A 333,455-nucleotide genomic window follows, 5' to 3' on the forward strand; every position below is an offset into this window, starting at 1 on the left:
CCTCAAGGCACTGACACCGATGCCTCGAAGCAGGCGTCTTTGCAGGTCAACGACCTCATGCTACGGTTTCGGACGTTGCTCCCAGTGGCGGTCGCCACCGGCAATCCGAACTGCCGGGCATGTCTGCTCTGGGTGTCCTGCGTGGTCATGGGGTAGTGCGCCTCTCTCCGTGCCAAAACCCGTTCATGGTCGGGTACGGAGGGCCCCGCTCAAAATCACGCGGATTTGTCCCGTACGGCCGCCCCCTCAACCGGAAAAGGTTCGTCCGCTTCCGCTTCGGGCCGGGGAATCTGCGGGGCGGCCGGAACCGGCACCTGCGGCCCCTCGCACTCGCGCAGCCACCGCCGCAGCACCCGGTGCACCTGCTCGGCGCCCACCAGCAGCTCCCCCTCGGCGACCGGCGCCGACAGTTCGCGCGGCGACAGCAGGAAGGCGTGCGCCTGCTCGCCGCCGAGCCCGCCGTGCGAGCCGATCTGCTCCTCGAAGGCGTGCACCTCACCGGTGACCGGGTCGTACATGGAGTTGACCATGATGTCGGCGGTGTGCGGGAAGGTGTCGGTGCGCCGCACGGCCTCGGCGGCGCCCGGTCCGAACCCGCTCAGCGGACCCTTGTCGTCCTCCAGTTCACCGATCGGCACCTCCTGGAGGCGGTCCGCGTCCGCCCCGCCGATGACCACCGCCCCGTGTTCCTCGCTGCGCACCAGCAGGAAGCCGACGCCGGGGTGGCTCGCGAGGGTGCGCAGGAGCGCGGGGTGGCGGCGGTCGATCTCCTCGCGGCTGAGGCGCCCGGCGGTGTCGGGGAAGGAGACGAGGCCGAGGTTGCCGGAGGCGAGCACGACCGGCTCGGAGGCGGGGTCCGGCTCCCCCCGGCCCGGCTCCCCCCGGCCCGGAACCGGCCGGTGCAGCGCGACCCGTACCGCGTCCCGCGCCTCCGCGCCGCTCTTGGTGCGCCCGGCGCTGCGCGGCACGGGCAGCCCGCACCCGGCCCGCACCAGGTCCTTCAGGGTCAGTCCGTAGGCACCCGCGAAGGTCTCCCCCGGGCTCTGCCCGTGGTCGGACAGGAGCACGATCCGGTACGCGCGCGGGGCGTGCTCGGCGACCTTGGCCAGCAGTGCGACCGACCGGTCCAGGCGTTCCAGGACCTTGCGGGCGTCCCGGCCGCGCGGCCCGGAGTGGTGGGCCACCTCGTCGTACGCCACCAGGTCGGCGTAGACGGCGGTGCGCCCGGCGAGCATGTCGCCGATCACCGCCGCGACCACCACGTCGCGCTCGACGACGGTCGCGAAGGCCCGGATGAACGGGTAGAGCCCGCCGCGCCCGACCCGCGGCGCGTCCCCGCGCAGCCGGGCGCGGGTGGACTGGCCGATCTCCCGGCCCACCTCGGCGACGAAGGAGAGCGCGGTGCGCACGGCGTTGGCCGGGTCGGAGAAGTACGCGAAGTAGCCCGCCCGGGAGCGGTTGCGCCGGCCGCGCCGGGCGGCCATCGACAGGACGAGCGCGAGCTGGTCGGCGCCGCCGGAGAAGAGGTTGCCCCGGCTGGCGCCGTCGAGGGTGAGCAGCCCCGCGTCGCCGGTGCGCTCCACCGCGCGGCGCTGGAGCTCGACGGCACAGGCCGGGCGGTTGGAGACCATCAGCTCGCCGGTCTCCTTCTCGTACCAGCGGAAGGCGGGCACGTCGAAGGTGGAACCGTGCAGGATGCCCAGCTGGCTGGCGCCGGTCTGGCTGGACCAGTCGGTGCGCCACGGGGTGAGCCGGTGGGTGCGCCCCAGCCAGCCCGCCACCGTCGGCATCAGATTGGTGCCGACCGCGTGGCACAGCACGTCGTGGCCGACGCCGTCGAGCTGGAGGAAGACCGTGCCGGGCGTCTCCTCGCCCGGCAGGTCGTCACCGCGTCTGCGGCGGCGCCGGTCGGCCAGACGCGAGAGCCTGCGCCGGTAGGCGTTGTCGTCGCGGACCGCCAGCGCGGTGGAGGTCGCCGAGGCGACGGCCGACATCACCGCGGCCACCACCACCGCCGTCTCCGGCTGCGCCGCGCCGCGCCCGCTGGGGATCAGGCTCAGCGCGATCAGCAGCAGCGAGCCGTTGAGGAAGAACACCAACAGGCCCAGGACCAGGGCGGGGACCAGCAGGAAGGCCCGGACCACCAGCGGCCACACCAGGGCGCCGAGCAGACCGAACGCCCCCGCGCCCCAGGCGGCGGTGAGCGCGACGCGGGTGATGCTGTCCCCGCCCTCGGACTTCAGCCGGAAGTCGGGGAGGATCCCCGCGAGCGCCATCATCGTGAGGGTGGACACCGCCCACACCACGACCACCCGCACCAGGGCGCTGCCCGCCGTCCGCCATCGCCCCGCACTCACGCCGCTCGTCACTGCCTCTCCGCCTAGCCGTTCACCCCCAGCGTGTCACAGGGGCGGGAACCGGCCGTCGCGGTGGACCGGCGGCGGGCGGCGGTGCGGCGGGCGGCGGCCCGCGGTGCGGTGGGGGCGGGCGGTGTTCAGCAGTGCGGTGGGTGGCGGGCTGCGGTCCGCGGTGCGGTGGGTGGCGGGTGGTGTTCAGCAGCCGTCGTAGCCGGCGGTCGGCATCGAGAGCCTGCGGTGGATGTGGGCCTTCTTGGCCGCGTCGTAGTCCGGCTCGACGAGCCCGGCCGTCTCCAGCCGCACCCCGCGCCGCTCGCACTCCGCGGAGAAGTCCGGCACCGACGTCAACGCGCGCGCCAGGACGCGCTCGTTGGGCGCGACGAAGAGGTCCACCTGGCCCGCCTCCACGTCCGTCCACAGTCCCTCGTGGTCGGGGCGCAGACCGTAGAAGAGCAACTGCCGGGTGACGACGTACCCCTTGTCGGCGGCCCAGCGCGCGCACATCTCGTGCTGGCTGCGGGTGTCCACCAGGAAGGGGTCGAGGTCGAGTTCCTCCAGCGGGGTCAGACTGGCGATCGCCGCCACTCGCACGTCACCCATGACCGACCCCCATGCCCTTCGTCGTGGTGCCGACCCTACTCCTGGTTCACGGCGGCGAGGAGTAGCCGCATGAGTGGCAGATCTTCCAGCCGTCCTGGGTGACCGCGAGTATCCCGCCGCAACGCGGGCACTGCTCCGAGTGCATGATCATGCCGGGCCTTCCCTTCGTGGACCGATGAGTACCCCGGGCCCCGTTCTGTGCGCCCCCCGACACATAGGCTCGTACACAACAGCGCGCACGGTGGTTTTTGAGCGGAGGAGATTTCGGTGCCGGTGGAGATCACCTGGTGGGGTCACGCCACCTGCACGATCGAGGACTCCGGGGTGCGGGTGCTCACCGACCCGCTCTTCGCCCGGCGGCTGGCGCATCTGCGCAGGCGGCAGGGGGCCCTGCCGCCGCCCGAGGCCGCCGTCGCCGACGTCGTCCTCGTCTCGCATCTGCACTCCGACCATCTGCACCTGCCCTCGCTCGCCCGGCTCGCCCCCGGGACCCGGCTCGTGGTGCCCCGCGGCGCGGTCGCGGCCGTGCCGGGGCTGCGCCGGCTCGGGCTGCCGCTGACCGAGGTGCGGCCCGGGGACCTGGTGGAGGCGGGTGAGGTGCGGATACGGGTGGTGAACGCGCGGCACGACGGGCGGCGGCTGCCGTTCGGGCCGCACCGGGCGCCCGCGCTCGGTTTCGTCGTCGAGGGCCGGGCGCGCACCTACTTCGCCGGGGACACCGGGCTCTTCGACTCGATGGCCGAGGAGGCCGGGCCGGTCGACGTGGCACTGCTGCCGGTCGGCGGCTGGGGCCCGTTCCTGGGCCCGGGCCATCTGGACGCGGGCCGGGCCGCCGAGGCCCTGGCGCGGCTCGACGCGCGGGCGGCGGTCCCGGTGCACTACGGCACGTACTGGCCGATCGGGCTCGACGGGGTGCGCCCGCACGAGTTCCACGCGCCCGGCGACGACTTCGTCCGCCACGCGGCCCGGCTGGCGCCCGGGGTGACGGTGCACCGCCCGGCGCACGGTGAGAGCGTACGGCCGGGGGCCACCCGGTGATCGCCGCGTTCCTGGCGCGGGCGGCGGCCCAGGTGCCGCCCGAGCCGACCCAGCAGGCGCTCGGCTACCCGTCCCTGTTCATCCTGGTGGTCCTCGGCTCCCTTGTGCCGGTGGTGCCCACCGGGGCGCTGGTGTCGACGGCGGCGGTGGTCGCCTTCCACCAGACGGCGTGGTTCTCGCTGCTGCTGGTCTTCGGGGTGGGCGCGCTGGCCGCGTTCCTCGGGGACGTGGCCCTGTACTGGCTGGGGCGGCGCGGGGTGCGCTCGCGCGGCGGGTCGCGGTGGCTGGCCGCGCTGCGGGACCGGGCGGCCCCGGACCGCCTGGCGCAGGCCGAGGAGAAGCTGAACCGGCACGGGGCGGCGGTCCTGGTCCTCTCCCGGCTCGTCCCGGCGGGCCGGATCCCCGTGATGCTGGCGTGTCTGCTGGGCGGTATGCCGCTGCGCACCTTCGTCCGCGGCGATGTGCCCGCGTGTGTGGCCTGGGCCGGTGCGTACGGTCTGATCGGCATTCTGGGCGGCTCGCTGTTCCCGGAGCCGTGGCAGGGCGTGGTGGCGGCGGTGGCGCTGACGGTACTCATCGGCGCGGCCCCGTCGGTGTGGCGCAGGGCGCGGCACGGGGCACACCCCGAGCGGGCGGGGACCCAGCACCCCAAGTAGGGGCGGGCGTCGCAGCGGCAAACCCGGGGTCCCGGCGAACCCGGGGTCCCCGCGACCCCGGGGCTCACAATCCCTTCAAGGCCTCCTTGAACGCGTCCAGGGCCCGCCGTACATGCGGCAGTCGTAGCGGGTCCGGCGACTGGAGGGTCTGGGCGGCCTCCTCCTCGGTCGTCCCGAGCAGCGGTCCCGTGGCGAGCCGGGCGCGCAGGGCGCCCAGTTCGTCGCCGAAGCGGTGGCCGCCGGGTGCGGGGGCGCCGAGCCGGGCCGTCAGATGCTCCTCCAGCTCCATCGAGTCGGTGACCCCGCGTGCGGCCAGCCGGCTCCGCAGGCCGCCGAAGTCGGCGTAGAGGTGACGGCCCGCCTGCGGGGGCCTGGCGAAGGCCCCCGCCGCCAGGACCGCGCGGTGGGCCTCGGTGGCGAGGGCGCCGTGCAGGACCGCGGCCCGCCGCATCCGTACCGCCACCGGGTCGGGCTCGCCCAGGGCGTACGCCGCGGCCTCCGCGACCGGCCCCGCCAGCACCGAGCCGAGCGCGGTGAGGACGTCGAGGGTGCGGGCCCGGCGCTGGGCGCCGTGCTCGGTGTCGGGGAAGCGGGCGACGGCGGCGGGCCACCCGGCGGGGGTGAGCGCGCCCGACAGGTCGGACAGGACGGTGACGTCGTCGGGCCACATCTCGGCGGGGCTGAAGAGGACCGTCTCGTGCGGGCGGTGCAGGGTGTCGCGCCAGGTCTCGTCGCTGATGATGTGCAGCCCCTCCCCCACGGCCGCCTCGCACGCCTCCCGTACGGTCTCGGGCGGCGCGACCGTCGCGGCGGGGTCGTCGGCGACGGAGAGCACCAGGACCCGGGGCAGCCCGCCCTCGCTGCGCACCCGGCGCACGGTCTCCAGCAGGGCGAACGGATCGGGGACGCCGCCGCACTCCGCCGGGGTCGGCACATGGAAGGCGGGCCGTCCCAGGAGCCGGGCCTGCGGGGTCCACCAGGCCGGGCAGGGACGGGGCAGCAGGACGTCTCCCCCGTACGAGGCGAGCAGCGCGAACAGGAGCGGCTGGGCGCCGGGCGCGGCGGCCACCAGGCCGGGTTCGCAGCGCAGTCCGCGCCGGTGCCAGTAGCCGCAGGCGGCGGCGCGCAGCTCGGGTCCGCCACCCAGGGGTTCGGGCCGGGTGCGCCCGGCGGCGTCCGCGAGCACCCCGGCGAGTTCGGGCAGCACGGGCAGTCCGGTGCCGGAGGCGGGCGGTCCGTACCGGACGGGTCCCCGGCCTTCCGCCACCGTGCCGTGCATGCGCCGCCTCCTTCACCCGTGCGGTCCGCCGTTTCGGCTCCTTGAGCCCTTTGCGGGGTTGAGCCCTTGTCTGCGTGAGCCCTTTGTCTGCTTGAGCCCTTTATACGGATGTTTGCTCCGCGGCGCCGCTCCGTATGCGTACCCGGCCGTCCCGATCCGGCCCGGGGCGGCCGTTCAGGAGAGGCGGGTGAGGGCGGAGAGCTCGTCCTCCAGGCCCCGGCCCTTGGTGCGCACCACGCCCTCGGCGATGTCGGACAGCTTGCGGTTGGCGTGCTGCGAGAGGGTGCGCAGCAGGGCGAAGGCCCTCTGCGCGTCGCAGCCGAGCACATGCATCACGATGCCGCTGGCCTGGTCGATCACCGGGCGGGAGCGCAGCGCGGCCTCCAGCTGCTCCACCTCGGCCAGCGCCGCGCGGTAGCGGCGGTCGCGGGCGATCCCGGCGGTGGCCTCCTCGCCCAGGATGCTCACCGGGCCGCACACGGTGTCGTCGAGCGCGCCGGGGCGGAAGCTGAAGAGGCTGAGGGTGACCTCGATGCCGCCGCGGCGGAACGGCAGGGTCACACAGGACCGTACGCCCGACTCCAGGGCCACGGCACGGTAGCCGGGCCAGCGCTCCTCCGTCAGCAGGTCCCCGGTGTCCACCGGGGTACCGGCGTCCAGCGCGGTCGGGATGGGCCCGTCGCCGCACTCCAACTGGACGCTCACCAGCGGTTCGAGGTCGGGGTGCGTGGCGGTGACGCGGCGCTCGGAACCGCTGTCGGCGATGGTCGCGACGGCGCCGCAGGAGGCGGGCGCGCAGCGCACCGACTGCTCGGCGAGCCGGGAGAGCCGGCCCACGGGCGAGAGGGGTTGCGGTCGTTGGCGTTCCGGCTCGGAGAACATGGGAAAACCTCCTGAAGCGCGCGTTCCCCGCGCCGGAACCAGGAAACGGCGCCAGCGGCTAACTTGCTGCCATGACGCAGACGGTGGACGAGTTCGGCGAGGAACTGGCGGACTTCGTCAGACGGGTGGCCGAGTTGCGCACCGCGCGCTCCCAGGACGCCGGGGAGCAGCTCACCCTCCTCGACGCCGCGCTCTTCGAACTCCAGCATGTGGCCGACCAGCTGTGGCCCCGCTACGAGCGGTGCGTCGCCGACGCCACGGACGCGGCCGGCTCCCCGGGCGACCGGCAGGAGCGGCTGCTGCTGAAGGCGCTGTTCCAGCGGCTGCCCCTGCCGGTGGCGCTCGTCGACCGCGAGACGGTGGTGCGCAGGCTGAACTTCGCGGCCACCGGACTGACCGGGGCCCGCGCCGGATACGCCACCGGACGGCCGCTGGCCGCCCTGCTGATGCCGGGCGACCGTGCCGCGTTCCGCTCGCAGGCGGCGGCCGTGGCCCGCGGCGAGGGCGACCGGGGGCTGACCGTCCGGCTCCAGCAGCGCCCCGAGGAGCCCCTGTTCGCCACGCTGTCCGCGCTGCGTCCGCCGGACGAACCGCACCCGGCCGTCCTGGTCGTCTTCCAGCCGGGGATGTCGGCGCCCGCCCCGGCCGCCCCCGCGGAGCCCGAGGTGCCCGACCTCGCCGGTTCGGCGCGGCACGCCCGGCTGATGGACCTCGTCGACACGATGGCGGGGGCCCTGCTGGGGCTGGCGCCGGGGGCCGGCGCCGAGGCGCTGGAGACCGCTGCCCGGGTGCTGTGCGGGCGCTTCGCCCAGTGGGTGATCGCCGATGTGGTGGAGGAGGGGCTGCGGCGGGTCGCCGTGCTGGGCCCGGCCGCCGAGGAGGACGCCGCACTGCGCCGGGCGCTCGCCGCGCAGGACCCTGCCAGTGCCCCGCTGGTGGCCGAGGCGGCCCGGGCGGGGGCGACCGCGCTCCGGCTGCGGCCCGAGGACACCGACGCGTTCGGCCACGACACCGGCGGCGTGGCGGTCCTGGCCCGCGCGGACGTGACGTCGCTGCTGTGTGTGCCGCTCGGCGCGCCCGGTCCCGTACAGGGGGTGCTCACCCTCTTCCGTACGGGTTCGGCGCGTCCGTTCTCGATGGCGGAGGCGCAGGCGATGGACGTGATGTCCCGCCATGTGGCGCTGGCTATGCGGCGTCCCGCTCCGCCGGACGGTGACCGGCCGGAGTCTGCTCCCGCAGGGCCTGGTCCCGCAGCCGAGTGCAGCAGCGGCTGATCAGCCGGGAGACGTGCATCTGTGAGATGCCCAGGTCCTCGGCGATGCTGCTCTGCGTCATGTCCCGGAAGAACCGCATGTAGAGGATCTGCCGCTCGCGCGGCGGCAGCCGGCGCAGCCCGGGCTTGACCGACTCGCGGTCGACGACGATGTCGAGCGCGGGGTCGGTCGCGCCCAGCGAGTCGCTGAGCGTGTACCCGTCCTCGGCGCCCGGCAGTTCGGCGTCGAGGGAGAGCGCGGAGAAGCTGTCCAGCGCTTCGAGACCGGCCTTGACCTCGTCCTCGGTCATCCCGGTGTGCGCGGCGATGTCCGCCACGGAGGGGTTGGGCGAGCCCCCGGTCTGCATGAGCTCCTGGCGGGCGGCGCGGACCCGGCCGCGCAGGTCCTGGACCCGGCGCGGCACGTGCAGGGTCCACATGTGGTCGCGGAAGTGGCGCTTGAGCTCGCCGGTGATGGTCGGCACCGCGAAGCTCTCGAACGCGGCGCCGCGCTCCGGGTCGTAGCGGTCGACGGCCTTGACCAGGCCGAGGGCGGCGACCTGGCGCAGGTCGTCGAGGGCCTCGCCGCGGTTGCGGAACCGGCCGGCCAGCCGCTCGGCCATCGGCAGCCAGGCCCGGACCAGCTCCTGACGCAGCGCGTGCCGCTCGGGCCCGGGGGGCAGGGCGGCCAGGCGGAGGAACGCGTCGGCGGTGTCGGGCGCGTCGTCGTGCGAGTGCTTGGCTGTGGCAGGTGCGTACGTACGCATGCGGACAGCTCCCTGGGGACGGTGGAATCGGATGGTGGTCACCGCTGGGAAGGGGCTGTACCCGGGGCCCCGGCCGGAGCACGGGCACGCCCGGAGCGGACAGCCGCTCCCACGGACGTGCCTCCGGTCCGAAGCACGACGTGCGCCTGCCCGGGGTCCCGCACTCCAAACCCCCCGGGTTTTCGGCATGGCCGGCGCGGGGCCGGGGTACTGCGCCAGGACCGAGCCGGCACGGAGAAAGGGCGGACAGCGATGGCACGGTACGTCCGTGAAGTCATGACGGCGGGTGTCGCGGCCGTGCGGCCCGACGCCTCACTGGTCGAGGCGGCCCGGCTGATGCGCGCCCAGGACGTCGGGGACGTGCTGGTGGCCCGGGGCGACCGGCTGATCGGGGTGCTCTCCGACCGGGACATCGCGGTGCGGGCGGTGGCCGAGGGGGTCGATCCGCTGGCCGTCAGCGCCCAGTCGGTCTGCACCCGGTCCTCGGTGAGCGTGCGCCCCGACGACGAGGTGGGCACGGCGCTGCGGCTGATGCGGCGGCACGCCGTGCGGCGGCTGCCCGTGGTCGAGGGCGGCCGGCCGCTGGGGCTGGTGAGCCTGTGGGACGTCACCGCGCACCAGGACTGCCGCCCGGCGTCCCCGGACAGCGGCCGGGTGGCGCCCCGTCCCGGCCGGGTGCCGCGCCAGAGCCGCTGGAGCGACCGGCCGCGGCCGCCTCACCTTCCCTGATCCACCGTCAGGCGGTACGGCCCAGCATCGCCAGCAGCCGCGTCTGGGCGTCGGCCCCCTCGGGCACGGTCACGGGCGCGTCGAAGAGGCTCGGCGGCAGCTGGTCGGCGTAGCCGCCGAACTCCCGCGCCGCCGCGTCCACCAGCGCCTGCGGCAGCCGCTCGTCGGCGCCGGTCGCCCGGGCCAGGTCCCAGGAGTGCACCACGGCGTCCGCCGTCAGCTGCGAGCAGTACGCGGCGGCGGGCGTCCGGCCGTACGAGAGGCCGACGGTGGCGTCGAGCGCCCCGGGCGCGGCGAAGGCGGCCACCGCGGCGGCCCGCGCCGTCTCCCACGCCCGCACCGGGTCCGTGCCGAGGACGTCGCCGTCGAAGGCGTCCCCGACCTCGGCGATGGTGCGGCCCTGGACCACCAGCGGCGGCACCCACAGCTGCTCCACGACCAGATGGCCGACGAGGTCGCGCACGGTCCACTCGGAGCACGGCGTGGGCAGGTCCCACTGCTCGGGCCGGACGGCGTGGACATGGGAGCCGAAGAGGGCGACGGCCTCGCGGTGAAGATCGAGGAGCCGGGCGGGGTCCACGGACGCAGAGGTATCCATGGGGCCACTGTGTCCGACCGGAGCCGAGGGCTCAAGCACGGATTGCGCTGTCCACGGGCGGGTACCCATGGTCCATGTCTTTTCCGTCCCAGCCGTCCGTGCCGCCCCCCGTCGAGCGTTCGTTCTGGACCGGGGGCCTGCCCCGCCGGCTCAGCGACCGCGACCGCGAACTGTTCCAGGTCGCCGCCGGCCGCAACTGGCCCGGTGCCCGCGCGGTGTTGCCGCGGCTGAGCCGGGCCGCCGACCACGGGCTGCTCTGGTTCGGCGCCGCCGCCGCGATGGCGGCCACCGGCTCGCCCCGGGCACGGCGGGCGGCGCTGCGCGGGGTGGCCTCGCTCGCGCTCGCCTCGGCGACCGTCAACACGGTGGCCAAGCGGTCGGTGCAAAGGCCCAGGCCGATACTGGAGCTGGTCCCGCTGGTGCGGCAGTTGAAGCGCCAGCCGATCACCACGTCCTTCCCCTCCGGCCACTCCGCCTCGGCCGCCGCCTTCGCGACCGGGGTCGCCCTGGAGTCGCTGGGCTGGGGCGCGCTGGTGGCTCCGGTCGCGTTGTCGGTGGCCGCCTCCCGGGTGTACACCGGGGTGCACTATCCGGGTGATGTCGTGGTGGGCGCGGCCCTCGGGGTCGGCGCGGCCTTCGCGGTCCGCGGTCTGGTCCCCACCCGGCGCCAGCTGCCCGCGCCCGGGCGGCCGTACACACAAGCGCCCGCGCTGCCCGGCGGGGAGCACCTGGTGGTCGTGGTCAACGAGCGCTCCGGCACGGCCGCCGCCAAGGCCTCGGCGGTGCGCGACGCGCTGCCGCTGGCCGAGGTGATCGAGTGCGCCCCGGAGGACCTGGAGGCGACGTTCGACAAGGCGGCCCGGCGCGGCCGGGCGCTCGGGGTCTGCGGCGGCGACGGCACGGTGAACCGGGCCGCGGTGGCCGCCGCCCGGCACGGTGTGCCGCTCGCGGTGTTCCCCGGCGGCACCCTCAACCACTTCGCGTACGACCTGGGCATCGAGGAGGTCCAGGACACCGCACGCGCGCTGGAGGCGGGCGACGCCGTCAAGGTGGACCTGGGCCGGTTCACTCCGGGCCCGGACGGCACGGCCGCCGGGTACTTCGTCAACACCTTCAGCCTCGGTGTCTACCCCGAGCTGGTGCGGCTGCGCGAGCGCTGGTCGCCGCGGATCGGCGGCTGGCCGGCCGGGGTGCTGGCCGCGTTCGAGGTACTGCGCGGCGAGCGGCCCCTGGAGGCCGAGGTGCACGGCAGGCCGCACGCGCTGTGGCTGCTGTTCGCGGGCAACTGCATCTACCAGCGCCTGGGACCGGCCCCCGCCCACCGCTACGACCTGGCGGACGGGCTGCTCGACGTACGGGTGGTGCACGGCGGCCGGCTGCCGGGGCTGCGGCTGCTGGCGGCGGCGCTCGCCGGACCGCTCAGCCGCTCCCCCGTCCACGCGGCCCGGCGGCTGCGCCGGCTGCGCATCGGCGCCCTCGCACCGCGCACCCCGGTGGCGTACGACGGGGAGGTCGCCCACATAGAGGGTGAGCTGACGGTCGACAAGCTGCCCGAGGCGCTTACGGTGTACCGGCCGCCGGTCCGCGCGTGAGGCGCGGACCGGGCGGCTGACGCGCCCTAGCCGGTGAAGGTGCCCCCGGGCTTGAGCAGCCGCAGCCGTTCGCCGAGCCCGGCGGCGGCGAACGCCTCGGTCAGCGAGTCCGCGCCCTCGCTGAAGTGGCCCCAGTGCTCGAAGTGGAGCGGCACCACCTGGCGGGCGCCAAGGATCTGGGCGGCCTCGGCGGCGGCCTCGCTGGTCAGGGTCAGCGGGGCGCCGTCGAGGAGCGCGGTGCGCGCCGCCCCGGCGAAGAGCACGGCCACGTCGACCGGGCCGAAGCGCTCGGCGATCGCGCGGACGTGGTCCAGCGAGGCGTTGTCGCCGCTGATGTAGACGGTCGGGACCGCGTCGCCGTGCAGGACGAAGCCCGTCACCTCGCCGGTCAGCGCCTCGGCGCCCTCGGGCCCGTGCAGCGCGGGCACCCCGGTGATCCGCAGCCGCTCACCGAGCTCGTACGTACGCCAGTTGGGCAGGGCCGTCACGGCGTCCCCGATCCTGGCGTGTGCGGCGGCCGTCGACAGGACGAGCGGCACCCCGGCCAGATAGGCGCGGCCGGACTCGTCGAGGTTGTCGGGGTGCTGGTCGTGCGAGAGCAGCACCGCGTCGACGGGGCCGATCTCGTCGGCCTCGACGGCCGGTCCCGCCGTCTTGACCAGCTTGCGGCCGGGGCCGGTCGGATAGTCGCCGGGCGCGTCGAACGTCGGGTCGGTGACCAGCCGGAAACCGCAGATCTCCACGACGGCGGTCGGCCCGCCCACGTACCGGATCGCTACCTCACCCATGGTGCCCTCCCAAGTGATCTTCCTTGCTCGGCAGGGGTAACGCGCCCGACGCTACGGGGTGTTCCGCCCCGGCGGTAGTACGGACCGGGCGGCGCGCGCCCGCCCCGGAGCACGCCCGGCGGACAGGGACGCGCGGTCCATATGATGAAACACAGGTCTCACCATGCGACATGGCGGCGTACGGTGACCGTACCGGCCGCACCGGCCGGACAGGGAGAGAGGGAGCCGGTCATGCCCCAGGAGAGTGCCGTCTACACGCACGGCCACCACGCGTCCGTCCTGCGCTCGCACACCTGGCGCACCGCGGCCAACTCAGCCGCCTACCTCATCGGTGAACTCCGTCCCGACGCACGGGTCCTGGACATCGGCTGCGGCCCCGGCACCATCTCCGCCGATCTGGCCGCGCTGGTCCCGGACGGCCACGTCACGGCCGTCGACGCGGCGCCCGGCATCGTCGAGCAGGCGCGGGCGTACGCCGAGGAGCGCGGGCAGTCCAACATGGCGTTCGCCGTCGCCGACGTCCACACCCTCGACCACCCCGACGCCTCCTTCGACGTCGTCCACGCCCACCAGGTGCTGCAACACGTGGGCGATCCCGTCCGGGCCCTGCGCGAGATGCGCCGGGTCACCCGCCCCGGCGGACTGGTCGCGGCACGCGACAGCGACTACGGCTCCTTCACCTGGTTCCCCGAAGTCCCGGCCCTGGACGCCTGGCTGGAGCTGTACCACCGGGTCGCCCGGGCCAACGGGGGCGAGCCGGACGCGGGGCGGCGCCTGCGGTCGTGGGCGCGCGCGGCCGGCTTCACCGACGTCACCTCCACCGCCTCGGCCTGGTGTTTCGCCACCCCCGACGAGCGCGCGTGGTGGAGCGGGCTGTGGGCGGAGCGCACGGTGGTGTCCACCTACGCACGGCTCGCGGTGGACGGCGGCCACACCACCGAGGCCGGTCTCGCGGCGATCGGCGAGGGGTGGCGGGAGTGGGCCGCCGACGACGACGGGTGGTTCATGGTGCCCCACGGCGAGATCCTCTGCCGCGTGTGACGGTCACCAACTAGGCTCGTTCGCATGGAGATCCTCGGTACCACTTTGCGCATCTGCGTCGACGATCTGGAGACCTCGGTGGCCTTCTACGAAGGCCTGGTCAACAGCAAGGCCCTGCGTTTCGAACGCGGCGGGGTCTCGGTCGCCGCGGTCGGCTGCTTCCTGCTGATGAGCGGTCCGGAGTCGGAGCTGGAGATCCTGCGCAAGGTGTCGGCCACGATCGCCGTGAGGGATGTCGACGACGCCTACCGCGCCCTGACCGGGGTGGGTGCGCGCGTCATCGCGGGCCCGGTCCCCACCCCGGTGGGCCGCAACCTGATCGCGGTCCACCCGGACGGCTCGGTGTTCGAGTACGTGGACCACCGGGGGTGACGCGCGTGCGGGGGCGCGGGTGGTGATGCGGGGCGGGTGCGCACCCGAGGGGGCGCGGGGGGGGGTGCCACAAGCCCCGCCCGGGGCCGGAGGCACGCCCCTCAGCAGGACGGCGGCCGCATCCGGTACGCGTACCGGTCCGGCAGCGGATCGTCCGTGATCCGCGACCACACCTCCTCCAGCACCTCCGCCCCCTCGCGCAGGTCCGCCACCTCGAACCCCGCGTCGAAGACGCCCCGCGCCCCCGCCAAGTCCCCCTCGGCCAGCAGGATCCGGGCCTCGAGGAACCGGAACGCCCCGCGTGCCCGTACGGGGTCCCGCAGCCGGTCCCAGACCGCGCGGGCGCCGTCCGGCCGCCCCGCCGCGAGCAGGGCCGTGATGGCCTCACGTCCCAGGGCGGCGGTCGCGGCCACCCAGTGCTCCCCTTCCCGGCGCTCCTGGCACAGGTCGTCGAACGCCTCGGCGTAGAGGTCGGCGGCCCGGCCCTGGTTGCCCGCGAGCCGGTCCGCGACGGCCAGACAGCGCAGCAGCGGCCAGCGCGAGGGCGCGAGCGGCAGCCCGCGCTCCCAACTGCGCACCGCCTGCGCCCGGTCGCCCGCGTACCACTGCGCGACCCCGAGGTGGTACTCGGTGAGCGGGGAGGCGGGCGCCGTCTCCAGCATGTCCCGCCAGTGCGGCGCCACCAGGGTCGGCCCCGGCGGCACGACCCGGCGCGGCTCGGGAAGCGCGCCCGCGTTCAGCAGCTCCAGCCAGGGCGCCTGCTCCTCGCCGAGCGTCGACTCGGGGAACGGCGTGCCCGGCAGCTTCAGGTTCCCGCGCAGCACTTCGAGCGCGCCCCAGCCGGACCCGGCGGCCAAGGTGGTGGTGGGCTCGGCGTCGGCGTACGGGCGCCAGGCCGCGTACGCCTCGTCGACGCTCGCGCGCGGCAGTGCCGCCTCCAGCCGCCGCGCCACCTCCTCGCGGGCCGCGCGCCAGTCGTCGCCGTGCACCCGCTCGGGGGCGGCGGCGAGCGGCCCGTACGCCTCCAGCCAGGCGAACTCCCCGCCCGCCTCCAGCGGAACGTGCTCCAGCTGGGTGCGGGCCAGGCCCGCCTGGATCTCGGCGTAGCCGGCGGTGCCGGGTTCGGTGAGCCACTCCTGCCAGCGCCGCCCGGCCCGGCCCGTGCCCCACAGGAACAGTTTGCGCCCCCGCAGCAGGTCGGTCGACGTCTGCACCAGGCCCTGCCCGGACGCGTCGAGCGAGGCGATCCAGCGGCGGGTGCCGTCGGGCACCTCGTAGAAGTAGTCGGCGGGATGCTCGCCGCGCAGCGGGTACGTACGGTCGGCGCCGTCCCACTCCGGGACCGGCACCCGCCGCAGGGTGCGCGCGTACCCGAAGTGCCAGGCACTGTCGGCGGGAGCGAGGACGCGGGTGCGCGTCCCCTCCTCCACGGCGGTGTTGGACCACCAGTAGACGGGCGCGGTCCGTTCGTGCGGGTTGCGCACCCGTACGCCCACGTACAGGAAGTCGGAGTCCTCGGGCAGCCAGAGGTCCACCTGGAACGGCAGGTCGCGCAGCCGCTCCCACTCCCACAGGCGCAGCATCTCCCCGCCGTCGGGGGCCGGGACGACGGCCGCGTGCACGGGGGCGCAGGCGAGGGTGGTGTGGCCGGTGGCGCCGATGTTCCACTCGATCCCACCGGAGAACCAGGCGCCGTTCAGGGCGAAGCCGGCGGGCTGGAAGACGGGGTTGACGTAGAGGAGTTCGCGGCCGGTCGGCTTGTGGAGGAGGGAGCGGATCCGGCCGCCGAGGCCCGGCAGGACGGTGACGCGCAGCCGCGCGTTCTCCAGGACGAGGGTGTCCAGGCCGGTGGGGGTGCGCTCCCGGCCGTAGCCGTCGAGGATCCGTACCGGCAGGACGGTGCCCAGCGGCCGGTAGCCGATCTGCCGGGCCATGTCGCGCGGCAGGTCCTCGCGGGCGTGTCCGGCTCGCCCGGCCCGCTCATCGGCGGAGTGCGCCTCGTCGAAGGGCCGCAGCGCGGGCAGCGGGTTGGGCTGTCCCAGCGGAGCGGCGGGCAGGGTCAGTACGGAACGTCGCACGGTCGTGGCCAAGACAACCTCATTCCCTCACGCGGTCGGCCGGCCCGTCCCCGTGGCCGCCCCGTGACCATGGAACACGGCACGCGCCGCGCTGACCAGAGGAGCCCCTGGTCAGGATTGCGCAAAGGCCGCCGCCCGGCGGGGAGTCAGCGGGGCTCGACCATCTCCGCCGTGATCGCCCAGCGCTGGTGGTCGCGCCAGGCGCCGTCGATGAAGAGGAAGTCGGGCGAGAACCCCTCCAGCCGGAATCCGGCGCGGCGCACCAGGGCGAGGGAGGCGAGGTTGCCCGGCTGGATGTTGGCCTCCAAGCGGTGCAGCCCGAGGGTGGCGAACGCGTACCGGGTGACCACGTCCAGCGCCTCGCTCATCAGCCCGCACCCGGCGGCGTGCGCGAAGGCGCCGTAGCCGAGGGCGCCGCTGAGGAACGCGCCCTGGACGACGTTGTTGATGTTGATGAACCCGGCGATCCGGCCGTCCTCGCGGGTACAGACGAGGAACCCGTACCGGGTCGGGTCCGCCAGCAGCCGCTCCGCGTAGGTGGCGTACGCGTCGGCGTCGGTCGGCGGGAAGAGCCACGGCGCGTGCAGGGACCGGCTCGCCCGGGCGAGCGCGGTGAACTCCTCCGCGTCCTCGAGGCCGAAGGACCGGAGACCCACACGGGGACCCTGGGCGAGATACGCGATCTTGTCGGGCACGGGGTCAGGGTACTGGGGGTGGGGCGGGCAGGGCTTGCGGGGTAGGTGGTCCCGAGCGCCTTTGGCGGGGCCCTCGCGCCCGCTGCGGCGCGGGTGATCAGGGGGGCGGGTGCGGCAGGCCGGGCGGCCGGGGCCACTGGGGCAAGGTGCTGGGACGTCACTTGCCCCGGAGCGACTCGACCAGCTTGTCGATGCGCCGCTGCCGCGTCTCGGGGCTCTTGGCGCTCTCGATCTCCCCGACCTGCTTGCGCTTGAGGCTGAAGGCCATCCGCTCGTACGCCCCGCGCAGCGCGGGGTCCGCGTCGAGGACGGCCGCGAGGTCGTCCGGCGCCTCGACCACACGCGGCTCGTCGTCGAGCCGGAGGTCCACCTCGACCTCCTCGCCCAGGTCGACACCGCTCGCCTCGCGGTTGGCCGCGCTGATGCCGATGAGGATCTGACCGCGCATGGCGGCGACCCGGGTACGCCAGGAGTGGCCGTTGATCTCGACCACCACGGGGGGCCGCTTGCCCTGTCCGAGCTCGTCGATGACGTTCTGCGGCACCTCGACGCCCAGCGCGTTGCCGGACGGGATGACCGTGGCCTTGAACTTCATGCTCGCACTCCTCGTCCGTACCGTGTGCCGTGTCAACGGCCCACGATATACCGGTAGTTGCGCCCGGACGGGGCACCTCCACGCCGCCCACCCGTCCCCCCGCCCGTACCGGCCGCTCCTGTCGGCCGCGTGGCGCCGGAGGAGGAGGCAGCCGCCACCGGGGGGTGTGCCACTCCTGCTGTACAGGATGAGCGGATGCCGTACGGGAAGGAGCGCCGGACCGGGCCGTACGGGTGAACGGCGGCTCCAACCGAGCCCCCCGGCCTCCGAGCCCCCCGGCCTCCGAGCCGCCGCCCTCCGGGCCGCCGACCTCCGGGCCGCCTTGTCAGACAAGTGGAGGCCGGGCCATGCTTGCGCCATGGCAGTCAGCGGACAGCAGCGCAGGCCGGTCGTCGCCCTGTACGAGCGGATCGCCGACGCGATCCACGACGGCACCTACCCGCCGGGCTCCACCCTGCCCTCGGAGCCGAGGCTCGCGGGCGAGCTGGGGGTCAGCCGCCCGGCGCTGCGCGAGGCGCTGCTGCTGCTCCAGGAGGACGGACTGCTCTCGGTACGCCGGGGCGTGGGGCGGACCGTGAACGACCGGCCGCCCCGGCGCGGCTTCGAGCAGCTCCAGCCGCTGGAGGAGCTGCTCGGGACGGGCGGACCCGTGCGGGTGCGCGCGCTGCTGCGCAGCGTCGAGGAGCCGACCGACTTCACCACCCAGCACCTGCTCCCCGGCGCCGGTGCGGAGCTGCGGTTCTGGGAGACCGTGCTGGCCGCAGAGGGGATGGCGGTGGCCTTGTGCCACGAGTGGGCCGCGCCCCAGGACGTGCTGGAACGGCTGCACCCCGCCTTCGCCGCCGCCCTGGCCGACGAGCCCGCACGATCGATGCTCGCGGTGCTCGCCGACGCCTCCCGGGGCGTACCGCTGAGCGCGCACAGCGGGGTGACGGCGACCCTGCTCGGGCGCCGCAGGGGCGGGCAGCTGGAGCGCCCGGCGGAGACCCCGGCCGTCCTGGTCACGCAGGTCGTACGGGTGGCGGGCACCCCCGTCCTCGCCGCCAAGCACGTACTGCCGAGCGGGGCCCCGGCCCTGCCGGTGCTCCACGGGGGCTAGGCCGTCTACGCCGAGGCTGTACACTCCCCGGTCATGCACTTGTCTGACAACTCCGCCGCCCAGCCCGTCGCCGACTGGATACGCCGCGCGCCCAAGGCCGTCCTCCACGACCACCTCGACGGCGGTCTGCGTCCCGCCACGATCGTCGAGCTGGCCCGCGACTGCGGCTACGAGGGCCTGCCGACCGAGGACCCGGCGGAGCTCGCGGTCTGGTTCCGCGACGCGGCGGACTCCGGTTCGCTGGAGCGCTACCTGGAGACCTTCGCCCACACCTGCGCGGTGATGCAGACCCGCGAGGCGCTGGAGCGGATCGCGGCGGAGTGCGCCGAGGACCTGGCGGCGGACGGGGTCGTCTACGCGGAGGTGCGGTACGCGCCCGAGCAGCACCTGGAGGGCGGGCTCACCCTCGACGAGGTCGTCGAGGCGGTGAACGCGGGCCTGCGCGAGGGCGAGCGCCGCGCCGGCGGGCGGATCACCGTACGCGCCCTGCTCACCGGGATGCGCCACACCGACCGCTCCCTGGAGATCGCCGAGCTGACCGTGGCGCACCGCGACCGCGGGGTGGCCGGGTTCGACATCGCGGGCGGCGAGATCGGCAACCCGCCGGCCCGCCACCTCCCCGCCTTCCAGCACCTGAAGCGGTCGAACTGCCACTTCACCATCCACGCGGGCGAGGCCGTCGGCGCCGAGTCGATCCACGAGGCCGTGCAGATCTGCGGCGCTGAGCGCGTCGGCCACGGGGTGCGGATCACCGACGACATCACGGTCCACGAGGACGGCACGGCCGACCTCGGCCACCTCGCCTCCTACCTGCGCGACAACCGCATCGCCCTGGAGGTCTGCCCGACCTCGAACCTCCAGACGGGCGCGGCCAAGGACTACGCCTCGCACCCGATCGACCTGCTGCGCCGCCTCGGCTTCCGGGTCACCCTGAACACCGACAACCGGCTGGTCTCCGGCACCACCATGAGCGAGGAGTTCCAGCACATGGTGGACGCCTTCGGCTACGGGCCCGAGGTGTTCGAGCAGTTCACCGTGGCCGCCGTGGAGGCCGCGTTCCTGCCGCTCCCGGAGCGCCGCCGCATCATCGACGAGCTGGTCCGCCCGGGGTACGCGGCCCTGTAACCACGGCTGCCGCGCGCGCACCTTCCCGGCGTACGGCCTACACCAGCGCGGGCACCTCCAGGGTGAGTGTGCCCGCGTCGGCGTCGAGCACCGCGGGCACCCCGAGCGGCATGGTGAGCGAGGGGGTGCAGTGGCCGAAGCCGAAGTGCTCCACCACCGGCACGCCGAGCGGGCCGAGCCGGTCGGCAAGGACGGCCCGCACCTTCTCGTACGGTCCGCACGCCTCCCAGGAGCCGAGCACCACTCCGGCCACCCCGTCCAGCCATCCCGAGCGCAGCAGCTGGGTCAGGATGCGGTCGATCCGGTAGTCCTCCTCCCCCACGTCCTCCAGGAGCAGCAGCCCGCCGCGGACCGAGGCCAGGGCGTCCGGGGTGCCCAGGCCCGCGGCGAGCAGGGCGAGGCAGCCGCCCACCGTGATCCCCCGGGCACGCCCCGGAACCATGGGGCGGGCGCCTTCCCCTCCGAGCGTGCGGGCCGCCTGGGGTTCGAAGAGCGTGGCGCGCAGGGAGCGCTGGGTCGGGTCGTCCTTGAGGAACGTCTCGGCCGACACCATCGGCCCGTACAGGGTGGAGAGCCCGAGGCGCGCCGCGAACGCCTCGTGCAGCGCGGTCACGTCGCTGTAGCCGACGAACACCTTGGGCCCGGCGGCACGCACGGCGCTCCAGTCGACCAGGTCCACCATGCGGTGCGCCCCGTACCCGCCGCGCGCGCAGAGCACCGCGTCGACCGACGGGTCGCACCACGCCTGCTGGAGGTCGCGCGCCCTGCCCTCGTCGCCGCCCGCGAGGTAGCCGAACTCCGGGTGCCGGTCGCGGACATGGGGCATCACGACCGGGTCGAGGTCCCAGCCGCGCAGGATGTCGAGCCCGGCGTCGAGCCGCTCGCCCACCACGGGACCACTGGGGGCCACCACCGCCACCCGGGCGCCCGGACGCAGCCGCGGGGGCCGGGTGAGCGGGGCTGGGGTGTGGTGTGCCGGGGTCACTTGTCCAGCTCCAGTCGGGGGATGTCCGACCGGTCGATGCCGAACGCCTGCGCGTACAGGGACAGTTCGGCCTCCAGGGCGCGGATGAGGGTGTCGGCGCGGCGGAATCCGTGGCCCTCGCCCTCGAAGGCGAGGTACGCGTGCGGGATGCCGCGGCCCGCCGTCCTGGCCAGGAACCGTTCGCACTGGGCGGGCCGGCAGATCGGGTCGTCGAGCCCCTGGAGCAGCAGGAACGGCACGTCGATCCGCTCCGCGTGGGTGATCGGCGAGCGTTGCGCGTACCGCCCGGGGTATGCGGCGCGGGGGCCGATGAGGGACTCCGTGTACTGCGACTCGAAGTCGTGCGTGCCCTCGGGCGAGGACCAGTCGGTGAGGTCGAGGACAGGGTAGAGGAGGGTCCCGCAGGCGTAGACGTCGGTGGTGGCGAGGGAGACCGCCGCGGTCCAGCCGCCCGCGCTGCCGCCCCGGATCGCCAGGCGCCGGGGGTCGGCGGTGCCCTCGTCCGCGAGCGCGCGGGCCACGGCCGCGCAGTCCTCGACGTCGACGACGCCCCACTGCTCGCGCAGCCGGTCGCGGTACTCCCGTCCGTACCCCGTGGAGCCGCCGTAGTTGACCTCGGCCACGCCGATGCCGCGCGAGGTGAAGTAGGCGATCTCCAGGTCCAGGACGAGGGGGACCTGGCCCGTGGGGCCGCCGTGCACCCGGATCACATACGGCGGCAGCTCCTCGGCGGGCGCCGTCCGGCCGGGGTGGTGCGGCGGGTAGACCAGGGCGTGGATGTCGCGGCCGCCCGGGCCGGTGAAGGTGCGGATCTGCGGCTCCGGGTAGTACGCCGGGTCCACCGCGTCCTCATGGGGGCGGCCGACCACCCGGGTGCGGCCCGAGCGGGTGTCCAGCTCGACCACTTCGGCCGCCGTGCGCGGGCTCGCGCCGACCCCGACGATCCTGCTGCCGTGCACCGCGAGCGTCCCCTGCCAGGCGGTCCAGGGCCCGGCCGCGTCGACGACCTCGCCGCTCTCCGGGTCGAGTATGCCGAGCGCGGTCGAGCCCCGGCCGTGGACCACGGCGATCAGACCGCTGTCCAGGGGCTGGAACCAGCGGCGGCCGATCTGCCAGAGCGGACCGCCGAACTCCTCCTCACGGGGACACAGCGCCACCGCCGCGCCCTCGCGGTCCGCCGGACCGGAGGAGAGGGGGTCCGTGGGCGCCGGGTCGGCCCGGTAGAGGTTCCACCAGCCGGTGCGGTCGGAGGAGAACAGGAGCCGGCCGTCGGGCGCCCACTCCACCTGCGCGATGGACTCGCCGGGCCCGCCCGCGACCGGGCGCGCGGCCGCGAGGACGCCGTCCTCCCCCGCCTCCGCGAGGATCAGCTCGGTGCCGTCCCACGGCATGTCCGGGTGGTCCCAGGCGAGATAGGCCGCTCGGGAGCCGTCCGGGGAGAGCCGGGGGCCGGTGACGAAGCGGTGCCGCCCGTCGGAGAGCTCGCGCACCCGGCCGCGGTCCTCGGCGGCCGAGCCGTCGAGTGGTACGGCCGCGAGGACCCGGCGCACGTCGGTGGGCGCGTCGCCGGTGAACTCCTCCAGGACGCACCACACTTCGCCGCGCCCGGCCACGAGGACGGGGTCGGCCCAGCGCAGCCCCTCCCCCACCGCCGAGAGCGGGGTGAGCGGCCTGGGCTGCCCCGGGGCGTCCGGCTCGTACACGTACAGCCGCTGGTCCGGGAAGTGGGCGAAGACCACGAGCGGGCCACCGGTCTCCCGCGTCGTCGCCGCCCACGGCACACCGCCGTACTCGACGACCCGGCTGCGTACGTTCCACGGAGGGGGCAGCAGAGACTCGGTGGTACCGTCCGCCCGGCGGCGGACCAGGGCGCGGCGGCCGCCCTCGGTGGGGCGCGGCTCGGTCCACCACACCTCCTCTCCGACGACGCCGACGAAGTCGGGCGAGCCGTCGCGGGTGGCGGCGAGCTCGGCGTCGATGGGCGACGGCCAGGTTCCGTAAGGCCCGATGGGCACCATGTCTTCCCACTCCCCCTATGCCGAACGCAGATAGTGGTCGAGGACCCGCACGCCGAAATGGAGGGCGTCCACCGGGACCCGTTCGTCGACGCCGTGGAACAGCGCCTGGTAGTCGAAGCCGGGCGGCAGCCTCAGCGGCGAGAAACCGTATCCGGTGATGCCGAGCCGGGAGAACTGCTTGGCGTCGGTTCCGCCGGACATGCAGTACGGCACGACATGCCCCTCGGGGGCGAACTTCTCCACGGCCGCGCGCAGTTTGGCGTACGTCGGGGTGTCCACCGGTGCCTGGAGGGCGACCTCGTTGTGGTGGAACTCCCAGTCGACGTCCGGGCCGGTGAGCCGGTCGAGCGTGTCGCGGAACTCGTCCTCGGCGCCCGGCAGGAAGCGGCCGTCCACATACGCCGTGGCGTGCCCCGGGATCACGTTGACCTTGTAACCCGCTTGCAGCATCGTCGGGTTGGCGCTGTTGCGGACGGTCGGCTCAACCAGGGCGGCGGCCGGGCCGAGCTTGCCCAGGAGCTCGTCCATATCGAAGCCGCTGGTCTCCGGGTGGGCGTCGATCCCGTACAGCGCGGCGAGCTCGGTCAGGGCCGCCCGGACGGTCGGGGTGAGCCGGACCGGCCAGCGGTGCTCCCCGATCCGGGCGATCGCGGCGGCCAGGCGGCTGACCGCGTTGGCCGGGTTCACCTTGGAGCCGTGGCCCGCCCGGCCGTGCGCGGTGAGCTTCAGCCAGCCGGTGCCACGCTCGCCCGCCGCGATCGGGTACAGCTCGAGGCGGGGGCCGGCATGGAAGGTGAACGCGCCGGATTCACTGATGCCCTCGGTGCACCCCTCGAAGAGGCCGGGGTGGTGGTCGGCGAGGAAGCCGGAGCCGTCGACCGCGCTGGCCTCCTCGTCCGCGGTGTAGGCGATGACGATGTCCCGGCGGGGGCGCACGCCCGCGCGCGCCCAGGCCCGGACGACCGTGAGGACCATCGCGTCCATGTTCTTCATGTCGACGGCGCCCCGCCCCCACACCACGCCGTCGCGGACCTCCCCGGAGAAGGGGTGCACGCTCCAGTCGTCCGGCTCGGCGGGCACCACGTCGAGGTGGCCGTGGACCAGGAGCGCGTCGGCCGAGGGGTCGGTGCCCTCGATGCGCGTCACCACGTTGGTGCGCCCCGGCGTCCGCTCCAGCAAGGTGGGCTCCAGGCCGGCGGCGGCGAGCCGCTCCGCCACGTACTCCGCGGCGGGGCGCTCGCGGCAGTCGCCGCCGCCCCGGTTGGTGGTGTCGATGCGGATGAGCTCGGAGGTGAAGGCCACCACCTCCTCCAGCGCCCGCGCGTCGATGTGCTCAGCCATACTGCTCCTCCACCGCGGCCGAGACGATCGTGGTGACCGCCTTGAAGGTGCGGATGCCCTCGTACATGGTGTCGCTGGTGTAGGCGACGCGGCGCTCACCGGTGCGCTCCGCGCCCGGGACCACCGTGGCGGCCATCGCCAGGTGCTCCGCGTCGAACTCGACCTCGACGGTGAAGGGCCCGCCCCGAACAGCCTCGTGACGCGCCGCCAGGGCAGCGGCCCCCTTCGCGGCCGCCCTGATGTCGGCGGCCGTACGCGCGGGAGTACGGCACACCGCCGCGTACCGCGAGACGTGGTCCTTGACCGCCACCTTGCGCGCCCCGGGGGCATACCCCTCGGCGTCCGCGCAGGTCAGGTCGTCGCCGGTGACGAGAACCACCGGCACTCCGTACTCCGCGACCACATGGGCGTTGAGCAGCCCCTCGCTCGCCCGTGTCCCGTTCAGCCAGACGCCCGTGATGGAGTTGGCGAGATAGGTGTGCGCCAGCACCCCTTCGGCGCCCGCTCCCGTGTGGTACCCGACGAAGGCGACACCGTCCACGTCACCGTGCTGCACGCCCTCGACCATGGACAGCGACTTGTGGCGCCCGGTGAGCATCTGCACGCGCTCGTCCATCTGCTCCAGCAGCAGGTTGCGCATGGACCAGTGCGCCTCGTTGACGAGGACCTCGTCGGCACCACCGTCGAAGAAGCCCAGCGCCGCGGCGTTGACGTCGGAGGTGAACAGCGCACGACACCGCTCCCACTGCGGGGCACCCGGCAGCACATCCCCCGGCCAGGTGACACCGGTGGCGCCCTCCATGTCGGCGCTGATGAGGATCTTCATGCGTACGACGCTACCGGCCGCCGAATATGCTGGCCAGAGGCCACACCGCCGCCGGGCACCCACCTGCTGGGATCAGTCGCGACAGCATCGCGCAAAGCCACGACCCTGCAGCGCCTCGGGTTCAGCGAGAGGGCGTCCGGCTCAGGGACCGCCGGTCCCGGCGGCGGAAGACCCCGGCAGCGGTGCCGAACCGAATCAGCCCCTCATACTCCGCGCTCACCCATGATTCTTCCCGTGTCCGGGCCCGGCCATCGCGAGGCTGTCCGCCACCGCATGGAGCCACTCCTCGGTCGTCATGGGCACCGGCGGCTCGACCTCCATGCCCAACTCACCGACGGCGATGGCGTAGTCGTGTGCCTCCAGCCCCAGAGCCAGCAATTCATGGATTTCCCCGACCAGTCGGGCAGCCAGCTGGGGATCTACCGATTCCTTGTAGTCTCGAACCGCAGTATCGTGGTCAGCGAATTCATCAGGCATGTCCTGCGAGAACCATCCGCCGAGGAACTGCCCCAATTCCGCGAAGCGAGCGTGCCACTCCCAATGTGTCTGGGGTGCGGTCGGCGGTGGCACATGACCGGATTCGATGCTGCGCTTTACATGATCGGCCATTTCGGACAACCAGCTCTGTGTGCGGGACTCGGGCAGCCCGAGGTCGGGTACCGCATAGAACTCACCGAGGCGCAACCGCAAGCGGCCGGGAGGGTTCCGCGCGTACTCCCGGAGTTGTTGTTCTGCAACAGAGAGCGCCCAGGGCCTGGTGTGCCAGGTGTGCCGCAGGTACGCCTCGAGCGCCGACGGCACCGTGTCTGGCTCCGGACTCTCCGGTTCCTGTCCGACAAAGGCCGCGACGACGACATCGAGTTCACCGTACCGGCGATCGAACTCAAGCGGCTTCATAGACACTGCGGCACCCTCATACGTAGATCGGGTAGGTGGCGTGCACGACGAAACCATGCGGACTCGACACTTCACGCCTCAGCGTCACCCGCGCGGCCCGTACGTCAACGGGCCCGTGACCGGCAAGCATCATCGCCTGGAGCAGTACACGCCCGACCGGTTCCCGGCGCGACGGCCAAGATGCCTCAATGGTGAGCCTCGGTCGCGTGCCCTGAGCGAGCCAGCGATGTACGGCCTGCTCGTTGCGTGTGACGACCTGCTGGGTACACCACTGTGCGGTGGCACGGTCGGGGTAGGTAGCTGAACGGGTACGCAAGGGAAATCCTCAGTCAATCGTGAAGCCCCAGAAGACGCCGACTTCGGTGGCAGAGACAGCGATTACACCACAATCCATGACGTGACTGGTGAAGCCCTCATAGACGCCCTCGCGACGGAGCATGTCGCCATGAGGATTCTGCTGCGCCGCTGCGGCGTTCGTATAGAAGAGCGCATCTTCCCCGAATCTGGACAAGATCGATCCAGCGTGCAGGGACAACTCGATCTCCCTCGCTTGGAAGTCCGGGATATCTTCCGCCTGGAACCATTCACCTTGGAGAGTGACCAGGATTTGTTCCGCACCCTTTCTGGAAACAGGAAAGGCAGCTTGGAAGTCAGCGATCGTGACAGCGCTGAACGGATTTTCCATTCCCTTACCATAGACGCCGCCTCCGGGCGCCAACGCAAGCTCCGCCCAGCCGCGCGGATCCTCCGCCCGAAGATGCATAACGTCGAGGGCGTCGTGTCGCCAGTCTTCACTCCGCCGCGGACCCACGGCCGCGAACATGCCCTCGCCGAAAATGGCCCGCAGAGAACGGCTCCACGAGGCGTGGTCAATCTGAATCACGGGCCGTACCTCAGTCTCTGGAAATCGCGTACTACGGATGCTGGGTCTTGTCGGTAGGCATGGAAGTTAGAACGACGAACGGTGGAGTACCTCCCCGGTTCGGCCTCAGGACGACCCACACATTGGTCACGTCGCGTGCGGCGGTGTCACCCCGGTTCCAAGATCTACCCACAGTACCGTTCGTCCTCAACAGAAGTGAGCGCGATGAATTAGGGCCGGGGTTGCCCGCAAGCCAATTATCGATCTTCCTTTGGTTTGACGGTTCATCCAGAGCCGCCTGAGTGTATTTCTGGGCATCCGCGAGGTTCATGAACGAAGAAACAGCTTCTGGCCGGATTCCGGAAGGCCTGACAATCTGCTGATCCCTGAGCCTCTGTTCCAACTGCTCATCCGTTTTTCCCACATGCTTGTCCACCACGTGGGAACCGAGCAATCCCTCCTGGTTCGCCAGGTCGAGCGGATATGTGTGGTTGCTCTCGTCGCCCCCAGCCACCGTGTAGAGTGGATCGTTCTTAAAATCGGTTAGGGCGCGGGCACCGAAGGACTCCGCCCGGGCTGACTCGGCATGGAACGTGGGAGCACTGTCATACGCCTCATTCAGAGCCCCGTGCAATTTTTTGAGTTCGACGACTTGCCGGTGCACGCGGTTGTTGTATGCCTCAACCGCAGAATTCATTGCCTCTTGGTCGACCTCTAGAGCGAAGCCCTTCGCGAAGCCCTTCCCCATATGGAGGAGCCCTTTACCGAAGCTCTTGAGATCTTTCAAACCAAGACCATCGCTCGTGTCGATGTGCGGCAGGGCCTTGATGACCGCTTCGTAGTAGAGCCGACGAAGGTCGTCCCGCACATCTTGAGCGGCGACCGCCCAGGCGCGCAGAGCATCACTCATGACGTCGCACGTCTTGACCATCACGTCCATGACCGGGTGACTGCTGGCGTGGCCAGGCTGCGCCGTATCATGGTTCCACGCGTATCCCTCGCGACTTTTGCCCCACGCGCTCGTGCCCCAGACCGCGCTGCAGAACTGCCGCATCGCCACGGCCCACTCACCGTTGGACCGATCAGTGTAGTTGTGAAGGGCGCTACTGAGGTTTCCGTCCGTAGCGGTGACGGCCGTGCCCGCGTACGCCCACGCAACGGAGATATTGTCCAGGCCAAGGTAATCGGGCAACGGCATGATCTCCGCCGCCTTACCCATACGGTAGACGTCCTCCAAGAGGGGCCTGATGATCGCCAAGACTCCGGCTTCAGCTGCTTCCAATGCCAACTGGAAGATGTCCTGGCTCTGGTCGATGTCCGCCCATTTGAGTTCTGTCACGGGCCCGTAGTTCGGCGGCGTATCAATGACGAGCGGCGGTGCTTGGGTCCGCGCCTTGGCGCCGGAGGGGTCGGTGGCCGCGTCTGCGGTCGCAAAGTTGTTCGCGGTCAGGGTGAAACCCACGGCGGCGCCTCCGACACTCGCCACCGATTTGGCCCAGACTTCAATGAAACGATCGCCCACCTCTTTGTAAACGGTAGCGAACTCCCATGCAGCGGTTCCGTAACCGCCGCAGTCGGGATACCGGCTGAGCTCATCCAGAAGTTGGATGGCCCCCTTGTGCAGTCCGTCCTGAAGATGGGCAACGTAACCCGAGAGTGCATGCAACGCCCCGGGGGTGACGTCGATTTCCCCGTTCTTCAGTGGGGGCGGAGGCGGCGGCATGCTCATCAGGCCGCTCCCCAACCACGCAACACCGCGGCATGTGCCGCCGCATAGTTGGTCTGGCCCGTCGTGACGACGCCGTGGAGCCACGCCTGTGTCGCCTGCAGGTCCTTTGCGGACCGATCCCACTCGTCAAGCTTATCGATAAAGGCCTCGCGAGCCTCGCCGTGCCACGTAAGGACGACCTTTTCCACGCGATCATGCATGGCTTGGACGTTCTCGTTCAGCTCTTTGAGGATCTTTTCCAGCTGGCCGGCGAGGAGCTGCAACGCGGCGAAATCAACCGCTATGTTGTCGTCGTTGGGAGGCATCCGTCCCACCTCACAGATCTTGCAAGCGACTCGTGCGCGGGGTGGCGGGACCGCTCCCGACGCTGGGGGTGGAAAGCGCGTCAGCCTCCTTGTCCACATCCACGGACATCTGGATGCGTCTGAACGCCGCGAGCGTTTCGAGCTCCTGCTCGGTGAACCCTCCCCGGCTCATACGCACAGCTGCTTCGATCAGCTTCATGAGCTCACGGATACGGACCGCTTCCTTGGCTGCGTCACGGTGGTGTCGTCGGTAGGCCCCGGCAGCAGGGCCCGCCCAGCGGGTCTCGATCACGTCGACGAGCGTATCCATGCCCTTGACCTGCCGGTCGAGGTAGCGCTGCATTTCATCCAGGTCGTCAGCGAGCTTGGTCAAGTTCTCGCTGCTCACCTTCAGGTCTGGATCTGTCGTCACGTATCCGCCCCCGTGCCCCGTGACCGTTCAACCGATCAAACGTTTCCTCGCTTGCACTTTAACAGGGAGAGATGACTGGGCGGCTGGCCCACTTGTCGGGCCCAGCACTTGAACTCCGCGCCGGTCCGGACTTGGACAATTCCCTGCTTCCGACGGCGGATGGATCGTCCATCGAGCCCGAAGTCGCTACGCAGGTAGGCAGGCGGGGTACCTCGGGACAGATCCGCGCGACCAGCCGCTCCCTCCACGCCGCACCCAATTGGTGCAGACCTCTTGCATGTTGGTCCAGACCAATGCCAGCCTCTGGTCCGAACCAGTTGAGAAGGAGCCCCCACATGTCCGTACGACGTACCGCAGCCTCGCTCGGTGTTCTCGGTGTGGCGTCCGCGTCACTGTTCTGCCTCGGCGGCTCGCCCGCCGCCGCGCACGGGGCCGTGTTCAACCCGGTCAGCCGGGTCGCCGCCTGCTACGCGGAAGGGCCCGAGACCCCCAAGTCGCAGGTATGCAAGGACCTGGTCGCCGACTCCGGCACCCAGCCGCTCTACGACTGGAACGAGGTCAACATCGCCAACGCCGACGGGCACCATCAACAGCTCGTCCCGGACGGCAAGTTGTGCTCGGCCAACCGGGAGAAGTACCGGGCGCTGGACTGGGCCCGTACCGACTGGCCCGCCACCGGCGTCTCGGCAGGCCCCTTCGGTTTCAGGTTCCGGGTGACCGCCCCCCACTCGGGGACCATGACGCTCTACATCACCAAGGAGGGTTTCGACCCGACGAAGCCGCTGAAGTGGTCCGACCTGGATTCACAGCCCGTCGCCGCGTACGCCACGACAAGGACCGCCACCGACGGCTCCTACACCTTCACCGGGAACCTGCCCGCCCGCACCGGCCGCCACATCATCTACAAGGTGTGGCAGCGCAGCGACAGCCCCGAGGCGTTCTACAGCTGCTCCGACGTCGTGTACGGCAAGGCAGCGCAGGCCGCCGTCCAGCCGTCCGCGCCCAGTCAGCGCGCCATCGACGCCGGCGCCGCCCAGTCCACCGTCAGCCACCACGGCCACGGCGGCGGGGCGGCGCCCAAGGACTCCTTCGCCCTGGGGACCGCGGCGCGGCCCGTCGCGGCCGCCTCCCTGGCGGGCGTCCTGGCCGGCGGCGTCCTGCTGCTGCGCCGGCGCAAGGACTCCTGACCCGAGGGCGGCACGGGCGCGCCGGCGCGCACCGGCCGCCGTCGCGCCCGCCCTCCCTCCGGGCGGACGAAGGGGTTCAACGACGGGAGTTCAACGACAGGCCCTCACCCGGCGCGCCCCACCACCCACCACGTGGACGGCAGCGCGATCCGGGTGCCGTCCGGGCGGTACTCGGTCGTGGTCAGCGGGAGCTCGCCGCGGGCCACGACCGTCAGCCCGGCCGCGCCCAGCAGGGCGGGCACGGCCGCGTCGGCCACCTCCCCCGGCGTGAGGCCGTGGGCGAAGACCGGGCGCAGCTTGGGCGGTGCCCCGGCCGGGTCCTGGGACAGGCCCACCAGGACCTGTTTGGCCGCCTCCGCCAGCTCCACCAGCAGAGCCCGGCCGCGCGTCCCCACCAGCGTGGCTACGGCGTCGGCCAGGGGCCGGCGGGCGGCCGGCTCACACTGGTGGAGCACCCCGCGTATGTACACGTTGGCGTCGCCCAGGCGCGCGTGCAGGTCCTGGACGGCCTTCTCGTCGGTCGCGTCCAACTGCTCGAAGCGGGCGCGCCCTTCCGGGTCCTGGCTTCTGGCCCGCTCCACCGCGGCGGGCGAGAGGTCGACGCCGACCACGCTGTCGTAGCGGTCGGCGAGGAAGCGGGTCTGGGTGCCGTTGCCGCATCCCAGATCGACCATCGGCAGGGCCAGGTCGGTGAGATGGGGCTCGAAGAGGGCGAGGTGGGGGCCCGCCGTCAGAGCCGGTTCGGCGTCCCAGAACACCGCGCCCGTCTCGTCGGGCGCCTCGTTCCAGAAGCCTTCCCAGGCGTCCTTGTACCGACTCGTCACACTCATGACCGACTCCCCAGGCTGGCACGCACAGTGTCAAGATCGGTCTATCGCTCCGGGGGCACGCCGACAAGGACCCGGCGCAATCCTTCACGCCTCGTTCGAGCCGGTTCAGCGCCTCGTGCGCCCCCTGGGCGGCAGCGGCACCTCGAACCACACGGTCTTGCCCCCGCCGGTACGGCTCGTCCCCCACTCGCGGGCCAGCCGGCTCACCACCCGCAGCCCCCGCCCGGCCTCGTCCAGCGGTCCCGCGTGCAGCAGCATCGGCAGTGTGTGGTCGTCGTCGACAACTTCGCAGCGCAGCGTCTCGGCGCGCACCATCCGCAGCCGTACCTGCTGGCTGTGCGCATGCCGTACGGCGTTGGTGACGACCTCGCTGACCAGCAGCTCCACGGTCTCCGCAACGTCCTTGAGGCCCCATTCGCGCAGCCTGCCGACGACCAGGCGCCGGGACCGGGCCACCTCGCGCGCGTCGATGGCGAGCGGCCACTCGGCCACGTCCTCGCGCGCGATGCCGTTGAGCCGGGCCATCAGGAGGGCGACGTCGTCCTTGCGGCCGCCCCGGATGTTGAGGGCGCGGATGATCGTGTCGCAGGCGTCGTCCATGGAGGCGGCCGGGTGCGCGGCGGACTCGCAGAGCGTCGCGAGGCCCACGCCGATGTCCTCGCCGCGCACCTCGACCAGGCCGTCGGTGCACATCACCAGCCGGTCGCCCGGCTCGACGCGCAGGCGCACGGTCTCGAACGGCACCCCGCCCACGCCGATGGGCGCCCCGGTCGGCAGCTCCAGCAGCTCGCTGCGACCGTCGGCGGCGCGGACCAGGACCGGCGGTACATGGCCCGCGTTGGCCAGCAGGAGCTCGCCCTCGATGGGGTCGTAGACCGCGTACAGACAGGTCGCCAGATAGTGCTCGCCGAGCCGCTGCGCCAGGTCGTCGAGGTTGCGCAGCAGCTGGGCGGGCGGCAGGTCCAGGCCTGCCATGGTCTGCACGGCGGTACGCAACTGGCCCATCATCGCGGCCGAGTTGAGGCCGTGACCCATGACGTCGCCGACCACGAGGGCGATCCGGGAGCCGGGCAGCTTGATGGAGTCGAACCAGTCGCCGCCGACCCGGCCGAGCAGGGTGCCGGGCAGATAGCGCGTGGCGGTGTCGCAGCCGGTCATCTGCGGGGTGACCTGCGGCAGCATCGAGTCCTGGAGGGTCTCGGCGACGCTCTCCTGGTAGGTGTACATCCGGGCGTTGTCGAGGACCAGCCCGGCGCGGGCGGCGAGTTCGGCGCCGGTCACCCGGTCCATGTCGTTGAACTCGGCCCGCTCCGCGTGACGCAGCAGGATCATGAACCCGAGCACCACGTTGCGTGCCTTGAGGGGAACCACCAGCATCGACCGGCCGTTGATCAGAGGCCGGATGTCGCGCTTTTCGAACTGCGAGGCGATGGCGGTGCCCATCTGCTCGCTGATGCGCGGGACGAGCACGGGCTCGCCGGTGGTCATGCACTGGAAGAAGGGGGTGTGCGCGGGGAACGGCATGGACTCGCCGACCGGTACGACGTCGTCCCACCGCCCGGGTGCGTCGACGTGCTCGACGGCGACCCGGTGCCAAAGGGTGGTCTCGTCCGGCGGCCCGTCCGGGAACCCCTCACCGGCGATGACCTGTTCACGCAGATAGGTGCCCGCGACATCGGTGAAGCGCGGCACCACGGCGGCGCTCACCTCCTGGATGGTGCGGGAGAGATCGAGGGAGGAGCCGATGCGGCCGCTGACCTCGTTGAGGAACTCCAGCCGCTCGCGCACCGCGGCGTACTCAAGATCCTGCGCGAACTCGGGCGCGGGCGCCGCCCCGACTGCGGCCGGAGCCTGTCCGGCTCCGCGCACGGCCCTGCGCTCGGGGCGGCGGGGCACACCCCAGTCCGGCGTCACGGGCACCCGGTCGTGCTGGCTGAACTCCAGGACGGGATAGCCCAGTTCCAGCACCTGCGAGACGATCCGGGAGCTCTCCCCGACACTCATGCTGGGCAGGATCTCGGGCAGCCGCCGGGCCAGCTCCTCGGCGCCGTGGAACTCGGTGTGCAGCGCGAAGCCCGGCGCTATCCGCTCCACGCCGCCCCGGCCGGGGCCCGGATGGCCCGCGTGCAGCAGCGCCGCGTCCGCCGCAAGGACCAGAAGCCGCCCGGGGCCGGGCCCGACCAGCGGATACGCCCACCACAGCACATCGACGCGGGGCTGCCCGGGCTCCGAGAGGGAGGCCCGTCCGGCCGTGGGGTACGAGGTCAGGCCGTTGAGCGAGGCGTCCAGCGCCGGGCCGAACATGTCATAGGCGTCCAGGTCGCCCAGCACGTCACCGGACCGGTCCTCGTCCAGCGCGCCGGAGACCGGCAGCAGATCGAGGGCGGGCCGGCCCACCGCCTCCTCGCGGGTGGGCCCGAAGAGCCGGCGCGCACCGGTCGACCAGTGCGAGACCAGCCCGTCGCCGTCCACGACGATCACGGCAAGCGGAATCCGTCCGGCCACGGCGGGCTGCCGGGGCAGCGTCGGCGGAGTGCCACTGTCCATGGGTGGAGGCTCCTTCCCCGCCGCAAGGATCTGCGGCTGTGCCACCTACCGTACGGCCATGCGAAGTCCCCGCGCCGGGCAACGCCGGAATACGGCGCACGCCCGCGTGTACCGGGCATTTGGTTGAAGAATAGTCAGTCCTCGTGGCCCAGTTGGAGGTCCCGCTCGGTGCGTCCGCCGCCCGCGACCTGAAGCACCGTGGCGACCGGCGGATATCCGGCCGCGATCACCGTGTACTCGCCGGAGGAGAGGTCGACGAAGCGGAAGGTGCCGTCGGGTCCGGTGGTGAGGGTGTCCACCACGTTCCCGGCCGCGTCCAGCAGCGTCACGCGCGCGTCCTCGACCGGCCGTCCGCCGCTCGCCCTGACCGTGCCGCGCAGCACGGCGCCGCCCGCGAGCTCGATGTCCTGCCGGGTCTCGCGCGAGGACTGGACGCTGACGGGGAGGGCGGCGGGCCGGAAGGCCGGGGCGCTTGCGGCCAGGGTGTACTCGCCCGCGACCAACTCACTGATCACATAAGCCCCTTCGCGCCCGCTGCGGGTGGTGGCGACGACCTCGCCGCGTACGTCGGTGAGGGTGACGGCCGCGTCCCGTACCGGGGTGCCGTCGGCGGTGACCACCGATCCGGCCAGTCGTCCGGCGCCGCCGAGGACCACGTCGAGCTCGACCGGCCGCTCCCCCACGGTCACCGAGACGGCCTGCGGCTGATGCCCTCCGGCCGAGGCGATCAGGACGTAGCTGCCGGCGCCCGGCACGCTCAGCGCGTACCGCCCGTCCTCGCCGCTCCCGCCGCGCCCGACCTGCTGTCCGCGCACGTCGACGAGGGTGAGCGCGGCGCGCGGCACGGTCGTGCCGTCGCTGTGCTGCACCATTCCGCAGACCGGGACGCCGCTGTGGGCGGGGGCGTGGGGCGTACGGGCCTGGGGAACGGGGGTCGCGTCGACGGAGGGGGCGGTGGCCGCGTCGACGGCGGGGGCGTTCTGGGACACCAGCGGTTGCTCCTTGAGGAAGAAGGCGAGCAGGAGGCCGAGCGCCAGGACCGGCACCAGGTAGAGGAAGATCCGCGGCATGGCCTCGGCGTAGGCGCGGATGTAGCCGTCGCGCAGGGCGGGCGGCATGGAGTGCACCAGCTGCGGGGTGATCGACTCGGGGTCGGGGAGGCGGGTGCCCGCGGGGAACTGCTCGGTGAGGGAGTGGGCGAGGCGGTTGGTGAACAGAGTGCCGAAGACGGCGGCCCCCACGCTGCCGCCGATCTGCCGGAAGTAGTTGTTGGCGCTGGTGGCGGTGCCGAGGTCGGCGGGGTCGGCGGCGTTCTGCACGGCGAGGACGAGCACCGGCATGACCAGGCCGATCCCGATGCCCAGGACCGCCATCCAGACGCTGTAGTCGAACCGGGGGGTGTCCGTCTCCAGCCGGGAGAGCAGCCCCATGCCGACTGCTGCGGCCGCGCTGCCCAGGACCGGGTAGATCTTGTAGCGGCCGGTGCGGCTGATGAGGTGGCCGGAGATGATCGAGGCGGCGACGATGCCGCCCATCATGGGCAGGACCAGCAGCCCGGACTCGGTGGCGGTGGCGCCGTCGACCATCTGCAGGAAGGTCGGCAGATAGCTGGCGGCGCCGAAGAGCGCGACGCCGATGACCGCGCCGACCAGACCGGAGATGGTGAAGACCGGGTCACGGAAGAGCCGCAGCGGGATGACCGGTTCGCGCGCGTGGTGCTCGGCCACGACGAAGAGCAGGGTCGTGCCGAGGGCTCCGGCGGCCAGCCCCAGGATGGTGCGCGAGCCCCAGGCGTACTCCGTCCCGCCCCAGCTGGTCAGCAGCACCACGCAGGCCGAGGCGGCGATGAGCAGGAACGAGCCGAGGACGTCGAGGCGCGGGCGGACGGCGGGCCGGGGCAGATGGAGGACGACGGCGATGACGGCGAGGGTGACCAGGCCGAAGGGGACGTTGACGTAGAAGCACCAGCGCCAGGAGGTGTGGTCGGTGAAGAACCCGCCGAGCAGGGGTCCGGCCACCGAGGCCACCCCGTAGACGGCGCCGATCAGGCCCATGAACCGGCCGCGCCTGCGGGGCGGCACGATGTCCGCGATGATGGCCTGCACGCCGATCATGAGCCCGCCGCCGCCCACGCCCTGGACGGCGCGGAAGGCGATGAGCTCCTCCATGGTCCGCGACCAGCCGGCCAGCGCCGAGCCGATCACGAAGACGACGATGGCGAACTGGAAAACCGGTTTGCGGCCGAAGAGGTCGCCGAGTTTGCCGTAGATCGGCAGTCCGATGGTGGAGGCCAGCAGATAGGAGGTGACGGCCCAGGAGACCTTGTCGAGGCCGTGCAGATCACCGACGATCTTCGGCAGTGCGGTCGCGACGATCATCTGGTCGAGGGCCGCGAGCAGCATGGTGAGCATCAGCCCGACGAAGACCAGCCGCACCCGGCGCGCGCTGAGCGCCACGGGGGCCTCGGCGCCCTCGGGGGGGCCGGCGGGCGATGCGGGAACGGCCGCGACGGCCGCCTGCGCCGCATCGGAGAACTCCGGCCCGGACCCCCGCGCGGCCCGCCGCGCCCGCCGCCGCTCCCCCGAAGGCCCGCCCCGCGCCGGGTCCTTCACCAGAGTGATCCCACCCACGTCTGCTCCCCTCGTCGCGCCTGATTCGCCTGCGCGGCGTACATACTGCGCATCGGGCGCTAATGGGGAGCAAGCGGAAGAGAAGGGGTGCGCGGGCGCACAACTGGCCCTGAAGGGGCGTCTGCCCACCGCCCCATCAGCGTGTTTCACACGGCCCGGCGCGCGCGGGCGCACCACCGGGCCGCCGCGAAAACCACTCGAACCGGTGACTGCGACTGAGAGTGCTCGGCGGCGGCCCCGGGCCGGCGCCTACTTCTCGACTTCGGCGGCGAGCTTGCCGAGCACGGTGTCGTGGATGCGGTTGAGGCCCTTGGGGGCGAAGGTCTTCTCGAAGAAGCCGCCGATGCCGCCCGCGCCGTTCCACACGGTGGTGACGACGACCTTGGAGCGGCCCTCACCGGCCGGGGTGACGGTCCAGGTGGTGACCATGGAGGAGTTGCGGTCCTTCTCCACCAACTGCCCCTCGGTCGGCTCGGAGACCTCCAGCAGGCAGTCGCGCACGCGCTTGCTGGTGGCCTGGAGCTTCCAGTGGACGAGGGTGCCCTCACCGTCGCCGCCCTCGCGCACCTGGTACTCGCTGTAGTGCTCGGACAGGAGCTTCGGACGGCTGTCCTTGTAGTCGGCCACGGTGTCGAACACCGTCTCCGGGTCCGCCGCGATGATCCGCTCCGTGGTGGCCTCGACCTGCGCCATGGCTCTTCCTCCAGCACTCGTGACATCCGGGGGGTGCGCCCGGATTCGGGGTGGGCAAAGCCAATCACCTCGGGGACGGGCCCCCAAAATCGGGGGTGCTGCGATCATGGGAACAGATGTTCTATTCTGAGGTCAGTGCTACGGACGAGGCCCGAGGAGGCGTATATGCGCTGGGACAATCTGGCCGAAAATGATCCGGCGCCACCCGGAGCGGGCCGCGCGGCCGCGCTGTTCGACGCGGACGCGGTGGTCACCCGTACCTTCGACACCCCCGAGTTCCGCGGGATCACCTTCCACGAGGTCCGCGCGCGGTCGATCGTCAACCGGGTGCCCGGGGTGTCCCGGATGCCGTTCGAGTGGACCGTCAACCCCTACCGGGGCTGCACCCACGCGTGCGTGTACTGCTTCGCCCGCAAGACGCACAGCTATCTGGACCTCGACACCGGGCTCGGCTTCGACTCGCAGATCGTGGTCAAGGTCAACGCGCCCGAGCTGCTGCGCCGCCACCTCTCCTCCGGCCGGTGGCAGGGCGCGCACATCGCCATGGGCACCAACGTCGACTGCTACCAGCGTGCCGAGGGCCGCTACCGGCTGATGCCGGGGATCATCGAGGCGCTGCGCGACCACGCCAACCCGTTCTCCATCCTCACCAAGGGCACGCTGATCCTGCGCGACCTGGAGCTGCTCCAGCAGGCCGCGGAGGTGACCCGGGTGGGCATCTCCGTCTCCGTGGGGTTCGTGGACCACGACCTGTGGCGCACGGTGGAGCCGGGCACGCCCGCTCCCGAGCGCCGCCTCGACGTCGTACGGGCGCTGACCGAGGCGGGCATCGGCTGCGGGGTCCTGATGGCCCCGGTGATCCCCTTCCTCGGGGACCACCCCGACCAGCTGCGCGCCACCGTCCGCGCGATCGCCGCCTCCGGCGCCACCTCGGTGACCCCGCTGGTGCTGCATCTGCGGCCGGGGGCGCGCGAGTGGTACATGGCGTGGCTCGCCGAGCACCACCCCCAGCTGGTGCGGCGCTACGAGCGGCTGTACGCGGAGGGCGCCTACGCGCCGAAGTGGTACCAGCGCCGGATCACCCGGCAGGTGCACGAACTGGCCACCGAGTTCGGCATCGGCCCGGCGCACCGGGGCGCGGCCCGGCGCATTCCGGAACGCAGGGAGCCGGAGCCGGAGCGGGCCGGTCCGACACAGCTCACGCTCCTCTGAACGGTTTGCGGTTCCGGGCGGACCGGTTGACCCGTTGTCAGAGGGGTGGTTCAGGATGGACGCATGACTTCCCTCACGCACATCGCCACCCCCGACGGCCTGGCGCCCGGCGTCAACTACAGCCATGTGGTGTGGGGCACCGGCCGGTTCATCGCGACAGCCGGCCAGTGCGCCCTGGACGAGAAGGGGGACGTGGTCGGGGAGGGCGACCCGGCCGCCCAGGCGCGGCAGGTCTTCGAAAACCTGCGCCGCTGCCTCCGGGCCGCGGGCGCGACGTTCGAGGACGTGGTGAAGCTGACCGTCTTCGTCACCGACATCGCGTATCTGCCCGCGGTCCGCGAGGCGCGTGAGGGGTACCTCGACAGCGGCCGGCTCCCGGCGGCCTCGGCGGTCCAGGTCGTGTCGCTCTTCCGCCCCGAACTGCTGATGGAGATCGAGGCGTTCGCCGTGGTCGCCGACCGTTGAGCGCCGGCCTTCGCGTGCGGGAGATGACCGCCGCCGACTGCGAGGCGGTCGCGGCCGTCCGCGTGGCGGGCTGGCGCACGGCCTACCGGGGCCTGGTGCCGCGGACGTACCTCGACGCGCTCAGCGTGGAGAGGGACGCCGAGCGCCGCCGCGAGCAGCTGGCCCGGGGCGACCGCTCGGTGGTCGACCTGGTGGCCGAGCGGGCGGGCGAGGTGATCGGCTGGGGGTGCTGCGGTCCGTACCGGCAGGAGAGCGGCGCGAGGACGGCCGACGCAGAGGTGTACGCGCTGTACGTCCACCCCGACCACTGGTCCACGGGCGCCGGGCGGCTGCTGCTCGCCGCGCTGACCGAGCGCGCCGCCGCCGGCGGGTGTCCGCGGCTGCTGCTGTGGGTCGTCAAAACCAACGACCGGGCCCGGCGGTTCTACGAGCGCGCGGGCTTCGTCCCCGACGGCGCCGAGGAGGACTTCGTCGCGGACGGGGCCGCGGTGCCTGAGGTGCGGTACGCCAGGGGTCTCGGCGGAGGCGGTGTCGGGAGTCTCGGCGCACGCGGTACGCCCTGAGTCCCCCGGGCCGCGTCACCCGATGCGTCTGAGTGCCACGGCCGCGGCCGCGGCGAGGCGGGGGCGGGCCAGCGCCGCCTCCAGGACCTCCACCGCCCGTTTGTCGCCCAGCTCCCCCAGCCCCTCCACACAGGCCAGCGCCACCCGCCAGTAAGGGGTGTCGGGCGAGAGCAGCGGCCGCAGGGTGGTGATCAGCGCCGGTACGGACTCGGGGGCGCGCAGCGCGGTGAGCAGCCGCACGGGGTGCAGGGCGTACGCCGTGCGCAGCTGGTTGGTGGCGAGCGCGGTGGCGGCCCGGGCGGTGCGCGGGTCCCCGAGCCGGGCCAGGGCGTGCGCCGCGGAGACACAGCGCTCGGGGTCGCGGTGGTTGAGGAGCAGCACCAGCGACTCGAAGGCGCGCCGGTCGCCCGCGCAGCCGAGCCGGAAGGCCGCGATCTCCCGTGCCCACAGGGGCCGTTCGCGCTCGGTGAGGACGGCCGCGAGTTCGTCGTGGTCCCGGGTCGAGAGCAGTCGCTCGTACGCGGGCACCGCGTCCGACGCCCTGGCCTCGCCCCGCAGCCGGTCCGCGAGGGACCGCAGCTCCTCGTCCATGCGGGAAGCGTAGTGCTCCGGGCCGGACTCGGCTGCGGGCGTGCCCGGTCGCGCCGTTCCCCGCGCCCCTGGGCTCCCTTTCGTCTGCGGACCGTGGTGGGTTGCTCCCCGCAGTTCCCCGCGCCCCTGGGTTGCCGGGCCCGTGCGGGCCGGCTGTGGCTGAGCGCGCACTTCCCCGCGCCCCCAAGGTGCCGGGGCCGTGCGGGCCGGCTGTGGCTGGCCGCGCCGTTCCCCGCGCCCCTGGGGCGTCACGGGTGCGGGGGCATCGTTTGCTCGGCCCGTGCGGTCCGTGGGTGGACGTGGGGGGCCGGTCCTCGGCACGTCGCACGTGAGGGCGAGCCAGATCACATCGGGTTGTCATCCCCGCCCTATGGCGCGCTCGTTACTCACCGGTTAACCTCATGTGAGCGGGCACCCCCCGCGAACTCCGGTGGCCTGGTGACGCAGCCACCGCGAGTGTGTTCGTCGGTTCGGCAGTTTTCACGGCGTGGCCCCGGGACCGGGTCCGCCGGCCCCCAGCACCACCACGACACCTCTCCGCACGCCGTGCGCCCATGCCGCGCACCCGCGTCCTCGTCGACGCCGTCGCGACAGCCGGATGCCGGTCGCGTGCGCCCTCTCCTCAGTCGTCACTCACCCTGGAGTCCCGTGATGGACACCCCCCTGAACACCGTCGCCGTGGTCGGTCTCGGCACCATGGGCACCGGCATCGCCGACGTGCTCGCCCGGGCGGGCCGCGAGGTCATCGGCATCGACATCAGCGAGCAGGCCGCCCGCCGGGCCGTGGCCTCCCTGGAGGCGTCCACCGCCCGGGCCGTCGCCCGCGAGCGCATCACCGAGGAGGAGCGGCGCGACGTCCTCGCCCGGTTCCGCACCTTCACCGATCTCCAGGCGGCGGCCGACGCCCAGCTGGTCATCGAGGTCGTGCCGGAGACGTACGAGCTCAAGCAGCAGGTGTTCGCCGCGCTCGACACCATCGTCGCCCCCACCGCGATCCTGGCGACGGGCACCAACGCCCTCTCCGTCACCCGGCTCGCCGCCGAGTCCGCGCACCCCGAGCGCGTCCTGGGGCTGCACTTCTTCAACCCTGCGCCCGCGATGAAGCTGGTCGAGGTGGTCTCCTCGGTCCTGACCGCGCCGCCGGCCGTGGAGGCGGTCACCCGGCTCGCGCTGGACCTCGGCAAGGAGCCGGTCGCGGTCGGCGACCGCCCGGGCTTCGTCGCCGACGGGCTGCTCTTCGGCTACCTCAACCAGGCCGCCGCGATGTACGAGTCGAAGTACGCCTCCCGCGAGGACATCGACGCCGCGATGAAGCTGGGCTGCGGACTGCCGATGGGCCCGCTCGAACTGCTCGACCTGATCGGCATCGACACCGCCCGCACGGTCCTGGAGGCGATGTACAGCGACTCGCACGACCGGCTGCACGCCCCCGCGCCCGTCCTCGGCCACCTCGCCGAGGCGGGGCTGACCGGCCGCAAGGCGGGCCGCGGCTTCTACACGTACGAGGCGCCGGGCAGCGCGACGGTGGTGGCGGACGCGCAGACGCCCGCCACGATCGCGGCCGGTGCCGGCGGCGGGCGGGAGATCCGCTCGGTCGGCGTGGCCGGTTCCGGGACCATGGCCTCCGGCATCGCGGAGGTCTTCGCCAAGGCCGGTTACGACGTGGTGCTCGCCGCGCGCGGCCTGGAGAAGGCCGAGACCGCCAAGTCCCGTATCGCCAAGTCGCTCCTGCGCTCTGTCGACAAGGGGCGGATGACGGCGCAGGCCCGCGACGAGGCGCTCTCCCGCATCACCCCGGCCGGCGCCCTGGAGGCCTTCGCCGACGTGGACCTGGCGGTGGAGGCGGTCGCCGAGGACCTGGGGGTCAAGCAGCAGCTGTTCGCGTCCCTGGACAAGATCTGCAAGCCGGGCGCGGTGCTCGCCACGACCACCTCCTCGCTGCCGGTCGTCGCCTGCGCCCGTGCCACCACGCGCCCGCAGGACGTCATCGGGATGCACTTCTTCAACCCCGCCCCCGCGATGAAGCTGGTCGAGGTGGTCCGTACGGTCCTGACCTCCGACGAGGTGCACGCCACCGTCCGCGAGGTCACCGCGAAGATCCGCAAGCACCCGGTGGACTGCGGGGACCGGGCCGGGTTCATCGTGAACGCGCTCCTCTTCCCGTACCTCAACAACGCGATCAAGATGGTTCAGGAGCACTACGCCTCGCTGGACGACATCGACGCGGCGATGCGCCTCGGCGGCGGCTATCCGATGGGCCCGTTCGAACTCCTCGACGTGGTCGGGCTCGACGTGTCCCTGGCCATCGAGAAGGTGCTGCACGCCGAGTTCCGCGACCCGGGCCTGGCGCCCGCCCCGCTCCTGGAGCACCTGGTGGCGGCCGGCTGCCTGGGCCGCAAGACGGGCCGTGGATTCCGCGAGTATGCCCGGCGCTGAGCCGTGGGGCTCCCCCGGCAACCCGTCGGGGGAGGGCTGGGGCGGGCTGCTCGATCCCTTGGGCGGTCCGCCCCCGCGAGCGCGACTTCCCGCGCATATGCAGTACGTTCGGTCCATGCCCCAGCCCGCTGCCTCCTCGAAACGGCCGACCCGAGCGTCCGCCGCGCCCGACGCCCCGGAAAGTGCCGCCGGCAGCCGTGCGGCCGCCCAGCGGCTCAAAATGCGCCGTGAGCTGGCGGCGGCGGCGATGGAGCTCTTCTCGGCCAAGGGGTACGAGGCCACCACGGTCGACGAGATCGCGGCCCGCGCCGGGGTGGCCCGGCGCACCTTCTTCCGCCACTTCCGCTCCAAGGAAGAGGCGATCTTCCCCGACCACGACGACACCCTGGTGCGGGCCGAGGCGGTGCTCAACGCCGCTCCCCCGCACGAGCATCCGCTGGACACGGTGTGCCGGGGGATCAAGGAGGTCATGAAGATGTACGCCTCCTCCCCCGCGGTCTCGGTGGCCCGCTACAAGCTGACCCGCGAGGTGCCCACCCTGCGGGAGGCCGAGATCGCCTCGGTGGCCCGCTACGAGCGGCTGTTCACGCGTTATCTGCTGGGCCACTTCGACGAGCACGACCACCACGCCGGCAACGACGACCCGCTGCTCGCGGAGGTGGCGGCCTCCGCGGTCGTCACCGCCCACAACCATGTGCTGCGGCGCTGGCTGCGGGCCGGCGGCCAGGGCGACGTGGAGGCCCAGCTCGACCACGCCTTCGCAATCGTCCGGGACACCTTCGGCTCCGGGATCGGGGCGGGGCGCACCGCGAAGCCGAAGGCCGCCGCCGCCTCGGTCTCCACCAGTGACGAGGTGCTGGTCGCGGTGGCGCGTACGGACGCGCCGCTGGACGAGATCATGCACTCGATCAAGAAGGCGCTCCGGCAGCGCTGACCTGTCCGAAAAGTGAAGGCCCGCCCCTCTTCGGGGGCGGGCCTTCCGCGTTTCCAGGGCAATGTTCGATCGATCATCGCTCATCGGTGCAGGTCATTACGCAATTGAGAGAAATTGTTGGCACGCAGTGTCTTGCCGACTGGCACGGGGTGCCATACGTTGATGTTGTCCGGGCGGCCGGCGTGCAGAGACCTCTCGTACGCCGGCTGTCCCCGCAAGCTTCCCCAGCGAGCGCGCCCGGACGCCTGCGTCACAGGCACCCTCCCGCGCCCACCAGGCGCCGCCGATCCCGTAGTACCGCCGAACCGACGGCACACCTCCACAGCAGCAGTCCCCTCAGCGTTCCCAACGCGCTTCGCCGGAGGCAACACCGTGAAGGAAATCCTGGACGCGATTCAGTCGCAGGACAGCACCGCCGCCGACATCGCGGCTCTGCCCATCCCCGAGTCGTACCGTGCGATCACCGTGCACAAGGACGAGACGGAGATGTTCGCCGGGCTCACCACCCGGGACAAGGACCCGCGCAAGTCGCTCCACCTCGACGAGGTGCCGGTCCCCGAACTCGGCCCGGGTGAGGCCCTGGTGGCCGTCATGGCCTCCTCGGTCAACTACAACTCGGTGTGGACCTCGATCTTCGAGCCGGTGTCGACGTTCAGCTTCCTGGAGCGCTACGGCAGGCTCAGCGAGCTCACCAAGCGCCACGACCTGCCGTACCACGTCATCGGCTCGGACCTGGCGGGCGTCGTCCTGCGCACCGGGCCCGGCGTCAACGCCTGGAAGCCCGGTGACGAGGTCGTCGCGCACTGCCTCTCCGTCGAGCTGGAGTCCTCGGACGGCCACAACGACACGATGCTCGACCCCGAGCAGCGCATCTGGGGCTTCGAGACGAACTTCGGCGGCCTCGCCGAGATCGCGCTGGTCAAGTCCAACCAGCTCATGCCGAAGCCCGACCACCTCAGCTGGGAGGAGGCCGCCTCCCCCGGTCTGGTGAACTCCACCGCCTACCGCCAGCTCGTCTCCCGCAACGGCGCCGGCATGAAGCAGGGCGACAACGTCCTGATCTGGGGCGCCAGCGGCGGCCTCGGCTCCTACGCCACCCAGTTCGCCCTCGCGGGCGGCGCCAACCCCATCTGCGTCGTCTCCAGCCCCGAGAAGGCCGACATCTGCCGCGCCATGGGCGCCGAGGCGGTCATCGACCGCAACGCCGAGGGCTACAAGTTCTGGAAGGACGAGCACACCCAGGACCCCAAGGAGTGGAAGCGCTTCGGCAAGCGCATCCGCGAGCTGACCGGCGGCGAGGACATCGACATCGTCTTCGAGCACCCCGGCCGCGAGACCTTCGGCGCCAGCGTCTACGTCACCCGCAAGGGCGGCACCATCACCACCTGCGCCTCCACCTCGGGCTACATGCACGAGTACGACAACCGCTACCTGTGGATGTCGCTGAAGCGCATCATCGGCTCGCACTTCGCCAACTACCGCGAGGCGTGGGAGGCCAACCGCCTCATCGCCAAGGGCAAGATCCACCCCACCCTCTCCAAGGTCTACAGCCTGGAGGAGACCGGTCAGGCCGCCTACGACGTCCACCGCAACCTCCACCAGGGCAAGGTCGGCGTCCTCGCGCTCGCCCCGCGCGAGGGCCTGGGCGTCCGCGACCACGAACTGCGCGCCAAGCACCTCGACGCCATCAACCGCTTCCGCAACATCTGAGTACGGAGCGACACATGACTGAGCGTCACAAGGACCGGCCCTGGCTCATGCGGACGTACGCCGGTCACTCGACCGCCGAGGCGTCCAACGAGCTCTACCGGCGCAACCTCGCCAAGGGTCAGACCGGTCTGTCGGTCGCCTTCGACCTTCCGACGCAGACCGGCTACGACCCGGACCACATCCTCGCCCGCGGCGAGGTGGGCCGGGTCGGGGTCCCGGTGTCCCATCTCGGTGACATGCGGCGGCTGTTCCAGGACATCCCCCTGGAGCAGATGAACACCTCGATGACCATCAACGCCACGGCGATGTGGCTGCTGGCCATGTACCAGGTGGTCGCCGAGGAGCAGGGCGCCGATGTCACCCGGCTGCAGGGCACGACGCAGAACGACATCGTGAAGGAGTACCTGTCGCGCGGGACGCACGTCTTCCCGCCCGGTCCGTCGCTGCGGCTGACCACCGACATGATCACCTACACGGTCAACCACATCCCCAAGTGGAACCCGATCAACATCTGCAGCTACCACCTCCAGGAGGCGGGGGCCACCCCGGTTCAGGAGATCAGCTACGCGATGTCGACGGCGATCGCCGTGCTCGACGCGGTGTTCGCCTCCGGTCAGGTGCCCGAGGACCGCAGGGGTGAGGTGGTGGCCCGGATCTCGTTCTTCGTGAACGCGGGCGTCCGCTTCGTCGAGGAGATGTGCAAGATGCGGGCGTTCGGCCGCATCTGGGACAAGGTCACGCGGGAGCGGTACGGCATCGAGGACGCCAAGCAGCGCCGCTTCCGCTACGGCGTCCAGGTCAACTCCCTCGGGCTGACCGAGGCGCAGCCGGAGAACAACGTCCAGCGGATCGTCCTGGAGATGCTGGCCGTGACGCTGTCGAAGGACGCCCGGGCCCGGGCCGTCCAGCTCCCCGCCTGGAACGAGGCGCTCGGTCTGCCGCGCCCCTGGGACCAGCAGTGGTCGCTCCGTATCCAGCAGGTCCTCGCGCACGAGAGCGACCTGCTGGAGTACGAGGACATCTTCGCCGGGTCGCACGTCATCGAGGCCAAGGTCGGCTCGCTGGTCGAGGAGTGCCTGGCGGAGATCGAGCGCATCCAGCAGATGGGCGGCGCGATGGCGGCCGTCGAGTCCGGCTACCTGAAGTCGCAGCTGGTCTCCTCGCACGCCGAGCGCCGGGCCCGGATCGAGGCCGGCGACGAGAAGATCATCGGCGTCAACTGCTACGAGTCGACCGAGCCGAGCCCGCTCACCTCCGACCTGGACACCGCGATCATGACGGTGGACCCGGCGAACGAGGCGCGGGTGGTCGCGGCGCTCCACGAGTGGCGCGACAACCGGGACGAGGCCCGGGCCTCGGAGGCGCTGGCGGCCCTGAAGAAGGCCGCCGCCGGGTCGGAGAACCTGATGACCGCGACCCTGGAGTGCGTCCGCGCGGGCGTCACCACGGGCGAGTGGTCCTGGGCGCTGCGGGACGTCTTCGGCGAGTTCCGGGCGCCGACCGGCGTCTCCTCGGCGCCCGTCGCCGTCACCGCCGAGGCGGGCACGCCGCTGGCACTGGTGCGCGAGAAGGTGACCCGTACGGCCGACGAGCTCGGCTCGGGCCGGCTGCGCCTGCTGGTGGGCAAGCCGGGCCTGGACGGTCACTCCAACGGAGCCGAGCAGATCGCCGTACGCGCGCGTGACGCCGGCTTCGAGGTGGTCTACCAGGGGATCCGGCTCACCCCCGAGCAGATCGTCGACGCCGCCCTGGCGGAGGATGTGCACTGCGTGGGCCTGTCGATCCTCTCCGGCTCGCACTCCGAGCTGGTCCCGGACGTGCTGGCCCGGCTGCGCGAGGCCGGCGCGCCCGACATCCCGGTGATCGTCGGTGGGATCATCCCGCCGGCGGACGCCGAGGAGCTGTGCACGGCGGGTGTGGCCGCCGTGTTCACCCCGAAGGACTTCGGTATCACGGAGATCATCGGCCGTATCGTCGACGAGATCCGGAAAGCGAACAAGCTCGACCCTCTGGAGGTCCCCGCATGACCGTCAACCGTCTCCGCCCGCGCCGTTCGTGCCTCGCCGTCCCCGGCTCGAACCCGCGCTTCCTGGAGAAGGCGCAGGGCCTCCCCGCCGACCAGGTCTTCCTGGACCTGGAGGACGCCTGTGCGCCGCTCGCCAAGCCGGAGGCCCGGCACACCATCGTGAAGTTCCTGAACGAGGGTGACTGGACCGGCAAGACCCGGGTGGTCCGGGTGAACGACTGGACGACCGAGTGGACGTACCGCGACGTCGTCACCGTCGTCGAGGGCGCGGGGCACAACCTCGACTGCATCATGCTGCCGAAGGTCCAGGACGCCCAGCAGATCGTGGCGCTCGACCTGCTGCTCACGCAGATCGAGAAGACGATGGGCTTCGAGGTCGGCAAGATCGGCATCGAGGCTCAGATCGAGAACGCCCAGGGCCTCAACAACGTCAACGCCATCGCCCAGGCCTCCCAGCGGGTCGAGACGATCATCTTCGGCCCGGCCGACTTCATGGCCTCCATCAACATGAAGTCGCTGGTCGTGGGCGAGCAGCCGCCCGGGTACCCGGCGGACGCGTACCACTTCATCCTGATGAAGATCCTGATGGCGGCGCGGGCCAACAACCTCCAGGCGATCGACGGCCCCTACCTCCAGATCAAGAACATCGACGGCTACAAGGCGGTCGCCCAGCGCGCCGCCGCCCTCGGCTTCGACGGCAAGTGGGTGCTGCACCCCGGCCAGGTCGAGGCGGCCAACGAGGTCTTCTCGCCCTCCCAGGAGGACTACGACCACGCCGAGCTCATCCTCGACGCGTACGAGTACTTCACCTCCGAGGCCGGCGGCAAGAAGGGCTCGGCGATGCTCGGCGACGAGATGATCGACGAGGCCAGCCGCAAGATGGCGCTGGTCATCTCGGGCAAGGGCCGGGCGGCCGGTATGCAGCGCACGTCGAAGTTCGAGATCCCGGAGGCGTAACCCCATGCAGTTCGGCCGCACCTACGAAGAGTTCACCGTCGGGGACGTGTACAAGCACTGGCCCGGCAAGACGGTGACCGAGTACGACGATCATCTGTTCTGTCTGCTCACCATGAACCACCACCCGCTCCACATGGACGCCAACTACGCCGAGAACACCACCGACTTCGGCAAGAACGTGGTGGTGGGCAACTACATCTACTCGCTGCTGCTCGGCATGAGCGTCCCGGACGTGTCCGGGAAGGCCATCGCCAACCTGGAGATCGAGTCGCTGCGGCACGTGGCGCCGACCTTCCACGGCGACACGATCTACGGCGAGACGACGGTCCTCGACAAGACGCCCTCGAAGTCCAAGTCGGACCGCGGGATCGTTTACGTGGAGACCAAGGGCTACAAGCAGGACGGCACCCTCGTCTGCGTGTTCCGCCGCAAGGTGATGGTCCCCACCGAGACGTACATCAAGGAGCGCGGCGGCGAGCAGCCCGGCCGCCCCCAGCTCAAGTCGCAGGAGAAGTAACCATGGCCCGTCTCGCGCAGACCGCCGGTCTGACCGACGTCCAGCAGGAAATCCTGGCCACCGTCCGGGACTTCGTCGACAAGGAGATCATTCCGGTCGCGACCCAGCTGGAGCACAAGGACGAGTACCCCACGCAGATCGTCGAGGGCCTCAAGGAGCTCGGCCTGTTCGGGCTGATGATCCCCGAGGAGTACGGCGGCCTGGGCGAGTCGCTCCTGACGTACGCCCTGTGCGTCGAGGAGATAGCGCGTGGCTGGATGTCGGTCTCCGGCATCATCAACACGCACTTCATCGTGGCGTACATGCTCAAGCAGCACGGCACCCAGGAGCAGAAGGACACCTTCCTGCCCCGGATGGCGCTCGGCGAGGTGCGCGGCGCGTTCTCGATGTCCGAGCCCGCGCTCGGCTCGGATGTGTCGGCGATCACGTCCAAGGGCGTCAGGGACGGCGACGAGTACGTCCTGAACGGCCAGAAGATGTGGCTCACCAACGGCGGAACGTCGTCGCTGGTGGCCGTTCTGTGCCGAAGTGACGAAGGACACCCCGAGGGCACCGCGCCCCACAAGTCGATGACGACCTTCCTGGTGGAGAAGGAGCCCGGCTTCGGTGAGGTCCGTCCGGGCCTCACCATCCCCGGCAAGATCGACAAGATGGGTTACAAGGGCGTCGACACGACCGAACTCATCATGGACGGACTGCGCATTCCGGCCAATCGCGTCCTCGGTGGGGTCACCGGCCGAGGGTTTTACCAAATGATGGACGGCGTCGAGGTGGGCCGTGTGAACGTCGCGGCGCGTGGCTGCGGCGTCGCTCAGCGTGCCTTTGAGCTGGGTGTCTCGTATGCCCAGCAACGTCACACTTTCGGCAAGGCGATCGCCCAGCACCAGGCGATTCAGTTCAAGCTGGCGGAGATGGCTACCAAGGTGGAGGCCGCTCATGCCATGATGGTCAACGCGGCACGCAAAAAGGACTCCGGGGAACGAAACGACCTGGAAGCAGGGATGGCGAAGTACCTCGCCTCCGAATACTGCAAGGAGGTCGTGGAGGACGCCTTCCGTATCCACGGTGGTTACGGCTTCTCCAAGGAGTACGAGATCGAGCGCCTGTACCGCGAGGCGCCGATGCTGCTCATCGGTGAAGGTACCGCCGAGATCCAAAAAATGATCATTGGACGTCGGCTTCTCGAAGAGTACCGATTCCAGGGTTGATTGTCGCTTTTAGGTCGGTTCGGCCGCGAAGAAGATCACACCCTGTAGGCACCGCCCGAGGGCTTCCGGCCGACCGACTGGGCTTGTGGCTTTCCCAGTTGCGGCTCGCAACCGATAGCATCGCTGGTAAACCAGCCGCCGTCCCCCACTTGCCAGCGCGGCATCATCCGCTACGAAGGTCATCCATGCCCCACAGCCAAACCTCTGCATCTCGCGACGGTTTCCTCCAGGGACGTCTTGCTCGCGGAGCATCGCCGTGGCTTCTGCCGACCGTCGCCACCGCAGCCCTCAGCCTCGCCCGCGCGCGCCGCTCCGGCGCCGCCAAGGCCGTGGCCGTACCCGCCACCGCGCTCGCGGCGGGCATGCTGTGGTTCTTCCGCGACCCCGAGCGCGAGATCGCATCCGGGCGGGTCATCTCCCCCGCCGACGGTGTGGTGCAGAGCATCATGCCGTGGAAGGACGGACGCACCCGCGTCGCGATCTTCATGAGCCCGCTGAACGTCCACGTCAACCGCGCGCCCCTGGCGGGCACGGTGACGTCCGTCGAGCACGTGCCCGGCGGGTTCGTTCCGGCGTTCAACAAGGAGAGCGAGAACAACGAGCGCGTTGTCTGGCACTTCGACACCGAGCTCGGTGACATCGAGATGGTGCAGATCGCGGGTGCTGTGGCGCGGCGGATCGTCCCTTACATCCCCCAGGGCACCAAGGTGGCGCAGGGCGAGCGCATCGGTCTCATCCGGTTCGGCTCCCGCGTCGACATCTACCTTCCGGAGGGGGTCGAGGTCGCTGTCGAGGTCGGCCAGAAGACCACTGCGGGGGTGACTCGAATTGACCGTGATTGATCCTGACACCCAGACCGACTGGGTGCCGGGCACGGACGCCGGCGACGACGCGGAGGAGATGCCTCTCTCCCTGCGGCTGTCGATAGCGGACACCCTCACGCTCGGCAACGCGACCTGCGGGTTCATGGCGGTGTACTTCACCACCACCGGAATCCTCATCCCGCACCTGTCGGGCAGCGCCGAGACCGGCATGGCGCGGCACTCCGCCGCGACCGCCGTGATCCTGATGCTGCTCGCGGCGATCTTCGACCTCTGCGACGGCCTGGTCGCGCGGAAGCTGCGGAGCTCGCCGATGGGCGCCGAGCTGGACAACCTCTCGGACCTGATCAGCTTCGGGCTCGCACCGGCGTACTTCGTCCTGGTGTACGGCATGGTCGCCGACGACGCCCACCAGCGCGTCGCGGCCGTGGCGGCGATCACCGTGCTGCTGGCGGTGGTGCTCAGACTCGCGCGGTTCTCGTGCGTGACGATGAAGGACGGCATGTTCCAGGGCATGCCGAGCCCCTTCGGCGCGCTGACCGTCGTCTCGATCGTGCTGCTGGAGCTGCCGTTCGTGCCGACGCTGCTCGCCGTCATAGGGGTGGCGTGGCTGATGGTCAGCCGGGTGGAGTACCCCAAGCCGCGGGGGATCCTCGCGGTGGCGATGCTCAGCTGGATCGTGGGGGCGATGGGGCTGCTGGCGGCGTGGGCGTTCGACGCGCCGGGCGGTCAGCTGCTGCTCCAGACGGGCTGCGCGCTGCAGGTCGTGCTGGGCGCGGTGATTCCGCTGTTCGCCACGGCCCGCCGGGTGAACTCGATCCGCGACAACCGCCGCGAGGCGCGGGCGGCGCAGCCGTAGCGCCTGGCGGCGCGGTGCGAGGGCCCTGGACCGATTTTCCGGTCCGGGGCCCTTTGTCGTGCCGGTCTTCGTCCGCGGGCCGGTGGTGGGCCGGTCGCGCAGTTCCCCGCGCCCCTGATCCCTTCGCCTGCGGCCCGTGGAGGGCTGAGCGCGCGGTTCCCCGCGCCCCCTGGGGACCCGGCCGCAGCCGGAGAAGTCGGCTCGGCCACGGTCTGCCAGGGGCGCGGGGAACTGCGCGACCGGCCACGACGGACCCGCAGCCGTACGAACGCACCTCCGCCGCAGCAGGCCATGCAGGGCTGCGCCCACAGCCCCCGGCACCCCCAGCTGCCCAGGGGCGCGGGGAACTGCGCGAGCGACCCACCACGGGCCGCGGAAGGACGAACACCCCTCTTCGACAGCAGACCGTACGTGGCTGAGCGCGCGATTCCCCGCGCCCCCGGGCAACCCGGCGCACCCGGCCGCGGACGGTCAGGTCAGGAAGTCCCTGGCCAGGCGCTCCGCGCTGCGTTCCAGCAGCGGCCCCGCCTCCGCCATGCACCGCGCCGGGTCCGGCTCCAGGTCCGTCAGGGCGTACGCGCGGCGGATACCGGCCCTGCCGAGGGCCTCCGGGGGCAGGGCAAGACGGCCGCAGACCGCGACGACCTCCACGCCCGCCGCCCGGGCCGCCGCCGCCACCCCCGCCGGCGCCTTGCCGTGCAGGGTCTGCTCGTCCAGCGAACCCTCACCCGTGATCACCAGCGTGGCCCGGTCGAGGGCCGGGGCGAAGCCCAGGACGTCGAGCATGACCTCGATGCCCGGCCGGAACGTGGCCCCCAGGGCCACCAGCGCCCCGTAGCCGATGCCGCCCGCGGCCCCCGCGCCCGGGGCGAGCGCCGCCTCGGCCGCGCGGGCGCCCAGGGACGCCTCCAGGACCTCGGCGAAGTGGCCGAGCGCCGCGTCCAGCGTCGCCACGTCCTCGGACGTGGCGCCCTTCTGCGGGCCGTACACCGCGGGCGCGCCCTTGGGCCCGGTCAGCGGGTTGTCCACATCGCTGGCCAGGACCAGGTCGACCGAGGCGAAACGGGGGTCGAGGTCCGAGAGGTCGGCCGTCGCCAGCGTCGCCAGCGGGCCGCCGCCGGGCGCCACGGGCTCGCCCGCCGCGTCAAGGAAACGCGCGCCGAGCGCCGCGAGCATGCCCGCCCCGCCGTCCGTGGTGGCGCTGCCGCCCACCCCGAACACGATGGTGCGCGCTCCCGCGTCCAGCGCGGCCAGCAGCAGCTCGCCCGAGCCGTATGTGGTGGCGGTCAGCGGGGCGAAGACGCCCTCGGGGAGGTGCTGGAGGCCGGACGCCTCCGCCATCTCCACCACGGCCACCCCGTCCCGTACCGCGAAGGCCGCGGTGACCGGGGTACCCAGCGGGCCGGTGACCCGGACCTCGCGGCGGGCGAACCCGGCCGCCACCGCAGCCGCGACCGTGCCGTCGCCGCCGTCGGCGACCGGCAGGGTCTCCACCTCCAGATCGGGGACGACCCGCCGCAGCCCGGCCGTCACCCGCTCCGCGACCTGTACGGCCGTGAGCGAGCCCTTGAACTTGTCCGCCGCCACCAGCACGCGCGCGGTCTCCAAAACTGCTCCGTCCGTCACCTTGCTAATCCCTTGCTATCGAACAGGCAGTCGCGCCGCTGCCGACCCTATCCGCCGCGCGCACGCCTGCCCATAGGCGTCACGCACGGCGGGACGGCGTGCCGCCCCACGAAACCTCCATATGGCGCGCCATAGCGGGCCGCCATCGGCACGGATCGATCGATCAATTTCCGACCCCGGCGGCCCGCCTCGCGGCCCCGGCGACCCGGCCCCCGATCTCACCGTCGGGGCGCGGGTCAGAGTCGAACTCGCGCCCGTCGGCGTGCCCCCGACGGCTCCGGACGACGATCTGCCGGGCGGGTCGGCCGGGGGGGGACGCCCGTCGGACGCGGCCGGCGGGCTCCGCCGGTGGCCCTCAGAACAGGGCGTCCTCGGGTGCCCCCTTCTCGAAGGCGAGCAGTCGCTGCTTGCGGTCGAGGCCGCCGCCGTACCCCGTCAGGCCGCCGCCGGAGCCGATCACGCGGTGGCAGGGGACAATGATGCCCACCGGGTTCCTGCCGTTGGCCAGGCCCACGGCGCGGGAGGCGCCGGGTCTGCCGAGTGCCCGGGCGAGTTGGCCGTAACTGCGCGTCTCGCCGTACGGGATGCGGCGCAGCTCGTCCCACACCGCGCGCTGGAAGTCGGTGCCGCGCAGGTCGAGCTCCAGGTCGAACGCGGTGAGTTCGCCCGCGAAGTACGCGTCGAGCTGGCGGACGACCTCGGGGAAGGGGCCGCCGTCGTCGGGCTCGCCGAAGGTCTCCTGGGCCGGGCGGTGACGCTGGTTCTCCATGTAGAGGCGGCTGAGGACGCCGTCCTCGGCGACGAGGGTGAGCGGCCCGTAGGGGCTGTCGGTGACGGTGTGGGTGGTGGTCATCGTGGACGTCCTCATACGGGGAGGTGGTTGATGGGGTGGTCGTCGGTTGCCCAGAGGTACTGGACGGCGTAGGCCCGCCAGGGGCGCCAGGCGGCGGCGCTCGCGGTGAGCGCGGCGGGCGAGGACGGCAGGCCGAGCGAGCGGGCCGCGCGGCGCACGCCGAGGTCGGAGGGGAGGAAGGCGTCCGGGTCTCCGAGCGCCCGCATCGCGATCACCTCGACGGTCCAGGGGCCGAACCCCGGCAGCTTGAGGAGCTGGGCCCGGGCCCGGTCCCAGTCGGTGTCGACACCCAGCGCGAGACTGCCGTCGGCCAGGCCCGCCACCAGCGTGGTCAGGGTGGTGCGGCGGCTGCGCGGCAGGGCGAGGGACTCCGGGTCGAGACCGGCCAGCGCCCGCGGGGACGGGAACAGATGGCTGAGCCCGCCCGCCGGGTCCTCCACTGGCTCGCCGTGCGCGGCCACCAGGCGGGCCGCGTGGGTGCGGGCGGCGGCGGTGGAGACCTGCTGGCCGAGCACGGCCCGTACGGCGAACTCCGCCACGTCGACGGTACGCGGCACCCGGCGTCCGGGAGCCTTGTCGACCAGCGGGGCGAGCAGCGGATCGGAGCGCAGCCGGTCGTCGACGGCGACCGGATCGGCGTCCAGGTCGAGCATCCAGCGGCAGCGGCTGATGGCGATGGTGAGGTCGCGCAGATCGGTGAGCGAGAGCAGACAGCCGATGTGGTCGGGGCCGGGGGTGAGTTCGACGATGCCGTGCCCGTACGGGAGGGACAGCGTGCGGCGGTACGCGCCGGCCCGCCACTCCTCCACGCCCGGGACCGCCGTCGCCGCCAGGTGTCCGAAGAGGTTGTCCGGGTTGAGGGGGGCGCGGTACGGAAGCCGCAGGGCGATCGAGCCGGGGGCCTGGCGGGCGGTGCCGCGCGCGGCGCGGGCGCGCAGCTCGGTGGGGGCGAGCGCGAAGACCTCGCGGACGGTGTCGTTGAAGGTGCGCACCGAGGCGAAGCCCGCCGCGAAGGCGACGTCGGCCATCGGCAGGCCGGTGGTCTCGATGAGGATCCGGGCGGTCTGGGCCCGCTGGGCGCGGGCCAGGGCGAGCGGCCCGGCGCCGAGCTCGGCGCGCAGCTGGCGCTCGATCTGGCGGGCGCTGTACCCGAGCCGCGCGGCGAGCCCGGAGACGCCCTCCCGGTCGACGACGCCGTCCCGGATCAGCCGCATGGCCCGGGCGACGGAGTCGGCCCGGACGTTCCACTCCGGGGACCCGGGGGTGGTGTCCGGCCGGCACCGCTTGCAGGCCCGGAACCCGGCCTGCTGGCAGGCGGCGGCGCTCGGATAGAAGGTCATGTTCTCGACCTTCGGCGGCACGACGGGGCAGCTGGGGCGGCAGTAGATACGAGTGGTGAGGACGGCGGTGAAGAACCACCCGTCGAACCGGGCGTCCTTCGACTGAACGGCCCGCACGCAGCGCTCGGCATCGGTGTACATGGCGGCGGTTGCCGCCGGGGCGGCGGGGGCGGGGGCGGGATTCATGCCTCAAGCATCGGGGAGGTGGGGGTGCGGTGCTGGCAGGAATCCGACATGGACCTGGGGGTTCGCCGGTGGGCCGGTGGGCCGGTGACGAGCCGGCCGCGCGGTCCCCTGCGGGGCGCTTCGCTGGGGTGTGGTTGTTTGTCTGCGGGCCCGGTGGGGGCTGGGCGCGCAGTTCCCCGCGCCCCTGAGGGGGACGGGCCTGACGGCGAGGTTCCCGCTGCGGCCGGGCGCGGTCTCGCCACGCGGGTCCCCGTGGGCGCTCCGCCGAGACGTGGTTGTTTGTCTGCGGGCCCGGTGGGAGCTGGTCGCGCAGTTCCCCGCGCCCCTCAGGGGGACAGGCCTGACGGCGAGACTCGTCTCCGGGCCGGTCATGAGCCGGTCGCGCAGTTCCCCGCGCCCCTGAGGGGGACGGGGCCGCTGTACGTCCTGTCCTGCCGGGCGCGGGGACCCAGGCCGCTCCACGGCCCAACAGCCACGTCCCCACGAGCCAATCATCCCGGCCCACCCCAACCCCCCAAGGGGCGCGGGGAACTGCGCGAGCAACCCCCACCGGCCCGCAGACAAACAGCCAAGCCCCCACGAACCCAACCAACCCCGAACCACCCCAACCCCCAAGGGGCGCGGGGAACTGCGCGACCAGCCCCCACCGGCCCGCACCCGAAAGCCACCCCACCCCACCCCCAGCGAAGCGCCCCGCGGGGACGGGGAACGGCGCGAGCAACCCCCGCTAACCCGCAGACAGACAACCTCACCCCCCGCGGAGCGCTACCCCGCGAACGCCCCATACGCCGCCTCGTCGAACAACACGAACCGCACCTCCTCCACGGCCCCGGCCTCCCCCGCCGCCACCACCTCGCGGACCGTCCGCAGCGCCACCCGTGCCGCGTCCTCCAGCGGCCACCGGTACACCCCCGTGGAGATCGCCGGGAACGCCACGGTCCGGGCGCCCAACTCCCCGGCCAGTCTCAGCGATTCGCGGTAGCAGGAGGCCAGCAGCTCGGAGCGGTCCTCGTCCCGCTGCCACACCGGCCCCACCGTGTGGATCACCCACCGGGCGTCTAGCCGTCCCGCCGTCGTGGCCACGGCCCGCCCGGTCGGCAGGCCCTTGCCGTACTGGGAGGCCCGCAGCCGTCGGCAAGCGGCGAGGATCTCCGGGCCGCCCCGCCGGTGGATGGCCCCGTCCACCCCTCCCCCGCCCAGGAGCGACGAGTTCGCCGCGTTCACGATCGCGTCCACGCTCTGCTCGGTGATGTCCCCCCGGACCAGCACGATCGACACGGCGCCCGAACCCGTCACTTCGCGTCCGCCTTACGCAGCGCCCGCCACACGGCCTTCGCCGCGTTGTGCCCGGACATCCCGTGGACGCCCGGCCCGGGCGGCGTGGCGGAGGAGCACAGGAACACCGACGGGTGCCGGGTCGCGTACGGGAACAGCGACAGCGTGGGCCGCAGCAGCAGTTGCAGCCCCCGCGCCGCCCCGCAGGCGATGTCGCCGCCCACGTAGTTGGCGTTGTGCGCCGCGAGCTGCGGCGGCCCGGCCGTGGCCCGCGCCAGCACCCGGTCGCGGAAGCCCGGCGCGAACCGTTCGATCTGCCGCTCGACGGCGTCCGTGAGGTCGCCGTCCCACCCGTTCGGCACGTGTCCGTACGCCCAGAACACATGCTTGCCCCCGGGGGCCCGCGACGGGTCGACGAGGCTGGGCTGGGCGGTGATGAGGAACGGCGTCCGGGGCGCGGTGCCCCCGGACGCCTCGCTCAGCGCGGCGCCGATCTCCCGGCTGGACGGCCCGATCTGCACGGTCCCGGCCCGGCGCGGCTCCGCCGCGGTCCACGGCACGGGCCCGTCGAGCGCGTAATCGATCTTGAAGACCCCGGCGCCGTACCGGTACCCCTCGTACGCCCGCCCCAGCCCCGCGATCCGGGCGAGCGCCGTGGGCGAGGTGTCGAAGACGTACGCGCGCGCGGGCGGCAGGTCGTCGAGGCGCTTGACCTCGAAGCCGGTGTGGACCGAGCCGCCCAGGTCACGCAGGTACGCGGCGAGCGCGTCCGAGATCGACTGCGAGCCGCCGCGCGGCAGCGGCCAGCCGTTCTCGTGCGCGGCGAGCGCGAAGACCAGGCCGACGGCCGAGGTCGCCAGCCCGTTCAGCGGGGCGATGACATGGCCGACGAGCCCGGCCAGCAGCGCGCGCGCCCGGTCGTCCCGGAAGCGGCGCATCGTCCACGCGTACGGCGGGAGGCCGTCGAGGCCGAAGCGGGCCAGGCCGATCGGGTCGCGGGGCAGGGCGGTCAGCGGCAGCGACATGAAGTCGCGCACCAGGACGTCCCACTTGCCGAGGTAGGGCGCCACGAGGCGGCGGTACGTGCCCGCGTCGCGCGGCCCGAACGAGGCGGCGGTCTCGGAGACCGAGCGGGCGAGCACGGCCGCGGTGCCGTCGTCGAAGGGGTGCGCCATGGGCAGTTCGGGGTGGAGCCACTCCAGCCCGTACCGGTCGAGCGGCATGCCGCGGAAAGCCGGGGAGCCGATGCCCAGCGGGTGCACGGCGGAACACGGGTCGTGGCGGAAGCCGGGGAGGGTGAGCTCCTCGGTCCTGGCACCGCCCCCGACGGTGTCCTTGGCCTCGAAGACCTCGACGGACAGGCCGCGCCTGGCCAGTTCGACCGCGGCGGTCAGTCCATTGGGCCCCGCCCCCACGACGACGGCATCGAGCATCGACGGCACCTTGGACTCCTCACGCCCTTGTGGCCAGGACACCCAGCATATTCCGGACCGGCGGCGGTCCGGTCCGGGGCGGGGCGGGTGCGGTGGCGGCCGGGACGGCGGCCCCGGGCGGCGGCGGTGTCCGGGGGACCGGGCGCCCGGTCATTCCCCCGCCAGCAGCCTCCGCACCCGCTCGGCCGTCGCCGCGTCCCGGGCGGCCGTGAACGGCAGTGCGTTGCCCCCGGTGATCCGGTACGGCTGCCCCGTCAGGGTGGTGTGCGCGCCGCCCGCCTCGGCCACCAGGAGCAGACCCGCCGCGTGGTCCCAGGCGAGCTCCCAGGAGAACGCGATGGCGTCCAGCTCGCCGCGCGCGACAGCCAAATATTCGAGCCCGGCCGAGCCGCAGGGGCGGGGGCGGACGCCGTCGGTGCGCAGGGCCAGGAGCGCGTGCTTCTGGTCCGGCGTCGTGTAGTCCGGGTGGGAGGTGGCGATGTCGATCACCGCGCCGGGGGCGGGCGCCCCGGACCGTATCGCCTCGCCGTTGACGGTGGCGCCCCGGCCGCGGACCGCGACCGCCATGAGGTCGAGCGCCGCCGCGTACGTCCACGAGGCCAGCACCTCGCCCCGGTGCGCGAGCGCCACCAGGGTGCAGAAGCCCTCCTCGCCGCGCACGAACTGGCGGGTCCCGTCCACGGGGTCGACGATCCACACCGGCGCGTCGCCGCCCAGCGCGTCGTACGACGACGGGTCGGCCGCGACGGCCTCCTCGCCGACGACGACCGATCCGGGCAGCAGCGCGGGCAGGGCCTCGGTGAGGAACTCCTCGGCGCGCCGGTCGGCGACCGTCACCAGGTCGTGCGGACCGCTCTTCTCCAGGACCTCGTGCGCGGCGAGCTGACGGAAGCGCGGCATGATCTCGACGGCCGCCGCCTTGCGGACCGCCTCCTCGACGTCGGACGACCGTTCTTCCAGAAACTCTGCGAGCAACCCTTCGATCATGCGTCCAGCAAAACACGCCCCACTGACAACCGGCGAACACGGCCCCGGCTCCGGGCGTCATCGAGGTGAAGCCGCCGGATCGCGCCGGGTCACCGCCCCACCGCGTACCCCTGCATCCCGCGCGGGTTCGCGGCGGCGGACAGGACGGCGCTCTCCGGGTCGCGGGCGACCGCGCACAGCCGCCCCTCCGACCAGGCACCGCCGACCGTGACCCGGTGCCCGCGCCGCCGCAGCCCCGCCACCACGTCCCCGGGAAAACGCGCCTCGACCGTGACGCTGCCGGGCCGGGTGGCCCGGGGGTGGAAGGAGCTCGGGAAGGCGTCGTTGTGCCAGTTCGGCGCGTCGATCGCGCTCTGGAGGCCGGGGCCGCCGCGCTCGGCGGCGCCTAGGGCGACGGCGAGGAAGAAGTGCAGCTGCCACTGGTCCTGCTGGTCCCCGCCGGGCGTGCCGAACGCCAGCACCGGTACGCCGTCGCGCAGCGCCAGGGTGGGCGACAGCGTCGTACGGGGGCGGCGCCGGGGCGTCAGGGTGTTCGGCAGCCCCTCCTCCAGCCAGGCCATCTGCAGCCGGGTGCCGAGCGGGAAGCCGAGTTCGGGGACGACCGGGTTGGACTGGAGCCAGCCGCCGCTGGGCGTCGCGGCGACCATGTTCCCCCAGCGGTCGACCACGTCCAGGTGGCAGGTGTCGCCCCGGGTGGCGCCGTCCGGGCCCACGGTGGGCTCGCCCGAGCCCACCGCGCGGGTCGCGGGCTCCCGCGCGCGCAGAGCCTCGCGGGCGATCCGGGGCGGGCGTCCGCCGGGGCTGCCGGGCCGCAGTTCGTACGAGGCCCTCGCGCCGACGAGCGCGCGCCGGGCCGCGTTGTAGTCGTCCGAGAGCAGTTCGGCCAACGCCACCTCGTCCGCGTCCCCGTACCAGGCCTCCCGGTCGGCCATGGCGAGCTTGCACCCCTCGACGAGGAGGTGGAGGTACTCGGCGGACCCGTACGGCGGCAACTCCTCCGGCAGCAGCGCCAGTTGCTGGAGGAAGACCGGGCCCTGGCTCCAGGCACCCGGCTTGCAGAGGGTCCAGCCGTTCCAGTCGTACGTCACCGGGTCCTCGTACGTCGCGGACCATCCGGCGAGGTCGGCCGCCGTCAGCGTGGCGGTGTGGCGTTCGCCGCTGGTGTCCAGGGTGGGGCGCCGGGCCTGCGCGACCAGCGCCCGGGCGACGAACCCCTCGCGCCAGATCCGCCGGGCGGTCTCTATCCGGCGCACGCGCGCGTCCCCGGTCGCGGACGCGCGCGTGGGGGCCGACTCCGCCAGGAGACGGCGCCAGGTGCGGGCGAGGGCCGGGTTGTACAGCAGCCGCCCGGGGCGCGGGGAGCACCCGCCCGGCAGATAGACCTCGGCCGAGGACGGCCACTCGTTCTCGAAGAGCGCGCGCACGCTCTCCACGCTCTGCCCGATCCGCTCCACGGGCGGGTGGCCGTCCTCCGCGTAGCCGATGGCGTACTTCAGTACGTCGGGAAGCGTTCTGGTGCCGTGGTCGCGCAACAGGAGCATCCAGGCGTCGAAGGCGCCGGGCACGGCGGCGGCCAGCGGCCCGGTGCCGGGCACCAGGTCCAGGCCGAGCGCGCGGTAGTGGGCGGCGGTGGCCCCGGCGGGCGCGGTCCCCTGGCCGCAGAGCACGCGTACCGGGCCGCCGGCGGGCGCGAGCAGGATCGGCACCTCGCCCGCCGGGCCGTTGAGGTGCGGCTCGACGACCTGGAGGACGAAGCCCGCGGCCACGGCGGCGTCGAAGGCGTTCCCGCCGTCCTCCAGGACCGCCATGGCGCACTGGGAGGCCAGCCAGTGGGTGGAGGACACCATGCCGAAGGTGCCCTGGAGGGTGGGCCGGGTGGTGAACACCCTCGCAGGTTAGAGGGGCCCGCGCCGGAATGTCAGAGGCCGCCCGTAACGTTGATCCCGCTCGGAACGGATGGAGGAGCAGCGGTGCACGGTGAGTACAAGGTCCCCGGCGGCAAGCTCGTGGTGGTGGACCTGGACGTGGCGGACGGGGTCCTGCGCGGTGTGCGGGTCGCGGGCGACTTCTTCCTGGAGCCGGACGAGGCGATCGAGGCCATCAACGGCGCGCTGGAGGGTGCTCCGGCCGACACGGACGCCGCCGGGCTCGCGGCCCGGATCGACGCGGCGCTGCCCCCGGGCACGACGATGTACGGCCTGACGTCGGAGGGCGTCGGTGTCGCGGTCCGCCGCGCGCTGGCGCACGCGACGGACTGGACGGACTACGACTGGCAGCTGATCCACGACGGCCCGCAGTCCCCCGCCCTGCACATGGCGCTCGACGAGGTGATCACCGCCGAGGTCGCGGCCGGCCGCCGCCCGCCGACGCTGCGCGTGTGGGAGTGGGGCGCCCCCGCCGTCGTCATCGGCAGCTTCCAGTCGCTGCGCAACGAGGTCGACCCCGGAGGGGCCGAGCGTCACGGGATCACGGTGGTGCGCCGGGTCTCCGGCGGCGGTGCGATGTTCATCGAGCCGGGCAACACGATCACGTACTCGCTCTCGGTCCCCGACGCCCTGGTCTCCGGCCTCTCCTTCGCCGACTCGTACGCCTACCTGGACGACTGGGTCCTCGGCGCGCTCGGCGACATGGGGGTGAAGGCCTGGTACCAGCCCCTCAACGACATCGCCACGGACGCCGGCAAGATCGCGGGCGCCGCGCAGAAGCGGGTGGTCGCGGACGGCGGCGCGGTCCTGCACCACGTGACGATGGCGTACGACATCGACGCCGACAAGATGCTCGACGTGCTGCGCATCGGCCGCGAGAAGCTCTCGGACAAGGGCACCAAGAGCGCGAAGAAGCGCGTCAACCCGCTGCGCCGCCAGACGGGCCTGCCCCGCGAGGCGGTCATCGAGCGGATGGTCGCCTCGTTCCGGGGGCGGTACGGACTGGCCGAGGGCAGCGTCACGGACGAGGAGATGTCCCGCGCCCGCGAGCTGGCGCACACGAAGTTCTCCAGCGAGGAGTGGACGGCGCGGGTGCCCTAGGAGGCACTCCTGGCGTCACGCCCGGCCGGCCGTTCTCGGCCCCGCACGGACCAGTCGCGCCCCGGGCCCTCGGCGGCCGGGGCGCCCCGGCCGCTCAGCCCAGCGCCGGGATCACCCGCTCCCCGTACGCGTCGATGACCGTCTCCCGGGCGTCGTGCATCGCGTAGACGGCGAACTGGTCGACGCCCAGCTCCCTCAGCGCCTTCAGCTTCTCGATGTGTGCCTCCACGGGGCCCAGGAGGCAGAAGCGGTCGACGATCTCGTCCGGGACGAACGCGGTGTCCGGGTTGTCGGTGCGGCCGTGGTGGCTGTAGTCGTAGCCCCGGCGCGCCTTGATGTAGTCGGTGAGCGCGTCCGGCACCAGGCCGGAGTGCTCGCCGTAGCGTTCCACCAGGTCCGCCACGTGGTTGCCGACCATGCCGCCGAACCAGCGGCACTGCTCGCGGGCGTGGGCGAGGTCGTCGCCGACGTACGCCGGGGCGGCCACGCAGATGGTCACGGCCGCGGGGTCGCGCCCGGCCTCCACGGCAGCCGTGCGGACCGCCTTGACCATCCACTCCGTCAGGAACGGGTCCGCGAGCTGGAGGATGAAGCCGTCGGCCTTCTGCCCGGCCAGCGCCAGCGCCTTCGGCCCGTACGCCGCCATCCAGACGGGCAGCCGGCCGTCCCTGACCCAGGGCAGCTTCAGCGGCTGCCCGTCGACCTCGGCCTCCCGGCCCTCGGCGAGGTCGCGGATGACGTCGATGGCCTCGCCCAGGCGCGCCAGGGTGTTGGGCTTGCGTCCGGCGACGCGCATCGCGGAGTCGCCGCGGCCGATGCCGCAGACGGTGCGGTTGCCGTACATCTCGTTGAGGGTGGCGAAGGTGGAGGCGGTGACCTCCCAGGTCCTGGTGCCCGGGTTGGTGACCATCGGGCCGACGCGCAACTGCCGCGTGTGCTCCAGGATGCGGCTGTAGATGACGAAGGGCTCCTGCCAGAGCACCGCCGAGTCGAAGGTCCAGCCGTAGCGGAAGCCGTTGCGTTCGGCGCGGCGCATCAGGCCGACGACGGTCGAGGCGGGCGGGTCGGTCTGCAGGACGAGTCCGAAGTCCATGGGGTGCTGCTCCAGGTGACTAGCCGAGGTACTGGGTGGTGGCCCGCGGGGTGTAGACGCCGTGTCCGGCGCGTCCGGTGAACCGGCGCTCGTGCAGGACGAGTTCGCCGCGCGAGAGGACCGTCTCGACGCGGCCGGTGATCCGGCGCCCCTCGTACGCCGAGTAGTCCACGTTCATGTGGTGGGTCTCGGCGGAGAGGGTCTGCTCGGCGTGCGGGTCGTAGATCACCACGTCGGCGTCGGCGCCCGGCGCGATGGTGCCCTTCTTCGGGTAGAGCCCGAACATCCGCGCGGGACTGGCGCAGGCGATCTCGATCCAGCGTCGGCGGGAGAGGTGGCCGTCGAGCACGGCCTGGTGGAGCAGGTCCATCCGGTTCTCCACGCCCGGCAGCCCGTTGGGAATCTTGGAGAAGTCGCCGCGGCCGAGCTCCTTCTGCCCCACGAAGCAGAACGGGCAATGGTCGGTGGAGACCACCTGGAGGTCGTTGGTGCGCAGCCCCCGCCAGAGCGCGGCCTGGTGCTCCCTGGGCCGCAGTGGCGTCGAGCAGACGTACTTGGCGCCCTCGAAGCCGGGCTCGGCCAGGTTGTCGGTGGACAGGAACAGGTACTGCGGACAGGTCTCGCCGAAGACCGGAAGTCCCTTGTCCCGGGCGGCGGCCAGCTCCGCGACCGCCTCCTCGGCCGACACGTGCACCACGTACAGCGGCGCCCCGGCGACCCGGGCCAGCTGGATGGCGCGGTGGGTGGCCTCGGCTTCGAGCAGGGCGCGGCGCACCTCGCCGTGGTAGCGCGGGTCGGTGCGTCCGGCGGCGAGCGCCTGCTCGACGAGGACGTCGATGGCGATGCCGTTCTCGGCGTGCATCATGATCAGCCCGCCGTTGGAGGCGGAGCGCTGCATCGCGCGCAGGATCTGGCCGTCGTCGCTGTAGAAGACGCCCGGGTACGCCATGAACAGCTTGAAGGAGGTGATGCCCTCCTCCACCAGGAGGTCCATCTCCTTGAGCGAGTGCTCGTTCACATCGGAGAGGATCATGTGGAAGGCGTAGTCGATGGCGCACTGGCCGTCGGCCTTGGCGTACCAGGCGTCCAGGCCCTCGCGCAGGGCTCGGCCCGGCGACTGCACGGCGAAGTCCACGATGGTGGTGGTGCCGCCCCAGGCAGCGGCCCGGGTCCCGGTCTCGAAGGTGTCGGAGGCGAAGGTCCCGCCGAAGGGGAGCTCCATATGGGTGTGGGCGTCGACGCCGCCGGGGATGACGTACTTGTCCGTCGCGTCGATCGTCCGCTCGGCGCTCCAGCTCTGTGCCGCGCTGGAGCCGTGGGCGGCCAGGGCGGCGATGCGGCCGTCCTCGATGAGGACGTCGGCGTGGATCTCGTCGGCGGCGGTGATCACCAGGCCGCCGCGGATCAGTGTGCGGGTACTCATGGGTGGTCCCTTGTTCTTCGTCCGCGGGCCGTCGTGGGCTGGGTGCGCAGTCCCCGCGCCCCTGGGCAGTCGGGGCCGAGACATCTCGTACGGGCCGGCGCTATCGCTATGCCCTTCGCAGCGCCTGTTCCAGGATCGCCGCGCCCTCTTCCGCCTCCGCGACCGTCAGGGACAGCGGTGGGGCCAGGCGCAGCACGCTGGTGCTGTGGCCGCCGCCCTTGCCGATGAGCAGGCCACCCTCGCGGGCCGCTTCCAGGACGGCCGCCGCGGCCTCCGGGTGGGCCTCGTCGGTGCCCGGCCTGACCAGCTCGATGCCCGCCATCAGGCCCCGGCCGCGCACCTCGCGGACGAGGGGGAGCTGGGCGGCGACGGCCCGCAGCCGCTCGATGAGCAGACCGCCGACGCGGCGCGCGTTGCCCTGGAGGTCGTGTTCGAGCAGATACGACAGGTTGGCGAGGCCGGCCGCCATGGTGACCGGGGAGCCGCCGAAGGTCGAGATGGAGTTGGCGTCCAGGCAGTTCATGATCCGGGCGCTCGCGACCACCCCGCCGATCGACATGCCGTTGCCGATGCCCTTGGCGAAGGTGAGGATGTCCGGCGGGCCGTTCTGGGCGTGTGCCTGCCAGCCCCAGAAGTGCTCGCCCGTACGGCCCCAGCCGGTCTGCACCTCGTCGCTGATCCACAGGATGCCGTGCCGGTCGAGGACCTCACGGAAAGCGGCGTAGAGCCCGTCGGGGGGCGAGGTGAAGCCGCCGACGCCCTGGATCGGCTCGGCGATGAGGGCCGCCACGTCGCGCGTGTGGCCGAGGAGGTCTTCGAGGTCGGCCACGCAGGCGTTGATGAACTGACGGTCACTCAACTCGGCGTAGGGACCCCGGGTGCGCACCCCGCCGTGCACGTACAGCGTCTGCAGGGGCGACAGGCTCGTCGGTGACCAGGAGTGATTGCCGGTGATGCCGACCGCGCTGAACGAGCGGCCGTGGTAGCTGTTGCGCATCGCCAGGATCTGGTTGGAGCCTCGGTGGGCGGTGGCGAGCAGCAGGGCCGTGTCGTTCGCCTCGGTGCCGGAGGTGGTGAAGAAGACCCGGGCGTCCGGGATGCCGGAGAGCTGGGCGATCCGCTCGGCGAGCTCGACCATCGGGCGGTTGAGGTAGAGCGTGGAGGAGTGGATGATCCGCCCGGCCTGCTCGGAGACGGCCTTGGTGACCTCGGGCAGGGCGTGCGCGGTCATCGTGGTGAGGATGCCGCCGAAGAAGTCGAGGTAGCGGTTGCCCGCGGAGTCCCAGACGTACCGGCCCTCGCCGTGGGTGAGCTCGACCGGGTGCCGGTAGTAGAGCGCGAGCCACTCGGGCATGACCGCGCGGTGGCGGTCGAAGAGCGAGGTCACGGCTTCACCAGCCCTTCGTAGGCGTCGGGCCGGCGGTCGCGGTAGAACGCCCACTGCCGGCGCACGTCGTCGATGAGGCCGAAGTCGAGGTCGCGGACGAGGAGTTCCTCCTCCTTGTCGCTCGCGGTCTCCCCGACGAACTGGCCGCGCGGATCCACGAAGTAGCTGGTGCCGTAGAAGTCGTTGTCGCCGTACTCCTCGCGGCCGACCCGGTTGATCGCGGCGACGAAGTACTCGTTGGCGACGGCCGACGCGGGCTGTTCGAGCTGCCACAGATGGGCAGAGAGTCCGCGCGAGGTGGCGGAGGGGTTGTAGACGAGCTGGGCGCCGTTGAGGCCCAACTGCCGCCATCCTTCCGGGAAGTGGCGGTCGTAGCAGATGTAGACGCCGACCTTGCCCACGGCGGTGTCGAAGACCGGCCATCCCAGGTTGCCCGGTTTGAAGTAGTACTTCTCCCAGAACCCCTTCACCTGGGGAATGTGGTGCTTGCGGTACTTGCCGAGGTAGCTGCCGTCGGCGTCGATCACGGCCGCGGTGTTGTAGTAGAAACCGGAGTCCTCGATCTCGAAGACCGGGACGACGATCACCATCCCGGTCTCCCGGGCGAGCTCCCGCATCCGCTGGACGGTCGGCCCGTCCGGCACCTGCTCGGCCCACCGGTAGTGCTCGGGCTCCTGCACCTGGCAGAAGTACGGGGCGTTGAAGACCTCCTGGAAACCGATGATCTTCGCACCCCGCCGGGCGGCCTCGCGGGCGTGTTCCTCATGTTTGGCGATCATGGATTCGGTATCGCCGGTCCAACTGGCCTGGACCAGTGCGGCGCGGACAACAGTGGCCATGAGCTGCTCCTTAGACGAGCCGTCAGCCAGGCGTCGACACGCGTAGATTGCGTGTGGAGAGACCGTAAAGCCCGTCACGCACCGTGGCAAGACCATCGCCGTCACGCCACGAAGTCGATCACATTTCCCTCGGTACGGGGCCGGGCAGCCGCGCCCAGGTGCCCCGCCGGGCGTGCCTCAGCAGCACCGGGTCGTCACCGACGACCACCGGGTGGCCCACCTCGGCGAGCAGCGGCAGATCGGCCGCCTCGTCGGCGTACGCGTAGCAGTCGGCGGCGAGCAGGGCGTGTTCGCGCAGCAGGGCACGGGCCGCGTACCCCTTGCCCTGGCCGGTCATCGGGGCGCGCGGCCGGGCGCAGAGCACCGCGTCGGCCCCCACTTCGCGGGCGACCCGCGCGACGGCCCCGGCGGGCGACGGCGTCACCAGGACCACCAGGTGGCCCCGGGCGCTGTGGTGGTGCAGGGCGGCGAGGACCGGCGCGTGCCAGAGGCGGCCGAGCGGTGGGTCTGGGCCCGCCGGGGGCAGCTCGGGCAGTGCCAGGAGCGTGCCCTCGACGTCGAAGAACGCGGCGGCGCGCGGCTGGTGCGGCCGGGGCGCGCGGGGCGGCGGCCGGGACCGGGGCATATGGGCGTCGTTGTCCATAGGTACGGACTCTGCCCAGGTGCACCCAGCGCTCAATCCCGGGATTTCAACGTTCTGTTGCCATTCCGGCCACGCGGAAGGCATGGACGACGTCCCGTCCGCGCCCCTCGGAGACCGCGTCGGCGGCGGCCGGCAAGCGCGCGGCGGGCCGGCTCACGCCCTGGCAACAGCAGCCGGTGGCAGTCCTCGCCCTGCCCCGCAGGGCCACCCTCCGGCCCATGCACCGAACGCCTTCATGTGACCGGGAGTTGATTGGCCGTCATCGCACGATCCCCCACCCGCCGACTGAACCCCCACGGTCCTCGGGCATTCGATACCCGCCGTATCGCGCCCGTGTTACGCCGAGGTGATGGCCGAGGGGGTGGGTGGAGCGGGCTGATGTGTCGGGTGCCGCTCGGTGGGGGTGGTCGCGCAGTTTCCCACGCCCCTTGGGGGTGCGGGGAACTGCGCGAGCCGCCAGAGGGCACCCGCGGTCAGATCACCGGACCGGCCCACATACCTCTCAGGGGCGCGGGGAACTGCGCGACCAGCCGAAGACGACCCGCACCAGAACGACGAGCACCGGGCAACCCCACGCACCCGGCAGGCCAACGCTCCCGCGAAGGCGGGTCACGCGGGCAGCAGGCTGCAACTGCCGGCGACCTCGTCGAGCGAAAGCCCCAGCACGGTCGCCAGCGCGGCCACGGTGAAGAAGGCCGGTGTCGGAGCCCGCCCGGTCTCGATCTTCCGCAGGGTCTCCGGGGAGAGCCCGGCCGCCGCGGCGACCTCGCTCATACTGCGCCCGCCCCGCGCGGCCCGCAGCAACTTGCCCAGTCGCTCGCCGCGCTCGCGCTCTTCGGGGGTGAGGGGGGTGCGGACCATGAGCCCGAGTCTAGTCCGACGCGACCCGGCACGGACCAGGCCCCGACCGACACGGTCCGACCCGGCCCAGCCCCCGGACGGACACGCACCGGCCCCGGACCGCCGAAGACCCACAGCGGGGCCAGGCCGGGACCGCCACAGACCCGCACACGCGCCAGGCCGGACCGCCGAGGACCCGCACACGGACCAGGGGTCACCCCCCCACCGCCCCCTCAGCCCCCCACCCCTCCACCTGGAACCGCGGCGTCACATCCCGCCGGCGCACCTCCTCGCCGCAGGACCGGCACGCGATCACCGGATCCAGGTCGGCCCCGCACGTGTGCTGCCACACCGTGGGCGGCACGTCCGCGAGGTGCCGGTCGCCCCACCGCATCAGCGTCAGCAGCACCGGCCGCAGCTCCTGCCCCGCCTCGGTGGCCCGGTACTCGTACCGCGCGGGCCGCTCGTTGTACAGCACCTTCTCCAGGACCCCCGCGTCCACCAGCCTGCGCAGCCGGGCGGTGAGGATGTCGCGCGGGGCGCCCACGTTGCGGGCGATCGCGTCGAAGCGGTGCACACCGAAGAAGACCTCGCGCAGGACGAGCAGCGCGTACTTCTCCCCCACGACCGCCAGCGCGTCGGCGATCGAGCAGGGCCGGGAGTTCTTCTGCGATGTCGTCATGGCTCCACGGTAAGCCAGGAACGGCAGTGCATTGGATTTTCCAACCCGCAGAGTTACAGTGAATCCAGTTTCCCAACCTACCCGTGGGTAGCACGGGGGACCCGAGCAGCATGCGAGCAGACCGAGCCCGAGGAGCACGCGATGCGTGACGCCGTGATCGTGGAAGCCATCCGTACGCCGATGGGAAGGGGGAAGCCCGGCGGGGCGCTCTCCGCGACGCATCCCGTCGACCTGCTCGCCCACACCCTGCGCGCCCTCGTCGAGCGCAGCGGTGTCGACCCGGCACTGGTGGACGACGTGATCGGCGGCACCGTCGACCAGGTCGGCGAGCAGGCCATGAACACCACCCGGTACGCCTGGCTCTCCGCCGGGTTCCCGGACAGCGTCCCCGCCACCACCGTGGACCGCCAGTGCGGCTCCTCGCAGCAGGCCGTCCACTTCGCCGCCCAGGGCGTGCTGTCGGGGGCGTACGACCTGGTCGTGGCCTGCGGGGTCGAGTCGATGAGCCGGGTGCCGATGTGGTCGAACGTGCCCGCCGGCAAGGACCCGTTCGGTCCCGGTGTGGCCGCCCGCTTCCCCGAGGGCCTCGTCCCCCAGGGCATCAGCGCCGAGCTGATCGCGGCGAAGTGGTCGATCGGGCGGCAGCGGATGGACGAGTTCGCCACCTCCTCGCACCAGAAGGCGGCCGCGGCCTGGGACGCCGGGCTGTTCGACGCCGAGACGGCGCCGATCGCCGGGCTCACGCGGGACGAGTCGGTGCGCCCCGCGACGACCCCGGAGATCCTGGCCGGGCTGAAGCCGTCGTTCGTGGATCCGCGCTTCGCCGAGCGCTTCCCGCAGATCGACTGGTCGGTGACGGCCGGCAACAGCAGCCCCACCAACGACGGCGCGTCGGCCGTACTGATCACCTCCGGCGAGACCGCCGCCCGGCTCGGGCTGCGCCCGCTCGCCCGGCTGCACAGCTTCGCGGTGACCGGCTCGGACCCGGTACTGATGCTCACTGGCGTCATCCCCGCCACCGAGAAGGTGCTGCGCAGGGCGGGCCTCGGCCTCGCCGACATCGACCTCTTCGAGGTGAACGAGGCCTTCGCCAGCGTGGTGCTCGCCTGGCAGCAGGAGACCGGCGCCGATCTCGCCAGGGTCAACGTGCACGGCGGCGCGATCGCGCTCGGCCATCCGCTGGGCGCCAGCGGCACCCGGCTGATGACCACACTGGTGCACACGATGCGGCAGCGCGGGGCGCGCTACGCCCTCCAGACCATGTGCGAGGCGGGAGGGCTCGCCAACGCGACCGTCCTGGAAGCGCTCTGACGCCCCGTCAACTGCCGGCGGCCGTGCGTAGGCCTGTACGGAATCCGCGCGGCCGCCCTCGCGAGGTTCGTCCGACGCACTCCGCCCGACCGGTATAGTAATTGGAATGGTGAAGATCAAGACGGACACACAGATGGACGCGATGCGCGAGGCCGGGCGGGTGGTCGCCCGGGCGCTCGCCGCGGCCCGGGACGCGGCGGGCGTCGGCGTCAGCCTGCTGGACCTCGACACGGCGGCCCACGAGGTGCTGCGGGCCGAGGGCGCGTCCTCGCCCTTCCTCGGCTATCACCCCGAGTTCGCGCCGGTCCCGTTCCCGGCGGTCGCCTGCGTCTCCGTCAACGACGCGATCGTGCACGGCGTCCCGGACGGCTACCGGCTGCGCGACGGCGACCTGGTCAGCGTCGACTTCGGAGCGGTCCTGGACGGCTGGGCCGGGGACTCGGCGATCAGCTTCACGGTCGGCCGGGCGCGGACCGAGGACGTCCGGCTGATCTCCACGGCGTACGAGGCGCTGGAGGCGGGCATCGCCGCGGCGGTCGTCGGCAACCGCATCGGCGACATCGCGCACGCGATCGGCACGGTGTGCCGGGGCGCCGGCTACGGCATCCCGGACGGCTTCGGCGGCCACGGCATCGGCCGTGAGATGCACGAGGACCCGGGCGTCCCCAACGAGGGCCGCCGGGGACGGGGCATGACGCTGCGGCACGGCATGGTGCTGGCGATCGAGCCGATGCTGATCGCGGACGGCACGGACGACTACTACCCGGCGCCCGACGGCTGGACCCTGCGGTCGGTGACCGGCGCCCGGGCCGCCCACGCGGAGCACACGGTGGCGGTGACGGAGAAGGGCCCGCGCGTCCTCACACGCCTCTGAGCGGATCACGGGACGCTCCCGTTCCGGGCGCCCGCGGCCGGAAGCGGGCGCCCGGAACGGGCCAGGGAAACCGCCCCGCCGGGGGCCCACCGTGGCTGGTCCGTACCTGTCCCGGAACGTGGCGTTCTGCTGTCATGGACCCGCCAACCCCCCACAGGAGAAGCGGGCTGGCGACATGACCGAAGGGAGCGTCATGTTCAACGCACTGGCCATCGGCGGCGCATCGGCCGTCCTGCTGGCCGCCCCGCTCAGCACGTCCGGCCACACCCCCGGCTGGGGCACCCCGCCGCCCGACAAGATCGTGATCGACCTGGTGACCGTCAACGGCTCGGGCTGCCCCGCGGGCACCGCGGCCGTCGCGGTCTCCCCCGACAACACCGCGTTCACCGTCACGTACAGCGCCTATCTGGCCCAGGTCGGCAAGGGTGCCCAGCCGACCGACCTGAGAAAGAACTGCCAGCTCGCGCTGAACGTCCACGTCCCGCAGGGCTTCACCTACGCGGTCGCCTCGGCCGACTACCGGGGCTTCGCCCACCTGGAGAAGGGCGCCACCGCGCAGGAGCGGGCCAACTACTACTTCCAGGGCATGTCGCAGACGGCCTATATCACGCACCCGTTCACGGGCCCGTTCGCCGACGACTGGCAGACCAACGACACCACGGACGTCGCCGCCCTCGTCTACAAGCCCTGCGGGGAGGAGCGCTATCTGAACATCAACACCGAGCTGCGGGCCGGAGCCGGCACCTCCGACACGGCCAACACCACCAGCTTCATCACGATGGACTCCACCGACGCGAGCATCACGACCACCTACCACTTCTCGTGGAAGGTGTGCCCGCCGAAGTAGCGCCCGCCCCGAGCCGTACGAGCGGGCCGCCCGCCGCGAGGCGGACGGCCCCTTCGACCGGTCCCGTTCGTCAGTTGGCGGCGATGAACCGCCGGGCCAGCTCGTCCCCGAGCGAGACCGCCGCACTGTGGCTCTCGATCGGCTCGGCCCGCGAGTCCTTGAAGAGGATGTACGTCACGCCGGACTCGGCGCCGCCGGTGGCCGGGTCGGGGTTCATCCCGAGCGCCTCGGCGGTGGCGTAGGAGGCCTCCCCGATGATCCTGGCGGGGCCGGTGTCGCCGACCACGGCGTACTCGACCTTGTCGCGGTAGATGACGGCGACCACGCTCCCGCCCCTCATCCCCGCCGAGGCGTAGTTCCAGATCCGGCTGGGGGCGGGCACGACGACGTACGGCAGCTTCTCGGCGTTCAGCGGTTGGCCGTTGGACTGGTGGAAGGCGGTGTCGCGGTGGAACCAGGGGTCGGTGGCGCGGTTGCAGGCGGCGGTTGTCTGGCCGTCGCAGTCGATGTCGAGGTCGGCCTTCCAGAAGACCGCCCCGTTCTTTCCGCAGACCGGGACCGTCGCGGAGGTGTGGCTGTCGGTCCGGTACCTGCCGCGGGAGACCTGCGAGCAGGACGTCACCTTGGCGAGCAGGTCGGCCGCGGTCACCGCGCCCTCCGCGGTACGGGTCACCGCGCCCTCGTCGGTGCGGATGGGGGCGCCGGCCGTGCGGGGCGCGTCCGAGGCGGTGGCGGGCAGGGCCGCGGTGGCGATCAGGGCCGCGCCGGAGGCGGCGGCGAGGGCGAGCGTTCGCGTACGCACGTGGGGACCCTTCTGTCAGGAGCGTTGCCTTGTCCGACGCGGACCAGCCGAACTCCTTGCATGCGCGCGTCAACGCCGGTCACATAAAATGAAACGCGGCCCCCGTCCCGTGAGGGACGAGGGCCGCGCCCGCTTCACCCGCCCGGCGGACGGGTCCTGACGAAGTGTCACCCGGCCGGGCGCACCACCATCGCGGAGCCGCCGCCACGCCGGACCTTCTCGGCCGCCGCCACCCAGCGGCCGTCGTCGAGGCGTTCCACACCGGTCGCCGCGCCGATCACCGGGTTGAGCGAGAACGCCTGCCCCAGCGCCTCCAGCCGGGCCCGCAGCGGACTGTTGTAGAGCTCGGGCTCCAGCTCCGTCTTCACCGCGTTGCGCTGGCTGGCGCGCGGGGCGGCGATGGCGTCGACCAGCGGCAGACCCCGGTCCAGGTGTCCGACGAGCGACTGGAGCACCGTGGTGATGATGGTCGCGCCGCCCGGCGAGCCGAGCGCCATGACCGGACGGCCGTGCCCGTCGAGCACGATCGTCGGAGACATGGAGGAGCGCGGCCGCTTGCCCGGGCCGGGCAGGTTCGGGTCGTGGACGGCCGGGCTCGCCGGGGCGAACGAGAAGTCCGTCAGCTCGTTGTTGAGCAGGAAGCCCCGGCCGGGCACCGTGATGCCGCTGCCGCCGGTCTGCTCGATGGTGAGCGTGTACGAGACGATGTTGCCCCACTTGTCGGCCACCGTCAGATGCGTGGTGTTCTCCCCCTCGTACGGGGTGGGCGAGGCCTGGCCAAAGGCGGCGCACGGCGCCGGACGGCGCGGGTCGCCGGGCGCGAGCGGGCTGGTCAGCGCCTTGCTGTCGCTGATCAGACAGGCCCGTGCGTCCGCGAACCGCTGGGAGAGCAGCCCCTTGGTGGGGACGTCCTCGAAGGCCGGGTCGCCCACCCAGCGGCCCCGGTCCGCGAACGCCACCCGGCTCGCCTCGATGTAGCGGTGCAGATACTGGGTCTCGGACGCCTTCGACAGATCGGTGCGCTCCAGGATGTTGAGCGCCTCGCCGACCGTGGTGCCGCCCGAGGACGAGGGCGCCATGCCGTAGACGTCCAGGCCCCGGTAGCCCACCTTCGTCGGGGCCTGGTGCTTGACCGCGTACGACCGCAGGTCCTTCATGGTGAGGTCGCCGGGACGCGCGTTTCGGCCGGAGCCGGGCGCCACGGGGGGCTTGCGGACCGTCCGGACGACGTCGCGGCCCAGCTCGCCGCGGTAGAGGGCGTCGGCCCCGGAGCGCCCCAGCTCCTCGTAGGTGCGGGCGAGATCGGGGTTCTTCAGCGTCGAGCCGACCACCGGGAGCCGGCCGCCGGGCAGGAACAGCTTCGCGGTGTCGGGGAAGTCGGCGAACCGTGCCTGGTTGTCGGCGGTCTGCTGGCGGAAGGTCTCGTCGACGGTGAAGCCGTCGCGCGCGAGCCGCTCGGCGGGCCGCAGGAGCTTGCTCAGCGGCTTGGAGCCCCAGGCGTGAAGGGCCGCGTCCCAGGTGGCGGGGGTGCCGGGGGTGCCGACGCCGAGCCCGCTGGTCACCGCGTCCGGGAACGGCAGGGGCTTGCCGTTCTCCAGGAACAGGGACGAGGTGGCCGAGCGGGGCGCGGTCTCGCGGCCGTCGATGGTGTGCACGGTGCGGGAGCGGGCGTCGTAGTAGACGAAGTACCCGCCGCCGCCGATGCCCGACGAGTACGGCTCGGTGACGCCGAGGGCGGCGGCCGTGGCGACGGCGGCGTCCACCGCGTTGCCGCCGTGTTTGAGCACGTCGATGCCGGCGGCGGTGGCGTCCACGTCGACGCTGGCGACGGCGCCCCCGTACCCCACCGCCTCGGGCGTCTTGACGGGCGGGCGGGCGGTTGCCGGTGGAGCGGCCGCGACCGAGGTCGCCACGGCCGCGGAGACGGCCAGTAACGAGAGACTGCGGACGGCGGAGCGACGCATGGGTACCTCCTGGCTGCGAATGTCCGCGCAGCGTAACGCCGCTCCCGCCGTCGCGTCAGGACCGTCTCGAACACCGCGCCGCGTGGCCGCTAGCATGCGCGCCCATGAACGACGACGTACGCAACATCGTGCTGGGTGTGGTGGCCGCGGGCATCAGCGCCACTCTGGGCTGGCTCACCCGGACCTATTTCTGGAAGCGCCGACTCCGCCGCAAGCAGGAGTTCTTCGGGCTGCCGACGCACTCCGAGTGCCTGCTCGTCGTGAACCGGGACGCGGGCGCGGAGGGGGCGGTGCACCGCTTCGACGTGTTCGCGCTCCTCGAACTCGCCTCGCTGATCAAGGACTGCGGGGCGCACGCGCGGATCGTCCAGCACGACGCGACCCAGCAGGGGTTCGGGATACGCACCGAGTTCTGTGTGGGCGGCCCCTACTCCAACCGCCGGATGGCCGCGCACCTGTCGGCGCTGCTGCCGGGCGTCACCATGAACGTCGACCCCGAACCCGTCCCCGAGCGCGGCGCGTTCACCATCGGCGGCGAGCGGTACCGGGTCGAGGGCGGGGTGACCGAGTACGTCATACTCGCGCGGGTCACCGTGGGCCAGGGGCAGCGGCCCGTCTTCCTCTTCTGCGGACAGCGCGCCATCACCAACCAGGCCGCCACCCGCTATCTCGCCCGCAACCACGAGAAACTGGCCCGCAAGCACGGCGACGGCACCTTCTGCCTGCTCCTGAAGGTCGTCAACTCCCTCGCCTACGGGCCGGACGTGGTGGAGGTCGTCGCGGACGTCACGCGCGCCGCGCTCACGGCCCCGCCGGCTCCAGCGGCAGCGATTTGATTCCGTTGACGAAGTTCGAGACCAGCCTGCGCGGCCTGCCGGCGAGCGTGCAGACGGGCAGCAGCCGCAGCGCCTCCTCGTGCAGCGCCCGCAGCTGGAGGCGGGCGAAGTGGGCGCCGAGGCAGACGTGCGGGCCGTCGCCGAAGGAGACGTGCGGGTTGGGGGCACGGGTGAGGTCCAGGCGGTGCGGGTCGGCGAAGACGCGCTCGTCGTGGTTGGCCGAGGCGTGGAAGACCACCACCTTGTCGCCCGCCCGCACCCGCTGCCCCGCCAGCACGGTGTCCCGTACGGCGGTACGGCGGAAGGTGAGCACCGGCGGGTGCCACCGCAGCAGCTCCTCGACGGCGCTGTCCACCCCGGCCGTGCCCGCGCGCAGGGCGCGCTGGGCGGCCGGGTGCTCGGCCAGCGCAAGGAAGCCGCCGGGGGCCGCCGCGCGCACGGTGTCGTTGCCCGCGACCGTCAGCAGGAAGAAGAACATCTCCAGCTCGGCGTCGGCCAGTTCCGAGTGGGCGAGCGCGGTCATGACGTCGTCGGCGGGCGCGCGCCGCTTGTACGCGGCGAGCTCCTGGGCGTAATCGAACATCTCGCGCAGCATCGCGGGTGAGCGGGGGTTGACCGGCCGCCCGTCGGGGCCGGGCACAGGCGGCTCGTCCGGGTCCTGGTAGGCGATGACCCGCTCGGTCCATGCGAGCAGCAGCCCGCGGTCGCTGCCGGGCACCCCGAGCAGGTCCGCGAGGTTGAGCAGCGCGTAGTCGTCGGTGACCTCGGTGACCAGGTCGAACACCCCGCCCTCGGCGCCGTCGCGGGCCGCACCGAGCAGGGTGCGCGCCCGGGCCCGTACCGCCGCCGTGAACCGGTCGACGCGGCCCGGGGTGAAGGCGCGGCTCACCAGGCGGCGCAGCCTGCCGTGGTCGTGGTGACCGCCCCGGCCCGGCGCCGGTGCGGAGCCGGGCGCGGGGTCCTGGTTGAGCATCATGCGCCGGATGAACGGCAGGTCGTCGGGGTCGGGGTCGCGGATCTGGGTGGCGCCGAGCGCGGAGGAGTAGCGGGCCGCGTCCTTCAGCACGCGCACGACGTCGGCGTGGCGGGTGACCGCCCAGAAGCCGGGTCCCGCGGGCCAGCCGAGGACCTCGGGCTCCTCCTGCCAGGCCACCGGGTGCCGCTCGCGCAGCTCCCGGTAGTCGTCGTGGGGCGGCCCGGCGGCGTACCGGCGCGGGTCGAAGACGTCCGGCAGATCACTCATCGCACCAAGGTGACGCCCTCCCGCGCCGTCGACAAGAGCGCCCGGCGCGGGCGGATCCCGGCGTCAGAACGGGCAGGAGGCGGGGGTCAGCACGCCGTCGGTCCCGGTCACCCTCACCGTCACCGCGGTGCTCCCCTCCTCGCTCACCGCGTGCGCGGCCGTGCACACCAGCTGCTGCCGGGCGAGGGCCGGGAAGTCGCGCACGGCGCGCTCCAGCCGGATGTGCACGCTCCCGCCCTCCCCACTGACGGCCATCGTGCCGTAGTAGTTGGGCAGTTGACTGCTCAGCCCGGCTTCCTTCTCGGCGTCGGTGGGGCCGCTCAGGAGCAGCAGGACGGCGCTGCCCGGCGACTGTTCGTGCTGGCCGGACCGGACCACCGGCAGCACCCCGCCCGGGCCGGTGAAGTACAGGGTGACGCTGCCGGGGCCGGTGGGCGTCGGCCGTACATACGCCGGGTCGCCGACCTCGACGACGTCGGTGGAACGGACGCCGCATCCGGTGGCGAGGAGCAGGGCGGCGCACAGTGCGGCGAGCCGGGCCGCCCTCACGACGGGCTCCCCTCGCCCGGCGGGCGCAGCGGGAGCTCGACGGTGAACACCGCCCCGCCCGACGGCGCGTCGGCGGCCCGGACGGTGCCGCCGTGGAGCCGGACGTTCTCCAGGGTGATGGCGAGCCCCAGCCCGCTGCCCGCCGAGCGGGTACGGGCGGCGTCGGCCTTGTAGAACCGGTCGAAGATGTGCGGCAGGACGGCCGGGGCGATGCCGGGGCCGCCGTCGCTCACCTCGGTCACCACCCGGTCGCCTTCGGTGCGCAGCACCACCCGGACGGGGGCGGTGCCGTGGCGCAACGCGTTGCCGACGAGGTTGGCGACGACGACGTCGAAGCGTCTGGGGTCCAGCATCGCCCGGATCCCCCGGGGCAGGTCGACGGCCACCTGATCCTCCCAGCGCCGGCGCTGGAGGGTCTTGGCGATCGTCTCGGCCACGTCGACCTCGTCGAGGTTGAGCTCGGCGGCCTTGGCGTCGAAGCGGGAGATCTCCATCAGGTCGTCGACGAGGGTGGCGAGTTTGTCGGTCTCGGTGGAGATCAGCCGGACCGCGGCCGCCGTGTCGGGGTCGAGGCGGCCGGCGTCCTCGTCGAGGACCTCGGTGACGGCGAGCATCCCGGCGAGCGGGGTGCGCAGCTCGTGCGAGACGTCGGAGGCGAACCTGCGGGCCCGGGCCTCGGCCTTCTGGAGCTCCTCGACGGAGCGCTCCAGCGCCCTGGCCGACTCGTTGAACGTCCAGGCCAGATCGGCGAGTTCGTCCGAGCCCTTCACCTCGATACGGGTGTCGAGGCGCCCCTTGCCCATGCTGCTGGCGGCCCGTCGCAGATCGCGGACGGGGCGCAGTACACTGCGGGCGGCGAGCAGCGCGGGCACCAGGGCGACGGCGAGCGCGGGCAGCGCCCCGTCCCGCGCGGCGGTGACCATCGCCTGGACGTTGTCCTCCTCGGCGGTCAGCGGCATCACCGCGAACACCGTGAGCCCGGTGGGCTGCGCCGGGTGCACCCCTTCCTCGCCGAGCAGCACCGGCATGCCCACGGTCAGCCAGGGCCGGCCGTCCTTCACCACCCGCTGGAAGGTGCCGTGGGGATTGGCGCGGGCCCGGCGCCGCAGGTCCTCGGTGAGGACGCCGGAGGTGGTCTGGCTGACGTTGGAGGCGCGCAGCGTGCCGTACTCGGCGAAGACGTACCAGGGGTGCGGCTTGCCCTGGCGGCCCACGGCGAGGCTGAGTTCGCGCAGCGAGGCGCGGGTCATCGGCAGTTTGACCGGCTGGGCGCCGATCTGGTCGCGGAGCTGGGCGACGGCGGTGTCCTGGGCCTGCTGGAGGATGACCGAGCGGGCCTCCTGGTAGATCAGGGTGGCGGTGGTGCCCGCGGCGATGGCGGCGACCAGGAGGAAGGCGGCGATCAGCCGGGCGCGCAGCCCGAGGCGCCCGGCCCGCAGACGCGCGCGTATCACCGCAGCGGGCCGAAGCGGTAGCCGAAACCGCGGACGGTCTGGATGTAGCGGGGGCTGCTGCCCGCGGTGTCCTCGATCTTGTGCCGCAGCCGCCGGACGCACGCGTCGACCAGCCGGGCGTCGCCGTGGTAGCTGTGCTCCCACACCGACTCCAGGAGCTGCTGGCGGCTGAAGACCTGTTCGGGGTGGGCCGACAGGTGCAGCAGCAGCTTCAGCTCGGACGGGGCCAGCGCCAGGCGCTCGCCGGACTTGGCGGCGGTGAGTCCGGCCCGGTCGAGGGTGAGGTCGCCGTGGAACTCCAGCCCCGGGCGCCCGGGGTCGGTGAGGCGGCGCAGCACGGCCCGGATGCGGGCCTCGATGACCTCGGTACGGGCGGGTTTGACGATGTAGTCGTCGGCGCCCGCCTCCAGACCCACCACCACGTCGAAGTCGTCGCCGCGGGCGGTGAGCATGATGATCGGCAGCTGGCTGGTCTCACGGATGCGGCGGCAGACCTGTACGCCGTTGATGCCGGGCAGCATCAGGTCCAGCAGGACCAGCTCGGGCTGGAAGGTCCTGAGCGCGGCGAGCCCCGCCTCCCCGGTCTCGGCGGCGCGCACCTCGTGGCCGCGCCGGCGAAGCCCGAGCTCGACCCCTTCCCGTACGGAGGGGTCGTCCTCGATGAGCAGCACGCGTGGCATGAGCGTCAGTATCCCAGCAGTCTCGTGTGTCCCGGACGGGTCGGTTCTCTCAGCGCTTTCGGCCGCCGCGGAGCTTGCCGAGCACGTCGTTGATGCCGTCGAGCCGCAGCGGCCGCGCGAGCAGGGCGACGGTCACGAGCAGCACGGCGGTACCGGCCCCGGCCGCGGCGAAGTAGCCGAGCCCGTCGGCCGCGCGGGCCGCCACCCAGCCGAGCAGCGCCGCCGGGGCGCAGCCCAGGAGCAGCCGGACGTGGGTGGTGAGTGCGGGCGAGCGCAGCGGTCCGGCGCCGCCGCCGAGCCTGCGGTCGAGGGTGTACGCGGTGAGCGCCCACCCGGCGAACAGCGCCAGCGAGTACGCCCCGGCCATCCCGGTGACCGCCCAGCGCGCGGGCAGCACCGCATAGGCGAGCGCGGACAGTCCCGCGTTGCATCCGGCGATCACCAGGTTGAGCAGGAACGGGGTGCGGGTGTCGCCGAGCGCGTAGAAGCCGCGCGAAAGCACGTACTGCCCGGAGAAGGCGATCAGTCCGGGTGCGAACGCCATCAGCATCCCCGCCATGACCTCGACGTCGGCGGGGCCGGTCCTGCCGTATCCGAAGACGACGCCCATCAGCCAGGGCGCCAGCGCGAACAGGGCGCAGGCGGCCGGGACGATCAGCGCGGCGCTGGTGCGCAGCCCGTAGGAGAGATCGCGCCGCACCCCCGCCGGGTCCCCTTCGGCCGCCGCGCGGCTCATCCGGGGCATCAGCGCGGTGAGCAGCGAGACGGTGACGATGCCGTGCGGCACCACCCAGAGCATGTACGCGTTGCTGTACGCGGTGTAGCCCGCCCCCCGGGCGTGCTGGGCGGCGGTGGTGGACAGGCGGGTCACCACCCAGTACGCCAGCTGGTTGGTCAGGACCAGCAGGACCAGCCAGCCCGCCGAGCGCAGCGGGCGGGTGATGCCGCTGCCGCGCCAGTCGAACCTCGGCCGCCAGCGGAACCGGGCCGCGCTCAGCGCCGGGACCAGCGCGAGCGCCTGGACGGCTATCCCGGCGGTGGTGCCCCAGCCCAGGATCCGGGTGTCGGTGGCGCTCAGGGTGTCGCCGGAGGTGCCGGCGGTCGCCAGGTACAAACCGAACACCGCGATGACGACGAGGTTGTTGAGGACGGGCGTCCACATCATCGCGCCGAACCGGCCGCGCGCGTTGAGGACCTGCCCGAAGAGCGTGAACAGGCCGTAGAAGAGGATCTGCGGCAGGCAGTAGCGGGCGAAGGCGACGGTGAGGTCGCGCTGGGCGCCGGTGTAGTCGGTGTAGACGTCGACGATGCGCGGCGCGGCCAGCACCGCGAGGACGGTGAGGGCGAGCAGGGCGGCGGTGCAGGCGGTGAGCAGCCGGTCGGTGTAGGCGGCGCCGCCGTCGTCGTGCTCCTTGGCGGCGCGGACCAGCTCGGGCACGAAGACCGCGTTGAGGGTGCCGCCGATGAGCAGGGTGTAGAGGATGGTGGGGATGGTGTTGGCGACCGCGAAACCGTCGCCGACGAGCTGGACGCCGAGCGCCGCGGCCACCACCGACGAGCGGACGAAACCGGTGGCGCGCGAGACGATGGACCCCGCGGCCATCACCGCGCCGCTGCGGGCGAGGGAGGGCTTGGCGGCGTGGCGCGGCGCCGTTCTGACGGGGGCCGTCACCGGCGGGCCAGATAGGCCTGGAACGCGCGGTACAGCGCGTGGTTGGCGGTGCCGCTCATCGGTGTCTCCCACTCCCCCAGTGTCTCGACCACCTGACCGCCGGTGCCGAGTTTCCAGCGCAGCAGCCCGAACGGGCGGTCGCGCGGATCAAGAGTGGAGGGTACCCCGCGCATGTCGTACACCCCGGCGCCCAGCGCGTGGGCGTCCAGCATCATCTGCCACTGAAGGGCGTTGCTGGGGCGGACCTCGCGGCGGTGGTCGGCGGAGGCGCCCGTCTGGTACCAGACCCGCCCTTCGACGGAGATCATGGTGTGCGCGGCCAGCACCTCGCCGCCGTGGACCGCGAGGTAGAGGCGCATCCGGCCGGGGTGCTCGGCGTTGAGCGCCGCGTACTGCCGCTCGTAGTACGCCAGTGAGCGGCCGAGCCGGAAGCCGTCGCGCTCCTCGGTGATCCGCAGCAGCCGGTAGAACTCGGGCAGGTCGGCCGCGCTCCCGGTGACGACCTGGACGCCCGCTTTCTTGGCGGTGCGCACATTGCGCCGCCACTCCTGGTTGAGCCCGGACCACAGCTGCTCCGGGGTGCGTCCGGCCAGCGGCACCTGGAAGACGTAACGCGGCTGGGCGTCGGCGTCCTCGCCGTCCCCGCCGCACCGCCGCCAGCCCCGCGCCCGCAGCCGTTCGGCCACCGCGCTGCCCAGCGAGTCGACCTCGGTGGCGAGAACGTCACCGACCCTGCGGCCGGTGCCGGTCGCGGACTTCAGCAGGGCGGCGTCCCAACGCCGGTACGCGGGCGAGGGCCCGATGCGTACGGCGAAGGCGCCCGAGCGGCGCAGATGGCGCAGCAGCGGCTGGAGCCAGCGGTCGATCTCCGGGTCGGCCCAGTCCGCGACCGGCCCCTCGGGGAGATAGGCGAAGTATTTCCTCGTGCCGGGGAACTGCCGGTAGAGCACGAGGGCCGCGCCCTTCAGCTCACCGCTGTCGCAAGTCCAGCCGACCCTCTCCGCGGACCACTGGTCCTTCACTTCGGCCCAGGAGGGGTGCTGGAGAAAACTCACGCCGGAGCGGGCCGCCAGAAAGGACCGGTACTCGGCGACGGAGAGACCGCGCACCCGCAGGTCCTGGTCACGGTCGCCGGTCACGAGCAGTGCGGACACGTGAGTGACCTCCCAAGTACGCCCCGCCGTCGGTTCCACGGGGATGCACAGGATGCTCACAGCGGTCCATGACCGGGCCGCGCGGCGCATGTGACCGGACGGTGACCGTTCCTCTGCGGTCCTTGTCACAAAGGAATTCCGTGGATTTCCCGCCCTTTGCGCAACCTAGAGTCGGGTGTCCGACTCTCTCCTACGGAGAAGCATTGCTACGGAGGTTTTCCAGTTGAGCCGCATACGCCGCCACACCCCGCCCGGCCGCCGTCCCGTCCGTAACGCGGTGATCGCCGGCACCGCGGTCCTCGCCGCCGCGCTGAGCGCCTGTTCCGGCTCCTCGGGCGGGTCCGGCGACGCCAAGGGCGGCGCCGACATCTCGGGCGCCAGGAAGGCGGAGATCTCGGTGAACCTGACGGGGCAGCGGGCGAAGGCGGGCGCGCCGGTGAAGGTCACCCTGGCCCAGGGCAGGCTCCAGCAGGTCGCGGTCACCGACGGCAGGGGCGGGACGCTGGCGGGGAAGATATCCGCCGACGGCAGGACCTGGACCTCGGACCGGAACGCGGCGCCCGGCACCACGTACGCGGTCGAGGCGAAGGACGACAAGGGCTCGTCCGCCAAGGCCGGTTTCGCCACCGCCGCGGCGGACAAGGTGAACAAGCTGTCGCTGGCGCCGGGCAAGGACACCACGGTCGGGGTCGCCCAGCCGCTGTCGATCGTCTTCGACCACCCGGTGAAGAACAAGGCGGCGGTGGAGAAGCAGCTCAAGGTGACCACCTCGGACAACACCGTGGGGTCCTGGGGCTGGATGGAGGACTACTCGGGCAAGTCCCGGGTGGACTGGCGCCCCAAGGAGTACTGGAAGGCCGGGACGAAGGTCACGCTCCAGGCGGACCTCAACGGCGTCGACTCGGGCAGCGGCTGGTTCGTCAAGGACTACAGGACGGGCTTCACGGTCGGCAGGAACCAGGTCGTCAAGGTCAGCCTCGACAACCACCGCCTCAAGCTGTACCGCGACGGCGCCGTGGTGAAGGACATCCCGATCTCGGGCGGTACGCCCGGGGGTGACAAGGCTTCCTGGCGCGGCAAGGCCGTCCTGATGGCGAAGGAGGGCACGATCAACATGAACTCCGAGACGGTCGGGCTCGGCAAGGCCTACGACAAGATGGTCGACTACTCGATGCGTCTGACCTGGTCCGGGATGTACGCGCACGCCGCCCCCTGGAACAGCGCGTTCTTCGGCAACACCAACCACAGCTCCGGCTGCATCGGCATGAGCGACGCCGACGCCAGGGAGCTGTACGGCACGGTGCAGCCCGGCGACCCGTTCGAGATCACCGGCGAGGACGCCAAGGGCACCCAGGCCGTCAACAACGGCTACGGCGAGTGGAACCTCGGCTGGGAGCAGTGGCAGGCCAAGAGCGCCCTGAGCGGGGCTTCTACCACGGCCGGCTAGAGCCGCGCCGGTGGCGCGGGTCATTGACAACAAGTCCAATAATCGTTACCCACGCGTAACTTACCGACCAGTTACCTCTGGTAAGCCCTCCCGGTTAGCGTCAGTTCACTGTGCAACGACGCAACGGGGAGTGACTCATGGGACATCCGCGCAAGGCCACCGCCGCCGCCGTCACGGCGGTGGCCCTCTTCGCCGGCACCGCCCTCGGACTCGCGCCGGCCGCCCAGGCCGCGCCGGTCCAGGCCGCCGCGGCGACCGGCGCCGGCCTCTCCTTCCACGACATCCCGGGCTCGGGCGGGATCACCCTCAAGGGCAATGTCTTCACGCCCGCCGGGGCGAGGGCCGGGGAGCGCCACCCCCTGATCGTCTTCCCGGCCAGCTGGGCCTCGCCGCAGATCGAGTACCTGGCCCAGGCCCAGAAGCTCGCCGACACGGGCTACACCGTGGTCAGCTACACCTCCCGGGGCTTCTGGCTCTCCGGCGGCCAGATCGAGGTCGCGGGGCCGCCGGACACCGCGGACGTCTCGGCCGTCATCGACTGGGCGCTGGCCCACACCCCCGCCGACCCGGACCGCATCGGCCTCGGCGGGGTCTCCTACGGCGCCGGGATCAGTCTCCTCGCCTCCGCCCGTGACAAGCGGATCAAGGCGGTCGTCGCGATGAGCGGCTGGGCCGACCTCATCCAGTCGATCTACAGCGGGCGCACCCAGCACCTCCAGGCCGCCGCGATGCTGGGCGTCACGGGCGCTCTCACGGGCCGCCCGAGCGCGGAGCTCACACAGACGCTCAAGGACTTCCTCGGCTCGAACCTGGACAGGGAACAGGCCATGATCGAGTGGGGCGCCAAGCGCTCCCCGCTGACCCACCTGGACGACATCAACCGCAACGGCGCCGCCGTGATGCTGGGCAACGCCTGGGGCGACACGCTCTTCCCGCCCAACCAGTACGCGGACTTCTACACGAAACTGACCGGCCCCAAGCGCCTGGAGTTCCGCCCCGGCGACCACGCCACCGCCGAGGCCACGGGCCTGCTCGGGCTGCCCAACGACGTCTGGACGGATGCCCGGCGCTGGTTCGACCACTACCTCAAGGGCGAGGCCAACGGCATCGACAAGGAGCAGCCGGTCCAGCTCAAGTCCCGTACCGGCGGGTCCTACGAGGGCTATCCGAGCTGGCAGGCGGTCGGGACGGCCAAGGAGAAGCTGCCGCTGGGCGGCTCGAAGCGGATCTTCGCCAACGTCGACTCGGGCGCGGACGGCGGCATCCTGTTCCTGTCGAACATCCTGGACCAGTTCACCAAGCTCCCGCCGGTGGCCTCGATCCCGCTGCTGCCGCGCGCGTTCGCGGCGGTCTGGCAGTCGGAGCGCCACGACACCCCGCGCCGGATCCGGGGCACGGCCGCGCTGCACACCACCCTCACTCCCACCAAGGAGAGCGGCACCCTCGTCGCCTATCTGTACGACGTGGGCCCGCTCGGCCTCGGCAAGCTGGTCAGCAACGCCCCCTACACCTTCCACGGCAAGACGCCCGGCCGCCCGTTCGCCGTCGACCTGGAGTTGTTCTCCACGTCGTACGACGTACCGGCCGGCCACCGTCTGGCACTGGTGGTGGACACCGTCGACCCGCTCTACATCGAGCACAACCCGACCGGCGCGCAGCTGACCTTCTCCTCGCCCGCGTCAGACCCGTCGTATCTGACGGTCCCTCTCCGCGAGGAGTGATCACCGGCTGCTGCCGGGTGGGCCTTGCCCCCTAGCTACTGCGCACCTGGCAGCAGCGTCCCTGGTTCGGCCGGGGCGACGTCCACGGCCTCCGTCTTGGGATCGCGCTTCTGTCTCCTGGCCATCCAGGTGGCGAACCAGGAGAGCAGCATGCACATCCCGATGTAGATCGGTGAGATCACCATCACCACGGGGATGAACGGCAAATCGTAGTCGAGATTCGAGGCGATGAGCTTCCCCGCGTGCAGGAACTCCTCATAGGTGATCAGAAAACCGAGCGAGGTGTCCTTCAGGGCGACCACCAGCTGGCTGATGATGGTCGGCAGCATCGCACGGACGCCCTGGGGGACCAGCACGTACGTCATGACCTGCGTCTTGCGCATCCCGAGCGAGAATGCCGCCTCCTTCTGGCCGCGTTCCACGGAGTTGACGCCGGAGCGGAAGACCTCGGCGAGCACCGAGCCGTTGTAGAGCGTCAGCCCGGCCACCAGGGCCGGCAGCGGCTGCACCTTCAGCGCCACGAAGATGAAGAAGATCATGACGAGGACGGGCATGGCGCGGAAGAACTCCACCAGCAGCGTCGCCAGCCAGCGCAGCACCCGGTGGTCGGAGAGCCGCCCGGTGGCCAGGACCGCGCCGAGGACCAGCGAGAACAGCGCCGCGAACCCGAACGCCTTGAGCGTGTTTCCGAGCCCGCGCAGCAGCAGCCGCTGAATCCCCTCGTAGGCGAAGGGCGACCACTTGGTGGAGGTGAACTGGTCGGTGTCGAACAGCAGATAGACGACCCAGCCTGCCAGGGCGAGGATCACGACGGTGGAGACGGCCCCGTAGAGCCGGTGCCGCTGCCGGGTGTTCGGGCCGGGGATGTCGTAGAGGGCGGTGGCTTGGCCGGACAGCTGAGCGGTCATCGGGCGACTCCCCAGTACTTCTCCATGAGGTTGAAGACGGCGCTGATGGTGAGCGTCACGATCAGATAGCCGACGGCGATCCAGATGAAGGTCCACACGATGTCGTAGCCGAGCTCGCTGAGCGTCTTGTACGTGCCGAGCAGCTCGGTGACGCTGAACGCGCCCGCGATGGCGGAGTTCTTGGCGAGCGCGATGAGGGTGGAGCCGACCGGCGGAATGACCGAGCGGAAGGCCTGCGGCAGCACCACCGCGGAGAGCGTCTGGCCGAACGTCATCCCCAGGCTCCGGGCCGCCTCGCCCTGGCCGGTGGGGACGGTGTTGATGCCCGAGCGCAGCGCCTCGCAGATGAACGCGGAGGTGTAGCAGCCGAGCGCGATCACGGCGAACAGCTTGAACGGCAGCACCAGGCCGAAGCGCGGCAGCCCGAGCAGCACGGCGAAGAAGAGCAGCGTGAGCGGGGTGTTGCGCAGCACGTTCACCCATACGGTGCCCAGCGCCCGGAAGGAGCCGACCGGCGAGACCCGGAAGGAGGCCATCAGGAAGCCGAGCACCAGCGCCAGGGCCGAGGCGTAGACGGTGAGCTCGACCGTGCCGAGGAGTCCCTTGCCGTACAGCGAGAAGTTCTTGGTCAGTACGTCCATGCGGGGCCTCAGCTCGCCGGGTAGCGGTCGATGGGCGGGGCGGGCGCGGCCTTGCGTCCCGACAGGCCGAGCGTGGCGTCGTACGCCTTCTGCCAGTCGCCGTTCTTCTCGTGGGTGGCGAGGGCGTCGTCGAGGGCGAAGCGCAGGGCGCTGTCGCCGCGGGGCACCCCGATGCCGTAGGGCTCCTTGGAGAACGGCTTGCCGACGACCTTGAGCTCGTCGGGCACCTTGGCCGCGTAGCCGCTGAGGATGGTGTCGTCGGTGGTGACGGCGGCGACCTGGAAGGTCAGCAGGTTGTCCACACAGACGGAGTACGTGTCGTACGCGACGAGATCGGCCTTCGGGTAGTCCTTCTGGATGCGCTGGTACGGGGTGGAGCCGGCGGCCGAGCAGACCCGCTTGCCGTCCAGGTCCCGCGGGCCGTCGATGTCGTCCTCGTCGGTGCGCACCAGCAGGCCCTGACCGGCCATGTAGTAGGGCCCGGCGAAGCCGACCAGCTTCTTGCGGTTGTCGTTGATGGTGTAGGTGCCGACGTAGTAGTCGACCTGGCCGTTCTGCAGGGCGGTCTCGCGGTTGGCGGAGGCGATCGTCTTGAACTCGATGGACTTGGGGTCGAAGCCCAGGGAGGCGGACATCATCTTGGCGATCTCGATGTCGAAGCCGGAGTAGACGCCGGTGGCCGGGTCCTTCTCGCCCATGTAGGGCTGGTCCTCCTTGGCGCCGACGACCAGGTGGCCGCGGTTCTTCGCCCGCCGCCACACCGCCGAGGCCGGCAGCGTGAAGCCCGTCATGACCCGGTAGCGGGGCAGTTGGTCGGGCTGCGGGCCCTTGACCGGCGGACTGCCCGACCTGCCGCACCCGGCGGCGGCCAGGACCAGTGCAAGGGCGGCCAGCGCGCGTCGCGTACGCGTCATGGTTGCATCCACTCCCCGTTCAGTGCTTGAGGATCTTGGAGAGGAAGTCCTTGGCCCGGTCGCTGTGCGGGTTGGTGAAGAAGTCCTCGGGGGTGCGGTCCTCGACGATCCTGCCGTCGGCCATGAAGACGACGCGGTTGGCGGCGGAGCGGGCGAAGCCCATCTCGTGGGTGACGACGACCATCGTCATGCCCTCGCGCGCCAGCGACTGCATGACCTCCAGGACCTCGTTGATCATCTCCGGGTCGAGCGCGGAGGTCGGCTCGTCGAAGAGCATGACCTTCGGGTCCATGGCGAGGGCGCGCGCGATGGCGACGCGCTGCTGCTGGCCGCCGGAGAGCTGCGCGGGGTACTTGTCGGCCTGCGAGGCGAGGCCGACCCGGTCGAGGAGTTCGCGCGAGCGCTGGTCGGCCTCGTCCTTCTTGCGGCCGCGGACCTTGATCTGGGCGAGGGAGACGTTGGCGAGGACGGTCCGGTGGGCGAAGAGGTTGAAGGACTGGAAGACCATGCCCACTTCGGCGCGGAGCGCCGCGAGCCCCTTGCCCTCCTCCGGCAGCGGTCTGCCGTCGACGGTGATCGACCCCGACTCGATCGTCTCCAGGCGGTTCACCGTCCGGCAGAGCGTCGACTTGCCCGAGCCGGACGGGCCGATGACGACCACCACCTCCCCGCGTCCGACGGTGAGGTTGATGTCCGTCAGGACGTGCAACTTCCCGTAGTACTTGTTGACGTCACGCAGTTCGATCAACGGATCGACGGCCATACACTGTCCTGCCCACTCATCGCAGTGCCGAGGTCAGCGCAAACTATCCAGCCCGGAAAGGGACTTCACCTCGACACGCACGAACAGGACATAAACCGTATTTTGGGTTACTGGTGAGTTGGGTCTCCCTGCGTCCGGAGCATCCGGGGTACGCGCGGCCGCCCCGGGGCGCCGGGTCAGACCTCGGAGGCCTCCGCGTAGATCTGCGAGAGCTCGGGCGTGCCGCTCGCCGCCCACTCCCCCCCGGCGCCCACCACGTCGATCTCGCGCCCCGAGGCGAGCCGCACCACCGGCTGCCCGCCCGGCCACACCTGCCAGGAGGCGCCCTCGACCGTCCGCACCAGAACCGTGCCCAGATACAGACCGGCGTCGTTGCCCAGCCCGGGAAGCTCCTCCGGATCGTCCCGCCAGCGCGGCGGCAGCTGGTCCAGCGCGGCCAACGAGGCCGGGCTGTCGTCCAGTTCGAGCCCGGCCTGCTGCGCCCTGACCCGGAGCAGCTCGCACTCCGCGAGCAGCTCCCCCACACCCTCCGGATCGGTCTGCACCGCTTCGGCGAGCGCCGCCGTCCGCTGCGAGCCGTGCCGCTTGCGCCAGTTGTCCAGGATGTTCATGGCGTCCAGCGTCCCATTCGCACAGACCCGCGCACCACCGGCACGCGGCGTGCGATTCTCAGATCTCCAGGTCGACGACGACCGGCGCGTGGTCGGACGCGCCCTTGCCCTTGCGCTCCTCGCGGTCCACATAGCTGTCCTTGACGGCCTTGGCGAACGGAGCGTTGCCGTACACCAGGTCGATGCGCATCCCCCGGTTCTTGGGGAAGGAGAGCTGGCGGTAGTCCCAGTACGTGTACGGACGGTCGTACTTCAGGGGGCGCGGGACCACGTCGGACAGACCCGCCTCGCGCAGTGCGGCGAGCGCGGCCCGCTCCGGCGGGGTGACATGGGTCTGGCCCTCGAAGAACGCGACGTCGAACACGTCCTCGTCGGTGGGGGCGACGTTGAAGTCACCCAGCACCGCGAACGGCCGCTCCCCCGCCGCGTCCTGGGCGACGGCCGCCCTCAGCGCCTCGAACCAGGCGAGCTTGTACGCGTAGTGGCCGTGGCCGACCTCGCGGCCGTTCGGCACGTAGACCGACCACAGGCGGACTCCGCCGCAGGTCGCGGAGATCGCGCGGGGCTCCAGGGTCTCCTCGAAGCCGGGGTCGCCGGGCAGGCCCCGCACCACGTCCTCCAGGCCGACGCGGGAGACCAGCGCCACTCCGTTCCACCTCCCCGTGGCGTGCACCGCCGACTCGTAGCCCAGCTCGCGGAGCTCGGCGGCGGGGAAGCCCTCCTCGGTGGTCTTGGTCTCCTGGATGCACAGCACATCCGTGCCGGTGCTCTCCAGCCAGGCCAGGAGACGCGGCAGCCGGGCGGTGATCGAGTTGACGTTCCAGGTCGCGATGCGCATGCGGAACAGCCTAACGGCGGGGTCCGACAGTCACAGGTCCGTCGACTCCCCCGGGCCCAGCCTGGTGTGGTCCGCCCCGCCCAGGTTGCCGAGGTGGGTGTCGTAGATCGGCCGGGCCAGATCGGTCAGGAGCGCGTCGTGGACGTCGATGGCCCGGCGCGGGGCGACCTCCCGTACGTACTCGATCACCTCGGAGATCTTGCTCCACGGCGCCTGCACCGGCAGCATCAGCGTGTCCACCGGCCGGTCGGGGACGGTCAGCGCGTCCCCGGGGTGGAAGAGCGACCCGTCCACCAGGAAGCCGACGTTGGTGATCCTGGGGAGGTCCGGGTGGATCACCGCGTGCAGCTCGCCGTGGACCTGGACGTCGAACCCGGCCGCGCTGAAGGCGTCGCCGTGCCCGACGGTGTGGACCCGGCCCGGGAAGGCCGCCGACAGCTTCTCGGCGACGCTGCGCAGGGTCCAGATCTCGGCCGCCGCATTCGCCTCCAGGGCGGTGCGCAGCCGGTCCTCGGCGAAGTGGTCGGGGTGCTCGTGGGTGACGAGGACGACGTCGGCGCCGAGCGCGGCGTCCGCCTCGCTGAAGGCGCCGGGGTCGATGACCAGCGTCCGGCCGTCCTTCTCCAGCCGGACGCACGCGTGGGTCTTCTTGGTCAGCTTCAGACTCATGCCCCCCATCCTGCTACGGCGCGGGCCGCCGCGCCCGGACCGCTCAGGGCTGCGGGGTGGTCTCCTCGCGGATGACGGCGGCGGCGGCCCGGAAGGCCGCGCCCGCCGCCGGGAGGCCGCAGTACACGGACGTCTGGAGCAGCACTTCCCTGATCTCGTCGGGGGTGAGCCCGGCCCGCAGCGCGGCGCGGGTGTGGGCCGCGACCTCCTCCAGGTGGCCGCCCGCCACCAGCGCGGCGAGCGCGACGACGGCCCGGGTGCGCCGGTCGAGCCCGTCGCGGGCCCACACCTCGCCCCAGGCGTAGCGGGTGGCGAGCTCCTGGAAGGCACCGGTGAAGCCGTCCGCCTCGGCCGTCTCGGCATCCACGCGCGCATCCCCGAGGACCTCGCGCCGCAGCTTCATGCCCCCCTCGTACGGGTCGGGCCGCGCCTTGGCCGCCTGGCCCGGGGAGGGCGCGGGCTCGGCGGCCATGGGGACGGGCACGTGCAGGGTGTGGGGGGCCGGGGCGTGCGGGGCCGGGGCGTGCGGGGCCGGGACGTGCGGCGGCTGCGGGACGGCGGCGGCCGGGGGCCCGGCCGGGACGGGGATCGCCGGGAGGGGCTCGTGCCAGGCGGTCGAGAAGTGGTGGACGAGCAGATCGGTGACGGCGGCGGGCTGCTCCACCGGCGCCAGGTGCGCGGCACCGGGCACCACCGCGAGCCGCGCGTCGGGCACCCCGGCGACCAGGACGCGCGCATCACCGGGCCCGGTCACCCGGTCCTCGGCCCCGGCCAGGACCAGCGTCGGGACGCCGACACGGGCGAGGTCGGCGCGGATGTCGAAGGCGGCCAGCGCCTCGCAGGCGGCGATGTAGCAGCCCGGGTCGGTGGTGCGGACCATCTGGACGGCCCACTCCACGATGGCGGGCTGGGCCGCCGCGTAGGCGGGCGTGAACCAGCGCTCGGGGGCGCTGCGGGCGATGGGATCCATACCGTTGCTGCGCACCACGACCCCGCGCCGGCGGAACTCGTCGGCGGTCCCGAACCGGGCCGAGGCGGCGACCAGCGCCAGCGAGGCGAGCCGCTCGGGGTGGCGCAGCGCCAGATCCGCGCCGACGGCGGCACCGATCGCACTGCCCGCGTACCCGAAGCGCCGTACGCCCAGCTCGTCGAGGGTGGCGACCAGCCGGTCCCCGAGCTCGGCGACCGAGGCCGCGGGGAGGGCCGGGGCGCCGCCGTGGCCGGGCAGATCGAAGCGTACGATGCGCCAGCTCTGCGAGAGCTCGGGTATCTGGCGGTCCCACATGTGCCATGTTGTCCCGAGGGAGGGGCCCAGGACCAGGACCGGAGCGTGTTCTGGCCCGTCAACGCGGTATTGCAGGGTATTCGCAGTCGTCTCACTCACCCGACCACGCTCCCACGTCTCACATTTCTCTCACGACGGGGGTCGGGGCACCGGTCAGACCGCTCCAGACATCCGCCGCCGAGCGGAGGTCTTCCACGTCCGGCTTCACGTACCAGCGCTTCGTGGTCCTCACATCGGAGTGCCCCGCCCAGCGCGCGAGGAGATGGTCAGGAACCCCATTGTTCGCCAGGTAGGTGAAGCAACTCGCGCGGGCATCGTACAAACGGACCCGCCGCAGCGCGTTCTCTTCCATGGCCTTGTACGCCTGCTCGCGCAATTGCTTCACGGTGAGCGGCGTCCCGAGTTCGTCAACCAGCATGTATGCGCTGTCTTCGTACGCCTGCCCAGCAGCCCGCTTTTCAGCAGCCTGGGCCGCCTTGAACCTCCGGAGGACCTCTCTCACCGGAGCCGGCAGCGGGAGGTGCCGTTCCCCTGCGAGCGACTTCGTGTCCTTCTCGACCACGGTCTTGTTCCCCATCAGCGTGCGCGTATTGGCAACGGACAGGGTCGCCGTGTCCAAGTCCAGATCGGTCCAACGCATGCCGCACACCTCAGCCGGGCGCAGGCCCATCAAGGACAGGAGGAGCGGGGCGTACAGCCTGTGGTCCCTCACCGCGAGGACGAAGGCATGGACCTCCGTGACACTCCAGGGCGGTACCGCGGCCTTAGCCTGCCGCTCTGCCTTGCGCACCTTTCGGGGGATCCTGACCTCCTGGGCCACGTTCACCGCGACCAGGCGGCGAGACACTGCCCGGTTGAGGGCTTCCTTCAGCCGCGTGAGCGACATCTCTACCGAGGTCACCCCTAGACCGGGGCCAGCCTTCGTGGCACGTACGCGGCCCTCCCGAAGCGCCCACAGCATCCATGCTTCGACATCGTCCTCCGTGAGATCTTGGAGCCGGATATGTCCAAGCCTGCCCCGGACACGGTCCAGGGTCACCCTGTAGGTGGAGATCGTGGTCTCTTCCAGATCTTCCGCCTTCTTGGCAAGCCACTGATCGAGCCACTCATTCACGGTCATCTTGTTGCACGACACGAACGCCCCATTGTGGCGACGGACCGCAATACGTGCGTACTCGGCCTGCGCCTCCTTGAGCGTCCCGAGGGTACGGGTCAGCTGCTTGCGCTTCCCGGTGACCGGGTCAGTCCCGACGTCGACCACAAACCGGTACCGGACCTGGCCCTTCGCGTTCGGCGGCAGCTTCTTGATCGGTTCAGACAGGATTACTCACTCTCCTTGAGGGCGTGGAAACTCCACATCGGTGGCGCCATCGCTGCCTTTCAGCGAAGGGACACCGCAGTCATCAGGGCAGCAGACAACAGCGCCCTCCTCGCGCGGTTTGCAGCGCTGTCTGCTTCGTCCGCTACGGCTCCACTGCCAAGCACAGCCGCGTGCGAACACCCTCAATACTCGAGACGATCCCCGGTTTCGCTAACCGGGGATCACCTGCTATGTATCGCCCTGCACGACGAGACCTTGCCCGTCGCAGTCATATCGGCCTCCTTCAGGAGGCCGCCTGGCAGAACTGCAGAACAGGGAAGACGCAGCGCGAGTCGAACACAAGTAATCCATCGCTGGTGACCCGATCGAGGACACAGGCCACAACGCATATTGAAGTACCAACGACGCGGGTATCGCACCGCGTCACCAGCCCGGAACCCAACGCTCAGCCTCACCCACTCATGTATTTCACGGCGAGTGCGCTGTTACGCACCGAAGGCAGTAAGGACAACGCATTCTCGCCGGGTCTTGTCCAACTCGGCCCAAGTCCGCAGGGTCCGGTGGGCGCGGGGGCGAGGTCATCAGTCCGCAGCAAGCACAGTTCCTCGCACCGCACAGAGCCGCGTCATAGGCGAGGGCGAGCATGACGCAGCGAGGATTTCTCAACGAAATGAACTCATAAGGTGACTCGGCCCAGGGGTTCTCGCTAGTCGCAATGAGTCCAGCGGCGTCCGGCGGTCATACTGTCGGAACCCGTCACCGAGGAGGACCCCCTGATGCGCGGCGTGACCTACTCGATGGGCGTCTCGCTTGACGGCTACATCGTCTGGCCGGACGGCAACTTCGAGTGGACGGCACCCGACGAGGTACGAGGGCTCGGGGTCCACCTGATGGGACGCCGACTGTACGAGACGATGCTGTACGGGGAGACCGCCGACCAGAATCCGTCGCTCGACTTCTCAACCCTTGAGTCCGCCGCGATCTGGAAGCCGCTCCCCAAGGTGGTGTTCTCCACCACGCTGTCGGCGGTATAGGGCAATGCCCGCCTGGCCTCGGGCGGCCTGGCGGAGGAGATCGAGCGGTTGCCAGCCGAGCCAGGGGACGGCGACATCGCGATGCCAGCGTGGGTCACCTCGCACCGCTAGCGATCTGTCCATCGGCTTCCAACCCATACTTACGCAAGCAATTGCCTTGATCGTGACGCCCCAGTTTCTTCAGCAGATCCGCCATCTCAGCGATGGCAAACGTCTCTCCTGCCAGAATTGCCTTCCTGTACCAGAAAATCGCTTCCTCGTCGTTGGTTTGCCGCGCGGTGAGGAACGCCGTGAGGTGCAGCGCCGAAGTCTGGCCCTCTTCGGCGAGTTCCTTCGCGCGCGACGCAGCCTCGCCGGCACGTCCGAGCTGTTCAAGGAGCCCCGCCATGCGCCAGAGAGCGAAAGAGTGTCCGTGCTCGGCCAAAGAATCCAGCCAACGCAGCGCCTCATCTTCGCGCCCGGACGTGACCAGCAGCTCGGTGGCTGTGTCGAGTACTGCCATGTCCACACGTCTCTCGGGCTCCAGGCACCAGCGCAGCGCGTCGTCAAGGCGCTCTGATTCCATGAGGAGGTTGAGATAGGCGGCCGAGGCGAATGGCCGGCCGGCCGTCGCGAAGGGCTCCACCCATGTGGCGGCTTGTTCAAGACCTTCGCATTCCGCCGCCAGTTCGGCGCCGGGACCAAAGGCCATGTCGTGACCGGCTTCTGCCGCGCGCTTGAAGTACAAGAGTGCCTCGGCCGAACGACCGGCCTGCGCATAGGTGTTGGCCGTCACCATCAGGTCGGTGATGCCCGCTTCAGCCAGCTCGTTCAACCAGGCCAGGGCTGCATCAGGGCCATCGGTGTCCCACACCAGGGCGACGGACTGACGGATCGCGGGTGCGTCGCCGGAGAGTGCTGCTTGCCGGTAGAGGTCCATGGCTTCTGCTGGGCGCTCCTTGTGTCGAAGTAGCTCGCCGGCTTCACGGGCGGCAGCGGCGTCACCGCGGTCGGCGAGTCCGTGGAGCCAGGCGAGGGTCTCATCCGTACCGCGCGCTTCGGTCGTCAGCTCGACAATCCAGGAGAGCGCGAGCTCGTCGTTTGCCTCGGCCAGTCGTGTCAGCTGGTCGACTGCTTCGTCCTTCTGGCCGAGTGCCTCCGACAGCTCGACGAGGTTGGCGTAAGCGTCCTCGTCTCGGGACTCGACTGCGCGTTGATACCAGTGCAGGGCTTGCTGGGGCTGCTCGGCGCGTTCCATCAGGTCGCCGGCGAGCCAGGCGGTGTCTTCGCTGCCTGCGGCGTCGGCCCGCAGATGAAGTTGGAAGGAGTGCCGGAAGAGGCCGCGGTTTCGGGCTTCCCAGGCGAGCCCGGCAAGATCGTCCTTCTGTGCGTGTGCGGGCAGCGCACGCCAGAGCGAAGCAGGGGCGGTCGCGGTCGTCCGGCTCGACCGTCCGTGGTGGTCAAGATAGTCAGCAAGGCGGAAATGGGGTTCCGCGTGAACTGCCTGACCGGGACGGGGGCGTACCGGGTTGAGGGGGCTGGTCGCACCGCGGCAGGGTTGTTGAAGTGAGGAGAGGGTTTGGTCGAACCAGTCGTCCGTAAGGGCGTCCCATTCGTCGTCGGTGAGGTAGCCGACAGCGGCCAGTTCCAGCAGGGTGCGAGGCAGTGCTCCGCTGCATCCGATCCGGCGAGCGTCCATGGCTGCGTGGATCACGGCCTGCCCGGCGGCCGGGGCAGTCGTGTAGCGCTCCATGAGGGCGAAGGCGGCAGAGAGGTACTGCACGATTCGTCCGTCACGGGCCCGGTGGAGCGCCTCTGCCAGCCGCCGGTCCCCGTGTGCTGTTCTGCGCGTTTCAAGCAAGGCTGGTTCATCGAACGAGCGGGGAACGAGGACACTGTGCCCGGTGAGCAGCGCGCGAGCCTCCCGGTGCCCATCGGGCGCACCCGGAGCCGGCGGCAGGGTAAGGCGGTCCCACTGCTTCGGCCAGGCGGTTGCCAAGACCACGACCGGGCGGCGAGTGGGGTCCTTCAGTAGCGCCCTCAGCGCCGCAGCCGCTTGCTCGCCCAGCTGAGGTGACGTCAGATAGGGCTCAATTTCGTCCAGCCAGATCACGGTCCGCGGCCCGACGGACCGCACGCCGGCGAGGAGCGCCTCCGCTGGACTTGGGGCAATCGGATACCAGAGTCGCCAGTCGTCGGGCAGTGCCTGGATGGCTTCCCAGCATGCGCGTGTCTTGCCCGTAGAGGATTCACCAACGAGCACGGCCAGCGCGCTCTGTTCGGCGGCGGCCCGAGCGAGGAGTTTGCCCACCTCTATGTCGTGTTTCCGGCTGATGTAGGGCGGCAGCAGGGTCGGCCGATCACCGGAGTCGCCTTCTTCGACCTCGATGACCCGGTGTACCTCCAGTGCGAACGGATCGGTGAATTCCCGGATCGGAGAGCCAACCGTCGACGGCAGGCCAGGCCTCGGATCGCCTACACAGAACACCCCAGCCGTGGCTGGCCCGAAGAAGCGTGCAACCAAATTGCGTTGCCGGAAGAGCAGGTCGGAGAGCTCCTGCGGGCCCCAGAGCTCGATCTCAAGTGGGTGGTACTCGGTGCGCAGTTGATGGAGACGGTCCTCCACCGCGGTGTCGCCGACATAGGCAGTGGTGACGAGTACGAAGCGAGTGGCGTCGAAGGGCCGGGTGCCTTCGGCATACATCCGAACCGCGTCGGAGAGGGCCTCGGCCGTGAAACGCTTCCAGTGCTTGGACTGATAGACGGTCAGGCTGCCATCGTCGAAGTGCCCCACAACATCGATGCCGTGCTGCTTCTGCCCCTTCCGGCCGTACAGTCGGGACCGGACCGCTCCCTCAACTTCACGGGCCAGCGCCACGATCAGATGCTCAACGCTCTCCCAGGCGAGCCGCTCAACGTTGAGGAGAAGCGGAGCAGTCACCGTCAGCGGCGGAGGAAGATCGGGCGGTGGACCCACCAGCCGGTGACCAGCGTCAATCTCTTCCCAGAATTCTTCCACGCCCTCTTCCCCCGCAAGGTGCACGCGTATCCCCCATCTCGCCTCACTCGACGCTGTCGATAATCGCATCACGCGCGACGGCAGGTACCACACCACGGGCACCGGCTGTCCCAGGACGACATGACGGCGCGGTATTTCCTGCCCGTCCGCGGCGCCGGCGGGCAGCATCGCCCCGGCTGGCAGGGGTGCGTTGAGGCACCCCGGACGCACTCGCCTGCTCCGGGCCGGGCACCTACTCCGGCAACAGCTACGCGCTCACCCCGACCGACGGCGCCGAGAGGGTCGGCAGCTTCACTCTCGACCTCACGCGGGCCCCGGGGTCGCAATACATCCGCCCATAGCCACACGAAAATGAGCCATGCGTTCGAATTCCACGGTCGTTGTCAGTGCCGTGTTTTAGCTTGAAGTCAGCATGCCAGAAATGAACTTGGGGGGAACAGAACTGGTGAACTTCGACGAGCCATCGACAATCTACGAGAGCATCACTTCACGGATCCGGGCCCTGGCCGTGGGTTCCCCGCTCATGGCCCTGGACAACAGCAAGGCCAAGAAGGAACGCGGGTGGGACCGATACCGCCTGGCCGAACTAGCCTTGATCGCCATCGACTTCGTGACCCTGCGCACGGACATGACCTCGGCCGTGCGACAGGACGCTGTCGTGGAACACGTGGCCGAGTTCGCGGCCCTGCAGCTGCCGGAGCGGACGGGGGAGGAGTACCGGGCGGTCGCCCGCTGGGTGACCGAGCGGCTGATCAACACCGAGGAACGCGACCGCGCCTTCCACCATGACGTCGGGTATGTGACTGACGACGGATTCGAGACACGCACCGCGTCCTTCCAGATCCTCAAAGAAGTCCCCGATCATGTGGGGCAGGCCGCGCTCATCGCCACCGACGCGGCGATCACCGTGCTGGTGCATGCGATCGACGTCGACATCGCCTCGGAACAGATCGCCGCCGAGGCCAAACTGGAGGCCCTGCTCAAGCGGTCGAGGATTAGCGAGGCGTGGCAGGCCGCCCAGAACGCGCAGATCCACAGCATCCGGTACGCCAAGGACATCCACGGGCGCATCGAATCGATGAAGCGCAATGTGCGGGCGGTGGACTGGGTCACAGAGGTCAAGGACACCGTCGATGAGGCTTTGGAGCACGTACGCAGCCGGTCCGAGGCCGAGACGATGCAAAAGGAGCGGGTCAACCAGCTGCTGGAAGCCACCGCCGATGACCGCAAGCGCAGGCAGCTGCAAGACCTCGCGGAGCTCATCCACGAGTGCTGGAAACGCCATGCGGTTCTGATCAGGATGCTGATGGAAGTCGGTCCGGAATTCCGGCGGCAACAAGACCGCCAGGTCTTCGTGGCTCCGGCGATCCATACCCGCGTACACCTGCACGAGCAGCTCCTCCAACCCGTACTGGAGCTCTCCCTCGACGCGTGCCTGGGCCCCTTGGAAGCTTTCACGCGCGCGGTCATGGGGCCGGTGCGCCCGCGTGTGATGTACCTGCCCGACTACCTGGAGGGGCTCGCTCATGTCGCCGAGGAGACCGGTGGGGGGCTGGTGGCGGTCCAGGACGAGTACGACTGGTCGCAGATCGATGCTCCGTCTGCTTTCGGCGACGAGCAGCAGCACGTGGTGGACACCTTGTTGGCGGCCGTCACGGACCAGGGCGTGCGGCTCTCGGCGCTGCTGGCGACCACGCGCCGGCCCGGCCCGGGAACAGGCCCGGACGCCGGAACGGACGAGCTGCTCACGCTCCGCGTCCAGCAGTTGTTCCGGCTCATTCCGGTGCGTCAGCTCGCCGACGGCAAGGCTGCCGTGGTGGCCGTCGACGATGGCACGGGCCTGGAGGACGAACGCTTCGGCGGCAGCGACTTCCTCCTGCTCCGCACCGCGGGCGCCGCCCAGACGGCACAGATGAACACGCCCCCGCCCGCGTCTTCTGCTCCGCGCCGCCCGCAGGGCCCCGATGTCCATCCACTTGATCAGGAGAGTGCATGAACCGCCACGAGGATGCCGCCGAGGCTGCCCGGATGGTCGCCTTCGCGATGGCCCGCCGCAAGGCGCCCGCTCGTTCCGGCGAGTACGCCCGCCTCGTCCAACGCTTTGACACCGAGCCGGACTTCGCTCAGGTGGTGCGGAAGGTCGCCCAGGGTTTCGACCTGACGGTGCTGGAAGTTCATCCGCTGACCGGGCTGGTCCTGGGCACCACGCCCGAGACCGACTTCGCGGTGTCCGTCTCCGAACTCGTTCCGCAGACCGCCGATCGCCCCCTGTACCTGCTGGCCCAGTTGACGATCGCGTCCCTGGTCTTTCCCCGCCCTGAGGACCTCGACGATGACGAGCATGTCGGGCGGATCTCGGTCCGGGAGGTCGACGACGAGGTCCGCGTCCGGGCCGCGACCATCGAACGCCGGCTTGCCCACACCGACGAGGACGTCGATCCACCCTCCGGCCAGCCGGGATTGGAGGGGCTGTGGCGGGCCTACCTGCGCCGCAACGCCACGGGCACGACCAGGACGCAGACAGCCAGAACGCCGCAGGCGTCCACCCGAGCCCTGGTGAAGAAGGCGTTCACGCATCTGGAAAGCCATGGCTTCGCCAGCAAAGTCAGCGACGAGGACGCTGGCACCTACAACACCCACGTCAAGTACCGGCTGCAGATCCGCGACCAGGCCGCCCGCGACATGCTGCAGGAACTCGCAGCCCTGGGCGTCGCAGCCCTGCCCACGGACGGCGCACCCGGCCACGCCTTGCCAGTGCCAGACGCCCCGCCCACGCCGGACGATGCCGCGCCGGCCAACGGTCTGTTCAGCTGACCGCCCTCCCCCCAAGGACTCCTGCCATGTATGAGCTCAACCGCATCCTGCTGCGAAACTTCGGTCCCCGCGATGCCCGTTACGAGGACGTGCCGCTGGACTTCTCCGGTGTCGGAGCCGAGGTGGAGACCGCCTCCCTGATTCCCGCCGCCGGACACGTCACCCATCGCCCGGCACCCGCCAGCCTGGTCATGCTACAAAACGGCGGCGGCAAAGGCGTCTTACTCACCGGCATCACCTGCACCACCATCCCCTTTCGCCACCAGGACCTGGAGACGCTGCGCAACTTCACCATCTCCTCCGCGCAGCCCTCGCATGTCGTGCTCGAATGGGCCGACGCCCGCACCGGACGGCTCCTGGTGACCGCACAGGTCCTGGCGCCCGAGCGCGACGGCAAACTCCGGCGCTGCTTCTACAGCTTCCACCCCTGCGCGGCCCTGGACGCCGACCGGCTTCCCTTCCACCGCGAGGGGCACTGGGTGCCGTACGACGACTACTACACCGAACTTTGTGACTGGAAAGCACGGGTAGAAGCCCTCGAACTGCACCTCGTCGACGGTCAGGAGAAATGGGAGAAACACCAGCGCGGCCTCGGACTGCAACCCGAACTCTTCGACGTGCAGCGCAGGATGAACGCCAAGGAGAGCGACGCCGCCGCAGCCTTCACCACCAACACCGCCAACGCCTTCGTCGAATGGCTCCTGCGCAAGGCCACCGACGACGACCAGTACACCGAACTGGGCACCGCCTTCCACGGTTATGCCGCAGCCCACGACCAGCGCACCCAGTGGGAGAGGGAACGGCAGTTCGCGGTGGAGATGCACCACGCGTGCGAGGACGTCGCCCGCCTCCACAGCTTGTACTCCGGACAGGTCGGTGCAGCCCAGAGCGCCGAGAAGGACCTCGTACAGCTCACCTCCGCGGTCCGGGCGCGTCACACCACGCTCACCGCCACCGAGAGCGACAGAAGCGCCGCCCTCAAGAGGACGCACGGGGTGCTGGAAGCAGCAAAGGGCAGCAGTGTTCTCGCCCACGCGCGCCTGCGGCACGTGCAGTTGTGTGCCCACACGCTCCAGCTGGGTGAGATCACCGCTCAGCAGGAGGCCACCGAGAAGGAAAATCAGGAGGCGCAGCGGCAGAGCGCGGCGTGGGCAAGGGTGCCCATCGCATTGCGCCACGCACAGGCGCAGGACGACAACAACCGCGCCCAGCATGCCCTCGTTGAGGACGAACGCACCGCCGCCCCGTACGTGCAGGCCCTCGACATTGCGGCAGCGGCCCTGCGGGCCGGCTATACCCGGGCCGAGAAGGAGGCCCGCGAGAAGATCCACGCGCACCACCGCGTGACAGGCGAGAAACAGAAACAGACCGGGCAATGGCGTACCCGCAGCAACGAGTTACTCACCGCGGCGGGCGACGCGCGGGCCGAATCCCGCATACTGCAGGAACAGACCGACGCCTTCGCGCTACTCCTGAGTGCCGCCCGCGAGCGGGACCTTCTCGCCCCGCAGGAAAGCGCCGCCGATGCTGCCGACCGCGCCCAAGACGAGGCACGCCACAGCGAGCAGCTGCTCCAGGAGGCCGGCGATTCCCGCAGGAGCGTGAAGACCGAACGGGACCGCGTGCACGCCGAGCTGTCCAAGCAACAGCAACTGGCCTGGTCCGCGCGCGGAACAGCGACGGCGGCAGCAGAGGGGACCAGTCGGCTGCGCGCTCAGGCTCAGGGCATGCGCAGCAACCCGCTGTGCGGCGAGCTTCTGGAGACCAGTCTCGACGAACTGGGCGACGGCGACGCATTGCGCTGGCTCGACAACCACGCCGACGCCCTGCAGCAGCTCGCCGAGCGCCGCATCGGCGGGCTCGATAGCGCGCTGACACACAAACGCATCGACCTGCAGAACGATCAAACCCTGCTCGCCCTCCTCGACACCAGTGAGGGCCTGCTGCCCGCCTCCGCAGAGGTACGCGCCCTGTGCGACAAGCTGTCGGCTCGAGGGATCCATGCCGTGCCCGGCTGGCAGTGGATGCACGACAACGTCCCGACCAGCGAGCGCCAGCAGGTCATCAGCACACATCCCGACCTGGTCGGCGGGATCATCGTGGGCGGCCATGACGGCCTGGACAGCGCCCGGACCCTGGTGGAGGACCTTCGTCCGCTGCCCTCCGCCGCCGTGACCGTGGGTACCGGGGAGCGGATACTCAGCGCCCAAGCAGCGCCCGATGGGGGACGGTTCGTGGTCGAACCCTCCCCCGCCCTTCATGACGAGGAAGCCGCCGCACACGAACGCTCCGCGGTCGATGCCCGAATCGCCGACGCCACCCGCGAGGTGAACTCGCTCGGACAGCGCATTGGTGCTGTACGAGAGCTGCTCGGCCAGATCGCGACCTGGCGTGACGCCTGCGGTCAGCGGCCGGTGTCCGAGCTGCTCGGTCAGCTGGACCTTCTGGAGACTGCTGCTGAGAAGGCCGAGAACGAGCTGGCCGAGGCCCGCACCGCAGCAGATGAGCAAGAGGTCGCGCTGCAGGGTGCCGACGACGAATACGCACTGCGTACCGAGCGGCTCAATGCCGCGCAGAAGATCGCCGAGGAACTGGCCCGCCTGGCACAAGGCGAATCCGCTGCCGGCCAAGCACAGGCACGGATCAAGGTCCTTGCCGGCGAAGAGATCGTCCGTGAGACCGAACTCGACTCGCTGGCAAGCCAGATCGGTACAGCGGACAAGGAAATTCTTCGCCTCGCGCGCGCCATCGAATCTGCCGAGCAGGCTGCAGACGGATATGCCCGGTCACGCGAAAAGATCACCAGCACGACTCAGGCAGAGCAGGCGCACCACGACTCTGACGCACAGCTGTTGCCTCTCCCGTCTCTCCAGCACCGATATTTGCAAGCGCAGGACGAACTGAGGGGCGTTGAGGTCGGCGAAGACCAGCAAGTGCGCGCCGCGACAGCGCAGAAGGCTCTGCTTGCCAGCCAGGCGGAATGGGACAAAGTCCCCGAATCAGTCCGAGACCTGGCCATGGCCCACAGTCACGATGGACGGGCCGGTGACGCTGTTCAACGCGACGCCATTCTGCGCGCCCTCACCATCGAGATCGACTCCTGCGCCACCTCCCTCCAGGGGCTCCGGGATCAGGCGAGCCGGCTTGACGAGCGTGCCAGGCGATTGGAACCGGCCGTCTTACCCAACGCCGAAGAAGCCGCCATCTGGACACCGACCACCGTCGCCGAGGCCCACGAGCTGGAAGCCAGGGCCGCAGCTGAGCTGGGCACGGCGCAGAACGAGGAGCGTCTGGCTAATGACGCCTTCAACACCGCGCGCCGCCACCAGACCAGTTCCACCAAGGACCTGGAGGCATTCGACCGGGTCCTGCCGATGCTGGAAACCGCAGTCCATGGCTTGACCGTCCCGCCGGACCAGCCGCTCTACAACGGCACTGCAGAGGCCGCCTCATCCGCCGCCCGCCAGTCAGTCGCCGCCCACACGACCTGCCGGGACACCGCGCGCCAGACAGAGCGCAAGCTGGAAGGAGGCGTCGGCCGGCTCAAGGAAGTACCCGCCGACGTCCGATTCGAACGCCTCGACATCCCCGTGCGTACGCAGATCTCCGCCCTGGACAGCCGCCACATCCCCGCAATGGCTGCTACCTGGACCGACGCGCTGGCCTCCCGCGTCGCAGCCCTGACCTCAGATCTCGAAGGCATGGCCAAGGCCCGCGAGACCCTCGCCTCACACCTCAGCGGTCACGTCACCGACCTCCTGCAGCGCCTCGACCAGGCCAGCCGCTTCTCCGCCTTTCCCGAGGGCGACGCGCCCTGGTCCGGGCAGAAGTTTCTCGCCATCCGCTACAAGAAGCCGGACCTGCCTGCGCTCATGGCCCAGATACGCGAGTCTATCGACTCGCTGGCCGGCAATCAGCGCACCCGCAACCTCAAAGGCATCGACGTCGTCATGCGCTGCCTCCTCGCAGCCGTGCCCCGCGGGTTCACCGCCGAGGTCATGAAGCCCAATGCCTCCCAGCGCCTGGGCCGCGTCCCCGTCGAGGAGATGAGCCGCATCTTCTCCGGCGGCCAGGAACTGACCGGAGCCATCCTCTTGTACTGCGCGCTCGCCGCCCTGCGCACCTCCCCCGGCCCGCGCAGCCGCACCCGCAACGGCGGCCTGCTGCTCCTCGACAACCCCATCGGTCGGGCCAACGCCGGATACCTCGTCGACATCCAGATGGAGATGGCCGCCGCCCTGGGCATCCAGCTGATCTACACCACGGGACTGAGCGACGAGGACGTCACCTCGCGCTTCCCCATGCGCATCCAGCTCCGCAACGACGCCGAAGCCCGCACCGGCCTCGCCCTCATCCGGCTCGAAGACCAGGTTCGCAACGCGCTCATTCCTGCGCCGCGCATCGCCCCCGACCAGGACGCTGCTGAACCCGTCGGCATGCTGACCTCGGCGCGCCTGTACCGGAAGCAGGTCGACGCACAGTGAGCTCACCCACGGATCCAGACCAGGTGCCGCTCTCCCCCGCAGCGGCACAACTCAGCGCCGCACTCCAAGCCCGCGCCGAACGCGTCATGGTCAGCCGGGCCATCCTCATGGAGGCATTCCGCGACACCCTGCCGGGCGCCGCCAGCGGCGACAACGCCCGCAACACCCTCGCCACACTGCTGTACGAAATCACCGAACACGGCATCATCGGCCTACCCACCTCGCGCACCAAGTGGGACGCCGGCCGGCCGCCTCTTCCGGAACAGATCCGGATCCCCACGACAGCACCGGCGAAGACCTCCGCCCCACGACAGCCCACATCCTGGCGGCCAGAGCTCAACTGGGCCTACGACGCCCAGCTGACTGCATCCCAGACCGAGGACCTCCTCGCCTGCAACCGCTGGTTCCGAGACATCAACCACCAGCCAGCCCGACGTGTCCCGGTACCCCTGCGCGAGCGCTCCTACGAAATCTTCCGCTACGAAAAGCGCCTCGACACGCTGATCACCGGAGCCCTCTTCGCCCCTGGCAGGCTGACCCTCGAGCAGCTCGCCACCTACCGCGAACCGCCCCCACTGGCCCATCGCAGGCTCGGCGACGGCGACACCCTGCTCGTGGTGGAAAACAGCGACACCTACGCCACCCTGCGCCGCCTGCTCGAACCCTCCCCTGGCCGCATCGGATTCATCGCCTTCGGCTCCGGGCGAGCCTTCGAAGCATCCGTAGAGAACATCACAGAGCTCCCTGACATCCACCGCATCGTCTACTACGGCGACCTCGACGCCGAAGGCGTCGCCATCCCAGCCAGAGCCTCCATCAACGGCGCACGGCACGGACTGCCGCCCATCGAACCGGCCACTGCGCTATACCGACTGCTGCTCGCTCACGAGCCCACCGCCGGCGACACCATCGCCAAAGAACGGGCCACCAGCCTGACGGCCTGGCTCCCCGAGGAACTCCGGCAGGCAGCGCACGCCCTGCTGACCAAAGGGGAACGACTTGCACAAGAGGCAACCAACCGCAATGAACTCCGCGCCGAACCAGATTGGCGCTGGTGAGCCTCCTTTCCTGGTGGCAGCTCCTGGGCGCCCTCACCACCAGTAGCAACCACTGTTGCCCTCCCTGTCGGCGATACCGGCGTCGACGGCTACAGCTCCTCGCCCGCGCCAAATTCGACGACGAGGCTTCCGGACTGTTTAATTCCCGTGAGAATGACGTTCCCGCTCGGGCGAACGCCGAGTTGGCGCAGAGGATCCGGAACGAATCGCAGGACGGGATCGGAGTCCGCCGCGAGTCCGGAGACCACGACGAGGAAGAACTCTGCCCCCGAGGCTGCCCGTTCACATTCCTTGGCGGTGAGGGTCACCGTGTCCAGCTCAGGTCCGTAGGTCGTCTTCAGCTCGTAAAACCGATCGAGCCCATCCACGGCATCGGCGCCCACACCGTGCTGGTGCCGCAAATCGCGCAGCCACCCCGGTTCTTGCTCGGCACCCAGAACCTGGCGAAGGAGGTCCAGGGCCACCCTCTCCTGATGATCGATGTTCGGTGCAGGGGGAACCGGGCGTGCGGTGGGCGGTGTCGATGCGTATGTGGGTGGCCTTAGGTGGCCTCGGGCGGGAGCTCCGCCAGGCCCCGACACCCTTCCAGCAGACGGCTGCGCCTGCGTGGTCCGTCGAACCGCAGTAATGCGGAGAGCTGCGGGGTCTACGAACTGTCGCGGTTGCGGAAGCGGGGCTGCCAAAGCGGGGCGGCCAATCGCCGGCGGGGAGGCTGTCGACGCGGATGGCCGACTGCCTGCATCCCTCTGCGCCGTCTTGACTTCTGCCTCCAGCGCGGCGAGGCGTTGTGCACGCTTGGTGTCCATCGCCGCCTGGTCCTGTGCAACCCGCTCCGCAGCGAGCTCGAGCCGCACTGCCTCTCGACCGCGCTCTGCCTCGTCGTACGCGACTGCCCATGAAGAGGCCACCTGACGCCGATCCTTGGTGAAGCGCGTCGCAATGGCCCGGCCCGCCTCCGACGGCCTCCTCAGCAGCTCGCGGTCCACCGTCCATAGTGTGCGGGAGTCCCGGTCGAGGGCTGTACGCACCGGCCCCCGAGCCGACTCCCCATCTGCGAGAGTGGCCAGGCACTCCAGCGACGAGGTCACCCTGACCTCGACCTTGGCCAGGTTGTCCCAGGAGCAGTCGAGCGATCCCGCGACGGCGACGGCGTTGCGCTGGAGGTCCTCGCGCAGCAGGTCAAGCGCGCTGCGCACCAGCTCGGTTGCTTCCTCGTCAACGTGTGCGTCCTCCGCGGGGAGGAAAGTGACGTCTGCCGTTCCCAGTTCGGTCACCCGCAGGGGTCCGAGAAGCGGCCTGAACTGTTCGAGTTCCGCGCCCGGCAACCACACCGGCATCAGCGAGCCCAATGCTTCAGCCACCATCGCGTCAGCCGCGTACACAGGACGCTTGCTTCTCCACCCACTGCTCGTGCGCAGAGGTAGCTTTGCCGCCAAGGACGCGGTGACCGTCTCGGGCCGTTCGTCGGCTAATTTGGCCAGCATCTGCAGGGTTTCGAGCAGCACAGTCTCGGCATCGGCCGGGAGGAGCGCGTCCCGCTGCTCCCGCGCCTCGCGGGCCACGTCCTTTACCACCCGTATCGCATCGTCCACACCGGCCTTCGGAACTCCGAGGATCTCCCAGAGGACATCGCTGCCCTTGAACGACGGCGCGAAGGCGGCCCACCGACCGAAGACCGGGAGGCCACAGAAGCAGTCGCCCGGCCGACGCCAGCCCAGGGTCGTGAGAATCAGTCCACTGTGCTGCCCAAAGGCACGCCGGACCTGGGCGGTTGCCTGCGATGCGTCCTTGCCCCGGTGGGTGGCCAGTCGCTCGGCAAGCGCCTTGTATAGGAGCTGCGCCGCCGGATGGTCGGGGGCGTCGGAGCCCTGTTCACACAGACGACGCAGCGCCTCCAGGAGGTCGGCTACGTCCGGCTCGCCAGCGACGCCGAGCGCAACCAGCACCTCACCTCGCCGGCCCACTGCTTGCTGGAGGTCGGGGTGCAGGAAGCCGACACCTTCAGCACCATAGACCGCCACAGTGCTGACCGTACGCTCACGCAGGGTGCAGGGAGCGACCGATTCGCCATGCTGGTCGTCCAGCCAGGCCGTGGTCTTCAGTTGCCAAAGCCAGAACCCGTCCGTCTCTCCGCGGGAGTTCCAGGTGTGATGGTCATACACTGCACGGACCTTGTGATGCTCGGACAGGGCGCTCCAGGAGCGTCCGAGTACACGTAGGAGTGCGGCGGCCCGTCGACGTCGTGCTACTCCGTCCTCCTCCGCCGCAATGTCATTGAGGACGGCCATCAGGTCAGGGCTGTCGTAGTCCTCCAGGGTGTAGGTGGCCGACAGGTGCTGGAGATCCCTTCGGCGCTCCGCCGGGCCGCCCTGGACGCGGGCCGGTAGACCGTCGTTCGGGTTGGAAGCGGTGAAGCGGTGCACGGTTTGTGGGTGCGGCCGAAGCCGAGGTGCCTTCTCAGCGCCGAGCATGTGAAGGAAGGCCCGGGCACCCAGGCCCGTCCCGGCCCCGGGCAGGACCTGGGCATAGCGGGGGCGCAACCAGGTCAGGCCCTCGGCCCGACCTGAGGCGGTCTCGAGACTGTCATCCCGGTCCACACTGTCCAATCGCGCGGGCAGATAGGCATCCGCGGGGCAGACCTGTACGTCCTCCCAGCGGCCCCCTGGCCCAGAGAGGCGGCCATGCAACTGAACGGCACGACCCACCTCTTTGCCCAGGCGGTGACGTTCCTTCGCCGGGACTCGCAGGAATCCGTCGCGCAGCGCCACCAGTTGGGTGTCGTCCAAGACCAGGGGCGCGACGCCCCTTCGACTGCCACGCGCGGCAAGGTGACGGATGGCCAGGGCTGGTTCCGCACCCGTCACCAGGACCTTTTGCTCTCTCAACCACGCGCTGACCCGGGCCGATTCGCCGGTCTCAGCAACGAAGGCAGGGTGCAGATCCCGGCCGAGCCCGAGGACTTTCCACAACCCCTGCGCCTTGTCCGTGAAGATCTCCGCGGCTCCGTGTCCGGATACCCGGTGCCGCACCCCGGACACATCCACCAGCCTGTTGCGCCACCGAAGGCTCCACGTCTCGTCCTCGGCGATGGCAACAGAAGCGAGCGCGACGGTCGCCTCTGGGCTCCGATCCGCATCGTCGAGGAGAGCATCCAATGCCATCGCGAGGGTGACGGTCATGGGCGCGGCACCTTCGTGGTCGGCCCAGTCATCGAGAACATCCCGCCACCGCCCGTCCACATCCCGCGCCGCTGAAGGCAACACGGCGGTACGTCCGGCCACTTGCGCGATCTCATCGTCCGAGAGGGCATGCGAAAGCGCCTCGTCACCGACGGCGAGGTCGACGAGTCCGAGATCGCCATGGAGCGGCGTTCTCAGGTGCAGCTCGGAAGACACCCTTGTCCGGGCCAGGGCAAGCAACCGCTGCTCCAAGTCCCGTATGAGACCGTCCGGAGACTGAACATCACGCGGCAGAGGCAGGCACTGCCAGGCAACCGCGGGAGCCAGGCGAAACTGTCGCACCATGACTGCGGCCCAAAGATCGGCCAGCAGGGGAAGCAACGCCTGGTTCCACGGGGTGTCGTTGAAGTGCTGACGGCTCGGGTTGGGATCGAACTGAGCTCCGATCCTGAGCGGAAGTCCCCACTCAGTCACGGGCAGTCCGACGTGCACTCGCCCAGTGACCTCGTCCCCCGCACCCTCGTGCAGCGGAATCGCAACGGCAAGGCTGGTCGATTCACCGGCGGCCTTGCGGTTCCTGGGCACGTCGGGGGGACTTGGGACGGTGGCACGGCTGACCTGCCAGGACATGCCGCCGGAGGACCGAGCCGTCCGCATGTCGATTACGGTGTCCAGACCGCCGACGACCGCTTCACAACCAGGCAGTTCGCCCCACTCCAGTGCCAGCTGGGTACGTACGTCCCCGCCCTCCTGCTGGTGCACGACCCTGCGCACGTGGTTGAGAAACAGCAGCGCCTCGTCGCCCCACGCGGCGAGCCAGTCGTCCACGTCCTGCACCCGCACGTCGGTCGGCGTGGCGAGCGGGATACGCAGGACCGTCCATCCGTCTCCCGCCAACCAGGCGGGGACCTCGAAGGGCTCGGCGAGGGACACATCGGGGTCCCCGATCCGAACGCGATAGAAGCCGCAGAAAATCTCCAGGACAGGCGACAGCCGACGGAGAGTCATGAGTCCGATTCCGAACCTGCCCGTCGCGTCAGGGTCGTCGGCCTTGCTCGTCAGCGAGGGCATGGCGAGCGCCATGACATCGGTCAGCCGCACAGGACGACCATCGTGCGCAACGACCAGTTCCGTATCGCGGACGAGGATCCTCACCTGGGACGCCCCGAGATCGTCGGCATTCTGCACCATCTCGGACAGCCCCTGCAGCGGGTCCGTCGATAGGTCCCCGCCGTTGTCCCGCTGCCGGCGCAGCCCAAACCTCATCTGACCCGGCAGCTCCATGAACAGACGCTCCAGCGTCTGAACTGCCATGCAAGTCGCTTCAGACCCGACCGGTTCGGGCACCTCCACGCCGACCGCCAGGCCCTCCCGTTCCATGAGGTCCTCGGCCGTCCGGATCGCCCGCTCCACGTCAGCCGCCGTCGACCCGCCACGCTCAGCGGTCATCCCCGCCCCCTTTGCTGCGATGCCCCGGTTGGAAATCGTAGATCGTCAAAGACAGGGAGGGAGCGGGAATGGAGGAGCAGGACGTCGACCCTCGCCCAACGGGCAGCCCGCCAGCCGCAGATCCAGGTAACCGTGCTCCGACAGTGGGCGCACGCTTCTCGCGGACAAGCCAACGAGAGTGCGCGCCCGCCATTCAAGATCATCGCGGATCCCGATGCTGCTCTTGGACGAGGCGGTAGACCTCCCGGGCCACATACCGCTTAAGACGCCATTTCGTTTGGTGTGATCTTGCGGCAGTCTGGTGCGGTGACTGCATCGCTTGTTGAGCGGATGGCGCCGGATGACCTGTGGGAGTTGTTCGAGCGCGTGGTCCCGCCGCCTCCCGAGCGCCCGCAAGGCGGCGGTCGGCGTCGGCACGGGGACCGGGAGGTGCTGGCCGCGATCATCTTCGTCGCCACCTCGGGTTGCACGTGGAACCAACTGCCGCCCGGCTTCGGCCCATCGGGGGTGACCGCGTTCCGCCGGTTCTCCGAGTGGACCGAGGCGCGGGTGTGGGCCAAGCTCCACCGCCTGGTCCTCGACGAACTCGGCTCCCGCGGTCAGCTGGACTGGTCACGGTGCGCGATCGACTCCGTCAGCGTCCGAGCCCTCAAAGGGGGCGGCTGACGGGACCGAATCCGACCGACCGCGGCAAGAGCGGATCGAAAATCCACCTGATCGTCGACCGGCACGGCCTGCCGATCTCGCTCGGCGTCTGGGCCGCCAACCTCCACGACAGCCAGGCCCTCATCCCGCTGGTCCGCGGCATTGCGCCCATCCGCTCTCGCCGCGGCCCCCGGCGCCGACGACCCGCCAAGCTCCACGGCGACAAGGGCTACGACTATCCCCACCTGCGGCGCTGGCTCTCCTTGCGGCAAATCCCCCACCGCATCGCCCGCAAGGGCACCGAGTCCTCCCAGCGCCTGGGCCGACACCGCTGGGTCGTCGAACGGACGGTTTCCTGGCTGTCCGGATGCCGCCGTCTTCACCGCCGCTACGAACGCAAGCCGGAACACTTCCTCGCCTTCACGGCCATCGCGGCAACCCTCATATGCCACCGCCGCATCACCAAATGAAATGGCGTCTAAGGCAGCGAATGGCCTCGCGCCGGACCTTCCCTTCCGACACAGCCGCTCGTAGTACGCCTGGGTGCGCGGGTACCAGCGCAGTCGACGGACAACCCTCGCCTCGGGCGCTCGAAGTTCGTCAGCGGGGCAGGGGCGGTGAAAGGTGCTCCACATCGATGTCCTCGCTGCGCAGGACCCGCTCGTAGGAGAAGTCCCGAACGGGTGTCACCTCGGCAGCAATCTCTCCATCGGCAACTGCGGCGAGTACGTCGGCAGAAGCCGAGGGACTCGGGTGACACAGACGCCCCTATAACGGGGGGTCGGTCGAGACCGTCCTGACCAGGTTGAAGACCTCGCGGGCGGCATATCGCTTGAGGCATCGGATGATCTCACGCCGGGTCTTGCCCTCCCGGGTGCGGCGTTCGTAGTACGTCTGGGTGCGCGGGTCGTGGCGCAGGCGGGTGAACACGATGCGGTGCAGAGCGGCATTCGCCTGCCGGTCGCCACCATGGTTGAGCCGCCGCGAGCTCCGGCCGCCCGAGGAGTACTCGATGGGGCTGACTCCGCACAGCGCGGCGAAAGACGCTTCGGTGCTCAGGCGCTCGGGATTGTCGCCCATGGTGATCAGGAGCGTGGCAGCGGAGTCCGGGCCGATACCCACCGGCGCGAGCAGCTGCGGGGCATGGCGTTCAACGAGCCCGGTCAGTCGCTGATTCAGCTCGTCGATCTGCCCGGTGAGCTGCTCGATGCGCTGAGCCAGCATGCTCAGCGTCATGAGAGTGGCCTCAGCTAAAGGGTCCCCATCGCTCCCGCCGGCCTCGCCCTCGCTCGGGCTGAGGCGTGCGCAGGTGCGGAACAGTTCGCGGTTGCCCAGGCCGGACAGCCGGTCCCGCAGGGCCGGATCGGCTACGACCAGGACGGCCTTGAGCTGGTTGATCGCCTGGGTGCGGGCCTTGACCGCGGAATCCTTGGCAATCTTGAACATCCGGGCGCTCTGCACCGGACCGTCGCCGGTCTTCGCCCGGGCCCGGGCGCGACCGCTGAGCACGGCCCGCGCAGCGACCTGTGCGTCGAGCGGGTCCGACTTCCCGAGCAGTCGACGAGCCGAGCGGTCGGACCGGTTCACCTCGAACACCACGACCTGCTGCGCCAGCAAGTAGCGCGACAGGCCCGCGCCGAAGGTACCGGTGCCCTCCACGCCGGCCCGGCGCACCGTGCCTAACTTGCGAGCCCAGGCGAGCAGCCGACGGTAGCCGACCGCCGTGGCCGGAAAGGACTTGGGTCCGGCTCTTTTCGAGGGACTGGCTGAGCTGGGCATTCATTGCTGGGTGCGGGGCTGATGTCGGTGAGATGTGAGGCGCGTGGGGTGTACGGGCATTAGCCTGAGACGGCAGAGGGGAGAAGGGACGTCATTATGTCTATGCCTCTCATGCCTCGAGACCAGTGGAAGATCGAGACGGCAGACGGCCGGTCGCACGTGTACGACAGCGAGGACGACGCCCGGGCGGATCTTCCTGACTATCCCGGCGCAACGCTGTGGAAGCGGCGCATGCAGCCGTCCGCGGTTCTGACCGCTACCTCTCTCAAGGGCTGGCAGCGGGTCGACTGATCGCGTCGCTGTCGCCGCGGCGTCAAGCCACTGGGTGGGCTGGTCATGGGTGCTGGTCGCTTCTACCTTGTCGAGCAGGCGACAAGGGGGTGTGGTGATGGTGTCCCTGCTTGAGGAACTGGAGAGGCGCGAGAGGGTAATCCGGGAGCGTGTGGTCGAACTGCGGGTGCATGTCGCGGACCTGAGCGAGCAGTTGGAAGCGTCCGAGGAGATGCTCTCGCAGGTGGAGATCGCCCGGCTGGTGGTGCGGGAGGTCCTCGACGATGCGGCTGCTGACGAGTGGACGGTGCGGCAGAAGCCAGGCGCCCGGGAGACGGAACCAGTGTCGCCGATCGGGGTGACGACGGTGCCGCAGTGGGAGCCGGGTATGGAGACGTCGGTGCTGTCGGCGGGTTACCGGGACGTCGTGGGTGTGCTGCAGGCTGCGGGGCGGCCGATGCGGTCGAAGGCGGTGTCGGTGGCGATCGGGTGGGGCGAGGGGGCCTCGAAGGTGGAGTCGGTGAGAGCGAAGCTGAAGCGCCTGGCGAGGCGGGGCTGGCTCACCGAGGACAGTCCGGGCCTGTTCGTACTGGTCGAACACACCGAGGACCTCGGGCCGCCCGGTCCCGGCTCTGGCAACTGAGGACTCTTCTTCCTACGTTCGTAGGTGCCAACCAAAACGTCCGTAGGAAGAAGAGCGCGGTGAAACGGTATGACATGCCGTCGAGTTCTGACTGCTTTGAGGCGGCGACGAAATTGTTCGGGGCGCTCGTGACGGATCTGAGTTCCCCGGCGGCGGGTGAGCTGGGCCATCACGAGCTGGAGGATCTCCTCCAGGAGCGGGGCCGTGACCTGCTGCGGCAGATGTTCCAGGACCATCTGGACCTGCGGGAGCGGCGCGAGCAGGAGGCCGTGGTGGTGCGGCGGCCGCATGTGGTCGGCGCAGACGGTCTGCTCCGCCCGCGTCTGGAGACCGGTCACCAGCGGCTGCTGGCCACGGTGTTCGGAACGGTGACGGTCTCGCGCTGTGCCTGGCGGCGCCTGGAGGCAGTCAACGTGCCTCCGGTCGATGAGGCGTTGTCCCTGCCAAGGGGCCGGCACTCGCACGGTTTGGCCCGCCTCGCGGTCCAGGCGGCGATCCGCATGTCCTACGACGCCTCGCTGGAGGCGATCTGTCGTCGGTGCGGTCCGGGGCTCGGCAAGCGCCGGCTCGCCGGTTTGCTGGTCGAGGCCGCCCAGGACATCGACGCCTTCTATGACGCGAGAGTCGTCGAACCGTGCACCGCCTCGGTGCTGGTGCTGTCCGTCGACGGCAAGGGGATCGTCATGAGGCCCGAGGCTCTGCGAGAGGCCACCCGCGAGACGGCAGCAGACCTTCCGCACCCGTCTGGCCGCCGGAGAGAAGAGTGCCCGAAAGCGCATGGCCACCCTCGGTGCGGTCTATGACGCCGAACCGGCACCCCGCCGTCCGCACGACGTGATCGCCCCGCCCGGTTGCCGCGGGGGCGACTACGTCCCGCGGCCCGGCCCCATCGCCCGGGCCAAGTGGCTGTGCGCATCGGTCGTCCACGACGCCGAGCATGTGGTGCGGCAGGTCTTCGACCACGCCGAGGCGCGCGACCACGATCATCGGCGCTGCTGGGTCGTCCTCGTGGACGGCGCCCAGCACCAACTCGACCTGATCCGGGCCGAGGCCCGTTTCCGCGCCATCGAGGTGCACATCGTCATCGATATCGTCCACGTGCTCGAATATTTGAGGTCGGCGAGCTGGTGCTTCCACCGTGCGGGCGAGAAGGCTGCCGAGGACTGGGTCGCCACCCATGCCCTCGCCATCCTGAACGGCGACGCAGTCGAAGTCGCCGACGCCATCCAAGTCCAGGCGGATCAGGACGAGTTGAGTGCCGAGCGATGGCGTGACGCCGACGTGTGTGTCCGCTATCTCCGTACCAAGGCCACGTTCCTGCGCTACGGCCAGGCCCTTCAGTCGGGCTGGCCTATCGCCAGCGGGATCATCGAGGGTGCGGCCCGCCATCTGGTCGCCGACCGGCTCGACATCAGCGGAGCCCGCTGGGGCCTCGACGGCGCCGAAGCCGTCCTGAAACTCCGTGCCGTCGCCGCTAACAGCGATCTTGACGCCTACTGGGAACATCATCTCGCTGAGGAACATCAACGCCTCTACCCAGCCCATGACCAGGCCCGATACACCCTCACAGCCTGACGTCGATCTCACTCAGAACGAGCCGCACCCATATCCGTTCATGGGATGCGCCCCGCAGAACAAGGGCAGCGCCGGTGGGGGTGCCAGCACTCCTTCGGCCTCAGGGGAACAAGGCGAGCTGTTCGTCCTCCGGTGCTTGGGCGAGGCCGGGGTCCTCTGCGTATTCCGGGTCCAGGTCTGCCGGCTCGACGTCCGTGCCTTCCTCGATCACTCCGAGCGCCGCCGCTACGCGCTGCCCATTGACGTTGCCTGCCACCTCGGTGGTGGCCAGCTCCTCCAGGGAGGATTCCTCAGCCTCACCCGCCTCTGCCTCGGCGACCGTCGGCAGCACGTAGTGCTGGGCGAGGCTTGCCAGGTGCAGGGGCAGGGGGAGGGAGAGTGCGTCCAGGTAATCGGGGGCTTGGCGCAGCTGGTGCACCGCCAGAGCGAGTGCTTCGGGTGAGTCGCCGGCATCCGCGTGGCAGCCCAGGACTGCGATCTCCACTAGCCCGGGGTTCCAGGCCGGGATGTGTGTATCGATGGTGGGTTTGCCCTTGTTGGGTCCCTGGCGCAGCGGCCGGGGCGCGATTTTGTCGGCCTCGACGGCGGAGTCTCGGAAAGTGCTCGCTTTGGGTGTGGTGCTGTAGAAGATCCGGCCGGAGGAGCGTGCGGCGTCTTCGTCCTCCACCCACAGCCCCTGGGGCAGGCCGTTGACTTCACCGGGAGAGGCGTTGCCCCACCACTGCGGGGTCTCCCGCCCTGCTGCCGTACGTACGCGAATCAACCGGAGATCGGGGTCTAGTCCCACCGGCTGCGCGTGCCCGGTCTTGATCAGGTCCCGTTCGGTTCGGCCGTCCTGGAGCCAGGGCCAGTGCAACCGGCTGTTCTGCGAATGGGTCAGCAGGGCAGTGGGTCGGCCGCGAAGAGAGCGGACCATTTTCTGGAGGTATCGGGCGGTCGCCCGGCGCTGTTCGTCCATGTTCTGCTGCCAGACGCGGTACTTTGAACGCTGCTGTGGTACGAAGGCGGCGGCTTCGGTGTCCGTGGGCGTCGCGGTCTCGGTCTCGGTGGGTTCGCTGACCTCCGGGATTTCGGCTGTCTTGACCAGGCCGAGCAGGAACTGGGGGTAGGGAATCCAGCGTCCTGTCCGCTCGTCCCAGCCTGTGACGGTCGCCAGGCCGCTGCCCGGTGCCAGCGGTGTGACCATGACGGCCACCGGGGTGTGGCGGGGCAGTCGGGTGGGGCCGTCCTTGCGCCGCTTGACCATGTACGTGGCGACGTAGCGCAGGTCCTTGGGGATGGCTTCGCCGAGCGTGTGCTCGGGTAGGACACGGACACCGTACTGGCGCAGAGCGTCCTCCCAGCCCGAATGGACCCGGTGGGAGAGGTTCTTCTCGCTGTTGTAGCCCTTGGCCTTCTTGGGGACGAGCGCGAATTGCGTCAGGACGCCCGCGTCCGCGCATCCCAGCCGGAGCGCGTACTTGGGGTCATCCAGACGGTGGACGAAGTCCTGGCGGCGGTCGATCTCCACGAGGGCGAAGCTGGGGTGAAGCGGGTCAGCTCCGTCGTCGGCCAAGAATGCGGCGGTAGTCTTCCGCCGGGCGTTGATACCGGCCTCCAGGGCTTTGCCCCTGGGCCGTGCTGCGGGGTCGATGCCCAGGGTATCGCTGATTCCCTCGGTGGTGCGCAGACAGCGGAGGCGGAGGGTGAGTTCCGGGGCTTTCCATTCGAGAGTGACGGGGTTTCCGGGTACGGCCCGCTCGTATGTGTTCTCGGCAGTGGCTGGCTCCGGGCGGCTTCCGTCGCCGTCCAGGCCGAGGACGTCGGCGAGGGCCTCGATGGCTGCATCGCGGAACGACGGGCTCTGCCACAGCAGTCTGGCTTCGACGAGGCACCCGGCTCCCGTCCCTTTGATCGCCTCGGCGGGGTCCTGTCCCTGGTTGATCCTGGCTGCCACCGCGAGTGCGGTCCGGCGGGCGCGGGCTTCGCGTTGCGCCTCCGCTTCCTTCTCCGGCGCCTTGGGCTTGGGCCGAGCATTGGCGGGGGCGCTGCTGCCGGCGCTCGCCCGGCTGAGGGAGGGAACCTGGCGTAGCTGCTCGGGCAGCGCCTGTTCGGCCCACTGGACGATCTGTGAACGCTGGTGTGACATGAGGCCGGCACCGATGCCGTGAGGCCCCATGTGTGTGCTGTGGACGACGGCGGCGCGGGTGCCGTCCCCGTCGCCGATCCACTCCTCGGGTGCGGCAAGCAGGCTGGCGGGGTCGGGGAAGGGGCGGTTGAGTGCCAGCCTGCCGAGGATCTGGGCGGGGCCGTTGTTCTTCCAGGCATAGTCCTTGGTGCCGCGGTCCCAGGTCAGCCGGGCCACGGCGTACCGCTCGCTGGTGGGTGCTCCGGGGAGCCAGGGGATGCCGGGCAGCAGGTAGACCGAGGTGTCGCGGCCATACGGCAGCCGCAGGCGCTGTTTCCTCGCGTCGAGGCGAGTTGCCCAGCGGCGTACTCCCGTGTGCAGGTGGAGACGGGGGCGAGGGTCGAAGGGGACGGTGTGTAGCGAAATGTTGATCACGAGGGAGAACCACCACTCGCGCCCTTTGACCACATGCGAGAGAGGCTGTGAGAGGAGTTCCGCTCCCTGCTGCCGCGGGCCTCGCGGCACGGCCCGGAAGTGCAGGCTGCCGGCGCTGTGTTCGTAGGGTCCCAGGGCGAGGATGCGCCGGGCCAGGGCATCGGTGGCGAGTTGGTATTGCCGGTCGCGCGGAGCCGCGGTTCCACCGTCGGTCGTGGGGCAGCCGAGGAGGTCGACGGTGACATCCTGCCACTGCGGCGGGCAGGAGCGCAGCGCCGTGTGGGTGTCTAGGACTGCCCGGTGATGTGCGGGTTCGGGGCGGAGGTCTTGAAGCCAGGCGCCGCTCAGCCGGTTCAGGGTGTCGCCGGGAAGCGGGTGGGGGGCGTCGGAGGGGGTGTAGAGCCAGAAGTCCTCGGCCAGCTGCTGCGGGTCGCGGGGACGGCCGCGGACGACCAGATCGGGGGCGAGGCTCTGCAGAACTCCGTTGAATCTGGCGACGGGCGCAGCGCGGTAGGGCTCGGCCTCGGGGGGACGGCCTAGGTTGCAGAGGTCCAGAACGCTTTCGTGCCACTGCTCCGCAAAGGGCAGTGCCCGGTAACGGGCGGTCCAGGGCGCGGTATTGGGCTTCAGAAGGTAGGCGGCCCGGCTGGTGTCGCGGTACTTGGCGGCCATGGTCTTTGCAGTCTCCTTGCTGTGGCTCAGCGGTCAGTTCGGATGATCAGGCCGCACAGGGCGTCGTAGAGCGGGTGGTAGAGCGTGCGGACCAGGGCGGGGTCGGCGGGGTCGGCGAACGATTCGGGTGTGATGTCGTCGTCGAAGTAGGGCGCGAGGACGTCGCGGAGCTTGATGAGCAGGCCGTGGTCGTTGCGTCGGCGTCCGCTGCGGGTCGCCGCGGCGGGCGGGGCACCGGCCTCGGCGAGTGCGGGGGCGAAGGCCGCGTCGACGAATACCACCCGCGCGGGCACTCCGCCGCGCACCAGCCGGCCGATGACCTGCCAGATGGTGACCAGCTGATCCCAGGCGAAGGAGGTCTTCTCCGCGTCGTTGAGCTGGGAGTAGATGTAGCGTCGGGACAGCAGGCGGCGCCACTCCTTGCGAGCCGCGAGGCGGAAGGCGAGCCCGGCGGTGTCCATGTCCGCTGCGTCGGCCACGAGTTTGCCGAAGGTTCCCGCCTCGGCATCCGGCTGGTTGCGGACGAACCTGGTGACCCAGTCGTTGATGGCGAAGACGGCCAGCGAAAGGTCGTCGGGGCGCGGGTGGGGACGGGCGAGGAAAAGGACGGTCCCGAAGGCGGCTTTGTGGCTCTGGTTGAGGATGTTGTGGCCGCGCTCGATTGCCATCAGGGGGGCGACCAGGACTTCGGCGTCTTCGTCCTTGGCGAAGGCGGCGAGGTCGCCGCGGCGTACGGCGGAGGCGCCGGTGAAGTCTCCCGTGGCGGTGTCTCCGGGGCCGGCGTGGTCGAGCTCTGCCTTGTCGGAGGCGAGGACGCGGACCTTTCCGCGCCAGCGCGGCATGCGTTCCAGGAGGTCGGCGGCGATCCTGGCGTCCTGGTAACTGCCGACCAGGAGGAGGGCACGTCGGCGTTCTCCGTCCTCGATCTGCCGTAGTTCCTGATCGAGGAGCGAGGTGCTGCCCGGGGCCGACTTGCCGAGCTGGGTGACCATCTGGGCCAGGACCCGTTCACGGGTATCGAGTCGGGCTCCGGAGAGGGTGAGCGGGGTTCCTTCGCCATCGTAGAGGAACAGCGTGGTGAACAGGGTTTGCCGAATGGAGTCGACGGCGGCCTGGTGGGGTTTGAGGATCGCTGTGACCGGGGCCATGACGTGTGCGCGGGTCGATGTCCCGGCCCAGCTGGTGCCGGACATGAGCAGGACGTGCGGTCCGGGCCGACCCGCCGCGGGGTCGGCTCCCAGCGCGGGAAGGTGGAGCAAGAGCTCGCGGCCGACGCCAGCACAGCGGAAGAAGCGCAGGGTACCGCTGCGGTGTTCGTCGCCGTCCGGGCCGCGCTCCGGATCTTCGGGCAGGTACTGGAATCCAAGGACGTTACCCATCGGGGCTTCCGGCACCACCGGCGCGTAGTCGAGGGGCGGTCTGCGGGAGAGTTCGTTGTCGGCGGTGTCCAGATGCAGAGCCGCCTCGGCCTGCGGCCACAGGAAGGTGACGCGTTCGAGGCGCTGGTGCAGGGCGGCCAGTACCAGGGTGAACTCAAGGCGTCGGGCTTCGCGTTCCAGCCAGGGCTCGCTCCCCCAGGTGTCCACGGGATCCCGGTCGGGTTTCCCCGGGCTGGGTGGCTCCTGGCGCAGGGAACCGTCCAGCAGCGGGGACCCGGTGAGCAGGGTGTCGAGCACGGAGCGGACACGTTGGCTGGTCGCTGTCTGGTCGAGGTGGTGCAGGAGAGCTCCGGCACTGCGGATCAGGGCGTCGGTGAGGTCGTTGTGCGGGCCGCGATCGCCGAGCGGGTCATCGCGGAAGGCGTCGAACGCCTTGGTGACTTCGTTGCGTCGGATGTCCCAGGGCTCGGTGTCCGGGGTCCGCGGCAGGGGTGCGTCGCCGTCGGCCTCGTCGTTGGAGTCGTACACCTCGGCGTCGGAGGAGGTCTCGTCGGGGAGGAGACCGATGACGCGCGGACGGGGGTACCACTCGTTGACGAGTTTCTCCTGGAGCGTCCAGGCGCTGAAGTATTCGATGTCCGCCCAGCGGCGAAGGTCGTGGTCGGTGATCAGTCGGCGGTAGAGACGGTTGGCGGCGATGTGGACCAGGTCCAGGGAGGCCGACCAGCGTTCGACATCGCGTGCCGAGAGGGGCAGGCGGCCTTGCCGGGCCAGTTCATCGATCTTGTGGATGCCGAGGCGGTCGAGCCAGGAATCCGGGCCGCGCACGATCAGCGTCGCGGACGGGGCGAAGGCGGTGTCGAGCTGCATCTGTACGCGGTCCGCCTCGTCGACGACGATGATGTCGCTGCGTAGGCAGGCCAGTTCAAGGTGCCTGAGGCGTTCGGCATTGAGGTGGTTGGGGACAGCGCTCTGCAGGAGGCTGGCCGGGTTGGCCACCCAGATCAGGGCATCGACCAGCTCCCGGTCGGGGGCATGGCGGGGGCAGACGCTCCACACCGGACAGCCGTGATCGGACCGAGACATCTCGCTTTCCGCGGGAGCCTCGGACAGGTCGTGCCGGTACACGGGCAGCGGGATCTCCCCGACAGCGGTGGGACCAGGCTTCTTGACCGGGCGCAGTTCCGTGCAGGGGGCGTCGACGTAGCGCAGGGGTTCAGCTGCTTCCAGTCCGCGCTGTGCGTCAAGGATGCACACCGAGCTCAGGTCATCGAAGGCTGGATCATCGTGCTGGAGGAGGGAGGCTTGGCCGCGCGCGGCAAGGCGGCGGTGTAGCCGGGATGCGTGCTGTTCGCGGGTGGTGCCGCCGATGACGGGAGCGGCCTGCAGGTCCAGGTCGCGGAACTGGCCGACCAGGGTGAGCTGTTCGGCGACGTCACCGACGACCAGAGTGGTGCGGAGCCCTTTGCGTGCGCCCCAGACGGCGATGAGGTGCATCAGGGTGCTCTTGCCCGCGCCCACCATGCCGACCAGATGGAGCAGGCGGTCCATGCGGAGAACCGTCGTCTTCTCGAAGCGCTGCCCGTCGGCGGACAGGGCGTCGAGTTGCAGGTCCTCCAGCCGTCGCACCCAATGGCCACAGGTGAGGCCGCGGGCCGTCTCGGTTTCCTCCATCCAGCGGGCGGTCTCGGCGAGTTCGGCCAGCGGGATGTCCAGGGGGTGGCCTGCGGTGTGCGGGACCTGGCTGAGGTCGTGGCCGGTCGCCGGCGGGAAACACAGCTGTTCGGGGATGGTCACGGAGGCGGGCCGGTGCCGCTCGGTGAACCGGGCCTGGCCCGCCGGGGCGGGCTGCAGTTGCCGTTGGTCGAAGTGCGGAAGCTGGGACAGCGCATGCGCGAACCTGTCGAAGCGGTCTGCGGCGATGGTGGGTTCGACGCGACGCGCCGGTCCTCCTCCCTCGGGCAGCCGGTAGCCGCGGAGCCGTTCGGGCAGCTGGACGTACGTCTCCAGGCACTGGTGCCACATGCGGCGGCGACGCAGCTTCCACAGCAGGTGGCGTGCCACATCCAGCCGGGTGCTCTGTGCTGGTGTGGTGGCGATGCCCGCGGCGGCGGCAAAGGGGTAGCCGCCCAGGAGGGTGTAGACACCGTGGGCGTCGCCAGACGGGTCGAGACTCTCCATGAGGTAGAGGCCGAGTTCTACCTGGCAGAGCAGCGAGGGGTTTACGTCCTGGTGTTCTTGGGGCCAGACGGGCTCCAGGGCTTTGGCCAGTTTCTGGTACCACTCGCTGCTGTTACGCACTCGGGGATCCGTTCGTCGGTGCGGAGTCCGTCAGGTGGGGGCCGTCTGCCCCGCGGAGGCGGGTGGTCGCGAGGGCGGCGAGCCGGTCGTCGGTGAGCAGGGGTAGGCCCTCGGCGGAGGCGGGGCGGTTGCGGCGGTAGGTGCCGAGGTAGTCGCGGTGGGCTTCGGCCTGTTCGCGGGGAACTACCCAGCACGCTTCGTCGTAGGGCGGCTCTGGGCGAACGGGTTTCGCGGACCGGCCAAGCAGCCCGGGATGCTTCCAGTCCTTGACGTCGATGGCCCAGATGTGCCCGTCGGGGAAGGTCACACGCAAGTCGTAGGCGTCGAAGCCGGGCCAGAGCTGGACCTCGAGCCCCAGCGTGCACAGTCGGGCTTCCAGATCGACCTCGGCGCGTCCCGGTCCGGTGACGAACTGCCGCAGCGGTCGTACAAGTTGCAGCAGTCCGGCCACGTCGGCTCCGGTCAGGGTCCGTCCGTGCGGCGGTGCGCCCCGGCGTCGGCACCGGTCCCTCTCGCACCACCACGCGCCGTCGGCGAGCGGCGTGAGCAAGGTCAGGCAGCGACCGCAGGTGACGTAGCCGCCCTGGAATTCGTAGGAGGCCGGGACCGGGGCGTAGCACTGGTCCAGCAGTTCTTGTACGGGGGCGAGGGACAGGTCGGTCTCGGTCTCGAACCGTTCCACTCCGGTAAGTACCGGTCGTTCGACCAGGAGCCTGCGGAAGGCGACGTAGGACTCGGGTGATGACGCCTTGCGGCACAAGCGCATGGCCGTGTGAATGACCTCGCGGTCGAAGTGTGCGGCGCCGGCGTCCTTGCCTCTGATCCACCACTCGTGGCACAGCTGGGTGGGAACCCGTGCCTCGGGGTCCACCAGATAGTCGTCTGGTCCGAAAGCGTCCGGCGGCAGGTCCAGGGGCCAGTCCTCCAGGGGGCGGCTGTGGCACCAAAAGAGCAGTTCCGGCAGGCTTTTCGGGATCTCCTCGACGCCCCTGATGAGGCAGGCCAGGACGGTCCGGTCGAGTGCTCGCTGGGCTTCGGCCGGGTAGGGCAGTTTGAAGGAGGAGAGCGGGCCGAGGTCGGCGAGCTGGATGACGGCGCCGGCCAGCGTACGGACGAGGCGTACGTCGGGGAAGTCGAGCCAGTCACCGCGCTGGGCGGCGTGGGTGTCAAAGGCGGTGGCCATCAGGAATCCTGCCTTGTCGGAGCGAGGTGTTCGATGCCCGCGCGGCACCAGTCGAGGGCTTCGCAGCCGTCGCAATGCCGGCCTGGAGCGGTCGGGTAGTCCTGGTCCCAGGCCCAGGGCTGAGCGAGTTGCGTGATCACTTCTCGCGCTTCGTCGACGGTCCCCGGGTGTGAGGGGTCGAGTTCCTCAAAGGTCACGTCGTCGGTGTGCAGCAGTTCGAGCTCCACCCGGGAGCGCGCAGTGTCTCCGCCCAGGACGCCGGTGGCCAGCATCAGGACGCCGAGCGCCAGCTGGGGGTAGAGCTTCAACAGCGGCTCGCCCTCATAGAGGTATCTGCTCGCGGTCTTGGTCTCCCGCCAGATCCAGCCCCCGCGGCGGGTGTGGAGCAGATCGGGGGTGGCCATCAGCACGAGATCGAGTCCGGGGTCGTAGCAGACCGCCTGGTACTGCACCCGCACCTCTTCTTCGGCGGCGAGGCCGTCCAAGGGGCAGTAGAAGGCGTGCTGTTCGAGCATGGCGGCACCGTCGAGTGCTTCCTGACCGCTCAGGTGCAGACCGCCGGCTCCCCAGGAGGCCGGGTCCGCCGGGCCGGGAAAGGTCTCGCAGCTTCGGTAGGGCGTGCTGGCGTGCCGCTGGTTCAGAATGTCGTCGACCACACGGCCGCGCCGGACTTCTGGGATCTCGGGCGTCGAGGAGCGCAGCTTGAGCTGCCGAGTCGCGTGATATTTCGCCGGGCAGTCCCGATAGGCGCGCAGATCGGTGACCGAGACGCTGCGGCGGGGGCGCCGGCGCTTCGGCGGCGTAATGCTCAGCAGTTCCGGGCTGTGCGGGAGGGCCTGGCAGCCGCTCAGCGCCTTGCAGTCGATGCAGCCGGTGCCAGGGCGGGTCCCGGTCCCGTCGATGGCCTGGAGTAACGAGGGCCACCCCGCCGCTGTGAAGTGCTGACGCGTTTCCTGTCTGTTCCAGTCGATCAGCTCGTTGTGCTTGCCGTCTCCGCAGCCGAATTCGATGACCCGCACGTGCTCGGGCAGGGCGGCGCGGTGCTGGGGAAGTTCACCGAAGGGAACCGAAGTGTGCCGCTTGCGCCAACCTCCGATCGCGGGACGCCCTCGCGCCGCCACGTACGCGGCTACGGCCTTCTCTGCTTCGGGTCGGTCGTCCTTGGCGGGGCCGAAGGTGAGCAGCCACAGTTCCCTTGTGGAGCCGTCGAGGGCCGCGTAGCGGCGTCCCCAAGCGGTCATCTCATAGGTGTCTGCGCCCCGGGAGTCGACCGGGCCCGGGTCCGTGCCGACCACCCATGTGTCCCGGACCGGGACCGTGAGCGGCAGGCCGGCGGCCTGGCGGGCGTGCTGGTCTGCCACCCTGGCCGCCAGATAGCGACGGACCGCCTCGGCTGACCAGGACAGCAGCAGGGGGTGCGCTTCACGGCGCCGGTAGAGCCCGAAGGTCCCGTTTGTGCGCCGGAGTTCCCCGATCACCCACTCCGGATCCTTGCACTCGTGTTCAATCAGGTCGAGTGCATCCATGAAGACCTTGAGCGTGAAGTCTTGTAGTTTTTCAGCGAGTTGAGGGGGTTCGGGGTCTGCGATCAGCATCGGTCGGGCGTCGCTGGCCCGCTTGGCGGGGCAGTCCCGGGGGTCCAGGCGCGCCGCAGCGAGGTTCGTACGTACCAGCCTGATGTCACCGCTGGTCCCGGCGGGGCGCGACCCACTGCTCACGATCTCCTCCAAGCAGTTCGGACAGGACGGCCCGATACGGCCCCACTGAGCGGGCGCATCAGGCTCCGGCAGAACCAGCATGACACAAAACATTTGTGAACTCAGTTCATGCACAACCAATCTTTCGATCGCTTTACACTAGGCGCATCCGCCACGCAACGGTCCGGCGGAACCGGGAACTCGCCACCGTCGCGCCTCTCCTGCGCGCCAGAGGCGGGACGCTTCACAGGCAAGGGGCGGCATGAAGAAGGACGAGGTGCTGGGCGGCCGGTACAAACTGCTCAAGCACCTGGGCAGCGGCGGCATGGCTGTGGTCTGGCTGGCGACGGACCTGCGTGACGACAGGCTCGTGGCCGTCAAGTGCCTGCGCACGCAGAACGAGCTCCTGGACGCGCTCGACGAAGACGAGGCACACGACGAACTCCGGCGCATACGTGGCCGGTTCCGGCGCGAGGGCACCCTTCTGGGACGGTTGCGTAACAGGAGCATTCCCGGGCTGTACGACCAGGGCACTCATCACGCCGAGCCCTACCTCGTCATGCGCTACGTCGCCGGCAAGCCCCTGCACCGGTTCTTGGAGCAGTACACCCCCACCATCGAGGTAAGCGCGGCCATCGGGGTTCAAATCGCCGAGGCACTGACCTGCGCCCATGACCTGCCGGTGGTGCATCGCGACCTCAAGCCGTACAACTTGATCATCGATGAGAACGGCGTGGTCGTCCTCATCGACTTCGGCATCGCCAAGCCGCTCTGGCCCGGCGTCACCGACTACACCCAGCACGGATCCACCGTCGGCAGCAGAGGGTACGAGGCCCCGGAGCAGATTCTGGAACGCCAGATCACGCCGAAGACCGACTTGTATGCGCTGGGCTGCGTCCTCTACCACCTACTGACCGGCCATCCGCCCTTCTCCGGGGACGGGCTGAAGGACCAGCATGTGCATGCCGCCCCGATCCCGCCGACCTGTCATGTCGGGCACATCCCGGCAGAGCTCGAGAGGCTGGTACTGAAGTTGCTGGCTAAGGAGCCAGAGGACCGGCCGGTGGACACCCGCATGGTCGCAGAGGTGCTGCGGAAGTACGCGCCGCGTCCAGGTGACGCTGCCCCGTCCCCCCGGCTAGAGCCGGACCCGACGCGTCCGTTGCGCTTGCCCGACGAATACAACCTGCCAGCCGCGTCCGCGACACCGGTAGCTGCGTCCAGTTCCGGCAGGAGACGACGCGGTTCCGGGTTCCTCAGCCGCCGGATGTTTCAGGAAGTCACCACCGAGGCCGCAGCGGAAGTCGAATCCGGTGAGCCGGCGAGTGCGGTAGACAAACTGCTGGAGCTGTTGCCCGCCGCCCGCCGGGATTGGGGCGCTTTCGACCCCGGCGTCCGGACGGCTTTGCGCGTGACCGCGAACGGCATGCGTGTGGCCGGGCGTTGCAAGGAGGCGATCGCGCTCTATCAGGCTCTGGCCCTGCGAGCTGAGGGCGAGGAGAGCCCGGATGATCTGGCCGACTACCTGGAGGGCACTCTGGGTGCGGCGGAGTGCCGTATCCCCTTCGGCGACTTGCTTCCGGCCGCGGCGGCGCGGGCCATGGTGCTCGAACAGATGGCCCACGTCACGGGCCCGCGCGCCGAAATGCTGACTGAGCGGTGCCGAGAGGTCGGCATCGAGCTCGAGGAGCTGGGATTCGGCATCTAGGCGATCTTGCGTAGGCAAGTTGCGCTCTGGCTGGCAGGGACAGCTCGTCGGGGGAGCGTGCCTGGGCGGTGGCGTACTCCTTGCGTCTTCGGAGATCCTGTCCAGTCCAAGCTCTTCAGCGATCGTTCCCCAGCGCCTGTGGGCCAACATCCATGCTCGGCGGCAAGTCACGTACAAGAAGGTCCGGCGAGTGCACCGCAAGCGACCGGCGGCTTGCTCACGGACGCAAAGAGTGCAGCTGTCCCGCTGCGAGCCCGTCCCCGAAGCTCCGCACGAGAGCCTCACCCACCGATGCGACCGAGCGGAGCGACTCCTCAAGTGCCAGGAGTTCTCTGAAGGCCGCCGCATACGGCCGTTGTTCAGCAAGTGCGAGCTGGAGCACCTGTAGCTTGCGTACGTCGATGCGGGCAGAGCTAGAGGTGTGGGAACCCGCTTGCCGCGCGTTCGCGGACGCGCGCAGGCAGCCTGCGAGGAACCAGGGGTCCAGGACTTCGGGGTCCGGGCGCAGTGCATAAAGCTGGGGTCCGAGCACCAAGGGCGTCTCCTCTTGGACCCAGACGCGATACGCCCTCTCGACACCCGCCACGACGACATCCCCCGGCTCGGCCACGGTGAACGAGCCCGTACTGGCGCCCCGCTCCACCTCGGCCCGGGCGAGCCAGCCCCCCGGCTGTCCTCCCATGACCAGGTCGGGAACGCTCAAGGCCGGTACCGCGCCATCTGGCAGCGCGTCGCCGTGCAGTAGTTCACCGGGGAGCGTCTGCCCCTGTTGCAGCTTGAGGGCATGGGCACGGTGCAGGTCCGAGACCGTGATCGTGGACAACGCCTCACTACCCGTCGACAGGTCGATTGCCGCCAGAGACTGGGAGTGATCGCGCACTTCGTCGAGCAGGCCGCCCAGGCGCCCCCAGGACTCATAAAGCTTGGCCTGGGCCTCTACGGCCGTCTCCGGTACGTGGCGGGCCGGTGTGAGATCTGTCTGTTCATCGAGCAGGTCCACCATGGGAACGGTGACACACCCCTCAGGCAACTGCTTCCCTGCTCCTGCCTTCCTTTCTCCAGACCAGTCATAAGCACGTACCGCATCGAGTACGCGGCTGGTCAACTGCGGCCAATCGATACCTTGAGCTCCTCTCGTCGCCCCATGCGATATGGCTGCGTCGAGCAGAAACAGGCGTTCGCCGGAAGCAGCGCTGCCCTCAGACGCGGGCATCCGGAGAATCCACAACTGCAGCGAGACGCTGTGCGGTTGGGCGACCCCGGCCGGAAGTGCGACGACTCCCTGCAGAGCGCCCGTCCGCAGTAGCGCCCCACGGATGCGCCTACCTGCGCGCCGGGAGGCCACCGCCGGCGGTAGCAGGAGTACAGCCACGCCGCCTGGCGCCAGTCGCGCCAGCGCGTGCTCAATCCAGGCGAGTTCGGGCTCGGTCCTCGGTGGCAGGCCGTAGGCCCAGCGGGGGTCAGTGGCCAGTTCCTCATGGCCCCAGTCGCGCGCGTTGAACGGGGGGTTGCACAGGACGATGTCGGCCCGGACACCGTCGTTTGGGTCCGCGCGGAGCGAGTCACCTGCCTCGATCCTCACACCGCCGCTTCCCTTATCCGCGTCGGCGAAGCCCAGCTGCACTTCCGCCAGCGCGGCAAGTACCGGGTCGAGTTCGGTACCGATGAGCGCCGTAGTCCCGGGATCGGCGTCGGTGCTTCGCTCCGCCAGGCCCTCACCGGCGGCCAGGAGCAGCCCGCCGACACCGCAGGCGGGGTCGAGAACGGTGATCCGCCCATCCGCGCCCCAGCGCTCCTCCGCCCTGACGGCAAGAGCAACGTCTGCCATCAGTCGGGCCAGTGGGGCTGGAGTGGTGCCGACCTGCCGCACATGGGCGTCAAGCCAGCGTGTGAGCAGGAAGGCGAATGTCTCCCGCTCTCCTTCGTATCGTGCGACGTCAACCGTCTCGTTCACTACGCGAGCGGCCTCGTCCGGGAGCAAGGAATGCTCGGGTGCGGCCTGATCCGCGCCTGTCGCAGCAAGCAGGCGGCGGCCGACTTCGGCGAGCGCCGCGCCCATCACCGCACGATCCCCCAGGGCCTCATAGTGCGGCCACAGCCGCTCGCGCAACCCGATCCGCTCGATCTTCCCGTGGGCGTACAGCCACCGTTCGACCTCCGCAAGGGAGAACTGCGGGCTGGTGTCTGTACCGCCGACCGGCATCGGGAACGAGTCATGGCGGCGTCGCCAGTTGCTTACCGCCGCTCGACCAACGCCCGCGATGCGCGCGATTCCCGCCAAGGTAACGGGCACATCGTTGGAGCCTGACATGTGATTCTCCGAGCAGGAGGGCGACTTTCGGACGGGTCTGACACGGATGCCAACACCGTAGCTCAGCCGCCCCCATCAGGCCAATCATTGACTGAGTTCACAGACACTTCGTCGATCGCGCACCCTTCTACGACGGCCACCCAAACGTTCGAGTGCACAATTCGGGCTCACAACGCTCGGTCCCCCTGTCGGCATTGACACCACCGTGCCTCCGCCCCGCCTGTCCAACTGAAGGGAGACACACGAAAGGGCAAAAGAAGCGTCGGATCATTCTCAAGACACGCGCACGGTGCCGCCCATGACCACGCCGACCAGAAGCTGCCCGGCGGACGAGAACACCACAGCACTCACAGCGCGTTCCGCGGCGGGCAGAAGGATGCGAACGGCATGCGGCGCTCCCGGGTCACGAGGATCCTAAAGCCGCACCAGGCCACATGCTCAGATCTCGCTTCCAGTAGCCCCGGGCCGGTGTCTGTCGCACCGCCACCCGCATGCGTAGAACCGTGCAGGGGCCCCACACTTCATCACTCCTGCTCCGCACTGCCCCCGATACAGCGCCGACCCTGCAGCAGTGGGAGTACCAGCCAGCTTGGATCGCGGTACGCGCGGACCCGGAATGTCCGCTAGCGGGACATCATGTGCGTTGTCCACTGCCGGGGTTCGCACTCGGCATGTTGGATCGCCCTCGCCCATCACGTTCTTCGCCCGCCGCGGGTACGCGACGCCGGACGGCGGTTCCCCCGCGGTCGCATCGCGGAAGGCGGCATGGTCCGCCGCCGGGGTCCAGAACTCGAAGGCTGTCCGCTTCACCTTCACCGTCGCCCGCACGTACAGCCCCGACGCCGCCTCCCGAATGAACGAGTCGAAGGGAACCTCCGCCGGCCGAGTCGTCGGATGCCACCTCCCGCACTTCCCAGTCCCTTTCCGCGGACACGGCCCCGGGAACCGCTCATCGCAGCGCACCAAATCGATCCGTCGGACACCACCGCGGAACGGGAGCGGGCTGTCACGCCGAACGATCAGCTCGAAGGGCAGCTTGTCCGTGCGCAGCCACGGCACCACCAGTGCCTCCGCCAGTGCCCGGCTATCCGTCTGCCACGCGTCCACCAGCCCCGCCCTGCGGGCAGCTGCGTCCCGCGCTGCGATCTCCCGTGGGTTGACTGGAGACAGTTGCGACTCGAAGCCCAGCAGGACACCGTTCGCTCCCCGTATCAGGACGTCGCTGCGAACCTTCCGGTCTCTGCTCGCCCGCTCCGCCGTCGCATGGTGGCCGCCTTCCTCCGCCGCGCGGACCGCCCTCTCCTTGTACGCCTTGTGCTCATCCGACTCCCCACCACCGCGGTGCCGGTCCTGTGCGTCGCTGCGGGTGTGTGAGGCGACCACCCGGCCCCTCCGTCGGTACAGGTACATCGGCTCCGTGTAGCCCAGTGTTTCGCAGATCTCCGCACATGTGAGACCGCGCACGGCTACGGGCAATCGGCGGTCTGCCAACAAGCGTTCCAGGAGCACGGCCCCGCCTGCCACTCCAAGATCCGGCTTGGTCAAGTCCAGGTCTCGGTCGAACCCCGCGAGTTTCACGTACCTGTTCGGCACTTCGGCCTCCCCCCCCCCCCCCCCCGCTACATGACCGCACCGAGCCGCTAGACATCCGGGGCATTCCCCCAAACGTGATCCGGTAGTCCAAGGCCCGGGGCCGCGGCCGACGTTTGGGCACGCGCGGCATCGTGCACGCTCAGGACGAACCGGTAGGCCCGATGTTCAAGGGCGAGCTGCCGACAGGGATCACGGTCGACGCCCTCGACAAAGGCCAGGCCGTATGTGTCCGTGCCCGTGACAGCTGTCTGCACCTTCCACGGAACGAGGGGCCGATAGTGCGCGAGCTGGACGTCTTCTATCGCGTGAAACCGGGGTCAAGTTGATACGTGCGCTGCACAATCAGGTTTGAAGGATGCGCTGTTCCGATCGAGCGCAGGCCGCAAGGGCCTGCGAAACGGCTGCAACGTGAAGGTGCGGATATCGAATGGCCCACGATGACGCCTACCACTGGCCTCCCGAGCTGTTGGAGCTTCTGATCGAGCTGGTGCCACGGCTGAGCCGAAGCAAGGACGGAGTCCTCGGGTTCTTGCGCGGAGCGGGCGTCAGTGAGCAGCTGCTCGCCGCACACCGGCAGCAGCTCGCCGCTGACAGATCAACGATTAGCAAATACAAGATTGTTCGTACCGTGCTCAGCCAGATCAACGAGCAAGGCGACGCCGGCCTGGGGGTTCGACGAGAGCTGCTCAAGCGGGCGATCGAGTTCGAGGACTTCTCCACACTGTGGCCGGACGATCGACTACCGGCACAAGGGTTGCAGGCAAACGTGCGAAGCCTGGTGAACGTCAAGGACTCATTCACCAGGATGAGCCAGGCGCGTGACGATGAACGGGCAGCACGCTTCGCGGCACGCACCGCCGAGTCGGAACGTCTGGCTCGGCGGCGCGCGGAGTTTCAAGCACTTCGCGGCCGACTCGCCAAACTCTTCGACGAAGCGGACCCGCGAAAGCGGGGCACCGCCCTCGAAGACGTACTGAACGATGTGTTCAAGGCCGAGGGGGTCCTGATCAGGGAATCCTTCCTCCTGCGTGACGAGGACGGCCATGTGCCGAGCAGATCGACGGCGCGCTGGAAATGGACGGGGCCCAGTACCTCGTGGAAATCAAGTGGCGGGGTGAACCCGTCGAGATCAACGCAATGAGCCGCCACCTCGTTCGGGTCTATGGACGTTCGGAAGTCCGCGCGCTGTTCATATCGGCATCCGGGTTCACCGGGCCGGCGATCAAGGAAAGCGAGCGGGCCCTGAACCAGCGAGTGATCGTTCTCGGTGAACTACGAGAACTCGTCCTCCTGCTCGAACAGGAAGGTGAAGTCGCACACTGGCTGCGCGAGAAGGTCCGCATCGCTCAGCTCGACCGGCGCCCCCTCGCCGTGCTGGGCACCGACTTCTGAATCACCCCTGACCCAGGAGCAAGACTTCACGTGCGCGTCACTGCGCCAGCCACCGCCGGAGCGGGGCTCGGACCCCAGCCGTTGTGACACCTGGTCATCCGGGGCCGACCTGCAGCTGACCAGGGCTGGGGCTGTACCGAATTCGGCAGACGGGCGCACCTGGACGCCAGACGCGACACGAGCGCCCACGAGGAAGTCGAGCAGGCAATCAGAGGCACGCCCGACCACAGGAAGCGGTGCAACGGCCTCGCCAGGATCCGGGCCGAGCGTGTCGAGCGCGTTCCTAGCCTAAACCTGACGCACGAGGGACCGCCGCGGATACAAGCCGACAGGGGTCCACATCAGTCACAGCAGTCACACGCGAGTCACCAACAGCGTCGACGCACCTGAACCACAAGGACCCAAGCAGGGCAAACACTCCCGACCTGGACTACCTAGACGCCACGAGACGCATTCGCCTACCTGTGCCATGTTGTCCCGAGGGAGGGGCCCAGGACCAGGACCGGAGCGTGTTCTGGCCCGTCAACGCGGTATTGCAGGGTGTTCTTCGGTATCTCGCTCACTCGCCCGAGCCTCTCATCTGTCACCTGCACACCCTCATCCAGGTCTGTCCCCGCGCGCAGCACGCAGCCGCGTACGCCCGGATGATCCGCGCCGACCACGCCCGCCGCAGCCTGCGCCTCCACGGCGAACGCCTCGCCCAGAGCGCGATGGACACCACCCTGCCCCACCGCGCGAAGGACACGATCCGCCAAGCCGACGCCCTAACCCGGTTCCTCGACGATCTCGCGGGCCGCTTCGCCCCGCACGCGGGTTCTGTGCCGCGCGCCGCGCTGCCACCGTCCCCGGCCCGGGACACCAGCGAGGACGCCCTCGACGAGGAACGCCTCCTCATCGCCACCGCGACCGCCCACCCTGCTCAGGCCGGCCAGATGCGCTGGCTTGTCCCCGAGGACTTCGCGCTCCCGGTGCACGCGACGCTGTGGCGATGTGTGGCCGCGCTCACCCATCGCGGCGACCGGTCGACCCCATCACGGTGCTCTGGGAAGCCCAGCACCGCGGCCTCCTCCTACAGGGGATCGCTCCTGTGGATCTGCTGGCCTTGCTGTCCATGCCGGTCGGCTCCCCGGAGCACTGGGGCGAGAAGGTCCTTGAGCGTGCCCTGCTCAGCCGCGCACAGAGCGTCGCCATTACCATCGCCGCCTTCACCGGCGACCCCGCCAACCGCCCCCACCAGCTCATCACCGGCAGCCGGCGGGCGCTGGCCGACCTGACCGCCATCCGCTCCCGCTGGCAGCAGGCCACCAACCCGGCCACGCCGCGCACCGCCCGCCCCGCCCGCACCCCCGCTGCTCCTCGGGCCGGTCCGCCACCGCGGACCGCCCCGCTCCCCCTCCGAGTCACTCGCTGAAAACCACGGTCCGGGCCGACCTCAGCGTCGGCCCGGACAGGCGAAACGAGCCGGCTATGCCCGACACCGCACCCGACGCCCACGTTCTCCTCGCCCTGCACCCCCAGCACCCCAGCGCCGTCGTCGCCACCCTCAGCGGCAGCACACTCCACACCGCCCGCGCCACCCTCGCCTCGGAAGGCTTCCGGCCGGTCACGGACGGCACGATGCTCCTCGTCCGGATCGACCACGAGGAGCCCTACTACGCCAACATCACCGCAGGTCTGCTGCGCGACGCCGGCATCCCCGTGGAGATCACCGAGCCGCTGCGGCAGGAGATCAACACCGAGTGGACCTGGGCGAGCCACCCGATGACCTGGCTCAACCGGGATGAGATCCGGCTCGTCTCCGCCGACTCCCAGAAGATCCACGACGACATCGCCTCGGGTTTCCTCACCATCCACCTCCACGCCCACGAGGGCCACACCACCGTCGCGGTCGGTACCTACCGGCACGCCGACAGCGTCCATCTCCATGGCGAGGACCATCTGCGGGTCATCAGCGGCTCCTACGACACACCCAGCGAAGCCATCGCCGACTTCGAGCGTGTACGGCGCCGTCGTCCGCCCCGGCCCGCCTCCGCCCACCGACACAGAACGGCAGGCCGCCCAAGCTCTCGCCGGCACCTCGGCGTCGGAGGCAGCCACCGCCGCTGACACCGACACCCAGGTCGAACCGCAGGCACCGAAGTCGGAGTTGGTGCCGGTGTATGCCGCCGACCGCGGCGACCACGAAGCCCTCCTCAAGGACTTCCTCAACTCCCAACCCGCCTGGGAGAAGTACCGCCCCCACGACGAAACCACCATCGCCAGCCACGAATCCCTCACCCCACGCATGGAGTTCGAGCACGAAACCGGGCCGCGCGACATCAACTGGACCGTCGCCGCCTACGAGACCCCCGTGGGCGACCGCCTGTGGCACGCCACAGCCACCGCCTCCACCCCGACCGCGATCATCAGCACCCTGCTGGACACGCTCGCCAGCGAGAACGTGGGGGGTCGCGGCCCGTCCAGCGTCACCGAGGCCGCCATCGCAGAGTCGACCCGTGCACTCACGGATGCAGGCTGGACGCAGTCCATCGACGGACGGTACATCGCCTGGGAGGCCCCCGGCGCCGAGAAGGGTGGCGTACAGTTCGACGCCTTCGCCGCCCAGAACCCCAACGGCCTCCTTCCCGCATGGACCGTGTGGGGCGGTCATGCCGTCCACCAGCGCACCTGGGCGTTGTCGGCGCACGCACCGACGGCCCTGGTGCAGGACATCACCTTCGAAAGACTGAGGGTCAAGGCACCCGCCTCGTACAGCCAGCAGTTGGCGGGCCAGAACTCCGGACCGCGCACGCTCCCATGCCGGTGGCAGCAGCGCCACCAGCTGCGCAGCCCCCTGGGCGCAACCGGTGAGCCTCTGTCCGGAGCGCATGACATGTTCTGGGTGGGCCTCGCCGTCCTGGTCGCCTGCGGGACCCTGTCGCGGCAGCTCATCGGCCGCCTGCGCTCGGTCGCGAGCGGCATCGCCATGGAAGGTCGCTGCATCCGCCGGTACTCCTCTACACGGCAGCGAGGGCAACACCTACTGGCACCACGTCCACGCTTTCCTCACGCTCGAAGGCCAGTACGTCGGGTTCGAGGAGGGCGCTGTACTCTCCGAACCCGGAGACGCCTCACCATGCTGAACTGGCTCAGCAACCCCGCACGGTGACGCTGATCTTTTCGTCGCATAATGGGGTGGTGCGTGCTGAAGATGTTGCGAGCGAACCCGAACTCTTCTGCTGGATTCACTTCACACGGAAGGGGCAGCCTGTCGTTTCAATGGATCGGCAGGCAACAGCCGTGCGCGTATCCGTGCCCTTTCCCGCGGACTTGGTGAGGTTGAGCAGACTCCCCAGCAGCCTTCACCGGAATACCAAGGTTCCGTTCTGGGTGAGCGGCACGGGGACGGAGTGCAATGTCTCTATGGAACCGAACGGCGGCATTCGGGTGCGGCTCATCCCCTCGGACAGCGCCGAGCGGCGCGCCGTCTGGGGCGTTCTAGTCAGACGCGTTCTGCGCAACCGGACATATCGCCCTCCCCGGGCCCCTGGGGCTCGACGTCCTGAACGGCTGAGTCTGCGGTATGACGACCGTTCGCCCACGACCAGCGTCCGGACGATCTCCGGCGGGTTGCCAACGCTTGGGCGTGATCGCTGATCAGGCGGCGGGTACTAGGGAAGACGTTCCGACGGGGTCGGGGGCCACGACCGCGGCGTCATCACATCCGGGGTTAAGGATGCGGCAGGACCTCCCTAGTGCCGATGTCACACGAAGGTTCGTGGGGCTGTCCGGTGGGTCAGACGTGGCTCATCGGACAGCCCCTGGCTGCTAGTGGCGACGCAGCCAAAACAACAGCAGACCAACAATCCCGGAACCGGCAGCACCAGCGGCACCGAGTGCCGCCTGCCGGGCGAGCCGACGCCAGAAGCCCGCCTGGCAGGTACGCGGTCGCTTGCTCTCGTCGGACATGGTCATGGTGTTTCACCTCCCCCTTCAGAACCGGGGTCTGTACCCCGGTCCCGATCGTGACCGATCCTGGCCGGGAAGAGAGCGCCGGAGCCCCTTGGAAGCGTTGCCATTCGCAGGGGCAGCGCGGGGCCTGTGTTGCCGCCTGAGGCGGCAACACATCGGTTGCGCACAAGAGTTGGTATGCCGCGATACTGACCCAATGCACAACGGACAGGTGCCCACCCCTGGAGAGGCAGACGAAGCCGTCCCGGTCCGGCCGAAGGGACGTCTAGCCCCCCTGAAGGACGGGCTGGCCCCGGAGAAACAGGCCCTGGCTGAGGACCTGCGTCGCGTCTTCCTCACCCTGGGGGTCAGCGTGCGGAGCTACGCCGTAGACCGATACCTCAACCCGAGCACCGTGACGCGCTACCTCAACGGTGAACGGATCCCACCGTGGGACTTCGTCGCGGGCGTGATTGCGGACGTGCAGGAGACGCACGCTCCTCTCGCGCCCGAAGCAGCGGCGGTGCTACGGCAACTGCACCAGGACGCTGTCAAGACCAACCAACACAGCAGTGAAGCGCAGGCGCTGCAGGCCAAGCTGGCTGAGGCCGATGAGGAAACCCGACGCATCAGGACGCGGCAACGGGCTCTTCGGGAAACGCTGCGAGACCGGGAAAGCCGCCTAGCGAGTGCCCGAGGCCGGTGCCGAAACCTCGAGACGCAGTTTGAGGAACAGCGGCTCGTCCACGGGGCCGAAGTGCAGTTGTGGCAGGGCGAATACCAACGACTGCAGGAGGAGTGCGGTGACCTGCAAGCGCAAGTGGTCTACCTGCAAGAGGGCCTGACTCTTACTCGCGCTGAGCTGATCGCCACCGAGGACCGGTGTCACCGGCTGGAGACCCGGCTTGAGACCGTCCAGGAACTTTGTAAGAACGGGCGGGAGAACAACGAGACTCGCTCAATCATCTGGAGACTGGGAGAGCTGGCGGACCACGATTCCTCAGTGCTCGAATTGCTGCGAGCTGTGGACAAGCTGGAGCTGCGTACCCGGCAAGCCATGGAGAGTAAACTGTCACCGTCGGCCAGCCAGTCTCGCCCTATCGAAGAAGTGGTGGGCCTCCTGGCCGCGCTGGCCATCTACCGGGACACTGGTGATGCCCAGGGGCAGGTTCGGGCTCTGTTTCGACTCGGTACTCAGGCTGCCAAGCAAGCAGACACCCATCGGGCTGCCGAGCACTTCGGTGAATGCGCTGATCTCGCTGCCGGACTCGGCGACTATGAACGTGCGGCTCGGGCGCTGGCCTACCTGGCTTCCTACCACGGCGGCAACGGTGATCTCGATGAGGCGGAAACATACTTCGCCGACGCCCGGGAGATGGCCAAACATCTGGGTAACCCCATCGTTATCGCCCAGACTCTGCAGAAAACCGCCGAGTATCTGTGGCACCGGGGCCGGATCGGTGAGGCCGTGACCCATCTGACGGACGCGGTTCGCCTACTGGAGGGGGCCGAAGAGAGACGCGGCTTGGCCAAGGCCAGGATTGCGCTGGGAGAAGCACTTGTCGTCGCGGGCCGATGGCAGGAGGGCGCCCAGGTCCTGGAGTCGGTTAGATCCGGGGAGTCGGACGATGCATCCTCAACTACCAGGGCTCAGGCATCGCGTGCGTTTGCCGTTCTCTACTCGCGCCGGGGCCTCCATAGGGAGGCCATGTCTGCGATCACCATGGCGCTTGACCAGTGCGAGCGGTCCGACGATAAGTCGGCCATCCTGCCCTGCCGGATGACTCTGGCTAATGTGCACGCCCGGAACGAGGAGTGGGCCGAGGCACTCAATCAGTACGACACGGCCGCCGAACTTGCTATGGACCAGAGGGACCTTCATGTGCTCCTCACCGCTCGCGGCATGGCCGCGGTGTGCCGGCTGCACGGCGAGGAGCAGGGCCAGGCCATCGCCGAGATCACCAAACTTATGCCTGTGACAGAGCAGTTGGGGATGCAGTCTCTCATGGCCGCCCTGCATCTCAACGTCGGGGCACATTATGCGCACTCCGATGATCACGAGCAGGCAGTCTCTGGATTCCGCAAAGCACTCGCCCTCATCGAACAGCTCGATGACGACACCCTCCGCGCCCCCTGTCTGCTCAACATGGCCCGCTCGTATCGGGCGCTTGGCGATAGCGAGCGATCCCGCGCGCATGCACGCGAAGCCTTCGCCCTCCACCACGAGCTCGGCAGCTGGTCAGGCGCCGGCGAGGCGCTCGCGCTGCTCATGGGGCTGCGCTTGGACACAACATCGGATGACTCCGGAGAGCCCACGCTCGATGACCTAGTTGGCCCCGAGCAGCAAATCGACGATCGCGTCCTGAAGGCCATCGGGTCTCGTCTGCGCGCTGTCAGCGACGGACCCGTTGTGAAGGCGGATCGTGTGGTCAGCCGTTTCACTACCGCCATCACTGCCGAGCGGAAGATCAATGTCTCGAATGCCGTACGGCAGGCACTAGCCGGAATCAACATCGAACATCTCACTGCTCGCTTTGGTAACTCCCGGCAGACATGCGTGGTCTGCAATCTCGTGATCGACGAGACAGGTGAGGCCGAACTACTCCTGATGGACCACCAGAGGGTGGATCCACTCATGCTGCGGCTGGCGCATCCTCACTGCGCAGTCTCGACGGTGGTCGAGCTGAAGGACAGGGTGCCGAAGGAACCGAAGGTCGGCTTCGAAGTGGAATGCATCCTGTTCGGCGGGGACCGCGCAGGGATCATTGCCGACTGCTATGGCGGATGGGGCTTGCATGGTGATGGGCAGGTCGAAGATCTCGTCCTCGCGAGCTACTGCAAGGCAGGATTCACTAACCTGCAGAAGCTACTCCCGACGGAGGGAAGTAAGCCGCTAGATCTGCGTGACATCCCTGATGTAAATCTCGATAGCGTTCAGGCTCATCTCAAGGGAAAAAATCTCTCGATCACCGGCTCGGAAGGCCCGCTTCTGTATCGCATGCCACTGAATTTCTTTTCCCACTGGTACCGAAAGGCGGTCGAGGGGCCGTTGATCGTCGTAGTGGGTAGGAACCTGCAAGGGATGGCTGCTGACGATCCCTCCTACCTACTCCGTGCCATGGCTATGGGAAACGCGGTGGGCGGCTCCGTACCGCTGACCGTGGCGGCCTAGAACGTCGTCGTCTGCGCAGGCCGGAGGCTCACCGACTGCGCCCGGCAAGCTGCGCGGGTAGGTCGTGTCCGAGGGGTCGTGTGACGCTCCCGCTGGGAACTCGTTCCGTGGGACATGGGGCGGGGAGACCTTCGGATGAGGAGTGGGCTCGGCTCGAGCCGCACTTGCCAAGGAATCGGGGGCGGGGCGGGCGCTGGCAAGGCCACCGCCATGTGATCAACGGGATTCTGTTCCGGCAGCGGACCGGCCTCCCCTGGCGGGACCTGCCGCCATGTTAGCGACAGGGCGATAGATAGCAGACGATCCCCGGTTAGCAAAACCGGGGATCGTCCGGACCATTAGTGGTCCACCGCCATTCCCTGCCCGTCACGTCTAAAGGCCGCATCACGACGAAAGCCCACAACTCCACACACCGCCAGCGCTCCAGCGAGAGAGCTCTATGCCGCCGTGTAGCTGAGGCGGAACAGGTCCTGGGCACGCTCCAGGTCCCGTTCCGTACGCAGTTGCAGCTCCAGGTCCCCCGTGCCGTGGTGGCCGAGCCCCGTCACGTCCCGGGTGAAGCCGGGGATGAGGTCGACCTCCTTCGGGTCGGCCTTGAGGTAGACGAGGAGCTTCGCCTGCTGGGGCACACAGACGCTGGCGAAGTTCCGCAGCCGTCGGTAGGCGCGGTACTGCTTGCGCTGTACCCGGGAGACGCCGTCGCCGAGTCCGACCAGGACCTCGTCGACCGCCTGGGCCAGCTCGGCCATGGCACGGCCCTGCTGCCGGACCGGCGGCACCCCGGGCGCGCGGCTGCGTACCCGCTTGGCCTCAGCCGAGTGCCCCGTAAACGAGGCCACGGTCTCAAGGCCGAAGTGGTCGCTGCCGAAGTACCGGTAGCGGACCAGGTCGATCGAGCGCCGGTGCTCGCGTACGGCGTGTGCGTCGTAGCGGGTGAAGTCGCCGGCCACGCAGATCAGCCGGGGCGCGCTCCACAGGATCTGGGACGCAGCCGTCACCCCGAGCCGGTCGCGGACCTCCGGTACAGTCCCAGGGCAGCCGCACCGCCACACTGTTGCGGCGAGCCCTCGAAGATGTGGCGCGGGCGGGGGCCACCACCACGTGGAAACAGCTGGCCGAGCGGGTTGGCCTGGAGCTCGCCCACCTGCCCGATCCCAGGCGCCGGGACCTGTCACGCGGCCCGCCCCTGCCCCCACCGTTCCGCGTTGCGCATACGGCGTACGGCCACCACACTCCTCCCGTACCGGTATCGGCTGCCATGCCGGAGGCGCCCCGCCCCGCGGAAGCGCGGGAAGCGCAGGAACAACTGACCCTCCTCAAGGCCCAGTTGGCCGCGGGCCGTGCCACGTTACCCCGCGCCACCGGCCGTCGCGCCGCCCGCCTGGCCACCACGGTCAAGGACGGCGAGCAGCACCAGCGGCTGTATCAGGCTGTCCGGCAACGCAGGCACGAGTTGCGCGCGTGGCAACACGAGAGCGAGCGGCTCTTGGACGACCTCGACCGCCTCATCGGCCGCCCTCTGCGGGCGTCTACTCCTCCGAAGAAGAGCACGCCCGCCGTCCCGCCCGCCGCCGTGAAGAGCCCCGCCTCGCCGGGGCAGGACCAGCGCACGTTCCAGGCACAGGCGGCAGCAGACATCGCCCGACTGACGCAGCTGTTCAAGCAGGCCCGTGATGCCGACGACCTGAACGAGGCCAGACAGATCCGCAAGGAGGTCTCACGGCTGCCCCTGTAACGGGGCTCGTGACCGTGTGGGCCTGACCAGGTGGAAGACCTCCCGGGCCGCGTAGCGTTTGAGGCAACGGACGTTTTCGCGTCGGGTCTTGCCCTCCTTGATACGGCGTTCGTAGTAGTCCTGGGTGCGCGGGTCGACGTGCAGACAGGTGACCCACTCGACCAGCCTGGGGAGGGCAGGTCGAGTGCGCCAGGCGCTTGAGGAGAGAGACAGATGCCTCCACCCTCAGAATGCTGCACTTGTCGGGTCCCAAGGGATCTGAGCTCGCTGCGCCTGGGTACACCCGAGGTGACCTGCCCCGGCGAAGCCGAGGGCGAGGCCAGGAGAGGCTGTGTCCAGCTCCCATGGGCCTCGATCACTGAGCAGAGATCGCGGCTCACGGCGGTAGTACCCACACGAGCAGTGGAACTGGCGTGTCTGAGCGGACACTAGAGGTTGTGGCACATACCAATCGAGCACCATCCGGCGACGCAGGAGCTTTTGAAGAGCTGTTCGATGCCCACGCACGCGCTGTATACGCACATGCCCTGCGCATGACTGGAGACTGGGCGACAGCCGAAGACGTGATGTCGATCACTTTCCTGGAAGCCTGGCGTCTGCGCGACAAGTTATGCAGCGACGTCTTACACCCCCGAGCCTGGCTGTTGGGCATCGCAACAAACGTGCTCCGAAACAGGGCCCGCGCCGCACGTCGGCACCGCGCAGCGATGGAACGGATACCGCGAAGCGATCGTGTACCCGATTTCTCGGACGAGGTCGTCGACCAGATGACCGATGGCGAACGGCTCGCCGTGGCCAAGAGAGCCCTGGGTCGTCTCCGTCGCACCGAGCGCGAGGTGTTCGGCCTCGTGGTGTGGTCTGGGCTGGGATACGCAGACGCAGCCGCGGCTCTCGGCGTGCCTGTCGGCACGGTCCGCTCGCGCCTGTCCCGCGCACGGGAGAAGCTCCGCAAGTCACTCGAAGCGGAATCGGCGGAGAACGGTCGGTCTCTGGAACCCGTGCGGGTCAACGGACACAGAGGAGGCAGTGGGAAGTCCGCAGCTTCCGTCAAGGGGAGGAAACCATGACCACCGGATCTACGCCGCAGCTTGATGCAACTGAGTCCGTCGAACGGGACGAGCTCGCCAGGCTGGTGCCTGCTCCGCCGTACCGAGACATTGATACGGATCGCCTGCTGCAGCGCAAAGCGCATGTGTTGCGTGAAACGACCACTCCGGCAACAGGGCCGAACGAGTCGTTCCGGTCCCGACTGCCGCGTCGCCGCTGGGCTGTCGTTCTCGCCTCAGGAGCCCTTGTGGGAGCCGTCGTCGCCGGTGTGAGCGTGTTCGGCGGATCACCCCCCGACAACACTCCGCCCGCTAGCGCGGAATCGGCGCATCTTCTGGAACGCGCCGCTCTGGCGGCTGCCGAGAAGCCAGGGGGGGCGGTTCGGCGTGACCAGTACACATACGTCAAGACGGTTGGACGTAGTGCCGTGCTCTCCGAGGGGCCGGACGGTCAGATGCAGCGAAGCAGCAGGGATGAGGGTCTAGAGCAGTGGACCTACTCGGACGGAAGCCGTGCGACGGCGCAGAGCCGGGCCGGCGGGCCCCTGGTCACCTTGGAACCGCCGGGCGCGGCCTCCATGAACTCGCCCTCCTACAAACTCCTGTCCGGCCTGCCGACCGAGCCCGGCGCCCTGCTCGAAAGGGTCTACCAGGACGTGAGGCGCAATCACGGTGCAGACGACGATCAGGAAGCGTTCGTCACCATCGGAGACCTCTTGCGTCATTCCGTCGCACCTCCCGCAGTCAGCGCCTCCCTCTACCGGGCCGCTGCCCGCATCCCCGGCGTCGTACTGATTTCAGACGCCGTTGACGCAGCGGGTCGGCACGGAGTGGTAGTAGCAAGGGCACACGACGGCGAACGAAGTGAATGGATCTTCGACGCGAACAGTCTCCGCCTCCTGGGGGAACGAACCGTCCTGGTGAAGGACGGGCCTTGGGGTACGGCGGGCAGCGTCGTGACCTCCATCGCGATCGTCGGGCGTGGCGTTGTGGACAGCCCCGGACAGCGTCCCCACGCGTAGCAGGGCAGCGGCGAAGCGCGGGTCCCTGTTTGGCCGGTCTTTGACTGACGCCCCAACACCCCCTCTAGCTACGTTGATTAACGAAAATCGTTCGTACGTTCCAATCATGGGGGGGAACATGAGGTCGATTCGTGCTGCTTTAGGTGCCGCTGCGGGGGTCCTCGCTGCGCTGGCTGTCGCATCGCCTGCCGTCGCGACGGAGACTGCACCGCAGCCGGTGGTAGGGGTACTCTCGCCGGCCGAAGAGGCCCGGGTGCAGCAGGAGGCGGAGAAGAGCGAGCCCGTCATGGCCAACTACAAGGGCAAGAAGATCAACTTGGCGGAAAGCTGGGAAGGCGCGCAAGCCTGTACGCAGGTGACGGGCGGCGCGGTCTACTGCTTCGACAGCCAGCAGGAAGCCGACAGAGCACTGCCGAGCATCGACCCGGTCGCGGCTGCGGAAAACAAGAAGCAAGCCGCACAAGCAGGCAACCGGAGTGGGGCATCCACTACGGACATCGGGGACTGCAACAGGGTGTGCTTGTTTGAGCACTCCAACTACACAGGCCGGATGTTGCAGTGGTATCAATCCGGCAAGAAGAACCTCGGCGACTGGGGCTTCCGTGACAAAGCCAGTTCAGGCTGCGTGCGCCGAGCCACTGGTGGCGTTCTCGTGTATGACGCGCGCAGCTTCCTGCCCGATCCCTACATGGCGCTGGGCAACCCCGGCTGCTACGACTTCACGAAGGTCGGATACCCGACCGGCGGCAGTTGGAACGACAAGGCCGACTACATAGAAATGTAGAAGCATTTGGCTCGTGCTCTCGTAGCCCGTCCCTGGCGACGGGGACGGGCCGGCACACCGGGAGCTGGATCGCGCACTGGGCGGGGCAGCTCCGAGCCAACCAACAACACGCTCATCGACGCGAAGCGATCCCCGCGTACGAGTTGGCCGACTGGGCCATGCGAGCCAGGCTGAGGGCGGGGCGGACCGGCCAGGGGATGGCCATTCGGGACGGCTTCGACGCCGTGCCTGCTAGGCGAGACCCTCACACGGATCCCGCCGACGCAGGAGTTCGGGTCAGCAGGCGGGCAGGCGGAGCTCACCGGCCCAGCTCTCGAACCTGACGCGGTCAGAGCCGAAAGTGATGTCCCGGGAGAGCCGGCCGCTGCCCGGCCTCCCCTTGTCGCGCACCGCCGGGACTGTCTCGCCGAGATGAGTGGCGAACGGCGCCACCTCGACACGGGCCCGATCCAGTCAGCCGGCCGTACGCCACTCAGCGGACTCGCTCGAAGACCGCAGGGTCAAGGAGGTCTTCGCCGACTGGTCATCCTGCATGAAGAGCAAGGGCTTCTCCTACACAGATCCGATGAAGGCGAACGACGACCCGAAGTTCTCCGCGAGGAACGCCACGGCGGCAGAGATTGAAACCGCCAAGGCTGACGTCGCCTGCAAGAACAAAGTCAATCTCATCAAGACCTGGAATTCCGTCGACGTGGAAATCCAGAAGCGTCTCATCAAAGAGCACAGCGAGGAACTTGTCCAGGTCAAGCAGGATAAGGATTCTGCACTCAGGTCGCAGGTTCGGTTAGCTCGCGGCACTGAAGCTGCGCCGGGTTGTCTTGGTCCTGTCCCTAAGGATGCAAGGCAACCCGTGCGCCTATGCCATAAAACGCTAATGAGGAGATGGTGTTGAAACGTAAAGGAAGAAGCCGAGCCTGCTTAGCGGTGTTAGCCGCGACAGCCGTGCTCACCAGCCTGACACAGATATCGGTCGCTGCCCCCGCCAATCCGGCAGCGTCTGAGCAGCCCGGGCCGGCAGCCGACCCGGCAGCGGTACCGCCGTCCCAGCGCGCGCAGCTGCTCGGCAAAGAGTGGAGCCAATCGGGGGATCGGGCGTGGACTACCAGCGGTGATGCCAATGGCTTTCACATCCTGACCGCCGATCAGAAAGACGGTTACGCCTGGAAGACGGCGGCCACGTTGTCCGAGCCTGGGTTCGACACGGATGCCTGGATTGGCAATACGTGTGTCACCGCTTCGGGCAAGCGGGCGGTGGTGGTGTACGCGCCCCGTACGTTCACCAACAAGCCGCAGCTGATGGCCCGCGGTGGCTTCACGGCGATTGTTGACCTGGACACGGGCCAGGTCACGAAGCTGGATTTGCTGGCGTCGCTGTCGTACTACAACCCGGGCTGCGGGATCGGCGAGAGCGCCGTGCTGACCCAGTCCGGCGGTGAGGACAAGCCCGGCACCCGGCTGATCCGGGTGGATGCCGCTACCGGCAAGTTGTCCGCGCCGATCGCAGCCACGGGACAGGTCACCTCCGCCATCCCAGCCGCCAGCGGCAAGATCGTTGGTGCGTCCGGTGCCGAGGTCATTCAGGTCGACGTCCGGGGCCGCCGCACTGCCCTGGCCCGCACCACGAGCGTGCCCTACCGTCTGGTCCCGGATGGTGAAGGCGGCGTCGTGTTCCTGGACAAGAAGGGCCCCACCAGCACCGTCAAACGGATCGCCGCAGCGTCCGTGACCCACCCTGATGCCCGTGGCACCCAGCCGTCTGCGCTCGCCGCGGGCCCGGCGGCCGAGACGGGCCTGGTGCACAGTGGCGGCATCGCCTACATCACGGGCAAGGCTCGCCTCGCCCCTGGGTCGGCGTTGCCGTCCACGGTGCGTCAGCTCACCGGCGCCCGTAAGGACGCCCAAGTCACCACCAGGGGCGATGGCTTCCTCAATCCGCCCGAGTGGGGAGATGGCAAGGGGACGCTCCTGCCTCCCGGCGAGGCCGACCGGGCCCGACCGGTGAAACTGGCCCTCACCATGGCCCCGACCGGCCGGCAGGCCGCGTTCACCGTCGACCCGGCCAGCCGCACCACCTCCCACGCGGCTCAGGGTCGGGAGGCATCCCCAGCCCTGACCAGCCACGCCCACCGCCCCTCCACCACCAGGGCGAAGGGCGTCGCGGCAGCTGGCTCGCCGACCGATCCGGTCGAGGCTGAACGCACGTGTTCGGTGCCGCGCAACGATCCGCGCAACCAGGCAATGCAGCCCAAGCCCCGCCAGGTGGAGTGGGCCGTAGACCAGGCGGTCACCGGCAACCTGAACACGCTGGTGAAGCGGCCGGCGAACTGGAAGAACCTCGGCATGCCCGAATACGCGCCGCAGAGCCTCTTCCTCAACCCCGTCGTGGACGGCGGGGACCGGGCGATCGCCCAGGTCATGCTCGGGGTGGCCACGCAGGAGTCGAACATGTGGCAGGCCGGACGCGAGGCCGTGCCCGGCGTCACCGCCAACCCTTTGATCGGTAACTACTACGGCATCAACCTCTACGACGGCGACTCCAGCAACGACTGGGACGTCAACTTCGCCAACGCCGACTGCGGCTACGGCATCACCCAGATCACCGACCACATGCGGATGGCCGGCCGTGAGGACGGCCACGGCGGCGCGGCCTGGGACTACCAGAAGCAGCGCGCCGCGGCCCTGGACTACACCGCCAACATCGCCGCCGGACTGCAGACCCTGATCTCCAAGTGGAACGAGACCCGCGCCGCCGGCCTCATCGCCAACCACGGCACCTCGGCGCGCCCGGAGAACTGGTACTTCGCGCTGTGGGCCTACAACTCCGGCTTCCACCCCAAGACCAGCGACGGCTCCCCCTGGGGCCTGGGCTGGGCCAACAACCCCGCCAACCCCGAATGGGACGCAGGCCGCCTGCCTTTCATGGAGAACGCTAACGGCGACGACGACGCCAGCGCCGCCGCCCGCCCGCAGAACTGGCCCTACCAGGAGAAGGTCCTCGGCTTCGCCGCCCACCCGCCGGCCTTCCTCGAATCCCCCGGCAAGATGGTGCCCGCCTTCCGCGCCGCCTCCTGGAACGGCACCAACGACGGCGTCACCACCAAGGGCAGCGCCAAATACAACCGGGCCCACGTCAAAGCTCCCGAGGACCTGTTCTGCGACACCTCGAACACCTGCAACCCGAGCCGGATCTCCGACAGCGCCAGCAACGACTCCGCCACCAGCGGCCCCTGTGGCCGTGCGGACTTCAAATGCTGGTGGAGCAAGCCCGCCACCTGGAAGACCGACTGCACCACCACGTGCGGGTACGAGTTCATGCGCTTCAACAACACCTACCCCGAGGAAGCCGACGGCACCGCCTACCCGCCCATCTGCGTTCCCGATGGGCTGCCTTCTGGGGCACTTATCGTCGATGATGCGCCTGCGGGCACTCCTGTCATACGCCCCAACTGTCTAAACGGGGGATGGGTGAACTCTGGTTCGTTCTCCTTCAACTTCGGTAACAATGGAACAGAAAGTACTTACCCGTCCAAGGTAGACCTACATCAGTTGGGGGCCGGATTCGGAGGCCATTTCTACTTTGGTCACACTCGGCAGGACGATGCCAAGGGGCAGCGCCTTAAGATTACGGGCACGTGGACACTCAATAAGTCAATTAACCGCAGCGCGATGGTATATGCACATCTTCCCGATCATGGAGCGCAAACGAAGTACGCGCAATATGAAATCGACACGGGAAGGTGGACAGCGCGACGGACGATTTCCCAGGCAGGGACAGCGAACCGTTGGGTCAGCCTCGGCGCCTTCCGGTTCAGCGGAGTGCCAAAAGTCAGGCTCACCACCATCACCCCAGACGGCACGGGGGATCAGGACATTGCCTTCGATGCCATCGCGATCGCACCAGGCGACTACCAAGTCAACAGCGCCGAGCTCTCACTCCCATCGGACAACCCCGGTGCTCCCGACGTTGACTACCGAAACCAACCTCGCCGCCCTGTCACTGAGGGTGTGAGCAGTACTATTAGCCGCTCGGCAGCGGAGTTCGACACATGCGTGCAAGCCGCTAGGGGGAAGGGGAGGAAGCTATGTCTCAAGACACAGTCGGCGGTCCATATGCCGACATCGGAGCAACTGCGCAAATCCACCCCGGTCAGGGGTGCCGCCAGTGAGGTACACATCGTGCCCTGGTGCAGCGACGACGGCGGAAACCATATAAGCCGCTTTGAAGGCTGCCTGCACAAGAACATTCTCGCTGTCCTGGTCGATTCGAATGCGAAAGAGATCGGACGGGCAGAGTTCTTCGTGCAGCAAGAGCTGCGGGTGTACAACGACGCCGACCTCTTTCGTGAAGTGGACACCGTCTTCCCTACGCGGATTGACAAGGAGGTAGGGTCCATCGCCCTGACGTGGACTTCATCCTGCGGAACGGCATGTAAGTCAGATCCGCCGATGATCAGTCCGACCATGGCCTGGGACACCAGCGGAGCTGGATGGCAGAGAACCCAGGCAGTCGTCGCTCATGAATGGACCGGCAGCACGCAGGACGCCCTGACACTCCAGTGGTACGTCAAAGCGACCTCGCCCGTAGCCCCTAACGAGCCTGAATCTCTATGGGACACAGGGCGCGCCTATGAGGTCCGCTGTGATTCACAAGTGGCACAGAAGCGTGGGTGCGTCTTCGGCAATGTGATTCCGACGTTCATAGTGAACACGGAGAAGTATCCGACGGCTAGTGCCCTCTACTGGATCGCGAAGACAGAACTCCAGAGCCACCCGGGCCTCCCCGGCAAGTCCCCCCTGCACCGCCTCAAAAACCCCGGTGACGGACCTGGAAATAGGAGGCGCATATGCCAGAACGTCAGCGCAAAATTCGACCCGCACCCCGACACTCCTAACACATCATGCGACGAATACCCATTCGCCGCCACAAAGGAAAGTGCAGGTGCGATCACCGGATTTACCGGCGATAGGTGCGCTCAGTTCTACGCATTCAAGGATGCTGTCAGTGGCCGGTGGATACTGCGTGACGATGACCGGGTCAACCCTCCCACCTGGAGCGAGCCCTGCGTCCGCGGGAACATCCCTGGCGAACAGAATGAAGGTGCCGGCGGGGATCTGGGGCGTTTCACGCAAGACGTACGCCTGCTCCCAGAGGAAGCGTACTGGGTTGACACGCCAGGCTTTGATCGCTGTGACAGTAACCTCTACTGCGTGATCCAACTGCAGCCCTCAGCGCGCGGGCGATAGAGGTGCCGCATCCGGTGAAGCCGCGCAGAAAGTCAGTGTGGCTTCCCCGGGCTCACTCAGCATAAAACCCCACGGCATCGAGGATCCCAGTTTCAACCTGCCGGCGGGGAAGTCCGACGGAGAACCGATTTTCGACCAGAGTCAACATCGCCTGAGTGCTGTCGGTATCTTCATTCTCCGGGAGGAGACCTACCTCCTCCAACACAGAATTCAGTGCATCCGGCTCTTTCCCAGATCGAATGTTCGGAGCATCGGCATCGACGGTGCAAACCACTGTTCCATCCCGCGCCCACGATAGGAATTGAGTTCCCCGGGCAGTAATCGCGAACGACACTACCTCGGTTCCACGCGAAACCCGCTGAAGCACCTCACTCTTCCTGCCATGGGCCCCCCAACTCTCCACAGCGAAAGCCCATCCGGGAATTGAGCCGAACCGGATCACCGGCCCCTGGTTTCCCTCCTGCTCGGCCTTCTCTGCTTGCCAGCGTGTCATCGGTAACGATTGTTCGGGATCCCCGCCCATCCTGGAAATCATTTCCCTCATACTCAGGTCCCGTGCGAAAGTTACGCAAAAGCCCAACTCGAAAACCTCGGGAAGCCACCTAACTCCATCGTGTGCCACGTGTCTCGCTCTCTCTCGAAATGGTTGGTACAACGCCGCGCCCGCTCTCCTGTATGCGCTTCATAGCGTCGCTTGGAAACAGGCGCATAGTATAGACCGTGATGATAGATTCGATGTCTCAAGCAACGAATGTCTTGAACATGCCCTTGGCCAAAATTCATCGGCATGGATTCTGTGTTGCTGCGAGCCGTCGTCGCCAACCTCGAAATTTCGTGACTGTCCGCCGACGGCGTCGGTGGACCGTTGTCGCGCCGTGGGCTGAGGCTGGGCAGGCCCCAGGCCCGAGTGTTGCCTCGGGGTGGCGCCGGGTTCCACTGCTCCGGGTATTGAGGTGCTGTCGAAGGGACGGGAAATCCGTCGGTCAGCCGGGGTCCGCCAGTTGGTTGAGCTGGTCGAGGGCGGCGGTGATGAGATTGGCCCAGGTCAGCGCCGGGCTAGGCGGAGGATCCATCGACGGCTGGCGGTGACGAGGTGGCCGGCCGCGGTGAACAGGCTGAGCCGCAGGCGGCGGGGCTCCCAGAGTCTGTCCTGTCCGGTCAGCGCGAGCATCGGCATCCAGGCCAGCAGGTCCAGCGCGATCTGCATGATCTCCAGCCTTGGAGACGCACCGTCCTATCGACATGTTCGCGGAGCGCGACGCGGACACCGTCGCCGCATGGTTACAGGCCGGTATCCGGATCATCTGCCGGGACCGTGCCGGCGCATATGCGGAGGGCTGCCGCCGCGGTGCGCCCGAGGCCACCGAGATTGCGGACCGGTGGCACCTGTGGAAGAACCTCGGCGAGGCCGTGGAGAAGACCGTCGTGGCACACCGCGACTGCCTGTACGAACCCCTTGATGAAACGCCCGGAGCACAGACCACGGGTCCTCCTGGGGAAGGCGGCGTGGCCATGACCGCGCCAGCGGAGCATTCACTCCCCGACGCAACGCCGGTACTGGCAGCCGTACGAGAGGGCCACCTCGTCCAGCGGACGCGCGAGCGGTACGCGGCGGTCCAGGAGCTCGTGGCCAAGGGTTACTCCCTCAACGCCATGAGCCGGGAGCTGGGGCTCTGCTTCCGCACGGTCCAACGTTTCGCACGTGCCGCGACCGGCGATGCGTTGATCAGGACGGTGAACCGCGGTAGCTCGCTCGACCGCTTCAAGCCCTACCTGCACCGCCGGTGGAACGAGGGCTGCACCAACGCCACCACGCTCCACAGCGAGCTCCAAAGCTTGGGGTGGCGTGGCAGTTCACGCACGGTGGCCCGCTACGTCCAGCAGCTCCGCACCCTGGCGGGTCCGCCACCCACCACCCCGGTCAAGCCCCGTCGCTTCGCGGCGTGGATCATGTCCGACCCCGGCCATCTGGCATCCGCCGCCACGGTGCAACTGAAGAACATCCTCGCCCGGTGCCCGGAACTCCAGGCCGCCCGCGGTCATGTGAGGGCCTTCGCCGAGATGATCCACAACCTGACGGTGCCCGGCTGCCGCAGTGGCTCCAACACGTCCGGGCCGATGATCTCCCGGCATTCCATGGCTTCGCGGGCAGTCTCGAACGCGACCAGACCGCAGTCACCGACGCCCCTATAACGCGGGGGCGCGGGAAACCGGTCTGACCAGGTTGAAGACCTCGCGGGCGGCATATCGCTTGGGGCATCGGATGATCTCACGGCGGGTCTTGCCCTCCTGGGTGCGGCGTTCGTAGTACGCCCGGGTGCGCGGGTCGCGGCGCAGGCGGGTGAACACGATGCGGTGCAGGGCAGCGTTCGCCTGACGGTCGCCGCCATAGTTGAGCCGACGCGTGCACCGTCGGGCAGAGGAGTACTCGATGGGGCTGACTCCGCAAAGGGCAGCAAAGGACGCCTCAGTGTTCAGTCGCTCGGGATTGTCCCCCATGGTGATCAGGAGAGTGGCGGCACTGTCCGGGCCGATGCCCACCGGTACGAGCAGTTGCGGCGCGTAGCGTTCGACGAGCCGGGTCAGGCGTTGGTTCAGCTCGTTGATCTGTCCGCTGAGCTGTTGGATGCGTTCGGCGAGCATGCGTAAAGGCATGTGGGTGGCCTGGGCCACCGCGTCCTCGTCTCCCCCACCATCGGGTGGGCTGAGGGTCGCGCAGGTGCGGAACAGCTCGGCATTGCCCAAGGTCGACAACCGTTCCCGCAGGGCGGGGTCGGCGATGACCAGGACGGCCTTGAGCTGGTTGATCGCCTGGGTGCGGGCCTTGACCGCGGAGTCCTTGGCGAGTTTGTAGATCCGGGCGCTGTGCACGGGTCCGTCGCCGGATTTGGCCTGGGCCCGGGCGCGACCACTGAGCACGGCTCGCGCTGCGGCCTGCGCATCGAGCGGGTCCGACTTACCGAGCAACCGGCGGGCCGACCGGTCGGGCCGGTTCACTTCGAACACCTGGATCTGCTGGGTCACCAGGTAGCGGGACAGGCCCGCGCCGAAGGTGCCGGTGCCCTCCACGCCGGCCCGGCGCACCGTCCCCCGCTTGCGGGCCCACACGAGCAGCTGCCGATAGCCGGCCGCCGTGGCCGGAAACGACTCGTTACCCAGGACCTTCCCCAGCGGGGAGGCCACGGCAGCGACATGCATCTCGCCGTGCGTGTCCACGCCCAGTACGACCTCTCTCCGCACGGGCGGGTCCGTGTTCGAGGAGGTGCTGCGCTGTCTGGTCGTCATGGTGGTTCGCCTCCCGGGTGGTGACGTGCTGGGCGGATCGCACCGGCCCGCATGGGCGGTCTGAACCGTGATGGCGTCTGAACTCGGCAAGGCTCCTATTGGGACACGCCCTGTGGCTCGGTGACAGCAAGCACCACCCATAACGGCAGTCGACATGCCCGTGACAAGACACTTCGGTCAAAAAAAGTCATGAGTCAGACCCCGTCCGGAACAGTGCCACGCAACCGTCCCACTGCCCTCGGCGCCACCGCATGCCTCGACCACTCCCGAGAGACTTCGTCCGAACCGGCACCGAACCTGCTCTGGACGGGACAACGATGAGTTGACTCTCCATCCGCCCGTGACCGGCATCGACGGACTGCCCAGTGGCCCGCCCCTACCAGCTGCCCCTCGCAGACTTCCTCCCACTCCTCCACCAGGTGATCGGTCCCGGCCGCTGGCGTGCGAGCACTGGTGGCTCGCCCCCGATGTGCGGCGGCATCGCACCGCAGGGCCCTGCCCCCCAGCGGCACATTCTCCCGACAGGCGAACAGCCCGGAGATAGCCACTCTCAGGGGCTGGCGCACCACGTTGGTGAAATCGACGGACAGGGCGACCACGACCGGGCTCTTGGGAAATGCCCCGACGAGTGCCTGGCACCTTGTCGGCTCAACACGGTGGAACCCGCCTCTGCGACGAGGATACGGGCGACTACAATCCGCCAACGTTCGCCCGCATCCTCTCCAGTGACAGGACTACTCACAGCACGTGAAGCATCCTGAACCACCGGAAGCCACCGCAACGGAGCGTCGGCCGAACCTGGTCCAAGCCGAAAGAGCTGCAGCACAACGGCTTGCTTCGTCCAGTCGGCCACTCGCTGACGCGCCGTACTGACGCACCTGGCGAGATCCCGCCGCGCGGTTGCGACAACTGCCCATGATCCGCCCGGAGTTGTCAGTGCCCCTTGGTACACACAGCTTCAGGGCCGCTGGGTGCGGCCCGTGATCACGGGAGGGGAACCCGCCATGTCGAAGCCGCCCGCCGGCTATCACCACGTTCGCGCCCACATCCGCCGTAACCCAGGACCGCGCGGTGCGCGCCGAATGTCCGGCTGGCTGACGGTCGGGCTCATCGCCCTCGCCGTCCTGTGGGCCAAGTTCTTCGGGCTCGGCAAAACTTCCGCCAACACCCCGACCGAGCAGCGCCCCATGCCGTCCGTCTCTCAGCCCGCGCCGTCCCGCGGATGAGCCGCCGACGCCGGCTGCGTATCCGCCGCCCGCGCGGACCCGCCGAACTCGCCGCCGTCGGCCTCACCTTCGCGGCGGGCACGGCCCTGCTGTTGCCTGGGCTACGCGTCCTCCTCGGCGCCCTCGTCACGCACTGGCAATGGCCATCGCTCATCCTCCTTGTCGTCTCTGGAGCCGGGGTGCTGCGCGCGGGCCTCACCCGGAGCAGACAACGCCGCGACCGTGTCCGCCGGGCGGGTCTGTCCTTCCGGGCGGACCAGCTCGACGCCATGGGCGACCGCGCTTTCGAGGAGGCGCTGCGCGACCTGATGATCCGTGACGGCTGGCGTGCACTGAGGGTCGGAGGAGGTGGCGACCAGGCCGCCGACGTGACGGCCGAGCATCCGCTTCTTGGACGTGCAGTGCTCCAGGCCAAGCACACCCGCACCGGCGCCAAGGTCGGCGCTCCCGTCCTGTACGCGGTCAACGGCACCGCCGGTCCCGTGCATGGCGCGCAGCATGCGGTGGTCGTGACCAACGGGGGCTTCACTCGCGATGCACGGGCCTGGGGCGCGCGCCACCACATCCACCTGGTCGACCGCGAACGGCTGCACCAGTGGGCCCAGGACGGTGCCGCCCTGCACGAACTGCTCGCGCTGCCCACCCGTCCGCGCCGCATGCTTCGCCGCGCCGCCTGATCCCACAGCCTCGTTCCAGCTCTTCAACGCGCCCTGGAGGGTGGTCATGTTCGACGAGGACGGCCGTCTTGATCCGTTCCTGAAAACACTGCTCTACGGCATCTTCGCCCTCGTAATCGGCAAGATGCTGTGGAAGTGGCTGACCGGCACCGCCGTGGCGTGGATACTCAACGGACCCTGGGCATGGCTCACCGGCCATCCCTGGTGGGCCGCCCTCATCTGCGCCGGCGCGCTGGTGATGCTCGTGGCCGCAGCCAGGGCCGTACTCGTCGTACTCGGCTTCGCAGGCGGCTGCGCGGTACCCCTGCCTGCCGCCCCACCCGCGCCGGAACCGGACACGGCCGACGGAGGCGTGACCTTCCACATGCGGGAGCTGGCGGCCATGAGCCCGACCGAGTTCGAGCAGGCGTGCGCCAAGCTCCTGGTCCGTGACGGATTCACCGACGTGCAGCGCGTTGGCGGAGCAGGAGACCTGGGCGCCGATGTCCGTGCGGTCGACAGCGACGGCGATCTCGTCATCCTCCAGTGCAAACGCTACCGCGCACGCGTCACCTCCGGGCACGTGCAGCAGTTCAACGGCACCGCGCGGCCCCACCACGGCGCCGACGTGGCCATCATGATCGGCCTGGCCGGGTTCACCGAGCCCGCTGCCACGTTCGCGCGCCAGCACCAAATCACCGTTCTCGGCCGCGCCGAGATCAAGAAGTGGGCGCATGGCACCCACCTGTATCAAGCCGTCCACGTCCTCACCTGACGTGCCTCCACCGGTCCGTCGGACACAGCCTAAAGAGAGTCCGGCCCATGCCACCTGAACCAAGACGGCAGACCGCAACCTGGGTGAAGTCACTGGGCTGCTAGATACCTCCAGAACCCTTGGGCCCGAGTGCGGGCCAACCAGCACAGCTGCACATCGCCGGTTCAGTCACGAGTCACGGACCGTCGCGAACACCATCGATACATTGGGACCACAGCGCCCTCATCTGGCCAAAGAGCGCTGCGCTGGGCCACATGGATCCTGTAATAGGCTTCCGCACTGTTGTTCTGGAGCCGATCCCCTGAGCTCTCCTCACGTCCTGCTGCGGGCACGGTCCCAAGCCGCCTCGAACTCTGCGCCAGTGATCGTCTCCGCGTGGAACTCCTCCTGAGAGTTGATCTCCTTCAGATCGGAGAACGGGACCTCTCCTAGACCAATCGTGTCCGTCTCCCGGCTGGCATCGGCCAAGTCGAGTCTCCCATCCCGGTAGACCTCGACTTTTCGGACCTCGTAGCGTTGGTCGTCGAGCTCGCTGAAGATGTCCACCGGTTCCTCCGTGAACTCGTGGCCCCAGCGCACCTTGACATACGACGTCATCGCTTGAGGTGAAGTTCTCCTAAGGTCGCCACAGTCGCTCGCAAGGTTTCGGCTAGTTCACGACGCTCGTCTTGGGCAGTTCCCAATTTTCGACCGGTCCCCTCATATCGAACACGGTACGCGTTCCATGCCTCATAAAGCGTTACCGTAATTCCCCTCAATACACCAGCACGTTCTAGGAGTTGATTCACATCGAGGGCACGCTTCCCCTCGCTCTGAATCCACAAATTGAACTTCGCGTGTCGCGAGAGAACGTCCCCGAGCACCTCAACCAGGTCATTCCCCATGAGCCCGCTTGAGAGCATAGAGATCGCCAGGTTATGCATCCAGTTAGAAGTGGGTTCGCTCAATTCTTCAGGTGGGTCCCACGCCGTTTGCTCCATATGCCAATTCCAGCCTTCCGATAGGTTAACCAGTTCACCCATCACTTGCGCTAGATCACTACCCGTGTTTCTCAATGAGCCAGTGGGTAGCCTCATCCGCGGTGATGGGGATATCCGTCACGCCGCCGCTTCGCAACACCTTCGCACAGTAGGTCGTGCAGCTGTTGGTGGCAAGTTCATAGGTGCTCAGATCAGCCCCGATCGTCACTTCCTGATACGCCAGCGCCAGGTTTGCCTTGGGGAGTGGAATCCTGACTGCGAGCGTGATATTGCTGTGGGCCGCAGTTCTGACTGCTCCCGTAGTCGTGTTGCCCACGATCACCTGTTCGGTGTGCAGCGACTCTGTCCCTGACTCGACCTTGATCGTCGCATGTTTCTGCACTTGATCCAGGTAAACCGTTGCTACCCCGCGCTCTTCGGAGCTAAGTGCATGCACAATGACTCGTGGTGCGAGGGTGGGCCTTGAAGCCGCTTTCTCCCCACTCTTAATTGCGGCCCTCAGAGCAACTGAAGCCACCTCTTCCGGCGCCGCTGCAGGAGCAGGAACGGGCAACGCGAATGTCTCACCAACCGCTTCACCGACTTTAAAGGGAAGCGAATTGTGATCCAGCTCCGGATTGTCCGTTCCAAACATCTGCTTCGCTATTTCAGAGGGTGCCGCCCTCTTGATCATGGGGCCCTCGAGGGGCGCATCGCGGTGGCAGTTGTGGTCATCGCTGCCGAAGTAGCAGCTGACGTCCTCGAATTTGCTCCAGACGTTTGAAACGCCTTGGCCTATGCCACCCGCGAGGTTTTTGAGGAAGCCGCCCGATGGGGCGGGGGTCCCCTCTCCCGGTGTACCTGTCCCGGTCCCGGGCGGCGGTGGCCCCGGGCTGGGCGTAGGGCTTGGTGTCGAGGAGGTTCCAGAGGTGGACGGACGCGGATCGGTATTGCAGGTGTGGATTGCGCCGCAATCGCCCCCTCCATCCCGCATTAGGCCAGTGGGGTCGCTGCCGTTGACTGGATCGTTTCCGGCGTAGGTGTAGCCGCCCATCGGGACTGTCAAACGAGTGGTGTAACTGGGGTAGTTGAGGCTACTGACGCGCTGCCGACAGGCGGCCGTCGAAGGTGATGTCGAAAGCGTTCAGCGCGGTCTTCCAGCGCATGGTCCAGCGGGCCTGGCCCTTGCCGGTGGGGTCGAGGGACATGATCGCCATGTAGACGCACTTCAGAGCGGCCTGCTCATTGGGGAAGTGGCCGCGGGCCTTGACCGCCCGGCGAATGCGCGCGTTCACCGACTCGATCGCGTTCGTCGTGCAGACGATGCGGCGGATCTCGGTGTCGAACCGCAGGAAGGGGGTGAACTCTTCCCAGGCGTTCTCCCACAGTTTCACGATCGCTGGATACTTCCGGCCCCCGGGCATCGGCGAACTCGGCGAGCCGCTCCAGGGCGGCCTCCTCGGTGGGGGCGGTGCAGACCGGCTTGAGGAGACGGGCGATCTTGTCCCAGTCCTGGCGGGCGGCATAGCGGAAGGAGTTTCTCAGCAGGTGCACCACGCAGGTCTGCACGATAGTCCGCGGCCAGACGGTCTCCACCGCCTCAGGCAGGCCCTTCAGCCCGTCGCAGACCAGCATGAGGACGTCGCTGACGCCGCGGTTCTTGACTTCGGTGAGGATGTGCAGCCAGTGCTTGGCGCCCTCGCCGCCGTCACCCGCCCACAGCCCCAGGATCTCGCGCCGCCCCTCGGTGGTGACGGCCAGGGCGACGTAGATGGGCCGGTTGGCCACTGCACCGTCACGGATCTTCACGTGGATGGCGTCGATGAAGACGACCGGACAGACGGCGTCGAGCGGGCGGCTCTGCCATTCCGCCATGCCCTCCAGCACCTTGTCGGTGATGGTGGAGATGGTCTGGCGGGAGACCTCGGCGCCATAGATTTCCGACAGGTGGGCCTGCACCTCGCCGGTGGTCAGACCCTTCGCGGCCAGTGAGATCACCATCTCGTCGACGCCGCTCAAGCGCTTCTGCCGCTTCTTGACGATCTTCGGCTCGAAGGAGCCGTCGCGGTCACGGGGCACGGTTATCTCCATCGGTCCGACGTCGGTCAGCACGGTCGTGGAGCGTTTGCCGTTGCGGGAGTTGCCGCCGTTCTTGCCGGCCGCATCATGCTTGTCATAACCGAGATGGTCGGTGATCTCGCCTTCCAGGGCGGACTCCAGCAGCCGCTTGGTCAGCTGCTGCAGCAGCCCGCCCTCGCCGGTCAGCTGCAGGCCCTCGGCCTGGGCACGGCCCACCAGCTCGTCGATCAACTGTTCATCCACGGCCTTCACCGACGCAGCCCTCCCGGGCTCGGCGGTCTCGGACTCAGACACGTTCTCACTGGTCATCGAAGCATCTTCCATGATCGGGAGTTACACCGAACGTCTTACAGTCCCGACTGGTCACATGCGACGCTCCTTGCCCCCGGGGCCGTCGGCGGCACCCCCACGCTGTGGGCCCGCGACGACGCCACCGGCGTCCTCTACTCGTACGACCTGCGGTTCGATGCCAACGGCATGCCCGCCGCCCTGGCCGCGCCGGCCAGTCACGCCCTCGTCTCCGGGGTGACGGCCTCCAGCGGCGGCAGCCTGTGCCTGGATGTCGACCACGGCTCCACCACCAACGGCACCAAGATCCAGGTCTGGGGCTGCAACAGCAGCTCGGCCCAGCAGTGGGCCCTCGGCACTGACAACACAGTGCGCAACTACGGCAAGTGCCTGGACGCCAAGGGCGGCGGCACCGCCAACTGGACTCCCGTCCAGCTCTACACCTGCAACGGCTCGGGTGCCCAGCAGTGGAAGCCCGGCCCGGGCGGCTCGCTCGTCAACCCGGCCTCCGGACGCTGCCTGGCCAACCCGGCGTCCAGTACGACGCCCGGCACGCAGACCATCCTCGCGGACTGCGCAACCATCGCCGACCAGGTCTGGTCCGGCACCGCCAGCAACCCGCTCCCAGCCCAGGCCACACTGCTTGCTCCGTACCTCGACAAGGCGACCTACCCCCTGGTCTCCTCCCCCGGCGACGTCAACAGCCAGAGCGGCAACCCGGATACCAACCCAGACCTCTACGTCACGACCAATCGCGACGAGATCACCGAATACTCCGGCAAGCCGCCCGCCAGCGGCGTCGCCCAGTTCAACGCGCCAGTCACCCTCGGCTACCTCCATAAGCGCACCGGCACTGACGGCGAGGGCGACCTCAACGGCGACGGCATCCCGGACCTGACCGCCATCGACAAGGACGGACAGCTGCGCGTCTACCCCGGCACCGGCGACGGCGGCCAAGCCAACGGCCCCCACCTCGGCGGAGGCTGGGCCGGAGCCGACATCAGCCACCGCGGAGACTGGACCGGCGATGGCTACGAAGACCTCATCGCCCACCTGTCCGGCGACGCATCCCACCTGTGGCTCTACCGCGGCACTGGCTTCGACGGCTTCACCGCCCGCTACGCGCTGAACCGCCCCGCCGGGTCACCCTCGTCCGACTGGTCCAAGACCAGCCAGGTGATCAGCGCCGGTGACCTGACCATGGACTCCCACCCAGACCTCCTCGCCATCGAGGACGACGCCCTCTACCTCTTCCCTGGCACCTTCGACGGCCAGCTCGGCGCACCCACGAAGATCGGCACTGCGGGCTGGAACGGCATGGAGCTCCTCGCCCCGGGTGACGTCAACGGCGACGGCCTGGGCGACCTGTGGACCCGCAGGAAGTCCACCGGTGACATCTACCAATACCTCAACGACCCCCTCAACCCCGGCACGCCCCTTGGGTCCGGCGGCAACGCCCAGGACATCGGCTCCGGCGTAACCACCGCCGGCTACCCGTCCGTCGCCGCCGCCGGAGACGGCAACCAAGACGGCCACCCCGACCTCTGGACCACCGTCACCTCCGACGACCACCTCCACTTCTTCGCCGGCACCGGCAGCAACAGCACCGGCTTCGCCCCCGGCACCGATGTCAGCGGAGCGGGCTGGACCACCACCATCAAGCAGATCGCCTAACCAACCCGGCGGCGCGCTATCCCCGTTTGCCCCTCCACCTCCGCGGAGGTGGAGGGGCAAGCGGGCCGCTCGCATCAACGGGCGACCTGGGTGGGAGTGGAGCCCTTGTGGTGCGCGCTGGTGTGCTGGCGCTACCGGTCGGGCAGCGTCGAACTCATGTCGCCTTCCGTAGCTGCTACCGCAGCCGGGGCGGCTTGCGTGACGGAGGCGGCGGGACGGCCGGAAGGATCTCCCACAGCGGGCGTGCCCCGCGGGCCCACCGCTCCAGCAGGCGCCGGTCGACCAGGTGCAGGCGCTGGCCTCGGGCGAAGTCCCGGGCGGGCTGGGAGATGCGGCCGTTGGTCACCATGACCACGACGTCGCCCCGGTCAACGGCCGCCCGGTGCCATTGAGGGTCTGCAGGTCCAGCGTGCCGAGCGCCGCTCCGTCCAGCCCCTTCTTGCGGTGCTTGCACTGGATCACCCACAAGCGGCCCAGCGGGTCATGGCCCTTCACGTCGGCGCCGAGATCGCCCCGGCCGCCACAGCGCACCGCGTCAAGGGAGCCGTCCCGGGCGAGCAGGTCGCGGATCGCGTACTCGAAGGCGGTGTGGTGCATGGCGTCCAGCTGGCCGAGGGAGTAGACCAGCCCCTGCCTGCGCAGCTGGACGGCCCGCAGCCGGTCAACCCGCTGGTAGATCCAACCCGCGACCGCGGCCAGTGCCAGTGCGCCGATCACGAGCAGGACCCACCAGTGAGCCCACGCCCACTGGGCCGCCTTGACGAGCAACAGCCCGACCAGGACCAGGACGCCAAAGGCGACGAGCAGAGCATCGTCCCCGCTGCTACGACGTCGGCGCCGGCTCACCCGGCCACTCCCGTGTACAGCACGTGTTGTACCCCCCTCGTGTTGTTCTCCCCGCTGTCCATGACAGCACCCGGCACTGACAGCCGCCGGTGCCCCACGATCACCGGCCGAAAATCGCTGGAGGAGAAACAACAGGGCTGCACCGTAAGAGAGTTGGGATCAATCGAATGTCAGTGGGTGCCGCTACCGTCGAATGCTGCGCCGAGGAACGCCCGGCCTCGGCCGAAGGTGCCGCATCCCCCCTTCACTCACGAGGACCTCACATGACCTACGTACGTCCCCACGTCCGCCAAGACGGCACCTACGTCAAAGGCCACTACCGCCGCACCCGCCCAACGGCCACCGCGGGCACGACGCCGCGCCGCACATCGGTACCGCCTCCCCGCCCAGTCCACACCGGGCCCACCACCTACGTCCACCCCTACTACCGGACCGACGGCACCCGCGTGCGCGGGCACCACCGCTCCATAAGCCCGCGCGCCGTCGCCGCCGGAAGCAGCGTCGGGTTCCTCGTGTTTCTCCTTATCCTGCTGGCCCTCGCCAGCGGACCGGGCGGCAACAGCCCCAAGCCGACGGGCACGACGCCGCATTCCCCCTCCGCCCCGGTCCAGCACCGCTAACCCGCAGCGAAATCAGCCGGGCACGGGGACACGGCGCCATTCTCGCGGTCGGCCTTGGCTGCCGCACCGAACGGCACGGGGCCTCCGCTCGGCACTATGCGGCCCATACGTGATCACCGGTGGAGCCATGGCCAGCACCGAAGAGAGCGAAGTACGTTTTGCGTCAACTACCGGTCGTTTTCGGAAAAGCACATTTTTCTGCACAGTTGCTCCGGTAATTTCCCAAGGCAGCTAAGTCGACGGCGGCGCAGGGGGACGCGTGAGCAACGAGGGCGACAGCGAGGGACGGCCGCAGCTGTTGGTCACTGTGATCGACGACGATCCGTTGAGGGCACGGAGCGACGCCCGTGAACTGCTGGCCGAAGTGTCTGAGGCCGATCCGGCGGCCTCTCTTCGTCTGCCTTCTGCCCGCCCCTCCATGGGCACCGACAAAGGCGGCGATGTCGTAGGCGTCGTGGGCCTGGTGCTGAGCGCCGGCTCGTTCGCGGCAGCCTGTGTTCAGGTGTGGCTGGCCAAAGTCCCTCAGCGCGCGATCATCGCGACGCGCCCCGATGGGGCCACGCTGCAGATCACAGGCCGCGAGGCCCGTGAGGACGAAGAACGCCTCGAACGGTTCTTGGCCGGCGGCCCTTTGCCGACGGATGGGGATGCGGCAAGCAGCACACCCAGCCCGAGCGGCACCTCCGCGGCGGGCTGACCGAGGGTGCGCAACAACGACCGATACGCCATGCTGATCGGCGTCTCGAACTACGACAGCGACGACTACCACGACCTTCCGGCGGTGCGCGCAGATCTGCACTATATGCAGGCAGTTCTGCAGAGCACAGAGATCGGGCAGTACAACGACTGCGATGTGGTGGCAGAGCCGACGCGTGCCGAGATGCTGCACGCGATCGAGTCGTTTCTGGAGCAGCGCCAGCAGAGCGAGACCGCGCTGCTGTACTTCAGCGGGCACGGGGAGTTCTGCGAAGCCGACAACCAGCTGTACTTCCTCACTCGCGACAGCGACCTTACCGATCTGCCCCGCACCGCGGTGTCGGCGGAGTTCCTCGAGCGGACCCTGCAATCCTGCCGGGCCGCCTCCAAGATCGTGCTGCTCGACTGCTGCGCGAGCGGCTCGGTCGTCCAGGGCTGGCGAGCCAAGGGCCGGGACGATGTGCTGTCCGACGAGGAGGAGCACAGCACCCTGCTACGGCCCACCGGCGTCTACTTCATCACCGCCTCCGACGCCTTGCAGCCCGCCTCCGCCATGGCTCCCGCTGGTTCGACGCTCGGCACATCGCGGTTCACCGGCGAAATCGTCGAGGGGCTGCGCAACGGGCGCATCAAGGACAGCGGATGGATATCGCCGGACGACCTCTTCGAGTATCTGACCGCGCAGATGGTGCGCAAAGGTCTACCGAAGGAGCAACGCCCGACCAAGTCCACCATCCGCGCCACCCACACGCTGGCCTTCGCCAGGTCCGTTGCGCGCCCGGTCCCTCTCCCTCCGCCGCTCGATGAGCCGGTTCCGCCGTCAGCCGCACAGCTCAAAGCTCGCGAACGGGCCGCCGCCGACGCCGAGAATGCCAATGACTGGCAACGGCTGCTGCGTTACTACGCGCAGTGCCTGAGCGCGCAGGCGGCAGCGAGCATGCTGCCCGATCGCCGCAACGGGCGGAACTCGCAGTACTTCCTCGTGGCCGAAGGGCCCGAGACCATTCAGTCCGGTCTGGGCTCGGCGCTGCCTGCTCCGGCACGACTGCCCGGCGCACACACCTCGGGCGGTGGCACCGCGACGGGCGGGCCGGGACGGGATACAGAGCAGCACGAGTACTGGTACGGATATCCGGCCGTCACTCTCCCCTCCCGTGGCGAAGGTGGCCGGCGCACGGACGTAGTCATCGCGCCACTGCTCGTTCAGCAGATGGAACTGACCCCGGACGAGAGCGGGCGGCCGGTACTCCACCCGAGCGGGGTGCCCTGTCTGCACACCAAAGTGGTGACGGAGCTTCTCTCTGAGGACGAGGCCGCCCAGCTGCTCGCCCGCTGGCAGCCGACATGGCAGCACGGCAATGACGCGCAGATGCTCAAGGCTGTGAGGGAGTTGCTCGGCGCGTTGGGATTGCCGGAACTCGAACCGCTCGATCCCTCCGCTCTACGGGCGGACTCCGTGAACGAGGCCCTGCGCCCGGGGGCGCACAACGCCGCGGTGATCCTCGCTCCATCAAGCGTGGAGCGGTTCGCCACCGACGGTCTGGTGGAGAATCTCCTGGCCATCTCCACGCGCACGGACGAGATTCCCGGCACGGCCCTGGATGCCCTACTCAATGACGCGGCCCCTGTTCCACAACGCGATCCGGTCCTCGTGCTCTCCGCCGGACCGGCCAATGAGAGCCAGGAAGAGGTGGTCGTCTCAGCGATGACGCAGCCCCTGACCGTGGCCACCGGTCCACCCGGCACGGGAAAGAGCGAGGTCGTCACCTCCGTGGTGGCCACGTGCGTCGCGGCCGGCGAGTCGGTACTCGTGGCGTCCACCAACAACGAGGCGGTCGATGTCGTCGCCCAGCGGTGTGATGACATCGCTCCCGGACTTCTGATGCGTACCGGCAACGTCGGCGCCTTGGTGAAGGAAGCCGAGAAGCTGGAGCGGCTGCTGTCGGACGCACATCCTCAGCCCGGCCGCAGCTCGGCGACAGTGGCGGGTGAGCTGCGCAACCTCCGCGCTCGGGCCGCCGTTCTGCGCGACCGGGCCGGCCGGCAGGTCGAAGGCGAGGTGCACCTCACTGGGGTTCTGCAGCGGCGTGCGGAACTCGCCGAGACGATCGGACTTGCGCCGTCGCTCCTGTCACAGGTGTGGACGACCGGCGACCATTCCGCGCTCGCCAGCTGGGAAGCACGGGCTCGCCGGGCCGCGGCGGCGACAGGCTGGTGGGGACGCTGGCGGCGCAAGCGCGCGATGAAGGCGTTCGTTTCGGCGGCCAGTCCGGAGGTGGGGTCGCACCTGCCGACGTGGGCCCGCGAGCTGCCCGTCGCACCGGACGTCCTCGACAAGCTGGCAGACGTGACGGACCTGGAGCGGCAGACGCGAGAGCTCACACCTGCCCAGCTCACTCACGGCGAGGAGGCCGTACGTGAGGGTCGCGCGGACTGTGCCGCGACACGCGCCGAACTGTCGACGGAGCTGTGCGCGGCATTGTCGGCGGAGGCGCTCAGCCGCGGGCGCTCTCTGCTGGACCAGCGTCTTCAAACTCTGCGGCAGCACAAAGGAACCCAGCGCAGCCAGCTGAACCTTCTGCGCCACCTGAAAGGGTGGGCGATCACCACGCACGCCGTTCGCCAGCTGAGGCCGGACGCGAAGCTCTTCGACCTGGTCGTCATCGATGAGGCTAGCCAGTGCTCCATCGCGGCGGTGCTGCCGCTGCTCTTTCGGGCCCGGAGGGCTTTGATCATTGGTGATCCGATGCAGCTGAGTCACATCCCCGGCATCTCACCGGAGCAGGAACGTCAGGCTCGCGCCAGGGCGGGGCTGAGTGCGGCCTGGCTGGAGGATCGACGGCTCGCGTACCACATCTACTCCTCGTACCACGCCGCCGCACAGAACGGCGAGGCCGCCCTGCTCCTTGACGAGCACTACCGCTGCCATCCGGAGATAGCCGACGTCGTCAACGGCCACTGCTACTCCGGCGCCCTGGAAATCATGACGGACGTGCGCGGACAGGTGCCCGCCGTCGACCTGGTGGGCACTGGGGAAACCGCTCCCGTACTGGCCTGGGCAGACGTGCCCTCCAGCGAGTCGGCGCAGGGACCTGGCGGTAAGTCGTGGCACAACCCGTCCGAGGCCGCCGCCGTGGCCGGCATTGTCAGGGAGCTGCTGCACCACCTGCCAGGAACCGCAACCGTGGGCGTGGTCACCCCCTTCCGCGCGCAGAAGGACGCCCTGGAGCGCACGATCGGCAGCGACCGGGTGCGGGTGGGCACGGTTCATGCCTTTCAGGGCGGCCAGCGCGACGTCATGGTCCTCAGCCCTGTGGCGACCGCCAACACACCTGCGAGGACGTCCCACTGGGTGGCGAGCCAGGTCAACCTCTGGAACGTCGCGATCACCCGCGCGAAGTCCCAGTTGATCACTGTGGGCAGCCATGGCTACTGGCAGCAGCAGACCGGTCTCCCGCACCTGCTGTCGTCCCGCTCGGTCGTGTGGAGCCGAGCACGAACTGTCGACGCCCACCAGGCTGCGGTACACGGGCCCAGCCCTCAGCAGGACCCAGGCCGCAGGGACCTTATCGACACTGTGCAGCAGTTCCTCGCCTCGCGAGGTGTCGTGGAGCTGGAACGCGACGCCATGGTTGGTGGACAGCGGGTCGACTTGCTGTTCACCGCGTCCGAGGGCAACACCGCCGTACTGGTGGACACCGGGCCACTGCCTGGCCGTGATCCGGCACGGCACCTGCGCTTGATGCACCAGCGAGCCGACCTTTTCATCGGGCTGCCATCCGGCGGCAAAGGCGCGAAGGCCGGCAGTGTCGAACGAGTTCTCCGTGTCCCCGCGTGGCGCATCCTCGCGAGCCCGAACGTACTGGCGCCGCTGTTCGACTGAGTGTCCGGCCAGCCATGCACGGCTGGCTGGGCATCCGACCTGAGGAGGGGCAGTCGTGACAAGCACCATGAGTACCGAAGAGGTCCTGCGGAACCTCCAGCGGCAGGTGACCGTACCAGTCCATTCCACGCGGGAGCTGGTAGGAAAGGTCGAGGAAGCCGCCGACGACAAGGAACGTGAGCGCCACGAGACGTTCCAGAAGCGACAGGAGGAGGGCAAGACCAAACCGGGAGACACCTACGAACCGCTGCGCCGCAAGCCAGGACTGCGTCCCCTCCCCAGCCACGAACTCGGCCTGACGGTACGGCTGACGTTATGGGACATCCTGCACCACCTCGGCCGCGGCCTCGCCCTCTCTCAGCGCGGCGCATCGCGTGGACTGGCCGAGCACTGGGGCAGCCTCAAGTACTGCCAAGCGCTCGTAGCAGACGCCGAAACCTATCTCAGGCTGTCCGAAGAGGGCGAACGGATCGCCATGTACTACAAGGCGCTGCAATCCGAGGAGCTGGGACAAGCCTTCGCCCTGGCGGTAAGCGAGCAGATCCTCACCCGCCGCTATCCCAACCACAGCGTCTCCATCGTCCGCGCCGACACCGCGCTCCGCGCCGGCTGGACGTTGACCAGCCGGGACAAAGCGAAGACCAAGACCGTCGGCTACCACTACCGCCCGCAGTTCTTTGCCGAAGTCTGGAAACCAGGCGAATCCTCACGCGTTTTCCCGATCGCCTGCAAGGGGAACCACAGCGACCGGCAAAAGGCATACGAGCAACTCGCCTCCGCAGCAGTTCACGCGGACGGGGTGCACATCGGAGCCTGGAACGACACTCCGGCCCTTGTGTTCAGCACGCAGATCCCCCTGAACGACCCCCTCACCGTTCACGCCCTGCACGCCGACGGTCCCGGCGGCTGGCTCCACATCCCGGACGGCACGCCCGCCGCGAACTTCAGTCTTCCGCTGAAGGACAAGAACCCCAATGTCGGCATCCTGAAACCAGGCGACGGCAACGACCCCGACACCGTCGAGCCCGGATGCCAAGTAGGTCCCGATCCTGAGTACTACGAGTGGTTCCAGAGTGCCCTGGCCAGAGTCGGGGCCGCTGGACTCACGTCCTTCGCCGGTGACGGAGAGTCCACCGCCGCTCTGCTCAACACACGACAAGGCAGCGACTTCTTCCAAGGTTTCGCGAACGCCGCCTCCGGCAGCGTCCAAGACGCGCGCTACACCCTGCTGGGCGAGACATACGAGGGCACGGACCACGTCTTCCGACTCAACGGCGAAAGAGTCCAGGCGTTCTCCGGCGTCGCGAAAGACATACTCAACGTCCTAGTCACCAGGAGCGAGGACAAGCGGCAGGCCGACGTCACCGCCTACCGACAACGCGTCCACAACTGGAAGAGCAAGCGCCACGGAACGTTCTGGGATCACAAGTGGGGCGGCGTGGTCTCGATCAGCCAAGACGGCACAGTACTGGCGATGCGGCAGATCCCACCGTTCGACGACGAGTGATCATCACGCCTGCCCTGACCGGCCACGGCCAGCGAAGCGCGGGCGCGATCAGCAGGCCCGGCCTCGGGACGCGATGGGGCCGCGGGACGGCACTCGCGGAGTTGGTGGCCAACCATGAAGCCGGTGGAATCGGTCCGCAGGCCGCGATTGCGCTGCGCGCCATACGGCGACAGAGAGGGTGTTGGGAGTATTTCGCACCAGGGAGTGCTTTCGTGCGGCGGGTCGGCTGCTCGCGCAGGCGCTCCTGCACTCCTTACGGGAAAGGCTAAGGCGTCGGCCGGCCTCGACAGGCCAGGTGACCGGCGGCCACGGGTCAGCAGGGTTGGACGGATCCTCACGCCGGAACTGGAGGGCACACGGCACGAGTTGAGGCCACCAAATCGCCGCCTGCCGACATGCCGCAGCCGTTACCGCGCCACGGCTAGGTCACCATTGCCCTCGTGCTGGTGGCCGCGTTCATGCAGCTCGTGGACGTGAGCATCGTCAATGTCGCGGTGACGGCCATCCAGCGCGGACCGGGCGCCGGTTACACCCACATCCACTGGGTGCTCGCCGACTACACCCTGGCCTTCGCCGCGTTCCTGGTCGCGGGCGGAAGGATGGGCGACCGTTCCGGGCGCAAGCGCGTGTTCCTGATCGGCATGAGCACCTTCACCATCGCGTCACTGTTCTGCGGCGTCGCCCAGAGCCCGGAGATACTCGTGGGATCGCGACTGCTCCAGGGACTGGCCGCCGCACGGATGTACCCGCAGGTCTACTCCGTCAATTAGGTCGCCGTGCCGCCGAAACGCATGGAGCGGTCCTCGGCGCACTGGGCGGGGTGATCGGCCTCGCCGCCATCACGGGCCTGCTCGGCAGCCTCTCCTTCGGTCTGCTCGGCACCCATGCGCATACCGTCACCGGCCATCAGAAAACCGCGCTCACCAGCGAGTTGACGGCGACGGGCAAGCTCGCCCCACAAGCGGACAGGACGGTTTCATATCACGACTACGCCTTGTCAGGCACTGTCGACGACTCGAAGGTGGTGCCGCAATTCGTCGGCGACGCCGTCTTCGTCACCCGCTGCGGGCAGCTTCCAATCCGACTCGATTCCCTCCACGACGGCCGCCTCGCTTGAGTAGCGAACCAGATCCGGCGCCGGAAGATGAGAGTCGCGAAGCCATACGATGAAGGCGGCCGCCTCCCCTGCGGTGATCCCCGCCAGCATGATGCAGTCCCGCCCCTGGGTGAGCGCGGTCCCGTCGAACCCTGTCCCCCGGCTGTCAACAGCCCAGAACCACATATACGGTGCGCCGCCATGGACATCGTCCTGCCGGAGCTCGTAGCTGACATCCTGGAAGGATCCGCGTAGGGCCTCACCCAGCTGTTCCAGGTCGAGCCCCCACGCATGAGGGTCCCGTTCGGGGGCGTACAGGAGAAAAGTGTTCTGCTCGTCGTCGTCGTTCAGCACGCGTGTACCTCTTCCTCTGTGCTACCGGACATACCGGGCTGCCCCCTTCACCTGCTCCATCGCCATGAGCGTCTGCCAGTAAGGGACGGCCTCCTTGTCGTTGGTGATGATTTCGAGCCCACGCAGCTCGCTGTGCTCGCGGATGGCCTGCCTGTATTTGATGAGTTCCTTCTTGTCCCCGCCGATGAGGACGTTCTTCTTATTCCACTTCAATTCACCGCTCGGCTTGTACTCGTCTTGAATATCAAAGGTCGACATCTTGCGGAAAGTACTCTTCTTGCAGTCATCGTCTACGCCTTTGACGTACTTCGCATCGACCATCATGCCGTCTGCTGCACGCATTCCGTCAGCGGAGATGCTGGACTTCCCAGGCCCTGAAAGCGGCACGATACGCTCGGGATAGCCGGCAACACGCAGCTGGTACGCGTTCTCCGGTCTCGTGGGGTCGGGGGATCCGGCGAGACCTGCCGGCGTGAGCGTGTTCACCCAGTTGGTGAACGAGGCGAGTTCACTGGGTGTCAGGAGTACGGGAGGCGGCACCGGGGACGGCGGGATCGGGGCGCGCCAGGGAACGTTGGGGTCGGGGTTGCGGAAGAGTGCGGGCATGATGCCCGGCAGGCCGCTGCGGTAGGACGCGAGGGCGAATGGCGCCGGCGCCGGCTCCGGTAGCGGAGGCAGGAACGGCAGTCCGGGAAGCCCGGGTCCGCCGGAGCCCCGCGGGAGCTGGATGCGGCTCTGGGAGGAGTCCAGGGCGTGCGCCACGTCTCCGAGCTGTTGAATGTAGGGATCACCGGTCACGGCGTCCTTCAGGCCGCCGTCGTAGCCGTTCCCCCCGAACATCGGCTGATGCCATGGCATGTCGAACGTCAGGGGATCATCCTTATGAAACTGGATTTTCAGCTTGGCGTCCTCGACGTGGTCCGCGTACCGGTCGCATGCCTTGGCGAGCTGGTTGCAAGCCGCGATGAGGTTCATGACGAGAGGTTCATCGGATTGCGCCTGCTGTGGCGGCACGCCAAGGCCCACTGAGGCCCTGAAGTAAGTGTGGAAGGACTCGGCTGCCTCGCCCGAGTGCGCCTTGCTCGCGGTGGAGGCATGTGCCTGGGCATCCTCCAGGAAGCGCACCATGAGTTCGCCGCCCCGACGCCAGCAGCCCGCGACGTCCCGGAGCTTCTCGGGGGAACCGCGGAACCGGTCGCTGCGCCCGCCCGGCGCGTACTGGTCCCACCACGCCGTGTCGCCGACGACCTCCGGGAGTTCCTGACCGAGCCCCAGGTACTGCTGGGGGCAGTCCTCTCCCGGGTCGCCCATGTTCGCGGTCAGGTCGACCTGTTTACCGAGGAACGCGGCGACCACGGCGCTCTCCGTCGCCATGAACTCCCGGGCATTGCGCATCAGCCCTCTGCCGGTCTCGCCGAGCACATGTGCGCTAAACCCGATGTGGTCGAGGGTGGTGCGTGCCGCCGAGACGTAGACCTTCGCGAAGTGGTGACCCGCGTCATCATCGCCGGCCATCCCGTGCTGCCGGGACAGCTCCTGCCCCATAGCGATCGCGGTGTCCCGGGCGCTCCGCATCGTCTCGCACAGCCCCATCGCGCCGCTGACCATGCCGGTTGCGATGAACTCCAGATCCGGCGTAAGCCCGCTCACTTCAACGCCCCCCGCACTCCCTATTTACTCGCGTTGTCGATCAAACTAGTGGATGCAGTACAGCGACCGCGGCGCGGAGCCCCCTGGCACAACGGGCAGATCCCCGCCGGAACAAACGGACGGCGGTCAACATCTGTCACGTCCGTGTCACCAACCCCGTTGACGCGCCTGGATGGGAAGCTCCCAACTCGGTCAAACGCTCCTGATCTGGACCACGTGGACGCCATAAGACGGCTTCGCCCACCTGTGCCATGTTGTCCCGAGGGAGGGGCCCAGGACCAGGACCGGAGCGTGTTCTGGCCCGTCAACGCGGTATTGCAGGGTGTTCTTCGGTATCTCGCTCACTCGCCCGAGCCTCTCATCTCTCACCTGCAGAGCTGCCGCCAGGGTCAGAAAGTCCGGGGTGACGCCGATGGCTGCGTACACCTTGCGCGGCGCGGTGAGCGGGGCGTCGGTGGGCGGGCGCGGATCGGGCGAGGCGATGTGGCGGGGGGCTCGGGCGACGTCGAGTGGCGGGACAAGGGGAGGAGAAAAAAACCCGCACGCGGCAACCTTGTGCGGGTCGGCGGCCACTGACAGGGCGTAACCCCATTCTTCTCCCTGTAAGGAAGCCCTGTGGCTGCTCGCTCCCATCGCCGGTCCCTCCGTTCCCGTCGTGCCGCTGTCATCGGCGCGGCCGTCGTGGCCGCAGGCGTCGGTGCCGGTGTTGTCGTGATGAACGCCAACGCCGGGACCGCCGGCATGAACGCCAACGCCGGGACCGTCGACCTGTACCACCAGACGCTCACCGCCAAGGACGGCTGGGCGTCCTCCGGGACGGGGACCACCGGTGGCACGAAGGCCGACGCCGCCCACACCTTCACCGTCTCCACCCGTGCGCAGCTCGTGAAGGCGCTGGGCTCGGTCTCCGACACCACGCCCCGCATCATCAAGATCAGCGGCATGATCGACGCCAACACCAATGACAGCGGAAAGAAGCTCACCTGCGCCGACTACGCCCTCGGTACCGGCTACTCGCTGCCGGCCTACCTCAAGGCCTACGACCCGGCCACCCACGGCCGGTCCAAACTGCCCTCCGGCACCCAGGAGAAGGCACGCGCCGCCGCCCAGGCCAAACAGGGCAAGAACATTGTCTTCCAGGTGCCCGCCAACACGACGATTATGGGCGTCCCCGGTACGAACGCGGGCCTCACCGGGGCCATGCTCCAGATCCAGAAGGTGGACAACGTCATCGTCCGCAACCTGACCTTCGCCGCCACCGAGGACTGCTTCCCGCAGTGGGACCCGACCGACGGCGACGACGGCAACTGGAACTCCAACTACGACTCGGTGACCCTGCGCGGCGCGACCCACGTGTGGGCGGACCACAACACGTTCACCGACGCACCGCACTTCGACCGCGCCAACCCGAAGTACTTCGGCCGCGAGTACCAGATCCACGACGGCGCCCTCGACATCACCAAGGGATCCGACCTGGTGACCGTCTCGCGCAGCCAGTTCACCAACCACGACAAGACGATGCTGATCGGCAGCAGTGACACCGACAGCGTCGGCAAGCTGCGCGTCTCCCTCCACCACAACGTGTGGAAGGGCATCATGCAGCGTGCCCCGCTGTCCCGCATCGGCCAGATCCACATCTACAACAACTACTACGACGTCACGGCCCTCAACGGGTACACGCCGCAGTACAGCATCAACTCCCGCGCCAGGGCTCAGGTCGTCGCGGAGAACAACTACTGGAAGCTGCCGTCCGGCGCGAAGGCCGCCAAGCTCCTCAGCGGTGACGGCACCGGCGCGGTCAAGGGCTCCGGCAACCTCGTCAACGGCACGGTGACCGACCTCGTCGCCGCCTACAACGCCGCCTCGTCCAAGGACCTGAAGACCACGGTCAACTGGACCCCGGCCCTCACGACGGGCCTGGAGACCTCGGCGGCCAACCTGCCGACGTCGCTGGCGACGACGACGGGTGCGGGCGTGCTCAAGTAGCGACCGAGACACGCGAGGGCCGGGCGACCACGAGCCCCCGGCCCTCGCGTACGCGTGCCGCGCGGTCCGCCGCGCCACGGACTGTGAGGGGCCCGGGATGCGTTCCCGGGCCCCTCACGGCGTCTGCCGGGCCCACGGTGTGGCGTCGTCACTGCGTCGTGGTGCGGCGGGCGTAGGCGCGGGCGGCGCGGGCGCGGTCGCCGCCGCCGGTCTCACCGACCGCCTCGACTCCGGCGTCCGCGGCTGACCCCACGTACGTCGGGCGCGTGCGCTGGACGCGGCCGGGCGCCGGCGGGCCAAAGACCCGCCGCGACTGCCGGCCGGCGCCCGGCCCGCGCCCCCACCTCCCGTAGTCGGGTGACTCAGGTGGAGACAGCGGGGCGGGACAGTGCGGTGTGCAGGGCGAAAGCGCCGAGGAGGCCGCCTGCCGTGAACCGCTGGGCGGTCAGGATGCGGGGCCGGGTGGCCAGAAACCTCGACAAGCGCGCCGCGCCCAGCATGATCAGAGCGTTCACGGAGACTCCCACGACGATCTGCACAGTGCCGAGCTGCAGCAGTTGCCCCCAGGCCGGGCCTGCCTGCGGGTCCAGGAACTGGGGCAGCAGAGCGGCATACATCAGGGCGATCTTGGGGTTGAGCAGGTTGGTCAACAGCCCCATCGAGAACAGGCGGGCGTCGGAGACCGGAGGCAGGTCCTGGGCCGGGGCGAAGGGCGAGCGGCCGCCGGGCCTGAGCATGTCCCAGGCCAGGTACGCCAGGTAGGCGGCTCCGGCAAGCTTGACCACCATGAAGGCCACCGGCACCGCGGCGAACAACGCGGACAGGCCCGCGGCCGCGGCAAGGAGATAGCACACGAACCCCACGGCGGTCCCGCCGAGGCTCACCAGCCCCGCCCTGCGGCCCTGGGTGATCGCCCGGGAGGCGAGGTGAATCATGTTCGGTCCGGGCGTCAACGCCATGCCCAGTTCGACTAGGGCCACTCCTCCGACTGCGGTCAGAGTGATCACCGGTCAACCTCCAGGTCGTTCGTCGGGAACCCCCAAGGGAGTGGGGCCACCCGGTGGCAAAGGGCGGGTGCGCCGCACGAGCTGCGCCTGCCTCGCCCGGCTCAGCATATGACTTCGCCGCTCGGCATCTTTATGCGCCCTGATCGTGGTCCGGCGCGGCCATCAGAGCTCTCCGGGGACCCGGCCACCGTGTCGTGGCGGCTATTCCGTGTGCAGAACCGTGGCGATGGTGGCCCGGGCCGCCGTCCGGGCGGGGATCAGGGCGCCGAGGACGGCGATCATCACGCCCGCCAGGAGCATCGCGGCCAGTTGGGGTGCGTGCCAGACGTCCTTCATGTAGGCGGGGAAGTCGACCACGCCGACGTGGTCCACCACGAGGCGGTGGGCCGCGATCCCGAGGGGGATGCCGAGCAGTGCGCCGACCGCGCCGACTCCGGCGACCGAGGTGACCGTCATCAGGATCACCTGACGGGGTGTCATGCCGATGGACTTGAGCATGCCCAGGTCCCTGCGTCGTTCACGGGTGTTGAGGAGGACGGTGTTGAAGACGCCGAGCGCGGCCACGAGGGTGAGCAGCACGGTGAAGACGGTGGAGAAGATGATGACGGTGGCGGTGCCGGCGTTGCCGGGGTCCAGGACGGAGGCATGCACGGCCGGGTCGAGCTTCCCGGCCGCTTCGGTGTAGGCGCGGGCGTCGGTGCCGGGGGCGAGACGGACCGTGTACTCGGTGGCGTGGGCGTTGGGTGCGAGCCGGGTCAGGGTGTCCCAAGTGGCCTCCAGAGCGCGGGCGTTGCCCTCGATGACCTGGCCCACGACGGTTGCGGTGATCTTCTTTCCGTTCAGTTCCAGAGTGGTCCGGTCGCCGATCCGCAGACCGCGCTGGGTGAGGAAGGCCGGTCCGGCCACGATCTCACCGGCCGCTGTCGGGGCTCGCCCCTTGACGATGGTGTGCTCGTAGAGGGAGTTGTCGCCGCGGTAGAAGTCGGCGTAGACGGGCTGGTTCTGGCCGGTCATGCTCGCCTGGGACAGCGCGCGGGCCCGTACCCCCTTCGCACCGGGCAGGGCACGCAGCCGCTCCTCGATCTGCGCGTCGCCGAGGCGCGGTGCCGTCCTGTCGTCGCCGGAGCCGCCGGTCGTCACCTGGACGCGGGCGGCGCCGTCCTCCTTGCCGACGTTGCCGTACGCCACCAGGGTGCTGGTCAGACCGGTGGACAGCGTCACGGTGGTGACCCCGAGGACGATGGCGGCCAGGGTCAGCAGGGTGCGGGCGGGACGGGCGAAGGGCTGGCCAAGACCCAGGCTGACGGGGCGCGGCAGCCGGGTGGCGCCGAGCATCCGCTGAACGCGCAGTCCGCGCCCCGTGCGGGGTGCGCCGCCGGCGCTGATGGCCTGTGCGGCGGGCAGCCGGTGGGCCCGCAGGGCGGGGATCAGCGCGGTGACCAGTACGAGGGCGGGCATGCCCAGCAGGCAGGCCACGGACACCCATGGGCTGATCTCGCCGACCGTGGCCCGGCCCACGTCGATGCCGGTGAAGGCGACCTTCATGATCGGTCCGGCCAGTGCGTTGCCGGCCAGCGTGCCCAGCGCGCAGCCGGCCAGGGCCGGAAGGGAGAGCATCGTCAGGTAGACGGCGACAACCTGGTTGGGGGTGAACCCCAGCGCCTTGAGGACCCCGATGTGCCGGTATCCGGAGACGACCGCCCCGCTGACCACGTTGCCGACGATCAGGACGGAGACCAGCAGTCCGAGGATGCCGAAGAGGGTCATGAAGGGGAGGTAGGAGTCGGCCAGCGCGGAGAACGCCTGCTTGAGGGTGAGGTAGGTCTGCGCGCCGGTGAGCGCCTCCTTGGGCAGCCCCGCGGTGGCCCGGTCCAGCGAGGCGCGCAGTTGGGCCTCGGTGCCGGATGCCGTGAACCGGTAGAGCATCTGGGCGGAGGTGGGGTGCAGGGCGGCCAGCTGCGCGGGTGAGACCCAGGCACTCGCCGACTTGCTCATGCTGGTGGCGAACCCCACGACGGTCAGCGTCGCTCCGCCGGGGACCTCCAGTTTGGAGCCGAGGAGTTCCGTGCCGGGTGAACCCTGGACGGACCAGTTGACGACGATCTCACCGGACGCGGTGGCCCAGCGGCCCTCCAGAAGGTCGATCCGGTCCACCGGGCCTGCCGGATCGGCTCGGCCCACCACGCTGAGGGTGCCTCCCGCCATCCACAGCCAGTTCTTGGGTATGTCGACCACAGCTTGTCCGAACGGCCCGGCGGCGGCTTCCACTCCTGGCCGCTCGGCGGTCCGGGCCAGTTGCTCCGGGGTGACCTTGGTGGTGTCGAAGGACGCCGCCGTGTGCGCGCCGCGCTGTTCGGCGTACGCCTTGTCGAAGGGGCTGGAGGCGGCGCTCAGCAGTGCCAGCGCGAGCAGGATGGTCGTGGTGGAGCAGAACACCACCAGCCCGATCACGAACGTCTGGACCCGACGCCGCTTGGCCGCGCCGCGCGAGGCCGTCCATACGGCCCTCATGCGGTCGCCTCCAGCGTGCGCTCGCGGGCGACCCGGCCGTCGGCGACTTCGACCAGCCGGCTGGCACAGCGGGTGGCGAGCCGCGGGTCGTGGGTGACGATCAGCAGGGTCTGACCGATCTGGTTGAGATCGATCAGCAGGTCCATCACCTGCTCGCCCGACCTGCTGTCGAGTGCGCCGGTCGGCTCGTCGGCAAGGAGGAGGGCGGGCCGGTTCATCAACGCCCGGGCGACGGCGACGCGTTGGCGTTCGCCGCCGCTGAGCGTCGCCGGGTAGTTGTCGCGGCGCTCGGCGACACCGAGTTCGTCCAGCAGCTCCAGTGCGCGGCGGCGCGCCTGGCGGGCGGGGGTGCCGGTCAGCTGCGCGGCCAGTGCCACGTTGTCCAGGACGGGCAGGTCGTCGATGAGGTTGAAGAACTGGAAGATCATGCCGACGTGGCGGCGCCGGAACAGCGCCAGGCCCGTCTCGTTCAGCTTCCCCAGGTCGTGTCCCTGCACCTCGACCGTTCCGGAGGTCGGCCGGTCCAGCCCGGCCACCATGTTGAGCAGGGTGGACTTGCCGCAGCCGGAGGGCCCCATCACCGCGACCGCGTCACCGGCCTTGATCTCCAGCGAAAGCCCGTCCAGGGCCTTCGCGTCGCCGTACTCCTTGTGGACGCCGTCCAGCCGCACCACCGTCTGCCGGACGCCCTCGTGATCGTTTCTCATGCCCCGAAACCTAGGTCCGAAGGCGATCACGGGGCGTCACCCCCCGGATGTATCCGTTTGTGCAGGTCATCCTGGGGATGTACGCAACCCCGTCCGGAGGCCGATGCACCGCGGCACCGCATCCCTGGCAAGATGTTCACATGGGGGAATCGTGGGCCGCTCTGCTGATCACCGCGCTGGCCGCGGCAGTCGGCGCCGCCGGATGGCTGGCCGTGGTGGCGGCGCGGGCGCGGCGCCGCCACCGCAAGGCCATCGAGGAGCGCGGCTGGCTGCTGGAACGTGAACGCGAAAGCGCGACACGAGCCGCGGTCGGCGCCGAACGGGCCCGTATCGCCGCCGAACTCCACGACATCGTCAGCCACAACGTCAGTGTCATGGTGGTCCAGGCCGGAGCCGCCCGCGAAGTGCTCGCCACCCTGCCCGAGGAGGCCGCGGCCGCGATGAGCGCCGTGGAGACCGCCGGGCGCAACACGATGACCGAGCTGCGGCACCTGCTCGGCCTGCTCGCCCCCGCGCAGAACGGTGAGGACGAGCCCTACGGCGTGGACCTGTCACCTCAGCCGAGCCTGAGCCGGCTGAGCCCGCTCATCGACAAGATCGCCTTCGCCGGCCTGCCCGTCGAGATGCGGATCTCGGGCGACCCGCGCCCGCTGCCCACCGGGATCGACGTCACCGCCTACCGGATCATCCAGGAGGGGCTGACCAACGCACTCAAACACGGAGACGGGACGAAGGCCGAAGTGACGGTGCGCTACGCGGACAACCACCTGCGCGTCGAGGTGCTCAACAGCGGGCCGAGCGTCCTGTCGGGCGGCACACCCGCCCCGAGGGAGCCGGGCCGGGAACAGGCGGACGGCACCGGACGCGGGCTGCTGGGGCTGCGCGAGCGGGTTTCCGTCTACGGCGGCGACCTCGACGCCCGACGCCGCCTCGGCGGCGGCTACCGCGTCCGCGCCCGCATCCCCCTGGACCGCCCGTGACCACCCCCGCAGCGCCCGCCCCGCGCGTGGTGGTCGCCGACGACCAGGAACTGCTGCGCACCGGCTTCCGCATGATCCTCACCGCCCGTGGCATCGACGTGGTGGGCGAAGCCTCCGACGGCGTCGAGGCCGTCACCGCCGCGGCAGAACTGCGGCCCGACGTCGTGCTGATGGACATCCGCATGCCGAACATGGACGGTCTGGAAGCCACCCGCCGCATCCTCGCCCAGGCCCCGGAATGCCGGGTGATCATGCTGACCACCTTCGACCTCGACACATACGTCTACGCCGCCCTCGCCGCCGGAGCCAGCGGGTTCCTCCTCAAGGACGTCACCCCCGCGCACCTGGCCGCCGCCGTACGCCTGGTGGACACCGGCGACGCCCTCCTCGCACCTTCGATCACCCGCCGCCTCGTAGAACGCTTCGCCGCCGACAATTCGAAGCCGGGTACGAACCAGGGCCCCCGCCATGCCGCCCCGGCGGTCCACCGGGATCTGGCGGTGCTCACACCACGGGAGCGGGAGGTGCTGACGTGGCTGGGCCGAGGTCTTTCCAACACCGAACTGGCCGTTCGACTGACGCTCAGCGAGGCGACCGTGAAGACCCATGTCGCCCGGATCTTCGCCAAGCTGACCCTGCGCGACCGGGCCCAGGCCGTCGTCCTCGCCTACGAGACGGGACTCGTCTCACCGGGCGACGCCGACGAGACCCCCGGCCCCGCTTGACGGGCTCAGCGGGGCGGAGCGACGAGTCCCCACCCGTACGCGGTGATCGAGCTGGACCCGGTCCCGGGCGCCGAGCTTGGTGAACAGCCGTGACACATGGGACTTGGCGGTGGCCACGGTGATGAACAGGTCCTCCGCGATCTCGGTGTTCGACCTGCCCTGTCCGATCAGAGTGAGGACCTCCTGCTCGCGCTCGGTGATGCCCTCGACCGGCCGTACGGGGCGACGCGGAGTACTTGCGCGGTGTCCGACGAAGTTCGCGATCAGACGCCGGGTCACCCCCGGTGCGAGGAGTGCGTCTCCCGCCGCGACCACGCGGATCGCCGCGACGATGTCGTCCAGCGCCATGTCCGGGCCCTCACCGGACCCTCGCATTCGTGCCCACCGTGCCCGGCTTCTGGCTGGTGTACGCGCTCTGGCCGCCGGCCGCACTGGCACTGGCCGTGGTGCTCGTCCGGCGCCGCGACGTCTGAGCCGCCGGGCCGGGACCGCGGTACGGGGTGCCCTCCTCCCCGCCCGCCGAGAGCCCGGCTCGATGACGGGCCGTCACCTGCCGAACAACGGCCCAGGGGCCGAGCAGCAACAGCTGCGCGGCCCCTGGTCCTGGATGCGTCCGACGTGAGGTCGGGCGCGTTCGCCCGGCCGGCGCGGGATGCGCGGCGGCCGGGCAGAGTACGTCGGGTCAGGCGACGTTGATGTTCTCGGCCTGCGGGCCCTTCTGGCCCTGGGTGACGTCGAACGTCACGGTCTGGCCCTCCTGGAGCTCACGGAAGCCCGAGGAGTTGATGGCGGAGTAGTGGGCGAAGACGTCCGGGCCGCCACCGTCCTGGGCGATGAAGCCGAAGCCCTTTTCCGCGTTGAACCACTTCACGGTTCCCGTAGCCATAGTCATGCCTTCCAGTCGATGAACGCCTACCGCTCCATGCGGAAGGCGGAGGTGATCGCCCTGGTTCCTGCGGCACAGCACAGCAAAACGCCCACGCCAAGGCGTGGGCAATGGGGAACTCCGAACCACGACAGCTGACGCAAACGCTACACGCCCACACGCCACGTCACCAGAGGAACGATCACACGGCACACGGGGATCGCACGGACGGGCGCCCCGCCGCGGTCGGACCGCTCCTCGTCTGCCCCGCTGTCTGCCCCGCCGCCGGTTTCGCCAGGGGCCCGGCCGGTTGCACCGGCCGGGCCCCTCAACGCCCTGAGGGCGGCGGTGCTACGCCACCGTGGCGGCAGACGCGCGCCGGGGCGCCCCGGACGGGCGACGCCGGCCCCGGGAGGAGGAGCTGCGCTTGGGACGCTCGACCACCGGCGCGGTGATGACGACCGGGATACCGGACGGGGCCTGGGCGCCGGTGATCCGGCTCAGCGCCTCGTCGCCCGAACGGACCTGGGTGGTCTGCGGCCGGATCCCGGCGTCCGACATCAGGCGGACCATGCCGCGGCGCTGGTTGGGCGTGACGAGCGTGACGACGCTGCCGGACTCACCGGCGCGGGCGGTACGGCCGCCGCGGTGGAGGTAGTCCTTGTGGTCGGTCGGCGGGTCGACGTTGACGACCAGGTCGAGGTTGTCGACGTGGATGCCGCGCGCCGCGACGTTGGTGGCGACCAGCACGGTGACGTGGCCCGTCTTGAACTGCGTCAGCGTGCGGGTGCGCTGCGGCTGGGACTTGCCGCCGTGCAGCGCCGCGGCCCGTACCCCGCTGCTGAGCAGGTCCTGGGTCAGCCGGTCGACGGCGTGCTTGGTGTCCAGGAACATGATCACGCGGCCGTCGCGGGCGGCGATCTCGGTCGTGGCGGCGTGCTTGTCGGCGCCCTGGACGTGCAGGACGTGGTGCTCCATCGTCGTGACCGCACCGGCCGACGGGTCGACCGAGTGCACGACCGGGTCGGTCAGGTAGCGGCGCACCAGCAGGTCGACGTTGCGGTCCAGGGTGGCCGAGAACAGCATCCGCTGGCCCTCGGGGCGCACCTGGTCCAGCAGGGCGGTGACCTGCGGCATGAAGCCCATGTCGGCCATCTGGTCGGCCTCGTCGAGCACCGTGACGCCCACCTGGTTCAGGCGGCAGTCGCCCCGGTCGATGAGGTCCTTGAGCCGGCCCGGGGTCGCGACGACGATCTCGGCCCCGCCGCGCAGCGCGTTGATCTGCCTGCCGATCGACATCCCGCCCACGACGGTGGTCATGCGCAGCTTCAGGGTGCGGGCGTATGGGGTGAGCGCGTCGGTGACCTGCTGCGCCAGCTCACGCGTCGGTACGAGGACCAGCCCGAGCGGCTGGCGGGGCTCGGCGCGCTGTCCCGCGGTACGGGCGAGCAGGGCCAGGCCGAAGGCGAGGGTCTTGCCGGAGCCGGTGCGGCCGCGGCCCAGGACGTCCCGGCCCGCCAGCGAGTTCGGCAGCGTCGCGCCCTGGATGGGGAACGGCGCGTCCAGACCCTGCCTGCGGAGCTCGGCGAGCAGCTGAGCGGGCATGTCGAGATCGGCGAACGCCTCGACGGCGGGCAGCGGAGGTGTGATCGTCTCGGGGAGCGCGAACTCGCCCTGGACCGGGGCGGGCCTGCGGCCGTAGCCGCCGCCGGAACGGCCCGACGGGGCGGAGCGGCGCGGCGCCTGCGAGCCGTAGCGGTTGCCGCCCGTTCCGGCGTCGGCGCCACCCCTGCGGGTGCGGGCGGAACGGTCGTTCGTCAGTGTGCGGTTCATGGGGAACCTTCCTCGATGTGGCTCATATCAAGGAATTCCCGCAGCGATGAACGGCGTACGGAACGACAAGTATGAACCGGGGGGAAATGCAGCAGAGGCGGCCGGTGGAAACAATCCGGGGCGCCGGTGCTGAAAGAGTGGGTGACGCGGTGGGACCTGGAGGTCCGGGCGTCGGCTGCGGGCAGCTCTTCGAGCCGCCGCCGTTCTCCGCATGCGAAATCATGCGGGGCGGGACCCGGATATGTTCCCAGGGGTCCCGCGACGCACGGATGAGACCGTGCGGGAAAAGCAAGCAGCTGGGGCCCGCACCCCGAGGGATGCGGGCCCCAGCTACAGATGGTGCGCGAGCGTCAGGCCGGAACGATGTTCTCGGCGGTCGGGCCCTTCTGGCCCTGCGCGATGTCGAAGCTCACCTTCTGGCCTTCGAGCAGCTCACGGAAGCCCTGCGCGGCGATGTTCGAGTAGTGGGCGAACACGTCGGGGCCGCCACCGTCCTGCTCGATGAAGCCGAAGCCCTTTTCCGCGTTGAACCACTTCACGGTGCCAGTAGTCATGCCATATCTCCTTTGGGGCAGTGCATCGGAATCCGCACTGTGCGGACACCGAGTCGCCGCGATGATCACCCCGCCCGGAATACGACCGGAAAGACAAAAGTGCTCCCACCTGGCCGGGGCCGGGTGGGGGCACTTGAAGTTTCGGGAACCACAACTGCAACTGAGATCGACAGTAGCACGCCGGAACGGCCTGTGCGGGGTGACCAATTCGATCTTTCCCGACGCGGCACAAACCCTTCCCGCACGGTCCGTAAAACTCTCCCTTGACGGGAACAGATATTGACTGCGCGATGGGCAGTTTTCCGGGAGGAGAGGAACGGTCCTCCTCGGTCCGGTCCGGCCGGGTCGCTCAGACGGAACCGGGGCCGGGACCGGGGCCTGGGCCGGTACCGGGAGCGGAATCCGCGTCGGCCCCGGAGCCGCCCGGTGCCCGCCGCGCCGTGCGGCGGTACTCGGCGTTGATGCGCTGGGCCTCCTCCAGCTGGTCCTCCAGGATGACGATGCGGCAGGCCGCCTCGACGGGAGTCCCCTGGTCGACCAGCTCGCGGGCGCGGGCGGCGATCCGGAGCTGGTAGCGGGAGTAGCGCCGGTGGCCGCCCTCGGAGCGCAGCGGCGTGATGAGCCGGGCCTCCCCGATGGCCCGCAGGAAACCGGGGGTGGTGCCGAGCATCTCGGCGGCCCGGCCCATCGTGTAGGCGGGGTAGTCGTCGTCGTCCAGACGATCGCCCAGCGGACTGTCTGCTGTCATGTCACCTCGTTGTGCAGCGCTTCGAGGGGCCTGGACGCCGTACGGCCTGGCCCGGGGGAAAGTCAACACCATCCGCCCGGGCCGCCGCCGCGCAGGCCTTCCCTTCCGGCGCCGCGTGTGCCACGCCGCGTGTGCCGCGCCCCCGGCCTCGTACCGCGTCTGCTCTTCCGGGGACGGGCCTCTGCCGGGCGTCGAGGACGGGTGGATAGAATCTCGTCCCATGTCGAACCCTGACGACCTGCTCATCGGCATCTCCACCATGGTGGAATCCGGGCAGAGCAATCAGATGTCGCTGACCGTGGTGGTCGGTGGAGCTGTCATTACCGGCCGGCTGGCTCCCGAAGCCGTATGGAGGGAGCGGGTGTCGGAGGTGCTCAAGGACTCGGACCATCTGGGCCCCTTCTCCGAGGTCTTCACCGCGGACCCGCCGCGGGGCCGGGGGGAGGACGGCGAGACGCCCACCCATCTCCACTTCCACCTCGCCCGGATCCTCCAGGGCAACGTCGGTATTCCCGAGACCGGGGGGATGTACCGCGTCGCCATCAAGGACGTGAGCGCCTGGACCGTGGGCGACTTCAGCTACTCCGACCACTGAGAACGCGTACAGCGGGGAAGGGCCCTGCCGACCTGTGTCGGCAGGGCCCTTCCCCGCTGTCGTGTACGGACCGGCGTGCGCCGGCCGTCGTCAGATTCCCAGCACCCCGGAGCCGCCCAGCAGCGCGGAGGCGGTCTGCAGGGGCGTCGCCCGCGCGGTGTGCGGGACGGGCACGGGCGCCTCACCGCTGCGGCAGCTGAAGCCGAGCCGGGCCATGGCCCGGGTGACCTCCTGGCCGGTGAAGTCGCGGCGGTCCTGCCGGGTGATGATCTCCCCCACCTGCTTGACGGGGTAGTGGCGGCGGCCGATGAGTACGGACTCCCCCGTGATGATCTCGGGCTTCACACCCTTCATCGAGGTCATGACCCCGCTCTTGGTGAGCTCGAAGGGGAAACGGGCGATGACGCAGCGCATGGTGCCTCACAGGGAGTGGGAGAAGGGCGACGGGGCGGCCGGTGACGGCGGGGGTGGATCAGCGGGCGAGGGCGAGAGCGCCCGGGGCGGAGCCGGGCGGACCCTCGGCGGCGAGGACGTCCCGCAGCCGGAGCCGGTCCGTGTAGGCGGCGCTGTCACGGACAGCGGCCAGCCGGGTCCGGGTGACCGAGCCGGTGATCTGCTCGTCCCGGTCGCACAGCAGCAGGAACCCGACCCGGGCACCGGCCATGACGGACAGGGCCGTCTCGACGGTCATGTCGTCACTCACCCGCGGCCCCGACGGGTCGACGGCCTCGGCCGTGCCGTGGAAAGGGGCGGGGCGTTGCCGGGTCTGGACGGGCGTCAAAGGATTTTCTCCTGCGGGACGGGGACGGATGGTCCGCTCACGACGGGCCCGGCGGCGGTGCGCACGGATCCGCGGTGGCGGTGGGGGACGCGAGCGCTCTAGGCGGCCGCGTCGAGAGCGGCCGGGCGCTGCGCCGTGCGGCGAGCCGGGTCGGCGCCGGACCGGCCGCGGCCCGCGGTGCCGCGTCGGCCTCGGGGTGAGGAGGCGGCGGAGCGCCGGGAGCGCTCCTCGGCCGGCACCGTGATGGTGACCGGGACGCCCGAGGGGGCCTGGGCGCCGGTGATCCGGCTCAGTTCGGCCTCGCCCGAGCGCACCTGGGTGGTCTGCGGGGTGATGCCGGCGGCGGCCATCAGCCGGCTCATGTCGCGGCGCTGGTGGGGGGTGACCAGGGTCACGACACTGCCGGACTCACCGGCGCGGGCCGTGCGGCCGCCACGGTGCAGATAGTCCTTGTGGTCGCTGGGCGGGTCGACGTTGACGACCAGGTCGAGGTTGTCGACGTGGATGCCGCGCGCCGCGACGTTCGTCGCCACCAGCACCGTCACATGCCCGGACCGGAAACGGGACAGGGTCCGCGTCCGCTGCGGCTGGGACTTGCCACCGTGCAGGGCGGCCGCCCGTACACCGCTGTTCAGCAGGTGCTCGGTGAGCCGGTCCACCGCGTGCTTGGTGTCCAGGAACATGATCACGCGCCCGTCCCGGGCAGCGATCTCGGTGGTCGTCCGGTGCTTGTCCGCGCCCTGCACATGCAGGACGTGATGCTCCATGGTGGTCACCGCGCCCGCGGACGGGTCGACGGAGTGGACCACGGGGTCGGTCAGATAGCGGCGGACCAGCTGATCGACGTTGCGGTCCAGGGTGGCCGAGAACAGCATCCGCTGACCTCCGGGCTTCACCTGGTCGAGCAGCTCGGTGACCTGCGGCATGAAGCCCATGTCGGTCATCTGGTCGGCCTCGTCGAGGACGGTGACGGCGACCTGGTCCAGCCGGCAGTCCCCGCGGTCGACGAGGTCCTTGAGCCGGCCCGGTGTGGCGACGACGACTTCCGCGCCGCCGCGCAGCGCGGCCGCCTGCCTGCCGAGCGACATGCCGCCGACCACAGTGGTCAGCCGCAGTCTGACGGAGCGGGCGTAGGGCGTGAGGGCGTCGGTGACCTGCTGGGCGAGCTCGCGGGTGGGCACCAGGACGAGGGCCAGGGGCTGGCGCGGCTCGGCGCGCAGACCCGCGGTACGGGCCAGCAGGGCGAGGCCGAAGGCGAGGGTCTTGCCCGAACCGGTGCGGCCGCGGCCGAGGACGTCACGCCCGGCCAGCGAGTTGGGCAGGGTCGCCGCCTGGATCGGGAACGGTACGGTCACGCCCTCGTGGCCCAGCGCGTCGAGCAGCTGGCCCGGCATGCCCAGATCGGCGAATCCTTCGACGGCCGGCAGGGCCGGGGTGAGCGTCTGCGGGACCGCGAACTCGCCCTGGGGCGCGTTCTGCCGCCGGCCGGGGGCGAAGGAGCGGCGCGGGGAGCCGGAGCGGAATTCACCGCCGGAGCGCGGATTCGCGGTGCGTGTGCGGGCGGAGCGGTCGTTCGTACGCGTGCGGTCCACGGGGAACCTTCCTTGACGTGGCACGTATCAAGGAATTCCCGCAGCGGAGGAGCAGCGCAGAGAATCGCAAGAACGAGCCGAGAGACTGGGGTTCATCGACCCCTGAAAACGCAACAGCTGGGGCCCGCACCCCAAGGTGCGGGCCCCAGCTGCGAAAGTGCGTGGCGACGTCAGGCGAGAACGATGTTCTCGGCCGTCGGGCCCTTCTGGCCCTGCGCGATGTCGAAGCTGACCTTCTGGCCCTCAAGCAGCTCGCGGAAGCCCTGGGCGGAAATGTTCGAGTAGTGGGCGAACACGTCCGCGCCGCCACCGTCCTGCTCGATGAAGCCGAAGCCCTTTTCCGCGTTGAACCACTTAACAGTTCCGGAAGCCATGTTATTTCTCCTTCGGGGCGGTGCTCGTGACGCACACCGTGTGCGCCTCGTGTCGCCGTGATGATCACCCTGCCGGAAATAACCGGGACCAGAAAGGGTCACCGCCGCAATGAACCGGCGGGGACGCCTGCAAGATTTCAGGAGCCACAACTGCAACTGAGATCGACAGTAGCACGGTGCGATCGGCCATGCGCGGACCATTTCTCCGCCGGGCCTGTCGCGTCATTATTATTAATCGCGCCCCGCTTCTCATTCTCATGCGGCGGGAACAGATATCCGCACGCCGGAGCCCCACGGTTTCTGCCGGTTTTCTTTCGGCGCGGGTCCCCGGTCGCGCCGGAACGTGCGTCAGGGCGTGGCCGTGGAGACGACGAAGACGACGGGGTTGTCGGGGTCGCTCTCGTCCACCGTGATGTCCTGTGTGGGCAGCGGGTCCTTCTGGGCGTGCCGGGTGCCCGCCCAGTCGTGACCGGACGCGAAGGTCCAGCCGACCTTCCTCGCGTCGGACGCGTCGATCGCCACCGAACCGGGGCGCAGCGCCGCCGTGCTGCTCCCAGAGTCCTTCAGGAACTCGGCGAGACCGGCCGCCGTGGTCCTGAAGGAGACGAAGAGCTTGCTGACCTTCCAGCTGTTGGTCTCGTAGTACCGCACGTCCGTGGCGTCGGTGGGGACGGGCACGTCGTAGATACGCCGCTGGGTCTTGGACGGCCAGTCGTGCTGCAGCCCGGTCGCCGAGGCCTCGCTCTCCTTGTCGCGCCCGCTGTCGCGGCTCTGCCCGGCGGAGATGGCGAGATAGCCGGCCGGGACCCCGATGAGCAGGACGATGATGACGGCGGTGAGCCAGCGGCGGCGGATCATGTGCCGGCGGTCCTCCGGCGGCCGGCTCCCGTCCGGGGACAGCGGCTGGCGCGGCACGGCGGGCCGCTCCGCGGGGGTCATCACGGTGCTTCCTCGGTGGCGCGCGGGGAGCCGGTCTTGCGTACGGCCTCGGCGACCTGGGCGTACCGCTCGTAGCGCTCCACCCGGCGGCGGTTGGCGCGGCGGAAGCGGCGGGCGACGAGGCGGGCCAGGTCCGCGGCGCCGACCATGCCGGCCTCGGGGCCCAGCTGCGCCTTGGCGATCCGGGCCTCGGGGCGGTAGCCGCGGCCGGTCAGATGGCGGCGGAAGGCGTCCCGGGCGGGGCCGATCAGCAGGTCGTCGGCCGCGCTGACACCGCCGCCGACGACGAAGCAGGACGGGTCGAGGGCGGCGGCCAGGTTGGCGATGCCGACGCCGAGCCACTGGCCGATGTCCTGGAGCAGTTCGACGCACATGGCGTCGCCCTCGCGGGCGAGCTCGGTGATCAGCGGGCCGGTGATGTCGGGGATGTTGCCCTTGACCCGCTCCAGGATGTTGTACGCGACCGGCGAGTCCGCGACCGCCAGTTCCCGGGCCTCGCGGACCAGGGCGTTGCCCGAGCTGTACTGCTCCCAGCAGCCGCGGTTGCCGCACGGGCACCGGTGGCCGCCGGGCACGACCTGCATATGGCCGAACTCGCCCGCCACGCCGTACTTGCCGCGCTTGACCCGGCCGTCCTCCAGGATCGCGCCGCCGATGCCGGTGCCGAGCGTGATCATGACGAGGTGGTCCTCGCCGCGGCCCGCGCCGAAGCGCCACTCCGCCCAGGCGGCCGTGTTGGCGTCGTTGTCGACCATGACGGGGACGGCGAGGCGGGACTGGAGGGCGTCGCGCAGCGGCTCGTTGCGCCAGGCGAGGTGCGGGGCGAAGAGGATGGTGCTGCGGTCGGCGTCGACCCAGCCGGCCGCGCCGATGCCGACGGCGTGCACGTCGTGGCGGTCGGAGAGGTCGAGGACCAGCTCGGTGATGGTGTCCTCGACGACCTTGGGGCTCTTGGACTTGTCCGGCGTCTCGGTGCGGATCTGCTCCAGGATGACGCCGTCGGCGTCCACGACGCCGGCCATCACCTTGGTGCCGCCGATGTCGATGCCGACGGTGGGGACGCGGGGCGCGGTCAGGTGCGAGCGGCGCTCGCGGGTGCCGACGGTGCGCAGGACGGTGGCCCGGGCGGAGCCTCGGTAGGTGTTCATCGGGCCGTACCCCTTCGCCGAAGGAGGGGGGTGTCCGGATAAGCGCGCACGACTCGGGTCGTCCCTGGAGGTCTCGGGGAGCCGGGGTGGCCGGCGGCGGACGGCGCCCGCCGTGCCCGATTCTGCCACCCCGGCCGGGACCGGACCTCGTGCGCCCGTACCGCCCCGGGTGTCACTCGCCGGTGTCGGCGGCCCGGGCGCCCAGGTTCGGCTCGGGGGCCCGCTGGAGCTCGTGGCTCAGCTCCTCCAGCTCGCTGCCGCCCGCCATCTGGCGGGTGAGCTCGTCCAGGGTGATGTCGCTGCGCAGATGGCTGCCGGTCATCGCGCCGCGCTTGAGCAGGACGAAACGGTCGCCGACGAGGTAGGCGTGGTGCGGGTTGTGCGTGATCAGGACCACGCCGAGGCCCGCGTCCCGGGCGGCTGCCACGTACTTGAGCACGACCCCGGACTGCTTGACGCCGAGCGCGGCGGTGGGCTCGTCCAGGACCAGCACCTTGGCACCGAAGTAGACCGCGCGGGCGATCGCCACGCACTGGCGCTCGCCGCCCGACAGGGTGCCGATGGGCTGGTCCACGTCGCGCAGGTCGATGCCCATGCGCAGCAGCTCCGAGCGGGTGGTGCGGCGCATCAGGTCGACGTCGAGCCGCTTGAAGGGGCCGGCGCCCCTGGTCGGCTCGGAGCCGAGGAAGAAGTTGCGCCACACCGGCATCAGCGGGACGACCGCGAGGTCCTGGTAGACGGTGGCGATGCCCCGGTCGAGCGCCTCGCGCGGGTTGCCGAGCGAGACGTCCTCGCCCTCGATGCGGAAGGCGCCGGCGTCGTGCCGGTGCAACCCCGCGATGATCTTGATGAGGGTGGACTTGCCGGCGCCGTTGTCGCCCAGTACGCAGGTGATCTCGCCCGCGTGGACCTCCAGCGAGACGCCTTCCAGGGCGCGGATGTTGCCGTAGTACTTACTGACGTCGTCGAGCTCCACCAGGGGGCTCTTGGTCAGGGTCGCGTCCGTCATGCCGTCGCCTCCGCCCGCTTGCGCACCCAGGCGTTGAGCAGGGTGGCCAGTAGGAGCATCGCTCCCAGGAAGAACTTGAACCAGTCCGGGTTCCACTCGGCGTAGACGATGCCCTTGCTGGTCATGCCGAAGATGAACGCCCCTACGGCGGAGCCGATCGCGGAACCGTAGCCGCCGGTGATCAGACAGCCGCCGATGACGGCCGCGATGATGTAGATCAGCTCGTTGCCGACGCCCTCGCCGGACTGCACCACGTCGAACGAGAAGAGCAGGTGCTGGCCGGAGACCCAGGCGGCGAACGCCACGCCCATGTACAGGCCGATCTTGGTCTTGTAGACCGGTACGCCGACCGCGCGGGCCGCGTCCGCCTGGCCGCCGACCGCGAAGATCCAGTTGCCGAAGCGGGTACGCAGCAGGATCCAGGTGGCGGCCGCGACCAGGCCGAACCACCACAGGATGGTGACCTTGAGGTCGACCGGGCCGACGCTCAGCTGGGAGGCGAAGACCTTCTTCGCCGAGGCGAAGCCCTCCATGTCGGCGATGGACTTGGTGGAGACCGTGCCGCTGATCAGCTTGGTGAAGCCGAGGTTCAGGCCGGTCAGCATCAGGAAGGTGCCGAGCGTGATGATGAAGCTGGGCAGTTTGGTACGGGTCAGCATGAAGCCGTTGAAGGCGCCGAGCGCGAGCGTGGTCAGTAGCGAGACCCCGACGCCCACCCAGACGTTGGCCGTCATCTGGTAGCTGAACATCGACGACACCAGCGCCGACGTGGTCACCAGCACACCGGCCGACAGGTCGAACTCGCCGCCGATCATCAGCAGCGCCACCGGCACCGCCATGATGCCGATGGTCGACGCCGCGTACAGCACGGTCGAGAGGCTGGAGGCGCGCAGGAAGCTGTCCGCGACGACGGAGAAGAAGACGAAGACGGCGACGGCGCCGACGACCGAGCCGAGCTCCGGGCGGCCCAGCAGCCTGCGCAGCACGGACCGGTGGATCAGGCGCTCGTCCCTCGCGGGCGCGGGCACCGGTGCGGTGGCGGTCATCGGGTCCCCCGCTTCGTGTACTGCTCCAGCTCGGCGGCGGCGTCCTTGGTGATGATCTGGGGCCCGGTCAGCACCGGCAGCCCGCCGCCGAGCACGTCGCCGTTGTACTTGTGGAGCCACAGCAGGTCGATGGCCTCGTACCCCTGGAGGTAGGGCTGCTGGTCGACCGCGAAGCCGAGGGTGCCGTCCTTGAGCTCGGAGGCGACCTTGGCGTTCAGGTCGAAGGTGTCGACCTCGGCGGAGCTTCCCGCGGAGTTCCTGGCCTTGACGGCGGTGTCCGCGAACGGGGCGCCGAGGGTGACCACGGAGTCGATGGACCGGTCCGCCTGGAGCTTGGCCTCGATGGAGGACTGGACGTCGGGCATGTTGGTGCCCGTGACGTAGAGGTTCTGCAGGTCGCCCTTGAAGGTCTTCTTCGTGCCCGCGCAGCGCTGCTCGTGGCCGACGTTGCCCTGCTCGTGCAGGACGCAGAGCGCCTTCTTCTTCCCGCGCCTGTTGAGCTCCTCGCCGACGGCCTCACCCGCGATGGTCTCGTCCTGGCCGATGTGGGTGAGCGCGCCGAACTGCTTGGACTTCTCCGAGCCCGAGTTCACCGTGATCACCGGGATACCGGCCTTCGCGGCCTTGGCGACGACGTCCTTCATCGCGTCCGGCTTGGCGAGGGTGACGACGATCCCGTCGACCTTCTGGTCGAGGGCCGCCTGCACGAACTGCGCCTGCTGCTGTCCCTGGTCGCTGTGCGAGTACAGGAAGTCGATGTTGTCCTTGACGGCGGCCTGCTTGGCACCGCTCTGGACGATGTCCCAGAAGGTGTCGCCGTCGCCCGAGTGGGTGATCATGGCGAACTTCCAGCGGGGAGTGTTCACCGCCGCCTTGCCCTGGGCGGCCTCCGCCTTGCGCGCGTCCTCGGCGCGCTTGCCCCCGGTGCTGCTGCATCCCACCAGGGAGGCCCCGAGCACCGCCGCCAGCACCGCGCCCACCGCGCGTACCCCTGTCCGAACCCTTGCCACGACGCCGTGCTCCTCTTGCTGTACTCCCAGGTGCGCCCGGGACTGGTGCGGACCTGCCCCGGCCGCCCAAGTATGGGTCACATCCGGTCGGCGGCGGATCATCGGGTACCGCGAGCGGTGTACTTCTCCAGCACCGGCACGTCCTTGCCGGTGATGACGGCGGGCCCGGTGAGGACCGGCCTGCCACCGCCGACGACGTTGCCGTTGGTCCTGTGCAGCCACAGTTCGTCCACCGCCAGATACCCCTGGAGGTACGGCTGCTGATCGACCGCGAAGCCGATCTGCTCGGCCTTGAACTGCTTGATCACGGCGGCGTTCAGGTCGAAGGTGTCGACCTCGGCTGAGCTGCCCGCGCCGGCCTTGGCCTTGACGGCGGCGGCCGCCATCGGCGCGCCGAGCGTGACGACCGCGTCGATGGCCGACCCCCCGGAGCCCGTCTGCAGTTTCGCCTCGATGGAGGATGTCGCGGCGGGCGTGTTGGTCCCGTCGACGTTGAGGTTCTCCACCGTGCCCTTGAAGGTCCTCTTCACCCCGGCGCAGCGCTCCTCCAGCGAGACGTTGCCCTGCTCGTGGATGACGCAGACGGCCTTCTTCCTGCCGCCCGAGTTCAGCTGCTCGCCGACCGCCTCACCGGCGACGCCCTCGTCCTGCCCGATGTGGCCCAGCGCGCCGAGCTCCTTGGAGTACTGCGCGCCGGAGTTGATGGTGACGACCGGGATGCCCGCGGCGACCGCCTTCTTCACGACGTCCCGGACGGCCTCGGGCTTGGCGAGGGTGACGACGATGCCGTCGACCTTCTGGTCGATGGCCGCCTGGATCAGCTGCGCCTGCTGCTGGCCCTCCTTGTTCGCCGAGTAGAGGAAGTCGGCGTTGTCCTTGGCCGCGGCCTGTTTCGCGCCGCTCTGGACGATGTCCCAGAAGGTGTCGCCCTCGCCCGAATGGGTGATCATCGCGATCTTCATCCGGGGCGTGGAGACGCCCTTGCCGCCGGCCGGGGCGCTGGTGTCCGCCTTGTCCTCGGAGCTCTTGCCGCCCGAGCCGCTGCATCCGGTGACCGTGAGTGCGAGGGCCGCGGCGAGGGCCGCCGCCGCGGCTGCCGTACGGGGTGTGCGCATGGGGTCCGCCTTCCGTCCCGGCCGCCGGTGTGCGGCCGTTGAGTTCTAGCGGCGTACGGATGGACGAGTCAAGACTTTGTCCGAACATTCTTACGCAGCGATCGCGCCCGGATCACGGCCGTACGAGCAGCTGGAACTCGAAGGCGTAGCGCGAGGCCCGGTAGACGTGGGTGCCGTACTCCACCGCCCGCCCGGTGTCGTCGAAGGTGGTGCGCTGCATGGTCAGCAGCGGCGCGCCCGTGGTCTCGGCGAGCAGGGCCGCCTCGGCCTCGGTGGCCGCCCGCGCCCCCACCGACTGCCGGGCGCTGTGCAGGGTGATCCCCGCGCCGCGCATCAGCCGGTACAGGCCGGTGGCCTCCAGCTGCGGGGTGTCGAGCGCGAGCAGCCCGCCCGGCAGGTAGTTGCGCAGCTCGGCCATGGGCTCGCCGTGGGCGTACCGCAGCCGCTCGACCAGGTGGACCTCGTCACCCTCGGCCACCCCGAGCGCCGCCGCGACCTGTGCGGTGGCCGGTTCCACGGTGTTGCGCAGCACCCGGGTCGCGGGCTTCTGCCCGGCCGCCTCCAGGTCGTCGTAGAGGCTGCTCAGCTCCAGCGGGCGCTTGACCTGGCTGTGCACCACCTGGGTGCCCACGCCTCTGCGGCGCACCAGCAGGCCCTTGTCGACCAGGGTCTGGATGGCCTGGCGGACGGTGGGGCGGGACAGGCCGAGCCGGCCCGCGAGGTCGATCTCGTTGCCGAGGAGGCTGCCGGGCGTCAGGGTGCCGCGCTCGATGGCCGCCTCCAGCTGCTGGGAGAGCTGGAAGTAGAGCGGGACCGGGCTGGTGCGGTCCACGCCGAGCTGGAGCGGCACGGCGGGATCCGGCGCGGTTCTGGGCTGCTTGGACACGGGGTGAGCGTAGTGCGCGGGCCATGTTGACGGGAAGTCGTGAAGTCTGATTGTCAGGACAAACGCTTGACACGACGACCGGGCGCCGTCACCTTTTGGCCATGCGCATCGGACTCATCGGAACGGGACGTATCGGCTCCTTCCACGCGGAGGTGCTGGCCCGCCACCCCTCGGTCACCGAGCTCGTCGTCGCCGACACCGACCCCGCGCGGGCCGCCGACGCCGCCGCGCGGACCGGGGCGGCGGCCACCACGGTCGACGGGCTCTTCGCGGCCGGCCCGGACGCGGTGGTGATCACCTCCGCGACCGCCGCACACGCGGGTCTGATCGCCCGCGCGGCCCGCGCCGGGCTCCCCGCCTTCTGCGAGAAGCCCATCGCGCTCGACCTGGCCGGCACGCTGGCGGCCCTCGACGAGGTGGAGAGCGCGGGAACGGTCCTGCAGATCGGGTTCATGCGCCGTTTCGACGCCGGGTACGCGGCGGCCCGCGAGCGCGTCCGGGCGGGCGGACTCGGACGGCTGCACACCGTGCGGGCGGTCACCTCCGACCCGGCGCCGCCGCCCGCCGCGTATCTGCCGCTCTCCGGCGGCCTCTACCGCGACTGCCTGGTCCACGACTTCGACATCCTGCGGTGGGTGACCGGCCGTGAGGTCACCGAGGTGTACGCGACCGGCTCGGACGCGGGGCCCGCCATGTTCCGCGAGGCCCAGGACGTCTCCACGGCCGCCGCCCTGCTCACCCTCGACGACGGCACCCTCGCCACGGCGACGGCGACGCGCTGCAACGGCGCCGGGTACGACGTACGGATGGAGCTGGCCGGGGAGCTCGACCAGCTTGCCGTGGGCCTCGGTGAGCGCACCCCGCTGACCTCGGTCGAACCGGGGGCGCCCGCGCCCGCCGCCACGCCCTGGCCCGGCTTCCTGGAGCGCTTCGCCCCCGCCTACCGGGCCGAGCTCGACGCCTTCGTACGGGTCGTGCGCGGCGAGCTGGCCAACCCCTGCGACGGCCGCGAGGCCCTGCACGCGCTGCGCGTCGCGGAGGCGTGCGAGCGCTCCCGGCACGAGCGCCGCCCCGTGGCGCTCTCCGAGTTCACCGGCTGAGGCTCTCGGTGCCCCCGCTCCCCCGGCGGCTTCTACTCTGGCAGCAGCGAGGGGAGGCGCGGTGCACAGGCGTTGGTGGTTCATGGGGATGCTGCGCCCGGCCGCTTCGGCGCAGCCGGCGTGGGAGCCGTCCAAGGAGGAGCAGCAGCGCGTCCTGGACGAGTGGACGACGGCCCGCGAGCGGCTGGAGCGGCTGGTGTCGGCCCGGGTGACGGCCGTCGGCGACGTGCTGCGGGCGGCCGAACTCCCGGTCGGCCCGGACGCGGCGGAGAGCGCGCGGCCCGGTGGGGACGCGGACGACTACGCGTGGGTGCTCGACGCCTTCCAGGCCGCGGGCAAGCTCCTGGACGAGGCGGCCGACCTGCCGGACCTGGCCGCCGCGGCGGTGCTGGCCGAGCGCGCCCTGGTCCGGTTCGCCGCGCTGCACGCCCGCCGCGCGGGGCAGCCGGCGCCGAGGCCGCCCGAGCGCTGCTACTACAACCCGCTGCATCCGGCGGCCGGGAGCACCGGGCCGCCCGTGCGCCGGGAGCACCGCCGGCGTGCCCGGCGCCGGACCGGGCCGCGCGAGGCGGCGGCCGACCGCCGTCCCGCGTGCGCGTCCTGCCGCAAGGCGATCCTGGCGGGGCAGCCGCCGGACGTGCTGCCCGCGCTGGTCCCGGTGAAGGTGTCCCGGCGGCGCACCGCGCGGCTGCTGGTGCCGTACTACTCGGTCCCCCAGCAGTGGTCGCTGTGGTCCCTCTCGGCGTGCGGTGCCTACGGCGACGAGTGGCCCGCCCTGGTGCTGCGCGGCGAGCACCGGCGCCGGGCGGAGGCGGCCCGCAAGGCGTGAGCGCGGCACCTCACCGGCCGCGCCGCACCCCGCACATCCCCCCTCACCAGCGCACCGGCAGATGGCGCACGCCCCGGATGAGCATGCCCGGCAGCCACTCCAACGCTCGTTCGTCGTCGGCCAGTTGGAGCCCGGGCGCGCGCTCCAGAAGCGTACGGACCGCGATGCGGCCCTCCATCCGGGCGAGCGGGGCGCCCAGGCAGTAGTGGATGCCGTGGCCGAAGCCGAGGTGGCTCTGCGGGGTGCGGCGGATGTCGAAGCGGTCCGGTTCCCGGTGGCGGGCGGGGTCGCGCCCGGCGGCGGCGAGGCCGACCAGGACGGTCGCCCCGGCCGGGATGACGGTCCCGCCGCACTCGACGTCCTCGCGCGCGTAGCGGTACGTGGCGGTCTCCACCGGGCCGTCGTAGCGCAGCATCTCCTCGATGGCCCCGTCGATCAGCCCGTCGAAGTCGGCGCGGAGGGCCGCCAGCTGCTCCGGGTGCGCGAGAAGCGCCCGTACTCCGTTGGAGATGAGGTTGACGGTGGTCTCGTGGCCCGCCACGAGCAGCAGGAAGGCCATGCCGATGAGCTCGTCCGGGGAAAGCTGGTCGCCGTCCTCGTGCCGGGTGCGGATGAGGGCGCTCATCAGGTCGTCCGCCGGGGCGGTGGCCCGCTTGTCCTCGATGAGCCCGACCAGATAGGCGCCCATCTCCCGGGCGGAGGCGTTCGCCCCGTCGTCCTGCGTGGGGGCGACCGCCTCGTTGGAGAGCCTGCGGAAGGTCTCCCGGTCCAGGTCGGGGACGCCCAGGAGTTCGCAGATGACCGTGATCGGCAGGGGGAAGGCGAACGAGTCGACCAGATCGGCGGTGCGGTTGGGGGCGGCCAGCATGGTGTCGAGCAGCGTGTCGGTGATCTCCTGGACGCGCGGGCGCAGCGCCTCGATCCGGCGCGGGGTGAACTCGCGCGCCACCAGCTTGCGCAGCCGGGTGTGCTGCGGCGGGTCGGAGTCCAGCATGTTGGCGCTGACCGCGGTGAACTCGCTCTCGTCGGCGACCGCCCGCCAGTCCTTGGAGAAGCGGCCGTCGGCGAGCGCGGCCCGCGCCTCGTCGTGTCCGACGATCAGCCAGACCTCGTCCATCTCCTGGGTGCGGACCCGGTGCACCGGCCCCTCCGCGCGCAGCTTCGCGTAGTACGGATACGGGTGGGCGGTGAAGTCCTCGTGGTCACGCAGATCGACGAGCGGCATACGCGTGTTCCCCTCCTGTGGTCCGGTTCAGCCTACGTCGCCGTCCTCGTCGAGGAGGCCCGCGTCGTGGACGAGCAGGGCGATCTGGACACGGTTGTTGAGCCCCAGCTTGGCGAGCACCCGCGAGACGTGGGTCTTCACGGTGGGCACGCTGAGGTAGAGGGCGGCGGAGATCTCGGCGTTGGACTGGCCGCGGCCCACGGCGACGGCCACCTCCCGCTCCCGCTCGGCGAGTTGGCCGATCCTCGCCCGGGCCCGGGCCGCCCGGTCGCCCGGGCCCTCCGGGGCGCCCGCGACCTGGTGCATCAACTGGCGGGTGACGGCCGGGGAGAGCACCGGCTCGCCCGCCGCGACCCGGCGTACGGCGGCGACGATCTCGGCGGGCGCGGTGTCCTTCAGGACGAACCCGGCGGCGCCCGCGCGCAGCGCCCGTACCACCTGTTCGTCGGCGTGGAAGGTGGTCAGGACAATGACCTCGGGGGCGTCGGGGCGGGCGCGCAGGAGCTCGGTGGCGGCGAGCCCGTCGACGGTCGGCATCCGGATGTCCATCAGGACCACGTCCGGGCGCAGCCGGTCGGCCAGCTCCTCGACCTGGGAGCCGTCGGAGGCCTCCCCCACGATCTCCAGGTCCTCGGAGCCGCCGAACATGAAGGTGAGTCCCGCGCGGACGAGGGGGTCGTCGTCGACGACGAGCAGCCGGATGGTCATGAGGGCCACGGTAGCCAGGCGCGCACCTCGAACCCGCCACCGGGCACGGGTCCGTGCTCCAGCCGGCCGCCCGCGAGCGTGGCGCGCTCGGTCAGCCCGATCAGCCCCTGCCCCGACCCGGGCACCGCGGGCACGTCCCCGACCGGGGCGGGGTTGCGCACCTCGATGCCGAGGCCGTCGCCCGGGCGGCCGGTGACGGTCACGGTGACCTCGGCGCCGGGAGCGTGCTTGCGGGCGTTGGTGAGGGCCTCCTGGGCGATGCGGTAGGCGTTGCGCCCGGTGGCCGCGGGGACGGTCTCCGGGTCCCCGACACGGCTGTCCAGGACGACCTTCATCCCGGCCTCGCGGGACTCGGCGACGAGCGCGTCCAGGGTGGCGAGGGTCGGCTGGGGCCGGTCCTCGGCGCCCTCGTCGGGGCTGCGCAGCACGCCGATGATCTGGCGCAGGTCCTGGAGGGCCTCGTGGGCGCTGTCGCGGATCACCCCGGCGGCGCGGGCGACCTCGGCCGGGGGCGCGTCCGGGCGGAACTCCAGGGCGCCCGCGTGCACGCTGAGCAGGGTGAGCCGGTGGGCCAGTACGTCGTGCATCTCGCGGGCGATGGCCTCCCGGGCCAGCCGCTGGGCGTGCTCGGCCCGCAGGGCGGCCTCCTGTTCGGCACGGACGGCCCGCTCGCGCAGCGCGACCACCAGCTGGCGCCGGGCGCGTACGAGCATGCCCCAGCCCATGGCGAGGAGGACCATCAGCGTGCCGATGGTGGCGTTGGCCAGCAGACTGGTGGTCGGGTCGGGGCGCAGGACCGGCTGCACCCACGAGGTGACCAGGGCCGCGGCGCCGATCGTGGCGACGGCGGGCTTGAGGGGCCGGTGCACGGCGAGGCCGAAGAGGGCGACCAGCACCGCCCCCGCGGCGACCGGGGCGACCAGGGTGACGGCCACGAGCGCCCAGGCGAGCCCGACCGGCCAGCGCCGGCGCAGCCAGAGCGCGCAGCAGGCGAGGGCCCCCACCAGCTGGTCGGCGGCCTGGAGGGTCTCGGAGTAGTCGGCGGCCCGGGTCATGGCGTCGGCGGCGAGCATGCCGATCCCGGCCGCGCAGAGGAAGGCGCAGGTGTCGACGATCCAGTCCCGTACGGTACGGCGTGGCCGGGTACGGCCGGGGCGGTCGCCCGGCAGTTCGGGGGCGACGACGGCGGACGGCAGCAGCCAGCGGTATTCGGGACCAGCGGGTGTCATGCCACCCAAGTTACGCAGGTCAGGGGCGGCGTGGCGGGTTCGAAGCGGGGTGCGCTACCAAAGTCGTACGGGCCGAGACTTTCGCCGCGCGGGCCGAGCCCGAAGGCGGACGCGGGGGCCGGTGCGCGCGGGCCAGGCTCGGCGTATGAAGAGATTCTTGGAAGTCACCGGGTTCGTGCTGCTGGTCCAGGGGGCCGGCGGGCTGCTGCACGAGTGGACCGGCTGGTTCGGGAAGTGGAGCGTGCTGCACCGGGCGGGTTTCCTGGCCGGTCACGAGATCTTCGCGGGCGTGGTGGTGGCCGTGCTGGGCGCGGCCCTGCTGGTCGCGTCGGACAGCGCGCCGCGGGACTAGTGCGCGCGGCAGGTCCGGGTACGGCTGTACCGCGGGGCGCTCCGGTGCTGTCGGGCCGGAGCGCCCCGCGCGGGGCGGGTGTCGTCAGCCGCCCAGCTCCTGGTGGCGGGCGTTCAGCCGGGCCGCGCCGTCGCTCGTGAGCGAGCCGAACAGGCGCAGCCGGGAGATGCCGCCGTCGGGGAAGATGTCGACGCGTACGTGGGTGGCCACCGCGGGGGCGTCGAGCACGAACCGGTGGTTGGTGTCGGGCTGGAGGCGGGTGCGGGGCAGGATCTCGCGCCACTCGCCCGACTCGCCGTCGCGGACCGTGAGCGCCGCCCAGCCCGCCGAGTTGCCCTTGAGGTAGGCGGTGTCGATCTCGACCGCGCGGATCTCGGACCGCGCCGCGAGCCGGTAGCGGATCCAGTCGTTGCCCTGGTCGCGGCGGCGGCGGGTCTCCCAGCCGTCGTCCATCTTGTGGGAGCGGCCCGGCTGGATGGTGTTGGTGGCGGGCGAGTAGAAGCGGTCGGAGGCGTCCTCGACCTGACAGCCGTTCTCCAGGGCCGCGAGGTCGAAGGTGCCGAGGGCTTCGAGCCACTTCGGGTCCGGGGCGACCTCGCCGTACACGCGCAGCCGGGCGATGCCGCCGTCGGGGTGCTGGTTGACGCGCAGGTGCGTGAAGCGCTGCTCGACGTCGACGGCGAAGCCGTTGGCCGCGTGGCCGCCGACCGCCGTACGCGGTATCAGGGTCACCCACTTCACGTCGTCCGCGAGCAGGTCCTCGGGCGAGGGCGAGCCCGCGACCGAGGTGGCCTCGACGGAGACGGCCTGCGGGTAGTTGCCGCGGAAGTGGGCGGTGTCGACGACGATCCCGCGCACCACGCCCGGGGCGCCCAGGCGCACCAGGGCCCAGTCGTGGTCGTCCTCGGCGGGGTGCGGAACGGCGGCCGAGACACCGCGGCGGCGGCGGGTCTCCCAGCCGTCCATGATCTTGCCCTTGTGGCCGAAGTGCTCGGGGTCGAACTCGGCGGCGGCGGGCTTGAGGAGGTTCTCGCGCTCGGCGAAGAACTCGTCGTTGGCGGCGATGACGCCCGCGCCCAGGCGCCGGTCGGCGAGGTCCGCGTACCGCGTGAACGGGAAGTCGGCGGTGCGGTAGTCCGCGTACGGGTCGCCGCCGCCGTAGGGGCTGGCGTCACCGGTGAAGGAAGGTATGGCGCTCACGGTCTCAGTGGTTCCTTTCGAGCAGGCGGCCGGTGGGCCCGGTGAGGGTGCCGTTCTCCTGGATGCGCTTCCCGCGCAGCCAGGTCGACTTGACGACACCGTGCAGGGTCTTGCCCGCGTAGGCGGTGACGCGGTTGCGGTGCTGGAGCTCCGCCGGGTCGACGGTGAAGGTCGCGTCGGGGGCGAGGACGGCGAAGTCGGCGTCGCGGCCGGCCTCGATGGCGCCCTTGCGCTCCAGGCCGACGAGCCCCGCGGTGGCGGACGACATCCAGCGGACCACGTCGTCGAGGGTGTGCCCGCGCCTGCGGGCCTCCGTCCAGACGGCGGACAGACTCAGCTGGAGGCCGGAGATCCCGCCCCAGGCCGTGGCGAAGTCCTCGGTCTTGAGGTCGGCGGTGGACGGCGAGTGGTCGGTGACGACGCAGTCGATCGTGCCGTCGGCCAGCGCCGCCCAGAGCAGGTCCTGGTTGGCGGCCTCCCGGATCGGCGGGCAGCACTTGAACTCGCTCGCGCCGTCCGGGACTTCCTCGGCGGTGAGGGTGAGGTAGTGCGGGCAGGTCTCGACGGTGAGCCGGACGCCCTCGCGCTTGGCGGCGGCGATCGCGGGCAGGGCGTCGGAGGAGGACAGGTGCAGGATGTGCACCCGCGCCCCGAGCCGCTTGGCGGCGGCGATCAGGGACTCGATGGCGGTGTTCTCGGAGACCCTGGGGCGGCTGGCCAGGTAGTCCGCGTACCGGGGGCCGGGCCGCCGCGGCGCCGCGGCCAGCTCGTGCGGGTCCTCGGCGTGCACGATCAGCAGCCCGTCGAAGCCCGCGATCTCGGCGAGCGACTGGGCGAGCTGGTCCTGGTCGAGCTCGGGGAACTCCTCGACGCCGGAGGGCGAGAGGAACGCCTTGAAGCCGAAGACGCCGGCGTCGTGGAGCGGGCGCAGGTCCTTGACGTTGCCGGGCAGCGCGCCGCCCCAGAAGCCGACGTCCACGTGTGCCTTGGAGCGGGCGACCTCCTGCTTGACGCGCAGGTTCGCCACCGTGGTGGTCGGCGGCAGCGAGTTGAGCGGCATGTCCACCAGGGTGGTGATGCCGCCCGCGGCGGCGGCCCGGGTGGCGGTCCAGAAGCCCTCCCACTCGGTGCGGCCCGGATCGTTCACGTGCACATGGCAGTCGACCAGGCCCGGCAGCAGCACGTCGTCGCCGAAGTCCTCCAGACGCGCCCCGGCCGGCACCTCGGCGTCGTACGGCAGCACCGCGTGGATCACCCCGCCGGCGACGGCGACCGAGGCCGGGCGGATGCCGTCGGGCGTGATGACGCGCGACGAGCGCAGTACCAGGTTGACGTCGGACACCCGAGCCCTCACTTCCGCGATGGAGTGCACGTCCGCAAGGTGGGAATCCCCGGCGGAGTGCGACGAGCAAAATTCAACGAACTGTTGAAGGAGTCTTCCCGCCCATCAGGGAGCCGTCAAGGGTGTCCGGGATCCGGTGGCGGCCGACGACGTGGGTCTTGGAGGTTTCCACAGAATGGAATTAGACTTTCACTTCCCAGAATGTAGCTATCGCCACGGGGTGCCCCACCGGACCGGACAAACCCACGCTGACCGGCAGGGACTCCCTACGTACGCACTGTACGGCGAGAAACACACAGGTAGGCTGCTGCCTCGCCTGCCAGCCGAAAGGACCGCGCCGTGCCGACGTCCAGCGCCAGCACCACCGACGCCTCCAAGCCATCCGCCGCGAGCGGTGGCGTCCAGTCCCTCGAGCGCGCCTTCGACCTTCTGGAGCGGATGGCCGACGCGGGGGGCGAAGTGGGCCTCAGCGAGCTCTCCGCCAGCAGCGGTCTGCCGCTGCCGACCATCCACCGCCTGATGCGCACGCTCGTGGCCTGCGGTTACGTGCGCCAGCAGGCCAACCGGCGGTATGCGCTCGGCCCCCGTCTGATCCGCCTCGGCGAATCCGCCGCGCGACTGCTCGGCACCTGGGCGCGACCGTATCTGGCCCGGCTGGTCGAGGAGACCGGCGAGACGGCGAACATGGCGCTGCTCGACGGGGACGAGATCGTGTACGTGGCGCAGGTGCCGTCCAAGCACTCGATGCGGATGTTCACGGAGGTGGGCCGGCGGGTGCTGCCGCACTCCACGGGCGTGGGCAAGGCGCTGCTCGCGCACACCCCGCCGGAGGAGGTACGGGCGCTGCTCGCGCGTACGGGGATGCCCGCGGCGACGGAGAAGACCATCACCACGCCCGAGGGCTTCCTCGACGCGCTGGAGCAGGTGCGGCGGGCGGGGTACGCGGTCGACGACAACGAGCAGGAGATAGGAGTTCGCTGCCTCGCGGTGTCGGTGCCGAACTCCCCCACGGCGGCGGCGATCTCCATCTCGGGCCCGGCGGGGCGGGTCACGGAGACGGCGACGGAGAGGATCGTCCCGATCCTCCAGGGAATCGCGGAGGAGCTGTCCGCCGCGCTGGCGAATACGGCAGGACAGGGCTGAGGAGCGCCTCCGGCCGCGGGCCGGTGGTGGGCCGCCCGCGCAGCGCCCCTGTCGTGCCGGGTGGCCGTCTGCGGGTTGTCTGTGGCTGAGCGCGCAGTTCCCCGCGCCCCCGACTGCCCCGGGGCGCGGGGAACTGCGCGAGCAACCCACCACGGTCCGCAGCCGAAAACCGCATGTGTCCGGCCTGACCCGCGACCCGCGCGCGTGGGCCCGTATGCCACAGACAGCCCGCCAGTACTGGTGGAATCCGCAAGGACGCACCCGGCTCAACTTCAACGGCGGCATCACCGAAGGAGGAGGGCGACCGGGGCGGCGGCTGAGCCGAGGGGGCCACGGGCGGCCGGGCGGTCACCGCCGGGCAGCCGTCTCAGCGCGGTGGCTCCCCGAAGACGTCCACCGCCTCCCGGACCCCCTTCACGGCCACGGACAGCGCGCTCACCGACCCTATCGACCCCGCGATCAACAGCAGCGAGCGGCGCAGCCGTAACACCTCCGGCGCGCCCGAGAGCGCCATGGCGTCCAGCGCCGCGAGCTCGTCCTCCGCCACGGCCCGGTCGGGGAACTCCCCCGGATACCCCGCCAGTTCCCGGCGCAGCCGTGCCACGGCGACCCGCAGTCCCGCCACCCTCGGATCCGCAACTCCGGTCACGGGCCTCTGCTCCACGCGTCGCAACAAAATTCCTTCCCCCGCACGTTTCGTGCCGGTGCTCACAGCCCGTCAGCGAAGGTCAACTGACGGGAGTTGCGGGTCAGTTAACGCCATCGCGCCCGGCGCGCGCCAGCGTGTGGACGGAATTCGGGGGGCGCATTCGGTATACGTGGGGTCATGACACCTCCGATGAACGACGAAGCGCAGGTCGTGGGCCTGCTCCTGGCGGCGGGCGGCGGGCGGCGCCTGGGCGGCCGCCCCAAGGCCCTGCTGACGCACCGGGGGCGCCCGCTGGTGGAGCACGCCGTACGGATGCTGCGCGAGGGCGGCTGCACCGGCGTGCACGTGGTGCTCGGGGCCGCTGCGGACGAGGTGCGCGCCCGCGCCCTGCTGGAGGGCTGCGTACTGGTGGACAACCCGGAGTGGGCCGAGGGGATGGGCTCCTCGCTGCGGGCGGGGCTCGCCTCGCTGGGCGGCATGACGGCCGGGGCCGCCCTGGTCAGCCTGGTGGACCAGCCCGGCATCGGCGCCGAGGCGATCGGGCGCGTACGGGCGGCGTACCGCTCACCGGCCTCGCTGGCGGCGGCCGCGTACGACGGCAGGCGCGGCCACCCCGTCCTCTTCGGCGCCGACCGGTGGGAGCCGGTGGCGGCGACCGCGCACGGCGACCGCGGGGCGCGCGCCTATCTCGCGGAGCACGAACGGGAGATCACGCTCGTCGAGTGCGCGGACGTGGCCGAGCCGTACGACATCGACACCGAGGCGGATCTCGGGCGGCTCGGCTGAACCTCCGGTACACCTGGAGTGAACGCGGTGGCACCGAGCGCCACGGTCTGTCGAACCGGAGAATCTCGACATCAACAAACCATTGAACTTCCACTATGAGGAAACTAGTATCCACTGTTCAGAAGCGCCCGATTGATTGAGACGGCGCCCCCAGTCGCATCCCGGGGCCTGGCACTCAGTGCCATTTCTGCCTCCCGGCGGCCGGCCGGGGCACCGCCCGCGAAGGAGTGACAGCACATGTCCGCACCAGCGCCGTCCCCGCTGGCCATCGTCGCCGCCGAGCCCCTGCCCCGGCAGGACGAAGTGCTCACCGACGCGGCCCTCGCGTTCGTGGCCGAACTGCACCGCCTGTTCACGCCCCGCCGTGACGAGCTCCTGCTCCAGCGCCGCGAGCGCCGTGCCGAAATCGCGCGCACCTCCACCCTCGACTTCCGCCCCGAGACCGCCGCCGTGCGCGAGGGCGACTGGAAGGTCGCCCCGGCCCCGGCCGCGCTGAACGACCGTCGGGTGGAGATCACCGGTCCGACCGACCGCAAGATGACCATCAACGCGCTGAACTCGGGCGCGAAGGTCTGGCTGGCGGACTTCGAGGACGCCTCCGCCCCCACCTGGCAGAACGTCGTCCTGGGCCAGCTCAACCTGATCGACGCGTACGAGCGGAAGATCGACTTCACCGACCCGAAGTCGGGCAAGTCCTACGCCCTGAAGGACGCGGGCGAGCTCGCCACGGTCGTGATGCGCCCGCGCGGCTGGCACCTGGAGGAGCGCCACCTCTGCTTCGACGGCCGCCCGGTCCCCGGCGCCCTGGTCGACTTCGGCCTCTACTTCTTCCACAACGCCAAGCGCCTCATCGAGCTCGGCAAGGGCCCCTACTTCTACCTCCCCAAGACCGAGTCGTACCTGGAGGCCCGCCTCTGGAACGACATCTTCGTCTTCGCGCAGGACTACGTCGGCATTCCGCAGGGCACCGTCCGCGCGACCGTCCTGATCGAGACGATCACGGCCGCGTACGAGATGGAGGAGATCCTCTACGAGCTGCGCGACCACGCCGCCGGGCTCAACGCGGGCCGCTGGGACTACCTCTTCTCGATCGTCAAGAACTTCCGCGACGGCGGCGCCAAGTTCGTCCTGCCCGACCGCAACGCGGTGACCATGACCGCGCCGTTCATGCGCGCCTACACCGAACTCCTGGTCCGCACCTGCCACAAGCGTGGCGCCCACGCCATCGGCGGGATGGCCGCCTTCATCCCGTCCCGCAAGGACGCCGAGGTCAACAAGGTCGCGTATCAGAAGGTCAAGGCCGACAAGGACCGCGAGGCCGCCGACGGCTTCGACGGTTCCTGGGTCGCCCACCCCGACCTGGTGCCGATCGCGATGGCCTCCTTCGACGCGGTCCTCGGCGACAGGCCGAACCAGAAGGACCGGCTGCGCGAGGACGTGTCCGTGGCCCCCGGCGATCTGATCGCCATCGACTCCCTCGACGCCAGGCCCACCTACGACGGACTGCGCAACGCCGTCCAGGTCGGCATCCGCTACATCGAGGCGTGGCTGCGCGGCCTGGGCGCCGTCGCCATCTTCAACCTCATGGAGGACGCGGCCACCGCCGAGATCTCCCGCTCGCAGATCTGGCAGTGGATCAACGCGGGTGTGGTCTTCGAGAACGGCGAGCTCGCCACCGCCGATCTCGCCCGCACGGTCGCGGGCGAGGAACTGGCCGCGATCCGGGCCGAGATCGGCGAGGAGGCCTTCGCGGCCGGCCGCTGGCAGCAGGCCCACGACCTGCTCCTGAAGGTCTCCCTCGACGCGGACTACGCGGACTTCCTGACCCTGCCCGCCTATGAGCAGCTGGTCGGCTGACCCGGCGTCATTTCACGCGGGCCGAAGTGGATCCTTCGCCTCCGGCCCGGCGCCGCGTCCGCCCTGCCAGAATCAGCGGATGTTGCGCGGAGGCAGGGTCGCCGTGGTCGGCGGCAGTATCGCGGGGTGCGCGGCGGCGCTGGCCGCCCACCGGGGTGGCGCGTCGGAGGTCACCGTCCTCGAGCGGGCCCCGGGCCCGCTCGCGGACCGGGGCGTGGGGCTGGCGATGCACAACGACCGGTACGCGGAGCTGGAGGCTGCGGGCTATCTCGACGGCTCGATGCCGTGGCTCCAGCTGAGTCGGCGGTGCTGGTACGTACGGGACGGCTCGGCGCCGCTGGGGCGGCGGATCGGGGTGCTGCCGTTCCCCTTCCGGACGTACAACTGGGGCCCCCTCTGGCACGAACTGCGCGAGCGGGTGCCGAAGTCCGCCGACTTCCGGGCCGGGGCCGGCGTCGAGGCGGTGGAGGTCACCCCGGACGGCGTGGAGCTGTCGAGCGGCGGCGCGAGCGAGCGGTTCGACCTGGTGATCGGGGCCGACGGCTACCGCTCGGTGGTCCGCACGGCCGCCTGCCCCGAGGTCCGCCCGCGCTACGCGGGCTATCTGGCCTGGCGGGGCGCGTTCGCGGCCGAGCGGCTGACGGCGCCGGAGCTGTGGCCCGACGAGGACTGCGTGTACGCGGTGTTCCCCGGCGGGCACGTCATCATCTACCGCATCCCCGACGGCCGTGGCGGCCTGCGGATCAACTGGGTGCTGTACACCGCCCCGCCCCCGGACCTCGGCCCGCGCTTCGACAACCCCACCAGCCTGCCGCCCGGCACCCTCGCCGCGACCCTGCACACCCGGCTCGCCGACATCGCCGACACCTCCCTCGCGCCCTACTGGGGCCGGCTGGTGCGCACGACCACCGCCGAGGAGCTCTTCGTCCAGCCGATGTACGACTTCACCGCGCCGCACTACGCGACGGGCCGCCTGGTCCTGGCGGGCGACGCGGCGACGGTGGCCCGCCCGCACACCGGCGGCGGCGCGGTCAAGGCGCTCCAGGACGCCACCGCCCTGGAGGCGGCCCTCACCGCCGGGCCGGACCGGGCGGCGGCGCTGCGCGCGTACGACACGGGCCGGGCCACGACCGGCAGATCCATGGTGGAGCTGGGCCGGCGACTCGGGGCCGCACTGGTCGAGCGGACGCCGGACTGGGGCGCGATGGACCAGGGCGGCCTGGAGGCGTGGTGGCGGCAGGCGGACGGCTCGGGAGCCTTCGGCGGCCGCCGGCTCAGCTCGTAGGCGCACCGCCGATGACGACCGTGCGCCGGGCCGAGAAGTCGCCCCAGGTGCCGTCGGGCAGGCGGGCGCGGAGGCTGAGGCGGTAGCGGGTGCCGGGCTTCTCGGCGGAGACGGTGAGGCTGTAGGTGGCCCGGCCCGGCGGCGGCGCGGCGCCGAAGACGATGGTGGTGGTCAGGGTTCCGTCGAGGAAGAGCTGGTAGGAGCTGACCGGGCCGCCGGTGTCCGGCGGGCGCCAGGAGAGCGCGACGGTCGGCACCCCCGCGACCTCCCCGTAGCGGGCGCCGAACTCGGTGGGGGCGGTACTGGCGGGGGCGCCCGGCGCGGACGCCGTGGTGAGGTCCACGGCGCCGCTGTCCGGCGAGGAGTGGTCGGCGCCGTCGCGGGCCCGGACGGTGAAGGTGTAGACGGTCCCGGGCCGCAGTCCGGTGACCCGGGCGCTGGTCTCGCGCCCGGAGACGCTGTGGATCCGTACGTCCTCCTGGTAGATGTCGTAGGAGGTGACGCCCACGTCGTCGGTGGACCGCCGCCAGCTCAGCACCGCCGCGCGGCTCCCCTCGGCCCGGCCCCGCAGGGCGCCGGGGGCGGTGGGCGGCCCGTGGTCGGCGGGGCTCGGCGCGGGGGTGGTGGCGGCCACGGGGGCGCTGGGGGCGGAGAGGTTGCCTGCCGCGTCACGGGCGCGCACGGTGAAGCGGTAGGCGGTCGCGGGGGCCAGGCCGTCGACGTCGGTCATGAGCTTCCCGCCCGGTACGGCCCTGACCCGGGTGCCGCCCTGGAGGACCTCGTACCCGGTGACGCCCCGGTCGTCGGTGGACGCCTGCCACATCACGTGCACGGAGGTGGCGCTGCTCGCCTGCGCGGTCACCGCGCCCGGCACGGTCGGCGCCCTGCCGTCCCGTTCCTGGGCGGTCGCGGAACAGGCGGCGAGGGCGAGGACGGCGAGCGCCGACACGGCGTACCGGACGGGGTGGTGCACGGCCGCGGCCTCCCTCCGGACGAGTTGGTCCAGACCTATATCGCACAGTCGGGGGCGCACGGCAAGGGGGCGGACGCTCCGGGTCCCGTCCGGGAAATCCCGTGGCCGTGCGATGAGTGCCGCCGACCGGCACACCGGGCACACCAGCCCGCGCCCGTACGGGACGTCAGACGGTTCCGCGCATCGGGATCTTGAGCTGGTTGAAGCCGTAGTACGGGGCCGGCACGCCGTGCGCGGCGAGCGTCAGCGGCGCCGAGACGAAGGCGAGCAGGACCGTGGCCGGATAGGCGAGCGAGCCGACGGCGAAGCGCGCGCGGGTGGCACGGGCGGCGGTGGACGCGTGCGGGGGCACCTTGATTTCCAGGATCAGAAGGGTGATCGCGATGGCGAAGACGCCGTCGCTGAAGGCCTCCACCCGGCTCGATTCGTTCTCCGGGTGAACTGAACCCGACGCGCGCCGAATCTTCAACTTCCTTTTGCCACAAGGGTGTACGGTCTCGCACGGCAGTGGTAGGAAAGTTTCCTAACAAAACAGGGAACGACCGACTCCCCCAGGAGGTCAGGTGCTCACCCCCCACTCCAGCGCCCGCACCCGGCGACTGACGATCACCGTGTCCGCCGTGCTCGGCGCCGTCGTGATCGCACTCCCCGCGGCCACCGCCACCGCCGCGACCAGCCACAATGCCCTCATGGCAGCAGCGGCGACCGGGCTCGACGACCCGGCCAAGAAGGAAATCGCGATGAAGCTCGTCTCCAGCGCGGAGAACTCCTCACTGAACTGGAAGGCCCAGTACAAGTACATCGAGGACATCGGCGACGGCCGGGGTTACACGGCCGGCATCATCGGGTTCTGTTCCGGCACCGGCGACATGCTCGACCTGGTCGAGCTGTACTCGGCCCGCGAGCCCGGGAACGTGCTCCAGAAGTACCTGCCCGCGCTGCGCGAGGTGAACGGGAGCGACTCGCACGCCGGGCTCGACCCCCACTTCACCAAGGACTGGAAGACGGCCGCCTCGGAGACCGCCTTCAAGAACGCCCAGAACGACGAGCGGGACCGGGTCTACTTCAACCCCGCCGTCAAGCGGGGCAAGGCCGACGGCGTGGGCACGCTCGGGCAGTTCATCTACTACGACGCCATCGTCATGCACGGCGACGGCGGCGACCCGACCAGCTTCGGCAGCATCCGCAAGAAGGCCCTGGCCAAGGCGAAGCCGCCGTCCCAGGGCGGTGACGAGACGAAGTACCTGAACGCCTTCCTCGACGCCCGGGTCTGGGCGATGAAGCAGGAGGAGGCGCACAGCGACACCAGCCGCGTCGACACCGAGCAGCGGGTGTTCCTCAAGAAGGGCAACCTCGACCTCGACACACCGCTGGACTGGAAGGTCTACGGCGACCCGTACCACATCGGCTGAGCCGGCCGCATGACAGAGCGGCGCGTACGACACGGGTAGGTGTCGTACGCGCCGCTCGCGTGCGGGCCGGGCGTGGCGGTCAGTGCGCGGCCACCACGGGCTCCGCGAGCACAGGCGCCCCGTCCGGCGAACTCGCCTTCCTCCCCAGGTGGTTGAAGGCGAGGTTGAGCACGATCGCCACCACGCACCCGGTGGAGATACCGGAGTCGAGCACCACGCGGACGTTCTCCGGGAAGGCGTCGTAGAAGGTCGGCGCGGCGATGGGGATCAGTCCGATACCGAGCGCGGCGGCGACGATCAGGGCGTTCTCGCCCTGCTCCAGCGCGGCGGTGGCCAGGGTCTGGATGCCGCTGGCCGCGACCGAGCCGAAGAGGACGATGCCCGCGCCGCCGAGCACCGGCAGCGGTACGAGCGCGATCACGGACGCGGCCACCGGGCACAGCCCGAGCAGGATGAGGATGCCGCCGCCGGTGGCGACCACGAAGCGGCTGCGCACCTTCGTCATCGCGACCAGGCCGATGTTCTGGGCGAAGGCACTGGCCATGAAGCCGTTGAAGAGCGGGCTGAGGGCGCTGCCGAGGGTGTCGGCGCGCAGTCCGCCCTCGATGGTCCGCTCGTCGGCGGGCCGTCCGACGATCTTGCCGAGCGCCAGCATGTCGGCGGTCGACTCGGTCATGCAGACCAGCATCACGATGCACATCGAGACGATGGCGGCGGCCTCGAAGTGCGGGGCACCGAAGTGGAACGGCGTGGGGAAGCCGACCGCGTCCGCTCCGCGGATCGCGTCCAGGCTGGTCATGTGGAACGGCACGGCGACCAGGGTGCCGACGACCAGTCCGAGCAGGATCGCGATCTGCTGGAGGAAGCCGCGCAGCAGTCTGCGCAGCGCGAGCACGATCACCAGGGTGAGCGCGGCCATGCCGATGTTCTTCATCGAACCGTAGTCGTGGGCCGCGGCGTTGCCGCCCTGGGCCCAGCGGAAGGCGACCGGGAGCAGGGAGACACCTATGAGGGTGATCACGGTGCCGGTGACGACGGGCGGGAAGAAGCGCAGCAGCCTGCTGAAGTAGGGGGCGAGCAGGAAGCCCAGCACACTGGCGACGATCACCGCCCCGAAGATGACGGCCATGCCCTCGTGGCCGCGGTCCTTGCCGATGGCGATCATCGGGGTGACACCGGCGAAGGAGACACCGTTGACGAAGGGGAGGCGGGCGCCGACCTTCCAGAACCCGAGGGTCTGGAGCAGGGTGGCGAGCCCGGCGGTGAAGAGGCTCGCGCCGATCAGGAACGCGGTCTCCTTGGGGGTGAGCCCCACGGCGGGCCCGACGACCATGGGCGGGGCCACCACGCCCGCGTACATCGCGGCCACGTGCTGGAGGCCGCTGGTGAACATCTTCCAGGGGGGCAGGGTCTCGTCGACCGGGTGTTTCTCGGGGGCGGGGTCGGGAGCACTTACGTCGTTGCGAAACCTGGGCTGCGGGGCCACGGGCGGTTCCTCCGGTCGGTTACGCGTCGGCGGCGACGCGGGTGTCAGGGAGGTGGTGCTGGGTGACGCGTGCGTGGTGCGGCGATGGCGTATACGGCGTACGGCAGGGTCTCGTACACGGGTACGGAGGTGCGGACGGTACGGGCGGTGCGCCGTGCGGGGATGGGCACGGGTCACCGTCCCGGGAAGCGCGCACGTATCTGTGGTGCGCGCTTCCCGGGCGCGGCTGCCGCGGACCCCGCTCGGGTCCACGGCGACCGGCCGAGGGCCGTCCCCCTCGGCCGGACTCCTGGGCGGGAATCCCGGTCCGGGATCAGCCCTGCGCGGCGATCCGCGCGAGGCGCTGCGCCTCGTCCCGCGTGGCGCGGGCGATGGCGTCCTCGTCGACCGTGAGGAGGCGGCTGTCCTCCACGATCTGCTTGCCGTTGACGAACGACGCCGTCACCGGGGCCGCGGCACCGAAGACCAGGGCGGTGACCGGGTCGGAGATGGAGGCGTGGGCCAGGGTGTCGAGCTTCCAGAGCACGAAGTCGGCGAGCTTGCCGGCTTCGAGGGAGCCGATCTCGGCCGCGCGGCCGAGCACCTGGGCGCCGCCGTACGTACCGAGCCGCAGCGCCTGACGGGCGTTCAGGGCCGCCTCGCGGTGGGCACCGAGCCGGTTGATCAGGAGCGCGTTGCGCAGTTCCGTGTGGAGTTCGCCGGACTCGTTGGAGGCGGTGCCGTCGACACCGAGACCGACCGGGACACCCGCCTTCAGCATGTCGGGGACGCGGGCGATACCGGCGGCCAGGCGCGCGTTGGAGGAGGGGCAGTGGGCGACGCCGGTGCCGGTGCGGGCGAAGGCGGCGATGTCGGAGTCGTTCATGTGGACGCAGTGCGCCATCCACACGTCCTCGCCGAGCCAGCCGGTCGACTCGAAGTAGTCGGTGGGGCCCATGCCGAACAGTTCCTTGCAGAACTGCTCCTCCTCCACGGTCTCCGAGCCGTGGGTGTGCAGCCGTACGCCCTTGCGGCGGGCCAGCTCCGCGCCCTGCTTCATCAGTTCGGTGGAGACCGAGAACGGTGAGCACGGGGCGATCGCGACCTGCGTCATCGCGCCGAACGAGGCGTCGTGGAAGCGGTCCACGGTCTCCTCGGTCCCGGCGAGCGCGCCCTCCAGGGTCTCCACGGCGAAGTCCGGCGGCAGTCCGCCGTCCTTCTTGCTGCGGTCCATGGAGCCGCGGGCCAGCGTGAAGCGGACCCCCATTTCGGAGGCGGCGCCGATGATGGCGCCGGACAGGTCCCCGGCGCCCCGCGGGTAGACGTAGTGGTGGTCCATCGCGGTGGTGACACCGCCGCGGGCCATCATGGCGAGCGAGCCCTGCGCGGCGACGCGGCTCATCTGCTCGTCGATGCGGGCCCAGGTGGGGTAGAGCGCCACGAGCCAGTTGAAGAGGTTGTGGTCGGTGGCCAGGCCGCGCGTGATCCACTGGTAGAAGTGGTGGTGCGTGTTGACCAGGCCGGGGGTCACCAGGTGGCCGGTGCCGTCGATGCGGCGGACCACGTTGTCCAGGCCCTCCGGGGCGCTGCCCGCGCCGATCGACTCGATCGTGTTGCCGGCGACGACGAGGTACCCCGAGGCGTACTCGGTGTCGTCGGCGTCTACGGTCGCGATCGCGCAGTTCTCGATGACGATGCGCTGGGCTGCCGATGGTGCCATCGTGCTTCCTTTTCTTTCCGTCAGCGTCGGGGTCCCCCCTGCTCTTCAAGAGCTTGGGGGAGGGCACGGCAGGACCCTGGAGGATTTGAGTGCCGGGGCCGGGTGGCCCACGGGTGCCGAGGGAGGGACGCGCCCCCGGGCGGCGGGGACCGGGGGCGCTCCGCGTCAGAGGTTGGTCATGTCGACGGGGATCCGCGGCTCGACACCGTCCCGCAGGATGGTCGCCTCGATCAGACCGTAGGGGCGGTCGGCCGCGAAGTAGACCTCGTTGTCGTTCTTGAGCCCGAACGGTTCGAGGTCGACCAGGAAGTGGTGGTTGTTCGGCAGCGAGAAACGGATCTCGTCGATCTCACTGCGGCTGTTGATGACCCGCGAACCCATCTGGTACAGGGTCTGCTGGAGCGAGAGGGAGTACGTCTCGGCGAAGGCCTGGAGAATGTGCTTCTTCGCCTGCTCATACGACTTGTCCCAGTTGGGCATCCGGTCGTCGTCGCTGGTCCAGTTGTAGCGCCAGGCGGCGGAGACGTCGGTGCACAGGATGCGGTCGTACGCCTCCTTCAGCGTCGTGTACTTGTCCTTCACGTACCCCCAGAACTCCGAGTTGGTGGAGTTCATGACCGTGAGGTCCTTCAGGCCCGAGACGACCTCCCACTTCTCACCGTCGAAGGTGATCTGGGTGGTGCGCAGCTCCTGGCCCTTGCGGGCGAAGGAGTGCCGTACCTCGTCCGAGCCGATGAACTTGGAGTTGGCGTCGGAGGTGGCGATCCGCTCCCACGCGTACTCCTCGATGCGGATGCGCGCCCGGTGGATCGGCTCCTGTGAGGTGACGAAGTGGCGGGCGAGGTGGATGCCGAACTGCTCGGCGGACTCTATGCCGTGCTCCTTGGCGAAGGCGAACACCGTGTTCTTGGTGGTGTCCGTCGGCAGGACGTTCGCGTTCGAGCCGGAGTAGTGGACGTCCTCCATGTCGCCGGAGAGGGCGACCGAGACGTTCAGGTCCTTGATGTGGTGCGTGTCGCCGTCCCGCGTGATCTTGACGACGCGGTTCTCCGCCTTGCCGTACTGGTTCTGGCCGAGGATCACGGGACGGGTGGGGCGGGAAATGTCAGTCATTGTCTGCTAGCTCCCTCGGTAAACGGAGTAGCCGAACGGGTTGAGCAGCAGCGGTACGTGGTAGTGCTCGCCCGGCACGACGGCGAACGTGATCGCCACCTCCGGGAAGAACGCACCGCTGTCCCTTACGCGGGGGGCGTCCTGCTGCGCCTCGGCGGCTTGCTTCTTGGCGTTCCTGTCGAAGTACGTCTCGGTCTCGAAGTCGAGCCGTACCTGGGTCGTGCCCTCCGGCAGCGCCGGAAGGTCCTTGCAGCGCCCGTCCGCGTCGGTCGCGGAGCCGCCGAGCGCCACCCACTCGGCGTCGCGGCCCGAGCGGGCGGCGAGCGAGACGGCGACGCCCTCGGCGGGGCGTCCGACGCTGGTGTCCAGGATGTGCGTGGACACCGATGCGGTGGTCGCGGTGCTCATCAGTGGCTGTCCTCTTCTTCTGTTTCCACGAGACGCGTCAGCCGGATCCGGTTGATCTTCCCGAGTTCGGCGCGCACGATCTCGCGCTCCGCCTCGGCGGTGTTGCCGATCCTGGCCTTCACCGCGTCGCGCATCTGCTCACCGGTGGCCCCGGTGGCGCAGATCAGGAAGACATGCCCGAACCGGTCCTGGTAGGCCAGGTTGAGTGCGAGCATCTCGGCCCTGAGCTCCTCGGTGGCGCCGGCCATCCCGCGCTGCTCGCGGGCGGAGGTCGCGTCCCCCGGCTTCGGGCGCCCGATCGGCGCGTGCCCGGCCATCGCCTCTTCCAGGTCCTTCGCGTCCAGTTCCGCCATGGCGGCGTCGCTGGCGGCGAAGAGCTCGTCGGCGGTGGCGTACGGGCGCCGGGCGAGCAGTCTGCTCCCCCATGCCGAGCTGGCGCACACCTCGTGGAGCGCGGCGCGGGCCGTGCTGTCGTCGGAGGTGTTGAACCGGGCGAGGCCCGGCGTCGAGGTCGAAGTCACGAACGGCCTCCGTGGCCTTGGTGCTGGACGGGCTGCGGATAGCTAACGCCCTCGGAAACATCCCGTCAACACTTTGTTGAAAACTTGGAGCAACAAAAAGCCGCCGCCCGGGACATACGGACGGCGGCCGGCCGAGACGGCCCGCGAAGGGGCCCTCTCACTCGCTTTTGGCGGCGTTTTCCCTGTTCAGGTAGTTGTACACGGTGAAGCGGCTGACCCCGAGCGCGGACGCGACGGTCTCCACCCCATGGCGTACGGAGAAGGCTCCGCGTGCCTCCAGGGTCCGTACGACCGACTGCTTGGCCTTGCGGTCCAGCTCGGCCAGCGGTCTGCCGTGCCGGCGCTCCATGGCGGCCAGGATGTGGTCGAGGGAGTCCGACAGCTGGGGCAGCCGCACCGCGATGACGTCCTCGCCCTCCCAGCTGAGCAGCACGTCGTCGGGCTGGGCCTGGTCCGGGCCCAGTATCTCCGCGCCCATGGCGTCCACCAGCGGCTTGACCGCGGCGACCAGCGGGTGGTCGGCGGGCTCGGTCACTTCTCCCCCTCCCCCACCACGTTGACCTGGAGCGAGACCCGGGTGGCGCCGGCCGCCAGGGACTGGCGCAGCAGCGCGTCGACGGCCGTGAGCACCTGGTCGGCGCCGCCCTCGGCGGTGTTGCCGAAGGGCCCCACGTCCACGGCGTCGAGCGCTGCCGCCTGAAGGACCTCACGGGCGGCCACCGCGTGCGGCGGCGCCTCGTCGAGGTCGAAGGGCTCGGTCGTGAACTCCACTCTCAATCGCACGCGCACAACCTACTGCCCGGATCGCGAGATCCGGGAGGCCAATCGGATGGGGCCTCTTGACAAGCCCGCCGCTCGCCCTGCAACCTTCCATCAAGCAGAAACGAACTTCCGCAATACGGAAGGAGCCGAACCCCATGGCCCCCCTGTTTGAGCATGGACGCGGCTCGGACCAGCGCTTCGATGTGAACCTCTCGATCCTCTTCACGGAACTCCCGCTCCTGGAGCGCCCCGCGGCCGCCGCCGCGGCCGGCTTCACGGCGGTCGAGCTGTGGTGGCCCTGGATCGAAACCCCCACTCCGGCGCAGGCCGAGCTCGACGCCCTGAAGAAGGCGCTCGACGACGCCGGCACCCAGCTCGTGGGGCTGAACTTCTACGCGGGCGCCCTGCCGGGGCCGGACCGCGGAGCCCTCTCGGTGCCCGGCGAGGAGTCGGACCGCTTCCGCGCCAACATCGAAGTGGCGGCCGGCTTCGCCGCCTCGGTGGGCTGCAAGGCGCTCAACGCGCTCTACGGCAACCGGGTGGAGGGCGCCGACCCGCAGGTCCAGGACGCGCTCGCGCTGGAGAACCTGGTCCTGGCCGCCCGCGCGGCCGACCGGGTCGGCGCGATCCTCCTGATCGAGGCCCTCAACAAGCCGGAGTCGCCGCTCTACCCGCTGGTGAGCGCCCCGGCCGCGATCGAGGTCGTCGACAAGGTGAACGCGGCGACGGGCCTCGGCAACGCCAAGTTCCTCCTGGACATCTACCACCTGTCGATGAACGGCGAGGACGTCTCCCAGGTCATCGAGGCCTACGCGGACAAGACCGGCCATGTGCAGATCGCCGACAACCCGGGCCGCGGCGCGCCGGGCACCGGCTCGCTGCCCCTTCAGGCCCTGCTCGGCCGGCTCGCCAAGGCCGGTTACGACGGCTGGATCGGCCTGGAGTACAAGGCCGCCGACGCAGCCGCCTCCTTCGCCTGGCTGCCGGCCGAGGCCCGCGCGGCGCGCTGAGGCCACCCGGGCCCCGCCGCCCCCCGAACTTCCTGACGTACCACCGCAGTTGAGAGAGGCCCGACATGAGCACGCTTCCCACGATCGCATGGATCGGCCTCGGCATCATGGGCTCCCCCATGTCCGAGAACCTGATCAAGGCCGGCTACTCCGTCACCGGCTTCACCCTGGAGCAGGACAAGCTGGACCGGCTGGCCGCCGCGGGCGGCACCGCCGCCTCCTCGATCGCCGACGCGGTCAAGGACGCCGACGTGATCATCACGATGGTCCCCGCGTCCCCGCAGGTCGAGGCGATCGCCTACGGCGAGGACGGCATCCTGGCCAACGCCAGGCAGGGCGCACTCCTGATCGACATGTCCTCGATCACCCCGCAGACCTCGGTCGACCTGGCCAAGAACGCCAAGGAGAAGGGGATCCGCGTCCTGGACGCCCCGGTCTCCGGCGGCGAGGCAGGCGCCATCGAGGCCGTGCTCTCCATCATGGTCGGCGGCGACAAGGCCGATTTCGACGAGGCCAAGGGCATCTTCGAGGCGCTGGGCAAGACCATCGTGCTCTGCGGCCCGCACGGCTCCGGCCAGACGGTGAAGGCCGCCAACCAGCTCATCGTGGCGGTCAACATCCAGGCGTGCGCCGAGGCCGTGGTCTTCCTGGAGAAGTCGGGCGTGGACCTCGCCGCGGCCCTGGACGTCCTCAACGGCGGTCTGGCCGGCTCGACCGTGCTGACCCGCAAGAAGGACAACTTCCTCAAGCGGGACTTCGCGCCGGGCTTCCGCATCGACCTGCACCACAAGGACATGGGCATCGTCACCGACGCCGCCCGCAACGTCGGTGCGGCGCTCCCGGTCGGCGCGGTCGTGGCCCAGCTGGTCGCGTCGCTGCGCGCCCAGGGCGACGGCGGCCTCGACCACTCGGCGCTGCTGCGCGCGGTCGAGCGCCTGTCGGGCGCCCGCGTCTGAGCCTTCCGGCTCCCCAGACTTCCGGGCGGCGGTGGCGCCGACACCTGTCCTGTCGCGCCCAGGCGTCGCCGCCGCCCGGAACACCCACTTCATTTTCAACAAACTGTTGACGTTCGCTTCGGGGCGTACCTACGCTCCTGACACCGCAGACCGCTCAGCAGTGCAGCTCCCGTACGGAAGGTCACGATGTCGAAGCGCGTGCTTACGACCGAGTCCGGCGCCCCCGTCGCCGACAACCAGAACTCCGCCACCGCCGGCGTCGGTGGCCCCATCCTCCTCCAGGACCAGCACCTGCTGGAGAAGCTCGCGCGCTTCAACCGTGAGCGGATCCCGGAGCGCGTGGTCCACGCGCGCGGCTCCGGCGCGTACGGCTACTTCGAGGTGACCGACGACGTCAGCGGCTACACCAAGGCCGACTTCCTCTCGCAGGTCGGCCGGCGGACCGAGACGTTCATCCGGTTCTCCACGGTGGCGGACTCGCTCGGCGGCGCGGACGCGGTCCGCGACCCGCGCGGCTTCGCGCTGAAGTTCTACACCGAAGAGGGCAACTACGACCTCGTCGGCAACAACACCCCGGTGTTCTTCATCAAGGACCCGATCAAGTTCCCCGACTTCATCCACTCCCAGAAGCGCGACCCGTTCACGGGCCGTCAGGAGCCGGACAACGTCTGGGACTTCTGGGCGCACTCCCCCGAGGCCACGCACCAGATCACCTGGCTGATGGGCGACCGCGGCATCCCGGCGTCCTACCGCCACATGAACGGCTACGGCTCGCACACCTACCAGTGGACGAACGCGGCGGGCGAGGCGTTCTTCGTCAAGTACCACTTCAAGACCAACCAGGGCATCCGCTGCCTGTCGTCCGAGCAGGCGGCGGAGCTGGCCGGCAAGGACGGCAACTCGCACCAGACCGACCTCCTCCAGGCGATCGAGCGCGGCGTGAACCCGTCCTGGACGCTGTACGTGCAGGTCATGCCGGCGTCCGAGGCGCCCGACTACCGCTTCAACCCCTTCGACCTGACGAAGGTGTGGCCGCACGCCGACTACCCGCTCCAGCGAGTGGGGCGCCTGGTCCTGGACCGCAACCCCGACAACGTCTTCGCCGAGGTCGAGCAGGCCGCCTTCTCCCCGAACAACTTCGTTCCGGGCATCGGCCCCTCGCCCGACAAGATGCTCCAGGGCCGCCTGTTCGCGTACGCGGACGCGCACCGCTACCGCCTGGGCGTCAACCACACCCAGCTGCCGGTGAACGCGCCGAGGGCGACGGTGGCGGACAACTACGGCCGCGACGGTCTGATGGCGACGCGCTACGGCTCGCGCCACGACAAGAACTACGAGCCGAACTCGTACGCGGGCCCGTCCCAGACGGACGAGGCGCTCTCCGCCCCGCTGGCGATCGCGGGCTGGACGGGCACCCACGCGGCCCCGACCCACGTCAAGGACGACGACTTCTTCCAGGCGGGCGAGCTGTACCGCCTGATGTCGGACGACGAGAAGTCCCGCCTGGTCGCGAACATCGCCGGGGGCCTGTCCCAGGTGACCCGCGACGACGTGATCGAGAAAAACCTGGCCCACTTCCACGCGGCGGACGCCGAGTACGGCAAGCGCGTGGAGGAGGCGGTCCGCGCCCTGCGCGAGGACTGATCCCCCGGTCACATCTCCCAGACCGCGTACGGACCTGACGGGAGGTCGGGTCCGTACGCAGTCCGAACCACCGGCCCGGATGAGGGGTGGCCGGTGGTCTCGGACGACCCGGTGATCGCGGCGGCGTGTCGATGCCAGTGCGGTGGTCAAGGTCTGCCCCGGCCCCTTCTTGACCTGAAGGAAGGACGCCAGGGCCAAACCAATCGCCCGCCGCCGCGATCCCGACCGACGGGCCCGGGGGCCCGGGCCTGCGCCGGACTCCGTCCGCCGGGCCACCTCCCCCCCAAAAAACTCCGCCCGGCGGCGCGAACGTCCTGTCGCGCCAGCCTCGTTCCGTCGGGCGGTCACCACTTCGGAGCCCGGGTGCTGGGTTCGGTTTACGGTCCCGAATCGAGCGCTCGTTGATCAAGGCCCCGCCTGTCCTTCAGGCGGGGCCTTGATCTGTTCGTGGGGCCGTCGGCGAGTGCCCGGTGGGGCCACGGGTCGCCGCCGCCCTCCGGCTGGGCCGGGGCGTCACGGAGCCGTCCTGCGGGGCCGCGGCCGCCTCGGAGCGCGGCAACGGAACCGGAGCGCCCGCTCGGGCCGGACGGCGGCGAGGCCGGGCGTTACACGCGGACCAGGGGGCCCAGCGGCCCCTCAGCGACCCCGGAAAGGACGACAAAGGCCCCGGCCACAGATCAGCTGATCGTGGGCGGGGCCTCGGCCTGGGTGCGGGTGGTGCTGGGGTCAAAGGCGGTGCATGCGGGTGTAGGGGCTCAGGATGCGGGCGCGTCGGGAGCCGAAGTCGACGAGCATGGCGACTCCGTCCTCGACGCCCACGATCGTGCCCAGGCCGAACTGGTCGTGGGAGACCCGGTCGCCCAGGGCGAAGGTCTTGGCCTGCGGCTCGACCGGAGCTTTGAAGGGACTGGTGGGCAGATGGCGCCTCGGCGCGGACGACTGCGTCATGGTCCTACCAGTATGCGCCGTCCCGGCCCGTACCACCTGCCTCCACTCGTCTCGGATTCGACACGATTGGGCCGGGAGCCGTGGAAAGCGGGGGGCCGGACCCGAAAGAGTGAACGCCGAAAGGCTCCGGCGCCACCCCCCACGGGAAGCACCGGAGCCCTTGGTCCAGCAGGCGTTATGAGACCTGGAGGGGGTGGATCGCGGTCGGGGCGTGGCCCGGTTCGGTGGCCAGTTCCTCGAACTCGTTGATCGCGTCGATCCTGACGCCCATCGAGATGTTCGTCACCCGTTCCAGGATCGCCTCGACGACGACCGGGACGCGGTACTCCGCGGCCAGCTTCTTGGCCTCCTCGAAGGCCGGCAGCAGCTGGTCCGGCTCCGTCACGCGGATCGCCTTGCAGCCCAGGCCCTCGACGACCTTGACGTGGTCGACGCCGTAGACGCCCAGCTCCGGGGAGTTGATGTTCTCGAACTCCAGGTTGACCTGGAAGTCGATGTCCAGGCCGCGCTGGGCCTGGCGGATCAGGCCCAGGTAGGAGTTGTTCACGAGGACGTGGACGTACGGGATGTTGTGCTGCGCGCCGACCGCCAGCTCCTCCAGCATGAACTGGAAGTCGTAGTCGCCGGAGAGGGCGACGACCGGGGTCTCGGGGGACGCCGTCGCGACGCCGAGCGCGGCCGGGATGGTCCAGCCGAGCGGACCGGCCTGGCCACAGTTGATCCAGTGGCGCGGCCGGTAGACGTGCAGCATCTGCGCGCCGGCGATCTGGGAGAGGCCGATGGTGGTGACGTACCGGGTCTCGGGGCCGAACGCGCGGTTCATCTCCTCGTACACGCGCTGCGGCTTCAGCGGGACGTTGTCGAAGTGCGTACGGCGCTGGAGCCGTGCCTTGCGCTCCTGCGTGGACGCCGCCCAGGCGCCGCGGTCGGGCAGCCGGCCCGCGGCCTTCAGCTCCTTGGCGACCTCGACGAAGAGCGTGAGCGCGGCCTTGGCGTCGGAGGCGATGCCGTAGTCCGGCGCGAAGATCCTGCCGATCTGGGTCGGCTCGATGTCGACGTGGACGAAGGTGCGGCCCTTGGTGTAGACGTCCAGCTCGCCGGTGTGGCGATTGGCCCAGCGGTTGCCGATGCCGAGGACGAAGTCGGACTCCAGGAAGTTCGCGTTGCCGTAGCGGTGCGAGGTCTGCAGGCCGACCATGCCGGCGTTCAGCTCGTGGTCGTCGGCGAGGATGCCCCAGCCCATGAGGGTGGGAACGACCGGGGTGCCGGTCAGCTCCGCGAACTCGACGAGCAGGTCGGCGGCGTCGGCGTTGATGACGCCGCCACCCGCGACGATCAGCGGGCGCTCGGACTCCAGCAGGAGCCCGATGGCCTTCTCGATCTGGGCGCGGGTCGCGGACGGCTTGTAGACCGGCAGCGGCTCGTACGTGTCGGGGTCGAAGTCGATCTCGGTGAGCTGGACGTCGATCGGCAGGTCGATGAGGACCGGGCCGGGGCGGCCCGAGCGCATCAGGTGGAAGGCCTGCTGGAAGACGCCCGGGACCTGCGCGGCCTCCAGGACGGTGGTCGCGGCCTTGGTGACCGGCTTCGCGATGCTCGCGATGTCGACCGCCTGGAAGTCCTCCTTGTGGAGCTTGGCGACCGGCGCCTGGCCCGTGATGCAGAGGATCGGGATCGAGTCGGCGATCGCGGAGTACAGGCCGGTGATCATGTCGGTGCCGGCGGGGCCGGACGTACCGATGCAGACGCCGATGTTCCCCGCGTGGGCCCGGGTGTACCCCTCGGCCATGTGGGACGCGCCCTCGACGTGGCGGGCCAGCGTGTGCGTGATCCCGCCGCCCGCCTTGAGGGCCGCGTAGAAGGGGTTGATCGCCGCGCCCGGCACACCGAACGCGTTGGTGACGCCTTCGCGCTTGAGGATCTCAACTGCCGCTCGGGCAGCGGTCATACGAGGCATGGAGTGCTCCTGCTTCGGCCTGGCGGATCGGGCTCTGTCGCGCCACCTGAGAGCCTTGATTCCGTAATGCGGAAGTTTAGTTCTGCTATATGGAAGTAACATAGGGGGCGTACGCAGGCGCGTCAAGGGATCCCCGCGTTCGCCTCCGGGGCGGCCGCGGGTGCGGGACGATGGACCGTACGGGCGGCGAGCACGGGGTGGACGACATGGATATCGAGGGGACCGGCGGAGCCGGCCGACAGGGACCGGGCGGCGGGGAGCGGCGCGGCGGAATGCCGCACGGCGGGCGCGGCGGAATGCCCGGCGGCGGGCGCGGCCCCGTGCCCGGTGGCGGGCGCTCAGGGGGAGCCGGCGGGGCCGGACACCTCGGCGGCGGGCACGGAGGCGGTGGGTACCCAGGCGGTGGCGGGTACGGCGGTGACGGCGGGTACGGCGGCGGCGCGGACGGGGCCGGCTGTCCCGGCGGCCCCGCGGACTCCGGCCACCCCCGGGGCGGCCTCGGCCGCGAGACCCTCGGCGTGCGGTGCCCCGTCTGCCGACGCGAGCACCGGTACGCGGCGACCACCTACCCCTGCCCCTGCGGCGCCCCGCTCGTACCGCCGCTCCAGCGCGGGGGCGCGGTCGAGCCGATCACCCACCGCACCTGGAGCGACGACTGGGTGGTCGTACGCTGCGAGGCGTGCGGGCGCCAGGACCAGTGGCCCCAGCCGGAGCTGGGGTGCTCGTGCGGCGCGGTGCTGCGGATCCCCGTCCAGCCCGTCAGCGCCCCGCCCGCCCCGCTGCCCCTGCACATCCCGGTCCCGCCGACCGCCGCTCCCCCGCGCCCGGCGTTCCGGCCCGTCACCATCCGTACCGCCAGGGACGCGGTGACGGCCGCCGCGCTCTATCTGAAGTGGCTCGGCTTCCGCGACGTCCTTCAGTCCGAGGCGCGCCCCGCCTCCGGGATCGACCTGCGCGGCCCCGGCCTGGTCGCCCAGGTCGATCCCACCACCCGCCCGGCGTCGCTGCGGGCGGTGGAGTGCCTGTGGCTGAACGCGCTCAGCACGTCCTGCACCGGCGTCTACTTCTCGCTCGCCGGCTACACCAAGGACGCCCGCGCCCGTGGCGACGAGCTGTCCCTCCCGCTCTTCGTGATGGACCTGACCGGCACACCCCAGCCCGTCAACGAGGCGGCGGACGAGCTGGTGGCGACGGGCCCCTGAGCCGGGAGGGGCGCCCGGGGGCCCGCCGGAGCCGCGCTACTTTCCGTACCCCTCCCTCAGCTCCACCTTGCGCACCTTGCCGCTCACCGTCATCGGGAACTCCGTCAGGATCCGCAGGCGGCGCGGCACCTTGTAGTGCGCGAGGCGGTCGCGGCAGAACTCCGCGATCTCCTCCCGCGTCGGCGGGTCCGCCGGGTCGCGGGGGATCACGCACGCTAGGATCTCCTCGCCGTACCGCTCGTCGGGCACGCCCACGACCTGGACGTCCGCGATCTTCGGGTGGCCGTGGAGGAACTCCTCGATCTCGCGCGGATAGACGTTCTCGCCACCCCGGATGATCATGTCCTTGATGCGGCCGACGATCTGGACGTAACCGTCCTCGCGCATCGTGGCGAGGTCCCCCGTGTGCATCCACCGCCCCGCGTCGACCGCCTCGGCGGTCCGCTCGGGTTCGCCCCAGTAGCCGAGCATCACGCTGTAGCCGCGGGTGCACAGCTCGCCCGTCCCGCCGCGCGCCACCGTGACGCCGGTGGCCGGGTCCACCACCTTCACCTCGATGTGCGGCAGCACCCGCCCCACCGTGCCGGTCCTGCGCTCCAGGTCGTCCTCGACGCGGGTCTGCGTGGAGACCGGGGACGTCTCCGTCATGCCGTAGCAGATGGACACCTCCGCCATGTTCATCTCGGCGACGACCCGCTTCATCACCTCGGCCGGGCACGGCGATCCCGCCATGATCCCGGTACGCAGCGAGGACAGGTCGTACGTGCCGAAGTCCGGCAGGTTCAGCTCCGCGATGAACATCGTCGGCACCCCGTACAGCGAGGTGCACCGCTCCCGCTCCACCGCCCGCAGCGTCGCCGCCGGGTCGAAGGACGGCGCCGGGATCACCACGCAGGCACCGTGCGAGGTGGCCGCGAGGTTGCCCATGACCATGCCGAAGCAGTGGTAGAAGGGCACCGGCACACAGATCCGGTCCTGCTCACCGTAGGAGAGCAGCTCCCCCACGAAATAGCCGTTGTTGAGGATGTTGTGGTGGGAGAGCGTCGCCCCCTTGGGGAAGCCGGTGGTCCCCGAGGTGTACTGGATGTTGATGGGGTCGTCGCACGACAACTCGGCCGCCCGGGCCGCCAGTTGGCCCGGCGTCACCGACCCGCCCGCCGCCCGCAGCGCCTCCCAGGAAGCGTCCCCGATGTAGTGCACCGCCCGCAGCCCGGGACACTCCGGACGCGCCTGCTCCACCAGCGCCCGGTAGTCGCCGGACCGGTGCGCCGGCGAGGCGACCAGCAGCGAGACCCCGGCCTGCTTCAGCACGTACGCGAGTTCGTGCGCCCGGTACGCCGGGTTGATGTTCACCATGATGGCGCCGATGCGGGCCGTGGCGTACTGCACGAGCACCCACTCCGGGCAGTTCACCGCCCAGATGCCGACACGGTCGCCCTTGGCGACGCCGCTGCCGAGCAGGCCGCGCGCCAACTCGTCGACGGCCGCGCCGAACCGCTCGTACGTCCACCGCCGCCCGGACTCCACGTCCACCAGCGCCTCACGGTCCGGCCAGGCGGCGACGGCCCGGTCGAGGCTTGCCCCGATGGTGTCGCCGAGCAGCGGGGTGCCGCTGGTGCCGTGGGCGTAGGAGAGGTCCGTCATCGCAGGTCCCCCTCGTCGTACTCGGCCGTCGAGCCCGCCGCCGTCGCCTCGCGCAGCTCGATGCGGCGGATCTTCCCGGAGACCGTCTTGGGCAGCTCGCCGAACTCGATGCGGCGGATGCGCTTGTACGGGGCGAGGACCGCGCGGGAGTGCGCGAACAGCACCTTCGCGGTGTCCGGGCCGGGCTCCCAGCCCGCCGCCAGCACGACGTACGCCTTGGGCACGGCGAGCCGCAGCGGGTCCGGCGCGGGCACGACGGCAGCCTCCGCCACCGCCTCGTGCTCAAGCAGCGCGCTCTCCAGCTCGAAGGGGCTGATCTTGTAGTCCGATGCCTTGAAGACGTCGTCGGCCCGGCCCACGTAGGTGATGTAGCCGTCCTCGTCACGGGAGCCGATGTCACCGGTCCGGTAGTAGCCCCCGGCCATCGCCTCGGCCGTACGCTCCGGGTCACCGTGGTAGCCGGCCATCAGGCCGACCGGGCGGGCGGAGAGGTCGAGGGCGATCTCGCCCTCGGCGGCGCCGGGCTCGCCGGTCACCGGGTCCAGGAGCTCCACCCGGTAACCGGGGCTCGGCCGGCCCATCGACCCGGTCTTGAGCCGCTGGCCGGGGGTGTTGGCCACCTGTACGGCCGTCTCGGTCTGCCCGAAGCCGTCCCGGATGACCCGGCCCCACACACGCCGGACCGTCTCGATGACCTCCGGATTGAGCGGCTCACCCGCCGCGACGACCTCGCGGGGCGGGTTCCGCAGCGCGCTCAGATCCGCCTGGATCAGCATGCGCCACACCGTGGGCGGCGCGCAGAAGCTGGTGACGCCCGCCCGGTCCATCGCCGCCATGAGCCGGGCCGCGTCGAAGCGGCTGTAGTTGTGGATGAAGACGGTGGCCTCGGCGTTCCACGGGGCGAAGAGGTTCGACCAGGCGTGCTTGGCCCAGCCGGGCGAGGAGATGTTCAGATGCACGTCGCCGGGCCTGAGCCCGATCCAGTACATGGTCGCCAAGTGGCCGACGGGATACGAGACATGGGTGTGCTCGACGAGCTTGGGGCGGGCCGTGGTGCCGGAGGTGAAGTAGAGCATCAGCGGATCGTCGGCCAGGGTGACCCCGTCCGGCTCGAACCGCGCCTGCGCCCCGAACGCGTCGTCGAAGTCCAGCCACCCGGGAACGGGGTCGGCGCCGTGCGGCTTCACGGCGATCCGGGTGTACTCCCCAGGTACGTCGGCGAACTTGGCGGTGTCCTCGGCCCGTACGATCACCTGCCTGGCGCGCCCCCGCTCGATCCGGTCCCGCAGGTCGGCGGGGCCCAGCAGCGGGGTCGCGGGGATGACGACCGCCCGCAGCTTCATCGCGGCCAGCGCGGTCATCCACAGCTCCTGCTGATTGCCGAGCATCACGAGGACCCGGTCCCCGGCGCGTACGCCCCGGGCCCGCAGCCAGTTGGCCACCTGGTCGGAGCGCAGGGACATCTCGGCGTACGAAAGGGTGGTCTCGCCGCCGTCCTCCTCGACGATGTGCAGCGCGGTGGCGGCGTTGCCCTCGGCGATGACGTCGAACCAGTCGAGCGCCCAGTTGAACCGCTCCGGGCGCGGCCAGGTGAAACCCCGGCAGGCCGTGGCGTAGTCCTCCCGGTGCTCCAGCAGGAAGTCCCGAGCGGCCCGGAACTCCTCCGTGGCGCCGCGTGCGTCCATGTGCCCTCCTCGTTGCCTGGCCACGCTCCACCACCGTGCGGTACGTGACGTACGTGACCAGGTCTCTTTACCCCCGCACGGGGGTGCGGGGGAAGCCCGCGGGGCATACCGCCGTCTCCCTCGGGGATTCCGGGGACCGGGCGTGCGCCGGATCGCCCCGGATCGCTCCGGGCCATTCGGGGTGTTCGGGGGCGCTCGGGGGTGCGATCTCGACGCATGGCAACTCGAAAGAGGGAGAAGGGTTGCCGGGAAGGGGTGCCAGGAGACCGTCAAAATCAGTCGGAACGGGTCAACATGGCGTCAGGAGGCGGCCTCCGGGGGGCCGGCGGGCATAACGTCGGGGCGGCGCGCAGAGCGGCGCGCCGCGGACCGCACGGCAGCGGATCGCGTGGCACCGGGTCGCGTGGTCGTGGGTCGCGTGGTCGTGGGCCGTGCGACCTCTGGTCGTGTGTGGCTCGACCCCAACGGGCCGGGCCCGCGCGGACCGACTCGTACGGACCGACTCGTACGGACCGACTCGTACGGACCGGACCACGTGGACGGACCATGTGGACCGGACCACCAGAACCGGCTCCACACTTCGCCTTGCCTTCCCACCGGAGGACACCACCATGGACACCCTCACCCTCGACGAGGCCGACCCCGACGAACGCCGCCCGGCGGCGCCGCTGTACGTGCCGGTCCGGCTCGGCTCCGCCGGAGGACGGCAGCTGCGGTTCTGGCGCACCCCCCTGGGCGTACGGACCGCCGTCGGCTTCACCAGCCCCGAACGGCTGTACGCGGTGCTCGGCCCCCGCCAGCGCTGGATCCGGCTGGCGGAGCCCGCGCTGCGCTCGCTCGCGGTGCCGCTCGGCGTGACCACGGTGACGATCGACCCGCACATGACGGCCCCGGCGCCGGTAGCCATACGCACCGAGCCGCTCGGGCAGCCGTGCCCGCGTCGCGGCGGCTGGGACCCGGACATGGCCGGGGTGACGCGCGTGCCGGGGGCGACGGGGGCGAGGGGCGCTGCGAGCGCCCCGGCGACCGCCGGGGCCGCTGCCACGGCGGTCCCCGCCCTCATGACCTGAGGAACGACTGACCTCCCGAGAGGGCGAAGGTGGCTGGGAACCCCCTCACATCCCCGTCAGTTCCCCGTCAGTTCCCCCTCACCTCCCCGAACCGGACGTCGTACGAGGTGACACCGACCGGGGTCATCGCGGCGAGGAGCCGTTCGCCCTCCTCGGCCACCTCGTCGCGCTGAGCCCGCCCGAGGGTCCCGAACGGCTGGACGGTGAGCACGGCACGCCCCTGCCTCGCCACCTCCTCCAGACGCCACACCCCGGCGAGGAAGCCGTCCACGAGGAGGGTGGGAAAGGCCTGGTTGCCCTTCCAGGCGCGGCCCCAGTACGCGGCCGGGATCACCCGCGTACGGTCGGCGTGCGACAACAGCAGGTTGTCGAACTCGGGCAGGAAGCGCGGCGGGGCCGGGGTGTCCTCGTCGGGGCGGGGCGCGTCCGGGAGGTCGAAGAGCTCCACGCCGTTCTCGTCCCGGAAGGTGAGGAGCCGGGGCCGCAGCCGGTCGAAGACCTCGCCCAGCCGGGTCAGTCCCGCCCAGGTCTGCATGTCCTTGACGGAGGCGGGCCCGAAGGCGGCGAGATACCGCAGCACGGTGTCGTCGGGCGCCGGGACCGGCCCCGGCGCCCGCCCCAGCCACTGCTCGGCCGTGGTCAGCGCGACCTGCCCGCTGCGCCCCCACAGCCCGCGCGGGGTGACCTGCACGAGCGGCAGCACACACCGCGCGGCCAGGGAGAGCGCGGAGGGCTCGGCGCCGGGCCATTCCCGACCGAGGACGTCCCGGAGCTCCTTCATGGTGTACGGCCGCTCCTCGACCAGCGCCCGGACGATCCCGGCGAGCCGCTCCACATCCACGCCCTCCAGCTGCCCCCGGAACTGCCTGAGTTCGCGGTCGCGGGCCGCCTGGACGAGCGGGCGCAGGGTGAGGACGTCGTCGGCGGTGTGGAGGTGGATGGTGGAACGCAGGGTCACGATCCGTACGAGCTCGCGGGACTCGATGAGGTCGGAGAGCTGCTCGGGCCGGAATCCGGCGAGGCGGGCCCAGAGGGCGAAGTAGGGCGGCTTCACGTTCTGCGCCTGGAGCCCGACGAGATGCGCGACGGCGTCCTTCGGCGTGAGCGCGGAGGCGCGGCGCAGGAGGTGCTGGCGGTCGAGGGTGGCGCGGTTGAGGGCACGGGGGGTGGTGGGTGAGGCCATATGGGCACGCTAGCGCGCATGGAGGACACATCCTGTCCGCGATGGCCGACGGTGTCCGCGATGCCGGCGCCATCCGTACAGCACCCCCAGCGGTGTCCCCAGAGGTGTCCCCAGCGGGGCGCGCCCAGACGGATGCCCAGGCGGAGGCCAGGCAGATGCCCGCACAGATGACCACCCAGGTGCCCGCAGAGACGCCCTCAGGGGTGTCCGGAACGCCAAGCCTGTGCCATTTGGTCCGTATATCCTGCACCGGGACGGGCAAGGCGAGACAGAACGAGACGGTTTGGGCGGCGGAGGGTGCGAGAGGTGAGGCCATGACCGACCGGGGAAGGGGCCTGAACAGGCCCGTACCGTCCGGCCCCTCCGAACCCTCCGACGGGGGACGGGACGCCGAGGGCTCCGCACCCCGCAGAAAGCACGCCTGGCGGCGCCAGCCGTCTCCGCCGCCGAGCGCCCCGGCGCCGCCGCCCCCGACGCCCCCGGCTCCGGCCGCCGCAGGTGCCGTACGACACGACCACCGCAGCGTGGTGGATGCGGCGCTGTACCGGGACGGGCGCCGGGTCTCGTCCCCCGACACCCTCGCGGAGACCTTCCGCCGACTTCGCGAGACCCCCGACGGCATGGCGTGGATCGGGCTGCACCGCCCCTCGGAGGCCGAACTGCACTCGCTGGCCGCGGAGTTCGACCTGCACCCGCTGGCGGTCGAGGACGCGCTGGAGGCCCACCAGCGCCCCAAGCTGGAACGGTACGGCGAGACCCTCTTCGTGGTGCTGCGCGCGGCCCGGTATCTGGACGCGCCGGAGGAGGTGGACTTCGGCGAGCTGCACGTCTTCATCGGCCGCGACTTCCTCATCACCGTCCGTCACGGCGCCGCCCCCGACCTCTCGGCGGTGCGGCGCCGCATGGAGGAGACGCCCGAACTGCTGGCCCTGGGCCCGGAGGCGGTGCTGTACGCGATCCTGGACGCGGTGGTGGACGGCTACGCCCCGGTCGTCTCCGGTGTCCAGAACGACATCGACGAGATCGAGACGGAGGTCTTCGGAGGCGACCCCGAGGTGTCCCGCCGCATCTACGAACTCTCCCGCGAGATGGTGGAGTTCCAGCGCGCCACGCGCCCGCTGGTCGGCATGCTCCACAGCCTGATGGCGGGCTTCGCCAAGTACCGCACGGACGAGGAGCTCCAGCGCTACCTCCGCGACGTGGCCGACCACGTCACCCACACCAGCGAACGCGTGGACGGCTTCCGCCAGGCCCTCACCGAAATCCTCACGGTCAACGCGACCTTGGTGACGCAGCAGCAGAACGCAGAAATGCGGGCGCTGGCCGAGGCGGGCTTCGAACAGAACGAGGAGATCAAGAAGATCTCGTCGTGGGCGGCGATTCTGTTTGCTCCCACGTTGGTGGGAACGATCTACGGGATGAACTTCGAGAACATGCCGGAGCTGGGGTGGGGGTTCGGGTATCCGTTCGCGATCCTGCTGATGGCCGTGGTGTGTGTGAGCCTGTACTTCGTCTTCAAGCGGCGGGACTGGTTGTAGCAGGGAGACGTGACCGCGCGATGTTTCTAGGAGTTGCCTCCGATTCGGTCACATGCACACCTGCTCCTTCACGGCGCCATGAGGGACAACGAGGGACATGGAACTGACCATTCGATGTCCTACGAATGCCGCTCACCCCGCCCTCATGCGCAAAGCATGCAGAGGCCCGGGCTGTCACCATGAGGGATATGAGGGCGGCCAGCCAGGCTCTCGAGCTGGAATTCTAGTCGGAGTGTCCGCTGGCGTCTATCGACGATTTTCGATACAGCGATAGGGATTCGCTTTCACCTCTCCGACCCTGGAGGTTGCCTTATGATGCGGGTCGGAGGTAGCTGGCCATGCGCGTGGAACAGTTGGAATACCTGGAGGCAGTCACACGTCTGGGGTCACTGCGTCGTGCCGCGGAGGAACTGCACCTATCCCAGCCGGCATTGAGTGAGACGCTGCGCAAACTGGAGCGGGAACTGGGGGTGGAGCTCCTGGAACGCAAACGATCCGGATCGAAGATCAGTCATGAGGGACGCGAACTGCTGCCGCACATCGCTGCGGTACTGGACGCAGTCGACCGCCTGCGCCAAGCAGCCGGCGAACACCGCCACATCGGCCGCACACTGCGACTGGGCACCGTCAACGCGGCCACCGTCACCCTCCTGACACCAGCCATCCGCGAGTTCCGCACCACTCACCCCTCCACCCAAGTAGAGGTGATCGCGGACCGGCACGACGGCGTACAACAACACCTCGCTGAGGGCGGATTCGACCTCGGGCTCGTCAGCTATCTCCGCGATGACGACCTTCCACCCGGTCTGCACACCACCGAACTGCTCCGCGGGCGCCCTGTCGTCTGCATACGCCAGGACAGCCCACTGGCCGCACTCAAGGCGGTCACCGTCACCGACCTACTGACTCAGCCTCTGATCGCCATGCGGGCCGGCTACGTCATGCACCGCTACATCCACCGGCTCCTCAGCGACAGGGCACCAGCCTTCTCGTACTCGGCCGACGGCGCCGAAATGGGCAAACTCATGGTCGCCGAAGGACTCGGCGTCACCGTCCTGCCCGACTACAGCGTGCATGCCGACCCACTGGAACGTAGCGGCACCATCACCTACCGCCCTCTCGCAGACGACGACACTGAACTCTGCGTGATGGTCCAACGACGCCATACACACTCGGTGCCCCCAGCAGCACACGATCTCCATTCCATCCTCATACGCCGAGCCGTAGAACACCGCACAAACGCCGGTGACACACAGCGCTGATTCGGGATCATGGCGATACGGATCGTTCTTTCGGAGTGCCCTGGTTCTTTCACTCCGGGCGCCTTGCCCACATGGCGAGGGCAGCGGGACGTGCTGGTGATCCAGACCCCGGGATTCCTTGGCAAGTCGTCACTGAGCAGTCCTCAACGTTCCTCGCCGTTCCGGTGGCCCTTACGGCGCTCGATATAGTTGATCACCAGATTGGCAAGAGCAACCAACAGTGTGGCTAGTAGCGCCGGAATCCAGGGGTGCTCGACGTGGAGCCCGGGTGTGAGGGATTCAACGAGCAACGCTCCCAGAAAGGTCGTTGCTACGGATATGGCCATGTCCGCGCGGCGTTTGATCCCGCCGGGAATTCCCATCAGGCCCAACGCAAGGCGTACAGGGGCGGCGAATACCGTCGCGACCAGACCGCAGGGAAGGCACAGCAGGACCGCCCAGACGAGAGAGCTGGTGCTGTCTACTTCGATCAAGTTGCTGGAGAGAAAGGCGACAGCCAGAACGCCCGCCAGCGTCATCATCGCCAAGGCAGCGAGGATGCCGAGCCCCAGGCCCGTCATGCCGAGGGCGGCAGACACCTTCTCGCGCGTTGACAGAGAGGCCCAGGTGGGTTCATCGGGCCACTGGGGCTCCACGATGCACCTCCTTTGTACAGGAGAAGGGGGAAGCGGGCGACACCCGGACCGGTCGGTATGCCGCCCGCGAGATCAACAGTCTCAGGCAGCGACCGTCATGATGGCCATCGCGAGATCCTTGGCGATGTCAGCTGGGACACCAGCCTTGACCAGGGCGATGGTCAGCGCAGTCTCGCTCCAACTCTCGACGTCCTCAATTGCGTCGGCAACCTTGCCGCCGTTGCGCTTCATAAGGAAAATTCGATATAGCGATAAGCATTACCATCAAAACCACGGCGTGGCCGAGGGTGTCGTTCCTCTCCGTAGGACCTGGGACGCCGACGGTGTCCCGAGAGCTCGCGAGCGCCCTGGTGACGGTCAGGCCGGCCGGACCACCCTTGAGGAGCCAGGTTTTCCGGCGTGGGAGCGGCTTACAGAGTCGGGGGTGCCGTCCTCGTTCGGAGCCCCGGCGGGAACGTCGACGTCGTAGTCCCCTACCGCGATCGACGTGCCCGTCGCGAGCCGTCTGCGTGAGCCTGTGCTTCATCTTCACGCGGCGCGACTGGCTCCAGCCCCCGCGCCCCGTGGGACGAGCGACCCCGCGCTCGGCCCGCGCCTCATCCGCCCCACTGGCAGAGCCGCCCCCCACCGTCAGCACCGGCCAAATCGGCCGAGCCGTTGATACCTATAATCTCGCAGATGTCCTCGCGAATAGACCTCAGCACCACGTCCGCCTCCTCGCCCCCCGGGCGCCGGCCGCGTGTGGTTCTGTGGGCTGTGGCGGGGGTGGTCGCCCTCGGGTTCCTCCTGGCCGTGGAGGTCGTGTCGCGTCACTACGGTGCGGCGGGGCCGGTCACCGTCCAGGCGCGGGAAGTGCTGTTCCCGCCGAAGCCGGGGCCGCTCTACGGCGGGCTTGCGCTGATGATGGTGGTGCTCACCTGGCGGCAGCGGTTCATCGCGCTCGGTGCCGCCATCGGCATCGACGTCCTCTTCGTCCTGGGGCGGTGGGCCGCCGGGGCCGAGGTGCCCGAGGGGCATCCGTTCGGCAATGGCGCGTTGTGGGTGATGCTGGGCTGCGCCGTCTTCGCGATCACCCGGCGGACCGGGCGCGAACGCGTCCTGCTGCTCAAGGGCGTCGGTCTGGGGCTGCTGCTGGTGGCCGGGCGCAAGACCGGGGACGCCTGGCTGTTCATCACCTCGAAGAGCCGCCCGAAGGTGCTCGACCCGTACGTGGCCATGGCCGATCACGCGCTGGGCAGCCCGTCATGGGTGGTGGGCCGGGCCGTCGAGGCCACTGGCCCGGTCGGCTCGTACCTCCTGCACTTCGTCTACGGCGAGCTCGCGGTGGCCGCGATCGTCGTCGCCGTGTACCAGCTGCGCAACGTGGCCGCCGAGCGCCGCTTCCCCCGCCACCACCTGGTGCGCACCTTCCTGGTGATCGGTCTCCTCGGCCCGGCCGTCTACATGGTCTTCCCGGTGGTCGGGCCGGTCTTCGCCTACGGCCCTGGCGCCTCCGGCACCGGCGGTGCGGAGTGGGCGGTGGCCAACCTGTGGCCGCACACCCCGGCGGCGATCGCCGTCCCGCATCCGGTGCTCTACGACGGGCTCACCCCGCGCAACTGCATGCCCAGCCTGCACACCGCGTGGGCCACAGCGATCTTCATCCACTCCCGCCAGGCCCCCCGCCCGATGCGGTACGCGGGGACGTTCTGGCTGGTGGCCACCCTTACCGCCACCCTCGGGTTCGGCTACCACTACGGCGTGGACCTCGTCGCCGGTCTGGTCTTCGCGCTCACGGTCGAGGCGGGGCTGCGTACGTACGACCGCGGCTGGGACCGGTCCGGCGTCCAGCTCGTCGCCTACGGGACGGCGGTCTTCGCCGCGCTCCTCGTCTCCTACCGCTGGCTCCCCCTGCGGATGGCCGCGCATCCGTGGGTGTTCGGTCCCCTCCTCCTGCTGGCGCTGGCCTCCGTGGTCTACGGATATCTGCGGACCACCAAGGAGTGGGAGCCCAAGCCCGCACCGGCCCTTCTGCCGGGACCGCAGCCCGAGCTCGTCTGAGAGGCGAGGCACCGGGGGCCGCACAGAAGAGAGTCAGTGGAGGGAGGTGCCCCCTCCCCCGCTCGTCTCCCCTTGCCCTTGCCCTTGCCCTGCCCCCTTCGGGCGGGCCCCGCCTTCGCTTGCGGACGGAGCGCCGCTGGAGTCCCCGTGGACGCGGGCCGGCGAATCCGCGACTTCGTGTGTCATGGACCGGACAATCGCGCATCCTCCTAGTACGCACTGTACGAAAACGAAGGGTGACGACGCCATGAACCGATCCACCTCCATCGGCCGGGGCCACCGGGCGGGCCTCGTGCTCGGTGCGGCCCTGGCGTCCACCGTGCTCTGCACGGCCCTGAGCGCGGCCGCGCCCGCCACCGGCGCTGCCGGCCCCGGATCCGTCGCGGATACGGGCGCGCCCACCGGTGTGCGGCCCGGTGCGCCCCAGGGGCCCGCGCGCCCCTGCCCCGTCGTCTGGTTCGACCTCGGCGAGACCCTCGTCCACACCGCCGACGACGGCAGCATCGGCTACCAGCCCGGCGCCGCCGCCTATCTGCGCTCGCTGCGCCTGCGCCACATCGGCATCGGTCTGATCACCAACGTGCCGCCCTCCTGGGGCGCGACCGACGCCGAGCGGGCCGCCAGGCTGAAGAAGGAGGTGGACACCGCCTGGCGGGACTCCGCGCCCTTCGCCTGGGACGACTTCGGCAACCGGATCCTCACTCCCCGTACCGACGCGGAACGCAAACCCGCGCCCGCCCTGTGGCAGCGCGCGAAGGCCGACTCGGGGCCGTGCCGGGTCGTCTACCAGGCGGAGACGGCGCAGGAGGTCCAGGTCGCCGGGTCGCTGGGCTATCTGCCCTACCAGGTGGGGCAGCCCCGTCGGCCCGCGTTCCTGCCGGTCGGATTCGTCGAACTCCTGCGCCGCTGGCCCCGCTGAGCGGCGCCCGAGCCCACCGCGGTCACGCGGCCGACGCGCGCGTACCGCGCATACGTATCCGGTACGCGCGCACCGCGGCTACGTACCGGGCGGTGGCCTGCGCACCCCTCCTCCCGTCGCCCTTACCGCCTCCCCGGCGGGACGGCCGCCCGTGGCCGGGTCCTTCCGGTCCGCCGCCGGGGCTCCGGCCCCGGCGCGGTCGCGTTCCACCACTCCGCTGCGCAGCAGCAGCTGGACCACGGCCAGGAGCACCACCGTCGCCAGCGCGCTGTGCCACAGCAGGGCGTCCAGGTGGCCGGGGGAGACGTAGGCGCCCACCGCCACCGCCGCCAGGGCGCACACCGCGCGGTCCACGAGGCTCTCGATCGACAGCAGCGTGGCGCGCGGGGCGTCGGCGGGTACGGCGTCGTTCATCAGCTTGCGCTGCACCGGGTACGCGAAGCCGGTGGCCGCGGCGAACAGGCAGAGCAGGGCGACGACCGCCCAGGGGCCGCCGAGCGTCATGGCCGCCAGCGTGCCCGCCAGCGCCAGGCTGAGGACCGACACCCAGGCCACCGGTGGCAGGCGGCGGCTCAGCCATTGGGGGCGCGCCGAGCCCACCGCCTCCGCGACCGTCATCGCCGCCAGCACCGAGCCGTGCGAGGCCTCCCCGACCCCGTGGTCCAGCAGGATCGGCTGGAAGAGGTTGACCTGGCAGATCCGGGAGAGCGTGAAGACCGCCACGCCCTGCACCATCACCAGGGCGAGCCACGGGGAGGAGGCGACGCAGCGCAGTGCGGCGCCCGCGTCCCGCAGGAACGCGCCGCCCCTGCGCCCACCGCCCCCGCGGCCGGTCGCCTTCTTCGTGCCGGCGCCCGCACCGGCGAGCCGGGGAAGGGCGACGGCGCAGGCCAGCGAGCCCGCGGCGCTGGCGGCGCTGAGGACGTACGGGGCCGCGTGGGCGACGCTCATCAGGGGCCCGACCAGCGGCCAGCAGACGACCTTCGCCGCCAGCCCCAGGGCCCGGGCGGTGCCCTCCGCCTTCAGATAGTGCGCGTCGCACTTCTCCGCCCGCAGCCCGTCGTAGAGATAGGCGCTCGCCGCTCCCGAGGTCAGGGAGCGGCCCAGCGCGATGGCGAGGAAGTGGACCAGGAAGCCGGTGTACGAGGCGGCGGCCACCGGGGCGAGGTTCGCCGCCGTCATCACCACCGCCCCGGCCCGCAGGCAGTTGCGGGTGCCGATCCGGTCGGCGATCAGCCCGGTGGGGATCTCGAAGAGGCAGAAGGCCACGTAGTAGATGCTCTGGATACCGAAGATCTGGCCGTCGGAGAGCCCGGCCTCCTTCTGGTACGCGTAGAACACCGGCATCCACCACAGCAGGTTGAACAGCAGCTGGAAGCCGTAGTTGAGGCGGATGATCCGGCGGGCGGTGGGCGTCAGCGCCCCCGTGCCGGGGGGCGCGTCCGCCAGGCCCGCGCTCACAGCGCGTACGGGCGGATCTGGACCAGCCGGAAGTCGCCCCGCTCCGTCATCAGCCACTCGATGTCCAGCGGCCGGTCCAGGTCGTCCGCGCTGAAGTGCGACTGCAGGAGCCGCCCGGTCAGCGAGAGGTCCGCGAGCCGGGCGCGGGTGGTGGCGGGCAGCCCGTCGCCCCAGGAGCCCAGGGCGACCGTGCGGCCGCCGCCCTCCACCACGTTGTACAGATACTGCTGCGGCAGCACCGAGCCCTCGACCACGCGCTCCGGGGAGCCGGGCGAGCAGTTGAGGTAGACGTTACGGAAGTCCTCGCGCCGGGTCGGGTCGCAGGTCACCAGGACGCCGCCCAGGGAGGCGGGCACGTACTCCTGGATGATCACACCCATGTAGGTGTCGTCGAGGGAGATCCCGACCTGGTGGCGCAGGCGCACGCTGCGGGGCGACACCAGCGAGGCCCACACCTGGCGTACCGCGTCCAGGAGTTCACCGGTGCCGTGGACGGTGGTGACGGAGTCGTAGACGCCCGCCGCGGAGAAGCCGGGGAGGTCCTCGGCGTTGGAGGAGGAGCGCACCACCAGGCGCCCGTGGGCGTCCGGCGGGATCGCGAAGGCCTGGGTGATCTGCCGGGTGACCGACTCGGGGACGGGGGTATGCCGGATCAGCTGCTGGAGCTGGAGGCAGATCGGGTCCAGGACGTCGGTGGCGTCGAGTTCGAGGGCCATCTTGAGCTTGCCGATGCCCTGCTGGATGGCGGGCGAGGAGGCGAGGAAGTGCTGCTGGAGGGAGAAGGGGAGCGCGACGCCCTCGGGGGCGCCGACCGTCCTGGCCACGAAGTCGGCCGCGGCGAGGCGCAGTTCGGCCGTGGCGGGGGAGCTGAGGCCGAGGCGGGTGGCGAGGTGGCCGTAGAGGTCGTCGCGGGGCGGCCGGGGGCGGCCGTAGAAGGCGGTCAGGTCGGCGGTACGGCTGTCCAGGACGTGGTGCAGCTCGCCGAGGTTGGCGGCCTTGGTGCCGTACCGGTCGCGGTCCGCGGCGCGCAGCCGGTGCAGGGACAGGACGGGTGCCTCTTCGAGCAGGGGCGGCTCCAGGCGTATGCGCTGCTGGTGCCAGGCGGGGGCGCGCAGGACCGGCTCGTCCTCCAGCCGCTCCAGCGATATCTCGTCCTCCCCCACCCGGTAGCGCACCCAGGCGCCGTCGAGCCCGCCCTGCTCGACGAGCTGGTCCAGGTCCAGCACGATGGCGTTGGGTATGCCCCAGCCGGAGGCCAGCACATTGGTGTGCGAGAGCGGGGTGATGGGCGCGGTGTTGAGGAACCCGGCCACCCGGGGCACGTCGTCCGGCAGGCACGGCATGGCCACGATGTCCGCCCAGCCGAGCTCGGCCTCGGCCGCCGCGTACTCCTCGTTGGTACGGAAGTACCGCAGCCGTCCGGTGACCTCGCCGGGGTTGAGCGGGGTGCGGGTCCTGGAGCCGAAGAGCTCGTGGCTGAGGATGCGCGGCACCCGCCGTTCGCTGATCGCCGCCAGCTCCTCCTCCTGGCCGTGGTTGGCGGGTTTGAGCAGGAGGGGGAGCCTGCCGTCGACGCGTTCGCGCACGAACTCGTAGAAGAACTCCAGGAGCCGGCCGTCCATCGTGTCGGCCTCGGTCGTCTCCAGGACGAGGAAGGTGCGCCCCCGGCCCTCGGCGTCCTCGTCGGTGTGCAGGGAGAGCACGCCGAGCAGGAAGCGGCGGTCGGGGTCCATGTAGACGGAGGCGTTGAAGCCGTCAAGGTCCGCGTCCAGCTCCTCCAGGCTCATGCCGAGGACGCGGGTGGCGATGTAGTTGACGTGGAAGGGGTGCGCCGCCGTGTCGAGCAGGTGCCAGGTGTGCTCGGCGCGGTCGACGACGACCTTGAGGTAGGGGTGGCCGGCCAGGACGCCGGAGAGGGTGCGGAAGAGCGGCAGGGAGAGGTTCTCGCCGACGACCGTGCGGTCCAGGGCCCGGTCGGCGGCTCCGGTGAGCAGTTGGGCGGTCATACGGTGACCTCCTCGGGCCGTACGGCGGGCAGGACCCGCGGCAGGGCGTCGACCAGCGTCTCGAAGTCGCGCAGGACCGTACGCGCGTCGGTGGCGGAGAGCAGGCACAGGGCCGCCATGGTGTTGGCGCCCGCGGCCGGGTCGTAGACCGGGACGACGCTGCCGTCCGGGAGCGAGCTCTCCGCGACGACCGACAGCTCGCTGCCCGGGCTGAGCGGTACGCTCCCGGCGACGGCCGGGAAGTCCCAGACCTTGCGGTCGTGCCAGGCCTCGCCGTCGCCGTCGACCGCGAGGACGACGAGGGAGCCGGCCGCGCCCTGTCCGTCGGCGGGGGTGCGGGCCTGTGCGGGCCACTCGACGGGGCGGCCGAGGAGGTGGTCGACGAGCATGCCGACGAGGTCCAGTCCGAAGACGTCCTCGATCTGCGGCACCGTCATGGCGCCGCCGAACCGGGCGGCCGTCTCGATCAGCCACATGCGGCCGTCCGCGCCGAGCTTGATCTCGGTGTGCGTGCCGCAGTCGCGCAGGCCCAGGGCGTCGACGGCCTGCCGCGCGAACGCCACGACACGGTCCTGGGCGTCCCCCGACAGCAGGGCGGGGGTGATGCTCGCGCGCTCGGTGAACGGCTCGACCGTGGGCATCCGGCCGCTGAGGCAGACCGGGTGGAAGAAACCGTCGGCGACGACGCCCTCGACGCTGACGTAGTCGCCCCAGCCGGGGTCGTCGAACCAGTCGGAGGCGGTGCCGGTCACGATCTGCTCGACGACGTAGTGCCCCTGCGCCTCGGCCACATGCAGCTCCGCGTACCCCAACTGGGCGGACTCGGCCATCACTTCGCGTGAGCGGCGCCAGGCGCCGGAGACCTCGTACGGGGAGCGGATGATCTGGTGCGCGGTGGAGCCCGCGCTCCAGGCCGCCTTGAGCAGCAGCGGGAAGGGCAGCTCACGGGCCGCCTCGTACAGGTCGGCCTCGGTGGCGACGGAGCGGAACTCGGGCTGGGACAGCCCGTGTTCGTGCCAGGTGCGGCGCATCAGGCGCTTGTCGCGGGCGAGCGCGGCGGCGGCGCCGGGCCCCGCCAGGCCGAGCGCCTCGCAGGCTTCGGCGACGGCGACGACCGCGTACTCGGAGAAGGTGAGCACCGCGTCCGCGCCCACGGTCCGGGCCCGTGAGACGATCAACGAGACCAGGTCGGAGCGGTGCGCGTCGGCCGTCACGACCGAGGCACACAGTCTCCGGGCGGAGTCCGCCACGACGGGAGGAAGAGCGCTGAGCGCCAGCAGGTGCACTTCCGCCCTCGCGGCCGTCCGGGACAGGACGTGACCGAGCGGCGGACCACCCTTGGCATGCACTAACAGCACCTTGCTCACTGAAGTTCGTCTCCATTCGTCCGTGTCCGTATGTGCTGTACGCGGGGGGCGTACGGGTCGTCGTACGGATCGGTGATGCGTGCCGGGTGCGGGAAAGCCGCCCGGTTCGTGTCGGGGCGTGTTCACCCGCTTACTCAAGAGGACCACGCGACCGGCGTTCCAAACGCCATGAGGGCCATCCGGTGTTCAGGCAAATGCCTGAATAGCAACGCCCGTTCGGGGAGTGGGCAGAGGCCGTGGGGGGTGCGGGGGCGGCCGTCACTTCGGCCGAGAACCGAGCATGCGCGGGATCGGGACGGGATACGCATCGCGTTGTGACTCTGCGTCAGCCAGTGGCGCACGGGTCGCACAGGGACGGAGGGACCGCTGTGGAAGACGCCAGTCTGAAGGCGCTGCTCGAACATTTCCCGGTGTTCTGGGGGGAGGTCGACGAGCCGTGGCAGGTGCGGGAGCGGGGCGGCGGCGCCCTCACCGGCCCGGGCGCGCCCCAGGCCGACGCCCGCCCCGGGCTCCCGCGCCGGTACGCCGCGTTCGCGGGCCTGGCCGACCTCGCCCCGGCCGCCGCCTTCATCCGGGACGGCGAGGGCCGCTATCTCTGGGCCAACCACGCCTACGCGCATCTGTACGGGACCGTTCCGGACAGACTCGTCGGCAAGTACATCGAGGACTTCGACGCGCCGGCCGAGGCCGTCCACTTCCGCGCCCTGGACCAGGAGGTCCTCAGCCGGGGGACGCCGGTGCGCCACACCCTGGACTACCGGCGCCCGGACGGCAGCGCGGGGCGGGCCGTGGGCCACCGGTTCCCGGTCCGGGAGAACGCGCGCACCTGTGTCGCCGGGATCTACGTGGACATCACCGACCGGCTGCGCGCGATGCTCCAGTGGCAGGCGGCCGAGGACAGCCTCCAGGCGCTGCGCGACCACAGCGGACTGCCCTGCGCGCTGCTGTCGGCGAACGGGCGCGTGGTCGAGGCGAGTACGGCGGCGGCCGAGCTCTTCCATCTCAGCCTGCCCGACCTGGTCGGGCGCCGCGCGCACACCCTGCTCGCCCCCGAACCCGGACTGGAGCGGCTGCACCGCAGGTGGGACGGGCTCATAGCGCGCCGCACCAGACGGGTGGAGACCTCAGCGGTGCTGCTCGACACCCGGGGGCGCCAGCGCCGCGCGCAGATCCATCTCACGACGGTGGGCCACTCCACCGCCCGGGCCCGGCACGTGTGGGCGGTCGTCACCCACCAGAGCCTCGCCCACGAGGCCCATCCGTCACTGACCCCCGCGCAGGTCCGCATCCTGTCGCTGCTGGCGGCGGGCAGCAGCAACAGCGAGATCGCCACCTCGCTGAAGCTGTCCCGGCAGACGGTCGACTACCACCTCAGCCGTCTGCGGGACCTCCTGGGCGCGGCGACCCGCCCGGCCCTCGTCGCCCGCGCCTATGTGCTCGGCATCCTGGCCCCGCGCGCCTGGCCGCCGCGCTCGGCCACGGCGGCCCATCCGCTGAGCCCGGCCTGAGGGGGACGGGGGCCGCGAGGGTCGGCGGCCCCGCCGCGGGCCGGCGCGTTCAGGAGGTGGCGACGTTGCGCCACACCGTGAGGTCCACGCCGACGAACTGGCTCGCCGACTCCTTCGGCGCGAATTCGCGCACGGTGACCAGGCCGTAGTGCCCGGAGCCGGTCTTCACGCAGATCCGGGAGCCCTTGCCGAGCTTGTCCTTCGTGATCGACGTGGTGTACCGGGTGTTGGCGCGGCAGCCGGCCAGGGTCCCCGGCTCGCCGGGCGTCAGCAGGGCCATGGTGTTCTTGGTCTGGTTGGTGGCGAGGGCGTCCCCGTTGATCGGGTCGGCCGCGTAGCCGAAGTCGCCCTCGTAGAACACGTCCAACTTCTGGGGCTGGGGGGGCTCGTCGGCGAAGTTCACCGAGTACCCCTGGGGAATGCTGATGTTGTCGTACACGGCTCCCTTCGGCGTCGCCGGGGGCTTGTTGCCGGAGCTGGAGCTGGCGGAGCCGGAGCCGGTGCCCGGAGTGGAACTGCTGGGCTGGACGCTGTTGTTGTCCTTGTCCCCGCGGGCGGGCGTGCCGCCGTCCGAGTCGCCGTCCGCGAGCTGGCTCACCAGGTATCCGCCGACGCCGATGAGCGCGGCGGCGGCCGCGACCGCGACGACCAGCGCGGCCCGCTTCCGCTTGCGCGGCGGCTGTGTCGGCCCCGTTCCCGACGGCTGGGCGGTGACGGTTCCCGGGGCGGGCGGACCGACGTACTGCGGCTGTCCGGGGTGGGGCTGCGCGGCGTGGGGCTGTACGGGGTGCGCATAGGCGGGCTGGGTCGGCGGGTGCACGGGCGGGGTGTGCGGGGCGGCCTGGGTCGGGGGGTACGCCGGGGGCGTGGCCGGGGCCGCCTGCGTCGGCGGGTGGGCCGGCTGGGGCGGCGGGGTCGGGGCGGCCGCCTGGGTGAGGTCGGCCGCGTACGAGGAGGGCAGCCAGCCCTCCGGGCGGCGCAGCGCCGGGTCCTGGGAGGCCCGGCGGCACATCTCGATGACCTGGGCGGGGGACGGCCGGTGGGCCGGGTCCTTGCTGAGGCAGGCGGTGACGATCTCGCGTAGCTCGTCCGGCAGGCGCGAGAGGTCCGGGTCCTCGTGCACGATCCGGTAGAGGACGGCGTGCGAGGACCCGTCGCCGAAGGCCGCGGAGCCCGTCGCGGCGAAGACCGCGATCTGGCCGAGGGCGAAGACGTCGGTCGCCGCCGTGCAGCTCGTCCCGGACGCCTGCTCGGGCGACATGAAGGAGGGAGTGCCGACGCTGACGCCGGTACCGGTGAGCGCGGTGGCGTCCGCGGCGCGGGCGATGCCGAAGTCGATCACGCGCGGCCCGTCGACCGCGAGCAGCACGTTGGACGGCTTGAGGTCGCGGTGGACGATGCCCGCCTGGTGGATGACCTGGAGCGCCTCGGCGATCCCGGCCACCAGCAGCAGCACGGTGCCCACCGGCATCGCGCCGTGGGAGGCGACGGCCGCGTGCAGGGACGGCCCCTGGACGTAGGCCGTGGCCAGCCACGGGCGCGGCCCGTCGGTGTCGCTGTCGACCACCGGCGCGGTGTAGAGGCCCTGCACCCGCTGCGCGGCCCGCACCTCCTGCTGGAAGCGGCGGCGGAAGTCGGGGTCCTCGGCGAACTCGGGCCGGATCACCTTGATCGCGACCGGGCGCCCGCCGGGCGTGTAGGAGAGGTACACCTTGCCCATGCCGCCGGCGCCGAGCCGGGCGCTGAGCAGGTATCCGGCCACGGACTGCGGGTCGTCCTCGGCGAGCGGCTGGAACACTCCCGCATCCGCCGCCGACCCGTCCGTTCCGCCACGGCTCGACTGACCCTGATGATCCGACACTGTTTGCCCCCGCATGTCCCTTTACCCGGCGCTTACGGCGCCGAGCCTATCGAAGCGCGGGCGCGGTGCGCGCTCACCGGACCTCTTCCCCTCCGCGTCCGCCCGGGAACTCACCCCCGTCCGTCGTCCCGGGCGATTCCCGCCAAGCCGTCGCCGGGGCCGCTCACCGGGTGGAAGTAACGGGTGGGCGGACCACACGGGGAGGCGAGGACGTGGAGGGCCTCCGCGTTCACGGTAAGGACAGCCCAAGCCGCCCCCTCGAACCGCCGGTGCACTGTGCACGCCGTGGGCCTGGGACGGGTCACCGGTCGGTGCCACCTCCGCCGAGCCCCGGAGCCACGCTGTGGCCGCTGCGGTCCCACTCGCCAACGCGCGCCGAGGAACTCGCGGAGGGTCCGCTTCAGGCGCGCGTCAGGCCGGGTTGTGAAGCGGCCGGTCCGCGGGCGCGCCCTCGGGAGCCGGGGACCGCGAGGGGCGGACCCGTTCCAGCAGTGGCCCCGTCATCAGCGTCGTCACCACCGCCATCAGCACCATCGCCGTGAACAGGCGGGTGTCGATGACGCCGAGGCCCAGGCCCACGTTGAGGATGACCAGTTCGGTCAGGCCGCGGCAGTTCAGGAGCACCCCGAGCGCCGTCGCCTCCTGGGGGCTCGCCCCCGTCAGGCGGGCCGCGCCGAAGGCGCCGGTGAACTTGCCCACGCAGGCCACCACCACGACCGCCCCCGTCATCAGCAGGCCCCGGACGCCGAGGCCGGAGACGTCCACGGACATCCCGGTGACGGTGAAGAAGACCGGCAGGAGCAGCAGGCTGGTCTGCTCGATCCGCTCGGGGACCTGCGGGGCGCACGCCTCGATGGGGCGGTGCGGGACGACGGCGCCGAAGGCGAACGCGCCGAAGACGGCGTGCAGGCCGATCTCCTCGGTGGCGACGGCGCTCAGCAGGAGGCCGACGACGAGGACGGCGTGGGTGGGCGCGGGGCCGCCCGCCCAGGGTCTGGCCGGGTCGAGGAGCCAGGTGAGCCCCGGCCGTACGAGCAGGACGAGCGCGGCGAGCAGCAGCGCCGACTCCAGCGCCATCCGGGTTAGCGGCCACGGCCCGCTCGCGCGGACCACCACGACCACCGCCGCCAGGATGCACCAGGCGAGGAAGTCCTGGACCGCCGCACAGGCGAGCGAGAGCGTGCCCAACGGGTCCTTGTACAGGCCCCGTTCGGCCAGAATGCGGGCGAGGACGGGGAAGGCGGTGATGGACATGGCCGCGCCGAGGAAGAGCGCCGGGCCCAGCCGTCCTTCCGTCGTGAGCTCGGACTGATCCAGCCAGGGGTGGATCCCGTACGCGAGGCCCACGCCGAGCCCGAACGGCAGCGCCACCGAGGCCAGCGAGACCGCCGCCACCCGCTTTTTCGCGCCGGGGGTGCGCAGCTGCCCGAGGTCCAGGTGGTAGCCGACGCCGAACATGAAGAGAACCAGGCCCAGTTGGGAAAGGAGGTGGAGGTAGGGCAGCGTCGCGGGCGGGACCAGCTTCGTCTCCACGGCGCCCGGGAGGAGGGAGAGGAGGCTGGGGCCGAGCAGGATGCCGCCGACGATCTCGCCCATCACCGCGGGCTGCCGCACCCGCCGGGCGAGCCGGGACAGCGCGAACGCCGCGGCGAGGATGACCGCGAGGGCGAGGAGGAATTGCTGGGTGGGGGGCGCCGCGGCTTGGGCGAGTACGCGATGCGTCGGCATGTCGGGGCACTCCTGTCGGGCCGCAGGGTGTTCCGCTGTGCGGCCGTTCTACCGGCGAATCACCGATGGGCACAACCGCCGTTCAACCGCGCTCTTTTTGACATTGAACAACCCTCGTCACCGCAAAGGAACCCCTATAGAATTACGCCGCACCCGAACCCCGACCCAGTGATCACCGTTGTGCGCACGGGACTTGGATGGGAGTTGACGGATGGATCGCGACGAGGAACTCCGGATTCTCGACCGTGCCCTGGAGCATCTGCGCGACAAACGCCTCCCGCTGACCGACACGGACACGCGGGTGAGCGTCGACCGCTATCACTCCCGGCAGTGGTACCAGGCGGAACTCGACCGCATTTTCACCCGGTTGCCCTCCATGCTGGTGCACGGCTCGGAGATTCCCGAGCCCGGCAGCTTCGCAACCCTGGAGCATTTCGGCAGGCCGCTGATCGTCAGCCGCGACCAGGACGGCGCGGCGCATGTCTTCCTCAACGCCTGCCGGCATCGCGGGGCGCGTCTGGAGAAGGAGCCGTCCGGGCTGCGCAAGCAGTTCACCTGCGGCTATCATGCCTGGCGTTACGACCTGGACGGCACCCTCGCCGCGATCCCGAGCCCGCACTGCTTCCCCGGCGTCGAGCGGGGGAAGCGCAATCTGGTGGCGCTGCCGGCGGTGGAGGCGTACGGATTCGTCTGGCTGATGCCCGAGGAGAAACCGGGACGCGCCGACCTCGACGCGTTCCTGGGCGACTTCCGGCCCGACATCGCCGACCTCGATCTCTCCTCGTACGAGATCCACGGCGCGGAGAGCCAGGAATGGGAGATCAATTGGAAGCTGGTCGTGGAGGGCACTCTCGAGGGCTACCACTTCCCGTTCCTGCACGCGAAGAGCGCCAACCCGCTCTTCGAGAACAGCACGTTCTTCTTCGACTCCTTCGGTCCTCATCTCCGCTCCATCCTGCCCAAGCGGTCGATAAACTTCATCACGAAGACGGAACGTTCCGAACGGCGTCTGCTGTCGGTGGCGAACGTGATCCACACGATCTTCCCCAACGAGACGGTGCTCCACCAGTCGGACCACTTCCTGTGGATCACCAGCCACCCGCTGGGCCCGACCCGTACGCTCGTGAAACTGCGCCTCATCGTGCCGAAGGGATCGGTGGGCGAGGGCAGCGCCGAGCAGTGGGAGGAGAACCGGCAGCTGACGTACCAGGTGCAGTACGAGGACCTGGAGATCTACCGGGAGATCCAGATCGGCCTGACGAGCGGGGCGAACGAGGAACACTGCTTCGGTACGCAGGAGTTCGCGCTCCAGAAGTACAACGAGGCGATCGAGGCGCACCTCTTCCCGGACCGGTGAGCGCTCGCCGCGCGCCGCCTCATTTCGCGGGCAGCCGCCGCTTCGCGGCGTACAGCGCGCCCCCGGCCAGCAGGCCCCAGAACGCGCCGCTGATCCCGAAGAACTGCACGCCCGACACCGTCACCACCAGCGTGACGACCGCCGCCTCCCGGTCGCCCGGGTCGGTGACCGCTCCCACCAGCGAGTTGCCGAGCGCCCCCAGCAGCGCCAGACCCGCCACCGCCTCGATCAGGGTGGGCGGGGCCGCGCCGACGAACGCCACCGCCGCTCCCGCCCCCAGGCCGAGCAGGATGTAGGCGCCGCCGCCGATGGCCGCCGCCCGGTAGCGCTTGCGCGGGTCGGGGCCGGCGTTCTCGTCGGCGCACAGGGCGGCAGTGATCGCGGCGAGGTTGACGGCGTGGCCGCCGAAGGGCGCCGAGGCCAGGCCGAAGGCGCCGGTCCAGCCGAACAGCGGGCCCGGCTCCGGCTCGTAGCCGTTGACGTTCAGGACCGCGATGCCGGGGATGTTCTGCGAGGCCATGGTCACCACGTACAGCGGCAGCGCGATGCCGAGCACGGCCGCCGCCGTGAAGTCCGGTGCGACCAGGACCGGCCGGGGCCACAGGGGGCCAAGGTCGGCGGCGGATATGTGCGTGGTCGCGGTGATCAGGACCACCGCGACGACGACCGCCGCCGGGACCGCGTACAGCTTCCGGAAGGCGCCGACCACCGCCCAGACGCCGACGATGGCCAGGCCCAGCGCCGGTTTCTCCTGGACGGCCTTGGCGGGGGCCAGGCACAGCGGCAGCAGGATGCCCGCGAGCATGGCGTTGGCCAGGGGTTTCGGGATGGCCGAGACAGCGCGTCCGAGCGGCTTCCACAGGCCGGTGACCACGATCAGTGCGGCGGCGACGAGGAACGCGCCGACGGCCGCGGCGAATCCGCCGTCGACCGAGGCCGCGCCGGCCAGCAGCGCCGCCCCGGGGGTCGACCAGGCCACGCTGACCGGCATCCGCAGCCGCAGACTGAGGAAGATCGCGCAGGCGCCCATCGCGACGCAGAGCGCCATCAGGCCGGACGCCGCCTCGGCGCGGCTCGCACCGACCCGGCTGAGGCCTTCGAGGACGATCGCGAACGAGCTGGAGAAGCCCACGAACGCGGCGATCAGCCCGACCGTTCCGGCCCTGACCAGCTCGGACGCCAGGCCCGTGGGCCGGCCGGGGCCGGGGCCTGGGCCCGGTGGGCCGCCGGCGCTCGTCGCCTCCGTCTCGGACGTGGTCACGGCAACTCCTCGTATCCGCTCTGTACGACGATGTCGCGCATGACCTCGCTCGCCCCGGCGGCGACGGTGGCGGCGTGGGCGTCATGCACGGCCCGGACGATCGGCGCGCCCTCCCGGAACCCCTCGGAGCCGTGCAGATGGCGGCACTCCTCGGCCACGGTCCGGGCCACTTCGGTGGCCTTGAGCTTAGCCATCGAACAGGCCGTGATCGACAGCGGGTCGCGGGCGTAGCACCAGGCCGCGTGGTGGGTGAGCCGGCGGGCCGCCTCCACCTCGGTGAGCAGATCGGCCATCTTGTGGCGGACGGCCTGCTTGGCGCTGAGCGTCGACTCGAACATGGCCCGGCCCTTGAGGTGCCGCCAGGTCAGGTCCAGGCAGTTGGCCGCGTCCCCGACCGCCGAGATCCCCGCGGCGAGCCGCTCCAGCTGCATGTTCTTCATGATCTGGACGAAGCCGGAGTTGCGGCGGCCGATCATGTTCTCCTTGGGCACCCGCACCCCGCGCATGCTCACGTCCGCCATGGCGCAGGCACGCCAGGCGATCGAGTCGTTGGGCCGGATACGGACACCCTCGGCGGCGCGGTCCACGACGAGCAGACTCAGACTGCCCTGGCCGCCGTGGGAGCGCGGCTCACCGGTCCGTACCGCCGTCACGAAGAAGTCCGCGTAGCCGCCGTTGACGACGAACCGCTTCTCGGCGTCGACCACCAGGTGGTCGCCGTCCTCGACGGCCGTCGCCTGAAGCCGCCCGAGATCCGACCCCGCCTGCGGTTCGGTGATCGCCAGGCCAGCGATCAGGTCACCGGCCACGGCCGGGCGCAGATAGCGCTGCTGGAGCCCGGGCGAGCCGTTGGTGGCGAGGTAGCTGGTGCCCATGTAGGCGTGGAGGGCCACCGCGAACCGCACTCCCCCGAAGCCGGTGCGGCCCAGCTCCTCCAGGAAGACCACCGAGTGGAAGAGGTCGAGTCCGGCGCCGCCCACGGACCGGGGGTGGTTGAGGCCGAGGAGCCCCTCGGCGGCGAAGGCGTGCCAGGCCGAGCGCGGCATCGCGCGCCGCCGCTCCCACTCGGCCGCGTACGGCAGGACCTCCTTGCGGAAGAACGTACGGAGCGAGGTGCGGAACTCCTCGTGCGCGGGCGTCAGATGGGCCGAGGGGCCGCTCAGCACGTCGGTCACCGCGCGCCCCCCGTCCCCAGCCGTCCGCAGACCGTCGTGAGCACGGCCTCCTCCTCGTCGCGCAGGAAGAAGTGCCCGGCGGGAAAGGACCGGAGTGTGAACTCCCCGGTGGTGTGGTGCTTCCAGGCGGCCATGTCCTCGTACGGGTCGATGTCGTCGTCCTCACCGCACAGCGCCAGGATCGGCGCCGTGATCCGCCCGGGTGAGGCCGGCCAGGTCTCGGCGAGCCGCAGGTCGGCCCGGAGCACCGGCTCCAGGAGCGTCATCAGGGCGCGGCTGGCGAGGACTTCGGGCGGGACGCCGTTCATCTCGCGCAGCCGCCGGTGCAGGGTGGGTCCGTCCATGGTGTGCATGGGCGGGGTGCGCGCCGGGACGCCCGGCGCGCGGCACGCCGAGACGACCAGGAGTTCGGGCGGGCGGTGGCCTTCGATGGTGAGCCGGTGGGTGAGTTCATAGGCGAGCCGGGCGCCCAGGCTGTGGCCGAAGAAGGCGTACGGCCCGCGGGCGGTCTCGGGGGCCAGGGCCTCGGTCAGGGCCCCGAGCGCCTGCGGCCAGGAGTCGAAGGGCCGCTCCCGGAAGCGCTGTTCGCGCCCGGGCAGCCGGATGCCGGTCACCCCGATGCCCGGCGGCACCCGTGCCTGCCAGTCGCGGAAGACCTGGGTGCCGCCGCCCGCGTACGGGAAGCAGTACAGCCGCAGGGCGGCCGGGGCGTCGCCGGAGAACCGGGCGAACGGGTCGCAGGCCGTCCGGGGCGGGGCGGCGGCGCGCGGCACGGGGCGCACGGCGGGCCTACGCCATCGCCTCGTCGACGGCCTTGGCCAGGCTGCTCAGCCGGGCGTCCTCGTAGAGGGTCTCGGGCAGCAGCACGTCGACGGCGAAGCGCTCCTCCACCCGGGACAGGAACTTGATGGCGGTGAGGGAGTTGCCGCCGAGCTCGAAGAAGTCGTCGCCGACGGCCACCTCGGTGATGCCGAACAGACCGCGCCAGATGTCGGCGATCGCCTCCTCGGTCGCGGTCATGGGCGGCGTGCCGAGCGCCGCCTGGGAGTCCTGGGAAGTCATGGCCTTCTCCTCCGTCCGGTCAGTCCCGCGAGGCCACCGGCCGGGCGGCCGGGGCGGCGGGGGGTGGGGTGTGGGTGTCGTGGGCGGCGAGCAGCGCGCGGCCGTCGACCTTGCCGGTCGCCGTCAGCGGCAGCGCCTCGCAGAGGTGGATGCGGGCCGGGACCAGATACGCGGGGAGCCGGGTCCGCAGATGGTGGCGCAGCGAGGCGGGGGTGGCGGACCGGTCCGCCACCACGAAGGCCACCAGGGACCGTTCGCCGCGTTCGGTGCTCACCGTGACGTGGCTGCGCCGCACCGCCGGGTGGCGGTCGAGGTGGTGGGCGACCTCGCCCAGCTCGATGCGGAAGCCGTTGATCTTCACCTGGTCGTCCTCACGGCCCTGGAAGACGAGCGAGCCGTCGGGGAGCAGGGTGCCGTGGTCACCGGTGCGGTAGAGCCGTTCGCCGACGCCGTCGACCACGCGGTCCACGAACCGCTCGGCGGTGAGCTCGGGCATGCCGAGGTAGCCGGGCGAGAGCCCGTCGCCCGCCAGACAGATCTCTCCGGTCCGGCCGGGCTCGCACAGGGTGGTCCCGTCGATCACGTAGAGCCGGGTGTTCTGGATGGGGGTGCCGATCGGCAGCAGCGCGGAGTCGGGGACGAGCCGGTCGATCCGGTGGTAGGTGGCGAAGGTGGTGGCCTCGGTGGGCCCGTAGACATGGACGAGGCGGCCCGGCCCGTACCGGCGCAGCGCCGCCGTCACGTGCGGGATCGAGTGGAGCTCACCGCCCATGAGGACGGTCTCGGTGCCGTCCAGGGCGCCGGGCTCCTCGTCGACGACGGCGTTGAACAGGGCGGTGGTGAGGAAGACGACCGTGACGCGGTGCTCGTCGATGACCCGCCCGAGCCGGGAGAGGCGCACCAGGCCCTCCGGGTAGAGCACGCAGGTGCCGCCGTTGAGCAGCGCGCCCCAGATCTCGAAGGTGGCGGCGTCGAAGGTGACCGGTGCGAGCTGGAGCAGCCGGCTGTCCGCCTCCAGCCGGGCGAAGCGGGCGCCGAGGACGAGCCGGGCGATGCTGCGGTGACGGATGGCCACGCCCTTGGGGCGGCCGGTGGAGCCGGAGGTGAAGTTGACGTACGCGAGCGCCCCGCCGTCGATCTCGACGGCCGGGGCCTCCTCGTGCTCCTCCAACGCGCCTTCCACCGGCAGGACACGGCACTCGCCGAGCCGCCGGGCGAGCTGTTCACGGCGGTCGGTCAGCACCCAGCGGCAGTCGGCCCGCGCGAACAGGCCGTGCAGCCGTTCGTCGGGCCAGCCCGCGTCGAAGGGCAGATACGCGCCCCCGCACTTGAGCACCGCGAGCAGCGCCACGATCAGTTCCGGCGAGCGGGTCAGACAGACGCCGACGGTCGAGCCCGGCGTGAAGCCCTCGGCGAGGAGTCGGCGGGCCAGGCCGTTGGAGAGCCGGTCGAGCCGGCCGTAGGTGTACGCGCGCTTCTCCTGCACCACCGCGGGCGCCTCGGGGTCCCGCGCGGCGCTCGCGGCGAAGAGCGCGGGCACGGAGGTGTCCCGCGGGTAGTCGGTGGCGGTCCGGTTGATCCGGCGGTGGAGGGCGAAGGCCGCCTCGGTGCCGGTGAGTCGGGTTGCGTCGAGTCTTTCCAGCGCGGACACCCCTCGGGATGTGGCGACGTCGGAGCGGGAGTGGCCGGCCCGGTTCAGCGGGCGGGCCGGAACGGCGTGCCGTTGACGGTCCGGTCGACGAACCGGTTGTGCCCGTACCTGTCCTCGCCGGACACCAGGACGCAGCCGAACCGGTCGAGGCTGGCCTCCCCGCCGAACTCCTCCAGGGCGTCCGAGTACGGGTAGACCCGCACCTGGGTCGGCAGATAGCGGGCCGCGTACCCGAGCCGCATGTGGTCGGTCAGGCCCGCGTGCGGGTGCGAGGCGTGCATCAGGGTCGACCAGAAGACGATGAACTGGCCCTGCTTGAGCACCATCGACTTGGCCTGGGACTCGTCCGGGCTCCAGTTCGGGTCCTTCTGGAGCTGGCGGTAGTCGTAGCCGAAGAAGCCGCGCCGCACGCCGCCCTTCTCCACCTTGCCGATGGAGTCCGCGTCGTACGTCATGACCTTGGACTCGTCGTAGTTCATCGTCCGGTGCGACCCGGGGATGAACTGGAGGCAGCCCATCTCCACGCCGGCGTCGGTGAACGCCGACCAGACGGTGATGGTGCCGCCGAACTCGGAGTCCTCGGGCCAGACGATCTGGGGGTGCTTGGATCCGGCCACGTTGGAGAAGTTGTCGGCCTGGTGCCAGTCCGTGCCCTCGTCGCCGGGGTACTTCGGGAAGAACTCGGTGCGCCAGCAGAGCACGTCGGGACCGAGGAGGCTGGCGACCCGGTGGACGATCTCGGGGCGGGTGATGTGGTCGGCGAGGAAGTCGACGTCGAGGTGGCGGTCGTAGTTGGCGAGGTTGGTGACGCCGGAGACCGCCTTCTCCTGCCCGTAGATCGCGCGCTTGGTGTTGAGCAGCTTGGGGCGCAGGGCGCGGAGGTTCTTCTCCATCTCGTCGGGTTCGTAGAGGTCGAACGGGCCGATGTATCCGTCCCGGTGGAACTGCTCGATCTCCCGGGCGCTCAGGGAGAAGTCGGTGCTCGTGGTGCCGGCCAGGTCGTCCATGCATCACCTCTGTGTAAGCGACACTCCGCTGCGGAAGCGGACGGGTAAATGCGTGCTGTTCCGGTCAACTCTCGCCAGTCGAGGACGAGTTGCGCTCTGTTTAACACACGACCTCCTCCGGACGCTTCTATTCCCCGGAGTTGCACAGGTGGACACCCGCCGGGGACATCGTGCGGGTGGCGGGGTGTGCGGGGCCGGTGGACCGCCGTACGGATCACGCGTGGCGGGGTACGGAGACGGGCGGCGCGGCCCGCCGGGACCGCGCACAATCGGCCGCGCGCGCGAGCTTCGGGCATAACCTTCCGGATGCGGACAGATTGCGCGGCTGGCGGACCCGGGAAACGGGCCGGCGCCCGCCCCGCACCCCCAGCGCGTTCCACCGGGGCGCGTGAGGGCCTTGACGGGCGCGCGACTTGCGCCTTTCGGCCCTTGACGCGGTATCCCGGAGAGGGGAAGACTCTCGCTGATAATCCGCATCACTGACGATGCCCTCCGGGGCCCCTTCCGGGAGGACCCCGTGCGTCTGTCCCCGCCCCTGACCACGCCGCTGCGGATCGCGGCCGCGACGCTCTGGCTCCCGGACCGGCGCGAGACCACCGAGGCCGCCCTCGCGGCCGGCCGGGTCGACGAGGAGACAGCGGCGACCCGCCTGGGCTACCGCGAGGTCACCGTCAGCCCCGACCACGCCGCCCCGGAGATGGCGGTCCTCGCCGCCACCGACGCGCTGGCCGCCGCCGGGTGGGACGGGGCGGACCTCGGCCTGGTCGCGCACGCCTGGACCTACCACCAGGGCCACGACTTCTGGGCACCCGCCAACTACGTCGCCCACCACATCGGCGCCTCGAACGTGCCCGCCGTGGGCGTCCAGCAGATGTGCAACGGCGGAGCCGCCGCACTCGAAGTCGCCGCCGCCCGCATGATCGCGGACCCGTCCGTGGCCCGCGCCGCGGTCACCACCGGCGACCGCTTCCTGCCGCCCGCCTTCGACCGCTGGCTCGGCGACTACGAGCTGGTCTACGGCGACGCCGGGACCGCCCTCCTCCTGGACCGCGCCCAGGGCCCGTACGAGCTGCTGTCGGTGGCCACCGTGGCGCGTTCGGAGTACGAGACGATGCACCGCGGCGACGACGAGTTCAGCTCGATGCCCCGCACCCTGCCCCAGGTGGACGTGCGCCGCACCAAACGCGCCTTCGTCGCCTCGGGGGCCGAGCCCCGGTTCGCGGCGGCGATGGCCGAGGCCGTCCCCGACGTCGTCGCCACCGCGCTGACCGAGGCCGGGCTCGCCCCCGACGACCCCCGGGTACGCTTCCTCGCCCTCCCCCGGCTGGGCTCCGGGCCGCTGGAGGAGTTCCTCCACCCGGCCGTCGCACACCTGGGTCTGTGCCACGCGGAGATCCTCAACCTGGGCGGCGGGACCGGGCACCTGGGCGCTGGGGACTCGGCCGCCAACCTGGCGGCCCTGCACACCGACAAGCGGCTCACGGAAGGCGAGGTGGCGCTGCTGCTCAGCCTGGGCGGCGGCTTCAGCTGGTCCTGCGTCGCGGTGCGGGCGGTGACGCGATGAGGGGGCAGCCTACGGACGGGAAGCCCGGCGACCGCGCGGTGGTGGCCATCCTGTGCGCGGGGTTCTTCCTGCTCGACTTCGACCTGGTCGTCATCAACCCGGTCCTGGTCCCCGTCTCCAAGGACTTCGACGTCGGTCTGGGCACCACCACGCTCGCCCTCACCGGCTATCTGGCGATGGTCGGCATCATGCAGCCGGTGCACGGCGCGATCTCGGACCGCGTGGGCCGGGTGCGCGTGCTGCGGACCGCGCTGTTCGGGCTCGGCCTCGCCGATCTGGCGGCGGCCCTGGCGCCCGACGCGGCGCTGCTGATCGCAGGCCGGGCGGTCGCCGGCGGCTTCGCCGCCGCCCTCATCCCGGTGACCGTCGCGTACGTGGGCGACCACATCCCGATGGAGCGCCGCCAGCGCACCATGGCGGCGATCATGTCCTCCAGCGCGGTCGGCGCCGCCTTGGCGACCGTCGTCGCGGGCGCCCTCACCGAACTGTTCGACTGGCGCTCGCCCCTGCTCATCCCGGCGGTGGCCGCGCCCCTGCTCGCCGTGGTGTACACCCGGCTGCCGGAGGCGCCCCGGGCCGAGGGCGCCGAGGGCCCCAGCGTGCGGGAGCGGTTCGCCCAGGTGCTCGGGGACGGCTGGTTCCGGTTCCTCATCCCGTTCACCCTCGTCGAGGGCGCGGCGATGATGGGCCTGTTCAACTTCTTCAACGCGGCCCTGCAGAAGCACGGCAGCAGCGCCCTGATGTCGGGCCTGGTGACCAGCGCGTACGGGGTGGCGGCCATCGGCGGCAGTGTCGTCGTCAGGGCCTTCGACACCCGCGCGACCGGCGCGGGCATGTTCGGCTGGGGCACCGGTCTGCTCTTCGTGGGCTATCTCACGGCCGCGCTCACCCAGTCGGTGCCGGGCATCCTGATCGCCAGCGCGCTCGCCGGACTCGCCCTCGCCGTCGGCCAGTCCGCGCTCCAGGCATGGGTCCTGGAGGCGGCCGCACCCGAGGCACGCGGCAGCGCCGCCGCGCTCGTCGCCTGCTCGGTCTTCACCGGGGCCGCCGTCAGCACGGCCGCCGTCGGCCCGCTCGCGGGGCGCGGCGACTTCGGGACGCTCTTCGCCGTCGCGGCCGCCGCGACCGCGATGTCGTCGGTCGTCGGCACCCTCGCCCGGGCCCGCTTCGAACGCTCCGACCGCGGTCGGCGGATGCCCGCCGGGCCGCCCGTGGACCAGGAAGCCCCGAACCCACTCAACTGAAGGAGAAGCATCCATGGCGCTGTTCGCGGTGATAGCCAAGCGTGCCCCGGTCGGCATCGGTATCGAGGAGTTCCAGCAGAAGCTCGCCGAGGGCTTCCGCTACACGCAGGAGCTCCAGGAGAAGGGGCTGATCAAGGACCGCTGGATCCTGGTGGGCGCCTCGGCGGGGCTCAACATCTACGACGTGGAGTCGCACGAGCAGCTGATGCGGCTGCTCTACCGCAGCCCCGCCGGGCTGCACCTGGACTACGAGGTGTATCCGCTGATCAGCCCGCCGAGCTACGACCCGACGGCCGAGGGTCCGGCCCACTGAAGAACGCCCGCTCGATCCGGCTCAGCGAGCGGAAGTCGTCGAGGTCGAGGTGCTCGATGTCGACCGTCCGCCCGCTGAGCCGCTCGATCAGCACGATGAACTCCAGAAAGCCCAGTGAGTCGATGAGCCGGCTCTCGATCAGGTCGTCCTGCGCACCGATCCCGCCCGCCTCCGGGTGGCGCCGGGAGATCCAGGCGACGACTTCCGCCAGTCCGGCGGCCGGCGCCCTCACCGCTCGGCCCCGGGGGCGCGGACCGTGCCGCCGAGCGCCGTGGCGGCCTTCTCCACGGCCTCCGTCGCCGCCTCCCAGCTCCCGTACCGCGTGTGGAGCACCGACAGCCAGCGCTCCAGGCCGAAGGCCGCGCAACTGGTGTGAACGGGGCGGCCCGTGCTCTCCAGGGTGATCCGGCAGCGCTCGCCGAAGAAGTTGCGGTGGACGTTGAGCGAGGCTATCGCCAGGTCGTCGACGATGAACTCGTGTTTGACGGGCGAGAGGCGCTGGAGCAGCGCCCGCTGCCCGCCCCGGTCGTAGAAGGGGTCGGTCGCGGCCTCCTTGCGCACGGCGAGGCCGAGGGCGTCGGTGAGGGCGGTGACCCGCTCCTCGAACCGGCGCAGGTGCTCCTGGGTGAAGTCGGACGAGCCGAGCGCCACGATCTCGCGCATATGGAAGCCGAGGAGGCGCCGCAGCCCGTCGTAGTGCTCCTCGCGGCGGAAGCAGCGCCCGAGCACGGTCACGGTCGTCCGCTCGGGCAGGGCACGGCCCTCGTGGTGGAGGTAGACGGCGAAGCAGGCGGCCGAGGGGAGGCCGAAGAGCGCGGGTTCGAGGGCGTCCGGCGCGAACCGCTCGTACGAGGCGCCTGCTTGATGGCGGGTCAGGTCCAGGGTGCTCACCACGAGCGCCTGGTGCGGGAAGTTCTCGTACACGTCGAGGCGGGAGAGGTCGGCGACCGGGAGCAGCGGCGGCATGATCATCGGCTCGGCGCCGCTGTCCGTCCCCCAGCCCTCCAGGAGGGCGTCGAGCCGTTTCAGCAGGACGGCCGGACCGGCCGAGAGGGTCTGCGGGCCCGGGCCGGCCGCCGGGGACGCCGTCATGAGACGACTTCGGCGGTGGCGCCGGAGAGCGCCAGCCGCAGGACGTCCTGGGCGCAGCCCCAGGAGAGGCCGACCGCGATGCCGCCGTGGCCGTAGTTGTGGATCACCCGTGCCGAGCCGAGGGGCTCCACTTCGAGGCGGGTCTGCGGCCGTGACGCCCGCAGGCCGACCTCGACCCCGGTGACCTCCGCCCCGGCGATGCGCGGCTCCACGGCGACGCAGCGCGCCAGGATCTCCTCGGTCTGGGCGGGGTCCGGTTCCATGCTCCACACCTCGCGCTCGGCGGTCCCGCCGCACACCAGGCGGCGCCCGTGCGGGAAGTAGCCGGTGGAGTCGCGGCCGGGGTTCTGCTCGAAGAAGAACTCCTCGATGCCCGGGTTCTCCACGATGACGTGCTGGCCGCGGACCGGGAAGACCTTGGGGTCGTTGGCCAGGGCGCGCGCCCCCACGCCCGTGCAGTTGACGACGAGCGGCGCCTGGGCGGCGGCCTCCTCCAGCGAGTCCACCGTGCCCACGTCGACGCTGCCCCCGGCGGCCGTGACCCGGGAGGCCAGGTGGTCCAGGTAGACGGGCATGTCCACGATCGGCAGATCGACCCGGAACGCCACCGGGAACCCGCCGCTCTCCTCCTCGCCGCACGGCGTGTAGCCGGGCAGATGGGCCGCCCACTCGTGGCCGCCGGCGGCCCGCCGGTTCACCAGGCGGCCCCGGGTCAGCCGGACGCCGCTGTCCGGCTGCTTGGCCAGCGCCCCGAACTCGGCCAGGCTCGCCTGGTGCCAGGGGCGGGTGATGGCCGTCGGAGCGAACTTGGCCTCCGCCTCGCTCTCGTCGGCGATCGCGGGACCGCCGACGATCGCTCCCGCCACGGCCGAGGTGGTCTCCCGGGGCGTGCGCTCGGCGACGACCCGGACCGTGAAGCCGCGCTCGGCCAGACATACCGCCGTGGTCAGTCCGGCCACACCCGCGCCGATGACCAGGGCCTCGTTTCGCATCGTCACTCGACTGCACCTCTCACTGTGGAAGCTGGGCGAAAGAGCCGTACGGCAGTCCCGCACGGAAAAGACGTTCCGCGCCCGCCGGGTGTGACCGGCCGGGGGCTATTCGCGGGATACCGCGACGCAGGACCAGGTGAAGCCGTTGCCGGCGCTCAGGAAGAGCGCCACCTCGCCCGGCGCGAGCCGGTCGTCGGCCTGGAGGGTGGCGAGGTTGGCCACGACGTCCCCGGCTCCGAGGTGCCCGGTGTCGCGGCCCAGGTCGAGGAGTTCGGTGTGGGGCAGGGCCAGTTCACGCACGGAGGGCCCGTAGAACTGGTCGAGGGCGCCGGTGCTGAGGCGCGGCAGGACGAGGAGGCGCAGCCGGGGGTCGGCCGGGGTGAGCCCGGCGTCCGCGATGGCGTCGAGCACCACGCGCTGCACGGAGCGGCGCAGTACGGCGACGAACCTGGGCCAGCCGCCGCCCGCCCGGAAGACGAGTTTGGTGCGCCGGGCGCTGACCGTGGCGTACGTGCTGCGCGGGGCGGGGGTGAAGGCGTCGTCGCCGCGGTAGAGCACCTCGTACTCGGGGACGCTCACCGAGGCGATGGCGAGCAGCCGGTAGGGGCCCGCGTCGCGGTCGAGGAGCAGGGCGGTGGCCGCGTCCCCGTACGCCACGTCGATGTCGCCCGACCAGCGGTCGAAGCCGGGCTCGACGAACCGGTCGGCGGTCGTGATCAGGCACCGGTTGACCGAGGGGTCGAGCGCGAGGCGGCCCGCGGCGGTTTCCAGGGCGGCCACGGCGCCGTTGGAGGTCTGCTGCACCCCCACGGGGGTGGCGTGGCGGGCTCCGATGCCGTGGGCCACGTAGTGCGGCGCGGACCAGAAGTCATGCCCCTGGTGGTAGATCCAGGAGTGGACGACCAGGCCGAGGTCGTCGCCGGACCAGCCCGCGTCGGCGAGCGCCTTCTGGGCCGCGAGCACGGCCATCTCGGGGGCCGCCCGGTCCGGGCTCTCGCTCAGCGCGCGGTAGCCGAGCCGGTCGGCGGTCTCCTGGTCGAGCCGCCCGGCCGCGACCGCCCTGGCGGTGTCCAGGCGGCGGGACGGGAGCCAGAGCACGGCAGCGGCTATGCCCGGCGGTTCGGGTAACGGCGGACTCAGTCTCACGGGCTGCCTCCTCGGACCGGCCCGACGGCTCGGGCCGTAGCTCCCGGCTGCCCACTATATTGTCAGCGTTATTGATTGTCAGGCATCTGTCTCGCGGCTTCGCGCACGACCGGTGTGTTTCAGGCATCCTCCGCCGGTTCCGCGCCGAGTGTCGTTCGGCATGTGCTGTCGTTCTCTGTGGTTGTCGTGGTTGTCGTAGTTGTCGTGATTCCGGAGTGTGAGGAGATCCGTGGTGTCCCAACCGACCGCCCCTCTCGGCGCCGACGCGGTGGTGCCGCTGTCGCCGATCGGCCATGTCGTTACGGAGTACGCCCGCCCCCAGCAGACGCCGCCGCAGGCGACCCTGGCGTACGGGGACCAGGGCCGGGTCGTGCTCTACGAGCCGTACGCGGGAGGGCTCGACGGCATCGCCGAGGGCTGGTACGTGTGGCTGCTGACCTGGCTGCACGACCAGACCGATGAGGAGGCCGCACCGCTGCGGGTGGTGCCGCGCGGCTGGGAGGGGAGCGGGCGTACGACCGGCGTCTACGCCACCCGGACGCCCAACCGGCACAACCGCATCGGTCTGAGCCTGGTCCGGATCCGCGAGGTGAAGGGCAACGTCCTCCACTTCGACGGGGTGGACCTCGTCAACGGCACTCCGGTGCTCGACATCAAGCCGTATTCGCCGACGTCGGACACTCCGCCGAAGGACGCGTAGCCGCGGCGTGCTCCGCGCGCGCGGCGAGCGGCCCGGTGACCGTGCCCGCCGCGAGGAACAGGGTGCCCAGGAGCAGCCAGCCCGCCACTCCTCCGTGGGTGACCAGGGCCGCGACGAGGAGCGGTCCGCCCGCCCTCGCCAGGTCGGAGCCGAGGCTCCAGGCGCCCAGGAACTCGCCCTGGCGGCGCGGGTCGGCGAGCCCGTAGGAGACGCCCCAGCCGCTCGCCGAGGAGAGCAGCTCCCCCGCCGTCAGCAGGGCCACGCCGACCGTGAGCACGAGCACGGCGGCCACCGGCGGGAGGGCTGCCGTGGTGGCCGTCACCGCGCAGGCGGCGAGCAGGGCCCATCCGGCGCGCCGGCCCGCGACCGCCGCCCCGGCGACGGTGTCGCTGCCGCGCGCGGCCCGCACCTGGAGCAGGATCACCAGCGCGGTGTTGAGCAGCATCAGCACCGCCACCGACCAGGTGGGCGCGTGCGTACGGGCCGAAATCCACAGCGGGAGGCCGAGGTTGAGGATGTCGGCGTTGACGTAGAGCAGCCCGGAGAGCGCGGCGAGGGCGAGGAAGCGGCGGTCACGCAGGGCGGCGAGGCGGTGTGCGGGCCGCTCGGCGTCCGGCCGCGGGGCGGGGCTCGCACCGTCGTCCGGCATCCGGGCCACGATGGCGGCGACGGCCGCGTAGGAGGCGCAGTTGCCGAGGACCAGGACGGTGTACCCGGTACGGGAGTCGGTGGCCAGGGCGGCGCCCGCGCCCAGACTGCCGAGCGAGAAGCCGATGTTGAGCATCACCCGGGTGTGGGCGCTGGCCGCGACGAGCGCCGAGGAGTCCGCGATCCGGGCGAGGTAGGCGCCGCGGACCGGCCGGGACGCGCTCTCGGCGAGCGTGATGGCGCAGACGACGGCGAGGAAACCGGCGAAGCCGTCGACGAAGAGGTATCCGGCGAAGGCCACGGCCCGTACGAGGACGGTGGCCAGATAGACGCGGCGGTGCCCGAACCGGTCCCCGAGCTTTCCGGCCGGGACGGCGACGGCGGGTCCGAGCAGGGCGGCGACCGTCAGACCGAGGCCGACCTGGGTGGCGCCGAGCCCGACGATCCGGGTGAAGAAGAGGGCGGCGCCGGTGTGGAAGAGGCCGTTGCCGATCCAGTCGACGAGGGTGGAGAGGGCGTAGGCGCGCAGCGGGCCGCGGGGTGGCAGCAGGGCTGCCACCCCGGAAGAGGTGGTGGACATGCCCCCAGCCAACGGCCTTCCGCCGCGCACCGACAGAGATTTAGGCTGGGGCTCAATGCTCAGCTACCGCCTGGGGGTCGACGACCTCGCCGACATGCGCTTCGCCTGCTCACCGCTGCTGGAGACCGCCACCAGCCTGTGGGCGCTGCGGCGCGCCGACAAGTACGCGCTGCACCTGCCGTGGGTGCGCCGGACACGGGCGGCGCTGGCCGACGCCTCCGGCCTGGACACCGCGCTGCTCGACGAACTGACCGTGCGCGGCAGCGGCTGGATCCCGGACTTCCTCACCCCGCGCCCCGACTCGCCGCTGCCGGAGGTGCGGGACGAGCTGCGGCGGGTACGGCAGACGGCGCCCGCGAAGGCGCTGGCGGACGTCCGGACGGCGTACGCCGGGCACGCGCTCGCGCCGCGCCTGGCCGAACTGGCCGCCGATCCACGCGGGTTGCGGGACGCGGTGGCGGATGTCCTGGAGGCGTACTGGGAGCTGGCGATGGCGCCGCACTGGCCGCGGATGCGGGCCGTCCTGGAGGCGGACATGGTGTGGCGGGCGCGGCTGCTGGCCCGCGAGGGGGCGGCGGCGGTGCTCACGTCGCTGGATCCGTCGGCGGTGTGGCGGGGCGGGGAGCTGACGCTGTTCGTCCACCGGGACCTGGAGTGGGGGGCGGCGGTGGACGGGCGGGGACTGTGGCTGGTGCCGACGCTGTTCGCGCAGCACGCGATCAGTCCGGTGGGGCCGCACGAGCCGCCGACGATCGCGTATCCGGCTCGGGGGGTGGGGACACTGTGGGAGTCCCGGCCGCCCCGGCCGCCCGGGGCTCTCGCCTCGCTGGTGGGCGCGCCCAAGGCGGCGCTGCTGGTGGCCCTTGACGGCCCGGCGTCCACGACGGAGCTGGCCCGTCGCCTGTCCGTCACGCCGAGCGCGGTCTCCCACCATCTGGCGGTGCTGCATCGGACGGGGCTGGTGAGCAGGGCTCGGGCGGGGAGGGTGGTGCTGTATGGGCGGACGGGGGTGGGGGACGCGCTGGCGTCGCCGGGGGCGTGAGGCTCCCCCGCCCCGCCCCTTCCCCTGGCCTTCCGGGGGATGGGGGGCCCACCGGGGATGGGTGGGGTTGGACCCTCCAGGGGTGGGTGGGGGTGAGGCCGGTTTTTGGGGGCTTCGCCCCCGAGCCCCGAGCGGGGCTGCGCCCCTGCGCCCCCTCCGCGGGGCCTGCGGCCCCTGCACCCCGCTTCGCGCTCTGTCTGCGGGCCGGCGGGTGGCTGGTCGCGCAGTTCCCCGCGCCCCTGAAAGGGCCTCCGGCCCCCCTCGCTGCGCGTTCGTCCACGGGCCGCCCTGGGTCGCTCGCGCAGTTCCCCGCGCCCCTTGGAGACCGCGGCCTGCGGCCCCCCTCGCTGCGCGTTCGCCCGCGGGCCGGCCTGGGGTACTTCGCCGCAGCCCGAGAACGCAGCTCGGCCACAGCCCCTTGGGGGCGCGGGGAACTGCGCGAGCAGCCACGCACGGTCCGCAGACTGAGCCGCGGGCCGTCCGCCGGAGGCCCCGCGGCGGAGCCGCGAAGTGTCGCAGTCGGGAAGGGGCGGGGGCGGTGGGGGAAGGAAAACTACGCCACCGAACCTATCCGCCCCACCGGCCCCTCAGGCCCCTCATGGTGGATGGGGGTGTGCGCCCCGGTGAGCGGCACCCCCGCCCCACCCCGCCGGCTCGCCACAATCTCCGCCGCGATCGACAACGCCGTCTCCTCCGGGGTCCGCGCCCCGAGGTCGAGGCCGATCGGCGATCGCAGGCGGGCGAGCTCCAGCTCCGTCACGCCCGCCTCGCGCAGCCGCGCGTTGCGGTCCTCGTGCGTGCGGCGCGACCCCATCGCGCCCACGTACGCCACCGGCAGCCGCAGCGCCAGCTCGAGCAGGGGCACGTCGAACTTCGCGTCGTGGGTGAGGACGCACAGCACCGTACGGGAGTCGACCTCGGTCGACTCCAGATAGCGGTGCGGCCACTCCACCACGATCTCGTCGGCCTCCGGGAAGCGGACGGGCGTGGCGAACACGGGCCGCGCGTCGCACACCGTGACCCGGTAGCCCAGGAACTTCCCCACCCGTACCAGCGCCGACGCGAAGTCGATCGCACCGAAGACGATCATGCGCGGGGGCGGGACGCTCGACTCGACCAGGACCGTGAGCGGCTGCCCGCACAGCCGGCCGTCCGCGCCCAGCACCAGCGTGCCGGTGCGGCCCGCGTCCAGCATGGCGCGCGCCTCGTCCGCCACCGCCCGGTCGAGCTCGGGGTGGCCGCCGAGGGCGCCCTCGTACGTACCGTCGGGGTGCACCAGGAGCGGGCGGCCGACCAGGTCGGACGGCCCGTCGGTGACCCGGGCCAGGGCCGCCGCCCCGTCGCCCGCCGCGGTCGCGAGCGCGGCGGCGAACACCGCCCGCGACGGGGAGTCGGCGGGCACCGGGGTCACCAGGATGTCGATGATCCCGCCGCAGGTGAGGCCGACCGCGAACGCGTCCTCGTCGCTGTAGCCGAAGCGTTCGAGGACGGGCTCGCCGTCCGCCAGCGCCTGGCGGCACAGCTCGTAGACCGCGCCCTCCACACATCCGCCGGAGACCGAACCGATCGCCGTGCCCTCGCCGTCGACGGCGAGCGCCGCGCCGGGCTGGCGGGGCGCGCTGCCGCCGACCGCCACCACGGTGGCGACGGCGAAGTCACGGCCCTGCTCGACCCACCGGTTCAGCTCCTCGGCGATGTCCAGCATGTTCGGTCTCCCTCTGCGTAAGGATGGTGGAGGGCGTCCGGTCGTACGCCCCGGTCGTGGCCTACTTGACGCCCAGCCAGTTCTCGATGGGGCTGAGCGCGAAGTAGACGAGGAAGATGGCGGACAGGGCCCACATGAACCCGCCGATCTCCCGCCACTTGCCCTGCGCCGCCTTGATGACGGTGTAGGAGATGACACCCGCGCCGACACCGGCGGTGATGTTGTACGTGAACGGCATCAGGGCCACGGTGAGGAACACCGGGATCGACACCGAACGGTCGTTCCAGTCCACGTGCCGCGCCGCGCTCATCATCATCGAGCCGATCACGACCAGGGCGGCGGCGGCCACCTGGGCCGGGACCAACTGGGTGAGCGGGGTGAAGAAGAGGCACGCCGCGAAGAAGAGGCCGGTGACGACCGAGGAGAGGCCGGTGCGGGCGCCCTCGCCGGCGCCGGTCGCGGACTCGATGAAGACGGTCTGGCCGGAGGCGCCGGAGACGCCGCCGATCGCGCCGCCCGCGCCGTCGATGAACAGCGCCTTGGACAGGCCCGGCATCCGGCCCTTGTCGTCGGCGAGCTTGGCCTCCTGGCCGACGCCGATGATGGTGGCCATCGCGTCGAAGAAGCCGGCCAGCACCAGGGTGAAGACGATCATGCCGACGCTGATGGCGCCGATCTGGTCCCAGCCGCCGAACTCGACGTCGCCGAGGAGGTTGAAGTCGGGCTTGGCGACCGCGCTGCCGTCCAGGCCCGGGGCGAGGCCGCCCCAGTCCTTGTCGTCCAGGCCGGCGATCCTGGTGACCGCGAGCGAGAGGACCGTGCCGGTCACGATGCCGATCAGGATCGCGCCGGGGACGTTGCGCGCCTGGAGGGCGAAGATCAGGAGCAGGGTCACCGCGAAGAAGAAGACCGGCCAGCCGACCAGCTCGCCCGTGGCGCCGAGGGTGACGGGGCCGCCCTGGCCCTTGCCGACGAACCCGGCCTTCACCAGGCCGAGCAGGGCGACGAACATGCCGATGCCCATGGTGATGGCGTGCTTGAGGGGCAGCGGGATGGCGTTCATGATCATCTCGCGGAGGCCGGTGACGACCAGCAGCATGATGACCACGCCGTACATGACGCACATGCCCATGGCCTGCGGCCAGGTCATGTTGGGGACCACCTGGGTGGTCAGGGCCGCGGAGACGTTCAGTCCGGCGGCCAGCGCGAGCGGGACCTTGCCGATGAAGCCCATCAGCAGCGTGCTGGCCGCGGCCGCGAGGGCGGTGGCCGTCACCAGGCCCGCATGGCCCAGCGTGTGCTTGTCGACGTCGGGCGTCGAGAGGATCAGCGGGTTGAGCAGGAGGATGTAGCACATCGCCATGAAGGTGGTGATGCCGCCGCGCACCTCCTGCGCGACCGTGGATCCTCTGTCCGTTATGTGAAAGTACCGGTCGAGCCAAGACCTGCCGGCGGGGACGCGCGAGCCGGAGCCCGCCTCCTCTGCGGTGGTCTTCGGCTCCACGGACTGCTGGGTCATGGTGCCTACTCCCAAGGTTCACAGGGGCACCCGCATAAGACTTGAGAACTCAGTCGGACAAGCTGCGGGATTTGGGATGGTGCGTGGGCTGCACGACCCGGGGGACGGCCCGAGACGAACGTTTCCGCGGCTGCGGGGGTACCGGTTTCCTTCCGGTACCGCAGTGCGGGGGTGGTGCTGGACATCCGGGTACTGCCTGGTGATGCCGGTGGTACGGGTGCTGCTGGTGGTACGGGTGCTGCTTATGGTGCCGGTGATACGGGTGGTGCGGGTGAAGGACCGCGAGCGGTGCGGTACTTCGGGGCTCCGGGCGGTGCGGGCGGCGGGGAAGTGTGACGTTCCCGGGTGGCGCGCACCGCCCGGAGGGTTCAGGGGATCAGGAGGCCTCGGTGCCCGTGAGGTGCTCGGGGCGGACCGGGGTCCTGTTCAGCTCCAGACCCGTCGCGTTCCGGATCGCCGCGAGGACGGCCGGGGTGGACGACAGGGTCGGGGCCTCGCCGATGCCGCGCAGCCCGTACGGGGCGTGCTCGTCGGCGAGTTCGAGCACGTCGACCGGGATGGTCGGCGTGTCGAGGATGGTGGGGATGAGGTAGTCCGTGAAGGAGGGGTTGCGCACCTTCGCGGTCTTCGGGTCGACGATGATCTCCTCCATGACCGCCACGCCCAGGCCCTGGGTGGTGCCGCCCTGGATCTGGCCGACGACGGACAGCGGGTTGAGCGCCTTGCCGACGTCCTGGGCGACCGCCAGCTCGACGACCTTGACGAGGCCGAGCTCGGTGTCCACCTCGACGACCGCGCGGTGCGCGGCGAAGGAGTACTGGACGTGGCCGTTGCCCTGGCCGGTACGGAGGTCGAACGCCTCGGTGGGGCGGTGGCGCCACTCCAGCTCCAGCTCCACCGCCTCGTCCTCCAGGACGTCCACGAGGTCCGCGAGGACCTCGCCGCCGTCGGTGACGACCTTGCCGCCCTCCAGGAGGAGTTCGGCCGTCGCCCAGGCCGGGTGGTAGGAGCCGAACTTGCGGCGGCCGATCTCCAGGACGGCCTCGCGGACGTGCTCGCAGGTGTTCTTGACCGCGCCGCCGGTGACGTACGTCTGGCGCGAGGCCGAGGTGGAACCGGCGGAGCCGACCTGGGTGTCGGCCGGGTGGATGGTCACCTGGGTGACACCGAGCTCGGTGCGGGCGATCTGGGCGTGGACGGTGACGCCGCCCTGGCCGACCTCCGCCATCGCGGTGTGCACGGTCGCCACGGGCTCGCCGCCCACGACCTCCATGCGCACCTTGGCGGTGGAGTAGTCGTCGAAGCCCTCGGAGAAGCCGACGTTCTTGATGCCGACCGCGTAGCCCACACCCCGTACGACGCCCTCGCCGTGCGTGGTGTTGGACAGACCGCCGGGCAGCGCGCGCACGTCGGCCTGCTCACCCGCGGTCGCCCACTGCTGCTCGGGCGGCAGCGGACGGGCCTTGACGCGGCGCAGCAGTTCGGCGACCGGGGCCGGGGAGTCGACCGGCTGCCCGGTCGGCATGATCGTGCCCTGCTCCATGGCGTTCAGCTGCCGGAACTCGACCGGGTCGATGCCCAGCTTGGCCGCCAGCTTGTCCATCTGGGCCTCGTAGGCGAAGCACGCCTGGACCGCGCCGAAGCCGCGCATGGCGCCGCAGGGCGGGTTGTTGGTGTAGAGCGCGATCGCCTCGATGTCGACGTCGTCGATCACGTACGGGCCGACGCTCAGCGAGGAGGCGTTGCCGACGACCGCCGGGGAGGCCGACGCATAGGCGCCGCCGTCCAGGACGATCTTGCACTTCATGTGCGTGAGTTTGCCGTCCTTGGTGGCGCCGTGCTCGTAGTAGAGCTTCGCCGGGTGGCGGTGGACGTGGCCGAAGAAGGACTCGAACCGGTTGTAGACGATCTTGACCGGCTTGCCGGTGCGCAGCGCCAGGAGGCAGGCGTGGATCTGCATCGAGATGTCCTCGCGGCCACCGAACGCGCCGCCGACGCCGGAGAGCGTCATCCGGACCTTCTCCTCGGGCAGGCCGAGGACGGGGGCGATCTGCCTGAGGTCAGAGTGCAGCCACTGGGTGGCCACGTACAGCTCGACGCCGCCGTCCTCGGACGGTACGGCCAGACCGGACTCGGGGCCGAGGAAGGCCTGGTCCTGCATGCCGAAGGTGTACTCGCCCTTGACGATGACGTCGGCGCGCTTGGCGGCCTCGTCGGCGTTCCCGCGCACGATCGGCTGGCGGTGCACGATGTTCGGGTGCGGTACGTGGCCGATGTGGTGGTCGTCGCGGCCCTCGTGGACCAGGATCGCGTCGGGCGCGGTCGCGGACGCCTCGTCCGTGACGACCGGCAGCTCCACGTACTCGATTCTGATCTTGGCGGCGGCGCGGCGCGCGGTCTCCGGGTGGTCGGCGGCGACCAGGGCGACGGGCTCGCCGTGGTGGCGGACCTTGCCGTGGGCCAGGACCGGGGTGTCCTGGATCTCCAGGCCGTAGTGCTTCATCTCGGCCGGCAGGTCGTCGTAGGTCAGCACGGCGTAGACGCCGGGCATCGCGACGGCCTCGGAGATGTCGATGGACCGGATCTCGGCGTGGGCGACCGTGGAGCGCAGGGTCTGGCCCCAGAGCATGTCCTCGTGCCACATGTCCGAGGAGTACGCGAACTCACCGGTGACCTTGAGGGTGCCGTCCGGACGCAGCGTCGACTCGCCGATGCCGCCCTTGGTCTTGGAGCCCTGGGTGATGTTGGTGGGAGTACCAGTGGTGGCCATGATCGTCAGACCGCCTCTTCCTGACGGGCGGCCGCGAGGCGGACCGCGTCGAGGATCTTCTCGTAACCGGTGCAGCGGCAGAGGTTGCCGGAGAGGGCCTCGCGGATGTCCTGGTCGGACGGGGAGGCGTTGCGCTCCAGGAGCTCGTCGGCGGCCACCAGCAGACCCGGGGTGCAGAAGCCGCACTGGACGGCTCCGGCGTCGATGAACGCCTGCTGGATCGCGGAGAGCTCGCCGGTCTCGCTGCTGCGGCCGTCCTGCGGCCTGGCCTGCCAGCGCTGGGCGGCGTCGACGGAGGTGCCACAGGCACCGGAGGCGCAGGAACCGCCCGGGTGGGCGTTGTCGCGGTGCTTGGCGTAGTCCGCCAGGCCCTCGACGGTGACGACCTCGCGGCCCTCGACCTGACCGGCCGCGACCAGGCAAGCACACACCGGCACACCGTCGAGGCGGACCGTGCAGGAGCCGCACTCGCCCTGCTCGCAGGCGTTCTTCGAACCCGGAAGGCCCATGCGCTCGCGCAGGACGTACAGAAGGCTCTCGCCCTCCCAGACGTCGTCGGCTTCCTGCTTGCGGCCGTTGACCGTGAAATTGACGCGCATGGTTATGCAGCTCCTTCAAGCGAGCGGCCGGTGCCGCGGTACTGCTCCCAGGTCCAGCCGAGCGTGCGGCGGGCCATGATGCCCACGGCGTGCCGGCGGTACTTGGCCGTACCTCGTACGTCGTCGATCGGGTTGCAGGAGGCGGAGGCGAGCTCCGCGAACTGCTTGGCGATCGAGGGAGTGATGATCTTGCCGCTCTCCCAGAAGCCGCCCTCGTCGAGCGCGGCGTTCAGGAACTCCTCCGCGGCCTTCGCCCGGACCGGGGTCGGGGCGGCGGAGCCGATGCCGGTGCGGACCGTCCGGGTCTCGGGGTGCAGGGCCAGGCCGAAGGCGCAGACCGCGATGACCATCGCGTTGCGGGTGCCGACCTTGGAGTACTGCTGGGGGCCGTCCGCCTTCTTGATGTGGACGGTCTTGATGAGCTCGTCCGGCGCCATCGCGTTGCGCTTCACACCGGTGTAGAACTCGTCGATCGGGATCAGCCGCGAGCCGCGCACCGACTCGACCTCGACCTCGGCGCCCGCGGCGAGCAGCGCCGGGTGGGCGTCACCGGCCGGGGAGGCGGTGCCGAGGTTGCCGCCGACACCGCCGCGGTTGCGGATCTGCGGGGAGGCGACGGTGTGCGAGGCGAGCGCCAGACCCGGCAGCTCGGCCCGCAGGTTCTCCATGATCTGGGTGTACGACACGGACGCGCCGAGCCGTACGGTCTCCTCGCCGGTCTCCCACGCGCGCAGCAGCTCGATGCGGTTCAGGTCCAGAAGGTACTCCGGCCGGCGGTGGTCGAAGTTGATCTCGACCATCACATCGGTGCCACCCGCAATGGGCACAGCCGTGGGGTGCTCGGCCTTGGCGGCGAGCGCCTCCTCCCAGCTGGCGGGGCGAAGGAAGTCCATGAGTGGCTCTCTTCTTCTCAATCGGGGTCGTTCGCGCGGGTCCCGGGGACGGCCGGCCCTTGGCTGATGAAGTCGTTCATGTGCTGTTAACGCGGTGTGGCCCCAGTACACAAGCCTCACTCCGCCGGGTGCAGTCACCGAAACCATGAAGGAGTTGGCTGGTCTCCATCTACGTCTTGTAGATTCGTATGAAAGGCGGTGCTCAGTAACCCCACCGCTTTCCACCGGCAACAACAAGACAGATCGGCGGCGACACGCGATGCGGCTGCGCGCACTTCTGGAGACCGACGCGCTGGGGCTGCGGCTGCTCGGCGGCGAGGACGAGCTGGACCGCACCGTACGCGGTGTGATGACCACTGACCTGCGCGATCCCAGCCGCTATCTCTCCGGTGGCGAGCTGGTCCTCACCGGCCTCGCCTGGCGCCGCGACGCCGACGATTCCGAGCCATTCGTACGGATCCTGGCCGGAGCCGGAGTGGTGGGCCTGGCGGCCGGCGAGGCCGAGCTGGGCGCGATCCCGGATGACTTGATCCGTGCGTGTGCACAGCACCGGCTGCCGCTGTTCGCGGTGAACGAGTCGGTCGCCTTCGCCACCATCACCGAGCACGTGGTGCGCCAGGTCTCCGGGGAGCGGGCCGGGGATCTGGCTGCCGTGGTCGACCGGCACCGGCGGCTGATGACCTCGGGCCCGGCGGGCGGCGGCCCCGAGGTCGTCCTGGACCTGCTCGGCTCCGACCTGGACCTGCGGGCCTGGGTGCTCTCCCCGACCGGGCGGCAGATCGCGGGCGCGGGCGAGCCGCTCGCCCCGGCCGTCGCCGCCACTCTCGCGGGTGAACACCTCGGCGCGACCCGTACCGGCCGCCGGGGCCCGCACCGGGCCGTGGTGCACGGCACCACGTACTCGCTCTTCCCCATCCGCCACAGCGGGCGCGGGGCGGCGCCCGCCGCCCGTGACGTGCGCGAGACGGTCCTGTCGGACTGGCTGCTGGCCGTGGAGGCCGACGCGGCCGACTGGCCCGCCGCCCGGCTCGACCTGCTCCAGGGCGTCACCCAGCTGATCGCCGTGGAGCGCGACCGCCGCGACGCGGCCCGTACGGTACGCCGCCGGCTCGCCCAGGAGGTGCTGGAGCTGGTGCAGACCGGGGCCGCGCCCGCCGAGATCGCGGCCCGGCTGCGGGTTGCCGCCCCGGTGCTCCTGCCGGGCCTCGGCTCCGCGCCGCACTGGCAGGTCATCGTGGCCCGGGTCGACTGGAGCCAGGCGGCGGCCACCGCGGCGGAGGTCGCGGGCGGCCCGGTCGCCCAGGCCCTCCTGGAGGAGATCCTGGTCGACCCCGCCGTCGCGGGCTCGGACTCCTCCGACCGGATCGCGGTCGCCCACGCGGGCGACGAGGCCATCGCGCTGGTGCCGCTGCCCGCCGTCGCCCCGGAGGGCACGGAGGCCGGGCTGCACGCGGACGCGCTGCTCGCGGCGGTGCAGGCGCCGCTCTCCGCGGGCCTCGCCGACGACGGCCGCCTGACACTGGGTGTCAGCGCGGCGGTGCACTCGGCCGAGGGGCTGCGCGGGGCGCTGGAGGAGGCCCGGCACGCACGCCGGGTCGCCGCGGCCCGCCCGGGCCGGGTCTGCGCGGCCGGCCACCACGAGCTCGCCTCGCACGTGCTGCTGCTGCCGTTCGTCCCGGACGACGTGCGCCGCGCCTTCACGGCCCGCCTGCTGGACCCGCTGCGCGACTACGACCGGCGCCACCGGGCCGAGCTGATCCCGACCCTGGAGGCGTTCCTCGACTGCGACGGCTCCTGGACCCGCTGCGCCACGCGCCTGCATCTGCACGTCAACACCTTGCGCTACCGGGTGGGCCGGATCGAGCAACTGACGGGGCGTGATCTCTCGCGTCTGGAGGACAAGCTGGACTTCTTCCTGGCCCTGCGGATGAGCTGAGGGGGCGCGCGGGCGGCGCGACGGAGCCGGAACACCACCGCGACGCACCGCAATTCGCCGTTTGTGAAGGAATTCACGCGTGGCCCTTGGCCCGGCGTGCCAATCCGTGCTGAGATTCGCCACACGACCCAACAGCTCGGACTCAACGGCTCGATGGCGCGCTCGGGGAGGGCAACGTGGCGTACTCCGCCATGTCTGATTCCGGAACGACTGCGGAGAACGCGGAGCACGGGGATCCGCTCGCTCCGCTCCATCCGCTGCAGACCGCCGTGTGGCGGCTGCGCTCGCGCGGTTGCTGGACGGACGCGGCCGCCCTGCTCGAACCGCACGGCGCGGAGCCCGCCGCGGCGCTCCAGCGGGCCGCGCTGCTCACCGAGCGGTGCCTGTACACCGGGGACGGCTGGGCGGAGGCCGAGGAGGCGCTGCGCGGCGCGGAGGCGGTGGCCGGGGACGACGAGGAGCGGGGGGCCGCGGCGTGCGAGCGGGGGCAGCTGGCGTACGCCTCGACGCTGCTCGGGGTGCGTGACCGCGCCGACGAGGCCCGCTCGGCGCTGGGGCGGGCCGCCGCGCTGATCGCCCCGGCGGCGAGGGGGCGGGCGCTGCTGGACTTCCGGCGGGGGCTGCTCGCCGAGAACGTGGCGGACGCGCCGCAGGCGGCCCGGGCCGCGTACCGCCGCGCGCACGCGGGCGCCACCGCGCACGGTGACACCCTGCTGCTCTCCTTCACCTGGCGCCATCTGGCCGGACTCGCCCTGCGGGACGGGGAGTTGGCGGAGGCCAGACACGGTTTCGCGGAGTCGCTGCGGATCCGGGAGGAGCTGGGGTATCTGGTCGGTACGGCCCCGGCGCTCGCGGCCCTGGCGGAGGCCGAGCCCGAGCCCGAGGCGACCCGTCTGCGCACGGAGGCGGCCCGCCTGTTCCGCCTACTGGGCGGCGTCCCCACCTGGCTGTCCTCCCATCTGACCCCAGCCCCGGCGACAACCTGAACAACGCGGCCGCGCAGTTCCCCACGCCCCCTTGCTGCCCGGGGTTCGTCTGCGGCCCGGTGGGGGCTGGTCGCGCAGTTCCCCACGCCCCCTTGCTGCCCGGGGTTCGTCTGCGGCCCGGTGGGGGCTGGTCGCGCAGTTCCCCGCGCCCCCAGGTAGTCCACCACGGCCGGAGAACGCCGCTCGGCCACTGGCTTCAAGGGGCGAGGAACCCACCACGCTCCACGGACGAAGTCCGGGGCCCTGAAGGGGCGCGGGGAACTGCGCGAGCAACCCACCACCACCCGCAGACAAAGCCCGGGCGAAAAGGGGCGCGGGCAACCCGCCACCGCTCCCAGCAAAGCGAACCTACAGCGCCGACCCAGTGAAATGCTCCCGCACCAACGCCTGCACCACACCCAAGTCCTGCGCACTCAGCGCATCCAGCAACGCCAGATGCTCCGCCGCGTCCGCCACCAGGTCCGCCCTGCGGGCGACCGGCGCCGCCGTCAGCGGCCACTGCGACCGCCGGTGCAGATCCTCCGCCACCTGAAGCAGCTGCCGGTTCCCGGCGAGCGCGAGCACCGCCCGGTGGAAGGCCCGGTCGGACTCCGCGTAACCCGCCCGGTCCCCCACCGCCGCCGCCTGCGTGGTCGCCTCCGCCAGCGGCCGCAGCTCGGCCCAGCGCGCGGCGGGCACGGTCCGGGCCAGCCGCAGCATCACCGGCACCTCGATCAGGGCGCGGACCTCGGCCAGCTCGGCCAGTTCGAGCGGAGTGCGCTCGGTGACCCGGAAACCCCGGTTCGGGACGACCTCGACGGCCCCCTCGGAGGCCAGGCGCTGCATCGCCTCGCGGACCGGGGTCGCCGAGACGCCGAAGCGTTCGCCGAGTGCCACCGCCGAGTACACCTCGCCCGGCACCAGCTCGCCGTCGACCAGCGCGGACCGCAGCGCCTCCAGGATCTGGCCGCGCACCGAGTGCCGACGGACCCGGGGCGCGGACGGCTCACTGTGGGTGTGCTCACCGCGCGCGGAAGCGTCCGGTACGGACGAGGCGTCCCGTACGGACAGGGCTTCCCGTCCGGCCGAAGCATCCCGTACAGCAGAACCGCCCCGTACAGCGGAAACCCCCCGCCCGGACGACGCCCCCCGCACGGCCGCCCCCTCCCGTACCTCCACCCCGAAGGGGCCCCCCTCCGCCCGGGCCTGGGCGGGCACACGGGCAGCCCCGGGCGGCGGTACCGCCGCCTCGCGTGCTCCGCCCCGCTCCACCCCAGGCCCTCCCCTTCTCCTACCGCTCGGTACGTCCCCCAGCACCATAGGCGGACAAAGCGACAGTTCAAACATCGCGCACATCCGCTAAGGTAAGCCTTACCTGCAAACGATCGTGATTCGGTGGTCCCTGCATGACTGTGTCGACGCTGCTCCCGAGCCCCCTGGCCGCGTCCTACGCACGCCTCGCCGACGTCTACCCCGGCGTCCGGGTCCAGGAGCTGGCGGACGGCGAGCGGGCGCCCCGCTCCCCCGGCTGGGTCGGCGCGGACCAGCTCGCCTCCGGCGGGGACGCGCTGGAGGCCTTCCTCGGCTGGGACGACGAGCAGGTCCTGCGCGACTACGGACAGCGCGCCCGCCCCGACGTCATCGCCTCCTTCGGCTTCCACCGGTACGCCTGGCCCGCCTGCCTGCTGATCACCGTTCCATGGTTCCTGCACCGCCGGGTGCCGCGGGTGCCCGTCGAGGCCGTGTCCTTCCAGCGCACGCTGGGGCGGCTGACCGTGCGGGTGCGGGAGTTCGCGTGCCTGCCCGGGGACCCGGCGGCGGCGCTGCCCGGCGCGCGGGTCGTCCCGGACGAGGAGGCGCTGCGCGCCGAAGTCCGCGCGGCCGTCGCCGAGCACCTCGGACCGGTGCTCGACGGCTTCGGATCCCGGATGCGGCGCGGCAGGCGGGCACTGTGGGGCATGGCGACCGACGAGGTCGTCGAGGGTCTGTGGTACGTGGCGGCGCTGCTCGGCGAGGAGCGCCGGGGGATGGCCGAGCTGGAGCGGCTGCTGCCCGGCTCCACCAAGCCGTACGTGGGCGCCGCGGGCTTCCGCGAGCTGAGCGGACCGGCCGGCGAGCCGCTGCCGACCCGCGACCGGGCAAGCTGCTGCCTCTTCTACACCCTGCGCCCCGAGGACACCTGCGTCACCTGCCCGCGTACGTGCGACGCCGACCGGGTGGCCAAGCTGAGCGCCGCGTCCTGAACCCACGCCACCCCTTCGGGTGAGTCCCCTTCGAACTCAACTCGGCGCGCTACCACGCCAGTTCGAGCAGATCACACCTATCCGTATGCCACCGGCCGCCAATGGCGTCCTCTTCCCCCGAAAACGCCTGCGGCCGCGCGCGGCAGGAGCACTATGGCGCCCGGAACGCCTTACGTGATTCAAGGGACACCGCATGCGACTGACCGACATATCTCTGGACTGGCTGCTTCCGGGCGGCGTGATGATCGTGGGGGTCGTCGTGGCGTTGGTCGTCCTCACGCGTGGCAAGCGCGCGGGTGAGAGCGCGTCCGGCGACGACAGCTGGGAACGCAGTGAGGAGCGCCGGCGCCGCAAGGAAGCCGTCTACGGCACCGCCTCCTATGTGCTGCTGTTCTGCTGCGCGGCCGTCGCCGCCGCGCTCTCCTTCCACGGTCTGGTCGGCTTCGGCCGGCAGAACCTCAGCCTCACGGACGGCTGGGAGTACCTCGTTCCCTTCGGCCTCGACGGCGCGGCCATGTTCTGTTCGGTGCTGGCGGTGCGCGAGGCCAGCCACGGCGACGCGGCGCTGGGCTCGCGGCTGCTGGTGTGGACGTTCGCGGGCGCGGCGGCCTGGTTCAACTGGGTGCACGCGCCGCGCGGCATGGCCCACGCGGGCGCCCCGCAGTTCTTCGCGGGGATGTCGCTCTCGGCGGCGGTGCTCTTCGACCGCGCGCTGAAGCAGACCCGCCGGGCGGCGCTGCGCGAGCAGGGCCTGGTGCCCCGCCCGCTGCCGCAGATCCGGATCGTCCGGTGGCTGCGGGCCCCCAGGGAGACCTTCGGCGCCTGGTCGCTGATGCTCCTCGAAGGGGTGCGGACGCTGGACGAGGCGGTGGAGGAGGTACGCGAGGACCGGCGCGCCAAGGAGCAGAACCGGCTGCGCCGACGCGAGCAGGAGAAGCTGGAGCGGGCCCACCTCAAGGCGCTCAGCCGGCAGGGCAGGAACATGGGCCGGGGACGGCCGGGCGGCCGTCAGGTCGACGTCCCGTCCATGGGCGCGGGCTCCGGGCAGCCGAAGGCTGTCGCGGAGCCCGCCATACCAGAGCCGGGACAGCTGCCTCTTCGCAACCGGCCCTCCCTTCAGGCCGTCATGGACGCTGAGTCCACGGCGGCGTCCCGCACCGTCGACCTCACGGCCGAGGACGACACCCAGACGCTGCCGCGTCTGGACCATCTGGAGCGCAAGCTCAAGGATCTGGAGCAGCAGTTCGGCTGAGCGCGGCCCGTGGGCTCAGCCGGACGCCGGTGGCGGGAGCGGCCTCACGCCGTTTAGCCGCCGAGCTCGAACCAGACCACCTTGCCCGCCTCGTGCGCGCGCACGCCCCAGGCGTCCGCGAGCGCCTGCACGAGGAGCAGGCCCCTGCCGTGCGTACCGTCGTCGGCGGACGGTACGTACGGCTCGGGGAGGTCCGGGGCGGAGTCGTGCACCTCGACGCGCAGCCCCGCCGGAGCGACCGTGGCCGTCACCACCGCTCCCTGGTCGGTGTGGATGAGCGCGTTGGTCACCAGCTCGCAGGTGAGCAGTTCGGCCACCTCGACCGGCCCGGTGGGCTTCCAGTGGCCCAGCAACTCCCGTAGCGCGCGCCGCACTTCGGCCACCGCCGTGAGGTCCGACCGCCCCACCCTGTACCGCAGCTGTCCCTGGAGCAGCGCACGCGCGCTCGTCCCGAGGAACGCCCCGCCCGCCCCGGGCCCGCCCCCTCCCTGACGTTCAGTCATAGCCCCCACCCGCACGTCGTCACGTCCCTTTCCGTCTCGCACACCCTCACGGGATGCATGCCCAGGTGACCCCCCGTCACGCATGGTGATTCCGCAACAACCGACGGGATACACACCCGGATCGGTTCCCCGGTCGGCGCCCGGGATGCGGCCAGGTCACGGGCGAGGGGGTCACTTCATGGCAACACCCCTTACTCACAGGCGAGTCACAGGGTCAAGAGGGCCGCGCGCCCACGATTCACGTGTGGGGAGCCGTGAACGCCCGTGGGTGCGCACGCTTTACGGCCACCCCGATGGGAGACGCGCCGACCAGGGAGTATCACCCCATCGCCGGGCCGCCGGGTGGACACCTGCCTGACCGGTCTACGGCCGGGGCACGTTGCGCAGATTGGAACGGGCCATCTGGAGCATCCGGCCGACCCCGCCGTCCAGCACGATCTTGCCCGCCGAGAGTGCGAACCCGGTCACCATGTCGGCGCTGATCTTCGGTGGGATGGAGAGCGCGTTGGGGTCGGTGACGACGTCGACGAGGGCGGGCCCCTTGTGCCGGAAGGCGTCCTTGAGGGCGCCCGCGAGCTGCTTGGGCTTCTCGACCCGTACACCGTAGACACCGGCCGCGCGGGCGATGGCCGCGAAGTCGGGGTTGTGGTTGTCCGTTCCGTACGACGGCAGCCCGGCCACCAGCATCTCCAGCTCCACCATGCCGAGCGAGGAGTTGTTGAACAGCACGATCTTCACCGGCAGGTCGTACTGGACGAGGGTGAGGAAGTCGCCCATCAGCATGGAGAACCCGCCGTCGCCGGACATCGAGATCACCTGGCGGCGGCGGTCGGTGAACTGGGCGCCGATCGCCTGCGGCAGCGCGTTCGCCATGGAGCCGTGGCTGAACGAACCGATGATGCGGCGCCTGCCGTTGGGCGAGAGGTAGCGGGCGGCCCAGACGTTGCACATCCCGGTGTCGACGGTGAACACCGCGTCGTCGTCGGCGAGTTCGTCCAGGACGGAGGCGACGTACTCGGGATGGATCGGCACATGCTTGTCCACCTTGCGGGTGTACGCCTTGACGACTCCCTCCAGCGCGTCGGCGTGCTTCTTCAGCATCTTGTCGAGGAAGCGCCGGTCGGTCTTGGCCTTCACGCGCGGGGTGAGGCAGCGCAGCGTCTCCCTGGCGTCGCCCCACACGCCCAGCGCGAGCTGCGAGCGCCGCCCCAGCCGCTCGGGCCGGACGTCGATCTGCACGATCTTGACGTCGTCGGGCAGGAACGCGTTGTACGGGAAGTCCGTGCCGATGAGGATGAGCAGATCGCACTCGTGGGTGGCCTCGTAGGCGGCGCCGTACCCGAGCAGCCCGCTCATACCGACGTCGTACGGGTTGTCGTACTGGATCCACTCCTTGCCGCGCAGCGCGTGGCCGACGGGGGCCTTGACGCGTTCGGCGAAGGCCATCACCTCGGCGTGCGCACCCGCGGTGCCGCTGCCACAGAAGAGCGTCACCCGTTTGGCCCCGTCCACCAGCCGCACCAGCTTGTCGATCTCCGCGTCGCCGGGGCGCACCGAGGGCAGCGCGGTGACCAGCGCGTGTTCGACGGCCTTCTCCGGGGCGGGTTCGGAGGCGATGTCGCCCGGCAGCGCGACCACGCTGACCCCGCCCTGGCCGATGGCGTGCTGGATGGCCGTCTGGAGCAGCCGGGGCATCTGCTTCGGGCTGGAGATGAGCTCGCAGTAGTGCGAGCACTCCTGGAACAGGTGGTCGGGGTGGGTCTCCTGGAAGAAGCCCAGGCCGATCTCGGAGGAGGGGATCTGGGAGGCGAGGGCGAGGACGGGGGCCATCGAGCGGTGGGCGTCGTAGAGGCCATTGATCAGATGGAGGTTGCCCGGGCCGCAGGAACCGGCGCAGGCCGCGAGGGTGCCGGTGAGCTGGGCCTCGGCGCCGGCCGCGAAGGCGGCGACCTCTTCGTGGCGGACCTGGATCCAGTCGATGCCGGGGGTGCGGCGGACGGCGTCGACGACGGGGTTGAGGCTGTCGCCGACGACGCCGTACATCCGCCGCACCCCCGCGCGGGCGAGGATGTCCACGAACTGCTCTGCCACGTTCTGTTTGGCCATGGCTCCCATTCATCCACGGGCCGCCGTCTCACGCCTCCCAGACGGCGACCGCCGTACGGTCGTCGGCGTACCCCTTCACTCTCAGCTGGACGTCCGCGAGGAACGCGGCGAGCCCCGGCGGCTCATGCCCGGACCACCGCTCGGCCAGCTCCTTCGCGAGCGCGGGCTCGCCCCGCAGCGGCTCGGCCAGCCCTCCTCCGCACAGCAGCAGGGTGTCACCCGGGCGGGCGACGGAGGCGCGGAAGCGGAAGGGTTCGGCGGGCGGGGGCGGCGGGTCGATGTAGGGGCGGGCGGGCTCCACGGTGTGCAGGTCCATGGTGAGCCGGTCGCCGTCGGCGGTCTCCGAGGGCGGCGAGCCGAAGCCGACGACGGGTTCGCCGCTGACCTCGCCCGGCTCGGGCGCCGCGGGCTCGATGTCCTGCCAGACTCCCCCGCGCAGCCGGAACAGACCGCCCGGCCCGACCCCGAAGAAGATTCGGGTGCGGCAGCCGGGGTCGGCGGAGAGCAGCAGACAGCGCAGGCCCGCGGTGTACTCCTCGGGCTCCGCGCCCAGTTCGGCGGCGCGGGCGCGCAGCCGTCCGTAGCTGCGGTCGGTGAGCCGGTGCAGCCCGGACTTGAGGTCGCCCCGGCGCCCGGCCCTGATGTCGTCGGCGAGCCGGGCGTGGCTGCGCCCGATGGCGCCGCCGATCCAGCGGCAGGCGTCGGCGGCGGCGAGGTGCGCGCCCTCGAAGGTGCGCATGCCGCCGGCGACGGCGACCAGGACCAGCGCGTCCTCGCCCTGGCCGAACCGGGCGGTGAGCAGGGCGTCACGCCGGGGCTCTCCCCGGTAGCGGGCGGAGTCGCCGCGCACCGAGGCGGCACGCAGGACGTACGCCCCGTACCGGGCGCCGTCCAGGACCGTGTCCGCGACGAGCTCGCCGAGGCTGTCGGGCCGTGCGTCCGGCAGCGCGGTGGGCTCGGCGTCGTAGGTGGGCGGCCGGTCCCCCACATGCGCGACGCGGGGCCGGGGCCCGGGTGGCGGGGGCGGTTCAGGGGCCGCCACCGGCGGGGTGGCGACAGGGGCGGGGGCCGGGGGATCCGGTGGCGCGGGAGGCGGTTCGGGCGCGGCCTGGGCCTCGGCGCCGGGCGGACCGGGTGGCGGTGGCTGGGGCGCCTGCTCGGCGGCGGGCGGACCGGGTGGGGGCGCAGGGACGGCGGGTTCGTACCCGGGCGGGGGCGGGGGCGGCGGGGGAAGGGTGTCGGCGGGCTCCCACCACCCGGCCGTACGGCGGGAGCCGGGCGGCGCCGCGCCGGCGGGCGGCTGCCAGGGGGCCCTGGACGGGGGGCCGCCGGGGGCGGGCGCGGGCTCCGCCGGTTCGGCGGGACCGCTTTCGTCCTGTGCCTCGGGCCGCTCGGGTACGCGCGGCGCGGGCCCGTCCTGCGGCGACCGGGGGTCCGGTACGGGCGGACTGACCGCCCGGGCAACGGACTTGAAGCGGTCGTCGAGGGTGTCGCCCGCGGTCGCGGGCGCGCTGTCCGGGGCGGACTCGTCGTACAGGCGAGTCCACCAGTCGTCGTCCGAGGTGCGCCTCTCCCCCTGCTGACTCATGCCCCTTATTGTCCACCGCGCGGGCCGCACGAAAACCGTGGAACGGGTAAAAGTGGTCAGCACACAAATCCGTGTCCCGTACGGGGACACGAGTCGGCACACCTCCGCCGGGCGGCCCTTCCCCCCACGAGAGGGCCGCCCGGCGAAGCCTTGTGAGGGGCAGCCCGCCAAGCGCTCGCCCCCGCGCGGGACGGCCGTGGCCGCCGCTCCCGGAGCCGTACGCCATACCGGGCGCATCGCTCTCCGCGGCTGAATACAGAACAAAGCACTCCGCACGCAAAGCGCGCAAATGCCCTGTTGCCGACGGCTGTTGGTCCTGCGGTTGCGCCAGCTTGGCAGAGCGACGGAAGGTGCGGGGACGATGTTGCGAGGCGGGTTCACGCCGTGGCCGTTTCCCGCCACCCGTGGACACCGGCGTGAGAGGGGCGAACGAGGGTGCTCGGAGCGATAGGCCTGGACGAGACGCAGGAGTCGGCGTACCGGACGCTGGTGGCGCTGGGCGCGGCCGAGGTCGCGGACCTGGCGCACCGGCTGGCGCTTCCGGAGCCGGACACGGAACGGGCGTTGCGGCGCCTGGAGCGCCAGGGCCTGGCCGCCCAGTCCTCCGCCCGGACCGGGCGGTGGGTGGCGGCCCCGCCCGGCGTGGCGCTCGGCGCCCTGCTCACCCAGCAGCGCCACGAGCTGGAGCGGGCGGAGCTGGCGGCGGCGGTGCTGGCCGAGGAGTACCGGGCGGAGGCCGCCGAGCCCGCCGTCCACGACCTGGTGGAGGTGGTGACCGGCGCCAGTGCCGTCGCCCACCGCTTCCACCAGCTCCAGCTCGGCGCGACCGACGAGGTGTGCGCGCTGGTCACGGGCCGTCCGGTCGCGGTGACCGGCGTGGACAACGAGTCCGAGGAGCGGGCGGCGGCCCGGGGCGTCGCCTACCGGGTGGTCATCGAGCGCGAGGTGCTCGCCCTGCCCACCGGGATCACCGAGGTCACCGCGGCGCTCGGGCGCCAGGAGCAGGTGCGGACGGTCGAGCGGGTGCCCACCAAGCTGATGGTGGCCGACCGCAGCCTGGCGATGGTGCCGCTGACCGGGCGGGACGCGGAGCCCGCCGCCCTGGTGGTGCACGCGAGCGGCCTGCTGGAGTCGCTGATGGGCCTCTTCGAGTCGGTGTGGCGGGACGCGCTGCCGCTGCGGCTGGCGGGCGCGGCGGTACGGGAAGAGGCGGCCGGCCCCGACACCACGGACCTGGAGATCCTGTCGCTGCTGCTGGCCGGGATGACCGACGCCAGCGTGGCCAAACAGCTCGACCTGGGCCTGCGGACCGTACAGCGCCGGGTGAAGGGCCTGATGGAGCTGACCGGCGTCACCACCCGGCTCCAGCTGGGCTGGCACGCCTATGAGCGCGGCTGGGTGGCCCGGTAGCGCCGGGCCGGACCCGAGGGCGGCTCGCACGCCCCTCCCCCGGCCTGCACGGACGTCCGAAGTAGCGCACGCTGGGCAGGTGGGCGTATGGCAGCTCCTGGTGATGGGCCTGGTGATGCTTCTCGGGCTGTTGGGCGTGCTGGTGCCCGGGGCGCCGGGGCCGGCGGTCGTGTGGGCGGCCGTGGCGTGGTGGGCTCTGACCGACACCGGCGGCACGGCCTGGGCGGTGCTCGCCGGGGCGACGGGCCTGCTGCTGCTCGCCCAGGCGGTCAAGCTGAGGATGCCGCCCCGGCGCCTGAAGGCGTCCGGCGCCCCCCGCCGCTCGCTGTTCACCGCGGGTCTCGCGGCGATCGCCGGGTTCTTCCTGCTGCCGGTCGTCGGCGGGGCCGCGGGGTTCCTGGCCGGTCTGTACGGGGCGGAGCGGGTGCGGCTGGGCAGCCACGGGGCGGGCTGGTCGTCGGCCCGCACGGTGCTGCGGTCCGGCGGGTACGCGGTCCTGGTCGAACTCCTGGTGTGTCTGTCGGTGGTGGGCGTGTGGGCGGGCGTGGTGATCTGGGCGTGAGACGGGCCGTGGACGTAGGTCCGGCGACCCGGACGCCCTGGTTCTGGGACCCGATGACCTCCGGCGGGTACGCGTGTGAGGCTGGGGCATGACCGAATTCAGCGCGGCCGAGCGCGCGTATCTGAAGACCCAGCGGCTGGGGCGGCTGGCGACCGTCGACCCCAAGGGCCAGCCGCAGGCGAACCCCGTCGGGTTCTTCCCGCAGGACGACGGCACGATCCTCATCGGCGGGTACGCGCTCGGCACCACCAAGAAGTGGCGCAACCTGCTGCTGAACCCCCGCCTCGCGCTGGTCGTCGACGACGTGGTGAGCGTACGGCCGTGGCGGGTGCGGGGCGTGGAGGTCCGGGGTGAGGCCGAACTCCTCACGGGGCCGCACGACTTGGGCCCGCACTTCAGCGAGGAGCTGATCCGTATCCGCCCTGCCAAGATCCACAGCTGGGGTCTGGACGGGGAGTAGCGACCGGGGACGGCTCAGCGGGCCCGAGCCGTCGCGCCCGGGCCGTCCGGGTCAGGGGCTGACCGCGAGCACCAGGTAGCCGGCGAAGAGGGCGAGGTGGACACCGGCCTGCATCGGTGTCGCGCGGCCCGGGACGACGGTGAGGATGCCCACGCCGACGGTGAGCGCGAGCAGCACCATGTGGCTGGCGCCGAGGCCGAGGACCAGCGGTCCCGAGAGCCAGACCGAGGCGAGCGCGACCGCCGGGATGGTCAGTCCGATGCTCGCCATGGCGGAGCCGAGCGCCAGGTTGAGGCTGGTCTGGACCCGGTCGCGGGCGGCGGCCCGGGAGGCGGCGATGGTCTCGGGCAGCAGCACGAGCAGGGCGATGACCACACCGACGACGGAAGCCGGCAGCCCCGCGGCGGCCACCCCGCGTTCGATGGTCGGCGAGACGCCCTTGGCCAGGCCCACCACCGCGATCAGGGCCACCGCGAGGAGTCCCACGCTGACCAGGGCGGTACGGGAGGACGGAGGGTCGGCGTGCTCCTCCTCCAGCACCTCGCCCTGTTGGGTGACCGGCAGGAAGTAGTCGCGGTGGCGCACGGTCTGGGTGGCGACGAACAGCCCGTAGAGCGCCACCGAGGCGAGGGCGGCGAAGACGAGCTGGGCGGGGGAGAACTGCGGGCCGGGCCTGCTGGTGGTGAAGGTCGGCAGCACCAGGCTGAGCCCGGCGAGCGTGGTCACCGTGGCGAAGGCGGCGCCGGTGCCCTCGGGGTTGAAGACGGCGAGTCTGCGCCGCAGCGCCCCGATGAGGAGGCAGACCCCGAGGATGCCGTTGCAGGTGATCATCACGGCGGCGAAGACGGTGTCGCGGGCGAGCGTGGCGTTCTTGTCACCGCCGTCCGACATCAGGGTGACGATCAGCGCGACCTCGATGATCGTCACCGCGACCGCGAGCACCAGCGAGCCGAACGGCTCCCCCACCCGGTGCGCCACCACCTCGGCGTGGTGCACCGCCGCCAGCACCGCGCCCGCCAGGAAGCAGGCCACCAGCGCGACCAGGGCGGAGGGGAGCGAGCGCCCCCAGGTGAGCGCGAGCAGCACCACGGCGAGCGCCGGCACCAACGCCGACCACCGCTCCAGCGGGAGGCGGGCGAGACGGATCATGTTCCGACGTTCTCAGACGGGGCCGCCCCGCGCCCGTCGGCCGACGCCGTCCGCGCCCTACGGGACGGAGCCGGACACTCCGGCCGCGCGCAGGTGCTGATGGGCGTACGAGCGCCAGGGCCGCCACGGGTCGGCGCCGTCGCGGGCGCCCCCCGAGTCGTCGGACCCCACGTCCGGCTCGCCCAGCGCCCGCGTGCGGATCAGCGCGACCGTGCGGGCGTCGACTCCTGGCAGGGTGCGCAGGATCCGTACGGCCTCCGCGCGGTCGGCGCCCGCGTCCAGGCGCAGTCGGCCGTCCGCGAGCGCGGCGGCCAGCCCCGCCAGGGCCGGGTCGGGGTGCGCGGCGAGGGTGGCGGGGTCGGGGAAGAGGTGGGTGAGCGAGCCGCACGGCACGTCGAGCCGCTTCCCGTACACCTCGGTCAGCTCGCGCGCCGCGTCCCGGCCCACCAGGGCCCGTACCGCGTACTCGTCCGGGTCGGCGGCCCCCGGCGAGCGGATCCCGGGCCGGGCCGCGACCAGGGGGGCGAGGCGGGGGTCGGCGGCGAGGCGCTCGTCCACCGCGTACGGGTCGGCGTCCAGGTCGAACAGGCGGCGCAGGCGCTGGACGGCGGTGGTCAGGTCGCGCAGGTCGGTGAGGTGGATGCGGGCCTGGAGCCAGCCGCCCCGGCGCGGGCGCGCCTCGTCGACGGCCACGATGCCCGTGCCGTACGGCAGCCGCAGGGTGCGGCGGTAGGTGCGCCTGCCCGGCTCGCCGGTCATCTCATCGGCCCCGGCGACGGCCTCCTCGGCGAGCAGGTCGAAGACGGGACCCGCGGCGTACGGGCCGCGGTGGGCCAGGCGCAGCGGGATGCCGGCGGCGAAGGCGGCCGGGCCGGACCCCGCCCGGGTGCCGGACTCCTCGCGCAGGGCGCTGGGGGTGCGCGCGTAGATCTGCCGGATGGTGTCGTTGAACTGCCGCACGCTGGCGAACCCGGCCGCGAAGGCGATGTCGGTGACCGGCAGCCCGGTGGTCTGGAGCAGCACGCGGGCGGTGTGGGCGCGCTGGGCGCGGGCGAGGGCGACCGGGCCCGCGCCGAGTTCGGCGGTGAGCTGGCGCTGGACCTGCCGGGTGCTGTAGCCCAGGCGCGCGGCGAGGCCGGGGACGCCCTCGCGGTCCACCACGCCGTCCCCGATCAGGCGGACGGCGCGGCCCACGACGTCGGCGCGGACGTTCCACTCGGCGGAGCCGGGCACCGCGTCGGGGCGGCAGCGGCGGCAGGCGCGGAAGCCGTGGCCCTGGGCGGCGGCCGCGGTCGGGAAGAAGCGGACGTTGGCACGCTTGGGGGTGACGGCCGGGCAGCTGGGGCGGCAGTAGATGCCGGTGGTCGCCACGGCGAAGAAGAACGCGCCGTCGAAGCGGGCGTCACGGCTGCTGACCGCCTCGTACCGGGTCTCGTCGGCCGGGTCGGCCGTTGCGGTGCCGCTCTCCTCGTACGTCGTCACCCGTCCAGTGTGCGCCTCGGCGGATGCGCGCACTCGCGGGATTCGGACACGGCGCTCGGGGCGCCGTGCCCGAATCCCCCTGCGTGCCGGACGTCAGGCCCGGGGCCGTCAGCGCACGCGGCCCCGCTTGGCGGCGTAGTTGGCCCGGCCCTCGGCCGACCGCAGCCGCCAGTCGCGGCGGATCTCGTTGCGCAGGCGCGCGTCCGTCTTGGCGACGATCCGCTGGTTCTCGCGGATCAGCTTGCGGTAGCTCTCCAGGCGCCGCTCGGGCAGCGAGCCGTCCTCGATCGCCGCGAGCACCGCGCACCCCGGCTCCGCCTCGTGTGCGCAGTCGTGGAAGCGGCACTCCCCGGCCAGCGCCTCGATCTCCGCGAAGACCTGTCCGACGCCGGTCGCGGCGTCCCACAGGCCCACCCCGCGCAGCCCCGGGGTGTCGATGAGGACGCCGCCGCCGGGCAGGACGAGCAGATTGCGGGTGGTGGTGGTGTGCCGGCCTTTGCCGTCGACGTCCCGGATGGTCTGCACCTCCATCACGTCCGCGCCGAGCAGGGCGTTGGCGAGCGTGGACTTGCCCGCGCCGGACTGGCCGAGCAGCACGCTGGTGCCGTCCGCGACGATCGCCCGCAGCACCTCGACGCCGTCGCCGGTGGTCGAGCTGACGGGCAGGACCTGGACGCCGGGCGCGGCGGTCTCCACGTCTTCGACGAGGTAGGAGAGCCCGACCGGGTCGGGCACCAGGTCGGCCTTGGTGAGGACGACGAGCGGCTGCGCGCCCGACTCCCACGCCAGGGCCAGGAACCGCTCGATCCGCCCGAGGTCCAGCTCGACGGCGAGCGAGACCGCGATGATCGCGTGGTCCACGTTGGCCGCGAGGATCTGCCCCTCGGACCGGTTGGAGGAGGTGTTGCGGACGAAGGCGGTGCGGCGCGGCAGGTACGCGCGCACGAACCGGGGGTCGCCGCCGGGATCGACGGCGGCCCAGTCACCGGTGCAGACGACCCGCATCGGGTCGTGCGGGGTGACGTAGGCGGTGTCGGCGCGCAGCGGTCCTTCGGGAGTGACGAGGTCGCACTGGCCCCGGTCGACGCGGACGACCCGGCCGGGCAGCAGGCCCTTGTCGGCATAGGGGGCGAATTCGGCGGCCCAGGCGTCGTCCCAGCCGTAGGGAGCCAGGGCGTCGTACGAGGAGATGGTGGTGCGCGACTGCTGCGAAGCAGAAGAGGAGGACAAGGGGAGACCCTTCACAAGGGTGGCCCCGGCGGTGGGTTGGGTTCAGCCGGCGGCCACGGGAGTGGAATAGATGTACTTCTGGATGAGGGCAGCGCCCAACGCCATGACAGCCATCGGTCAACCTCCCGGTTCGTTCGCAGGGTCTGAAGCGCCGGCCAACGGCCGTCGCACACAACGCAGTCACCATAAGGCCGGGCCCGGGGGCCGGCCAACTCATTTATCCACGGCCCTCGGCGGCTCGCGCGGCGGCCTGCGGGGCCGCCCTCCGCGTGGCCTCCGGGGCGGGCGCCAGGAAGACGTACCAGACCGTCCCGGTGCGGGGCGTGACCACCTTGCGTCCGGGCCAGGAGCGGGCGTACGGGGGCGGGTTGGGCGCCGACCGGACCAGGGCGAGCGGGGTGCGGCGCGCCGCCGCGACGATGCCCGGCACGGTCTGGGTCCGGTCGCGGCGGTCGCTGGCGTGCGAGGAGCAGCGGCCGTAGAAGGCCTGCGGCTGGGACTGCTCGCCGACGATGGTGCAGGGCGGCCGGATGCCGTACTCCGCGAGCCGCGCCACCAGCCACTGGTCGTCCGAGCGCAGGGCCTGCTGGCGTGCGGTGCGCCGGTCCAGGATCCCGTACTGGCCCCACAGCTGGAGCCCCAGGCAGACCGCGACGGCGGCCCCCGCGACGATCCGCCACCGCCCGCGCGCCGCCGCCACCGCCCCGAGCGCGCACTCGGCGACGACCGGCGCGAGCAGCGCGTACGCGGGGATCAGGAAGCGGGGCGCGGCGTAGCCGATGCCGAAGAGGTACGGCAGGCCGAGCGCCGCCGCGCACCACACCGCCAGCAGCGCCGAGCGCCCCCGCCCGGCCCTGGCCGCGCGGAGCGCGCCGAGGGCGGTGAGCAGCGGGAGCGCCAGCCACCACACCGCGCTCTGGTGGGGGTTGGGCCAGCCGGAGGTGCAGGGGCGGCACAGCAGCGGGCCGTTGAGGGTCATCAGGTTCATGCCGAGCGCGTTGTGCAGGCTGAGGCCGCCCTGCGCCTCGCCCGCCCCGTGCACCCGCTCCAGGACGCCGCCGAAGCGCAGATACGCCTCGACGACCCAGGGCAGCACACCGGCGGCGAGCCCGCCCAGGACCGCGACGGCGGTCCGCGTCCGCCGCCACGCCGGTACCGCGAGGACCGCCGTGAGCAGGGCGAGCGCCAGATAACCGCCGTCGTAGGGCCGCACAAGCGCCGTGAACGCCACGCTCAGCGCCACCGCGAGCAGCGGGCCGCGCCGCCGCTCCCGGTCCTGGGCGGCGTGCAGGAACCAGCCCGCCCCGGCGAGCGCGCCGTAGGCCACGTACAGGTTGGGCATGACCTCGCCCGCGTAGAACTGCACCACCCACAGACCGCTGAAGAGCACGGCGGCGAGCAGCACGACCCGGCGGCCCGCCAGGGTCAGCCAGGGGCGGAAGGCGAGGGTGAGGCCGAGCGCCGCGAGCAGCAGCATCCAGGCGCGCAGCACCGGCACCGAACCCGTCAGTTGGGCGGCGGGAGCGGCCAGCCAGCTCACCCCCCGGGCGCGGGGCTCGCTGAAGAAGGCGTCGGGGACCCGGGGGTCGACCTGGCTGACGTACACCGTCTCGTCCCAGCCCAGCGGCAGCCGCCAGGCGCCGGTGGCCAGCTGGACCGCGCCGCAGGCCAGCGCGAGCAGCGCCCCCACCAGCGCCAGCCGGAGGGTGTCCGGCCGCGGGGGACGCACGGCCGGTCGGCTCGGCAGGGACCGGGTAGCTTGATCGGCGGCAGCCATGCGCCCAACCTACGCGGCCCGGACCGGCCCCGGCAGGCGGAGTACGCCCACGGGTGCGTGTCCGTTTCCTTCAAGACCGGCGCCTGCGCCGCGTCCTACGGTGGCGCCATGAACGCACGATTCGACTCCATCGGCCTGGTCGTCTCCGACATGGCCGCCTCGCTCGCCTTCTACCGCCGTCTGGGTCTGGACATCCCGGCCGAGGCCGACGCCGAACCGCATGTGGAGCACACCCTCGCGGGCGGCACCCGCATCCTGTGGGACACCGAGGAGGTGATCCGCTCCTTCGACCCGGGGTGGACCCGCCCGTCCGGCGGCGGCCGGGCCGACCTGGCCTTCGTCTGCGACGGGCCGGAGGCGGTGGACCGGCTGTACGAGGAGCTGGTGGCGGCCGGGTACTCCGGCCACCTCAAGCCGTTCGACGCCTTCTGGGGCCAGCGCTACGCGACGCTCCACGACCCGGACGGGGTCGGCGTCTCGCTCTTCGCGGCCTCGGCGTAGCGGGTCAGGGTGGTGCCGGCCAGGTCGCGCATCTCGCGGGCGAGGTGCGCCTGGTCGGCGCAGCCGGCGGCGAGCGCGGCCTCGGCGTACGGCACACCCGCCAGGACCAGGCCGAGGGCGCGTTGCAGACGCAGCACGCGCGCGAGGGTCTTGGGACCGTAGCCGAAGGCGGCCAGCGAGCGGCGGTGCAGCCCGCGGGCGCCCAGCCCGACCGCCTCGGCCGTCGCGGCGACCGTGGCGCCCGCCGCGAGCCGTCCGGCCACCTCCCGCATCAGCGGGTCCGGCTCCCCGGCCCTGGCCAGCGCGGCGGCCTCCAGGGCGGTGGCCGGGTCGGGTGCCTCCTCGATCCGCTCGGCGAGGTGGCGCACTTCATCACCGGGCCAGAGCGCGCCGAGGTCCACGCGCCGGTCGCGCAGTTCGTGCGCCGGTACGCCGAGCGCCACGGGCCCCGCGCCGGGCGCGAACCGCACGCCCACGAACCGGGCCCCGGCCGGCGCGTCCGGTACGTACGCGTGCGTGTCGGGACCGGCGACGAGCAGCTTCCCCTCGCACCAGAGCAGGTCCATGCAGCCGTCCGGCAGGACGGGACGGACGGCTCCCGCCGCCAGCGTGCGCGCCCAGACGACCGCTCCGGGGAGCCGCGAGGCACGCTCTCGGTACATGTCTTCGAGACCAACGCGCCCTAGGACCTGTCCTTGCCGTGTGTGTCGCGCGTCCCGTGCAGCCGGGACTTCACGTGGTCCGGCGGCAGGAAGCGCGACCACCGCTCCGGGTACTCCGCGGGCATCCCGGGGTCCGCCGGGTCGTAGTCCGCGGGGTCGAAGTCCTCCGGGTCGCCCTGGTAGGCGGCCCTGGCCCGGGCCGCGCGCGCCACGATCTCGGCGGCCTGGGCCGCCTTGACCCGCTCGTTGGCAGCGCGGGCGGCGGCCGTGGCGACCGAGGGCCACACGCGGTCGATCGCGGCGTTCACGGCCGCGCCCACCAGGACCGCGAAGGCCGACACGCCGATCCAGAGCAGGACGGCGACGGGCGCGGCCAGCGAGCCGTAGATGGTGGGGCCCTCGACCGTGCTGGTGAGGTAGATCCGCAGCAGGAACGAGCCGAGCACCCACATCGCCAGGGCGACCAGCGCGCCCGGCACGTCCTCGATCCACGGCGAGCGGACCGGGACCGACACGTGGAAGAGGGTGGTCAGAAATGCCACCGAAAGGAGGATCATCACCGGCCAGTACAGAACGCTGATGACGTCCGTCCCCCACGGGATCAGCTCGACCACCCGGTCCGGGCCGACCACCGCGAGCGGCAGCACCACCGCCCCGATCAGCAGGGCCACGACGTAGAGCAGCAGGGAGAGCATCCGGGTGCGGACGATGCCCCGGTGGCCGTCGAGCCCGTACATCACGGTGATGGTGTCGATGAAGACGTTGACGGCCCGGGAGCCCGACCAGAGGGCGAAGGCGAAGCCGAGGGAGACGATTTCCGGCCTTTTCCCCTTGGTGACGTCGGCCAGGAGCGGCTCGGCGAAGTCGTGGACGCCCCGGTCGGAGAGGACCGACTGGGCGGCGGTGAGGATGTTCTTGCTGATGCTGTCGACGGTGTGCGTGTTGGTCCAGCCGTCCACGTAGCCGAGCAGCGCGATCAGGCTGAGCAGCAGCGGAGGCAGCGAGAGCAGGGTGAAGAACGCCGCCTCGGCCGCCAGTCCCAGGATGCGGTACTCGATGCACGAGTTGACGGTGTCCTTCAGGAGCAGCCAGCCCATCTTCCGCTTGGAGACGTTGCGGTAGAGGACACGGGCCCGGTGGAGTCGGCTCGGGGCCCGGTGGAGTCGGCCCGATGGCCGCTCGGGTGTTTCATTTGCTGGCTGCACCTCCTTACCGTATCGGCATGGCGACCACCACCCACACAGTGACCAACCAGGCTCCGCCCCTGGTGGGATACGACGTCTTCTTGTCCGACCGCGCCCTTGCCGAGGGGGTCGAACGGCATCTGGCGCCCGACCTCGCCGGGGAGGCCCGCGAGGAGCTCAGCGGCCTCGGGCGCACCGCGGGTTCGTCCCAGGCGCAGGGGTGGGGTGTGCTGGCGAACGAGAACCCGCCCAAGCTGCGCACCCACGACCGCTACGGCCACCGGATCGACGAGGTCGACTTCCACCCGAGCTGGCACCGGCTGCTCGGGCACGCCGTCGGAGCGGGTCTGACGGACGCCTGGGGCCGGCCGGGGGGCCATGTGCGGCGCGCCGCCGGGTTCCTGGTGTGGACGCAGGCCGAGGCGGGCCACGGGTGCCCGCTGTCGATGACGCACGCGGCGGTTCCCGCGCTGCGCACCGACCCGGCGCTGGCCGCCGAGTGGGAGCCCCGGCTCACCTCCCATGTGTACGAGGAGGGGCTGCGCCCGCCCGCCGACAAGGCCGGCGTGCTCTTCGGGATGGGCATGACGGAGAAGCAGGGCGGCAGCGACGTCCGGGCCAACACCACCCGGGCGAGGCCGCTGGGGGACGGCGGTGAGTATCTGCTGACCGGGCACAAGTGGTTCTGCTCGGCGCCGATGTCCGACGCCTTCCTGGTGCTGGCGCAGGCGCCCGGCGGGCTGACCTGCTTCCTGGTGCCCAGGGTGCTGGACGACGACACCCGCAACACCTTCCGCATCCAGCGGCTCAAGGACAAGCTGGGCAACCGGTCCAACGCCTCCGGCGAGGTCGAGTTCGACGAGACGTGGGCGCGCCGGGTCGGCGAGGAGGGGCGCGGGGTGCGCACCATCATCGAGATGGTGGCGGCGACGCGGCTGGACTGCGTGGTCGGCTCGGCGGCGCTGATGCGCCAGGGCGTGGCGCAGGCGATCCACCACGCGGCCCACCGTGCTGCCTTCGGCGGGGTGCTGATCGAGAAGCCGCTGATGAGGAACGTCCTGGCCGACCTGGCGCTGGAGTCGGAGGCGGCGACCACGCTGGCGCTGCGCCTCGCGGCGGCGCAGGACGCCGTCCAGAGCACGGGTTCGCAGGAGGAGCAGGCGCTGCTGCGGCTCGCGGTCCCGGCCGCCAAGTACTGGGTGACCAAGCGCTGTACGCCGGTCGTCGCCGAGGCCCTCGAATGCCTGGGGGGCAACGGGTACGTGGAGGAGTCCGGGCTGCCCCGGCTGCTGCGCGAGTCGCCGCTGAACTCGATCTGGGAGGGCTCGGGCAACGTCCAGGCGCTGGACGTGCTGCGGGCGCTCCAGCGCGAGCCGCAGGCCCTGGACGCCTTCCTCCAGGAGGTCGGACGCGCGCGCGGCGCGGACCACCGGCTGGACGGGGCGATCAAGGACCTGCTGACGGAGCTGGCGGACCTGGACGGCGTCGAGGCGCGGGCGCGCCGGGTGGTGGAGCGCATGGCGCTGGTGCTCCAGGGGTCGCTGCTGGTGCGCTGGGCGCCGCCGGAGGTGGCGGACGCGTTCTGCGCCTCCCGCCTCGGCGGCGACTGGGGCTCGGCCTTCGGGACGCTGCCGCACACCCTCGACCTGGGCGCGATCGTCCAGCGGGCGCGCGCGGAGGTCTGAGCGCCGGCGCGTGCAGAGCGGGCGCCCGGGCCTCAGCGGCCCGGGCGCCCTCACCGGGACGTGCGTCGGGGGTGGTGCTGCGCCGACACGGCACCACCCCCGCACTCTCATGCGCCCTGACGGGCCATGACGACCGGACGTCCGGTGTTCCACCACCTTCGTACACACGCGCGGCCGTTCGCGAGAGTTGCAAAGGGTTGCAACCATGTGCGGCATATCGCCGCGCGCGAACGCCCGGGCGGGCACGATGAATGCGTGGCGGCCGTGTTCAACTCCCCCTCGGAACGCGGGTGCCGACAGGAGGACCCAGTGCAGGACACCACCACCCTCGATCCGGCCCGGCTGGCCGCGATGGACGTGCGGGAGGCGACCCGGCTGCTCAAGGGCATGCGGGCCGCCACGCTCGCCGGACTCCCCTCCACGCCCGCCCCGCGCGCGGAGATCCACGCGTCCTGGCGCCGGGTGCTCCGCCGCGGCCTGGACCCGGACGGCGCCGGGCACACCCGGCTGCTGCCCCTGGCGGAGGTGGAGCGGCGCCGGCAGTCCTCGCCGCTCCGGGAGGTGCTGCCGGTGCTGCGGGAGGCGCTGGTCTCGGTCGCGGACGCGGCCCAGCACATCATGGTCGTCTCCGACGCCGACGGCATGCTGCTGTGGCGCGAGGGACACGCCTCGGTCCTCAGGAACGCCGACGCGCTCGGCTTCCAGGTCGGGGCCGACTGGAGCGAGGGGGCGGTGGGGACCAACGGGGTGGGCACCCCGCTCGTCACCGGCCGCCCGATGCTGGTGCACTCGGCCGAGCACTACCTCTCCACCCATCACACCTGGACGTGCGCGGGGGCGCCGGTCGTCGACCCGCGCGACGGGCGGTTACTGGGCGTGGTGGACGTGAGCGGCCCGCTGTCGACGATGCACCCGGCGACCCTGGCGTTCGTCACCTCCGTGTCCCGGCTGGCCGGGGCCGAGCTGCGCACCCGCCATCTGGCGGCCGTGGAGCGGCTGCGGACGGTGGCGGCGCCCGTGCTGTGCCGGATCGGGGGCCGGGCGCTGGCCGTCGACACCAACGGCTGGACGGCCGCGGTGACGGGGATGCCGCCGGTGGACCGGCTGCCGCTGCCGAAGTCGTTCCGGGCGGGCCGGGTCTGGCTGCCCTCGCTCGGCATGTGCGCGGTCGAACCGCTGCCGGGCGGCTGGCTGGTACGGGTGGTGGGCGACGGCGCCCCACCGGCGGACGCGCTGCCGCGCCGGGTGGTGCTGGATCTGAGCCGGCGCCGCGCGTCGGTGACGGTCTCGGGGGACGCGGGCAGCTGGGCGCAGGAGCTGAGCCCGCGCCACGCCGAGCTCCTGTACGTGCTGGCCCTGCACCGCGCCGGGCGCACGGCCGCGCAACTGGCCGACGAGATCTTCGAGGACCCGACGCGTACGGTGACGGTACGGGCGGAGATGTCCCGGCTGCGGCGCCATCTGGCCGAGGTGCTCGCGCACCGCCCGTACCGGTTCGCGGAGGACGTGGAGGTGGAGGTTCTCCGGCCCGCCCACCCCGCCGACCTGCTGCCGCACTCCACGGCCCCGGCGGTGCGCGGGGCCCGCCACCACCCGCACTGACCCGCACTGACCCGCACTGACCGCATTGACCCGCACTGCCCCGCATTGACCCGCGCTTGATGGTGAAGCCTTGGCCATGATTCGGTGGCGGCATGAACATCCCCGTCACCACCTGGTCCCTGGAGCAGACGTCCCCGGCCGACCTGCGCCCCGCCGCCGAGCCCGCCGAAGGCGTACGGATCGTCCGCTCCGAGGTGCCCTCGCCGGAGTTCAGCCGCTTCCTCTACACGGCGGTCGGCGGCGACATCCGCTGGACGGACCGCCTGCCGTGGTCGTACGCCACGTGGCAGGAGTTCCTCGCGCGTCCGGGCGTGGAGACGTGGGTGGCGTACGAGAACGGCACACCGGCCGGGTACGCGGAGCTCCAGGCGCAGGACGAGGGCGCGGTGGAGATCGTCTACTTCGGTCTCCTCCCGGCGTTCCGGGGCCGCGGGATCGGCGGCCCCCTCCTCTCCCACGGCGTCGCCCGGGCCTGGGACCTGGCCGACCGCTGGCCGGGCCGCGACACCACCAAGCGGGTGTGGCTGCACACGTGCTCGCTGGACGGGGAGCACGCGATGGACAACTATCTGCGGCGCGGCTTCCGGCTCTTCGACACCAAGGTGGAGGAGCAGGCGCAGGTGGCGGCGCCGGGACCCTGGCCGGGGGCGTACTAGGGCCTCTCCTGCGGGCCTCAGCCGGGTGCGGGCGGGCCGAGGTGGTCCTGGATGAGGCGGTGCAAGGGGTGGCGGGCGTCCCGGGCGCGGTCGGCGAGCGCGGATCCCCGCAGGTGGAGCGCGGTGCAGGCGCCCGTGGCCGCGAGGGCGACCAGCACCGCCGGGGCGGCCCCCCACAGGCCGCACCAGGCGACGCCGGCGTAGAGGCAGACGAAGGGCACCATCACGAGACCGGTCAGTTGGCGCGCGAGGAGCAGCCCCCACCCCGCGACGATGATCAGGACGGACGCCCAGCCCAGCCACACCGGCCCCCACGGGTGCCGGCCGACGGCCGCCTCGGCGGCACGTTCCGCTGCGTGGCCGGAGACCGCGAGAAGGAGGGCAACCAGGAGACGCAGGTGCCAGCCGTACCAGTAGACGTAGTCCGGGTGTTCGACGGGCCTGTTGGCCCGCTCCCACGCGGGGACGGAGACCGTCCGCTGTTCGCAGAGGAACACGATGACGCGGCCCCGCAGCGGGAGCGGGAGCAGATGGAGCATCCGCGACCGCGGGGCGGGAAGACCGGCGTCGCGCAGGATCGCCTCGCCGCTCAGGGTGTGCTGACGGTGGTCCGCCGCCGCCTGCAGCAACTCGGCCGCGTACACCGTCCATGTGTCGGGGCGGAGCCTGTCCAGCCCGGATGATGAGGAGAGGGGTGGCGATGGCTCGCCCCACTCCACCACGCTCAGTGCCGTCAGAATCCTGGGATCCACGGCCACCCCGGGCGGCGGCTCCGCCCCCACCTGGACGACGGCCGCCGCGATCATGCTGACGCGCCGGACGAGCGGGTCCTCGGTGCCGACCGCGAACGGCTGCCACACCCACATGTAGTCGGGTACGCGCACCCGCTGCGGCGTCTGGCGGAGCGCCTCCTCGATCGCCGGGTCCCGCAGCAGGTCGCCGAGGTAGAACGCGGCGTCCGCCGAGGTCGAGTCCGCCAGGAAGGCGGAGAGGGCGACCGCCGCGCGCGGGGTCCGGATCGCCCACAGGGCCCGCAGCGCCTCCCGGCTTCCCCGCAGCGCGGCCGTCCGCAGCGCGGGGACCGCCAGATCGCCCATCTCCGCGAGGGCGGTTCCGGCCTCGGGGACCGTGGGCAGGAGCCCGGCGAGCTCTGCGGCCGCGCTCGGCAGATTGGTGGCGGCCAGCGCCGCGACCGCCGCCGTGCGGCCCGGACCGGGGGAGGCCGCCATCTCGACCAGGAGCGCGAAGACCGCCCGGCCCCGGGGCCGCCGGTCCCCCGCCACCACGCCGAACGCCGCGATCACCGCCTGGCGGTCCGGTCCGCTCTCGCGTCCGAGCCGGCGTCTGAACCTGGACACGATCTCCCGGGCCAGCGCCTCGTCCACCACCTGCGCGTCCGCCAGGCACTGGAAGGCGAGGACGGGGTCCTGTGCGAGCACCGCCCGGACCACCTCGGTGCAGTCGCGCGGCTCCGCCCCGCACCACAGCCGTACCGTCTCCCGCCACGCCGCCGGGTCGCGGCGGTAGCGGGCGAGCAGGCCCGCGGGGTCGGCCGCCAGGCGGGTCGCTGCCAGGTACTCCTGGAGGGTGAGATGGGCGAACTGGTAGCGCTCCCCGCTGTCCACCGCCAGCAGCAGCCCGCTGCGCTCGACGATCTCCTCCAGAACCTCCTGGGCCCGCTCCTGCGGGCGGCCCTGCTCCGCCAGCGCGGCCCTTACGTGGGTCAGCACCTCCCGCTCCGGCAGCGCCAGACGGTCGTGGACGTCGGAGGGGACGTCCTGCGCGGCCAGCGCGAGGCGTTGCAGGACCGCCTTCTTCACCGGGTGCGAGAAGCGCGCGTCGCGTTGGCGGTCACCGAGGAGGCTGTCCGTGACCTGCTTGTAGAAGTCGGCGCGGGTGTGCGGAAGCATCTGGTCCGTGCCCGCGTACACATGGCTGTAGAGGTACGCGATCATGGTCAGGAGCAGCGGGTTGCGGGCCAGCGGCATCAGCTGCGGGGTGTCGCGCAGGGCGCCGAGCAGTTGCTCCACGGTGTCGGCCGGCAGGTGCTCGGGCCAGGGCCAGCCGTGCAGGAAGCGGCGGACCAGGCGCTCGTCGAACTCCTGGACGCGCAGGGTGCGGTCGGCGTCCTCGGTGAACTCGCCTCGGTAGACGGCGATCCGGCAGGTCACCACGGTCCGGCACTTCGCGTGGGTCCGCGTGAACTGTCCGATCGCGTCCGCGACCTCCTTGCGCCGGGCCGTCGGCACCTCGTCCAGACCGTCGAAGTACACGGCGAGGCGGCCCTCCGCGAGCGCCCGGTCGGCCCACTTGCCCGCGCCCGGGAAGTCATGGTCCGCGAAGTGTTTCACGATGTGGTCACGCAGGTCCCCCTCGTCCAGGTTCACCTCGTGCAGCTTCAGCAGGACGGGGACGTCGACGAGCTCTCCGGGCTCGGCCCTCGGCGGGCGGCGGCGGCCGTACCAGGCGCGGCGCGGCGGATCCTGCGGGCGGTAGCGCTCGTGGCACCAGGCGAGGACGGTGTGGCGCAGCAGCATCGTCTTGCCCGCGCCGGGAACACCGAGGACCACGGCGTGCCGGGCCTCGTGCAGCGAGCTGTGGGCCTCGGCCTGCTCGGCGCCCGCCCCGAAACCGGAGGCGGTGCGCAGCGGCACGTACACCGAGGCCATGTCCATGGTCTGGGAGTCGTCGACCCGGAAGGAGACGGAGAAGCGCTCGTGGCGTTCGTGGACGCGGACGATGTAGCGGCGCAGCGCCGTGCGGGCGAGCAGGGCGCTGCCGGCGAGCCGGTCGTAGAGGAGGGCCGCCGCCCTGTCGAGGAGCGTCTTGAACCAGTCCTTCAGCTTCAGGGCCAGCACGCCGAGGACGAAGGCCCCGGCGGCCGGGATCCATGACGCGAGATGTCCCCCCATGAGCGTGCCCCCTCGCCCCTGCCCCCTGTCCGCTCAGGCAGGATAGGAGGACGGGAGCCGCCGTGTCCGGCGGACGGCCGGGGTCGCCGCGGCGTGACGCCGACCACACTGTCTCGCGATCCGGGACATTGTTGTCCACATTTTGGATAGTGGTGGACTGGCCCGAGATGCCCGTGACACGCTTCCGCCATGTTCGGAACTGGAATTGCCTTGGTGAGTCGACGGCACGTCGACCTGGGCCGTATGTCCAGCGCCATCTGTCCGGCCCGCTGAGAGAACCCCAGCACCGCCGCCCCCCGCTTCTTCCACGCCCGTGCGCACCGCCGCGCCTCAGCGCGAGTGTGCAGGTCAGAGCCGCCCTCCTGCAGTCCCGAAGGACGTATCCCCATGGCCGCCAGCCCAGACAAGCCCGCCTCCACCGCCCCCCGCCGCAAGCCGGGGCGCCACCGTGGTGAAGGCCAGTGGGCCGTCGGCCACTTCACGCCGCTCAACGGGAACGAGCAGTTCAAGAAGGACGACGACGGTCTCAATGTGCGGACACGTATTGAGACGATTTACTCCAAGCGCGGCTTCGACTCCATCGACCCCAACGACCTGCGCGGACGTATGCGCTGGTGGGGTCTGTACACGCAGCGCAAGCCCGGGATCGACGGCGGCAAGACCGCGATCCTGGAGCCGGAGGAGCTGGACGACAAGTACTTCATGCTGCGGGTCCGGATCGACGGCGGCCGGCTGACCACCCGGCAGCTGCGGGTGATCGGCGAGATCTCGCAGGAGTTCGCGCGCGGCAGCGCGGACATCACCGACCGGCAGAACATCCAGCTGCACTGGATCCGCATCGAGGACGTGCCGGAGATCTGGAACCGGCTGGAGGCCGTCGGACTGTCCACCACCGAGGCCTGCGGCGACTGCCCCCGTGTCGTCATCGGCTCCCCGGTCGCCGGGATCGCCGAGGACGAGATCGTCGACGGCACCTGGGCGATCGACGAGATCCACGAGCGCTACATCGGCAGCAAGGAGTTCTCCAACCTGCCCCGCAAGTTCAAGACGGCGATCTCCGGCTCGCCGCTGCTCGACGTGGTGCACGAGATCAACGACGTGGCCTTCGTCGGCGTCGAACACCCCGAGCGCGGCCCGGGCTTCGACCTGTGGGTCGGCGGCGGGCTCTCCACCAACCCCAAGCTCGGTGTCCGGCTCGGCGCCTGGGTCCCGCTGGAGGAGGTCCCGGACGTCTGGGCGGGCGTCGTCGGCATCTTCCGCGACTACGGCTACCGGCGCCTGCGCAACCGCGCCCGGCTGAAGTTCCTCGTGGCGGACTGGGGCCCGGAGAAGTTCCGCCAGGTCCTGGAGGAGGAGTACCTGCGGCGTGAGCTGGTCGACGGTCCCGCGCCCGCCGAGCCCTCCCAGCGCTGGCGCGACCACGTCGGGGTGCACCGGCAGCGGGACGGCCGCTTCTACGTCGGTTTCGCCCCCCGGGTCGGCCGCGTCGACGGCGCCACCCTGACGAAGATCGCCGAGGTCGCGGAGGCCCACGGCTCGGGCCGGGTCCGTACCACGGTCGAGCAGAAGATGATCGTCCTCGACGTCGAGGAGGAGCGGGTCGGGCCGCTGGTCGAGGCGCTCGAGGCGCTCGACCTGACCGCCAGGCCCTCGCCCTTCCGGCGCGGCACCATGGCCTGCACCGGCATCGAGTACTGCAAGCTGGCGATCGTCGAGACCAAGGCGCGCGGCTCCGCGCTCATCGACGAACTGGAGCGCCGCATCCCGGACTTCGACGAGCCGATCACCGTCAACCTCAACGGCTGCCCCAACGCCTGCGCCCGCATCCAGGTGGCGGACATCGGTCTCAAGGGCCAGCTGGTCCTGAACGACGAGGGCGAGCAGGTCGAGGGCTACCAGGTGCACCTGGGCGGGGCGCTCGGCCTGGAGGCCGCGTTCGGCCGCAAGGTGCGCGGCCTGAAGGTCACCTCGGCCGAGCTGCCGGACTACATCGAGCGGCTCCTCAAGCGCTTCGAGGCGGAGCGCGAGAGCGGCGAGCGGTTCGCCGCCTGGGCCGCGCGCGCGAGCGAGGAGGCCCTGTCGTGAGCGAGCGCGCGGCCCCCTTCCACTGCCCCTACTGCGGCGACGAGGACCTGCGTCCCCACGAGCAGGGCCACGGCGCCTGGGAATGCGCGGCGTGCAACCGCGCATTCCAGCTGAAGTTCCTCGGGCTGCTGGCCCGGGGGCTGAAGCGAGCCGACATCGGAGGGGACGAGCGGATATGACGACGACTCAGGAGCAGCGCACGGGCGCCGAGTTGAAGGCCCTGGCCGAGCAGGCGGGCCGCGACCTGGAGGACGCCTCCGCCCTGGAGATCCTCCAGTGGGCGGTGGACACCTTCGGCGAGCGCTTCTGCGTGACCTCCTCCATGGAGGACGCGGTGGTCGCCCATCTGGCGTCCCGCGTCCGCAAGGGCGTGGACGTGGTGTTCCTCGACACCGGTTACCACTTCCCCGAGACCATCGGCACCCGGGACGCGGTGGCGGAGGTGATGGACGTCAACGTCATCACGCTGACGCCGCGTCAGACCGTGGCCGAGCAGGACGCCCAGTACGGGCCGCGGCTGCACGACCGCGACCCGGACCTGTGCTGCGCGCTGCGCAAGGTCAGGCCGCTCCAGGAGGGGCTGAGCGCCTACTCCGCGTGGGCGACCGGACTGCGCCGCGACGAGTCCCCGACCCGGGCGGACACCCCGGTCGTCGGCTGGGACGAGAAGCGGCAGAAGGTGAAGGTCTCCCCCATCGCCCGCTGGACGCAGGACGACGTGGACCGTTACGTGGCGGAGCACGGCGTGATCACCAATCTGCTGCTCATGGACGGCTACCCGTCCATCGGCTGCGCGCCCTGCACCCGCCGGGTGGCCCAGGGCGAGGACGCGCGGGCCGGCCGCTGGGCCGGGCGCGACAAGACCGAGTGCGGGCTGCACGGCTGATGACGAACCACCAGGAGAACCAAGTGAGCGGGGCCACCACCGGAGCCACCATCTGGCTCACCGGGCTGCCCAGCGCGGGCAAGACGACCATCGCGTACGAGCTGGCGGGCCGGCTGCGCGAGGAGGGCCACCGGGTCGAGGTGCTCGACGGCGACGAGATCCGCGAGTTCCTCTCGGCCGGGCTCGGCTTCAGCCGCGAGGACCGGCACACCAACGTGCAGCGCATCGGCTTCGTCGCCGAACTGCTCGCCTCGAACGGCGTCAAGGCGCTGGTGCCGGTGATCGCGCCGTACGCCGACAGCCGCGACGCGGTCCGGGGGCGCCACCAGTCCGAGGGCACCGCCTATCTGGAGGTGCACGTCGCCACTCCCGTGGAGGTCTGCTCCGAGCGCGATGTGAAGGGCCTGTACGCCAAGCAGGCGGCGGGCGAGATCAGCGGGCTGACCGGGGTCGACGACCCCTACGAGGCGCCCGAATCGCCCGACCTGCGGATCGAGTCGCACCGGCAGTCCGTGGGCGAGTCCGCGTCCGCGCTCCACGCACTGCTCACCGAGAGGGGTCTCGCATGACGACGACCGCCGCCGCCCAGGCCGAGGGCACGGACACCCCGTACGCGCTCACCCACCTCGACGCCCTGGAGTCCGAGGCGGTGCACATCTTCCGCGAGGTGGCGGGCGAGTTCGAGCGGCCGGTGATCCTCTTCTCCGGCGGCAAGGACTCGATCGTCATGCTGCACCTGGCGCTGAAGGCGTTCGCCCCCGCGGCCGTCCCCTTCACGCTGCTGCACGTCGACACCGGACACAACTTCCCCGAGGTCCTCGCCTACCGCGACCGGGTGGTCGCCGAGCACGGGCTGCGGCTGCACGTCGCCTCCGTGCAGGAGTACATCGACGCGGGCAAGCTGCGCGAGCGGCCCGACGGAACGCGCAACCCGCTCCAGACCGTGCCGCTGACCGAGGCCATCCAGCAGCACCGCTTCGACGCCGTGTTCGGCGGCGGACGGCGCGACGAGGAGAAGGCCCGGGCCAAGGAGCGGGTGTTCTCGCTGCGCGACGAGTTCTCGCAGTGGGACCCGCGCCGCCAGCGCCCCGAGCTGTGGCAGCTCTACAACGGCCGCCACGCGCCGGGCGAGCACGTCCGGGTCTTCCCGCTCTCCAACTGGACCGAGCTGGACGTGTGGCAGTACATCGCCCGGGAGGGCATCGAGCTGCCGCGGATCTACTTCGCGCACGAGCGCGAGGTCTTCCAGCGCGCCGGCATGTGGCTGACCGCGGGCGACTGGGGCGGCCCCAAGAAGGACGAGACCGTACAGAAGCGGCTGGTGCGCTACCGCACGGTCGGCGACATGTCCTGCACCGGCGCCGTCGACTCCGACGCCACCACGCTGGACGCCGTGATCGCCGAGATCGCCGCCTCCCGGCTCACCGAGCGGGGCGCGACGCGCGCCGACGACAAGATGTCCGAGGCCGCGATGGAAGACCGCAAGCGCGAGGGGTACTTCTAAATGACCACCACGACCGAGCAGTTGGCGGACCTGTCCGCGACCACCCTGCTGCGCTTCGCGACCGCCGGGTCCGTCGACGACGGCAAGTCCACCCTGGTGGGCCGACTGCTGCACGACTCCAAGTCGGTCCTCACCGACCAGCTGGAGGCCGTCGAGGCCGCCTCCGCCAAGCGCGGCCAGGACACCCCCGACCTCGCGCTGCTCACCGACGGCCTGCGGGCCGAGCGCGAGCAGGGCATCACCATCGACGTCGCCTACCGCTACTTCGCCACCCCCCGGCGCCGGTTCATCCTGGCCGACACCCCCGGGCATGTGCAGTACACCCGCAACATGGTGACCGGCGCCTCCACCGCCGACCTCGCGCTGGTCCTGGTCGACGCCCGCAACGGCGTGGTCGAGCAGACCCGCCGCCACGCCGCGGTCGCCGCCCTGCTGCGGGTGCCGCACGTGGTGCTCGCGGTCAACAAGATGGACCTGGTCGGGTACGAGGAGAAGGTCTTCGCGGCGATCGCGAAGGAGTTCACCGCGTACGCCGGTGAGCTGGGCGTGCCGGAGATCACCGCCATCCCGATCTCGGCGCTGGCCGGCGACAACGTGGTGGAGCCGTCCGCCCACATGGACTGGTACGGCGGCCCGACCGTCCTGGAGCACCTGGAGACGGTCCCGGTCAGCCACGACCTCACCGGCTGCCACGCCCGGCTGCCGGTGCAGTACGTGATCCGCCCGCAGACCGCCGAGCACCCCGACTACCGCGGCTACGCGGGCCAGATCGCGGCCGGCACCTTCCGCGTCGGTGAGAGCGTGACCGTGCTGCCCTCCGGCCGCACCTCGACGATCTCCGGGATCGACCTGCTCGGCGAGTCCGTGGACGTGGCCTGGACCCCGCAGTCCGTGACGCTGCTCCTCGACGACGACGTCGACATCTCGCGCGGCGACCTCATCGTGCCGAGCGGGGACGCGCCTGCCACCACCCAGGACGTGGAGGCGACGGTGTGCCATGTGGCCGACCAGCCGCTCTCCGTGGGCCACCGCGTACTGCTCAAGCACGGCACCCGTACGGTCAAGGCGATCGTGAAGGACATCCCGTCCCGGCTGACCCTGGACGACCTCTCGCTGCACCCGCACCCGGGGCGGCTGGTCGCCAACGACATCGGCCGGGTCAAGATCCGTACGGCCGAGCCGCTGCCGCTCGACGCCTACGCCGACTCCCGGCGCACCGGCGCGTTCATCCTGATCGACCCGGCCGACGGCACCACGCTCACCGCGGGCATGGTCGGCGAGTCGTTCGCCGCGCCCGAGCCCGTCAGGGCCGACAGCGAGTCGGACGGCTGGGACTTCTGACCATGACGAGCCACGACTTCTACTCCACGTTCGCCAAGGAGGGCGGCCGCGTCGGCAGCGGCGTCCTCGGCAGCGGGCAGGGCGGGGTGGGCCGATGTGCGCGATGACGTACGCGCACCGCTCGCGCGCCCAGCGGCTCCGCCCGCGCCACCGCTCCAGACGAAAACCCGCCGACCTCCCGGCCCTCTCCCCCGTTCCCCGGGGAAGCTGACCGCCGGGCCACCGAGAGGAAACCCTCCCGTGCCTGCCACCCGCACCGCCCTCCGCGCCGGCCTCGCCACCGCCGCGGCCCTCCCGCTGCTCGTCCTGGCCGCCTGCAGCTACGGGTCGCAGAAGGACGAGTCCGACAGCGCCGGGAAGGCCCAGGTCGCCGCCGACGCCAAGAAGCTGTCGGCGGACTCCGTGAAGATCGGGTACTTTCCGAACCTCACCCACGCCACCGCCCTGGTCGGCGTCCAGGAGGGCCTGTTCCAGAAGGAGCTGGGCGGCACCGAGGTGAAGACCTCCACCTTCAACGCGGGGCCCTCCGAGATCGAGGCGCTGAACGCCGGTTCGATCGACATCGGCTGGATCGGCCCCTCGCCCTCGATCAACGGCTACACCAAGTCCAGGGGCCAGAACCTGCGCATCATCGGCGGCTCCGCCTCGGGCGGGGTGAAGCTGGTGGTGAACCCGGACACGATCAGCTCCCTGGACGACGTCAAGGGCCACAGGATCGCCACCCCGCAGCTCGGCAACACCCAGGACGTGGCCTTCCTCAACTGGATCGCCGAGAAGGGCTGGAAGGTCGACGCCCAGAGCGGCAAGGGCGACGTCTCCGTGGTCCGCACCGACAACAAGATCACCCCCGACGCCTACAAGTCCGGCTCCATCGACGGCGCCTGGGTGCCCGAACCCACGGCCTCCAAGCTCGTCTCCCAGGGCGCCAAGGTCCTCCTGGACGAGGCCGACCTGTGGGCCGACAAGGAGTTCGTGATCACGAACATCATCGTGTCGCAGAAGTTCCTCAAGGCGCACCCCGACGTCGTCGAGGCGGTGCTGCGCGGCTCCGTGAAGACCAACGACTGGATCAAGGCCAACCCCGACAGGGCCAAGGCCTCCGCGAACGCCGCCCTGAAGGCGCTCAGCGGCAAGGCGCTGCCCGCGAACGTCCTGGACCCCGCGTGGCAGTCGATCAAGACCACCGACGACCCGCTGGCCGCCACCCTCGGCATCGAGGCCGACCACGCCGTCAAGGCGGGCCTGCTGAAGAAGCCCGACCTGGACGGCATCTACGACCTGACCCCGCTCAACAAGGTCCTCAAGGGCCTGGGCAGGCCCGAGGTCGCCGACGCCGGCTTCGGCGTCAAGTAACCCCGTATCCGCACCAGTTCCCAGGAGGTGACGACCATGGCCACCGCAGTCGCCGCGGCCGAGGAGCGTGCCACGACGGAGTACGCCGCCCGGATCGGGCACGTGTCGAAGTCGTTCGCCGGTCCCGCCGGCCCCCAGCTCGTGCTCGACGACATCACCCTCGATGTCGCGCCGGGCGAGTTCGTCACCCTCCTGGGAGCCTCCGGGTGCGGGAAGTCCACGCTCCTGAACCTGGTGGCGGGGCTCGACCGGCCGACGGCCGGGGTGATCGAGACGCCCGGCGGGCGGCCCGCGCTGATGTTCCAGGAGCACGCCCTGTTCCCGTGGCTGACCGCGGGGAAGAACATCGAGCTCGCCCTGCGGCTGCGCGGGGTGCCCAAGGCCGAGCGCCGCGGGCGCGCCGAGGAGCTGCTCGAACTGGTGCGGCTGAGCGGCGCGTACGGCAAGCGGGTGCACGAGCTGTCCGGCGGGATGCGCCAGCGCGTGGCGATGGCCCGCGCGATCGCCCAGGACAGCCAACTGCTGCTGATGGACGAGCCGTTCGCCGCGCTCGACGCCATCACCCGGGATGTCCTGCACGACGAGCTGACCCGGATCTGGCGCGAGACGAACCTGTCCGTGCTGTTCGTCACGCACAACGTGCGCGAGGCCGTCCGCCTCGCCCAGCGGGTCGTGCTCCTGTCGTCCCGGCCCGGCCGGGTGGCGCACCAGTGGACCGTGGACATCCCGCAGCCGCGCCGCATCGAGGACTCCGCCGTGGCGGAGCTCTCCGTAGAGATCACCGAACAACTGCGTGGGGAGATCCGCCGCCATGGCCAGCACTGAGACGTCCGAGGCCGAACAGGCCGGAAAGGCCGTCGGGGCCCCCGGGGACACCCATGACCTGGCGGGTCTGGAGGCGGGCCTCGACGCGCTGGAGACGGTGCAGAGCGGGCGCACCCCGCTGCGCGAGACGCTGGTGCAGAAGGTCCTGCCGCCCCTCTCGGCGATCGCGCTGGTCCTGGTCGTCTGGCAGGGGCTGGTGTGGGCGGAGGTCGCCGACAGCACCAAGCTGCCCTCGCCGTCCTCCGTCTGGTCGGGCCTGAAGGAGCTGTGGCTCCAGGGGACCCTGCTCGACATCGTGTGGACCAGTGTCTCGCGCGGGCTGCTCGGCTTCCTGCTGGCGCTGGCGATCGGCACCCCGCTGGGGCTCGTCGTGGCGCGGGTGAGGTTCGTCCGGGCGGCGATCGGGCCGATCCTCTCGGGCCTGCAGTCGCTGCCCTCGGTGGCCTGGGTCCCCCCGGCGGTGATCTGGCTCGGCCTGAACAACTCGATGATGTACGCGGTGATCCTGCTGGGCGCGGTGCCCTCGATCGCCAACGGGCTCGTCTCCGGCGTCGACCAGGTCCCGCCGCTGTTCCTGCGCGCGGGCCGCACCCTGGGCGCCACCGGGCTGCGCGGCACCTGGCACATCGTGATGCCCGCCGCCCTGCCGGGCTATCTGGCGGGCCTCAAGCAGGGCTGGGCGTTCTCCTGGCGCTCGCTGATGGCCGCCGAGATCATCGCCTCCTCGCCCGATCTGGGCCTGGGCCTGGGCCAGTTGCTGGAGAACGGCCGCAACAACTCCGACATGCCCGGCGTCTTCCTCGCCATCTTCCTGATCCTGATCGTGGGCATCGCGATCGACCTGCTCATCTTCAGTCCGCTGGAGCGCCATGTGCTGCGCAGCCGCGGTCTGCTGGTGAAGAGCTGAGCCACCGTGTCCGCCCCCGCCCTCCTCGTCATCGCCCACGGCAGCCGCGATCCGCGGCACGCCGCGACCGTCCACGCCCTGGTGCGGCGGGTACGGGCGCTGCGGCCGGGGCTGCGCGTGGAGACCGGCTTCCTGGACTTCAACGCGCCCTCGGTGCCGCGCGTCCTCGAACGGCTGGCCGAGGAGGCGCGGTGCGAGGCGCCGCCGGGGAAGGGCGGTGGCGGACGGCGGGCGGGCGGACGGGAGGTGGTGGCGCTGCCGCTGCTGCTGACCCGGGCCTTCCACGCCAAGTCCGACATCCCGGCGGTGCTCGACAGGGCTCCGGCGCGGCTGGACATCCGCCTCGCCGACGTCCTCGGCCCCTCCCCCCTGCTGCTGGCCACGGTGGAGCGACGGCTCCAGAAGGCCCTGTACGAGGCGGGGCTCACCCCCGCCGACAAGCGCTCGACCGGGGTCGTGCTGGCCTCGGCGGGCTCCACGGACCCGGAGGCGATCGCAGTGATCGCAGATGTGGCGCGGGAGCTGCGGCACACCGGTTGGTGCGCCGTGCGGCCTGCGTTCGCCTCCGCCGCTCTGCCACGCACCGAGGACGCGGTACGGGAGCTGCGGGCCCTCGGCGTGCGCCGGGTCGCCGTGGCCCCGTACGTCATCGCCCCCGGTTTCCTGCCCGACCGGATCGCCCGGGGCGCCCAGGACGCGGACGCCCTGGCCGGGGTGCTGGGCGCGGCCCCGGAGCTGGCCCGGCTGCTGCTCGTCCGCTACGACGAGTCGCGGCTGCGGGGGATGCGCCCGCAGGTGCTCAGCGCCTGACGGTCCGGAGCCTGCCCTCGGACCGCACCCCCGTCGTCCGCCCGGCCGCGCCCGGCGAGATGCCTCCGGTCCGCCTCTCCGCTCGGGCCATTCGCCGGAGCACTCATCACCCGCCGCGCGTCAGTCGAAGCGGAGACCGCCGGTCCGTGTCCGCTTCAGCTCGAAGAAGTCCGGGTGGGAGGCGATCACGCGCACGCTGTCGAAGAGCCGGGCCGCCTCCTCGCCGCGCGGAATGGAGCTGAGCACGGGACCGAAGTAGACGGTTCCGTCGAGGTGCAGCGTCGGCGTACCGACGTACGCGTCAGCCGCCGGGTCCTTGCCCTCGTCGTGGCGGCGGCGTACCGCCTCGTCGTAGGCGGGGTCGTGCGCGGCCCGCGCGAGCGCCGCCGGGAGCCCGAGTTCGGCCAGCGCCTGGGTGATGACCTCGTCGAAGTCCTCGTTCTTCTGCTCGTGTATCCGGGTGCCGTACGCGGTGTACAGGTCGCGCAGCACCCCTTCCCCGTGGTCCTGCGCGGCGGCCACCGCCACCCGCACCGGGCGGATCGACTTGTCGACCAACTCCCGGTACCAGGCGGGCAGTTCGTTGCCGATGTTGTGCAGGTAGAGGCTCATCACCCGGAACCGGAGGTCGATGTCCCGGTGCCGCTCGACCTCCAGCATCCAGCGCGAGGTGATCCAGGCGAACGGGCAGGCGGGGTCGAAGTAGAAGTCGACGGTGATGGGGCCGGTGCGCTCGATGGTGTCCATAGGACGAAGGTAGCGACGCATTGGCACCGGAGTCCGGGCCATTCACGCATTGGTCGACTGGGCCATTTGGAGCCGCTTGGACCGCTTGGGGCCGCTCGGGAGCCCGCCTCCACTCCTCTCACCACCCGCCGCCCCGGCCGCTCAGTCGCCGGTCAGCTCCACCAGCGCCTTGACCGTGTTCCAGTTGCGGGCCGTCGCCTCGACGCCCTTGAGCAGGGCGGGCTTCGCCAGTGCCTCGGCGAGCTTGGACCGGCCGAGACCGTCGGGCGCGTACAGATAGAGGACCCGGTCGCCGAGGCGGAAGGCCTCCGGCAGGAAGGCCCTGGTGTCGATGCCCGCGAAGCGCTCGGGGTCGACGGGCCGGGAGAAGAAGGTGGCGTGCAGCTGCCTGCCTTCCAGTTCGTCCGCCGGGAACGGGCAGGCGTCCACGACCGCCCGCAGATAGGCGCCGGTGCGCACCAGGCAGGCGACCTGGAAGCCGAAGTGCTTCCCGATGGCCCGCTCCAGAGCGGCGGCGAGCGCGTCCGGGTCGTGGGAGTCGCTGCTGAAGACGGCGTTGCCGCTGTTCAGATAGGTACGTACGGAGCCGTGGCCGAGCTCGGTGAGCACTGCTCTGAGCTCGGCCATCGGGACCTTCTTGTTGCCGCCCACGTTGATCCCGCGCAGCAGGGCGGCGTACATCGTCGTCATGTCCACACAATAGGACGGCCCCCGTGCCTCGTGGGGGATGGCACGGAAGCCGCCGTTCACGCCTGCCGGGGGTGGTTACTCGACGACCTTGAGCAGCTTGTTCGGAGTGCCCGCGCCGGGGTTGGAGATCTTGCCGGGGGTGGCGCCGCCGGTCAGCGCCTCGGACACCTGGGCCGGGGTGGCGTCCTTGTGGGCGGCGAGGTAGACGGCGGCGGCGCCCACGACGTGCGGGGTCGCCATCGACGTACCGGAGATCGTCCTGGTGGCGTTGTCGTCCGTGTTCCAGTCGGAGGTGATGTCCGAGCCGGGGGCGTAGAGGTCCACCACCGAGCCGAAGTCGGAGAAGTCCGACTGCTTGTCGTCCTTGGTGGAGGAGGCCACGGTGATCGCCTCCTTGACCCGGGAGGGCGAGCCCTGGCCCGCGTCGGCGGACTCATTGCCCGCCGCCACGGCGAAGGTCACACCGGTGGCGATGGCCTTCTGGACGGCCGTGTCGAGCGCGGGGTCGGCGCCGCCGCCGAGGCTCATGTTGGCGACCGAGGGGCCCTGGTGGTTCTTGGTGACCCAGTCGATGCCCGCGACGACCTGCTCGGTCGAGCCCGAACCCTGGTCGTCCAGGACGCGGACGGCGACGATCCTCGCCTTCTTGGCGACGCCGTGCGCGGTTCCCGCGATGGTGCCGGCGACGTGCGTGCCGTGGCCGTTGCCGTCGTCGGCGGTGGTGTCGTTGTCGATGGCGTCGAAGCCGGAAGCGGCCCGGCCGCCGAAGTCCTTGTGGCTGACGCGCACACCGGTGTCGATGACGTACGCGGTGACGCCCTCGCCCGCGCTGTCCGGGTAGGTGTACTTGCCGTCCCCGGCGGTATCGGCCTGGTCGATCCGGTCGAGCCCCCAGGAGGGCGGGCCGGCCTGCTCGGCGGCGATGTGGAACTTCTTGTTCTGGACGACCTTGCCGACGGCCGGGTCGGCGGCCAGCCGCTTGGCCTCGGTCCGCGAGAGCCCGCTCGCCGAGAAGCCGTTGACGGACGAGGTGTAGTCGCGCCGGAGGGTGCCGCCGTACTCGTCGGCGAGCCTGCGCTTGGCGTCCGCGGAGGCCTTCTCGTCCAGCAGGACGATGTAGCTGCCGTCGATGGCGCCCTTGGCGTCCAGGCCGTACACCGTGCCCTCGGCCGGCGCGGCGGCGCCCGCCATCTGTGTGGTCATGACCGTGACTCCGGCCGCCGCCGCCACGGCGGTTATCCCGGCCGTGAGCTTGAGGCGGCTCCTGCGCTGGTGAGTTGCCATGAAGAGGGGTCTCCTCGCCGGTTCTTGTGGGGGGTTGGCCCACCGGACGGAAACCCTCCGGGGGCTGGTTCACGACCCTTGCTGATGGACGAGCGCAGATCAAGAGCTCCACAGAGCTGTGACTTACACAACAAGGTTTCGTAATAAAAAACAGGCCATCGCAGGTCAACCCCGGTGTTGTGCAGGCTTGGTGGACAGCCCGTGCCGACCCCGGCGTGGATCTTCCCTCGTAACCGGCTTTACGTGTAAGGGGCTTGAATCCCCCGTGTAGGGGATCCCCCCACTTCGCAGGGAGTAGAGACCGGTGGCCCGGTTCACCGGCGAGCACGAGGAGACGGCCGGATCCAGCCCCTAGCGTCATAACCGGATGGCGGCGCAGGGCTGCCACCGCTTGTCAGGGGGGCGTCTCACCATGGTGGACCAAGTCACAAGAGTGCGCGGCGTGGCCGCGCGGGCCGGTGGGTGGAGCGCCCGCCACCGCTGGTCGGCGGTGCTGATCTGGGTGCTCTTCGTGTTCCTGGCCATGGGCATCGGCTCCGCGGTGGGACGCGTCGACGTCAAGGACAACCAGCTGCCCGGCGAGGTCGGCCAGGCCCAGAAGATCATCGATGACGCGGGGCTGAAGGAGCCGGCCGGTGAGACCGTCTTCATCCAGGCCGTCAACGGCTCGACGAAGGCGACCGATCCCGCCTTCCGCGCCGCCGTGGACGATGTGATGAAGGCGGTCGACGGCACCGGCCAGGTCACCAAGGTGATGTCCCCGTACACCGCCAAGACCCTCTCCAAGGACGGCCGCAGCGCCCTGATCCAGTTCGAGGTGCGCGGCGACGCCGACACCGCGCCCGACCGCATCACCCCGGTGCTCGACGCGGTGAAGAAGGTGCAGGGCGAGCACAAGGAGCTGCGGATCGAGGAGATCGGCAGCGCCAGCATGGGCAAGACGTTCGAGGACGCCTTCGGCGACGACTTCAAGAAGGCCGAGTACTCGGCGGTGCCCGTCGCCCTCGGCATCCTGCTCATCGCGTTCGGCGCGCTGGTCGCGGCCCTGCTGCCGGTCGCCCTCGCCGTCACGGCGATCATCGCCACGATGGGCCTGATGGCCATCGTCAGCCACGCCCAGGCGATGAGCGACACCGCCAACTCCGTGATGCTCCTGGTCGGTCTGGCCGTCGGCGTCGACTACTGCCTCTTCTATCTGCGCCGCGAACGCGAGGAGCGCGAGGCCGGGCGCGACGCCCAGACGGCCCTGCGCATCGCCGCCGCCACCAGCGGCCGGGCCATCATCGTCTCCGGTGTCACCGTCTGCGTCGCCATGGCGGGCATGCTCTTCACCGGGCTCGCCGAGTTCGAGGCGATGGGTCTGGCCTCGCTGATGGTGGTCGCGGTGGCCATGGTCGGCTCGGTGACCGTGCTGCCCGCGCTGCTTTCACTGCTCGGCGAGCGCGTCGAGAAGGGCCGGCTGCCGTTCCTGAACCGCCTCAGGCGCGGCAGGCGCAACAGCGGCGGCGAGAGCCGTGTGTGGCGTGCCGTCCTCGGCGCGGTGCTGCGCCGTCCCAAGGCCGCGCTGGCGCTCGCGGCGGGCGCGTTGATCGCGATAGCCCTGCCGGCGGTCGGCATGCACACCCAGAACCTCACGCTGGATCAGGAGTTCGGCGACTCGCTGCCCATCGTCGGCACCTACGACCGGGTCAACCAGACCTTCCCCGGCGGCGCCAGCCCGGCCAACGTCGTGATCAAGGCCACCGACATCAACGCCCCGGAGGTCAAGCAGGCCATCGCCGACTTCCGTACGCAGGCGATCAGCCGGGGCGCCTCGGGCGGCCCCATCAAGGTCACCCTGCACGGCGCGGAGAACGTGGCGGTCGTGGACGTCCCGCTGATCGGCGGCTCCGACCAGGACAAGGCGGAGAAGAGCCTCGACCTGCTCCGTGACCGCATCCGCCCCGACACCCTGGGCAAGGTGCACGGACTGGAGGCGCCGATCACCGGTCAGGTCGCCGGGTCCAAGGACTTCAACGCCCGGATCGTCGGCGCGGTCACCCCGGTCTTCGCCTTCGTGGTCGTCTTCGCCTTCCTGTTGATGCTCCTCTGCTTCCGCTCGCTGACGATCGCGATCACCTCGATCGTCCTCAACCTCCTGTCGGTGGGCGCGGCGTACGGCATCCTGACCGCCGTCTTCCAGCACGGCTGGGGCGCCTCGCTGGTGGGCGCCGAGGGCGTGGGCGCGATCGTCTCCTGGCTGCCGCTGTTCCTCTTCGTGATCCTCTTCGGTCTGTCGATGGACTACCACGTGTTCGTGGTGTCCCGGATCCGCGAGGCCCGGCTCCAGGGCCGCTCGACCCGCGACGCCATCCAGCACGGTGTGGTGACCACGGCCGGTGTGGTCACCAGCGCGGCGATCATCATGGTGGCGGTCTTCGCGATCTTCGGAACGCTCTCGATGCAGTCGATGAAGCAGATGGGCGTCGGGCTCGCCACCGCCGTCCTGATCGACGCCACGGTCATCCGGGGCGTACTGCTCCCGGCGGTCATGGTCCTGCTGGGCGAGCGCAACTGGTACATGCCGAAGTGGCTGCGCTGGCTGCCGGACCTCACCCACGACGAGTCGGCCGTCGCCCCGGCCGTCACCGCCCACCACGGCGAGGAGGACCGCGACCGGATCGTCCGGGTCTGACGCGGGACGTGGGAGCGGTATGGGCGGGGCCCGGGGAGCATCGTCTCCCCGGGCCCCGCCCGCTGGGGTGACGGGTCGCGGACGGGACGGCGGCGCCGGGCTGGGTCCGGTTCAGCGCTGATAGCGGGCCAGCACCCGGTTCCCGTCCTTCACCAGGCGTTTTCGCAGCTCTGCCAGGCTGATCGCGCCGCTGTAGTACTGCTGGAGCGCGGGGGTGGCGACCTTGTCCTTCCACTCCGGGTACCCGCGCACCGACTGCGCCGGGGCCGAGCGCAGTGCCTGTGCCAGCGCGGCGCCGGTCGCCCAGCCGTACCGTTCGGTGTGCAGGGCCGGGTCCTTCAGCGCGGCGGACCCGGTCGGCAGCATCCAGTCGCCCTGGGCGAGCCGGACCATGTTGCGCGGCCGGAGCAGGAAGCCGATGAACTCGGCCGCCTCCTTCTTGTGCGGGCTGTCCTCGGCCACCGAAAGCGTCTGCGGGCTGACTCCCTGAGCGAGCCCCCCGCTGCCCGCCGGGGCGGGCAGCACGGTCCACTCGAACCCCTCGGGCGCCTGCTGCACGATCTGCTGACGGTAGGAGAAGCCCAGCGCGGCCATCGCGTACCGCCCGCCGAAGAAGCCCGGCAGGGTGTCCGAGCCGCCCATGCCGAGCGTGGTCCGCGCCGCGCTCCCATCGACGCCCACCTGGTCGTGGATCATCGAGGGCACGGTCGCGTCGCCCTCGTCGAACGCCACCCGCACCTTCCCGTCCGCCTCCCGGTGGAACAGACGGCCACCGGCGGACAGGCCCAGGTTCAGGGTGAGCGATACGGGCTCCTTGAGCGGCCAGGCGATCCCGTACCGCCCCCGCGCGGTCAGCCGCTTCGCCACCTGGCGGAACTCCGGCCAGCTCCAGGGCCGCTCCGCGGTGGGTATCCGCACCCCCGACGCCCGGAGGAGCCTGGTGTTGGCCATCAACACCCGCGGCTCCTGGAGGAACGGCACCCCGTAGACCCCCGTGCCGAAGGTCGCCGTCTCCCAGCTCCGCCCGGGGATGTCCCGGGTCAGTGCGGCGGGCAGGAGGGGGCGCAGATCGGCGAGGTAGCCGCCGTAGGCGAAGTCCGCCAGGTCGTCGGAGGCGTCATGGATGACGTCCGGCGCCTCGCCGCCCTCGAAGGAGGTGAGCAGCTGGTCGTGGACGGTGTCCCAACTGCCCTGGACGTACTGGACCTGGATGTGCGGATGTGCCCTGTTCCACTCCTTCACCAACTCCTTGGTGGCTGCCACCGACTCCTTCTGCCAGGCCAGCGACTGGAAACGGAGCCTGATCCTCCCGTCGCCGCCCGAGCTGTTGTCGGAGCAGCCGGTGAGGGTGGAGAGCAGCAGGGCCAGCACCATCCCGGCGGCGGTGAGCAGACGTGTGCGCATCAGCTCTTCACCGCCCCGGCGAGCATCCCACTGGTGATCCGCCGCTGGATGACGGCGAAGACGGCCAGCGACGGCAGCGTGGCGAGGAAGGCGGCCGCCGCGAGCGGGCCGAGGTCGGCGGCCCCCTCCGCGCCCAGGAAGTGGGTGAGGACGACCGGCAGGGTCTGCTTCTGCGGTGTCTTCAGAAGAACGAGCGCGAAGAAGAATTCGTTCCACGCGGTGATGAAGGCGAAGAGCCCGGTGGCCACGATGCCGGGGGCGAGCAGCGGCGCGGTGACCGACACCAGCGTGCGCAACCGCCCCGCCCCGTCGACGGCCGCCGCCTCCTCCAGCTCCAGGGGCACCGCCCGGACGTATCCGACCAGCATCCACAGCGCGAAGGGCAGCGACCACACCACGTACACCATGACCAGGCCGCCCACCGAGTTGACCAGGTGGAGGCGCTTGAGGACCAGGAAGAGCGGAATGATCAGCAGGACGAAGGGGAACGCCTGGCTGACCACCACCCAGCCGGTCGCCGCCCTCGCCAGTGTGCCGCGCCGACGGGCCATCACGTACGCCATCGGGGTCGCCAGCACCACCGCGATCAGCGCCGCAGAGACCGCCGCGACCAGGCTGTTGAACCCCGCGCGCAGCAGCGGCTGTTCGTCGAAGGCCTGCCGGAAGTTGTCGAGCGTGGGGTGCTCGGGGAGCCAGGTCGGGTGCAGCGAACCGAGTTCGCGCGCGGGCTTGAAGGCCGTGGAGAGCAGCCACAGGAACGGGAACGCCAGGAAGACCAGATACCCGAGGAGCGCCAGGTACTGCCCGGCGCGCCCCAGTGGTCGCGTACGGGACGTCATCGGTCCCCACCTCCGCCGAGCCGTGCCGCCAGATGGAACGCCAGGAAGACCGAGACCACCGCGACCATCACACATCCCATCGCCGCCGCATACCCGAACTGCCCGTACCGGAAGGCCTCTTCGTAGGCAAAGAGCATGGGCAGCCGGGTCTTGCCGCCGGGACCGCCGTTGGTCAGGACATAGACCAGGGCGAATGAATTGAAATTCCAGATGAAGTTGAGCGCGGTGATCGCCAGCGCCACGGGTCTGAGGGCGGGCCAGGTCACCGTGGTGAAGCGGCGCCAGGCGCCTGCGCCGTCGATCGCCGCGGCCTCGTGCAGTTCGTGCGGGGTGTTCTGGAGGCCCGCGAGCAGGGCCACCGTCGTCTGCGGCAGGCCCGCCCAGACGCCGACGACGATCACGGCGGGCAGCGCGGTGCCGAGACCGGTCAGCCAGTCCCGGCCGTCACCGAGCCCGAGGTCGCCGATCGTCTCGTTGAGGATCCCGGCGTCCGGGTGGTACACCAGCCGCCACATGATGCCGACGACCACCTCCGGCATTGCCCAGGGGATGATCGCGAGCGACCGCGCCAGCCACCGGAAGCGGAGGTTCTGGTCGAGCAGCAGCGCGAGTCCGAGCGCGAGCAGGAACTGCGGCACGGTGACCCCGACCGCCCACAGCAGCCCGATCCTGAACGACTCCCAGAAGAGGGTGTCGTGGAGCAGGTCCTGGAAGTTGAGCAGCCCGGTCCATTCGGTGGGCGCGGTGCGGCCCGCCTGGGAGTCGGTGAAGGCCAGGGCGATGCCGTAGAGCAGCGGTCCCACGCTCAGGGCGAGGATGGGGATCAGCGCGGGCAGCACCAGGAACCAGGCCCCGCGGTCCGGGGGTTCGCCCCTGCCGGGACGCCCGCCCGAGCGTCTCCCGGGCCGCGCGGTTGCGGTGGCTAATGTCACTTTTCGACCCCTTTGCCGGGATTGCCTAATGACCCCCGTCATCGTGCTGACGGTCCGTGGGTTCGTCAAGACGACCTGCCTCCTCACCAAGACGACCTGCGTGAATGCGAGACTTGCCCGGTACGGGACGATCACCGGGAGCGAACAGTGGACGAGGCACGGGCGCGCGAGGTACTGGCCGCGGCGGGACTCGGCGGGGGCTGGTCCGAGGCGGGGACGGGAGCCGGGACGGTAGCAGGAGCCCGGACCGGACTCGGGACGGGGACGGGAGCCGGGACCGGGGCGGCGGCAGGAGCCGGGACGGGAAGCGGGGCAGCGGAGTTCGGCCGGGCCGGGGCGGGTGCACAGAGTGCGGCCGGAGCGGCGGGTGCGGCCGGTTCCGCCGACGCCTCAGCCGCCCTCGCGGCGGCCCGCGCCGGGGCCCCCGCCGAGCTGCTCGCCCTCGGCGAGAACGCCGTCTTCGCGACCGGCGACCTCGTGGTCAAGGTCGGACGCGACGCGACCGAGCACCCCGAACTGCTGGCGCGCGCCGAGCGCGAGCTCGCCATCGCCGACTGGCTCGCCGGGTGTGGCGTCCCGGCGGTGCGGGCGGCGGAGCCCGTGCCCCGACTGGTGGACGGCCACCCCGTGACGCTCTGGCACCGGCTGCCCGCGGCCGTCCGTCCCGCGGGCCCGCGCGACCTGGCGGAACTGCTGCGGCTCGTCCACGCCCTGCCCGCCCCGGCGTTCACCCTGCCCCGCCGGGAACTGCTCGGCGGGGTGGAGCGCTGGCTGCGGCTGGCCGGGGACGCGATCGACCCCGCCGACGCGGCCTATCTCCGCGCCCGCCGGGACGGCTTCGCCGACGCGGCCGCCGCCCTCACCCCCCACCTCCCGCCCGGCCCCATCCACGGCGACGCGCTGCCCCGCAACGTCCATGTCGGCCCCCACGGCCCGGTCCTGGTCGACCTGGAGACCTTCTCCACCGACTTCCGGGAGCACGACCTGGTGGTCATGGCCCTCTCCCGGGACCGGTACGGGCTGCCGGACGAGCAGTACGACGCGTTCACCGAGGCGTACGGATGGGATGTGCGCGCGTGGGAGGGGTGCGCGGTGCTGCGGGGCGCCCGGGAGACGGCGAGCTGCGCCTGGGTCGCCCAGCACGCACCGGCCAACCCCAAGGCTCTCGACGAGTTCCGCCGCCGGGTCGCCTCCTTGCGGGACGGGGATCCCGAGGTCCGCTGGTACCCCTTCTGAGCCGCCTCTCCTACCGCCGGACCGGCGCGAGCCACCTCCCGGCCCGGGCCCCGGCCGCTGCCAGGCGTCAGCCCTGGGCCGCCGGGGCCAGTTCCCGTATCGGCCACGCCGGGTCGACCGTGGCGTCCGGTGTGCCCTTGCGGCGCAGGAACCGCTGGAAGTCGGCGGCCCACGCCGCGTACCACTCGATCTGCTGTTCGTGCAGTTCCGCCGGGAGCAGCCGGGCGACCTGCGGATGGCGGTCGGCTATCGCCACGGCGACCCGGACCGCCGCCAGCGCGTCCGCGCCCGCCTCATGGGCGCCGTCCAGCACCACTCCGTACTCCACGCACACCGCCTCCAGTGTCCGCTTGCCCTTGCGGTAGCGGTCGACCGCACGGTCGATCGTGTACGGGTCGACGACCGGGCCCAGGGGCGCACCCCCGAGCCGGTCGGTGAGCGAGGGCAGGGCGTGGCGGCACAGTTCGGCCTCCAGGAGCGTCAGGTCGAAGGCCGCGTTGTAGGCCACGACCGGCACGCCCCGCGCCCAGTAGTCCGTGATCGTCTCCGCTATCTCGTCGGCGACCTCGCGCACCGGGCGGCCTTCGGACGCCGCCCGCTCGTTGCTGATGCCATGGATCGCCGAGGCCTGTGCCGGGATCAGAATGCCCGGATCCGCCAGCCAGTTCCGCTGCCGGGCCACCTCGCCGCCGCTGACGCCGACGATCGCGGCCGACACGATCCGTGCCTGCAGCGGGTCCGTACCGGTCGTCTCCAGGTCGAATCCGACCAGCGGTTCGCGGTGCCACCCCATTTTGGCCCTCCCTCGTGGTGCTCTCCCCCAGTGACGAACAGCCTCGCACGCACCACTGACAACGGGATCCGGACAGCCCGCCGAAGGGTCAGGACACAGGCCGCGAATCCGCCCACATCGACTCGAACTCCTCGCGGTATGTCGCGAAAAGTCCGTGTTCGACATCCTGGTCGGGGCGTACGACCTCCCGCCGCGCGCCCCCGCGCAACACCAGCACCGGCGCCTCCATCCCCCGCGCCCGGCGCAGATACGACTGGACGACCGCGAGGCCGTCGGCGCCGTCCCCGTCGACCAGGTACGCCGTGAAGCGCGGGGTCTCGTCGAACACCTGGATCTCGAAGGCCCCGGGGTCGCGCAGCCGCGCCCGCACCCGCCGCATGTGCAGGATGTTCATCTCGACCGACCGGCTCAGCTCGCCCTTCTTCAGCCCCAGTTCGCGCTCGCGCCGCTTGACCGCGCTGCTCGCCGGGTTCAGGAAGAGCAGCCGGACGCGGCACCCCGACTCGGCCAGGCGCACGAGCCGGCGCCCCGAGTAGTTCTGGACCAGCAGATTGAGGCCGATCCCTATCGCGTCGAGCCGGCGGGCGTGGCTGAACAGATCCTCGGCCGGAAGCTGGCGCTGGAGCCGCACCCGGTCGGAGTGGACCGAGACCACGTCCGCGTACCGGTCGCCCACCAGGTCCTCGACCGCGTCGATGGGCAGCCGGTGGGCGGCGGGCGCGCCCGTGCCGCCGCCCAGCACGTCCAGCAGTCGGGCCGAGGCGCGCTCGGCCTGCGCCAGCACCGCCTCGTTGAGCGCGCGGTTGCGCGAGACCACGTTCCGCGCGACCTCCAGCTCGTCCAGGGCGAGCTCCACGTCGCGCCGGTCGTCCACGTACGGCTCGAAGCACGGCCAGTGCTGCACCATCAGCTCGCGCAGCTGCGGCAGGGTGAGGAAGCTCAGCACGTTGTCGTCGGCGGGGTCGAGTAGATAGCCCTTGCGCCGCGACACCTCCCGTACGGCGACGGCCCGCTGCACCCACTCCTGTCCGGCCGGGCCCGCAGCCGCGACCACCCAGTCGTCCCCGTGGACCGGCTCGTAGACGGGGCGCAGCACGGCCGCGACCACGGCCCGCAGCCGCTGCTCCACCAGGTTCAGCCAGATGTAGGCCCGGCCGGCCCGCTGCGCGCGCGTGCGCACCTCGCTCCAGGCGTCCGTGCCCCAGTCCAGCTCCGCCCCGATCTCCACCGGACGCGCCACGGACACCGCGCCGGGCGGGATGTCGCCGGACGGCTCCCCCTCGTGACCCGTGTCACCAGGGGGCAGCTCCAGCCCTCCCGAGCTCACCCGCGCACCGCCTTCCGGTCCCCCTCCAACGATCAAGGAAGAGTACTCCGCGAGCGGGAGGCGGTGCAGCCGGATGGAGAGGCTGTTTCCCAACTCCCGTGTTGACGTGATCGGTTCCGCGTGGGGCGTGCGGGGCCAGTGAGCTGATTCATACCGTTCCCACCTGCGCAGGGACCCCGCACGGCCCCGGACGGTGGCCGGATACGGCCACGCAGGCCGTCCGGATCGGCCGGGGTACCGGTCGCCCAACGGGGGTAACCGCTGTGGGGATCACCCTCCGGAGCACTCCGGCGTCCTAGGGGACGGACTTCTTTTCCGGGAGGATCTGCGTCAAGTGCCCCTCAGTACCCGGAACAGAAGTGGAAGAGTCTTGCCCATGCAGGTGTGGCCGGGACAGGCGTACCCACTCGGCGCCACGTACGACGGCGCCGGGACCAATTTCGCGGTCTTCTCGGAGGCCGCCCAGCGGATCGAGTTGTGCCTCCTGCACGACGACGGGTCGGAAACGGCGGTGGAGCTGCGCGAGAGCGACGCCTTTGTGCGCCATGCGTACCTGCCCGGAGTGATGCCGGGCCAGCGCTACGGCTTCCGTGTGCACGGCCCGTACGAGCCGCAGAACGGGCACCGCTGCAATTCGGCGAAGCTGCTCCTCGACCCCTACGCGCGCGCCATCAGCGGGAGCATCGAATGGGGCGAGGCGGTGTACGGCTACTACTTCGACCGCCCCGACTCCCGCAACGACATGGACTCGGCGCCGCACACCATGACGTCGGTCGTCGTCAACCCGTACTTCGACTGGGGTGACGACCGGCCGCCGCGCACCGAGTACCACCGCACGGTGCTCTACGAGGCCCATGTGAAGGGCCTGACGATGCTCCATCCGGAGCTGCCCCCGGAGACGCGCGGCACCTACGCGGCCCTGGCGCATCCGGCGGTCATCGGCCATCTGACGGAGCTGGGGGTGACGGCTCTGGAGCTGATGCCCGTACACCAGTTCGTCAACGACCACCGGCTCGCCGACGAGGGGATGTCGAACTACTGGGGTTACAACACGATCGGGTTCTTCGCCCCGCACAACGCCTACGCCTCCTGGGGCGACCGGGGACAGCAGGTCCTGGAGTTCAAGCAGGCGGTACGGGCGCTGCACGAGGCCGGGATCGAGGTCATCCTGGACGTGGTCTACAACCACACGGCCGAGGGCAACCACCTGGGCCCCACGCTCTCCTTCCGGGGCCTGGACAACGCGCAGTACTACCGGCTCGCCGACGATCCGCGCTACTACGAGGACACCACCGGCACCGGGAACTCGCTCCTGATGCGCTCGCCGCACGTCCTCCAGCTGATCATGGACTCGCTGCGGTACTGGGTGACCGAGATGCACGTGGACGGCTTCCGCTTCGACCTCGCGGCGACGCTGGCCCGCCAGTTCCACGAGGTGGACCGGCTGTCGTCGTTCTTCGACCTGGTGCAGCAGGACCCGGTGGTCAGTCAGGTGAAGCTGATCGCGGAGCCCTGGGACGTCGGTGAGGGCGGCTACCAGGTGGGCAACTTCCCGCCGCTGTGGACCGAGTGGAACGGCAAGTACCGCGACACCGTGCGGGACCTGTGGCGGGGCGAGCCGCGTACACTCGCGGAGTTCGCCGGGCGGCTCACGGGCTCCTCCGACCTCTACCAGGACGACGGACGACGCCCCCTGGCCAGCATCAACTTCCACACCTGCCACGACGGCTTCACCCTGCACGACCTCGTCTCGTACAACGACAAGCACAACGAGGCCAACAAGGAGGGCAACCGGGACGGCGAGAGCCACAACCGGTCCTGGAACTGCGGAGCCGAGGGCGAGACGGACGACGCCGGGGTGCTGGAGCTGCGCGAGCGCCAGATGCGCAACTTCATCGCCACGCTGATGCTGTCGCAGGGCGTGCCGATGCTCAGCCACGGCGACGAGTTCGCCCGCACCCAGCACGGCAACAACAACGCGTACTGCCAGGACAGCGAGCTGAGCTGGGTCAAGTGGCCCGACCCGGACAGCGACCCGGAGGGGACGCTGCTGGCCTTCACCCGGACGATGGTGTGGCTCCGGCGCGACCATCCGGTCTTCCGGCGCCGCCGGTTCTTCCACGGCCGGCCCGTGGAGGGCACCCACGACGAGCTCTCGGACATCGCCTGGTTCACCCCTGAGGGTGAGGAGATGACCCAGCAGGACTGGCAGTCGTCGAGCGCCAAGGCCCTCACCGTCTTCCTCAACGGCAACGCGATCTCGGAGCCCGGCCCCCGTGGTGAGCGCATCGGGGACGACTCGTTCCTGCTGATGTTCAACGCGAGCGCGGAGACCATCGACTTCCTGGTGCCGGTCAACCACGGCCGACAGTGGGTGGTGATCGTCGACACCGGTCGCAGCGAGGGGGTGCCGCCGGGCGGGGGCGCCAAGGTGACGGCGGGTGAGCGGGTCACGCTCGTGGGACGGAGTCTGACGGTGCTGCGGCGCCCGGCCTGAGCGAGGGTCGGACGGGGGCGCCGAGGGAGCGGGCGAGGCTCCCTCCGGCCCCCGTCCGGCCGCCGCGCGCGGGGCGAACAGGGCGCGGCGCTGCGGACATCGGGCGAAGCCGACGCGGCAGACGGGTGCGGGCGCGGGAGCCGAAGGCACAGAAGCCGCGATACCGGGTACGTACGTTCGTATGACACCCACTGCGACCTACCGGCTGCAGCTCCAGTCGGACTTCCCCTTCCGTGCCGCCGAGCGGGCTGTGCCGTACCTGGCCTCGCTCGGGGTGTCGCATCTGCATCTGTCACCGGTCCTGGAGTCGGTGCCGGGTTCGACACACGGCTACGACGTCGTCGACCACGCGCGCGTACGCGAAGAACTGGGCGGCGAGGACGGACTGCGCCGGCTCGCCCGCACCGCGCGGGCGGCCGGGCTCGGCCTGGTGCTCGACATCGTCCCCAACCACATGGCGGCGGCGCCGCGCCACAACCGTCAGCTGTGGGAGGTGCTGCGCGAGGGGCCCGACTCGCCGTACGCCACCTGGTTCGACATCGACTGGACCGTGAACGGGGGCAAGGTGCTCCTGCCGGTCCTCGGCGGCCCTGTCGGGGGCGAGCTGGACCGGCTGACGGTGGACCCGGAGAAGGGCGTACTGGCGTACGGGGAGGCGCACGAGTTTCCGCTGCGCGCCGGTACGGAGACACTGCCCCTGCCCGAGCTGCTGGACGCCCAGTGGTACCGGCTCGGCTGGTGGCGCCTGGCCCGCACCGAGCTCAACTACCGCCGGTTCTTCACCATCTCGGACCTCATCGGCGTCCGGGTGGAGGACGAGGAGGTCTTCGCCGCGACCCACGCCAAGGTGCTGGAGCTGGTCCGGGACGGGGTGGTGGACGGGCTGCGGGTGGACCACCCGGACGGCCTCGCCGACCCCGAGACGTATCTGCGGCGGCTGAACGCGGCGACCGGCGGCGCCTGGACCGTGGTGGAGAAGATCCTCTCCCGTACCGAGCCGCTGCCCTCCGGCTGGCCGGTCGCGGGCACGACCGGCTACGACGCGCTGCACCGGATCGACGGCCTCTTCGTCGATCCGGTCGGACACGGGGAACTTCTGGACCACTACCGGGAGTTCATCGAGCAGGACGGCGACCGGGGCGGGCACTGGGAGCCGACCGCACGGCGCGCCGCGTACGAGGTGGTCACCCATGACCTGGCCGCGGAAGTCGACCGCCTGACGCGCGCGGCGGCGCGCCTGTGCGCCCGCACCCCGGACCTGCGCGACCACGCGCCGTGGGCCCTGCGGCTCGCCCTGTGCGAGCTGCTGGTCCGGATGCCGGTCTACCGCCCGTACCGGACCGGGGCGGAGGAGGTGCTCACCCCGGAGATGGCACGGGAGGCGCGCGAGGCGTTCGCCGTCCCGGAGGAGGCGGCGGCGGTCGACGCGGTACGGGGCCTGCTGCTCGGGCGCCACGGCGCGCGGAAGCCCGACGACGACGGCGCCGAAGGGGGCGAAGGGCGCGAACTCCGCTTCTTCCGGGCCCGTTTCGCCCAGACCTCCTCGGCGCTGCGCGCCAAGTCCCTGGAGGACACGGCGTTCTATCGCTATGTGGCTCTGCTCTCGGCCAATGAGGTGGGCGGCGAGCCGGGGCGGCCCGCGGTGTCCCCCGAGGAGTTCCACTCCTACTGCGCCAGGATCGCCCGGGACTGGCCCACGAGCGGGACGGTCCTTTCCACGCACGACACCAAGCGCAGCGCGGACGTACGGGCCAGGATCGCCGTGCTCTGCGAGTGCCCGCAACGGTGGCGGTCGCTGCTCGGGCGGCTCTCCGCGACGCCCGCGCCCGACCCCCAGCTGGCCTGGGCGGCCTGGCAGACGGCAGTGGGCCTGGGCGCCACCGGCCCGGCCGGGGAACGGCTGAGCGGGGCCCTGCTCAAGGCCGCGCGCGAGGCGGGTCTGCACACCACCTGGACCGAGCAGGATCCCGCGTACGAGCGCGCGCTGACCGACTTCACCGCCTCGGGACCCGCCGGGGCGCTCACGGGGCAGATCGCGGAGTTCTCCCGCAGCCTGGCGTCGGCCACGCGCGCGAACGTGCTGGGTGCCGCGCTGGTGCAACTGACGATGCCGGGCGTGCCGGATGTGTACCAGGGCACGGAGTCGGAGTGCCTGACACTCGTCGACCCCGACAACCGCCGGCCGGTGGACTTCCCCGCGCAGGGCCTGGACTCGTTCCCGGACGAGAAGGGCGAGCTGTCGGTGGCGGCTCTTCGGCTGCGGCGGGAGCTTCCGGAGGTGTTCGGGGAGTTCAGTACGTACGAGCCGCTGGTCGCCGACGGGCCGGCCGCCGACCACTGCCTCGCCTTCTCGCGCTGCGGCGAAGTGGTGACGGCGGTGACCCGGCTGTCCCTGCGACTGGCCGAGTCGGGCGGCTGGGGCGCGACGGCACTGGCGCTGCCGGCGGGGGCATGGGCCGATGTCCTGGGCGCCGGTTCCCCCGAGGACTCCCCCCGCCCCCGCCGGGAGTTCACGGGGACGGTGAAGCTCAGCGATCTGTTCACCGACCGCCCGGTCGCGCTGCTCAGGCGGATCGACGGGCGGACGGCGGACGGGCCGGCCGACCGGACGGCCGTACGAGAAGGGTCCGCGGGAGACCGAAAGGGGGAACGAAACGGAGAACGGAACCGGTAGCGGCGCGCCCGCGTCCCGGAGCCCGGTCGCCTACTCGGAAACCCTCTCCCGAGCGACGGGCAGCGAGTACCGCGGCTTCTCGCTCCCGGTCGCGCCCGTGCGGTCGTAGAACCGCCGCGCCCCTTCGTTCCTGACGGGCGTCTGCCACTGCACCTGGGTCATCCCGAGCGCCCGGGCCTCGGCCGCCACCGCGTCGACCAGCAGGGCCCCGAGGCCCAGGCCCCGGTGGCCGTCGCGCAGGAAGGCGGGGCGCACACGCGGCTGTTGGTCGTCGCTCATGGCGCCATCATGAGGGGCACCACTGACAACGCCTCCGGCGGGGCCGTTCGCGCAGGTCAGTGGGTTGCGAGACGGAAGCTCATCCGCCCGAAGCTCACCTGGTCGCCGTCGTTGACCACGACCGCGCCCGTCACGCGGCGCCCATTCACGCTCGTGCCGTTGGTGGAGCCGAGGTCGCGCAGCACCCACACGCCCGACTGGTGGGTCAGCTCGGCGTGCACCCGGGAGACCGTCTCGTGGCTGAGCCGCAGCCCGTTGTGGGGGTCGCGGCCGATCCGCAGCGGGTACGGGCCCGGTGCGGGGAAGAGCAGCTTCGGCAGTTGTTCGGACTGCCACGCGCGGCGCATCGCGACGCTGAAGCCGGAGACGCGGCTCACGGCCCCGTACAGCGCCTTCGACCACCGGCTCTGGGTGTCCAGGTCGGCGGTGAGCGCGACCAGCTCGTCCGAGCGGCGTGCGGACAGGGCCAGTTCCATCCGGCGCAGGAACGTGTCGTGCGACAGCTTCCCCTGTGCGGCGCCCTCTTTGAGCAGGTCGAGCGCCCGGTCGCGCTCGGCGTCCGACGGCCGGGCGGGAGCGGGGTACGTGGGGAACGGGGAGGACGACGTCACAGCAGCGATTGTCCAGCCGATGGGCTCGGCGTGTCCAGCAGGGCCGCACTGGGCGTCCGTCCCCGTGCCGAGCCTCTGACCTGCGAGGAAATCCCCTGTCGCCAGACCGCGCGCGATTGCTACGGTCTGGCCACCGTTATCGCCCATGAGGGGAACCCCTTGACGACATCCGCGTCGGACATCACCTTCCGTCCGCTCGCCGGGCCCGAGGAACTCGGGCTCTTCCAGCAGCTCTCCTACGTACTCGACCATGAGGTCGAGGACGATCTCGCCACCGGCCGCCGACTGCCCGCCTGGATGTGGGTGGCGCTGCGCGGGGAGCGGGTGCTCGCCCGCCTGTCGTGGTGGACACCGCCGGACCACGAAGCCCCGTTCCTCCTCGACTTCCTCGACGTCGACGACTCGCTGCCACCAGCCGAGCGCCACGCCGTCGGGGTGGAGCTCCTGGAGACCGCGACGGCTGCCGTGATTCCGCGAGGCGCCCCGCGCCCGGAGTACGGCCGCTTCACACCGGGCGACTGGCGTGAGGACCCCCACGCGCGCGAGGTCGTCGAGACCCGCATGGGCATCGCGGCCGCGACCGGCGCGCAGCTCCTGGTGGAGCGGCTGCGTCTGGAGTGGCGCCCGGGGACGCCGGTCCCCGAACCGTCCACGCGGCTCGTGTTCCGCCCGGCGACCGACCGCGAGGAGCTGCTGTCGCTGATGACGCTGGTCCTGGAGGGCACGCTCGACGAGCACAGCCGTACGGAGCTGCGGACGATGACACCGCGCGCGTCGGCGGAGCTGATGTACGAGGAGGAGTTCACGACCTACCGGACGCCCCGGGACTGGTGGCGGGTGGCCGAACTACCGGACGGCGGGGGCCCGGTCGGGTTCGTCATTCCGGCGCGCAACAACTACCACCCGATCATCGCGTACATCGGCGTCCTGCCCGCCCACCGCGGCCACGGTTACATCGACGACATCCTGGCCGAGGGCACCCGCGTCCTGGCAGCGCAGGACGTCCCGCGCATCCGCGCCGCCACCGACTTCGGCAACGTGCCGATGGCCGGGGCCTTCGCGCGCGCGGGGTACGCGACCTTCGGGTGCGCGATCAACATGGTGTGGCCGGACGCCGGCTGAGACGTCTCCTCGGGCTCACCCGGCGGCGCGCTGTGCGCGGATCATGTCCCGGTACCACCGGTAGGAGGCCTTCGGGGTGCGCCGCAGCGTCGGGTAGTCGACATGGACCAGGCCGAAGCGCTGGGCGGCGCCCTCGATCCACTCGATGTTGTCGGTGAGGGACCACACGAAGTAGCCGCGTACGTCCACGCCTTCGGTCATGGCGCGGTGCAGGGCGCGCAGATGCCCGTCCAGGTAGCGGATGCGTCCGGCGTCCTCGACGCCGTCGTAGGAGCAGCCGTTCTCGGTGATGTACACCGGCGGCAGCCGGTCGCCGTAGCGCGCCCTCAGCAGCAGGAGCATCTCGCGCAGCCCCTCGGGGACCACCGGCCAGCCGAAGGCGGTGGTCTCGTACCCTTCGATCTCCCTGATCCCGAACGGCAGTTCCGCGGGCATGGCGAACCCGGCGAAGGAGTCGACGGCCTCGGGCGCGGGCGCGCCCACGCGCGTGGGGTTGTAGTAGTTCACCCCGTACCAGTCGAGCGGGGCCGAGATGACGGCGAGGTCGTCCGCGACGGGGCCGGGCATCAGGGCGGCGAAGTTCTCGTCGGGGTAACTCCCGGTGAGGACGGGATCGGCGAACAGCCAGTTGGCGAGGGTGTCGTAGAGGTCCGCGGCGAAACGGTCCTCCTCGCTCTCGCCCGCGGGCCACACCGGGGTGTGCGAGAGCGCCAGGCCTATGGAGCGGGCGCCGGCGTCGCGCAGTGCCCCGGCGGCCAGGCCGTGGGCGAGCAACTGGTGGTGGGCGGCCGGGAGAGCGTCGAAGAGGAGTTTCCTGCCGGGGGCGTGCTCACCCAGCGCGTAGCCGAGCAGCGTCACCTCGGCGGGTTCGTTGACGGTGATCCACATGGGGACGCGGTCGGCGAGCCTCTCGGCCACCACGTGCGCGTAGTCGGCGAACCGGTACGCCGTGTCGCGCTGGAGCCAGCCGCCCGCCTCCTCCAGCTCCAGCGGGGTGTCCCAGTGGTAGAGGGTCGGCGCAGGGGTGATGCCGTGGGCGCACAGCTCGTCGACGAGCCGGTCGTAGAAGGCGAGCCCGGCCTCGTTGACCGGGCCGCTGCCGCCCGGGACGACACGCGGCCAGCTGACCGAGAACCGGAAGGCCCCGGCGCCGAGCCCGGCGAGCAGGGAGACGTCCTCGCGGTAGCGCGCGTGGAAGCCGGTGCCCCGGGACGCGTCCGCGCCGTCCTTGATCCGCCCCGGCTCGGCGGCGAAGGCGTCCCAGCCGGAGGGACCCTTGCCCTCGGCTGCGGCGGCCCCCTCGGTCTGGAAGGCTGAGGCGGAGGCTCCCCAGAGGAAGCCGTGCGGGAACGGCGGCAGGGTCATGGATGTGGACCTTAATGGCGGGTAACCGCAACCTCCAGACCTTGCTCCCGCCTTCCGCGGACGATGGAGGCCCTGTTCCACGGTTTGACGGTACGCGGGCAACGGGAGGTATCAAGCATGTTGTTCGAGGTGTGGGTGCCGCGGGCGGACCGGGTCGCCCTCCAGCTGGAGGGCGCGACCCACGACATGGAACCGCACCCGGTGCGGAGCGGGTGGTGGATCACCGAGGCCGCGGCCCGGGACGGCGACCGGTACGGCTACGCCGTGGACGGCGGGCGCCCGCTGCCGGACCCGCGCTCGCGCCGCCTGCCGGACGGCCCGGACGGGCTGAGCGCCGTCGTCGTCCACGAGGACTTCACCTGGCAGCACCCCTGGGCGGGCCGCAGACTCTCCGGCGGGGTCCTCTACGAACTGCACGTCGGCACCTTCACGGACGAGGGCACCTTCGACGCCGCGGCCGCCCGTCTCGCCCATCTGGCCGAACTGGGGGTGACGCATGTCGAGCTGATGCCGGTGTGCTCCTTCCCCGGGCGGCACGGCTGGGGGTACGACGGTGTGGCGCCCTGGGCCGTGCACGAGCCTTACGGAGGCCCCGAAGGGCTGAAGCGGTTCGTCGACGCGGCGCACGCCCACGGCCTCGGCGTCGTCCTCGACGTGGTCCACAACCACCTGGGCCCCTCCGGCAACCAGCTGCCCGCCTTCGGCCCGTACTTCACCGACACCCACCAGACGCCCTGGGGCGCCGCCGTCAACCTGGACGCGCCTGGATCGGACGAGGTGCGCGCGTACTTCCTGGAGAGCGCGCTCGCCTGGCTGAGCGACTACCGGCTCGACGGGCTGCGCCTGGACGCCGTGCACGCGCTGTACGACACGCGCGCGCTGCCGTTCCTCGAAGAGCTCTCCACCGCCGTCGACGTGCTGTCCGTGCGGCTGGGCCGCCCGCTCTTCCTCATCGCCGAGTCCGACCGGTGCGACCCGCGCACCACCGCCCCGCGCGCGGAGGGAGGCCTGGGACTGCACGCCCAGTGGAACGACGACTTCCACCACGCCCTGCACACCGCGCTCACGGGCGAGTCCCAGGGCTACTACGCCGACTTCGCGCGCGCCCCGGTCGCCGCCCTGGCCAAGACCCTCACCCGGGTCTTCTTCCACGACGGCACCTACTCGAGCTTCCGCGGCCGCGCCCACGGCCGCCGCGTCGACCGCACCAAGACCGCCGCGCACCGCTTCCTCGCCTACGCCCAGACCCACGACCAGATCGGCAACAGGGCCCTGGGGGACCGGCTCTCCGCCACGCTCTCCCCCGGGCTGCTCGCCTGCGCCGCCGCGCTGGTGCTGACCGGTCCGTACACGCCGATGCTCTTCATGGGCGAGGAGTGGGGCGCCCGTACGCCCTGGCAGTACTTCACCGACCACCCCGACCCCGAACTCGCCGAGGCCGTACGCACGGGGCGGCGGCGGGAGTTCGCGGCACACGGGTGGGCCGAGGAGGACATCCCCGATCCGCAGGACCCCGCCACCCGGGCGCGCTCGTGCCTGGACTGGGACGAGGCGGCGAAGGAGCACCACGCGCGCGTGCTCGACTGGCACCGGCAGCTGATCGCGCTGCGCCGCACCCGCCCCGACCTCACCGACCCGGACATCGCCGCGGTCAAGGTCGTCCACGACGAGGAGGCGCGCTGGCTCATGTTCCGGCGCGGCGACCTGCGGACCGTGGTCAACCTCGGCAAGGAGGCCGCGGTGATCCCCCTGGGGCGCAACAACTCCCGGGTGCTGGCGGCCTGGGAGCCGGTGGAACCGCCCGGCCCGGACGGCCGGTTCCGGCTGCCGCCCGAGTCGTGCGCGGTGCTCGGCCCCACCGGCACCTGACCGTCCACCTCTTCGCCTTCCCGCCTAGTCGACGAGCGCCATCTCGCGCGCGGTGTTGTTGAAGCTGCGCCCGCCGTCCTCCGTGACCGTCACGATGTCCTCGATCCGCACACCGAACCGGCCCGGCAGATAGATCCCCGGCTCCACGGAGAAGCACATGCCGGGCACCAGCGGCTGCTCCTCGCCCTCGATCATGTAGGGCGGCTCATGGGTGGTCACACCGATGCCGTGGCCGGTGCGGTGGATGAAGTACTCGCCGTATCCGGCCTCCTCGATCACCGCGCGCGCCGCCCGGTCGACGTCCTGGCAGGCCGCCCCGGGCCGCACCGCCGCGCACCCGGCCCGCTGGGCCTCCCGTACGACGTCGTGGACGCGCCGCTCCTCGGCGGAGGGCTCGCCGACGTGGACGGTACGGGTGGTGTCCGAGCCGTAACCGTGCTTGAGGCCGCCGAAGTCCAGGACCACCATGTCGCCCTGCCCGATGGTCCGCTCCCCCGCCTCGTGGTGCGGGTTGGCCCCGTTGGGGCCGGAGCCCACGACCGTGAAGTCCACCTGCGAGTGGCCGAACTCGATGAGCAGCGCCGCCAGATCGGCCGCCACGTCCGTCTCCCTGCGCCCGGCGAACGGGACCTTGAGGATTTCCCCGTACGCCCTGTCGGCGGCCTCACCAGCCGCCTGGAGCCGAGCCAGCTCGGGCCCGTCCTTGACCGCCCGGAGCATCGGCAGAGCCTGCGTGAGGGCCACATAGGACGTCTCGGGCAACCTCTGCTGGAGGCCGAGCAGGTGCATCGCCCAGGCGTTGTCGCTCACGCCGAACCGGCCGCCGGCGTCCAGCAGGGGCACGGTCACGCCGTACGGGTCGGTGCCGTCGGTCCAGTCCCGCAGGGTGAGGGCGGCGGCCCCGGCGGCGCGCTCGGCGTCCGGCGCCTCCAGCTTCGGTACGACGAGGACCGGCTCCCGCCCCGCCGCCAGTACCAGCACCGTCAGCCGCTCGGTGATCGCGGTCGGCTGATACCCGGTTAGGTGGACGAGGTCGGGCCCGGGCGCGACGAGGACGCCCGCGAGCCCGGCCTCGGCGGCGGACTCGGCGGCGCGGGCCATCCTGGCGCGGTAGTCGTCGGCGGTGAAGGGCGCGGGGGCAGAGGTAAGAGGCATGAGCCCCATCCTGCCCCTACACGGCAGGGCAGGCGATCCAAAATAGGGAACCGGGGATCGGGAACCGGGGATCCGGGATCGGGATCCGGAAAAACGATGCTCCGCGCCCGGCCCCCGCTCCTTCCGCCGGTCAGGCGTCCTCCTGGCTGTCCCCCACCAGCCGTTCGAGCAGTTCCTGGAAGTCGTCGCCGACGACGATCCGCAGGCCGTCGCCCTCGGTCTCGCGGTCGCTGAGCTGGGTGAGCGTGCCGTCGCGCCACCAGTAGACGAACGGGCTGATCGCCCCGGGCGTGTCCTCGAAGCCCGCCGCGGCGAAGGACGCCATGGCGTTGAGCGCCGGGATCATGCCGGAGTCGCGGATCGCGTGGAAGGCCAGCTGGTGCCGGAACGGCATCGCGACCAGGGCCCCGTCCGGTGTCAGCTCGCGCCCCGTGAGGCGCGGCACCAGGACATCCAGGGCGAGCACCCTGCTGGCGGTGTAGAACGAGTCGCCCACTACCACCTCGAACCGCATGCCGTCCTCGCCCTTGACGGTCTCGTGCGACTCGACCGGCAGCTCCCTGAGGTTGCGCAGGGCCTGGGCGCGCAGGTCGGGAACGTGGCCCAGCGGTTCCAGCGCCTCGTCGGTGAGCATCATGACGCTCTCCGGCAGATCCAGGGCGAGGATCTCGTACAGCCCCGGTGCCACACCGCGCGCGTAGCTGAAGGTCTGCGGATCGAGCCCCGTCTCGCTGATCACCCGGGGATAGAGCTGGGCGCGGATCTGCTCGGGCGGCAGAGTGTCCAGGGCAGAGGGGCCGTCCATGGTGCGCAGCACCATGCCGACATGGCGACGAATCAGTTCCGGCCACACACGAGGCCCGCGCCGGTCGTTGTGGCAGACCGCGGCGAGGTTGGCCAGGCCGAACTGTCGACCGCCGCTGTCCTTGACGGAGTCCGCGTAGACGGTCACTTCCAGACCCTGCTCGGCGAACGCCTCACGCACCCACGCACGGAACCGCGCGCCCTCGTCTGCCGAGAAATAGCCGAACTCCGCGTCCCGGGGCGCGTCGCTCCGGTCCCGCTTCGGCCCCCGTCGGAATATCCCCACGTCAGCTGCCTTCCGTCACACGAGACACACGGTAGCCCCGCGGTAGATCCCTACGCCGTTCCCACGCCCGGTGAAGGCCGAGCCTACCCAGCGCCCCCTTCCCTGACGACAAGATCCGCAAGGTCCCGGCCACGCGCCACCACGCGCGCGTTGACCTCGTCGGATTCCCTGACCCACCGTTCGGCGTACGAGCGGGCCTTCCCGTATCGCACATGCCGTTGAACGAGTCTGCGCACCCGCTCCTCGCCGTCGGTCTCCAGGAACCACACCTCGTCGAGAAGGGCCCTGACCGGGGCCCACCCGTCCTGGTCGTGCAGGAGGTAGTTCCCCTCGGTGACGACGAGCGGGACCTGGTGGCCGACCGGAATGCTCCCGGCGACCGGCTCCTCCAGCGCGCGGTCAAAGGCCGGCGCGTACACCACGCCACCGCGTTCGGGCGCCCGCAGCCGGGCGAGCAGGGCCGCGTATCCGGCGGGATCGAAGGTGTCCGGTGCGCCCTTGCGGTCGGCGCGGCCGAGGCGGTCGAGTTCGGCCTGGGCGAGATGGAAGCCGTCCATCGGGACGAGCACGGCATTCCCGTCCAGCCGCTCGACCAGCCGCGCGGCCAGGGTCGACTTCCCGGACCCGGGCGCTCCGGCGATGCCGAGGACGCGCCGGTGGCCGGGAACGGCGAGCAGCCGGGCGCGCTCGACGAGTCGTTCCAACGCAGCGATCTCCATGCAGGCATCCTCTCGCGACGGCCCGCCCTCCTCTGCGGCTTGGCGGGACAGTAGTCATACGTATAACCTCGAAGCATGTCCCATATTGCCCTGATCACCCTCGTCGTCCGCGACTACGACGAGGCCATCGCCTTCTACACCGACGCCCTCGGTTTCGAACTGGTTGAGGACACCGACCGCGGGGACGGCTCCCGCTGGGTGGTGGTGCGCCCGCGCGGCACCGGCACCGCGTCCCTGCTGCTGGCCCGCGCCAAGAACGACGCGGAGCGCGCGAGCGTCGGCGCGCAGACGGGCGGCCGGGTCGGCTTCTTCCTCCACACCGAGGACTTCGCCGCCGACCACGCCCGGATGACCGCGGCCGGTGTCCACTTCCTGGAGGAGCCGCGCCATGAGGTGTACGGATCGGTCGCGGTGTTCCAGGACCTTTACGGCAACCGGTGGGACCTGCTTCAGCCGGCGTGAGCCCAACCTGTGCTGCCCCAGCCCCGAAAAGACCGCGCCTCGCAAGCACAGAGTCCCCGTCAGCACACCGACGAGGACTCATGACCGTTCTGCGTTTGACGCTCGCCCGCCACGGGGCTGCACTGGATTCATGGATGCTGCGGCGACTCCGTCCTAGGGAGAGCAGCGATGACAACCATGGAAACGTTCAACCTTCTACAGCCGTACAAGATCGCCGAAGAGACGTTCGTCATCCCCTGGGCCCTCGAGGCCCCGCCGGTCGGCCACTTCCCGATGAATTCGATGGTGATCCGAGGAGCCGAACCGGTCCTCGTGGACACCGGGGCGCCCGCAGTCCGCGCCCAGTGGCTGGAGGCAGCCTGGTCCGTCGTGGATCCCCTGGACGTACGGTGGATCTTCCTCACCCACGACGACCGCGACCACGCCGGCAACCTCCTGGCTGTCCTCGCCGAATGCCCGAACGCGACCCTGCTGACGACATGGTTCTCCATCGGCCGCATGGCCGAGGAGTGGGAGACCCCCATCAACCGGTGCCGCTTCATGACCGACGGCGACACGATCGATGCGGGCGACCGCACCCTGGTCGCCAAACGACCGCCCCTGTACGACAACCCCACAACCCGCGCCCTCTTCGACGCGAAGACCAACGTCCTGTGGGCCGTCGACACCTTCGCCACGAACGTACCCGCGCCGGTGCCCGACATAGCGGCGTTGTCCGCGGACGAGTTCCGCGACGGCCAACTCTTCGGCGGACGGCTGGTCTCTCCTTGGGTCGCGTTGCTGGACACCCAGAAGTTCCGGACGGTCGTGGACGACTTTCAACGCCTGAACGCCGAGGTCGTTGCCGGCTGCCATTCCCCGGTCCTCCGCGGCCCCAGGATTCCGGAGGCCTACGACCTTCTCCGCCAGCTCCCCGAGATCCCCCCGTGGGCAGAGTTCACCCAGGCCGACCTGGACCATTGGATGGCGGTCGCCGAGAGCTCGGTACCACCGGAACAACCGCGACCGTCGGGGACGTGACTGTGCCCATGGGCCATGGCCCATGGAACGCAGAAAAGCCCCGCACCATTAATCCTTACGGATCATGGTGCGGGGCTTCCCGCAATAATTGTTCGGCGGCGTCCTACTCTCCCACAGGGTCCCCCCTGCAGTACCATCGGCGCTGAAAGGCTTAGCTTCCGGGTTCGGAATGTAACCGGGCG

The 333,455-nt window shown here is 70.9% G+C and carries 277 protein-coding genes, 1 rRNA gene and 7 pseudogenes; 120 read left to right on the forward strand and 165 right to left on the reverse strand.

Translation table 11 applies throughout. The features are described 5' to 3' along the window. Positions 1 to 215: 215 nt before the first annotated feature. Together ACZ4MU_RS19645 and ACZ4MU_RS19650 are read right to left on the reverse strand one after the other, a co-directional pair. Positions 216 to 2,357, reverse strand: a complete 2,142-nt coding sequence (locus tag ACZ4MU_RS19645; protein ID WP_467878646.1) for a phage holin family protein — start codon at positions 2,355 to 2,357, stop codon at positions 216 to 218. A gap of 195 nt (positions 2,358 to 2,552) precedes the next feature. Next, positions 2,553 to 2,957, reverse strand: coding sequence for a hypothetical protein (locus tag ACZ4MU_RS19650; protein WP_365099663.1), 405 nt, complete (start codon positions 2,955 to 2,957; stop codon positions 2,553 to 2,555). Positions 2,958 to 3,224: 267 nt separating this feature from the next. Here ACZ4MU_RS19650 and ACZ4MU_RS19655 point away from each other — a divergent pair, with 267 nt between their 5' ends. Then, on the forward strand, positions 3,225 to 3,995 hold the full coding sequence (locus ACZ4MU_RS19655) for an MBL fold metallo-hydrolase (protein WP_467877997.1): 771 nt from the start codon (positions 3,225 to 3,227) through the stop codon (positions 3,993 to 3,995). Next, on the forward strand, positions 3,995 to 4,651 hold the full coding sequence (locus tag ACZ4MU_RS19660) for a DedA family protein (RefSeq protein ID WP_467878649.1): 657 nt from the start codon (positions 3,995 to 3,997) through the stop codon (positions 4,649 to 4,651). Before ACZ4MU_RS19655 ends, ACZ4MU_RS19660 begins: the two co-directional genes overlap by 1 nt. A 64-nt stretch (positions 4,652 to 4,715) precedes the next feature. Here ACZ4MU_RS19660 and ACZ4MU_RS19665 read toward each other — a convergent pair whose 3' ends face one another. Continuing rightward, on the reverse strand, positions 4,716 to 5,930 hold the full coding sequence (locus ACZ4MU_RS19665; RefSeq protein ID WP_467877999.1) for an aminotransferase class I/II-fold pyridoxal phosphate-dependent enzyme: 1,215 nt from the start codon (positions 5,928 to 5,930) through the stop codon (positions 4,716 to 4,718). Positions 5,931 to 6,104: 174 nt separating this feature from the next. Continuing rightward, entirely contained in the window at positions 6,105 to 6,812 is a 708-nt protein-coding gene (locus tag ACZ4MU_RS19670) for an ANTAR domain-containing response regulator (RefSeq protein ID WP_467878001.1), read from the reverse strand. 71 nt (positions 6,813 to 6,883) lie between these two features. Between ACZ4MU_RS19670 and ACZ4MU_RS19675 the strand changes: the two genes are divergently transcribed. After that, positions 6,884 to 8,086, forward strand: a complete 1,203-nt coding sequence (locus ACZ4MU_RS19675; protein WP_467878003.1) for a PAS domain-containing protein — start codon at positions 6,884 to 6,886, stop codon at positions 8,084 to 8,086. Here ACZ4MU_RS19675 and ACZ4MU_RS19680 read toward each other — a convergent pair. Next, complete coding sequence (locus ACZ4MU_RS19680; protein ID WP_467878006.1) at positions 7,998 to 8,831, reverse strand: RNA polymerase sigma factor SigF; 834 nt, start codon at positions 8,829 to 8,831, stop codon at positions 7,998 to 8,000. The two genes, ACZ4MU_RS19675 and ACZ4MU_RS19680, sit on opposite strands and share 89 nt — an antisense overlap. Before the next feature lie 252 nt (positions 8,832 to 9,083). Between ACZ4MU_RS19680 and ACZ4MU_RS19685 the strand changes: the two genes are divergently transcribed. After that, on the forward strand, positions 9,084 to 9,560 hold the full coding sequence (locus tag ACZ4MU_RS19685; RefSeq protein WP_467878009.1) for a CBS domain-containing protein: 477 nt from the start codon (positions 9,084 to 9,086) through the stop codon (positions 9,558 to 9,560). 7 nt (positions 9,561 to 9,567) lie between these two features. Here ACZ4MU_RS19685 and ACZ4MU_RS19690 read toward each other — a convergent pair whose 3' ends face one another. Beyond that, positions 9,568 to 10,158, reverse strand: a complete 591-nt coding sequence (locus ACZ4MU_RS19690) for a TIGR03086 family metal-binding protein (RefSeq protein ID WP_467878011.1) — start codon at positions 10,156 to 10,158, stop codon at positions 9,568 to 9,570. A gap of 74 nt (positions 10,159 to 10,232) precedes the next feature. On the opposite strand from ACZ4MU_RS19690, the gene ACZ4MU_RS19695 reads away from it, so the two are divergent. Next, a complete protein-coding gene (locus tag ACZ4MU_RS19695) occupies positions 10,233 to 11,750 on the forward strand; it encodes a phosphatase PAP2 family protein (protein WP_467878014.1) in 1,518 nt (505 codons plus the stop codon). 26 nt (positions 11,751 to 11,776) lie between these two features. Here ACZ4MU_RS19695 and ACZ4MU_RS19700 read toward each other — a convergent pair whose 3' ends face one another. Then, positions 11,777 to 12,538, reverse strand: coding sequence for an MBL fold metallo-hydrolase (locus ACZ4MU_RS19700; protein ID WP_467878016.1), 762 nt, complete (start codon positions 12,536 to 12,538; stop codon positions 11,777 to 11,779). A 231-nt stretch (positions 12,539 to 12,769) separates the two neighbouring features. Between ACZ4MU_RS19700 and ACZ4MU_RS19705 the strand changes: the two genes are divergently transcribed. After that, positions 12,770 to 13,579 carry a methyltransferase domain-containing protein gene (locus ACZ4MU_RS19705; protein ID WP_467878018.1) on the forward strand — a complete coding sequence of 270 codons (810 nt, stop codon included), beginning with the start codon at positions 12,770 to 12,772 and terminating at the stop codon, positions 13,577 to 13,579. 24 nt (positions 13,580 to 13,603) lie between these two features. After that, positions 13,604 to 13,951, forward strand: coding sequence for a VOC family protein (locus ACZ4MU_RS19710; protein ID WP_467878020.1), 348 nt, complete (start codon positions 13,604 to 13,606; stop codon positions 13,949 to 13,951). Positions 13,952 to 14,052: 101 nt separating this feature from the next. On the opposite strand, the gene ACZ4MU_RS19715 is transcribed toward ACZ4MU_RS19710, so the two are convergent. The 3 genes from ACZ4MU_RS19715 to ACZ4MU_RS19725 form a co-directional block, all read right to left on the reverse strand. Then, entirely contained in the window at positions 14,053 to 16,041 is a 1,989-nt protein-coding gene (locus ACZ4MU_RS19715; protein WP_467878022.1) for a DUF5107 domain-containing protein, read from the reverse strand. A gap of 134 nt (positions 16,042 to 16,175) precedes the next feature. Then, positions 16,176 to 16,724: a GNAT family N-acetyltransferase gene (locus ACZ4MU_RS19720; protein ID WP_467878024.1), complete on the reverse strand. Its 549-nt coding sequence runs from the start codon at positions 16,722 to 16,724 to the stop codon at positions 16,176 to 16,178. Positions 16,725 to 16,881: 157 nt separating this feature from the next. After that, entirely contained in the window at positions 16,882 to 17,319 is a 438-nt protein-coding gene (locus ACZ4MU_RS19725; RefSeq protein WP_467878026.1) for a YdeI/OmpD-associated family protein, read from the reverse strand. A 358-nt stretch (positions 17,320 to 17,677) separates the two neighbouring features. On the opposite strand from ACZ4MU_RS19725, the gene ACZ4MU_RS19730 reads away from it, so the two are divergent. Beyond that, positions 17,678 to 18,418: a GntR family transcriptional regulator gene (locus ACZ4MU_RS19730; protein ID WP_467878029.1), complete on the forward strand. Its 741-nt coding sequence runs from the start codon at positions 17,678 to 17,680 to the stop codon at positions 18,416 to 18,418. Positions 18,419 to 18,451: 33 nt separating this feature from the next. Beyond that, a complete protein-coding gene (locus tag ACZ4MU_RS19735; protein ID WP_467878031.1) occupies positions 18,452 to 19,543 on the forward strand; it encodes an adenosine deaminase in 1,092 nt (363 codons plus the stop codon). Positions 19,544 to 19,580: 37 nt separating this feature from the next. Here the strand turns inward: ACZ4MU_RS19735 and ACZ4MU_RS19740 are convergent, their stop codons facing one another. From ACZ4MU_RS19740 to ACZ4MU_RS19785, 10 genes are all read right to left on the reverse strand, one after another. Continuing rightward, positions 19,581 to 20,528 carry a S66 peptidase family protein gene (locus ACZ4MU_RS19740; protein WP_467878034.1) on the reverse strand — a complete coding sequence of 316 codons (948 nt, stop codon included), beginning with the start codon at positions 20,526 to 20,528 and terminating at the stop codon, positions 19,581 to 19,583. Continuing rightward, on the reverse strand, positions 20,525 to 22,546 hold the full coding sequence (locus ACZ4MU_RS19745; protein ID WP_467878037.1) for a S9 family peptidase: 2,022 nt from the start codon (positions 22,544 to 22,546) through the stop codon (positions 20,525 to 20,527). The genes ACZ4MU_RS19740 and ACZ4MU_RS19745 overlap by 4 nt, the downstream gene beginning before the upstream one ends. A gap of 15 nt (positions 22,547 to 22,561) precedes the next feature. Continuing rightward, complete coding sequence (locus tag ACZ4MU_RS19750) at positions 22,562 to 23,887, reverse strand: M20/M25/M40 family metallo-hydrolase (protein ID WP_467878039.1); 1,326 nt, start codon at positions 23,885 to 23,887, stop codon at positions 22,562 to 22,564. After that, positions 23,880 to 24,713, reverse strand: a complete 834-nt coding sequence (locus tag ACZ4MU_RS19755) for a M55 family metallopeptidase (protein WP_467878041.1) — start codon at positions 24,711 to 24,713, stop codon at positions 23,880 to 23,882. Before ACZ4MU_RS19755 ends, ACZ4MU_RS19750 begins: the two co-directional genes overlap by 8 nt. A 216-nt stretch (positions 24,714 to 24,929) precedes the next feature. Continuing rightward, positions 24,930 to 25,616 carry a contact-dependent growth inhibition system immunity protein gene (locus ACZ4MU_RS19760; RefSeq protein ID WP_467878043.1) on the reverse strand — a complete coding sequence of 229 codons (687 nt, stop codon included), beginning with the start codon at positions 25,614 to 25,616 and terminating at the stop codon, positions 24,930 to 24,932. Positions 25,617 to 25,626: 10 nt separating this feature from the next. Further along, positions 25,627 to 25,926 carry an RNase A-like domain-containing protein gene (locus ACZ4MU_RS19765; protein ID WP_467878045.1) on the reverse strand — a complete coding sequence of 100 codons (300 nt, stop codon included), beginning with the start codon at positions 25,924 to 25,926 and terminating at the stop codon, positions 25,627 to 25,629. A 9-nt stretch (positions 25,927 to 25,935) separates the two neighbouring features. After that, on the reverse strand, positions 25,936 to 26,493 hold the full coding sequence (locus ACZ4MU_RS19770) for a hypothetical protein (protein ID WP_467878047.1): 558 nt from the start codon (positions 26,491 to 26,493) through the stop codon (positions 25,936 to 25,938). Between the two features lie 31 nt (positions 26,494 to 26,524). Further along, positions 26,525 to 28,201, reverse strand: coding sequence for an RNase A-like domain-containing protein (locus ACZ4MU_RS19775; RefSeq protein WP_467878050.1), 1,677 nt, complete (start codon positions 28,199 to 28,201; stop codon positions 26,525 to 26,527). Then, positions 28,201 to 28,506, reverse strand: coding sequence for a WXG100 family type VII secretion target (locus ACZ4MU_RS19780; RefSeq protein WP_467878053.1), 306 nt, complete (start codon positions 28,504 to 28,506; stop codon positions 28,201 to 28,203). The genes ACZ4MU_RS19775 and ACZ4MU_RS19780 overlap by 1 nt, the downstream gene beginning before the upstream one ends. Before the next feature lie 10 nt (positions 28,507 to 28,516). Beyond that, positions 28,517 to 28,918, reverse strand: coding sequence for a WXG100 family type VII secretion target (locus ACZ4MU_RS19785; protein ID WP_467878056.1), 402 nt, complete (start codon positions 28,916 to 28,918; stop codon positions 28,517 to 28,519). A gap of 335 nt (positions 28,919 to 29,253) precedes the next feature. On the opposite strand from ACZ4MU_RS19785, the gene ACZ4MU_RS19790 reads away from it, so the two are divergent. Then, positions 29,254 to 30,105: a lytic polysaccharide monooxygenase auxiliary activity family 9 protein gene (locus ACZ4MU_RS19790; protein WP_467878058.1), complete on the forward strand. Its 852-nt coding sequence runs from the start codon at positions 29,254 to 29,256 to the stop codon at positions 30,103 to 30,105. A gap of 104 nt (positions 30,106 to 30,209) precedes the next feature. Here the strand turns inward: ACZ4MU_RS19790 and ACZ4MU_RS19795 are convergent, their stop codons facing one another. The 4 genes from ACZ4MU_RS19795 to ACZ4MU_RS19810 all read right to left on the reverse strand — a co-directional run bounded on the left by ACZ4MU_RS19795 (position 30,210) and on the right by ACZ4MU_RS19810 (position 36,805). Continuing rightward, positions 30,210 to 30,935 carry a class I SAM-dependent methyltransferase gene (locus ACZ4MU_RS19795; RefSeq protein WP_467878060.1) on the reverse strand — a complete coding sequence of 242 codons (726 nt, stop codon included), beginning with the start codon at positions 30,933 to 30,935 and terminating at the stop codon, positions 30,210 to 30,212. A gap of 105 nt (positions 30,936 to 31,040) precedes the next feature. Then, entirely contained in the window at positions 31,041 to 33,482 is a 2,442-nt protein-coding gene (locus ACZ4MU_RS19800) for a SpoIIE family protein phosphatase (RefSeq protein ID WP_467878062.1), read from the reverse strand. Positions 33,483 to 33,616: 134 nt separating this feature from the next. Then, positions 33,617 to 36,112: an MFS transporter gene (locus ACZ4MU_RS19805; RefSeq protein ID WP_467878064.1), complete on the reverse strand. Its 2,496-nt coding sequence runs from the start codon at positions 36,110 to 36,112 to the stop codon at positions 33,617 to 33,619. A gap of 249 nt (positions 36,113 to 36,361) precedes the next feature. After that, positions 36,362 to 36,805: an SRPBCC family protein gene (locus ACZ4MU_RS19810; RefSeq protein ID WP_467878067.1), complete on the reverse strand. Its 444-nt coding sequence runs from the start codon at positions 36,803 to 36,805 to the stop codon at positions 36,362 to 36,364. A gap of 165 nt (positions 36,806 to 36,970) precedes the next feature. Here ACZ4MU_RS19810 and ACZ4MU_RS19815 point away from each other — a divergent pair, with 165 nt between their 5' ends. From ACZ4MU_RS19815 to ACZ4MU_RS19825, 3 genes are all read left to right on the forward strand, one after another. Further along, positions 36,971 to 38,017, forward strand: coding sequence for an Rv2578c family radical SAM protein (locus tag ACZ4MU_RS19815; RefSeq protein ID WP_467878069.1), 1,047 nt, complete (start codon positions 36,971 to 36,973; stop codon positions 38,015 to 38,017). Positions 38,018 to 38,080: 63 nt separating this feature from the next. After that, complete coding sequence (locus ACZ4MU_RS19820; RefSeq protein ID WP_467878071.1) at positions 38,081 to 38,482, forward strand: RidA family protein; 402 nt, start codon at positions 38,081 to 38,083, stop codon at positions 38,480 to 38,482. Next, the gene (locus tag ACZ4MU_RS19825) at positions 38,479 to 39,045 is read left to right on the forward strand and encodes a GNAT family N-acetyltransferase (protein WP_467878073.1); all 567 of its coding nucleotides are present in this window, start codon (positions 38,479 to 38,481) and stop codon (positions 39,043 to 39,045) included. Before ACZ4MU_RS19820 ends, ACZ4MU_RS19825 begins: the two co-directional genes overlap by 4 nt. 15 nt (positions 39,046 to 39,060) lie before the next feature. Here ACZ4MU_RS19825 and ACZ4MU_RS19830 read toward each other — a convergent pair whose 3' ends face one another. Continuing rightward, a complete protein-coding gene (locus ACZ4MU_RS19830) occupies positions 39,061 to 39,636 on the reverse strand; it encodes an adenylosuccinate lyase (protein ID WP_467878075.1) in 576 nt (191 codons plus the stop codon). Positions 39,637 to 40,287: 651 nt separating this feature from the next. Between ACZ4MU_RS19830 and ACZ4MU_RS19835 the strand changes: the two genes are divergently transcribed. The 9 genes from ACZ4MU_RS19835 (at position 40,288) to pssA (ending at position 51,104) form a co-directional block, all read left to right on the forward strand. Next, positions 40,288 to 42,072: a 3-hydroxyacyl-CoA dehydrogenase family protein gene (locus tag ACZ4MU_RS19835; RefSeq protein WP_467878078.1), complete on the forward strand. Its 1,785-nt coding sequence runs from the start codon at positions 40,288 to 40,290 to the stop codon at positions 42,070 to 42,072. A gap of 115 nt (positions 42,073 to 42,187) precedes the next feature. Further along, entirely contained in the window at positions 42,188 to 43,006 is an 819-nt protein-coding gene (locus ACZ4MU_RS19840; RefSeq protein ID WP_467878080.1) for a TetR family transcriptional regulator, read from the forward strand. A gap of 372 nt (positions 43,007 to 43,378) precedes the next feature. Further along, positions 43,379 to 44,716, forward strand: a complete 1,338-nt coding sequence (gene ccrA, locus ACZ4MU_RS19845) for a crotonyl-CoA carboxylase/reductase (protein WP_467878083.1) — start codon at positions 43,379 to 43,381, stop codon at positions 44,714 to 44,716. A gap of 14 nt (positions 44,717 to 44,730) precedes the next feature. Beyond that, positions 44,731 to 46,743, forward strand: a complete 2,013-nt coding sequence (locus tag ACZ4MU_RS19850; protein ID WP_467878085.1) for a protein meaA — start codon at positions 44,731 to 44,733, stop codon at positions 46,741 to 46,743. Then, on the forward strand, positions 46,740 to 47,699 hold the full coding sequence (locus ACZ4MU_RS19855) for an HpcH/HpaI aldolase/citrate lyase family protein (RefSeq protein ID WP_344081573.1): 960 nt from the start codon (positions 46,740 to 46,742) through the stop codon (positions 47,697 to 47,699). The genes ACZ4MU_RS19850 and ACZ4MU_RS19855 overlap by 4 nt, the downstream gene beginning before the upstream one ends. Positions 47,700 to 47,703: 4 nt before the next feature. After that, the gene (locus tag ACZ4MU_RS19860; RefSeq protein WP_467878088.1) at positions 47,704 to 48,216 is read left to right on the forward strand and encodes a MaoC family dehydratase; all 513 of its coding nucleotides are present in this window, start codon (positions 47,704 to 47,706) and stop codon (positions 48,214 to 48,216) included. A gap of 2 nt (positions 48,217 to 48,218) precedes the next feature. After that, a complete protein-coding gene (locus ACZ4MU_RS19865) occupies positions 48,219 to 49,424 on the forward strand; it encodes an acyl-CoA dehydrogenase family protein (protein WP_188272373.1) in 1,206 nt (401 codons plus the stop codon). Between the two features lie 185 nt (positions 49,425 to 49,609). After that, entirely contained in the window at positions 49,610 to 50,266 is a 657-nt protein-coding gene (locus tag ACZ4MU_RS19870) for a phosphatidylserine decarboxylase (protein ID WP_467878091.1), read from the forward strand. Next, the gene (gene pssA / locus ACZ4MU_RS19875; RefSeq protein ID WP_467878093.1) at positions 50,253 to 51,104 is read left to right on the forward strand and encodes a CDP-diacylglycerol--serine O-phosphatidyltransferase; all 852 of its coding nucleotides are present in this window, start codon (positions 50,253 to 50,255) and stop codon (positions 51,102 to 51,104) included. Before ACZ4MU_RS19870 ends, pssA begins: the two co-directional genes overlap by 14 nt. Positions 51,105 to 51,575: 471 nt before the next feature. Here pssA and ACZ4MU_RS19880 read toward each other — a convergent pair whose 3' ends face one another. The 7 genes from ACZ4MU_RS19880 to ACZ4MU_RS19910 form a co-directional block, all read right to left on the reverse strand. Then, positions 51,576 to 52,730 carry a glycerate kinase gene (locus tag ACZ4MU_RS19880; RefSeq protein ID WP_467878095.1) on the reverse strand — a complete coding sequence of 385 codons (1,155 nt, stop codon included), beginning with the start codon at positions 52,728 to 52,730 and terminating at the stop codon, positions 51,576 to 51,578. A gap of 355 nt (positions 52,731 to 53,085) precedes the next feature. Further along, positions 53,086 to 53,583 carry a methylated-DNA--[protein]-cysteine S-methyltransferase gene (locus ACZ4MU_RS19885; protein WP_467878097.1) on the reverse strand — a complete coding sequence of 166 codons (498 nt, stop codon included), beginning with the start codon at positions 53,581 to 53,583 and terminating at the stop codon, positions 53,086 to 53,088. A gap of 11 nt (positions 53,584 to 53,594) precedes the next feature. Then, positions 53,595 to 55,064, reverse strand: a complete 1,470-nt coding sequence (locus ACZ4MU_RS19890; RefSeq protein ID WP_467878652.1) for an AlkA N-terminal domain-containing protein — start codon at positions 55,062 to 55,064, stop codon at positions 53,595 to 53,597. 810 nt (positions 55,065 to 55,874) lie between these two features. Beyond that, a complete protein-coding gene (locus tag ACZ4MU_RS19895) occupies positions 55,875 to 56,405 on the reverse strand; it encodes an O-acetyl-ADP-ribose deacetylase (RefSeq protein ID WP_467878099.1) in 531 nt (176 codons plus the stop codon). Next, positions 56,402 to 57,826: a phytoene desaturase family protein gene (locus tag ACZ4MU_RS19900; protein WP_467878101.1), complete on the reverse strand. Its 1,425-nt coding sequence runs from the start codon at positions 57,824 to 57,826 to the stop codon at positions 56,402 to 56,404. The genes ACZ4MU_RS19895 and ACZ4MU_RS19900 overlap by 4 nt, the downstream gene beginning before the upstream one ends. A 141-nt stretch (positions 57,827 to 57,967) precedes the next feature. Continuing rightward, entirely contained in the window at positions 57,968 to 58,804 is an 837-nt protein-coding gene (locus ACZ4MU_RS19905; RefSeq protein WP_467878103.1) for an inositol monophosphatase family protein, read from the reverse strand. Between the two features lie 89 nt (positions 58,805 to 58,893). Next, positions 58,894 to 60,690, reverse strand: a complete 1,797-nt coding sequence (locus tag ACZ4MU_RS19910) for a gamma-glutamyltransferase family protein (RefSeq protein ID WP_467878106.1) — start codon at positions 60,688 to 60,690, stop codon at positions 58,894 to 58,896. A gap of 84 nt (positions 60,691 to 60,774) precedes the next feature. On the opposite strand from ACZ4MU_RS19910, the gene ACZ4MU_RS19915 reads away from it, so the two are divergent. Further along, positions 60,775 to 61,830: a lipoate--protein ligase family protein gene (locus ACZ4MU_RS19915; protein ID WP_467878108.1), complete on the forward strand. Its 1,056-nt coding sequence runs from the start codon at positions 60,775 to 60,777 to the stop codon at positions 61,828 to 61,830. Between the two features lie 94 nt (positions 61,831 to 61,924). Here ACZ4MU_RS19915 and ACZ4MU_RS19920 read toward each other — a convergent pair whose 3' ends face one another. The 7 genes from ACZ4MU_RS19920 to ACZ4MU_RS19950 form a co-directional block, all read right to left on the reverse strand. After that, positions 61,925 to 62,923 carry a TIGR03842 family LLM class F420-dependent oxidoreductase gene (locus tag ACZ4MU_RS19920; protein WP_467878110.1) on the reverse strand — a complete coding sequence of 333 codons (999 nt, stop codon included), beginning with the start codon at positions 62,921 to 62,923 and terminating at the stop codon, positions 61,925 to 61,927. 19 nt (positions 62,924 to 62,942) lie between these two features. After that, positions 62,943 to 64,346, reverse strand: a complete 1,404-nt coding sequence (hydA, locus tag ACZ4MU_RS19925) for a dihydropyrimidinase (RefSeq protein ID WP_467878112.1) — start codon at positions 64,344 to 64,346, stop codon at positions 62,943 to 62,945. Positions 64,347 to 64,452: 106 nt separating this feature from the next. Beyond that, a complete protein-coding gene (locus tag ACZ4MU_RS19930; protein ID WP_467878115.1) occupies positions 64,453 to 65,733 on the reverse strand; it encodes an aspartate aminotransferase family protein in 1,281 nt (426 codons plus the stop codon). Next, a complete protein-coding gene (locus tag ACZ4MU_RS19935) occupies positions 65,730 to 66,572 on the reverse strand; it encodes a nitrilase-related carbon-nitrogen hydrolase (RefSeq protein WP_467878117.1) in 843 nt (280 codons plus the stop codon). Before ACZ4MU_RS19935 ends, ACZ4MU_RS19930 begins: the two co-directional genes overlap by 4 nt. A gap of 118 nt (positions 66,573 to 66,690) precedes the next feature. Continuing rightward, positions 66,691 to 67,215, reverse strand: a complete 525-nt coding sequence (locus tag ACZ4MU_RS19940; protein ID WP_467878120.1) for an HAD family hydrolase — start codon at positions 67,213 to 67,215, stop codon at positions 66,691 to 66,693. A gap of 609 nt (positions 67,216 to 67,824) precedes the next feature. After that, positions 67,825 to 68,076, reverse strand: a complete 252-nt coding sequence (locus ACZ4MU_RS19945; RefSeq protein ID WP_467878122.1) for a helix-turn-helix domain-containing protein — start codon at positions 68,074 to 68,076, stop codon at positions 67,825 to 67,827. A 193-nt stretch (positions 68,077 to 68,269) separates the two neighbouring features. Further along, positions 68,270 to 68,737 carry a winged helix-turn-helix transcriptional regulator gene (locus ACZ4MU_RS19950; protein ID WP_467878125.1) on the reverse strand — a complete coding sequence of 156 codons (468 nt, stop codon included), beginning with the start codon at positions 68,735 to 68,737 and terminating at the stop codon, positions 68,270 to 68,272. A 141-nt stretch (positions 68,738 to 68,878) separates the two neighbouring features. Here ACZ4MU_RS19950 and ACZ4MU_RS19955 point away from each other — a divergent pair, with 141 nt between their 5' ends. The 3 genes from ACZ4MU_RS19955 to ACZ4MU_RS19965 all read left to right on the forward strand — a co-directional run bounded on the left by ACZ4MU_RS19955 (position 68,879) and on the right by ACZ4MU_RS19965 (position 71,769). Then, entirely contained in the window at positions 68,879 to 70,048 is a 1,170-nt protein-coding gene (locus tag ACZ4MU_RS19955) for a thiolase family protein (RefSeq protein WP_467878127.1), read from the forward strand. A 106-nt stretch (positions 70,049 to 70,154) separates the two neighbouring features. Further along, a complete protein-coding gene (gene map, locus ACZ4MU_RS19960; protein WP_467878130.1) occupies positions 70,155 to 70,922 on the forward strand; it encodes a type I methionyl aminopeptidase in 768 nt (255 codons plus the stop codon). Positions 70,923 to 71,115: 193 nt separating this feature from the next. Next, complete coding sequence (locus ACZ4MU_RS19965) at positions 71,116 to 71,769, forward strand: DUF4360 domain-containing protein (protein ID WP_467878655.1); 654 nt, start codon at positions 71,116 to 71,118, stop codon at positions 71,767 to 71,769. Positions 71,770 to 71,839: 70 nt separating this feature from the next. Here ACZ4MU_RS19965 and ACZ4MU_RS19970 read toward each other — a convergent pair whose 3' ends face one another. Both ACZ4MU_RS19970 and ggt read right to left on the reverse strand, forming a co-directional pair. Then, positions 71,840 to 72,571: a glycoside hydrolase family 75 protein gene (locus ACZ4MU_RS19970; protein ID WP_467878133.1), complete on the reverse strand. Its 732-nt coding sequence runs from the start codon at positions 72,569 to 72,571 to the stop codon at positions 71,840 to 71,842. Between the two features lie 167 nt (positions 72,572 to 72,738). After that, a complete protein-coding gene (gene ggt, locus ACZ4MU_RS19975; protein WP_467878135.1) occupies positions 72,739 to 74,535 on the reverse strand; it encodes a gamma-glutamyltransferase in 1,797 nt (598 codons plus the stop codon). A gap of 104 nt (positions 74,536 to 74,639) precedes the next feature. Here ggt and ACZ4MU_RS19980 point away from each other — a divergent pair, with 104 nt between their 5' ends. Beyond that, complete coding sequence (locus ACZ4MU_RS19980) at positions 74,640 to 75,371, forward strand: hypothetical protein (protein ID WP_467878137.1); 732 nt, start codon at positions 74,640 to 74,642, stop codon at positions 75,369 to 75,371. Here ACZ4MU_RS19980 and ACZ4MU_RS19985 read toward each other — a convergent pair. The 6 genes from ACZ4MU_RS19985 to ACZ4MU_RS20010 all read right to left on the reverse strand — a co-directional run bounded on the left by ACZ4MU_RS19985 (position 75,337) and on the right by ACZ4MU_RS20010 (position 82,123). Beyond that, on the reverse strand, positions 75,337 to 76,614 hold the full coding sequence (locus ACZ4MU_RS19985; protein ID WP_467878140.1) for a cytochrome P450: 1,278 nt from the start codon (positions 76,612 to 76,614) through the stop codon (positions 75,337 to 75,339). The two genes, ACZ4MU_RS19980 and ACZ4MU_RS19985, sit on opposite strands and share 35 nt — an antisense overlap. Before the next feature lie 63 nt (positions 76,615 to 76,677). After that, the gene (locus tag ACZ4MU_RS19990; RefSeq protein WP_467878143.1) at positions 76,678 to 77,163 is read right to left on the reverse strand and encodes a hypothetical protein; all 486 of its coding nucleotides are present in this window, start codon (positions 77,161 to 77,163) and stop codon (positions 76,678 to 76,680) included. Next, positions 77,160 to 78,617, reverse strand: coding sequence for an ATP-binding protein (locus ACZ4MU_RS19995; RefSeq protein ID WP_467878146.1), 1,458 nt, complete (start codon positions 78,615 to 78,617; stop codon positions 77,160 to 77,162). Before ACZ4MU_RS19995 ends, ACZ4MU_RS19990 begins: the two co-directional genes overlap by 4 nt. Next, positions 78,614 to 79,297, reverse strand: a complete 684-nt coding sequence (locus ACZ4MU_RS20000; RefSeq protein ID WP_467878148.1) for a response regulator — start codon at positions 79,295 to 79,297, stop codon at positions 78,614 to 78,616. The genes ACZ4MU_RS19995 and ACZ4MU_RS20000 overlap by 4 nt, the downstream gene beginning before the upstream one ends. A gap of 49 nt (positions 79,298 to 79,346) precedes the next feature. Then, positions 79,347 to 80,969 (reverse strand): murein biosynthesis integral membrane protein MurJ, encoded by a 1,623-nt coding sequence (murJ, locus tag ACZ4MU_RS20005; RefSeq protein WP_467878151.1) that lies wholly within the window; start codon positions 80,967 to 80,969, stop codon positions 79,347 to 79,349. Continuing rightward, the gene (locus tag ACZ4MU_RS20010) at positions 80,966 to 82,123 is read right to left on the reverse strand and encodes a lipid II:glycine glycyltransferase FemX (RefSeq protein WP_467878153.1); all 1,158 of its coding nucleotides are present in this window, start codon (positions 82,121 to 82,123) and stop codon (positions 80,966 to 80,968) included. The genes murJ and ACZ4MU_RS20010 overlap by 4 nt, the downstream gene beginning before the upstream one ends. 223 nt (positions 82,124 to 82,346) lie before the next feature. Here ACZ4MU_RS20010 and ACZ4MU_RS20015 point away from each other — a divergent pair, with 223 nt between their 5' ends. Continuing rightward, positions 82,347 to 83,570 carry a L,D-transpeptidase gene (locus tag ACZ4MU_RS20015; protein ID WP_467878157.1) on the forward strand — a complete coding sequence of 408 codons (1,224 nt, stop codon included), beginning with the start codon at positions 82,347 to 82,349 and terminating at the stop codon, positions 83,568 to 83,570. Between the two features lie 137 nt (positions 83,571 to 83,707). Next, entirely contained in the window at positions 83,708 to 85,291 is a 1,584-nt protein-coding gene (locus ACZ4MU_RS20020) for an alpha/beta fold hydrolase (RefSeq protein ID WP_467878159.1), read from the forward strand. 35 nt (positions 85,292 to 85,326) lie between these two features. Here the strand turns inward: ACZ4MU_RS20020 and ACZ4MU_RS20025 are convergent, their stop codons facing one another. The 9 genes from ACZ4MU_RS20025 to ACZ4MU_RS20065 form a co-directional block, all read right to left on the reverse strand. Continuing rightward, positions 85,327 to 86,199 carry an amino acid ABC transporter permease gene (locus ACZ4MU_RS20025; RefSeq protein ID WP_467878162.1) on the reverse strand — a complete coding sequence of 291 codons (873 nt, stop codon included), beginning with the start codon at positions 86,197 to 86,199 and terminating at the stop codon, positions 85,327 to 85,329. Beyond that, a complete protein-coding gene (locus tag ACZ4MU_RS20030) occupies positions 86,196 to 86,840 on the reverse strand; it encodes an amino acid ABC transporter permease (protein WP_467878164.1) in 645 nt (214 codons plus the stop codon). Before ACZ4MU_RS20030 ends, ACZ4MU_RS20025 begins: the two co-directional genes overlap by 4 nt. Before the next feature lie 8 nt (positions 86,841 to 86,848). After that, positions 86,849 to 87,754 carry a glutamate ABC transporter substrate-binding protein gene (locus tag ACZ4MU_RS20035; protein WP_467878167.1) on the reverse strand — a complete coding sequence of 302 codons (906 nt, stop codon included), beginning with the start codon at positions 87,752 to 87,754 and terminating at the stop codon, positions 86,849 to 86,851. Positions 87,755 to 87,773: 19 nt separating this feature from the next. Beyond that, positions 87,774 to 88,517 (reverse strand): amino acid ABC transporter ATP-binding protein, encoded by a 744-nt coding sequence (locus ACZ4MU_RS20040; protein ID WP_467878169.1) that lies wholly within the window; start codon positions 88,515 to 88,517, stop codon positions 87,774 to 87,776. A 176-nt stretch (positions 88,518 to 88,693) separates the two neighbouring features. Further along, the gene (locus ACZ4MU_RS20045; protein ID WP_467878171.1) at positions 88,694 to 89,128 is read right to left on the reverse strand and encodes a DUF6278 family protein; all 435 of its coding nucleotides are present in this window, start codon (positions 89,126 to 89,128) and stop codon (positions 88,694 to 88,696) included. Between the two features lie 58 nt (positions 89,129 to 89,186). Then, on the reverse strand, positions 89,187 to 89,966 hold the full coding sequence (locus ACZ4MU_RS20050; RefSeq protein ID WP_467878173.1) for an exodeoxyribonuclease III: 780 nt from the start codon (positions 89,964 to 89,966) through the stop codon (positions 89,187 to 89,189). Positions 89,967 to 89,996: 30 nt separating this feature from the next. Continuing rightward, the gene (locus ACZ4MU_RS20055; RefSeq protein ID WP_467878175.1) at positions 89,997 to 90,644 is read right to left on the reverse strand and encodes an MBL fold metallo-hydrolase; all 648 of its coding nucleotides are present in this window, start codon (positions 90,642 to 90,644) and stop codon (positions 89,997 to 89,999) included. Positions 90,645 to 90,678: 34 nt separating this feature from the next. Next, entirely contained in the window at positions 90,679 to 92,019 is a 1,341-nt protein-coding gene (gene pcaDC / locus ACZ4MU_RS20060) for a bifunctional 3-oxoadipate enol-lactonase/4-carboxymuconolactone decarboxylase PcaDC (protein ID WP_467878177.1), read from the reverse strand. Between the two features lie 19 nt (positions 92,020 to 92,038). After that, on the reverse strand, positions 92,039 to 93,181 hold the full coding sequence (locus ACZ4MU_RS20065) for a tyrosine-type recombinase/integrase (RefSeq protein WP_467878179.1): 1,143 nt from the start codon (positions 93,179 to 93,181) through the stop codon (positions 92,039 to 92,041). Between the two features lie 836 nt (positions 93,182 to 94,017). Here ACZ4MU_RS20065 and ACZ4MU_RS20070 point away from each other — a divergent pair. Then, positions 94,018 to 94,359: pseudogene (locus ACZ4MU_RS20070) on the forward strand (dihydrofolate reductase family protein); the annotation flags it as partial. Positions 94,360 to 94,369: 10 nt separating this feature from the next. Here the strand turns inward: ACZ4MU_RS20070 and ACZ4MU_RS20075 are convergent. Next, positions 94,370 to 97,273, reverse strand: coding sequence for a tetratricopeptide repeat protein (locus ACZ4MU_RS20075; RefSeq protein WP_467878182.1), 2,904 nt, complete (start codon positions 97,271 to 97,273; stop codon positions 94,370 to 94,372). Between the two features lie 445 nt (positions 97,274 to 97,718). On the opposite strand from ACZ4MU_RS20075, the gene ACZ4MU_RS20080 reads away from it, so the two are divergent. The 4 genes from ACZ4MU_RS20080 to ACZ4MU_RS20095 are packed head-to-tail and all read left to right on the forward strand — an operon-like array spanning position 97,719 to position 105,629. Beyond that, on the forward strand, positions 97,719 to 99,269 hold the full coding sequence (locus ACZ4MU_RS20080; RefSeq protein WP_467878184.1) for a hypothetical protein: 1,551 nt from the start codon (positions 97,719 to 97,721) through the stop codon (positions 99,267 to 99,269). Beyond that, complete coding sequence (locus tag ACZ4MU_RS20085; RefSeq protein ID WP_467878187.1) at positions 99,266 to 100,087, forward strand: hypothetical protein; 822 nt, start codon at positions 99,266 to 99,268, stop codon at positions 100,085 to 100,087. Before ACZ4MU_RS20080 ends, ACZ4MU_RS20085 begins: the two co-directional genes overlap by 4 nt. 26 nt (positions 100,088 to 100,113) lie before the next feature. Then, positions 100,114 to 104,571, forward strand: coding sequence for a coiled-coil domain-containing protein (locus ACZ4MU_RS20090; RefSeq protein ID WP_467878190.1), 4,458 nt, complete (start codon positions 100,114 to 100,116; stop codon positions 104,569 to 104,571). Between the two features lie 23 nt (positions 104,572 to 104,594). Beyond that, entirely contained in the window at positions 104,595 to 105,629 is a 1,035-nt protein-coding gene (locus tag ACZ4MU_RS20095) for a Wadjet anti-phage system protein JetD domain-containing protein (protein WP_467878191.1), read from the forward strand. Positions 105,630 to 105,718: 89 nt separating this feature from the next. Here ACZ4MU_RS20095 and ACZ4MU_RS20100 read toward each other — a convergent pair whose 3' ends face one another. Next, a complete protein-coding gene (locus ACZ4MU_RS20100; protein WP_467878194.1) occupies positions 105,719 to 110,257 on the reverse strand; it encodes a sacsin N-terminal ATP-binding-like domain-containing protein in 4,539 nt (1,512 codons plus the stop codon). Positions 110,258 to 110,587: 330 nt separating this feature from the next. On the opposite strand from ACZ4MU_RS20100, the gene ACZ4MU_RS20105 reads away from it, so the two are divergent. Then, positions 110,588 to 111,372 (forward strand): IS5 family transposase gene (locus tag ACZ4MU_RS20105; protein WP_467878658.1). Its coding sequence is split into 2 segments (ribosomal slippage): positions 110,588 to 110,921 and positions 110,921 to 111,372, totalling 786 coding nucleotides; the frame shifts between segments, so codons are not numbered across the junction. 298 nt (positions 111,373 to 111,670) lie between these two features. On the opposite strand, the gene ACZ4MU_RS20110 is transcribed toward ACZ4MU_RS20105, so the two are convergent. Beyond that, positions 111,671 to 112,681, reverse strand: a complete 1,011-nt coding sequence (locus tag ACZ4MU_RS20110) for an IS110 family RNA-guided transposase (protein ID WP_467878196.1) — start codon at positions 112,679 to 112,681, stop codon at positions 111,671 to 111,673. Between the two features lie 111 nt (positions 112,682 to 112,792). On the opposite strand from ACZ4MU_RS20110, the gene ACZ4MU_RS20115 reads away from it, so the two are divergent. From ACZ4MU_RS20115 to ACZ4MU_RS20125, 3 genes and pseudogenes are all read left to right on the forward strand, one after another. Beyond that, positions 112,793 to 112,972, forward strand: coding sequence for a hypothetical protein (locus ACZ4MU_RS20115; protein ID WP_467878198.1), 180 nt, complete (start codon positions 112,793 to 112,795; stop codon positions 112,970 to 112,972). A 97-nt stretch (positions 112,973 to 113,069) separates the two neighbouring features. Further along, positions 113,070 to 113,594: a hypothetical protein gene (locus tag ACZ4MU_RS20120; RefSeq protein WP_467878200.1), complete on the forward strand. Its 525-nt coding sequence runs from the start codon at positions 113,070 to 113,072 to the stop codon at positions 113,592 to 113,594. A 59-nt stretch (positions 113,595 to 113,653) separates the two neighbouring features. Beyond that, positions 113,654 to 115,169, forward strand: a pseudogene (locus ACZ4MU_RS20125) (ISKra4 family transposase). A gap of 100 nt (positions 115,170 to 115,269) precedes the next feature. Here ACZ4MU_RS20125 and ACZ4MU_RS20130 read toward each other — a convergent pair. Genes ACZ4MU_RS20130 through ACZ4MU_RS20145 form a run of 4 tightly spaced genes read right to left on the reverse strand, consistent with a single transcriptional unit; the run spans position 115,270 to position 124,841 of the window. Next, entirely contained in the window at positions 115,270 to 118,383 is a 3,114-nt protein-coding gene (locus ACZ4MU_RS20130; protein WP_467878202.1) for a pPIWI_RE module domain-containing protein, read from the reverse strand. A gap of 26 nt (positions 118,384 to 118,409) precedes the next feature. Further along, entirely contained in the window at positions 118,410 to 122,063 is a 3,654-nt protein-coding gene (locus ACZ4MU_RS20135) for a pPIWI_RE_Z domain-containing protein (RefSeq protein ID WP_467878205.1), read from the reverse strand. Further along, positions 122,056 to 123,246, reverse strand: coding sequence for a pPIWI_RE_Y domain-containing protein (locus ACZ4MU_RS20140; RefSeq protein ID WP_467878207.1), 1,191 nt, complete (start codon positions 123,244 to 123,246; stop codon positions 122,056 to 122,058). The genes ACZ4MU_RS20135 and ACZ4MU_RS20140 overlap by 8 nt, the downstream gene beginning before the upstream one ends. Further along, on the reverse strand, positions 123,246 to 124,841 hold the full coding sequence (locus tag ACZ4MU_RS20145; protein ID WP_467878210.1) for a PD-(D/E)XK nuclease family protein: 1,596 nt from the start codon (positions 124,839 to 124,841) through the stop codon (positions 123,246 to 123,248). The genes ACZ4MU_RS20140 and ACZ4MU_RS20145 overlap by 1 nt, the downstream gene beginning before the upstream one ends. Positions 124,842 to 125,205: 364 nt before the next feature. On the opposite strand from ACZ4MU_RS20145, the gene ACZ4MU_RS20150 reads away from it, so the two are divergent. After that, positions 125,206 to 126,651: a serine/threonine protein kinase gene (locus ACZ4MU_RS20150; RefSeq protein WP_467878213.1), complete on the forward strand. Its 1,446-nt coding sequence runs from the start codon at positions 125,206 to 125,208 to the stop codon at positions 126,649 to 126,651. A 217-nt stretch (positions 126,652 to 126,868) separates the two neighbouring features. Here ACZ4MU_RS20150 and ACZ4MU_RS20155 read toward each other — a convergent pair whose 3' ends face one another. Both ACZ4MU_RS20155 and ACZ4MU_RS20160 read right to left on the reverse strand, forming a co-directional pair. Next, entirely contained in the window at positions 126,869 to 128,962 is a 2,094-nt protein-coding gene (locus tag ACZ4MU_RS20155; protein ID WP_467878215.1) for an HsdM family class I SAM-dependent methyltransferase, read from the reverse strand. Positions 128,963 to 129,400: 438 nt separating this feature from the next. Next, positions 129,401 to 130,555 carry a hypothetical protein gene (locus ACZ4MU_RS20160; protein WP_467878218.1) on the reverse strand — a complete coding sequence of 385 codons (1,155 nt, stop codon included), beginning with the start codon at positions 130,553 to 130,555 and terminating at the stop codon, positions 129,401 to 129,403. A 427-nt stretch (positions 130,556 to 130,982) separates the two neighbouring features. Between ACZ4MU_RS20160 and ACZ4MU_RS20165 the strand changes: the two genes are divergently transcribed. From ACZ4MU_RS20165 to ACZ4MU_RS20195, 7 genes and pseudogenes are all read left to right on the forward strand, one after another. Then, a complete protein-coding gene (locus ACZ4MU_RS20165; RefSeq protein WP_467878220.1) occupies positions 130,983 to 131,696 on the forward strand; it encodes a hypothetical protein in 714 nt (237 codons plus the stop codon). Further along, positions 131,693 to 131,947 (forward strand): hypothetical protein, encoded by a 255-nt coding sequence (locus tag ACZ4MU_RS20170; protein ID WP_467878223.1) that lies wholly within the window; start codon positions 131,693 to 131,695, stop codon positions 131,945 to 131,947. Before ACZ4MU_RS20165 ends, ACZ4MU_RS20170 begins: the two co-directional genes overlap by 4 nt. A 1,087-nt stretch (positions 131,948 to 133,034) precedes the next feature. Next, entirely contained in the window at positions 133,035 to 133,358 is a 324-nt protein-coding gene (locus ACZ4MU_RS20175; RefSeq protein ID WP_467878226.1) for a hypothetical protein, read from the forward strand. A gap of 56 nt (positions 133,359 to 133,414) precedes the next feature. Further along, positions 133,415 to 134,053 carry a hypothetical protein gene (locus ACZ4MU_RS20180; RefSeq protein ID WP_467878228.1) on the forward strand — a complete coding sequence of 213 codons (639 nt, stop codon included), beginning with the start codon at positions 133,415 to 133,417 and terminating at the stop codon, positions 134,051 to 134,053. A gap of 49 nt (positions 134,054 to 134,102) precedes the next feature. Then, on the forward strand, positions 134,103 to 135,095 hold the full coding sequence (locus ACZ4MU_RS20185) for a DUF317 domain-containing protein (RefSeq protein ID WP_467878230.1): 993 nt from the start codon (positions 134,103 to 134,105) through the stop codon (positions 135,093 to 135,095). A 999-nt stretch (positions 135,096 to 136,094) separates the two neighbouring features. After that, on the forward strand, positions 136,095 to 139,049 hold the full coding sequence (locus ACZ4MU_RS20190; RefSeq protein WP_467878233.1) for a tetratricopeptide repeat protein: 2,955 nt from the start codon (positions 136,095 to 136,097) through the stop codon (positions 139,047 to 139,049). Between the two features lie 114 nt (positions 139,050 to 139,163). Further along, positions 139,164 to 139,324: pseudogene (locus ACZ4MU_RS20195) on the forward strand (transposase); the annotation flags it as partial. Between the two features lie 162 nt (positions 139,325 to 139,486). Here ACZ4MU_RS20195 and ACZ4MU_RS20200 read toward each other — a convergent pair. Next, positions 139,487 to 140,065: pseudogene (locus tag ACZ4MU_RS20200) on the reverse strand (transporter); the annotation flags it as partial. Between the two features lie 242 nt (positions 140,066 to 140,307). On the opposite strand from ACZ4MU_RS20200, the gene ACZ4MU_RS20205 reads away from it, so the two are divergent. From ACZ4MU_RS20205 to ACZ4MU_RS20230, 6 genes are all read left to right on the forward strand, one after another. Next, positions 140,308 to 140,784: a hypothetical protein gene (locus tag ACZ4MU_RS20205; RefSeq protein WP_467878236.1), complete on the forward strand. Its 477-nt coding sequence runs from the start codon at positions 140,308 to 140,310 to the stop codon at positions 140,782 to 140,784. Positions 140,785 to 141,221: 437 nt separating this feature from the next. Then, on the forward strand, positions 141,222 to 141,851 hold the full coding sequence (locus ACZ4MU_RS20210) for an RNA polymerase sigma factor (protein ID WP_467878238.1): 630 nt from the start codon (positions 141,222 to 141,224) through the stop codon (positions 141,849 to 141,851). Next, positions 141,848 to 142,852 carry a CU044_5270 family protein gene (locus tag ACZ4MU_RS20215; protein WP_467878240.1) on the forward strand — a complete coding sequence of 335 codons (1,005 nt, stop codon included), beginning with the start codon at positions 141,848 to 141,850 and terminating at the stop codon, positions 142,850 to 142,852. Before ACZ4MU_RS20210 ends, ACZ4MU_RS20215 begins: the two co-directional genes overlap by 4 nt. 118 nt (positions 142,853 to 142,970) lie before the next feature. Next, entirely contained in the window at positions 142,971 to 143,636 is a 666-nt protein-coding gene (locus ACZ4MU_RS20220) for a peptidase inhibitor family I36 protein (protein WP_467878243.1), read from the forward strand. A 565-nt stretch (positions 143,637 to 144,201) separates the two neighbouring features. Then, complete coding sequence (locus tag ACZ4MU_RS20225) at positions 144,202 to 144,528, forward strand: hypothetical protein (RefSeq protein WP_467878245.1); 327 nt, start codon at positions 144,202 to 144,204, stop codon at positions 144,526 to 144,528. Positions 144,529 to 144,578: 50 nt separating this feature from the next. Further along, positions 144,579 to 148,880, forward strand: a complete 4,302-nt coding sequence (locus ACZ4MU_RS20230) for a hypothetical protein (RefSeq protein ID WP_467878248.1) — start codon at positions 144,579 to 144,581, stop codon at positions 148,878 to 148,880. Between the two features lie 52 nt (positions 148,881 to 148,932). Here ACZ4MU_RS20230 and ACZ4MU_RS20235 read toward each other — a convergent pair whose 3' ends face one another. Continuing rightward, a complete protein-coding gene (locus ACZ4MU_RS20235) occupies positions 148,933 to 149,502 on the reverse strand; it encodes a DUF6461 domain-containing protein (protein WP_467878250.1) in 570 nt (189 codons plus the stop codon). A 361-nt stretch (positions 149,503 to 149,863) separates the two neighbouring features. Beyond that, a pseudogene (locus tag ACZ4MU_RS20240) lies at positions 149,864 to 150,096 on the reverse strand (transposase); the annotation flags it as partial. Positions 150,097 to 150,098: 2 nt separating this feature from the next. On the opposite strand from ACZ4MU_RS20240, the gene ACZ4MU_RS20245 reads away from it, so the two are divergent. Then, the gene (locus tag ACZ4MU_RS20245; RefSeq protein WP_467878254.1) at positions 150,099 to 151,073 is read left to right on the forward strand and encodes a transposase; all 975 of its coding nucleotides are present in this window, start codon (positions 150,099 to 150,101) and stop codon (positions 151,071 to 151,073) included. On the opposite strand, the gene ACZ4MU_RS20250 is transcribed toward ACZ4MU_RS20245, so the two are convergent. Beyond that, complete coding sequence (locus ACZ4MU_RS20250; protein ID WP_467878258.1) at positions 151,068 to 152,165, reverse strand: IS110 family RNA-guided transposase; 1,098 nt, start codon at positions 152,163 to 152,165, stop codon at positions 151,068 to 151,070. The two genes, ACZ4MU_RS20245 and ACZ4MU_RS20250, sit on opposite strands and share 6 nt — an antisense overlap. A 1,082-nt stretch (positions 152,166 to 153,247) precedes the next feature. Between ACZ4MU_RS20250 and ACZ4MU_RS20255 the strand changes: the two genes are divergently transcribed. The 3 genes from ACZ4MU_RS20255 to ACZ4MU_RS20265 are packed head-to-tail and all read left to right on the forward strand — an operon-like array spanning position 153,248 to position 154,822. Beyond that, entirely contained in the window at positions 153,248 to 153,391 is a 144-nt protein-coding gene (locus ACZ4MU_RS20255) for a hypothetical protein (protein WP_467878260.1), read from the forward strand. After that, positions 153,388 to 154,068 (forward strand): restriction endonuclease, encoded by a 681-nt coding sequence (locus ACZ4MU_RS20260; protein WP_467878263.1) that lies wholly within the window; start codon positions 153,388 to 153,390, stop codon positions 154,066 to 154,068. Before ACZ4MU_RS20255 ends, ACZ4MU_RS20260 begins: the two co-directional genes overlap by 4 nt. Before the next feature lie 46 nt (positions 154,069 to 154,114). After that, positions 154,115 to 154,822 (forward strand): restriction endonuclease, encoded by a 708-nt coding sequence (locus ACZ4MU_RS20265; protein WP_467878266.1) that lies wholly within the window; start codon positions 154,115 to 154,117, stop codon positions 154,820 to 154,822. A 312-nt stretch (positions 154,823 to 155,134) separates the two neighbouring features. On the opposite strand, the gene ACZ4MU_RS20270 is transcribed toward ACZ4MU_RS20265, so the two are convergent. The 3 genes and pseudogenes from ACZ4MU_RS20270 to ACZ4MU_RS20280 form a co-directional block, all read right to left on the reverse strand. Continuing rightward, positions 155,135 to 155,419: a DUF6881 domain-containing protein gene (locus ACZ4MU_RS20270; RefSeq protein ID WP_467878268.1), complete on the reverse strand. Its 285-nt coding sequence runs from the start codon at positions 155,417 to 155,419 to the stop codon at positions 155,135 to 155,137. Positions 155,420 to 155,860: 441 nt separating this feature from the next. Then, complete coding sequence (locus tag ACZ4MU_RS20275; RefSeq protein ID WP_467878271.1) at positions 155,861 to 156,835, reverse strand: hypothetical protein; 975 nt, start codon at positions 156,833 to 156,835, stop codon at positions 155,861 to 155,863. A gap of 40 nt (positions 156,836 to 156,875) precedes the next feature. Beyond that, positions 156,876 to 158,169 (reverse strand): annotated as a pseudogene (locus tag ACZ4MU_RS20280) (IS256 family transposase). Positions 158,170 to 158,337: 168 nt separating this feature from the next. Between ACZ4MU_RS20280 and ACZ4MU_RS20285 the strand changes: the two are divergent. Next, positions 158,338 to 159,822, forward strand: a complete 1,485-nt coding sequence (locus ACZ4MU_RS20285; RefSeq protein ID WP_467878273.1) for a ricin-type beta-trefoil lectin domain protein — start codon at positions 158,338 to 158,340, stop codon at positions 159,820 to 159,822. 175 nt (positions 159,823 to 159,997) lie between these two features. On the opposite strand, the gene ACZ4MU_RS20290 is transcribed toward ACZ4MU_RS20285, so the two are convergent. Further along, the gene (locus ACZ4MU_RS20290) at positions 159,998 to 160,171 is read right to left on the reverse strand and encodes a hypothetical protein (RefSeq protein ID WP_467878276.1); all 174 of its coding nucleotides are present in this window, start codon (positions 160,169 to 160,171) and stop codon (positions 159,998 to 160,000) included. After that, positions 160,165 to 160,668 carry a restriction endonuclease gene (locus ACZ4MU_RS20295; protein ID WP_467878278.1) on the reverse strand — a complete coding sequence of 168 codons (504 nt, stop codon included), beginning with the start codon at positions 160,666 to 160,668 and terminating at the stop codon, positions 160,165 to 160,167. The genes ACZ4MU_RS20290 and ACZ4MU_RS20295 overlap by 7 nt, the downstream gene beginning before the upstream one ends. 263 nt (positions 160,669 to 160,931) lie before the next feature. Here ACZ4MU_RS20295 and ACZ4MU_RS20300 point away from each other — a divergent pair, with 263 nt between their 5' ends. The 5 genes from ACZ4MU_RS20300 (at position 160,932) to ACZ4MU_RS20320 (ending at position 168,144) form a co-directional block, all read left to right on the forward strand. Further along, positions 160,932 to 161,288: a hypothetical protein gene (locus ACZ4MU_RS20300; protein ID WP_467878281.1), complete on the forward strand. Its 357-nt coding sequence runs from the start codon at positions 160,932 to 160,934 to the stop codon at positions 161,286 to 161,288. A gap of 259 nt (positions 161,289 to 161,547) precedes the next feature. Continuing rightward, on the forward strand, positions 161,548 to 161,985 hold the full coding sequence (locus tag ACZ4MU_RS20305; protein WP_467878283.1) for an effector-associated constant component EACC1: 438 nt from the start codon (positions 161,548 to 161,550) through the stop codon (positions 161,983 to 161,985). 6 nt (positions 161,986 to 161,991) lie between these two features. Next, on the forward strand, positions 161,992 to 165,867 hold the full coding sequence (locus ACZ4MU_RS20310; RefSeq protein WP_467878286.1) for a caspase, EACC1-associated type: 3,876 nt from the start codon (positions 161,992 to 161,994) through the stop codon (positions 165,865 to 165,867). 55 nt (positions 165,868 to 165,922) lie between these two features. Next, positions 165,923 to 167,374, forward strand: coding sequence for a hypothetical protein (locus ACZ4MU_RS20315; protein WP_467878289.1), 1,452 nt, complete (start codon positions 165,923 to 165,925; stop codon positions 167,372 to 167,374). A gap of 440 nt (positions 167,375 to 167,814) precedes the next feature. Further along, a complete protein-coding gene (locus tag ACZ4MU_RS20320) occupies positions 167,815 to 168,144 on the forward strand; it encodes an MFS transporter (RefSeq protein ID WP_467878292.1) in 330 nt (109 codons plus the stop codon). Here the strand turns inward: ACZ4MU_RS20320 and ACZ4MU_RS20325 are convergent. The 3 genes from ACZ4MU_RS20325 to ACZ4MU_RS20335 form a co-directional block, all read right to left on the reverse strand. Beyond that, positions 168,141 to 168,281, reverse strand: a complete 141-nt coding sequence (locus ACZ4MU_RS20325) for a hypothetical protein (protein WP_467878295.1) — start codon at positions 168,279 to 168,281, stop codon at positions 168,141 to 168,143. The genes ACZ4MU_RS20320 and ACZ4MU_RS20325 overlap by 4 nt on opposite strands. 90 nt (positions 168,282 to 168,371) lie before the next feature. Then, positions 168,372 to 168,824: a hypothetical protein gene (locus ACZ4MU_RS20330; protein WP_467878297.1), complete on the reverse strand. Its 453-nt coding sequence runs from the start codon at positions 168,822 to 168,824 to the stop codon at positions 168,372 to 168,374. Positions 168,825 to 168,845: 21 nt separating this feature from the next. Beyond that, complete coding sequence (locus ACZ4MU_RS20335; RefSeq protein WP_467878300.1) at positions 168,846 to 170,474, reverse strand: restriction endonuclease fold toxin-2 domain-containing protein; 1,629 nt, start codon at positions 170,472 to 170,474, stop codon at positions 168,846 to 168,848. 615 nt (positions 170,475 to 171,089) lie between these two features. Here ACZ4MU_RS20335 and ACZ4MU_RS20340 point away from each other — a divergent pair. Continuing rightward, on the forward strand, positions 171,090 to 172,460 hold the full coding sequence (locus ACZ4MU_RS20340) for a pectate lyase family protein (RefSeq protein WP_467878303.1): 1,371 nt from the start codon (positions 171,090 to 171,092) through the stop codon (positions 172,458 to 172,460). 362 nt (positions 172,461 to 172,822) lie between these two features. Here ACZ4MU_RS20340 and ACZ4MU_RS20345 read toward each other — a convergent pair whose 3' ends face one another. The 3 genes from ACZ4MU_RS20345 to ACZ4MU_RS20355 form a co-directional block, all read right to left on the reverse strand. Beyond that, entirely contained in the window at positions 172,823 to 173,467 is a 645-nt protein-coding gene (locus ACZ4MU_RS20345; RefSeq protein WP_467878306.1) for a LysE family translocator, read from the reverse strand. A gap of 201 nt (positions 173,468 to 173,668) precedes the next feature. Then, the gene (locus ACZ4MU_RS20350; protein ID WP_467878309.1) at positions 173,669 to 175,978 is read right to left on the reverse strand and encodes an FtsX-like permease family protein; all 2,310 of its coding nucleotides are present in this window, start codon (positions 175,976 to 175,978) and stop codon (positions 173,669 to 173,671) included. Then, on the reverse strand, positions 175,975 to 176,685 hold the full coding sequence (locus ACZ4MU_RS20355) for an ABC transporter ATP-binding protein (protein ID WP_467878312.1): 711 nt from the start codon (positions 176,683 to 176,685) through the stop codon (positions 175,975 to 175,977). Before ACZ4MU_RS20355 ends, ACZ4MU_RS20350 begins: the two co-directional genes overlap by 4 nt. Before the next feature lie 140 nt (positions 176,686 to 176,825). Between ACZ4MU_RS20355 and ACZ4MU_RS20360 the strand changes: the two genes are divergently transcribed. Together ACZ4MU_RS20360 and ACZ4MU_RS20365 are read left to right on the forward strand one after the other, a co-directional pair. Further along, positions 176,826 to 177,665, forward strand: coding sequence for a sensor histidine kinase (locus ACZ4MU_RS20360; protein WP_467878317.1), 840 nt, complete (start codon positions 176,826 to 176,828; stop codon positions 177,663 to 177,665). Positions 177,666 to 177,736: 71 nt separating this feature from the next. Beyond that, a complete protein-coding gene (locus tag ACZ4MU_RS20365) occupies positions 177,737 to 178,390 on the forward strand; it encodes a response regulator (RefSeq protein WP_467878661.1) in 654 nt (217 codons plus the stop codon). A gap of 5 nt (positions 178,391 to 178,395) precedes the next feature. Here the strand turns inward: ACZ4MU_RS20365 and ACZ4MU_RS20370 are convergent. The 5 genes and pseudogenes from ACZ4MU_RS20370 to ACZ4MU_RS20390 form a co-directional block, all read right to left on the reverse strand. Continuing rightward, positions 178,396 to 178,741: pseudogene (locus ACZ4MU_RS20370) on the reverse strand (response regulator transcription factor); the annotation flags it as partial. 331 nt (positions 178,742 to 179,072) lie between these two features. After that, the gene (locus tag ACZ4MU_RS20375) at positions 179,073 to 179,276 is read right to left on the reverse strand and encodes a cold-shock protein (RefSeq protein ID WP_467878664.1); all 204 of its coding nucleotides are present in this window, start codon (positions 179,274 to 179,276) and stop codon (positions 179,073 to 179,075) included. Between the two features lie 330 nt (positions 179,277 to 179,606). After that, entirely contained in the window at positions 179,607 to 181,088 is a 1,482-nt protein-coding gene (locus ACZ4MU_RS20380; protein ID WP_467878319.1) for a DEAD/DEAH box helicase, read from the reverse strand. Between the two features lie 350 nt (positions 181,089 to 181,438). Then, positions 181,439 to 181,642 (reverse strand): cold-shock protein, encoded by a 204-nt coding sequence (locus ACZ4MU_RS20385; protein ID WP_272118185.1) that lies wholly within the window; start codon positions 181,640 to 181,642, stop codon positions 181,439 to 181,441. A gap of 349 nt (positions 181,643 to 181,991) precedes the next feature. Further along, positions 181,992 to 182,390, reverse strand: coding sequence for a MerR family transcriptional regulator (locus ACZ4MU_RS20390; RefSeq protein WP_467878322.1), 399 nt, complete (start codon positions 182,388 to 182,390; stop codon positions 181,992 to 181,994). Positions 182,391 to 182,610: 220 nt separating this feature from the next. Between ACZ4MU_RS20390 and ACZ4MU_RS20395 the strand changes: the two genes are divergently transcribed. Beyond that, positions 182,611 to 182,985: a hypothetical protein gene (locus tag ACZ4MU_RS20395; RefSeq protein WP_467878325.1), complete on the forward strand. Its 375-nt coding sequence runs from the start codon at positions 182,611 to 182,613 to the stop codon at positions 182,983 to 182,985. Between the two features lie 90 nt (positions 182,986 to 183,075). On the opposite strand, the gene ACZ4MU_RS20400 is transcribed toward ACZ4MU_RS20395, so the two are convergent. From ACZ4MU_RS20400 to ACZ4MU_RS20450, 11 genes are all read right to left on the reverse strand, one after another. After that, positions 183,076 to 183,399: an SCO5918 family protein gene (locus ACZ4MU_RS20400; RefSeq protein WP_467878328.1), complete on the reverse strand. Its 324-nt coding sequence runs from the start codon at positions 183,397 to 183,399 to the stop codon at positions 183,076 to 183,078. A 58-nt stretch (positions 183,400 to 183,457) separates the two neighbouring features. Next, positions 183,458 to 183,766 (reverse strand): CBS domain-containing protein, encoded by a 309-nt coding sequence (locus ACZ4MU_RS20405; RefSeq protein ID WP_467878331.1) that lies wholly within the window; start codon positions 183,764 to 183,766, stop codon positions 183,458 to 183,460. A 98-nt stretch (positions 183,767 to 183,864) separates the two neighbouring features. Further along, positions 183,865 to 185,358: a DEAD/DEAH box helicase gene (locus ACZ4MU_RS20410; protein WP_467878334.1), complete on the reverse strand. Its 1,494-nt coding sequence runs from the start codon at positions 185,356 to 185,358 to the stop codon at positions 183,865 to 183,867. Between the two features lie 170 nt (positions 185,359 to 185,528). Beyond that, positions 185,529 to 185,732, reverse strand: coding sequence for a cold-shock protein (locus ACZ4MU_RS20415; protein ID WP_467878336.1), 204 nt, complete (start codon positions 185,730 to 185,732; stop codon positions 185,529 to 185,531). Positions 185,733 to 186,080: 348 nt separating this feature from the next. Continuing rightward, on the reverse strand, positions 186,081 to 186,671 hold the full coding sequence (locus ACZ4MU_RS20420) for a hypothetical protein (RefSeq protein ID WP_467878339.1): 591 nt from the start codon (positions 186,669 to 186,671) through the stop codon (positions 186,081 to 186,083). Continuing rightward, the gene (locus ACZ4MU_RS20425) at positions 186,671 to 187,819 is read right to left on the reverse strand and encodes an ROK family glucokinase (protein WP_467878342.1); all 1,149 of its coding nucleotides are present in this window, start codon (positions 187,817 to 187,819) and stop codon (positions 186,671 to 186,673) included. The genes ACZ4MU_RS20420 and ACZ4MU_RS20425 overlap by 1 nt, the downstream gene beginning before the upstream one ends. A gap of 172 nt (positions 187,820 to 187,991) precedes the next feature. Then, positions 187,992 to 188,828 (reverse strand): ATP-binding cassette domain-containing protein, encoded by an 837-nt coding sequence (locus ACZ4MU_RS20430; protein ID WP_467878345.1) that lies wholly within the window; start codon positions 188,826 to 188,828, stop codon positions 187,992 to 187,994. After that, the gene (locus ACZ4MU_RS20435; protein WP_467878347.1) at positions 188,825 to 189,874 is read right to left on the reverse strand and encodes an ABC transporter permease; all 1,050 of its coding nucleotides are present in this window, start codon (positions 189,872 to 189,874) and stop codon (positions 188,825 to 188,827) included. Before ACZ4MU_RS20435 ends, ACZ4MU_RS20430 begins: the two co-directional genes overlap by 4 nt. After that, positions 189,871 to 190,884 carry a sugar ABC transporter substrate-binding protein gene (locus ACZ4MU_RS20440; protein WP_467878350.1) on the reverse strand — a complete coding sequence of 338 codons (1,014 nt, stop codon included), beginning with the start codon at positions 190,882 to 190,884 and terminating at the stop codon, positions 189,871 to 189,873. The genes ACZ4MU_RS20435 and ACZ4MU_RS20440 overlap by 4 nt, the downstream gene beginning before the upstream one ends. A gap of 98 nt (positions 190,885 to 190,982) precedes the next feature. Continuing rightward, on the reverse strand, positions 190,983 to 191,999 hold the full coding sequence (locus ACZ4MU_RS20445) for a substrate-binding domain-containing protein (RefSeq protein ID WP_467878353.1): 1,017 nt from the start codon (positions 191,997 to 191,999) through the stop codon (positions 190,983 to 190,985). 112 nt (positions 192,000 to 192,111) lie between these two features. Beyond that, complete coding sequence (locus ACZ4MU_RS20450) at positions 192,112 to 192,831, reverse strand: GntR family transcriptional regulator (RefSeq protein WP_467878666.1); 720 nt, start codon at positions 192,829 to 192,831, stop codon at positions 192,112 to 192,114. Positions 192,832 to 192,986: 155 nt separating this feature from the next. Here ACZ4MU_RS20450 and ACZ4MU_RS20455 point away from each other — a divergent pair, with 155 nt between their 5' ends. Together ACZ4MU_RS20455 and ACZ4MU_RS20460 are read left to right on the forward strand one after the other, a co-directional pair. Then, positions 192,987 to 193,985 (forward strand): Gfo/Idh/MocA family protein, encoded by a 999-nt coding sequence (locus ACZ4MU_RS20455; protein WP_467878356.1) that lies wholly within the window; start codon positions 192,987 to 192,989, stop codon positions 193,983 to 193,985. Positions 193,986 to 194,046: 61 nt separating this feature from the next. After that, positions 194,047 to 194,814 (forward strand): hypothetical protein, encoded by a 768-nt coding sequence (locus ACZ4MU_RS20460; RefSeq protein ID WP_467878358.1) that lies wholly within the window; start codon positions 194,047 to 194,049, stop codon positions 194,812 to 194,814. Between the two features lie 43 nt (positions 194,815 to 194,857). Here the strand turns inward: ACZ4MU_RS20460 and ACZ4MU_RS20465 are convergent, their stop codons facing one another. Genes ACZ4MU_RS20465 through ACZ4MU_RS20475 form a run of 3 tightly spaced genes read right to left on the reverse strand, consistent with a single transcriptional unit; the run spans position 194,858 to position 197,976 of the window. Continuing rightward, entirely contained in the window at positions 194,858 to 196,039 is a 1,182-nt protein-coding gene (locus tag ACZ4MU_RS20465) for a cytochrome P450 family protein (protein ID WP_467878360.1), read from the reverse strand. Positions 196,040 to 196,066: 27 nt separating this feature from the next. Beyond that, positions 196,067 to 196,747, reverse strand: a complete 681-nt coding sequence (locus tag ACZ4MU_RS20470; RefSeq protein WP_467878362.1) for a response regulator — start codon at positions 196,745 to 196,747, stop codon at positions 196,067 to 196,069. Continuing rightward, positions 196,744 to 197,976, reverse strand: a complete 1,233-nt coding sequence (locus ACZ4MU_RS20475) for a sensor histidine kinase (RefSeq protein ID WP_467878365.1) — start codon at positions 197,974 to 197,976, stop codon at positions 196,744 to 196,746. The genes ACZ4MU_RS20470 and ACZ4MU_RS20475 overlap by 4 nt, the downstream gene beginning before the upstream one ends. Before the next feature lie 145 nt (positions 197,977 to 198,121). Between ACZ4MU_RS20475 and ACZ4MU_RS20480 the strand changes: the two genes are divergently transcribed. Next, positions 198,122 to 198,328: a hypothetical protein gene (locus tag ACZ4MU_RS20480; protein ID WP_467878368.1), complete on the forward strand. Its 207-nt coding sequence runs from the start codon at positions 198,122 to 198,124 to the stop codon at positions 198,326 to 198,328. Positions 198,329 to 198,412: 84 nt separating this feature from the next. On the opposite strand, the gene alc is transcribed toward ACZ4MU_RS20480, so the two are convergent. After that, positions 198,413 to 199,528 carry an allantoicase gene (gene alc, locus ACZ4MU_RS20485; protein ID WP_467878370.1) on the reverse strand — a complete coding sequence of 372 codons (1,116 nt, stop codon included), beginning with the start codon at positions 199,526 to 199,528 and terminating at the stop codon, positions 198,413 to 198,415. 4 nt (positions 199,529 to 199,532) lie between these two features. Continuing rightward, complete coding sequence (gene allB, locus ACZ4MU_RS20490) at positions 199,533 to 200,870, reverse strand: allantoinase AllB (protein WP_467878669.1); 1,338 nt, start codon at positions 200,868 to 200,870, stop codon at positions 199,533 to 199,535. 339 nt (positions 200,871 to 201,209) lie between these two features. Between allB and ACZ4MU_RS20495 the strand changes: the two genes are divergently transcribed. Beyond that, positions 201,210 to 202,013, forward strand: coding sequence for an IclR family transcriptional regulator (locus ACZ4MU_RS20495; RefSeq protein ID WP_467878372.1), 804 nt, complete (start codon positions 201,210 to 201,212; stop codon positions 202,011 to 202,013). Positions 202,014 to 202,380: 367 nt separating this feature from the next. Here the strand turns inward: ACZ4MU_RS20495 and ACZ4MU_RS20500 are convergent, their stop codons facing one another. Continuing rightward, complete coding sequence (locus ACZ4MU_RS20500; protein ID WP_467878374.1) at positions 202,381 to 202,689, reverse strand: DUF5955 family protein; 309 nt, start codon at positions 202,687 to 202,689, stop codon at positions 202,381 to 202,383. A 150-nt stretch (positions 202,690 to 202,839) separates the two neighbouring features. Here ACZ4MU_RS20500 and ACZ4MU_RS20505 point away from each other — a divergent pair, with 150 nt between their 5' ends. The 3 genes from ACZ4MU_RS20505 to ACZ4MU_RS20515 all read left to right on the forward strand — a co-directional run bounded on the left by ACZ4MU_RS20505 (position 202,840) and on the right by ACZ4MU_RS20515 (position 206,590). Continuing rightward, positions 202,840 to 203,448 carry a nucleotidyltransferase family protein gene (locus tag ACZ4MU_RS20505; RefSeq protein WP_467878377.1) on the forward strand — a complete coding sequence of 203 codons (609 nt, stop codon included), beginning with the start codon at positions 202,840 to 202,842 and terminating at the stop codon, positions 203,446 to 203,448. Between the two features lie 237 nt (positions 203,449 to 203,685). Next, a complete protein-coding gene (gene aceB / locus ACZ4MU_RS20510; protein ID WP_467878380.1) occupies positions 203,686 to 205,305 on the forward strand; it encodes a malate synthase A in 1,620 nt (539 codons plus the stop codon). Between the two features lie 79 nt (positions 205,306 to 205,384). Beyond that, a complete protein-coding gene (locus tag ACZ4MU_RS20515; protein WP_467878383.1) occupies positions 205,385 to 206,590 on the forward strand; it encodes an FAD-dependent monooxygenase in 1,206 nt (401 codons plus the stop codon). Here the strand turns inward: ACZ4MU_RS20515 and ACZ4MU_RS20520 are convergent. Continuing rightward, entirely contained in the window at positions 206,580 to 207,563 is a 984-nt protein-coding gene (locus ACZ4MU_RS20520; RefSeq protein ID WP_467878386.1) for a fibronectin type III domain-containing protein, read from the reverse strand. The genes ACZ4MU_RS20515 and ACZ4MU_RS20520 overlap by 11 nt on opposite strands. 166 nt (positions 207,564 to 207,729) lie before the next feature. Further along, positions 207,730 to 208,026 (reverse strand): TMEM175 family protein, encoded by a 297-nt coding sequence (locus ACZ4MU_RS20525; RefSeq protein WP_467878671.1) that lies wholly within the window; start codon positions 208,024 to 208,026, stop codon positions 207,730 to 207,732. Positions 208,027 to 208,126: 100 nt separating this feature from the next. On the opposite strand from ACZ4MU_RS20525, the gene ACZ4MU_RS20530 reads away from it, so the two are divergent. Next, positions 208,127 to 208,975, forward strand: a complete 849-nt coding sequence (locus ACZ4MU_RS20530) for a chitosanase (RefSeq protein ID WP_467878389.1) — start codon at positions 208,127 to 208,129, stop codon at positions 208,973 to 208,975. Positions 208,976 to 209,054: 79 nt separating this feature from the next. On the opposite strand, the gene ACZ4MU_RS20535 is transcribed toward ACZ4MU_RS20530, so the two are convergent. The 7 genes from ACZ4MU_RS20535 to ACZ4MU_RS20565 all read right to left on the reverse strand — a co-directional run bounded on the left by ACZ4MU_RS20535 (position 209,055) and on the right by ACZ4MU_RS20565 (position 214,985). Then, a complete protein-coding gene (locus ACZ4MU_RS20535; RefSeq protein WP_467878392.1) occupies positions 209,055 to 210,461 on the reverse strand; it encodes a nucleobase:cation symporter-2 family protein in 1,407 nt (468 codons plus the stop codon). A gap of 313 nt (positions 210,462 to 210,774) precedes the next feature. Continuing rightward, positions 210,775 to 212,160: an 8-oxoguanine deaminase gene (locus ACZ4MU_RS20540; RefSeq protein WP_467878395.1), complete on the reverse strand. Its 1,386-nt coding sequence runs from the start codon at positions 212,158 to 212,160 to the stop codon at positions 210,775 to 210,777. A gap of 165 nt (positions 212,161 to 212,325) precedes the next feature. Next, positions 212,326 to 213,273: a factor-independent urate hydroxylase gene (pucL, locus tag ACZ4MU_RS20545; RefSeq protein WP_467878398.1), complete on the reverse strand. Its 948-nt coding sequence runs from the start codon at positions 213,271 to 213,273 to the stop codon at positions 212,326 to 212,328. A 6-nt stretch (positions 213,274 to 213,279) separates the two neighbouring features. Beyond that, positions 213,280 to 213,681, reverse strand: coding sequence for a hydroxyisourate hydrolase (uraH, locus tag ACZ4MU_RS20550; RefSeq protein ID WP_467878401.1), 402 nt, complete (start codon positions 213,679 to 213,681; stop codon positions 213,280 to 213,282). Further along, complete coding sequence (gene uraD, locus ACZ4MU_RS20555) at positions 213,681 to 214,202, reverse strand: 2-oxo-4-hydroxy-4-carboxy-5-ureidoimidazoline decarboxylase (RefSeq protein WP_467878404.1); 522 nt, start codon at positions 214,200 to 214,202, stop codon at positions 213,681 to 213,683. The genes uraH and uraD overlap by 1 nt, the downstream gene beginning before the upstream one ends. A 157-nt stretch (positions 214,203 to 214,359) precedes the next feature. Then, on the reverse strand, positions 214,360 to 214,680 hold the full coding sequence (locus tag ACZ4MU_RS20560; RefSeq protein ID WP_467878673.1) for a helix-turn-helix domain-containing protein: 321 nt from the start codon (positions 214,678 to 214,680) through the stop codon (positions 214,360 to 214,362). Between the two features lie 53 nt (positions 214,681 to 214,733). Continuing rightward, complete coding sequence (locus tag ACZ4MU_RS20565) at positions 214,734 to 214,985, reverse strand: YkoF family thiamine-binding protein (RefSeq protein WP_467878407.1); 252 nt, start codon at positions 214,983 to 214,985, stop codon at positions 214,734 to 214,736. A 134-nt stretch (positions 214,986 to 215,119) separates the two neighbouring features. Between ACZ4MU_RS20565 and ACZ4MU_RS20570 the strand changes: the two genes are divergently transcribed. From ACZ4MU_RS20570 to ACZ4MU_RS20580, 3 genes are all read left to right on the forward strand, one after another. Continuing rightward, complete coding sequence (locus ACZ4MU_RS20570) at positions 215,120 to 215,974, forward strand: TIM barrel protein (RefSeq protein WP_467878409.1); 855 nt, start codon at positions 215,120 to 215,122, stop codon at positions 215,972 to 215,974. A 65-nt stretch (positions 215,975 to 216,039) separates the two neighbouring features. Further along, entirely contained in the window at positions 216,040 to 216,930 is an 891-nt protein-coding gene (locus tag ACZ4MU_RS20575) for a 2-hydroxy-3-oxopropionate reductase (protein WP_467878412.1), read from the forward strand. Positions 216,931 to 217,116: 186 nt separating this feature from the next. Then, a complete protein-coding gene (locus ACZ4MU_RS20580; protein ID WP_467878414.1) occupies positions 217,117 to 218,574 on the forward strand; it encodes a catalase in 1,458 nt (485 codons plus the stop codon). Positions 218,575 to 219,300: 726 nt separating this feature from the next. On the opposite strand, the gene ACZ4MU_RS20585 is transcribed toward ACZ4MU_RS20580, so the two are convergent. Together ACZ4MU_RS20585 and gcl are read right to left on the reverse strand one after the other, a co-directional pair. Continuing rightward, positions 219,301 to 219,522: a hypothetical protein gene (locus ACZ4MU_RS20585; RefSeq protein ID WP_358831658.1), complete on the reverse strand. Its 222-nt coding sequence runs from the start codon at positions 219,520 to 219,522 to the stop codon at positions 219,301 to 219,303. 175 nt (positions 219,523 to 219,697) lie between these two features. Next, complete coding sequence (gene gcl, locus ACZ4MU_RS20590) at positions 219,698 to 221,479, reverse strand: glyoxylate carboligase (RefSeq protein WP_467878416.1); 1,782 nt, start codon at positions 221,477 to 221,479, stop codon at positions 219,698 to 219,700. A 518-nt stretch (positions 221,480 to 221,997) separates the two neighbouring features. On the opposite strand from gcl, the gene ACZ4MU_RS20595 reads away from it, so the two are divergent. Then, positions 221,998 to 222,681, forward strand: coding sequence for a hypothetical protein (locus ACZ4MU_RS20595; RefSeq protein WP_467878675.1), 684 nt, complete (start codon positions 221,998 to 222,000; stop codon positions 222,679 to 222,681). Between the two features lie 36 nt (positions 222,682 to 222,717). Here ACZ4MU_RS20595 and ACZ4MU_RS20600 read toward each other — a convergent pair whose 3' ends face one another. Continuing rightward, positions 222,718 to 224,325 (reverse strand): AMP-binding protein, encoded by a 1,608-nt coding sequence (locus tag ACZ4MU_RS20600; protein WP_467878419.1) that lies wholly within the window; start codon positions 224,323 to 224,325, stop codon positions 222,718 to 222,720. Further along, complete coding sequence (locus ACZ4MU_RS20605) at positions 224,322 to 226,010, reverse strand: AMP-binding protein (RefSeq protein WP_467878420.1); 1,689 nt, start codon at positions 226,008 to 226,010, stop codon at positions 224,322 to 224,324. The genes ACZ4MU_RS20600 and ACZ4MU_RS20605 overlap by 4 nt, the downstream gene beginning before the upstream one ends. 611 nt (positions 226,011 to 226,621) lie before the next feature. Between ACZ4MU_RS20605 and ACZ4MU_RS20610 the strand changes: the two genes are divergently transcribed. Then, positions 226,622 to 227,080 carry an SAV_915 family protein gene (locus ACZ4MU_RS20610; protein WP_467878422.1) on the forward strand — a complete coding sequence of 153 codons (459 nt, stop codon included), beginning with the start codon at positions 226,622 to 226,624 and terminating at the stop codon, positions 227,078 to 227,080. A gap of 67 nt (positions 227,081 to 227,147) precedes the next feature. On the opposite strand, the gene ACZ4MU_RS20615 is transcribed toward ACZ4MU_RS20610, so the two are convergent. Next, entirely contained in the window at positions 227,148 to 228,263 is a 1,116-nt protein-coding gene (locus tag ACZ4MU_RS20615; RefSeq protein WP_467878424.1) for a winged helix DNA-binding domain-containing protein, read from the reverse strand. Between the two features lie 314 nt (positions 228,264 to 228,577). On the opposite strand from ACZ4MU_RS20615, the gene ACZ4MU_RS20620 reads away from it, so the two are divergent. Together ACZ4MU_RS20620 and ACZ4MU_RS20625 are read left to right on the forward strand one after the other, a co-directional pair. After that, positions 228,578 to 229,801 carry a magnesium and cobalt transport protein CorA gene (locus tag ACZ4MU_RS20620; RefSeq protein WP_467878426.1) on the forward strand — a complete coding sequence of 408 codons (1,224 nt, stop codon included), beginning with the start codon at positions 228,578 to 228,580 and terminating at the stop codon, positions 229,799 to 229,801. A gap of 338 nt (positions 229,802 to 230,139) precedes the next feature. Beyond that, entirely contained in the window at positions 230,140 to 231,063 is a 924-nt protein-coding gene (locus ACZ4MU_RS20625; protein WP_467878429.1) for a LysR family transcriptional regulator, read from the forward strand. 143 nt (positions 231,064 to 231,206) lie between these two features. On the opposite strand, the gene ACZ4MU_RS20630 is transcribed toward ACZ4MU_RS20625, so the two are convergent. Together ACZ4MU_RS20630 and ACZ4MU_RS20635 are read right to left on the reverse strand one after the other, a co-directional pair. Then, on the reverse strand, positions 231,207 to 231,698 hold the full coding sequence (locus tag ACZ4MU_RS20630; RefSeq protein WP_467878432.1) for a hypothetical protein: 492 nt from the start codon (positions 231,696 to 231,698) through the stop codon (positions 231,207 to 231,209). A gap of 81 nt (positions 231,699 to 231,779) precedes the next feature. Beyond that, positions 231,780 to 231,929 carry a hypothetical protein gene (locus ACZ4MU_RS20635; RefSeq protein WP_467878435.1) on the reverse strand — a complete coding sequence of 50 codons (150 nt, stop codon included), beginning with the start codon at positions 231,927 to 231,929 and terminating at the stop codon, positions 231,780 to 231,782. A 447-nt stretch (positions 231,930 to 232,376) separates the two neighbouring features. Here ACZ4MU_RS20635 and ACZ4MU_RS20640 point away from each other — a divergent pair, with 447 nt between their 5' ends. Together ACZ4MU_RS20640 and ACZ4MU_RS20645 are read left to right on the forward strand one after the other, a co-directional pair. Further along, on the forward strand, positions 232,377 to 233,738 hold the full coding sequence (locus ACZ4MU_RS20640; protein ID WP_467878438.1) for a phosphatase PAP2 family protein: 1,362 nt from the start codon (positions 232,377 to 232,379) through the stop codon (positions 233,736 to 233,738). A gap of 247 nt (positions 233,739 to 233,985) precedes the next feature. Further along, positions 233,986 to 234,657 (forward strand): hypothetical protein, encoded by a 672-nt coding sequence (locus tag ACZ4MU_RS20645; protein ID WP_467878441.1) that lies wholly within the window; start codon positions 233,986 to 233,988, stop codon positions 234,655 to 234,657. A 78-nt stretch (positions 234,658 to 234,735) separates the two neighbouring features. Here the strand turns inward: ACZ4MU_RS20645 and ACZ4MU_RS20650 are convergent, their stop codons facing one another. Genes ACZ4MU_RS20650 through ACZ4MU_RS20660 form a run of 3 tightly spaced genes read right to left on the reverse strand, consistent with a single transcriptional unit; the run spans position 234,736 to position 239,473 of the window. Then, the gene (locus ACZ4MU_RS20650; RefSeq protein WP_467878444.1) at positions 234,736 to 236,118 is read right to left on the reverse strand and encodes an MFS transporter; all 1,383 of its coding nucleotides are present in this window, start codon (positions 236,116 to 236,118) and stop codon (positions 234,736 to 234,738) included. Next, positions 236,115 to 238,124 (reverse strand): PEP/pyruvate-binding domain-containing protein, encoded by a 2,010-nt coding sequence (locus tag ACZ4MU_RS20655; protein WP_467878447.1) that lies wholly within the window; start codon positions 238,122 to 238,124, stop codon positions 236,115 to 236,117. Before ACZ4MU_RS20655 ends, ACZ4MU_RS20650 begins: the two co-directional genes overlap by 4 nt. After that, entirely contained in the window at positions 238,121 to 239,473 is a 1,353-nt protein-coding gene (locus ACZ4MU_RS20660) for an ATP-grasp domain-containing protein (protein WP_467878449.1), read from the reverse strand. The genes ACZ4MU_RS20655 and ACZ4MU_RS20660 overlap by 4 nt, the downstream gene beginning before the upstream one ends. A 386-nt stretch (positions 239,474 to 239,859) precedes the next feature. Between ACZ4MU_RS20660 and ACZ4MU_RS20665 the strand changes: the two genes are divergently transcribed. Continuing rightward, on the forward strand, positions 239,860 to 240,999 hold the full coding sequence (locus ACZ4MU_RS20665; protein WP_467878452.1) for a PAS domain-containing protein: 1,140 nt from the start codon (positions 239,860 to 239,862) through the stop codon (positions 240,997 to 240,999). Positions 241,000 to 241,048: 49 nt separating this feature from the next. Here ACZ4MU_RS20665 and ACZ4MU_RS20670 read toward each other — a convergent pair whose 3' ends face one another. Continuing rightward, on the reverse strand, positions 241,049 to 242,875 hold the full coding sequence (locus tag ACZ4MU_RS20670; protein ID WP_467878455.1) for a serine/threonine-protein kinase: 1,827 nt from the start codon (positions 242,873 to 242,875) through the stop codon (positions 241,049 to 241,051). 396 nt (positions 242,876 to 243,271) lie between these two features. Further along, the gene (locus tag ACZ4MU_RS20675; RefSeq protein WP_467878458.1) at positions 243,272 to 244,588 is read right to left on the reverse strand and encodes a cation:proton antiporter; all 1,317 of its coding nucleotides are present in this window, start codon (positions 244,586 to 244,588) and stop codon (positions 243,272 to 243,274) included. A gap of 211 nt (positions 244,589 to 244,799) precedes the next feature. On the opposite strand from ACZ4MU_RS20675, the gene ACZ4MU_RS20680 reads away from it, so the two are divergent. Beyond that, a complete protein-coding gene (locus ACZ4MU_RS20680) occupies positions 244,800 to 245,945 on the forward strand; it encodes an aromatic ring-hydroxylating oxygenase subunit alpha (RefSeq protein ID WP_467878460.1) in 1,146 nt (381 codons plus the stop codon). A gap of 19 nt (positions 245,946 to 245,964) precedes the next feature. Here the strand turns inward: ACZ4MU_RS20680 and ACZ4MU_RS20685 are convergent, their stop codons facing one another. From ACZ4MU_RS20685 to ACZ4MU_RS20710, 6 genes are read right to left on the reverse strand one after another with little or no spacing between them, the layout of a single operon-like run. Continuing rightward, a complete protein-coding gene (locus ACZ4MU_RS20685) occupies positions 245,965 to 247,206 on the reverse strand; it encodes a benzoate/H(+) symporter BenE family transporter (RefSeq protein WP_467878462.1) in 1,242 nt (413 codons plus the stop codon). Continuing rightward, positions 247,203 to 248,381: an acyl-CoA dehydrogenase family protein gene (locus tag ACZ4MU_RS20690; RefSeq protein ID WP_467878465.1), complete on the reverse strand. Its 1,179-nt coding sequence runs from the start codon at positions 248,379 to 248,381 to the stop codon at positions 247,203 to 247,205. Before ACZ4MU_RS20690 ends, ACZ4MU_RS20685 begins: the two co-directional genes overlap by 4 nt. Next, the gene (locus ACZ4MU_RS20695) at positions 248,378 to 249,163 is read right to left on the reverse strand and encodes a thioesterase II family protein (RefSeq protein WP_467878467.1); all 786 of its coding nucleotides are present in this window, start codon (positions 249,161 to 249,163) and stop codon (positions 248,378 to 248,380) included. The genes ACZ4MU_RS20690 and ACZ4MU_RS20695 overlap by 4 nt, the downstream gene beginning before the upstream one ends. Before the next feature lie 7 nt (positions 249,164 to 249,170). Then, positions 249,171 to 249,443 carry a phosphopantetheine-binding protein gene (locus tag ACZ4MU_RS20700; RefSeq protein ID WP_467878470.1) on the reverse strand — a complete coding sequence of 91 codons (273 nt, stop codon included), beginning with the start codon at positions 249,441 to 249,443 and terminating at the stop codon, positions 249,171 to 249,173. A 19-nt stretch (positions 249,444 to 249,462) separates the two neighbouring features. Beyond that, positions 249,463 to 251,094, reverse strand: a complete 1,632-nt coding sequence (locus ACZ4MU_RS20705) for an amino acid adenylation domain-containing protein (RefSeq protein WP_467878473.1) — start codon at positions 251,092 to 251,094, stop codon at positions 249,463 to 249,465. 44 nt (positions 251,095 to 251,138) lie between these two features. Then, complete coding sequence (locus ACZ4MU_RS20710) at positions 251,139 to 252,101, reverse strand: chlorinating enzyme (RefSeq protein ID WP_467878476.1); 963 nt, start codon at positions 252,099 to 252,101, stop codon at positions 251,139 to 251,141. Positions 252,102 to 252,618: 517 nt separating this feature from the next. On the opposite strand from ACZ4MU_RS20710, the gene ACZ4MU_RS20715 reads away from it, so the two are divergent. From ACZ4MU_RS20715 to ACZ4MU_RS20725, 3 genes are read left to right on the forward strand one after another with little or no spacing between them, the layout of a single operon-like run. Next, a complete protein-coding gene (locus ACZ4MU_RS20715; RefSeq protein WP_467878478.1) occupies positions 252,619 to 253,665 on the forward strand; it encodes a 3-oxoacyl-[acyl-carrier-protein] synthase III C-terminal domain-containing protein in 1,047 nt (348 codons plus the stop codon). Beyond that, positions 253,662 to 254,909 carry an MFS transporter gene (locus ACZ4MU_RS20720; protein ID WP_467878481.1) on the forward strand — a complete coding sequence of 416 codons (1,248 nt, stop codon included), beginning with the start codon at positions 253,662 to 253,664 and terminating at the stop codon, positions 254,907 to 254,909. Before ACZ4MU_RS20715 ends, ACZ4MU_RS20720 begins: the two co-directional genes overlap by 4 nt. A 13-nt stretch (positions 254,910 to 254,922) precedes the next feature. Then, entirely contained in the window at positions 254,923 to 255,222 is a 300-nt protein-coding gene (locus ACZ4MU_RS20725; protein WP_467878484.1) for a muconolactone Delta-isomerase family protein, read from the forward strand. On the opposite strand, the gene ACZ4MU_RS20730 is transcribed toward ACZ4MU_RS20725, so the two are convergent. The 4 genes from ACZ4MU_RS20730 to ACZ4MU_RS20745 form a co-directional block, all read right to left on the reverse strand. Beyond that, positions 255,176 to 255,454: an acyl carrier protein gene (locus tag ACZ4MU_RS20730; RefSeq protein WP_467878486.1), complete on the reverse strand. Its 279-nt coding sequence runs from the start codon at positions 255,452 to 255,454 to the stop codon at positions 255,176 to 255,178. The two genes, ACZ4MU_RS20725 and ACZ4MU_RS20730, sit on opposite strands and share 47 nt — an antisense overlap. Then, positions 255,451 to 256,314: a class-II aminoacyl-tRNA synthetase family protein gene (locus ACZ4MU_RS20735; protein WP_467878488.1), complete on the reverse strand. Its 864-nt coding sequence runs from the start codon at positions 256,312 to 256,314 to the stop codon at positions 255,451 to 255,453. The genes ACZ4MU_RS20730 and ACZ4MU_RS20735 overlap by 4 nt, the downstream gene beginning before the upstream one ends. After that, positions 256,311 to 257,306, reverse strand: coding sequence for an FAD-dependent oxidoreductase (locus ACZ4MU_RS20740; RefSeq protein ID WP_467878678.1), 996 nt, complete (start codon positions 257,304 to 257,306; stop codon positions 256,311 to 256,313). Before ACZ4MU_RS20740 ends, ACZ4MU_RS20735 begins: the two co-directional genes overlap by 4 nt. Before the next feature lie 105 nt (positions 257,307 to 257,411). After that, a complete protein-coding gene (locus ACZ4MU_RS20745; RefSeq protein WP_467878490.1) occupies positions 257,412 to 258,452 on the reverse strand; it encodes a ketoacyl-ACP synthase III family protein in 1,041 nt (346 codons plus the stop codon). A 232-nt stretch (positions 258,453 to 258,684) separates the two neighbouring features. On the opposite strand from ACZ4MU_RS20745, the gene tsaA reads away from it, so the two are divergent. Continuing rightward, positions 258,685 to 259,152, forward strand: coding sequence for a tRNA (N6-threonylcarbamoyladenosine(37)-N6)-methyltransferase TrmO (tsaA, locus tag ACZ4MU_RS20750; protein ID WP_467878492.1), 468 nt, complete (start codon positions 258,685 to 258,687; stop codon positions 259,150 to 259,152). Here tsaA and ACZ4MU_RS20755 read toward each other — a convergent pair. Continuing rightward, positions 259,106 to 260,380, reverse strand: coding sequence for an MFS transporter (locus tag ACZ4MU_RS20755; protein ID WP_467878495.1), 1,275 nt, complete (start codon positions 260,378 to 260,380; stop codon positions 259,106 to 259,108). The genes tsaA and ACZ4MU_RS20755 overlap by 47 nt on opposite strands. A 55-nt stretch (positions 260,381 to 260,435) precedes the next feature. Between ACZ4MU_RS20755 and ACZ4MU_RS20760 the strand changes: the two genes are divergently transcribed. After that, positions 260,436 to 261,422 (forward strand): ArsR/SmtB family transcription factor, encoded by a 987-nt coding sequence (locus ACZ4MU_RS20760; protein ID WP_467878498.1) that lies wholly within the window; start codon positions 260,436 to 260,438, stop codon positions 261,420 to 261,422. A gap of 553 nt (positions 261,423 to 261,975) precedes the next feature. On the opposite strand, the gene ACZ4MU_RS20765 is transcribed toward ACZ4MU_RS20760, so the two are convergent. The 5 genes from ACZ4MU_RS20765 to ACZ4MU_RS20785 form a co-directional block, all read right to left on the reverse strand. Continuing rightward, entirely contained in the window at positions 261,976 to 263,127 is a 1,152-nt protein-coding gene (locus tag ACZ4MU_RS20765) for an XdhC family protein (RefSeq protein WP_467878500.1), read from the reverse strand. 61 nt (positions 263,128 to 263,188) lie between these two features. Beyond that, complete coding sequence (locus ACZ4MU_RS20770; protein WP_467878503.1) at positions 263,189 to 264,646, reverse strand: NCS2 family permease; 1,458 nt, start codon at positions 264,644 to 264,646, stop codon at positions 263,189 to 263,191. A 376-nt stretch (positions 264,647 to 265,022) separates the two neighbouring features. Next, on the reverse strand, positions 265,023 to 267,416 hold the full coding sequence (locus ACZ4MU_RS20775) for a xanthine dehydrogenase family protein molybdopterin-binding subunit (protein WP_467878506.1): 2,394 nt from the start codon (positions 267,414 to 267,416) through the stop codon (positions 265,023 to 265,025). Between the two features lie 5 nt (positions 267,417 to 267,421). After that, positions 267,422 to 268,015: a (2Fe-2S)-binding protein gene (locus tag ACZ4MU_RS20780; protein WP_467878508.1), complete on the reverse strand. Its 594-nt coding sequence runs from the start codon at positions 268,013 to 268,015 to the stop codon at positions 267,422 to 267,424. Positions 268,016 to 268,017: 2 nt separating this feature from the next. Continuing rightward, positions 268,018 to 268,908 (reverse strand): FAD binding domain-containing protein, encoded by an 891-nt coding sequence (locus ACZ4MU_RS20785; protein WP_467878511.1) that lies wholly within the window; start codon positions 268,906 to 268,908, stop codon positions 268,018 to 268,020. Between the two features lie 259 nt (positions 268,909 to 269,167). Between ACZ4MU_RS20785 and ACZ4MU_RS20790 the strand changes: the two genes are divergently transcribed. Further along, the gene (locus ACZ4MU_RS20790; RefSeq protein WP_467878513.1) at positions 269,168 to 270,844 is read left to right on the forward strand and encodes a PucR family transcriptional regulator; all 1,677 of its coding nucleotides are present in this window, start codon (positions 269,168 to 269,170) and stop codon (positions 270,842 to 270,844) included. Between the two features lie 191 nt (positions 270,845 to 271,035). After that, a complete protein-coding gene (locus ACZ4MU_RS20795) occupies positions 271,036 to 271,830 on the forward strand; it encodes a hypothetical protein (RefSeq protein ID WP_467878515.1) in 795 nt (264 codons plus the stop codon). Positions 271,831 to 272,178: 348 nt separating this feature from the next. Here ACZ4MU_RS20795 and ACZ4MU_RS20800 read toward each other — a convergent pair whose 3' ends face one another. Continuing rightward, positions 272,179 to 273,081, reverse strand: coding sequence for a GntR family transcriptional regulator (locus ACZ4MU_RS20800; RefSeq protein WP_467878518.1), 903 nt, complete (start codon positions 273,079 to 273,081; stop codon positions 272,179 to 272,181). A gap of 134 nt (positions 273,082 to 273,215) precedes the next feature. Between ACZ4MU_RS20800 and ACZ4MU_RS20805 the strand changes: the two genes are divergently transcribed. Beyond that, positions 273,216 to 274,052 (forward strand): (2Fe-2S)-binding protein, encoded by an 837-nt coding sequence (locus ACZ4MU_RS20805; RefSeq protein WP_467878521.1) that lies wholly within the window; start codon positions 273,216 to 273,218, stop codon positions 274,050 to 274,052. Between the two features lie 193 nt (positions 274,053 to 274,245). Next, positions 274,246 to 275,304, forward strand: a complete 1,059-nt coding sequence (locus ACZ4MU_RS20810) for a DUF2637 domain-containing protein (RefSeq protein WP_467878524.1) — start codon at positions 274,246 to 274,248, stop codon at positions 275,302 to 275,304. 53 nt (positions 275,305 to 275,357) lie between these two features. On the opposite strand, the gene ACZ4MU_RS20815 is transcribed toward ACZ4MU_RS20810, so the two are convergent. From ACZ4MU_RS20815 to ACZ4MU_RS20825, 3 genes are all read right to left on the reverse strand, one after another. After that, the gene (locus tag ACZ4MU_RS20815; protein WP_467878526.1) at positions 275,358 to 275,807 is read right to left on the reverse strand and encodes an ATP-binding protein; all 450 of its coding nucleotides are present in this window, start codon (positions 275,805 to 275,807) and stop codon (positions 275,358 to 275,360) included. A 363-nt stretch (positions 275,808 to 276,170) separates the two neighbouring features. Further along, positions 276,171 to 277,913, reverse strand: a complete 1,743-nt coding sequence (locus ACZ4MU_RS20820) for a pyruvate dehydrogenase (protein WP_467878529.1) — start codon at positions 277,911 to 277,913, stop codon at positions 276,171 to 276,173. A gap of 28 nt (positions 277,914 to 277,941) precedes the next feature. Next, the gene (locus ACZ4MU_RS20825) at positions 277,942 to 279,501 is read right to left on the reverse strand and encodes a protein phosphatase 2C domain-containing protein (RefSeq protein ID WP_467878531.1); all 1,560 of its coding nucleotides are present in this window, start codon (positions 279,499 to 279,501) and stop codon (positions 277,942 to 277,944) included. Between the two features lie 435 nt (positions 279,502 to 279,936). On the opposite strand from ACZ4MU_RS20825, the gene ACZ4MU_RS20830 reads away from it, so the two are divergent. The 3 genes from ACZ4MU_RS20830 (at position 279,937) to ACZ4MU_RS20840 (ending at position 281,933) form a co-directional block, all read left to right on the forward strand. Beyond that, a complete protein-coding gene (locus tag ACZ4MU_RS20830) occupies positions 279,937 to 280,911 on the forward strand; it encodes a helix-turn-helix domain-containing protein (RefSeq protein ID WP_467878534.1) in 975 nt (324 codons plus the stop codon). Between the two features lie 79 nt (positions 280,912 to 280,990). Then, entirely contained in the window at positions 280,991 to 281,473 is a 483-nt protein-coding gene (locus ACZ4MU_RS20835; RefSeq protein ID WP_467878536.1) for a DUF456 domain-containing protein, read from the forward strand. A gap of 88 nt (positions 281,474 to 281,561) precedes the next feature. Next, entirely contained in the window at positions 281,562 to 281,933 is a 372-nt protein-coding gene (locus tag ACZ4MU_RS20840; RefSeq protein WP_467878538.1) for a PPOX class F420-dependent oxidoreductase, read from the forward strand. 51 nt (positions 281,934 to 281,984) lie between these two features. On the opposite strand, the gene ACZ4MU_RS20845 is transcribed toward ACZ4MU_RS20840, so the two are convergent. The 4 genes from ACZ4MU_RS20845 to ACZ4MU_RS20860 form a co-directional block, all read right to left on the reverse strand. Next, positions 281,985 to 283,082, reverse strand: coding sequence for a calcium:cation antiporter (locus tag ACZ4MU_RS20845; RefSeq protein WP_467878540.1), 1,098 nt, complete (start codon positions 283,080 to 283,082; stop codon positions 281,985 to 281,987). Between the two features lie 57 nt (positions 283,083 to 283,139). Then, complete coding sequence (locus ACZ4MU_RS20850) at positions 283,140 to 284,564, reverse strand: DNA-3-methyladenine glycosylase 2 family protein (RefSeq protein WP_467878544.1); 1,425 nt, start codon at positions 284,562 to 284,564, stop codon at positions 283,140 to 283,142. 108 nt (positions 284,565 to 284,672) lie between these two features. Continuing rightward, complete coding sequence (gene rsgA / locus ACZ4MU_RS20855) at positions 284,673 to 285,794, reverse strand: ribosome small subunit-dependent GTPase A (protein WP_467878547.1); 1,122 nt, start codon at positions 285,792 to 285,794, stop codon at positions 284,673 to 284,675. A 217-nt stretch (positions 285,795 to 286,011) separates the two neighbouring features. Next, entirely contained in the window at positions 286,012 to 287,571 is a 1,560-nt protein-coding gene (locus ACZ4MU_RS20860) for a hypothetical protein (protein ID WP_467878549.1), read from the reverse strand. Between the two features lie 108 nt (positions 287,572 to 287,679). Here ACZ4MU_RS20860 and ACZ4MU_RS20865 point away from each other — a divergent pair, with 108 nt between their 5' ends. Then, positions 287,680 to 288,072, forward strand: a complete 393-nt coding sequence (locus ACZ4MU_RS20865; protein WP_467878551.1) for a VOC family protein — start codon at positions 287,680 to 287,682, stop codon at positions 288,070 to 288,072. On the opposite strand, the gene ACZ4MU_RS20870 is transcribed toward ACZ4MU_RS20865, so the two are convergent. Next, the gene (locus ACZ4MU_RS20870; RefSeq protein ID WP_467878553.1) at positions 288,012 to 288,734 is read right to left on the reverse strand and encodes a DUF6597 domain-containing transcriptional factor; all 723 of its coding nucleotides are present in this window, start codon (positions 288,732 to 288,734) and stop codon (positions 288,012 to 288,014) included. The two genes, ACZ4MU_RS20865 and ACZ4MU_RS20870, sit on opposite strands and share 61 nt — an antisense overlap. A gap of 20 nt (positions 288,735 to 288,754) precedes the next feature. After that, entirely contained in the window at positions 288,755 to 289,939 is a 1,185-nt protein-coding gene (locus ACZ4MU_RS20875; protein WP_467878555.1) for a YihY/virulence factor BrkB family protein, read from the reverse strand. A gap of 17 nt (positions 289,940 to 289,956) precedes the next feature. Between ACZ4MU_RS20875 and ACZ4MU_RS20880 the strand changes: the two genes are divergently transcribed. From ACZ4MU_RS20880 to ACZ4MU_RS20890, 3 genes are all read left to right on the forward strand, one after another. Further along, on the forward strand, positions 289,957 to 291,603 hold the full coding sequence (locus ACZ4MU_RS20880; protein ID WP_467878558.1) for an acyl-CoA dehydrogenase family protein: 1,647 nt from the start codon (positions 289,957 to 289,959) through the stop codon (positions 291,601 to 291,603). A 351-nt stretch (positions 291,604 to 291,954) separates the two neighbouring features. Beyond that, positions 291,955 to 293,205, forward strand: coding sequence for a GAF domain-containing protein (locus tag ACZ4MU_RS20885; protein WP_467878680.1), 1,251 nt, complete (start codon positions 291,955 to 291,957; stop codon positions 293,203 to 293,205). A 92-nt stretch (positions 293,206 to 293,297) separates the two neighbouring features. Further along, the gene (locus ACZ4MU_RS20890) at positions 293,298 to 293,861 is read left to right on the forward strand and encodes a GNAT family N-acetyltransferase (RefSeq protein WP_467878560.1); all 564 of its coding nucleotides are present in this window, start codon (positions 293,298 to 293,300) and stop codon (positions 293,859 to 293,861) included. A gap of 17 nt (positions 293,862 to 293,878) precedes the next feature. On the opposite strand, the gene ACZ4MU_RS20895 is transcribed toward ACZ4MU_RS20890, so the two are convergent. Beyond that, positions 293,879 to 296,773 (reverse strand): NACHT domain-containing protein, encoded by a 2,895-nt coding sequence (locus ACZ4MU_RS20895; RefSeq protein ID WP_467878563.1) that lies wholly within the window; start codon positions 296,771 to 296,773, stop codon positions 293,879 to 293,881. A 189-nt stretch (positions 296,774 to 296,962) separates the two neighbouring features. Here ACZ4MU_RS20895 and ACZ4MU_RS20900 point away from each other — a divergent pair, with 189 nt between their 5' ends. The 11 genes from ACZ4MU_RS20900 to ACZ4MU_RS20950 all read left to right on the forward strand — a co-directional run bounded on the left by ACZ4MU_RS20900 (position 296,963) and on the right by ACZ4MU_RS20950 (position 306,484). Continuing rightward, entirely contained in the window at positions 296,963 to 297,046 is an 84-nt protein-coding gene (locus ACZ4MU_RS20900) for a putative leader peptide (protein WP_351804716.1), read from the forward strand. Between the two features lie 114 nt (positions 297,047 to 297,160). Next, positions 297,161 to 298,858, forward strand: coding sequence for a nitrite/sulfite reductase (locus ACZ4MU_RS20905; protein WP_467878566.1), 1,698 nt, complete (start codon positions 297,161 to 297,163; stop codon positions 298,856 to 298,858). Beyond that, entirely contained in the window at positions 298,855 to 299,037 is a 183-nt protein-coding gene (locus ACZ4MU_RS20910) for a hypothetical protein (protein WP_467878569.1), read from the forward strand. The genes ACZ4MU_RS20905 and ACZ4MU_RS20910 overlap by 4 nt, the downstream gene beginning before the upstream one ends. Further along, entirely contained in the window at positions 299,034 to 299,744 is a 711-nt protein-coding gene (locus tag ACZ4MU_RS20915; RefSeq protein WP_467878571.1) for a phosphoadenylyl-sulfate reductase, read from the forward strand. Before ACZ4MU_RS20910 ends, ACZ4MU_RS20915 begins: the two co-directional genes overlap by 4 nt. Next, complete coding sequence (gene cysC, locus ACZ4MU_RS20920; protein ID WP_467878574.1) at positions 299,744 to 300,313, forward strand: adenylyl-sulfate kinase; 570 nt, start codon at positions 299,744 to 299,746, stop codon at positions 300,311 to 300,313. The genes ACZ4MU_RS20915 and cysC overlap by 1 nt, the downstream gene beginning before the upstream one ends. Next, the gene (gene cysD, locus ACZ4MU_RS20925) at positions 300,310 to 301,248 is read left to right on the forward strand and encodes a sulfate adenylyltransferase subunit CysD (protein ID WP_467878577.1); all 939 of its coding nucleotides are present in this window, start codon (positions 300,310 to 300,312) and stop codon (positions 301,246 to 301,248) included. The genes cysC and cysD overlap by 4 nt, the downstream gene beginning before the upstream one ends. Next, positions 301,249 to 302,589 (forward strand): sulfate adenylyltransferase subunit 1, encoded by a 1,341-nt coding sequence (locus ACZ4MU_RS20930; protein WP_467878579.1) that lies wholly within the window; start codon positions 301,249 to 301,251, stop codon positions 302,587 to 302,589. 240 nt (positions 302,590 to 302,829) lie between these two features. After that, complete coding sequence (locus ACZ4MU_RS20935) at positions 302,830 to 303,942, forward strand: aliphatic sulfonate ABC transporter substrate-binding protein (protein ID WP_467878582.1); 1,113 nt, start codon at positions 302,830 to 302,832, stop codon at positions 303,940 to 303,942. Positions 303,943 to 303,978: 36 nt separating this feature from the next. Continuing rightward, complete coding sequence (locus ACZ4MU_RS20940; protein WP_467878585.1) at positions 303,979 to 304,767, forward strand: ABC transporter ATP-binding protein; 789 nt, start codon at positions 303,979 to 303,981, stop codon at positions 304,765 to 304,767. Then, positions 304,754 to 305,674: an ABC transporter permease gene (locus ACZ4MU_RS20945; RefSeq protein ID WP_467878588.1), complete on the forward strand. Its 921-nt coding sequence runs from the start codon at positions 304,754 to 304,756 to the stop codon at positions 305,672 to 305,674. The genes ACZ4MU_RS20940 and ACZ4MU_RS20945 overlap by 14 nt, the downstream gene beginning before the upstream one ends. 6 nt (positions 305,675 to 305,680) lie before the next feature. After that, positions 305,681 to 306,484 (forward strand): sirohydrochlorin chelatase, encoded by an 804-nt coding sequence (locus ACZ4MU_RS20950; protein WP_467878591.1) that lies wholly within the window; start codon positions 305,681 to 305,683, stop codon positions 306,482 to 306,484. Between the two features lie 120 nt (positions 306,485 to 306,604). On the opposite strand, the gene ACZ4MU_RS20955 is transcribed toward ACZ4MU_RS20950, so the two are convergent. The 3 genes from ACZ4MU_RS20955 to ACZ4MU_RS20965 all read right to left on the reverse strand — a co-directional run bounded on the left by ACZ4MU_RS20955 (position 306,605) and on the right by ACZ4MU_RS20965 (position 309,205). Next, positions 306,605 to 307,231 carry a mycothiol-dependent nitroreductase Rv2466c family protein gene (locus ACZ4MU_RS20955; protein ID WP_467878594.1) on the reverse strand — a complete coding sequence of 209 codons (627 nt, stop codon included), beginning with the start codon at positions 307,229 to 307,231 and terminating at the stop codon, positions 306,605 to 306,607. Between the two features lie 141 nt (positions 307,232 to 307,372). After that, positions 307,373 to 307,921 carry a DUF1697 domain-containing protein gene (locus tag ACZ4MU_RS20960; protein WP_467878597.1) on the reverse strand — a complete coding sequence of 183 codons (549 nt, stop codon included), beginning with the start codon at positions 307,919 to 307,921 and terminating at the stop codon, positions 307,373 to 307,375. A gap of 75 nt (positions 307,922 to 307,996) precedes the next feature. Next, a complete protein-coding gene (locus tag ACZ4MU_RS20965) occupies positions 307,997 to 309,205 on the reverse strand; it encodes a S8 family peptidase (RefSeq protein WP_467878600.1) in 1,209 nt (402 codons plus the stop codon). A gap of 412 nt (positions 309,206 to 309,617) precedes the next feature. Here ACZ4MU_RS20965 and ACZ4MU_RS20970 point away from each other — a divergent pair, with 412 nt between their 5' ends. After that, positions 309,618 to 311,879, forward strand: a complete 2,262-nt coding sequence (locus ACZ4MU_RS20970) for an MMPL family transporter (protein WP_467878603.1) — start codon at positions 309,618 to 309,620, stop codon at positions 311,877 to 311,879. Positions 311,880 to 311,990: 111 nt separating this feature from the next. On the opposite strand, the gene ACZ4MU_RS20975 is transcribed toward ACZ4MU_RS20970, so the two are convergent. The 3 genes from ACZ4MU_RS20975 to ACZ4MU_RS20985 are packed head-to-tail and all read right to left on the reverse strand — an operon-like array spanning position 311,991 to position 315,096. After that, a complete protein-coding gene (locus tag ACZ4MU_RS20975; protein WP_467878605.1) occupies positions 311,991 to 313,283 on the reverse strand; it encodes an ABC transporter substrate-binding protein in 1,293 nt (430 codons plus the stop codon). Then, positions 313,283 to 314,122, reverse strand: a complete 840-nt coding sequence (locus ACZ4MU_RS20980; RefSeq protein ID WP_467878607.1) for a carbohydrate ABC transporter permease — start codon at positions 314,120 to 314,122, stop codon at positions 313,283 to 313,285. Before ACZ4MU_RS20980 ends, ACZ4MU_RS20975 begins: the two co-directional genes overlap by 1 nt. Next, complete coding sequence (locus tag ACZ4MU_RS20985; RefSeq protein WP_467878684.1) at positions 314,119 to 315,096, reverse strand: carbohydrate ABC transporter permease; 978 nt, start codon at positions 315,094 to 315,096, stop codon at positions 314,119 to 314,121. Before ACZ4MU_RS20985 ends, ACZ4MU_RS20980 begins: the two co-directional genes overlap by 4 nt. A gap of 390 nt (positions 315,097 to 315,486) precedes the next feature. On the opposite strand from ACZ4MU_RS20985, the gene ACZ4MU_RS20990 reads away from it, so the two are divergent. Beyond that, on the forward strand, positions 315,487 to 316,290 hold the full coding sequence (locus tag ACZ4MU_RS20990; protein WP_467878687.1) for a phosphotransferase enzyme family protein: 804 nt from the start codon (positions 315,487 to 315,489) through the stop codon (positions 316,288 to 316,290). A 67-nt stretch (positions 316,291 to 316,357) separates the two neighbouring features. Here the strand turns inward: ACZ4MU_RS20990 and ACZ4MU_RS20995 are convergent, their stop codons facing one another. Together ACZ4MU_RS20995 and ACZ4MU_RS21000 are read right to left on the reverse strand one after the other, a co-directional pair. Beyond that, the gene (locus ACZ4MU_RS20995) at positions 316,358 to 317,083 is read right to left on the reverse strand and encodes an exonuclease domain-containing protein (RefSeq protein WP_467878609.1); all 726 of its coding nucleotides are present in this window, start codon (positions 317,081 to 317,083) and stop codon (positions 316,358 to 316,360) included. A gap of 88 nt (positions 317,084 to 317,171) precedes the next feature. Continuing rightward, the gene (locus tag ACZ4MU_RS21000; RefSeq protein WP_467878612.1) at positions 317,172 to 318,410 is read right to left on the reverse strand and encodes an SAV2148 family HEPN domain-containing protein; all 1,239 of its coding nucleotides are present in this window, start codon (positions 318,408 to 318,410) and stop codon (positions 317,172 to 317,174) included. A gap of 376 nt (positions 318,411 to 318,786) precedes the next feature. Between ACZ4MU_RS21000 and glgX the strand changes: the two genes are divergently transcribed. Continuing rightward, complete coding sequence (gene glgX / locus ACZ4MU_RS21005; protein WP_467878615.1) at positions 318,787 to 320,907, forward strand: glycogen debranching protein GlgX; 2,121 nt, start codon at positions 318,787 to 318,789, stop codon at positions 320,905 to 320,907. A gap of 181 nt (positions 320,908 to 321,088) precedes the next feature. Next, the gene (gene treY / locus ACZ4MU_RS21010) at positions 321,089 to 323,581 is read left to right on the forward strand and encodes a malto-oligosyltrehalose synthase (protein WP_467878617.1); all 2,493 of its coding nucleotides are present in this window, start codon (positions 321,089 to 321,091) and stop codon (positions 323,579 to 323,581) included. 30 nt (positions 323,582 to 323,611) lie between these two features. Here treY and ACZ4MU_RS21015 read toward each other — a convergent pair whose 3' ends face one another. Both ACZ4MU_RS21015 and ACZ4MU_RS21020 read right to left on the reverse strand, forming a co-directional pair. Further along, positions 323,612 to 323,860 (reverse strand): GNAT family N-acetyltransferase, encoded by a 249-nt coding sequence (locus ACZ4MU_RS21015; RefSeq protein WP_467878620.1) that lies wholly within the window; start codon positions 323,858 to 323,860, stop codon positions 323,612 to 323,614. 56 nt (positions 323,861 to 323,916) lie between these two features. Next, the gene (locus ACZ4MU_RS21020; protein WP_467878623.1) at positions 323,917 to 324,471 is read right to left on the reverse strand and encodes an FHA domain-containing protein; all 555 of its coding nucleotides are present in this window, start codon (positions 324,469 to 324,471) and stop codon (positions 323,917 to 323,919) included. 159 nt (positions 324,472 to 324,630) lie between these two features. Between ACZ4MU_RS21020 and ACZ4MU_RS21025 the strand changes: the two genes are divergently transcribed. Further along, positions 324,631 to 325,593, forward strand: a complete 963-nt coding sequence (locus ACZ4MU_RS21025) for a GNAT family N-acetyltransferase (protein WP_467878626.1) — start codon at positions 324,631 to 324,633, stop codon at positions 325,591 to 325,593. A 15-nt stretch (positions 325,594 to 325,608) separates the two neighbouring features. Here the strand turns inward: ACZ4MU_RS21025 and ACZ4MU_RS21030 are convergent, their stop codons facing one another. Beyond that, positions 325,609 to 326,958 carry a GH1 family beta-glucosidase gene (locus ACZ4MU_RS21030; RefSeq protein ID WP_467878628.1) on the reverse strand — a complete coding sequence of 450 codons (1,350 nt, stop codon included), beginning with the start codon at positions 326,956 to 326,958 and terminating at the stop codon, positions 325,609 to 325,611. Positions 326,959 to 327,075: 117 nt separating this feature from the next. On the opposite strand from ACZ4MU_RS21030, the gene treZ reads away from it, so the two are divergent. Further along, positions 327,076 to 328,827 carry a malto-oligosyltrehalose trehalohydrolase gene (gene treZ, locus ACZ4MU_RS21035; protein WP_467878631.1) on the forward strand — a complete coding sequence of 584 codons (1,752 nt, stop codon included), beginning with the start codon at positions 327,076 to 327,078 and terminating at the stop codon, positions 328,825 to 328,827. A gap of 24 nt (positions 328,828 to 328,851) precedes the next feature. On the opposite strand, the gene ACZ4MU_RS21040 is transcribed toward treZ, so the two are convergent. The 3 genes from ACZ4MU_RS21040 to ACZ4MU_RS21050 all read right to left on the reverse strand — a co-directional run bounded on the left by ACZ4MU_RS21040 (position 328,852) and on the right by ACZ4MU_RS21050 (position 331,791). Further along, a complete protein-coding gene (locus ACZ4MU_RS21040; protein ID WP_467878634.1) occupies positions 328,852 to 329,982 on the reverse strand; it encodes a M24 family metallopeptidase in 1,131 nt (376 codons plus the stop codon). Positions 329,983 to 330,112: 130 nt separating this feature from the next. Then, positions 330,113 to 331,072: a hypothetical protein gene (locus ACZ4MU_RS21045; protein ID WP_467878636.1), complete on the reverse strand. Its 960-nt coding sequence runs from the start codon at positions 331,070 to 331,072 to the stop codon at positions 330,113 to 330,115. A gap of 83 nt (positions 331,073 to 331,155) precedes the next feature. Continuing rightward, on the reverse strand, positions 331,156 to 331,791 hold the full coding sequence (locus ACZ4MU_RS21050; protein WP_467878638.1) for a nucleoside/nucleotide kinase family protein: 636 nt from the start codon (positions 331,789 to 331,791) through the stop codon (positions 331,156 to 331,158). A 75-nt stretch (positions 331,792 to 331,866) separates the two neighbouring features. Between ACZ4MU_RS21050 and ACZ4MU_RS21055 the strand changes: the two genes are divergently transcribed. Further along, positions 331,867 to 332,253: a VOC family protein gene (locus tag ACZ4MU_RS21055; RefSeq protein WP_467878641.1), complete on the forward strand. Its 387-nt coding sequence runs from the start codon at positions 331,867 to 331,869 to the stop codon at positions 332,251 to 332,253. 168 nt (positions 332,254 to 332,421) lie between these two features. Then, positions 332,422 to 333,273, forward strand: coding sequence for an MBL fold metallo-hydrolase (locus tag ACZ4MU_RS21060; protein WP_467878643.1), 852 nt, complete (start codon positions 332,422 to 332,424; stop codon positions 333,271 to 333,273). Positions 333,274 to 333,363: 90 nt separating this feature from the next. Here the strand turns inward: ACZ4MU_RS21060 and rrf are convergent. After that, positions 333,364 to 333,455: ribosomal RNA gene (gene rrf, locus ACZ4MU_RS21065) — 5S ribosomal RNA — on the reverse strand; the annotation flags it as partial.

The sequence above is a fragment of the Streptomyces sp. NPDC026377 genome (genome assembly GCF_055567715.1).

Bases quoted from the DNA above. Each gene is read 5' to 3' on its own strand.
- ACZ4MU_RS20615 (WP_467878424.1), bottom strand. From the start codon at position 228,263: ATGGCCTCACCCACCACCCCCCGTGCCCTCAACCGCGCCACCCTCGAC.
- ACZ4MU_RS20260 (WP_467878263.1), top strand. From the start codon at position 153,388: ATGAGCCGCCGACGCCGGCTGCGTATCCGCCGCCCGCGCGGACCCGCC.
- ACZ4MU_RS19690 (WP_467878011.1), bottom strand. From the start codon at position 10,158: ATGGATACCTCTGCGTCCGTGGACCCCGCCCGGCTCCTCGATCTTCAC.
- ACZ4MU_RS20385 (WP_272118185.1), bottom strand. From the start codon at position 181,642: ATGACTACTGGCACCGTGAAGTGGTTCAACGCGGAAAAGGGCTTCGGC.
- ACZ4MU_RS19650 (WP_365099663.1), bottom strand. From the start codon at position 2,957: ATGGGTGACGTGCGAGTGGCGGCGATCGCCAGTCTGACCCCGCTGGAG.
- ACZ4MU_RS19935 (WP_467878117.1), bottom strand. From the start codon at position 66,572: ATGGCCACTGTTGTCCGCGCCGCACTGGTCCAGGCCAGTTGGACCGGC.
- ACZ4MU_RS20905 (WP_467878566.1), top strand. From the start codon at position 297,161: ATGGCCGCCAGCCCAGACAAGCCCGCCTCCACCGCCCCCCGCCGCAAG.
- ACZ4MU_RS20815 (WP_467878526.1), bottom strand. From the start codon at position 275,807: ATGACTGAACGTCAGGGAGGGGGCGGGCCCGGGGCGGGCGGGGCGTTC.
- ACZ4MU_RS20820 (WP_467878529.1), bottom strand. From the start codon at position 277,913: ATGGCCAAACAGAACGTGGCAGAGCAGTTCGTGGACATCCTCGCCCGC.
- ACZ4MU_RS20940 (WP_467878585.1), top strand. From the start codon at position 303,979: ATGGCCACCGCAGTCGCCGCGGCCGAGGAGCGTGCCACGACGGAGTAC.
- ACZ4MU_RS20700 (WP_467878470.1), bottom strand. From the start codon at position 249,443: ATGACTTCCCAGGACTCCCAGGCGGCGCTCGGCACGCCGCCCATGACC.
- ACZ4MU_RS20110 (WP_467878196.1), bottom strand. From the start codon at position 112,681: ATGCCCAGCTCAGCCAGTCCCTCGAAAAGAGCCGGACCCAAGTCCTTT.
- ACZ4MU_RS20290 (WP_467878276.1), bottom strand. From the start codon at position 160,171: ATGGTGACCAACGGCCGCATCTCCCAGCCCGCCCGGGACTTCGCCCGA.
- ACZ4MU_RS20445 (WP_467878353.1), bottom strand. From the start codon at position 191,999: ATGCGCACACCCCGTACGGCAGCCGCGGCGGCGGCCCTCGCCGCGGCC.
- cysC (WP_467878574.1), top strand. From the start codon at position 299,744: ATGACGAACCACCAGGAGAACCAAGTGAGCGGGGCCACCACCGGAGCC.
- ACZ4MU_RS20355 (WP_467878312.1), bottom strand. From the start codon at position 176,685: ATGAGAAACGATCACGAGGGCGTCCGGCAGACGGTGGTGCGGCTGGAC.
- ACZ4MU_RS20425 (WP_467878342.1), bottom strand. From the start codon at position 187,819: ATGAACACCTACCGAGGCTCCGCCCGGGCCACCGTCCTGCGCACCGTC.
- ACZ4MU_RS20350 (WP_467878309.1), bottom strand. From the start codon at position 175,978: ATGAGGGCCGTATGGACGGCCTCGCGCGGCGCGGCCAAGCGGCGTCGG.
- ACZ4MU_RS20995 (WP_467878609.1), bottom strand. From the start codon at position 317,083: ATGGGGTGGCACCGCGAACCGCTGGTCGGATTCGACCTGGAGACGACC.
- ACZ4MU_RS20130 (WP_467878202.1), bottom strand. From the start codon at position 118,383: ATGGCCGCCAAGTACCGCGACACCAGCCGGGCCGCCTACCTTCTGAAG.
- ACZ4MU_RS20775 (WP_467878506.1), bottom strand. From the start codon at position 267,416: ATGGCCACCACTGGTACTCCCACCAACATCACCCAGGGCTCCAAGACC.
- ACZ4MU_RS19820 (WP_467878071.1), top strand. From the start codon at position 38,081: ATGACTTCCCTCACGCACATCGCCACCCCCGACGGCCTGGCGCCCGGC.
- ACZ4MU_RS20840 (WP_467878538.1), top strand. From the start codon at position 281,562: ATGACCGAATTCAGCGCGGCCGAGCGCGCGTATCTGAAGACCCAGCGG.
- ACZ4MU_RS20120 (WP_467878200.1), top strand. From the start codon at position 113,070: ATGGTGTCCCTGCTTGAGGAACTGGAGAGGCGCGAGAGGGTAATCCGG.
- ACZ4MU_RS20970 (WP_467878603.1), top strand. From the start codon at position 309,618: ATGGTGGACCAAGTCACAAGAGTGCGCGGCGTGGCCGCGCGGGCCGGT.
- ACZ4MU_RS20860 (WP_467878549.1), bottom strand. From the start codon at position 287,571: ATGGCTGCCGCCGATCAAGCTACCCGGTCCCTGCCGAGCCGACCGGCC.
- ACZ4MU_RS20740 (WP_467878678.1), bottom strand. From the start codon at position 257,306: ATGCGAAACGAGGCCCTGGTCATCGGCGCGGGTGTGGCCGGACTGACC.
- ACZ4MU_RS20030 (WP_467878164.1), bottom strand. From the start codon at position 86,840: ATGGACGTACTGACCAAGAACTTCTCGCTGTACGGCAAGGGACTCCTC.
- ACZ4MU_RS19885 (WP_467878097.1), bottom strand. From the start codon at position 53,583: ATGACCACCACCCACACCGTCACCGACAGCCCCTACGGGCCGCTCACC.
- ACZ4MU_RS19750 (WP_467878039.1), bottom strand. From the start codon at position 23,887: ATGGCTGAGCACATCGACGCGCGGGCGCTGGAGGAGGTGGTGGCCTTC.
- ACZ4MU_RS20270 (WP_467878268.1), bottom strand. From the start codon at position 155,419: ATGACGTCGTATGTCAAGGTGCGCTGGGGCCACGAGTTCACGGAGGAA.
- ACZ4MU_RS20455 (WP_467878356.1), top strand. From the start codon at position 192,987: ATGCGCATCGGACTCATCGGAACGGGACGTATCGGCTCCTTCCACGCG.
- ACZ4MU_RS20790 (WP_467878513.1), top strand. From the start codon at position 269,168: ATGCGGCTGCGCGCACTTCTGGAGACCGACGCGCTGGGGCTGCGGCTG.
- ACZ4MU_RS20375 (WP_467878664.1), bottom strand. From the start codon at position 179,276: ATGGCTACGGGAACCGTGAAGTGGTTCAACGCGGAAAAGGGCTTCGGC.
- ACZ4MU_RS20170 (WP_467878223.1), top strand. From the start codon at position 131,693: ATGAGCCGCCACCTCGTTCGGGTCTATGGACGTTCGGAAGTCCGCGCG.
- ACZ4MU_RS19790 (WP_467878058.1), top strand. From the start codon at position 29,254: ATGTCCGTACGACGTACCGCAGCCTCGCTCGGTGTTCTCGGTGTGGCG.
- ACZ4MU_RS20645 (WP_467878441.1), top strand. From the start codon at position 233,986: ATGAACCGATCCACCTCCATCGGCCGGGGCCACCGGGCGGGCCTCGTG.
- ACZ4MU_RS20035 (WP_467878167.1), bottom strand. From the start codon at position 87,754: ATGACGCGTACGCGACGCGCGCTGGCCGCCCTTGCACTGGTCCTGGCC.
- ACZ4MU_RS19680 (WP_467878006.1), bottom strand. From the start codon at position 8,831: ATGCGTACGTACGCACCTGCCACAGCCAAGCACTCGCACGACGACGCG.
- ACZ4MU_RS20725 (WP_467878484.1), top strand. From the start codon at position 254,923: ATGGCGCTGTTCGCGGTGATAGCCAAGCGTGCCCCGGTCGGCATCGGT.
- uraH (WP_467878401.1), bottom strand. From the start codon at position 213,681: ATGAGCACCGCGACCACCGCATCGGTGTCCACGCACATCCTGGACACC.
- ACZ4MU_RS19670 (WP_467878001.1), bottom strand. From the start codon at position 6,812: ATGTTCTCCGAGCCGGAACGCCAACGACCGCAACCCCTCTCGCCCGTG.
- ACZ4MU_RS19735 (WP_467878031.1), top strand. From the start codon at position 18,452: ATGCACTTGTCTGACAACTCCGCCGCCCAGCCCGTCGCCGACTGGATA.
- ACZ4MU_RS19695 (WP_467878014.1), top strand. From the start codon at position 10,233: ATGTCTTTTCCGTCCCAGCCGTCCGTGCCGCCCCCCGTCGAGCGTTCG.
- ACZ4MU_RS20165 (WP_467878220.1), top strand. From the start codon at position 130,983: ATGGCCCACGATGACGCCTACCACTGGCCTCCCGAGCTGTTGGAGCTT.
- ACZ4MU_RS20880 (WP_467878558.1), top strand. From the start codon at position 289,957: ATGGCGACCACCACCCACACAGTGACCAACCAGGCTCCGCCCCTGGTG.
- ACZ4MU_RS20025 (WP_467878162.1), bottom strand. From the start codon at position 86,199: ATGACCGCTCAGCTGTCCGGCCAAGCCACCGCCCTCTACGACATCCCC.
- ACZ4MU_RS20190 (WP_467878233.1), top strand. From the start codon at position 136,095: ATGCACAACGGACAGGTGCCCACCCCTGGAGAGGCAGACGAAGCCGTC.
- ACZ4MU_RS20325 (WP_467878295.1), bottom strand. From the start codon at position 168,281: ATGGCCGGTGACGGTATGCGCATGGGTGCCGAGCAGACCGAAGGAGAG.
- ACZ4MU_RS20780 (WP_467878508.1), bottom strand. From the start codon at position 268,015: ATGCGCGTCAATTTCACGGTCAACGGCCGCAAGCAGGAAGCCGACGAC.
- ACZ4MU_RS20560 (WP_467878673.1), bottom strand. From the start codon at position 214,680: ATGGGCGCGGAGATACTGGGCCCGGACCAGGCCCAGCCCGACGACGTG.
- ACZ4MU_RS20655 (WP_467878447.1), bottom strand. From the start codon at position 238,124: ATGACCGCCCAACTGCTCACCGGAGCCGCCGACCGGGCCCTGGACCGC.
- ACZ4MU_RS20795 (WP_467878515.1), top strand. From the start codon at position 271,036: ATGTCTGATTCCGGAACGACTGCGGAGAACGCGGAGCACGGGGATCCG.
- ACZ4MU_RS19725 (WP_467878026.1), bottom strand. From the start codon at position 17,319: ATGAAGTTCAAGGCCACGGTCATCCCGTCCGGCAACGCGCTGGGCGTC.
- ACZ4MU_RS20150 (WP_467878213.1), top strand. From the start codon at position 125,206: ATGAAGAAGGACGAGGTGCTGGGCGGCCGGTACAAACTGCTCAAGCAC.
- ACZ4MU_RS20465 (WP_467878360.1), bottom strand. From the start codon at position 196,039: ATGCCGCTCGTCGATCTGCGTGACCACGAGGACTTCACCGCCCACCCG.
- ACZ4MU_RS20890 (WP_467878560.1), top strand. From the start codon at position 293,298: ATGAACATCCCCGTCACCACCTGGTCCCTGGAGCAGACGTCCCCGGCC.
- ACZ4MU_RS20115 (WP_467878198.1), top strand. From the start codon at position 112,793: ATGCCTCGAGACCAGTGGAAGATCGAGACGGCAGACGGCCGGTCGCAC.
- ACZ4MU_RS20625 (WP_467878429.1), top strand. From the start codon at position 230,140: ATGCGCGTGGAACAGTTGGAATACCTGGAGGCAGTCACACGTCTGGGG.
- aceB (WP_467878380.1), top strand. From the start codon at position 203,686: ATGTCCGCACCAGCGCCGTCCCCGCTGGCCATCGTCGCCGCCGAGCCC.
- treZ (WP_467878631.1), top strand. From the start codon at position 327,076: ATGTTGTTCGAGGTGTGGGTGCCGCGGGCGGACCGGGTCGCCCTCCAG.
- ACZ4MU_RS20395 (WP_467878325.1), top strand. From the start codon at position 182,611: ATGTCGAACCCTGACGACCTGCTCATCGGCATCTCCACCATGGTGGAA.
- ACZ4MU_RS19710 (WP_467878020.1), top strand. From the start codon at position 13,604: ATGGAGATCCTCGGTACCACTTTGCGCATCTGCGTCGACGATCTGGAG.
- ACZ4MU_RS20670 (WP_467878455.1), bottom strand. From the start codon at position 242,875: ATGCGGGGGCAAACAGTGTCGGATCATCAGGGTCAGTCGAGCCGTGGC.
- ACZ4MU_RS20100 (WP_467878194.1), bottom strand. From the start codon at position 110,257: ATGACCGCTGAGCGTGGCGGGTCGACGGCGGCTGACGTGGAGCGGGCG.
- ACZ4MU_RS20360 (WP_467878317.1), top strand. From the start codon at position 176,826: ATGGGGGAATCGTGGGCCGCTCTGCTGATCACCGCGCTGGCCGCGGCA.
- ACZ4MU_RS20390 (WP_467878322.1), bottom strand. From the start codon at position 182,390: ATGACAGCAGACAGTCCGCTGGGCGATCGTCTGGACGACGACGACTAC.
- ACZ4MU_RS20215 (WP_467878240.1), top strand. From the start codon at position 141,848: ATGACCACCGGATCTACGCCGCAGCTTGATGCAACTGAGTCCGTCGAA.
- ACZ4MU_RS20380 (WP_467878319.1), bottom strand. From the start codon at position 181,088: ATGAACCGCACACTGACGAACGACCGTTCCGCCCGCACCCGCAGGGGT.
- ACZ4MU_RS20400 (WP_467878328.1), bottom strand. From the start codon at position 183,399: ATGCGCTGCGTCATCGCCCGTTTCCCCTTCGAGCTCACCAAGAGCGGG.
- ACZ4MU_RS20275 (WP_467878271.1), bottom strand. From the start codon at position 156,835: ATGGGCGGCTACACCTACGCCGGAAACGATCCAGTCAACGGCAGCGAC.
- ACZ4MU_RS19780 (WP_467878053.1), bottom strand. From the start codon at position 28,506: ATGCCTCCCAACGACGACAACATAGCGGTTGATTTCGCCGCGTTGCAG.
- ACZ4MU_RS20825 (WP_467878531.1), bottom strand. From the start codon at position 279,501: ATGAGTCAGCAGGGGGAGAGGCGCACCTCGGACGACGACTGGTGGACT.
- ggt (WP_467878135.1), bottom strand. From the start codon at position 74,535: ATGCGTCGCTCCGCCGTCCGCAGTCTCTCGTTACTGGCCGTCTCCGCG.
- ACZ4MU_RS20540 (WP_467878395.1), bottom strand. From the start codon at position 212,160: ATGGCACCATCGGCAGCCCAGCGCATCGTCATCGAGAACTGCGCGATC.
- ACZ4MU_RS20420 (WP_467878339.1), bottom strand. From the start codon at position 186,671: ATGACCCCCGCGGAGCGGCCCGCCGTGCCGCGCCAGCCGCTGTCCCCG.
- ACZ4MU_RS20605 (WP_467878420.1), bottom strand. From the start codon at position 226,010: ATGGACGCACGCGGCGCCACGGAGGAGTTCCGGGCCGCTCGGGACTTC.
- ACZ4MU_RS20960 (WP_467878597.1), bottom strand. From the start codon at position 307,921: ATGACGACGATGTACGCCGCCCTGCTGCGCGGGATCAACGTGGGCGGC.
- ACZ4MU_RS20285 (WP_467878273.1), top strand. From the start codon at position 158,338: ATGCCCGCCGCCCTGGCCGCGCCGGCCAGTCACGCCCTCGTCTCCGGG.
- ACZ4MU_RS20140 (WP_467878207.1), bottom strand. From the start codon at position 123,246: ATGGCCACCGCCTTTGACACCCACGCCGCCCAGCGCGGTGACTGGCTC.
- ACZ4MU_RS19870 (WP_467878091.1), top strand. From the start codon at position 49,610: ATGCCCCACAGCCAAACCTCTGCATCTCGCGACGGTTTCCTCCAGGGA.
- ACZ4MU_RS20755 (WP_467878495.1), bottom strand. From the start codon at position 260,380: ATGTCCACCACCTCTTCCGGGGTGGCAGCCCTGCTGCCACCCCGCGGC.
- ACZ4MU_RS20255 (WP_467878260.1), top strand. From the start codon at position 153,248: ATGTCCGGCTGGCTGACGGTCGGGCTCATCGCCCTCGCCGTCCTGTGG.
- ACZ4MU_RS20050 (WP_467878173.1), bottom strand. From the start codon at position 89,966: ATGCGCATCGCGACCTGGAACGTCAACTCGATCACCGCCCGGCTGCCG.
- ACZ4MU_RS19855 (WP_344081573.1), top strand. From the start codon at position 46,740: ATGACCGTCAACCGTCTCCGCCCGCGCCGTTCGTGCCTCGCCGTCCCC.
- ACZ4MU_RS20710 (WP_467878476.1), bottom strand. From the start codon at position 252,101: ATGGACGACCTGGCCGGCACCACGAGCACCGACTTCTCCCTGAGCGCC.
- ACZ4MU_RS19840 (WP_467878080.1), top strand. From the start codon at position 42,188: ATGCCCCAGCCCGCTGCCTCCTCGAAACGGCCGACCCGAGCGTCCGCC.
- ACZ4MU_RS20680 (WP_467878460.1), top strand. From the start codon at position 244,800: ATGGATCGCGACGAGGAACTCCGGATTCTCGACCGTGCCCTGGAGCAT.
- ACZ4MU_RS19800 (WP_467878062.1), bottom strand. From the start codon at position 33,482: ATGGACAGTGGCACTCCGCCGACGCTGCCCCGGCAGCCCGCCGTGGCC.
- ACZ4MU_RS19665 (WP_467877999.1), bottom strand. From the start codon at position 5,930: ATGCACGGCACGGTGGCGGAAGGCCGGGGACCCGTCCGGTACGGACCG.
- ACZ4MU_RS20770 (WP_467878503.1), bottom strand. From the start codon at position 264,646: ATGACCCAGCAGTCCGTGGAGCCGAAGACCACCGCAGAGGAGGCGGGC.
- ACZ4MU_RS20435 (WP_467878347.1), bottom strand. From the start codon at position 189,874: ATGACCGCCACCGCACCGGTGCCCGCGCCCGCGAGGGACGAGCGCCTG.
- ACZ4MU_RS20085 (WP_467878187.1), top strand. From the start codon at position 99,266: ATGAACCGCCACGAGGATGCCGCCGAGGCTGCCCGGATGGTCGCCTTC.
- ACZ4MU_RS20765 (WP_467878500.1), bottom strand. From the start codon at position 263,127: ATGCTGGACATCGCCGAGGAGCTGAACCGGTGGGTCGAGCAGGGCCGT.
- ACZ4MU_RS19815 (WP_467878069.1), top strand. From the start codon at position 36,971: ATGCGCTGGGACAATCTGGCCGAAAATGATCCGGCGCCACCCGGAGCG.
- ACZ4MU_RS20040 (WP_467878169.1), bottom strand. From the start codon at position 88,517: ATGGCCGTCGATCCGTTGATCGAACTGCGTGACGTCAACAAGTACTAC.
- ACZ4MU_RS19965 (WP_467878655.1), top strand. From the start codon at position 71,116: ATGTTCAACGCACTGGCCATCGGCGGCGCATCGGCCGTCCTGCTGGCC.
- ACZ4MU_RS20945 (WP_467878588.1), top strand. From the start codon at position 304,754: ATGGCCAGCACTGAGACGTCCGAGGCCGAACAGGCCGGAAAGGCCGTC.
- ACZ4MU_RS19940 (WP_467878120.1), bottom strand. From the start codon at position 67,215: ATGGACAACGACGCCCATATGCCCCGGTCCCGGCCGCCGCCCCGCGCG.
- ACZ4MU_RS20575 (WP_467878412.1), top strand. From the start codon at position 216,040: ATGAGCACGCTTCCCACGATCGCATGGATCGGCCTCGGCATCATGGGC.
- ACZ4MU_RS19835 (WP_467878078.1), top strand. From the start codon at position 40,288: ATGGACACCCCCCTGAACACCGTCGCCGTGGTCGGTCTCGGCACCATG.
- ACZ4MU_RS20965 (WP_467878600.1), bottom strand. From the start codon at position 309,205: ATGGCAACTCACCAGCGCAGGAGCCGCCTCAAGCTCACGGCCGGGATA.
- ACZ4MU_RS20810 (WP_467878524.1), top strand. From the start codon at position 274,246: ATGCGACTGACCGACATATCTCTGGACTGGCTGCTTCCGGGCGGCGTG.
- cysD (WP_467878577.1), top strand. From the start codon at position 300,310: ATGACGACGACCGCCGCCGCCCAGGCCGAGGGCACGGACACCCCGTAC.
- ACZ4MU_RS20720 (WP_467878481.1), top strand. From the start codon at position 253,662: ATGAGGGGGCAGCCTACGGACGGGAAGCCCGGCGACCGCGCGGTGGTG.
- ACZ4MU_RS20930 (WP_467878579.1), top strand. From the start codon at position 301,249: ATGACCACCACGACCGAGCAGTTGGCGGACCTGTCCGCGACCACCCTG.
- ACZ4MU_RS20505 (WP_467878377.1), top strand. From the start codon at position 202,840: ATGACACCTCCGATGAACGACGAAGCGCAGGTCGTGGGCCTGCTCCTG.
- ACZ4MU_RS19705 (WP_467878018.1), top strand. From the start codon at position 12,770: ATGCCCCAGGAGAGTGCCGTCTACACGCACGGCCACCACGCGTCCGTC.
- ACZ4MU_RS20415 (WP_467878336.1), bottom strand. From the start codon at position 185,732: ATGGCTTCCGGAACTGTTAAGTGGTTCAACGCGGAAAAGGGCTTCGGC.
- ACZ4MU_RS21060 (WP_467878643.1), top strand. From the start codon at position 332,422: ATGACAACCATGGAAACGTTCAACCTTCTACAGCCGTACAAGATCGCC.
- ACZ4MU_RS20470 (WP_467878362.1), bottom strand. From the start codon at position 196,747: ATGACCATCCGGCTGCTCGTCGTCGACGACGACCCCCTCGTCCGCGCG.
- ACZ4MU_RS20055 (WP_467878175.1), bottom strand. From the start codon at position 90,644: ATGGGGGGCATGAGTCTGAAGCTGACCAAGAAGACCCACGCGTGCGTC.
- ACZ4MU_RS19830 (WP_467878075.1), bottom strand. From the start codon at position 39,636: ATGGACGAGGAGCTGCGGTCCCTCGCGGACCGGCTGCGGGGCGAGGCC.
- ACZ4MU_RS19985 (WP_467878140.1), bottom strand. From the start codon at position 76,614: ATGAGTGATCTGCCGGACGTCTTCGACCCGCGCCGGTACGCCGCCGGG.
- ACZ4MU_RS20180 (WP_467878228.1), top strand. From the start codon at position 133,415: ATGCCCGACACCGCACCCGACGCCCACGTTCTCCTCGCCCTGCACCCC.
- ACZ4MU_RS20250 (WP_467878258.1), bottom strand. From the start codon at position 152,165: ATGACGACCAGACAGCGCAGCACCTCCTCGAACACGGACCCGCCCGTG.
- ACZ4MU_RS21055 (WP_467878641.1), top strand. From the start codon at position 331,867: ATGTCCCATATTGCCCTGATCACCCTCGTCGTCCGCGACTACGACGAG.
- ACZ4MU_RS19795 (WP_467878060.1), bottom strand. From the start codon at position 30,935: ATGAGTGTGACGAGTCGGTACAAGGACGCCTGGGAAGGCTTCTGGAAC.
- ACZ4MU_RS20580 (WP_467878414.1), top strand. From the start codon at position 217,117: ATGTCGAAGCGCGTGCTTACGACCGAGTCCGGCGCCCCCGTCGCCGAC.
- ACZ4MU_RS19745 (WP_467878037.1), bottom strand. From the start codon at position 22,546: ATGGTGCCCATCGGGCCTTACGGAACCTGGCCGTCGCCCATCGACGCC.
- map (WP_467878130.1), top strand. From the start codon at position 70,155: ATGGTGAAGATCAAGACGGACACACAGATGGACGCGATGCGCGAGGCC.
- ACZ4MU_RS20975 (WP_467878605.1), bottom strand. From the start codon at position 313,283: ATGCGCACACGTCTGCTCACCGCCGCCGGGATGGTGCTGGCCCTGCTG.
- ACZ4MU_RS20845 (WP_467878540.1), bottom strand. From the start codon at position 283,082: ATGATCCGTCTCGCCCGCCTCCCGCTGGAGCGGTGGTCGGCGTTGGTG.
- ACZ4MU_RS20870 (WP_467878553.1), bottom strand. From the start codon at position 288,734: ATGTACCGAGAGCGTGCCTCGCGGCTCCCCGGAGCGGTCGTCTGGGCG.
- ACZ4MU_RS20675 (WP_467878458.1), bottom strand. From the start codon at position 244,588: ATGCCGACGCATCGCGTACTCGCCCAAGCCGCGGCGCCCCCCACCCAG.
- ACZ4MU_RS20155 (WP_467878215.1), bottom strand. From the start codon at position 128,962: ATGTCAGGCTCCAACGATGTGCCCGTTACCTTGGCGGGAATCGCGCGC.
- ACZ4MU_RS19865 (WP_188272373.1), top strand. From the start codon at position 48,219: ATGGCCCGTCTCGCGCAGACCGCCGGTCTGACCGACGTCCAGCAGGAA.
- ACZ4MU_RS19980 (WP_467878137.1), top strand. From the start codon at position 74,640: ATGAACGACGACGTACGCAACATCGTGCTGGGTGTGGTGGCCGCGGGC.
- gcl (WP_467878416.1), bottom strand. From the start codon at position 221,479: ATGCCTCGTATGACCGCTGCCCGAGCGGCAGTTGAGATCCTCAAGCGC.
- hydA (WP_467878112.1), bottom strand. From the start codon at position 64,346: ATGAGTACCCGCACACTGATCCGCGGCGGCCTGGTGATCACCGCCGCC.
- ACZ4MU_RS21030 (WP_467878628.1), bottom strand. From the start codon at position 326,958: ATGACCCTGCCGCCGTTCCCGCACGGCTTCCTCTGGGGAGCCTCCGCC.
- glgX (WP_467878615.1), top strand. From the start codon at position 318,787: ATGCAGGTGTGGCCGGGACAGGCGTACCCACTCGGCGCCACGTACGAC.
- ACZ4MU_RS20980 (WP_467878607.1), bottom strand. From the start codon at position 314,122: ATGACGTCCCGTACGCGACCACTGGGGCGCGCCGGGCAGTACCTGGCG.
- ACZ4MU_RS21015 (WP_467878620.1), bottom strand. From the start codon at position 323,860: ATGAGCGACGACCAACAGCCGCGTGTGCGCCCCGCCTTCCTGCGCGAC.
- ACZ4MU_RS20640 (WP_467878438.1), top strand. From the start codon at position 232,377: ATGTCCTCGCGAATAGACCTCAGCACCACGTCCGCCTCCTCGCCCCCC.
- pucL (WP_467878398.1), bottom strand. From the start codon at position 213,273: ATGACTGACATTTCCCGCCCCACCCGTCCCGTGATCCTCGGCCAGAAC.
- ACZ4MU_RS20300 (WP_467878281.1), top strand. From the start codon at position 160,932: ATGACCTACGTACGTCCCCACGTCCGCCAAGACGGCACCTACGTCAAA.
- ACZ4MU_RS20220 (WP_467878243.1), top strand. From the start codon at position 142,971: ATGAGGTCGATTCGTGCTGCTTTAGGTGCCGCTGCGGGGGTCCTCGCT.
- ACZ4MU_RS20480 (WP_467878368.1), top strand. From the start codon at position 198,122: ATGAAGAGATTCTTGGAAGTCACCGGGTTCGTGCTGCTGGTCCAGGGG.
- ACZ4MU_RS19675 (WP_467878003.1), top strand. From the start codon at position 6,884: ATGACGCAGACGGTGGACGAGTTCGGCGAGGAACTGGCGGACTTCGTC.
- ACZ4MU_RS20760 (WP_467878498.1), top strand. From the start codon at position 260,436: ATGCTCAGCTACCGCCTGGGGGTCGACGACCTCGCCGACATGCGCTTC.
- ACZ4MU_RS20735 (WP_467878488.1), bottom strand. From the start codon at position 256,314: ATGACGGCGTCCCCGGCGGCCGGCCCGGGCCCGCAGACCCTCTCGGCC.
- ACZ4MU_RS20805 (WP_467878521.1), top strand. From the start codon at position 273,216: ATGACTGTGTCGACGCTGCTCCCGAGCCCCCTGGCCGCGTCCTACGCA.
- ACZ4MU_RS19860 (WP_467878088.1), top strand. From the start codon at position 47,704: ATGCAGTTCGGCCGCACCTACGAAGAGTTCACCGTCGGGGACGTGTAC.
- ACZ4MU_RS20915 (WP_467878571.1), top strand. From the start codon at position 299,034: ATGACGACGACTCAGGAGCAGCGCACGGGCGCCGAGTTGAAGGCCCTG.
- ACZ4MU_RS20515 (WP_467878383.1), top strand. From the start codon at position 205,385: ATGTTGCGCGGAGGCAGGGTCGCCGTGGTCGGCGGCAGTATCGCGGGG.
- ACZ4MU_RS21040 (WP_467878634.1), bottom strand. From the start codon at position 329,982: ATGCCTCTTACCTCTGCCCCCGCGCCCTTCACCGCCGACGACTACCGC.
- ACZ4MU_RS19920 (WP_467878110.1), bottom strand. From the start codon at position 62,923: ATGGACTTCGGACTCGTCCTGCAGACCGACCCGCCCGCCTCGACCGTC.
- ACZ4MU_RS19685 (WP_467878009.1), top strand. From the start codon at position 9,084: ATGGCACGGTACGTCCGTGAAGTCATGACGGCGGGTGTCGCGGCCGTG.
- ACZ4MU_RS20475 (WP_467878365.1), bottom strand. From the start codon at position 197,976: ATGACACCCGCTGGTCCCGAATACCGCTGGCTGCTGCCGTCCGCCGTC.
- ACZ4MU_RS20620 (WP_467878426.1), top strand. From the start codon at position 228,578: ATGACCGACCGGGGAAGGGGCCTGAACAGGCCCGTACCGTCCGGCCCC.
- ACZ4MU_RS20785 (WP_467878511.1), bottom strand. From the start codon at position 268,908: ATGGACTTCCTTCGCCCCGCCAGCTGGGAGGAGGCGCTCGCCGCCAAG.
- ACZ4MU_RS19700 (WP_467878016.1), bottom strand. From the start codon at position 12,538: ATGGGTGAGGTAGCGATCCGGTACGTGGGCGGGCCGACCGCCGTCGTG.
- ACZ4MU_RS19850 (WP_467878085.1), top strand. From the start codon at position 44,731: ATGACTGAGCGTCACAAGGACCGGCCCTGGCTCATGCGGACGTACGCC.
- ACZ4MU_RS20635 (WP_467878435.1), bottom strand. From the start codon at position 231,929: ATGAAGCGCAACGGCGGCAAGGTTGCCGACGCAATTGAGGACGTCGAG.
- ACZ4MU_RS20145 (WP_467878210.1), bottom strand. From the start codon at position 124,841: ATGCTGATCGCAGACCCCGAACCCCCTCAACTCGCTGAAAAACTACAA.
- ACZ4MU_RS20430 (WP_467878345.1), bottom strand. From the start codon at position 188,828: ATGACGGACGCGACCCTGACCAAGAGCCCCCTGGTGGAGCTCGACGAC.
- ACZ4MU_RS19730 (WP_467878029.1), top strand. From the start codon at position 17,678: ATGGCAGTCAGCGGACAGCAGCGCAGGCCGGTCGTCGCCCTGTACGAG.
- ACZ4MU_RS19890 (WP_467878652.1), bottom strand. From the start codon at position 55,064: ATGTACACCGATGCCGAGCGCTGCGTGCGGGCCGTTCAGTCGAAGGAC.
- ACZ4MU_RS20600 (WP_467878419.1), bottom strand. From the start codon at position 224,325: ATGACGGACCTCTCCTACGCCCACGGCACCAGCGGCACCCCGCTGCTC.
- treY (WP_467878617.1), top strand. From the start codon at position 321,089: ATGACACCCACTGCGACCTACCGGCTGCAGCTCCAGTCGGACTTCCCC.
- ACZ4MU_RS19905 (WP_467878103.1), bottom strand. From the start codon at position 58,804: ATGATCGAAGGGTTGCTCGCAGAGTTTCTGGAAGAACGGTCGTCCGAC.
- ACZ4MU_RS19755 (WP_467878041.1), bottom strand. From the start codon at position 24,713: ATGAAGATCCTCATCAGCGCCGACATGGAGGGCGCCACCGGTGTCACC.
- ACZ4MU_RS20955 (WP_467878594.1), bottom strand. From the start codon at position 307,231: ATGGACACCATCGAGCGCACCGGCCCCATCACCGTCGACTTCTACTTC.
- ACZ4MU_RS19775 (WP_467878050.1), bottom strand. From the start codon at position 28,201: ATGAGCATGCCGCCGCCTCCGCCCCCACTGAAGAACGGGGAAATCGAC.
- ACZ4MU_RS20000 (WP_467878148.1), bottom strand. From the start codon at position 79,297: ATGCCACGCGTGCTGCTCATCGAGGACGACCCCTCCGTACGGGAAGGG.
- ACZ4MU_RS21050 (WP_467878638.1), bottom strand. From the start codon at position 331,791: ATGGAGATCGCTGCGTTGGAACGACTCGTCGAGCGCGCCCGGCTGCTC.
- ACZ4MU_RS19955 (WP_467878127.1), top strand. From the start codon at position 68,879: ATGCGTGACGCCGTGATCGTGGAAGCCATCCGTACGCCGATGGGAAGG.
- ACZ4MU_RS20610 (WP_467878422.1), top strand. From the start codon at position 226,622: ATGGACACCCTCACCCTCGACGAGGCCGACCCCGACGAACGCCGCCCG.
- ACZ4MU_RS20045 (WP_467878171.1), bottom strand. From the start codon at position 89,128: ATGAACATCCTGGACAACTGGCGCAAGCGGCACGGCTCGCAGCGGACG.
- ACZ4MU_RS20090 (WP_467878190.1), top strand. From the start codon at position 100,114: ATGTATGAGCTCAACCGCATCCTGCTGCGAAACTTCGGTCCCCGCGAT.
- ACZ4MU_RS19945 (WP_467878122.1), bottom strand. From the start codon at position 68,076: ATGGTCCGCACCCCCCTCACCCCCGAAGAGCGCGAGCGCGGCGAGCGA.
- ACZ4MU_RS20265 (WP_467878266.1), top strand. From the start codon at position 154,115: ATGTTCGACGAGGACGGCCGTCTTGATCCGTTCCTGAAAACACTGCTC.
- ACZ4MU_RS19950 (WP_467878125.1), bottom strand. From the start codon at position 68,737: ATGACGACATCGCAGAAGAACTCCCGGCCCTGCTCGATCGCCGACGCG.
- ACZ4MU_RS20020 (WP_467878159.1), top strand. From the start codon at position 83,708: ATGGGACATCCGCGCAAGGCCACCGCCGCCGCCGTCACGGCGGTGGCC.
- ACZ4MU_RS20205 (WP_467878236.1), top strand. From the start codon at position 140,308: ATGCCGGAGGCGCCCCGCCCCGCGGAAGCGCGGGAAGCGCAGGAACAA.
- ACZ4MU_RS20865 (WP_467878551.1), top strand. From the start codon at position 287,680: ATGAACGCACGATTCGACTCCATCGGCCTGGTCGTCTCCGACATGGCC.
- ACZ4MU_RS20985 (WP_467878684.1), bottom strand. From the start codon at position 315,096: ATGACGGGGGTCATTAGGCAATCCCGGCAAAGGGGTCGAAAAGTGACA.
- ACZ4MU_RS20900 (WP_351804716.1), top strand. From the start codon at position 296,963: ATGTTCGGAACTGGAATTGCCTTGGTGAGTCGACGGCACGTCGACCTG.
- ACZ4MU_RS20225 (WP_467878245.1), top strand. From the start codon at position 144,202: ATGAAGGCGAACGACGACCCGAAGTTCTCCGCGAGGAACGCCACGGCG.
- ACZ4MU_RS20585 (WP_358831658.1), bottom strand. From the start codon at position 219,522: ATGACGCAGTCGTCCGCGCCGAGGCGCCATCTGCCCACCAGTCCCTTC.
- ACZ4MU_RS20895 (WP_467878563.1), bottom strand. From the start codon at position 296,773: ATGGGGGGACATCTCGCGTCATGGATCCCGGCCGCCGGGGCCTTCGTC.
- ACZ4MU_RS20570 (WP_467878409.1), top strand. From the start codon at position 215,120: ATGGCCCCCCTGTTTGAGCATGGACGCGGCTCGGACCAGCGCTTCGAT.
- ACZ4MU_RS20365 (WP_467878661.1), top strand. From the start codon at position 177,737: ATGATCCTCACCGCCCGTGGCATCGACGTGGTGGGCGAAGCCTCCGAC.
- ACZ4MU_RS19810 (WP_467878067.1), bottom strand. From the start codon at position 36,805: ATGGCGCAGGTCGAGGCCACCACGGAGCGGATCATCGCGGCGGACCCG.
- ACZ4MU_RS20885 (WP_467878680.1), top strand. From the start codon at position 291,955: ATGGACGTGCGGGAGGCGACCCGGCTGCTCAAGGGCATGCGGGCCGCC.